The sequence below is a fragment of the Methylobacterium sp. HMF5984 genome (assembly GCF_045033435.1).
Classification (GTDB): domain Bacteria; phylum Pseudomonadota; class Alphaproteobacteria; order Rhizobiales; family Beijerinckiaceae; genus Methylobacterium.
Window position 1 is genome coordinate 2,966,602 of sequence record NZ_JBJFLN010000001.1, and the last position, 448,674, is coordinate 3,415,275.

Genomic DNA, 448,674 nt, shown 5'->3' on the forward strand with positions numbered 1-448,674 from the left:
CCTCGTTCAGCGGGCGGAACACCTCGTTGCCGGGGATGGTGGCCAGCAGCTTGTAGAGGTCCCACTCGCCCTTGGACTCGGCGGGCTTCTTGACCTCGAACAGGTACATGTCGTGGATCTTGCGCCCGTCGACGCGGATCGTGCCCTTGCCGAAGAGCGGGTCGTCGGTCGGCATGTCCTTCATCCTGGCGACGACCTTGGCGCCGTCGGAGGCCGCTTTCAGCGCCTCGACCGCCTTGAGGTAGTGGAGCGTGCCCGCGTAGACGCCGGCATGGTTGGCGGTGGGCTTCTTGCCGCCCATCTGCTTGGCGAAGCGGTCCGAGAAGGCGCGGGTGGCGTCGGTGAGGTCCCAGTAGAACGGCTCGGTCAGGACGAGCCCCTGGGCCACCTTGGTGCCGAGCGAATGCACGTCGGAGGAGAAGACGAGGAGGCCGGCCAGCGCCTGCCCGCCTTCGGTGATGCCGAACTCGCCGGCCTGCTTGATCGCGTTGATGGTGTCGCCGCCGGCGTTGGCGAGCCCGATCACCTTGGCGCCCGACCCCTGCGCCTGCAGCAGGAACGAGGAGAAGTCGGCGGTCGGGAACGGGGTCTTGACCGAGCCGACGACTTTGCCGCCGTTCTTGGTGACGACCGCGGTGGTGTCGCGCTGGAGCGTCTGGCCGAAGACGTAGTCGGCGGTGAGGAAGAACCAGGTGTCGCCGCCGCGCTTGACCATGGCGCCGCCGGTGCCGTTGGCGAGCGCCACCGTGTCGTAGACCCAGTGCACGGTGTTGGGGGTGCATTGCACGCCGGTGAGGTCGGCGGTGCCGGCGCCGGTGTCGATGAAGGTCCTGTTCTTCTCCTTGGTGACCTGGTTGATCGCCAGGGCCACGGAGGAGGTCACGCCGTCGATGATCATGTCGACGCCGTCGCGGTCGTACCATTGCCGCGCGATCGCCGAGCCGACGTCGGGCTTGTTCTGGTGGTCGGCCGAGATGACCTCGACCTTGAGGCCCTTGTCGGCGGCCTTGAAGTCCTCGACCGCCATCCGGGCGGCCACGAGCGAGCCCTCGCCCGCGATGTCGGCGTAGACGCCGGAGCGGTCGGTGAGCACGCCGATCTTGACCGGCGTCTGACCCTGCGCGGCCGCCGCCGTCAGGGTCCCCAGCGCGGCGGCAAGCAGCATTCGTCTCAGCATCCGGTCCGTCCTCCTCGGTGCGCCGGCCGTTTTACGCGTCTGGGCCAAGTGCCCGTCCGTCGTCGGCCTCGTGCGTCGCGTTTCTCTTCGTATGAGGACTCTAGAAGTCCGTCGATGCCCGAGGTCTTCAGACCCCGAGATAGGCGTGGAGCTTGTCGATATTGGCATCAAGCGCGTCGTTGGCGATCTCGTCGACCACTCGCCCCTGCTCGATCACCACGTGGCGGTCGGCGAGCGTCTGGGCGAAGCGGAAGTTCTGCTCGACGAGAACGATGGTGTAGCCGCGGCCCTTCAGCTCCCGGATCGTCCGGCCGATTTGCTGGACGATGACGGGGGCGAGCCCCTCGGTCGGCTCGTCCAGCAGGATCAGCTTGGCGCCGGTGCGCAGGATGCGGCCGATGGCCAGCATCTGCTGCTCGCCGCCCGAGAGCTTGGTGCCCTGGCTGCCGGCCCGCTCCTTGAGGTTCGGGAACAGGGTGTGGATCTCGGCCACCGACATGCCGCCCGGCTTCACGATCGGCGGCAGCATCAGGTTCTCGGCCACCGTGAGGCTCGCGAAGATTCCGCGCTCCTCCGGCACGTAGCCGAGGCCGAGCCGCGCGATGTTGCGCGAGGCCATCCCGATCGTCTCGACGCCCTCGTAGGTGATCGAGCCGGCGCGGCGCGCCAGGATGCCGATGATGGCGCGCAGCGTCGTGGTCTTGCCCGCGCCGTTGCGGCCCAGCAGCGTCACCACCTCGCCGGCCCGCACGTCGAGGTCGATCCCGTGCAGGACGTGGCTCTCGCCGTACCAGCCCTCCAGGCCGCGCACCGCCAGCAGGGCGTCCGAGCTCGCGCGCGGAACGGTCTTCAGCGCCGCCTCAGCCATGCCCGGCCCCGATATACGCCTCGATCACGCGCGGATCCTTCGACACGGTGGCGTAGTCGCCCTCCGCCAGCACCTGGCCGCGGGCCAGCACGGTGATCCGGTCGGAGAGCGAGGCGACCACCGACAGGTTGTGCTCGACCATCAGGATAGTGCGGTCCTTGCCGACCCGGCGGATCAGGGCCGCGGTGCGCTCGACGTCCTCGTGGCCCATCCCGGCCATCGGCTCGTCGAGCAGCAGCATCTCGGGATCGAGCGCCAGGGTGGTGGCGATCTCGAGCGCGCGCTTGCGGCCGTAGGACAGCTCCACCGCCTGGTGGCCGGCGAATTCCGACAGGCCGACCTGGTCGACGAGGTCCAGGGCCTCGGCATCGAGGCGGCGCAGCACCGTCTCGGCGCGCCAGAAGTCGAAGGAGTCGCCGTGCTTGCGCCGCTGCAGCGCGATGCGGACGTTCTCCATCACCGTGAGGTGGGGGAACACCGCCGAGATCTGGAACGAGCGCACCAGCCCGAGCCGGGCGACGTCGGCCGGCTGCAGGCGGCTGATGTCGCGGCCCTTGTAATGGATCGCGCCGGCCGTGGGGCTGAGGAACTTGGTGAGAAGGTTGAAGCAGGTGGTCTTGCCGGCGCCGTTCGGGCCGATCAGCGCGTGGATGGTGCCGCGCACAACCTCGAGCGTCACGCCGTTGACGGCGCGGAACCCCTTGAACTCCTTGGTCAACCCGGTCGTGGACAGGATGATGTCCTGTGCCAAACGCAACCCTCCCCTGCATCTTTAGCAGGATGTATCGCTGGAAGCGCCGGCGGCGTCCATCGCGTTTTCGAAGGCGGCGCGAACATTCCCCGGCCGATGACACCCCTTCCGGCAGCGGAAAGCGTGACAGTCGGGGGCAGGTTGTCCGGCCGGCGCTTGCCGGCCGCATCGCAGAATGCCAGTCTGGCCGCGTCCGCATAAAGCGATACGGGAGAGCCCAGATCGGTCCGACGACCGATCATGGCGCCGACGGAGCAACCACCCCCGGAAACTCTCAGGCACAATCACCGTATCGTTGGACGATCTGGAGAGAGGCGCCACCTGGCGCCCACCGAAGGAGAAACCTCGGAGACCGCCGACGCGGCGTCCGGGGGAAGCTCTCAGGTAACCGCGACAGATGGGGGCATCCGAGGAACGCATCCGCGTTCTTCGGCGGCTCGTCGTCGTGGAAACACCAGATGCATGCGGACCCCCTCGCGACCGTCGACACCCCCCGCGCTTCCGGCCTGCTGCGCACCCCGCTGCACGCCCTGCATCTGCGCCGCGGCGCGCGGATGGTGCCGTTCTCCGGCTACGACATGCCGTTGCACTATCCCGCCGGGCTGCTGAAGGAGCACCTTCACACCCGCGCGAACGCCGGCCTGTTCGACGTGTCCCACATGGGCCAGATCGCGCTCGCGGCGGACGACCCGGCCGAGGCCGCCCGCGCCCTCGAGGCCCTGATCCCGGCCGACATCGTCGGGCTGAAGCCCGGCCGGCAGCGCTACGGCCTGCTGACCGACGCCGCCGGCGGCATCCGCGACGACCTGATGGTGGGCAATCTCGGCGACCGGCTGGTGCTGGTGGTCAACGCCGCCAACAAGGCGGCCGACCTCGCCCATCTCCGGGCCTATCTTCCCGCCGCGGTGACGGCGACGGCGCTCGACCGCGCGCTGATCGCGCTCCAGGGCCCGAAGGCGGAAGCCGCCCTGGCGCGCATCGCCCCGCAGGTCGCGGCGATGCGCTTCATGGATGCGGCGGAGGTTCCGATCCTCGGGCATGCCTGCCTCGTGACCCGCTCCGGCTACACCGGCGAGGACGGCTTCGAGATCTCGCTGCCGGACGTCGCCGCCGAGGCCGTCGCCGAGGCCCTGCTCGCGGACGCGGCGGTGATGCCGATCGGGCTCGGCGCCCGCGATTTGCTTCGGCTCGAAGCCGGCCTGTGCCTGCACGGCGCCGATATCGGCCCCGACACCTCGCCGGTCGAAGCCGGCCTGGCCTGGGCGATTCCGTCCGTGCGCCGCATCGGCGGCGCGCGCGCCGGCGGCTTCCCGGGCGACGCCCGGATCCTCGCCGAGATCGCCGCCGGCCCGTCCCGCCGCCGCGTCGGCCTGCGCCCGGAGGGGCGCAGCCCGGTGCGGGCGGGGGCACCGCTGTTTGCCGAGGAGGCCGGCACCGAGCCCGTCGGCACCGTCACCTCCGGCGGCTTCGGCCCGAGCCTCGGCGCGCCGGCGGCGATGGCGATGCTGCCCGTCGCGCTCGGGACCGACGGCACCCGCGTCTTCGCCGAGGTCCGCGGCCAGCGCCTGCCGGTTCGGGTCGTCCCCCTCCCCTTCGTCCCGGCCGGGTTCAAGCGCGGCCGCATCTGAAACATCCCGTCAGGAGCAAGACCATGCTGCGATTCACCGACGCGCACGAGTGGCTGAGGGCGGAGGGCGAGGTCGTCACCGTCGGCATCACGGCGCATGCCGCCGAGCAGCTCGGCGACCTCGTCTTCATCGAGCTACCGAAGGTCGGCGCCAAGCTGTCGAAGGGCGAGGCGGCGGCCGTCGTCGAATCGGTCAAGGCGGCCTCGGACGTCTACGCGCCGCTCTCGGGCGAGGTCGTCGCGGTCAACGACGCGGCGGCGGGCGACCCGGCCGCCGTCGGCACCGATCCGCAAGGGGCCGGCTGGCTCTACCGCCTGCGCCTCGACGACCCGTCCGAGATGGACGGGCTGATGGACGAGGCCGCCTACGCCGCCCTGCCGAAGTAGCCGCCTCCGCCGCTCCGCCGCCGGCGCCGACGCGCCGGCGGCCTTATCGCCCTTCAAGCCGGGATGCCGCCATGTCCGCGCATTACGACCCCTACGACTTCGCCAACCGCCGCCACATCGGCCCGACCCATGCCGAGATCGACGCGATGCTCTCGGTGGTCGCGGCCCCGAGCCTGGAGGCGCTGATCGACGACACCCTGCCCCCCGACATCCGGCAGGCGCGGCCGCTCGCGGACGACCTCGCCTTCGGCCCCGCGCTGACCGAGCGCCGGGCGATCGAGCGGATGCGCGAGATCGCCGACCGCAACCGGGTCCTCGTCTCGCTGATCGGCCAGGGCTACCACGGCACGACGATGCCGCCGGCGATCCAGCGCAACATCTTCGAGAACCCGGCCTGGTACACCGCCTACTCGCCCTACCAGCCGGAGATCAGCCAGGGACGGCTCGAGGCGCTGATCAACTTCCAGACGCTGGTCTGCGACCTCACCGGCCTCGACGTCGCCAACGCCTCGCTGCTGGACGAGGCCACAGCCGCGGCCGAGGCGATGGGCATGGCCCGCCGCGTCGCCAGCTCGAAGGCCGAGGCCTTCTTCGTCGACCGAGACTGCCTGCCCCAGACCATCGCGGTGCTGCGGACGCGCGCCGCGCCGATGGGCTGGCGCATCGTCGTCGGCGATCCCCTCGCCGACCTCGACCCGGAAGCGGTCTTCGGGGCGATCTTCCAGTATCCCGGCGTCTGCGGCGCGATCCACGACGTCTCGGGGCCGATCGCGGCCCTGCACGCGGCCGGCGCCATCGCCGCGGTCGCGGCCGATCCGCTGGCCCTGACACTGCTGAGGTCGCCCGGCGAGATGGGCGCCGACATCGCGATCGGCTCGATGCAGCGCTACGGCGTGCCGATGGGGTTCGGCGGACCGCACGCCGCCTACATGGCGACCCGCGACGCGCACAAGCGCGCGCTGCCCGGGCGCCTCGTCGGCGTCTCGGTCGACGCCCACGGACACCGTGCCTACCGCCTCGCGCTGCAGACCCGCGAGCAGCACATCCGCCGGGAGAAGGCGACCTCGAACATCTGCACCGCGCAGGTGCTGCTCGCCGTCATCGCCTCGATGTACGCGGTGTTCCACGGCCCCGCCGGGCTGAAGGCCATCGCCCAGCGCGTCCACCGCGACGCGGTGCGCCTCGCCCAGGGGCTCGCGGCGTTGGGCTTCACGGTCGAGCCCGAGCACTTCTTCGACACGATCACCGTCCGGGTCGGGGCGTTCCAGGGCGTGATCCTGGCCCAGGCGGTCGCCAACGGGGTGAACCTGCGCAAGGTCGGCGACGACCGGATCGGCATCACGGTGGACGAGCGCACCCGCCCCGACATCCTGCAGGCGGTCTGGCGCGCCTTCGGGGCGACGGATCCGATCTACGACGAGGCCTGGCCCGCGTCCCGGCTGCCGGACGGCTTGGTCCGCACCTCCGCCTACCTCACGCACCCGATCTTCCACATGAACCGGGCCGAGAGCGAGATGACGCGCTACATGCGCCGCCTCGCCGACCGCGACCTGGCGCTCGACCGGGCGATGATCCCGCTCGGCTCCTGCACGATGAAGCTCAACGCCACCGTCGAGATGCTGCCGATCTCCTGGCCGGAATTCTCGGAGATCCATCCGTTCGTGCCGGCCGATCAGGCCGCCGGGTATCACGAGCTCATCGGCGACCTGTCCGGGAAGCTGTGCGCGATCACCGGCTACGACGCGATCTCGATGCAGCCGAATTCCGGCGCGCAGGGCGAGTATGCCGGGCTGCTCGCGATCCGGCGCTACCACCTCTCCCGCGGCGCGGCGCACCGGACGATCTGCCTGATCCCGTCCTCGGCCCACGGCACCAACCCGGCCTCGGCGCAGATGTGCGGGATGAGCGTGGTGGTCGTCGGCGCCGACGCGAACGGCAACATCGACGTCGCGGATTTCCGCGCCAAGGCCGAGCGGCATTCCGACAACCTCGCGGCCTGCATGATCACCTACCCCTCGACCCACGGGGTGTTCGAGGTGCGGGTGCGCGAGCTCTGCGACGTCGTCCACGCCCATGGCGGCCAGGTCTACCTCGACGGCGCCAACCTCAACGCGCTGGTCGGGCTGGCCCGGCCCGGCGACATCGGCTCCGACGTCAGCCACCTCAACCTGCACAAGACCTTCTGCATCCCGCACGGCGGCGGCGGGCCCGGCATGGGGCCGATCGGCGTCAAGGCGCACCTGATCCCGTTCCTGCCCTCCGATCCGCGCTCGGGCGAGGAGGGGGCGGTCTCGGCGGCCCCCTACGGCTCGGCCTCGATCCTGCCGATCTCCTGGAGCTACTGCCTGATGATGGGCGGGCGCGGCCTCGCCCAGGCGACCCGCGTCGCGATCCTCAACGCCAACTACATCGCCGCCCGGCTCGGCCGCGCCTACCCGATCCTCTACGCCGGCGCCAACGGCCGGGTCGCGCACGAGTGCATCGTCGACATGCGCCCCTTCCAGAAGAGCGCCGGCATCACGGTCGAGGACATCGCCAAGCGCCTGATCGATTGCGGCTTCCACCCGCCGACCATGAGCTGGCCGGTGGCCGGCACGCTGATGATCGAGCCGACCGAATCCGAGACCCAGGCCGAGATCGATCGCTTCTGCGACGCGATGCTGGCGATCCGCGACGAGATCCGCGCCATCGAGGAGGGCCGCGCGGACCGGGCGGACAACCCCCTCAAGCACGCGCCGCACACGGTCCAGGACCTGATCGGCGCCTGGGAGCGGCCCTATTCGCGGGAGGCGGCCTGCTTCCCGTCGGGCGCGCGCGGCATCGACAAGTACTGGCCGCCGGTCAACCGCGTCGACAACGCCTACGGCGACCGCAACCTGATGTGCTCCTGCCCGGCCCCCGACAGCTACGAGGCCGCGGCGGAGTGAACCGACGCCCACTACACCCCTCGGCGACGACGCGTTCCGGCCGCCGGCCGGCACGCACCCGACGTTTCGGGAGCCTCGAATGACGGTTCCGCGCCATTTGCCGACTCTTTGAGCGCCGAATGCCCGTTCCGGCACTTCCGCATGAGGAACATTCACCTCTACCGGTATTTGAAAAGTCTTTCCTCCTCGCGGCGGAGCGCCCCATGAAGATCCGGACCGGCTACACGATCGGCTACGACACGTTCGGCCCGACGGCGCTCACCTACCAGCTCAACGTCCACCCCTCGCGGGCGATCGACCTGCTCACCTCCGACGCGATGCGGGTCGATCCGCCGGTGCCGATGCGGACCTACACCGACGGGTTCGGCAACACCTGCGTGCGGCTGCTGTCGCCGGGCGGGCGCATCACGGTGTCGGCCGACTTCCTGATCGTCGACAGCGGCGAGCTCGACGCCTACGAGCCGACCGCGCAGCAATTCGCGGTGCCGGACCTGCCCGACGACGTGCTCGTGTTCCTGCTGGGCTCGCGCTATTGCGAGACCGACAAGCTCTCCGGCATCGCGTGGTCGCTGTTCGGCAACACGCAAGAGGGCTGGGCCCGGGTGCAGGCGATCGTCACCTGGGTGCACCAGCGCATCCGCTTCGATTACCAGCTCGCCGACGCCACCCGCTCGGCCTTCGACGGCTACAACCAGCAGGTCGGCGTCTGCCGCGACTACGCGCACCTCGCCGTCGCCCTGTGCCGGTGCATGAACATCCCCGCGCGCTACTGCACCGGCTATCTCGGCGACATCGGCGTGCCGGTCGACATCAACCCGATGGACTTCTCCGCCTGGTTCGAGGTCTACCTGAACGGCGCGAACGGCGGCCGCTGGTACACCTTCGACGCCCGCCACGACGCGCGCCGGATCGGCCGCATCGTCATCGCGCGCGGCCGCGACGCCACCGACGTCGCGATCTCCACCAGCTTCGGCACGGCGCTGCTGGCGCAGTTCGACGTCCACACCGACGCGGTGCCCGACGACTTCGTGCTGATGCAGGCCGCCTGAGCGTCCGCCCGCGCCAGGGCATCCCGCCGCAGCGACGGATCGCGGGATGGCCGCGCGGGACCACCCCCGGTATCCGCCCGCCATGGATCCGACCGCGCTCGCCCTGATGGCCACCGCCCTCACCTATTCCGGCTACCTCGTGCTGCTCGGGTGGCGCTGACGGGCGTGTTCCGTCTCGCCGCGGCGAAGACGGGTTTGGATGCCTGGGCCGGCTCGAGCCCGTGAAGCTGCATCGTCGGGCGCTTCAGGCCGCGTGGGCAGTGGTTCGAGTCCTGGGACGATGCCGGCGACGGGCTTCGCGCAGGCGATCCCTGTCCCAGGCCGCATCGGCCGTGACGATGTCGACCCGAAGGTCGGTGATCAGGCCCTCGGCCTGAGGCGCACCGCCCCTCCGGCCCGCGCCGAGGGTGAAGCACAACCGGGCAGCCCGGGTCGTGCACGGCGAAATGGATCCGACTGCTCTGCCGGCCGCGCGAACGTCCGAGCGCCGGGTCGGACGCGGCTCGATCGCCGGCCCCCGGCGCCGACCGAAGGCCGGCGGGCGCGCGCGATGGTGGCATCCACGATCGGGTCTTCGAAGCCGGGATCGTCCGACAGCGCCCCGGAGATCCGCCGCCCCCCCCCTCTCCGGTTCCGGCAGCCGAACCGACGAAGCACGCCGTTCCGCTCGGAGCCTCCGGCGGATCGCGTCGAGGCCAGCCGCGGCGCTCGATCCAGAGGACGTCCCCGACGAACGTCCGGTCGTCGCACCCGGCCGCGCCCTTTAGGTCCGGCCCCCCGATGATCAGCGGCGCCCGGCGCTTCCACGGCCCGTCGCCGAGAACCAATAAATATAATTTTTCTAAGTAACTTCTTCAGTAATCGATAACAGACTTGTATATCGCAATAAATCAAGGTATTTCATGAGGCGCATGAATTTTGCTTCAGTAAATAGCCTGGATTTTTCCCTCATCCCGGCTGCTTCGTGAAGTCGTCTATTAGACTTGCAAGACTGCAAATTTCCGCAATTCTATGTTGTTGATGTCGAAGATAAGGACGTGTTATTAAGTATATACTCGAAAGACGATTGCAAGACGGCGGCCTTGCAGGGCGTAACTTAACTTTTTATCGGAATTTACGTAAGCCATCCTTCCCCGAAGGCCAAGCAGAATCGGCTGCATACGGGGCTCTTTGGCCTTGCGGAGCCAGTCATGCCATGAAAACCAAACGGTTTCCGCCCTGACTCCCGCCGGTTGACCTGTGTTGCGGCATTCATCCATTGCATACATCAAACGCATGATGTAACGAGGCCAATCGATTCCTAGCATCACACGTGTGTTATACATGGAGTGGCAGATGTCGGATCTGGCAAAAGTCGGATTATATTGCGATGAAGCAAGGAATATTGTTGCGCGCGCAGAGGAAACTTTTCTTTGATTGAACGAGGGCGGCGCTTGCTTGGGACATAAATTGATGGCCGCCCAGAATTTCGCGGCGCTGAAGCGGCTCGGTCAAATCATCGATCGGCATGATTGTCTTATAAGCTCGAGATCGCCTATCAACGCTGTTGAGATTCCCGTTGTCATCAAGCGGCGCTGGTGGGCAATCGTGCTGAGGCGCAACAAAAGCAATGATCGCACCTTCGAGACGCCGACCTCGGCCGCTTTCATCCCGTCCGAAATCGAAACGCATGGGAATTCGTCGACGATGACGGGTTCCGACAAATAGGTCCTGGTCTCCGGTCCCGGCCTGTCGCAGGACCGTTGTGCTCGTCATCGAGGCGCCGGCATGTTCAAGCCCCTGCTGATCTGGCCGGCGGTGCTGGCCTTAAGCGCGAGGATCCTTGTCGCCGAGATGATCAATCCTCCATCGTCGAGCCAGGCGGTGGACATCGAGGCGCTCGTTGATGAGGCGGCCCGGATTCTGGAAACGCACGGTGCGGAAGCATTCGGAGATTTTCGAAAGAAGAATACGTTCTGGCGTCATGGGGACGTATACCTGTTCGTCGTCGACATGCAGGGCACCGTCCTGTTCAACGCCGCTCATCCGGATCGCGAGGGACGGGATCTGTTCAACGAGCGCGATGCCGACGGGAACCGATTTCACAAAGACTTCATCGATGTCGTCAATAGGTTCGGCGCCGGCTGGGTCGACTACATGTTTCCCAAGCCCGGTTCATCGATACCGTCCGTCAAGTGGAGCTATGTCTGCGGAACGCGCGTAGGAGGCGTGGCTGCGCTCGTGGGCGCCGGCGTCTATGTCGATTGACCGCGTTGCAGCGACGCCCGTGGCGGACGGCTCGGGCGCCTTCGCAAGGCGCGATGGGAGAGCTTCTCGGCCTGGACGCAGGTCTTCAGCCCCGCCCAGAGCGTCACGCCTCGGATCGCAGGCAGGATGCGGTGCATGGTGTCCGTTCCGTTCGCCTCCCCCCGCGGCGCGGGATGCCGCTGCGATCGATCGCATTTAGAGCGCCTAACAGAACGGCACCCTGAGCGTTGATGTGCGTTGGTGTTTCATGGCCCGCGCACTTCTTCCCGACGATCTCTGGGACGAGATCGCCCCGCTGCTTCCGCCTCCCCGACCCCGTCCGAAAGGCGGTCGACGGCCTATCAAGAACCGGGCGGCCCTGACAGGCATCCTGTTCGTGCTGCGCTCTGGATTGCCCTGGGAGATGCTGCCGGCCGAGATGGGCTGTGGCTCGGGCATGACGTGCTGGCGCCGCCTGCGGGACTGGCAGGCGGCGGGCGTCTGGACCCGCCTGCATCAGGTGCTGCTGGGGCGACTTTACGAAGCCGGCCAGCTCGACTGGAGCCGGGCCAGCCTGGACAGCGCGTCTGTCCCGGCGAAAAAAGGGGCTCTGCCACAGGCCCGAACCCGACGGATCGCGGCAAACCGGGCACCAAGCGCCACCTCGTCGTCGATGCCCGCGGCACGCCCTTCGGCCTGACCTTCACGGGGGCCAACCGCCACGACAGCGTGATGATGGCCCCGACCCTCGATGCGATCCCGCCCGTGGGCAGCGGCCGGCGCGGTCGCCCACGCCGCCGTCCCCACAAGCTTCATGCCGACAAGGCCTACGACGCCCGTGCCCGTCGCCAGGAGTGCCGCGCCCGTGGGATCGTCCCTCGCATCGCTCGGCGCGGGATCGACAGCAGCGAGAAGCTTGGGCGTCACCGTTGGGTAGTCGAGCGCACCCATGCCTGGTTCAACCGTTTCCGACGCCTGCCCGTACGCTACGAGCGCCGCGCCGACATCTACGAGGCCTTCACCAACCTCGCCGCCAGTCTCATCACCCTCAACCAAATCAGGCGGTTCTGTTAGGCGCTCTTAGGTCGAGCCGTCGGCCGATCGCTGACGGGCGACACGGACGCGACCGCGCTCGCCGTTTCGACTTCCGCCTTGGTTCTCCGGCTTCGTCGTGCGGCTCGGGTCGGTTTGACCAGCAGGCCGGTCGTGATGCGTCCGTGTCGTACGGAACGGCGGACGACGGATCGTCAAGCGTCGCAATCCCATGTCCTTCAGCGAGGCGTGTTGCAGGTCCCCGCAACACCGAGAGCTTGATCCCAGGCCATAAAAAATGCGCCAAATCATTAACTGGGCTAAAATGGTGGTGAGCGCGTTGGGGCTCGAACCCAAGACCTACGGATCAAAAGCTTGCAAAAAGCCGTGCTGCCGATGCCGCAAAATTGTTTTGACGAGCGCGTATGGGTCTTGACCTGACCGGTATTTTGGACCGAGCCAATTGAGAGGCTACTGCATGGTGGCGGCCATGGGTAGCCGGAAGGCCAGACCCGGGTAGCTGACGGGCGCGGGCGGCCGATAGCCCAGCGACGAATGCGGTCGAACGCGGTTGTAGGTGGTTTGCCAGAGACCGATCACGATCTGCGCCTCCTTCAGCGAGTAGAAGATCTCCTGGCGTAGGCACTCGTCGCGCAGCTTGCCGTTAAAGCTCTCGCAGTAGCCATTCTCCCGCGGGGATCCTGGCGCGATGTACTGGATCTGTGAGCCAGCTTTGGCGACCCATTTGCGCAACGCCTTGGAGATCATCTCTGGGCCATTGTCGCAGCGAATGTGCTCCGGGATGCCGTGCAGGCACATCGCGTCGGCCAGCGCCTCGATCACGCCGACGCTGTTGATGCGCCGCGCCACCTTCAGCGCGAGGCAGGCACGGCTGTGCTCGTCAATCAGCGTTAGGATGCGCAGAGAGCGCCCATCGTGCGTCTGGGCTTGCACGAAGTCGAAGCTCCAGACGTGATTGCGATGAAGCGGTCGTAGCCGCACGCAGGAGCCGTCGTTCAGCCACAAGCGGCTGCGGGGTCTATGTCGGCTGGGGACCTTCAGCCCCTCGCGACGCCAGATGCGCTGAACCCGGTCTTTGCCTACCTGCCAGCCGGCTGCCTGTAGCAGCGCGGTGACTCGGCGGTAGCCGTAGCGTCCGTACTCGGACGCCAGGGCGATCATGGCCTGGGTCAGTGCATCCTCGTCGGCCAGCACGGTAGGCACGTAGCGTTGCGTGCCGCGGTGCTGACCGACGATCCGGCAGGCGTGACGTTCCGAGAGGCCGTACTTCTCACGGATGCCGTTCACCGCCTGCCTGCGTCGCTCGGGGGCTACAAGTTTCCCGAGGCGACGTCCGCCAGCACCTGCTTCTCTAGAGAAAGGTCGGCGACGAGCCGGCGCAGACGAGCGTTCTCGCGCTCCAGATCCTTCATCTTCCTGGCTTGATCGACCTGAAGGCCGCCGTACTCCTTGCGCCAGCGGTAGTAACTCTGCTCGGAGATCTCCGCCTCCCTGCATGCAAGGGCCAAACTCTTGCCCTGGGCCGTCTGCACCTCAATCTGACGCAGCTTGAGCACGACCTGCTCCGCGTTCGTCTTCTGGCCTCGCCGCATGTCCAACTCCTTTGGTCCTGGCTGATCCTCTCAATCAGCCCGGTCCAAAGCCAGCCGGTCAGGCCAACCTCCGTACGGACATCCCCACACGTAGGCACAAGCTCACAATCTGAAACCGAACTTCTAACTCAGACCACTAGATAGCCTTAGACAGTTACGGACATCCCCACACGTAGGCACAAGCTCACAATCTGAAACCGAACTTCTAACTCAGACCACTAGATAGCCTTAGACAGTATTACACCCTCGACTGGTATCAGTTCAGTCAAATAATTATTTAGATAAATTGCTACTAAGCAGATGTTCGGCTCTAGTTGATCGATAGATTTCTATCGCTATAAATTCCAAGAAGAATCATGACTGATATAATTGATGTATTTGTAATATACCCTCCAAAAAAAGCGTAAGTAATGATAAGCGGAGCTATTAGAGTCTTATTCGATGATTTCATTGCAGTTGAAAGGTAGGATGCGTACGTTACAAACCCAATTAGGCCATATTCGAATAATAGCTTTGCCCACGTTGGGTCAAAAACAAGAAACGGCATTTGATAGTCATACGACGAGTAGGTTCCGGGCCCTTTTCCAAATATAGCTGACTCAATATTATCAAAAGTTATCTTATCTATAAGAGAAAACGCCGATATAAATCGCGCATGCCCACTAGAGTTTGGCGTAGAAAATTCCTCTAGGCGATTTGTAATGGCATGTATCTCCAAGATGCTGCCAAAAAGTACTAAACAGATTGTACCAGTTATTATACCAATAATCAAAACTATTTTTCCGTTACGTATTGCTAGATAGCTACCAAATACAGCCAATATAATTATTCCCGTGCCAGAGTAACTACATAGGATCGCGCATGCATAAATTAATAATCGAGTTATCCTTTGCTGCGTTGCAAGCTCAATGATAGCCGCGAGTCCAATGAACTGACTAAAAAAAGCAGGCTCAGCGAAAAAAACACCGTTGCTTTTAAAAAGATCAGAGCCATAGTAAAGGGGATTTAGGTTATGGTAGGTTGATAAAACTAAAGAAGGAGGGAGCTTATAATCTAAAAAAAAGGCTAACTCAGGGCCTATAAATTTCTGTGAGGCAAATTGAGCGATGCCCAATACACTCAGAAAAACCATAGCATCCTGATATAATAACGTACCTATGGGGAAACCATTCCTTGGCGTTGGCTGAAAAATGAAACATGATTGAACAACGCATACAAGCGCCAAAGAAAGAAGCGATACGCTCTCAGCTCCAGCATTGACTATAAAAGAAATACCAGAGCAAGCTACAAATACAGAATATAAAACAAATGAATAAGGCGAAATCTTTAAAATACCTATTGCCCAACTAAAAAATAGTAAAACTGGCAGCCCAATAGTGCTTAGAGGTAAGGAATTGTTAGTCCCAGGCAAGGCAATTTTTTGTAGTAATACTCCTATGAATATTATCACACTACAAAGAAATAAGCCGTTTTTATCTATTTGGTAAACAGCTCCTTGGCTAGTATTTTCTTTAAGGGTAACGGTTTTCATGATCCAACCTCGCTCTAAGTTATCTATCAATTCGACTTCAGCCTGCGGTAACAGGTGTGTGAATAGCCAGTTTGTTGCCTACACCAGGCGCAGCATAAACTATTGGGGCGTCATGAACAGCGCATAGGGCGCTTTAGAAAATTTTAGATTTCGATATCTAATATTCATTAATGGGAATAATAGTGTTATAAACCGTTCATCTAAAGAGCCTGTAGAGTTAATATTATAAATTCATACCTAAAGGAATAGTAACCCTGTGTAACGCACTTACCAATGCTAATACCAATGTAGTGCTGCCCTTCTAATTATAGGTTGAACTTCTTCTATCAGCTTCCATTTCTCATTCCGCTTTGATGAAGGCTTTATTTCAGTCCGCCTTGATTCGTGTCTTGAATTTTCTGGTACAGTAAGCCTGTGTATTGAGGGAGCTTCTCACAGCATGAAGCCAAACGGTAACCCTGTGGCCCTGGTGGCTATGACCGCGCCGAAGCCAGAACGCTGTAGTCCTTCTCGACGATGAAGGCACGCAAGAAAATTCCATGTGAGTTTATTTTTTGAATGGTCGCACTTCCGTCATAAGCCTGTAATAAATTTTTCGTGCGGTAAAAACGATTGTGGAACATGGGAATTAGACTCATAATTTATAAAATTTATGACCATCTTACTAATTAAATAAATTATATTCAAAATAATATTTTTCCGATCTAATTTTGGAAGGGTTCCACCCCATCAGCTCCTTGTATGATATGAGATTTATAATTACTATTTGACGATTGCAGGTATGCTGATGATAGCCAGGTAGTGGAGTGGCCAATCAATCGTATCGCGTGGCGATGCAGCGATAGTCCTTGTTCCGCTCGAACACCTGCTCCTTGGCGCTGCGGCCCTTGTCTCAGCTCGACTTTGGCCATTTCGACCGGCCGTGGAACGCGCTGGGTGACGAAGCGGGCGTGATGGATAGGCTGGTGGTGTCCCTCGCCAGAGACGCCCCATGCCGCCCCTGCCCGCCCGCTTCGCCGGGACCATCCTGTCGTTCGCTCCGCTGTTCGTCCACCGGTCGTGGCGGCACGCTCAGGCCCTGCTGATCGGTGCGATCCTGTGTCCGGGCCGGCGCACGGTAGCGAGCGTGCTGCGGATCACGGGCCGGGCGCGAGACCGCCATTTCGTGAACACGCACCGGGTGCTCAGCCGCGCCGCTTGGTCGCCCCGCTCAGCCGCCCGCATCCTGCTTCGGCTGCTCGTCGAGGCCTTCGTCCCACATGGCCCCGTGGTGCTGGCGCTCGACGACACGATCGAGCGGCGCTGGGGACGGCGTATCCAGGCCCGCGGGATCTACCGTGATCCAGTGCGTTCGTCCGGCGCCCATTTCGTCAAGACGAGCGGCCTGCGCTGGATGAGCCTGATGCTACTCGCACCCATCCCCTGGGCGGGTCGGGTCTGGGCATTGCCGTTTCTGACCGCCCTCGTCCCCTCGGAGCGCGCCTATCGGGAACGAGGCCATCGGCACAAGACCCTGCTCGATGTCGGACGGCAGATGACCCTGCCGGCGCGCCGCTGGTTGCCGGGGCGCGACCTCGTACTGGTGGGCGACAGCGCCTTCTCGACCTTGCTGTTTCTCGACGCCCTGCGCCGCGGCGCCGTCACTGCCATCACCCGCCTACGCCTGGATGCGGCGCTCTACGATCCAGCGCCCCCAAGGCTTCCCGGTACGATCGGGCGCCCGCGCAAAACGGGTGCACAACTGCACAAGCACTATAACAAGATCCTGACCGAGCCGGCCACCATCTGGCAGCAGGTGAGCGGGCCGGGCTGGCACGGCACAGGTGAACGCAGGATCGAGATCACCTCGGCTTCCGCCGTCTGGCATCATTCCGGGCTGCCGGTGGTACCAGTCCGTTGGGTTCTGATCCGCGATCCCGAGAACCGCTTCGAGCCGCAAGGGCTGCTCTGCACCGATCCAGCACGAGATCCGACACAGATCGTGACGTGCCTCATCCTGAGCTAGTCGAAGGATCGTCCGACGCTGGCAGGTCGAGGTTACCTTCCAAGAGGCACGGGCCCATCTCGGCGTCGAGATCCAGCGTCAGTGGTCCGACAAGGCCATTGCCCGCACGACGCCCTGCCTGCTCGCCCTGTTCTCAATCGTCACCCTAATGGCCCAGCTGCTCCCAACCCGTCAGCGGCGGCAGATCGCGGCGACGGCGTGGTACCCCAAGCCCCAGCCTACATTCTCGGACGCCCTCGCCGTCGTCCGCTATGCGATCTGGCGCGAGGAGGGTTTATCGACGTCACGTCGCAAACGCGACCGCAGGGAACCTTGGTTCCGTCTGCCGCCATCCTGGGCCTACGCTCTCTGCCAAGCCGCCTAATTGGCCAAAGTCGAGCTAAGGTGCTCTAGCTGTCTGGTTGCGGAATGTTGTTGGGATGCTGCTCGTTGGGCAATCGAGGAACACGCTTGGCGTTTTGAGGGATCGCGCGGCGTTGCGACCGTCAGGAGGAGCCGCTGATGCTCGCCATCCACCCGAACGCCCGCACCACCCCAGCCGTGCGCGCCGAGATTGCTGGGTCCTCTGAAGGCTCCAGCGTTCTGGCCCGGCGCTACGGCGTCTCGACCGAGACCATTCGCAAGTGGCGGCAGCGCGGTCCCACCGACTGCCGGGATCGCTCGGCCCGACCCCACAAGCTACCCTGGCGTGCCAGCGATGAAGAGCGCGCCATCGTGTGTACGCTCCGCCGCAGCACCGGCTTTCCTCTCGATGCGCTGACCTTCGTCGTCAGCCACTTCCTGCCGCACCTGAACCGGGATGCGGTCTACCGCATCCTCAAGGCCGAGGGCCTGAATCGCCTGCCGCCCTCCGAGCAGGTCCGCAAGACGCATGGCATCTTCAAAGACTACGAGGGCGGCTTCGTGCACGTCGACGTGAAGCACCTTCCCAAACTGCGTGATCGAGACGGCATCACCCGCAAGCGCTACCTGTACGTCGCCATCGACCGCGCCTCGCGCTTCGTCCACCTCGCTGTCAAGGACGACGAGACGGCAGCGTCCGCCGTCGCCTTCCTGACCGATGCGCTCGGTGCTTTTCCCTTCCGGGTCACCCACCTGCTGACCGACCGCGGATCCTGCTTCACAGCCGACGCCTTCGAGGCTGCCTGTGAGCGCCACGCCGTGCAGCACCGCAAGACCCGGCCCTACACGCCGAAGACCAATGGCATGGTCGAGCGCTTCAACGGCCGGGTGCAGCGGGAGGTGCTGGGCATTAACGATCTACAGCCACCGCGACCTGGAGACCGTCCTGAGGGGCTTCAACGCGGCCTACAATCGCCGACGTCAGCGGGTGCTGAAGGGGCTCTCACCCGAAATGGTCCTGCGCCAGCACCTCGAAGCCGATCCTGCGCTGATCAATCCATCTTACAGACCGCTCAAGCCCGGCATCCTCCGGAAAGCCCTTCGCATCGTTGCAGACGCCAAGGAGATCTCGCAACCAGACAGCTAAAGCACCTACCTAAACTGCGCGACTGCAACGCCCTCCCCTAAACGCTACCTGTGCGTCGCCATCGACCACGTCTCCCGCCACTTGAACCTCGCGGTCAAGGATGACGATACTACAGTCCCGGCAGTCGCCTTCCTCACGAACGCACCCGACGCCTCCCCTCCCGGGTCAACTGTGTGCTCAACGACCGAGGCTTCTGTTATACAGCTGATGCTTTTGAGGCAGCCTACGACCTGTACGGGCTGCTGCATCGCAAGACGCGCTATTAGACGTCAGAGGCCAATGGCAAGGTTCAGTGCTTTAATGGCCGGGTGCAGCGTGAGGTGCTGGGCATCATGAGCTACACTCACTGCGAGCCGGAGATCGTGTTGCCCGGCTTCAACGCATCCTACAACAGTCGCCTTCGGCGCATGCGCAAAGGTATCTTGCCCGAGATAATGCTGCGCTAGCGTGTCAAAGGTGATCCAAGGCTTGGCAACTCCGCCTGAGGACCGCCTAGATGGAGTCTCAGCAAACGCGCACTTCGCATCGTCCCAGACGCAGCCCACACTGCAAAAAGCGCTTTAGACTTCCCTTAACTTAAAGCCCTCCAATCATTCAAAAAAACCGACTCTCCAAATATCGTTGTACGCGCCATCCCTCACCATTATAAACAGGCCGATTGATGAATTTCTTCTAAAAACATTAAGACCTGTAGATCGAAAACGATTTGATAATGCTTGGGTAAAATGGCCTGCCTAATAATCATCATCAGTTTTCTCAATCAGCTCGCGATCATATAAGATTTACACAATAGAAAATCCCAATGCATTCTGCATTAAGCGGCGCCGAGTATAAAAACATGCATGATATAAATAGGCGAGACATGGTTGGAAACATAAAGCTAACAAATAGCAAACCAAATATTTTAATGTTTGCGAAAATCCAGATTTTTTCAATTATTTTCTTACAGAAGCTTGCTATACCAATTGGCGCCGATGGCGAAATCCAACTGGTACTACCAATCTTCTTACTTAGCCTTTTGTTTATCAAAGCAAAAGATAGTTTCAAGATAGATATTATGAATAGCATGAGTTACATTTTATTCATTATAATTGCTACTATTAGTCAAATAATTGCATTTAAGATTTCCATCAACTCTTTTGGACTGCTAATAGCCCTGTATATTTTATTTTTGCTTAAATTCGAAATTAATAGAAACAATTATGCTGAGATCCAGGGATTTTTTGTAAATTGCATGGCCATCATATCATGCATCACTATATATCAAGCAATTACTCAATATACTGTAGGAATTGAATATTGGCCGAACCTAGATAAAATTTTGCCGAATCAGATACTGTTTTCAAACTATAACTACATGCAGCGTCTATCGTATTTGTCTATATACTTTAAACCAAACGGTATTTTCCTTCTTGAAGCATCTTTTATATCGCAGTTTTGTGTTATTGCATTAATAATAGAAATACTTACTTTCAGGCGTATAATTGTATCAAGTCTGCTTTCAATTTCGATCGTGTTGTCTCTCTCTGGAACCGGATTGATGATTCTTGGTTTTTGTGCGCCGGTGCTCATTGGGCGTGCTTCAGGGCGAATGATCGTGGCAGCAATAGTCGTTATTATAACTACTGCTATTGCTGGAAGTTTTATTGGCTGGTTTGATACAATTACCAATCGAATGACAGAGTTCTCTTCACAAGGAACGAGTGGGTACGCTCGCTTTGCTGTTCCTATTAATTTGTTCATAGAACAGATATCAGATCCTGCCTTTTTGATAACAGGCAATGGTGCAGGTCAAACCGTAAAAGGTGCGGGTGACTACATCCTTCTACCTTTTGCAAAGCTTGTATCAGAATATGGAACGGCAGCATTTTTATCATTTTATGCCTTTATAATTATAGCCATATTTCATAAAACAGCAAATTTTGAGTTAGGATTTATGTTATTTATATTTTATAATATTTCTGGCAGTACCCTTGTATTACCGAGCTGTGTTTTGTTGATACCTATTTTATCGACAATGTACAGCGTAAAATTAGAAGTCCAGACTAAAGATTGATGCTGTGAAAAAGGCAGCGGACTTCTTCTCGGGCCGCCTAACCAATCCTTTAAGTATCTATTCGGCGACAAGTCGTGCGTTTTGAGCAGTTTTGATTTAAGTGAGGGCTGAGAAAAGCCTTTACTGATGTAGACGCCCGACAATGTTGTTCGCTACGACCGGAGTGCGCTGCGCGAGCGACCCTACGGGCGTGGAATGGGACGTGATCGCACCGACCAAGCAGGGCGCGATCACACGCACAGTCGAGCCCCGGGCCGTGGTGGACGCCTTGATGTCCGTATTGAGCACAGGCTGTCAGTGGCGGGCTTGGTTCACGATCCCGAGAACCGTTTCGCACCCCCAGCCCTGCTCTGCACCGATCTAGTTGTCTGGTTGCGAGATCTCCTTGGCGTCTGCAACGATGCGAAGGGCTTTCCGGAGGATGCCGGGCTTGAGCGGTCTGTAAGATGGATTGATCAGCGCAGGATCGGCTTCGAGGTGCTGGCGCAGGACCATTTCGGGTGAGAGCCCCTTCAGCACCCGCTGACGTCGGCGATTGTAGGCCGCGTTGAAGCCCCTCAGGACGGTCTCCAGGTCGCGGTGGCTGTAGATCGTTAATGCCCAGCACCTCCCGCTGCACCCGGCCGTTGAAGCGCTCGACCATGCCATTGGTCTTCGGCGTGTAGGGCCGGGTCTTGCGGTGCTGCACGGCGTGGCGCTCACAGGCAGCCTCGAAGGCGTCGGCTGTGAAGCAGGATCCGCGGTCGGTCAGCAGGTGGGTGACCCGGAAGGGAAAAGCACCGAGCGCATCGGTCAGGAAGGCGACGGCGGACGCTGCCGTCTCGTCGTCCTTGACAGCGAGGTGGACGAAGCGCGAGGCGCGGTCGATGGCGACGTACAGGTAGCGCTTGCGGGTGATGCCGTCTCGATCACGCAGTTTGGGAAGGTGCTTCACGTCGACGTGCACGAAGCCGCCCTCGTAGTCTTTGAAGATGCCATGCGTCTTGCGGACCTGCTCGGAGGGCGGCAGGCGATTCAGGCCCTCGGCCTTGAGGATGCGGTAGACCGCATCCCGGTTCAGGTGCGGCAGGAAGTGGCTGACGACGAAGGTCAGCGCATCGAGAGGAAAGCCGGTGCTGCGGCGGAGCGTACACACGATGGCGCGCTCTTCATCGCTGGCACGCCAGGGTAGCTTGTGGGGTCGGGCCGAGCGATCCCGGCAGTCGGTGGGACCGCGCTGCCGCCACTTGCGAATGGTCTCGGTCGAGACGCCGTAGCGCCGGGCCAGAACGCTGGAGCCTTCAGAGGACCCAGCAATCTCGGCGCGCACGGCTGGGGTGGTGCGGGCGTTCGGGTGGATGGCGAGCATCAGCGGCTCCTCCTGACGGTCGCAACGCCGCGCGATCCCTCAAAACGCCAAGCGTGTTCCTCGATTGCCCAACGAGCAGCATCCCAACAACATTCCGCAACCAGACAGCTAGAGCACTGATGCGAACGAATGATGCAGGGCAGCTCCGCTAAACACCTCGAACTGCTGAACGATTTTTCTTGCAGCGTGTCCGTTCTAGTGCAGTGACGCGGGCATAGGATTCACGAGTCAGGAGATGCATGCGAGTCTGAGCGATAGCTCAGAGCGTCTGCGTGCTCCTCGACGATGCCACCAGATCAGCGCTTGCCCGCGATCGCCGGCGATCGATCTCGGCCCTTCAAGCACATCCTACGGGCGCGGATCGTCCAGCTCTCAGCCGAGCGCGTGAACGTGCAAGAGGTGGCTCGGCGGCCGGTGTCAGCTGACCCGCGGTCTGGCGCTGGCAGCAGCGCTTTCCCGAAGTCGGCGTCGAAGGCCTGTTGCGCGACAAGACCCGCCGACCTGGCATCCCACCGCATTCCACTCGGACGGTCGCGGAGGTGCTGGCGCTGACCTGTTCGGAGCTGCCGGCTTCGACGCCCTCAGCCGGCCCCCTGAACCATCCGTCTGAGTCAGTGTATTAGCAGTCGCCGGCAAGCACTGACTTGGTGGCGACGTCCAGGGGCGCACAAACGGTCTGGGCCATCACCCAGACTCGCATATATCATACTCTGCGTGAGTCCGCTGACCACGTCACTGCAGGCTGCACACAGGAGATATATAAAACTTAAGATAGTCTAAAAAGCAATATCTGTTATTCTAACAAATTTATAATCTTAATAGACTTTATTACAAGTTTGTCAGGATAATCTGACGATATTTCGTTAGTTCCGCGAACCAATCTTTCTTCCTCCATCGAGTCTGTGGGTTTGATCTTAAGTTCGTTATAAGGCCATTTCCCACCTACAGCTAGATTGATCAATAGGTACATTTCCTTGTGCATTGAAGCAGGCGTTGGTTTGGTCCATAAAATGGTATCATCAAATTTCATCGTAATGTTATTTTCATTCCAATCTAATTCGTATGAATGAAACTGATTGCTGATGTCGCCATTAACATTGTACCAGTCACCAAAACTTGAGGGTTTTTCAGAATTTGTCGCTATATATCCCGAATGGACTTGTCTTTTATGTTCGCCCCAAGGCATCGCTTCGATAAGATCGATTTCAGGAGGCCAGCCATGGTCAGCTGGTAACAACCAAATAGCGGGCCAAGATCCTTTAGCAGAAGACATCTTAGCTACAACATTAATTTTTGCGTATTTAAAATTGAACTTCGAAGTCAATATGCCGGATCCAAAAATTCTATATTTATTAGATTTGTACAACATACGCTGCGACTCTGATAAAGGCTTAGCTGTAATTCGAAGTCCTTCATTGGTTACTTCGAACGGATCAAACCTTTCTTGAATGGGTATAAGTTTGCCGTCGATTTTACTAATAAAAGGACTAAGATATATTTGGCACTCTGCATTATTGCTCAGATAATTAGTGCCATTGCCATAACTATCTGGCCATTTTATGCCTGGCCATAAAGTAAATCCCCATACATCTGGATTTGGATAATGTTTTACTGAGCCATCCGGCATTGTAACTTTGCTTTCTTGGAAGTTTTCGAAAAAATCAATACTTAATGCTGGTAGACTAAAGAATATTACTGGCAGTGTTAAAAAAAAAGTCTTGGCCAAGTTTGGTATTTCGAACTTTGATACATGCGCATATGTAAGTAACAAGGTCATCTCCATAAGCTTTTTTAGTAAACTATCTTCAGTGATAGCTCGATTAAGTGTGCGTACCCCACATCCATCCAAAATTTTACGTGACAGTAAGGGCCTAGAAAATCAGATTTGGGACGGTAGTTGAGCTACTAAATGAGTTTGAAGCGTTTATGCTCTTCCGTCTAGAGGCTGTTATGAACTTGCGGCGAGTTGCGCGGCCTGTTTGAGCATGAGGCAGACGAAGGCGGCGATGTGGAGATCTGCGAGCGTGCTGGGATAGCGTTCGTAGTCTTTGACGAGACGACGGAAGCGGGTCGCCCAGGCGAAGGAACGCTCCACCACCCAGCGCCCCGGCGGCAGGACGTCCTTCGACAAGCTCAGGATGAGAGCCGCGCTTGGCCTCGGGCAGTCTGACGACCTCGAGTTGGATGCCGTGCTCGCGCGCAGCCTTGGCCGGCTTCTCGCCGGTGTAGCCCTGGTCGACGTAAGCGAGATCGACGGTGTCACCGGTGGCGGCCTGCACGGCCTCGGCCGGACGCCCGACCTGGGCGCGGTCGTCGGCGTCGGCGGACGTGACGTGCAGGGCCAGGAGGTGGCCCAGCGTATCGACGGCCAGGTGAACCTTCGAGCCTTTCTTGCGCTTGGCGCCATCGTAGCCGGCCCGCTCGCCGCTCTCGGGCGTCGAGCGCAGGGTCCGGCGGTCGAGGATGGCGGCGCTCGGCTCCGGGCTGCGGCCAGAAGCCATGCGCAGCAGTGCCCGCAGATCATCGGCGAGTTGCTCGAAGCAGCCGGCTGCCAACCAGCGCTGGGTCTGCTGGTAGACGGCTTCCCAGGGCGGGAGGTCGTTGGGCATCCACCGCCACGGCGCGCCCGTCTTCACGACGTAGCGCAATCCGTTGAACACCTCGCGGAGCGGATGCTCCCGCTGCCCCGCGTCCTCGCGCAGCAGCGTCAGGTAAGGGGCGACCAGCGCCCACTTCTCATCGGAGACGTCAGACGGGTAGGATCTGCGCGAAGAGGTCATGCCCCTTCATCTGGAATCCCCAAACTGTGCAGTCCCGAAGTGAGGTGGGTTGGATTGTATCTGAAGCGGCTTGTGGCCTGACCGGCTGGCTTTGGACCGGGCTGATTGAGAGGATCAGCCAGGACCAAAGGAGTTGGACATGCGGCGAGGCCAGAAGACGAACGCGGAGCAGGTCGTGCTCAAGCTGCGTCAGATTGAGGTGCAGACGGCCCAGGGCAAGAGTTTGGCCCTTGCATGCAGGGAGGCGGAGATCTCCGAGCAGAGTTACTACCGCTGGCGCAAGGAGTACGGCGGCCTTCAGGTCGATCAAGCCAGGAAGATGAAGGATCTGGAGCGCGAGAACGCTCGTCTGCGCCGGCTCGTCGCCGACCTTTCTCTAGAGAAGCAGGTGCTGGCGGACGTCGCCTCGGGAAACTTGTAGCCCCCGAGCGACGCAGGCAGGCGGTGAACGGCATCCGCGAGAAGTACGGCCTCTCGGAACGTCACGCCTGCCGGATCGTCGGTCAGCACCGCGGCACGCAACGCTACGTGCCTACCGTGCTGGCCGACGAGGATGCACTGACCCAGGCCATGATCGCCCTGGCGTCCGAGTACGGACGCTACGGCTACCGCCGAGTCACCGCGCTGCTACAGGCAGCCGGCTGGCAGGTAGGCAAAGACCGGGTTCAGCGCATCTGGCGTCGCGAGGGGCTGAAGGTCCCCAGCCGACATAGACCCCGCAGCCGCTTGTGGCTGAACGACGGCTCCTGCGTGCGGCTACGACCGCTTCATCGCAATCACGTCTGGAGCTTCGACTTCGTGCAAGCCCAGACGCACGATGGGCGCTCTCTGCGCATCCTAACGCTGATTGACGAGCACAGCCGTGCCTGCCTCGCGCTGAAGGTGGCGCGGCGCATCAACAGCGTCGGCGTGATCGAGGCGCTGGCCGACGCGATGTGCCTGCACGGCATCCCGGAGCACATTCGCTGCGACAATGGCCCAGAGATGATCTCCAAGGCGTTGCGCAAATGGGTCGCCAAAGCTGGCTCACAGATCCAGTACATCGCGCCAGGATCCCCGTGGGAGAATGGCTACTGCGAGAGCTTTAACGGCAAGCTGCGCGACGAGTGCCTACGCCAGGAGATCTTCTACTCGCTGAAGGAGGCGCAGATCGTGATCGGTCTCTGGCAAACCACCTACAACCGCGTTCGACCGCATTCGTCGCTGGGCTATCGGCCGCCCGCGCCCGTCAGCTACCCGGGTCTGGCCTTCCGGCTACCCATGGCCGCCACCATGCAGTAGCCTCTCAATTGGCTCGGTCCAAAATACCGGTCAGGTCAGTCTGACCAGAAAATGTGTCATTTTGGGCTGGCCCGGAGAATGCACGAAGTGCTCATCTCGATGTCACGCTGCCGAGGTTGCTGGTGAAAATTCATGCGCACATCGTCGGCGCAACGTTGGTGTTTGCTGCGCTAGCCGTACTGCCCAAGGCTTCGTCAGCTGCAACGTTACGTGAGAAGTGGCAAGCTGAGGAGCGTGGGTTTCGCGCGCTGAGCCGGTCGATTTGTGACGGTTGCGATCCAAGACCGGTGGGGTCGCGTCGATCTCCTAAGAGCTCCTCCGCACTGGTTGATCCCATTGCGGTTTTAGAAAGATCATCGCGTACGACGGCTAAGTATTTGGCATCTGCTTTGCCAAACGTAAGGCGACCTTCAACGCCGATCGTTGATCGAACGCTTGCGTCAACGAACCAGCGCATCTCGCGTAGGTACGCAAAAATTCTTGCCCGTCGCCGATTGGCAAAACTTATCCGTGCGCGTCGCTATGCGGCAGTGATTGCTCGACGTAAGTCACAAGCTGCAGCGAATGCCGCTGCAGCTTCTGCTAAAGTCAAAGTCGAGTTTGGCCGTGTTGAGCAGCAGTCTCAGTAGGCAGCAGTTGATATGATGGCCAACGTCTAGTTATCCCGATCGAATTATTCGTTCAAGGCAGAGTGTCGCTTTTATATCGCATCGCTTGGGATTCAAAGGCTTGGCAGGTGGGGGCACCGTTTAGAAAGGGTGGAGTGCGATAAGGTCACGCCAGGGCGGGCTTGGCTGGAGAGGCGCGAAACGGGCGCTGTGTCCGTCTTTTGGGTGAGACGGGGATCCGGTCATCGAGACACCGCAAGGGCTGATCGACGTGACACAAGACAAACCTGCGGCCTGCCGCGCATTCCGGATGGCCGGCTTCGCCGTCGCCGCCGGCTTGGCTGTGGTGGGTCCGGCGGCGTCCGAGACGCTGGAATCGGCGCTCGCCAAGGCCTACGGCGGCAACCCGCAGCTCAACTCCAGCCGCGCCGGCGTCCGCGCGACCGACGAGGGCGTCGCGATCGCAAAGTCCGGCTACCGGCCGACCGCGGCCATCAGCGCGGATATCGGCCAGCAGTACCTCGAAGGCCGCATCTCCGGAGCGCAGACCGCCCAGACGACGACGCCCGGGGGCGCCGGGCTCACGGTCAACCAGACGCTGTTCAACGGGTTCCAGACCGACAACAACACCCGCCGCGCCGAGTCGAACGTCTACAGCCAGCGCGAGAGCCTGCGCTCCACCGAGATGTCGGTGCTGTACGGCGGCGTGCAGTCCTACATGAACGTGCTCAGCAACACCGCGACGCTGGAGCTGAACCGCAACAACGTCGAGGTGCTGGAGGAGCAGCTCCGCCAGACCCGCGACCGCTTCAACGTCGGCGAGGTCACCCGCACCGACGTCGCCCAGGCCGAGGCGCGCCTCGCCGGCGCCCGCTCGCAGGTCAGCGTCGCGGAATCGGCCCTGCGCACCAGCATCGGCACCTATCGCCAGAACATCGGCGTCGAGCCGCGCCAGCTCGCCCCGGGCCGCCCGCTCGACCGCTACGTGCCGGCCAACCTCGATTCGGCGATCGCGATCGGCCTGCAGGAGCATCCGCAGATCCTCTCGGCGCTGCACGCGGTCGACGCGGCCGAGGCGCAGGTCAAGGTGCTCGAGGCCGCGCTGTATCCGACCGTCGGCCTGCAGGGCAGCGTGCAGCAGCGCTACGACCAGACCTTCCCCGGCGACAACTTCGTGTCGGCGTCGATCGTCGGGCGGGTGACGATCCCGCTGTACCAGGGCGGCCAGGAATACGCGCAGATCCGCCAGCAGAAGGAAGTCGTCGGCCAGACCCGCATCCAGGCCGACCTCGTCCGCGATCAGGTCCGCGCGCAGGTGGTCGACTTCTGGGGCCGGCTCGAGGCCGCCAAGGCACAGGTGATCGCCGCCCAGGCCCAGGTCCAGGCCAACGAGGTCGCGCTGAACGGCGTCCGCGAGGAAGCCCGCGTCGGGCAGCGCACGACCCTCGACGTGCTCAACGCGCAGCAGGAACTGCTCAACGCCCGCGTGAACCTGATCACCGCCCAGCGCGACCGGGTGATCTTCTCCTACGGCGTGGTCCAGGCGATCGGCCGGCTGACGGTGCGCTACACCGCGGTGCCGGTGGCGGTCTACAGCGCCAAGGTCCACTACGACCAGGTCAAGGACCTCTGGTACGGCGTCCGCTCACCGGACGGCCGCTGACAGTGAGATCTGGCGCATGCCAAAGAAGCCGCGCGATCTGGAACAGCTTGATTGGGAAGATATCCGTCTCTTCTTGGTTGTAACGCAAGCGGGATCGATCCGAGCCGCGGCCAAGCGGCTCGATGTGCATCATTCTACCGTGGCCCGCCGCGTACTTAAACTTGAAGAAACGCTCAACCAGCGTTTGATCTGTGCTGGTTCGGCGGGTGTTTCGGCATGTCATCTAACGCAAAAAGGGCATACCCTTCTCGAGCTTGCCCAATCGATGTTAGATACTGCTCAAAAGATCGACCACTTAAGGGCGCAATAATAAATATGAAACAGATTGATATTTTAGATTCCTATTTTGTCAAATTACTTTACATGGATTAATAGCATTTAGCTAAGAAAGGCCTGCCATGCGCATTCTGGTGACCGGAGGTTGCGGCTTCATCGGCTCCGCTCTCGTGCTCCATCTCGTGCGCGACCTCGGCCACGACGTGCTGACGCTGGACGCGCTGACCTACGCGGCCAACCCGGTGTCGCTGGATAGCCTCGCCGACGATTCCCGCCACCGGCTGGTCGAAGCCGACATCTGCGACGCCGGCGCGGTGCGCGCGGCCTTCGCAGACTTCGCGCCGGAGGCGGTGATGCACCTGGCGGCCGAAAGCCACGTCGACCGCTCGATCACCGATCCGGGCGCCTTCATCCGGACCAACGTGATCGGCACGCAGGTGATGCTGGATGCCGCGCGCGGCCACTACGAAGCGCTGCCAGCGGAGGCGAAGGCGCGGTTCCGCTTCCTTCACGTCTCGACGGACGAGGTCTACGGTTCGCTGGCGCCGGACGCGTTCTTCACCGAGGACAGCCGCTACGATCCGCGCTCGCCCTACTCCGCCTCGAAGGCAGCCTCCGACCACCTGGCGCGAGCGTGGCACGAGACCTACGGCCTGCCGGTGCTGGTGACGAACTGCTCGAACAACTACGGGCCGCGCCACTTCCCGGAGAAGCTGATCCCGCTGATGATCCTCAACGCGCTCGAGGGCCGCAAGCTGCCGGTCTACGGCGACGGCCTGAACGAGCGCGATTGGATCCACGTCGAGGATCACGCCCGCGGCCTCGTGGCGGTGCTGGAGCGCGGCCGGGTCGGCGAGACCTACCTGCTCGGCGGGCGCGCGGTACGCAACAACCTCGCCGTGGTGAAGGCGCTCTGCGCCGCCTTCGACCGGTTGCGGCCCGAGAGCGCCCCGCACGAAAACCTGATCAGCTTCGTCGCCGACCGTCCCGGACACGACCGGCGCTACGCGATCGATCCGAGCAAGGCGGAGGCCGAAGTCGGTTGGGCGCCGTCCAAGACCTTCGAGCAGGCCTTGGAGGAGACCGTGCGCTGGTACCTCGACAACGAGGCCTGGTGGCGCCCGATCCGCGAGGGCCGCTACACCGGCGAGCGCCTCGGCCTGGCGACGAGCAAGGGCGCACCCACGACAGGCAAGGGCGCCTGAATGGACATCCTCGTTCTCGGCGGCGCCGGGCAGGTCGGCACCGAGCTGCAGGCCTACGCCTGGCCTGACGGCGTCACGGTCCACGCCCCCGACCGCGCGAGCCTCGACGTCACGGATGCGGAGGCGGTCGGCTGCCTGCTGGCGGAACGTCGCTTCGCGGCAGTGATCAACACGGCCGCCTACACCGCGGTCGACAAGGCCGAATCCGAGCCGGTTGCGGCCTGGCGCCTGAACGCGCTGGCGCCGGCGATCCTGGCCGCCGAGACGGCGCGCCATGCCATCCCCCTGGTGCACGTCTCCACCGACTACGTCTTCGACGGCACGCGCCCCGGCGCCTATCGGCCCGACGACCCCATCGCCCCGCGCAGCGTCTACGGCGCGAGCAAGGCCGGCGGCGAGTTGGCGGTGCGGGCCGGCAACCCGCGCCACGCCATCCTGCGCACCGCCTGGGTGGTGAGCCCGCACCGGGGCAACTTCGTGAAGACGATGCTGCGGCTCGCAGCCGAGCGCGACCGGCTCACCGTGGTCGAGGACCAGCACGGCTGCCCGACCTCCGCCGCCGACCTCGCCGCGGCGCTCGCCGTGGTCGCCCTGCGCATGGCGGACGACGCGGACGCGCCGACCGGCACCTTCCACTGCGTCAACGCCGGGACCACCACCTGGCACGGCTTTGCGCAAGCCATCGTCGCCGGCAGCGTGGCACGCGGCGGGCGCGAGGTGCCGGTCGCCGGCATCCCGACCATCGCCTACCCGACGCCGGCGCGGCGCCCGGCCAATTCCGAATTGTCCACCGAGAGCCTGACAACGGCCTACGGCATCGCGATGCGGCCGTGGCAGCAGGCTCTCGACACCATTCTCGACCGCCTGATCGGGCCGGTCCCAACGGAGGCGTCCCGATGAAGGGCATCATCCTGGCCGGCGGCTCCGGCACGCGGCTGCATCCGGCCACGCTGTCGATCAACAAGCAGCTGCTGCCGGTCTACGACAAGCCGATGATCTACTATCCGGTCTCGGTGCTGATGCTGGCCGGCATCCGCGAGATCCTGATCATCTCCAGCCCTGAGCACCTCGACAACTACAAGCGGCTGTTCGGCACCGGCGAGCAGTTTGGCTTACGCTTCTCCTACGCGGTCCAGCCCAAGCCCGAGGGGCTGGCCCAGGCCTTCATCATCGGCCGCGACTTCGTCGGCGACGACGACGTGGCGCTGATCCTCGGCGACAACCTGTTCTTCGGCGCCGGCATGAGCGACCTGCTGGCGCGCGCCGCCGAGCGCAAAGCCGGCGCGACGGTGTTTGCCTACCACGTCGAGAACCCGCAGGCCTACGGCGTCGTCACCCTGGACGCTGCCGGGCGCCCGTTGCGCCTGGTCGAAAAGCCGACCGAGCCGGAATCGACCTGGGCCGTCACCGGCCTGTACTTCTACGACAACCAGGTGCTCGACATCGCAGCGGCAGTGAAGCCGTCGCCGCGAGGCGAGCTCGAGATCACCTCGGTCAACGAGGCCTACCTCGAACTCGGCCAGCTCCACGTCGAGAAGATGTCCCGCGGCTACGCCTGGCTCGACACCGGCACCCACGACAGCCTGCTCGAAGCCTCCGAGTTCGTGCGTACGATCCAGAACCGCCAGGGCCTGCAGGTCGCCTGCCTGGAGGAGATCGCGTTCGAGCGCGGCTTCATCAGCCACGAGCAGCTCGTCGCACGCGGCGAGCTGTTCAAGAAGACCGCCTACGGGCAGAACCTCCTCCGGCTCGCGCGCGAGCATGCGGCCACATAGATTTACTACCTAATCAATTGGCATAGTTAAAATGTTTTAGATAGAATGACGTGTCCGTCTGATCTCGTTGCTTCTTTCATTCTCTGCAGCGGTTCGGGCCTGCGGCTGTGTCCGATGCCGCGCGAGAGCATGCCCAACCAGTTCGCGCGTCTGGTGGACGCGTCGGAGTCGACGTTTCAGGCAACCGCACGGCGGGTGAGCGATCGGGCAACCTTTGCCCGGCCGGCGGCGATCGCGTTGTCCGAGTCAAGCTTCATCGTGGCAGAGCGGCTGACGCAAGGTATTCATCCGGCGTGGGCCGCGGGGGTTCTATTTCGGCGTGCTGCGGCGGACTTCGATGAGATTACAAAGGCTTTCGATTCCGAAGTCTGAGAAGGCCATGGTTCCGTCGGAGTGCTGCGGATCGTAGGCCCAGATCAGCCCGTCTTCGGGCTCCAGATCGGTAGCTATATCGGCGAGCCAGTCCGCATCTTCGCCGAGCTCCCTTGCGACGAGCGCCAAGGTCCTGACGGCATGGACCTTGTTGATGTGCATCGTCAGGCTACGATTGCCGTGGTCGACGGCGGGGACCAGTTCCACGGCAGCAGGTCGTCGAGTCGATGGATCGGATGCCCGGCCATGTGGGGCAGCACGTCGGCGAGCCAGGCATGTGGGTCGACATCGTTGAGCTTTGCCGTCTGGATCAGCGTCACTATTGTGGCGGCACGCTTGGCGCCGCTGCTGGAGCCTGCAAACAGCCATGCTTTCCGACCGAGAGCAAAACCTCTGAGCGCCCGCTCGGCGGCATTATTCGTGAGGCAAACCCGTCCGTCGTCGAGGAATGAGGCAAACCTGTCCCAGCGCCTGAGCATATAGTCGATCGGCTTGGCGACGGTCGCCGAGCGCGAGAGCCTGACGCGCTGCTCACCAAGCCAGGTGCGCAGGTCCTCGACGAGCGGGCGGCTCCGCTCCTGTCGGACCTGGCGACGCGCGTCGGCGCTCAGACCGTTGATCTCGCGCTCGATGGCGAAGAGCACGTTGATGCGCGTGACCGCCTTCAAGGCGATCGGTGACACAGGCGTGGCGCCGGGGACACGCCGGGCGCTCGAGGCGATGTCGGCGAGTTCGAAGAAGCCGCGACGGCCATGGGACCAACACAGCGCCGACGTGACCCGTCCGCCCGGACGCGCGGGATCGTAGAGCCCGTTGTATCCGCCATGGGCGTCGGCCTGGAGGATGCCGGACCAAGCCGCGAGGTGCGCGTCCGGATGCTCCTGCCGCCGGTCGCGCGAGGCGAAGTAGAGCGCCGCCGGCGGATCGGCGCCGCCGGAGGGCCTGTCGTCGCGGACATAGGTCCAGATCCGGCCCGTATCGGTTTTGCCTTTGGCCAGGATCGGTACTGTGGTGTCGTCGGCGTGCAGCCTCTCGGCCGCCATCAGGTGCCGGGCAATCCGCTCATGCAACGACGCAAGCGCCGCCGCCGCCGCGCCGATCTGGTCGGCCAGCGTCGAGACGGAGAGGTCGATGCCTTCGCGGCCGTAGCGCTCGCTCTGGCGGTTCAGTGGTTGATGTTGACCGAACTTCTCGAACAGCACCATGGCCAGCAGGTTCGGCCCGACGAAGCCGCGTGGGGTCACATGGAAGGGCGCCGGCGGCTGCGAGATGGCCTCGCACGCGCGGCAGGTGAACTTCTCCCGGACCGTCTGGATCAGCTTCCACTGGCTTGGGATCACCTCCAGGGTCTCGGTGACGTCCTCGCCGAGCTTCGACAGCTTCATGGAGCTGCAGCACGGACACGACGAAGGCGCTGCGATCACGACCCGCTCGCGCGGAAGATGCTCCGGGAACGGCTTGCGTGATGGACGGCGGCGTGGCGCCGGAGCCGGCAACGAGGCCGGCAACGAGGCCGGCAACGAGGCCTGCAGCGCCGCAGCCTCTGCCGAGAGTTCGTCCTCCGCAGCCTTGGCCTCCAACTCCTCAAGCTGCAGTTCCATCTGGTCGATGAGCCGCGCCGTGCGCTCCGATCGCTGGCCGTAGAGCTCGCGCCTGAGCTTCTCGATCATCAGTTTTAGATGCGCGATCGTGGCCTCGACGAAGGACGCTGCGGCTTGCGCCTCGATCCGCATCGCGCGCTCGCTGAGGATCATGGCGTGCGCCGCCGCCAGATCGGCGGGAAGCGAGGGCGAAGCAGGCGACGCGGCGGCGTTGCTCACACCGAGGATGGAATCACATCCTCCTGCAAACGCAAGCAAAAAGGCCTATCCGATCACCGTCGGACGCCAGGTCTCCGCCGGATTGCGTCAGTCGATCCCCGAGAGCAGATACCCCATCTGTGCGGGCGTGATCGCGACGACCCCGTCGGCTGGCGAGGGCCATAGCAAGCGGCCCTTCTCAAGCCGTCGCACGTAGAGGCTCGCCGCCTGTCCGTCGTGCCAGATCACCTTCAAGAGATCGCCCCGGCGCTCGCGGAAGCAAAAGACGTGGCCGCCGAGCGGATCACACTTCAACACCTCCTGCGCCAACAGCGCCAGCGAGGCGAACCCCTTCCGCATATCGGTGTGGCCAGTGGCGAGCCAGACCTTCCCCCCAAGCGGAACCGGGATCATCGAAAGCCCTCCAGGCCCCGCGCCAACGCAAGCACCGCGTCGACCTCGACGCCGCCTTCGACGATGATCCGGCGCCCGGCGGACAGCACGATCTCAACCCGCGGCGACCGCTCCGGCCGCGATGTCGGATCCCGATCCCTGCTCGTGTCATCCAGCAGCGATGCCGACAGCGGTGCCGGACTGGACGGCCCTGGATCCGAAGCGACCGCGGACAGCCAGGAAAGCGCCACAGGCCGGCCGCGCCTCCAACCGTTCACGCCAGCGATAGATCTGCTGCGCCTGGATGCCGTGGCGCTTGGCCGTCGCGATCACGTTGCCGCTGGTCACGGACTCCCCCACGACAGCGCACTTCTCTTGAGCACTCCAGCGGCGGCGTCGGACGTAGGTTGCATCGTCCATCCGATCATCTCCAGCATCGATGCCGGATCAGATCACCGAAAAGCTGGACGCCGATAAACCTCGGAGCAAGGTGGCCTTCGCCGGATGCACACGACGCAAGTGGGGTCGCCGGCGACATCATCCTGGAGCCGGCAGGCCGCGATTCGGCCGTGGCGGCCGCGGTGACAGGGGTGCCTGCGGCCAATCTCGGCTAGGAGACGGTGGTACCGATCATGACTGCCGACCACGTGATCGGCGGCGTGGCGGCGGTTGATGCCTGGATCGGTCACACGATGACGCTCAACATCAAGCTAACGCAGCGGGCCAGCGAATAGCGGCGGTGATCCCGACGTGAAGTGTGCGGTGATCGAACGTTATGAAACGGAATATATAACATCTATTGCACACTTGAATGATTATAGTTGTGGATGAGCCCCTGAATTTTTCCTTCGGCACAGCTATGCAGAGAAGCTGCATCAATCCTATTGTGAGTCTCCTAAATTTGAGTAGCATTATTTCGCAGATGTTCTAGGATCTGTTCGAATTTGAGATATCTGCTCCAAAATAAGAGCAAGAAAAACAGATAAAACTAAACTTGCCAGCGCCCCTAATGGAGCGACTATTAGTGGGCGGGGAAAGCTTGGTTGAAGCGGCTGCATAGCAGGCTGGATAACTTGTAAGCTTGAGAGTCGATCATTGGATCGCCAAGCATTATCAATATCAGCTTCAGCCCCCCTCTTTCGCAGAATTTCAAGATAATTCTCTGCGGCTGAAACATTGCGATTTAAACTGCTGTATTCTTCATCTTTCTTCGAGAGCTGCAGCAATCGTTGCTCAACTGCTTTAAGTTCTGACACCTGACTGACCTCTAGAGCCCTAACTCCAGCCAACTCTGTGTTCGACATAATAAGTTTTTGAGCTAATTCTTGATAAACTTTAATATGCAGAAGAGAAGGATCCTGCCCCATCTGGCGAGCAGATGTCGTAGATGCTTGGTCCTGCAGCGCGGAAGGTGTCGACCCAAAAATCTCTGGTGGCAAATTAATACGATTGCGAAGAGCTGCAGCCTGTGCTTTCGCTGAGTTGATCTCACCGTCAATGCGTTGAATTGCGCCACGTGTCGCTGCTAAGTCCTTGGCAAGAGCATCGCGGCGATCAAGAGCTAGACGTCGTTCCTCCTTAACAGAAAAGACGTTGTTCTCAGCTTCGTATCTTTGGAGCTTGCTTGCGGCTAACCCAAGTTCCTGCTTGTAATGATGCTCTTGGTTGCGGAAAAAATCCGTTGTGCCGGAGTTCGTCGTAAGAGTGATATGCCGCTCCCGCAGTGCCGCAGCAACAGCGTTTGCGATTTTAGCTGCAAAAACGGGGTTATTATCCCGGAAAGATATTTTAATAATATTAGTATTTGGCTCTACTGATACTTTAAGTTTTGAAAGTATAAATATTTCTGCTTGATTGATAGGCGGAATATCTTCACGAAATATTTGGGGCCTTGTTGCGCGCAAATGCTGAACTGAATCAGATATTTCCGCTGCCCGAGAAAGTACTACTTCGCTCTGGGCGATCATAACTTCGGATTGAACTGCTTGATCACGCTGAGAGTTCGAGCCATTCTGAGCGTTGGCTACATCGAGGCGTGCGACGGTCGAGTCATTAAATAAGATAAGCGCAGATGCTTCAAAAATAGGAGGCACATATTTTATAATTAACACGGAAACTATATTTATAAGAATAATACATGCGATCATTAAGTATTTGCGCTTCCAAAGAGCGGAAATAAAGTCGGTGAGTGACATGCTGTGATACCATTTGCATGGTTCGGCTCTATGGCGAGCGGAAGAGTGAGGTTTGGTGTCAGTTATTTCGGCTTCCCAAAAATCCTCCTAGCGACAATTCACAATGCCGTAAATGGCGAACTCTTCGGGTACCCTCGTCCATTTTAAGCGCTGACATGGCCTTGGGTCGGCTCAGTGCTGAGACGATTGGGGATGAGCCTCATGCGCAAGACATATCCGTCCGACATTTGAGATGAATGATAAACGCTGTTTGTGCCTTAGCTGACGCTGCTGCGAGGATGCCAACGAAGTAATTACCCACCCATTTGACCGTAGGGGTCAGGCGCCGACGGTTTTGAGGATGGTGCGGAACGGGCTGGCGCCGGTGAGGCGCGCGGTATCGACGACGGTGCGGATGGCGGCTTCGCCTTCGGCGGCCCACATCGCGCGGTAGCCGTTGGTGACCTTCCGCTGGACGACGGACGGGCGCAGCAGCCTCTCTGAACCGTTGTTGGTTGGTTCGACAGTGCCGGGGTGGGCGAGGAAGACCAGCAATTGATGACGAGCCCGACCGATTTTGGCCTGCAGGTCGCGGATCAGGTCGCAGCGGCTCGGCGTGGCGAGGATGGCGCCGAGTTGGCGATCCAGGCTCCGGCGCTTGGCGGCCAGCGTCGAGGTGGCCAGATCGGTGACGTGCTCGGACAGGGCGAACACGGATCGCAGCCAGAGCTGCAGACGCCAGGGGACCGGATCATCGCTGGTCTCGACGACGTAGGCGACGTCGCGGGCGAGATGGGCGAGACGGGTCTGATGCGCGACCGCATGGCCCTGCTGAGCCGTGTAGCGGTCCGAGATCCACACCGCCGGCCGATGCCCGTCCATCATCTCCCGCACCACGACCGCACCCCGCGTCGGTGAAGCCTGGTGGACGACCGCCTCGGCCGCGTGGAAGACCCAGTGGTAGGCGTTGCTGCCCTCGATGCGCACGCCGGTCTCGTCCGAGGCGACCACCGTGGCTTGACGCAGGGTCGAGACGGCCTCGTCGCGACCAGAGCGGAAGCGCTTCTGCCCGCGCTGGAGCACGTTCATCAGCCCGCCCTGGCTGAGCGTGAGCCCGAACAGATCCGACAGCGCCGCCTGCAACCGCTCGTAGGATAAGGCTTGGAAGGTCTTCAGATACGTTGCCACCGCATGCAGTCGCGGGCCAAAGGGCGTGCCGCGCGCCGCCTCCGGAACCGGTGCGATCACACGCGCCCCGTAGGTCGGGCACTGCACCGCCAGCCGTTGATGCTGGGTGACGACCGGTGCGACTTCCGGCAACTCGATCCGTTCGGAGAGGCTGACGACCTCGGCGGGAAGGTCCCCTTGCAGTCCGCCGCCGCAGCACGCGCAGCGATCCGGGCGATGCGCGACGCCGGCATCGGGAGCCTCGCTCATCACGCGGCTGTGGCCCTCGTGCCCGGGCTTGGCACCGCCTGGTTTGGCCTGCTCGCGCCGCTCCTTGCGATCCGTTGCTGGCGGCTTCGAAGACGTGCGTGAGGTCTTCTCCGGGCGCTGCAGTCGCAGCACCAACTCGATTAGCTCCTCGCGGCTCAACTGCTCAAGATCGCTGCGCCCCATTCCACGAGGGAATCAGTGAAACCCGACCCGCGCAAGGGCCTGGGTAATTGCGGCACGACGTTAGCCGCAGCATCGGTCAGGCCGCCATCCAGGGTCTATCGGCTCGGGTTTATGCCTGCCACCAGGCTGTGCCCTCGATGATCGAGAGGCGCGGCGCGCGATCCTCACGATCAAGCCTCAGGGGCGCACCTGCCGAGCCACCCGCGATCTCCTCGCCCACCTTGAAAAGGTTGATGATGGCCAGATCGTAGAGCTCGTCCGCATCGCCGGCACCCCCGCCCGTATGGCAGACGAGGTGATGCGCAACTTCCAGCTGATCTGCGACGCCACGCAGGTTACATAAATTTTCAATTTACGCACCACTTGCCATTCATTGCAACAAAAGAGTATCACTCTTCCAACGGGCAGGCGGCAGAAGGAGACAAAAAATTGAATGAAAATAAGCAAAAAGATATAGTTATATTATATTTAGAGTGGGGCTCTAAGAACAGGGAAGTAAACTTCAAAGAAATACAGAAAATATTGAATATATCTAAAACAAGGTTTCATATAATAGTAGTCGATAATAAAATGGAATGTAAACCTATTTCATTTATGGGGGCAAATTCGAGCATATGCATTCCAGGTAACAATATTTCAAGAGAATTTAGTGGTTGGGACGTAGGCTTAAAATACCTCGAAAGCATGGGTATTTTTTCCAATTTAGTGCTGTTCGTCAACGATACATTTGCTACGCATCGTAGGCCGAGACTATTTCGAAGGCTAAGGATAGCACATTTTATCAATTATGCTTCGCATGAAGATAAGCCAGTTTTATTTGGCCAACTCGACCCAGCGCGGTACAGTAATATGAAGCATCCATTGGGAAATATGAATAATTTCATATGCACTTATTTTTTTGGAATGAATACATCTGCTATTGGTCTTTGCTCGCCACTTTGCGATATAGAAAGTGATATTGAAAATGTTCTAGAAACTGATCCTTCAAGTAGCGAGGTACTTAAGAACAGTGTCGATATTACTTATCGTAAGCACATCAACGAGTGGTACCACCAAGGGAATTTTTGGATGAATTCTGAATCTCTTAATCCACAAAATTTCAATTTTTTTAGATTAAAAATAAAATCTGTTTTGTATGAGCACGCTCTCGCTCTTAAATGCAGAGAGCGAGGCGTTAAAGTTATTAATATTTATTCTGGTTCTAGTAAAGGCGATGCAATAATAGGAGGAATATTTCTTAAATGGCTAAACTTCACAGCTTATTGTACGCGCTGCATCAGGGAAATGAAGTTAAGAATCAAACGGCAGTAAAATAAAATCTTATATTTGAGAAGTATTTCTAGACAAACTTAGAATAGGAGCTGGTGCAAAAACGCACCCAAGAACGGACACGCCACATGAAAAATCTTGCAGCAGTTCGAGGCGGTTAGAGCGTGTCATGGCTTGAGCCAATCGAGGGCTGCGGCGAGGCAGAGGACGCCCATGAAGCTGGCGGCGGTCTTTTCGTATCGGGTGGCGATGGCGCGCTACTCCTTGAGCCTGGCCCAAAGGCGCTCGGCCTGATTGCGGTTGTTGTAGATCCAGTCCGGGCAGGCGACGGGCGCCTCGTGGCGCTGAGGCGGGATCGCGGGTCGCGCGCCCATGTCCCAGATGTGCTCACGAAAGGCGTTGCTGGTGTAGCCACGGTCCCCGACGACCCACTTGGGCACGCCGGGAAGTTGGTCGAGTAGCGGAACCGCGTGGGGCAGTTCATGGGCCTGACCGGGCGCCAGCCGGAAAGCGATGGCGCGGCCCTGCCCGTCGGCGATCACGCAAGCCTTAGCTCGACTTTGGCCAATTTGACGGGCGGTTGAGGGGTGGGGTGACGAAGCGGACATGACGGGTAGGTTCGGGTCGTCCTGACCAAGAGACACCTGATGCCTGATCTGCCCGCCCGCTTCGCCGAACTCATCCTGGCGTTCGCGCCGCTGTTTGTCCGTCGCTCGTGGCGACACGCTCAGGTTCTGCTGATCGGCGCGATCCTCACCCCCGGTGGGCGCACGGTGACCAGCGTCCTGCGGATCATGGGCCGTGCGCAGGAGCGTAAGCGCTGTTTTCAGGCCAGGGCTCTGAGGGCTGGCATGACCGGGTAGGCCCATGGCAGCAGGTCGTCGAGACGACGTTGTGGATGGCCCTCGACGATGCAGGTGACGACGTAGGTGAGGTAGGCGTGCGGCTCGACGCCGACGAGCTTGCAGGTTTCGATCAGCGAGGCGATCACCGCCCAATGCTGGCCGCCGCCGTCCGAGCCGGCAAAAAGCGCATTCTTGCGATTCAAGGCCAGGGGTCGGATCGCGCGCTCGACGATGTTGGAGTCGATCTCGACCCGGCCATCGTCGAGGAACAGGCTCAAGCGGGCCCAGCGCGACAGGGCGTAGCGGATCGCATCGGCGAGTTTGCTCTTGCGGCTGACCAGGCCGAGCTTCTCGCGCAGCCACGGCTCCAGCGCCTCGATCACGGGCCGTCTTCGCTCTTGACGCACGGCACGCCTCTCGTCGGCCGGGCGAGCGCGGATCTCGGCTTCGATCCGATAGAGCGCAGCGATGCGCGCCAGCGCCTCCGTGGCGATCAGCGAGGCGGGGCCAAGTTCTTAGAACAGCCGTCGTGCGTGGCTCCAGCAATAGGCCAGCCGGATCGCGCCGCCCTTGGCCAGCACCTCGTAGGCCGCATAGCCATCGACCTGCAGCACGCCTTCGAACCCGGTCAGATGCGCGATCGGTCGGCTCGCGGTGCGGTCGGGGGCGTAGACGTAGGCGACACCGGGTGGATCGGATCCGCCCCAGGGCCGGTCGTCACGGGCGTAGGCCCAGAGCTGGCCGGTCTTGGTACGCCCGCGCCCGGGATCGAGCACGGGCGCCGTGGTCTCGTCGGCAAACAGCTTGCCCGAGCGCTTCAGCGTCTCCAGCAATCGCTCGTGCACCGGCCGAAGCAGGAAGGCGGCGCGCCCGACCCAGTCGGCGAGCGTCGAACGGTCGAGGACGACGCCCTGGCGGGCGAAGATCTGCGCCTGGCGGTAGAGCGGCAGGTGGTCGGCGTATTTGGAAACGAGCACCTGAGGACCAGCGCGTCGGTGGGCAGACCGCCCTCGATCAGCCGCACCGGGGCCGGGGCCTGCACGAACGCATCCTCGCAGGCTCTGCAGGCGTAGCGCGGGCGGCGGATCACCAAAACCCGGAACTGCGCCGGCACCACGTCGAGGCGCTCGGATACGTCCTCGCCGATCCGGTGCAGGGCGCCCGAGCAGCACGGGCAGGCGGTACTGTCGATGTCGAGGAGGGTCTCGACCCGCAGCAGATGAGCTGGGAGCGCCCCGCGGTTGGTGCGACGTTTGCCGACCCGGACCGCCTTCTCGGCCGGTTCGGCCTCCTCGGCGGCAAAGCCCGCGGCCTCGACCTGCTCGGCCTCTTCCAACCCGAGAAGGAGCTGGTCCTCGGGCAGGCTCTCGGCCCGGCGTCCGAAGCGGTGTCGCTGCATCGCCAGGATGATCTGGCGCAGCCGCTCGTTCTCGGCCTGCGCCTCGACGAGCTGCGCCTTGAGCGTCTCGGGATCGTCGGACAGGCGTGAAGCAGGCTTAGCCACGAAGCGGATTAAAGCATATCCACCAGAAGCTTACCATCGTAATGGGGCCCGCGCGCTCGACCTTTTTGCTCACCCTGCCAGCGCTGGGGCGATGACCGTGCGAACCGCGTGAACACGCTTCCAGTCGAGCCCTTCGAGCAAGGCCGCGAGCTGCGCTGCCGTGAGGCGTACGACGCCATCCTCGATCTTCGGCCAGCAGAACTGACCGGCCTCCAGGCGCTTGGTCGCCAGGATCACCCCACTCCCGTCCCAGAACAAGAGCTTGGCCCTGTCCGCTCGCTTCGAGCGGAACACGTAGACCGTGCCGGAGAACGGATCCGCGCCCATCGCATCCCGCACCAGGGCGGCCAACCCGTCCATGCCCTTGCGGAAGTCCACCGGCCGCGTGGCCATCATCACGCGCACCGCACCGGACGGCTCGATCATGCCGTGGCCTTCAGCGCCCGGATCACTGCCGCGATCTGAGCCTCGCCCGCGTCCGGCCCGACGCGCACCAGGACGCCGCCCACCTCGACTTCCATCCCAGTGCAGGCCGCTCGTCGATGTGGCTCAGCCTTCGCCTCGACAGGTGTCGCCTTCATTGGTTCCGACATCAGAACGGCTGGCACGAACCGCAACGCGGAGCGCCGATCGCCCGCTGCTTCTTGACGGGCCAAGCGCCGCCACGTGAACAGCTGCGAGACGTTCAGGCCATGCCGACGCGCGACCGCACTGATCGAGATCGTCGACGCCGCACTCTCGGAGACGATGGTCGTCTTCTCATCCTGCGACCACGTTCGTCTCCGGCCGGCACCGGTGAACAGTTCAAGCCGCCGGACCGGCTCCGACATAGCCATACGACCTGACATCGACATGTGACGGAGCTCCTGCCCGGCTCCGTATGTCCCCGTCACACCGCCAGCCGAAAGGTGCCGTCCAGACACCGCTTACACAAAACACCCCTTCCGATTGCCTGCTCCCTGGCTCTATGCGCTCTGCCACGCCGCATGAATGGCCAAAGTCGAGCTTAGAAGTCGCTCCCAGACGCCGGCACGCGCCCAACGGATGAAGATCTGGGCAGCCCGCCACGCAGCCAAGATCGGTTGCTCGGCGAGACGCTCCGGTACTGGATCCGGCAGTCTGAACGGGACAAGGGTCTGCGGGCTGGCCTACGCACGAACGAACGCGAGCGGATCAAGGCGCTGTATCGCAAAAGCCGCGAACTCCGCCAGGCCAACGAGATTCCCCAGAAGGCGTAGGCGCATTTTGCGATGACGGAGTTCGACCGCCGGTCGCGGCATGATCGCCTTCATCTACGACTATCGCGGCACGGAAGGAGCCGAGCCGATCTGCAACAAAAGACTATATACAACCTAAATAGCTAAATGATATAAAATTTGTCGCCATGTCCTACCCAAGATATGTCGTGTCGCTACCAACAATGAAATTTCAACGTATTGACAACAAGTGCACTCATAATATTCTAGCCAGACCGTAATTTTAGTACCTTCATAGCGATGTGATGAATGGGTGGTCTTATCAGCTCGCGATACATGACATATATCACAAAAATCATAAGACTGCCTGTTTTCGGCATATGCAAACCTAAGCGTCTAGCATAAGCAGCATAAAACTTATTATAGAAATAATTTGTATATATTATTGACCATTTTATTTTATTGAATATAGACGACGTTTGGCCACCTTTAGCGACTCGGGTTTTTGGCAGATGTATACTATGAGTATCATTTGTCACTATAATACTATAGTTATTTACAAATAAACTCATCTGATAATCAGTTTCTTCGCGGTATCCATTACCTCGTGAGTAGTAAGAATCGAATGGAAATTTGATTAAGAGAGAACGTTTTGTCAAAATTATCGAGTTTGTTATCGGCTGCTCGATATCACCTCTAAACCGAGCGCCGTTGACGTACTCACAAATTAGTGGCCAGAAAACGGGCCCACCTCGAAGCCCTATGCCGAAGCGGCTGATAGCTGCCTGCGGTGTTTCACCTTCCAACATATAAATCCGCCGGCCCGACACTGCTCCAGCATTATATTTCTTCAACTTTTCTAAACAAATCCTAGCATAGCCGCTTTCAAGATACTCATCATCATCGACAAACATTACGTAATCATTTTTTGCTTGAGCGCATCCAATATTTCTTGACTCTGATGCGCCCATTCTCTTATTATTTACGATAAAGACAAGATCAATCGCACTCCAATCTTTCGCTATCTTTTCTACTAATGGAATTGTATCGTCCTGGCCGGCATCTATTACAAAAATAATTTGATCGATTAAATCTTGCGAAAAATATGATGGGGCTACATATTTCAGAGTATGAGCTCTGTTACGGGTTGGAATAATCAGGGATATCATAATATTTTATCCAAGTAGATTGCTGAGAAGAAATGCTTTTTTTGAGGCGCTTTCAAGGGTTGATCTCACGACCAAGCTCTGAATAGAATTAGGGTTTATCTCAGTACTTTTTTAATGACAAACCCAATTCCCCACGAAAAATGCATGGCAGGCAGTATGTAAATAGCTGCCACCCCGCACGCGCCACGAGTTTGGCGCACTGAATTTATAGCACTAGTAATTATTACCAACAAATACAGAGCAAAAGGTACTAGTAATACATTAATTAATGATGCTGGTAAAAAGTAAATTATAAGTAGAACGGCGATTGTATATGTAACAAGTAGAGGAGGAAGCATTTGTCTTAGCCGCAATTTTTGCTTGTGCTTGATAATATTTTGCCCGCGGCCCCACCCATAACGAAAATACTGAAAAGCTAAAGATTTTATAGTAGATCGCGGATAATATTGAATTACTATATCTGCTGCCAACCAAATTTTACCTCCGCTTTTTTTCAGTCGATAGTCGAATTCTGCGTCTTCGTTGGCAGCAAAACTTTCGTCATATCCACCCAACTCTAAGAATTTAGTTCGCCTGATGGCAGCATGATGACCATGGTCTACGTAGCCGGAACTAGTCCCCATCCGGTGACGAGAGCCGCCCGTGCCCGAAACACTATTTGATACTGATGCAACAGCTCTCTGAAAACAGGTTACGCCTACCGTCTTAAGTCGTACAACAACGCTGTCAGATTCAATGTAAGCTATTTTAGAAACCACATCTTTGACAAATGTCGTCTCGTACTTGGAATGAGCGTCCATTCGAACAAGAATGCTTGAACGCGGATCAGCATCTAAAGCTGCTGCATTAATGCCAGCTGATTGAATGCGCAGAGCATTATGAATTAGACGAACACGAGAATCTTTACGTATAATATCAGACACAATCCTAACGGTACCATCGGTACTGCCACCGTCAGCTACAATGATCTCAATTAAATATGGCAGATCCGAACTCAATATTTGTTCTAAAGTCGAAGCAATATAGTAAGCTTCATTCAGTGTCGGTATAATGACGGTGGTCAGAGGAAGATCAATATTAGAGCTAGCTATTTCTGGCACGAGTTGAGCTCCAGTTACCTTCTTCATTAATAGGCTATGTTACGCGAATTAGTACAACGTTTAATGGACTCTGCAACAAGTGTTGGCACAAATTTTTTACTCTCATAGTTATCAATGAAGTAAAACTTGAGATAAGAGCTGTAAATTGCGCCCTAATTCAGTTTATTGTAAATCTTAGATGACAATGCTTCGTTTAGTTTAGTTATGAACGCTTATAACAACTTTTATTTTTTATAGTTCAGCTGGTTAAACCCTACTCAATTTTGGAAGAGAGATCTGAGTTATCTAGAGTGCGCCTACTTCAACGAGAGACTGCCGGTTCTAAATAAGCGTTAGAATTAGACCTCGATAGCCTTGCTCTGTTAGCAACTAACTCAAGGCACACCGCTGCTGCGCACCCAAGAATGATGCCTATAATAATTGACAATGGTACGATCATACCTGCGCGAGGAAATACAGGTCGGATCGGAGCCGTCGCCTGTTGGACCACCTGCATTGTGGAAAGACGTTCATTTGAACGCCATGCATTTTCAATTTGTGCGTCTGCACTTTTTCTATTGTAAAGCAGGATATTTGCTTCGTATTGATCGACTTCGCGCTCTAGCCGAGAGAATTCAGCTGACTTGCTAGCAAGCTTCTCCAATTCCGTATTAAGCTGTTCAACGTCACGGACTTGATTGGCTTCTGATAATTTGAGGCCCGCTAAATCCGCATTCAAGTTGATGATCTTTTGAGCACTTTCTTGATAAAGCTTTACGTGTAGCAGTGGAGGGTCGCCTCCAAAACTAGAGCTAGCTGTTGGCGTATTGGACTGCCCGCTAAAATTAGAATCTCCAAAAATTTCTGGCGGTAAGTTGATTTTCGATTTTAAGCTGGCAAGCTGCATCTTGAGCGAGCCTAGTTCTCCGCTCGTCTTGCCGATTTGACTGCGAGTCTCAGATAGGTCAGATGCGATTTTGTCGCGCCTTGCTAAGTAGAGCTTGCGCTGACCGTCCACGGAATAAGTTTTATTTTGAACCGAAAATTTTTCCAGTTCCTGACTAACCTTTGCAAGTTGATTGCGAGCTGCCACTTCTCGCTCACGGAAAAATTCCGATGCAAGAGGATTTGTTGAAAGGGATATATGACGCTCAATAAAACTTCTTGTTATCTGATTTGCAAATTCAGCCGCACGTTCTGGATCGCGATTTCGATAAATAATTTTCAACAAATCGGTGTTTAGCTCGGGTTCAACTCGAAGTGCCGATTGAACTGCAAATATATTTTCGTCATTTTCACGTCTCCAAGCTGGGCGCCATACCAAATCGACCAACTTGCTTGTCATACTAGAAGACTTATTGAGACCGCTTTTAACTATCGGATTTAAGTCGCCCGTTTCCTTTATAATGATTTGTTTTATTGCGTCTATTATGACAGGTTCACCTTGCGCAATCTTAATCTGCGATTTCAGATATCTTTCCTGCTGAACGCCAGCAGAGTAAATATCACTTCCAGATTGTGATTTTATAGATCGACTGAAATCAACTAGTATTAGTGACTCAGCTTCAAAAATTCTGGTTGCGTTTTTTAATACTGCGATTCCAATGCTATTCACTATTATAAATGTTATTAGAAAGGCGTATTTTCGACGCCAAACACTTGCAAATATCTCATTAATTTTCATTTATTTTCCCTTTTTATGTATAAACCGATCCGTTGGTATAGCCCTGTTGGTATCTGCGCCATTTTCGTTGCTTGCTCCCAGCGTGTGGAGCGTCCTGGAATTATGATTCGTGGTATCTCACATTTGCTCGGGCTTGCCCGTATCTAGATTGCCTCAATGTCTCTTTTGAGGCGAACCCACACGTGTTTGAACGGCTTCGATCCCTATGGGCTTATATCCGAGGTTAGCACCTGTGGGATAGATTGAGGTTCTTCACGAACAGAGGATGGCTGGTTGGTCGTGTCCCTTGGCGTGGTGTAGCTTCTGGTGAGCCACGACGATCACCGGCTTGGGCCGGGAGGATCAGGCTGCCAGGGTGGGCAGGCTGACGAGGGGATCATCGCTGATTGGCGCGATGCTTTCCAGCGTCATGTAGCGGCCCCGTTGGACGGCCCATTCATCGTTTTGTTCGAGGAGGATCGCGCCGACGAGGCAGGTCACGGCTTCCTCATCAGGGAAGATGCCGACGACCTCGGTGCGGCGCTTGATCTCGCCGTTGACGCGTTCCAGCGGGTTGGTTGAATGCAGTTTGACCCGATGAGCGGCGGGGAAGCCCATGTAGGCCAGCACGTCTGGCTCGGCCTCATCCATCAAAGCGGCGAGTTTGGGGACCTTGGGCCGGAGTTGGTCGGCCACCTTGCGCCATTGGATCTTGGCAGCTTCCGCATCGTCCTGAGCAAACGCGGTGGCGATGAAGGCCGAGACGACCCGTCGGCCACTCTTACCGGCATGAGCCAGGACGTTGCGCATGAAGTGGACGCGGCAGCGTTGCCAGGTGGCGTTCATGACCTTGGCAACGGAAGCCTTGATGCCCTCGTGCGCGTCCGAGATCACGAGCTTCACGCCCCGTAGACCCCGCCGGGCGAGCTTGCGCAGGAACGCCGTCCAGAACGTCTCGGCCTCGGATGGGCCGACATCCATGCCGAGCACCTCGCGCCGGCCGTCGCTGTTGACGCCGACCGCCACGATCACCGCCACCGAGACGATGCGTCCCTCCTGACGCACCTGGGATTGGGGTTGGGGTTGCCCCGTTTCTGTGGACGGTTAGGGGGCTTGGCTGAGTAGGGTTTCGGCTAGCGGGCCCTCCCGTGTCCCCTGTTCGTAGATGACAGGGGAGCGGTATCCGAGCGCCGAGTGCCGACGCAGCGGGTTATAAAGGCCCTCGATGTAGCTGAAGCAGGCCATCCGGGCCTCGGCCTGCGAACGGAAGCGGCGGCGGGCGAGCAGCTCGCATTCGAGGGTCGAGAAGAAGCTCTCGGCCATGGCGTTATCATAGGCGTCGCCGACCGAGCCCATCGAGGGTCGCACGCCGGCCTCCTGGCAGCGGCTACTGAGCGCCAGCGACGTGTATTGCGATCCCTGGTCCGAGTGATGGATCACGTCGCGCGGCCTGCGCTGGGTGACGGCCATCTCCAAGGCGTCCAGGACCAGCTCTGAGCGCAGGTGGTTGGCCATGGCCCATCCGACGATCCGGCGGCTGAAGGCGTCGAGCACCACGGCGAGGTAGAGGAAGCCGGCTGCGGTCGGCACGTAGGTGATGTCCGCCACCCAGAGCCGGTTCGGAGCGGCGGCGACGAAGTTGCGGTCGACGAGGTCGGGAGCCGGGCGCGCCTCTCGATCCCGCCGTGTCGTGACAGGCCCACCGTGCCGATGGCTGGCTCCGACGAGGCCGGCCTCGCGCATCAGCCGGGCGATGCGCTTGCGGGAATGCCGCTCGCCCTGATCGCGCAGGTCGGCGTGGACGCGCGGCGCGCCATAGGTCTCGTGCGAGCCGAGATGGACGGTGCGGATGCGCTTCAGCAGGGCAGCGTCCGCCAAGCGTCGTGCCGAGGGCTGCCGGCCAGCCCAGGCATAATAACCGGCCTTCGATACGCCGTGGGTGCGCGCCATCACCGCGATCGGGAAGTCGGCCTGGTTCGCACTCATGAACCGGAAGACCCAGACGGCAGGACCCCGGTCTCCCGTGCAAACCAGGCCGTCGCGCGAGAGAGGATATCGCGCTCCAGCTTCAGCTGCCGGTTCTCGCGCCGCAGCCGGATGAGTTCATCGCGCTCGGCCGTCGTCAGGCCAGGATCGGCCGTTTGCAGCTTGGCCTCGCGCCGGCCCTCGCTCCGATCGACCTCGGCTACCCAATTACGGATGGCCTGCGCCGAGGGTTCGAACTCGCGGGCGAGATCGGTCGGATCACGGCCGGCACGGACGAGATCGACCATCTGCCGGTGGAACTCAGATGGGTATGCAGAACGGGTCTTCGGCATCGGAAAAACACCTCACGCGAAAGCGTTCTCGGTGTCCACAAAACAGGGGCAATCCCAGCCGCAACCTTGCTCATGGCGGCGGCCGTCCAATGCGTGGTCTCGCCGGGTGGTTCTCCTTGCGTCAGAGCCACCACGCGCCGCCACCTCCGGCCCCAGCGGCGGAATGCGCGCCGGTCGCGTCTTGTCCCGAAGAAGCCCGTCGACGCCCTCCTGCGAGAAGCGGTCCTGCCAGCGCCAGACCACGGTCTTGGACACGCCCGCCGCACGCATGATCGCGTGCGTCCCGAGCCCATCGGCGCTCAGCAGCACGATACGGGCGCGCCAGACGTGCTTCTGCGGCGTGTTTCGATCCGCGACGCGTGCTTCGAGCCGAAGGCGATCCGAGGTGGAGAGCGTAAAAGAGATGCCACTGCGCATCCCGCCAGACACGCAGGATGGACCTCAAACCGAAACACCACACGGACTCAACCGTCAGGGCTCAACCACTAGATAATGTACTATATCATTTTATATCAATTTATACCATCAATGTTTTTAATAGCACACTTTTATTATATGAGGAAAAATAACATATTCCGCAGATCTTGAACATGGGCTGTCATTGTATTTACACTAATAAATGTATAATCAATTCCGGTGCGCATAATTACCAAAAACTTTCAGAATTATACTATGTTATCCCCGGCAGATTTAGTTAGGCGTTAGCCATTATTGTTTTTCAAAGCCATTTACCAATTTTGTTCTCATTTTCTTGCGTGTAGCCCATTATGTTTGAATTAACGACATAAGAGTCGCAAGCGTATATTTATATTGTTATTTTAAGTGGAAGGGGCTCCGATGACACAGACGGGCGTTTATGTCGGCAACGATCCGGCCGATTTTGCTTCGTACTCCAAGTGGGTCGGAGGCACGCCGGGCAACGTGTTGACCTACCTCAACAACGACAGCTGGAAGGCGTTCGACAGCTCGATTGGCTGGGCCACGAGCCTGTGGAGGAACACCGCCACACCCAGCATCTGGTCGGTGCCGCTGACGGTTTGGGGCACCTCGCTCGAGCAGGTCGCCACGGGCGATTTCAACGACCACTTCCTCAAGGCTGCACAGGCTCTGGCGCAGACCAAGGCCAGCAGCGACGGCAACATCTACGTGCGCGTCGGCTGGGAGTTCAACGGCTCCTGGATGCCCTGGGCCGCCAACGGCCACGAGGCCGCGTTCATTAAGTCCTTCCAGAACCTCGTCGACACCTTCCGCTCGGTCTCGGACAAGTTCAAGTTCGTGTGGGACACCACCAATGATGGTGGCAACATGAACCCGGAGAAGGCGTACCCGGGCGACAAGTACGTCGATGTGATCGGCACGGACGTCTACTACAGCACCCAGTGGGACGGCACCGATGCCGCCAAGGGGTTCAAGGGTGAGGTCACCCGCACCTACGGCCTGCAGTGGCAGCAGGATTTCGCCGCAGCCCACGGCAAGGCAACCGCCATCTCCGAATGGGGTGTCGCCAGCGACAACGCCGCTCCCTACGTCCAGGCCATGACCAAGTGGATGACCGACCACAACATGGTCTACGAGAACTACTGGGACTCGAACGCCGACTACAGCGGCAAGCTGAGCACGGGCGCAAACGCCACCGCAGGCGCTGCCTACAAGAGCGCTATCAGCAGCCTTCAGGGCGCAGCTACCTCCTCACCCCTTACGGCTCCGACGGTTGCGATCACGTCGTCGGGTGGTCTGACGAACACGCTGGCGGTCAAGCTCGCCGGCACCGTGGGCCTGAGCGACGCCGGCACGACCGTGCATGTGCTGGACGGCGTCAAGGAGATCGGAACCGCCCTCGTCCAGGCCGACGGCAAGTGGAGCGCCGCCGTCTCGCTGCTGAACCAGCAGGGCACCCACCAGATCACTGTCACTGATACCAACGCGATAGGCACCGGCAGGAGCAGCAGCGTCAGCTACACCGTCGACACCGTCGCGCCGGTGGTAAAGCTCGGCCTGGTCCAGGACACAGGCACGTCGAGCACGGACAAGATCACCACCAACGCGGCCCTGACCGGCACGGCAGAGGCCGGAGCGAAGGTGACGCTGAGCGAAGGCACGACCGCGCTGGGTTCCGTCACCGCCGACAACACCGGCCACTGGAACTTCACGCCCACAGGCCTGAAGCTCGGTGCCCATACCATCCTGGCCAGCCAGACGGATGCCGCCGGCAACACCGGCTCCGACACGTTTGCGTTCACCCTGCAGAACGCCCCGACGGTTGCGATCACGTCGTCGGGCGGTCTGACGAACACGCTGGCGGTCAAGCTCGCCGGCACCGTGGGCGTGAGCGACGCCGGCACGACCGTGCATGTGCTGGACGGCGTCAAGGAGATCGGAACCGCCCTCGTCCAGGCCGACGGCAAGTGGAGCGCCGCCGTCTCGCTGCTGAACCAGCAGGGCAGCCACCAGATCAGCGCCAGCGATACCAACGCGGCGGGCACCGGCAAGAGCAGCAGCGTCAGCTACACCGTCGACACCGTCGCCCCGGTGGTGAAGCTCGGCCTGGTCCAGGACACGGGCACGTCGAGCACGGACAAGATCACCACCAACGCAGCCCTGACCGGCACGGCGGAAGTCGGAGCGAAGGTGACGCTGAGCGAGGGTACGACCGCGCTGGGCTCCGTCACCGCCGACAGCACCGGCCACTGGAACTTCATGCCCACAGGCCTGAAGCTCGGTGCCCATACCATCCTGGCCAGCCAGACGGATGCCGCCGGCAACACCGGCTCCGACACGTTTGCGTTCACCCTGCAGAACGCCCCGACGGTTGCGATCACGTCGTCGGGCGGTCTGACGAACACGCTGGCGGTCAAGCTCGCCGGCACCGTGGGCGTGAGCGACGCCGGCACGACCGTGCATGTGCTGGACGGCGTCAAGGAGATCGGAACCGCCCTCGTCCAGGCCGACGGCAAGTGGAGCGCCGCCGTCTCGCTGCTGAACCAGCAGGGCAGCCACCAGATCAGCGCCAGCGATACCAACGCGGCGGGCACCGGCAAGAGCAGCAGCATCAGCTACACCGTCGACACCGTCGCGCCGGTGGTAAAGCTCGGCCTGGTCCAGGACACAGGCACGTCGAGCACGGACAAGATCACCACCAACGCGGCCCTGACCGGCACGGCAGAGGCCGGAGCGAAGGTGACGCTGAGCGAAGGCACGACCGCGCTGGGTTCCGTCACCGCCGACAACACCGGCCACTGGAACTTCACGCCCACAGGCCTGAAGCTCGGTGCCCATACCATCCTGGCCAGCCAGACGGATGCCGCCGGCAACACCGGCTCCGACACGTTTGCGTTCACCCTGCAGAACGCCCCGACGGTTGCGATCACGTCGTCGGGCGGTCTGACGAACACGCTGGCGGTCAAGCTCGCCGGCACCGTGGGCGTGAGCGACGCCGGCACGACCGTGCATGTGCTGGACGGCGTCAAGGAGATCGGAACCGCCCTCGTCCAGGCCGACGGCAAGTGGAGCGCCGCCGTCTCGCTGCTGAACCAGCAGGGCACCCACCAGATCACTGTCACTGATACCAACGCGATAGGCACCGGCAGGAGCAGCAGCGTCAGCTACACCGTCGACACCGTCGCGCCGGTGGTAAAGCTCGGCCTGGTCCAGGACACAGGCACGTCGAGCACGGACAAGATCACCACCAACGCGGCCCTGACCGGCACGGCAGAGGCCGGAGCGAAGGTGACGCTGAGCGAAGGCACGACCGCGCTGGGTTCCGTCACCGCCGACAACACCGGCCACTGGAACTTCACGCCCACAGGCCTGAAGCTCGGTGCCCACACCATCCTGGCCAGCCAGACGGATGCCGCCGGCAACACCGGCTCCGATACCTTCGCGTTCAACCTGCAGAACAGCGCACCGACTTCGACATCGGTCACCCATACGGTGGCTCAGGGCTACGAGGTGGTGACCACGGAAACCAACCGCTTGGTAACCGACCGCTTCGACTTCAGCTGGCAGCGCACGGGCGCCGAAATTGTCACAAAGGATACTCCCGGGAAAACCATCGATCAGCATTTCAATAAGGATTGGCAACAGGTTTCAGCCGAAATATTTGAAACCACACAAGATGGTAACCGAGCTGTCAAATCTTTTTATGATAGCTCATGGCACCTTACACATGCCGAGATCGACACATTTAATATATTAGGACAGAATTTTGGTTCAACACACGAAGTATTTGATGGAAATTGGAATATCACAACATGGATGGCTTATAGCGGAAAACATCTCGATGGTATAATACTTTCGTAATTTTCCTCGTAAATGCGTTTGACTGGAAAGATGCATGGCAGCTCCGCTAAACACGTCGAACTGCTGCACGATTTTTCCTGCGGCGTATCCGTTCTGAGTGCGTCTTTGCGCTAGTGCAGTGACTCAGACGGATGGTTCAGGGGCTCGGGCAAGGGCGTCGAAGATCGCAGAGGCGGGTTTGGTCCAGATGAAGGGCCTTGGGCTTCGGTTGTGCTCGGCGATGTAGCGATTGATGGACGCCTGCGCGTGGGAAGGCCGTGACGCGCCGGATCGAGGGCGATGACGGGGCCAAGGCCGGCAACAGCTTCAGACGCGGATGGACGCGGGCGAGCCAGCGCTCGACCATATGCCGGGTATTGAGAAGGGGATGCCATCGGTCTCTGCTGTCTGGTTGTGAGACCTCCTTGGCGTCTGCGACGATGCGAAGGGCTTTCTGGAGGATGCTGGGCTCGAGCCGTCTGTAGGTTTGATTGGTGAGCGCGGGCTCAGCTTCGAGACGCTGGCGCAGCACCATCTCGGGCGAGAAACCTTTGAGCACGCGCTGACGGCGACCGTTGTAGGCCGCGTTGAAGCCGCGCAGCACGATCTCCAAGTCGGCGTGGCTGTAGATCATGATGCCCAACAACTCCTGCTGCACCCGGCCGTTGAAGCGCTCGACCATGCCATTGGTCTTCGGCGTGTACGGGCGCGTCTTGCGATGCTGCACACCGTGCCGCTCGCAAGCTGCCCCGAAAGCATCGGCCGTGAAGCAGGAGTGTGCAGTCCCGAAGTGAGGTGGGTTGGATTGTATCTGAAGCGGCTTGGATCGTCTGCCCAGGCTCGGCAGGTGGCTTCCTATGGGGTGAGGCCGCGTAGGGTCTTGAGCCGCCGAGCGAAGTTGTAGGCATCCAGGAAGGCGGCGAAGTGTTCCCGCAGCTATCGTGGGTGTCGTAGTGGTAGCGCCTGACCGTCGCCTCCTTGAGGGTCCGGTTCATGCGCTCGACTTGGCCATTGGTCCACGGGTGGTTTGGCTTGGTGAGCCGATGTTCGATGTCGTGCGCCCGGCAGATCTGGTCGAAGCGGTTGACGCGGTACAAAGCGGTCGGACCGCGACGGTTCTTGGGCAGTTCGGCGAACTGGATGCCGTTGTCGGTCAGGATGGTATGCAGGCGGTAAGGACAGGCCTCGATGAGCGCCTCCAGGAAGGCGCAGGCCACGGGCCGATCGGCGCGTTCGTGCAGTTGGGCGAAGGCGTATTTGGACGTCCTGTCGATCGCCACCCAGAGGTACAGCTTGCCTTCGCCGGTGCGAACCTCCTCGATGTCGATGTGGAAGAAGCCGATCGGGTAGCCCTTGAACGCTTGCTTGCCGGGCTTGTCGCCGCCGACCTCGGGTAACCGGCTGATCCCATGGCGCTGCAGGCAGCGATGCAGCGATGATCGGGTCAGGTGCGGGATGGTGGCCTGGAGCGCGTAGAGGCAGTCGTCGAGCGGCAAGAGGGTGCGCCGGCGGAAGGCGACGATCACCGCCTCTTCCTCGGTCGTGAGCACGGTAGAGTGCGGTGTCTTCGGTCCCATCGCCGCGTCATGAACGAAGGCTCGCTTAGGCCACTTCGCGACTGTCTTGGGGTTCAGTCCGTGCTGGGCGGCAAGATCTTTGAGCGGAGCTTTCGATCGCTGTAGCGCTGCTCTGACCGCGTGCGTAGTCGTGGCGCAGCCGTGAGGAACCTGTCCCATAACGCCTCCCGGAATGCAGCGACCTCAGCGAAACTGATGCCACCACACCTCGGGACTGCACACCTAGCGACCCAATTCACCAAACTCGGCGAAGAGCCACTTATACCGAACCTCGCTAAGCCCGATTCATCGAGGTTCGGCCCCCCGCGACTGCGGGGCGGCGGTCGTCCGCCGGACCTCATGGGTTCTGATCTATGAGACTTGGTATTATACCAACCGGCATTGATCATAACCGATAGGCCCACTGGCGCAGTCCGATGGACATGATGAGCCAGGGTTGGGCGACGAAGCGTTTCCAGGCCTCACAACACCGATCGAGGATGTCGTCGTAGGAGGTGAAGATCCGGTCGCCGAGCCAGTTGTCGCGCAGGAATTGCCAGACATTCTCGACCGGATTGAGTTCCGGTGCGCAGGCCGGCAGCGTGAGCAGGGTGATGTTGTCGGGCACGACGAGGTCGTGTGCGATGTGCCATCCGGCGCCGTCGAGGATCAGCACGGCATGGGCGCCGGGATCGACGATGCGGCTGATCTCCTTCAGATGCTCGTTCATAGCGGAGGTGTCGCAACGGGGCATGACGAGACCGGCGCCCTTGCCTTTCTCGGGGCAGATCGCACCGAAGATGTAGGCATGGGCGGTCCGCTGGTCCTATGGGGCCGAGGGCCGGCTTCCGCGGCGTGCCCAGCGACGCGGCAGGGTGTTCTTCTGGCCGACACGGGCTTCGTCCTGCCACCAGACCTCGATGGCCGTGCCGGCCGGCAAGCCTGCGCGGATCGCGTTCACCGCGAAGGGCAGACTTTTTAAACGCCACCAGGGCGGCCGGATCCTGCTCGTGATGGCGCGGGCGGGCCGAGAGTTTGCGAAAGCCGAGGTGCTTGACCGTGCGTCCCACCGTGCTTTCGTCCAGGCTGACGCCGAAGCTGGCGTAGATCCATCCGACCAGATCCTTCAGCCGCCAGCGTACGACCCCGTGCCGATCCGGGTCCGGCCCGCTCTCGACGATCCGCGCCAGCGCCTGGCGCTGCGTCTCGTTCAGCTTGGGACGGTTGCCGGGTGCCTTGCCGTCGATCAGGCCGACCGGTCCTTCGGCGTTGAAGGCCAAAACCCAGTCGCGCACCGTCTGCAGGCTCACCGCCCCGATCCGGGCGGCGTCCGTGCGGCTGCCGCCATCGTAAATCTCGGCCAACGCCAGCAGACGGCGGCCCTGACCCGCATCCCGGCCGGCCCTGGCCAGCCTCCGCAGATCATCGGCCGTGAAATCCTGCCGCAACGCCACCGCAGCCGACATGGCAAACCCTCCCGGTTCGCCTCATCGAATCAGATCCGCCCACGCAACGAAACCCCGTGAGTCACCCTCAGCGTCGATTGGTATTAGTGGGGACCGATCAGCGTCTAGCGGAGATGCCCTGCATCATCCGTCCGCGTCAGTGCACTAGCTCCTCAATCAACTGACTTTCGTGGATCGATACACTAACTTGCTGGCGCACGGCCCGATTGGATCTCAAGTACCGCGGCACCGCCGCGCGATTCAGGACCATAATCAAAGAATGGCACATTGTTACCATCCAACGCGAAAAGCCCTCCGTCAAATTCGTCGAAGCCCTTGATTGATTTAACTGACAATAAATAAAGCTTTAAATAACATTGATTACTGATAATTTATTTGTTTTAGTAACTACCTGAAAATATTTTAATAATAAATCTGATCAATATGTTCCTATTCGTAGCAGATTTTCTAGCAAGAACCATTATCCTTCTGAGCGTTTTTGATGGAATCAAAAGAGAAATGGTCCATGCTATGTAAAATAATTTCACCCGAGTATGCAATCCCGACTTCCACGAACTAAGGTTTAGTCTATATAGATCAAATAGATTTATCGAACCATTTTCTAGAACGCTCGCCATAATTGTTCTTTCTAGTACGAACAATGAATTTTTTAGGCTTAAAGGCACATCTACCAGCGGAGAAAGCTGCTTTGCGGTTGTCCACCGTCTTTCTAAGCGCTTGACATCCGAACGAAGGCGTTCCGGGGTGGGGATGCTGACTTGGCTAAAATTCTTATTATGAACTCTGTAGTACCCCAAGGCTTTAGGAACAGATATCAATTTTCCCAAATAAGGCGCTAATAGATTTACAGCCCCATCGATGGGCTCTCGCAGATCAATAATACTTAAATCCAGTCTTTTTAGAAATTTTGCTCGATATATATTACCGGAAGTTGGTGGACTATTGTAAAAACCCATTATCCTATTATCGCTAATGGCGTGTTTGCTGCTATAGCAAGAAGATAGTCCGGGAAATACAGATCCAGTTCTATTTCCGTTTTGGTCTATACCCATGAGTTGAAACTGAATCTTCACTAAATCATCTTCTAATAGTAGAGGCTTAATTTCTTGAACCATACTTGGAGTAATGCAGTCATCAGCATCAAGAAAATATATATAATCGCTTTTCGACGCATACAGCCCCTTTATAGACGCGCTCATAACACCGCCATTTTCCTGCCTGATATACAAAAAATCTCTTTTGTCTAGTGACAAAACATCAGATGAACCATCTGTTGAGCCATCGTCAACGACGATTATTTCATCAAATTTTTCATGTTGAGCATATATACTGTCAAGTGCAATTTTTACGTAATCTTTATAATTATAACATAGAACTACAACGCCTATCGTTGCCTTCTGTTTTTTAGCATTGGTATTAAAAGAGAGTTTTAACTCATTTTCCATCTTAAGCGACTTTCAACATTGATTTTTTGGCCATCTATAATGAGTTTATTTTTATAATCGATGCGATTTTGATAATGCGCGGACTGAATGCATTTAGCCCGTCCTGTGATAGCGCTGGGAAAGGGCTTGACATTAAGTGTTGATACAAGATGCGCGATGCGTCACAAGCGTGCCTCATAGCTGGGACCAAAGAGCGGCTCACTATCACCCTAAAGGTCTTTTTAGCCAAGAGGATAATAACATGCGAGTCGCAATGGTTGGCTCAGGTTACGTCGGACTGGTTTCGGGAGCCTGTTTTGCAGATTTTGGTCACAATGTCGTCTGTGTTGATAAGGATCCAGACAAGATCGAAGCGCTAAAGAATGGAAAAATTCCGATTTATGAACCAGGATTGGAAAAATTAGTAGAGGAAAATGTTCGTTTAGGCCGGCTTAGCTTTTCTATAGATATTGTCGCAGCCGTATCTGCTGCAGACGTAGTATTCATTGCTGTTGGTACGCCGTCGCGTCGAGGCGATGGATTTGCAGATCTCTCCTATGTTTACTCAGCTGCCCGTGAAATAGCTTGCTCGCTAACCGGATTTACGGTTGTAGTAACAAAATCTACTGTTCCAGTTGGTACCGGCGATGAAGTGGAGCGCATTATTAGTGAAGCCAACCCGGCGGCCAATGTTTCCGTCGTTTCTAACCCTGAGTTCCTGCGTGAAGGCGCGGCAATCGACGACTTTAAGCGGCCTGATCGTATTGTCGTTGGTACTAACGACAAAAATGCAGAACACATGATGAGAGAGATCTATCGACCATTATACCTTAACGCAGCCCCTATAATAGTTACAAATCGCCGCACAGCTGAGTTAATCAAGTATGCTGCAAATGCGTTTCTAGCTACAAAAATCACATTTATCAATGAAATTGCAGATCTCTGCGAGAAGGTTGGCGCTGATGTGCAAGAGGTGGCGCGTGGGATCGGCCTAGATAAGCGCATCGGCGCTAAATTCCTTCATGCAGGTCCAGGTTATGGGGGCTCCTGCTTTCCAAAAGACACCATCGCATTGGTTAAGACAGCTCAGGACTTAGGAACCCCGGTCCGCCTCGTAGAGACAGTTGTCGCAATTAATGAGCAGCGTAAACGTGCTATGGCTCGCAAAGTGATCGGTGCTTGCAGCGGTTCAGTGCGGGGTAAGACGATCGCTATTCTTGGTCTAACATTCAAGCCTGATACCGACGATATGCGAGATGCACCTGCTCTCTCAATAATTGCTGCCTTACAGGATGAAGGCGCAACCATCCGGGCCTATGACCCAGAAGGCATGGATACAGCACGCCTTGTATTAGCTAATGTAACCTATGCCAATGACGCATACGATTGTGCGCAGAATGCGGATGCAATTGTTATTGTCACTGAGTGGAACGCTTTCAGAGCTTTAGACTTTGCTCGGCTTCGTCAAGTTATGAAATCGTGGGTTATGATTGATTTGCGAAATATCTATAAATACGCGGAAGTGGCTAAAGAGCAATTTCAATATGTTGGCGTTGGAACGCATCGTGACACTTTTAAGAATTAATTCTGGATCTGTATTGTTATTTTATGGAAATAGGTAGTTGATAGCATTAGTTATTTGATCTCGGCGTCTGATGGAACGGCTTTGACCGGAATTGGATGGTCTCGGCGGACCGTGTCCCGCAGATCGCCTAGTACAAAGAGGCACCCAGAACGGACACACCGTAGGATAAATTGTGTTGCAGTTCGAGGCCTTTAGCGGAGCTGCCCTACATTATTCGTTCGCGTCCGTGCGCTAGGCCGTGTGGACGGATTGGTGACGACGGGCTTCCCGAGCGGGCGGATCGATGATTCATAGGGTGTCGGTTTTGGGGAGGCTTGCCCATGCTGAGACCCCGTTTCATAATGTGCTGAGCGGCAGGTGTCGCGGGCGTTGGGAGAGTGTCTGACGCTCACCCTGGATCGCCGATGTGGACCCCTACCGCTCGCACCGAGCTTGCGCGCGAAAGCCGCCCCTACGCAACCTGTCTGACCGACGCTGAATGGGCCGTCGTCGGCGCGATGCTGCCTAGTCCCGCATCAAGGGGTCGCCCCTGGCGCTGGCCGATGCGGTCGGTGCTGGATGGCGTCCTGTATGTGTTACGGACAGGCTGCGCTTGGCGGCACCTGCCGCATGAGTTCCCACCCTGGTCGATCGTGCATCGCTGGTTCTTGCGCCTGTCAGCTTCGGGGGTGTTCGAGCGCCTCGCCCACGCTCTCACGATGGACGACCGCGAGCGAGCCGGGCGTGAGGCCAGCCCGACGGGTGCCGTCATGGATGCGCAGGCGGCGCGCTCGGGCGGCGGCGTCGATGGAGAACGCGGCTACGATCCAGCCCGGCGTGTGGTGGGCCGCAAACGCCACGCGCTGACCGACACGGATGGCCGTCGTCTGATCGCCGCCGTCTCGCCTGCCGACCTCCACGAGAGCCGTGGAGGCGTTGCGCTTTTGCGTGCCTCGCGCGGTCTCTGGCCGTTCCTGGCCCACTGCTTCGCAGACCGAGCTTATCGAGGCGAGCGCGTCGGCACCGCAACGGCGATCACCATCGAGATCATTGCGCCCGACGAGGGACAGAAGGGTTTTGCGGTTCAACCGCGACGCTGGGTCATCGAGCGAACCTTCGGATGGATCAGTCGATGCCGCAGGCTCGCCCGTGATCACGAGGCGACGGCCTCTTCCGCACTCGCCTTCTTCGTCCTGGCAGCAGCCATGATCCTCGTCAGACGCCTGGCACGAGCGTTATGAAACGGGGTCTGACACGGATTGGACGATCGCCCTGGAGGTGTTCCGCGCGGTTCGATCGCGACGGGGCGACAAGGGCCGTGACGACCGTAGGTTGCTAGAAACGCTGCATTATTTCACGGTGCAGAGCGTGACGTGGCGGACACTGCCGGCCGAGTTCGGGAACTGGAATTCGATCTGGAAACGGTTCTGGCGACTGCGCGAGAACGGGACGATCGATGCCTTCTTCTAGGCGCTGGCCGAACTGAGCCCCACCGCCGACTTCGTGCAGATGTTCGACTCGACGGTAGTCCGGGCCCACGTCTCGGCGGCCGGTGCAAAGGGGAGCAGCAGGATCAGGCGCTCGGTCGCTCGCGGGGCGGTTTCTCGACGAAGATCCACCTCAAGACCGACTTTTCCGGCCTGCCCCTCGCCTTCGTCCTGACGGGTGGAGAGGCCGGTGACAGCCCACAGTTCGAAACGCTGCTCGATCTCGAGCCGGACGTGAGGCCCCGCGCCGCCATCACCGACAAGGGCTACGACAGCAAACGCAACCGCGCCGCCGCCCGCGTGCGCGGCATCGTCCCGATCATTCCCTACAAAGCCAACGCCAAGGCGAGACCCGTCTTCTTCCCAAAAGCCCTCTACCAAACCAGGGCGCGCATCGAGCAGACCTTCGGAAAGCTCAAACGCTTCAAACGCATCGCTTTACGCTGCGAGAAAACCAGGGCGAGCTTCGCAGCGTTCGTCTCCCTCGCCCTCGCATTCATCCTTATCAAATCCGTCCACACGGCCTAGCTGTCTGGTTGTGAGACCTTCTTGGCGTCTGCGACGATGCGAAGGGCTTTCTGGAGGATGCTGGGCTCGAGCCGTCTGTAGGATGGATTGGCCAGCGCAGGATCGGATTCGATGCGCTGGCGCAGGACCATCTTGGGCGAGAGCCCCTTCAGCACGCGCTGACGACGACCATTGTAGGCCGCGTTGAAGCAGTGTTCGGTATTCCAAACCGCTCAGCGTCAGCGAGACTTGGTGGTTCTCCAGAAATTTTAATTGCACTATATCAAATAACAACGAATAACAATTCCAGAGATGTCCGGGCCTGATAGTTATTAAGTATAAAAGAAACTAATATATATTATAATAACTATAAAATTTACTGCGTAGATCAGCATTGCGAATTCAAAGCAAATAAATTTTCACAAAATCATAGTGAGGTAGCAATAACAGTAGAAAATAATTTATAGCCTTGATTCATAAATTTATTTATGCAATACTGATATACCCCTTATTTTTGCCAAGTTGCCGCAAAATAGTCAAGATTAATATTATAATTGGTGGTGTGGAAACAGCAAACGTTTCCTCGGATATATCATAAAATAACCATAGCTATTGGTTTGGAGTTCGAATTTGTTTGTAAAACTTCAGTCGGTTCAAGCACTGCGAGCGGTCGCAGCCTTGCTTGTCGTCTTATACCACCTTACTGAAAGCCATTTTTTTAGTGGCGCAGCTGGAGTAGATATCTTTTTTGTAATATCTGGTTTCATTATAGGAACTATCGAAGCCTCCGAAAATCCAAGGCGATTTATAATTAAGAGGCTTATACGAATTATTCCTTTGTATTGGGCCGTGACATCTTTATTTTGTATTGGCGCCATCATTGGAATTTTTAATAGATTTAGCTTCGATATATTATCTCTAGTAAAATCATTAATGTTTATTCCATATTTTAATAGCTCTGGTAATATATGGCCGCTTGTTATTGCCGGCTGGACTCTTAATATTGAAGTGCTTTTTTATGTAATTTTTGCAATAGGTATAGCGGTTGGTAGGCCTTTGTGGCTGACGACTACCGTTATTCTATGCCTTGTTTTGGGTGGGGTCATCTTTGTCCCGTTAAGTGCACCACTAAAGCTCTGGACGTCCCCAATTATGTTAGAGTTTATATTTGGATTATTTATTGCACGAATTGTATTTCCTTTTAGCTTTGCGGTTGGCCTATTCATACTATTGGCTGGAGTTGCAATTTTCGCATGGGCGGAAATCTATTGGAATTATACAGACTTTTCTCGTCCAGCAGTCTGGGGTGGTGCTGCTACACTGGTTGTCTGGGGTTCTGTTATAATAGAACGCGCGGGGTATTGGCCAAATAAACTCTTAGACTCGATTAGTAGGATTGGCGATGTGTCCTACTCCCTCTATATGGTTCATAGTTTTGCGGTTGCTTTAGTGCTCCGCAAGTTTGGCTCTGGTCTGCCAGCTTGCTTTCTTGGTATGTCAATAAGTATAATTGCTGCTTTTGCCTGCTTTCATGCGTTTGAGCGTCCAGCCGGTAAAATTCTTAATAGAGCGGTTGGAAATCTATAAATTCGCCCCATAGTTAAGCAAGACGATGGACTGTCTAAATTATAACATAACCGATTGTAGTGCGCCAACTAAAATACTTTGATGATCTTATCAATTATAATCTTTATAAATACACTACTCATAATGAGAATCATTCTATGGATGTTCTAGTATGCGCCTTAGGTATGCTCTTTGCGGATCAGCGGGCACATCAAACCGGGGCCATCCCAGTTCCGTCTGCCGCCACCCTGGGCCTACGCTCTCTGCCAAGCCGCCTGATTGGCCGAAGTCGAGCTGAGAGCGTGAAAGAGATACCACTGCGCATCCCGCCAGACTCGCAGGATGGGCCTCAAACCGAAACCCCACACGGCCTCAACCGTTAGAGCTCAACCACTAGGGTCTGGACTCGATCAGCACCAGAAGGCGATGACGGCGGCGAGCGCGACGGCCGAAGCGTAGTTGCGGGCCAGCTTGTCGTAGCGGGTGGCGATGCGACGGAAGTCCTCGAGGCGATTGAAGGTCGCTTCAATCCGCCAGCGTTCGCGGTAGCGGCGTTTGTCGTGGCGGATCGTCCGCCTGCGGCCGCGCTTGCCTGGGATGATCGGCGTGATGCCTTGTTCCCGCAGGTCGGCCCGGAGCCAGTCAGCGTCGTAGCCCTTGTCGGCGGCCAGGCGACGGACCCGACCGGGAGCCTCCGCGGCTGGGATTGCCCCTGTTTTGTGGACACCGAGAACGCTTTCGCGTGAGGTGTTTTTCCGATGCCGAAGACCCGTTCTGCATACCCATCTGAGTTCCACCGGCAGATGGTCGATCTCGTCCGTGCCGGCCGTGATCCGACCGATCTCGCCCGCGAGTTCGAACCCTCGGCGCAGGCCATCCGTAATTGGGTAGCCGAGGTCGATCGGAGCGAGGGCCGGCGCGAGGCCAAGCTGCAAACGGCCGATCCTGGCCTGACGACGGCCGAGCGCGATGAACTCATCCGGCTGCGGCGCGAGAACCGGCAGCTGAAGCTGGAGCGCGATATCCTCTCTCGCGCGACGGCCTGGTTTGCACGGGAGACCGGGGTCCTGCCGTCTGGGTCTTCCGGTTCATGAGTGCGAACCAGGCCGACTTCCCGATCGCGGTGATGGCGCGCACCCACGGCGTATCGAAGGCCGGTTATTATGCCTGGGCTGGCCGGCAGCCCTCGGCACGACGCTTGGCGGACGCTGCCCTGCTGAAGCGCATCCGCACCGTCCATCTCGGCTCGCACGAGACCTATGGCGCGCCGCGCGTCCACGCCGACCTGCGCGATCAGGGCGAGCGGCATTCCCGCAAGCGCATCGCCCGGCTGATGCGCGAGGCCGGCCTCGTCGGAGCCAGCCATCGGCACGGTGGGCCTGTCACGACACGGCGGGATCGAGAGGCGCGCCCGGCTCCCGACCTCGTCGACCGCAACTTCGTCGCCGCCGCTCCGAACCGGCTCTGGGTGGCGGACATCACCTACGTGCCGACCGCAGCCGGCTTCCTCTACCTCGCCGTGGTGCTCGACGCCTTCAGCCGCCGGATCGTCGGATGGGCCATGGCCAACCACCTGCGCTCAGAGCTGGTCCTGGACGCCTTGGAGATGGCCGTCACCCAGCGCAGGCCGCGCGACGTGATCCATCACTCGGACCAGGGATCGCAATACACGTCGCTGGCGCTCAGTAGCCGCTGCCAGGAGGCCGGCGTGCGACCCTCGATGGGCTCGGTCGGCGACGCCTATGATAACGCCATGGCCGAGAGCTTCTTCTCGACCCTCGAATGCGAGCTGCTCGCCCGCCGCCGCTTCCGTTCGCAGGCCGAGGCCCGGATGGCCTGCTTCAGCTACATCGAGGGCCTTTATAACCCGCTGCGTCGGCACTCGGCGCTCGGATACCGCTCCCCTGTCATCTACGAACAGGGGACACGGGAGGGCCCGCTAGCCGAAACCCTACTCAGCCAAGCCCCCTAACCGTCCACAGAAACGGGGCAACCCCAGAGTACGGCTGGGGCGGTGGTGACGTCGCTGGCGTTGCCAGGCGTCAGCAGAAGGACGCCGGGGCGGCCGAGGTCATCGGTGAGGGCGTGGATCTTGGTCGTCTGGCCGCCACGCGAGGGGCCGATGCCTTGCGCACGCCCCCCCCCCCTTTACCGCCATGCGCCGAACGATGGGCCTGGACGTAGGTACTGTCGATGGCGGCCGCCTCGCCCGCCCATCCGCTCTTGGCCAGCGCCCTCAACATCGCCCGCCAGAAGCCGCGGCGGGACCAGCGATTGAAGCGGTTGTAGACGGTCGTGCGCGGACCATAAGCGACTGGGCAGTCGCGCCAACGGCAGCCTGAGGTGAGCACGTGCAGGATGCCGGAGATGACCTGCCGATCGTCGTTTCGTTCCGGCCCGGGCTGGTTCTTGGGCATGAACGGTTCCATCACCGCCCACTGCTCGTCCGAGAGCTAGAACAGGTCCGCCATCGCCGCCTCCGTGCTGCAAACGGCGGCTCTGAATCACAAAACCAGAACTCTCGCAACGTCTTGGTTCGGTTCACACCCTAGGTGTGCAGTCCCGAGGTGTGCAGTCCCGAGGTGTGGTGGCATCAGTTTCGCTGAGGTCGCTGCATTCCGGGAGGCGTTATGGGACAGGTTCCTCACGGCTGCGCCACGACTACGCACGCGGTCAGAGCAGCGCTACAGCGATCGAAAGCTCCGCTCAAAGATCTTGCCGCCCAGCACGGACTGAACCCCAAGACAGTCGCGAAGTGGCCTAAGCGAGCCTTCGTTCATGACGCGGCGATGGGACCGAAGACACCGCACTCTACCGTGCTCACGACCGAGGAAGAGGCGGTGATCGTCGCCTTCCGCCGGCGCACCCTCTTGCCGCTCGACGACTGCCTCTACGCGCTCCAGGCCACCATCCCGCACCTGACCCGATCATCGCTGCATCGCTGCCTGCAGCGCCATGGGATCAGCCGGTTACCCGAGGTCGGCGGCGACAAGCCCGGCAAGCAAGCGTTCAAGGGCTACCCGATCGGCTTCTTCCACATCGACATCGAGGAGGTTCGCACCGGCGAAGGCAAGCTGTACCTCTGGGTGGCGATCGACAGGACGTCCAAATACGCCTTCGCCCAACTGCACGAACGCGCCGATCGGCCCGTGGCCTGCGCCTTCCTGGAGGCGCTCATCGAGGCCTGTCCTTACCGCCTGCATACCATCCTGACCGACAACGGCATCCAGTTCGCCGAACTGCCCAAGAACCGTCGCGGTCCGACCGCTTTGTACCGCGTCAACCGCTTCGACCAGATCTGCCGGGCGCACGACATCGAACATCGGCTCACCAAGCCAAACCACCCGTGGACCAATGGCCAAGTCGAGCGCATGAACCGGACCCTCAAGGAGGCGACGGTCAGGCGCTACCACTACGACACCCACGATAGCTGCGGGAACACTTCGCCGCCTTCCTGGATGCCTACAACTTCGCTCGGCGGCTCAAGACCCTACGCGGCCTCACCCCATAGGAAGCCACCTGCCGAGCCTGGGCAGACGATCCAAGCCGCTTCAGATACAATCCAACCCACCTCACTTCGGGACTGCACACCTAGGAACGTCCGAAGGGATTCAGAAGCGCCGAATGCCGGTCGCAATACGCCGGGCAATCCAGCCTGCACTCCACTGCCAAACCCTGTCCGGCACCCCGTAGACGTGCCGTGCCACCGCGATGCTGCTCGCCAGCACCCAGAACACACCAGCCAAGGCATGCAGCCACAGGCCAGGAGCCTCGTCAGGCTCGGCATAGTCGTACCAAAGCGGGTCGTTCTCGTCCAAAGCTGATCCCTCCGCAGCGCAAACCCAGCGTGCCGCGAGGGTCTTAGCAAATCATTTACCAACCCGCTTGTCACCACCCGTGCGTGGCAGAACAGCCCGTCTCAGGCGATCTCCACACACCATGATGAGGTGGATCAGGTTTCGTTGCGCATCGGGCGCATGAGTGCGCCGAGCAGGAAAGCCAGCTGCGCACAGATCAGAAGCGTCAGGCCCCGGCGAACGCACGCAGCAGGGCTCAAGTGGAAGCTATAGACGCCATAAGCCACCTCGAGGGCGACGATCGGGACAAACACCACAGCCAGCCAGATCGAGCCAAATCGGCCCAACCCCAGGCCGAGCAGGGCATTCAGCAGCAAGGCCTTCATCACCTGTCTCCGCCGGCTGATGACAGCCAGGCCGGCGTCCTACCCTGCCCAGGATTGCCGCAGCAATGCCGCCCGTGCTGGTGGGGTCAGCGACTGCCGCGTTGAGCCAGGACCGCCGGGATCGTGCGCAGCATGATGGCGATGTCGCGACCCAGCCCCCAATGCGTGGCGTAATCGAGATCCAGCGCCACCCGCTCGGCATACGAACAATCGCTGCGCCCCGACACCTGCCACAGACCCGTGACCCCAGGCGTGACCGAGAAGCAGGTGGCAAAAGCAGAGCCATAGCGCTCGACCTCGGCCTGAACGATCGGACGGGGGCCAACCAGGCTCATCTCGCCCAGCAGCACGTTCACGAGCTGGGGCAGTTCGTCGAGGCTGGTCTTGCGCAGCACCAAACCCAGCGGCGTCACGCGCGGATCGTTGGCGAGCTTGTGCGTTTCGTCCCATTCCCGCTGGGCGGCCGGATTGGCAGCCAGGTGGGCCCGCAGCACTGCATCACCGTCCGGAACCATTGAGCGGAACTTGAGGCACCCGAAACGGCGGCCCTTTCGCCCGATCCGCATGTGACGAAAGATCGGAGCCTTGCCGTCTCCGGCCCAGACGAGCAAGCCAAGCAGCAGGAGCAACGGCAACAGGAGGAACAGCGCCGTGCCGGCCACGCCGATATCGAGGCTGCGCTTGCCCAGCCGTTCCAGACGCCGTGCCTTTCCGAGTGGCAGCACTGCCTGTGTGACCACCTCGCTCAGATGCTGCGGTGCAACGGCCGTGGAGGAAGACGGATGGCCGGCCTCACGCAGCATGGTCACTCTCCTGGGGCGCGCAGGTGCACAGGGTTAAAAGAACATTAATGCAAACTCCATACCGCGACACTTGCCGCTACACAAGCGTGACCGTAGGAGATAAAACGCTTCGAAATCGATCTTTCCTCTATGTAAGTCCTCAGATATCTACAGTATCATACCGTTATCAGAATAAGATATGGATGTATAACAGCAAAATTTGTCGGAGAGATTGTCATAAAACCATATAACGCAGTAGTTAGGAGCTAAACGCGTGCTGATCGTTCTCTTGTGCGGCGCGATAAGTATGGCCGCGCTTGGGCTCTGGATCGGCCTGAGTTGGGGATGGGTCGGCGGATTGCTCGGCGCGCAACTCGGAGCCACCCTCGGCATCCTCCTCGCCGCATCCTTCAAGCTGCGCCGCTAAAACTACCGAGACCTCAAAGAGCCTCGTAGAACTAGACGCCCGTTAGCCAAACGTTGACCCTCAGCGCTGGAAAGGGTCGCCCCGATGCTGCCTTCGCAGAAGCCGCGTACGGCCGTTTCTTGAGAGAACTTGGCGGCGCGCTACGGTACTTTTGGTACGGTGTCGAGCTAATTCATCTTTAGGAACAGCGCCAGAAAAATATTAATATTACTCGCTCCTCCGCAATCCCGATCCATCGCCGTCTGCCGAACCATCACGAGAAACAACGCATCATAATGCTCAGAAGCGTCCGGTTAATCTTAGGGTCTGTTGTCCTTCGTACGGATTGTGTTGTATCGCGTTTTCGCCTCTCTTGAGTAGGAGTGACCCAGATGGACCAGAGCCTCCGCTCCTGAACACCGCTGAATGTCCCAAATCATTTGACGACGGACATAAAAATCGAGAAAAATACGCCTCGCTGCCGAATTATTTTTTATTCATCATTTGAGCAAACCGCACTAAACGTTTAATAATTCTCAAGTCGAGAAGAGCAAGGATGGGGATATAGACAAATACACCAACAATAGACATCATAATCAATCTTGGAAAAGGTGAAAAATATTCAGTAAGCACCTGACCAGAAAACCAAACTATCGCTGCCATAATTGACGCGGCAAGAAAGGGCGCACCTGCACCTTGAAGCTGCTGTCTAAGAGTAATTCCACTAGCTCGTTTGATCAAGAAGATTTCTATCGGCTTGCTAGTTACGAGGCGGATAGCCCAAACTAAAGCAGCAATCCACAATGCATGCGTGCCTATAGTAAGCATGCCAATAAATACAGTTAATAATGAAACTGTCAAAACAGGAGTGAGAAACTGAGGTTTTCCTAAGGCACTAAGGATAGTTGAGGCATAGAGTTTGGGGAAGTGGACTACAGTAAGAAGTGCAAATAAGATTGTAAAATTAATTGATTGAAACCATTTTAAGCCAAACATGATTTCGATAATTTCCGGCGCACAAGCTGCTAGACCAAAAAAAATAGGATATCCTATCGCGCACGTAAAAGAAACTGCTTCAACATAAGCATTAGTAAGAGCCGTACGATCGCTACTGACGTTTCGGAATAGCGGCAATGCAAGTTGACTGGCAGCGCCTGAAATAACATCGCGGGGCATGTCGACAACACGGAACGCGAGATTGAGAAATCCTGCGCTGGCTGGACCTAAAGAATATGCTACCATCAGCAAGAATATCCGCGATTCGGACAGCATAATTAATATATTTGCCAAACTTGTCAGTCCAAAACCTGCCATATCTCTAATGCGTCCAGGTATAATATTGAGACGCGGGCGCATTGGCGTGGAAAACCATAAAATTGCACTTGCACATCCCGTCATCACGAGCTGTTGGGCCACAAGGCTCCAAATACCTGCTCCCATAACAGCAGCCGTAATGCCTACCCCGGATCCAAGAAGCCGTCCGATGAGCGAACGCAAAGCTAAAGCCTTAAAACTAAACTCACGCCGTTGACGAGCTACAAGTGTACTTCCAAAGGCTGAGAAAATTAAACCAATACTTAGAATAGATAAAATATACCCTACCCTTGGCAAATTTAATAAATTCGAAACTAGCTCTGAAAACATCCAGGACGACGTACAAAGCAATATAGCTATTATCAGCGATACGGTGAATGCAGTATCATAATGCCCTTGGTTAGTATCCGGTCGCTGTACAAGAGCGTCGTGAAATAACATTTCAACAAATAACGTTAAAAGCTGGACGATGCTGAGTGCTGCTGCAAAAATGCCAAGCTCGGCAGGAGTTACAATACGCGCAACGACAACTAAAGTTATAAAAGATAGAACCGATAATCCGCCGCTCTCTAGAATAGTCCAAACCAAAGAACGAGCAGCAGTTAATCGCAACGACATATAGGTCTAGCCTCCATAACCAAACTAAAATTATATCGAAGATGGCCAGCATATAATATTATTTCGATCTAGATTTTATTATTCTTTTGTATAATTCGATAGTTTTCTTGCCTATTTGTTCCCAAGATTCTATGGGCAATTCTACTTTGGGTTTCTTATCAATCGACTCGGCGAGTGCTTTTGATAGTGCATGTGCGTCCTCAGGTTGAACGAGAGAGCCACTTTTGTTCTCTTCCACTAGTTCATGAAATATTCCGATGTTACTCGCAATGATCCATTTTCTATATGCTGCAACTAGGTATAGCACACCACTTGCGTCGATCTGTCTATAGGGGAATACGAAAGCGTCAGCCTCCAATAGAAGATTTTCTACTTCGCTATCGCTATGACGCCACAGTCTAAAATCAATACATTCTCCAATGCCAAGTACCTGACTGCGTTTTAAAATCGACTCCATTTCAATAAAAGCTTCTCCTGCTACTATAATTTTTATTCCTCGTCGAATTTCAGGATCTATTAGAGTAATTGCTTCTACAAGAATATCAACCCCTTTATAAGCTTGAATCTTGCCGAACATAACGACTGTCCAACGCGAATTTACAAATGTAGGATTTCTTATTAGAGACTTTTGGTTTCCTAATGGGCCATGAGAAATCACAGAAACCGGAGTATGATTTTTTACGATTTTACGTATTGTGTTTGCTGCGTGCTCAGTGTGGACGATTATATGGTCAACACTTCTCATCACGCGGCTCAAACCTAATGTTTGTAATTTAGAGGTAGGATTGCCGTTAAATGGTATGGTGTCATGTATTGTTAGAACTACCGGTGCCACTCGCTTAATGCCATAAATACATATTATATCTGTCAGTGGAAATACAGTCCATTGTAAGTGAACGATACTTGGTCGGATTTCTATTATGGAATACCGCAGTCTAACTAAAGAGACCGTATGTGATATGGCTTTAATTATCTTGGCTTTTAGTCCAGCATTTTTTGCGGAGCCTACGAGACCGGGATAAAAGATGCCAGCGAATTGCCTCTTGCGTATTAATTGGTACTCTTCATTTGGACGGGGGTCACGACAGGCCCAAGTCACCACAGCACCATTTTCTTCAAGACCTTTCGTAATACCTTCATCGTAGGGGGCTGTAAAAAGGGATGCATCCACCATAAGAATGCTTAGGGATCGATCAGACAAATGGAGTGCTCCATGTTTTATGCTGGTGATAATATTGACTTAGAGAAGTTTCATTCTTTTGCCAACCACGACATAAATTAGCCCTCAAAATCAGTTGGCCCGTAATGTCATCATTTTCTAGGCTCTCAGCCGTTGCACATCCCTCGGTGAGTGGAACCATAGCGGAAGAAAAGTGGTCCTGGCCACAACTCTGAGCTCGACTTTGGCCAATTAGGCGGCTTGGCAGAGAGCGTAGGCCCAGGATGGCGGCAGACGGAACCAAGGTTCCCTGCGGTCGCGTTTGCGACGTGACGTCGATAAACCCTCCTCGCGCCAGATCGCATAGCGGACGACGGCGAGGGCGTCCGAGAATGTAGGCTGGGGCTTGGGGTACCACGCCGTCGCCGCGATCTGCCGCCGCTGACGGGTTGGGAGCAGCTGGGCCATTAGGGTGACGATTGAGAACAGGGCGAGCAGGCAGGGCGTCGTGCGGGCAATGGCCTTGTCGGACCACTGACGCTGGATCTCGACGCCGAGATGGGCCCGTGCCTCTTGGAAGGTAACCTCGACCTGCCAGCGTCGGACGATCCTTCGACTAGCTCAGGATGAGGCACGTCACGATCTGTGTCGGATCTCGTGCTGGATCGGTGCAGAGCAGCCCTTGCGGCTCGAAGCGGTTCTCGGGATCGCGGATCAGAACCCAACGGACTGGTACCACCGGCAGCCCGGAATGATGCCAGACGGCGGAAGCCGAGGTGATCTCGATCCTGCGTTCACCTGTGCCGTGCCAGCCCGGCCCGCTCACCTGCTGCCAGATGGTGGCCGGCTCGGTCAGGATCTTGTTATAGTGCTTGTGCAGTTGTGGGCTTACTGGGAGAGAAAATAAAATGATAAAAATAAAAATGCACATGAAATTTTTTGTCTTTGTATTTTTATGCGCAATAAAATGCACTATAATTTCCGATTCGGCGGCTGCTCAAGATATTCAACGGAGCAATAAAGAAATAATGCTTGATATGAAGACGGATGATTACTCAAACGACATCGGCTTGGAAGGGGAGCATGAACTGACGCGTTTGGAGGCACGCCGAATTGCTCGGCAAGCAGGCGTCATCGATATCGATATGGTCAAGCGCCATGGTATTCATGTAGTTGTAGATGGTACGGATGAGAACGGTGATGATATTACTGTACTCATTGATCGTCGCTCGGGGCGAGTTGCCCAAATAAAAAAATAAATTGTCTATCTACCCATTCAAAAATCGCCTCATTCATATCTAAAATAAAAATAACTATCAGACCCCGTTTCATAATTTCCTCGCCAGTCGCCTGACCAGGACCATCGCTGCTGCCAGGACGAAGAAGGCGAGTGCGGAAGAGGTCGTCGCCTCAATTGATCCCTGGCGAGCCTACGGCATCGACTGATCCAACTGAGCGTCCGCTCGATGACCCACCGTCGCGGTTGAACCGCGAAGCCCTTCTGTCCCTCGTCGGGCGCGACGATCTCGATGGTGATCGCCGTCGCGGTGCCGAAGCGCTCGCCTCAATAAGCGAAGCGCCTTTGGCAGTGTGGGCACAGGACGGGCGGGACGAGGCTGGCGAACAGCTGACCGATGATGGCCTGCCGCACGGCGGGCAGGCTGGGTGATGGCGGCGGCCCCGGAAGGCGGGTCGTCATTTTTTCCCCGCCCCGTCCGACGATGTTCGGCGAGGCGCAGGTGCTGCAGATAGGTGCAGGCGATACACGTCATCAGCGCGTGTCGATGCAGCCCGGTCCAGGACCGTCCCTCGAAATGGTCGAGGCCGAGTTCTTCCTTGAGCTGCTGGTGGGCCTGCTCGCAGACCCAGCGCGCCTTGATCGTGCCTGCCAGGGCGCGCCGTGACGTGTCGGCCGGCAGGTTGGACAGGTAATATCTGCGCTCACCCGACGAGCACCGCACGCACAACGGACGCAAGTACCTGATGCTGAACGTCATTGATGAGTTCACCCGCGAGTGCCTGGCCATCCGAGTATCCTGCAAACTGAAAGCCCTCGACGTGATCGACATGCTCTCGGATCTGTTCAGTCGGTCGTGTCCCACAGCGTGGTGTAGCTGAGGGGTGGTCATCGGCGGTTGCCGGGTAGGGTTGAGTTGCGACAACCAACCTGGAACCCGAGAGCCCCCCGATGACCGACGAGATGATGAGCCTTTGCGGGCTGATGGAGAAGAGCGCCGACACCGATTTGCTGAGTGAGATGATCGGCTTTGCGGCGGAGCGGCTGATGGAGCCGGAGGCGGGCGGCCTGACTGGCGTAGCCCACGGTGAGAAGAGTGCCGAGCGGCTGGTCCAGCGCAACGGCTACCGTGACCGGGACTGGCAGACACGGGCTGGCACGGTCGAACTTCGGATCCCCAAGCTGCGCAAGGGGAGCTACTTTCTCAGCTTCCTGGAGTCACGGCGCATGGCCGAGAAGGCGCTCACGGCCGTGATCCAGGAGGCCTACATCCAGGGTGTCTCGACCCGCTCGGTGGACAATCTTGTCCAGGCGATGGGCGGCACCGGCGTGTCGAAGAGCCAGGTCAGCCGGCTCTGCCAGGAGATCGACGAGCGCGTGGGTGCGTTCCTCGATCGACCTATCGAAGGCGAGTGGCCCTACCTCTGGATCGACGCGACCTACGTGAAGGTGCGTCAGGAGGGACGCATCGTCTCGGTGGCGGTGATCGTGGCGGTCGGCGTCAACAGCGACGGCCGGCGCGAGGTGCTCGGCATGGATGTCGGCCCATCCGAGGCCGAGACGTTCTGGACGGCGTTCCTGCGCAAGCTCGCCCGGCGGGGTCTACGGGGCGTGAAGCTCGTGATCTCGGACGCGCACGAGGGCATCAAGGCTTCCGTTGCCAAGGTCATGAACGCCACCTGGCAACGCTGCCGCGTCCACTTCATGCGCAACGTCCTGGCTCATGCCGGTAAGAGTGGCCGACGGGTCGTCTCGGCCTTCATCGCCACCGCGTTTGCTCAGGACGATGCGGAAGCTGCCAAGATCCAATGGCGCAAGGTGGCCGACCAACTCCGGCCCAAGGTCCCCAAACTCGCCGCTTTGATGGATGAGGCCGAGCCAGACGTGCTGGCCTACATGGGCTTCCCCGCCGCTCATCGGGTCAAACTGCATTCAACCAACCCGCTGGAACGCGTCAACGGCGAGATCAAGCGCCGCACCGAGGTCGTCGGCATCTTCCCTAATGAGGAAGCCGTGACCTGCCTCGTCGGCGCGATCCTCCTCGAACAAAACGATGAATGGGCCGTCCAACGGGGCCGCTACATGACGCTGGAAAGCATCGCGCCAATCAGCGATGATCCCCTCGTCAGCCTGCCCACCCTGGCAGCCTGATCCTCCCGGCCCAAGCCGGTGATCGTCGTGGCTCACCAGAAGCTACACCACGCCAAGGGACACGACCTGTTCAGTCTGCGCGGTGTGCCAGGCCATGTCCGCTCGGACAATGGGCCTGCGTTCATCTCCAAGGCCGTTCAGGACTGGATCGCGGCGGTGGGATCGACGACCGCCTACATCGAGCCGGGCAGTCCGTGGGAGAACGGTGATTTACGAGAGCTTCAACGCGAAGCTGCGGGATGAACTCCTCAACGGCGAGGTGTTCTACACCCTCAAGGAGGCCAGCGTCGTGATCGAGCAATGGCGGAAGCACGGCAACGGCATCCGGCCGCACGCGTCGCTCGGCTACCAGCCGCCTGCGCCAGAGATCGTCATCTGGCCAACGGAACCAAGCGGCTCAGTGCCGCTCGCTCACCCCGCCATCGTCACGCGTCCGACGATGCACTAATTTCAAACCTGGGCCACCGAACGGGGGCAGGCCAGGTCGGCATGTGCCTCGATGCAGTGCGAGGCATGGTCGCCACCACAAGGGCCAGGCTGCAAGCCCGGCCCTTGTGGTGAAAGCGCTCCGACCAGCAGCTGGCGCTTGATACGCGGCCCCCAAAGCTGCACGACAGCCCGATGGCAGGACGCACTCTTCTACACGGCGGCCACGACACGTTCACACAGATGCACGGATAACGGTCACGGCATCACAGCCTCCTTCACCCGTTAACCCTGCCGAACCAAACTCGCCGCCCCCCCCTTGGAAACGGCTCTAATGCAAGCGTGATGTCCTGAGACATTCTTCGATTGCGACTGAGACTATGCTAGTAGATTGAGCAAGAGACATCCTAAACTTGACAGCAATGAAAAACAGGAGTGCGGCGCATTTCTAACCCACAAGGCAAGCAAATGTATTATCGTACCATATCCTAAATGCCACAATCACAGGAATAAAATGCCCTGATATATACTTCAGGAGCCACTCTGATATATTTTTAATAAATTTGCATCCCAACCCCTTCAGTGGGTACCCTTATATGATCTATATTATAATAAATCAATATAAATTCAAAAATATATTCAGCAAGGAGAGAAAAGGCTGTTTCGATGCAAAGAACTAGTATGCCAAATTTGATCTCAGATAAGGCCGAGGATAAAAATGCCCTGATAATACTCGATTTTGATCATACCTTGTTTGCAAGCAATAGCACTGAGATGTTTATCCAAAACTGCGAGCCTAGTTTCCTTATCTCGTTAATAGATTTTATAGCTAGACACCTGATTCCCTGGAAAATTTTTGGTCTCCCTCACTATTACCGTCTGCGAGATTACGCCTGCTGCAGTACGATCGCCATTCTTACGCCGTGGAATATATTTTTATGGAGGCGACGTGCGCCATCAATTTTCGAAAAATTCAACAGCCGAGTAGTTTCAAATGCGTTTTCAGAGGGGGATATTCAGCGTACTATAATCGCAAGTTTTGGCATATGCTGGATTATAAAACCATTACTAAAGGGAAGTCGGTGGCAGAGTGCAAGACTTATTGCAACCCCAGCCATTGCAAGCTTAGGTTTTTTTAGTCTGGGAAAGCTTAAACTCGTGCAAATGGTACTACCCGATGAGGCGACGAAGAATTCAACCTGCATCACCGATTCTCTTGACGATCAAGACTTGCTTCAATTTGTTCGGAATGGCTTACTTATCGATCCGCAAGGGGATGATCGTAAATCAAGTCACAAGCTATATCTGCCTATGCGCTACACGATAGCGGCAAAATATCCGAAATTATATGTGGTAGATCAGTTATTTTTTGTTGACATACTTATCTCAATCGCCGCTATAGGCTATAATTTTTCCTCTTTTTTGCAGGCTTTCCTTATTGTACCTTGGTTAATAATTTCTGTGATGTGCATCTATGAGCTAGGATACTATGAAAATGATATGACAGCAGCATTGAAAGAAATACATCCCTCTGTGACGCCACAAGTTAAGGAATACAAAAACTATCCTATCAAGATTAATGCATGGCTATGGGCTTCCGGGCTTGGCACTATTGGTATAATAATTGGCTCCTCATGCGATATTATTCGTGCCAACTTTATTCTGTCTGAAGTTATATGGATAATAGCGCTTCTTGCCATAAGGACTATATTTTACTTCTATAATATGCTTCCAATAAACTTGCGAGTATACTTATATCCATTTCTTCAAGCCACTAAGTATCTATCAGTATTTTTGTTAATCGCCCCAACATTTGCTGGGCTAACATTAGTATTTAGTCAAATCTCTCAAATGTCATTCCGTTATTATTTATATCGTAATGGAATGAATAACAGTCTATATAATAGAGATGTTCTACGGCTAATATTTTTTATTATTTGTGCCGTTTGTCTTGCTGCATATGTAGATTATTCGACTAACGATAATTTTTCCTTCTTCATCTGCGGAGGATTCGCCTTTGCACGATTATTAAAAAAACCTATCTTAAGATACGCTGCCATCAATAAAATATAAACGGCCTTACAAAATAATGCCCAAGCTTAGCTGGCGGCCAGAAAGGTCTATGGGCTCAAAGTTAATGATTTTTGACATTGTAGGTGGCGTATGGACCGTTGTTCAAATAGTGCCTTCCGATGGATTTATATAATTAAATAGCATCTGGGTGTTATAGGTCGGGATGTCTTATGAAATTATGATATTTACTTAGAAAATAAAATAGGCCAAGCATTGATTTGAAAAAGGTAAAATAATTTATGATCCGCCTAGTTTTAATATTTATTGGTCAGTTGGTTGTAAATTACAGTTTATTTGTGCAGTTTTATTATCATAGAACAGCTTGACACTGATCCTCCGTGTTAATTCTAGCTTTTATTTAATTATAACACCATGGTCAGGCCGCTTCGGGCGCAGTCGCAGGCAGGAGCCGTCGTTGAGCCAGAGGCGCGACCGCTTCGAATGGCGAGAGGGAACTTTAAGGACCTGGCGGCGCCAGAGGCCCTCATCCTGAGCCTGTCGGAGGATCGACTTGCTTCACGTTCACCGTACAGCCGTTACGCCGGAGCAAGGTCGTGATTCGACGATAGCCGTAGCGCCCATACTGCAGCGCCAGGGCGACGATGGCGGCCGTCACAGCGGCCTTATCCTCAACCACGACGGCGCATTTGCGCTGGGTCGAGCGATGTTGCCCCAGGACACGACAGGCGAAGCGTTCCGACGCGCCGTGCTCGGCAACGACGTAGTCGACGCAAGCCCGGCGGCGAGCCGGGCTCAGAAGTTTCCCGAGGCTGCCTCCTTCAGGATCAGCTTCTCCAAAGTCAGATCCGAGATACGCCGCTGCATACCCTTGAGGTCGTCCTGCGAAATAGGGTCGATGATGCGCTGAGCGCCCGGTTCTCTGCGACCTGGTACAGCGATTCCGCCGTGGTTCGGCCCTACCTTCTTCAACAAAAGGTCCATGAGGCACACCAAAAATGGCCTCTCTCGGATCACGGCTGACGCGGGGGCATGTGGTGGCGGAACTCAGCTTCAGGTTATGGACCGGCATGTTCAATCGCCACCAGAGCCATCTTTGGGGCGTCCTGTAGCCGATTTTTTGAGCTCGCAGGGCCTGCAGCGCAAGAACGTGCCCGGGAAACTCGACGACATCCGCAGTTTGCGAAACCGGATCGCTCACTACGAGCCAATCGTGCAGCGGGATCTGCAGCACGCCCATCATGAGATGGAGACCCTGACCCGGTGGCTCTGTCCCGATGCCGCCACCTGGAACGCGGTCCACAGCCGCTTTCCCCCTGGTCTGCCCGCCAAGCGTCGTCATCGTCAACGGGCAGGTCGATCCGGCGCTCGCGCCTAACCTCTGAGAGCCATGGTGTCCCCTGCTGGACGCGCCCTACTCGCGCCCCCCCCAACGACTCCCGCAACCCGCCGGCGGCGATTTTCGCTTGTCAGTGACGGTCGCTGATGCGACCCGGAAGCCTTCGACCGCTTCACTGGGCAGAGACCAGTTGACAGGTCCGGCTTCAAGGCACGCTGCGCCTTCCGGCCTTGCTCCCTGCCCAGCCGCCCGGCGGTGGACTGCCAGCGGGGCTAAGCCCCAGTCTAATCAGCGGTGCTAATCGAGCCTTTGTACGGTCACAGAAAACCGTTTTTGCGATTTTACGGGTTGCTGGAAGGTGGTTACCGCTCTAATGGGCCTGTGTGGCCGCGGGATGCGCGTGACGGTGGCAATCCCAAGTTTATCGCTCCGTCATGAGGGCGACGCGGTCGTGTTTGGCCATCATTGAAACCATTCTCACAGAAATACAGAAAGCCGTTTTTACGAATGAACGATAAACCGGAAATATGACCTGAGAGCTACGCTTGCAGGTGACCTGACCGGTATTTTGGACCGAGCCAATTGAGAGGCTACTGCATGGTGGCGGCCATGGGTAGCCGGAAGGCCAGACCCGGGTAGCTGACGGGCGCGGGCGGCCGATAGCCCAGCGACGAATGCGGTCGAACGCGGTTGTAGGTGGTTTGCCAGAGACCGATCACGATCTGCGCCTCCTTCAGCGAGTAGAAGATCTCCTGGCGTAGGCACTCGTCGCGCAGCTTGCCGTTAAAGCTCTCGCAGTAGCCATTCTCCCACGGGGATCCTGGCGCGATGTACTGGATCTGTGAGCCAGCTTTGGCGACCCATTTGCGCAACGCCTTGGAGATCATCTCTGGGCCATTGTCGCAGCGAATGTGCTCCGGGATGCCGTGCAGGCACATCGCGTCGGCCAGCGCCTCGATCACGCCGACGCTGTTGATGCGCCGCGCCACCTTCAGCGCGAGGCAGGCACGGCTGTGCTCGTCAATCAGCGTTAGGATGCGCAGAGAGCGCCCATCGTGCGTCTGGGCTTGCACGAAGTCGAAGCTCCAGACGTGATTGCGATGAAGCGGTCGTAGCCGCACGCAGGAGCCGTCGTTCAGCCACAAGCGGCTGCGGGGTCTATGTCGGCTGGGGACCTTCAGCCCCTCGCGACGCCAGATGCGCTGAACCCGGTCTTTGCCTACCTGCCAGCCGGCTGCCTGTAGCAGCGCGGTGACTCGGCGGTAGCCGTAGCGTCCGTACTCGGACGCCAGGGCGATCATGGCCTGGGTCAGTGCATCCTCGTCGGCCAGCACGGTAGGCACGTAGCGTTGCGTGCCGCGGTGCTGACCGACGATCCGGCAGGCGTGACGTTCCGAGAGGCCGTACTTCTCGCGGATGCCGTTCACCGCCTGCCTGCGTCGCTCGGGGGCTACAAGTTTCCCGAGGCGACGTCCGCCAGCACCTGCTTCTCTAGAGAAAGGTCGGCGACGAGCCGGCGCAGACGAGCGTTCTCGCGCTCCAGATCCTTCATCTTCCTGGCTTGATCGACCTGAAGGCCGCCGTACTCCTTGCGCCAGCGGTAGTAACTCTGCTCGGAGATCTCCGCCTCCCTGCATGCAAGGGCCAAACTCTTGCCCTGGGCCGTCTGCACCTCAATCTGACGCAGCTTGAGCACGACCTGCTCCGCGTTCGTCTTCTGGCCTCGCCGCATGTCCAACTCCTTTGGTCCTGGCTGATCCTCTCAATCAGCCCGGTCCAAAGCCAGCCGGTTGTCCGTCGTCAGATGATTTGGGACATTCAGCGGTGTTCAGGAGCGGAGGCTCTGGTTCATCTGGGGTAAGAGGTTAGGCAGCCTGCGCGTGGTGGCGCAAGCGGCGATCCATCAGGGTCTGGCGCTTGATGCGTTCCCGCTCGGCCAGGATCCCTTCGCCGCGTCCGAAGTAGACGTCGGCGGGCGTGAGGTTGCTCAGGCTCTCATGGGCTCGGGCATGGTTGTAGTGTTCGACGAAGTCGGCAACCTGCGTCTCCAACTCGCCGGGCAAGTACGCGTGTTCGAGCAGGATGCGGTTCTTGAGTGTCTGATGCCAACGCTCGATCTTGCCCTGCGTTTGCGGATGGCATGGCGCACCGCGGATGTGGGTCATGCCCCGAATGCCGAGCCAGTCAGCCAGGTCGCTGGCGACGTAGCTTGGACCGTTGTCGGAGAGCAGGCGTGGCCGCGGCATCACCCGCGCCTGATCGAGCCCAGCCGCACCCAGCGCCAGGTCGAGCGTGGCGGTGACGTCGCTGGCCTGCATCGTCGTGCACAGCTTCCAGGCGACGATGTAGCGTGAGAAGTCGTCCAGGACCGTCGACAGGTAGTACCAGCCCCAGCCAACGACCTTCAAGTAGGTGAAGTCCGTCTGCCAAAGCTGGTTGGGCGCGGTGGTTTTATCGCGGAACTCGTCGGCGGCCTTGATGACGATATAGGCCGGGCTGGTGATCAGGTTCTGAGACTTGAGCAACCGGTAGACGGTCGCTTCCGAGACGAAGTAGCGCCGCTCGTCGGTGAAGCGCACCGCCAGCTCACGCGGACTGAGTTCAGGCTGCTCCAGAGCCAAGGCAACGATCTGCTCGCGGATCTCTGCAGGTAGACGGTTCCAGACCCGGCTCGGCTGCGAAGGATGGTCATTCAACGCCTCGGGGCCGCCGCGCTGGTAGGCGTCGTACCAGCGGTAGAACGTCGAGCGCGTGATGCCGAGCTTGTCCAGGGTGGCACGCACCGGCAGGTGGGATTGCTCGACCAGCCGGATGATCTCCAGCTTCTCGGGGGCCGGGTACCTCATGCCTCGTCGCCCCCAGCCCCGCTCATGCTTTTTTTAAGCAAACGGTTCTCCAGGACGAGATCAGCTACGACCTCCTTCAGCGCCCCCGCTTCGCGACGGAGATCCCGCACCTCATCCGTGGTGGCCGCACGAGACGTGTCACCGGACAGGCGCTTCTTGCCAGCCTCCAGGAACTCCTTGGACCAGCCGTAGTACATCGAGGCGGCAATCCCCTCACGTCGGCACAACTCCGCGATGCTGTCCTCGCCACGCAAGCCTTCCAGCACCACACGGATCTTCTCCTCGGACGAGAACTGCCGACGTGTGGCCCGACGGATGTCCTTGATCACCGCTTCTGCCGGCTTCTTGGCCGGTCCGGATGTCTGCTTCATCTTCGCTCCTCAGGGGCTACGATGAACCAGCCATCCTCCGTTCGTGAAGACCCTCATTCTGTCCCACAGGTGCTGACGTCGGACAGCCTTCCTTTCAGCCGTCAGCAGCTCCGGGACGGTCGGCATCTGCTGCTGTGCGCTGGCACCTCCGGCCATAGCGACGAGTGCGAGGGCGGTAAGGGCTATGCGCATCCTAGCAGGATAGCTGCCGGGGTGCGGTTGTCGAGACGAGCACCCTCGACGATCTCCCGGCCATAGTTCGGGCGAGCGGCCATGGCATGCTGCAACATGCAAATCCCAACGCTGCCCAACCATAGCGTCGCCGTTTCTGCATGCCGGAGCGATAGGGAACGTTTTCGGTGGTCGGTGACCACAGCTGGCTTTCACCCCTCCCGATCCACGCAATCCTATTCGTCAGCAGCCCATGCGCTCGCGGCAGGAATTTCTCACGCGCACTCACTCGCCGAACGTCCGCCAATTCGTTCGCGGATCAACGACGGGAGTTGGATGTAGCGACCGGATAGCCGGGCACCGATCCGCCGCCGATCGGAGATCCGTCGCCGGGCCCCCAGGAGCCGACCGGCGATCCGATGCCCGACCTCGGCCCGACGCCGCCGATGGACGACGCGGCCGTGATCGCGCAGACCGAGGAGCAGCCGAGCTAGCGGCTCTCAGTCGACCCGCTTCCGGTATCGGTTGCCGGTCGCGTCGGTGAGGATGATCGCGGCCGTGGTCGCGGGATCGGCCGCGATGGCGGCCGGCGCGGTGATGGCGTCGGCGCGGCGCATCGATTGCGCCTGATCCATCGCAACGACGCCGAGCGCCGCCACGGTGATCGCGGACCACAATCCGGCTACGGCGACGGTGGGGATCTTCGGCACGCTGGAACCCTTACGATGGATCGTAGGATGCCGGTGATCGGTTAATGAGGCCGATCCACGGCGGGCGCTCAGTCCAAAAAGACGCGGATCCCATCAGTGTTAGATGCCAGCCCGCGCGCCCTGATCGGTTAGACGTACCGGGCCGCAATCGGCGTCGAGGGAAGCTGACCGAACGGAGGGACTTGCCCTCGCGCACTTGGCCGTCGCACGGTACCGGCATGTGCAACCTCTACAGTCTCAACAAGGGTCAGGACGCGATCCGGAAGGCGTTCGGCGTCCAGCGCGATGACGCCGGCAATTTGCCGCCGCTGCCCGGTATCTTCCCGAACACAATGGCGCCGGTCGTGCGGATGCTGGAGGGCGAACGCACGCTCGCGATGATGCGCTGGGGCATGCCGTCGCCCGAGTTCGCACTTAAGGGCAAAAAGGTCGATGCAGGCGTCACCAACGTCCGCAACACCCGGTCGCCGCACTGGCGCCGGTGGCTGAAGCCACAGCACCGCTGCCTCGTGCCCTTGACCTCGTTCAGCGAGTTCAATGCGAAGGCCGGGGGTGACATTTGGTTTGCGCTCGGAGAAGACCGCCCGCTGGCGTGTTTCGCCGGCATCCTGCTCGACGGGTGGAAATCCGTCCGGAAGGTCAAGGACGGCGAAACCGAGGACGACCTGTACGCCTTCCTGACAACGGAGCCGAATGCCGAGGTCGGAGAGATCCACCCGAAGGCAATGCCGGCGATCCTCACCACTGAGGACGAACACGAAACGTGGTTGTCCGCTGAATGGCCGGAAGCCGCCAAACTGCAGCGGCCCTTGCGCGACGGCGCTCTCAAGATCGTCGCGCGTGGTGCGAAGCGCGACGGGGCTTAAAGGCACAGCCCCTACCAGAACCGCATCGTAACGGCGCCGTCCGTCTGATTGATGGCTACAACGCGAGGGCCACTCACATCTGGATCACGCTGTTCCCAGGCCGACAACGCGGCGTTAGCAACCTCGACGATTGCACCCGGGGAGCCACTGCTGATCTGCGGTCGGATCGCCTCCACGAGCCGCGTGACGATCGTCTGCTCCTCAGGCGATTGGGCTGGTATCGTCTCCTGCCGGTAGAACGCCGCGTAGACATTCTCGGCGATGGTCCGAGCGGCTTTGTCAGCGTCGGGCATGCCCTGCTGCATCGGGTGAACCTTCCCAGGTTGCGCGTTTCATCCCTCAAGACAGGTGCTCATGAAGCTCCGCGCCTGGCAACCTTTACACGTCCTAGCGCGCTGCGGATCCGAGTGGAGCACTGCGGCAATTGAGATGGGCCGGGTTGGTGGAAACAACTCCCGCGTTGCAGCCTCCTTGCGTGCCGACATAGAGCGGGGTTCCGTCTGAGCCGACGTTGGTAAGGAAGCCGATAGGCCGCGTGCCGGCGTTGAGATGGTTTGGGTTGCTTGTGACAAGTCCCGCATCGAGCCCAACTGCCGTGCCGACAAAGACGGCCACATCTCCGGATGAAGTAGGCCGCGCTCTTGTTGAGCCCACGGGCGCCGTAGCGCATCCCTTGTACCCAGGATCGACTGTGACCACGCCAGCGTTGCAACCGGCCTCTATTCCAACAAAGAGCGCGACACCCGTGGCGACTTCAGCGTGCGGCATCTGTGTGGCGTTCGATTGTACGACAGGCGCCGGGACACCACCGAGCGCAGTACGCAGAACGCGCATACCGTCCTTCACGTCCTGTAGCGTGCCGACAACCACGTAGCAGGTGTAGGTGTGGTCACCGGCTGGGATCGCGTTCGCGCGGAACACGCAGTTCCACTTTACCGTGGCGTTGCCGGCCCCCGGCAGTGTCGAGAAATCGAAGCGGCCATAGCCAGCGTTCGGCAGCGCCGGCTGAGGCAGGCTCGGGCTGTAGACGCCCATTGCCCGCGAGCCGTCTGCGGTGGACAGAATCACCGGTAGGCTCTGCTCCCCAGCCTCTGGCGAGAGCACGGCGGCCTGGGCCGTCGCCGGGTCGAAGCTCCAGAAATGGGCAAAGTCGGGCGGCATGTAGGCGGTCGCGACTTCGAACGTGGCCGAGTCGTGAGCCTGCGCGGTGGTGAAGGTCGCGCGGTATTCGATCGCGTTGGCGACACCTGCACTCCCGAGGGTGACCCGCTTCGTCAGGACGTCGTCAGAACGCGGTGAGTTGTAAGGGCCGGGGCCTTTCGGGCAACTCCCAACCGGCCGGCCCGGCGACATGAAGTAGGCCATCTGGGTGCGCGTCAGCAGCATCGCCGGGCCTATCTCAAGAGCGGTGAGTAAACTTGAACTGCTTGGGCCATTGGCGTCCCCATCACTGCCGGCCTCGGTCGGGTTGAGGCACTCACCGTAACCGTCGTAGGACGAGGCTGATTGTAGTTCGCGACCGTGGTCGTGGGCGTTGATGAACTGCGTGTCGGTCCAAGTCAGGCTATCGATAGCGCCGGCCGTGCGTGACGAAACGCTGACCGCGATGGTTGAGCCTCCGAACGGTCGGCTGATCGTGGCCCGCCTACCAGGCTCCGGCCAAGCGATCGATGGACCATCCTCGGCAACTGCTCGTCCGGTGAGGACGCTGAGCGTCGCCAATGCGCTAAATCTGATGCGGCGTGATTTCAGTGCGGACATGCACCGAATTTAGAACCATGCCCGAGCGTGTCGCAATGCGTACACTGTTCCTGATCCCGGCGACTGAGAGCGGCACCTACAGCCGCATGACATGACACAAAACAACGTTCTTCCTGGCGACCGTGGACGGGCGTGCGCGGCCCGAAGCGCGACGAGCCGGTCGAGGAGGAACACCGGCTCTACGCCTTCCTCACGACGGAGGCGAACGGCGTCGTCGGGCCGGTGCATCCGAAGGCGATGCCAGCGCTGCTGACCACGTCGGAGGAGTGGCGCACGTGGCTGGAGGCGCTGGTGGAGGAGGCATTGCAGTTTCAGCCGCCGCTGCGGGACGCCGAGATCATGGAGGTTGCTCGCGAATCGCGGGGCGATGGTGCCTGATATGGCCCAGCCAACCATTCCCGCAGCTTCGTCCAGCGCCGCCTCGCGCTCCCACCCCGCACCGCCATGCCGATCGCCTTGCGCTGCCCGATCAGCACGACGAGCTGCTTGCCGCGGGTGACGCCGGTGTAGAGCAGGTTCCTCGCCAGCATGTTGAAGTGCTGCGTCACGATCGGGATCACCACGGCAGGATACTCCGAGCCCTGGCTCTTGTGGATCGTCGTAGCGAAGGCTGGCACCAGCGTGTCGAGCTCGCCGTAGGGGTAGACGACCTCACGCCCATCGAAGGTGACCACGACCGCGCCTTCTTCCTCGTCGATGCGCGCCACCATGCCGAGATCGCCGTTGAAGACGTCGCGGTCGTAGTCGTTCTGGGTCTCCATCACCCGATCGCCGGGAGCGAAGCGCCAGCCGAAGCGCTCGATCTGTTGAGCCGGGTTCGGGTTCAGCACGCGTTGAAGCTCGTGGTTGAGGTTGCGCGAGCCGAGCGAGCCCCGCAGCATCGGCGTCAGGACCTGGACGTCCCGGGTTGGATCGAGACCGAACGAGCGCGGGATGCGCTTGGTCACGACCTCGATCAGCTTGCCAACGCCCACGTCCGGGTCGTCGATCTCGATCAGGTAGAAGTCGGCCTTCTCGCCCGGCTGTGGCCGCTCCGGCATCTGGCCCTGGTTGATGCGGTGGGCGTTCACGATGATCCGGCTCTCGGCTGCCTGGCGGAACACCTCGGTCAGTCGCGCCACCGGCACGCGGTCAGACGCGATGAGGTCGGCCAGCACCTGGCCTGGACCGACCGAGGGGAGCTGATCGACATCGCCGACGAGCAGAAGCCCTGAGCGCTCGGGCACCGCCTTCAGCAAGGCGTTCATCAATGGCACGTCAATCATCGAGCACTCGTCGAGCACGAGCAGGTCGCAGTCGAGCGGGTTCTCCTCGTTGCGGGAGAAGCCGCCGCGCTTCGGATCGATCTCCAGCAGCCGGTGGATGGTCTTGGCCTCGAGCCGGGTCTGCTCGGTCATCCGCTTGGCGGCACGCCCCGTGGGTGCGGCGAGCAGCACCTTCACACCCTTGGCCGTCAGGATGCGCAGGAGCGAATCGAGGGTGCTAGTCTTGCCGACGCCGGGACCGCCGGTGATGACGCAGAGCTTCGAGGCCAGCATCAGACGGATGGCTTCGGCCTGAGAGGGCGACAGCATCTTGCCGGTCTTCGCCTCGACCCAGGGGCGAGCCTTGTCGAGGTCGATGCTGGGCCATGATGGTAAGCCGCGAGCCCGGGTGATGAGCCGTTCGGCGATCGCGCGCTCGGCAGCGTGCAGGCCCTTCAGGAAGACACAGGGCTCGGCCTCGACCGTATCGGCGATGACCTCCTCGCCACGCGCGAGCTCGTCGGCGACGGCGGTGCGGACAAGAGCGATATCGACCTCGAGGAGCTTCTGGGCGAGCACGATCAGCCGTTCGATCGGCAGACCGCAATGCCCCTCGTCCATGGCGGTTTGCAGCGCGAACGACACGCCAGCCCGCAGCCGCTGTGGCGCCTCCTTGGTCAGCCCGAGACGCATCGCGATCGCGTCCGCCGTGCGGAAGCCGATGCCGCGGATGTCGCGCGCGAGCCGGTATGGGTCCTCGGTCATCACGACGATCGACTCGTGGCTGTAGGTCTTGAAGATCCGAACCGCGCGCGCCGTGCCGACCCCGTGCGCGTGTAGGAAGATCATGATCTCGCGCACGGCCTTCTGCTCGGCCCAGCCAGAAACGATGCGGGCCGCCCGCGTCGGGCCGATGCCGGAGACCTCTTTCAAGCGCTCGGGATCGGCTTCGATGATCTCGAACGTGGCCTCACCGAACAGCGTCACGATGCGCTTGGCCATGGCCGGCCCGATGCCCCTCATGTAGCCGGAGGCGAGGTAACGCTCGATGCCCTCGACCCCGGTCGGTGGCGTGGCCTTGAGCGTGTCGGCTTTGAACTGGAGTCCGTGCTGCCGATCGGTGAACCAGATCCCGGTTGCCGTGATCCACTCACCGGCGGCAATGGCAGGTGCATGACCAATCACCGGTACGAGGTCACGCTTGCCCCGGGCCTGGACCTTGAGCACGCAGAACCCGGTCTCGGCGTTGTGGAAGGTGACGCGCTCGATCGTGCCGGCGAGCGTCTCGATGGGCGCACCCCGATCGAATTGGGTGGGCGTCGGACTCTGGTTCATGGTTGGCGTCTGAACGCCGCCTCCTTTGGATCCATTTCATCCGCGCGGGGACCGCCACCCGGCAGCTTTCGCCTCGTCCTCGGTGCAGAACATGCGCTCGCCGGCCCGCTCGTCGATCACGGTGCGCGTGTAGGCGCTCGTACCCGGCAGATGGTAGATCCGATCACCCTTGGCCGAGATGTTGCCCTTGATCGTGCAGGTCATCGAAGCGTTTGAGCCGGCCGGCGTCGGCTCATCGGCCGCTCGCGCCGCTGCTCCACCTCGACTTGTCCTACGCCAGCCCGCTGGGTCTTCGAACGTGCCAGCCCAGACCCCGCGCTTGGCCGCCCGTGCCTGTGCTTCCTGTTCGGCATAGTCGCTCGAGTAGCGCCGGAATGCGACAGCATGGCCCTGCGCGACCATCCAGGCGTTCAGGTCCTCGGAGCCCTTCCTGCAGATGGCAACGGTGCGACCATAGCGGTCGGTATCCCGAGGCTCACATGAGATCGGCGCCTCGCCGATCCGATCGGACAGCGCGAGAGCCGCGACCTGGCCGCAGCGATACTCCTTGCCAGAGGCGTCCTCACACACCTGAGCGCTCTCCGGCGCGTCGATCCCGAAGAGACGGATGCGGGTCCCGTGGATCACCACAGTATCGCCATCGGTGACGCTGGCGCGCCCGACGATCGGTTCAGCAGCGAATGCGCCCCCACCCTGCAACATGACAATGGCGGCGAGCAGGGGGTAACGCATGCAAAGGACCCTACGCGTTGCCGACGACCTGTCGAGTGGTGTCCGAGTGGACACCAGCGAAAGCCAACGCCGCACTTTCTAAGGGCAACGTCATCAACAACGGCGAGCCAGTCACGGCACAGGTGCAGCAGCGGCCAGACGGTTCCCTCGACGTGATCCTCGACCAGATAAAGGCGCGGTCCGCTGGCCGGATCGCTGGAGCTTGGAGCCCGCTCCCGGGGCAATTGCTGGAGGCCGTCGCTTGAGGGGCTGAGGTCACCCCCGGCCCGATCGCATCTCGTGGGGCGCTAGCCAGTGGCAGGGTAACGGCTGCGAGTTTGAGAAAGCCATTGGGAAAGAAGGAGGCCGGACTAGCTCAGCCTGTCTCACAGCTGGTATTATGCATAAATAGCCCACACGATTGAAAAATCGCTCAAATGACGAAAAATAATGCTTCTAAAGTGAGTTCATTCAAGCTATTAGACGCCCAACAAAAAGGGCCACCCCCAAAGTGATGGCCCGAAGTCTAAGGGAAGAAACGCCCAATGAGGGCCGTGTTACAGCGACATCATCGCTGCAGCACACAAAAGTGTTCGCACGATCAACACAGCAGTGCGACAACTTTTGATGCCTTCTGGCCCGAAACTCACCCCGCCCGGCACCAGCTGCGGCGGGCTTTTTCGTGCATCTGCTCGCATGCTATAAAGGAGTGTGTCCGCTTTAGGAGCTGAACATGACTTGCCGTGGTCCTCGGGGCCCACATCCGGAAGCGTTTCCCGCCAACGTCGTCGGCATCCGTGACGGTACGTCGGGATTTTTCGCGAAGCCTTTGGACCCGATTGAGGCTCTGACGCACATTCGCACGTTCGTAGAGGTGCTGGAGGACGGCGATCACGGCCCGGTCGTCGACGGTAACCTGCGGGAGATTAGGGCCCTGCTGGACAAGGCTCTGCCGAAGAAGCCTCATCGCTCCTAGCCGAGTTGGTAGTTCTCCCCCGTCTCTGGCTCATCAGGCAGATAGAATTGGATTGAGGGGCGGAGGCCGCCTCATCACATGCCGCAACGCCTGCTCATCATCGATCGTGCACCGCTGGCCTGATCCGGCCGGCGAGGTGATCGACCCGACACGCGGCCAGGCGATGCCGGCAATTTGTGAGGGCGGTCGGTCGGGGCTGCCCAATAATGCAGCCCGCATCAGCAAATTATATCAAGACGCGACAGGATCGGAGCTAAGATCTACCCATTATAGAGGAATAGATTAGACTGGCCGCGCGTGATGTGAGAAAACTCCCCCACGAAACTCGTCGGTGGAAGTTATGTTTAAGTTCATCACATCAAGAAGAGCTTTTTTGTTGCGCTCTTTTTGCTTTCTCTCTGTGGATATGCCCATAATATCAGCCTGATGACGTCGATTTTCCACTGAGGTATCGTATACGGCGGAAATCTTTTCGCTGTCTTTGGCCCTAACGCTGCCTGCCGGCATCGTTGCTACCGAATGCCAAAATCGTTCTTTGCCGCGCTCTATAGATGCATCTTTTAATAGCTTGAAAGTTATCTCAAACTCTTGATTTGCAGCATTTTGGCGTAGAGCACTGAGGCCTTTTTTCTCTAATTGGATCAGAACGCCGGCCAAAAGCTTGCCGCTCCGCAAATCGAATGCTTGGTCCTGTGGTTCGGTCACGAGGTAATGAAGATTTTCCACATCCGCGACTCGACCAGGCGAGCGTAAACTCGCCTTGTAGCTTTCGCATGCGCCTGGCGAGCCGGCTGCCGCATTAACTTCAGTAACGCGGGCGTCTGTTTCGCAACTAAAAGCCCTCCGGCACTGCCGGCAAGCCTCAGGCTCAAGCAGTAGGTAGCTGAAGGACGTTGCGCAGCAGCTTCGGAAGGTTTCGGCCATTGAATGGAGCCGACTCTTCAAAGTACTCTTTATTATCAACGACGGCATACCAAGTTATCTTGCCCGGCAGGTCGATGGTTAGATTGAGGTAATAGTCCTCGACCGACGTTCCATAGCTGGCATTTCCGTCCTCGTCCACCATAAGCTGGGGGCGAAAACTGGGATCAACTTCAGACAGAAATGCGGCGAGCATCTCTGCTGTGTCTATGATCGCCGCACGCTCTTTCGCGTCTGGCGCAGCAGGCTCTCTGGCCGCAGCGAGCAATTCCATGGTTCGAGAAAACCAAGGGTCGAAAAACGTACGATCAACATCGGAAACAGGGATCGACGTGGAAAGTGTCTCGCCATGATCCGATGATGCATCCGTGGCAGCCCTGTTGCGAACAAGTTTCTGCCCTCGCACCGGCTTGGCGCGATTATGCACATAAGGCGTCGGCCGATCTCCGGCGGTTCTCACCTCCGCAGCTACGGGATTGAACATACGCTCCCATGCCGCCTGTGGATCAAGCGTGGTGCCATCAAGCGCCTGCATATCACCGGCTCGGAGGGTTCAAAGTGATTCGGTCTGCCATCTCGGGGACAATTACCTCAGCCAGGATGTCTTTCAAGGCCACGTGCTGCTTATCAAGCTGCGAAATTGCGTCTGTGAAGCTACCCTGGCTTGCAGCGTCAGCATCATCCGCGGCTTCAATAATTTGGTCTTGAATCAGGGTTAGAATGGATATGGAAGGTGAGGTTTGATTTTCCCCAGGGCGAGCGGCGCTAACGGCATCGACGTTGATATTAATAAGCCTCTTCGATCGGTCTGATATGCTGTCGAACCAACCAGAGTGAGAATGCCATTCACGCTTGCTGCGATTTGCAACCTCGCACCACATGCCTCGATCGTCTCTAAGCAGCTTTTTGCTGTCAAAATTCTCCCAATCACCGGACCAGTAAAATCTATCAGAGTACTCTAATTTTATCGCCGTAATATCCACAGAGTCGCAAATAACATTCAATAGATGTAGTATTGTTTGTTCTATTTGCCTATAAAAGGTTGCCACCTAACATATCTTAAATTATTCCAGATCAGCGCTCCAGGTGTAACAATACAATTAAGTGTCCGGTCTATATTTGAATACACGATTGCACCGAAGCCAGATTGCTTTGGTGTGGCGACGCCGCTTTGTGGGTCTATCTCGATAGAAAGTTGCGACTGAACTTGCGCGCCCATTTGAAGCTGTGAGAATAGAGGCCCGGCTTTCGCCCGCACTTTGTGCAATAACTTTTCGGTAACGGGCTCGCTGAAAGTCACGGTTGCCGAGCACCGCTCGATGGCATGGGCGGGATAAATGGGTTCGAAGCGCGGGGTCTCAGTCATCTGAGCCGATCCAAAAATTGCATCGTGCGCTCGCTCGGTTAAGCGACCACAAACGAGATAAGGGCTGCGGACTGTGCCGCACAAGCAGGCGCGGTATCAGAGGCTTCACGCCTCAGGCTATGATTGCAGCGGATCCGCAGCCAGAGGGGTGAGCTTCCGGTACATTGGCACGCGGGTGTCGCTCTACCAGGCTTTGTTACCCTTGCTGTTACCCTACCTATGTCACCGGCAAGCGAAAAGTGTACTAACTAGTTGCAATTGTTGGTGAGCGCGTTGGGGTTCGAACCCAAGACCTACAGATTAAAAGTCCGTTGCTCTACCAGCTGAGCTACGCGCTCGCGTCCGCCGTGCGGTCGGCCGCGCGGGCCGGGCCCGGGGAGGCGTGGGTGGAATAGGGGAGGCCGCCGGACGGGTCAACATGGGCGTGGCCCGCGCGGCGTCGCATCCGAGGCGCGCGGGCGCCGTCGTGCCGCGCGGGCGCCATGGTCTGCTGGCATCGGCGGTCGAACGCCCCCTCCTTGGGCCGGAAGGCTAGCCGTGATCCCTCCCCTCTCCTCCCCGGCGTCGTCCTCCCGCCGCTGGCGGCGCTTCGCCGGGACCTTCGCCCTCGCCGGCCTCGGGGCCGGCCTCGCCGCGATCGGTTTCGTCGCCGCGATGGACCCCTACGGCCTTCGCGCGCGCCCGGGCCGGCCGGGGGCGATCATGGATCGCAACCAGCGCTTCATGTATCCGCGGATCGCCCGCGCGGGCGGGTACGATGCGGCGGTGTTCGGCACCTCGACGGCGCGCCTCATCGATCCGAACGCCCTCGACCGGGCGTTCGGGGCGCGCTTCGCCAACTTGGCCGTCAATGCCGCGACGCCGGACGAGCAGCGCACGCTGGCGCGGCTGTTCCTGCGCCGGAACACCGTGCACGCGGTGCTGTTCGCGCTCGATTCGACGTGGTGCGCCGCCGACGCGCCCCGCCGCACCGCGCATCCGTTCCCGGACTGGCTCTATGCGGAGGGCGCGCCCTGGGGCTGGCTGCGGCAGGTGAACGGGCAGAGCCTCGGGATCGCGGCCCAGGTCGCGCTCAACCGCCTCGGCGTCGCCCCGGCCCGCAACCGCGGCGACGGGTTTTCCGTGTTCACGCCGCCGGAGGCCAGCTACGACCCCGTCCGCGCCGCGCGCCACATCCATGGCGGCGGCAGCCCGCTCGATCCGGAGACGGCCGGCCCGGGCACGCCTCCCCCGGCCCAGGCCGGCGACGCCATGCCCATGCTCGATGCGTTCGATGCGCTGCTGGCCTCCGTGCCGGGCGCGGCGCGCAAGCTCGTCGCCTTCATGCCGGTCCACGTGGCGGCGCAGGGGGCGGCCGGCACGCCGGCGGGCGCGCGCGAGGCCGCCTGCAAGGCGCGCGTCGCCGCGATCGGCCGGGCGCGGGGGGCGCTGGTGGTGGATTTCCGGCTGCCCTCGCCGATCACGACGCGCGACGAGAACTACTGGGATGCCCTGCACTACCGCCTGCCGGTGGCGGCCCGCATCGTCGAGGGCCTGCAGGCCGCCGCGGAGACGGGGGCGGACGCGGCCGACGGCAGCTACCGGGTGCTGGCGCATCCGTGATGCGCCCATGCCGCGTCTGATGGGCGAGGATCACATGGGCGAGGACCGCTTGGGCGAGGCCCCATGAGCAAACGACTCATGAGGTCCGGCGGAGAGCCGGCGCCCGGCCGTCGCGCGGAGGCGCGCCTCGATGGATCGGGCTCATCGCGGCCCGGCATCGCCCGGCCTCAGCCCGCGGCGGCGTCGCGCTCGGCCCGGGCCCAGCCCTCGCGGGTTGCGTCGCAGAACGCGGCGAGGCGGCCCTCGGCGATGGCCGCCCGCATCCCGGCCATGAGGTCCTGGTAGTAGGACAGGTTGTTCCAGGTCAGCAGCATCATCCCCAGGATCTCGTCCGAGCGGACGAGGTGGTGGAGGTAGGCGCGGGAATACGCGCTCGCCGCCTCGCAGGAGGAGGTCTCGTCCAGCGGCCGCGTGTCCTCGGCGTGGCGGGCGTTGCGCAGGTTGATCCGGCCGTGGCGGGTGTAGGCGAGGCCGTGGCGGCCGGCCCGCGTCGGCATCACGCAATCGAACATGTCGATGCCGCGCGAGACCGAGCGCATCAGGTCGTCCGGGGTGCCGACGCCCATCAGGTAGCGCGGCTTGGCCCGCGGCAGGTGCGGCTCCACCGTCTCGATCATGGCGAGCATCACCGCCTGCGGCTCGCCGACCGCGAGGCCGCCGATGGCGTAGCCCTTAAGGTCGAGGCCGGCGAGCGCGCGGGCGCTCTCGACCCGGAGCTCCGGCACGTCGCCGCCCTGCACGATCCCGAACAGAGCCTTGCCCGGCTGCTCGCCGAAGGCGGTGCGGCAGCGCTCGGCCCAGCGCAGGGAGAGGCGCATCGCCTTCTCGATCGCCTCGCGCTCGGCCGGCAGGCGCACGCACTCGTCGAGCTGCATCTGGATGTCGGAGCCGAGCAGGCCCTGGATTTCGATCGAGCGCTCCGGCGACATGTGGTGGGCGGTGCCGTCGACATGCGAGCGGAAGGTCACGCCCTGCTCGTCGAGCTTCCGGAGCGCCGACAGCGACATCACCTGGAAGCCGCCGGAATCGGTGAGGATCGGCCCGTCCCAGCGCATGAAGCGGTGCAGGCCGCCAAGCCGCGCCATCCGCTCGGCGCCCGGGCGCAGCATCAGGTGGTAGGTGTTGCCGAGCACCACGTCGGCGCCGAGCGCGCGCACCTGGCTCGCATACATGGCCTTGACCGTGCCGGCGGTGCCGACCGGCATGAAGGCCGGCGTGCGGATCGTTCCCCGCGGCATGGTGATCGCCCCGGTGCGGGCTTGCCCGTCGGTGGCGTGGACGGCGAAGGTGAAGTCTGTGTCGGACATGCTGAGGTGAGACGGCTTCCAGGTTGCCTCGGGCAGCGCCCCCTCGCCCCACAGATCTCGGGCTTGCCCGAGATCTGTGTACCCGGTGCCCAAATCGGGCAAGCCTGGTTTGGTTGCGGAGGAGGGTGGCCCGCGAAGCGGGTCGGGAGAGGGGAGCGACGCTTCCGGATACGGCGCTCCCCTCTCCAGACCCCTGTTCACGCAGGGGCCACCCTCCCCCGCGACGGGGGGAGGGAGATGCGCGGTGTCGGTCAGCCCTATCAGACCTGGGCCGGAAACAGCAGGCTCGAATCGCCGTAGGAGTAGAACCGGTAGCCCTCGGCGATCGCGTGCGCGTAGGCGGCGCGCATGGTGTCGAGGCCGGAGAAGGCCGAGACCAGCATGAACAGGGTCGAGCGCGGCAGGTGGAAGTTGGTCATCAGCGCGTCGACCGCGCGGATGCGCGTGCCGGGGGTGATGAAGATCTCGGTCGGGCCGGCGAAGGGGTGGAGGCGCCCGTCCGCGTCGGCCGCGCTCTCCAGCAGGCGCAGCGCGGTGGTGCCTACCGCCACGATCCGCCCGCCCGCCGCCCGCACCGCGTTCAGGCGCTCGGCGGTCTCGGCCGCCAGGAAGCCGATCTCGGCGTGCATGCGGTGGTCGGCTGTGTCCTCGGCCTTGACCGGCAGGAACGTGCCGGCGCCGACATGCAGGGTGACCGTGTGGCGGCCGATCCCGGCGGCGTCCAGCCACGCCAGAAGGCCGTCGGAGACGTGCAGCCCGGCGGTGGGAGCGGCGACGGCGCCGGGGTTGCGGGCGTAGACCGTCTGGTAGTCGGTGGCGTCCCGCGCGTCGGTGGGGCGCTTGCCCGCGATGTAGGGCGGCAGCGGCAGCTCGCCGATGGCGGCGACGGCCTCGTCGAGGGCCGGCCCGGCGAGGTCGAAGCGCAAGGTGATCTCGCCGCCCTCGCCCTTGGCCGCGACGGTGGCGTCGAGGCCGCCGAGCTCGCAGGGCTCGCCTGCCCCGTGCCGGCCGAAGACGACGCGGTCGCCCGGCGCCAGGCGCTTGGCCGGCCGGGCGAAGGCGCGCCAGCGGTCCGGCGCCTCGCGCAGATGCAGCATCACCTCCGTGCGCTGGCCGGGCGCGCCGGGCCGGGTGCGGATGCCGCGAAGGCGCGCCGGGATCACCCGGGTGTCGTTGAAGACCAGGGCGTCGCCCCGGCGCAGCAGGCCGGGAAGGTCGGCGACGCGGGCATCGGTCAGGCCGTCGCCGGGGCGCACGACGAGCAGGCGCCCGGCGCCGCGCGGTTCGGCCGGGCGCAGCGCGATGCTGGCCTCGGGCAGGTCGAAATCGAACAGGTCCACGCGCATGGTGCCCGCACCTGCACCGGCGCGCGCCGGGAATCAATGCGGCGCGGCGTGCGTGGAACCGCGCCGGACCGGCTTCCGTTCACGGCAGGCGCGATCCTCCCGTCTCGACTTGGAGCCTCCATGCCCTGGTACGCCGTGCGTCCCCGCGATCCCGCCGACCCGCGCTGGCCGCTGCCGGGCAAGCCGCAGATCGTGCTCAAGGGCAAGGACCCCGCCGACGCGCGCGCAAGGTTCGAGCAGGCCTATCCGAGCACGCCGTTCGGCACGCCCGCCACCCCGGTCCCCGACGGCGCGGGCGGGTTCGAGGGTGAGGCGGAGGCGCTGATCGTCGAGGAGACGACGGAACCCACCGCGCCGCATTAGGCGTTTTGCTGAGGACGTTCGACGGCGAGCACCATCGCCTGAGGAGAGGGATGCATGGCGGCGCAGGCGGAGCGGATCACTCTCGACGGGCGGCTCGTCGGCTACTGGGCGCGCGAGGCCGGCCGCCTCGAGGCGCTCGCCACCGCGGCCCGCTTCGGCTGGCAGAGGCGCCGCCTCCTGCGCAAGGCCGCCGCCGCGCGGGCCCAGGGGGCGCGCAGCGAGGCGCGCGAAGCCGCACGCGCCGACGGGACCGCTCTGGCCGCGTGATCCGCGATAGCCGCGGCTAAGTTCCATTCCCCGCGGTGCAAGGTGTGCTGCCGCCTTGAACCTGTTCCGTGGCCTTGAACCTGTGCCGTGGCCTTGTGCCGGCGCGGTCGATTAAGGCCGCTGGGTCGATCGCCCGGACCCGTCATGAGCCGCACCCAGAAAGCCGCCCTCGCCAGTGCCGTCGTCGGCCTGGTGGTCACGGGGCTGAAGTTCCTCGCCTACTGGCTCACCGGCAGCCTCGCGCTGTACTCGGATGCGCTCGAGAGCATCATCAACGTGGTCGCGGCGCTCAGCGCGTTCGTGGCCCTGCGCGTCGCCGGCCTGCCGGCCGACGACGACCACCCCTACGGCCACCACAAGGCGGAGTTCTTCTCGGCGGTGATCGAGGGGGCGCTGATCATCGTCGCGTCGCTGCTGATCCTGCGCGAGGCGTATCACGGCATCCTGGCCCCGAAGCCCGTCGACGCCCCCGCCCTGGGGCTGGCCATCAACGCCGGCGCCACGGTGATCAACGCGGTGTGGGCGTGGGCGCTGCTGCGCTGGGGCAAGGCCTGGCGCTCGCCGGCGCTGGTCGCCGACGGCCGCCACGTGCTCGCCGACGTGTTCACCTCGGGCGGCGTGCTCGTCGGCGTCGGCCTGGTGCTGGCGACCGGCATCCCCGTGCTCGATCCGGTCGTCGCCGGCCTGGTGGCCCTGAACATCCTGTGGTCCGGCTGGAAGATGGTCCGCGAATCCGTCGACGGGCTGATGGACCGGGCGGCGCCGGGCGAGATGGTCGGGCAGATCCGCGCGCTGATCTCGCTGCACGGCGAGGGCGCGCTGGAGGCGCACGACGTGCGGACGCGCTACGCGGGCCAAGCGACCTTCATCGACTTCCACCTCGTGGTGCCCGGCGAGATGAGCGTGCGCGAGGCGCACGAGATTTGCGACCGGCTCGAGGACGCGCTCGAGACCACGATCCCCGGCGCCGTGGTGGTGATCCACGTGGAGCCGTCCGAGCACGCGAAGTTCCGCGGCGTGCCGGTGCTCTGACCGAGTCCCCTGGGCACCAAGTCCCCCGGCACCGAGTCCCCTCACAGCAGCTCCCCTGGCAGGATCTCGTGGGCCGGGCTTCCGGGTTCGGAACCCACCGGGACCCGGGGCCCGGGGCGTCTGCGCACTCTGCCACGCCCGCGAATGAATGCAACTTACGGTCGGATCGGACCCAGGGGTTTCAAAGTTCGTTAACCAGGTTCTCAGATTGTACCGAGTGCCGCGATACGTTCAGGAGTTGTTATCGAACGGGGCGCGGCCGAGCATGGTGCGGCTGAAGGCCTATGATGGTGTGTGCTTCTCCTGTCGATCGAGATGCTGGCCGGCGCGGCCGGACGGCGGGCCGCCTCGCGGTCGCCCTCGCCTGTGCGGCCGCCCTGTCGGGTTGCATGGCGACCCGGGCGCGGGAGGCCTCCCACCCTGCGATTCGTGACGTCGCTCAGACGGGATCGATCCCGGAGGCGCCGCCGGCGGTCGTCGCTGCGGCGCAGGAGGAGGTCGGGCGCACCATGCGCCTCGGGCTGATGAACTACCGCCTCAACGTCGGCGACAACCTCGAGATCTCGCTGCTGATCGATTCCAGCGTGGTGCAGCCGACCTACCGGCTGAACCCGAACGACGAGTTCGACGTCGATTTCCGGACCCATCCGGAATACAACCGCACGGTTGTAGTCCGGCCGGACGGGCGGATCTCGCTTCCGGGCAAGAACGGCATCATGGTCGCCGGGCTGTCGCCCGAGCGCGCCGCCACCCTGATCCGCGAGACCTACGACGACGTCCTGATCAACCCGGTCGTCACGGTCCTGCTGCGCAAGTTCCGCACGCCGATCGACGACTTCCGCGACCTGACCCAGCGGTCCGACATCGGCCGCGTCAAGCTGATGGCGATCGAGCCGGACGGCAAGATCAACCTGCCGATGGTGCCGCCGGTCCAGGCGGCCGGCCGCACCGTCAACGAGGTCTCGGCCGCGCTCGCCGCCGCCTACCGGCATCACCTCGCCTCGGTCAGCCCGAGCGTGCGGCTGGCGTCGCTGGTGCCGGCCAACACCATGGTGTTCGGCGAGGTCCGGGTGCCCGGCCCGGTCACGCTGTCGGGCGCCCGGACGCTGGCCCAGGTGCTCGGCACCGCCGGCGGCATCCTGCCGACCGCCGCGGGCGACGCGGTGCGGATCATCCGCTTCGACAGCGGTGCGCAAGGAGGCGCGCAAGGGGCGGTGCAGGTCGTCGACATCGGCGTGCCGGGCCTGGCCGACTCGATCGTCGTGCCGCCGAACGCCACGGTCTACGTGCCGCCCTCGGTGCTGGCCAAGACCGCGCGCGCGGTCGACCTCGTGGTCCGCCAGATCCTGCTCTTCAACGGCACCGGCTTCGGGGTGAACTACATCACCGGCCCCGCCGCCACGACCTCCACCAGCACCACGGCGAGGGCCGCCCTATGAGCGCGACCGAGACCGCCCTCGAGCCGCGCAGGTTCGACCGACCCGGCTTCGACCTGCGCGACGGGCTCGGAGCCCTGTTCCGCCATGCCCGCCCGGCGCTGCTGATCCTGGCGGCGGCGCTGGTCGGCGCCGGGATCTACCTGCTGCTGACCCCGACCGAGTACACGGCCGACGCCAAGCTCATCATCCGCCTCGGCCGCGAGAAGGCGGCCGCGCCGATCGGCGGCGGCATCAACCAGAACTACATGTTCTCCGAGCGCGCGCAGAACGTGAACAACGAGATCGAGATCCTGCGCGACCCGAGCATCGTGCGCGGCGAGTTCGAGGCGCTGAAGGCGATCACGCCGGTGGGCGACCTCGGCCCGCCGCCCGAGGATTGGGGCGCCTGGCTCGTCTACCAGGGCCGCCAGCTCGTCCGCGTCGCCAAGGGGGTCAAGACCTGGGTCGTCGACACCGCCCGGATCCCCTTCGAGGCGATCGGCCTGCTGCGCCATCTCAGCCCGGACGAGAAGCTGTACGAGGCCTACCTCGCCTCGTTCAAGGTCGTGTTCGTCAAGGAGACGGACGTGATCGTCACCGGCTTCACCTGGACCGACCCGAACTTCGCCGCAGCCGCCCTCAACCGCCTGCTCGACGCCTACAAGCGCCGCCACGTCGAGGTCTACGCCGACGAGACGCCGGCCTCGTTCTACGCGGGCAAGCTGGAACGCGCCCGCGCCGAGCTCGCCGCGATCGACCAGCAGCTCGGCAAGTACCTCAAGGGCGCCAACACCGCGAGCTTCGCGATCGAGCAGCAGAACGACCTCGGCACGCTCGCCGACCTCGCCCGCCAGAAGTCGGCGGCGCAGATCGAGCGCGAGGGCGTCGAGACCCGGCTGAAGCGCACCAAGGAATCGGGGCCCGACCGCTGGCAGCCGACGCCGCCGGACGCCGACCCGACGGTCGCCGCCTTCGACCAGCGCTTCGCCGAGCTGCGGACCCGGCGCTCGGAGCTCGCGACGCGGTTCCGCCCCGCCGCGCCGGAATTCGCGAGCCTCGACCGCGACCTCACCGAGCTCGCCCGCCAGAAGTACCGGGCCCTGATCAGCGCCGACACCACCCGGCTGGCGGTGCTCGCCGAGAAGATCGCGGCGATCTCCAACATCGAGGCGTCGCGGCGGCAGGCGGCGATCGGCCAGAGCGACGCCTCGCTCGCCTTCGGCCGGCTCGGCCAGCAGAAGAGCCTGCTCACCGACGAGATCACCCAGACCCAGCGCCGCATCGACGAGCTGAAGACCGGCACCGGCCTCGATTCGCAGTCGGTCACCTCCTCCTCGCTCGTCGCCCGCGCGGTGCCGCCGCGGCTGCCGAGCGGGCCGAACCGCCTGCTGATCCTCGGGCTCGCCGCCGGCCTCGGCCTCGTCGCGGCCCTCGCCTACGTCGCGCTCGCCGAGATCCTCGCCCAGACCTACCGCAGCGCGTCGGACGTGGCGCGCTCCCTCCGGGTGCCGGTGCTCGCCGCCCTCCCCTTGCGGAACGAGGGCCGCGCCGAGCCGCAGCGGACCCGTGCCCCCGGCCTCCGCGGAGCCCACGCATGATCGCCGCCGCGTTCCACGATCCCGCCGTGCCGGACCGCCTCGACCTGGAGCCGGCCCTGGTCCAGCTCAACCGCCGCGAGGGGCCGCCGCTCCGCCGCATCGGCGTCACCGCGGTGCAGGCCGGCGACGGCGTCACCTCGCTCGCTCGCCAGCTCGCCGGGCTCTATGCCCGCCGCGACCTCGACGTGGTGCTGATCGAGGCGAACTGGGCCAAGCCCGCGCTGGCCGCCGCCTACGGCCTCTCGGGCAAGCCGGGCTTCGCCGACATCGTGCTCGGCGCCGTCGCGCCGCTCGACGGCGTCCACGCGGTCGCCGACGGCTTCCACGTCGTCCCCGCCGGCACCCCGGCCTCGATCCGCGAGGCCGGACTCGACGACGCCCGGGTCGAGGCCTTCCTCGGCCTGGTCGACCAGCGCTACCACCTCGCGATCCTCGATTGCGCGCCGATCGGGCAGATCGGCGACACCGCGGCCCTGAGCCCCCTCGTCGACGGCTTCGTCGTCGTCGTCGGGGCCGAGCGGACCCGGCGGGTCGTGGCCGAGCAGGCGATGCGCGACCTCGACGCGGCCGGCGGGACCGCGCTCGGCGTCGTCCTCAACCGGACCCGGCGGCCGATCCCCGACTGGCTCTACCGGCGGCTCGGATGAGGGCCGCGCTCCGCACCCTCCCCCCGCTGGCGATCGGCGCCGGCGCCGCCGCGACGGCCGTGTCGCTGGCGAGCGTGCCGCTGAAGTTCGCCGTCGTCGGGCTCGTCGCGCCGCTGGGCGCGCTCGGCGCCCTGATCCTGGGCCAGCGCGTCCGGCTGACGCCGTTCCTGCTCGTCGCCTTCGCGGTCGGATTGACGGTCAAGCTCGACGTCAGCATGTTCCAGCACTTCGAGGCGGTCGGCCAGTACCTGCCGAGCATCGGCGGCGGCGCCGGGCTCACCGTCAGCGTCGCCTTCCTCGTGGCGCTGACGCTCATCGCCTTCAAGCTCGTCGGCATCGGCGAGGCGCGCCCGCAGCGCCTGTCGCTCGATCCGCCCCTGGTGCTGACGCAGGCCGCCTTCATGGCGGCAGGCGTGCTCTCGCTCGCGAACGCGGGCGACCCCGCCTACCTGTGGTTCGACGAGTGGCGCTTCCTCACGCTGCTCGTCGTCTCGGTCTCGATCGCCAACTTGAGCCCCCGCGACGTCCGCACTCTGGCGCTGGCGATCTGCGTCCTCTGCCTGGTCCAGACGGCGGCGGCGGCGGTGCAGTACGTCACCGGCTCGGAGCTCGGCCTCGGCGTGCTCGGCGAGGAGCAGATCGTCGAGGAGAACATCAACTTCCAGGCCCAGCGCCGCGCCGCCGGCTTCAAGGTCCACCCCAACATCCTCGGCTACTATTACGAGGTGGTCTGGCCGCTCGCGCTGGCGCTGGCGCTGTCCCGCGGCCCGACCTGGCTGCGCCTCGTCGGCGCGGCCGGCGCGCTCTCGGCGCTGGGCGGCGTGGTGCTGACCCTGTCGCGGGCCTCGTGGCTGACCTACCCGCTCTCGGCGACGCTCGTCGTGCTGCTGGTCTACCGCGACCGGCTGCTCACGCGGGCGAGCCTGATCGTCGCCGGCCTCCTCTTCCTCGTGGGCGTGATCGCCGCGATCGTCGTCGGGCCGATGATCTGGGAGCGCCTGTTTGCCGACGACGGCGGCTCGGCGGCGCAGCGCGGCCCGCTCAACGCGGCGGCGCTGGCGCTGTTCGCGCAGTTCCCGATCCTCGGGGTCGGCTTGAACAACTTCGGCAATATGTTCGCGACCCTCGACCAGACCGGCCTGTCGCGGCTCGCCGGGTTGTTCGACCGCTCCAACCACGTCGTCCACAACCTGCACATCCTCGTCCTCACCGAGGTCGGCGTCGTCGGGTACGCCGCCTTCGCTCTGGTCTTCGGGATCGGGCTGTGGCGGGGCTTTTCCGCGATCCGGCGCGCGCCGGTCGGCGATCCGCTCGCCGCGATCGCCGGCGCCTCGGCGATCGGGCTGCTCGCCCACCTCCTCCACGGCCTCGTCGACCCGGGCTTCCGCCTCAACCTCGGCATCGCCGAGCTGCTCTACACCGCGCTCGGGATGATCGCCGCGGTGGCGGCGGCGCAGCGCGCCACCCGCCCTGCCGACCTGAGCGCGGGTCCCCTCTCCCATGGGGAGAGGGACAGGGTGAGGGGCGTGACTTTTCCGGACGACGCACGCCCCTCACCCCAGCCCTCTCCCCCTGGGAGAGGGAGCCGCGTGATGTCGCGCGGTATCCGATCCGAGCGTCCCGAACGACGAAGCGCGAGCCTGCGATGACCCCCGCCCTCAGCGTCCTCATCGTCACCTACAAGTCGGGCGCCGACATCGACACCTGCCTCGCCCTGCTGGCGGCGAGCCGGATCGACCGCGCCTACGAGGTGATCGTCGTCGACAACGCCTCGGGCGACGGAACCGCCGAGCGGATCGCGGCCGACTGGCCCGGGATCCGGGTGATCGCGGAGACCGAGAATCACGGCTTCGCCGGCGCCAACGCGCTGGCCTATGCGGCGTCGCGGGGCGCGGCGATCCTGCTGCTCAACCCGGACGCGTACCTGCGCGATCCGGACGCGGTCTCGGCGGCGCTGGCGCATCTCGACGCCCACCGCCAGGTCGGCGCCGTCGGCCTGCGCCTCGTCTTCGAGGACGGACGCCATCAGGTCGGCGATGCCGGGTTCGAGCCGCGGCCGCTCACCGTCGCCGTGCATGCGGCCGGGCTGTCGGGGCGGTTCGGCCTGCGCGGGGTCTACCTCGCGGGCGGTCAGGCGCGGGCGCCGGGGCCGGTCTCCGTCGACTGGCTCTGCGGCGCCTTCCTGATGCTGCGGCGCGAGGCGGTCGAGGCGATCGGCGGCCTGTCGAGTCCGCTGTTCCTCTACGGCGAGGACGTCGACTGGGGCTGCCGGCTGCGCGACGCCGGATGGCGGGTCGACTACCTGCCGGGCCGCAGCGTGGTCCACCTCCAGGGCGGCTCGGGCAGCACCCGCTCCGCCCGCTGGCTCGACGGGCTCGCCGGCGTCTACGCCCTGCGCAACGGCGGCCGGCGGCTGTCGTCGCCGGCCTTCTTCGCGGTGCCGCTCTGGCTCGGGTTCACGGCGCGCGCCGCCGCCTACGGGCTGCTCGGCCGCCTGCGGCGGCGGCCGGACCTCCTGAGCAAGAGCCGCGACATGAAGCGTTTCGCGGCTCACCTTGCCAATACAGTCGAGACCAGATCGCGCTGATCGCTTAGCGCTTCCTGATGAAGACCATGTGGTAGCCCTTGAGCGGACCCGGCGTGAGCCGGAACAGCAGTTCCCAGAACTTACCCAGGACGATGTTCTCGCCATGATAGAACGGTTGCCCATCGAACGCGTAGGTGAAGTGCTCGAACCGGTCAGTTGGGAAAAGCCGCTTCCGCGCCGCTTCCGTGTTCATCGTGTAGAGCGGCACGAAGGAGTCGATCTCGACGCGGCGTGGCTCGACCATGCGCAGCACGCGGGCGTGCAGGCGCTTGGGGATCAGGCGGGCGCCGATCCCAACATAGCCCCAGCGGTTGGGCGTCCAGGCGCAGAGCCAGCCGCCGGGCGCGAGGATGCGGCCGAGCTCCTCCGCCGTCCGCTCGGGCGTCTCGATGTGCTCCAGCACCGAGAAGGCGGAGATCAGGTCGAAGCTGGCATCCGGGAAGGGCAGCAGCCCGTCGTGGCCGACGAGCTCGACGGCGTCCGCCGTCTCGTTTCCGAGAACCGCCTCGTCGACGTCGCAGGCGGTGACGTGGGCGCAGCGCCCGCGGAAGTCCCCGAGCTGGCGGCGCAGTGGAACCGGGTCATGGCTCCACTTGCCGCGTCCGGCGCCGAACTCCATGACCCGCATGTCGGGGCGCAGCAGCGCGTTGACGCGGACGATGTACTCCATCCGGTGGTCCTGCCGGGAGTAGCCCCCGGCCCCCATCTCGCGGAACAGCCGCTCCTCGACGGTGACCGGCTCGCGGCGGGGCATCGCGTCCTGGCGCAGAAGGGTGTCGTGGCCCATGGTTCGTCCTCCTCAAGCGATGGGATGGTGGGGACGCGCCGGGCGCGGGCGTCCGATGGCGACCGGCGCGCCGACGCGGCGCGGCCGGCGGTGGCGATCCTCGGCACGCGGGGCGTCCCCGCGGCGCATGGCGGCTTCGAGACGCTGGCCGAGCGCCTCGCGCTGGAACTGGTCGCGCGCGGCTGGCGGGTCGAGGTCTATTGCCAGGTCGACCGGCCGACCGCGCCCTCGACCTGGCGCGGCATCGACCTGATCCCGGTCCAGGCCGCGGGCGACGGCCCGCTCGCCACGATCCTGTTCGACTGGAAATGCACCGTGCGGGCGGCGTTCCGTCCGGCCCTGCCCCTGGTGCTCGGCTACAACACCGCCGCGTTCTCCCTGCTCTACCGGCTGACCGGGAAGCGCAGCGTGATGAACATGGACGGGATCGAGTGGCGCCGCGACCGCTGGTCGAAACCCGCCAAGGTCTGGTTCTGGCTGAACGAGCATTGCGGCAGCCTGTTCTCGACGCATCTCGTCGCCGACCACCCCGAGATCGCCCGGCACCTCGCCCGCGTCAGCCCGAAGCGCCGCATCACCACCATCGCCTACGGGGCGGACCCGGTCGCCGATGCGCCGGTCGCCGCGCTCGATGCGCTCGGGATCGAGCCGCAGCGCTACGGCCTGGCCATCGCCCGCATCGTGCCCGAGAACCTCGTGCTGCAGGTGGTCCGCGCCTGGAGTGAGGTCAGCCCAGGCCTGCCCCTGGTGGTGCTCGGCAAGCTCTCGGAGACCGATGCCTACCACCGCGCGGTGCGCGCGGCCGCCGGGCCGAACGTGATCCTCGCCGGCGCGATCTACGAGGCGGACCGCGTCGCGGCGCTGCGCCGGCACGCCCGCTTCCACATCCACGGGCACACGGTCGGCGGCACCAACCCGTCGCTGGTCGAGGCGCTCGGCGCCGGCTCGCCGGTGCTGGCCCACGACAACGTCTTCAACCGCTGGGTGGCGGGTCCCGATGCCGCCTATTTCGGCGACGAGACCGAGCTGCGCCATGGCATCGTGCGGCTCGCCCGCGCGCCGGCCGGGCACCTCGCGGCGATGTCGTCCGGCTCGCGGGCACGCCACGCCGAGGCGTTCGCCTGGGACGGCATCTTCGACGCCTACGAGCGCGTGCTGCGGGCGCAGCTCCCCGCCGCCCGCACGCGCCGCCGGAGCGCGGCCCGCGTCGAGGTCGCGGGCTGACGCGCCCCGCCGGCCCGCCGCCGGACGGTGCCGGGCCGCGTGATCGCGAACGTGGGCGCGGCTCATGCGGCGCTCCTGTCCTGGGCGATCGCGGAATCCTGCACGATCCCGGGATCCCGGCCGAGCGTGGAGACGCTGGTCTGGCGCAGGCGCTGCATCGAGACGGTCCCGGCCGGGATGTCCCGCAGGGTGGCGACGCCGACGCCGACCATCGCCGCATCGCCGATCGTCACCGCGCCCATGACCAGGGCGTGCGCGCCGACCACGACCCCGTCGCCGAGGTGCGGCGCGTCCGGCGGGAACGGCGCGGCGGCCAGCACCGGCCGGTCCGGCGCGACCACCACCGCCGGCAGGATCACAAGGTCGCGTCCCGCCGTGCCGCAGAAGGCGATCCGTGCCGGGTGCGGCACGAACAGCCCGGGGCCGATCCGCGATCCGGGATGGAAGGACGCGCCGGTGAGGCGCACCGACAGCCCGGCGACGGCGGCGGCCGTCCGCCGCCACCCGCGCAGGTGCAGCAGGTGGGCGACGCGGTGGAACACGGCGCACTGCATCGCCGGCAGCAGCACCATCATCGCCGCGCGGGAGCGCGACATCGGCCTGCCGCCGCTGATCTGGCGCACGATCCGCTCGAGGTCGGCGGCGAGCAACCGGCGCAGGACCGCCGGGCGGGCGTGGTCGAGGACCGGTTCGGAGGGCGTCCGGTCGTCGCTCACGACACGGCGCTCCGTCCCGGCAGCGCGCGCCAGTCGGTCGGTGCCAGGTCGGTGTCGGCGTCGAGATCCTTGAGCACGAGGCAGCGCGGCCCGACCCGGGACCGGTCGCCGATCAGCACCGCGCCCAGCACGATCGAGGCCGGCTCGAGGACCACGTCGTCGCCGAGGCGCGGCAGCCCCGGGCCGCCGCCGACGTCGCGGTCCGGGGTCTTGTAGAGGCCGCCGATCGAGGCCTGGAAGCCGAAGGCGGCGTCGCGGCCGACGGCGCCCGCGATGATCGTGCCGTAGGGATGGGGCAGGAACATCCCGCCGGCGATCCGGGTCGAGGGCGGGATGTCCGAGCCCGTCAGCCAGCCGTTGACGATCCAGAGCAGCCAGGCCGCCATCCGCCAGCCGTTCTCGTGGGCGTAGCGCGACATCCGGTAGAGCCAGATCGCCTGGTAGCCGCGGCGCAGGCGCACCGGGCCGGGGATGCGGCGCGCCCAGTGCGCCCGGTCGGCGCGCAGCGCCGCGCGGGTCTCCGCCCAGGAGATCGCTGTGCCTGCGGCGGTCTCGGTCCCCGCGAGATCCCGGGCCGCGAGCATGTCGGCTGGCTTAGGCATGTCACTCTCTTTACGGTTGTATAATACTTATAAGCGCAACCATAAGGCGATTTTCGAGGTATGCGTCGTCTGGGTCGTGCTATCCTACAATCATAGGTAGCATTTTTCCGGCGAAAATCACCGAAAGATGCGTATGGTGGTGAATCGAACCGATACGGGCCGGGACCGAAGGGGGATGCGCTACGGCATCAACCTGGTCGGTCAGGCGGCCGGCCGCGGCATCTACCTGCTCGCGGGTTTCGCGGCCTTCGTGATGGTCGCGAAGGGGGCGGGGCCTGAGGTGCTCGGCCATTACGGCATCGCGCTCGCCGCCCTGGCGATCGCCCTGATCGCCGCCGATTTCGGCACGACGCTGACCTTCGCCGCCCGCATCGGCGCCTGCGCGCCGGAGGCGCGGGCCGACGCGCTCGCGGGCGTGCTCTCCGCGCGCCTGATCCTCGGCGCGGGGACGGGCCTCGCGCTGCTCGGCGCCTTGCCGCTGCTCCCGCCACCGACGCGGCCCGCGCTGGCGCTGGCGGCGCTCGCCATGCCGCTGGTCGCCGTCCGCTTCCTCGACGCGCTGTTCCAGGTCTGCGGCCGGCCCGGCTGGTCGGCCTATCCCTCGCTCGCCAACGCCGCCGTCCTGGTCGTCGGGACCGCGCTGGCGCTCGCCCTCGACGCGCCGGAGGCGGTGCTGCCCCTCGTCGCGGTGGCGGCCGGGGCGGCCTACGGCGTCCTCGGCCTCGTCCTCGCCGGGCGCCTCGTGCCGCTGCGGGCCGCCTCGCCGCGGATCGGCCTCGCCACGATCCGGCAGGCCGCCGGCGTCGGCATCTCCAACGCGCTGGGCACGCTCAATGCCCGCATCGGCCTGCTCGCGCTCGCCGCCTTCGCCGGCGCGGCCGAGGTCGGGCTGTTCACCGCCGGCTACCGCTTCTTCGAGCTCGGCGTCGCCGTCGCGATCACGCTCGCCGCGCCCCTGGTGCCGGTGTTCGGGCGCGCCGTCGGCACGGGCACCCTGCTGGCGCAGGCCCGTCTCGCGCTGCGTCTCGTGCTCGCCGCCGCCGGCCCCGGCGTGGTCGCGGCCTGGGTGCTCGCCGACCCGCTAGTCCGCCTGCTGTTCGGGCCGGACTACGCCGCCAGCGTGCCGGTCCTGCGCATCGCCGCGCTGATGGCCGCCGCGATGATCGCGGCGACGATCCTGTTCTCCGCCCTGATCGCCCTCGGCCGCACCGGCTTCGCGGTCTGGTTCAGCGCCACCGGCTGCGCGGTGAACGCGATCCTCTGCCTCGTGCTCGTGCCGCGGGCAGGCGCCACGGGTGCCGCGCTCGCGGCCCTGGCCGCCGAAATCGCGATGCTCGCAGTGGTTGTATCCGTGTTCCACCGGTCCGTCGGGGCGCCGCTCGTGCCCCGCGACCTGCCGACGATCCTCGCTCCGCCCCTCGCCATGGCGGCCTGCGTCTTCGCGAGCCCGGCCGCGCTCGCTCCCGTCGCCCTGCCGGCCGGCGCGATCCTCGCCCTCGCCGGCGCCCTGTGGCTGCGCCCACGCAATTCTCTCCCCAGCCTCTCAAGCCCGGAAGCCTCGTCATGACGCCGGATACGCCCCCGCCCTCCGAGACCCCGATCCTGTCGGTGATCATCCCGACCTACGGCCGCGCCGAGACCCTGCGGCTGACGCTAGCCGCCTTCGATCGCCAGGAGACCGAGGCCGCCTTCGAGATAGTGGTCTGCGACGACGGCTCGGTCGACGGCACCGGCGCGGTGATCAGCCGGGCGGTCGCGACCGCGCGGCGGCCGGTGGTGCACCTGCGCCAGGAGAATGCGGGGGCGAACGCCGCCCGCAACCGGGCGATCGAGGCCGCCCGCGGCACGCGCCTGCTCATCGTCAACGACGACACCATCCCCGGCCCGAACCTCGTCGCGGCGCACCTGGCGGCCCATGCCCGGCGCGGCGGGCGCGAGACGGCGATCCTCGGGCGGATGACGATCGACCCGGCGCTGCCGTTCTCGCCGTTCGCGGCGCTCCATCACGACGCCTCCTACGATGCGCTCGCCGGCAGGGTCGAGCTCGGCTGGGACGCGTTCCTGACTTGCAACGTCAGCGTCGACGCCGGCTTCCTGCGCGAGGCCGGCGGCTTCGACCAGCAGTTGACCTGGCACGAGGACATCGAGCTCGGCGAGCGGCTGGCGCGGCGCGGGATGCGCCTGTTCTACGAGCCGAAGGCGCTGGCCTACCACCACCACTTCCTCGACGAGGCGGCCTACCTGCGCATCGCCGAGCGCGAGGGTGCGGCCCTGGTGCTGTGGTACCGCAAGCGCCCCGACCTCGCCCCCGACCTCGCCCGCCTCGGGCTCGTCGGCCCAGAGCCCTTCGGCCGCGCCCGCCGCCACGCGCTGGCCGACCTCGTGATGCCGGAGGTCGCCCTGCCCGGCTGGCGGGCCGCCGCGCGCTCGCTCACCCGCCTCAGCCCGGCCGCAGGCCGCACGGTGTGGCGCCGGCTGTTCCAGCGCCGCAAGCGCCTCGCCATCGCCCGCGCCTTCGCGGAGGCCGCGTGACGAACCGCATCCGGGCGGCGGTTCTGGTCGCGCTCCTGCCGATGCTGGTGGCGGCCACCGCCTGCCAGCCGGCGGAGCCGCCGAGCCTGCAGCGCATCCTCGTCGATCCGGCGGGCTCGACCATGCCCGGTTACCGGACGGTCGCGGCGCTGTCCGCGGTGCCGTTCGCGAGCCTCGCGGCGGGCAGCGCGGTGCTGGTCAAGGGCGGCCGCTTCGACGGCGTCGTGGTCGTCGCGGCCCGCGGCACCGCCGAGGCGCCGGTGACGCTCGCCGCGGTGCCCGGCACAGAGCCGGTGCTGTCGAACTCGGTGGTGTTCGAGAACGCCGCCCACGTCGCGGTGTCCGGGCTGACCGTGCGGGGGGCCGTGAATTCCGGGTTCATCCTGCGCCGGGGGAGCCACCACGTCACGGTGCGGGATTCGGCCGTCGACGCCTCGGGCCTCGGCATCTGGATCGGCGACGGCTCCGGGGCCGGGCATCGCATCCTCGGCAACCGGCTCACCGGCAACAAGACCCATGGCATCGCGATCGACGTGATCAACGCGCCCGCCGACGACCCGACGATCATCGCGGGCAACACGGTCTCCGGCAGCGGCATCCACGGGATGGAGATCAACGGCTCCGGCTACGTCGTCGAGGGCAACCGCGTCCACGACAACGGCGTCGGCATGTCGGGCACCTCGGGCATCCACGTCTACGCCAAGGATGCCGCCCAGGACGCGGGCGACCGCAACACCATCCGCTACAACGTCGTCAACGGGCAGCGCGAGACCACGGGGCAGGACGGCAACGGCATCCAGGTCGACCAGTGGTGCGACGACAACCTCGTCGCCTTCAACGTCGCGACCGGCAACGACGGCGCCGGCATCAACCTGTTCGACGCCGGCCGGAACCTCGTGTCCAACAACACCGTCGTCGGCAACATGGCCGATTCCGGCGGCCGGCACGCCTACAAGGGCGAGATCGTGCTGGCCAGCGACTACACCAAGCAGGTCGGCCGCACCGTCGACAACCGCGTCCTGAACAACATCGTGGTGGCGACGCGGGCGAACGTCGCCGCCATCGCCATCGAGGCCACGAGCACGGGCCGCGGCAACGCCATCGGCCCGAACCTGCTGCGGCACGCCGCCGGCGGCCGGCTCTACGCCTACGGCGCCACCCGCACCGACGACGGCTCGTCGCTGCCGCTGGGATCGCGTGCGCCGGACCTCACCGAGGCGCCGGCCTTCGCCGACATCGCAAAACCCTTCGCGAACGGCTTCGCGCTGACCCGCGCGCTCGCGCGGCCCGGCATCCCGCTCGGGGCGACGCGGGACCTGCCCGGCCGCCCCTACGCCCCCAACGAGGCCCCGTCCTTCGGCGCCTATCGGAGCCCCTGACATGACACTCCGGATCGGAATCGATGCCCACGTCCTCGTCGGCAAGATGCAGGGCAGCCGCACCTGGCTCGTCAACGTGGTCGGCCGCGCCGTGGCGCGCCACCCGGACGCGACCTACGTGATCTACTCCGACGACCCGGGGCGCGCCGCGACGATGATCTCCGGCCCCAACGTCGAGCACGTCCGGCTGCCGCGGGTGCCGCGGGCCCTGCGGCTCCTGGCGGTCTGGCCCTGGCTCGTCCACCGCGACCGGATCGACGCGCTGGTGACCACCTACATCGCCCCGCCCCTGGTGCCGGGCGGGCGGCAGGTCGTCGTGGTGCACGACATCCTGTTCGAGACCCATCCGTCGTTCTTCTCCTTCGGGATGCGCTGGCGCACCCGCCTGCTGACGCGGCTCGGCGCCAAGCGCGCCCGCCTCGTCGTGACGATCTCGCGCTACAGCCGCGATTCGATCGCGCGGACCTACCGGATCGACCCGGCCCGGATCGCCGAGGTCCGGTGCGGGACGAGCCCGCCCCGCACCGGCGCGATCACCCGCTCGCCGATCCGCGACGGGCGGCCCTACCTGATGATGGTCGGGCGCCTGGAGCCGCGGAAGAACCTCGCGCTGACGCTCGACGCCTTCGCGCGGCTTCCCACGGGGGCGGCGCGCCTCGTGGTGGTCGGCAAGCCCGACGGCGAGCGCCCGGAGACGCTGGCGCGGCTCTCGTCGATGGCCGACGTCGTGCACGTGGCCGGGATCGACGACCGCGGCCTCGGCGACCTCTACGCCAACGCCTCAGCCCTGGTGTTCCCGAGCGCCGGCGAGGGCTGGGGCATCCCGGTGCTGGAGAGCCTCGCGCTCGGCACGCCGGTGATCGCCTCCGACGTCACCGCCATCCCCGAATCGGGCGGCGACGCGGCGAGCTACTTCGACCTCGACGCGCCCGACCGGGTCGAGCGTCTCGCCGCGCTGATGCAGGCGGCGGTCGAGGGCCGGCTGCCCTTCGACCCGGCCCGCGCCCGCGCGCACGTTGCTCGCCACGACTGGGACGGCCCGGCCGCCGCCTTCGTCGACGCGATGCGGCGTGCCTTCCCGGCCCGCGATGCGGCAGCGGAGGCGTTGCGCGCCCTGGTCAAGTCGCACTGAACGCCTCGATCGGATCCGGGCGTCGCAGGCGCGAAACCCGGATCCGCGGTTTCGGAAGGGATCGGATCCGTGCGGGCTCCGGCGCCGTCGGCCGGAACCCCGGTCACCCGCGGTGGAACGTCCAGCCGAACTCCGACAGCAGCAGGCGTGCGGCGGCCGCATCGTCGGAAAAGCGCAGGCGCCCGCGGCCGGCCGCGACCAGGGCGGGGTCGCGCTCCGGTGCGACGCCGCGGTCCGTCGCCGCGCCGGCGCGCTCCAGGGCGATCGCCAGGGCCGCGCGCGGAAACGTGCCGTCCGGATCGATCGGCGTGCGGGCGGCGGCACGCAGCAGGGCCGGCGCGTCCGCCGCGACCTCCGGCCCGACGAGGGCGCGGGCGGCGGTGCGCAGGTGCGGCAGGCCGATGCCGTCGTCGCCCGCGGTGCCGACGGCCGTCCAGGCCTCGGCCACGAGGCGGTCGGCGAGGCCCGGCAGGCCACGGCAGAGCGTCGCCGCCGTGCTTCGGCCGATCTTCGAGATCACGGCCGCATGCCGCTCGACCGCCGCGTCCACCGCGGCGGCGGTCTCCGATTCGGCAAGCAGCGGGACCGCGACCGATCGTGCCCCGGGCATGGCCTGCGGCGCGCCCGCGATCAGCCAGCCGAATTGCGGCAGCTCGGCCGCGAGATGCGCGAGAGCGCGCAGGAAGCCCGGCTCCGAGACCGCGCCGACATCGGTCAGGACGATGGATACGGTTCCGGAAACATCTCCGCCATCAAGGCCTTCGGCGAGGATCTCCGTCAGGCGCGCGAAGGTGGTCTCGGGCAGGCAGCGCAGGCCGAGCACCCGCGTCTGGCGCGCCAGCTTGTCGGCCACCGCGGCCGCGATCGCCGTGCTGCCGCTGCCGGCCGGCCCCGACAGGCAGATCGGCCCCCGCGCTTCGGCGACCAGGACCCGGATCCGCCAGACCAGCGCGTCGCGGCCGACGAGGCCGGACGACCGGACGGCCTCGCCGCCGCGCGGGCGGATCGCGCCGGAGCGGCTGGGCGGGAAGGGATCTCGGGCTGTCGCAAGCATCGTGGAGCGTTCCGATTCGGGCCGCCCTTGGCGGTCCCGAAGCAGAGTGTCGGCAGAGGGTGAAGGCTGACTTAACCCAGGGTTGTAACGACTGCGGGAAATGCCCCCGGCGTGCGGTGTCCCGCGGCGCCGGGCCGGGTCAGGCCGGCATCCCGGTCAGCCATCTCAGCGCGACCAGGGTGCCGGTCACGGTGAGCGCGCCGCCGATCCGGGTGGCGATCTGGGCGAACGGCATCAGCGCCATGCGGTTGGCGGCCGTGAGGATCGCCACGTCGCCGGTGCCGCCCTGCCCCGAATGGCAGGCGTTCACGATCGCGGTCTCGATCGGGTACATCCCGAGCAGGCGCCCGACGACGAATCCGGTGCCCATCAGCGTGGTGACGGTGGCGACGATGGTGATCAGGTTGGTGATCGTGAACGCCGCCATCAGCTTGTCCCAGGGCGTCAGCGCGACGCCGATGGCGAAGAGCAGCGGATAGGTCATGCCGGTCTGCACGAACTTGTAGACCACGAAGCCGCCGGCCTGGAGGTGGGGCGAGACCGCGCTCGAGAGCTTGGCCAGCACCGCGAGGAACAGCATCGCCACGGGGGCGGGCAGGCCGGTGAGGTGGTGGGCCATCACGCCGAGGAGGTAGAGGGTGATCGCGGTGAGGCCGGCGGCGGCGATGGTTGAGACGTCGACCTGCCCGGAATTCGCCTCGGCCTTCGCGGCGGCGTCGCCGGGGGGCGTCGCATCGTGGTCGGGCTGGAGCTTTCCCTCTCCGGTCAGGTGGGGATAGCGCTTGCCGACGAAGTTCAGGGTGCCGGCGAGGATGATCGCCGTGAGGCTGCCGAGCATCACCGGGGGCAGCACCTGGGCGAACACCTCGCCCTGCGGCTGGCCGAGGATCTGGGCGTAGCCGATCGAGAGCGGGATCGCGCCCTCGCCGACGCCGCCGGCCATGATCGGCACCACGATGTAGAAGAAGGTGTGGCGGACGCCGAGGCCCAGCATCGTCCCGACGAGTGTGCCGACCGCGCCGGCCACCAGCGAGCCCACCGCAAGCGGCACGAAGATCTTGAGGAAGCCCTTGATCAGCACGTCCCGGTCCATCCCCAGGATGGAGCCGACGATGATCGCCGCGATGTAGATGTAGAGGAAGTTGGTGAACTTGGTGAAGTCGACGATCGCCTTCTCGACCTGGGGCGGGATCAACTTGTAGTAGACTAGGGCCGAGGGCACGAAGGTCGCGAAGATCGCCCCCGCGCCGATGTTGCGCAGGATCGGAAGGCGCTTGCCGATCTCGGCGCAGGTGAAGCCGCCGAGCACCAGCACGGCGATCATCGTCGGCCCGTCGGGTCGGATCTCGCCCTCGGAGGTCAGGATCGCCAGGAGCACCGCGACGATCGCGTAGATCGGCAGCGGGATGATGCCGATCCGGGTGTCCACCAGGCGCCACCAGCCGAAGGGCCAGAACCGGCGCGTCGGGTCCGAGCCCGGAACGGGCCGATCCGCGAGGGGCGGAGAGAGGGGGCTCGTCACGGGGCGTCCTTCCGAAGATCCGGCCTCTTGGCGGGCCGGCCCGTTCTTGCCGACGGGGTGGTCGTGTCCCGGTCGGTCACGTCGTCGCGACCGACCTGGCCCGGAGCTCGTCGAGGCCCGGGCGCCCGCCCGCAGGAGCCTGGATCCGCCGGGACTTCGATGGATTCGGGCTGCGCCGGCACCGTCATCTCATCCCGAAGCCTCCAGGAACGTCAATGGCCCGCGGACGGGCCGGCTGAGAGACCGCGCCGGCTGTCTCCATCCATGACCCGCGGCCGGCCGGGCATGAAAAAAGGCCCGGCGTTGCCGCCGGGCCTCGAAGGATGGATCTCGGGTCTGCAGATGCCCGTCCGCGCGGGTCTCGTCGAAACCCGCGCGGAGCCGACGCCCGATCCGGCGCGTCGCCTCAGAAGTCGCGCTGGACGCGAACCTTGGCCTGGAAGACGTCGTCGCTGGTCGCGGTGCGAACGGCGCCGCCGGCGTTGATCGCGGCGATGCGCGAGTAGGCGGTCGGATCCTTGTCGGTGTCGATCACGCGGCCGTTCTTGACGCCGATCTGGGTGTAGAGGCCTTCCACACCGATATCGAGGTCCTTCACCGGCGACCAGATCAGGCTCGCGCCGGCGACGAACTGGTAGGTGTCGCGAAGCGCCTGGCTGAGCTGGTAGAACCGGGTGCCGGGCGTGCCGACCGAGTTCGCACCGAAGCCGGTACCACCGGTGAGCGTGAACGCATCGCCCTGACCGGCGCGGGCGCCGGCCGAGAAGCTCTGCTCGCCGTAGGAGCCGAAGGCGGCCGAACGCAGCTCAGGCGACCAGTAGTGCAGGTACGAGCCGACCACGGTGAAGCTGTCGGACTTCGACATCTGGCCGGTGTAGGGGTTGATCGTCGCGTCGGAGAAGTACTGCGCGAACTTCTGACCCTGGATCGTGGTCGTGCTCTGGGTGTACGAGCCGGTGTACGAGGAGTAGCCGGTGTACATCTGCGCGCCGACGCCGTAGGCGCCCTGCAGGTAGAGGGTATCGCCGGGGGAGATGAACGGCAGGTTGACCTTCACGCCGCCCTGGACCGCGTAGCCGTAGTCGTTGTTGGTGTGGGGGATGCTGACGTTGGAGATGACACCTGCGCCGACGGGGGTACCGGCGCCGTTGGCGACGTTGCCGACGTTCAGCTCGTGCACCGCGGCGGTGAGCTGGGCGGAGCCCCAGGCCGCATCGTAGCGCAGGGCGCCGACGAAGTCGGGCATCCGGTTGCGCTCGATGCCATCGACGAAGCTGTAGCGGGCCGCGGCTCCAGCAGCGTTGTAGCCGATGAACACCGGGATCGGCGAGTTGTTCTGCGCGAACACGGCCGCTGCCGTGTTGAGCGTCACGTTCCCGGAGTTGGTGGTCGGCGAGAAGATCGGCGAGCGGCGGAAGGTCGGGTCTTCGACCGAGAGCGTCGCCGAGAAGCCGTTGCCCAGCGTCGCGGTGTAGGCGATCAGGTTGGTCGAGGACACGTCGGAGCCGGCGGTGGCGCCGGCCAGCTCGAAGTCGTGAGCGTAGAAGTCGAAGAACGACGAGGCGCGACCGGCGGTGAAGCCCGCGAACTGGATGAAGGCCTTGTCGGCGTTCACGTACTGCTGCAGCCGGCCGAAGCTGTCGACGCCAAGACCCGGGTAGGCGTTGCCGATGCGCTGGTTCGTGCCCGACGTGCCGAGACCGGAATAGCCGGAGCCGCTGCCGGCTTCCAGGCGCACGAACGCGCGAAGGGTGCCGTAGGCGGTCTGGGTGCGGGCGTCGAGGTTGATGCGCAGGCGGGTGCGGTAGCCGGTGGTGTCACCGTTCTGCGAACCGTTCTGGCGCGAGTACGACGGCTGGTAGGCAGCGTCGAAGCGGGCGCGACCCGAAAGGCGGAGGCAGGTGTCGGTGCCGGGAATGTAGAAGAAGCCGGCGCCGTAGGCGGAGCAGACGCGGACGTACTCGATGGGGGCGGCCTTCTTGACCGGCAAATCGGCAGCCTGGGCGCCGGCGACGGCGGCGAAGCCGGCGGCCGAAGCGAGCAGGGTGCTCTTCAAGAGCGTCATAGATATCTCCAAAAGCTTCGAGACCCGAGGATCGTGTGGTCGCGGGGCCGGGGCCGATCGCGTCACACCTTGTTTTGCGGCCCGCTTTTTGGTGCGGGCTCATCGGGCCCGCTTTTGCGATGCCCCCAGTGCCCGAGCACTGTGTGCGAACCGGTCCACCCGAGCAACGTCGAATCCTCCTCGAAGACCTCGTGCGACGCCGCTGTTGCATCACGGCAACGAATCGAGTGACCTTTAGCCAGCTTGCATACGGATGTAGCGATCTGGCCCGCGCAACCGACCACGGAAGCCGTCGAAACACAGATCCTGCCGGCACTTCGCACATGGATTGTGCGCAATGTCGTCAATTCGATCTGCGGCGTGCTTTCGATCGCCGCTTCGCGCATCGCCGCCTCGCCTCCGGCGAATCCTGTCTCGCGGTGCGAAGGAGCGAATACCGACTTCCAGCGCGATAGACATCAAAGCTTTAGAATTCACCAATTATTAAGTTAACTTTATTGAAGAGTAAGAATTGACGACGACAGTCCAAGGCTTCAAGTTCGAGATGGATCAGATGGTGTTGCGTGCAATGATTTCCTCTCACGACATTCGCGAAACGCTCGGTGGAATCGAGTCCCTGTCCGGCCAAGTCGACCGGCTCTCGGACGACGACGATCTGTTCGACAAGGGCCTGTGCTCCTTCGGATCCGTGCAGCTGATGCTCGCGCTCGAGGAGCGGTTCAACATCGAGTTCCCCGATCATCTCTTGAACCGGGCGTCGTTCGCGACGATCCGCGCGATCCGCAGCACCGTCGCGACGATCGCCCAGCCGGTGGACGCATGAGCGCGCTCGCCAAGCGGGTGCCCCCCGAACCGGTTCTCGCCCCGCCGACCTTCGCGGAGCGCATCCGCCGGGTCGCTCAGGTCGCCGCGCTCCATGCGGACGCCGTCGATCGCGAGGGGCGCTTCCCCGCGGAAGCCGTCGCCGCGCTCCGCGAGGAGCGGCTCCTCGGGATCCAGATCCCGGAGGCGTTCGGCGGCGAGGGGGCCGACATGAGCCGGATGGCGGAGGCCTGCTTCGGCCTGGGGCAGGCCTGCGCCGCGACCGGGATGGTGTTCGCGATGCACCAGATCAAGGTCGCGAGCCTCGTCACCCATGGCGGGGAGAGCGCCTGGCACCGCGCGCTGATGCAGCGGGTGGCGGAGCGGCAGCTGCTCGTCGCCTCGGCGACCACCGAGGGCGGCATCGGCGGCGACCTGCGCAACAGCCTCTGCGCGGTCGAGGCCGAGGGCGACGCGTTCGCCTTCCGCAAGGACGCCACCGTGATCTCCTACGGCGCCCACGCCGACGTGATCCTCGCCACCGGCCGGCGCCATCCGGACGCCGCCTCCTCCGACCAGGTCCTCGTCGCGCTGACGGCCGACCAGATCACCCTGGAGCGGACCAGCCGCTGGGACACGCTCGGCATGCGCGGCACCTGCAGCGACGGCTTCCTGCTCGCCGCCCGCGACGTGCCGATCGCCCAGATCCTGCCGAAGCCCTTCGCCGAGATCGCGGCTCAGTCGATGCTGGCCTCCTCGCACCTGCTGTGGAGCAGCGTCTGGTTCGGGATCGCGAGCCATGCCGTCGACCGGGCGCGGACCTTCGTCCAGGCCGAGGCCCGCCGCCGGCCGGGCACGGTGCCGCCGGGCGCCCTGCGTCTCGCCGAGGCGACGAGCGCGCTGCAGGCGATGAAGGGGACCATCCAGGGCGGGTTGCGCCACTACGCGGAAGCCCAGGGCGCGCCCGATCTGCTCGGCTCGATCGGCTTCGCGGTGGCCTTGAACAACGTGAAGACCACCGCCTCGACCGCGGCCGTCGCCATCGTCCAGCTGGCGCTGGGGATCGTCGGCATCGCCGGCTACAAGAACGGAACCCCGTTCAGCCTCGGCCGGGCGCTGCGCGACGTGATGTCGGCGCCGCTGATGATCAGCAACGACCGTATCCACAGCAACACCGCCAACCTTCTGCTGGTGCAGAAGGGCAACGGCCAATTCCTGAGCGCGTGATGGACAGCTTGGCCACCCCGACCCTCGCCGCGCCGATCGAGACGAGACCGTCCCACGCGGACGCGGCGGAACCGCGCTCGTTCCTCGACCGCCTGTTCGACCGCGGCCACCTGGTGCGCACCGGGATCGACGGGCTGTACGGGCGCGGCGGCGACTTCGAGAGCGTGGTCGAGGCGCTCGACGCCCTCGTCTCGCGCCTCGGCGCGGCCGACGGCGCCGAGCGGATGCGCTTCCCGCCGGGCATGAGCCGCCCGGCCTTCGAGCGCAGCGGCTACCTCAAGGGCTTCCCCAACCTCGCCGGCACCGTGCACAGCTTCTGCGGCGACGAGGCCGCCCACGCGCGCCTCCTCGCCTGCGTCGAGGCCGGGCGGGACTGGACCCAGGATCAGGCCTGCACCGACATCGTGCTGACGCCGGCCGCCTGCTACCCGCTCTACCCGGTCGCCGCCGCGCGCGGTCCCCTGCCGGCCGGCGGCCTGCTGTTCGACCTGCAATCCTACTGCTTCCGCCACGAGCCCTCGGTCGAGCCGACCCGGATGCAGATGTTCCGCATGCGCGAGTACGTGCGCATGGGCAGCCCCGAGCAGGTGCTGGCCTTCCGCGAGGTCTGGCTCGAGCGCGGCACTGCGATGATGCGCGCCCTCGGCCTGCCGCTGGCGGTCGACCCGGCCAACGACCCGTTCTTCGGCCGCGCCGGGCGGATGCTCGCCAACAACCAGCGCATGCAGGGGCTCAAGTTCGAGCTCAACGTGCCGGTCAACAGCGAGGCCCCGCCGACCGCCTGCCTGAGCTTCAACTACCACCAGGACCACTTCGGCAGCACCTGGGAGATCGGCCAGGCGGACGGCGCCGTCGCCCACACCGCCTGCGTCGGGTTCGGCCTGGAGCGGATCACGCTCGCGCTGCTGCGCCACCACGGCCTCGACCTCGCCGCCTGGCCGGCGGACGTGCGCACGCAGCTCTGGAGCTAGGACGGTGCCGGCCGCCCTCGCCCTCGACCGTGCCCCGGACGCCGCCCCCGAGCCGGCGCCCCACCCGCTCCATGCCCCGGCCCGCGCCTGGCCGGAGACGAACTGCTACGTCGACCTCTGGATCGAGCTGCTGCACGCCCGCGGGCTCGAACCGGAGGGGATGCTCGGCTTCACCCTGCGCCAGGATTTCGAGGGCGACCAGTTCACCTTCTTCAAGCCGGCGATGGCCGACATTGAGGCGCTCTACGGCCTGCGCCTGGAGGAGCTCGCCGTCTACGACGGGCTCGAGCGCCACGCGAGCGTCCAGGTCGCCCGCGGCTGCCCGGTGCTCGTCGAGGTCGACGCGATCCACCTGCCCGACACCGCCGGCACCACCTACGGGCGCGAGCACGCCAAGACGACGATCGCGATTCTCGGGCTCGACCCGCGGCGGCGCACCCTCGACTACCTGCACAATGCCGGCCGCTTCCAGCTCGCCGCCGACGACTACGACGGCATCTTCGGCCCTGCCCTGCTGGCGCCCTACGCCGAGTTCGTGAAGGTGGTCGCCCCGCCCCTGCCGCCCCGCGCGCTGCGGGCGGCGGCCCGCACGCTGCTGTGCGGGCATCGCACCCGCGCCCCGCGGACGAACCCCGTGCGCGCCTTCCAGGCGGCGCTGGAGCAGACCGGCGAGGCACTCGTGCTGCAGCCGCTCTCGGTCTTCCACCGCTACGCCTTCAACACCACACGCCAGCTCGGGGCCAACTTCGAGCTTCTCGGCAGCCACCTCGCCTGGCTCGACGCCGCGGGGCTGGCCGATCTCGCCACCGCGGCGGAGGCGGCGACGCGGCTGGCACAGGAGACCAAGGCGTTCCAGTTCCAGCTCGCCCGCGCCTTCGGCCGGCGCAACGCCGCGCCGCTGGCGGCCGCGCTCGAGCGCCCCGCCGCGAGCTACGACGCGGTCTTCTCCGCCCTCGACCGCGCCCTGCGCTGAGGGACGGCGCCGTGGCCCGCCTCCACGCCGTCGACGGCATCCCGGCCCGCACGATCGAAGGGCCGTGGTCCCTCGTGGTGACGGCGCCCGGTGCCTGCGCCGGGCCGGGCGAGGCGGCGAGCCTGCCGGGCTGGATCCCGGCGGAGGTCCCCGGCACCGCGGCCGCCGCGCTCCGTGCGGCCGGCCTCTGGTCGGAGGCCGAGCCGACGCCGCTCCACGGGGCGGACGTCTGGTACCGCACCGCGCTGACCCTGCAGGGCCGCGAATCCCTCCGCTTCGAGGGGCTGGCGACGCTCGCCGAGATCTGGGTCGACGGCGTGCTCCGCCTCGAGACGCGCTCGATGTTCCTCGCCCACGCCATCGCGGTCGAGGGGACGGGCACGGTCGAGCTCGCCCTGTGCTTCCGCGCCCTGCAGGCCGAGCTCGCCCGGCCCAACCGGCGCGGGCGCTGGCGCCCTCGCCTGGCGACGCCCGGAGCGCTGCGCCACGTCCGCACCAGCCTGCTCGGCTTCATGCCCGGCTGGTGCCCGCCGATCGACACGGTCGGCCCGTACCGGCCCGTCACCCGGACCGCGATCGGTCCCGGTCGTCCGTACGTGCTGTCGGTCGACCTGCGCGCCGCGCTCGACGGCGGCACCGGCCGCCTGCGCCTCCGCCTCGCCCTCGCCGATGCCGGAGGCTCCCGGCTGACGCTCCGCTGCGCCGGGGCAGAGACGGTGATCGAGGCCGACGCGGCGGGCGGCTTCGCCGGCGAGGTGCTGATTCCCGAGGTCGCCTTGTGGTGGCCGCATACCCACGGCGAGCCGCGGCTCCACGCGGTCGAGGCCGAGATCGACGGCCATGTGCTGGCGCTCGGTCGCGTCGGCTTCCGCACGATCGCGCTGGAACGGCCGTTCGCCGAGGGCCTGAGCCTGACGATCAACGGCGTGCCGGTGTTCTGCCGCGGCGCGTGCTGGACGCCGGCCGACCTCGTCGGCCATTCGGCCGAGGCGTGCCGCCCGCTGCTGGCGCTCGCGCACGAGGCCGGCATGAACATGCTGCGGGTCTCCGGCATCACGCTCTACGAATCCGACGCCTTCCACGACCTGTGCGACGAGCTCGGCATCCTGGTCTTCCAGGACCTGATGCTCGCCAACTTCGACTATCCCGTCGACGATCCGGCCTTTCGGGAGCTGCTGCTCGCCGAGATCGACGGCTTCCTCGACCGCACCCAGGCCTCGCCCTCGCTCTGCGTCCTGTGCGGCGGCAGCGAGGTCGCGCAGCAGGCGGCGATGCTCGGGTTCCCCCGAGACGCCTGGACCGGGGGCCTCGCCGAGGACGTCCTCGCCGCCCGCGTCGCCCGCCTGCGGCCGGACCTCGTGGTGGTGCCGAACTCGCCCTTCGGCGGGGACCTGCCGTTCTCGACCGAGGCCGGGCTCGCCCACTATTACGGCGTCGGCGCCTATCGCCGGCCGCTGGAGGATGCGCGCCGCGCCGAGGTCGGCTTCGCCTCGGAATGCCTGGCCTTCGCCAACGTGCCCGAGGACGCGACGCTGCGGGAGGCTGACCTCCTGGACCCCGCCGGCCCGGCCTGGGCCGCGGCGATCCCGCGCGACCGCGGCGCGGATTGGGACTTCGAGCAGGTCCGCGACCACTATCTTCGGACGCTGTTCGGGCTCGACCCCGAGACCTTGTGTCGCGACGACCCGGACCGCTACCGCGCGCTCGCCCGCGCGACGAGCGCCGAGGTGATGGAGGTGGTGTTCGGCGAGTGGCGCCGGGCGCGCTCGCCCACCGCCGGCGGGCTCGTGTGGAACTTCCGCGACCTCGCCCCCGGGCTCGGATGGGGCGTCGTCGATGCGGCCGGCCGCCCGAAATCGGCGTGGTACGCCCTCAAGCGCGCCTTCCGGCCCATCCAGCTGACGATCTCGGACGAGGGCCTGAACGGCCTGCACCTCCACGTCCACAACGACGCGGCCGCGCCGCTGTCCGCAACGTTGCGGCTCGTCTTCAGCGATGCCGAGGGGCGCGTGGTGCAGCAGGCCGAGCGCGCGATCGCGTGCGATCCGCGCAGCTCGGAAACCTGGTCGAGCGCGACGCTGCTCGGGCGGTTCTTCGATGCCACCGGAAGCTACCGCTTCGGCCCCCCCGCGCACAGCCTCGCCCATGCGAGCCTGATCGGCCCGGACCGCGACGGCCTCCTCGCCGAGAGCTTCCACTTCCCGCAAGGGCGCGATCCGGCACCGCGCCCAATCGGGCTCGCCGCCGCGATCGAGGCCGGCGCGGCCGGTCCCGTCCTCCGGGTCGCGGCGGACCGCTTCGCGCTCTGCGTGCGGATCGAGACCGAGACGGACGCGCGTCCCGCCGACGACAGCTTCCATCTCGCGCCCGGCACGCGGCGGCGCATCGCCCTCGTCGGGGACGGCCGTCCGCGCGGGATCGTCCGGGCCGTCAACACAAACGAGATCGTGAGGTTCTAAAACCTTGATGATGCACGCTCCCTTGCCGCAGCGCCTGTCGCCCCTCGAAGCGGAACCGGTCGTGATCGACGGCCTGTTCGGATGGTTCAGCCCGGGCATCGGCCGGCGCGGCGTGATCCTGTGCGGTGCGACCGGCTTCGAGCAGCTCTCGGCGCATCGCCCGTGGCGCGCACTGGCCGGACGGATCGCCGCCACCGGCTGCGCGACCCTGCGCTTCGACTATCCGGGCGAGGGCGATTCGACGGATGCGGGCGCCGGGACGCTGGCGGCGTGGCGCGATGCGGTCCGCAGGGCGGTGCGCTTCCTGCGCGAGGAACCGGGGGTGACGGAGGTCGTCCTCGTCGGCCTGCGGCTCGGGGCGACGCTGGCGGCGCTCGTGGCCGAGGAGGGCGGCGTCGACCGGCTCGTGCTGATGGCGCCGTGCCGGACCGGGCGCGGGTACCTGCGCGAGATGAAGCTGCGGGCCCCGGCGGTGAACCAGCTGTCGGACGGCACCGCGCCGGCCGAGATGCCCGGTCGCCTCTCGGTCGGCGGCTTTCCGATCGGCCCGGAGCTCGCGGCCGACCTTGCGCGGATCGACCTCGCTTCGGCGACGGCCCGGCCGGCGCCCGAGATCCTGATCCTCGGCGCGGAGACCGACGCCCTCGCCAAGCGCTACGCCGCGCTCGGCGCCGCGGTGACGGCGGGCGCCCTGCCCGGCCTCGCCCAGCTCGTCGGCAACCCACTGTTCTCGGAGGCACCCGAGGCGGCCTTCGCCGAGGTGGTCGCCTTCGCGACCGCAGGCGCCCTGCCCCGGCCGAATTCGGCGCGCGTCGTCGCGGCGCCCGCCCATCTTGCCGGAGGCGGCTGGCGGGAGGAGGCGGCCCGGTTCGGGCCGGGGCTGTTCGGCATCCACGCCCGGCCGACCGGCCCGTCGACGGGGGCGCCGACGGTCCTGTTCATCGCCGCCGGCCTCAGCGCGCATTCCGGCTGGGGCCGTCAGGCGACGCGGATGGCCCGCGTTCTCGCGGCCGAGGGCGTGCCGTCGCTGCGGATGGATCTGGCCGGGGTCGGCGACAGCGCGGATCGGCCGGGCGGCGTCTCGCCGATGTTCTCGGCCGACACCCTCGACGATTTCCGTCACGCCCTGGACCACCTCGAGGCGCAGGGCGCGAGCCGGGTCGTCCTCGTCGGCAATTGCAGCGGCGCCTACGCGGCGTTCCAGGCGGCGTGGCGCGACCGCCGGGTCGCGGGCGCGCTGCTGGCCAACCTCTACTGCTTCGACTGGCACCCGGACGACGACGTCGACGCCGTCGTGCGCCGGACGGTGGGAAGCGCCGCGACCTATGCCGCCCTGCTCCGGCGCGGCAGCACGTGGCGCCGCCTGCTCAAGGGCGAGGTCGGCGTCCGGGCGATCGGCAGCGTGCTTCTGCGCCGCGGCCTGTGCATGGCCGAACGCCGGTGGAAGGCGCTGTTCCGTCCGGCGCCCGAGGGCGGCAGCGTCGCGCGCCGGATCGCGGCGATGCGCCGGCGCGGCGCGCCTCTGCGCCTCGTCTACGCGGTCGGCGATCCCGGGATCCCCGCCCTGCGCAGGCATGTCGGCCGCACGCCGGAGCGGGCCGCCCGGCGCCTCGGCGCGCCGGTCGCGATCATCGCGGGCACCGACCACAACCTCGCGACGCCCGCCGCGCAGGCCGAGCTGGCCACGATCCTGCGGGACCTCGTCGCCACCGTCGTCGCGAGTCGCCCCTGACGCCCCGCCGGCCGCGGGGGGGCGGCGAGACAACGCAGGCGAGGGGCTTCACAGGGCGGGGCCCACCGCCTACCTTCGGGGTCCCAGCAACGAACGAAAGGAGGTGATCCAGTGTCTCATTGTCATCAGCCGCTGTCTTCGGCTTACCGGACCTGGACCGTCGCCTCCGGCGCCTCCTTCTAAGGGCGCTCGAGCCGCACACTCGGGACAGTTTCGGCCGGACCGCGGTTCGGCAATGGAAGGGCCGCCCTCACGGGCGGCCCTTCGGCTTTTCGGGGGGCACGGCGATCGCGTCGCCGTGCCGATGCGAAGCCGGTTCAGCGCTTCTGGAACAGCGGCTGCGCCAGCGCCTCGGTGCGGGCGCGCCACAGGTCGCGCTCCTCGCGCATCGCGTCGAGCTCGTCGCGGATTTGATCGCGCTCCGCCCGGAAGTGATCGCGCTCGGCGCGGATTTCCTGGAGGGCGTTCATCTCGATCTGCACGTGGTTGCGCAGCTCGCGGATCTCCTGGGCGAGCAGGGTCTGCAGCTCGCCGTGGCGGTCGGCCTCGAGCCGAAGCTTGGCCTTCAGCATCAGGTTCTCAGCCATCAGCTCCGAGACGTCCTCGGCGTCCGAGTTCGAGCGCGGGGCCTCGGCCGGCTGCTGCACGATCCGGGGCGACCAGGCCTGCTCGGCGGCGCGGGCCTCGGGACGCGGCGCCGGGCGCGCCTCGGCATGGCGCGCCTCGACTTGGGGCTGTGCCGGGGCCTGGGCGGCGGGCGCCTGGGCCTTCATGGCGGCGAGCCAGTCGCGCAGCGGGCCCGGGGCTGGGCGTCCACCGGACTCGTAGGGTGGCAGGTTGCGGGCGGGGTCCGACATCGGCATGTCCTCAACGATCGAGGCCATTCAGCGCCGAACATGCTTAACGATCGGTAAAGGTTAACGCCGTCTCGCCGTCCGATCACGGGAATGTGGGCCGGATCCCGCCCTGCCCCTCAGCCCGCGCCCTTCTCGATCTCCTGGTCGCTCTCCTGGTCGACGTTCTGCTCGCGCTCGTCGAAGGTGTAGCCTTCGAGCCAGTCCGCGCTGTCCTGCGAGCCGGCCGGGTAGGGGTCGGCCGAGTACGGCGCGCCCTGCTTCTTGGCCGCCCTGCCCTCTTCCACGATCTTGGCCGATACGTATGCCATGCGGGTCTCCTCCTTGGCGCCTTGGTCTTCCGAAGGTGGGAGGACCGTGCGAAAAGGCGAGCCCGGCCGTCGGCGGGGACGACGGACCGCCGCGGATCCGTCGCGAAATTGACTTTTCGCGTGAGCTTCCGTATCGCCCGGCGCATCCGACGTTCATCGTCGACTCCGAAGCCGACCGGTCCACCGAGACCGGAGGTCAACGCCCGACAGCGCGTCCGCGCCCTCGGGCGTGCTCGGCGTTGGCGGCAGCGTCCTCACGAAGGCCGTCCTTGACCCACGCCATGACCCCATCCGCCGCCCTCCGCATCGAGGATGCCGTGAACGAGGTCTGCCCCTGGTCGGGCAAGCCGATCGCGGCCGATTCGCTGACGCTGTACAACGGCGCCGTGGTCGGCTTCTGCAATCCGGACTGCCGGGACAAGTTCGCCCGCGCGGTCGGCGCCTTCGAGGATGCGTTCCAGGCGCGTCGCGCCGCCGCGTCGGGGCTGGACCAGTAGCGCCATGTTCGACGGCCTTTCCGACCGCCTGTCCGGCATCCTCTCCGGCCTCACCCGCCGGGGTGCGCTGACCGAGGCCGACGTCACCGCCGCGATGCGCGAGGTCCGCCGCGCCCTGCTCGAGGCTGACGTGGCGCTCGAGGTGGTCCGCGGCTTCACCGACGCGGTGCGCGAGAAGGCCGTCGGCGCCGTCGTGCTGAAGTCGGTGACGCCCGGCCAGATGGTCGTGAAGATCGTCAACGACGAGCTCGTGGCGATGCTCGGCACCGACGCCGCGGTGATCGACCTGAACGCGCCCGCCCCCGTGCCGATCCTGATGGTCGGACTGCAGGGCTCGGGCAAGACCACCACGACGGCCAAGATCGCCCGCCGCCTGTCGGACCGCGAGAAGCGCAAGGTGCTGCTCGCCTCGCTCGACACCCGCCGTCCGGCGGCGATGGAGCAGCTCGCCGTCCTCGCTGGCCAGGTCGGCGTCGCCTGCCTGCCGATCGTCGCCGGCCAGTCGGCGGTGCAGATCGCCAAGCGCGCGATGGATGCCGCCCGGCTCGGCGGCTTCGACGTGGTGATGCTCGACACCGCCGGCCGCACCACGGTCGACGAGGCCCTGATGCAGGAAGCCGCCGAGGTGAAGGCGGCGACGAAACCCCACGAGGTCCTGCTCGTCGCCGACGCGCTCACCGGCCAGGACGCGGTCAACACCGCCCGCGCCTTCGACCAGCGCCTCGGCGTCACCGGCATCGTGCTCACCCGCATGGACGGCGATTCGCGCGGCGGTGCGGCGCTCTCGATGCGCGCCGTCACCGGCAAGCCGATCAAGCTCGTCGGCACCGGCGAGAAGGTCGACGCGCTGGAGGAGTTCCACCCCTCCCGCGTCGCCAACCGCATCCTCGGCATGGGCGACATCGTCTCGCTCGTCGAGAAGGCGGCCGAGACCATCGACCACGAGCAGGCGCTCCGCACCGCGGAGAAGATGCGCAAGGGCAAGTTCGACCTCGACGACCTGTCGATACAGCTCGCCCAGATGGAGAAGATGGGCGGCATCGGCGGCCTGATGGGCATGCTGCCCGGCATGGGCGCGATGAAGAAGCAGGTCGAGGGCGCCAACCTCGGTGAGAAGATGTTCAAGCGCCAGCGCGCGATCATCTCCTCGATGACGGCGCAGGAGCGCAAGAACCCCGATCTCCTCAAGAACTCCCGCAAGAAGCGCATCGCGGCCGGCTCGGGCACCAAGGTCGAGGAGCTGAACAAGCTCCTGAAGATGCACCGGACCATGGCCGACATGATGAAGGCGATGGGCTCAGGCAAGCGCGGCATCGGCCAGGCGCTGGGCTCGATGTTCGGCCTCGGCGGCGGCGGGATGCCGGGCGGCATGGGCGGGATGCCCGGGCTTCCCCCGGGGATGCCCGAGCCGACGCCGGAGCAGATCGAGGCGATGCAGAAGCAGTTCGGCGGCAAGCTGCCGCCGATGCCCCCCGGCCTCGGGGGCGGCGGCAAGATGCCAGGCCTTCCGGGTCTCGGCGCGCCGAAGATGCCGGGCCTCGGCGGCTTCCCGTTCGGGAAGAAGAAGTAGGGCGAATGGGGAGTAGCGAATAGCGAACGGGGCTTTCGGCCATCTGTTCGCTACTCACTACCCACGATTCGCCGATCGATCGAAGCAAATCAGGAGCTGAAGACATGTCCCTCAAGATCCGCCTCACCCGTGGCGGCGCCAAGAAGCGCCCGTACTACCGCATCGTCGTCGCCGACGCCCGCGCGCCCCGCGACGGCCGCTTCATCGAGAAGGTCGGCGCCTACGACCCGATGAAGGCCAAGGACGACCCGGCCCGCATCGTGCTCGAGGCCGAGAAGATCACGGCGTGGCTCGCCAAGGGCGCGCAGCCGACCGACCGCGTCCTGCGCTTCCTCGACGCCGCCGGCCTCGCCAAGCGCCCCACCCGCAACAACCCGCAGAAGGCCGAGCCGGGCGAGAAGGCCAAGGAGCGCGCCGCCAAGCGCGCCGAGAAGGCCGCCAAGCCCGCCGAGGACGCGGCCGCTTAAGGAGCGCCAGCATGCGTCGTCCCGCAGGCCCATCCCGCGGCGACGGCGCGCGCCGCGGCGCCATCGCGCCCGGCACCCAGACCTCGCCGCGGCCCAAGCCCGCGGCGAAGCCGGCTCCCGCCGCGGTCGATCCGAGCCTCGTCGTGATGGGCGAGTTCGGGCGGGCGCAGGGGCTGAACGGCGAGATCCGCCTGAAATCCTATACCGGCGACCCGCAGGCGATCGCCGGCTACGGCCCCCTCGTCGCGGCCGACGGCCGGACGTTCGAGCTGACGAGCGTGCGCCCGGCGCCCGGCTCCTCGCCCGACCTGCTGATCGCGCGGGTGCGCGGCGTCTCCGACCGGACCGGCGCGGAGGCGCTGAACCGGACCCTCCTCCACGTCCCCCGCGAGCGTCTCGGCGACCCCGATGAGGACGAGGTCTTCACCGCCGACCTCGTCGGGCTGCCGGCGATCGATGCCGCCGGCACCGTGCTCGGCACCATCGTCGCCGTGCCGAACTACGGCGGCGGCGATCTCCTCGAGATCAAGCCCGCGCGGGGTGGCGCCACCGCGCTGCTGCCCTTCACCAAGGCCTTCGTTCCCGAGCTCGACGTGGCGGCCGGGCGCGTCGTCGTCGCTCCGCCGGAGGATTTCTTCGCGCCGCCCGGCCCGAAGCCCGCGGACGATCCTGGCTGAGCGGAGCCTCGGCGTGCCCGGCGGCGATCCGCCCTACGCTTCCATCAATCCGCTGAGCGGCGCCGTGACCGTGCAGGTGACGCCGGCTTCCGGGTAGGCCAGCGCCACCGCGCCGCCGATCGCGCCGACGAGGCCGCGCTCGATCAGCCGGGTGCCGAAACCCTTGCGGCGCGGCTCGATCACCGGCGGACCGCCCTGCTCGCGCCAGAGCAGGTGGATCGCCGCGCCGGGCCCCTCGCCCGCGACGTGCCAGCCCAGGGCCACGCTGCCGCCCGGCACCGAGAGCGCGCCGTACTTGACCGCGTTGGTGGCGAGCTCGTGCGCCATCAGCGCCAGCGACAGCGCCGCCTTCGGGCCGACCGCGAGGTCGGGGCCGGACAGCCGGAACCGCTGCGGCCCGCCGTCGTCGTGGATGCTCAGCGCGCCGCTGAGCACCGCCTCCATCCCGGCGCTCTCGCTCTCGCCGGAGAGCAGGATGTCGTGCGCCTTGCCCATGGCCACGAGACGGGCCGACAGGGCCTCGCGCGCCGCGTCCAGATCGGTGACGTTGCGCAGGGTCTGCGTCGCGATCGCCTGGACCAGCGCCAGCGTGTTCTTCAGGCGATGGCCGAGCTCGTGGTGGAGGATGTCCTGCTGCGCCGCGGCGCGCTTGCGGTCCTCGATGTCGCTGATCGCCACCACGGCGCCGATCGTGGCGCCGGACGGGTCCTTCACCGCCTCGCCGACGATCTCGATCCAGCGGCGCGACCCGTCCGGCCGCTGGTAGTGCGCTTCCAGCTCGGCGTGGTCGACCTCGCCCGTGGTGAGGCGGGCGAGCGGGTAGTCCTCCGGCGCCACCGGCGCCCCGTCCGAGCGGAAGGCGCGGTAGGCGCCGTAGCCGGCACGGTCTTCGGCGTAGAGGGTGGCGTGGCCGAGGATGCGCTCCAGGCGCGAGTTGCCGAACACGATCCGGCCGCTCGGGGCCTCGGCCAGCAGGATGCCCACCGGCATGGTCTGGAGCACGGTGTCGAGCTGCGCCTGGTTCTGGCGCAGGCGGCGCTCGGTCTCGTTGCGCCGGGTGATGTCGAGCATCGCCCCGATCATCCGCACCGCCCGGCCCGCGCCGTCGCGGATGATGTAGCCGCGGTCGATCACCGCGGCGTAGCTGCCATCGCCCCGCCGGAAGCGGTACTCGTCGGTCCAGGTCTCGGTCGCGCCGTCGATCGCCGCATGGATGCTGTGGGCGATCCGGTCGCGGTCCTCCGGATGGATCTGGGCGAGCCACCAGGCGCCCTGCGGCGCGACGTCGGCGAGGTCGTGGCCGTGGGCCAGCATCAGCGCCTCGTTCCACCGGACCTGGTCCGCGACGAGGTCCCAGTCCCAGATCGCGTCGGTGGTGGCCCGCGCCGCCAGGCGATAGCGCTCCTCGGTCGCCTTCAGGGCGAGGTCGGCGGATTTGTGCTCGGTGATGTCGCGGACGGTGCCGATGAAGCGGACCGCAACGCCGTCCTCGAGGATCGCCCGCCCGCGGGCGGCGATCCAGCGCTGCGCGCCGGTGTCGGCCGCGATCACCCGGTAGTCGATGTCGAGCGCGCCGGTGCCGGCCGGGTCCATGGCCGCCCGGACCGCCGCGTCCGCGCGCTCCCGGTCGTCGGGGTGCAGGCCGCCGAGATAGGTTTCGGCGTAGGTGACCGGGCCGCGGGCCGGCACGCCGAACAGGGCGCGCACCCGCGCGTCCCAGCGCAGCTCGCCGCTCGCGAGGTCGAAGTCGAAGATGCCGATGCCGGTGGCTTCGACCGCGAGCCGCAGCTGCTCCTCGGCCAGCGCGCGGGCGGCGAGCGCCTGCTCGCGGTTCTCGATCGCCCGGCGCAGCTCGAGCTGGACCATCACCTGGCGCGCGAGGGCGGCGAGCGTCGCCATCTGCCGGTCGGTCAGCCCTTCGGGGCGCGGGACGGAGTCGATGACGCAGAGCGTGCCGAGGGCGAAACCCTCCTGCGTGTGCAGCGGCGCGCCGGCATAGAACCGGATCTGCGGATCGCCCGTGACCAGGGCGTTGTCGCGGGTCCGCGGATCGCGGGTCAGGTCGGGGATGACCAGGATGCCGTCCCGGCCCAGCGCGTGCGCGCAGACCGATTGCGACAGCGGCGTCTCGCACGGGTCGAAGCCGATGCGGGCCTTGAACCATTGCCGGTCCTTGGCGACGAAGCTGACGAGCGCGGTCGGGGTCTTGCAGGCCTGCGAGGCCAGCAGGACGATGTCCTCGAAGCCGGCCTCGGCGGGCGTGTCGAGGATGTCGTAGGTGTCGAGGGCGGCGAGACGCGCGTCGTCCAGCGGGTCGTCCGGCGTCGGTGCGGCGGTCATGGCGCTCAGGCCGCCCTTCCCTGCGAGGGCTGGCCGGCCGCGGACCCGCCGGCCGCGGCCGGGTCGACGGCCACCAGCGTGCCGTCGTCGCGATAGACCGCGCCGAGCACCTCCTCGAAATGACGGCGCACCCGGTCGTGGCACTCGCAGGCCGCCCGCTCCAGGGCCGCCCGGTCGCGGATGGCGATGCGGCCGCGCGACACCGCGATCATCCCGCGGTCGTGCAGGCCGCGCAGGACGCCGGACAGGTAGGTGCGGCGGACGCCGAGCATCTCGGCGAGCACGTCCTGGGTGATCGGCAGCACGTCGGTCGAGAGCCGGTCGTGCAGGGTCAGCAGCCACTTGGCGGCGCGCTGCTCGATCGGGTGCAGGGCGTTGCAGGCCACCGATTGCAGGAGCTGGGCGATCAGGCAGTCGGAGTAGCGCGTGAACAGGTTGCGCAGCGTGCTCGACGCGTGCTTGGCCGCCTGAAGGCGCCCCGCCTCCACGCGCAGCCCCGGGCCGCCGATCTGGACCACGGCGCGGCTGAAGGCCGGCAGGTAGCCCTGGCTGACCACGCCGCCGACCGCGCCCTCCCAGCCGACCGTCGCGGTCTCGGTCATGCGGCCGTCGAGCATGGTGATCGCCAGGGTGACCACGGTGTGGTCGCACGGGAAGGTGACGTGCGAGACCGGATCGCCCGATTCGAACACGATGTCGCCGCGCGCGAACTCGGCCGGCTCGGCGTAGGGCGCGATCAGCGCCCGGTCGGCGGGCTGGAGGGCGCGCAGCAGGAGGTTCCTGCCGAAGGACGTGGCGGCGGTGACGGCCATGGCGGGGCGGTTCGTTTCCCAGGTGCAACAAGGCCATAGCGCAGCGCGAGGCCGCCGTCTGTTCACAAGTCGAAGTTCGCGCAAGTTTTCGATGACGGACGGGCCGGCATCGGCATCCGCTTGATTCCGGGGCGCCGCCGGCCATGTGATCACGGCATGAAACGGCGAAGCCTGCTCACGGCCGCGAGCGCGGCCACGGTGATGACCCTGGGCGGCGTCGGCTACGCCGTGCACAGGCGCGGGCGCAACCCGTACTACCGCGGGCCGGAAAGCGACCACTTCGACGGGGTGCGGTTCTTCGCGCCCGGCCAGGTCGCCGACAAGGCCCTGGCCGACATCCTCCGCTGGAAGGCCGAGCGCGGCGGAACGGCGTGGCCCAAGGCCTATCCGAGCCCCTTCCCGGCCGACCGTCCGCCGGAGCGCGTCACGGGCCTGCGCATCGTGCTGATCGGGCATGCCACCTACCTGGTGCAGGTCGCCGGCCGCAACATCCTGATCGACCCGGTCTTCGCCACGCGCGCGAGCCCGACGCGCTTCGCGGGCCCGAAGCGGGTCAACCCCCCCGGCATCGCCATGGCCGACCTGCCGCCGATCGACGCCGTGCTGATCACCCACAACCACTACGACCATCTCGACGGGCCGAGCCTCGCGCGGATCTGGCAGGCGCACCAGCCGCTGGTCGTCGCGCCGCTCGGCAATGACACGATCCTGCGCGGCTACGACGACACGATGCATGTCGAGACCGCCGACTGGGGCGGCTCGGTCGATCTCGGCGACGGGGTGGCCGTCCACCTGACGCCGGCCTACCACTGGTCGGCCCGCGGGCTGAACGACCGGCGCATGGCCCTGTGGTGCGCCTTCGTGCTGACCACGCCCTGGGGCGTCCACTACCATGTCGGCGATACCGGCTTCGGCGACGGCGCGATCTTCCGGGACGTGCGTGCCCGCTTCGGGCCGCCGCGGCTGGCGACCCTGCCGATCGGCGCCTACGAGCCGCGTCGGTTCATGCAGGCGCAGCACATGAACCCGGCCGACGCGGTCGCCGCTCTCGACCTGCTCGGGGCGACCCAGGCGCTCGGCCACCATTGGGGCACCTTCCGGCTCACCGACGAGGGCATCGCGCAGCCGGCCGAGGCGTTGGACGCGGCGATGGACCAGGCCGGGCAGCCGCGCGCGCGCTTCCTCGCGTTGCGGCCGGGGCAGGTGTGGAAAGGCTGACCGCGGACGAACCACCCGCGTCGGTCACGGTGGAGACGCCCTCCCGATCGTTCGTCAGGCGGTCCGCTCCGTCGCGCTCGCCTTCCGGCCACCGGCGGTGATGCCGGCGGAGGCCGCGATGACGCAGCCGATCGCCAGCCATTGCAGCAGGGACAGGCGCTCGCCGAGCAGGATCAACGCCGCGAGCGCCGCGACCGCCGGCTCCAGGCTCATCATCACCCCGAAGGCCTGCCGCGTCAGCCGGCGCAGGGCCACCATCTCCAGCGAGTACGGCAGCGCGCTCGACAGCACCGCGATCCCGAAGCCGAGCGCCAGCGTCTCGGGATCGAGCAGGGCCGCGCCGGAGCTCGCCAAGCCGAACGGCGCTACCACGATGGCCGCCGCGAGCATGCCGAGCGACACCGCCTGCCCGCCGTCGATCCGGCCCGCGCGCTGCCCGAACACGATGTAGAGCGCCCAGGCCAAAGCCGCGACGAGGGCGTAGGCCACACCCGCCGGGTCCAGGCCGCCGGCCTCGCGCATCGGCAGCAGCAACCCGAGCCCGAGCACCGCGAGGCCGATCCAGGCGAAGTCGGCGGTTCGGCGCGAGGCGGAGAGCGCGACCGCGAGCGGCCCGAGGAACTCGATCGCCACCGCGGGCCCGAGCGGGATCGTGCGAAGCGCCAGGTAGAAGGTGAGGTTCATCATCCCGAGCGCGGCGCCGTAGAGCGCGATGATCCCGGCCTCGCGTAAGCTCAGGCTCCGCCGCCACGGCCGCCACACCGCGAGCAGGATCAGGCTCGAGAAGCCGACGCGCAGGCTCGACACGCCGGCCGCGCCGACGATCGGGAACAGGCTCTTGGCCAGGGCCGCTCCGCTCTGGAGCGAGACCATGCCGGCGACGAGCGCGACGACGGGCAGGAGCGTTGCCGACGCGCCCGGCCGTTCGAGGCCGCGCACGGCGCTACAGGATGAACCGGCTGAGGTCGGCGTTGGCTGCCAGGCTCTCGACCCGGTCGCGGACATAGGCCGCGTCGATCGCCACCGTCTCGCCCGAGCGGTCGGTGGCGGTGAACGAGACCTCGTCGATGACGCGCTCGAGCACGGTCGAGAGACGCCGCGCGCCGATGTTTTCGACCGAGCCGTTCACCTCCACCGCGACGCGGGCCAGCGCGTCCACCGCGTCGTCCGAGAAGGCCAGCGTCACGCCTTCCGTCTGCATCAGCGCCACCGTCTGCTTGAGCAGGCTCGCCTCGGTGGAGGTCAGGATCTGCTTGAAGTCCTCGACGGTGAGCGGCTGCAGCTCGACGCGGATCGGCAGGCGTCCCTGCAGCTCCGGCAGCAGGTCGGCGGGCTTCGAGACGTGGAAGGCGCCCGAGGCGATGAACAGCACGTGGTCGGTCTTCACCGGCCCGTGCTTCGTCGTCACCGTCGTGCCCTCGATCAGCGGCAGCAGGTCGCGCTGCACGCCCTCGCGGGAGACGTCGGCCGAGGACCGCCCCTCGCGGGCGCAGATCTTGTCGATCTCGTCGAGGAAGACGATGCCGTTGTCCTCGACCTCGCGGATCGCCTCGCGGATCAGCGCGTCGTCGTCGACGAGCTTGTCGGATTCCTCGGCGAGCAGGGGCGCGTAGGCGTCGCGCACGCTCATCCGGCGCGGCTTGCCCTTGGCGGCGCCGAACGCCTTGCCGAACATGTCGCCGAGGTTGACCGCGCCCATGGAGGCGCCCGGCATCCCGGGGATCTCGAACATCGGCAGGCCGGAGGACGGATTGCCGGCGAGCTCGATCTCGACCTCCTTGTCGTCGAGCTGGCTGTCCCGCAGCTTCTTGCGGAAGCTGTCGCGCGTCGACTGGCTCGCGGTCGGGCCGACCAGGGCGTCGAGGATGCGGTTCTCGGCCGCCGCCTCCGCCTTGGCCTTGACCGCCTTGCGCTTCTCCTCGCGCACGAGCCCGATCGCCACCTCGACGAGGTCGCGCACGATCTGCTCGACGTCGCGGCCGACATAGCCGACCTCGGTGAACTTGGTCGCCTCGATCTTGAGGAACGGCGCGCCGGCGAGCCGCGCGAGCCGGCGGGCGATCTCGGTCTTGCCGCAGCCGGTCGGGCCGATCATCAAGATGTTCTTCGGCGCAACCTCCTCGCGCAGCGGCCCGGTGAGCTGCTGCCGGCGCCAGCGGTTGCGCAGCGCGATGGCGACGGCGCGCTTGGCGTCGTGCTGGCCGACGATGAAGCGGTCGAGTTCCGAGACGATCTCGCGGGGGGAAAACGTGGTCATCGGGCTCCGATCGGGTGCGGCAGCCGGTCTGCCAGGCGCGCGGGTAGGCCGCGCAGGACGACGCCCCGCATCGCGTGCCAGCCGGCGCTGAGCAGCAGGACGAAGGCGCCGAGCGCCAGGAAGCTCAAGGGAGCGGCCCGGTTGCTGAAGCCGGCGTCCCGGATCAGGGTTCCGAACGCGATCCCGGCATAGGTCAGGCCGGCCACGAGGATGGCGCGCCGGTCGGTGACCAGCGCCACCAGCGCCAGCAGCAGCACGACGCCGAGCACCAGGATCGCCGAGACCGTCGACGGCGCCTCGCCGTTCCGGAGGACCGTGGCGAGCATCGGATGCACGATCAGCGGGGCGGCGAGCAGGTGCAGCCAGAACGCGATGTCCGTGCGCCGGGTCTGGCGCTGGCGGTCGCCGAGGTCGAAACGCATCGCCAGGGCGAAGACGGCGAGGCCCGCCGTGACCAGCAGCGCGCTGAAGGCGCCGGCATCGAGGGTCGGGACGAGGGCGAAGGCCAGCGCGAGCAGCGTGCCGGCGAGCGCGGCTGCGCCCGCCGCGATGGTGATCGGCACGGCAAAGCGCCGGTAATGCAGGGCGCAGAGCGCCAGGGTCGCGAGCGCCGCCCCGGCATAGGGAAGCGGTGCCGGCGCGCCCGATCCGCTCGGTCCCGGCAGGGCGCTGCTCCAGCCGATCGCGAGGCCGGCCATCGACGTGAGCGCCAGGAAGGACTCGACCGCGAAGATCGCCAGCAGGGCGATGCTCGGCAGCGCCATCCTGCGGCGGCGGGTAAAGAACTCCGCGAGCGCCCAGGCCAGAGCCGCGACGAGCACCCGGCTGTCCGTCCCGCCGAGGGTGTCGCCGGCCAGGAGCCAGGCCGCGCCCAGGAACAGGCCGATGCCGAGGGTGACGAAGATGTCGGCGAAGCCGGTGATGAAGCGCAGGCGCTCGTCGTCGTCCACGCGCTCGGGCACTGGCACCGCCTCCTCGCGGGCCAGCCGGTCCAGGGCCTCCACCTGCGCGGCGGTGAGGATGCCGCGGGCGACCGCGCGCGACAGGAGCGCGGGGTCGATCACCGGAGGGCCGGCGGGCACGGGGAGGGACGTCGCATCGCCCCGATCTAAGCGCGAAGCGGGACGCTTACCAGGGTCGAACGCGCGGCCGAACGCGCGGCCGATCCGGCGTGCGATCCCCCGGCCGGCGTCAGGCGGCGCGGATCTCGCCGACGAAGCCGGCGACCTCGCCGCCGAGGCCCTCGGAGCGGCGCGCGAGCTCGCCGGCCGCGGCCAGCACCTGCGCCGCGGCGGCGCCCGCCTGCAGGGCGGCGGCCTGGACCTCGGCCATGGTCTCGCTCACCGCCCGGGTGCCCTCGGCGGCGTCGCTCACGCTGCGTGCGATCTCCTGGGTGGCGAGCTGCTGTTCCTCCACCGCCGCGGAGACGCCCATCGCGATCTCGTGGACCGAGCCGATGGTGCCGCCGATCTCCTCGATCGCCGCCACCGCGTCGGCGGTGGCCTCGCGGATCGTGGCGATCTCGGCGGTGATCCGGTCGGTCGCCAGCGCGGTCTGGCCGGCGAGGCTCTTCACCTCGGCGGCCACCACCGCGAAGCCGCGTCCCGCCTCGCCGGCCCGCGCCGCCTCGATCGTGGCGTTGAGCGCCAGCAGGTTGGTCTGGCCGGCGATGCCCGAGATCAGCGAGACGACCTCGCCGATGCTGGCGGCACTGCGGGCAAGCCGCTGCACGGACTGCTCGGTGCGTCGCGCGTTCTCGACGGCGCCGGCGGCGGCGACCGAGGTCTGCGAGACCTGCGCGCCGATCTCGTTGGCGGTCGCGGCCAGCTCCTCGGTGGCGGCCGCCACCGCCTGGACGTTCATCGAGGCCGCGCCGGCGGCGTCCATGACGGCCTGCGACTGCAGGCTGGTGCGCTCGGCGTTGCGCGCCATCGCGCGGGCCGTCTCCTCCATCGTCCCGGCGGACGCGGCCAGGTGGCCGACGAGGCCGCCGACGCTGCCCTGGAATCGGTCGGCGAGGGTGTCCATCTCGGCGCGCTTGACGGCGCCGGCTTCCAGGCCGGCCTGCGCCTGGCTGCGGCGCAGGGCGTCCGCCTCGCCCATCGCGTCGGCGAAGGTGCGCATGCTCGCCCAGATCGCGCCGATCTCGTCGCGCGAGGGCTTCACCATCGGCAGGTCGCGGTCGCCCTCCGCGAGGCGGCGGATCGCGGTCGACACGGCCCGCAGCGGCCTCGCGATCATGCGATGGCCGAACAGCCCGCCGATGAGCAGGCCGCCGAGGGCGCCACCGAAGGCCAGCGCCAGGAGCAGGCGCAGGCGCCCCGTGTAGAGCGCGTCGGCACCGGCGTTCAGGCTCTCGATGCGGTCGCGGTTGCGCATCACGAGGGCCTCGATCCCGGCCTGGAAGGCGATGCGGTTGTTGCGGTTCTCCTCAGTGAAGCCCTGCTCGGCGGCGGCCTTCGGCGAGACCTCGGTGCCGAGACGGGCCGTCTCGGTGCGGTGCCGTCGGAAATCCGCGGCGTCCTTCGCCACGCGGTCGAACAGCGCCCGGTCCTCCGCCGGCACCGCCGGGAGCCACTCGGTCAGCAGCGCATCGATCGCCGAGAGATCGCGGACGATGCCGCCGGCGTAGGTCCGCGCGGCCTGCGTGCTGGCGGCGGCGTAGATGCCGCGGGATTCGAGTGCGGTGTCGGTGGCGAGCCGGGTGAGCTCGGCCGCGAACAGCGCGTTCTCGGTGGCGTTCCGCGCGGCCCCGACCGACGCGTTGAAGGTCCGCAGGGTGTCGAGCCCGACGCCCGCGACCACGAGGGTCACGAGGCTGGAGGCGCCGACCAGTCCGATGAGTTTGCCGCCGATCGTCATCGCGTCCACGCCCCGTGCTTGCGTGGTCGAACCTACCCAGAGGTTGTCAAGGACCCGTTAAGCTTGCAACCCGTTCACCCCTGCACGGCCTCGGGGCGCGAAGCCGACATCCTCGATGCTTCGCCACCCTGCGGTCGAAGCTGCGAGAACGACAGCATAAACCCGCGGACCCGGCGGGCATAACCTTGACCGTTCCTTCGTCAGCCCGGATGAGTGGACCCTGCCGGGATCGATGATCGAGCCCGGTCCGGGGGACGTCAGATGAAGCGATGGATCGTGGGGGCCGCCCTGCTCGCCGGGCTGGCCGCGCCGGCTTGCGCCAAGGATATCGTCCTGCCGGCGAAGGAACCCGCCGTCACCGCGACGATGCCGGACGACTGGGACACCAGCGTCTACGAGACCGAGATCGCCTCCGTCTCGGTCGACGGCGACATCGTGGTCAACATCGCCACCGACAGCAAGGCGCGCCTCGACGCGCTGATCAAGGACAGCAAGGCCTACTTGACCAAGAACAAGGTCAAGCTCGTCGGCAAGCCGACCGAGCAGACCATCGACTTCAACGGCACCCCGGGCCAGGTGCAGCGCTACCAGGCGACGGACAAGAACGGCAAGGCGATCATCGACTTCGTCACCCTCGACGCGAGCCGGAACCGGGTGGTCCTGCTGACCGTGTGGGGCTCCGAGGACGACCGCCAGACCAACGGGACCGCCCTGGACGCGATCATGAAGAGCGTGACGGTCCCGGCCGGCGGCGGAGGCGGCGGGTTCTGGTCCGGTGCCGCCGTCCCGTCCGGCAAGGCCGGGACGGGCAAGACGGAAGCCACCGCGCCCGAGGCGGTCAAGCCGCCGCCGGGGGCCGCCGCGGCGGCGCCCCAAGCGCCCGCTCAAGCCCCCGCTCAAGCACCCCCTGCCGCAGCGCCGGCCGCCACCCAGACCCTCGGGGTCCGGCGCGTGCTGTTCGTCACGCGGCCCTCGGACGGCTTCGGCGACGCCGACCCGCGCGCCGCGAGCCCCTTCCTGCCGAGCGAGAAGGTCATTACCTACATGGAGCCGATCGGCGAGACGCTGGTGCCGGTCGCCGGAGGCGACGTGCGGTTCGGCTTGGTCGTCGACTACGCGCTGCAGACCAGGGGCGGCGCGATCCTCGCCGGCCAGAAGGCCGTGATCGACCGGGAGTTCACCGCCGGGAAGGACGCCCTGCTGGACGGCTCCCCGAAGTTCTCCTTCCACGTCACCCTGGGCATCACCGGCGTCGACCCGGGCGAGTACGTCCTCGCCTTCACGCTGCGCGACAAGTTCAGCGACCGCACGACCCAGATCGAGCGGCCGTTCACGGTGGCGGCGGCCCCGGCCGCGCCCGTCCCCTCGGCTCCGCCCTCGCCTGCGGGTGGGCTCTGCGCGCAGGACGCGATGCGCACGGATCTGATGGCCTCGGTCAACGGCGCCCCCGACTTCAAGGACGGCAAGCGCCGGCTCAAGGCGCTGGTCGAGCCCGAGACGGTCTTCGAGGATCGCAAGGCCAAGCGGATGACCTGCCGCTACACCTCGGTCTGGGACGAGACCCAGGACACGGGCACGACCGAGACGCGCATGAAGATGACCTTCAAGGCCAGCGACGACGGCAAGAACGGCATCGACCTCGATTACAGCTTCGACAAGTAGCAGCCGCGCAGCCTCCCGGCGGCCCCAGGGCCGTCGGGACGGAGCCGGTGAGGGCCGGACCTAGCCCGCGTCGAGAGCCTCGAGGACGAGGCTCTCGTTGGTGTAGACGCAGATCTCGGCGGCGATCCGCATGGCCTTGCGCACGATCGCCTCTGCGTCGAGGTCGGTGTCCTCCAGGGCGCGCGCGGCCGACAGCGCGTAGTTGCCGCCGGAGCCGATCGCCATCACCCCGCCCTCCGGCTCGAGCACGTCGCCCGCGCCCGACAGCAGCAGGCTGACGTCCTTGTCGGCCACCAGCATCATCGCCTCCAGGCGGCGGAGATAGCGGTCGGTGCGCCAGTCCTTGGTCAGCTCGACGCAGGCGCGGGTGAGCTGCCCGGGATACTGCTCGAGCTTGGCCTCCAGGCGCTCGAACAGGGTGAAGGCGTCGGCCGTCGCGCCGGCGAACCCGCCGATCACCGCGCCCTTGGCGAGCTTCCGGACCTTCCGGGCATTGCCCTTGACGATGGTCTGGCCGAGGCTGACCTGGCCGTCGCCGCCGATGACGACGCGGCCCCCCTTGCGCACCATCAGGATGGTGGTGGCGTGCATCTGGGCCGGGCCTGAATCGTCGTGTGCCAAGGGTGTCTCCGGGTATCGCTCGGCGTCAGGTAGGGGCTCGCGCCCCGGATTGCCAAGCGGCGCCGCGAAGACCCGCGGTCAGTGGTCGCCGCCGAGATAGGCCGCGCGTACCGCCGGATCGCTCTTGAGCCGGGCCGCCGGCCCCTGGAAGCGGATGCGGCCGTTCTCGAGGACGTAGGCGTAGTCGGCCACCCCGAGCGCCGCCATGGCGAACTGCTCGACGAGCAGCATCGTCACCTGCTCCTCCTTGAGCTGGCGGATGATGCGGAACACCTCCTCGACGAGCTTCGGCGCCAGCCCCATCGACGGCTCGTCCAGCAGCAGGATGTCGGGGCGCAGCATCAGGGCGCGGCCCATGGCGAGCATCTGCTGCTCGCCGCCCGAGAGCGTACCGGCGAGCTGCAGCCGGCGCTCCTTGAGGCGCGGGAACAGCGCGTAGGCGCGCTCGCGGTCGGCGGAAACGTCGCCCTTGGGTCGCGAGCCGGTCAGCCGCGGGAAGGCGCCGAGCGTCAGGTTGTCCTCCACCGACAGGGTCGGGAACACCCGCCGCCCCTCCGGCGAGTGGGCGAGGCCGGCGCGGGCCACGTCGTGGCTGTCGAGCCCCGAGATCTCACGCCCTGCGAGCCGGATCGAGCCGGTGCGCGGCTGGATCATCCCCGAGAGGGCCCGCATCGTCGTGGTCTTGCCGGCCCCGTTGGAGCCGATCAGCGTCACGACCTTGCCCTTCGGCACCTGGAACGAGAGCCCGTGCAGGACCTCGATCTGGCCGTACCCGGCCGACAGGTTGGCGACCTCAAGCATGGGCTGGCTCCGGAGCGGCCGAGCCGCCCATGTCGTCGGGGGCGCCGAGATAGGCCTCGATCACCTTCGGGTCGGCCTGCACCTCGCGGGCCCCGCCCTCGGCGATCTTGTGCCCGAAATCGAGCACGCTGACCCGGTCGCACAGCCCCATCACCACGTCCATGTGGTGCTCGATCAGGATCACGGTGATGCCCGCGTCGCGGATCTTGCGGATGATCGCGGTCAGGTCCGCGATGTCGGGCGCGGTCAGGCCGGCGGCCGGCTCGTCCAGCAGCAGCAGCACGGGGTCGAGCGCCAGCGCGCGGCCGATCTCCAGGAGGCGCTGCTTGCCGTAGGGCAGGTTGCGGGCCTCCACCTGGGCGAGGCTCGACAGGCCCATGAAGTCGAGGATCGCCATCGCCCGGGCGCGGGCCTCGCGCTCCTCGCGGCGGCGCCGCGGCGTGCCGAGGATCGCGTCGACGATGGTGCCGTGGAAGGCGTGGTGCAGGCCGACGAGCACGTTCTCCAGGGCCGTCATCTCGCGGAAGAGCTGCACGTTCTGGAAGGTGCGGGCGACGCCGGCGAGCGCGATCTCGGAGGGCGTGCGCCCGTCGAGGCGCTTCGGCGCGCTGCCGGCCGCGGCCAGCGTCACTGCGCCGGCGGTGGGTTTGTAGATGCCGGTGAGCACGTTCATCATCGTGCTCTTGCCCGATCCGTTCGGGCCGATGAGCCCGTGGATCGTGCCGGGCCTCACCGACAGGTCGACGCCGGCCAGCGCCTTCAGGCCGCCGAACTGCATCAGCGCCTGCTCGACCTGCAGCAGCGGCTCGGTGCCGGCGGCCTTGCCGCGCTGCGCGATCAGCGCGTCGCCGTCGGCCGAGAGCGCCTTGCCCTCCGCCGTGTGGGCCGGGCGGAGCGCCGGGATCTTCTCGCGCAGGAAGCCGACGATGCCGTCGGGCAGGTAGTAGACCACGAACAGGATCAGCAGGCCGAACACGCTGAGCCGGAAGTCGGTGACCGATTGCAGCGCCAGCGTCGCGGGCAGGAACAGGATGCAGAGCACCACCGGCACGAGGATCGCGAAGCGGTTCTCGCGCCGGCGCAGGAAGGCCTGGATGCCGACGACGAGCGCCACGGCGGCGATGAGGCCGGCCATGATCCGCACGAGGTCGATGTCGGCCAGGATGTTGGGCATCATCACGATGATCGCCGAGCCGATCAGCGGGCCGGCCCGCGACTTCCGGCCGCCCATCGTCACCGCGAGCAGGAACAGCACGGTGAGCTCGAAGCCGTAGGAATTCGGGGCGACGTAGCGCTCCGACCAGGCGAACAGCGCGCCCGCGAGCCCCGCCAGCGCCGCCGAGACCACGAAGGCGTAGACCTTGTAGCGGTAGACGCTGACGCCCATGCAGTCGCAGGCGATCGGCGAGTCGCGCAGCGCCTCGAAGGCGCGCCCGAACTGCGAGCGCACGATGCGGTTCACCACCACGATCGTCAGCAGGAGGCAGGCGCAGACGAGGTAGTAGAATTCGAGCTTGCGGCCGGCCGCGCCCCAGGGCGGGCTGATGCCGAAGCTCGCGAAGTCGATGACGCGGGCCGGCGGCAGGGTGATGCCGAGCGGCCCGTTGGTGATCGGGGTCAGCTCGTTGATGAAGATCTGCACGATGGTGCCGAAGGCCAGCGTCACCATCGCGAGGTACGGGCCGGTGACCCGCAGCGCCGGCACCGCGAGCAGCAGGCCGAAGGCGGAGGTGACGCCGATCCCGGCGAGCAGGCCCCACCAGATCCCGAGCTTGAAGTGCAGGAACAGCACGGCCGCCGCGTAGGCGCCGACGCCGAACAGCCCGGCATGGCCGAGGCTGACCTGGCCGGTATAGCCGACGACGATGTCGAGCCCGAGGATCAGGATCGCGTAGATCGCGATCACCAGGAGGAGGTGGATGTAGTAGCTGCTGGTGACCACGTGCGGGAAAGCGGCGAGGAACACCACGAGCAGCACCGCGCCCGCCGCGCCGATATGCCGGCCGAGACCGGCGGAGGCCGAGGGCGCCGGGGCGGCGGCCGGCGCGAAGGTGGAGTGCGCCATCGGCTCAGACTTTCTTGATCACGGCCTTGCCGAACAGCCCCACGGGGCGGATCGACAGCACGACGAGGAGCAGGATCAGGCCCGGCACGTCCTTGTAGCCGGTGGAGATGTAGAAGCCGGTCAGCGTCTCGGCGATGCCGAGGATCAGCCCGCCGACGATGACGCCGAGGCCGGATTCGAGGCCGCCGATGATCGCCACCGCGAAGGCCTTCAGCGCCAGCACCGCGCCCATCGTGGCGCCCGTCAGCGTGACCGGGGCGACGAGCACGCCGGCGAACGCCGCCGTCATCGCGCTGATCGAGTAGGACAGGGTGATGACGCGCTTGGTGTTGATGCCCATCAGGCCGGCGGCATCGATGTCGTTCGAGGTGGCGATCACCGCCTTGCCCCAGATCGACTTGCGATTGAAGATCTCGACCGCGAGCATCATCAGCAACGCCCCGGCGATGATCAGCAGCTCCATCGGCAGCATGCGGATGCCGCCGAGCTGCAGCGCCTCCTCGGGCAGCGGCGACGGGAACTTCAGGTCGTCGCGGCCCCAGATGTTCTCGGCGAGATTGCGAAAGATGATCCCGAGCGCGATGGTGGCCATGATCCACCCGTACTCGGACTTGATCTTCACAGCCGGGCGCACGCCGAGGCGCTCGACCACGGCGCCCAGCGCGAAGCCGAAGACCAGCACCAGCGGGATCATCAGCCAGTAGCCGGTGAACGGCGCCAGCGTCAGGCCGAACAGGGCGCCCAGCGCCAGCGCCTCGCCCTGCCCGAAGTTCAGCGTCTTCGAGGTGGCGAAGGTGAGCTGGTAGCCGAAGGCGATGGCGGCGTAGATCATGCCGACCGCGACGCCGGACGCGACGAGCTGCAGGAAGATGGTCATCGTGTCACCGGCGCCCGTGCGTGAGGGTTTGGTCGTTCATGACGTCCGGTCCCGACTCGATCCGTCGAGGCGCGGGCTCCCGTCCCGCTCGGGATCGGGCCGCGCGACGGGCGACCGGACGGCGTCGGGCCGGCCGTGCCGCCCCGGCACGCGGGCGGTTGCGGGACCTCGCGCGCCGCCGGACGCTCGATAAGCGTTCCGGCGGCGGTGGATCATCCCGCCCGACCGACGAAAATCGTCAGTTGGAGGTCTTTTCCTTGACGCGCACCACGCCGGCGTTCTTGGCGTCCGTGTCCTTGGCGTAGACGATCTTGCCGTCCTGCACCTTCCCGAACACGACCATGTTGCGCGAGATCGCGTTGTGGTCGGCGGCGGTGAAGGGCTTGTCGTAGGTCGTCACCACGCCCTCGACCTTCTCCTTGAGGTTCTCGAGCGCCTCGCGGATCTTCGGCCCGTCGGTCGAGCCGGCCTGCTTGATCGCGGCGGCGATCAGGAACACCGAGTCGTAGCCCTGCGCGCCGGCGACCGGGGTCGGGATCTTGGTCACGCCGTAGGTCTTGTAGTAGTCCTCCAGGAAGGCCTTGCGCTTCGGCAGCGTCTTGTCCTCGATGAAGGTCTGCGGCATCACCACGCCGTTGCCGTTGGCGCCGGCGATGTCGATGAAGCTCTGCATCGAGGCCGGCCACGAGGTGATCATCGGCACCTTCCAGCCGAGCTTGGCCATGCCGTTGGCGATCTGCGCCAGCTCCGGCCCGATGCCGTAGGCCAGGATCACGTCGGCGCCGGCCTGCTGGGCCTTCAGCAGCTGGGCCGTCATGTCGACGTCCTTGATGTTGAACTTCTCGACCACCACCGGCTTCACGCCCTTGGTGCCGAGGTACTTCTCGATGTCCTCGCGGCCGAGCTGGCCGTAATTGGTCGAGTCGGCGAGGATGGCGATCTTCTTGTGGCCCTGCGCGACGGCCTCGTCGACCATCATGCCGGCCTGCAGCACGTCGTAGGCCGAGTTCCGGAAGACGTAGTTGCTGTCGTAGTCCGGCGCCTTGAACTGGTTGGTGATGACGGTGCCGGTGGCGACGTTGTTGAACACCGGGATCTCGGCTTCCTGGTAGAAGCGCTGCGCGGCCAATGCCACGCCGGTGTTGATGAAGCCCAGCGTCGCGACGACCTTCTCCTTGCTGATGAGCTCCTGCGCCACCTGGGCGCCGACCTCGTTCTTGGCCTCGTCGTCGCGCTCGACGAGCTGGATCTGACGCCCGAGCACGCCGCCGGCCTTGTTGATCTCGGCGGCCGCCAGCCGTGCGCCGTCGCGCATCGACACCCCCATGGCGGAGGAGCCGCCGGTATAGGGGCCGGTGACGCCGATCTTGATCGGGTCCGCGGCCTGGGACGGCAGGGCGCCGAGCGTGGCCAGTGCCGTCGCGCCGAGCAGGGCGCCGACGAACGCGCGCGTCGTCAGTGTCATGGCTGTTTCCTCCGTGTCCCGATCCGGGCGTTTTTTGTGTCGCGGTGCCTTGAGGCACCGTCGCGGGTTCTGCGGCCCGAAGTCTCGGACCCCTGCCCGGGCGCTGGAATATTGTCGAACGTGCACGCGAACGCAACGCAGGACGCGAGGTCCGGCCTACAAATCCAAAGGGTTGTGGGTTTTACGGCGCGAACCTCGGGCCGCCGCGGCGAGGGTCGGCCAGGCGGCGTCCGTCGCGGCCTCCGCGGGGACCATGCTCCGGCCGATGCGCCCGGGCGTTCCGGAAGCGCCGGGCCGGCCCGGAAATGCGCCGGCGCGGGCAAAGCCTGTTGACCGATCCGCGCTTTCCCCTTAACGGAAGCGCTCCCGAACGACGGACCCCTTCCGAGCGGTCGCCGGCTTCCAGCCGTGCCCGGATCGCGAGCGGTACCCGTCCCTTCGGTGGGGGATAGTTTAACGGTAGAACGGTGGACTCTGACTCCTCTGGTCCTGGTTCGAATCCAGGTCCCCCAGCCATTTTATAGCCCAAGTCACTCTCAACGCTCAGTTTTCTGTCTCGCTGCCCTGCGGGTTGAGCCGGTTGCTACAATCCGCTGCTACAAAGTCCGCCTGCGGGGCGGCAGGCAAGCAGCGTGCGGACCTCAATCACCAATGTTGTCCGGCGCGGCCGGACGCTGCACTTCAGGCGGACCGTTCCGCTGGAGCTGCGCGGCTTCATCGGACGGCGTGAACTCACACGCAGCCTTGGCACTGTCGATCATCAGACTGCCAAGCTCCACGCCGCTACGCTATACCTCGCCTCGGAACGCCTCTTCGGCGTTGTGCGCACGACACCCATGCTCACTGACGCTCAACTCGCCCGCCTCGTGCAAGACTTCTACGCGACCGTGCTGGAGCGCGAGAACGCTATGCGTCTGCAATTGCCACCCCACGATGATGCCGTCTCAGAGATACGCGGTGCCTATTACGGCGAGATCGCCGCCAAGACCCGCAGGGCCCTCGCCAGCAATCACTTGGACGAGGCGCGCGTCATCACCGAGGCCATGCTCAAGAAGCAGGGTGTCGCTTGTGGCGAGCTCGTACCGGACGACTGGCAGCGCGCGCGCCAAGCCGTCATGCGCGCTGGTATCGACGTCGCCGAAGCCCTGCAGGCCCGCTACACTGGCGACTTCAACCACGAGCCTAGGGACAAGCTGCTGCGCGAGACGCTGTCACCGGCTCATACTGAACCAGCTTCCCGTCCGTCGGTCATATCGCCGACGCCAGTTCCGACGAGCCAAGAAACGATACCAGAGGCGCACCGGGCGCCAGTTTCCCTCCTGTCGACTATAACCGAATCATTCATATCCGATCAGATCGCGAGCGGCGCATGGGAGCGGCAGACGGCCGCGCAGTCCAGGGCCACATTCCGTCTCTTGATCGACGTTTGCGGCGATCGTCCGCTGAACGAATACACCCGCCAAGATGCCGGTCGTCTCAAGGAGCAGCTCCAGCGATTGCCCTCGGACTACGGCAAGGCATCCGTCTACCGAGGCTTGAGCGTGGCGCAGATCATCGCTCATTTCGACGGACAGGCCGCTACCATTTGTGCGACCCTGATCACCGCGAAGACCATCAAACGGCATTTCTCTGCTCTATCTGCCCTCTGGACGGCCGCAGAGGCAAAGGGTGAGGTCGAAGCCAACATCTTCGTGGGGTTCCGTTTCGGCGCAGGCAAGCCGGCCGACGAGGAGCGTGTTTGTTGGGAAGCGCCCGAACTCGCCGCACTCTTCGCCTCGCCGGTCTGGACGGGCTGCGCCTCGGAGATACACCGGGCCGAGCCCGGACCCCTAGTTCTACGGGACGAGAAGTTTTGGCTTCCTCTCATCGCCGTCTTCTCCGGCATGAGGCAGGAGGAGATTTGCCAACTGAGTCTAGACGATATCCGGCAGGCCGAAGGGATCTGGTTCTTCGATCTCAACACCCGCGATGGGCGCATGTTGAAAAATGCCAAGGCCGTCCGCCGCGTACCCTTGCATCACGAACTTGTTCGTCTCGGCCTCCTTGACAGGGTGATCCAACTCCGCGGGCGCCGTGAGACCCGCCTGTTCCCCCAACTTGAGCGAGGCGGCGCGGATGGGCGCCTCGGCCATGCATTTTCAAAGTGGTTCACGCGTTATCGACGCGACATCGGCATCGACCGGGATAAACTAGTCTTCCACAGCTTGAGGCATACGGCGACGACGCTCATGTCGGAGGCTGATGTTCAACTCGCAATGATTGATCGCGTAACGGGTCATGCAACGCCTGGTGAGACCCCGCGATACATCAAACGTACGACGCTCCGTCAGTTGCAAACGGCAATCAACGCCATCAGTATCGGCGTGGACCTTTCGTACCTTTATCACGATACCGACGCTGTGGAACCGACGTCTTTATCTAAGAAATCCGAAGCCTGAGCAAGCCTTCCCATAGATGTTCGGCGGCGAAGTCGAGTGCAAATCAATCCTGCCGAAGGCAGTGAGGCATAATAATTTTAGGAAGAGTTGGGGCAACGGAGGTATATATTGCAGTATTGATTTGACGTAACGGTATGAATACTGCCAATAACGGATGTCTGAAGGTTAAATTTACAGTAGAAAAATCGTTGACATTGTGTCATAACCAACAAAGGGGAACGACGGAGCCACAGGCGAAACTTTCGACGCTGCAAGCAACGCAGCAAACGAACTAAGATCGGTTCGACGGTTCAACCAGCCATATACCTGAACACACCTCTTACGGCTGGCCGTATTCCGACCTCTTCGCCCCGGAGCCTCGTATGTCCAAGAAGCACAAGCCCCGCCCCGAGACCTACCCCGAGGACAGCGAGGCCACCCGCGAGACCCTCGCCTGGCTGTGCAAACAGCGCCTCGCCTTCGTCCGCTGCAGCCGCTACCACATCCGCATCGGCGACCTGAACTTCTACCCCGACAAGGGCACGATCTACCGCAGCGACGACCTCGGCGCGCTCCCCGAGACCGGCCTCACCGCCCTCCAGCACATTCTCACACGCACGGGCAAGGTCGGCACCACCGCTGGTTCATCGCCTCCCCGCGACACCGGCTGCGAGATCGCTTTCGACGAGTGAGGCCCCCGCCGGCGCCCGCCGCTTCGTTCTGGCTTCAGGATTATTTCTCAGCCCCGTGCTCAGTCCTCGTCGGACGCGTTGGAAAACGCAACATAGCGGGCGATCTGAGCCTCCATCCGCTCGTTCATCTCGCCGAAGGTGATACCAAAGCTCCCGCCGGACGGCGAATGAAGGAGCGCGGCCAAGTTCCTAAGGTCGTCGTGAAGTTGTCGAATAGCCGGCATAACCTGTCGGGCAGCGGTGGCATCGACGAGACTCAGCGTCCCCGCGCCGGTGCCCTTCCCCGGCGTCCAGCGCATCAACGCCCGCTTCGGACCGAACCTGATGAGGGGGTTGTGCGCCACGTCATTCCGGAACGAGCCCAGTATGTTCACTTGTTCAATAAGTCGTCCGAGTGCCGCCATGATAGGGCCGTCGGCGCGTCCCTCGAACGACTGCCGGACGAGTTTGGCTCGTCCGTGCATACCGCGGGTATCCCGGTAGAACTGTCTGCGCCGCCGCTCGGCATCACCGGGCCATGCGACGAGGAACAGCATGAATAGATCCGCTTCAATGTAGGCCGACCAGGCCATGACCTCGCCGATCAGCTGCAGTTCGTCCGGTGGGACTATGCTCAGCGGGTCAGATGCCAATTCGATGGCCGGTACATCGCCGAATTCGTCAAGATGCTCTGTATCGTCGCCCATCGCGCTCCCTCGGCGTCCCACCGAACTAACCCTACGGCGGCGTCCACTGGGTGAAGAAATCCCACGCTTCCGGCCACAGCAGCGCCGCCGTCGTGCGGCTGTTCCCACCCCAGTTTCCGTTGTCCTGCAAGTACAGTATCGTCCGAACCATAACTCGACTGCATCTTGCGTCTAAGAAGCTCTCCTTGAATATATGCGGTTCGATGCTGACATCTTCATCGACGAAAAGCTGTTCCATGACGAGGCACAGGGGGGCCCACCCGTAGGTGACGCCGAGAACGTGCTTTATCTCAAACAAACTAACAGTCGGCCTCTTAGGCGCCGTATCGACGACGATGGCGCGTGATTCGTCGATACCACCGGCCACCAGCATCTCCGCTGCCGAGACGGACCATGAACCTTCCATTGCCCCTCGGAACTGACGCCAAGCTGAGCGGATCAGGCCGTTGCCGGCAAGCGTCACGGTAGTGCGGTCGTTGTACCGTCGTGCCCTGCCTTCGGGTGTTACGGCGTAGGTGGAGAAGGACATCTGCGCCCCTTGGTCCGCGTCGAGCGTCGCTCAACGCGCTAAGCCGCTCCACGATCCAGATCGACCGTTCTGGAGGATACAGGCTCGGTCATCCGGTGGCGCTTTCAACAGCACCTCTGCTCCTCGACGAATCCGTACTCTCAGTACGAGGCCAGCTCGTCCGCATTCCTTTCAGACTGCGGGAGCGCCTTCATCCACGACGCTTCTTCGCGCCGCTGCCGGCCGCGGTCACCACCACCGCGACCGGCATCTCTATCAGAGGTCAGTCCTCGAGCCGCCGCGTCAGCCGCTGCAGACGCTGCACCACCCGCGTGAACTCCGGCGGGTAGAGCCAGCGCACGTCCCGCGCGCCGTCCTCGTAGGCCGAGCGGAACGGCCCGCGGATCGGTGCGGCCGGCACCGGCTTCCGCAGCACCTCAGGGTTCGTCGCCGTCACCGGACGCATGGCCTTCAACGGATCCCCCTCCAGCTGCGCCAGGGTAACAGGCTTCGTCAGCCGGTCGTCGAACCCCTCCGGCACCCCGAGCAGCCGCCGCGCTCGGTTCAGGCTACGCGAAGCCCCGACCCGCTGCCGCGTCGGCACCGGGCCCGAGTGACGCCACGGGAAGGCAATTAGCTCGCCAAGGTGCACCGGCAGACCGTCCGGGCTGTGCCGGGCGCTCTGCACGACAGCCGACCGGTCATACGACTTTAGCAGGTAGTGGACCCGCAGCCAGTGCAGCCACGGCGCACGGTCCGCCTTCGTTGTCTCGCCCGGCCGGTCCTGACCCACACCCCGCACGCGGACCGCCCCGGGCACCCACTGCCTCGTACGGTGCCGCGCCCAACCCCTTACCCAATGCCGAAACTCCTCCGGCAGCGTCGTAAGGCGACTCGGCATGACCTGACCGGTATTTTGGACCGAGCCAATTGAGAGGCTACTGCATGGTGGCGGCCATGGGTAGCCGGAAGGCCAGACCCGGGTAGCTGACGGGCGCGGGCGGCCGATAGCCCAGCGACGAATGCGGTCGAACGCGGTTGTAGGTGGTTTGCCAGAGACCGATCACGATCTGCGCCTCCTTCAGCGAGTAGAAGATCTCCTGGCGTAGGCACTCGTCGCGCAGCTTGCCGTTAAAGCTCTCGCAGTAGCCATTCTCCCACGGGGATCCTGGCGCGATGTACTGGATCTGTGAGCCAGCTTTGGCGACCCATTTGCGCAACGCCTTGGAGATCATCTCTGGGCCATTGTCGCAGCGAATGTGCTCCGGGATGCCGTGCAGGCACATCGCGTCGGCCAGCGCCTCGATCACGCCGACGCTGTTGATGCGCCGCGCCACCTTCAGCGCGAGGCAGGCACGGCTGTGCTCGTCAATCAGCGTTAGGATGCGCAGAGAGCGCCCATCGTGCGTCTGGGCTTGCACGAAGTCGAAGCTCCAGACGTGATTGCGATGAAGCGGTCGTAGCCGCACGCAGGAGCCGTCGTTCAGCCACAAGCGGCTGCGGGGTCTATGTCGGCTGGGGACCTTCAGCCCCTCGCGACGCCAGATGCGCTGAACCCGGTCTTTGCCTACCTGCCAGCCGGCTGCCTGTAGCAGCGCGGTGACTCGGCGGTAGCCGTAGCGTCCGTACTCGGACGCCAGGGCGATCATGGCCTGGGTCAGTGCATCCTCGTCGGCCAGCACGGTAGGCACGTAGCGTTGCGTGCCGCGGTGCTGACCGACGATCCGGCAGGCGTGACGTTCCGAGAGGCCGTACTTCTCGCGGATGCCGTTCACCGCCTGCCTGCGTCGCTCGGGGGCTACAAGTTTCCCGAGGCGACGTCCGCCAGCACCTGCTTCTCTAGAGAAAGGTCGGCGACGAGCCGGCGCAGACGAGCGTTCTCGCGCTCCAGATCCTTCATCTTCCTGGCTTGATCGACCTGAAGGCCGCCGTACTCCTTGCGCCAGCGGTAGTAACTCTGCTCGGAGATCTCCGCCTCCCTGCATGCAAGGGCCAAACTCTTGCCCTGGGCCGTCTGCACCTCAATCTGACGCAGCTTGAGCACGACCTGCTCCGCGTTCGTCTTCTGGCCTCGCCGCATGTCCAACTCCTTTGGTCCTGGCTGATCCTCTCAATCAGCCCGGTCCAAAGCCAGCCGGTCAGGCCACCCGCGTGGCGAGCGCTGCCGTTCGAGTACTGGAAGACCATCACGGTTACAGCTGGCCTGAGCGCCAGCGGTCTGACCGCCACCGCGCTCTTCAGACAGTACGAGCAGCGCTTTCCGTCGGGCCTGCAATCATTCAGTCCAGGCTTTCGCCAGCCCGATCGCTACCCATGCCCGCGGGTACGTAAAGATGCAACGAAAAGTGACAAATCCGCTACAGACACTGACCGAGGATCATGCAGAAATAAACAGTGATCAGTTAAAAGTCCAATCGCAGGCGGGCATTCGACGTGCGGATGTTTTTAACTTGCGCCGACTTCGTGCGGCCTGCATTTACAATAGCTCTCGGTGCGCTATTGGCCGGCTGCGCGATCCCTCCATTGCCTGAAGATGTCACAGGCCTGGACAGCTATCAGATATCGCGACAGATTAGCTGCGAAACGCGTGAAGCTGTTATTGACAGCACCATCACCTTTCTTAGCAGCGAGAGAAACAAACAAAGGTTCGAGACGAATGATCCCAAACGGCCGTTCATAAGGCTTGACGATCATTCGTTCGCGATCGGTAAGGAACTGGCGAACAACAGAGACTCTATCAAGAGCTTCGATCCCAAGCGCCTGACAGGCAACGCGCGCGCCATAATTGGTCTCCTGTGGGGCACTGGCGTCGCGTACACCTACGACTTGGAAATGACTGAGCTCAACGCCAACGGCATCTCGATCAACCTGCTGGATGTATTCACGAGGTCCACGCGCGCTCTGGGCCTGAACGCCAGTGCTGACTTCCAACGCCAGAATACGGAGTTGTTTACCGCTTCGACGACTCTTGGTAAGATGGTGACCGGACCGCTGTCCATCATCTGCAAGCCAGGATATCTGGCCGACAAGAATTACTTGTACCCCATGGCCGGAAATATCGGCATGAGGGAAGTTATATTCAATTTTGTACAGCTTTCCATCTTCGGGAATCTCACGGGCGATGTCAGCAAAGACCTCGCGGCACCGGCCGGGCCGACCAAGATCGCACGTCAACTGCAGTTCACGACGACGCTGGATTTTTCCGTGGCGCCGAAGGTCACTTTCATGCCGCTCAAGCCGGGACTGCGCGTGATGGACGCGTCGTTCACCGGCCAAGCCAAACGCGTCGACCTTCACAAGCTGACAGTCGGTCTCTTCGCGCCAACGAAGGGCTTGCTGACGTCGACACAGAACAGTGTTCTTGGCTCCCTGCTCGGTGGGCCCTTCACGGGCATCGTGTCGGCGCCTGCATCAGGATCGGCAGCCGAGGAGGGGGCCGTGCGTGCGGTCAACGAGCTCCTTGTGCTGAAGATCTTCCAACAACGCCGAGATCTGCCTTTGCAGTAGCGAGAAGGAGATTGCTCATGTCGTCGACCGCCGCCCCAGACGTTCCCGTGCCGGCCTCCAAGGGGGAGGCGCGCAGCTTTTACGAGGTGAACCTCTACGCATTGGGTCGGGTGATGGCCCGACTGCACTTGGCAAATCGATCAGCCGAGATGGCCGCGGCGCTGCAGGGACGCACGGCCACCGCGATCGTCGACAAGGTCGTCATCGACGCATTGTACGGCCTGATCCCGGTGGGTCCGGACACCGCAGGGTTCGTCCGGCGCTGCGATCCGATGACTGAGCCTGACTGTCCGGACATGCTTTTCGGCTGAGTCGCACAAGGTAAGATCCGCGAGCATGCTTCAGGACGCTTTAGGCAGACTGTCGCATTTCCTCGATGTCGGGAGGACGCTGTGCCAAGCGACCTGCCTTAGACTGGATACCGGGCCGCTGGCCGACGCCTGTTGGCTTGAGAGGAAGGGTGCCGACGCCGGACCTCTCAGGCAGCCGCATTAAGCGATCCGCTGCGCAAAGTTGCTGGACCGTTTTCAGTCAGCTTTAGTCGTACATAGGTGGCTCGCTCAACGGCCGCTTCCGCGGCATCGCGTTGGGAAACCTCAACGACCGGGTCGGGTCGCTAGCGGGAAGGCCGCTCAGGGTGGATTTCTGTCAGTCTGCTTTTTGATGAGAAGTTGTGAGAGCCGACATCGGATGAGGAACGGGAGTTCGGCAATTGGCCGTCACAGCGTCAGTGTCCGTAGCTCTCCACGAGCTAAGCCGATCAAAGTTCGAAAGAGCAGCCAGCCGATGACCAGCGTGGCCAGCCCGAGCAGGACTAGGGCGAGGCCGTCGGTCGCCGGAGCCGGTTCCGCCGTCGCGAAGCGCAGAGCTGCAACCGCTGTTGCGGCGAGCGGGAAGCTCACGCCCCACCAGGAGACGCGGAAAGGGCAGGCGCGTCCGAACCGGGCGAGTTTCGGCAGAAGCACGGCGAGCAGGAACAGTGCGACAGCGAAAAGCGACTTGGCGAAGAGATCGATTGCGCCCGTCGTGGCAACATAGGCCGAGAAGCCGACCGCGAAGGGTGCCACGAGGATAAGGAGCGATGGCTGCAAGGCTGCGGGCAGCGGCGCCTCGAACAGGAGGCGTGACAGGATCAGCGTGAACAGGGGCACGGCGAAGAACAGCCCCACCGCCAGCCCGAAGATCATCACTCCCTGTATCGGCGGCAGACCGAGCCCCGGAAGGGCCAGGGGTACATCGAGCAGGCCGACCACCGGTACGATCCAGGCCGGCGTCGCATGCGCCGCCAGCTGCCGATCGCTCAGCCAGCGCGTCACGATCAGCCACGCGAACAGCGTCATGCCTCACGCCGGCGATCCACAGCGCGCGCGCCAGCGTGAGGCTGAAGGGCGCCAGGGGGATCGGCAGCAGGAGCAGGCTGATGAGCGGCGTGCCGAACAGGTTGCCGGCGATGGGGTGGCGGAACTCCGCCCGCACGGCCTCACGGGCGATGACGGCCTTGGCGGCATAGCCCGCCGCAATAGCGAGGAAGGCCGTTGAGGCTATCAGCGCGATGGCCTCCCCGACCCAGGACGGCAAGCCATATCGCGCATGGGCGAGCCGCCACGCGACGCTCAGTCCCGTCAAGCCCATCACCGCCGCGAACAGGCCGACCGGCAATGCCTCGATCTGCCGCCAACCTCTCGGCAGAGGGGGCTGGTCCGGGTCACGATGGGCGGTCAGCGCGGCTTCGCTCGGCTCGCCTTCTACGACCTGCAGCATGGACGAACTCCTACTCAACGAGGCAACGAATCCTGCGCGCGTTAGCCGAGACCATAGCGGGAGGCCGGCATGCTGCGGGAGAGGTTGGGACCAAGTCGGAACCGGGCAGCTTCGAGAGCTTGCCAATCACCAAGATCGGGGAGCGAGGGAATCGTAACGGTCTCGCCCGCATCGAGGCCGGCTAGGGCTGCCGCCACGAGGTCACTCGCCTCCATGATCATCTCGGAGGGAATCTGCCCGATATCCGCGCCCGTCCGGTCAAAGAAGTTGGTTCGGGTGACGCCGGGCAGCACCGCCTGGAACCGCACGCCCTTGCCGGCGAGTTCAGCTCCGAGCCCCTGCGTCAGTGCCAGGACGAAAGCCTTGCTCGCCGCATAGGGGGCGTTGAAGCGCTCTGGGACGATGGCGACCGCGGAGGACACATTGATCACTTTGCCCGCTCCCCGCTCCCCGCTCGCCGAAAGCCTTCGCCGCCGCGAGGGACAAGGTCTGCAGCGCCCTGACGTTGAGGTCGAGCAGCCCGTCATAGAGGCTGGCGGGGCTGTCTAGGGCGGGGCCGAGCGGCCCGAGGCCGGCGCAGTTCACCAGGACGCTTACGGCGGCATCCGTGGCGACGCGGTCCCGGACCGAGGCAAGATCCTCCGATTGGGTCAGGTCGGCCGACATGACCTCCACAGTCACGCCGGCCTCTCGGCCGAGACGCTCCGCCGCCGCTCGCAGCCAGGCCTTGTCGCGAGCAACGAGGATAAGGTCATGGCCGCGGGCAGCCAACTGGTCGGCGTAAGCCGCGCCGATCCCCGAGGACGCGCCCGTCACGAGCGCCGTCCCAATGTGTTGGGTCATCAAGGTATCCTTGTCAGACGCTGGAGAGCTTGGTGTTGGCGACCGGCAGCGCGCGGACCCGCTGGCCGGTGAGCGCCGCGATGGCGTTGAGGACGGCCGGCGGCACGCCCGGCAGACCCGGCTCGCCGACCCCGCCCATCGGCGCGCCGCTCTCGACGATGCTGACGTGGACCTTCGGCATGTGCTCGCGGCGCAGGACTGGATAGGTGTCGTAGTTCTGCGATTGCCGCACGCCATCCCGGTAGACGATCTGCTCGAACAGAACCGAAGACAGGCCGAGCGCCGCCGCGGATTCTACCTGCGCCTTGACGATGGCCGGGTTGACGATGCTGCCGGGATCGAACGCGATCCAGAGGTTGTGGACGCGGGCTTCCCCGCCCTCCACCGAGACTTCCGCGATGGTCGCCGTCTCAGATCCGAACGGCGAGGCCATGGCGAGGCCGCGAGCGCGCATTCCACCCTCGGCGCGATAGGGGCCGCGCTGCCAGCCGCCTGACATCTCGGCCACCGTCGAAAGCAGCGTCCGGTGCCGGGCATTACCCTGGAGGAGCGCCATGCGCAGCGCGAACGGATCCTGCCCGCCGGCCTGGGCGACCTCGTCGAGGAAGCTCTCGTAGAACGCGTCGTTCATCGAGTGCCCGACCGAGCGCCAGAAGGCGATGTTCACCGGATGCGCGATCTTCGTGAAGGTCATGCGTCGGTTGGGCACGGCGTAGGGCTTCTCGACGATGCCCTCGACCGCTGAAGGATCGACGGGCGTCTGCATCATCATGCTGAAGTAGCGGCCGATCGGACCTTCCCCCACCGTCCGCACTTCAAGCGCCGTCGGCTGCCCCGCCGGATCAAGGGCCGCGCGGAAGCGGCTGAAGCTCAGGGGGCGCACGGCGTCGCGGGCGAACTCCTCCTCTCGCGACCACAGAACCTTCACGGGGCGTCCAGTGGCCTTGGCGAGCAGGATCGCTTGCGGGAACGGATTGCTGGCTTCGTAGAAGAAATGCCGGCCGAAGAAGCCGCCAAGCATCGGCGAGTGGATGCGGACCTGTGCAGGCTGCAGTCCGGCAACCTTCGCTGACACGGTCTGGAATACCTCTGGCATCTGGTTTGGGAGCCAGACGTCGAGGGTCCCGTCGCCGTCAAAGCGTGCAATGGCCGAGGGCGGCTCCAACTGGGCATGTGCGAGATACGGCGCCTCGTAATCGGCCTCCACCACCCTGGTGGCCTTGGCGAAGGCGGCGGCGACGTCGCCCTTCTCTTCGGCCACTTGGCCCGGATCGGCGGACGCTTTGAGAGCCGCGAGCATGATCTCGGACGAGAAGTCGGCCGCGACAGTATCGAGGCCGCTCGCCTTCGGCGCCGTCCACTCGACCTTCAGCGCCTCGACAGCCTTGCGCGCCCGCCACCAGCTGTCGGCGGCAACCGCCACCGCGCCCGGCAGGCGGTGGACTGAGTGCACGCCTGGCATGGCCCTGACCTCCGCCTCGTTGGCGAGGCCCTTTGGTTCCGTGCCAAGGCGCAGCGCGTGCTGCACGGCGGCGTAGAGCATGCCCTCGACCTTCTGATCGATGGCGTAAACGGCGCGGCCCGTGGACTTGTCCCGCACGTCGAGGCGGGGGACCGGCTGGCGGATGTAGCGGAACGTCGCCGGTTCGCGCAGGGGCACGGACTCGTTCGGCTTGAGCTTCAGGGCGTCGGCTGCGAGATCACCGTAGGACAGCGAGCGGTTCGAGGCCGCGTGCATCACCACCCCGTCGCGGGTGGTAAGTTCGCCGTCCTGCACCTTGAGTTTGGCCGCCGCCGCCCGGATCATCAGGTCACGAGCGGTGGCGCCGAGGCGGCGCATGGTCTCGTAGCTCGACCGGGTCGAGAAGCTGCCGCCGGTCATGCGGATGCCATTCACGACGGCGTAGTCCGGGCCGGGCGGAGCGCATTCCACAACGAAGCGGGAGGGAGGCACGTCGAGTTCCTCGCCAACGATCTGCGCCATGCCTGTCGCGATGCCTTGGCCGCCCTCTACGAAGGGGCTGAGCAGCCTGATGGTACCGTCCGGGTGGATCTCCAGGAAGGCGGCCACCCGCGTCCCTGGCTTAGGCGCCAGGGCACCGGCACCCTCGGCAGGGCCTTGGGCCTCGGCCCGAGCTAAGCGCGCTGGCAGGAGGGCGCTAAGGACGAGGGCGCCACTGGCACCCGCGAGAAAGCGGCGGCGAGACGGGGCTGCAGGGCGAAGAAGCGGGATCATGGCTTGCTCCTCAGGCAGCAGCCTGCCGCACGGCGGCAGCGATGGCGTTGTAGGTTCCGCATCGGCAAAGGTTCGTCATCGCGTCGGCGATGTCGCCTTCGGTCGGGTGCGGCGTCTGTTTCAGCAAGGCAGTGGCGGCCATGACCTGACCGGACTGGCAATAGCCGCATTGCGGCACCTGCAATGCGACCCAAGCGTCGACGACCTTCCGGCCGACCTCGTCCTGCTCGATCGCCTCGATGGTGGTAACAGTCTGGTTGCCGACGCTCTCCAGCGGCACCTGGCATGAGCGTGTCGCCTGACCGTCGAGATGCACGGTACAGGCCCCGCACTGAGCAATCCCGCAGCCGTATTTCGTGCCAGTCAGGCCGAGCGTGTCGCGCAGGACAAAGAGCAACGGAGTATCGGGCTCAGCGTCGACTGCATATTGGCGACCGTTGATCGTCAGGCTGACCATGGCAACGAATCCCTAAGATTAAGTAGGCCCCACGGCCATGCTTACGCAGAGGTCTCGGCCCCCACTACGTCGTAATTGCCTCGTTTTCGGACATGCGGAGCGGTCAGACGACCGCGAGAGGTCCAGCCGCCCGACGGATTGCCCGTGGGACTTCTCCCTGAACGCGCAGGAACGCCCGGCGCATCCGCTCGCGGTTGGCGAAGCCGGCAGCGTCGGCAATCTCCTCAATGGGCAGGCGGCTTTGCTCCAGCATGTGCTTGGCGGCCTCGACGCGCATCACCTCGACCGCCTTGGCAGGCGAGACGCCGGTCTCGGCCCGGAAGGCCCGGGTGAACTGGCGCGGGCTGAGGCAGGCAATTGCCGCAAGATCCTCGGTGGTCAGTGGAAGCCCTAGGTGTTGCCGCGCATAGGCGAGAACGCTTTGTATCCGGTCGCTCGGCGCGTCGAAGTCGAGCAGCGCGGAGTGCTGGGCCTGGCCCCCGGCCCGGCGGCGCTCCATGACGAGGCCTCGTGCCACAGTACGGGCGACTTGCCGGCCGTGGTCGCGCTCCACCATGCCGACAGCGAGATCGATGCCCGCCGCCATGCCGGCGGACGTCCAGATATTGCCGTCCGCGACATAGATCTTATTGATGTCGAGATGACAGTCGGGATGGCGCGCGCGGAACTGAGGCGCATAGCGCCAGTGCGTCGTAGCGCGCCGCCCGCTTAACAAGCCGGCATCGGCTAGGGCAAACGCACCGAGGCAGAGGCCAGCCAAGCGGCGCGTGGAGCGAGCCGCCTCTTGTAGATAAACGAAGAGATCCGAACTCGGCTCGGGAAGGCTGATCCCCGCGGCGACGATAATTGTGTCGAAGGCGGACGGATCGCTCAGCCGCTCGGTCTCGACGGCGGGGCCGCACCCCGAACGGAGAAGGCCACCGGCCTCCGACAGGACACGGATGTCATAGGTCGTGTCAGTTACGTATCTGTTGGCAACAGCAAAGGGCGAGGTGGTAGCCAAGCCCATAAAATCGAAGTCTGGGCAAAGCACGAGGCCAATGCGGCGGACGTCAGCCATTGCGGCCCTCCTTACCCTATAACCGGGCCTGAGTTCCACATCAGGCCGCCAATGAACCAATACAAGCGGAACGGCCGAAAACGAGGCATATTCGTCCGAGACTAAATTCGCCAGATGCACGCCAATCATTGGCTGAACGACCGCTTTCAGGCGCGCCGCGAATTGCCTCAAGCAGCAAGGTTGGGTCGGAAGCCGTAGGACCGCTCGGGGTGGCTTTCTGCCGGTCCGCTTTCAGGCAGGTAAGCACGAGACCGGACGTTGCCGCCGCTCCCTCTTTCGACCCTTTGCGAAAGCTGCCAATGTCCGCTTCGGGACTGCCGATATGGCGGCGGCAGAAGGCCGGGTTTGGTGAATTTCTGCGCTTCCACTCCCGAGAGACAAGGCATCAGGGCGGAGGTCATATTCCCGCCGCTCACACCCTTCACCCGTCATAAAATATGTCCGCGAGCGGACAGGCTAATCAGATTAAGTTGACGTTCTTTGGTAAAGGGTGGTCTTCATTTTGTCAGAAAGACGGTTATTCATATCCAGCAGCCAGATTGTTCATTGCGTAGGCCCTCTTGTATCTCAGCAATACGACGATAGTCGAGATTTAGAGAGGGATATTCAATGCTCTTTCCAAATAAATGCAAGATTTGATCCTCCCAACCTTGCGAGACGTGCTCAGCTATATAGCGAACGATATTGTTTGAGAACTCCGGAATTCTAGAAAGATCGCGATATCCTTCCCCGCAGAGAGACTCGAGCGAGAACCTCAACAACGGCAGATTCAAAGGGGCAATTTTTTTTAAAGATATCCAAGCTTTAGAAGTGCCAAATGACGAGCGCGTAAGGACAGCCGAAGCCCACCGGACGTCGGAGGCTTCATGTCCAAATGTTTTGCGTACAATGTCATCCTTAAAAGATGAAGTTTGATCCTCAAATACGTTGATCTGTGCAATTGCCTTAATGGTGTTAGTTTCGACCTGCCTTGTCATTCGCGCACCTTGGGGCGGTATAGGTGCTTTTGCTTGGACGTGTAGAGCTGTATTTGTAATTTCGTCGTAGACGAGAAGGTCAATTTCTCCATGTTTCCACACTATATTCCGCTGTATATTTTTGTAACCGGACAAGCGAAATAGTGACTCTGCTGCCTCGAGTAGTGCCGGCTCCAAAGATTGCGAGACAAGATTATCGAAACGTCGCCGATCCCTTCTGTTTAGTACGTAAAGGATATTCCTCTCCGCCATCATCGTCGTGGCGGCTCTCGGGCTGATCAACAAGTGAGAACCGAGCACGGTGATCGGAGCTGAAAACCCTTCTCCAGAACTCATTCCCAGCTCGCCGAACGGATCGTCCGTGTAATAGGATGCAATCGTCTTTATCGTCTCTATATGTATTCCGGTTAATTCATGAATAGTATTATAGACGAAATCTGACTTAAGCAGTGGCGCAGCCCATTCGACACATTCCGAATGCCAATGAAGTGCCTTGGATCCTCTAGTGTGAAGACCCTCCGCTTCTGCGGCAGCCGACATGCCGAGGCACCAGGAGCAGAACGCCATGAAAGCTGCCCTGAAGTCTCGTAAGGAACGATTGTCGAATCCGAGAGCAGGAAGGTATACCTCTTCACCTAGATATCTCTCTTCTGAAACGTGATGACAGTAATGAGCGTATGCGCTCGCGAGAACGCCCTTCAACTCGGATGTTTGAAGGTGCGGCCAGTCGTTGGCTAACTTCAGGAAGGCTCGAGGATCGCGACGATGCATGTCATTAACAAACCCAAGCGATAGTTCCGAGGCTACGACGTCGAGCTCCTCATAAATTGTAAATTCGGGGTTGGGGTGCACCAACTTAAAGCCACCGGGAACTTCCTTTACTGAAAGGTGGCCGTTTCGCACCTGTGGCACGATTTCGCAAAAATGTGCATACGCCAAAGTCAACTTGATTTGATCGAGTTCATCCACTCGTAGGGCGTTAAGTGCATCCAACAGGTTCGCCCCAACGTCCGGACGAGTTTTCCTCAAGAAATTACTAAGATAAGACAGCCTACTCAGAAGTTCGGAGCCTTTATCCGGATCGGGTGAGCCGCCAAGCATGAACCTCGGGCCATTAAATAGGGAGTCGGCAACTAGGATATAGTTCGACATCACAGTGCGAAGCGGAGCTTCCCATAAAGGTATTCCTGCTATAAATTTGTCGACGTATGCCTCGAACTCGTACAATGCTTCGGCAGACATGAGACACCTTGCTCCGGGTGCAGGCTGAGTGCCTACTGGAAAAGGGAACGCATTTTGATGAACGCATTCGGCCCACCTGCGACCTAATGTCTGCTGAGAATCCGAAGCGTAGGTTTGAAATAGCCCGCAACATCGCTCGTGTTTGTCACTGGCGCCCTCGGTTGGCCCACCTCCCAGATGTTATCGCAACAAGCATTGCGTCGAGCCACAGGCGCATACCGGAACGTTCGTTTAAAAAAGTCACTATAACTTCCGCAGCCAGTCTGGAGATGAATCTCTCGAACGGCCGACAAATGGCTGCTCTCGGGGCGTACCAATAGCTTTCCGTAAGTGCCCAATGGGTCGGCAACCGACGTCCCCATCAGGGCGAAATCTCGAAGCCCGTTTCCAACCCCGAACCGAAGTTGCTTCCCGCCTGACGAATGGCCGCTTGCGGGAAGCGTTGACGGGGGCTTGTACGGTAGGGGTGGGTCGGAGGCGGACCGTCCGCTTTGGGGCCGAAAGCTTGCGCTCGGTTACTACCCTCTGCGGAGGTCCGCCGCCTCCCTTAAACTAGCGCGACGCAACGCCGACGCCTTCGAACACGCTTGCCTTACGTTGACAATGTGCCCCTTTCCTCTGCTACAAGAGGGACTGGAAGCGAACGGTTAGTCGGTTGATTTTGCTTGGGTTTCCATCAAGGTTGGCAGCTGGGGGGTATCCAGGTCCCCCAGCCAATGAATTTTCAACGACTTAGCTTCAACGACGAGCGCTTACGGCGGCAGGTTTGACTTTTCTTCGGAACGGTCTTCCCCGTGCAGATCGCCGATCACGCGTGCGTTCGACCGTTTCATGTCGGTGGTACGTCGGCGTCGCGTAGGCCGTGCGTTGGCCCAAGATATCGGCGATCTCCCGATCCGTATTTCCCGAGCTCGCGCAGATCGGTCGCGACGCTGTGGCGTAGGCTGTGCGCCGTCAGCCCCGGGCGCACCTGTCCTGCCTCTCCCGGCCGGGCGCGCAGCTTGCGCCAGGACGCGTTCCACCCGCCATCGGTCCACGGCGTGCCTTCCGGGCGTGACGAGCAGATGCGTTCGGCTCGGCGGGCGCTTGTTCGAGGATTGTGGCCAGCGGTGCCGGGCACGGCACGCAGACCTCGGCATCCCCCTTCCCCGTCCCGAGGGCGATCATGCCGTCCTGATAAGCGGCGGCCGGCATCGCACGCACGTCTCCAAGACGGCCCCCAAGGTGCCGCGTGAAAGCCAGCGGTGCCTTCCGCTGGATAGGCGCCGCGGCCAGCCCTGCCTCGCGCTCCGCCACCGACCAGAGCCGGTTCCGATGCCCCTCCCCTGTCGCCTTGCGGATCTTCTCGACGCGTAGCGCCACGTTGGTCTCGGTCGTGGACCCATCAGCTCATCGCCAGATTCGAATGGCCACGGGTTTGATGGTGGCGAGGACGGTTTGGGCCGCAGGAACTCCGGAGTCGTGCGATATTCCTGGATGAGGTGGCCGAGCGCGTGCCGGACGGCCGCCTTCGCTTTCCACGCTTGATCCGGGCGCTGAACCTCGACCGCGAAGGCAGCGGTGCCGAATTCGGAAGGCCGGCCTTCTGACAAGACGTCGATCCTCCACGCACCCGATGATTTGTGCGAAGCTTCCGTCGATCATCGCGGGAGCGTGGCTGCAAAACGAGACATGAACCGCTGCCGAAGCTTGGCGGCCATCGATTTTGGCGTTGGCAATTCATGATGGAGAGCCATGTCAAGATCAGATGGCATTGCCGGCTGAGACCCGACTCCAGTCTTTTGCATCGTTACATAAAATTCATGGGATTTTTTCATCGTTGGCAGTATGTCGATGATATCAAATTCTACCAATCCCATAGATATCAACTCTTGAAATATTTTAATGAAGCTGTAAGGAGTATATACCGTGCAGTGAACATCGTGATAGCTGTTGTTTAACGAAACATCTTTCGCAACGTTTAAGGCGTTGCCAAGTTGTCCATCGAACATATCATCGGGCTCCCGCCCATGCCCGGCCCAAATCGCATTCGGATCGACATTCACGGTACGTGCAACGTGCTCGAACACCTGTGCCGGACTGGCGATGCGCGCGCCAGCGAGGTAGTGCGCGACCAGGTCTCCTGTCGTCGAGGTCGTGCGGCGAAAATCGAAGGTGAACCTTTTGTCGGGGACAACGAGAAACAAGATGCCGTCGGCTTTCAAGGCGCTTGCCAGGCCCTGGAGCCAGCGAATTGGATCAGGCAGATGCTCAATCACGTGGCTGGCGACGATGTAATCCACCGGTCCTCTCTGACCGAGGGCCTCGGCGAGATCTTGGTGCTCCAGCACAAGATCGACATCCACGATGCGATCGGCGTCGGGGCGCATCACATCATGAGCCGCATATTTTGCTTGCAGATGTTCCGTGGATAGATGATCGGCGTAGAGCACATCACCATCGCTGCGTAAGATGATCGGCCGATTCAGGGGGCCAAGCTCGACTCCCAACTTGCCTTTCGGGCGCACGGACTTGAGTGCCTGCTCTCGCCTGAAACGTACGATCTTATCCATCTTAGCAATCCGACCGTGCCTGCCCCCATTCGGCGGCCCGGCTTCGAAGTTAGTGCATTGTCGGGCGCGTGACGATGGCGGGGTGGGCGAGCGGCGGCGAGCTGCTCGGTTCCGTCGGCCAGATGACGGCCTCCAGCGCAGGCGTCGGGTAGCCGAGTGACGAGCGTGGACGGATGATGTCGGCGTGCCTCCGCCAATGCTCGATCCCGACGCTGACTTCCCTGAGGATGGAGATCACCTCGCCGTTCAGGCGTTCGTCGCGGAGCTTCGCGTTGAAGCTTTCGCAATAGCCGTTTTCCCAGGGACCACCCGACTTGATGCAGGTTGCCTGCGAGCCGACCGCTGCGATCCAGTCCTGGACCGCTTTGTCGATCAATTCCAGCCCGTTGCCCGGGCGGATTTGATGGAGCGCCCAATCTAAACTGAACAAGTCCGAGATCACGTCGATCACGTCTACCGCCTGGGTCTTGCGAGTGATCCGGTTGAGCGGGCGCTTGCGGGTGAGCGCGCTGCACGATCCTAGGGGCCGCCACCACGTTCAGCGTTCGGTGCTTGCGACCCCTGTGCGTACGATGCTCGACGAAGTCGTAGGACAGGATATGTGTGTGGTCCTCGCATGTGGTGGCGCGGATCGAGTTTTCGAAACTGCTCCTTCGATGCCTTCGAGATCCGCTTACCTCTTCGACAGGAGCGCACGCCAAATCAGTAACTGCCTTGGATCAGGCAACTCGGGCAGCCCAGACGGCAGCATCCGCGCGAGCTTGCTCTCGTCCAGCGGGGCGGGCTGAATTCGGGGCGCCGATCGTGTCGGCCCCCGCCGCCGCGAACAACCGGGCCTCCGGCGGGTGGGATGGATCCGCGGCGTAGGCTACGAGCGCCTCTGGATCGGTCGCCTCGAACACCTGGTCGATCGCTGGTTGGATCACGTTCTCGACCCGGGGGCGCAGTTGGTAGGCGTGAATCTCGACACCACGATAGGCGGCGACGATGGGGATGCGCTCTCCGTTCATTGCATCCTCCCGCGGGCGACCTGGATCTGCATCGCACGCCGCGTCAGGGGATCATCTTTCTCGGTGTCCTCGACCTCGGTGGTCAATGCCGGGAGGAGCGGATGCGATAACGTCAGCAGGGTGCGGCACGCCGCGACCCGTGCGGAGGTAGTGGCGGACTTGTCGATCGCGATGCCGGGCGGAATTTCCCGCGGATCGACCAAGTCAGGATCGATGCTCGCGGCCTCGATGCGGCGGCGGAGCACCGCGGTCCTTCCCGATACGAGGCGTTGGTCTTCGAGCGGTGTCCTGAGCCATTTCTCGGCCCTCCAATCCACGATCTCAGAAGGGGATCGGGATGCGGACCCGGCATCGAGGGCTGGCCAAAACCTCGATCCCGGCGCGCACGCACTCCGAATGACCCCGATCGCGGTTTTTCCTCCCCACGGTCCCAGCCTTCTGCGCCTACTCCTCTCTTGCTGTGGTCGAGGGTCTTGCTCGATGAGGTCGGCGACGGCTTGGTCGTGCACCGTGACGGGGAACCGCGATCATCTGCAGGGCTTGGCCCTCCTGCCGGCATGAGGTCCGGCGGGAGAGCAGCATGTCGAGCGACACCCACAAGCATCAAGAACTGCTCAGCGCTCTGAAGGCCGCGCAGGGCAAAGGCGACGGCTCCTTCGAGCAGGCGGTGACGAATGCATTCGAGCACGTCTTCGAGCACCTCGATCGACTGAACTCGCACGTGTCGCTCGGCGGACCGGAGGGGGACGAGCGTCATCTCAAGACCGGTGAGTCGCCGACGCTGCGATAATCTCCGGGCCCTGACTTCCGATTCGGAGTCAGGGCCGTCGTCGCGGCCTTCCTCTCGATGGCGCCGGTCGTCATGCGACGTGATCGAGCCCAGGGCCGGCAGCGAGTTCGTCGACCAGGATGCTCACGGTCCGCATCGGTCGGTCCGTCGTCGGTCGCCTCGCACAGGATGGCGAGCGGGGACGGCCGCACGCCGGCGGCGCGAAGATCGCCGAGGATCCCTGCCGACCAGGGCACTCGGAACCATCGGGGTGTGCGGCTGGTCCAGCGCAACGGCTATCGTGACCGGGACTGGCAGACGCGGGCCGGGACCGTCGAACTGCGCATTTCGAAGCTGCGGAGGGGCTCGTGCTTCCCGGCTTTCTTGATCGCCTCGGCGGCGGTGATCGTGAGCACCGACGGCCGGCGCGACGTGCGCGGCATGGATGTCGGCCCCTCCGAGGCCGAGACGTTCGGGACAGCCTTCCGCAAGCTCGCCCGGCGGGGGCTGCGCGCGGTCAAGCTGGTGATCTCGGACGCCCACGAGGGCATCAAGGCATCGGTGGCCCAGGTGATGAGCGCAACCTGGCAGCACTGCCGCATCCACTTCCGGAGGACGGGGCTCGCCCAGGCCGGCCGCTCAGGTCTTCGATGCGCTTTGCGGGGCTCTGATTCCTCGGGGCGCCTTCGAGCCACGGTCCCGCGGTCAGCTCAAAGACTTCAAACGACGGACGATGCGGTCCGGGCGGCCTCCGGACTCACCCCCAGGCGCCGCTCCGCGCGCGGGCGCGCATGGCCTCGATGAACAGGCGGACGCTCGGCAGGTGCGCGCGGCTGGCGTCGAACAGCAGGTGGATCGGCACGGGCGGCGGCGCGTGCGCGTCGAGCACGCTGCACAATCGGCCCGCGGCGAGGCCCTCGGCCGCCTGGTAGCTGAGGACGTTCGCGAGCCCGAGCCCGGCCGCGGCGGCGGCCAGCTGGGCATCGATCGAGGTCACGGTCAGCCGCGGCGCGACGGCGACGCCCTGCGACCGCGGGCCGAAGCGCCAGTGGGAGCCGGTTCGGACGTTGTCGCCGGCGATGATGTCGTTCTCGGCGAGCGCCTTCGGGTCGGCCGGCCGCCCGCGCGCGGCGCAGTAGGCCGGGCTCGCGACGATGACCTGCCGCACCGTGCCGAGGGCGACCGACCTGAGACGGCTGTCGCGCGGCTCGCCGATGCGGACCGCCACGTCGATCCCCTCCTCGACCAGCCGGATGTTCCGGTCGAGCAGCATCAGCCGCGCCGACACCGGCCGGTGCCGGGCGAGCAGGTCCGCCACCACGGGGAGGACGTGCAGGCGGCCGAAGACGACCGGCGCCGTGATCTGCAGCTCGCCGTGCGGCGCCGCCTGGCGCCCCATCACGACGTGCTCGGCATCCTGCAGCCGCATCAGGATCTCGCGGGCGCGATCCAGGAGGGCGGCGCCCTCCTCGGTCAGCGCCACGCTGCGGGTCGAGCGCCGGAACAGCGGCACGCCGAGATGCCGCTCGAGGGCGGCGATGGTCCGCGTCACCGCAGGCGGCGAGTGGCCGAGGTGGCGGGAGGCGGCCTTGAAGCCGCCCCGCTCGGCCACCGCGACGAAGGTGGTCAGCGCCGCGAAGCGGTCCACGCGATCATTCCCGAAAACGAAATTCTGAACTGCGAAGGTGATGGATTATCGCCGCCGCGTGAAGCCGCTACCTCTCGGGCATGCCCGGTACCTACTTCCACCACCTGTTCGGCGAGACGGCGCGCACGCTCCAGGCGCGCGCCGGCTCCCGCGCCAGCTACGCCAGGCGGGAGGCCGCGTCCGCCGACGGGCGCGATGCGCTGACCGAGCGCGAGCACGCCTTCCTGCAGGCGCGCGACAGCGTCTACCTGGCGAGCGTCGGCCCCGAGGGCTGGCCCTACATCCAGCATCGCGGGGGGCCGGCCGGCTTCGTCCGGTCGCTGGGCGAGAACCGGATTGGATTCGCCGACTACCCCGGCAACCGGCAGTACATCTCGCAGGGCAACGTGATCGAGCGCGGCCGGGTGGCCCTGTTCGCGATGGACTATCCGGCCCAGCGCCGGCTCAAACTCATCGGCCACGCGCGCATCGTCGCGGCGGCCGAGGATCCCGATCTCGTCGCGCGGGTCTCGCATCCCGCGGCGCCGCCGGCCGTGGCCGCGTTCGTGATCGACGTGGTCGGCTTCGACTGGAACTGCCCGCAATTCATCGCGCCGCGCTTCACGCGCGCCGAGATCGAGGCCGAGCTCGGGCCGCTGCTCATCGAGAACGCGAACCTGCGCGCCGAGCTGGCGCGCCTCAAGGGAGCCTCCGCATGACCGAGCCATCGACCCGTGGCGTGCATCATGTCGGCCTCGCCGTGCCGGACCTCGATGCGGCCAAGCGCTTCTTCGTCGACGCGCTCGGCTGGCGCGCCGCCGGCGGCGTGCCGTCCTACCCCACCGTGTTCGTCTCCGACGGCGCGATCCTCGTGACGCTGTGGCGGATCGCCGATCCGGAGGCCGCGGTGCCGTTCGACCGCCGCGCCAACGTCGGGCTGCATCACCTCGGCCTCAAGGTCGCCGACCGCGCAGCGCTCGCCGCCGCCTACGACCGGGTGCGCGGCCATCCGGGGACGACGATCGAGTTCGCGCCCGGCCCGATGCGGGAGGGGTCCGAGACGCACCACTTCATCGGCACGATGCCGGGCGGCGTGCGCCTCGAATTCGCCACGGCGTAGGACCGTTCCTGTCGCCAAGCCGGCTTTCACGTCGGCGCCCTGCACTCTCGGACTGAACGGCGGGAACCTCGTCCCATGGCCTTGCCGACGCCTGCCCGGCCTCGAACGCTTCCGCACGGCGATCGCGCCGGCGCCGACGACAGACGGACGGCCCGGCGCGCGGTCGCCTCGGCCTCCTGCGCCAGCCTGATCGGGATCGGGCTCGCGCGGTTCGCCTATACGCCGCTGCTTCCGGCGATCATCGACGGCGGCTGGTTCGAGGCCTCGACCGCGGCCTATCTCGGGGCGGCCAACCTTGCGGGTTATCTCGCCGGCGCCCTGCTCGGGCGGCCGCTCGCCGCCCGCACCCGCGTTCCCGTGGTGCTCCGCGCGATGATGGTGGTGGCGACCGCGGCGTTCTTCGCCTGCGCCTACCCGCTGAACGTCGCGTGGTTCTTCGCCTGGCGCTTCGCGTCGGGCTTTGCCGGAGGCGCGCTGATGGTGCTGGCGGCGCCCGCCGTGCTTCCGCACGTGCCGCCGGGCAAGCGCGGCCTGGCCGGCGGCCTGATCTTCATGGGCATCGGCGTCGGCATCGCGGCGTCGGGGACGCTCGTCCCGCTCCTCCTGCGCGGCGGGTTGCAGCAGGCCTGGTTCGGCCTCGGCGCGCTCTCCTGCCTGCTCACCGTCATCGGCTGGCGGGGCTGGTCGTCCGAGGCTCCGGCGGCAGTTCGGCCGGTTGCCGGTGCCGAGCCGTCGCGCGCGCCAGGCCGGGCGGCGCTGCGGGCGCTCTACGCGGAATACGCGCTCAACGCGGCCGCGTGGGTGCCGCGCATGCTCTTCCTCGTCGACCTCGTTGCGCGCGGCCTCGGGCAGGGTATCCAGGCCGGATCGCACTATTGGGTGCTGTTCGGGCTCGGCGCGACGGTCGGCCCGATCCTCGTCGGGCACCTCGCCGACCGGACCGGCTTCGGTCCCGCGCTCCGGCTCGCCTTCCTGGTCGAGGCCGGCGCGATCGCGATTCCGGCCCTCGGCCTCGGCCCGTCGTGGCTGATCCTGTCGAGCGTCGCGGTCGGCGCCTTCGTCACCGGAACCGTGCCGCTCATGCTCGGCCGCATCGGCGAGCTCCTGCCCGGGGAGCCGGAGCGGCAGAAGGCGGCCTGGAGCGTCGCCACCGTGGCGTTCGCGCTGTTCCAGGCCGGCGCCGCCTACGGGCTGTCCTTCGTCTTTGCGCACACGGCGGGCAACTACACGCTGCTGTTCGCGCTCGGCACGTCCGCGATGGTGCTGGCGCTCGCCATCGACCTCGGCACGGCGCTGGCGACGCCGCGCCCCGCCTCCCCCGCCCGTCCCTGAGGCTGGCGCCCGAGTCCGGCGGAGTTGAGCGTCCGTGCCGCATCGCAGCCGTGCCGAACGCGGGGCGAGCGGCGCCGCCGCACGATCTCGCGGCGATCGGTCAGCTCGAGGCTTCGTTCGCTCCCGGTTCGATCGACGGCGGGTCGGGCTCGCCGGCGGCCGCGATGGGCAGGCCGGTCGCGCCGGCCGCCGGCGCGGCGGCGAGGCTCGCCAGGTCCAGCCACGCCGCCGTCAGGCGGAGCTCCCCGAGCAGCCGGTCCATGGTGCCGGGGGGCGCATCGGGCTCCAGGTGCACGCGCTGGATGATCAGCACGCCGATCCTGCGGTTCGCCTTCAGGTCGACGCGGGCGACGAGCGCGCCGTCCATCAGGAAGGGCAGGACGTAGTAGCCGTGCTCGCGCTGGTGAGCGGGCGTGTAGATCTCGAGCCGATAGCGGAAGCCGAACAGCCGCTCGGTCCGCGGCCGGTGCCAGATCAGCGGATCGAAGGGCGACAGGAGCGCGGCGCCGTCGAGCCGTCGGCCGAGCCGCGCCTCCCTGTGCCGGTAGGCCGGCTGCGGCCAGCCGCGGACCCGGGCCGGAACCAGCGTGCCGTCCTCGACCAGCTGCGCGATCGGCAAGTGCGCATCGGCAGGCGCGAGGCGATAATAGTCGCGCAGGTCCTGCGCCGTCGCGATGCCGAGCGCCCGCGCCGCGTGTGCGATCAGCTCCCGCCGCGCGTCGATGCCGCTCGGGGTCGGATGCGCGAGGACGGCGCGCGGAAGCACGCGCTCGGGCAGGTCGTAGACGCGCTCGAAGCTGCCGCGACGGTGCGTCGAGGCGACGAGGCCGGCCCAGAACAGCCATTCGAGCGCGTGCTTGGCCGCACTCCACACCCACATGCCCTGCGAGGCCCGGTTGCCCGCGACGTCGGAGGCGGCCAGCGGCCCCTCCGTCTCGATGCGGGCGAGGAGGGCTTCGGCTTCGCCGCGCCTGTCCCCGGCGAAGGGTTCGAGCCGCCGCCATAGGCCGCGGCCGGCGAGGGCCCGGGCCATGCGCCAGCGCAGCAGGGGGTGATGGTCGACCGGCAGGAGCGAGGCCTCGTGCCCCCAATATTCGAAGAACCGCTTCGGCCGGTCGGCCGCCAGGGCGTCGAGGAGCCCACGCTCGTAGGGGCCCAGGCGCGAGAACAGCGGCAGGTACTGGGCCCGCACCAGCACGTTCCCGCTGTCGATCTGAAGCAGGCCGAGCCGGCCGATCTCGTTGCGCATCCGCGCGGCGGAGACGGGTCCCGCGCGCCGGCCCGCGGCGAAGCCCTGGGCGACGAGGGCGATGCGACGGGCCTCGGAGGCGGAGAGGTCCGCCGTCAGGGCCGGCCTCCGGACAGGGGCGGCACGAGGCCCGGCAAGGGCCGCACGGAGTTCGGGAGCTGCGCCGCGTGCACTACGCGGCCTTCGGCGGCGACCCGTCGGCGCCGTTTTCGCCCTGCCGCGCGTGGACGAGGGTGCGGATCCGCTCGCGAACCTCCGGGGTGACTGGGTTGTAGACGATCATGCCGAGATCCGGTCTTCCGTCCACGGCGAAGGCCGAGAACTCCAGCTCGATCGGGCCCAGGACGGGGTGACGGAGCCGCTTGACCCCGTCTCCGTGGGCGTGGACGTCGTTCTCCCGCCACAGGGCGGCGAAGTCCGGGCTGGTGCGGCAGAGCTCGTCCACCAGCTCGCCGACCTCGGAGGCCGCGCCGGCCCGCACCGCGTCCGCCCGGAACGCGCCGACCACGAAGCGGGCGACGCTGTCCCAATCCTGCTGCGCCGTCCGCACCCGCGGGTCGCCGAACATGCGGCGCAGGATGTTGCGTTCGCCGGGCGGCAGCGGTTCCCAGTCGGTCATCACGACGGCGGCGGCGCGGTTCCAGGCGACGACGTCCCAGGTCGCGGTCTTGATCAGGGCCGGGCTGACCTCGAGCGTGTCGAGCAAGCGCTGGAGGCGCGGCGTGATCCCCTCCTGCGGCCGGTAGCGGACCTCGGGCGGACGCCCCAGCGCCAGCATGAAGACGTGCTCGCGCTCGGGCTCGGTCAGCATCAGCCCGGCGGCGATGCGGTTCAGCACGTCCGCCGAGGGTGCGCCGCCACGCCCCTGCTCCAGCCAGGTGTACCAGGTCGCGCTGATGTTCGAGCGCTGGGCGACCTCCTCCCGGCGCAGGCCCGGCGTGCGACGGCGGCCCGAGAACCCGAGGGCGGCCGGATCGAGCTTGGTGCGCCGATCCCGCAGGTAGGCGCCCAGCGAGGGTCCGGAACGGGCGGGCATGGCGATCCTGTTGGGACGTATACCGGGATACGGTCACGACTTTAACGGGATCGGAGGCGGGCGGACAAGGGGCGCTCTGATCACAGCGGAGTGCATCGCATGCGCATCTTCCTCACCGGCGCCACCGGCTTCGTCGGCTCGGCCATCGTCCCGGAACTGCTCCGGTCCGGGCATCGGGTGCTCGGGTTGACCCGCTCGGAGGCCGGCGCCCGCAAGCTGATCGAGGCCGGGGTCGAGCCGCATCGCGGCACCCTCGACGACCCGGACGGCCTGCGCCGCGGCGCCGCGCAGGCCGACGGCGTGATCCACACCGCCTTCGACCACGACGACTTCACGAACTTCGTCGCCAATTGCGACAAGGACCGGCGGGCGATCGAGGCCCTGGGGGCCGCCCTTGCCGGCTCGGATCGGCCGCTGCTCATCACCTCCGGTGCGGGAATCGGGAGCCCCGACGGCGGCGGCCCGGCCCGGGAGGACGTCTTCGACCGCGCGCACCCGAACCCGCGCATCGCCTCCGAGCTCGCCGGGGCCGCGCTGCTGGAGGCGGGGGTGAACGTGTCGGTGGTGCGGCTTCCGCAGGTGCACGACACGGTCAAGCAGGGGCTGATCACCTACCTGATCGACCTCGCCCGGCGGACCGGCGTCTCGGCCTATGTCGGCGACGGCGCCAACCGCTGGGCGGCGGCGCCGGTCCTCGACGTCGCCCGGCTCTACGCGCTCGCCTTCGCGCGGCGGGAGGCGGGCGCCCGCTACCACGCGGTCGCCGAGGAGGGCGTCGCCGCCCGCGACATCGCGCAGACCATCGGCCGCTGCCTGAAGCTGCCGGCGGTCGCCCTCGCGCCGGAAGACGCCGCCGCGCATTTCGGCTGGCTCGCCGCGTTCGTCGGCCTCGACATGCCGGCCTCCAGCGCGCTGACGCGGGCCCGGCTCGGCTGGCACCCGACCGGCCGGGGCCTGATCGAGGACTTGGAGCGGATGGACTATTCCCGGCCGCCCGCCTGAGGCGCCCGAGGCCTCCGCGCGTCAGGACGACGGCGTGCGCAGCTCCCCGCGGGCGATGCCGAGCGGCGTCCGCACGAGCAGCCACAGGATGATGAGGGTGGCCAGCGTCAGGAGCACGAGGGCGACGGCGTCGGTCGGGAGCCCGGAGCCCGGTCGACACGGCCTTGGAGGATGGCGCGATCGCCGCGTCCCGGACGACCTCCGGCATCGACAGTCCCCCTCGCGCTCACGCGCGCCGCACCCGCGATCCACCAGGGCTGCCGGAAAAGGCGCGCGAAACCGGCCTGCGCGCAAGGTCGGCGCCCGGCAGGGCGCGGACGCGCTGCCCGGTCAGCGCCGCGATCACGTTGAGCACGGCGGGGGCACCCGCGGCAGCCCGGGCGCGCCGACGCCGCCCGTCGGCGGGCCGCTCTCGACGATGCGCACGTGCACCGCCGGCCTGTGCTCGCGGCGGATCGGGTTGGTGTTGTCGTTCCGCGACTGCCGGGCGCCGTCGCGGTAGACGATCTGCTCGAACAGCCCCGAGGACAGGTCGAGCGCCGCCGGCCCCTGGGCCTGCGCGTTTCGTTTGCGAAACTCCTCCCGTCACCTACACTCCGATCCGAGGCGTGCGAGTCCCGGGCCGGAGTTTCCATGACGCGTATGGTCGAGCGGGGCGGCTTCGAGCGGAAGGCGGGCGAGCGCGCCGACGCGTCGGCGGTCGAGACGCGGCGCGGGGCGATCGTCGCCGCGGTGCGCCAGCGCGGCTTCGTGACGATCGAGGCCCTGGCGAGCCAGTTCGGCGTGACCGTGCAGACGATCCGGCGCGACCTCAACGAGCTTAGCGCGGAGGGGCGGCTCGAGCGCTACCGCGGCGGCGGCGGCCTGCCGTCCAGCGTCGAGAACATCGACTACGCCGACCGCCGCACCACGCTGCTGTCCGAGAAGACCCGGATCGGCCGGCTGGCGGCCGGCCGCATCCCGTCGCACTGCTCGGTGTTCCTCAATATCGGCACCACGCCGGAGGCGGTGGCGCGCGAGCTCGTCCGCCACGACGACCTCAGCATCATCACCAACAACCTCAACGTGGCGGTCGGGCTGGCGGAGGCGACCGACTTCCGCATCGTCGTGGCGGGCGGCACGATCCGCAACCGCGACGGCGCCGTCCTGGGCCAGCTCACCTGCGACACCCTCAGCCAGTTCCGGGTCGACGTGGCGGTCATCGGCATCAGCGGGATCGACGCCGACGGCGCCCTGCTCGACTACGATTACGAGGAGGTGCGGGCGACGCAGACCATCCTGGCGCATGCGCGCCAGACCTTCCTCGTGGCCGACCACACCAAGTTTACCCGCCGCCCGATGGTCGAGGTCGGGCGGCTGGAGCAGATCGACACCTTCTTCACCGACCGCGTCCCGCCGCCCGAGATCGTCGCCCTGATGGAGCGTCACAGCGTCGCCCTTGCGGTGGCCGACCGAGACGAGCCGTAGCGAACATCGCAATTTTCGCTTGCGAAAATCCTTAAATAAGGCAATATTCTGCCGACCCGGGCATCGGCTGGGGCGGGAGGCGGCTCATGACGACGGTCCCGAACGTGCGGGCGCTGGGCGCCCCCTACGACCTGCTTGTCATCGGCGGCGGCATCAACGGCACCGGCATCGCCCGCGACGCGGCCGGGCGCGGCCTCTCGGTGCTGCTGTGCGAGCGCGGAGACCTCGCGGAATTCACCTCGTCCTCAAGCACCAAGCTGATCCACGGCGGCCTGCGCTACCTCGAATACTACGAGTTCCGCCTGGTGCGGGAGGCTCTGGCCGAGCGCGAGCGCCTGCTGCGGCAGGCGCCGCACATCATCTGGCCGCTTCGCTTCGTGCTGCCGCACGACGCGGGCCTGCGCCCGGCCTGGATGCTGCGGGCCGGCCTGTTCCTGTACGACCACCTCGCCCGGCTGCGCACCCTGCCCGGCTCCAAGACGGTTCGCTTGCGAACATCGCCGATGGGCGCACCGCTTCAGGACCGGCTCACGAAGGGGTTCGTCTATTCCGACTGCTGGGTCGAGGACAGCCGCCTCGTGGTTCTGAACGCCATGGATGCGCGGGCCCGCGGCGCCGAGATCCGCACCCGCACCGGCGTCGAGGCGGCGCGCCGGGTCGACGGGACGTGGACGGCGACCCTGCGCGACGCCGTCACCGGGCGCACCGAGGCCGTCCGGGCGAAGGCGGTGATGAACGCCGCCGGCCCCTGGGTAAGCGAGACGCTCGGCGGAACGCTCGGCGTGAGCAGCCGCGCGGCGGTGCGGCTGATCAAGGGGAGCCACATCGTGGTCGCCAAGCTCTACGAGGGCGACCAGGCCTACATCCTGCAGCAGCCCGACAAGCGCATCATCTTCGCGATCCCCTACGAGCGCGACTTCACGCTGATCGGCACCACCGACGTCCCCTACGCGGACGAGCCCGGCCCGGTGCGGATCTCAAGGGACGAGACGCGCTACCTCTGCGACTGCATCAACCGCTCGTTCGCCAAGGCGATCGGTCCGAAGGACGTGGTCTGGAGCTATTCGGGGGTGCGCCCGCTCTACGACGACGACGCCGCCAACGCCTCGGCGGTGACCCGCGACTACGTGCTCGACGTCGACGATGCCGGCGGGCAGGCGCCGGCGCTCTCGGTGTTCGGGGGCAAGATCACCACCTACCGCCGCCTCGCCGAGCACGCGATCGAGAAGATCGCGTCCCACTTCCCCGGCCTGAAGCCGGCCTGGACGGGCGAGGCGACCCTGCCCGGCGGAGCGATGCCGGAGGCGGATTTCGACGCCTTCCTCGCCGCCTTCGTCCGCGAGGCGCCGTTCCTGCCGGCCGAGACCGCCCGGCGGCTCGCCCGCGCCTACGGCACCGAGGCGCGGGCCATCGTCAAGGGCGCGCGCAGCCTGGCCGACCTCGGCGAGGCGTTCGAGGGCGGCCTGAGCGCGGCGGAGGTCGACTACCTCGTCCGCTCGGAATGGGTCCGCACGGCGGAGGACATCCTGTGGCGGCGCTCGAAGCTCGGCCTGCGCACCAGCCCGGACGGGGCCGCGCGGCTCGCCGCCTACCTGACGCGAAAGGCGGAGGCCGCCTGAATCAAAGTGCGCGGCGCGGAACCGGCGCGAAGACCGGTCCGCGCGAGACGATCGACCCACGGTCCGCAAGGGAGGAAGACAGCCATGTCCCAGTATGTCGGCGCCATCGACCAGGGCACCACCAGCAGCCGCTTCATCGTGTTCGACCGCAAGGGGCGCATCATCGTCTGCAAGCAGCGCGAGCACGCGCAGATCTATCCGCGGCCCGGCCATGTCGAGCACGATCCGATGGAGATCTGGCGCAACACCCAAGGCGTGATGCAGGACGCCCTCGACGGCGCCGGGCTGACGCCGAAGGACCTCCTGTCGATTGGCATCACCAACCAGCGCGAGACCACGCTGATCTGGGACAGGCGCACCGGCCAACCGCTCCACAACGCCCTGGTCTGGCAGGATACCCGCAACGACCGCCTCGTCACTGAATATGCCCGCGACGGCGGGCGCGACCGCTTCCGCGCGCTCACCGGCCTGCCGTTGGCGAGCTACTTCTCTGGGCTGAAGCTGCGCTGGCTCCTCGACCACGTTGCGGGCGCGCGGGAGAAGGCGGAAGCCGGCGACGTGCTGTTCGGCAACATCGACACCTGGCTCGTCTGGAACCTGACGGGCGGCCCGGACGGCGGCCTCCACCTCACCGACGTGACCAATGCTAGCCGCACGCAGCTGATGTCCCTCGAGACCCTGGCCTGGGACGACGGCATGCTCTCGGCCTTCGGCATCCCGCGGGCGATGCTGCCCGAGATCGTCTCCTCCTCGCAGGTCTACGGCGAGACGCGGGTGCCGTTTTCCGGCATGCCGATCGCCGGCATCCTCGGCGACCAGCAGGCGGCCCTGTTCGGCCAGGCCTGCTTCCAGCCGGGCGAGGCCAAGAACACCTACGGCACCGGCTGCTTCGCGCTGATGAACACCGGCGAGACGCCCGTGCCCTCCACCTGCGGCCTCGTCACCACGCTTGGGTACAAGCTCGACGGCAAGCCGGCGGTCTACGCGCTCGAGGGCTCGATCGCGATCACCGGCGCCCTGGTGCAGTGGCTGCGCGACAACCTGCACATGATCCAGGACAGCGCCGAGGTCGAGAGCCTCGCCACCACGGTCGCGGACAACGGCGGCGTCTACTTCGTGCCCGCCTTCTCGGGCCTCTACGCGCCGCACTGGAACGAGGGCGCCCGTGGCCTGATTATCGGCCTGACCCGCTACGCCAACCGCGGCCACATCGCCCGCGCCTGCCTGGAGGCGACCGCCTTCCAGACGCACGAGGTGCTGGAGGCGATGGAGAAGGATTCCGGCATCCCCGTGCGCGAGCTGCGCTCGGACGGCGGCATGGTCGCCAACGTCACCCTGATGCAATTCCAGGCCGACATCCTCGACGTGCCGGTGGTGCGCCCGCGGGTCACCGAGACCACGGCACTCGGCGCCGCCTACGCGGCGGGCCTCGCCACCGGCTACTGGCGGAGCACCGACGACCTCGTGCGCAACTGGGGCGTCGACCGGCGCTGGGTGCCGAATATGGATGCGGGCGAGCGCCGGCGCATCACCGCCGCCTGGGGCCGCGCCGTGAAGCGCGCCTTCGACTGGGACGAGCAGGAGGATTGAGGCCGCCGCCTCGACCGCTTCCCGTCTCGGACACTCTCGGAGGAAACCTCATGACGTCGCCGTTCCTGGGCGAGCTTCTCGGCACGATGGTGCTGATCATCCTCGGCAACGGGGTCGTCGCCGGCGCGCTGCTGCGCGGCTCAAGGCTGAGGGCGCGGGCTGGATCGCGATCACCGCCGGCTGGGCCTTCGCGGTGCTGGCCGGCATCTTCGTCGCGACCGCGACGGGCAGCCCCGACGCGCACGTCAACCCGGCGGTGACGATCGCCGGTGCGATCACGGCCGGGAATCCGAGCAAGCTCCTGGTCTACGTGCCCGCGCAGATGATCGGCGCCTTCCTCGGCGCGACCGTGGTCTGGCTGCACTACCTGCCGCACTGGGCCGTCACCGAGGATCAGGGCCTGAAGCGGGCCTGCTTCTGCACCGATCCGGCGATCCGGCAATCGGCCGCGAACTGGACGAGCGAGATCATCGGCACCTTCCTGCTGATCCTGATCATCAGCGCCCTGCTGTCGCGGACGGTGGGGGCTTCCGGCAACATCCCGACGGGGCTGGCGCCCTACCTCGTCGGCATGGTGGTTTGGGGGATCGGCCTCTCGCTCGGCGGCACCACCGGCTACGCGATCAACCCGGCCCGCGATCTCGGGCCGCGCCTCGCCCATGCGGTGCTGCCGATCGCCGGCAAGGGGCACTCGGATTGGGGCTACGCCCTGATCCCGGTCGCCGGCCCGGCGATCGGCGCGGTGCTCGCGGCGCTCGCGATCCTGCTGATCGGCGTCTGAGGGCCGGCGCCTACTCCACCGTCACCGATTTGGCGAGGTTTCTCGGCTGGTCGACATCCTTACCCATGACGACGGCGGTGTGGTAGGCGACGAGCTGGATCGGCACCGCGTAGACGATCGGCGCCACCGTCGGGTCGAGGTCGGGCATCGTCACCGTGGCCAGGGTGTCGAGCCCGTGCTCGGCCGCGCCCTTGGCGTCGCCGATCAGCACGATGCGCCCGCCGCGGGCGGCCACCTCCTGCATGTTCGACACGGTCTTCTCGAACACCGCGTCGTGGGGGGCGATCACGATCACTGGCACGCTCTCGTCGATCAGGGCGATCGGCCCGTGCTTGAGCTCGCCCGCCGCATAGCCTTCGGCGTGGATGTAGCTGATCTCCTTCAGCTTCAGCGCGCCCTCCATCGCCATCGGGTAGCTCGTCCCGCGGCCGAGGTAGAGCACGTCGCGTGCCTTGGCGATTTCGCGGGCCAGCCCCTCGATCTCGTTCTCGCGGGCGAGCGCGTCGGCCATCAGGCCGGGCACGGTGATCAGCGCGTCGACGAGGCGGCGCTCCTCGGCCGCATCGATGGTGCCGCGCGCCCGCCCCGCGGCGATGGCCAGGCACAGCAGCACCGTGAGCTGGCACGAAAACGCCTTGGTCGAGGCCACGCCGATCTCGGGGCCGGCGAGCGTCGGCAGCACGACGGAGGATTCTCGCGCGATGGTCGAGGTCGGCACGTTGACGACGCAGACGCTGTGTTGGCCCTGGGACTTCGCGTAGCGCAGGGAGGCCAGGGTATCGGCGGTCTCGCCCGATTGCGAGATGACGAGGGTCAGCCCGTCCCGCTCCAGCGGCGCCTCGCGGTAGCGCGTCTCGGAGGCCACGTCGATCTCGACCGGCAGCCGCGCGATCTGCTCGAACCAGTAGCGGGCGACGAGCCCGGCATAGAAGGCGGTGCCGCAGGCGGTGATGTTGAGGCGGGACAGCTTGGCGAAGTCGAACGGCAGCGGCTCGGGCAGCGCGACGCGGCCCTGCGCGAGGTCGACGTAGTGGGAGAGCGTGCGGCCGACGACTTCCGGCTGCTCGTGAATCTCCTTGGCCATGAAGTGGCGATGGTTGCCCTTGTCGATCCGATAGGCCTGGGTCGCGATGGTCTGGCGCGGGCGCTGGACCACCGTGCCGTGGATGTCGCGGATCTCGGCGCCGGCGCGCGACAGGATCGCCCAGTCGCCCTCCTCCAGGTAGGTGAGCGCGTCGGTGAACGGCGCCAGCGCCAGCGCGTCCGAGCCGAGATAGGTCTCGCCCTGGCCGAAGCCGATGGCGAGCGGCGCGCCGTGGCGGGCGCCGATCAGCAGGTCGTCGTGGCCGGAGAACAGGAAGCCGAGCGCGAAGGCGCCGCGCAGGCGCGGCAGGCAGGCGGCGACCGCCTCGACCGGCCCGAGGCCCTGGTCCATGGCGTGGCTGACGAGCTGGGCCACCACCTCGGTGTCTGTCTCGCTCTCGAAGCGGACGCCCGTGGCCTCGAGCTCCTGCTTGAGCGCGCGAAAGTTCTCGATGATGCCGTTGTGCACGACCGCGAGCCGCGCGGTGGCGTGGGGGTGGGCGTTGGTCTCGTTCGGCCGCCCGTGCGTCGCCCAGCGGGTGTGGCCGATGCCGATCGCGCCCGCCAGCGGCTCCTCGCGCAGGCGCGCCTCGAGGTTGACGAGCTTGCCCGACGCCCGCCTGCGCGCCAGGCGGCCCTGCTCCAGCGTGGCGATGCCGGCCGAGTCGTAGCCGCGGTATTCCAGGCGCCGCAACGCCTCGATCAGCGGACCGGCCACTGCCCCGTTACCGACGATGCCGACGATGCCGCACATGCTGGGTTATCTTTCGTATCGCCCGGTGGACCGGCGGCTTGTACCGGATCGGCGCGGCGCGAGGCCAGCCCTCGGTGGCTACGCAGGGCGGGCATCAGGAATCGGGCCAGTGCCAGCCGAGAGATGAGGGACCGGTGAGGCGTTTTGAAGAGGATCAGGATTTCCCCGCGCGCGCCGCCTTCTCCGCCCGCAACGCCGCCCGCTTCGTCTCGGCCCAGCCCGGCTTCGTCGCCTGGCGCCCGCGGGCGACGGCGAGCGCCCCCTCGGGCACGTCGTCGGTGATCACCGAGCCGGAGGCGACGAAGGCGCCGGCCCCGACCGTGACGGGGGCGACGAGGGCCGAGTTCGATCCGATGAAGGCGCCCGCCCCGATCGTGGTGCGGTGCTTCGAGACCCCGTCGTAGTTGCAGGTGATGGTGCCGGCGCCGACGTTGGCGCGGGCGCCGACCTCGGCGTCGCCGAGATAGGTCAGGTGCGCGGCCTTGGCGCCCGGCCCGAGGCGGGCGTTCTTCAGCTCCACGAAGTTGCCGATGGTGGCGCCGGCCTCCAGAACAGCGCCGCCGCGCAGGCGGGCGAACGGGCCGACGCTGGCGCCGGCCTCCAGGCGCACGTCCTTCAGGTGCGAGAAGGCGTGGATCACGCAAGCATCGTCGACGCGGACGCCGGTGTCGAACACCACGTTGGGCTCGACCAGCACGTCGCGCCCGAGGATCGTGTCGTGGCTCAGGAACACCGTCTCGGGGGCGACGAGCGTCGCGCCGCCGAGCTGGGCGCTGCGGCGCAGGCGCGCCTGGATCGCGGCCTCGGCGACGCCGAGCTGCACCCGGTCGTTGACCCCTTGCGCCTCCGCCTCCGTCACCGGCACCACCGCGACGGAGAGACCGTCGCCGATCGCCAGCGCCACCGCGTCGGGCAGGTAGTACTCGCCGGCGGCGTTGTCGTTGCCGATCCGCTCGAGCAGCGCCAGCGCGTGGGCGCCCGACAGCGCCATCAGGCCGGCATTGCACAGGCGCACCGCGCGCTCCTCAGGCGTGGCGTCCTTCTCCTCGCGGATCGCGACCACGCGGGTGCCCTCGATGAGCACCCGTCCGTAGCCGGCGGGCGCCTCGGTCTCGAAGGCCAGCACCGCCACCGCCGCGCCCTCGGCCAGGGGCGCCCGCAGCCGCGCCAGGGTCTCGCCGGTGATCAGCGGCGTGTCGCCGAACGCCACGATGACGTCGTCGCCCTCCCCGTCTTCGCCGTTGCTCAGGACCGCTCGCGCCGCGAGCACCGCATGCGCGGTGCCGAGGCGCTCGATCTGCGGGAACACCTCGGAGCCCGGCGCCAGAGCCTCGATCTCGCGGGCGACGTCCGCGCGGCCGGGCTCGGCCACCACGGCGATGCGCGCGGCGCCGGCCGCCTGCACCGCGGCGAGCACGTGGCCGAGCATGCTCCGCCCGGCGAGGCGGTGGAGCACCTTCGGCAGGTCGGAGCGCATCCGCGTGCCCTTGCCCGCGGCGAGCACGATCGCGGTGAGGCTTCGCCGTACGGGGGCCGGTGTCGTCATCGCGTTCAGGTTCCCGGGGACGCTCGCTGGTGCCGACCGCCATGATCGGCGGCGACGGGATGAGGGGACCGGATTAGCCGATCGCGCCCGTCCGGCAAAACGGCGCGTCCCGCGCGCATCGTCCGGCCCGCAAGCGCGGCCTCGATCACACAGGGGACGGAATTCGCCATCGTCGACCGACCTTAACCGAGGGTTCAGGTGCCGGGATGGTACGAGGGGCCGATTGTTGCGAACCGTTTCCAAGGTCTCGCTGTTTCCGATCCTATCGCCGACCCACCCGAACGAAGGGGCACGACGCTGCCGACCGATCCGCGCTCCGACGCCATCCGTGACCCCGTCTCGCGAGACCGTACCCGCCGCGACGTCGTGCGCCTGTCGGCCGTCGCTGCGGTCCTGGCCGGCGCCAGGTTCCGACCCGTTCCGGCCGCCGCGGAGGACGCCCCCGCCCTGCCCGGCGCCGGCGCACCCTTCGACGCGTCGACCGTGCCCGCCCTCGCCCGCGCGCTGGCCAAGGCCGCCTACGCCGCCCCCCGCACCGACGACCTCCCGGCCAGCCTCAAGGGGCTCAGCCGCGAGCAGTACGGCGCCATCCGCACCAAGCCCGCCGCCGCGATCTGGGCCGGCGACGATCTCGGCTTCACGATCGAGCCGCTGCATCGCGGCGCGATCTTCACCGGCCGCGTCGCCCTGTTCCTGGTCGAGGACGACTGCATCCGGCCGATCGCCTACGATCCGGCGAGCTTCGACACCGGCGGCTTCGCGCTGCCGGAATTCCCGGAGGATCCGGGCTTCTCCGGCTTCCGCCTGCGCGCCCGCTTCCCCGATGGCCCCGACCTGTCGGACTTCGCGGTGTTCCAGGGCGCCTCGTTCTTCCGCCTCGTCGCCAAGGGCCAGGGCTTCGGCATCAACGCCCGCGCGCTGACGCTGCGCCCGGCCGACGCCCGCGGCGAGGAGTTCCCGATCTTCCGCGCGGTGTTCATCGAGCGCCCGGCCGACGGCGCCCTCGTGCTCCACGCCCTGATCGATTCCGATTCCGCCTCCGGCGCCCTGCGGATGGTGCTGCGGCCCGGCACCGAGGCCTCGACCACCGAGGTCGAGACCACGATCTTCGCCCGCATGGCGATCGATCACCTGGGCCTGGGCGGCATGCAGGCGAGCTACCTGTTCGGCTCCGAGGATCGCCGCCGCGTCGATGACGCGCGCGCCGCCGCCTTTTCGGCCGCCGGCCTGCAGATCCGCAACGGCGCCGGCGAGGCGATCTGGCGCCCGGTCCACAACCCCGACGCGCTGCAGATCTCGTCCTTCGTCGACGAGAACCCGAAGGGCTTCGGGCTGATGCAGCGGGCGCGGACCTACGAGGACTTCGAGGACGACATGCAGCACTGGGAGTGGCGGCCCTCGCTCTGGCTGGAGCCGGCCGATGCCTGGGCGGGCGGCGCGGTGACGCTGATCGAGATCCCGAGCGATTCCGAGTTCAACGAGAACGTGCTGGCCTACTGGCGGCCGAAGGAGCCCGTCGTCGCCGGCTCCGAGACGACCTTCCGCTACCGCCAGCACTGGTGCTGGCAGCCGCCCGCCGCGCCGCTGGCCACCGTGACCGGCACCCGCAGCGGGCGCGGAAGCGCGGGCGCGCGCCGCCTGTTCCTGGTCGACTTCACCGGGGACGGTCTGTTCTCCGAGGGCGGCCTCGACATCGCCCTGGCGGCGGCCCCGGGCAGCATCGCGCGCCAGCAGTTTTTCAGCTACCCGGAGCGCAGGACCGTCCGGGTCGCCTTCGAGCTCGATCCCGGCAGCGAGCGCGCGAGCGAGCTGCGCCTCGCCCTGGTGCGGGGCGGCCGGGCGGTGACCGAGACCTGGCTCTATCGCTGGACGCCGTAGAAGGCAGCGGCGTTCGAGGGACCGCCGGGCCGCATCGGCCGGCCCCGCGAGACTCCGAAGACGAGGATGGATCAAAGGCCGTACGCATGGACGATTTCGCCGCCCTCCCCGCGACCGCACGGCGCGACGCCCCGTCGGGCCACCCGGGCGAGCGGTCGTTCCCCGACGCCCTGCCGCCGGAATCGCCCCTGGCGATGCCGGTGCAGAGCCTGTCCGCCTGGGACCCGGCGCTCGGGCATGCGCCGTCGCGGCACCCTGCCCGTCCTCACGCGTCCCGTCTCCTCGTCTTCGGCGGCGCGGTCGCGCTCACCGCCTATGGCGGCTGGCAGATGTACGAAACCGTGTCGGTCTCGGGCTCGCCGACGGCGCTGCAGTATGTGCTGGTCGCGCTGTTCCTCCTGACCTTCTCGTGGATCGCGCTGGCCTTCACGAGCGCGATTCTCGGCTTTGCCGTGCTGCTGCGCCGCCCGCGCCTGCCGCCGGTGCCGGCGGCGCTCGCCACCCGCACCGCCATCCTGATGCCGGTCTACAACGAGGGCACGGCCCGCACCTTCGCGGCGATCGAGGCGATGCGCGAGGCGGTCGACGCCACCGGCCTCGGCGCGGCCTTCGACTGGTTCGTGCTGTCGGATTCGACGCAAGCCGACGCCTGGATCGCCGAGGAGCGCGCCTTCCTGGGCTTGCGCGAAGCGCTCGGCCCCGACGCCCGCCTGTACTACCGCCACCGCCGGAGGAACCATCACCGCAAGGCCGGCAACATCGGTGACTTCGTCACCCGCTGGGGCGGGGCCTACGACCACATGCTGGTGCTCGACGCCGACAGCCTGATGACCGGCGACAGCGTCGTCCGGCTCGCCGGCGCGATGGAGGCGGACGCGGATGCCGGCATCATCCAGACGCTGCCGCTCATCATCAACCGCAACACGCTGTTCGCCCGGGTGACCCAGTTCGCCGCCCGCATCTACGGCCCGGTGATCGCCACTGGCCTCGGCCACTGGTCGGGGCGCGACGGCAACTACTGGGGCCACAACGCGATCATCCGCACCCGCGCCTTCGCCGCCGCCTGCGGCCTACCCGACCTGCCCGGAACGCCGCCCTTCGGCGGCCACGTGCTCAGCCACGACTTCGTGGAGGCCGCCCTGATCCGCCGCGCCGGCTGGGCGGTGTACATGCTGCCGACGCTGCCGGGCTCCTACGAGGAGAGCCCGCCCTCGCTGATCGACGTGGCGGTCCGCGACCGGCGCTGGGCGCAGGGCAACCTGCAGCACGCGCGGATCATCGGGGCGGCGGGCCTGAAGGCGGCCTCGCGCCAGCACTTCGCCACCGGCATCGCCGGCTACGCCGCCTCGCCGTTCTGGCTGTGCCAGCTCGTGGTCGGCATCGCGCTGGTGCTGCAGACGGCCTACGTGAAGCCCGAATACTTCACCACCGAGTTCGGCCTCTACCCGGTCTTCCCGCGCTTCGATCCAGTGCGCGCGCTGCAGCTCTTCGGGCTGACCATGGGCATCCTGCTGGCCCCGAAGTTTTTGGGCCTTCTCCTCGCGCTGATCGACGGACCGGTGCGCCGGGCCTGCGGCGGCGCGGGCCGGCTGGTCGCGTCCTGCCTCATCGAGATCCTGCTCTCGGCGCTGATCGCGCCGATCGCGATGGTGATCCAGTCGGGCTCGGTGTTCAGCATCCTCGCCGGGCGCGACACCGGCTGGAACCCCCAACGGCGCGACGACGGCTCGATCCCGCTCGGCGACATCGTCCGCCGCCACCGCTGGCACACGGTGCTGGGGCTGGTCTCGGGCATCGCCGCCTTCGCCATCGCCACCTCGCTGTTCCTCTGGATGGCGCCGACCATCCTCGGCCTCGTCCTCGCGATCCCGATCTCCTGGGCGAGCGGGCAGCTGGAGCTCGGCCTCGCCCTGAAGCGGCGCGGCCTGCTGATGACGCCGGAGGAGCGCGACCCGCCGCCGATCGCCACCCGCGCCGGCGCGCTCGCCGCCCGCAACCAGGCCCGCGGCCTCGACGAGGCCGACGCGCTCGCGGCAATCCACGCCGACCCGGCCCTGGCGGACGCTCACACCCTCATGCTGCCGAGCGCCGAGCCGCGCCCCCGCGGCCGGGTCGATGTCGACCATACCCTGGCTCAGGCCAAGGTCGTCGAGGCCGAGACCCTCGACGAGGCCCGCACCTGGCTCAGCCCCAAGGAGCGCATGGCCCTCCTCCACGACCGCGCCCTGCTCGGCCGCCTCGCGCGCCTCGCCCCCTGACCCGATTTTCCCGATGTCCGCCGTCCCCGAACTCCGCTACAACCCAATCCGCCGGAAGGGTGGCCGAGTGGTTTAAGGCAGCGGTCTTGAAAACCGCCGTGGGGGCAACTTCACCGTGGGTTCGAATCCCACCCCTTCCGCCAGAAGGCTGTTCCTCCCCGTTCGCCGCTAGCTGTTAAGTCGCCGAAATATCAGGAAAATCATCAATCTGCCGTTCGCGGCCGGTCGCTGGCGTTTGCACAAATTCAGGCTTACGATGTTAGTAGCATTGTGGGTAGCTTGGACGTGCAAGGTAAGCTGACTGCTCTGGGCGTCGCGCGCCTGAACGCCCCCGGCATGTACGGGGACGGCGGCGGCTTGTGGCTTCAGGTTTCCGGCAAGGGGGCGAAAAGCTGGATCTATCGGTTCACCCTTGGCGGGAAAGCCCGCGCCATGGGGCTGGGGTCGGCGAACACCTTTTCTTTGGCCGAGGCGCGCGACAAAGCTCGTGACTGCCGCAAGCTCACGGCCGAAGGCTTGGACCCGATCGAGATCCGTTCTGGTCGACGGCAAGACGCAGCAGTCGAGGCAGCCCGCGCCATCACCTTTCGGACGTGCGCTGCCAGCTACATCGAGGCGCACCGGGCCGGTTGGCGCAACAACAAGCACGCCGCGCAGTGGACGGCGACGCTCGAAGCCTACGCCAACCCGACCTTTGGGGACCTGCCGGTGCAGGCGGTCGATACCGGCCTAGTGATGCAGGCCCTCGAACCGATTTGGTCAGCGAAGCCTGAGACCGCCACTCGGGTGCGGGGTCGGATCGAGTCGGTGCTGGATTGGGCGACAGCGCGCAGCTACCGGCGCGGCGAGAACCCGGCTCGATGGAAGGGGCACCTGCAGAACCTCCTGCCCAAGCGATCAAAGGTGCAGCGGGTTGAGCACCACCCTGCCCTACCCTTTGCGGAACTGCCGGCATTTATGCGCCTGCTTGAACGTCAGCCTGGCATCGCCTCCAAGCTGATGGCCTTCACGATCCTGACGGCAGCCCGCACAGGTGAAGCACTCGGCGTTCGCTGGTGTGAGATCGACATGGAGGCTGGAATTTGGATCGTGCCGGCTGAACGGATGAAGGGCGGCGCAGAACACCGCGTGCCGCTGTCGGCCGCAGCCTTAGCCGTTCTGGTGCAGATGCGCGGCCTCAATGAGACCTTCGTGTTCCCCAGCGGACGGCGCAGCAAGCCGCTGTCCAACACGGTGATGCTCATGCTGCTCCGACGAATGGGACGCACCGATCTTACCGTCCATGGTTTCCGGTCCTCGTTCCGCGACTGGGCTTCAGAGACGACGCACTTCCCGTCTGAGGTGGTGGAGATGGCGCTGGCTCACACCGTCAAGTCCAAGGTTGAGCGGGCATACCGCCGGGGTGATCTATTCGAAAAGCGGCGCGATCTAATGAATGCGTGGGCCGAATTCAGCTCGTAGAGTTGTAGGGAATGATTGATGTCAGAAGAGGACGCATGGATTTCTATAGCAAGCGCATACGAGCATGTCCTGAGTGTTCGTCGATTTCCCGAACGTGCTTCCCAGGAATTATTAGAAAAGCTCCGCTCGAATGAGCTGGGAGCGCGTGCGAAGCTGATGAGGGTTGGGATAACGATCAATGCCATGGACGAAAGCTATGATCGCCCAATGAGTTCTTACCTCTTTCAGGCTGGGTATCTTGATTTTGCGAATAGTTCTCTCACAACGCCAGCTGCAGCTGGGTCACGTAATATCTGGACAATACACGCCGTTGAGGCAACCCAGATCGAAGTTTTGCGCCATGAGGTTTTGAGCCTTTGGCCTAAAAGCCAAGCTAAATCCGGAAATAAAGGAGGGAGGCCTGAAGAGCATAATTGGCCGGGTGCATTTGCGTACTGCGGGTGGTGGGTCGCTCAACATGGTCTGCCGAATGAGAAAGCCAGATTGATCGAGCTGGTCGTTGAATGGTTTGAAAAACAAGACGGCGGCGCACCCAAAGACGAAAAAGAAGTCAGAGTGCGGACTTCCCGCGCCTATGACGAGCTTGCGAAGTGGGCGAAACGCACGAACGGGGTTTAACCCCCCTTCGACCACAAGACAGCTGGCAGTGATCCGCCCAAGTTAGTGAACATCCGCTGGCGTTCTGGCGGACACTAAAAGGACAGCAGCTATGAACTTTCACACAGTTCAGGCGCCGCAGGGAGACCTGCGCGCGTCGCCGGAGAAGCTTGCCTACACGGTACCCCAGGCGCTGTACGTCACCGGATTGGGCCGGACCACCATTTATGCGCTGATCGCCGAGAGGAAGCTGCGCACGATCAAGGTGGGCTCGCGCACCCTCATCCCGGCCGACAGCCTGCGCGGTTACCTCGCCTCACTTGAGCAGGAGGCCGCATAGCGCATGGCCTATAACAACAGAACCCCCGCCGCGGGCACGGCGAGGGCTCTGGAAAATGTCTGCTTGGCGGCTGACGACTTCCAGATAGCACTCGATCCCCGCAAAATCCAGACTTCGCGCATCCTTTCGCGCTTCGCCTTTAGCCCTGCGCTCGCGGCGGCTGTGGCCGACCTTGCCTTCGGGCAGACCGACGGGAGGCGCGCATGAGCGCCCCCCACTCGCCGGTCGATCACATCGCGTACGGCTCGCTCGACGCTTACCGCGAGTTCATCGCCGAGACTCTTTCCGGCGCCGAGATCCACGCCCGGATCGGTCAGAGCTACGTCGAGGCCGGCAACGATGCCGGGCTCGAATATTCAGTCCGGTGCATGATCGCGAACGTGCGCGCTGCGGCCAGCATTCTCGCCGAACTGAAGAAGTCTAAGGCCGAGCAGGCTGATCGACGGACGCCTGCCCCCGACCACCATCCCGCAACCGACAATCTGGAGGTGCGGGCATGAAGTCCGACCCATTCGCCGACGAGTTGGAACGCCTCGGTCCGCCGACGGCTGACGACTGGCATCATCCGCGTCACGAACCTATCGGCGCCAACGGCACTACCGGCACAGGGGGGTATGGTTCGTGGGGCGAGCCGGATCTGAGCCTACTCGGGACCGGACGACGCCCAGCTCCGGCCTTCCCGCTCCATCTTCTCGGTCCGTGGGCTGGGTGGTGCGAGCGCAAGGCTCGGAGCGCTTCGGCACCGCCAGACTACGTTGCAGTGGCGCTGCTCGCGAGCCTCGGCGCGACCATCGCCAACGTGCGTTGGCCTCAGGCCGGCGCCGCGTGGGCCGAGCCGCCTGTCCTTTGGTGCGCTGAGGTTGGGCCGCCGTCGTCCTCGAAGTCCCCGTCCATGGACGCGGCCTTCACGCTGGTGCGCTTCGCCGAGGACCGCATGGCCTACGGCTTCGAAGAGGTGCAGCAGGAATATGCGACCCTGAAGCAGGCCTGCGACGCGCGGGTCGAGGCTTGGAAGATCGAGGTCAAGACCGCCGTTAAGAACGGCGACGCAGACGTGCCGCCGATGCCGGACAATGCCCGCGAACCGCCGGCTCCGGTTCGGCCTCGCATCCGCGTAGCCGACGCGACCGTCGAGGCGCTGGGTGCATTGGCAGCAGGGCTACCGCGCGGCCTGCTTCTCGTGCGCGATGAGTTGGCCGGCTGGCTCGGTGCCTTCGATAAGTACGGTGGCGGCGGGTCCGATCGGGCCTTCGCGGTCGAGTCCTATGGTGGAAGATCGTATGTCGTCGACCGGATGAAGAACCCGGAGCCGCTTCATATCCGGCACCTCAGCATCGGCGTGCTCGGCGGCGTCCAGCCCGACAAGCTGGAGATGATCCTCAACGGCCCCGACGACGGTTTGGCCTCGCGTCTGCTCTGGGCCTGGCCGGACACCAAGCCCGAGTTCACGCTCGCGCGCGGCGTTCAGGACGACGGGCCGATGCAGTCAGCCTTCGCGCGGCTCACTGATCTCGCCCAAGGCATCGACGAGTTTGGTCAGCCGGAGCCGGTGAAACTGCGCCTGACATCGGAAGCCGAGGATCGCCTGGAGGCGTTCGCCCGCGATATGGTCGATCGCTGTCATGAAGCCAGTGGGTTGCTCGCAGGCACGCTCGGCAAGGCGCGCGGACACGCGCTCCGACTCTCGGCGGTCCTGGAGCACTTATGGTGGTGCGGCGGGGGACCGAGCGTGGCGGAGCCGAGGGAGATCTCCCCGGATGCCGTCACCGCCGCTGCTGATCTCCTGAACGCCTACTTCCTGCCGATGGCCGAGCGGGTGTTCGGCGACGCGTCGATCCCGGTCGTCGAGCGACGCGGCATGCTGCTCGCCCGGCACCTGCGGCAGAACCGGATCGGCGAGTTCAACGCGCGGGATGTCCGGCGTCAGGTCGGCGGCATGTTGCGGGACGCCGCTGACATGGAGGCCGCCTGCAAGCAGCTTCTGGAGGCCAACCTCATCCAACAGCGCTTCGCCCGTGCTGGCGAGCGCAAGGGTCGAAAGGCACAGAACTACGAGGTCCACCCGGAGGTGATTGCCGACCGCCCTTTTGCCGAAACCCCCATCCGTAGAAAGATGGGGACCCCTGTGCCGGTAGTGTCATTGGCGCCAATAGCGCCAAAAACAGAGCTATTGGCGCCAAAGGCACAAACGGCACAGGGGGTAAGATATTTTCGGACGAGGGGTTTGGAACTCGGAACAGAGTGGGAGGCGAGGCATGAGCGGTCAGAATGAGTCTTCCGAGTTACCGGAGAAACTCAGGTGTTAAGCGGCTCTATCCCGTCGGCTGGAAGTCCTCAAATCTGAAGGCGGGGCTTCTACCGGCTGAGCTACGCTGCGCAGCGCCGTCACCATTGCGTCAGTTTGAGCATCGAGGTCGAGAAAGGCAGTCTTGCTGGCGTCGCGCCAAGCTAAGAGGAGGCCCGCCAGTACGGCCACTGTACTCGCAACCATCGGTGCAGTAATCAGCGCTGCCAGAAGGCTGAAAGGACTGAGAGCAGTGAACGTCACGAGCCCACTGCTAATCGCTACAGCTACTATGAGGAGCATCGGAGCCTCGCCCGTTCGGCGAGACGGAGTTTATTAGCCGACCGCCCGACGGGGTAGTGCAGATTTGTTGAAGGGCGGTTAATGCCAAGGTCTGCTAGCAGCATTCGCCTTCGCATTTCTGCCGCACCCAATCTCGCAGGTGCAGCAACGATTTTCGTTGCCAACTAAGGAGACGCCGTGAAACATCCGTTAAAAATACGTAGGAGGAAACACGGGATGGAATTTGCGACCGACGTCGCAATCCTGATAGGCGCACTCTACCTCGTGGGTATGGTCGAGTTCGCGATCACCTGCCACAAGGCTCCGGTTGCTGCCGAGGACTAGCGTCAGAAGAACAGCTGAATAAGCTTCACCACGCCCCACCACGCTGCGTATCCCCAGAGCGCAATGGTGAAGATGAAGAATATCAAGAGCAGCGCGAACGTTCCCCACCGCGTCAAGCGTTCGCGCAGATCCGCGCCCTCGACGGATTGGCTAGCCTCGGCGTTCTGATCACGTCCCGATCGCATTAGCTCTCACACGGATATGCGACCAGCCGCTGAAGAGCCGGGTCGCTAGGGCCACTAAACGCAGAAGAGGCCCAAACGGTTTGCAAATTTATTGCTCTAACGTGAGTTAAGGGCCTCCTCAGAAGGCAAGTCCAAGCCTGACGGCTTTGCTGGCTTTCACGCCCCCAGTTGCCGCGGCTCCAGCTCATCGACAGCCCAAGCCGGAGGCGAGGTAGTCGAATGCTGCAAAGTCAGATCCTGTAGCGACGGCCGTGCCGAGCAGCAAAGAGGTACAGGAGAAGAACCAAAAGACCGATGAGGACCGCAGTAACGAGTGGGGCAAGAAAGTGGAGATCACGATTAGCACCATCTGCCGAGGCTGTTGAATAACGCAGTCGATAATCGAAGATATTTCGAGTGCCGTGACGACCGCCTCCAGCATTCGCTTGGGTGTGACAAGCTGGCGCACAAGTGGATAATCACCTATAACAAAGTACAGCAGTGAATAACAGCGAACGACGGCCGGGGATTTGTGTCAGGCTTGGACGATAGGCCGGTACTTGCACTTATAAATGTAGATTATCATTATCGTAGCCACGCAATCGCAATGCCGTGGTGCTCCGATGCCTACCGCTATCCCCCGTCCCAGCACGCTTCGTCTCAAGGTCGAGACCGAACTCGCCGATGCCGTCGATACCGCTGCGCGCCAGCGCGGTCAGACCATGTCGGAGTTCGTCCGTCAGTCCGTCCGGGCGCAGCTCACCGCGCACGGTGTCCGCCTCAGCCCGAACAGTACCGACGACGGCCCCGGGCCCGCTCCGTCTGCCCCTGCGATGCGGCAGGCCGCCTGATGAGCACCAGCATGTCCCTTCCCCGGGTGAATGTGCGCGAGACGCGGACCATTCACCCTGTCGTCACCATCAGATCGCAGCCCCGCGATCCGGTCATTCAGGACGCCGCTCAGCTTGCGCCGCGCACCTCGGCCGACATCGCAGCCGATTGCGATGCTGCTGCCGCCGAACGCACCGCCCTGGAGGCTAGCCGTCCCGAGCTAATGCTGACGGGCACCGCCGACGACGTAGCGGACCTCGACCACCGTATCGCAGTTGCTAAGGTCCGCATCGATCAGGCCACCGCTCAGTACGCTGCGGCACTCGCTGCCGAGGCCAGGGCTCGCTCCGAAAACGAGGCCGAGCAGTCCCGTCGCAAAGCGCTGCGCAAGGTTGGCATGAAGGCCAGCGCTGAGGCGGCCAAACTCGCCGATCGGTATGCCGTCCTGGCGAGGGAACTGGCCGGGGTGCTCGGTCAGCTTCGCGAGCAGGAAGGCCGCATCGCCGACGCCAACGCAGCCCTGCCGGACAGCGCAGAGCCGGTGCCGCCGGGTGAGCCGTTCAACGGTACCGAGACCATCCCGATGCGCTACGAGACCACCCATGACCTGATCTGGGTCGACGCCCGGACCGGTCAGCCCGCCGGTATCCTGGCCGGTAACGATCTCAGGCATCGGGTCGCCAAGACGATCGAGCGCCGGGTCGCTGTGCCCAGCATACCCGGCGAGCCCCATGTCCCGCTCTCGCATCGTGTGACGCTGCCCGGTCTCGGTCGGGATGCCCCGCCGATCTGGCGCAGCCTTCCTCAGCCCCTCAGATCCGACACGGGATACCGCTCATGACCATCAGCCGAGAGAACATCGAGGCCAATCAGGCTCACTGGCGGCGCGTCCTCGGCAAGGACCGCGCTCCCGCAGCGGCAGATCGCGCTCCCACGCAGGCCGAGCGCTACGCGGCGTGGTCGGCCTCCGTCCGAGCAGCCGAGCGCAAGGCACCCGCGAGTGAGGGGCGCACGGTCGTTGCTGCTCGCGCCACGGCCTTCACCGCCTACCAGGTGGGTGATCAGCGCCAGGCCGCTGACGGGACGCTCTGGCGCCGCGTGGCCTGACACGAGATTGCGCGGCCGACCCGCGAGGGCCTCCAGCCGCGCCATTGAGGGCGATCCGGTCAGCCCAACAGCGACAAGCCAGCCTGTCCTACGCCTGATCCCAAGCCATGGGGGCCAGGATCCAAAGGCCGGCAAGACCGCCCGCTCTCCAAGCCAGCGGGATCATCGGAGATCGCGGCGGAGGGGTCACCCCGCTGCGGTCTCCTCCCTCAGAGCTTCAGGAGAGCCTTATGGCGACGACCTTTGCGGACCTCACGACGTCCTGGCAGCAGATCAGCGCCACAGCGACGACCGTTCAGATCACGGCCGGGACTGTGCTGATGCAGGTAGCCACGGCTCAGCCCGCGAGCACTGACACACGTGGGCACGTCTTCGAGAACAGGGACCTTCCTGGCATCGGATGGGGCGCGCAGACGGGTGGAGAGAAACTGTATGCGCGTGCGCTGCAGGGCTCTGCGTCGATCGTCATGACGCCAGACATCGGATGAGATCGCTCATGAAAGTCAGCCCAGCCTCCCCGGTCATCACCTCCGATCCGCTGCCTGTCATCTGGTCCCCGCCCGTTGACCCGGGTGACCCTGGTGGCGTGGGCAGCAGCGCCGAGCGCGTAATCGCCCCCGGCACGCTTCACGAGACCGCCGAGGATGTGAAGGCTCGCGGCGGGATGTGGGGTCGATGGTGATCACAGTGCGCAGCGAGCGACGCTCAGTCGCCACCACCACCGTCTCCCCCGCCGCAGCTCCCGCCATCGCTGCTCGACCCGCCCGAGCAGGAGTGATGGCCACCGTCGCCGAAGGGACTGGGATCGGTCGAAGAGCCCCCGCTCGTGCCAGTCGAACCTCGCAGCGGCCAGGGATTGGTCGATCTCATCCAGTGAGGCCGCAGGCTCCACAGCGCGACGCAAAGTGCGAAGGCGAAGAAGAAGACCTCGTACTGCTGCTTCCTATCCATCGAAGCACCTCATCGGGCTCTGGAAGTGTCGCCAGCCTAGCACATCCAGAGACGCAGCTTGAAACCTTGGGTCCTTCCCCAGGGCGCGGAGGGTCGGGGGTCAGCGCGAGTTCGGCTTCTGTCTAGGTGCTCAGTTTCCATAAGGGGTTCCGCCGCCATGTCGACGATCAGCCAGGCCGCTTCGCATCTCGACATGAGCGAGCGTCGGTTCCGTGAGTTGCTGGACGAGAGTGTCATCGCTCGCGCGCCACGCGGCGAGTACGACCTCGATGCCGTTCGCCGGCAGTACATCGGGCACTTGCGCGAGGTTGCCGCCGGACGCCAGCCGGCTCAGCCTGGCGATCTTGATCCGGCCCAGGAGCGGGCCCGCAAGGATCGCGCGCTCGCCATTGCCACCGAACTGAAGAACGACTTGGCGACCGGCAAGGTCGTGCTGATCGACGACGCGGTCGCAGCCGTCACGATCCAAATGAGGAAGCTTCGCAACAAGCTCCTGAGCATGCCCACGCGCATTGCCAGCCGCTTACCTGAGCGGGGCCGCGCGCAGGTGTTCACTCTGGTTGAGGCCGAGGTGCGGTCCGCCATGGAGGAGCTGACAACGGGCGGTGAGGGGCACGTGACACCGGCCGAAGTTGCCGCTGAACGCGGCCTTACTGCATCTGTTGAGGAGCCTGCCCATGGCCGATGATCGCCTGCGCCTAGTCGCAGAAGTCCAGGATGGCTTCACCGGCCCTCTGGCGAAGCTGGAGACGGCCCTCGGCAGGGCGGCCAAGACCGGCACCCAGGCCGGCAAGGACTCGAAGCGCGACTTCGACGGCTTCCATGGGACGCTCGGCAAGACCACGGCCGCGCTGCAGGGCATGACGCCCGTCCTCTCGGGTCTCGGCCTCGTTGGCCTCACGGCAGGCGTCTCGCTCGGGACCATGACGGCGGCGCTGAGCGGCTTCTCCCGCGGCACGCAACAGCTAGCGATCATGTCCAAGGAGACGGGCCTCGCCGTCGATCAGCTGCGCGCCTTCAGCGCCCTGGGCGAGCGGTTCGGCGTGTCTGCCGAGACCATGCAGGGCGGGGTGCGCAAGTTCGCCGACGAGATGAGCCAGATGCGGAAGCGCTACGGCCAAACCTATCTCGACCTCCAGCAGATGAACCTCGGCGAGCTAGTCGAGCAGATGGTCAGCTCGCCGAACATGAAGGCGGCGCTCGATACCTTCATGGACTCGGTCTCGCAGATCGGCGACCCGGTGAAGCGCCGGAAGGTCGTCGAGATGATGCTCGGCTCGGACCAGATCGCCGCTGTTGCCGGCCAGCTGACCGGACGCTACCGGCAGGTGATGGACGAGATCCTGAAGGCACAGGGTCAGACCACGGACGCGCAGATCAAGGCGGCCCAGCGGTTCGAGACGGCATTGAGCCGGGTCCGCGAGAACATGGACGGCCTGCGCACCGAGGCCCTGACCCCGCTGCTCGAACAGCTGTCGGCCCTCGTCGAGAAGTTCGGCTCTGCCGAGTCGATGGCGGCCTTCGCCAAGCAGCTTGAGGAGATCGGCAAGTTCGCCCGCACCACAGTGCAGGAGTTTGAGGCGATCGTCCGAACTTACGAGAAGTTCAAGGAGTTCATCGGCCTCGGTGATCCGTCGAAGAACGTCGAGTTCAAGCCGCTGCTGGGCGGTGGGGGCGGCAAGCCGCTGACCCGTGGCGAGCTTGAGGGCAAGCGCGACTCCATTGAGCAGCAGCGCAAGTTGCTCGACGCCAACCCGAACGCCCCGGACTATGCGCGCAAGCGCGACCGGATGACGGAGGAGCTTCGGCGCGTCGGCGACGAGCTTGAGAAGCTGCGGACATCCGGAGGCGCGACAGCGCAGCCCTCCGAGTTCTCAAGCGTGACCGGCGGCGGCAACCCGCTGATCCACCGCGCCGGCTACGGCGGCATGGGCGGCGGTGGAAGCCCGGGCAGCTACAGCGGCGTCGGCACCATCCCCCCGCTCGGTCTGCCTCAGCCATTGGCCGGCGGTGGCGGCGGCGCGGCGATCTCGCCTCGGGCTCCGATGCCGTATCGCGGGACCATCGATCGAAGTGGGTCTGGCCGATCAGCGGAAGGCCCGCTCGCGGCCAAGTACCCGGACGGACTTGCGGCAGGCATCAAGCAGTCGGCCAAGGATCTCGGCATCAGCGCCGAGAACCTGGCGACCGTCATCTCCTACGAGACAGCCGGCAGCTTCGATCCTTGGAAGCGAGGTCCGACGACGAAGTGGGGCCAGTATCGTGGCCTGATCCAGTGGGGCCAGCCGCAGCGCGAAAAGTACGGCGTCACGCAGGACATGTCCCCGGGCGAGCAGATGAAGGCGGTCACGCGCTACCTGCGCGACCGCGGCGTCCGCCCCGGCATGGGCATCCACCAGGTCTACGGCGCCATCAATGCCGGCGGCGTGTCGGAGGCGCACCTGCAGATGCGTGACGCAGCGGCTGGCGGAGCGCCGGGCACGGTTCGCGAGAAGGTCGACAACCAGATGGGGCCGCATCGCCGGAAGGGCGTCGCGCTTCTTCGAGCCGATGGCTCAGACGGCGGGGCAACGGCCTCCGCTGATGGTTCGGGCGAGCGCACCGGCGACAGCATGATGCGCCGGTTCTACGGCGACGAGGCACCGGTGGCGAAGGCCCCGCCTCAGGACCACCGCATGACGATCGACCTCAACGGCTTCCCGGCCGGAACCCGGGCCCGCACCTCGATGGGCGACCTGTTCAAGGAGACCACTGTCTCGAAGAGCCGCCAGGTGGAGGCGATCTGATGCCGGATCCCGATCTCATCTGCGAGGTGCGTACCGAGGGCGGCACCTACCGCGACTGGATGCAGGTCCAGGTCGAGCAGAACTTCATGAACGAGGGTTGGATCCGATCCTTTCGCCTCGTTTGCGCCGAGCCCAGCGCAGTCGCCAGCATGAAGCTGAAGCCCGGCGACCGCGTCGACATCGCCTTGGCCGGTCAGGTGGTGATCCAGCAGGGCTTCATCCGCGATCGGCAGGCCGTGTTCGACGCCAACCGTCACGCCGTGCAGGTCACCGGCTACGGCAAGGCCGGGCTGATCACGGAAGCCAGCATCAACGGCGGCACCGGCCAATTCCGGGGCTTCAAGCTCGATGCCATCGCGAACTCCGTCCTGAAGCCCTACGGCCTCACCTTCCGCGTCCAGAACGGATCGGACGGGTGGGACATGCCCTTCCCGAACGTCATGGTTCGCTATGGCGAGACGCCATTCGACCTGATCTCGCGGCTGTGCCGGCAGCGCAACCTGTTCTCCTACTCTGATGCGGCCGGCAACGTGGTGGCTGGTCCGAAGACCGGCAGCAGCATGGTCGCCTTCGTCGAGGGCCAGAACATACTCTCTGCGAACTGCCAGCTACGGCACCTCGCGGTGGAGTCGCTGGTCTCGAACTCGCAGCAGCCTGGCTCCGACAGCCTGTTCGGACGGTCGGCCTCTGAGATCCAGGCGAAGGCGACCGTGAAAGGCGGCACGCCCGGGGCGACCTGGAAGGTGCTGGCCGAGATACCGCTCAACTAGAAGGGCACGCAGCTGCACACGAACTGGGAGGCGGCGGTCCTACAGAGCATGGCCCTGCAACTGCAGCTCACCTACCAGGGCTGGCTCAAGCCGGGCGTGGGCGGGCTGTGGGACCCGTCGGACGGCGTGACAGTGCGGTCCCCCATGCTGTTCCCGACGGAGAGCGCGACCGAGACGCTGAAGGTCGCCGGTTACGCCTACACCCAGGATGTGAACGCCGGCACGACGACGACGCTCGACCTGATCAACACACTGGCATGGGAGCAGCGTAAGGGCGATGCGACGAAGAACGATGGATTCTATGACCTTGGCAACGCGCCAGCGCAGCCGGAGGCGGCGACGTAATGAGTTGGCTTGGCTCGGGGATTGACGAGCTTAGCTACCGAACTGCAGGCTTGGTTTTAGAGCGCGTTGCGAAGGCGTTGCTCTGACCCACTCGCACGGTGGTCGAAAACAGCGAGAGCCGGCAGCTACGGTCCTGGAGCGTGGCCGGCGCATTTGCTTCACAAATGCTCAAATGCTTGTGTCTACCGCCTGAGAAATGATGTTTCGCTGCGACACCGAGCTGCCTCGGCCCAGCAGGCAAATCCACGGATGAGCCTCTCTGACATCCGCCGAAGTTGGATTTGCTGAGCCCACAAAAGCTTGGGCCCTCAAAAAGGCTTAGCCTACTGTTTTGGAGTGCGCCGGATCTCATCGATGCGGCTGTCGGACAAATCCTCGTAGATGCTAGCGACGCTTCGGCGAGTTGCAGTACGAGAGGCCACAGCCTTAGGCGCCGCCGCCTTCGGAGCAGGCTGCTGTGCCGTAGTTGCGGCAGTCGCAGCATTTGCGGGTGCTTTCTCGCTTAGCTGACTGCGCCGCTTGAAGTACGGCGTATGCTCCGGCCCACAGCCCTCACAGACCGAAACAAGCCATGACTGCCACAGGCCGTTCGTCTTCTCGCGCATCGACTCAGCACGCTCACGATGCGCCGAAGCGAGCTGGAACGTGTCCAGATCGGCCTGCTGCTTGATCTCGGGCTCCGGCTTGGCGGTCGGCTTTTGGTCGACATCTGACTCGATGCGGACCCCTGGGTTAATATCTCGGCGCTCACCATCCTGCGCATAGGCTTGCACGGTCACGCAGATCGAGCACAGGGCCACGATGGCAGCTAGTCGCATGTGACCCTCCGTTTTCCGGAAAACCGATCACGGCGGACTTAGTTCAATTCGCGAAGGGCATAATAGATCGCATCACAGATCATCGCCGAAATAAGCAGCCGATATTCGACTGTCGGTCGGCCTTATGGCTGGGTTTCGCTAATGCGAACGGCGACCTGCGTCCGGCGGTGTCGGGACCCGACAGCGCTGGAGACAAACCGAGACCTCCTTGAGGATAAGTCGTCATCGGCCGCGTAGGCTCCAGCAAGAACACGTAAGGGGTTCGTGACCACGTGCCGGACTCGCCCTTCATGCGCGCTGCAGCCGATGCAAACAGCATAGTCCCAGTGGCGCCATTTGCGATTGGACTCACGATCGAACGCGTCCTGTCGCTCCTTCTGACGATCGATGTGCTTGCGGGGTGTATCGCTTCCCGCAGCTCCGCCTGGAGCGATCTGCTGTGTCGGTTGCTGATGAGCCATACCCTGTGCGGCGCATGTCTGCGTGATCGCAAGGAGCACGAGGGGAGCGAGCCAGTTTACGGCGGTCATGCAATTTCCAGCCCATTCTGGGAGGCTTGAACCAAGCGGATTGGAGGCTTGCTATTCCACTGACAGCTCCGCTTTGAACATCCATTTGGGCTCGAGTTAGCAATCTTGTTACTGATTGTAACACATCGGCAACAGGGCTGATGGGCGGCTTGGCACGGTCCCGTGCCCATCGTGGATGTCCAAATTGGAGTTGTCTGCTACGTCCCCATAATGGACAAGCTCGACGCCCTCCTCGACCGCCTCAAAGCTCGCCAACGCGACCTCATCATGGAAGCGGCGCAGTACGATACGATGCCAGCCGACAGCACGCTGAAGCGGATCGCCGAGCTTGAGAATGCGATTGCAGCGGTTGAGGCCGTTGCGGACGAACAGCGAAGCCATCGGCGGCAGTAGGTCCCGGTAGGACAGCCGCAGGGATAGGGTCGTCGAGCTGTGCTGCGACCGCATCGAGACATGCGCCATGCGACGACGCTCGACCTGATCAACATGCTGGCCTGGGAGCAGCGCAAGGGCGACGCCACGAAGAACGACGGCTTCTACGATCTCGGCAATGCGCCTGCTCAGGCCGAGGCGGCGACGTGACTACCCAGGCGTGGTTGAGATGCTACGATCAATTGTTGTTGTGACAAGCTTTGATCTGAAGGAACACGGCTTGCCCATCGCTGACGGTTACCTCGATCGTCTTGCCTTCCGTGGGGCAGCAATGGCCGTCGTTGGGCCCCTGCGAAACCGCATAGATGACGGCCCGCTTGTCGTTGAAGTCTGCGCCTTTGACGATTAACCAACTTTGCGGCTTTCCGATCTGGACCGCCAAGTCGTCTTTCACACCGTAAACTTGAACCGTCGAGCCCCAGTTGTTGCCACCGCCGCAGCCATCGACGCTGTAGATGAGAACCAACGCACCATCAAAGTGAGCCGATGATGCACCCCCTGTCGCTGCGATCCTGCCGGCGTAGGACATCCCAACGTTGCACTCGCGGTTGTCTTTCTCGATCCTCTTGAGGAGCCGCTGCATCATCGCAGCATCTGACGGCTTGGATTAGCTTGCGCTAAACCAGCAGCGACTACGAAAGCGAGAGTGACGAGGGTAGTTCGCATGGCATCGTTATCGACAAGCCATTGATTATGGCAATTAATTTTTATCGGATCGATCTAGCAACCGAATTAGAATTTTGCGCCAGACACCTTGGCGTTGATACCATCAGTCATCTTTTTTTCAAATGCCCGCTTAATATCTCGTTCGGTTTCCATTATTTCTTTCGCGAGTCTAGAAACATGGGTTTCCACTCCATCCTCGGATGGGCTCACTTTAATTTTGCGATCAAGAAGCCGATCGAGGTTTTTTAAGCGATGCATTAGCTTACTCCCGCGGCCCGCAGTTACTAGATTGTGTGCGCTGTGCATAACGCACGTTTAAGCCTGCTTCGAAATAGTGCTTTCTTTTGACCCAAATAAACCCTTCTGACTGAGAAATCACAGCAACATCGATCGGGCCACCGACTGTTTCGAAGCCTCTAGATACTCGACGTTTGATTGAAGTCAAGTTAACGAGCGCTTCTGCCATCTTTGCCAATTCCGGCTTGGGCATAAATTCTACCATGTCTTCTATCGCAGATTGTGACTGAGAGCGTATTCCGCGAAAGGCCTTCTCCGTTAGGCCGGCTACAAAAGCCTTTTCCGCCTGCGCCGCCTCAGCCTCCAAAGCAGCCCTTTGCTCAGGGTCCTCAATTACTAACTGCTGTATCATGGACTGGCTAATGGTAGTCACCGATTTTTCGCAAAATTCTGATATATCCAGCTGTATTGACCCGTCTAGGCCGTATAAAAAGCGCTCAACCATTTCTTTCTGTGCAAATGGCACTACCGCGGCTCGTTTCCCAGCACGATCAATATCTATCGAGTTTGTTCTGATATATTTGAGGCGCCCGCATGCCATCCCGTCGATTTCAAAGGAGACAAGCGTCGGAAACGGTTCTCCAGAGCCAAAGCCAGCTATGACGATGCCGGTAAGAAAATTTGATAGCATTGCCTTGCTAATGTACAGCTTTACGAGTTGGCATGCCTTCACCGCGTGATCCGCATCGGTAAAGTTAAGCCGCCTGTTGATGAGCGTAGTAATCTTTGCTTCCGAATTTTCGTCAAATGTGAGTGGCCCCTCCCCAACAAAATGGGCGTTTTCCATTTCCGATATTGTACAAATAAATGCGTCGAGCAGGGTATCGACTATCGATTTAAACCCCGCTTGAATTTGCTCGGCGGTGATATCTTTTGGAAGGGTCTAAATAAAATTATTGTTAAGACTCGATCGTCTTTCTAAAATCTTATCGAGTAACGGTACAACGATTTGCTCAAGCTGACTTTCTTGCACTCGTTCTGGCGCGCCGACACCTGTGCTGTTAAGATAATGTAAGAACTGTGTGGCAGCATTCTCAACGGAAGTGAATAATGTATTCTCTGCTCTAAATTTGTGTATCAGTATTGGAAGAGGAATCTCGGCAAAGTCCATAGTATTATATATATCATTATGCCGATTGGAGTAATGCGAGAAAGCTCAAAAAGTTTATCGGCGGAGTCGAAAATCTTTTCCGCCCTGCTTCCAGACGCTATAGTTACGGCACTATCAGCGGCCAATGCGACAGCCAATTTATTCAATATTACGATCTCGGCTGTCATTTCAAAGCATCTCTTAATTGCGACTTGGCGGAATATGCGTATTCTGGACCGAAGAGGGTGATTTTCGATATGGGTCAGCTATATTTTGAAAACATAGCTGAGCTATTCGCATCATTACGTAATTTAAATTTTTCCAACTCGGTTGATCGCTGTTCGTCTGAAGAGACTACCCCAGTGTCACTAGGCCGTCATTCTAATTGACTGCTACGACGCGAGGACCGCTGACATCCGGATCCTGCTGTTTCCAAGCCAACAGGGCAGCGTTGGCAGCCTCGACGATCGCACCCGTGGAGCCAATGCCGATCTGCGGGCGTATCAATCCTCCATTCCGATCAGCGCCGCCCGAGCTCCGATATGGGCTGCAACCCCGAAACCAGCAGCCAACCAGATCGCTACGCTGGCACTGAGAGTTCGTGTCGACGTAATGGCGATTGGAACGAAGAAATCGCTTTGAAAGAACCCGCCGACGAAGGCAGCGCCGAACAGTGCGATACTCAGGCTGTTCAGCAGGGTGGCAGTTATCTTGCGGCGCTCGTTACGAGCAGCCTTGCTCATACTGCTGCGCGACGCCCTATCGAGGGTGTAGGTCGTTAGCATCAGTCCGATTGGGCACAGAAGCAGCAGGGCAAACTCGACAATATCAATCTTCATAGTAGCCTTGACAAAACGCATCACGACTTTTCAAAGCTGGCCCCCTCTCGACCAGTGCCATTCTATTCATTGAAGATGACGCTGGCGGCCTTTGGAGCTGTTTGAAGCTTGGTGGGCCCGCCCGGACTCGAACCGGGAACCAGACCGTTATGAGCGGTCGGCTCTAACCATTGAGCTACAGGCCCTTCGCAACCGCATAGCCGTCGCCGCCCTACAGGCGCAACCTGCTGACAGCGCGGCGTAGGAGGTAAGCGCCCCTACTCGGCTGCCTCTCCCTGTTGGCTATCGTCCTGATCGTCCTCGGCAGCGTCTTCGACAGACCCGCTTTCTGCGGCTGGAGCACCAGTACGGTACCTGTCTCCGTGCCGCTCCAACTCGCCGCTATTGGACATCACGCTGAGGTACGTGTTCAGGGTATTAGACGCCACGTCCGTTAGATGCTCGGTGATCTCGGCGTGTGTCAGGCCCTCAGAACCCGCCTCCTCGATAAGCGCCTTCAGCCGTCCCTTGGCAGAGTTGGCCCGCGGCCCGCGCGGACCACGGGTTACACGAGGCTGATCCCCGCCAGCAGAGGCACGGCGACGGCTCGGCTGCGCGGCGGCTGACTCTTCCAGCGGCGTGCCTTCGACGATTGACGCAAGCGACCGCTCGGCTTGGCGTAGCTTAGTCAGTTCGGTACTGACCCGTTCGTACTCATCCTCAAGGGTCGCGAGCTGCTGCCTTACGCTGGCCAGTGCCTTCGCGAGCGTGTCGTCATTTGCCATCGGTAGCTCGATCTCTTCGTTCTTGAGATTGGGGTTTGTAAGCACAGCCGCGAACCGTATCACTGCGCCCCCTCAGGATCCTCGCGGTGCCGAACGTAGCCCTGACCGGTGAGCCAGTCCGTCAAGGCGTGTCGGATCGCTTCCGGACGGGACGGCTTCGGCTCGGGCTGGTCTGCAATCCAGGCGTCAAGGGGAGAGAGCAAGGCAGGTGCAACGCGCACCATCACGGGTGTCGCATCGGTGCGCGGACGGCCGCCCTTGCTCTTGGTTTTTGATATTGACAACACCATAGGTAGATAATATCAGAAACGGCACGGGCCGCCTAGGTGCTACCAACACCGAGGCGGCCCTGACCACCAACCGCATCTGGAGGATGCTGTTCATGGCTAACCACGCCCATAGCACACGCACGCCCTTATTACCCCAGGCTGGCGTTCCGTCGGCCTTATTACCCCGTGGGGCGGGCAAGCAGCCCGGCCCCGTCACTCTGGCCCTCCGGGCCATGCGGACTACCGACCCAGACCAAGCCGCGCACGATGCCATCGAGGCGATCCGCCGAGGTCTAGATCGCCACTTCTCCGAGGCTGACCATCGGCGCCTCGGGACGCTTCGCCGAAGCATCGCGGACCGTATCGAGGCCGATCTTGCCTTGCTCGACATGCTGAGCGGCGACGCAGACCTTGAAGACGGTCACGACCAAGAGCGTGAGAACGAGCACGGCGGCGACGTGCAGGACGAGGCGCACGACGCTGAGGAGGACAAGGGAATTGATGACGAGGGCGTGCGCGCCTTCGACGGCTTCGACGGCACGAACTATTTTCGCTTCCGTCGGGTGCGCGCATGAGTGGCCCATCAGACCGCCGCGGGTTCCTCCGCGGCCTCGTCTCGCTCCCGCTTATCGGCGGCGGTGTGACGCTCATTGGCAAGCCGACACAGGCGGCCGAAGCAACCTCTATCCCATGCTCCGAGAGCTATGCGGCGTGGCTCCATTACGAACAGCGGGCTTTGCAGAACGCTCTCTATCCGGGGATCGGCGAGGGGTACTACATCCCGCAGACCAATCCCGGCGCGACGTTCCACTTTGACGATCGCTTCGGGAATGAGGGGTGGTGGCAGCGGGTCGGCGCCGAGGCCATGGCGCGCGCCCCGGTGGTTCTGGCAACCGTCGGATGCGATTGGCGGGAGGTTCGCCGATGAGCAAGCCGTCCGCGTGGGAGGCCATCGCCGATTTAGAGGGAGATGTGCGCGACGTAGCGCGCTGGGGCCAAGTCGTCAGCATAATGGCGGAAGCCCAGGCGCATAAGTCAGAGCCGCTGATCACGGTCGCTTATGCGATCATGGATCTCGGCAAAAAGCTGACGGCGCAATGGGAGGCGGCCATGGATGCCGCACGGCAGGGGGACAGGCGATGAGAGCCCTCCTCGCTGCTCTCGCCATCGCGAACATCCGTTGGGCTCGCGCCGACCTCGCCCGCTCCGAAAGGCTCGCCGATGAGGCTGACGCTGCTCTCGCACTGGCAGGGGAGCGTCGGCGGCTCGCCGAGGACTTGGCTCGCCGCGCGGGCCTCGGCAGCCTGCTTCAGGCAGCGCCGAGTGAGTGATGACGTCCGCGCCCAGCGTGAAGCAGGAAGGGGCCCATCTCAAGAATGGGCGCGGACGGTCTGACCGAAGCCTGACAGGCGACACTTACCGGCCAGTTGTTTCGATGAAATTACCGCTCGGTCACATCGCTAGCAGCCCCGCGGGTGGCCGCCATCGTCCGCTGTCGTTCGCCTAAATTTGTCGATCTTATGTGGGCGATAACGTGGGTAGGCATTGCTGCAAAATGGGTAAAGGACTAAACCTAATGGATATTTTCGACCGTACTCGCGGACACCCCTTCCGCCTGTCTTCCCGCCTTCCTCGACGCGGCGCAGGACGCCGCTGCGAGACCGCGTGACGGCTGGGCTCGGCCTTCCGGGCAGGGTCGAACGTTCGACTACGCCGGAAGGACGACCACCTTGGTCTTCACCGGCGTCCGGGCGTAGAGGTGGATCATGTCCTGGCTGAGCAGGCCGACGCAGCCGCTCGTGATGCCGGTGCCGATCGTGTCGGGCTCGCTCGAGGCGTAGATCGTATAGAGCGTGTAGGCGCCGTTCTGGTAGAGATGCAGGGTGCGGGCGCCCAGCGGGTTGTCGAGGCCGCCCGGCATGCCGCGGGCGTATTGGGCCGCCTCCGGCTGGCGCCGGATCATCTCCTTGGGCGGCGTCCAGGTCGCCCACTCCGACTTGCGGCCGACATAGGCGTCGCCGTGCCAGAGGAACCCGTCGCGCCCGACATTGGCGCCGTAGCGGGTCGCAGCTCCGTCGCCCTCGATGCGGTAGACGTAATAGTTGGCGGGATCGACGACGATCGTGCCGGGCGCTTCCTTGGTCTCGTAGCGCACCGTCCGGCGATAGTATTTCGGGTCGACCTTGCTGATGTCGACCGCCGGGATCGGGAACTTCTCGTCCGGCATCGGCCCGTAGGTCTTGGCCGCCTCGGCCAGCAGGATGCCGTCGGTGGTCGCGCAGCTGCCGAGGCCGAGGGCGCCGAGGCCGACCGCCGAGCCGGCCAGGAACGACCTGCGGCTCAGAAGCGCCGTCCGAAGCCGAGCGGTCCGGTCCATCGCGCCGGCATCGGCACGCCCACCATCCATGATCATGATCCCGAGCGTCCCATGTCCTGCGGCCCGATCGAAGCACGCTCCGACCGACGCTGCGCCAATGTACTGCCAAGCCGAGATCGGTGACAGCCGACGGGACTTGCAAGCTCGGCTTTTGCGTCGGGAGTGTGGCAAAAGTCACTCGGCGGCTCTGATCGTCCGCCGATGGCGACTTCAAGACATCGGTCGAATGCACTTGCCGCGAAGTCGCGCGTGCGTTCGGAGCTGTCCGACACTGGGCGATCGCGGTGATGATCGCTGCGCGTCGCCGCGCTCGCCTACAGTGGCCGGCGCGAGAGGATCGATGCCGTAGGTGATCGATGCCGAGGTCCCTCGGGCGAGCCCGGAGCCGGATCCGATCGGATCGCCACGCGATCCGCGTGTCGACGGCTCCGGGATCAGCCTTGCGACCGGCTCGCAATGCGGTCGAGGAGGACGTGCGGCACGGTCAGGGCGGACAGCATCTGGAGCGTCAGGGTCAGGAGGTTGGCCGGCGCATCCGCGGCGCCGGCGGCGTAGTGCGGCCACAGCCCCGCGCCGAGCAGCAGCGTCAACGCGAAGACCGGCAGCGCGGCGCGGACAGCGCGCGGCATCGTGTCGACGCCGGGCGCCTTCGCCGGGTCCCGCACCAGCGCCCGCATGTGCCGGGGGCCATGGAGGACGACGAAGTACAGGGTGAACGCGGTGAGCGGCGGCAGCAGCCAGAAGGCGGCGGCCAGGACGGATATCTCGGCCAGCACCGCCGGCCGCACGCGACGGCCGAGGAGCCAGACCGCCGCGAGGGCGAGCCAGAGCCAGGCGGCGGCCGTCCACCAGGCGGGAAGCGACGGCATCGGCACCCGTGCGACCGCCGAGAAGATCTCCGCCGTCTCGGGCGGATGCAGGAGCGCCGGCAGGGCGATCGGGAGGCCACCGCGCACGAGCGCCTCGAACGGTCGGCCCGGGCCGGAATCCTCCTCGCCGAAATGCAGGACCGACAACCCGAGGAAGCCCGCAAGCGTCGCCAGCGGGGCGGTCTGCCAGGCCAGGAGGACGAGGGCCGAGAGGCCGAGATAGGGAACGGCGAAGACCCCGAACCACGCTCGGCCGTAGCGCGGGCGCAGCAGCGGGGCCGCCACCGCGCCGTCGAGCGCACCGTGCGGAACGCCGAGGACGATGACGACCGTTAGGGCGACGAGCCAGGAGGCTTCGCGCGGGAGGAACGCGGAGGCGACCAGCCCGAGCGCGACGAGCGCGGCGGCGAGCTGCGGCAGGCCGGTCACCCCCGCATGGATGCGGTGGCGGCTCGCGCCGTCGGGCCCCGCGAGGCGGGAGAGGGACGATCGAGCCGCCAGGGGCATCAGGCCGCCCGGCGCAGCGGCGTCGTGGCCGTCCGCCCCTCCGCCAGGTCGCGGTCGACGGCGCGGGTCGTCTCCAGCGTCGCCATGATGCCGTAGACGACCTTGGCGGTGAGATCGAGGATCGCGATCACCGCCAGCGCGAGGCTCGGCGACAGGATGCCGAGGCCGTCCTGGCCGACGAGCAGCACCACCGGGTAGGCGCACCACACCCCGGTGAGGAACACGGCATTGCGCAGAAAGGCCTTGCGCACGTCGGCCCGCTCGCCGGCGTTCTCCTCGCGCAACTGCACGAAGATCCCGTAGAACACGGCCAGGAACGCGCCGCAGGAGATGGCGAACCACGTCCACTTCACGGCGGCGACGTCGGACAGGCCGAAGGCCAGGGCCGTCACGATCATGAGCAGGTCGGAGCCGATCAGCCCCCAGACGACGGCCGGCCGGCGCATGCCGGAATGCATCGCGGTGCGCGAGAGCCCGACGAGCAGGAGCGGCGTGGTGAAGGTCCAGTCGATGTAGCGTGCGAAGTAGAACTGCCGCGCAGCCTCCGCCGCATCGGGACCGGCCGGAAGGGTGATGCTACCCTGGCCCGTCGCCATGGCGAAGTAGGAGCAGGCCGCGATGATCGGCACGATTCCGTGGATGATCCCGTCAGCTTCTTCGGCGGGCGTGCGCCGCTTCGCGATGAACAGGATCACGGCGGCGCCTGCCGCCATTCCTGCAAAGCCCAGCCACAGCCAGAATTGAGGCGTCATAAATCTCTCGTCGGTATGGGGATGAAAGGAGCGCCCGGGACCGTGGCGCCCCTGCCCAATCACCCTCGCCCCCGATTGTTGCCAAGCCGCCGCGTCACAGGCGCGTGAGCCCCTGCGGCGCGTCGCCGCCTCGGCGAACGCGGGGTCCGCCCTGTCCTGCGAGCGCTCGACCTCGGCCGGCGCGCCCGGACAGCGTCGCAGGCTCCGCCAGAATGCCGACGCTGCGACGCGCCGTCAGGGCGCGGCAGACGGGGCGACCGCCTGCGGCCGCCCGCGCTGCCAGACCTCGACGATCCGGGTGCTGGCGGCGATGTCCTCGGACGGATCGGCGGCGAGCACGACGAAATCGGCGCGGCGACCCGCTTCCAGGCGGCCGCGGTCGGCGAGGCCGAGGAGGTCGGCCGCCCGCGCCGTCGCGATGGTCAGAACTTCCATCGGCGTGAACCCGGCCTGCACCATCAGCGCCAGCTCGCGGTGCTCGGCCACGCCGGGGACGCGCTCGGGAGCCGCGCCGCTGTCGGTCCCAAACCCGATCCGGACGCCGGCGGTCTGGAGCGCCTTGAGGTTCGTGAGGTTCGTGGCCAGCGAGTCGCGCGCGGCCTGCGCCTTGGCGCTCGCGCGGGTGTCGCGCTGCCAGGCGGGGTCGTCGAACCGCGCCTTGAGGTCGGGCGCGAGCGCCGTCCGGACGAAGGGCGTTTGCGCCCAGGCTGGCGCATCGGCGTAGGCGAAGGTCGCCTCGTCGAGGGCCAGGGTCGCGATGTACCAGGTGTCGTGCGCCTTCAGCAGCGCGACGAAGTCCGGGTCGACCGGCTTGTCGCGGACGCCGTGCGCGAGCACATCGACCCCGGCCCGGACCACGGCCCGCGCGTCCTCGAGATCGTGGACGTGGGCCGCGACCCGCAGGCCGAGGCGATGGGCCTCGTCGATCACCGCCGCGTAGACGGAAGGCTGCATCTTGGCCGGCACGGAGCCGCCGAAATCGTCGAGCCAGAGCTTCACCATGTCGGTGCCGCGCGCCTTCATCGCGCGGACCGCGTCGCGGCCCTCGTCGGCGTTCGCCGGGCGGAAGAGCTGATCCGGGCTGACGCGCACCATCGCCTGCGGCGGGCCGCCGTCGGGCACCCCCATGCCGCGGTCGACGCCGAACAGGTCGGCGCCGGGGATGAGACCCGCATGCGCCTCGGCACGGATCTCGGGCATGATCGCGCCGTTGAGCCCGAGCGCCATGATCGTGGTGACGCCCCGGGCGGTGTAGGCTTCGAGCTGGGCGAGGATGTTCTCGCGCGTGTAGTTCCGGGCGCCGACGTCGACGCCCCTTACGATGCCGACGTGAGAGTGATCGGAGATCAGTCCCGGCATGATCGTGTGCCCGGGCCGTTCGCGGATCTCGGCGTCGGACGGCACCGCGACCGCCATGCGCGGCCCCGCCGCGACGATGCGGTCGCCGTCGACGACCAGCACCGCATCCGCGACCGGCTCGGCCGACAGGCCGTCGATCAGCCGGATGCCGGTGAAGGCGAGCGGCTTGGCGGCGGCCCCGCCGATGCAGGACAGGCTCGTGGCGACGGCCAGGGCCGACAGCAGCGCGTTCCGACGCATCGCACTCTCCTCCCGGATCGCCGACGGGACTTCGCCGGTCGCTCCTTCTAGCGTGCGACCTGGGACCCCGCGCGGTTCTCGAGCGCCGATCTGACGGCGTTTCGTCCGGTTTGTCGAGGCGATCCGGGCGTGCGGTGCTGCCCGGCGCTTCGATCAGCCTCGGACCGAAGCACGGGCGTGCCGGGATGGATCGTCTGCCGGGGGCCCCCTCAGGCGAAGAAGCGGTTGCCCGGGCGCGGCAGGCCGAGATGGTCGCGCAGGGTCGTCCCCTCGTAGTCCCGGCGGAACAGGTCGCGGCGCTGCAGTTCCGGCACCAGCCGGTCGACCACGTCGTCGAGGCCTTCCGGCACGAAGGGGAACATCACGTTGAAGCCGTCGCAGGCCCGGCCGTCGAGCCACTCCTCCATCCGGTCGGCGACCTGTGCCGCGGTCCCGACCATCTGAAGGCCGCCGTAGCCGCCGACCTTGCGCGCCAGCTCCCGCACCGTCGCGCCGGTCCTGCGGGCGCAGTCGACGATCTGTGCCTGCCCGCTCTTGCTCGCGTTGGTCTCGGGGATCTCGGGCAGCGGCGCGTCGAGGGCGAAGCCCGAGGCGTCTACGCCGAGGCGCACCGAGAGGTTGGCGAGCCCGCTGTCGGGATGGACGAGCTCGTCGAGCCGCGCCTTCTTGGCCCTGGCCTCGTCCTCGGTCCCGCCCAGCACCACGAAGGCGCCGGGCAGGATCTTGAGGTGGTCCGGGTCTCGGCCGAGCGCCGGCATGCGTCCCTTCACGTCGGCGTAGAACGACTGGCCCGCCTCCAGGGTGGAGCTCGACCCGAACACCACCTCGGCGGTCTCGGCGGCGATCTGCCGTCCGGCTTCGGAGGCGCCGGCCTGCACGATCACCGGCCAGCCCTGCACCGGCCGGGCGACGTTGAGGGGGCCCTTCACCTTCAGGAACGCGCCGCGGTGATCGAGGACGTGCATCCTGTCGGGGTCGAAGAACAGCCCGCTCTCGGGGTCCATGCGGAAGGCGTCGTCGGCGAACGAGTCCCAGAGGCCGGTCACCACGTCGAAGAACTCGCGGGCGCGGGCGTAGCGGGTGGCGTGCTCGACATGCGCGTCGCGGCCGAAGTTGTGCGCCTCGTCGGGATTGCCCGAGGTGACGAGGTTCCAGCCGGCGCGGCCCTTCGAGATGTGGTCGAGCGAGGCGAACTTGCGGGCGACGTGGTAGGGCTCGTTGTAGGTCGTCGAGGCGGTGGCGATCAGCCCGATGCGCTCGGTGACCATGGCGAGCGCCGGCAGCAGGGTCAGCGGATCGAACGAGGTCACGGTGGCCGAGCGGCGCAAGGCCGGCGGCGGCATGTTCATCACCGCGAGATGGTCGGCCATGAAGAAGGCGTCGAACTTCGCCGCCTCCAGCCGGCGGGCGAAGTGGACGAGATGCTCGAGGTTGAAGTTGGCGTCCGGGTACCCGCCGGGATAGCGCCACCAGGCGGTATGGATGCCGAGCGGGCGCATGAACGCCCCGAGATGCAGGCGTCGGTCCCGGCTCATCGTCCCTCCTTCGTGCCGCTGCCCGAGCCGGACGGCGCCGCCGGGCCGAAGCCCGCGGGCGGACGCGTGCCGAGATGCCCGCGCAGCGTGCGGCCCTCGTACTCCGTCCGGACGAGGCCGCGCCGGCGCAGCTCCGGCAGGACCAGCTCGATGAAGTCGTCGAGGCCGCCGGGCAGGGTCGCGGGCATGATGTTGAAGCCGTCGGCGCCGCCGGCGCGGAAGCGGGCCTCCATCTCGTCGGCGATCTGCATGGGCGTGCCGACGATCTGCGAGTGGCCCCGCGCCCCGGCGATCCGCAGGTAGAGCTGGCGCAGGGTCAGCCCCTCCCGGCGGGCGAGGTCGAACATCAGCTGCTGGCGCGACTTGGCGCCCTCGGCCTCCGGCAGCTCCGGCACCGGGCCGTCGGGATCGAACCCGGAGAGGTCGAAGCCGCCGACCATCCGCTCGAGCAGGGCGAGGCCCACCACCGGGTCGATCAGGTCCTGCAGCGCCTCGAACTTGGCCCGCGCCTCCGCCTCGCTGCGCCCGACGACGGGAAACAGGCCCGGCATGACCTTGAGGTCGCCGGGCTCGCGGCCGAACCGCGGCAGGCGCGCCTTGAGGTCGCCGGCGAACTCGACCGCTTCCGCGAGCGTCTGGTTGGCGGTGAACACGACCTCGGCGGTGCGGGCCGCCAAATCCTTGCCCGGCCCCGACGAGCCCGCCTGCACCACCACCGGCTGGCCCTGCGGCGTGCGCGCGATGTTGAGCGGTCCGCGCACCTCGAAATGCGTGCCGCGATGGTTCAGCGGGCGGAAGCCGTCCGGCTTCGAGAACTGGCCGCTGGCGCGATCGATGACGACGGCGCCGTCGTCCCAGGTGTTCCACAGGCCCAGCACCACGTCGACGAACTCCTCGGCCCGGGCGTAGCGGTCGCCGTGGCGGGCGATGCCGGCCTCGCCGAAATTGGCGGCCTCGGCGTCGGTCGTGGAGGTCACGAGGTTCCAGCCGGCCCGGCCGCCGCTGAGGTGGTCGAGCGAGGCGAAGCGCCGGGCGACGTTGTAGGGCTCGTTGAAGCTGGTCGAGGTGGTCGCGACGAGCCCGATCCGGCTGGTGACGGCGGCCAGCGCCGACAGCAGCGTCACCGGCTCGAAATGCGCCGAGCGCGCGGTCCGCTCGCTCGAGCGCAGGTTCGAGTCGCGGATGCCGGAGCCGTCCTCGAGGAAGACGAGGTCGAACTTCGCCGCCTCGGCCCGCTGCGCCCAGCCGACATAGCGCTCGAGGTTGAGGCCGCCGTCGCCCTCGCTCGACGGGTGGCGCCAGCCCGCCACGTGGTGGCCGGTGGCGTAGAAGAACGCGCCGAGGCGCATCGTGTCCTGTCTCAAGGTGTCCCGCCCCGCCGGCCGATGGTGAATGTCGCGCTGGGCCTCTCGGGTGCCCGCATTGCAGAACGCGCCGCGACCTGCGCCGTTTCAGCACTCGCGGCGCCGGGCCTCAAGGATGCTTGTGGATCGGATCGATCCAGTGGACGGTCTCGGGCCGCTCCACCGGCTCGACCTCTGGGATGTTGACCACCACCGCCTCGTTGTCAGAGCGCACGAGCACGCATTGCAGCGTCTCGTCGGGCGAGGCGTTGATCTCCTGATGCGGCACGTAGGGCGGCACGAAGATGAAGTCGCCGGGGCCCGCTTCGGCGACGTATTCGAGCCGGTCGCCCCAGCGCATCCGGGCGCGCCCCGACAGCACGAAGATCACGCTCTCCAGCGCGCCGTGATGGTGCACCCCGGTCTTGGCGTCGGGCTCGATCGCCACGGTGCCGGCCCAGATCTTCTGCGCGCCGACGCGGGCATGGTTGATCGCCGCCTGCCGGAACATGCCCGGCGTCTGCGCCGTGTTGGCGTCGAGCCTGTCGCCGGGGATCACCCGGACGCCGTCGTGCTTCCAGCGCTCGGCGCCCGGACCCGGCTCGGCCTGGGCGTGCGGGTGGTCGTGCGGGTCGTCGTGGTGATCGTGCATCGCTCGAATCCTGCTCGTCGGCCGATCAGCGTAACGCAGCCGGTTGCGGGAATCCCGTGTCGAAGATCGCCTCGGCCCGCGGCGCGCGCGCCTTCGGGATCAGGCCTGCGCGCACGTAGAGGTCGATGTTGGCCTGCTCGTCGGCGATGACGGCCTCGTCGATCGGGACGTTGCGGTACTGCGCCCGGCCGAACCAGCGCAGCGGCACCGCCTCCGGCAGGCCGATGAGCTTCGACCAGACCTTCGCGTAGGGGGCGGGGTCGGCGAGCGCCCAGGCCCGGGCCCGCGCGAGCCGCTCCCCGAAATTGGCGAGCAGCGCGCGCTTGCCCTTCAGCGCGGCGTCGCTCGCCACGGCGAAGCTGAGGCCTGGCGTGATGCCGTTGCCGTCGCGCACGACACGGACCAGGCCCGCGAGCTCGGCGGTGGAGGTGTAGGGCTCCCAGGTCGCCCAGGCGTCGACGCTGCCCGAGGCCAGGGCGATCTTGGCGTCGGCCGGCGGCAGGAAGCTCAGGGTGACGGCATCGGCCGGCAGCCCGGCCTCCTCCAGGGCCGCGAGCACCACCTGATGCCCGATCGAGCCGCGGTTCGTCGCGATGCGCCTGCCCTTGAGATCGGCGACCGTGCGGATCGGCGAATCCGCCGCCGCCAGGATCGCGAGCCCGTCCTGGCGGTTCCGGAAGGCGAGGAAGGCCTTGACCGGAACGCCCGCGGCGGCGGCGAAGGTGAAGGGCGCGTCGCCGACGCCGCCGGCATCGATCGCGCCGGCGTTCAGGGCCTCGAGCAACGGGGCGGCGGCCGGGAACTCGCTCCAGGCCAGCCGGTAGGGCAGCCCGTCGAGGACGCCGGCGGCCTCCATCAGCGCGCGTGCGTTGCCGCGCTGGTCGCCGACCCGGAGGACGTCCTCGGCCCGGGCGGGGACCAGGGCAACGAGGAGCGCGAGAACCGTCAGAAGCGCGCGCATCAGGCGGCGTCCGCGGTGGCGGAGCGGTTGGCGAGCTGCGCGCGGAAGGCCGGCAGCAGGTCGCGACCGTAGCCGATCGCATCCTCCAGCGGATCGAAGCCGCGGATCAGGAAGGTGCGCACGCCGAGGTCGTGATAGTCGAGCAGCGCCTCGGCGACCTGATCGGGCGTGCCGACGAGCGCGGTGGAATTGCCGGCCGCGCCGGTCTCGGCGGCGATCGCCGTGTAGAGGCGCTTGTCCAGGCGGGTGCCGCTCGCGGCCGCCGCGAGGAGCCTTCGCGCGCCCTCGTTCTGCGGGGTCGCCGCGGGGCCGAGGCCCCTGGCCGCGCGCAAAGCCTTGGTCCTGGCGAGGATCGCCTCGGCCCGCGTCCAGGCCGCCGCCTCCGTGTCGGCGAGGATCGGCCGGAACGACAGGCTGAAGCGCGGATTCCGGCCGTAGGGAGCCGCCGCGGCGCGGACGCGGGCGATGAGGTCGCGGACCTGATCCAGCGTCTCGCCCCAGAGGGCGTAGGTGTCGGCATGGCGCCCGGCCACGTCGAGCGCCGCCGGCGAGGCGCCGCCGAAGAACACCGGGATGCCGTCGGCCCGCACCGGCTTCACCTCCGAGAACCCCTGCTCGACCTGGTAGAAGCTGCCGGCATAGTCGAACGGCGTTTCCGCGGTCCAGGACAGGCGCGCGACGTCGAGGAATTCCCGCGTCCTGGCGTAGCGCTCGTCCTTGCTCAGGTGATCGCCGTCGCGTGCCAGGTCCCGATCGTCGCCGCCGCTGATCGCGTGGATGGCGATGCGGCCGCCGGTGAGCTGGTCGAGCGTCGCGAATTGCCGGGCGGCCACCGTCGGCGCGGTGAAGCCGGTGCGATGGGCGATCATCAGCCCGATCCGTCGCGTCACCGCCGCGATCCGGGACGCGATCAGCAGGGCGTCCGGCGCCGTCGAGTAGGCGGCGACGAGGATGCGGTCGAAGCCGCCGGCCTCGTGCGCCTGAGCGAGGCGGTCGAGGTAGTCCCGGTCGATCGCCGGACCCTCCGCCGGATGGATCTCGGAGGTCAGGCGAGGAGCCGCGAAGCCGATGAACTCGACGGCATCGGGCGGGAGATGGCTCATGGGACTCTCCTGATCGCTCGGGCGTTCGAAGGCCGGGGTGCCGCGCGCCGCGATGGCGCGTGCAGCCGCCCGAAGCGGTCGACCCGAGCGAGGACGCGCGTCCGACGCCTGCCGGACGGGACCGGGAAGGGCTGCGAAAAATCCGCCCGGCCTCGCCCGAAGTCAACGAGAGGGAATTTTTAATGCAGACGGCGAGCCAGAAAGACGATCTCCGATCTGGGGCCGCTGGCGAACTATATTCTACTCTTCAAAAGGCTCCTGACCTTCTGTCCTTCGTCCGATCCCGCGACATCATCGGCAACATCGGGAGCGGCACCGAACCCTCGCCGTCTCGCGAACGGATGCGTGAACTCGATGCCGTCATCGATCGACGCGCGCCTTCCTACTGAAGCGCCCCGAGGGCAACCCCTACGCCAACGTGCGGGCGACGACGCAGGCGCTCGCGCACGACCCGCACATCGAGCGCCTCTCGATGCCGCTACAATCGGAGGCGGTCGCCGGCTTCATCCGCGAGCGCGACCGCGGCTCGGTGATCCCGGGTCCGCCAGCATCGTCCGCATCGGCCGGCAGGCAAATCATCCGGTAGGGCGCCGCGGACCATCGCGGCGCATGGTGCGCAACGGCGTCGTCCGCTCGATGCCGGGGGCATGCACGGCAGTACCGGTCAGCGCCGTCACCGCCCCTGGTCCGCAGGGCCAAACCCAGCGCGCCCGGCCAGAACACGAGGCTCAGGGCGATGACGGGCCAGAGGTTGCGTCCTTTCCAAGCCGCGATCCCGGCCGGCAGGAGCAGGATGGGGATGGCGACCGCGAGGAAGAGCCAGAACTGGAGGTCGCTCATGGCTTCTTCAGGCAGGTCGCGACCGGTCGGGCGTTCTTGGCGGGCTTGGACTGCAGATCCATGCATCCGACGGTGGCGATGCCGTCGGTGATCGTGACCGAGGGAAGCACCGCGTAGCCTTGGCAATAGGCGCCGATCAGGATCTCGTCGCGCCGGCAGAGCACGTCCTGCCGCACCAGGCCGTCGAGGGCGGGGCCGACGGGACCGGGCTCGCCCCTGTCGCCGGTCGCGCCGCGCTGCCCGGTGGCGCCGGTGAGGCCCGCGTCCCCTCGGGGGCCGGGCGGGCCGGTATCGCCCTTCGGCCCGACCGGGCCGGCGGGGCCGGGCTTCGGATCCTGGCAGCCGCCGAGGGCGAGCAGGATGCAGGCACCGAGGAGGGACAGCCGCATCCGGCCGACCTCATCACCGATGGGCCGACGTCGCGGACGCACGGTCGGCGAGAGCGGGATCAAGGCGGCGCGCCGGACGACCGGATCAGGATCGGCCGTGCTTGCACGAATTCCGGAAGGCCTTGCGCGCCTTGCCGTGCAGGCCCTGCTTGTCGGCCTGCATCGAGCATTCCTTCGATCGCACGGTGCGATCCGCCTTCGGCGCCGCGGGCTTGCTCCCCGGTGCCGTGGGATTGGCCGCCGGTGCGGTGGCCGCCGACCCCGGCACCGCGCCGGGCGCGTTCGCCGTGCCCTGCGCACGTGCGGGGGCGACGAGGAGAAGGCTGCTGGCGACCAGCGAGGCGGCGAGACCGAGCTTCATGATGGTAGGCTCCCGTGAGGCGGCTGAAACGGATCCGCCCAGCCCGGCGTTCCGCCCCACACGGATCGTTGATCGACGCGTTTGCGCGGGTTCTGCGACTCCGGTCGGATTCGAACGCCGTTTCGGGCGCCGCTCGGTCATTCTTCGGCAACCTGTCTGCCGCACCATGCCTTGACTGCCTCGGCAGCCAGCAGATCTGCCCGATCCGCTGCGGCGGCCCTGCCTGCCCCCTCGGGCAGGGTCGCCTCCCCGGGCCTGGCGCGACGCTTGGGCCGGCCCTTCCGTCCGGATCGTCTATCACGGCTCCGAGACTTCGGGGACGGCGCCCTCGCCGTCCTTCCCGTCCTCAGTGCCGTCGCGGCCGGCCTCGGGCGGGGCTTCCTCCATCTCGGTGGTCTGCAGCCAGGTCATCAGGCGCTGCAGGCTGTCGAGGGACGGTTCCTCGGGGCGAGCGGTGGCGAGCGCCGCGCGGACTTCGCGCAGAAACGCCTCGGCATCGTCATCGGACATTGCAGCTCAACACGGTTGATGCCATTCCCGGTCGCTCATCGGAGACGATGACGGAGCCCGGCAGCGGTTGGCCGGGGGCTCGTCGCCCGTTGCGCCGAACGCCGTGGACACCGCGTTCGGGCCTGTGCGGGGACGGAACGCGACGCCCAGGCGCCGCGGATCCCATGGGGTCAGGACGTCGACCACTCGCGCTTGACCTCCTCGGCCGGCCGGTCGAGGCGGACGGTGTCGCCCTCCACCGCCTGGACGAAGTCGACCGGGATGTAGTGGTGCAGGCCCCCGGCGGCCGCGTCCTTCTTCGTCAGCTTGATCTCGCCCTTGTCGACGTGATCGACCGTGCCGACGTGGGCTCCGTCCGAGCCGACGACCTCGGCGTGTTCCTTGATCTGCGCGACGTCGACCATGCGTTTTCTCCCATAATACGGCTGTCTCAACGGGATGCGCCGCGTCGATGTTCCTCGTTCACGCTCCCGGCACAGGCCGTCGATCGGGCATGAGCTGTCGATCGGGCCGTCCTGACGCGGGCTGGCTCCGGCGGAACTGTCCCGGGCGGATGCGGTTGCGCTCATCACAGGCCTACGGACGGGGTGAGGTTCATCGTGCGCGACTGCAAGCGACCGTCACGCCGGAGCCTGCTGCGATCCGGGGGCGGCGTCGTCGCCGGCACGCTGCTCGGGATGACGGCCGCCGCGGGTGCGGAGAGCGAGGCGGGAGGGCCGGCTGTGACGGAGACGGGCCGGCGCGCGAAGTCCCTCGACACCGACTACTTCAAGGGCATGTACGCCACCGAGGCCGATCCCTGGCAGTTCGCCTCGAGCGCCTACGAGCGTGCCAAGTACCAGGCGACGCTCGCCGCCCTGCCCCGGCCCCGCTACGCGTCCGCCCTCGATGTCGGCTGCTCGATCGGGGTGTTCACGCACCAGCTCTGCCAGCGCTGCGATGCCGTGGTCGGGCTCGACGTGGTTCCCTCCGTGATCGAGGCGGCCCGCGCCCGCTGCGCCGATTGCGCGAATGCGCGCTTCCAGCTCGCCGCCGTTCCGGGGCAATGGCCCGACGGGCGGTTCGACCTGATCGTGATCTCGGAGGTGGCCTACTACCTCGACCGGGCCGATCTCGCGCGTCTCGTCGCACGGGTGGAGAACGCGGTGCTGCCCGAGGCCGACATCGTGCTGGTGCACTGGCTCGGCGTCACCCACTACCCGCTTTCCGGCGACGACGCGGCCGAAGGCTTCATCGCCGGTGCGAAGGGCTTCGCGCGGGTGCTGGCGCAGTCGCGAACCGCCGAGTACCGGCTCGACGTGCTGCGCGCGACCAAGCCGGGTGCCGCCTCGACGCCGTGATCGCGCCTCGGGGGCGGTGAGCGGCCTCGGCCGGCCTCGCGTCGCACGCATCGGCTTCGGGATGGAGCAGCCTCATCGCATCGGCGTCCGGTCCCTGCGCCGGGCCAGCCCGTCCGCGACGACGAAGAGCAGCAGGCCGGCCAGCATCAAGAGGAAGCCCGCGAGCGACTGGAGCGGTCGCGAGGCGACCAGGTGGACCAGCATGAACAGCGTGACGCCGAGGAAGATCAGCGGCGTGACCGGATAGCCCCAGGCGCGGACCGGCCGCGGCAGGTCGGGCCGGGTGACGCGAAGCCTGATCACGCCGAGGACGGTGAGGAACGAGCACAGGATCAGGCTGAACTGGATGAACTCCAGCACCGCCTCGAAGCTGCGGGTGAGGAGCAGCAGGCTCGCGACGACGGCCTGCAGCAGGGTCGCGGCCACGGGCACGCCGGTGCGGGCGCGCCGCGCGAACACGCGCAGCAAGGGCGCGTCCTCGCCCATCGCCACGGTGACGCTCGGCCCGATCCACATCATGGCGCTGATCGTCGGGATCAGGCCGAGGCAGATCAGGATGCCGACGAGCCGCCCGCCCGCCTCGCCGAACACGTGGCGCCCGCTGATCAGGGCGACCTCGATCTGCCCGGCGAGCTCCGCGGTCGGTGTCGTGTAGAGGAACACCGCGTTCAGAGGGACGTAGAGCACGAGCACGACGCCCGTCCCGACGAACAGCGCCCGCGGCAGGCTGCGCGGCGGATCGGCCAGATCCCCGACGATGTAGGTCGCCGCGTTCCAGCCCGTGTAGGCGTACATCACGAAGACGAGGCTCACCGCGAAGCTCGCGCTGAAGATCTGGCCCGGGTCGGCGGCGCTCGGCGCGAAGTCGGTCGACCCGCCCCCGCCGCCGGCGAAGCCCGCGACGATGAAGAGCACGATCAGCGCGAGCTTCAGCAGCGTGAAGCCGACCTGGATCGCATCGCCGTGGCGGCCCCCGACCAGGCGGATGGCGGTCACCCCCCAGACGACCGCGAGGCCGAGGGGCAAGGGCGGGGTCCCCGGCAGGATCGCCTGCGCATACTGGCCGAACGCCATCGCCGCGAGCGCCACCGGCGCGGCGAACCCGACCGTCGCGGAGAGCCAGCCGGCCATGAAGCCGAAGGCGGGGCCGTAGGCGCGGGTGAGGAAGTTGTACTCGCCGCTGGAGCGGGGAAACATCGCCGCCAGCTCGGCGTAGCTGAACGCCCCGCACAGAGCGACGACGCCGCCGACGAACCACAGCAGCAGCAGCGTGAAGCCGGACGTGATGTCCGTGACCTGGAAGCCGAGGCTGGTGAAGACGCCGACCCCGACCATGTCGGCGATCACGATCGACGTCGCCGCCCGGGTCGAGACGAGCGGCGCCGTTCGCGCCGCGGGCGGATCACCGATGTCGGACATGGCCGCGATCATCGCCGCGCCGACCCGCGCGATCAAGCGCGAGGGCTCGGGCCCCGCGACGGCGCGGTTCCGCCCGGAGAGGGGCAGGCACCGGCCTCGGCGGATGCGGACACCGATCGGCAGGCACCCGCCGCGCGACATCGGGACACGGGCGGTCCGCAACCTCACGGTGACGATCCGGTAGCGCCGAGCCGTCGATCCGTGTTGAAAGGTTGCGGAAACGCGGGGGCGGAAGCGTCGGCATGAGCCTTCGGACGTGAGCACGATCCCCGATCGCGCCGACGCCGCCGGATGCGGGGATGCGCCGCGCCGGCGGTTGCCGCTCGGCGAGCTCGGGCGGACGATTCAGGGTCTGCGGGCGGGCGAGCGGCTCGTCCTGGTCGGCATCGGGTGCGACGGCGTCGGCGCCGCCCTCGACGCGGCGGGCGCGGCGGAGCGGGGCGTGCTGTTCCTCGAAGCCGATGCGGCGCGGACGGCCGAGGCCGTGCTCGATCGCCTGCTCGACGACTTCGCCGACCTCGCCCTTTCCCGGTGGCCCGACTGGCACGGCCTCGACGCGGCTGCCGATGCCGCGCCCGACGACCTGCGCGTGTCCCGCCCCTGGCTCAGGGCGGCGGCCAAGCGCGCGGGCGCCGGCGCCCCGCCGCGGTTCCGGCATCTCGATCGGGGTTTCGAGCTCGCCCAGCTGCTTCGGACGATCGATCCGGCGGGCGTCGCGCTCGTCGCGGAGGTCGATCCGTCGAGCCCGGTGCGCGCGGCCGCGCTGATCGAGGCGCTGGAGCGGTGCGCCGCCTGCGGCGCCGCCTTGGTCGTCGCGCTGCCGGCGGCCCCGCCCCCGATGCCGCCCTTCGACCGGGTTCTCTACGGTGCGTACGAGGTTCTGCGCGAGCCGGTCGCCGCCGCGGTGCGCTTCATCCCGGCCCGCTCCCGCGCCCACCCTGCCAGTGCCGTGGAGCGGCGGATGGAGGACGCGCTGGCGCGCGACGCCGACCTTGCCGGCCTGTTCGAGGGCAACGCCCGCGTGCTGCTCGGCGGCGGCCGGTTCGTGCCCCGGGTCGACCTGCTGTGGGAGGCGGGCGGCGTCGTGGTCGAGCTCGACGGACCCGAGCACCGCGCCGCGGCGGCTTTCGACGCCGACCGCCACCGGGACTACGAACTCCTGGTCGCCGGCTATCTCGTGCTGCGCCTCACCAACGCGCAGGTGGAGGCCGATCCGGGCCTGGCGATCGAGAAGATCCGCGCCGTCGTGCGGCGCGCGCGAGCGCTGAAGGGGTTTCGATGAGCGAGCCGACGCCGACGCAGAGCCTGGTTCTCTGGTGCCTCCTGGGGCGCTGCGGCCGTGCCGCGCAAGGCACGCTGGTGCCGGCGGTGAGGAAGCCGGACCGGGAGGCCCTGGCCGCCGCGGGCCTGATCGCCGTCGAGAAGGCCGGCCGGTCGTTCGTCCTCTCGGTGACGGATCGGGGCTGGCACTGGGCCGGGCGGAACCTGCAGGCGCCGCTGCCGCCGAACCTGCGCGTCCTTCGGGATTGGCTCGGGCGCATCGATCGCCACCTCGCCGCGACCGGGCAGACGCTGGCGGACCTGGTCGGCTCCCCGCCGGAAACTGCGCCCGAACCCGCTCCCGAGACCAAGGCGGCTCCGAAGCGCCGGGCGGCGGCCCCGCGAAAGGCCGCGCCGAAGGCGGGAAGGCCCCTCGGCCCGCGCCAGCTGCGCGCGCGCATCGAGGCCGCCTATCTCGACCTCACCGGTGGCGCCCGCGCCGAGGCCGTTCGGCTCAGCGACCTGCGCGCGGCGCTCGCCGACCTCGACCGCGCCACGGTGGATTCGGGCCTTGCCGCCATCCTCCGGAAGGACGCGACCGCCCGCCTCAGCCAGTTCAGCGACCCGAAGGCCCTCACGCCGGCCGAGCACGCCGCCGCCTACAGCCCGGCCGGCGAACCCTTCCACATCCTCTGGATCCGGTGACCGCCCGATGAGCGACGCCCTCGACGCCCTGCGCCGTGTCGATTTCGACTGGGTCCGCACCCTCGACAGCATCTGGATCGACGCGCCGCCGACCGGCGCCCCCAACGAGGCCCTGGTGCCGGCGCTGGTCGCGGACCTCCGCGCCGAGGCGCGCACCCCCGACCAGCGGGCCAAGGGACGCGCCCTCGTCGGCCAGCCCGGCATCGGCAAGACCCATCTCGTCGGGCAGCTGCGCCGCGAGGTCTGGCGGCAGGGCGGCTGGTTCGTCCCCCTCGACGTGCTCGGCCTGACCGATTTCTGGCGCAGCGCGGCGCTCAGCTTCGTCACGGCCCTGCTCCAGGCGATGCCGGACGGGCGCCGCCAGTCGGACGCCGTGCTGGCGGGCGTCGCCCGCCGGTTCAAGGTCGAGGCCCAGGTCGAGGCCGCGTTCAACACTCCCAACATGGACGCGCGCCGCATCGTCGACGTGCTGGTCAGGGCCCTGATGAGCGTCGACGCGGCGCGGGCGCTGAAGCACCTCGATGTCTTCCGCGCCCTGTGCCTGCTGCGCTCCCAGGATTTCAGCGCCGTCGGCCTCGCGCATGCGTGGCTTCAGGGCTACGACGCCGACCCGGGCGAGCGGGCCGCGCTGGGCTTCAAGACGCCGCCGCCGGCCCCGATCGACCTCGTGCGCGGCATGTGCTGGATCATGGCGCTGAGCGGGCCGACGCTCATCGCCATCGACCAGATCGACGGCGTGATCGAGGCGAGCCGGCTCGCGGCCACGGACGACCTCGACGGGGCGGCGGGCCTCGCCGAGGTGCTCGGCGCCGGCCTTCTCGAGCTCCACACCGTCTGCGACCGCAGCATGACCGTGGTGACCTGCCTCCCGGAATCCTGGGCCCGCCTCGGCGAGCGGACCACGGGGGCGACGCGGCACCGCTTCACGGACGACATCTACCTCCGCGGGATGAGCGATCGCACGGCCGCCGCCGCGCTGATCGTCGGGCGCATGCGCCCGGCCTGCCTCGAGGCCGGCTTCACGCCGCCCTTCCCGTCCTGGCCCTACAGCGAGGCCGCGATCGCGGCGGCCGCCGAGGCCGGGATGATGCCGCGCACGATCCTGATGCGGTGCGACGCCTTCCGCCGCGCCTGCCTGGCGGAGGGGCGGGTCTCCCTCTGCGACGACCTTACGGGGCGGATCGAGAAAGTGGATCGGGACACGTCCGAGACGCTCTTCGACCTCGCCGGCGCGAAGGCGAGAGCCGAGATCGGCGACCTCCTCGACGGGGAGGACGACGCCCTCGCCGAGGTGCTGCGCGCGGCCTTCGACCTCTACGCGCTGGAGGACGACCCGGACAACGCCCTCGACGTGGCGAGCAAGGGCGAGCCGGAGCAGAGGATCCCGCCGCTGCACGGCCGCCTCACGCTGACCCACCGGGACGAGAACGACCGCGAGCGGCACGTCTGCTACCGCGCGCTGCTGCACCAGAACGCCATCGCCTTCCAGGCTCGGCTGCGGGCGGCGCTCACCGCCTCGGGCATCTCGGCCCGCATGCCCGGGCGGGAGTTGCTGATCGTCCGGCGCGGGCCGGTGCCGGGCGGCGCCAAGACCAAGCAGCTGGTCGACCTGTTCACTGCGGCCAACGGCGTGCTGATCGACCCGGACGAGGACGACCTGCGCACCTTCGTCGCGTTGCGCGACCTGCGGGATGCGGCGTCGGCGGAGGGGCGGCTCGACCGCTTCGAGGCCTGGCTCCGGGCCGGGCGCTTCGTGCGCGCGACCGCCCTCTTCCAGCGGGCCGGCCTCGGCGAGCCGGATGCCGGCCCGCGCCGCTCCCCGGCGTCCGCGGTGGAGGCCCCCCCCGTCATGCCGCGCGAGACCGCATCGGCGGGGGCGGGTCACGCGCCGCTGAGGCTACGCCCCGACCGCGGCGAGGACCGCCCGCGTCCGAACGGGGAGGCGAATGCGGCGCCGTCCGAGATCCCGATCGGTCATCGCATGAGCGCGGGCGGCGAGCCCGTGACCCTGCCGATCCGGCTGCTGCCGCGCCACACCGCGATCATCGCCGGCTCGGGCTCGGGCAAGACCGTGCTGCTGCGCCGCCTCGTCGAGGAGGCGGCGCTGGCCGGCATTCCGGCCATCGTGATCGATCCCAACAACGACCTGTCGCGCCTCGGCGAAGCCTGGCCCGAGCGGCCGGGCCGGTTCACCGCAGACGACGACGCCAAGGCCCGCGTCTACCGGGCCCGGGTCGAGGTCGTGGTCTGGACGCCGGGGGTGCATGCCGGCAACCCGGTGTTCCTGTCGGCGATGCCGGATTTTCGCGGCCTCGGCGACGACCGCGACGAGCGCCAGCAGGCCGTCGAGATGGCCGCCGAGACGCTGGGGCCGCTCGCCGGCGCGAAGAAGGAGCTGCAACGCGGCGTCCTCGCCGACGCGCTCCGCCAGTTCGCGGCCGACGGCGGCGGCGACCTCGCGGCCTTCACCGCGCTCCTGGCCGATCTGCCCGACGACGTGAGCCGCATCCGCGAGGCCGGCAAGCTCGCCGCCGGCATGGCCGACCAGCTCCACGCCGCGGTGGCGACGAACCCGCTGCTGAAGGCCGAGGGCGCGGCACTCGATCCCGCGATCCTGTTCTTCGGCGGCGACCGCACCCGCATCTCCGTGATCAACCTCGCCGGCCTCGGATCGGACGCGGCCCGGGAGGATTTCGTCAACCGGCTGCAGATGGCCCTGTTCGGCTGGGTCAAGCGCAACCCGTCGCCGCGCGGCCTGCTCTACGTGGTGGACGAGGCGCAGACCTTCCTGCCCGCGCAGCGGCAGGCGCTGAGCCTCGGCAGCGGCATCAAGCTGGTGGCGCAGGCGCGCAAGTACGGGCTCGGCATGATCGTGGCGACGCAGGTGCCGCGCGGCATCCACAATCAGGTGGTCTCGAACTGCACGACGCAGGTCTTCGGTCGGCAGAGCGCGCCCGCGACCATCGCGGCGGCCCAGGAGATCCTGGCCGCCAGCGGCGGGACGGCGGCGGATATCGGCAAGCTCGGAGCGGGCGAGTTCTACTTCTCCACCGAGGGCTCCGGCCGCCCGGTCAAGCTGCGGACGCCGCTGTGCCTGAGCCACCACCCGGCGAACCCGCCGACGCCCGAGCAGGTCGTCGACATCGCCAGGCGCTCGGCCGCCGGCCCCGCGACGCCGCGGTGACGCGCCGATGCCCGGCCGGCGCCGCGCGAGGGTCCGTCCTCCGCGCTCAGCCGACGTCGAACGTCTCGATGTCCAGCGAGAGACGGGCCCGGAAGACGACCTTCCGGTGCTCGTCGCGGACCACAGCGAGGTAGTCCTGGCGCTCGGGGACGGCCGCGAAGCCCTGCGCGATCTTCGACATGATCCGGACGAGCTTCTCGCGCGCGGCATCCGCATCGGGCAGATCGAAGCCTTCGGTGTCGCGCACGAAGTGCGCGCCGTCATGCAGGTCGATGGTGAAGCGCGGCATTGCGGGACATATCCGTGGGATTTTATCCCACAGATACGGCATCCGCTCTTCCGTGGGAATGATCGTTCGGTCGCAGGTGACGCCGATCAGGACCTCCGGTGATGGATGCCTGCTGCGAGAACCGAATGCGTGTGATGAGCGGGAAACTATCAGGGGGATGGACGGGTGAACAGGCGCGACGATTGATCTCGCGATCACGAAGCGGCGCGTTCGTAACGCCCCGACAGAACCCGCGGGCCGCTGCAGCCGGATGATCGCGGCGTTCCCGCTCGCGGCCCCGCGGCGGTTGCACCGTGCCGGCCGCCCCGCGATGGTGCTCCGGAACGCCCGGACCGGACCTTGCCCCATGGATACCCTCTCGCTCGTCCTCGACGCGTTCTCGCCGATCGCGGGGCGCCGCATCGTCGATATCGGGTGCGGCCCCGGGGCGATGTCGGCTGCGCTGGCCGGCCACGGCGCGCGGGTGACGGGGATCGACCCCGGCGAAGCGGCGGTCGCGGCGGCCCGGCGCCGGGCGCCGGACTGCGCCTTCGAGATCTGCTCCGCCGAGGCCCTGCCGTTCTCCGACGGGACCTTCGGCGGCGCGGTCATCCTCAACGCCCTGCACCACGTTCCCGACCCGCGCGCGGCGCTGCACGAGGCGGCCCGCGTCGTCGCACCGGGCGGCCGGATCGTCGTGGTCGAGCCGCTGGCCGAGGGCAGCTTCTTCTCGGCGCTCAAGCCGGTCGAGGACGAGACCGCGATCCGCGCCGCGGCGCAGGCCGCCATCGCCGCAGCGATCGCGGCCGGGGCGTTCCTCTGCCTGTCCGACAGGAGGTTCGTGCGCCGCGAGGCCTTCGCCGACCGCGACGCCTTCCTCGAGCGCGTGGCGGCGGTCGATCCGGCGCGGCGTGCCGCGATCCGCGACAACGCGTCGACGATCGCCGACGCCTTCGCGGCCGCCGCCGAGACGGATGCGGGCGGGCGCCACGTCCTGTCGCAGCCGCTGCGCGCGCACGTCCTCGTGGCGGCGACGACGTCCTGAGCCTTACGCGTGCGCCTTGGCCAGCCGGTCGAAGGCCAGGAGCTCGGACACGAGCGCCGGCATGTCCCGCAGCGCCACCATGTTGGGGCCGTCGGAGGGGGCGCGATCGGGATCGGGGTGGGTCTCGATGAAGACACCCGCGATGCCGACCGCGACGGCGGCCCGCGCCAGCACGGCGACGAAGCGGCGCTCGCCGCCCGAGCTTCCCCCCTGCCCGCCCGGCTGCTGCACCGAGTGGGTCGCATCGAACACCACCGGCGCGCCGCCCGTCACCGCGGCCATGATCGGCAGGCTGCGCATGTCGGAGACCAGGGTGTTGTAGCCGAACGAGGCGCCGCGCTCGGTGACGATCACGTTCGGGTTGCCGGCCCCGGTGACCTTGGCGGCCACGTGCTGCATGTCCCAGGGTGCGAGGAACTGGCCCTTCTTCACGTTGACCACGCGGCCGGTGGCGGCGGCGGCCAGCAGCAGGTCGGTCTGCCGGCACAGGAAGGCCGGGATCTGGAGCACGTCGACCACCTCGGCCGCCGGCCCGCACTGCCCGGCATCGTGCACGTCGGTGAGCACCGGCAGGCCGTAGCGCGCCTTGATCTCGGCGAAGATCGGCAGCGCGCCGGACAACCCGATGCCGCGGGCGGCGCCGCCCGAGGTGCGGTTCGCCTTGTCGAACGAGGCCTTGAACACCAGGGCGATCCCGAGGGACTCCGCCATCTCCTTCAGCGCGGCCGCGATCTCGAGCGCGTGGTCGCGGCTCTCGAGCTGGCACGGGCCGGCGATCAGCGCCAGCGGCAGGTGGTTGCCGAAGGCGACCGTGCCGGCGCGGACGGTCCTGGGCGTTGGGCTGTCGGTGGAATCGGGCATGGCCGGAGGCTTAGCCCGCCGGAGCCTCCCGCGAAAGTCCGGCCTTGCGGCGCAGGGCGGGCGGCCGGTTCGGCACCAGCACGCAGACGGTGAGGTCGCCGGCCAGCGCGTCGGCCCGCGGCCCGGTCTCGCAGCGCAGGGCCGCCTTGCCGGCGACGCCCTGGCGCGGTGCGTCGGCCAGCAGCGAATCCTGGTGGACCTGCCGTGCCAGCACCTCGGCGGTCTCGGCGTCCGCGCCGGCGAGCGCACGCGCCGCCCGGCCGATCAGCTCGTAGAAGCCGCGCTCCGGCTCGCGGTCGCGGGAGGCGAACACCATCCGCGCCGGCGCCCGGCAATCGAGGCTCATGCGCTCGGCATCGGTCGCGCGGAACACCGCGCGCGTGCCGGCGCGGCCGGCGAGCGAGGCGCCGGTGGCGCGGATCATCGCGGCGGTCAGCCCGTCGCAGGACGCGACGCGCGCGGCGCGCGGCGCGGCGCAGGCCGGCAGCGTCGCCGCCAGGACGAGGAAGCCGGCCGCCCGGAGCAGGCCGCTCATTCCTGCGGCGCCGCACGCACCGCCCGCTCCGATTCGAGCGCGGCGAGCAGGATGCAGAGCGCGATCCCTTCCGCCGCCTCCCGGACCTCGGACAGGCTCGGATAGGACGGCGCCAGCCGCAGCGCCGCGTCGCGGGGGTCGCGGCCGTAGGGGAAGGTCGCGCCGGCCGGCGTCAGGCCGATGCCGGCGCCCTTGGCCAGCTCGACGATGCGCTCGGCGGTGCCGACGCCGGCGTCCACGCTGACGAAGTAGCCGCCCTCGGGCCGGCTCCAGGCCACGTCCGTCCCGGTCAGGTGCCGCGCGAGCGCCTCGGTGACGGCGGAGAACTTCGGGGCGAGGAGCTCGCGCTGGCGCTCCATGTGGGCGGTGAGCCCCGCCGCGTCGCGCAGGAAGCGGACGTGCCGGAGCTGGTTCAGCTTGTCCGGGCCGATCGTGCGCTTGCCCGCCCGCGCGAGGTACCAGCGCACGTTGTCGGGGGAGCCGGCGAAGAAGGCCAGACCCGCGCCGGCGAGCGTGATCTTCGAGGTCGAGGCGAAGATGAAGGCGCGGTTCGGATGCCCGGCCGCCCGGCAGGCTTCCAGGATGTCGGGGATCGCGTGGTGCTCGGGCGTGAGGTGGTGGACGGCGTAGGCGTTGTCCCAGAACAGGCGGAAGTCCGGGGCGCCGGCCTTCATCGCGGCGAGCCGCCGGACGGTCTCCTCCGAATAGATCTCGCCGGACGGGTTCGAGTATTTCGGGACGCACCACATCCCCTTCACCGCCGGGTCGGCGACGAGGGCCTCGACCACCTCCATGTCCGGCCCGTCCGGCGTCATCGGCACCGGCAGCATGCGGATGCCGAATTCCTCGCACAGGGCGAAGTGGCGGTCGTAGCCCGGCACCGGGCAGAGGAAGGCCGGCGCCTCCTCGCGCGACCACGGGCGCTCCGAGCCCGGCACGCCCTTCAGCATCGCCCAGACGATGCAGTCGTGCATCACGGCGAGGCTCGCGTTCTCGGCCACCACCACCTGCTCCGCGGGCACGCCGAGCAGCGCCGGCCCGAACAGCGCGCGCGCCTCCGCCAGGCCCTGCAGGCCGCCGTAGTTGCGGGCATCCTCCCCCGACGCCGTGGTGTGGTCACCGTTGCCGGGCAGCGCCAGCATGCCCGACGCGAGGTCGAGCTGCTCGGGCGAGGGCTTGCCCCGGGTCATGTCGAGCTTGAGCCCGCGGGCGCGGAACGCTTCGTAGGCGCCCTGCGCCTGCGCGTAGCGCGCGGCCAGTTCGGCGGGGGACAGATCTGCGAGTGCGGTCATCGGGAAGGCGCCGGGTTGTTCGGATGTCGGGCGTGTCATAGGCCGATCCGTGTGCGAGCGCACGCGAAAGGCGCGTCGGCGACGCGGTCGAACCCCGACCGGGCTTTCCAGGTGCCGGACGGCTGGGCTAGGTTCGCGGCGAGGGGGTGCTCGCTCCGAGAGCGCCATGATCGACGACGTCTTCACCTATGGCGGACAGGCCCTGGGTTTCGTGGCGATCGGCCTGTGGGCCTGGCTCGCCCTGACCGCACCGTCGCTGCAGGCCTGGATCCTGGCACGCTACGAGGACGAGCTGCGTCTCGGCGCCGCGCCGTCGACGCCCGCGCGCCCGGACCGGATGGGGCTCGTCGCCGGCGGCGTGACGATGGTCGCGATCCTGTGCCAGTCGATCGGGTTCGCGATCCCGGACTGACCGGGCGCCACCCCGCTCAGCGTCTCCCGAACAGCCGCTCGATGTCGTGGCGGCCGAGGGCGACGTAGGTCGGGCGGCCGTGGTTGCACTGGCCGGAATTCGGCGTCGCCTCCATGGCGCGCAAGAGCGCGTTCATCTCCTCCGGGCGCAGGCGCCTTCCGGCGCGGATCGAGCCGTGGCAGCTCATCCGCGACAGCACCGCGTCGAGGCGCCGCCCGAGCGGGCCGTCCTCCAGGGCCCCGGCCCCGCCCTCCTCGACCCCGCTGTCGTCCAGCGCGTCGAGGATGTCGGCGACGAGGTGGCGCACCGAGGCGCCGGCCAAAGCCGCGGGCACCGCGCGCACCAGCACCGCCCCGGGGCCGAAGGCTTCCAGCGTCAGGCCGAGCCGGTCGAGCTCGGGGGCGGCCGCGGCCAGCCGCTCGGCGGCCTCGGGCGCCATCTCGATCACGTCGGGGATCAAGAGGCCCTGGCGCAGGATGCCGCCCGCCGCGCGCTCGCGCTTCATCCGCTCGTAGACGAGGCGCTCGTGCGCCGCGTGCTGGTCGACGATCACCACGCCATCGCGGGTCTGCGCGACGATGTAGGTTTCGTGCAGCTGCGCCCGCGCGGCGCCGAGGGGATGGTCGAGGGCATCCTCGGCGCCATCGAGGCTGCGCAGGTCGGCCGCGGGCGGCGCCAGGTCGGCCATCGGATCCGGAAAGGCGTCGGCCGCGCCGTCCGGCGCCAGCGGTGCCTGCGCCGCCTCGCCGAAGCCGTGCGGCCGATCCGGCGCCGGCCGGTGGAAGCCGGACGGGGCCGCGACGGACGGGGTGCCCGGGCGGAACAGGCCGGTCCGCGCGCTCTGGAACAGGCTCGGGCTCGCCGTCCCGCCATGCTGCGTCAACGGGATGCCGCCCGAGGGACGCAGTGCCTCGAGGGTGCGGGCCGCCACGCCGGTCGAGGCCCGCGCCCCGCCGCGGCGCAGCGCCTCGTGGATCGCGCTGACGACGAGCGCCCGCACCAGCCCCGGATCGCGGAACCGCACCTCGGTCTTGGCCGGGTGGACGTTGACGTCGACGAGGCCGGGCTCGCAGGCGATCGCCAGCCCGAGCACCGGATGACGGTCGGAGCGCAGGGTGTCGGCGTAGGCGCCGCGCACCGCACCGAGCAGCAGGCGGTCGCGCACCGGCCGGCCGTTCACCGTGAAGTGGATGTGGTTGGCCGCGCCGCGGTGGAAGGTCGGCAGCCCGACATGGCCGGTGAGCGAGAAGCCCTCCCGCGCCATCGCCACCGGCAGGGCGTTCGCGGCGAAGTCCGATCCCAGCACCTGCGCGAGCCGGGCGAGGCTCGCGGTCGCGTCGTCCGGCTCGGCTCCGGCGAGGGCCGGCAGCACCAGCGGCGTGCCGTTCTCGCTCGTCAGCGTGAAGCGGATCGCGGGCTGCGCCACCGCGAGCCGGCGCAGGATGTCGGAGACCGCCGCGCTCTCGGCGCGGTCGGATTTCAGGAACTTCAGCCGCGCCGGCGTCGCCGAGAACAGGTCGGTGACCTCGATCCGGGTGCCGCGCGCCGCCGGCGCCGGGCGCACCGCGCCGCGCAGGCCCGCCTCGACGGTGAGCGCCGCGCCCGAATCCGCGTCCGCCGTGCGGGTGGTGATCGACAGCCGCGAGACCGCGCCGATCGAAGGCAGCGCCTCGCCGCGGAAACCCAGCGTGTCGATCCGGGTCAGGTCGCCGCCCGGCAGCTTCGAGGTGGCGTGGCGCTCGACGGCGAGCAGCAGGTCGTCCGGCGACATGCCGGCGCCGTCGTCGACCACCCGGATCAGCCGCCGGCCGCCGGCCTCGATCGTCACCGCGATGCTGCGGGCGCCGGCATCGATCGCGTTCTCGACCAGCTCCTTGACCGCCGAGGCCGGCCGCTCGACCACCTCGCCCGCGGCGATGCGGTCGACGAGGACCGGGTCGAGACGGCGGACGGGCTGCGGGGCGGACATGTCCGGCCGCTTATAGACCCTGCCCGCGCCTCGATCCATCGGCGGCGGCGATCCGCCGGTGGATCCGGTCTCCTCCGATGCTCCGCCGCCCCGTGCCGTTGACGCTGCATTAACCACGCCCGGCTAGCCTTCGTTAACCACGCGGAAGCGGTGCGACGGTCGTCTTCGCACGCGCCCAGCCAGGGGAGTCGGGATCCGGTGCTGGGCTTGGAGGGCGAGGGGCATGCGCGACGGGAGGCGGGCCTTGCCTGCGGCCTCGCGCTGCTGCTCGCGGGCCTGCCGGCCGCCGTCGCGATCGCCCTCCCCGGCCCGGCGCAGGCGCAGGCAACGCGGTTCGAATCCCTGAGCCCCGTCGCCGGCCAGCCCGACAACCCGGGCATCGGACAGGATCCCGGCCAGGACGGATTGCCGGTGCTGCGCCGCAACCGCCTGTCGGAGGGCCCGCCCCGCCTCGGCAACGGCAATTCCGGCGAGGCGGCGGACGGCGAATCCTCCGGCGGCCTCACCTCCGGCGGCGCCAGCCTGTCGGGGCCGACCGGGGCCGAAGCCGGCGCCTCGAATCTCGACACCCGGGTCCGCTCCTCCGGCAGCCGCACCGGCGGCGCCACGTCCGGCACCAACAACCGCGCCCCGATCAGCCTGCTGCGTCAGCGCGCGGCGCCGCCCCGGCGCCTGGGGACGGCGACCAAGCGCTACACCCAGGATGTCACCCAGATCCCCGCGCCGGCCCTGCGGCTCTCGCCGGTGATCCAGAACCCGGTGGTCGGCGTGCCGCTGCCGGCCGAGGCGCCGCGGCCGCAGGCGCCGGGATTGCCGCTGATCAACCCGCTGAGCGGCGTCCTCACGCCGGGGGCGCTGCTGACCAACAGCCTGCGGCGGCCGATCGCCACCGAGGACGCCTACGCGCCGCTTGGGATCAGGCTCGGCAGCTTCACGGTGCTTCCGTCCTTCACCCAGAGCCTCGGCTACGACACCAACCCGGACCAGACCACGCCGTCGCTCGCCAAGGGCTCGGTCGCGCTCCGGAGCGAGGGGGAGCTGAATTTCCGCTCGGACTGGTCGCGGAGCGAGCTCGCCGGCGAGTTGCGCGCCGGCTACCTCGAGACGCCGGAGAACGAGGCTGCGAGCCGCCCGAACGCGGCCGGCACCGTGCGCCTGCGGATCGACGCCAACCGCGACCTGCGGATCGACGCCGAGACCCGCTTCCTCGTCGACACCCAACGCACCGGCAGCCCCAACCTCCAGGCCGTGACCGCGACCAACCGGCCGATCGTCGCGACCTACGGCACCTCGCTCGGCGCGATCGAGACCTTCAACCGGCTCTCGGTGTCCCTGCGCGGCTCGGTCGACCGCTCCGAGTTCGAGGATGCCCGGCTGTCGGACGGGACGGTGATCAGCCAGGCCGACCGCAACCAGAACCAGTACAGCATGCGCCTGCGCACGGCCTACGAGGTGACGCCGGAGATCAGCCCCTTCGTCGAGCTGCTCGCCGACACACGGGTCTACGACCTGCGCCGCGACACCAGCGGCCTGCGCCGCGATTCCGACGGCATCGCCGCCTCGGTCGGCGCGACCGTGAACTTCACCCGCTCGATCAGCGGCGAGATCTCGGGCGGACTTCAGCACCGCACCTACGTCGACCCGAGCCTGCGCGGCCTCGACGCGCCGATCCTCGCAGCCGCCCTGGTCTGGGCGGCGACCCCGCTGACCACCGTGCGCCTGAACGCGCAGGCCGGCGTCACCGAGACGACGGTCCCCGGCTCCAGCGGCATCCTGACCCAGACGGCGACGCTGGAGGTGCAGCACGACCTCCTGCGCAACCTCTCGATCATCGTCGGCGGCGCCTACCTCCGCAACGACTACCAGGGGGTGTCGATCCGCGAGACCGGCTTCTCGGCCACCGCCCGGCTCGATTACCGCTTCAACCGCTGGCTGACGCTGCGCGGCACCTACCTCTACCAGGAGATCACCAGCACGGCGGCGACGGCGAGCTTTTCCGACAACACCTTCCTGCTCGGGCTGCGGGTGAACCCGTAGCCCCGGTGCGCGGGCCCTCCCGGTTCAGCGCACCAGCGCGAGGGAGGCGCCGGACTTGGTGAGCGCGCCGTCGAGGGCGCCGCCGCCCTGCCGCAGGCGGGCGGCCACCGTGCCGCCCTGCTGGTACAGGTAGACCTCGCCGTCGCGGAAATCCCAGGCCGTGACCTTGGCCAGATCTTTGTTCGGGCAGCCGGCGGCGGAGGCCTTGTAAAGGTCGAGGGCCGGCGCGCTCGAGAGCGTCACCTTGCAGCTTCCGCCGGTCGCGTCCTTGGCGTCCCAGGCGCCGACCACCGAGGCGCGCCCGCTCGCCACCACCGGCGGGGCCGGGGGCGGGGCGACCACCGGCTCGGGGATGACGTTGGAGGCCGGCGGGGCGATCGACGCCTGCGCGCCGATCGGTGCCTCGTCCGGCGCGGCGGTGGCGCCGGGCGGCGGCGCGAGCGGCGCCGAGGTCACGGCGCCGGAGGGCATCGCCGGGGCGATGTTGTCGATGGCGGCTTGCTGTGCCGGCCCGCGGACGCGGGGTCCGTCGAAGCGCTGGGACGCGCAGGCGCCGAGCCCTGCCGCCAGCGCGAGGAGGGCGATCGTCGAACGGTACTGACGCGGCATCGGTCTCGGCTTCCCCGGCGCACGTGCGGCGCCCCTTGCGAGCCCTTGCGTCGGGGGCAATTGCGATGCCCGCAAGGCGGCCGGTCGGGGAACGGTCTTCGGAGGGCCCGCGCGCGAGGCTTTTCGGGCCGAGTGTGGCGGGGCGGCCTCAGTCGGCCGCCCCGCCGGATCACACCGTGCGCTCGACCATCATCTTCTTGATCTCGGCGATCGCCTTGGCCGGGTTCAGGCTCTTCGGGCAGGTGTTGGCGCAGTTCATGATCGTGTGGCAGCGATAGAGCTTGAACGGGTCGTGCAGCGCGTCGAGGCGGTCGCCGGTGTTCTCGTCGCGGCTGTCGATCAGCCAGCGATAGGCCTGCAGCAGCGCCGCCGGGCCGAGGAATTTCTCGCCGTTCCACCAGTAGCTCGGGCACGAGGTGGTGCAGCAGGCGCACAGGATGCACTCGTACAGCCCGTCGAGCTTGGCCCGGTCCTCGGGCGTCTGCGGCCACTCCTTCTCGGGCGCCAGGGTGTCGGTCTTGAGCCAGGGCTCGACTGAGGCGTGCTGGGCGTAGAAGTTCGTTAGGTCGGGGACGAGGTCCTTCAGCACCGGCATGTGCGGCAGCGGATAGATCTTCACCGCGGCGGTCTTGCGGCCCTTCGCGTGCTCCTGGCACTCGTCGATGCCCATGGTGCAGGCGAGCGCGTTCTGGCCCTCGATGTTCATGGCGCAGGAGCCGCAGATGCCTTCGCGGCAGGAGCGGCGGAACACCAGCGTCGAGTCGACCTTGTTCTTGATCCACAGCAGCGCGTCGAGCACCATCGGCCCGCAATCGTCGCGGTCGACCTGATAGGTGTCGATCCGCGGGTTCTTCCCGTCGTCCGGGTTCCAGCGGTAGACGCGGAACTCCTTGAGGTTCTTGGCCCCCGTCGTCGCGGGCCAGGACTTGCCCTCGGTGATCTGGGAGTTCTTGGGGAGGGAGAATTCGGCCATGGCTGTCGTTGGCTTCCGCTAGAGTCGATCGAAGCAACGATCGGCAAGACGCATCGGGAACGCGGTCCCGCCGATCGGCTTTCCGAAGCGCGCAGCTTAGTAAACGCGCGCCTTCGGCTCGATGTACTGGATCTCGTTCGACATCGTGTAGGTGTGGACCGGGCGGTAATCGATGCTCACCCGGTGGGCACTCTCGTCGAGCCACGACAGGGTGTGCTTCATCCACTCCTTGTCGTTGCGGTCGGGGAAGTCCTCGCGAGCGTGCGCCCCGCGCGATTCCTCGCGGTTGGCGGCCGATTCCATGGTGACGACCGCCTGGCCGATCAGGTTGTCGAACTCCAGGGTCTCGAGCAGGTCGGTGTTCCAGACGAGCGACCGGTCGGTGATGCGGATGTCGGCGGATGCCGACCACACCTTGTGGATCAGGCCCTTGCCCTCCTCCAGCACCTCGCCGGTGCGGAACACGGCGCAGTTGTTCTGCATCGTCTTCTGCATCTCGAGGCGCAGGTCCGCGGTCGGCGTGGAGCCGTCGGCGTAGCGGAAGCGGTCGAGGCGGGTCAGCGCCTTGTCGGCGGAATCCTTGGCCAGGTCCATCGGCCGGCCGTTCGGCTCGACGATCTCGGCGCAGCGCTGGCCGGCGGCGCGGCCGAACACCACGAGGTCGATCAGCGAGTTCGAGCCGAGGCGGTTGGCGCCGTGCACCGAGACGCAGGCCGCCTCGCCGATCGCCATCAGGCCGGGCACGACGGTGTCGGGGTTGCCGTCGCGCAAGGTCAGCACCTCGCCGTGATAGTTCGTCGGGATGCCGCCCATGTTGTAGTGCACCGTCGGCAGCACCGGGATCGGCTCCTTGGTGACGTCGACGCCGGCGAAGATCTTGGCGGATTCCGAGATGCCCGGCAGGCGCTGGTGGAGGATCGCCGGGTCGAGGTGGTCGAGGTGCAGGAAAATGTGGTCGCCGCCCTTGCCGACGCCGCGGCCGGCCCGGATCTCCATGGTCATCGAGCGCGAGACCACGTCGCGCGAGGCGAGATCCTTGGCCGACGGGGCGTAGCGCTCCATGAAGCGCTCGCCCTCGGAATTCGTCAGGTAGCCGCCCTCGCCGCGGGCGCCCTCGGTGATCAGGCAGCCGGCGCCGTAGATGCCGGTCGGGTGGAACTGCACGAACTCCATGTCCTGCAGCGGCAGGCCGGCGCGCAGCACCATGGCATTGCCGTCGCCGGTGCAGGTGTGGGCCGAGGTCGCCGAGAAGTACGAGCGGCCGTAACCGCCGGTGGCGAGGATCACCATCTGCGCGCGGAAGCGGTGGATCTCGCCGGTGGCCTGGTCCATGGCGATGACGCCGCGGCAGCGGCCCTCGTCGTCCATGATCAGGTCGAGGGCGAAGTACTCGATGAAGAAGTTGGTCTGGTTCCTCACCGCCTGCCCGTACAGGGTGTGGAGCATCGCGTGCCCCGTGCGGTCGGCGGCCGCGCAGGTGCGCTGCGCGGTGCCCTTGCCGTAATCGGTGGTCATGCCGCCGAACGGGCGCTGGTAGATCTTGCCCTCTTCCGTGCGCGAGAACGGCACGCCCCAGTGCTCGAGCTCGTAGACGGCCGCGGGAGCGTTGCGCACGAGATACTCGATCGCATCCTGGTCGCCGAGCCAGTCCGACCCCTTCACGGTGTCGTACATGTGCCAGCGCCAGTCGTCCGGGCCCATGTTGCCGAGCGAGGCCGAGATGCCGCCCTGCGCCGCCACCGTGTGCGAGCGGGTCGGGAACACCTTGGTGATGCAGGCGGTGCGCAGGCCCGCCTGGGAGCAGCCGACGGTGGCGCGCAGGCCCGCGCCGCCCGCGCCGACGACCACCACGTCGAAGGTGTGGTCGGTGATGGGATAGGCGGGTCCCTGCCCGTTCTGTCCGTTGGCGGCCATGGAAGGCTCCTTCAAGATCGCGAGTGGCAGGTCAGACGAGGCGGCCGAGCCCCACGCGCAGGATCGCGTAGAGGCAGGCCACGGCCACGACGACCGCGTAGAAGTTGTTGGCGAACACCGCGGCGATCTTCAGCCCCGGGCTGTGGACGTAATCCTCGATGATCACCTGCATCCCGAGACGCATGTGGATCGCGACCGAGGTCACGGCGAGGATCAGGACGATCGCGACGAAGGGGTGCGACACCAGGGCCACCGCCTCCGCGTAGGAGCGGCCGGCCATCAGCGCGATGATCACCACGAAGGCGAGCATCAAGGGCGCGTTGGCGGCGGCGGTCAGCCGCTGCATCCACCAATGCCCGACGCCGTGGTGGGCGACGCCGAGGCCGCGGACGCGGGCGCGGGGCGTGCGGATCGAGACCTGCGGGTTCTGAAGGATCTTGGCCTTGGCCATGGCGGGAACTCCTCAGCGCGCCAGAAGGGCGACGGCCCAGACGACGATGGTCAGCGTCGTTGAGCCGATCAGGGTGGCGCGGGCCAGCGCCATGCGCTTGTCGCGGTCGAAGCCGTATCCGGCATCCCACACGAAGTGCCGCAGGCCGCCCAGCATGTGGTGCAGCAGGATCCAGGTGTAGGCGAACAGCACGATCCGCCCGATCCAGGACCCGAAGAACCACGCCACCCAGGCGTAGGCCGCCGGGCCGGAGGCGAGCGCCACGAGCCAGATCGCGACGAGCGCGGTGCCGCCGTAGAGCGCCGTGCCGGTGACGCGGTGGAACACCGACATCGCCATCGTCCAGGTCCAGCGATAGATCTGGAGATGCGGCGAGAGCGGCTGGGCGACGGTGGGGCGTGCGGTGGGTGCCATCGTGCGGGAGGCCTCGTGTCGTTCTCGGAACCGGGTCGATCTTGGAATTGGACCGTCTCTAATCTGTAGCGCTAGAGGCCCGAGCGTTTCGCCGCAATGCGGCATGGCAGGACGGAGATGACGATTTCGTCGGGATATCGCCTGCCGCCGGGCACGGCGGGCGCCGTTCTCGCGACACGTATCCTTCTCATGGCAGTCGCCCGATCAGCCGCCACCAGAGGTAGTCGAGCGGCGCGGCGACCAGCAGCGTCGCGACCCCGTAGGCGAAGGTCGCGCGCGTCGCGTCCTTCAGCGACACGCCGCCGAGCTCGCGCGCGAACACGATGGGCGGCGCCTGATACGGGAAGAACAGCGTCGCGTAGCCGAGAACCTGCACCATCACCACGTCGAGCACAGGCCAGCCGCTGGCCTGCGCCATCTCGCCCGCCAGCGCCGTGTAGGGCGCGGGCGCGCCGTTAGCCGTGACCACGAGGGTGAGCGCCGTGGCGACGCCGGTCAGCACCGCGAAGTTCTGCACGGTCGCGCCCGGGCTCAGGGGCGCGACCGCCAGCAGCGCGTGGCCGAGCCGCTCGCCCAAGCCGGTCTCGTTGACGACCGCCACGAGGCCGAGCAGCGCGGCGATGTAGAAGCAGGTGCGCAGCGAGACCTGCGCGAAGGCGTCCGCCGGCAGCACGCCGATCCGCGGCATCAGGCAGATCACCGCGGCCGAGAGCCCGACCCAGGCCGGGGCGATGCCGTGCAGCCCGTCGGTCATCCATAGCGCCAGCGTGCCGACGAGGATCGCGGCCAGCCGGCGCTCGGCGGGCGAGGCCGGGGGCAGGGCCGGCAGCGCCGCGGCACCGGATTCGAGCCGGTCGGGGAACAGCGTCACGAGGAGTGCCACGAGCAGCACGCCCTTCACCAGCGCCAGGACCGGCGCGTGCAGCCAGAGATAGGGCAGGTAGGTGAGGTGCAGGCCCTGGAGCCGCTCGGCCGCGCCGGCCATCACCAGGTTCGGCACGTTGGCGGGCAGGATCGCCGCCGACAGGATCGGGGTCGCGAGCCCGACCGCCATCACCGCGCCGATCCGGCCCTTCCGCCCGGGCGCCAGCCCGAACGCGTCGCAAAGCGACAGGGTCACCGGAATCATCAGCGCGATGCGCCCGAGGTTCGACGGCATCACGAAGGCGAGCAGGAAGCTGAACCCCACGAGCCCGGCGACGAGGCGCGGATAGGAGCCCGAGAGCCGGCCGCTCAGCCCCTGCGCCAGGCGTGCGCCGAGGCCGGTCCGCGTCATCGCGAGGCCGACCACCATCCCCGACATCACCAGCCAGAAGGCCGAGGCCGCGAAGCCGGAGAACACCGTCGCCGCCGTGCCGAGCTTGAGCAGCATGGCGAGGGCGAAGAACAGCAGCGCGGTGACGATCTCGGGCAGCAGCGCCGTCGCCCAGAGGCCCATGCAGAGCACGAGCAGCGCGCCGGTCGCCCAGATCGTCGTCCCGCCACCCACACCGCCCTGCCCCTACCCTGTTCGATCCGCCCGATGGTTAGGGGCCCGATTGGAACGGTTCGCAATACGGATTTCCTTGATGGTGCCTTCGCGATCGGCGAAGGCTGAGCGTTGGGAGCGCGCGTTTCGCAGTCGCTCGTGCATCGCGGTGGCGCCGGCAGCGGCTTCGCGGCCCGCGTAAGGAAGCCGGGCGATGATGCGCTTCGACCTGTCCGACCTCACCCTCTTCCGCCACGTGGTCGAGGCCGGCTCGATCACCCACGGGGCGGCGCGCGCGAACCTCGCGCTCGCCGCCGCCTCGACGCGGATCCGGGCAATGGAGACCTCGCTCGGCGCCGCCCTGCTCACCCGCACCCGTCTCGGCGTCACGCCGACCCCGGCCGGGCGGGCCTTGCTGGCGCATGCCCGCGGGCTGATCGCCGCGATCGAACGGATGCAGGGCGAGCTCTCGGCCTTCTCCGGCGGCACGGTCGGGCAGATCCGGGTCCTGGCCAACACCAACGCGCTCACCGAATTCCTGCCGGATGCGCTGGCCGCCTACCTAGCGAAGAACCCCGGGGTCAGCGTCGAGATCGACGAGCACACCTCGGACGAGATCGTCGGCCTCGTCGCGGACGGGCAGGCCGACCTCGGCATCCTGTCGGGCACGGTCGACACCGGCGACCTCAAGACCTTCCCGTTCCGGCAGGACCGCTTCGTGCTGGTGGCGGCGCGCGGGCACGCCCTGGCCGGGCGCGGGGCGGTCGCCTTCGCCGAGGTGCTGGCGCACGACCTCGTCGGCCTAGACCGGGCGAGCGCGCTCACCCGGTTTCTCGCCGACAAGGCGGCGCGCGTCGGACGCCCGATGCGCCTGCGCGTGCAGCTGCGCGGGTTCGACGCCGTCTGCCGCCTCGTCGATGCCCGCGTCGGCGTCGGCATCGTGCCCGAGAGCATGGCCCGGCGGGTCGCCCGCGGCCTCGACATCGCCGTCGTGCCGCTGGTCGAGCCGTGGGCGACGCGCGCCCTGACCCTGTGCCTGCGCAGCTACGAAGGCTTGCCGACCTTCGCGCAGGAATTCGTGACGCACTTGCGCGACGGTCGCGACGCCTGAACAGACCGCACCATGTCGTCGTCGATGAAGGCGCGACGCGATCTCTACCTTCGGTAGAACATTGCCACGATGTTTCTCGCTGGTCACGAAGGGTTGATCGCGAAGAACTACGCAAGGATCTTCTTTTCGGGATGGTTGCGACTTCTGTACCGTGCGGGCGTGTCGAAGGCGCCCCTGCCGGAGGGATGTGCTCGCCATGCCTGCTCAGACGGACTGCTTCGATGTCGTGGTGATCGGCGCCGGCCTGGCCGGAACCTGCCTGGCCGGCCGCCTCGCCCGCGACGGCCGCAGCGTCGCGCTGATCGACACCCACGCCGTCCACCCGCACGATTTCCGCGCCGAGAAGTACGGCTCCGCGCAGATGTCGCTGTTCGAGTCCCTCGGGTTCGGCGCCGCCGCTCGCGGGTGCACCACAAGGACCGACACCGTCCGGGTCGTGCGCTTCGGCAGCCTCGCGCATTGGGAGCGCAACACCGAGTACGGCGCCGCCTATCCCGACCTGATCAACGCCCTGCGGGCCGACCTGCCCGCCGGGCTGCTCACCGTCGGCCGGGTCGCCGACCTCGATCTCGGCCCGGAGCGGCAGGTCGTCACCCTCGGCGACGGGCGCCGGTTCGCCGGCCGCCTCGTGGTGCTGGCGACGGGGCTCGGCGACGTGCTGCGCCGCAAGGCCGGGATCGTCCGGCGCGTGATCGGCGAACGCCACTCGCTGGCCGTCGGCTTCGACATGGCGGCGCCGCGCGACGCCTTCCCGTTTCAGGCGATGACCTACTTCTCCGAACGGTTCGGCGGGCGCGACGCCTACCTGACGCTGTTCCCGCTCGGCGAGACCATGCGGGCGAACCTGTTCGGCTACCAGCAGTCGAACGCCCCCTGGGCGAAGGCGTTTCGCGCCGAGCCGGAGGCGGCCCTGCGCGCGCTGATGCCGGGGCTCGCGGCCCATTGCCCGGACCTCGCCGTCGCCGGCTCGGTCGAGGTGCGCCCGATCGACCTGATGCGGGCCGAGGGCCACGTCCGCGACGGGGTGGTCCTCGTCGGCGACGCGTTCCAGACCGCGTGCCCGATTCCCGGGACCGGGATCGGCAAGGTGCTGACCGACGTGCGGCAACTGGCCGACGCCCACCTGCCGGGCTGGCTCGCGACGCCCGGCATGGGTGCCGACAAGGTCGCCGCGTTCTATGCCGACCCGGTCAAGGTCGCCTGCGACGCGGCGAGCCTGCGATCCAGCCTCTACGCCCGCGCGCTCGCCACCGAGACCGCCCTGCCCTGGGCGGTCCGCCGGGTGCGCAACCGCGTCGCGCGCCACGCGATCCGCTACGCGACGGGCGCCTCGCAGGGAGCGGTGCGCGCCGCCTCGGCGGTCGCGGCCCACCTGGCGCTCTGACCGCGCCGGGCGGTTGCCCCGTGCGGCCATCGGCGTAGCCTCGGCCGCGCGACGGGACGGAAAGGACGGCCATGGCGATTGCGACGGTGGACGCGCTCGGAAGCCGCCGAGGGGCGATGGTGCTGCTCGAGGTGCTGCGCTCGGAGGGGGTTCGCTACATCTTCGGCAATCCCGGCACCACCGAGCTGCCGCTGATCGACGCGCTCACCGAGACCCCCGACATCGCCTACGTGCTGGCGCTGCAGGAGGCGAGTGCGGTGGCGATGGCCGACGGCTACGCGCATGCCGCGCGCCGGCCCGCCTTCCTCAACCTCCACACCGCCGGCGGCCTCGGCCACGGCTTCGGCAACCTGATCAACGCCCACGTCTCGGGCACGCCGCTGGTGGTGACGGCGGGCCAGCAGGATTCGCGTCACGCGATCACCGATCCGCTGCTGTTCGGCGACCTCGTCAGCCTCGCCACGCCCGCCGTGAAGTGGGCGCGCGAGGTCACCAACGCCGACCAGCTGCCGATCCTGCTGCGGCGCGCCTTCCACGACTGCTCGGCCGCGCCCTCGGGCCCGGTCTTCCTGTCGCTGCCGATGGACGTGATGGAGGCGATGACCGCCGCGCCCGCCGGCGGCGTCTCGACGATCGACCGCTGCGCCGTGGCGGGCTCGCTCGAGCGGCTCGCCGACCACCTCGCCGCGGTGGCGCCCGGGCGCCTAGCCGTCATCGCCGGCGACGAGATCGACGCCAGCGACGCCTCCGGCCAGGCCGTGGCGCTCGCCGACCTCCTCGGCGCGCCGGTCTACGGCTCGTCCTGGCCGGCCCACATCCCCTTCCCCACCGCGCATCCGCTCTGGGCCGGGAACCTGCCGACCAAGGCCACGGAGATCGCCGGCATCCTCGGCGCCTACGACGCGGTGTTCGCGCTCGGCGGCAAGTCGCTGATCACGGTGCTCTACACGGAAGGCTCGGCGGTGCCGGCCGGCACGCAGGTGTTCCAGCTCTCGGCGGACGTGCGCGACCTCGGGCGCACCTACGAAACCACCCTCTCGATGGTCGGCGACGTGCGCGCCTCCCTCGACGCGCTGCTGCCGCTCCTGAGGCCGCGCCTCGCGGAGCGGGCCGACGCCTATGCCGAGCTGCGGGTCGCGGCCGCGCGGATCTACGCGGCCCGTCGCGGAAAGCTGACCGAGGCGGCCGATGCCGCCTTCGCCGACCCGGTGATCGCGCCGCTGGTCGCCGCCCGCGAGATCGCCCGCGCCGTCGGCGCCGACACCGCCATCGTCGATGAGGCGCCGGCGACGATGGCGCATCTGCGCACCTTCCTGCACAGCGACAAGACGCACCAGTACGCCTCGATGCGCGGCGGCGTCCTGGGCTGGGGAATGCCGGCCTCGGTCGGCACCTCGCTCGGCCTCGACCGCGCGCCGGTGGTCTGCGTCGTCGGCGACGGCGCGGCGATGTACTCGCCCCAGGCGCTGTGGACCGCCGCCCACGAAGCGCTGCCGGTGACCTTCGTGGTGATCAACAACGCCGAGTACAACATCCTGAAGAACTACATGAAGTCGCAATCCCACTACGCGTCGGTGCGCGCCAACCGCTTCATCGCCATGGACCTCGTCGATCCGCGCATCGACTTCGTCGCGCTGGCCGCCTCGATGGGCGTGCCGGCGCGGCGCGTGACCCGGGCGGCCGACATCGCGGCGGCGATCGAGCACGGGATCCGGTCGGGCGCGCCGAACCTGGTCGAGGTGGTGGTGCGGGCGACCTGACGGGCGGCGTGCCTCACGGCAGCAGCAGGATCGATCCCGTCGTTTCGCGTGCCTCCGCCGCGCGGTGCGCCGCGACCGCCTCCGCGAGCGGGAACCGCGCGCCGATGCGCGCGACGATCGCCCCCGAGGCGATGGCGGCGAAGACCTCGGCCGCGTTGGCCCGCAGGTCCGCGGGGTCGGCATTGTGCGGAAACACCGACGGGCGGGTGAGGAAGAGGCAGCCCTTCTTGTTCAGCAGCTCCGGCTCGATCGCCGGCGCCGGCCCGGAGGCGGCGCCGTAGAGCACCACGAGGCCGAAGGGCGCGGCGAGGTCGAGCGAATGCAGGAAGGTGTCGCGGCCGACCGAATCGTAGACGACCCGCGCCTTGCGGCCGCCGGTGGCGGCGAGCAGTGCCTCGGGCCAGCCCCCTCGCGAATAGTCGATCGCCACGTCGCAGCCGGCCTCGCGCGCCACCGCGCACTTCTCCCCCGATCCCGCGGTGCCAACCACGGTGGCGCCGAGCGCCTTGGCCCAGCGGCACAGGATCTGCCCGACGCCGCCGGCCGCGGCATGGACCAGCACCACCTCGCCCGGCTGGACCGCGTGGGTGCGCCGGAGCAGGTACTGCGCGGTCATCCCCTTGAACAGCAGGGCGGCGGCGTCCTCGTCCGAGACCGCGTCGGGGATCGCCACCAGCTTGTCCGCCGGCACGACGCGCCGGTCGGCGTAGCTGCCGAGCCCCGCGTTCATATAGGCGACCCGGTCGCCGACCCGGAACCCCGCGACGCCCTCGCCCAGCGCCTCGATCCGCCCGGTGGCCTCGTGGCCGAGCCCGGTCGGCAGCGGCAGCGGGTAGACCCCCTTGCGCTGGTAGACGTCGATGAAGTTGAAGCCGATCGCGGTCTGGCGCAGGAGCACCGCGCCCGGTCCGGGCGGGGGCAGGTCGACGGCTTCGAGGCGCATCGCCTCGGGGGCGCCGAACGCGCGGAGGATGACGGCGTTCGCGTCTGTCATGGCGGTTCTCCGAGGCCGGGCGACGGTCTCGACCACCTAGCCCTGCGCCCGGCATCTGCCTAGAAGGCCGGGACCGGAATCGGAAAGGGGTCGCGATGGCCGTCACCGACGTCGCCGCGGATTCGCTCGCCGCCCTCGACACCCCCTGCCTGCTCCTCGACGAGGCGCGCCTGACCGCCAACGTCGCGCGGATGCGGGCGCGGCTCGCCGGCCTCGGCGTCGCCTTCCGGCCCCATCTCAAGACGGCGAAGTCCCTCGACGTGGCGCGCCGCGCGATGACCGGCCCGCGCGGGCCGGCCATGGTCTCGACGCTGCGCGAGGCCGCCTACTTCGCCGAGGGCGGCGTGACCGACCTCACCTACGGCGTCGGCATCGCGCCGCAGAAGCTCGATCGGGTCGGCGGCATCCGCCGGCAATACGGGGCCGACCTCGCGATCATCCTCGACAGCGTGGCGCAGGCCGAGGCCGTCGCGGCGTGGGTGGCGGCCAACCGCGATCCCGTCTGCGCGCCCCTGCCCGTCCTGATCGAGGTCGACGCCGACGGGCACCGCTCGGGGGTCGCGCCGGACGACGCCGGGACGCTGACGGCGATCGGCCGCGTCCTCGTCGCCGGGGGCGCGGTGCTGCGCGGGGTGCTGCTGCATGCCGGCGACAGCTACGGCCTGAGCGAGCCTGAGCGGATCGCGGCGGCGGCGGAGGCCGAGCGCGCGGCCGGCGTCGCGGCGGCCGGGCACCTGCGGGCCGCCGGCCTCCCCTGCCCCGTGGTCAGCATCGGCTCGACCCCGACCGCGCGGTTCGCCGAGGCGCTCGACGGCGTGACCGAAGTGCGGGCCGGCGTCTTCATGTTCGGCGACCTGTTCCAGGCCGGCATCGGCACCTGCGCAACCGGGGACATCGTCCTGTCGGTGCTGGCGACGGTGATCGGGCACCAGCGCGCGAAGGGCTGGATCATCGTCGACGCCGGATGGATGGCGCTGTCGCGCGACCGCGGCACCGCGCGCCAAGCCGTCGACCAGGGCTACGGGATCGTCTGCGATCCGGCGGGGACGCCCTACCCCGACCTGATCGTGCGCGACGCCAACCAGGAGCACGGCATCGTCGCCCTCCGCCCCGGATCCGCAGCCGCGCTGCCGGACCTTGCCTTGGGCGCGCGCCTGCGCATCCTGCCCAACCATGCCTGCGCCACCGCCGCGCAGCACGGAAGCTACCACGTGCTCGACGCCGCCGGGCGCGTCTCCGCCACGTGGCCCCGCATCGCCGGCTGGTGATCCTCCCCATGACAGATCCGATCGAGCGCATCGCGACGAAGGCCGTGCCGGAGCCCGCCGGGCACTATGCCCAGGCGACGGCATGGCGCGACCTCGTCTTCGTCTCGGGCCAGCTCGGGCCCCGCCCCGACGGCAGCCATACCTTCGACCGCCCGTTCGAGGAGCAGGCCCGGCAGGCGCTGGCCAACGTGCTCGCCATCCTCGGCGCGGCCGGATGCGGCCCGGAGCGCGTGCTCAAGGTCACCGCCTACCTGGTCGGCGTCGAGAACTGGCCGGCCTTCGATCGGATCTACGCGGAGATGTTCGGCGCGGCCCGCCCCGCCCGCGCCGTGGTGCCGGTGCCGGGTCTGCACCACGGCTACCTCGTCGAGATCGAGGCCGTCGCCGCGCGCCCGGACCCGGCCTGAGCCGACCCATCGCGGCCGTTTACCGATCGCCGGGGGCATCCCCCAAACGGGTGATGTGCGGGTCATCGGAATCGCGGTGTTCTCTCGTGTCCGAGCCTGACGAGGGAGCCCGACATGCGAAACCGCCAGGATTTTCCGATCTGGACGCGAAGCCGGGCGCAGCGTCACGCCGCGCGCGGCTGCAGCCGGCTCGTGGTCGGCCTGATCCTCCGGTTGGGCCGCCGGCGGCCGTCGCCCCCGGTCGCGGACGAGCGTCCCTCGAACGTCCTGCCGTTCAAGATCCCCGCGACCGCGCAACCTTTCCGGCCCCCGCCGGCGCCGGTGGGCGACCTGCGGCACGGGTGAGGCCGCAGGTCTCTCAGAACCGCTCGACCCAGGGGCGCAGCTCCAGCTCCTGGGTCCAGGCGCTGCGATCCTGGCGCAGCACGTCGCGGTAGCTGCGGGCGATGGCCTCCGGGTCGAGGTGGCTGTCGGGGGCATCCGGCGCCTCGGGCGCGCGGGCCGGGTTCCGGATCGCGCCGTCGATGACGAAGTGGGCCACGTGGATGCCCTGGGGCTGCAGCTCGCGCGACAGGCTCTGGGCCAGGCCGCGCAGGGCGAACTTGCCCATGGCGAAGGCCGACGAGCCGGCGAACCCCTTCACGCTCGCCGAGGCCCCGGTGAGCAGGATCGCGCCGTGCCGGGCCGGCAGCATGCGCCGGGCGGCCGCCTGCGCCACCAGGAACCCGCCGAAGGCCGAGACGGCGAGCGCCTGGGCGACGGCCGCCGGGTCGAGCTCCGCGATCGCGCCGCGCACGCGCCCGCTGGCGTTGTAGACCACCACGTCCGGCGGGCCGCCGAGCGCCGGCTCGATCGCGGCAAACAGCGCCTCGACGTCGTCCGGCCGGCTCGCGTCGCAGGCGTGGACCGCCGCGCCGGTCTCGCGGGCGAGCGCGTCGAGCTTGCCGACGTCGCGGGCCGCCAGCCCAACCCGCAGGCCGTCGGCGGCGAGTTGCCGGGCGAGCGCCGCGCTGAGGCCCGAGCCGGCCCCGACGATCAGGGCGCGATGATAGGTCGGTCTCATGGAGGCGGCTTCCGGGTTGTCCGACGGGGCAACGTCGGGCGGGCGGGGCCGGTTCGCGCGCAGGGGCGACGGGTCAGTCCCGCCGCTCGCGGAAGAAGGCGCGCAGCAATGCCGCCGCCTCGTCCTCGCGGAAGCCGCCATACACATCCGGCGCGTGGTGGCAGGTCGGATGATTGAACACGCGGGCGCCGTTCTCGACCCCGCCGCCCTTGGGGTCGGCGGCGCCGTAATAGAGCCGCCGGATCCGCGCGAAGCCGATCGCGCCCGCGCACATCGGGCACGGCTCCAGGGTGACGTAGAGGTCGCAGCCCGGCAGCCGGTCGTCGCCGAGGGCGGCGCAGGCGGCGCGGATCGCCAGGATCTCCGCATGCGCCGTCGGATCGTTCAGCGCCCGCGGCCGGTTGTGCGCCACCGCCAGCACGACGCCGCCGCGCACGATGACGGCACCGACCGGCACCTCGCCGGCCTCCGCCGCGCGGCGCGCCGCGGAGAAGGCGAGATCGAACGGCGACGTCTTCGCGGGAGGGATCGAGTCGGGCACGAGGACGTTCCTAGCCGCCGGCACCGCCGCCGCAAAGCGCGCCGCACCGGCCGACACATCGACCCCAATCCGATCAATGTTAATCGGCGGAACATTCAGCTGGGGCCGGCCGTTTCTCATCCAACGCGGCACGGCCGCATTCAGGATGAGGAGCCGGCGATGAGCAGCACCACCGACAAGATCAAGGGCGCCGCCAACGAGGCGGTCGGCAAGGCCAAGCAGGGCATCGGCAACGCGACGGACAACGCGAACCTGAAGGCCGACGGCGCCGCGCAGGAAGCCAAGGGCAAGGCCGAAGGCGTCAAGGGCGACGTGAAGTCGGCCGTCGGCAAGTAAGCCTCGCAGCAACGCATCCCCCGGTGCGGATGCGGGTTTCGTTCCGCATCGGGGTTCGGTCGGCCGGTCGGTGCGTCCCCCGGCCTTGCATCAACGCATTCGTTTCCAGGAGGTCTGCATGATCGGTTGGGCCATCACCTTTCTCGTGGTCGCGTTGGTCGCGGCGCTCCTCGGCTTCGGCGGCATCGCCGGGACGGCGATGGAGGCGGCCAAGATCGTCTTCTTCGTGGCCATCGCCCTGTTCCTGGTCTCCGCCGTGTTCGGCGTGATGCGCGGACGCGCGCCGCGGCTCTGACCGGCCGGACTAGTTCTGCGTTGTGAGAAGGGCGGCCCGGATCGGGCCGCCCTTCTCGCGTGCCGGGGTGCATTGGAACGCGTGCGGGCGTAGCCTCAGGTGCCCTCACCTCACCCTGTCCGGTCCATGAATCCCCAAACCTGGGCGCTCTTCCTCTGCGCCGTCTTCCTGCTTTCCGGCACCCCCGGCCCGAACATGCTGCACGTGATGACGCGCAGCCTTCGCTTCGGCCTCGGAGCCAGCCTGTTCGCCATGGCCGGGTGCCTGTCGGCCGTGGTGCTGGTGCTCTGCGCCTCGGCGACGGGGCTGGGCGCCGTGCTCGCCGCCTCGCCCAACCTGTTCGCAGGGCTGCGCTATGCCGGCGTCGCATACCTGGTCCTCCTCGGGATTCAGGCGTGGCGCGGGGCCGGCGGGGTGCCGCAGGTCGGAACGGGACCGATCGCCCCCTCCGCCGGCGGCCTGTTCCGGGGCGGGTTCCTGATCGGGGCGAGCAACCCGAAGCTCCTGCTGTTCGCGGCGGCGTTCCTGCCGCAATTCATCGATCCCGCCGCGGATCAGGGGTTGCAGCTGACGATCCTGGTCGCGACCTTCGCCGCCGCCGAGGCGTTCTGGTATGCCGTCTACGCCCTCGGCGGCCGGCAGCTCGCGCGCCATCTCGCCAGGCCTGCGCTGCGGCGCCTGTTCGACCGGGCCACCGGTGCGATCTTCGTCGGCTTCGGGCTCGGCCTGCTGGCCGGACGCCCCTGAGCGACGATCCGTCTCGCGCGGCGGGGCCCGCTCTGTTATGGGCTTGCCGATGAGCGACAATCCGACCACCCCCTCCGCGGACGAGCCCGTCCGCGGTCCCGAGACGACGCAGGCGCCCGAGACCCCGGCGAACGCCGAGCCCGCACGCCGTGAGGCGGCCTCTCAGGACGAGCCTTCCCGTCAAGAGCCTTGGAGCCCGGCCACCGACGCCAACGTCCGGTCCGCGGACGACGAGGCGCCGCGGGAGCGCGTGGCCCGCGACCGACCCAAGGACCGGCACGCCAACGAGCGCCCGGCCAAGGAGAAGGTTTCGAAGGAGCGCGGCGGCGACGCCCCCCTGCGCCGCCGCCCGGCCGCGGCCGAGCCGACCCCGGCAGCGTCGGCCCCCGTCGATGAGGCCGAGCTCGAGGATCTCGAGGCCGCCGCGCCGGAGGCCACGGCTTCCGAGATCGCGGCCCCCGAGACCGCGCCGGCGAAGGCCGCCCCCGCTGCGCCCGAGACCTACGAGGGCGAGCGCATCGCCAAGGCGATCGCCCGCGCCGGCATCGCCTCGCGCCGCGACGTCGAGGCGATGATCGCGGAAGGCCGCATCACGCTGAACGGCCGCGTGCTCGACACGCCGGCGATCAACGTGACGGAGTCCGACGCCATCACCGTCGACGGCGAGCCGCTGCCGACGCGCGAGCGCACCCGGCTCTGGATCTTCCACAAGCCGCGCGGCCTCGTCACCACGGCGCGCGACCCGGAAGGGCGCCAGACCGTGTTCGAGGTGATGCCCGAGGAGATGCCGCGCGTCGTCGCCATCGGCCGCCTCGACATCAACACCGAAGGCCTGCTGCTGCTGACCAACGACGGCGGCCTCGCCAAGGTGATCGCCCATCCCGATACCGGCTGGCTGCGCCGCTACCGCGTGCGTGCCTTCGGCGACATCACGCAGATGGAGCTCGACCAGCTGCGCAAGGGCGTGACCATCGACGGCATGGAATACGGCCCGGTCGAGGCGACCCTCGATCGCGCCAGCGGCGACAACGTCTGGCTGACGCTCGGCCTGCGCGAGGGCAAGAACCGCGAGGTCAAGCGCATCCTCGAGCATCTCGGCCTGTCGGTGAACCGGCTGATCCGGCTGTCGTTCGGGCCGTTCCAGCTCGGCGACCTCGAGGTCGGGCTGACCGAGGAGATCAAGACCAAGGTTCTGAAGGAGCAGCTCGGCAAGGGCCTCGCGAGCCAGGCCGGCGTCGACTTCGAGAGCCCGGTGCGCGAGCCGATCGCGCCCTTCGGCGGGCCGAAGAAGGAGGCCCAGGCCGAGCGCTCGCGCCGGGACGAGGCGCCCCGCGGCCGCGCGCCCTCCGGCGGGCGCCCGGTGCGCCCGGCCGCGCCGGCCCGCGTGCCCACCGGCGGCATGGGCGCCGGTCCGCGCCGGTCCGTCTGGCGCGCCGGCGAATCCGACAATCCGGAGGGCTTCCGGCCCTCCAAGGTGCCGCGCCGCGGCGCCGACCCGAAGGCCGAGCGGGCGGCGGCCGCCGAGAGCCGCGGGCGCGAGCGCGTCGGGGCGATCAACACCGGCGACCGGCGCGTCCTCGTCGAGCGGCTGTCGGCGAGCCCGGCGCCCGCCGAGGAGGCGCAGCCGCAGCGCCGCTACGCCCGCGACGAGAACGGCGCGAAGCCGCAGCGCCGGCGCGACGACCGCGACGCGGGCGCCCGCCCGGAGCGGCCCTACACCCCGCGCTTCAACGAGGGCGCGGATCGCGGGCCCCCGCGCAGCGATCGCGGCACGGGGTTCCGCGGGCAGGAGACCGGCGAGCGCCCGCGCGGCGACCGCGGTGAATCGCGCGGGTACCAGGGTGAGCGCCGGGACGGCGGCCGCGCCGAGGGCGCCCGCCCGGAGGGGCGCGGCTACCAGGGCAAGAAGCCGGCCGGGCAGCCGGGCGATCGACCCGGCGGGTTCGGCGGCAAGCCCGGCGGATTCGGTGCGAAGCCCGGCGGCTTCGGCGGAAAGCCGTCGGGCGGCTTCGGCGGCAAGCCCGGCGGCGAGCGCGAGACCGGCTACAAGGGCCGCGTCGAGGGCAGCTTCAAGCCGCGCGGCGAGGGCGGGTTCAAGGGCGGCCAGGGCCGACCCGGCGGCGGGGCCGGTCGTCCGGCGGGCGGCAAGCCCGGCGGGTTCGGGGGCAAGCCGTCCGGCGGGTTCGGTGCGAAGCCCGGCGGCCGGCCCGGCGGCGGCCGTCCGCCCGGCCGCGGCGGGCGGTGAGGATCGTCGGCGGGGATTGGCGCGGCCGGCGCCTCGCCACCCCGCGCTCCGACGCGATCCGCCCGACCTCGGACCGCCTGCGGGAGGCGTTGTTCAACGTTCTGGCCCACGCCTACGACGACGCGGTGCCGGGCGCCCGCATCCTCGACCTGTTCGCCGGCACCGGCGCGCTGAGCTTCGAGGCCCTGTCCCGCGGCGCGGCCTACGCGCTGCTGGTCGACGAGGGGGCGGAGGCGCGCGGCGTCATCCGCGAGAACATCGAGCAGTTCGGCGCCGAGGGGCGCACCCGCCTGTTCCGGCGGGACGCGACCAAGCTCGGCCTCTCGGGCACCACCGGTCGCTTCTCCCTGGTGTTCTGCGATCCGCCCTACGGCCGCGACCTGGCGCCCGCAGCGCTGACGGCGGCCGCGCAGGGCGGCTGGTTGACGCCCGACGCCCTGGTGGTGATCGAGGAATCCGCCGACGCGGTCGTCGCTCTGCCGGCGGGGTTCACGGACCTGGAACGGCGGACCTACGGCGACACGGCGGTCACGCTGGCGCGCTTCACGGGCTGAAATGCCCAAGGCGAGAAAGGCCGTTCCTTGACCCCCCTGCCCCTCGTCCTCCTCACCAACCCGATCCACCCCGACGCGGTCGCGATGCTGGCGCCCCATGCCCGCGTCGTCGTCGCCCCCGACACGGCGGCGTCCTCCCTGCTGGCGCTCGCCCCCGACGCCGCCGGGATGATCGTGCGCGCGCAGCTGCCCGACGACATCCTCGACCACGCGCCGAAGCTTCGCGGCATCGTCCGCCACGGCGTCGGGCTGGACTTCGTGCCGCTGGCGGCCGCCACTGCCCGCGGGATCCCGGTGGCGAACCTGCCCGGCAGCAACACCGGGGCGGTGGCCGAGTACGTCCTCTCCGCCCTCCTCGCCCTGCGGCGGCGGCTCGCCGACGTCGATGCCGGGCTGCGCCGGGACGGCTGGCTCGCGGCCAAGACCCGCGCCAACGACCTCGCCGAGATCGGCGGCACCACGCTCGGCATCCTCGGGATGGGCGAGATCGGCCGCCGCGTCGCGGGAATCGCCCGCCACGGCTTCGGCCTGCGCGTGCTCGGGGCGTCGCGGACCGCATCGGACCATGGCGGGCTCGTCGAGCCGGTGGACGTCGCGACGCTGTTCTCGGGCAGCGACGCGGTGGTGATTGCCTGCCCGCTCACCGACGCCACGCGCGGGCTGGTCGACGCCGCGCTGATCGGGCGGATGCGCCCGGGTGCAGTGCTGATCAACGTCGCCCGCGGGCCGATCGTCGTGACCGACGCGGTGGTGGCGGCGCTGAACGCGGGCCGGCTCGGCGGCGCGGCGCTCGACGTGTTCGAGCATCAGCCGCTGGCGCCCGACCATCCGCTCCACGCCTGCCCGAACCTGCTGCTGACGCCGCACGTCGCCGGAACCACCGCCACGAGCCTGCGCGCGATGGGCCTCGGGGCGGTGGAGGAGATGCTCAGGATCCTGTCCGGCGAGCGGCCGCGGAACCTCGTGAACCCGGCCGCGCTGGAACGCTGACGGCTGGCGGTGCGCGCGCGGAGGCGGGCGCACACGGCGCTTGGGAGCCGTGACATCGCGCGGGTCCCTTCTCCCATGGGGGAGAAGGACAGGATGAGGGGCGTGAGCCTCCGGAGAGGTCACGCCTCTCACTTCAACCCTCTCCCCATGGGAGAGGGAGCCGGTCGGCCCCCGATCCGAAACCGAGCCGCCGAGTGTGTGAACCTGGATCGGAGCGAGGAACGGCACGATGAGCAAGGGTCTGCGAAAGGGTCTCACCAGCTACGGCGATGCCGGGTTCTCGCTGTTCCTGCGCAAGGCCTTCATCAAGGCGGCGGGCTATTCCGACGACGCCCTCGACCGGCCGATCGTCGGCATCACCAACACGGCCAGCGACTTCAATCCATGCCACGGCAACGTGCCGGCGCTGATCGAGGCGGCCAAGCGCGGTGTCATGCTCGCCGGCGCGATGCCGATGGTGTTCCCCACCATCTCGATCCACGAGAGCTTCGCGCACCCGACCTCGATGTTCCTGCGCAACCTGATGGCGATGGAGACCGAGGAGATGATCCGCGCCCAGCCGATGGACGCGGTGATCGTCATCGGCGGCTGCGACAAGACCCTTCCGGCCCAGATCATGGCCGCGGCCAGCGCCGACCTGCCGACGGTGGTGATCCCGACCGGGCCGATGGTGGTGGGCCACCACAAGGGCGAGGTTTTGGGCGCCTGCACCGATTGCCGCCGGCTCTGGAGCGCGCACCGCGCCGGCCAGCTCGACGAGGCCGAGATCGCCGCCGTGGAGGGCCGGCTCGCGCCCTCCGTCGGCACCTGCATGGTGATGGGCACGGCCAGCACCATGGCCTGCATCGCCGAGGCGCTCGGCCTGTCGCTGCCGATGTCGGCGACGATCCCCGCGCCGCACGCCGAGCGCATCCGGCTCGCCGAGGCCAGCGGCCGGCGCGCCGCCGAGATGGCGGTCTTGGGCGGTCCCCGCCCGAGCGAGCTCCTGACGCCGGACGCGTTCCGCAACGCGCAGGTGGTGCTCCAGGCGATCGGCGGCTCGACCAACGGGCTGATCCACCTCACCGCCATCGCCAACCGCACGCCGCACGGAATCGACCTCGACGCCTTCGACCGGCTCGGCCGTGCGGTGCCGGTGCTGGTCGACCTGAAGCCGTCCGGCGACCACTACATGGAGCATTTCCACCATGCCGGCGGCGTCCCGAAGCTGATGGCGCAACTCGGGGACCTGATCGACCTCGACGCCGGGACGGTGGCCGGCGGGACGCTCCGCGACGTGGCCGCGGCGGCCGAGGACGTCCCGGGCCAGACGGTGATCCGGTCGCGGGACAACCCGATCAAGCCGCTGGGCGCGATGGCGGTGCTGCGCGGCAACCTCGCGCCGCGGGGTGCCGTGATCAAGCACAGCGCCGCGAGCCCGGCGCTGCTCCAGCACGAGGGCCGCGCGGTGGTGTTCGCCTCGATCCCCGACATGACCGCGCGGATCGACGATCCCGACCTCGACGTCGGCCCCGACGACGTGCTCGTCCTGCAGAACGCGGGCCCCAAGGGCGCGCCCGGCATGCCCGAGGCCGGCTACCTGCCGATCCCGAAGAAGATCCTCGCCGCTGGGGTGAAGGACATGGTCCGCATCTCCGATGCGCGGATGAGCGGCACCGCCTTCGGCACGATCGTGCTGCACGTCACCCCGGAATCGGCCGACGGCGGCCCGCTCGGGCTCGTCCGCACCGGCGACCGCATCCGCCTCGACACGGCGGCCCGTCGCATCGATCTCCTGGTGGACGACGCCGAGCTGGAGCGGCGCCGGTCCGAGGCGGGTCCGGCCGAGCGCCCGGCCTGGGCCGCCCGCGGCTACGCGCGCCTGCTCTACGAGACGGTCGAGCAGGCCGACGCGGGCTGCGACTTCGGTTTCATGCGCGCGGCGCCGGAGACCGGCTGAACGCCGCGACCGGCGTCAGCGTCCCGCCCCCGGCAGGACGACCTCCGCGCGCAGGCCCCCTTGCGGCAGGTTGTGCAGCCGGATCTCACCGCCATGCGCGCGGATCGCCGAGCGCGCGATGGCGAGCCCGAGGCCGGTGCCGCCGGTCTCGTCGCTGCGCGAATCGTCGAGCCGGGCGAAAGGCTCGAACATCGCCTCGACCCGGTCGGCAGGGATGCCCGGCCCGTCGTCCTCGACCCGGATGCGCACGTCCGCGCCGTCGCGATCGAGCGCGAGGCGCGCGCGTCGCCCGTAGCGGACCGCATTCTCGACGAGGTTGTCGAGCGCCCGCCTCAGGGCGTCGGGCCGGCCGGCGAAGGGAAGGGCTTCTGGGGCCGACAGGGTGACGTCGCGGCCGAGGGCGGCGTGGTCCGAGGCCAGCGTGCGGGCGAGCTCGGCGAGGTCGAGGGGGCCGCTCGCCTGCGAGGCGGCGTCGTCGCGGGCGAAGGACAGCGTCGCCTCCACCATCCGCTTCATGTCGCCCAGCGTCCGCACCATGCCGGCGCGGAGGTCCTCGTCCTCCACCATCTCCGCGCGCAGCCACAGCGAGGCGATCGGCGTGCGCAGGTCGTGGCTGACGGCGGCGAGCATCCGGGTGCGATCGTCGACGTAGGCCCGGAGCCGTGCCTGCATCCGGTTGAAGGCGATCGTCATCGTCCGCAGTTCCGCGGGGCCCGATTCCGGCAACGGCGCGACCATCGTGCCGCGCCCAGCCTCCTCGGCGGCCTGCGCCAGGGCTGTCACCGGCCCGACCACCCCGCGCAGCCCGAGACCGACCACGGCGAGCACGGCGACGACGCTGGCGGCGATCTGGAACAGGCCGATCCGCATCCAGGGCGGCGTCGGCAGCGCGACCGGCGCCTCGCCGTTGAGCCAGCGCCCGTCGGCGAGGTGCACCGAGACCTGGAGCGCCTCCGGCTTGGCCCGGCGCCCCTCGGCCGGCGGGTCGTCGGCGACGTCGCGCCTGACCGAGTCGCGCTTGACCAGGAGCAGGCGCGCCTCGGTCGCATCCGCCTGCAGGCGGCGGTCGAGGCCGTGCGCCAGCCGGGCCTCGTCGGCGTCCATCGCCCCGTCGGGGACGAGGCTCGCCGGGCCGATCGAGAAGTGGTGCCTGGGCGAGTTGAAGGCCGCGATGGTTCCTGGGACCGCGTCCGCCGGCACCGTGTCGAGCAGGCGGACGAGGATGGCGATGCGGTCGATCACCTGGGTGCGGCCGGCGGCGCGCCCGACGCGGGTCGCCTCGCTCGCGAACATCGCGAAGGCCGCGGCCTGTGCGGCCACCACCGCCAGCACCAGGAGCAGCGCCAGCCGCCAGACGAGCGAGCGCGGCACGAGGCGGCTCACCGGACCTCCCGCACGTCGGTGGCGAAGACGTAGCCGCCGCCCCACACCGTCTTGAGCAGCTCGGGATGGGCGGGATCGCGCTCGAGCTTGCGCCGAAGCCGGCTGACCTGGTTGTCGATGCTGCGGTCGAAGGCCTGGGCGGTGCGGCCGCTCGTCAGGTCGAGGAGCTGGTCGCGCGACAGCACCACCCGCGGGCGCCGCACCAGCGCGGCGAGCAGGCGGAACTCCGCAGTGCTGAGCACGACCGCCTCGCCCGCCCCGTCGACGAGCTCGCGCCGGTCGCTATCCAGGATCCAGCGGTCGAAGGCGAGGCGCCGCGCGCCGGGTTCGGCGCGCTCGCGCGGCAGGGCGGCGGCCCGGCGCAGCAGGTTCTTCACCCGGGCGAGCAGCTCCCGCGGGTCGAACGGCTTGGTCACGTAGTCGTCCGCGCCGATCTCCAGCCCGACGATGCGGTCGGTCTGCTCGGCCATCGCCGTCAGCAGGATCACCGGCGTGTCGTGCACCTCGCGGATGTGGCGACAGAGCGAGAGCCCGTCCTCGCCGGGCATCATCACGTCGAGGACGACGAGGTCGATGGCGCTGGTGCCGAGGATCGCCCGCGCCGCCGCGGCGTCGGCCGCCACGCTCACCCGCAGGTCGTGCCGGCGCAGGTAGGCGGCCAGCGGATCGCGGATGTCGCGGTGGTCGTCGACGACCAGCAGGTGGGCAGCGTCCATGTCGTCGAGCCTTCGTCGTCGGGCCTTCCGCCGGCCGATCCTAGCGGCCGGGCCGGCCGGACCGGCGGAAACAACGTCGCAAGATGTAACCGCCCGCCGGGCCTGCGACAGCTCGGCAAGAAAGTCTTCGAACCTGGGATCGTTGCGCGACAGGCGGGCGCGAAGGTCCGATCCAGGCCGCCGGTTCGGCGCGCCGCGAGGGATCGAAGCGATGACCACGGATGCGGTCCTTGCACTCAACCGGTTCGGGATCGGCGCACGGCCGGGCGAGACCGCCCGCATCGCCGGCGATCCCCGCGGATGGCTCGCCGCGCAGCTGTCCCAGCCCGCGGCGGCCCTGATCGACGATCCCGCGCTCCTGCCGTCCGATGCGGCGGCTCGCAGCCTCGCGCAGGCCCGGAACGCCAAGCGGGACCGGGCGGCGGCCGAACCCGCTTCGATGCCGGCTGCGCCCCCCCAGCCCGCGCCTCCGCCGTCCGCCGACCCCGGGCAGGTCCGGCGAACCATCGAGCGCGCCGAGGTCGAGGCCCGGCTCGCGCACGGCGCGGCGACGGAGGCCGGCTTCGTCGAGCGGCTGGCGCTTTTCTTCGCCAACCACTTCGCGGTCTCGAGCGACAAGGGGCCGGTCCGCGTGCTGGCCGGCGCCTTCGAGCGCGAGGCGATCCGCCCGCACGTGCTCGGGCGCTTCGCCGACATGCTGCGGGCGGTGCAGCGCCACCCGGCGATGCTGGTCTACCTCGACAATCAGCGCTCCGTCGGCCCCGGCTCGCCGGCCGGGGCACGGCGCGGCCTCGGCCTCAACGAGAACCTCGCCCGCGAGACGCTGGAGCTGCACACGCTCGGCGTCGACGGCGGCTACGGCCAGGCCGACGTCACGGCGCTGGCCGGGGTTCTCACCGGCCGGGGCTGGGTGCCGCCGCGGGCCGACCGGCCGGATGCCGGGCGCTTCCTGTTCGCCGCGAGCCGGCACGAGCCCGGCCCGGCGACGATCCTCGGCCGGACCTACGAACCGGGCGGCCTGGAGCAGGGCGACGCGGTGCTGGACGCGCTCGCGCGCCATCCGGCGACGGCCCGCCATCTCGCCCGCAAGCTCGCGATCCACTTCATCGCCGACGATCCGCCCGAGGGCGCGGTGGCGCGGCTCGCCGCCGCCTATCGCGACGGCGACGGCGATCTCGCCGCGATGGCCGCCGCGCTGGTCGCGACGCCGGAGGCGTGGGAGCCGGCGCCGCGCAAGTTCAAGACGCCCTACGAGTTCGTGCTGAGCGCGCTCCGGCTCGTCCCCGGTGCCGACCGACGCGACGGCCACGTGCCGCGGGCGCTCGCCGCCTTCGGGCAGCGCACCTTCGCGCCGCCGAGCCCCCGCGGCTGGCCGGACGCCGCCGCCGAATGGCTCGCGCCGCACGCCTTCAAGGCCCGGATCGATTGGGCCGCCGAAGCCTGCGAGCGGGCGCCGCCCGCCGGCAACCCGGTCGCGCTCGCCGAGGACGCGTTCGGTCCGCTGCTCTCCGCGCCGACCCGGCGCGAGATCGCCCGGGCCGAGACCGGGGCGCAGGGCCTCGCCCTGCTCCTGATGAGCTCGGAATTCCAGCGGAGATAGCGCGATGCGGCTCAACCCACCGACCTGCGGCAGCCTGCCGACCCGTCGCGGCCTGCTCGCCGCCGGCTCGACGCTCGCGGCCGCCGGCCTGATGCCGCGGATCGCTTCGGCCGCGACCCGCGACCCGCGCTTCGTTTTCGTGATCCTGCGCGGCGCACTCGACGGTCTCGCCTTCCTCCCGGCGATCGGCGATCCGGCCTATGCCGCCTTGCGCGGCCCGCTGGCGCTGCCGGCGTCGGGCGCCGGCGCGGCGCTGCCGCTCGGCGGCCTGTTCGGCCTCAACCCGAACCTGCCGTTCCTCAAGGGGCTATTCGATGCCCGCGAGGCCTTGATGCTGCACGCGGTGGCGACGCCCTATCGCGAGCGTTCGCATTTCGACGGGCAGGACGTCCTGGAGAACGGCACCCCGAGCCCGAACGGCAGCGGGACCGGCTGGCTCAATCGCGCGGCGGCCCTGCTGCCGTCCGCCGGCCCGGCCCGCGGACGCGACCTCTTCGCCTGCGGCGCGACGGTGCCCCTGGTGATGCGCGGGCCCGCCCCGGTGATGAGCTGGTCGCCCGGCAACCTGCGCGCGCCGCTCGACGACACGGTGATGCGGCTGGAGCGCCTCTACGGCGAGCGCGATCCGGCCCTGCTGGCGGCGCTGACCGAAAGCAATCGCCTCGACGCGATACTGCCGGAGGGGGGGCAAGCGGTCGGCGGTCCCGGCCGCATCTACGCCACCCTGGCCGCGGCGGCGGGGCGGATGCTCGCCCGCCCCGACGGGCCGCGGATCGCGACCCTGGCGCTCGACGGCTGGGACACCCATGCCGCGGAGGGGCCGGCCTCGGGCCGCCTCGCCCACCTCCTCAAGGCGCTCGACGACGCGCTGGCGGCGCTGAAGGCGGAGCTCGGCCCCGCCTGGGGCGACACCGTGGTCGCGGTCGCCACCGAGTTCGGCCGCACCGCGCACGCCAACGGCACCGACGGGACCGACCACGGCACCGCGGCGGCCGCCTTCCTCGCCGGCGGCGCGGTGGCCGGCGGGCGGGTCGTCGCCGACTGGCCGGGCCTCGCACCCGCGGCCCTGCTCGAGGGCCGCGACCTGCGCCCGACCACGGACCTGCGCGCCGTGCTGAAGGGCGTCCTGCGCGACCATCTCGGCCTCCCCGACCGGGCGCTGGCCGACACCGTCTTCCCGGGCAGCGGAGGCGTCGCGCCGATGCGCGACCTCCTCGCCTGATCCCCCGTTTCCGGGGTTCGAACCCGGAAGATCCCGGTGCGGCCGGACGGGCCGCGCCTTCCATGTCCAGGAGACTCGAATGGTGAGACGACGTCTCGGCGCCTGCATCCTCGCCGGCAGCTTGGCCGGCAACCTGGCCGCGGCCGCCCCGGCCTCGGCGCTTCCCCTCGCCGGGCTCGCCGGCCCGGACGCGACCATCGTCCAGGTCTACGGCGGCTGCGGCCCGTTCGGCCATCGCGGACCCTACGGCGGCTGCCGACCCGGCGGGCAGGCCGGCGGCTACGTCCGCGGCCGCTCGTGCCCGCCGGGCTTCCACATCGGCCCGGCCGGCCGACGCTGCCGGCCGAACCGCTTCTGACGACCCGTCACGAACGACCGATGCCGGCGGCGTGCCGCCGGCCCTCACCCGTCACAGGAGGATTCCATGAAGGCATCGTTCATCACCACCCCGGTCGCGGCGGGAATCGTCGCCCTCGGCCTCGTCGGCGCGAGCGCCGGCGCCGCCGAGGCCCGCGACGGCTGCGGCCCCGGATTCCACCGCGGGTTCTACGGCTATTGCCGCCCGAACTTCGGCTACCGGCCGTTCGTCTACCGTCGCTTCGTGCATCGCCCCGCCTTCTACGGCTACCGGCGCTTCGCCTACGGCCCGCGCTGGCATCGCTGGGGCGGCCACCGTCACGTCGGCTGGGGCAGCTGGCACCGCGGATGGGGCGGCCATCGCGGATGGGGCGGCCACCACGGCGGCTGGCATCATCGCTGGTGATCGCCGGCGCACGTGAACCTGAGCCGCGTCGCCGCCTTCGCAGCGGCGCGGTTCCCGACGACGCGCGCGCAGCCTATCCGACCAGGCCGGCGAGGTGCAGGAGGATGCCGGCCGCCGCGCAGGCCGCCAGCGTCGGGATCACGCCGGCCTTGAGCCGGAACACGGCGACGAGCGCCGCGACGGCGAGGACGAGCGCCCACGGATTCAGGCTCGCGAGCACCGGAAGCTCGAGGCGGATCGGCCCGAGGGCGACGGGTTCGAGGCGGGCGAACAGCGTGTGCAGCGCGAACCAGACCGCGAGGTTCAGGATCACCCCGACCACCGCCGCCGTGATCGCCGAGAGCGCGCCGGCCAGCGCCCGGTCGCCGCGCAGGCGCTCGACGTAGGGCGCGCCGACGAAGATCCAGAGGAAGCACGGCGCGAAGGTGACCCAGGTGGTGAGCAGGCCCCCGAGCGTGCCGGCGAGCAGCGGCGGCAGGCTGCCCGGATTGCGGAACGCCGCGAGGAAGCCGACGAACTGCGTGACCATGATCAGCGGCCCCGGCGTCGTCTCGGCCATGCCGAGCCCGTCGAGCATCTCGCCCGGCCGGAGCCAGCCGAACTGCCCGACCGCCTGCTGGGCGACGTAGGCCAGCACCGCGTAGGCGCCGCCGAAGGTCACCATCGCCATCTTCGAGAAGAACAGGGCGATCTGCCCGAACACGTTGCCGGGCCCGAGGACGGCGACGATTGCCGCGACCGGCGCCAGCCAGAGCGCGGCCCAGACAACCGCCGTCAGGAGCGTGCGCGCGGGGGCGTCCCGCTCCTGCGGCAGCGCCGCGTCGCCGATGAGGTACGGTCCGGCATCCGTCCTGCCGGCCGCTCCGTGGCCGCCGCCGACCCGGAACTGCGGCAGGCCGGCCCGGCCCCCGAGATAGCCGGCGAGGCCCGCGGCCAGGACGATCAGCGGGAACGGCAGGTCGAACAGGAACAGCGCGACGAACGAGGCCGCCGCCAGCGCGACCATCGGTGCGCTCCTCAGGGCGCGCCGGCCGATGCGGAGCACCGCCTCGGCGACGATGGCCAGCACCGCCGCCTTCAACCCGAAGAACAGGCCGGCGACGACGCCGACGTTGCCCGACAGCGCGTAGACCCAGCTCAGCGCCATGATCGCGACGAGGCCCGGCAGCACGAACAGGCCGCCCGCGACCAGCCCGCCGCGCGTGCCGTGCATCAGCCAGCCGATATAGGTCGCGAGCTGCTGCGCCTCCGGCCCCGGAAGCAGCGTGCAGAAGTTCAGCGCGTGCAGGAAGCGGTCCTCGGAGATCCAGCGCCGCTCCTCGACCAGGATGCGGTGCATCACCGCGATCTGCCCGGCCGGGCCGCCGAAGGAGAGCGCGGCGATGCGGCCCCAGACGGGGACGGCCTCGGCGAGGCCGACCGCCGGCGGGGCCGTGCGGGGCGGCGCGGCGCGGCCGGGCATCGGGATCTCGGGGCCGTCGGCCATGTCGGGGTTCGCCTCCCACCCCGCCGCCTCGGCCGGGGCGTCCGGTGTGCTACGCGGTGGCGCGGGAGGCCAGCACCTTGTCGATCCGGCGCCCGTCCATGTCGATGACCTCGAAGCGCCAGCCGCCGGCCTCGAAGGCGTCGCCCGCCGCAGGGATGCGGCCGAGCTGGTAGATCACGTAGCCGGCCAGCGTCGTGAAGTCGTCGGAATCCGGCGGCTCGGCGAGCCCGAGCCGCTCGAACGCCTGGCGGGCCGGGATCATCCCGTCGATCAGGAGCGAGCCGTCGGCCCGCTCGACCACGTCGGGCTCCTCGCCGGGCTCCGGGATGTCGCCGGCGATCGCCTCGAGCAGGTCCGTCTGGGTGACGATGCCCTCCAGGGTGCCGTACTCGTCCACGACCACGGCCATGCGCATCGGCTGGCTCTGGAAGGTCTCCAGCACCGCCAGGATCGTCATGCTCTCGTGGACGACGATCGGCGCCTGCGTCGCGGAGGCGATGTCGATCGCCCGCCCGTCGAGCACCTGATCGAGCAGGTCCTGCTTGCGGACCACGCCGACGAGCTCGTCGACCTGGCCCCGGCTGACCACCACCTGGGCGTGCCCGCAGGCGCGCATGGCCTTGAGGATCGCCTCCTGCTCCGCGTCGGCGTCGACCCACTCGACCTCGTGGCGCGGGGTCATGATGTCGCTGACCCGGCGCTCGCCGATGGCGAAGATCCGCTCCACCGCCTCCTGCTGGACCTCGCGGATCAGGCCGGCCTCCTGGCTCGCCTGGATCAGCAGGTTGAGCTCGGCGGTCGAGTGCAGCGAGCCCTCGCCGTGGCCCGGCTGGAGTCCGAACAGCCGCAGCACGCCGTTGCCGAGCCCGTTGAGGAACAGGATCGCCGGCCGGAACACGAACAGGAACAGGGCCAGGGGGCGGACCACCGCGAGCGCGGTGCGCTCGCTGCGCTGGAGGGCGAGGCTCTTGGGCGCGAGCTCGCCGAGCACGATGTGCAGCGACGTGATCAGGGCGAAGGCGATCGCCACCGCGATGGAGTGGGCGGCCACCGGCCCGAGCGACAGCGGCAGCCCGTCGACCGCCGGCGCGATCAGGTGGGCGAGCGCCGGCTCGCCGACCCAGCCGAGCGCCAGCGACGACAGGGTGATGCCGAGCTGCGTCGCGGCGAGATGCGCATCGAGGCGGTCGGTCGCCCGCTGCAGCGCCGTCGCGTTCGCGCGCCGCTCGGAGACGAGCTCGGCGACGCGGCTCCGGCGTACCGAGACCAGGGCGAACTCCGCCGCCACGAAGAACCCGTTGGCCAGCACCAGGACGAGGACCGCGAGCAGCCCCAGCGCGGTCGCCCATGCATCGTCGGAAATTCGCCGTCTCCCCGCGTGTCGAACGCCCCGCCATAGCAGCCGGAGCGTCGCCCGGCCACGCCGAAGGTCGCCGAAGGCGGGCGGACCGTTCGATGTGACATCAGAAACGATGCGTTTCCATCGTTTCGATTTCAATCGGTCGGGGCAATCCTCAAGTGAGGTCCATCACCAGCGCCCAGGGGCGCCAGGCAGGAGAAGCCTCATGTCCGAGATCGGCCTCCACCACGTCACCGCCTTTTCCGGCCCGGCGGCACGCAACCGCGACTTCTACACCCGCGTGCTCGGGTTGCGGCTCGTCAAGACGACCGTCAACTTCGACGACCCGGGCACCTACCATCTCTATTACGGCGACGAGGCCGGGCAGCCCGGCACGCTGCTGACCTTCTTCCCGATCGCGCATGCGGCCGCCGGCCGGGTCGGGGTCGGCGAGACGCAGGAGACCGCCTTCCGGGTGCCGCGGGCCTCGATCGGCTGGTGGATCCACCGCTTCGTCGCGATGAATGTCGACCACCAGGCGCCGTCGAGCGCGTTCGGCGAGCCGATCCTGCGCTTCCGCGATCCCGACGGGATGCGGCTGGCCCTGGTGGGCGTCGAGGAGGCCGGCCCGGCGCCGACCCGGGACGGCGGCGACGTGCCGGCCGAGCACGCGTTGCGCGGCCTTCACGGCGTCACGCTGCTCCTGGCCGAGACCGGCCCGACCGCCGCGATCCTCACCGACGGCCTCGGGTTCCGCGAGGCCGCACGCGACGGCGCATCGATCCGCTTCGCCGGCAGCGCGGCGGCCGGCGGGTTCGTGACGCTCGCCACGGCGGCCGACCGTTCGAGCGGGCGGCCGGGGGCCGGATCGGTGCACCACATCGCCTTCCGAGCGGCCGACGACGCGGCCCAGGCGGCGATGGTCGAGCGGCTCTCGACCCACCACCGCCTCGCCGTGACCGAGCAGCGCGACCGCCAGTACTTCCGCTCGGTGTATTTCCGCGAGCCCGGCGGCGTGCTGTTCGAGATCGCGACCGACGTGCCGGGCTTCACCGTCGACGAGCCGCTCGCCACCCTGGGCAGCGCCTTGAAGCTGCCCGCCGGCCTCGAGCCGCACCGGGCGCGGATCGCGGCCGCGCTGCCCGACCTCGCCTGATCCGTCGTCCCGCCCCGCGCGAATGCGGGGCGGGATCGTCCTGCCCCACGCTTTGGGAGCCCGAACATGCCCAACCCCGATCTCGGCTTCGTCCACCGCTTCGAGCCGGGCCGCGCCCCCGTCCCGCCCCTCCTCCTCCTGCACGGCACCGGCGGTGACGAGACCGACCTGCTGCCCCTCGGTCGCATGGTCGCTCCCGGCGCGGCCCTGCTGTCGCCGCGCGGGCCGGTCCTCGAGAACGGCATGCCGCGCTTCTTCCGCCGGCTGTCCGAGGGCGTGTTCGATGCTGCGGACGTGCGGCGCCGGGCGGCCGACCTCGCCGGGTTCGTCGCCGCGGCGCGGGCGCGCTACGGGCTTCCGGCGCCGTGGGCGCTCGGCTTCTCGAACGGCGCCAACATCGCCGCCGCGATGCTGCTGCTGCACCCCGAGGCGCTGGCGGGCGCCGTGCTGCTCCGGGCGATGATGCCGCTGTCCGACCCCGCGCCGGCGGACCTCTCGGGCCGGCCGGTGCTGATGCTCTCGGGCGCCGCCGACCCGATCGTCCCAGGCGACAACGCGGCAGGGCTGGCCGCGCTGCTCGCCGCGGCCGGCGCCCGCGTCGAGCACGCGGTCCTCCCGGGCGGCCACGGCCTGTCGCAGGCCGACGTCACCCGGATCGAGGCCTGGATGACGCGCGAGGCGCCCCTGCCCTGACGCTCGGGCCGGGCGCGTTGCGCCCGCCCAGGGCCATCCCGTCGTCAGGCTCCGCCTTGGGTCGGCGCCTGCATGACGGCGCGTCGGGGTGTAGGGAGGGAACGCGCGCGCGCTGAAACCGTCGGTGCAGCGTACAAGGATCGGAACAACCCCATGGACGCCGAGCTCGCCTCCAGCCTGCGACGGGCCACCGCCGCCGCCCGGCGCCACGCCGAGAAGTTCGTCGGCCCTGTCGGCGCGGACGCCCTCCCGTGGTCGGTGGTTGATGCCTTCGATGCCGAGATCCGCGGCTCGGTCGAGCGCGACCGGCGGATCGAGGACGAGCGCGACCGCGTGCTGATCGCCGCGGTGAAGCTCGCCGACACCCGGCCGGAGGACGGGGCCGAGGCGATCGAGGCGGCCCGCGATCACCTGGTGGCGGCGATCGACTACCTGGAGCAGGCGGTGCTGCGGTTCGGCGTCGTCAACCGCGCCGGCGCGAAGCGCGGCTTCGGCTCGGCCGGCCAGCCGGTGACCGCGAGGACGTGACGTCGCCGCCGAAGCCGGGGTCGCGCCGACATCCTTTCAGGCATCCTCGGCAGGCGCGAAGCGCCGTCAGCCCTCGCCGCCGCCCGCCAGGTGAAGCCTCGGCCTGAAGGGCGGCTTGCTGCCGGGGGCGTCGCCTCCGGACACTGCGTTGCGGGCATCGGCCACGGTCGCCTTGGCGGTCTCGATGGCGATGCCGACGGCGGCCATGGTCCGCATCTCCGGCGCGCGCTCGCGGGCGTAGCGGACTACGTCCGTCGCGAGCCGGTCGATCTCCCTGTTCAGGGCCTCGATGGCGGCCGGGTCGCGCAGGGTCGGGGCCTCGTCGATGATCGCCAGCAGCCGATCCGTCACCTCGTCGATCCGTTCGCGGCGCAGGCCGGCCAACCGCTGGCGGAGCCAGGCCACGGCCGAGAACAGGCCGCCGGCCAGGGCCGCCAGCAGGTAGAGGGTGTCGCCGTAGCGGTCGACGAAGCTGTGCTGCTCGCGCTCGTAATAGTCGATCGCGCCGGGATGGATCGGGATTCGCGCGCTCGTGGCCGCGACCGTCGTGTCGTAGGCCGGCGCCAGCACGTACTCGGCCGCGTCGCTGATCTTGGCCGCGGCGGTGCGCAGCTCGAACAGGTGCTGGGTCACGTCGGCCGCGACCACCCGGCTCAGGGAGGCTCGGGCCATCAGCCGGTACGAGGCGCCGACCGTCTTGACGTCGTCGCCCGGCAGCTTGGGCTTGCCGCCGAACAATCCCCCGGGGACCGTGACGGCCTGCAGGCGCGGGAAGCGCTCGATGAGGGCGGCGTCGTCGGGCACGCCGACGAAGTTGACCTTGCCGCCCTTGCTGACGGCCTTCACCGCCTCGACGAGGGCCAAGGCCTTCGGCGCCGACGGGGCGATGATGCTAACGATCGCGTCGACCTTCCTGGCCTGGACGGCCGTGCCGACCTCGGTCGCCTCGACCGGGACGAGCAGGACGGAATGGGCCGGGACCTTCGCCCCGGCGACCTCGGTCTCCAGGGTGAGGCCGTAATAGCCGAGGAGGCTCTTCAGCAGGGAGAAGTCGGCGTCCTTGTGCGCGGCGATGCCGAGGCGCCTGCCGCCGAGCTTGGGGAAGTCGTCGATCCCGGCCGCCTCCGGCGAGACGATGATCATGGCCTGGTCCCGTAGGATTGCGAGGGTCAGGCCGTTGGTCGGCAGGTCGACGTCGGGCCGGACCACCGCAAGGTCGGCGCGCCCGTCCTGGAGCGCCGCAGCGCTCTCGCGGACGTCGTCGAACGGGAGGATCTTGAGGCGGACGTTCTCGCCGCCGGCGTCGAGGGCGTCGGCATAGGCCTTGATCAGTCCGGGCTCGGTGCCGTCCCGCGGGGCGACCGCGATGACCAGCGTCGTCGCCTGGGCGAGGTAGATCGCGAGCGCGGCGGCCGCGAGGAGGACGGCGATGGCCGCCACGGCGAGCGTGCCGCGCGTGAGCAGCCATGGCGGAGCCTTCGGCATCGTCGCGATCGATCCACGGGAAACGGAGAATGCCCCGATCGCCTGAACGACCGGGGGCGGCATCGGCTCCGCCGCGGAACGGACGATGTGGTCAGATCGAGACAACGTGAAGCGGCGTCGGGGCTCGCGGCGGATCCGCAAGCTTCCGACGGTCACGATGCCTGCTTGCCGGGGGGCCTGACGGATCGCACGCCGTGCCGAACCCGAACGCGGCGCTGCCGTAGACGAGGGCGACCGCTTTCAGAAGGCATCTCGCAACGCGGGCGCACTTTGCGCGAGGTCGCCGTCGACGCCCGCCCGGTCCTGCGTGGAGGCGGCTGTCGGATCGAACGGGGCCGTCGGCTCGCGCGCTCCCTCGGCCGCCGCATCCCTCACGCGATGCCCAGAATCTGCGAAAGGCGCTCGCGCGCCCGGCTGACCCGGCTCTTCACCGTGCCCGGCTGGCACCCGAGGACGAGGGCCGCTTCCTCGTAGGGCAGGCCCTCCAGCACCACGAGGAGCAGGGTCTCGCGCTGCTCGACGGGGAGATCGGCCAGGGCGGTCTGCAGCTCGATCAGCCCGATCCGATGCTCCTGCTCGGCCGGCGACGTCAGCGCCGCGGCGAAGGCGCCGTCGACGTCGCGGACCTCGCGCCGGTAGCGCTTGCCCTGGTTGATGTGCGCATTGCGCAGGATCGTGAACAGCCAGGCGACGAGGTTCGTGCCGGCCTGGAAGCGGGAGCGGTGCTCCCACGCCTTCAGCAGCGTCGCCTGGACCAGGTCGTCGGCCTCGGCCGCGCTCCGGGTGCGCATCATCGCGAAGCGGCGCAGGCGCGGCACCGCCGCGATCAGGCTGTCGCTGAACGCCTTCGAGACCTGCCGTTCCGCCTGGGCGTCCAGCAGGGCGGCCCTGAGCCGAAGCAGGACCTGGCCGAGCCTCGTCTCGGGGTCGGCGTCGGCGACCGCTGGGAAGAGCTCGTCCAGTCGCCGGCCGATCATGTCCTGGACATGACGGGGCAACCCCTCGTTCGGCGAGAGTTCTTCGGACGCAGTACTGATGTGCATGAGGAGGGGGCGTCCTTTGTTCGTAGAGGAAGTCGCTTTGCCTGCCCCTCTACGGTCCGGCTCGTGCCCCGGGTTCTGGATGATCGATCACGTTCACGTCAATGATCCGGCTATACCAGTTCACGCCGAGCCCGGCCGCGGAACCCCGGCATCGCGACGTCGTCCCGGGCATCGCTCGGACCGCGGGCGACGCCGACGCCGATGCCCCTGGCGCGCGCGTTCGCCGGGACAGCCGAGCGCCGACGACGGCGCCCACGGGGCATGGTGCGGCCTGCCGATCGGTTTGCATGCCGCTCCTGTTCGTTGCGTTCTGACGTTGCCAGCCGGCGACGAGGACCGCGGTGCAGGGACGCGGCCTTGCTTTCGCTCATCGGCCTGCTTGTCGGGATCGGGCCGCGGGCGCGGCGTCGAGCCGGGGGCCTGCACGGTCCGGCTCGATCAGGTCGCGGCGACGGCCTGTGGAAGATCGGCCGGCGCACCTACGGCGCGGGCGACCGGTACGCGGTGATCGACGACGCCAACCGGAGCCAGATCCGCGATCCCGGCCTGATCGATCCCGGGCAGATCTTCGTGCGGCCGGGCGAAGACGCGACGATGGCCGAGAAGGACGAGAGGCGCGGCCGACCGGTCGAGGCGGTCGTCCAGGCGACGCCTTGAAGGATGAGGCGGGGCGGCTGGCGGCGCGCCCCCAGCACAGGCGTCCGACTGTACCAGTTCGGCCGAAAACAAATCCTGGAACCGCGGGCGGACGTCGCTGTTTCGCGCTTCGGTTTTCTTGCGGTCGAGAAGGTGGGCAGTGTGGTTGCGGGCGTCGACAGGCACGAGCTCCGGCAGATCGTCGCCGGCCTCAGCGAAGGGGTGATCCTGGTCGAGCCCGACCAGACCATCGCCTACGCCAACGCGGCAGCGCTTGCCATGCACGGCGCCGAATCCCTCGGCGAGCTCGGCGAGACGGTGGAGATCTACCGCGAGCGCTTCGCCCTGCGCTACCGCAACAACCACACCCCGAACCAGTATCCGATGGAGCGGGTCGTTTCCGGAGAGCGCTTCCACGACGTCATCGTCGACGTGAAGCGCACCGACCGGCCCGGTGTCGACTTCGTCCATTCCCTGCGCAGCCTCGTGGCGACCGACCACGCGGGCACGCCGAGCTGCCTCGCGCTGATCCTCAAGGACGTTTCGGAGCAGTTCGAGGCCGAGGACCGCTTCGAGACCACCTTCAACGCCAACCCGGCCCCGGCGGTGATCTGCCGCCTGTCCGACCTGCGTCACGTCAAGGTCAACACCGGCTTCCTCGAGATGACCGGCTACACCCGCGATGCCGTGATCGGCCGCAGCGTCTACGAGGTCGACGTGCTGGCCAACGCCCGCAACCGCGACCTGGCGGTCAACCGGCTCAACGCCGGCGCCACGATCCCGCAGATGGAGGCGTGCCTCGACCTGCCGGACGGCGGCACACGGTTCGTCATCGTCGCCGGCCAGCCGATGGAGCTGGGCGACGAGCCGTGCATGCTGTTCACCTTCGCCGACCTCGAGCTGCGCAAGAAGGCCGAGACGGCGCTGCGCCAGAGCGAGGAGCGCTTCGCCAAGGCGTTCCGGCTGACGCCGGTGCCGACCCTGCTCGCGCGCGCCGACGGCTTCGGGATCACCGGCGTGAACGACGCCTTCGCGCGCGTCTTCGGCTACGCCGCCGACGCCGTCCTGGGACGCTCGCCCGCCGAGTTCGGCCTGTGGGTCCACGATGCGGCGCGGTCCAAGTTCGAGACCGCCCTGTTGCGCACCGGCTTCGTGCTCGGTCTGGAGGTCTGCATGCGCCACGAGGACGGGACGAACCTCGATTGCCTCGCCTCGGCCGAGCGCGTCGAGATCGGGGACGCCGTCTTCGCCCTGCTCGTCCTGCAGGACATCACCGATCGCAAGCGCAGCGAGCGGGACATGTTCGAGGCGGTCGAGGCGGTGATGGCCGACACCTCCTGGTTCAGCCGCGGCCTGATCGAGAAGCTTGCCAACCTCCGGCGACCGGGGACCGGCCACAAGGACGGCATCGCCCCGAACATCACCGTCCGGGAACGCCAGATCCTCGACCTGATCTGCCAGGGCCAGGGCGACGAGGCGATCGCCAAGCGGCTCAACCTCTCCAAGAACACGGTGCGCAACCATTCCGCGTCGCTCTACCGGAAGCTCAACGTCCACAAGCGCACGGAAGCCATCGTCTGGGGGCGGGACAACGGGTTCCCGCTGTCGCCGACCGAGAAATAAAGACTGCCCGACTGGTACGTCTGCATCATTGTCCCGCCGGATCGGCGGACCATCTCAGGCAACGAACTTCGTCTCGGTCGCTGCGGAGACACCGATGAGCGCACAAAAGTCATCCGAGGCTTCGGAAAAGATAAAGGGCTCGGTCAAGGAAGCCATCGGCAAGTTGATCGGCGACGAAAAGGCCGAGACCGAAGGCAAGGCTCAGCAGAAATTACCGAGCGATGCGGTGAAACCGAACGTCGGGCCCAAGACGTAGCATCGACGACACTGCGCATCTCCTGCAACGTTTTTAACTCAGGACACGGACATCATGGTTGATACGGATCGGGTCACGGGTGCCGCCAAGGAATTCGGCGGCAAGGTGCAGGGCGCCGTCGGCGACCTCACCGGCTCGAAGCGGGACTCGGTCGAGGGCCGCGCCCGCGAGGCGCAGGGCTCCGCCGAGAACCTCTACGGCCAGGGCAAGGACACCGTGCGCGACGCCGCCGAGCACGTCGCCGACGCCGCCCGGGACATCGGCGGCCGGGTGCGCGACGCGGTCGGAAGCCTCGTCGGCTCCAACGACGTCGAGGACCGCGCGCGCCGGGCGCAGGGCGCCGCCGAGGACGGCTACGAGCGCGGCGAGCGCTACGTCCGCAGCGCCGGCGGCAAGGCCTACGACCGGGCCGAGGACGCCTACGAGACCGGCGCCCGGTCCCTGCGCCAGGGCGGGCGCGAGGCCGCCGGCCGGATCGCCGAGCACCCGATGGCCGCGCTGCTCGTGGCCGGCCTCCTCGGCTACGGCCTCGGCCTGCTGATCCACGGCCGCGATTGATCGGCCCGGCCGCGCGTGCTCGGGCGGCCGCTCATCCCGCCTCCACCCACCGACCCCTCGAACGACCGAGCTTCTCGGACGACCGACGACCCGGAGTACCCGTACGTGTCCACTTCCCCCCTCCTCGCGACCCCTCCCGCCGCGGCCTCGGCCGGCGTCCGAACCGTCCTGCTGAACCAGGTGTCGTGGGGCGCGATCTTCGCCGGCGCCGCGACGGCGCTGGTGACCCAGGTCATCCTCAACATGCTCGGCGTCGGCGTCGGCCTGTCCAGCGTCGGCGGCCCGGCGGTCGACAACCCGACCGCCTCGACCCTGTCGCTCGGCGCCGGCCTCTGGTTCGTCGGCTCCGGCATCGTCGCCTCGCTCGCCGGCGGGCTCATCGCCGGGCGCCTCTCGGGCAAGCCCGTCACGGGGGCTGCCGGCCTGCACGGCCTCGTCGCCTGGGCGGTGACGACCCTCGTCGTGCTGTACCTGCTCACCTCGGCCGCAGGCGGCCTCATCGGCGGCGCCTTCTCGGGCGTGACCAGCACGCTCGGTGGCGCCGGCTCGCTCGTCGGCGGCACCGTGAAGACCGCGGCGCAGGCGGCGGCCCCGTCGCTGGCGCAGATCTCGAACCCGCTCGACGGGATCGAGAAGTCGGTGCGCCAGCAGGCGGCCGGCCAGGACCCGCAGGCCCTGCGCGATGCCGCCGCCTCGGCGGTCCGTGCCCTGCTGTCCGGCGACCCGGCCCAGAAGGCCCAGGCCGAGAACCGCGCCGCCGACGCGCTGGCCAAGGCCCAGGGCATCCCGGTCGACCAGGCCAAGACGCAGATTCAGAACTACGAGAAGCAGTACGACGCCGCGCTCGCCGACGCCAAGCAGAAGGCGTCCGCCGCAGCCGAGGCCACCCGCAGCGCGGCCACGCAGGGCGCGTTCTACGGCGCCCTCGCGCTGATCCTCGGCGCGCTCGCGGGCTTCCTCGGCGGCCGCCTCGGCGCCCCGAAGCCGCCGACCCTGGTCGCCGGCTACGACGCCCGCCGCGCCTGAGCCGAGTCCCGGCTGAACTCGAGCTCGGCTCAGCCCGACGCTCGGCGAACGACCGGCCGGTCCATGCGACCGGCCGGCTCCCCCGAACCCGTCCCTTCCCGCGCAAGGAGCCATCCCATGAGCAGCACCACCGACAAGCTGAAGGGCCTCGCCAACGAGGCCGCCGGCAACATCAAGCAGGCCGCCGGCAAGGTCACCGGCAACGACGGCCTGATGGTCGAAGGCAAGGCCCAGGAGCTCAAGGGCGAGGCCCAGCGCACCGTCGGCGAGGCCAAGGACGGCGTGTCGTCGCTGGTCGACAAGGTCGGCGGCAAGCGCTGATCCGGCACGGCGGCGGGCGACCCGACCGGGGCCCGACCGCCGCCCGATACTTCGAAAGCCAGGAGAGATCCATGAACGGCGACCAGTTCCGCGGCGCATCGCGCCACCTCAAGGGCCGTGCCCAGAGCGCGCTCGGCGGCCTCACCGGCGACCCGGGCCGCCAGGTCCACGGCGCCGTGAACCAGGCGGCCGGCGGCGCGCAATACGCCTACGGCCGCGCCCGCGACCGGGCCGAGGACCTCCTCGACGACGGGCGCGCCCTCGCCCACGCGGTCGAGGACCGGGCCGGCCGCTGGATCGACGAGGGCCGCGATCTCACCCGCCACGCCCGCAAGCGCGGATCGTCCTACGGCCAGCAGGCAGCGCGCTACGCCGACGACAACCGCGTCTCCGCCCTGGTCGGCCTCGCCGCCGTCGCCTTCGCGGTCGGCTGGCTGTCCCGTTCCAGGTCCTGAACCCATCCCATCGGAGACGCATTCCATGATCCGCAAGCTGCTCACCGCCTTTCTGCTCCCGAAGGTCATCGCCTACGTCAGCCGCCGCCTCGCCGGCCGCTCCGCCGCCCCGCCGAACCGCCGCGGCTACTGAAGCATCCCCCTTCCCCCGCCCATCAGGAGACGATCCACGATGAAGCTGACCCTCGCCCGCGCCGCCACCGTCGCCGCCACCCTGGTCGGTCTGCCGGCCCAGGCCGCCCCGGCATCCAGCGCCCCCGTCGAGGCGCTGGTGCGCGGTGACCTGCCGACCGGCTACGTGCAGTATCGCCGCTTCGGTCATCGTCACGGCTGGCGCGGCGGGCGGGGGTACGGCTATGGACGCGGCTACGGCCATCGTCGCGGGCCCGGCGTCGGCGCGGCGGTGGGCGCGGGCGTCGCAGGCCTGGCGGCCGGGGCGATCATCGGCGGCGCCATCGCGAACGCGCAGGCGCAGGCCGCGCCGGTGGTGGTGCAGGGCGGCCCGGATCCCGAGGCGGTCGCCGCCTGCGCGCGCCGCTTCCGCTCCTACGATGCCGCCAGCGGGACCTACCTCGGCAACGACGGCGACCGTCACCCCTGCCCGTGATCGCAGACCCCGCCGGGCTCGCCAACGCTGCGGGTCCGGTCCCCCGATCCTGAGCGCGCGGGACGCCGCGCGGATCGGCGGGCGGCGCGCGCTCCCGCTCCCTTCGAGCACCGGTCCGGTGCCGGACCTTCCACCTTCCAACCCAAAAGGACGACCGATGAGCAAGGGCTATCCCTCGATGACCGCGCTGCTGGGCCTTCTGGCCGTGGCCGGCTACCAGAACCGCGACAAGCTCGCCGAGCTCCTAAAGGGGCATGATGCGACGCCGGGGCACGCGACGATTCCGCCGGTGTCGAGCCGCTCCACGACCTCGTCCGGCAGCGGCGGCCTCTCGAGCCTGGGCGGGCTCCTCGGTGGCGTCGGCTCGGCCGGCGTCGGCGGCCTGATCGCCAGCGGCCTGAGCGAGCTCGTCGACCACTTCACCAAGGGCGGCCACGGCGAGACGGCGAATTCCTGGATCAACCAGGGCGCCAACCGCGACATCCACGAGGCCGATCTCGAGCGCGCCATCGGCCCGGAGACCCTCGACCACCTGACCCAGCAGACCGGCCTGAGCCGCTCCGCGCTCCTGTCGCGCCTCTCGCGCGAGCTGCCCTCGGCCATCGACCGCTACGCCGCCGACGGTCGCAAGCTCGCCTGACGCCGAACGACGATGCGGCCGGCGCGCGAAGACGCCGGCCGTCAGGGCGCGCCGCGTCGTCTCGTGGATCGTCGCGCATGCGGCCCGGGATCGGGGCCGTCCGATGTACGGCGGGAAGGGTGCGTCGACTGCGTCAACGGCTCGGTGGCCGCGAAGCGTAGCCTTTCGTGACGTCTCGGCCTGCGCGGCGCAGCGCCGGCTGCGAGGCGCCAACGCGATGGCGCGCGGACCGGATCGACAAGCCCGGCCGCCTCGCTCCGCATCTTAGGCCAGGACCAGGATCGTCCCGAGCACCAGTAGCACCAGGAGGCCGGCGAGCAGGACGACGCGTCCGACCGGCTCGGTCTCGTCGGCCTCGGGCTCCGCCGCCTCGGCCGCCGGCGCGGCGGCCGCGACCGGCTCGCCCTCGCCGGTCGGTGCGATCACGCGGGGCACGCCGGGCTCCGGGCTCGCGAGGGTCAGGCGCGGCGCGGCGTCGGTCTCGGCGCGCGGGCCGAACGCATCCGGCTCCACGCTCACCCCCGCCGCCTCCAATTCCAGCATCACCAGGACGAGGGCGTCGACGTCGAAGGTCTCGACCGGCAGAGCCGCCTGAAGCTCGCTCGCGGTCAGCTCCCCGCGCTCGCGCCCCAGGGCGATCAGACGGTCGAGCGTCGCGCGGTCGATCGTGCCTGCCATCCGTTTCCTCCCGCCGTTTCCCCTGCGATAAGTGGCACCGGGCAAGCGGGTTTCACGGACCTTCGCGGGCGCGCGCGGGCGCGCGCGGGCTCGATGCGGCGCGTGCGCGGATCCTGGCGCCGGGGCCGATCGTCAGTACAGCGCCCTGGCCAAGCCGATGAGGCTGTCCTCGCGATCGATCGCCTCGTCGGCATCCGGGCGCGTCAGCTCGGTCCGGAACTGCCCCGGCGGGAGGCCGAAGGCCGCCGCGAAGGCGCGGCTGCAATGGCTTTCGGTGGCGAAGCCGTGGGCGTAGGCGAGGCTTCCGAGACGGCGCGTCTCGCCGGGGCGCAGGAGGGCGCGGCGCAGCTCGTCCAGGCGTCGCTGCTGGATGAACCGCCTCACCCCGCCATCCACGCCGAAGACCCGGTACAGGACGGAGCGCGAGATCCCGATCCCGTCCGCGACGGCATGCGCGTCGAGGTTCGGGTCCGGCAGGCGCGTCGCGATGAAGGCCTCGGCACGCCGGCGCCGCAGCGCGTCCCCCGCCTCGGCCGGAAGCGCCTCGGCCGAGGCCGGCAGGCCCCTGAGGCCTAGGCTCAGCAGGTTGATCGCCGCCGCTGCGACGTGGGCCGACGGATCCGGCCGCAGCGATGCGGATCGCCGCGTGAGCGAGGCCAGGAAATCCGTGAGCAGGCCGCAAGCCGCGGCCGGCAGGACGGTGCCGTGGATCCCGGCCGGATCGGAGATCGCCTCCGCGACGTGGGCGCGTGCCACTTGAATCGAGAGCAGGTCCGCGCGCGTCGTCATGCGGGAGACGTGGGGGCGGCTCGTGTCGAGCACGACGACCTCGCCGGGCTGAAGCCGCCGCTCGGCACCGGGCGGACCGGACACGAAATCCCCGGATCTGAGGAGATGGAGCGTGATGTGATCGAAGCCGTGGCGGCCGACGCACGCCCAGGTGCGGTTCGACAAGACGCCTTCCACGCGCCGTTCATGCAGCACCAGGCGCGGGAGGCGGATGACGTTGAGGCGCGCGCTGAAGCCGGCGCCGATCCGCGACAGGTCGGCGACACCGCCGTAGAGGCGGTGATAAGCTTCGAAATTCTCGACGTCCAACTGCAGACCCCAACGCGCCCGAGGCATGCCGTCAGACGCCAAGCAACGGCACGGCTTCGGGCATTGTTCCGCTTGATATCGGCAACCTTAGATAAGCCTGACTTCACCTTTGCGTGATCTCTGATCGTGGCTTCCTCGCCGGCAGCCACGTGCGGCCTGCGCAATCCGCGTCGGCGAGCCGGCTGATGCCCGGCATCCCGCTTCCCATCCGTCGCGCAGGCAGGCTGTCGTCGGCAGCCTCCGTGCCGGCGAACGGGTGAGCCTGGTCGCTCGCTGGCATTTACCGCGGGCTCCACGCGGTCGCGGTCATGCCGACGCGCAGCGACATCGTCGGGACGGCGATCCCCCCGTCGTCCCGTTCGATCGCGCTTTCCGGCACAGGGCGTGGAACGCTTTCCTCGACGTCGCCGTATCTGGTCCGCGTCCCGCCCCTACCCAGGCGAGGACCGTTTTTGCGTTCGGAGACTTCGATTTCGAGGCGATCCGTCTCGGAGGGCCGATGGCGCCGGCCAGGCGCGCCGAACGACGTGCTCGCCTCGCTCCACGGGAGTCGGACTTGAAAACCCTGGTTGCGCTGGTCCTCTCCATGGCGGTGTTCCTGGCACACGGTGCCGTGGCGCAGACGACGGAGGACGATCCGGGTTCGACGAGCTCTGAGGAGGCGAGGCCGGGTCCGCCGCCGCCGCTTCCCGACCTGTCCGATCCGAACTCCCGCACCGGAGAAAGTCTGGGAGAGCCCGATGCGCGATCGGGCATTCCCAAGACGCTGCGTGGGTCGGCCAGCAAGTCCGGCGGACCGGCGAACGACCTGAACCCGAGCGGCACGCCGCAGGAGGCGCCCCCGCCGAAGGGCGACCTCGCGAACGTGCTAACGGGCAAGGAACTGTTTCACGGCAACTATTGCGGTGCGGGCCAGCGCGGCGCCGACCTGCCGCCGACCGACGCCCTCGACGCCGCCTGCCAGCGCCACGACGCCTGCTACGATGCGGCCGGGCACCGCTCGTGCGCGTGCGACCAGGCACTTAGGCGCGAGGCGACGGCGGTATCGGAACGACCGGACGTCCCGCTCGAGGTTCGCCGGCGGTCGCTGAGCGTCGCCGAGGCCGCCGATGCGATGAATTGCCGGGCGCCCTGAGCCGGGCCCGGCACGCGGTCGCCCTCGTCGGCCGGGACCCTGGGACGGCACAGGTCGGATCGGTTCGGCATCGCCATCCGCCCTGTCGGGGCCGGTCGAGACGCCGCAAATGAGCGCCCGATCCGTCGCGGTCGAGGGCGACGGGGACGGTGCGCGGCTCCGGAACATTCGCCTCGTGGACGTTCGCGGCCTGGAGAGCGACCGGCCGCGCGGAACGGTCGTCGACGCCGTGCCGTCCTTCGCGTGGGCAGCGCGGAATCCTCAGTGTTTCAGCAGCTGCGAAGCCCGTGTGCGCTTCATCGCCGAGCGGATGGAGCCGAGGAAGGGCCCTTTCGCGGCAGAGTCCCTTCGGTCCCAGGACGACGCGCCTCGACCGCTCCTGCCGGCGCCCTGGTTCGTCGCTGGATCGACGTGGGTCATCAAGGTCCCGCAGACGCGAACCGAAAGGCTATCGAACCGCTTGAAGGCGGCCGCGATGGTCTCCCGAGGCGTCGTGCCCCACCGGGCGAGATGAACCACGAGATCGGCCAGCCTTGCGAGCGGCAGAAAGTCGAGCGACTGCAGAACCGGCGGAGCTTCGAGGATGATGATCTCGAACGAGGACCTCACCCGTTCGATGAAGGCTGCGAGACGCATGCAGGTGAGATGGTCGGAAGCGATCCAGCGTGGCGCTGCCAAACGGACGACCGGATCGTCGGCGAAATCCCTCAGGAAGGCATCAGGGTCGCTCACCGCCGCATCGAGCGGCAGGGATAGGGTGCCTGTTTCCTCGGTCGACCGCGACGCGACATCGACGATGAGAGCTCTCCCGCCGTTCCTGGCCGCCTCGGTCGCCAGGGCGCGGCCGACGTCCGACTTGCCTTCCTTGGCAACCGACGATGTGATGAGGAGGACGCGGCCGAAGGCGGCGGCGGTCTGCACGTCGATCGAGGCCGCCAGGAACCGGATCGCCTCCTCGAAAAGGCGCTTGTCGCTCGGCTTCGGGCGCTTCGGCTGGTCGGGGATCATGCCGAGGCACGGCGTCTGCGTCTCGGCCGACAGCTCGGCCTCCGAGCGGAGGCCGTCGTGCCGGTTCTCCAGCAGGTAGGCGCCGCCGATCCCGATCGCCGTCGCGCCCAGCATCGCCACGGCGAAGATCACGACCGGGTTCGGTCCCGAGGGAAGCGGGATCGCCTCGGCCCGCATCACGACCTGCGCGCTGGTGGACGCCAGGCCCGCTGCGGCGATGGCCTGGGCATAGCTTTCGGTGAGCACCTTCAGCCTGTCACGCAACGAGGTCGCGTCGAGTTGAAGGCTCTTCAGCTGGGTCTCGCGCTTCTTGGAGTCGATCGCGGTGTCCTTGGTCTGCCTGATGTGAGCCGCGAGCGCTGCCTCCGCGTCGGCGGCGGATCTCAAGCGGCCGTCCAATTCCTTGATCGCTCCCTCGATCTCCGCGTGGAGGCGCGTCTCCGTGTCGTCGAGCGCGGATCGCGCGCGCGAGAGGCCGGGATGCTTCGGTCCGTTGAGGGCGAGTTCCGCCAGGTCCCTCCGCTGCTTCTCGCGGTTCTCCAGAAGTTCCCGGATCACCGGAGCACCGGCGAGGTCTTCCGCGGACGGAACGCCTCCGGCGACGAAGACCTCTTTGGCGTGTGCGACCCTCGCCTCCTCGGCCAGGCGCAAAGCGGTCGCCGCATCGAGACGGGCGGACAGGTTCTGCAGTTGCTGCTGTGGCATTCCACCGTCGGTCGACAGCTCGAGAAATCCCGACTGGCGCCGATACGCGTTCACGGCCGACTCGGCGATGTCGAGCGACGCGCGGGTCTGACGGATCTGCGAGGCGACCCAGTCGCTTGTCCGCTGGGCAGCCCTGACGCCGGTCTCCATGTTGTTGCTGATGTATTCGTCCAGGAACGCATTGACGATCTTCGCTGATCGCTCCGGATCGGCCGAAGCATACGAAACGCCGATGATGTAGGATCGAATGTCGTTGGTGACGGAGAGCCCCTGAAGAAGTGCGTGCGCGATCAGGTCTTCGCGAAACGTCTGGTCCGAGGACGGCGTCTGCCAAGGGCGAATGGTGCGGAGATTGTCGGGCAGCCAGCTTTCGAAACGAAGGATGAACGGGGTCGCGGGCGCAAACTCCGGGTCTGCCGCCAAGTTGAGGCGGGCGACGACCCGGCGGGCGACGGCCCTGGAGCGGAGCAGGCGCGCTTCGCTCTCCACGAGGGCCGACGCTTCGACCGCCGTTCCGGTCGATTGCGCCGATGATCCCGTCCGCGTCTGCTCGTCGCGGCTGAAGGTCAGCTGGATCAAGGCGTCTGCGGTATAGGTCTTCTTGATGAGGATCAGCCCGGCGATGCCCATCACGAACCCGGCCACCAGCGCCACCCCGATGAGCCGGCGGCGACGCAAGATCATCTTGATCGCCGACTGCGCGACGCCGTCGTAGTGATCACGGACGCTCGTCTCCCTGAGGTGGGGATCGAACCGCGGCAACTGGTTCATGTCGTCCTCGTCGTTGAAGGCTGTCGGATCGTCTTCGAGGCGTAGAGCATCCGCTCGGCCGCCCGGTGGTCTGGCATCGGTGGCGCCTTCCGGGGCGCCGCTCGCGGTCGGGCCGGGTACGCGGTCGGACGATGCCCGCGGCGCCGATCGGTTATCGAAGCAGAGCGCCCGGGTACTTGTCGGTCGGATCCGCGGAGGTCCATGTGGTCGGGCGTTGCGCTGCGCGGTCGGAGGCCGTGGCATTGGCGGTGACGCCGTTGCTCGCGCCGCCTTGCGCCAGGGCATCCGACGCTGCGCCGTCCCGGCGGATCTCGACGATCTCGCCCGGCGCAAGGACCGTGGTCAGCGTCACGCGCACGGTCTCCGCCTTCCCGTTCTGGCGCCGGGTGACGAAGGCGCTTCGGTTCAATTCCTGCGACGTGGCGATGCCGAGGGTGCCGCCCTGCTGGATGCGCGCTTCGCGGACCTCCCGCGCCGTGGGGAGGCTCGTCTCGACCTCGGCCAGGCGAGAGCGCAGCTCCTGCAACTCGACGATGACGCGCCGCTTGTAGGTGTTCCGCGTGTCGAGCACGCGCACGGCGAGATCGCCGATGCCCAGCTCGAGACGGGCCAGCTCCGAGGAGAGGCGCGCGATGTTTCCCTTGTTGCGCGCTTCCTCGCGCTTGAGCTCGATCCCGGTGTAGCGCCGCGCGAGACCGTCGCTCATGAGCTTGTTGTAGTCGGCAAGATGGTCCTGGATCAGGTTCAATTGCACCTGCTCGGAAGCCGACTGGGCCTTGTTTCCCACGATTTCCGCTTCGAGCCGGGGCTTCTGCGCCTCGAGCAGCGAGACCTCGGCCTTCAGAGCCTTCTGCTGGGTCTCCAGCATCTCGCGTTCCGCCTTCAGGAGGGCGCGCGTCCCATCGTCCTCGGTCAGCTCGGCGGGAAGCGCGAAGCTCGGCGCGTCGTTGAGCTGCGCCGACAGGCGAGCGCGGCGGACCAGGAGCGTACGGCGGGTCAGCTCGAGCGCTCGCACGCGCTCCTCGGCCAGGAGAAACTCCGTGCGCAGCCCGATCTGCGCCTGCTCGGGCAGCGCATATCCCCCTGCCAGGGCGATGGCACTCTGGACGGTGGCACCGTAGCGGAACGGATAGCTTCCCGGGGATTTGACGTCGCCCATCACGTAGATCGGCCGCATCTCGGAAATCCGGGCGCTCACGACCGGCTGATGGAAGTAGCCGTCGGCGAGCCTTTCCGTCACACGCTTCTGAAGCTCGGGCAGCGTCAGATCCGCGACCGCGACGTCGCCGACGATGGGAAGCAGAATGCTGCCATCGCCGCCGACCACGTAGTCCCCGGCCAGCTCCGGCTGACCGAACACGGACAGGGTGATCTTGTCGCCGGACGAGATCCGATAGACCGCGTCCTGCGCGTGGGCGGAACATCCCACCGCGATCACCGCCAGGACGGCGAGCACCACCGAGCCGAGGCGGCCGACCCATCGAGAGAGCTCATGCATGGCGACCGACCTGTCTTCCCGTCGAGACCCGAATGGATCATCTCGAAATCGCGTCTGCGTTCATCCGGCGCGACCGCGAAAGCCTACGGTGCCTCGGCTTCGCTCGACGCTATTCTTCGGGACAGCGGCGCAGCTCTTTGGGCACTAATACCGATGCGTGCTGCGAGATCGCATCGTCGAGCGGCTTCTGCGTCGTCATAAGACTTGCGACGCGCCGTCTCCGCAGCCGTGCCGACCACCGTGATCGGATGCCGCGCGTTTCAGGGCGTGAAACCGTGACGCGAGCGCCGCCCGATAGACGGAGATCAGGGCCTTCGTCGTGATCGGCTCGGCCCAGCGCTGCTCATAGACCGCGCGCCCGGCACGTCCCATGCGCCGCGCCTCGGCCGGATCGCCGGAGATCCGCCTCAGGGCACGGGCGAGATCCCCTGGGTCGTCGGGTTCCACGAGAAGGCCGGTGACGCCGTCCTCGACGAGTTCGGCGAGCGAGCCGATGCGCGATGCGATCACCGGGGTGCCGGCGGCGAACGCCTCGATGATCACCATCGGGAGGCCCTCGTACCAGAGCGAGGGCACGACCAGGGCTCGGGCACGCGCGATCGCCGCCTGCGTCTCGGCCGGTGCGAGAGCACCGTGCGGGACGAGCCAGGGGCCGGCAGCGACCTCCGATCGCATCGGACCGTCACCGGCGACATCGACCGGCAACCCTGCCTGCGCGGCGGCCTGGGCCAGCACGGACAGGCCCTTCTCGGGGCTGAGGCGACCGGCATACAGGAGGCGTTGCCGCGGGCCGTCGAAGACGGGGCCCGGATCCGCGAGACCGTTGGGCTTCACGAAGATCCGCTCGGCGGGAACGCCGGCGCGAGCGAAGCGATCGCGGGCGAAGCCGGTCAGGGCAATGAACGCGTCGACGTCGTGCTTCCAGGTGCCCACCCGGCGGTGATGGGCGATCATGCGGGCGACCGCGAGGGATCCGATCCGCGAGCCGCGGTAGCAGCCATGGACGGCCGCGGCGTACGGCGTGCCCGCGATACAATCCTCGCAGGGCCGTCCGTCGCGCAGGAGGAGCGCGCCGGCGCAGACGATCCTGTAATTGTGCAGGGTCTGCACGGTGGCGGGGCCGACCGCGCGAACCGCCGCATGAACCGCCGGGGAAACCAGCGGGAACGTATTGTGGACGTGCACGACGTCGGGGCGGAAGTCGCGAACCGCTTCCAGGACACGGGCGATCCCGCGCGGCGCGTGCGCGGCCTCGATGGCGACGCGCAAGCGGGCGACGGGGCTGTCGATGATGTCGTTGCTGACGAGAACGGTCTCGACCCGGCAGCCGGCCCGCGCGAGCGCCACCGCTTCGCCCTCGACGACGGCGTCCTCGCCACCGCGGATCTGGTAGCGGTTGTGAGAGATGAGAACGCGAAGGCTAGTCATCGCCACCGAGCCGACTTGATTGAGGGAAGAATTTCCGGGTTTTTTCGGACAAAAAATTTCATCGCAAGCGTATAAGACTATGTAATACCATATAACTTGATCGAAAAAATATCAGATATCTCTGATGCAATGATGATCCGGTTGAGGTCGGAGCACCAACCATAGCTGAGCGCCGCATAAGCACACGCCCGTCAGCGGGAGTAGTGCGAAAGGGTGGCGTTCCACGCTCGGCATCCTGCCGATGAACGGTTTGGCGCCGCGTCCGGCAAGCGCAAGCTCAAGGCCGCCACGCTCCGATCGAGCAGCCAGGGTTTCCGAGCCGATGCGTCCGAAGCATCGGTCGGGAGACGTGATCGGCAATCGAGAGCAGGACGCGACATCATCGTACGGGGATGGAGACAATGAAGAAACGCGTGCTCATCACCGGAGGGGCCGGTTTTATCGGGTCGCATCTCTGCGCCCGGCTACTCAGGGAGAACAACGACGTCTTGTGCGTCGACAACTTCTACACCGGATCGCGAAGCAACGTCGCCGAGCTCGCCCACCAATCGGCTTTCGAGCTTCTGCGGCACGATGTGTCTTTTCCTCTCTATGTCGAGGTCGACGAGATCTATAATCTCGCCTGCCCCGCCTCCCCGATCCACTACCAGCGCGATCCCGTGCAGACGACGAAGACGAGCGTCATGGGAGCGATCAACATGCTGGGCCTGGCGAAGCGCCTGCGCATTCCCGTCCTCCAGGCATCGACGAGCGAGGTCTACGGCGATCCCGACGTCCATCCGCAGCCGGAAGCGTATCGCGGCCGGGTCAGCATCACCGGACCGCGGGCCTGCTATGACGAGGGCAAGCGCTGCGCCGAAACCCTGTTCTTCGACTATCAGCGGCAGCATCGGCTTCCGATCCGGGTCGCGCGGATCTTCAACACCTACGGCCCCCACATGCATCCGCAGGACGGCCGGGTCGTCTCCAACTTCATCATCCAGGCGCTGACCGGCGAGCCGATCACCCTGTACGGCGACGGATCGCAGACCCGTTCCTTCTGCTACGTCGACGATCTCGTCGAAGGACTCGTGCGTCTGATGGCGATGGATCAGGACCTCGAGGCCCCGGTCAATCTCGGCAACCCGGTCGAGATCACCATCGCCGAGCTCGCGCACCGCATCATCGACCTGTGCGGCTCCGGTTCGGCCATCGTGTACCGACCCTTGCCGCAGGACGATCCGACCCAGCGCTGCCCCGACATCGGTCGCGCGCGGAACCTGCTGCACTGGACGCCGAAGGTCGCTCTGGATGACGGATTGAAGCGCACCATCGCCTATTTCGAAGCGCTGCTGGCAGGTCCGGGCGGCACGGTCAGCCCGCTTCTGAGGGCCGCCTCATGAGCGCTCCGTCAAGGCCTCCGTGCGTCGAGATCCTCGGCGTTCCGGTGAGCGCCATCACCCTCCAGGATGCGGTCATGACGATCGATGCCTGGATCCGGTCGCGCCGGCGCCACTACGTCTGCGTCACCGGGGTCCACGGCATCATGGAATGCCGGCGCGACGCCGCCCTGCGCGAGATCCATGCGAGCGCCGGCATGGTCACGCCGGACGGGATGCCCCTGGTCTGGATGGCCCACAGGCTCGGCCGCCCCCGCGTGCGGCGCGTCTATGGTCCCGACCTGATGCGGGAGATCTCGCGCATCTCGCCGGCCCTCGGATACCGTCACTACTACTTCGGCGGCGGCCCCGGTCTCGCGGACAAGCTCTCGGAGACCTTGCGCGCCGCCCATCCGGGCTTGGTCGTCGCCGGCACGTTCAGCCCGCCCTTCGGCGCCGTCACCGCCGAGGAGGACGAGGCGATCGTGCGCGCCATCAACGCGAGCAGGCCCGACATCGTGTGGGTCGGCCTCAGCACGCCCAAGCAGGAGCGCTGGATGAGCGCCCACCGGGATCGGATCGAGGCGCCGGTGCTGATCGGCGTCGGCGCCGCCTTCGATTTCCTGGCCGGCACCAAGCGCCAAGCGCCGCGCTGGATGCAGCGGAACGGACTCGAATGGGCGTTTCGCCTGGGAACCGAGCCCAGGCGGCTATGGCGTCGCTATGCCTCGATGATCCCGCGCTTCGTCGCCCTGGCCACGGCCCAGCTGATCCGCCGGGACAGGACGGTCGGTCGGGCCGAGAACACCGTCTGATCCCATCCGGCCGCGGGCAGGTCGGACCCGCGATGGGAGCGTGGGCCCGACCCGCCGCATCGGCCCGGTCCGGGACCCGATGCGTTCGGCGGACCCGCCCCCGCCTTACCGTTCGAGGGCGGCGGCTCGAACCGGATTGGGCCTCCCCCTTCCGGGTCGCGGGAATGACACCGATGCTCCGCCGATCCGCGCGGGCCGCGGTGGCATCCTGAGCCGGATCTCCGATCGATCGAACTCGAGCAGGTCTCGCGCAAATGACCTATGCAACCGGACGGGCGCGTGCGTCGCGATGGCCGACCCCGTACTTCGGCGACGCGTATCTTCGGTTCGGGTGCTTTGCGCTGCTCGGCTATGCGGTCTTGGGAAAGGGATTCGCCTATCTCGGCGTGCCGCCCCTTTTCGTGGGCGAAATCCTGCTGCTTCTCGGTTTCGTCGCCTGGACCCGAACACGGTGCGTGCTCGCGACCTTCGTGCCGGTGCAGAACCAAATCCTTGCCGGGTTGATGGTCCTGATCGTGATTCGTGCCGCGCCCGACATCGGCATCTACGGCCTCGACACGATCCGCGACAGCATGCTCGTCTTCTACGGGCTGTTCGCGTTCTTCGTCACCGCGCTCCTGCTGGAGCAGCCGCACCGCATCGACGTCCTCGTGGCCCGATACGCGTCCTTCGCGTGGCTGTATGGGCTGATCGGCGGACCGCTCTTCCTCCTGGCCAAGTACACCAACGACGCTGTGCCGAAGTGGCCATGGTCGGGAACGCCGATGTTCGAGATCAGGCCCGGCGAAGCATCGGTGCACGTCGCAGGCGCTACGATCTTCGTGCTTCTCGGCTTGCGCAAGGTCAGCCTGCCATGGGTCCTGGCGTTGCTGTTCGGGCTGGCCCTGCTGACGCCGAGCCGAGGCGGAATGCTGGCCTGTCTCGTCCCGAGCCTGCTCGCCGCCGTCGTCGGCCGGCAGATGCGGAAGATCGTGCGCATCATGCTCCTGTGCCTGGTCTTTTTCGGGCTGATGGCCGTCCTCGGGATCAAGCAGATCGGGCCGCCCAATCCCGACGGCTCGCATCGCGAAATCGGGCTCGAGCAGATTGTCGACAATGTCAACAGCATCCTCGGCGAGAGCAAGTCCGCCAATCTCGACGACACCAAGACGTGGCGGTTGCATTGGTGGCAGAGGATCAAGGATTATACGCTGCACGGGCCTTATTTCTGGACGGGCAAGGGTCTCGGGATCAATCTTTCGGTCGTCGATGGGATCAGCAACGCCCGCTCCGACAATCCCCTGCGGAGCCCGCACAACGTCAACATGACGTTCCTGGCGCGGACCGGCGTGCCGGGGGTCTCGCTCTGGATCCTGCTGCTCGCGACCTGGTTCGGTCGATTGCTGTGGGACGTCGTCCAGGCTCGGCGACGCGGGGATATCGACCAGTCGAACGTGCTGCTCTGGATCGTCGCATACGGTCTCGCGTTCGTGATCGACGCCTCCTTCGACGTCGCTCTCGAGGGCCCGATGCTCGGGATCTGGTTCTGGTGCCTGTTCGGCTTCGGCATCGCGGCATCGATGATCTACCGGATGCCGTACAAGCGGCCGGCTCCCGGGTCCGCCGGAAGATCGTTCGCTTTCGACGCCCTCTCGGGCGCCGCGAAATAGCAACGGGCGACGGGACGTGCCCGTCGGCAAAAGGCCGTGCCCGGTTTGGCAAGGCACGACGGGAATCCCACTTCCGAGAGCGAATGCGATGCGCGATCAGCGGGCGGCCCTCATCGTCCTTGCCTTCCTGTCCTCGATCCCGGCGCCGGCCGCCGGAGGCGCTGCGGGCCCCCCCCACAAACCGTCCGGGGGAGCGGCGGAGACGGCCGGGCTGCTCGGACCGGCCGGCCCGAAGGACATCGCCTGCAAGGGAATCCGCGTCCAACCCGGCGCCAGGCTGCAGGAGATGGCGGAAGCGGCAGGCCCGGGTGCTGCCTTCTGCCTTCAGCCCGGTCTCTACCCGGCCCAACATGTCAGCCCGCTCCCGTCGCAATCCTTCACCGGGCTGAAGGGTGCCGTCCTCGATGGTCGGAACGGCGTCCGCCGCGCCTTCGACGGGACCGCCCGCGACGTCGTCATCCGAAACCTCGTGATCCGCAACTATACGGCCGGCAACCAGGATGCGGCCGTCTATGCCGCCCACGGACGCGGCTGGCGCGTCCTCGACAACGAGATCTGCTGCAATGCCGGGATCGGCGTCTCCATGGGCGTCGGCACCGTGGTCTCGGGCAACAGCATCCACCACAATGCCCAGTCGGGCTACGGCACCGCCATGCCCGGTGCGCCGATCGTCGAAAACAACGAGATCGCGTTCAACAATCACCAGAAGAAGTTCGATCCGGCCTTCGAGGCCGGTGGCGGCAAGATCACCTTGAGCGACGGCGCCGTCGTCCGGCACAACTGGGTCCACGACAACCAGGGGCCCGGCATCTGGAGCGATATCGACAACACGAACTATACGGCCGAGTGGAACCTGGTCGAGAACAATTGCTGCGGCGGCATCTTTCACGAAATTTCCTGGACCGCAGCGATCCGGCACAACGTCGTCCGCAACAATTCCGGCGACACGTGTCCTGGCTGGCTCTGGTGCGCCGGCATCATCGTCGCCGCCTCCGGCGCGACCGAGGGCGCCGTGATCGACATCGCCTTCAACACGATCGTGTCCGACGGCGCGACGAAGGGCAACGGCATCGCCCTGATCCAGCAATCCCGGCAGGCGGGAAAATTCGGGACCTATCTGCTGCGCAACATCTCCATTCACGACAATACGATCGACGTGTCGGCGGGAGGCAGCAGCGGCGCCGTTCAGGACACGGGCGATCTCAGGATCTTTTCCGATCGAAGCATCCGCATGGACCGGAACATCTACATCGTCGGCCCCAACCGCAGCCCTTTCTCCTGGGCGAACGAGACCGGTGGGCGGGACCTGATGACGGCACACGGCCAGGAGCTGTCGGGCACGTTTCGCTGAACCGCGGATCGGCCGGACACAGGGCCGACGCGCACGCGGGCTTGCGCTAGATCCGGCGCGGCAGCGCGACCGGCCGCGGAGCGATCGAAATGGATCGACCCATGGCGACCATGGCGGACGGACGCATGGTTGCTGCGGTCAAGGGACCGGCGCGCACGATCCGCACTCGCCGCCCGTGCCTGCCTGCCTATCGTGATCCCCCGCGCGTCTTCGGCCCGGCAATCCCGTGCCGCCACCCGGATCTGTGGATCGCGCCGGAGCCGAGCGGTCGGCGTCGCAGCCGAACGGTCGGCCGCAGGTCGATGCGACGTCCGCGTTCGGGATCGACCGGGAGGGTGCCAAAGGTTCGCCCCTGCGCTGGGCCCAGCCGCCGAAAACGGTGATGGGCGATTTGGCTCCTGTTCGTCGGCAAGAATTCCTATAAGCGGATGGGTCGAGGGTCCGCTTCGGGCGTGGGCAGGCGGGGGGCGACACGGCGCTCCGCAGGCAGCCCGACGGAAGGCGACGCGTGGCGGGGCGTGAGAGCTGCAATGACGGTCTCGGTGATTCTCAAGGCGCTGAACGAGGAGGCGCGGATCGGGGGAGCCCTCGCGAGCGTCGTGGCAGCGCTCGACGGGATCGGCGGCGAGATCATCCTGGCCGACGGCGGTTCCCGGGACGGGACGGTCGGCGTCGCCTCGGCCTTCCCGGTCCGGGTGGTCCAGCTCGATCCCGCCGTCCGGCCGAGCTGCGGGATCGGTCCGCAACTCGGCTTTCAGTACAGCCGGGAGCCGTTCGTCTGCCTCATGGACGGGGACATGCTGCTCGACCCCGGCTTCCTGCGGGAGGCGCTGGCCTATCTGCAGGCGCATCCCTCCTGCGCGGGCGTGACCGGGCATGTCGCGGAAATGAACGACACCAGCCTCGAATACGTACGGCGCGGGCGCCGCGCCGCGCCGGAGAACCGGACCGGATCGATCGACCGCATGAACGGCGGCGGTCTCTACCGCCGCGCAGCCCTGCTGCAGGTCGGGTATCTGTCGGACCGCAACCTGCACGGATACGAGGAGTTCGACCTCGGTCTGCGGCTGCGGGCGTGCGGCTGGGGCCTGCATCGGCTCGACCGGCGCTTCGTGAGCCATTTCGGGCACGCCGTCGACGCCTACGCCCTGCTCGTCCGGCGCTGGAAATCCGGCTATCTCCGCGGCATCGGCGAGGTTCTTCGGGCAGCGCTCGGCACGCCGCGCTGGGGGCGGCTCGTGCGCGAGCTGCCCGAGCTGAAGCTCTGGGCCGCGGTCTACCTATGGCTGATCCTGATGCTGGCCCTCCCGTTCCTGGCCCCGCACCCCTGGCTCGGGCTCGGCCTCGATCTCGCTCTCGTCGTCGGCGTGGTCGGCCTGATGGCATGGCGTCAGCACAGCCTGCGGCTCGGGCTCTACGCGGTCGTCGCCTGGATCTTCCATGCCGCGGCGTTGCCCCTCGGCTTCCTCCGGCGACGGCAAGCGCCGCAGGCCTGGATCGAGAGCCGCATCCTGCAGGATGTCGTCGCGGCACGTCCGCCCGCCCGTGCCGGGTCGGACGCGTGAGCGGGACGCTCCGAGGCGCGTCGCCGGTCGCACCGCGGCAGGCTCGGCGGACGTCCCAGAACATTTTCGAGTGAGGTGGATCCCGGCTCGCGTGAAGAAAATGCTCTCTAGAAGTCCGACATCAGGCGGCTCCAATCCTCGCCTGCCAAGCCGCCGATGTAGATGTCGCCCCGCTTCGCCGCGGCGGCGATGTCGGCATGCCGCGTCAGCACGCACACGAAGGCGCGATGCCGGAAGCCGACGCCGCGCTGGTGGGCGAGGCCGTGCATGAGCGCGGGCTGCGCGTGCCCGATCGCCTCGGTGCAGCCGGCCTCGTCGAGGTGACGCAACATCGCGTGCAGGATCGCGGCTTCCTGCGCGGGGCGGGCCAGCACGTTGAGGACCCGGGCGGGCCGGCCCACCGCACCGTGATAGACGAAGCAGCCGACGACCGCCCCGCATCGGTTCACGACACGGCGGATCGCCAGGGGGCCGCGGCGACGATTCTGCTCCGCCATCGCGACGAACCAGGCGAGCTCGGGCCGCGACCAGCGCGGGCGGACCGCATGATGCGCGATCAACCCGGGCGCATGGTCGAGGAAGTCGTCGACCGTCATCGGCTCGACCCGCACGTCCGGTCGGCACGGTCGAGCCGAGCGGCCGCGGACGGCTCGGATCGCGGCGTCGAGCGGCCAGGCGAGCGGCCCGAGCGGCGGCTCCCACCGACGCAGCGTCCTGCGCACGACGCGACCGAGCGCGGCCTCGACGGGGCGGAAGGTCCGGATCCATTCCAGGTTCTGGATCGGCACGATCGTGCCGCCCACGGCCTGGAAATGCTTCAGGCTCGTCGGGGAGGAGGAATCGTTGAAGGCGAGATCCTGCCGCCGCGCCCGCATGGCCAGGCTGATCTTGGCGGCGCCGGCCGCGTCCTTCGATCCGTCCGTCATGAAAGCCGAGAACAGGCGTCCCGCAACGTCCCGCTCGCCCACGCGGAACGCGACGTGGACGGAGAGCAGCACGCTGGTGATGCGGCCGTCGCACCGCTCGTAGACGCAGCTGCCCGTCTCGCGGGTCTGGCCCGGCGCGCCGAAGGCGAGCGTGCGGAGATAGGCCAGAAGGTCCGGTCCCGGCTCCGCCTCGATGCCCCGGAAGTGGCGGAGGAAGAGCCGGCCGACCGCCGCGACGTCCGCGATCTCCATCGGCCTGAGACGGCCCTCGCCCCGTCCGCCCGCCGGCCGGTCGTGCAAAGCGGTTGCTCCCAGGCTCCGGTCCGGGTGCGTCGTCATGCGGCCGCGCTCAGGGCGCACCCGCGGCTCCGTGCGGCCAGGCTCAGCAGGACGAGCCAGGCCGCCGCCGCGGTTCCCGCCTCGATCGCGTAGAGGGCGACGATCGCGGCCGACGGCCCGGCGAGCCACGAGGCCGCGGCGATGAGGCCGCCCCCCAGAAGGTTGACGGTGCTCAGGATCATCGCGCGAGCCCCCTGGCGGCCGGAGGCGCCGAGCAGGTCGATCGCCACCGACCAGACGGCGATCAGGGCGATCGTGCCGGAGAGGCAGCGGACGAAGAACGTGACCTCGTCGTAGGCGCGGCCGAACGCGAGGCCGAGCCAGGGCGCCAGCAGGAAGAGCAGGAGCGCCGTGCCGCTCCCGAGAACGACCGCTCCGACGAGCACCCGGCCCGCATCCGGCAAGGCGCGGTGCAGCCCGTCGCGGCTGGCGCGCACGAAGCGCCGGTAGACCAGGCGGTTCATCGAATCGATCGTGATGTAGCTGCTGTCCATGATGCGCCGGGCCACGCCGTAGCTGGCCACGGTCTCGATCGAGGCGAACAGGCCGACGACGAAGAGGTCGGCGTTCTGGCGCAGGGCCCGCATCGCGAACTGGGAGCTGAACAGGAGGCCCGGGCGCAACTCCTCGCGCAGGATGACCGCGCGCGGACGCCCGAGCGGGAGCAGCCACGCGGCGCAGAGCAGCGCGTAGAGGAGGTTGCCGCAGAACTGCCAGGCCGCCCATCCGGCGAGCGTATCGACGCCGAAGACGGTGCAGGCCAGCGCCGCCGTCGCCGTGCGGGCCAGCGCGAAGCCCACGACGGACCGATTCGCCGCCGCTTCCCGTCCGAGGCCGAGGTAGATGGTCTCGACCAGCAGGATCGCCCGCACGAGCAGGATGTTCGTGACGAGCAGGAGCACGATGCTCGGCAGACCGAGGCCCGGACCGGTCTGCATCGTCAGCCAGAATGACAGCCCCGCCGCAGCGAGCGGGACGAGGACGGCCGCGCTGAGCCCGATCAGCAGCAGGTTGTGTCCCAGGAGATCGGGATAGCGCTCCGGTGCCTGCACGATCCGCCGGAACAGGCTGTCCGAGGCTCCGAGGCCGCAGATCTGAATGCCGATGGCGCTGATCGCCGCGACCTGGACGAACAGCCCGAATTCGACCGGCCCGAGCGCGCGCGCAAGCATCGCGAACGTTGCGAGCTGGGCGATGCTGGCCGACGCCAAAGCTCCGCCCGACATCGCGTAGCTGGAGAATATTGGTTTCAGCGAGATCGCTCTTCCCATCGTCGTCTTATGCCAAGACACCTGAATTCCTCCACCACAACCAGCAGTTATTGCCATACATCTCAAGCGAGCATTGCCGGATTAACCGGTATATTAACGTTATATTCTTGACTCTTGGCGATCTTATAGCCGAACAAAGCAGCCAAACGCTTAAGATCGACGCATGCGCTGCCAGGGCCGAGAGAGATGTACAGGGTGACCGAGAGCGCCCAGCTTTGGATCGGCGACGCGACGCCCGCGCCGGCGCGCGACGTCCCCCCGCGGGCGGCTCGCCCCGCGCGCACGCCCCGTGCGCCGGATCTGGCCGAGGTGAGCGGATGGCTGCTGCGCCGCTGGGCCTGGCTTCTCGTCGCGACGCTGCTCGGAGGCCTCGCGGGCTACTTGTTCACCCGCTCGGTCACCCCGCGCTTCACCGCGACGACGGACCTGGTCGTGGCACCGTCGAACCTTCGGGTCGTCACCAACGATCTCTACGCGCAGAACCTGCAGAGCGACGCGCAGATCGGCGTGCTTCTCGCCGTGGCGCTCGGGCTGATCGCCGCCACCGTGCTGCCCGTGACGCTGCGCATCCACGGGCTGGCGAACCTGCCCGTGCAGTATCTCGGGCTTCACCTCGCCTGGCTGTTCGTCGGGCTTCTGCTGCGCCTCGGCATGGTCGAACGGCGCCGGGGGGCGATGGGGGCCGTACTCCTCCTCGTCCTCGCGCAGGGGGGCGCTGTCCTGCTGGTGGCCGACTACTCCCTCGCGCGTGCCGACCTGTTCGTCATCGACGGACGCATCCCCGTCATGAGCGCCTACGCGCTCGCGGTGGCCACGTTCTGGATCGCCGTTCGGGCGCGTCGCCCGCGTTCGATGCTGCTCGCGCGGATCGGGCTGATCAGCTACGCGATGTATCTCCTTCACGGGAGCGTGAACGTCGCCATCTATCGCTTGATGCCTTTGACGGGATCGATGCCGGACGCGCTGACGATGGCGATCTGCACGCTGTCGACGCTGGGCGTCTCCTGGGCGGTCTACATGCGCATCGAGCGTCCGATAATCCGGTTGGGCCGGCGCCTGTCGCGAGGATCGGCAGACCGCATCCCGCGAACGGATGTCGTCGCAACGGGCGGTTCCAACACTTAGCCGGTTGCCGAAGAAGGCTGGTGCACGGCTCGCCATCAAGTATCGTCGCGTGTTGGATCCGAGATTTTGACGGTGCGATCCTCACGTCCGCGTGGATGGGCACCCCATGGGCCAGGTTCTCGACGGCAGCGCTGCGGGATCGGCCGACGGCCGGTGGTCGGCGGCGACCAGCTCGAGCGGTCGCGCTTCCATGAGGCCATCTGCAAGGGTGGTCCGCCGAGAACGACCGCTTCACGTCAGTCCGCTCGGCCAAATGCCGGGACCAAACACCGGGCGCCGATGCGCGAGACCGTGACGCCCGGTGAGATCCGGTTCCGCAAGACCTGGCTTCAGGCGATCGTCGATCGCGATGTCATCCGGATCGATGGGGACGAGGCGCACTACGAAGCCGTCATCGCGGGCGGCGATGCTCACATCGCACCCGGTGCTCGCAGTTCTGTACGGAAATGGCGCGCCCTGCGGGAGTCGAACCCGCCTCTTCAGCGTGAAAGGCTGACGTCCTAACCGATAGACGAAGGGCGCTGGCGCTGGGCCGAGGTTTCTATAGTCGGGCCACGGGCGGAGGGCAACGGGCGGATCGCGGCTTGTGCGGCGGCGGCGGGCGCGGGCCGGTTTGTCGCGGATGGGGCGGGATGGGGGCGCCGGGCGGGTGCGGCAACTTCGCCCCGGCCGTGCTAACGCTGCCGCTTCGCGCGCCTTGGCGGGGCGCTGTTTTCCTGCGCGGTCGCGCGCAGCACGGGTCTGGAATGGTTGAGCGGATGGCGAGCGAGAGCGACGACGGCGGCGACGGCGGGCGGCCGACCGGGTCCGAGGTGCGAAAGCCCGGCTTCGGCAAGACCGATCATGGCAAGCCAGGGTATGGGAAGCCCGGCTTCGGCAAGCCGAGCCACGGCAAGCCGGGTTACGGCAAGCCCGGCTTCGGAAAACCCGGCTTCGGCAAGCCCGCCTACGGTCAGCGGCCGCGGCCGGCCGGGCCGCAGCCGGCGCACGAGGGCGCCGCGGTGATCTACGGGTTCCACCCGGTGGTGCAGGCGATGAGCAATGCCGAGCGGATCCTGCACCGGCTGCTCGCCACCGAGAACGGCGCCGCGCGCCTCGTGGAGGAGCTGGGCACCCTGCGGATCGAGCCCGAGCTGGTGCGGCCGTCCGACATCAACCGGCTGCTCGGGGCGGATGCGGTGCACCAGGGCCTCTACCTCGAGGCGGAACCCCTCGCCTCGCCCGGCCTCGACGCGCTGCCGGCCGACGCGCTGCTGCTGGCGCTCGACCAGATCACCGATCCGCACAATGTCGGGGCGATCGTGCGTACCGCCGCGGCCTTCGGCGTCACAGGCATCGTCACGACCGCGCGCCATGCGCCGGGCGCCACCGGCGTGCTGGCGAAATCCGCCTCCGGCGGCCTGGAGCACGTGCCGTTCCTGGTGGTGCGCAACCTCGCCGAGGCCCTGATCGCCCTCGGCGCGCAGGGTTTCACCCGCATCGGCCTCGATTCCGACGCCGAGACCGGCCTCGACACGCTGACCCCGACGCGGCCGGCGGTGATCGTGCTCGGCGCCGAGGGCAAGGGGCTGCGCGAGCGCACCCGCGCCTGCTGCGACGTGCTCGCCAAGATCCCGTTCACCGGCGAGATCCGCAGCCTCAACGTCTCGAACGCCGCCGCGATCGCCCTCTACGCCCTCGGCCGTTAGCTTGCGATTTGGCGACGCGGGACACACCCGCCTCGCCCGGTCGCAAACGGTCAGATGCCGTGGCCGGCGACCTCGCGGGCGACGGCGCGCCGGCCGATGTCGCGGCGGCAGAACCCTTCCGGCCAGTCGATCCGGGCGACCGCCGCGTAGGCGCGGGCCTGCGCCTCCAGCACGCTGTCGCCGAGCGCGGTGACCGCCAGCACCCGGCCGCCGTCGGCGAGGATGGCCTCGCCCTCGGCCCGGGTCCCGGCCTGGAACACCAGGGCGCCATCGCGCTCGGCATCGGCGATGCCGCGGATCGTCGAGCCGCGCACCACCGTGCCGGGATAGCCGGCCGCCGCCATCACCACGGTCAGCGCCGCGCGCGAGGCGTCGAATTCCAGGCAGACGCCGGTGAGGTCGCCGTCGCAGGCCGAGAGCAGCGCCGGCACGAGGTCGGAGGCGAGCCGCGGCATCAGCACCTGCGCCTCCGGGTCGCCGAAGCGGGTGTTGTACTCGATGAGCTTGGGGCCGTCCGCGGTCAGCATCAGGCCGGCATAGAGGATGCCGGTGAACGGCGTGCCGCGCGCGCGCATGCCGTCGAGCGTCGGCTGGATGATCGTCTCCATCACGGTCCGCTCGATCGCCGGCGTGACGATGCCCGCCGGCGAATACGCGCCCATGCCGCCGGTGTTGGGACCGCGGTCGCCGTCGAAGACCCGCTTGTGGTCCTGCGCCGTGCCCATCGGAATCGCCCGCGTGCCGTCGCACAGGGCGAAGAAGCTCGCCTCTTCGCCGAACAGGCATTCCTCGATCACGACTTCCGCGCCCGCCTCCGCGAACAGCGCCCGCAGCGCGCCCTCGGCCTGCTCCACCGTCTCGGCGACGGTGACGCCCTTGCCGGCGGCGAGCCCGTCGGCCTTCACCACGATCGGGGCGCCCGCGGCGCGCACGTGCGCGAGGGCGGGATCGAGCGCGGCGAAGCGGCCGTAGCCCGCCGTCGGGATGCCGCGCTCGGTGCACAGCTCCTTGGTGAAGCCCTTCGAGCCTTCGAGCTGCGCGGCGGCCTTCGTCGGGCCGAAGGCGCGGATGCCGGCCCGCGTCAGGTCGTCCACGAGGCCGGCGACCAGCGGCGCCTCGGGCCCGATCACGACGAGGCCGATGCGCTCGGCCTCGCAGAAGCTGCGGACCGCGCCATGGTCGGCGACGTTCAGCTCCGGCCGGTTCTCGCCGTGCTGCGCGGTGCCGGGATTGCCCGGCGCCGTAAGCAGCCGGGTGCAGAGCGGGCTTTTCGCGAGGGCATAGGCGAGGGCGTGCTCGCGGCCGCCGTTGCCGATGAGAAGGATGTTCATGCGATCAGGATGTTCCCGAAATCCGGGAGCGGGGAAAGGGCCGTTTCGCACGAAGGCGCGCGTCGTGCACCGGATCCACCGTCGCGCGGCGGCCTTTGACCTCGGCGCCGCGTCCGCATAGCACTCTCGCCATGGCCCTCGTCCCGCCCCCCGCCCCCCGCAGGTCGCCGCCGGCCGCGGACGTCCCGCCCGCGGCCGTGCTGGTCGCCAACCAGCCGGAATGGTCGGTGGGCGACCTCGCCTCGGCGCTCAAGCGTACCCTGGAGGACGCGTTCGGGCACGTGCGGCTGCGCGGCGAGATCTCGGGCTTCCGCGGGCAGCACGGCTCGGGGCACGCCTACTTCTCGCTCAAGGACGGCAACGCCCGCATCGACGCGGTGGTGTGGAAGGGCACCTTCAATCGCCTGCGGCAGAAGCCGCAGGAGGGCCTCGAGGTCGTCGCCACCGGCAAGATCACGACGTTTCCCGGCAAGTCCTCGTACCAGATCGTCATCGAGAGCCTCGAGCCGGCCGGCATCGGCGCCTGGATGGCGCTGCTGGAGGAGCGCAAGCGCGCGCTGGCGGCCGAGGGTCTGTTCGCGGCCGAGCACAAGCGGGCGATCCCCTTCCTGCCGCAGGTCGTCGGCGTGGTGACCTCGCCGACCGGCGCGGTGATCCGCGACATCCTGCACCGGCTGGAAGACCGGTTCCCGCGCCCCGTGCTGGTCTGGCCGGTGCGCGTGCAGGGCGACGGCGCGGCCGAGGAGATCGCCGCCGCCATCCGCGGCTTCAACGCGCTGCCGGCCGGCGGCGCGATCCCGCGGCCGGACGTGCTGATCGTCGCCCGCGGCGGCGGCTCGATCGAGGACCTGTGGGCGTTCAACGAGGAGGCGGTGGTGCGCGCCGCCTTCGAGAGCCGGATCCCGCTGATCTCGGCGGTCGGGCACGAGACCGACACCACGCTGATCGACTTCGTCTCCGACCGGCGCGCGCCGACGCCGACCGGCGCCGCCGAGATGGCGGTGCCGGTGCGGGGCGATCTGCTGCTCACCCTCGACGACCTGACCCGCCGCCGCCGCGGCGCGGTGGAGCGCAAGCTCGACCGCCTCGGCGCGGATTTCCGCTCGGCGCTGCGGGCGATGCCCGGCGCCGACGCGTTCCTGGCGGGCAAGCGCCAGCGGCTCGACCTCGCCGAGGCCCGGCTCGCGCCGGCGCTCGCGGGCAACGCCCGCGCCTTCCGCGAGCGGTTCTCGCGCCTGCTCGACCGGCTCGTGCGGCATCCGCCGGAACTGGTTCTGGCCCGGGCGCGGGCGCGGCTCGCGGCGATCGACCATCGGCCGCGCCAGGCGCTCGCCAACCACGCGACCCGCAAGGGCGACGCGCTCGCCGCGCTGAGCCACCGGCTGGTTGTCGCGCGGACGACGACGCTGCGCCGGGCCGAGACCGAGACCGCCCGGTCGCGCGAGCGGCTGGCCGCGTCGCACGCGCGGATGGTGCAGGCCGGGGCCGGGTTGATCGAGCGCCGCAGCGCCCGGCTCGAACGGGCCGGCGGCCTCCTCGGCAGCCTCGGCTACCGCGCCGTGCTCGCCCGCGGCTACGTGCTGGTCCGCGACGGCGCGGGCGCGGCGCTGCGCTCCGGCCTCGGATTGCCGGCGGGCACGCCCGTGACGCTGCAGTTCGCCGACGGGCTCGTGGCGGCCAGGACCGAGGGGGAAGCGGCCGCACCCCCGCCGGAGGGCGCCCCGCCGGCGCGGAAGCGCGCCCCGCGCCGGGCCAAGGCCGCGCCGGCCGCACCCGCGCCGACCGCCGCGCAGGGCTCGCTGTTCGAGGCGTAGATCCCAACGACAAAAGGTCCGCTGATCGCGCGGGCTCAGCCCGGCCGGCGGTAGTGGTAGCGCAGCAGCTCGGTGCGAAATCCGAGACCGTCGTAGAGCGCGCGGGCGGCTTCGTTCACGGCCACCACCTGGAGGCAAGCGCCGGTCGCGCCGTTGGCGCGGGCCCAGCGCATCAGGGCGCCGACGGTGCGGCGGGCGTGGCCCTGCCCGCGCAGCCGCTCCGGCGTCGCGACGGACTCGATCACCGCGAGCGATCCGCAGATCACCGCGTAGCCCATCGAGGCGGTCTCGCCCGCCCGCTCCAGGGCGGCGAAGGCGCGGGGGCCGCGGATGCGGCCGGTCATCGCGGCGTAGATCGCGGCGGCCTCCGCGCCCGCGCCGGCAAGCCGGGCGCGGAGCGCGAGCCAGCCGGCGTCGGGCGCCGGCATCAGCCGCACGGCCGGATCGAGCCCGGCCGGCACCCCGTCGAGGGCGGCGAACAGGGTGAGCGCATGGCCTTCCGCGCCGTAGCCCCGGTCCGCGAGCGGTTGGTCGAGCTCCGGCGCGAGGCTGACCACCCGCACGATCGACGGCTGGCCGAGCGCCGCGTATTCGCGCTCGCAGGCCGCGATCGCCGTGGCGGCGGGCCCGCGCGGCCCGCGGGTGGGATTGAGCGAGTTCGTCCGCCGGGTCGGCCCGCCCGAGGCGCGCAGCAGCCATCCGTCGAGGTGATCTTGACGGGTCGCGGGCCATGCGTCGCGGCAGGCCGCTTCCGCCGTCCAAGCGAGGTCGTCGTGCTGTGACATGCCTTGTCCGCGGGCTGCCCGGGGGGCGGTTCCTATCACGGACGGAGGCGGACCCGACCGCCCAAACTCTTAACGTGTGGTTGTATCGACGAAGTCGAAACCGTATGTGAATTTTTGCTCGACGTTTCCGATCCTCATGACACCTTTGGCAGGCCGATGGAATTCGACGGCATCGACGAGAGAGGACATGCGGCGGAAGAGCTGCATGCCGCCCTCCAGGCGTCGGGCGTCGTCGGCACCTGGGACTGGAACCCGGTCACGCGTCGCGTGCGCTACGACCGGGGGGCCGCCGAGCTCCTGGCGGGCGACGCCGCTTTGGCCGGGCGCGAACTCGAGTTCGACGAGGCGGTCGCCGGCATCCACCCCGACGACCTGCCGTGGATGACGACCGAGGTGCAGCGCGCGATGCGCGTCGGCGGCCTCGTGCTGGCGGAGTACCGCGCCGGGATGCTCTCCGGGCAGCCGCGCTGGGTCTTGAGCCGCGGGCGGGTCTTCCACGATCCGCATGGCCGGCCCGTGCGAAGCACCGGCATCCTGATCGACATCACCGAAGGGCGGAAGGCCGAGGCCGGCTACGTGGTGGCCGCGCCGGATCCGGAGCAGGAGGCGCCGCTGCTGCGCGCCGCCGACCTCTGCATCGCGCTGCACGCCGCGGTCGCCGAGAGCGGGTCCGAGGCCCTGCGCGGCATGACCGACCGGCTGCTGTTCCAGATCGGCCGCGAGATCGCGCGGGCCGAGCGCGAGGCCTCCCGGCACTGATGGCGTCGGCCCGGCAGGTCTGCGCTTGGCGGGTCCGCGCCGGGCGGGCTTGACGGCGGCGATGGGGTTTGCGACGCGCCCGGCGATGCCGCGCCCTGCGGCACGCGTCCTGCCTGAGGGCGTGCATGCCGCGACCAGGAGAGACCCGTGACCACGACGATCGCCAGCGACCAGCTGCTCCACCTCGTCTTCGGCGGCGAGCTCAAGGACATCGAGGGCATCCGGTTCAAGGACCTCGCCGGCCTCGACATCGTCGGCATCTTTCCCGACTACGCCTCGGCCAAGGCGGCGTGGCGCGCCAAGGCCCAGGCCACCGTCGACAGCGCGCAGACCCGGTACTTCGTCGTCCACCTCCACCGCCTGCTGGAGCCGTAGGGCGCCGGCTGTGCAGAGCGCGGGCCGGCGCGGCGCCGGCCATTGTGACGGTTCGACCGCGCTGATAAGAGCCCGATCGACGCGGATGCCGACGGGCCTGTCGATCGGCCGGTCGTTCCAGGTCTTCAGGACGTGTCTCGGCCCGAGACCCCAAATGTTGAGCCCGCAGGCATGAAGTCTTCGATCAAGATCATCGCCGGCAATGCCAGCCGGCCCTTGGCGGAGGCGATCGCCGGATACCTGGAACTGCCGCTCGCCAAGTGCATGGTCCGGCGCTTCGCCGACATGGAGATCTTCGTTGAGATCCAGGAGAACGTGCGCGGCGAGGACGTGTTCATCGTCCAGTCGACCTCCTACCCGGCCAACGACCACCTGATGGAGCTGCTGATCATGATCGACGCCGCGCGTCGGTCCTCGGCGCGGCGCATCACGGCGGTGATCCCGTATTTCGGCTACGCCCGGCAGGACCGGCGCACCTCCGGCCGCACCCCGATCTCGGCCAAGCTCGTCTGCAACCTGATCACCGAGGCCGGCGCCGACCGGGTGCTGACGCTCGACCTCCATGCCGGCCAGATCCAGGGCTTCTTCGACATCCCGACCGACAACCTGTTCGCCGCCCCGGTGATGGTGCGCGACATCAAGGAGCGGCTGACGAGCACCGACCGCATGGTGGTCTCGCCCGACGTCGGCGGCGTGGTCCGCGCCCGCGCGGTCGCCAAGCGCATCGACGCGTCGCTGGCCATCGTCGACAAGCGCCGCGAGCGCGCTGGCGAGTCCGAGGTGATGAACATCATCGGCGACGTCGAGGGCCGCTCCTGCATCCTCGTCGACGACATCGTCGATTCCGGCGGCACCCTCGTCAACGCGGCCGAAGCCCTGCTCAACGCCGGCGCCAAGGAGGTCTCGGCCTACATCACCCACGGGGTGCTCTCGGGCGGCGCGGTCTCGCGCATCGCCGCCTCCCGGATGAAGGAGCTGGTGATCACCGACTCGATCCAGCCGACGCAGGCCGTCAAGCTCGCCCGCAACATCCGCGTCGCGACGATCGCCCCGCTGCTCGGCGAAGCCATCGGCCGGACCGCGACCGAGGCCAGCGTGTCGAGCCTGTTCGACTAAGAGCGCCTAACAGAACCGCCTGATTTGGTTGAGGGTGATGAGACTGGCGGCGAGGTTGGTGAAGGCCTCGTAGATGTCGGCGCGGCGCTCGTAGCGTACGGGCAGGCGTCGGAAACGGTTGAACCAGGCATGGGTGCGCTCGACTACCCAACGGTGACGCCCAAGCTTCTCGCTGCTGTCGATCCCGCGCCGAGCGATGCGAGGGACGATCCCACGGGCGCGGCACTCCTGGCGACGGGCACGGGCGTCGTAGGCCTTGTCGGCATGAAGCTTGTGGGGACGGCGGCGTGGGCGACCGCGCCGGCCGCTGCCCACGGGCGGGATCGCATCGAGGGTCGGGGCCATCATCACGCTGTCGTGGCGGTTGGCCCCCGTGAAGGTCAGGCCGAAGGGCGTGCCGCGGGCATCGACGACGAGGTGGCGCTTGGTGCCCGGTTTGCCGCGATCCGTCGGGTTCGGGCCTGTGGCAGAGCCCCTTTTTTCGCCGGGACAGACGCGCTGTCCAGGCTGGCCCGGCTCCAGTCGAGCTGGCCGGCTTCGTAAAGTCGCCCCAGCAGCACCTGATGCAGGCGGGTCCAGACGCCCGCCGCCTGCCAGTCCCGCAGGCGGCGCCAGCACGTCATGCCCGAGCCACAGCCCATCTCGGCCGGCAGCATCTCCCAGGGCAATCCAGAGCGCAGCACGAACAGGATGCCTGTCAGGGCCGCCCGGTTCTTGATAGGCCGTCGACCGCCTTTCGGACGGGGTCGGGGAGGCGGAAGCAGCGGGGCGATCTCGTCCCAGAGATCGTCGGGAAGAAGTGCGCGGGCCATGAAACACCAACGCACATCAACGCTCAGGGTGCCGTTCTGTTAGGCGCTCTAAGCCTTTGCCGGGCGGCCCGAAGAAGGACGCCCTCCCCCCATCCATCCCCCTCATCCTGAGGCGCCGCAGCGAAGCGGAGGCCTCGAAGGAGCCCTCCAGCCTTCGCCGCGGGTTCTGGAGGGCTCCTTCGAGGCCCGCTGACGCGGGCACCTCAGGATGAGGGAGATGGATGGGACGAATGCTCGTCTCAGCCGTCCCGTCCCCGCACGAAGCCCCGCGAGATCAGCCGGCTGCGCTCGCGCGCCCGGCGGTCGGCTTCGAGCAGGTCGGAGAGCGCGTCGGCGATGACGCAGCGCAGGGCGAGGTCGGCGTCGCCCGCGCTGGTGAGGAGGTAGGCGCGGGCGATGTCCTCGACCGGGCAGCGGCCGGGCGGCAGGTCGGCCCGGCGGGCGGGAGCGGAGGCGACGGGCATGGGGTGCGACTCGTTTGAGAACATAACGAGAACACACCAGATCGGTTAAGGTTCGGTCAAGGGGTCGCGGAAGGGGGCGGAGACGGGGCCGGCTCGCCCGAGCCGGGATGCGGCCCCATCCGCCGGCGGTCGTGCTCGATCGCGAAGACGTGGGCGTAGAGGTTGGCGACCCAGCGCCGGCCTTCCACGGTGAGGTCGAGGGCGCGGATCGCGTCGCCGATCACCGGCTCGACCTTGCCCCAGAAGAAGCTCGGGTAGCGCTCGGCCAGATCCGCCGGGTCGACGTAGCCGAGCGGCTCGCACAGGCCCGCCTCCTTCAGCTCGTGGAACAGCGCGTTGAGCTTGCGCGGGTAGAGCGGATCGCCGAGCTGGCCGATGAGGTCGGCCGCGCGCATCAGCCCGGCCTCCGTCGCGGTCTCGGCGTGGTCGCCGTCGTCGGGCACCGGGAAACGCGTCAGCTCGATGGCGCGCGCCACACGGCCGGCATCGACGAACTCGTGGTCGGAAAAGCGCTCCCACACCGCGATCTTCGAGCGCTCGACGTGGTGCGCCGTGAGCCCGGCATCGGACGCCCCGCGCGGCAGCGCGACGGTTGTGCCGGCCCGGTCGATCACGAACCGGGTGCGCGTGTCGCCGGCGCAGACGCCGCGGACGTAGCCGATGTCGTGGTAGAGCGCGGCCAGGATCGCGTGCAGCCAGTCGCGCGGCGACACCCCCTGCGCCACGAAGCGCCCGCGCAGGATGTCCTGGGCGACCAGGGTCACCAGGGTGGTGTGGTAGGCGTCGTGATAAAGCGCATCGCTCTGCACGATCCGCTCGATCGTCAGGCGCGCCGACTCCTCGATCACCTCGACATAGCCCGGCTCCCGGCTGCCGAAGGTGCGCCGGTAGACCAGGGCGAGGTGCTCGCCGAGGGCGTTGGCGAGGAGCTTTGTGGCGTCGAGCATGTATACAAACTCGTGTAGAAGCAGGGCTCTTAGGTCGGGCGGCAAGCTAAGATGCATAACTCAGATAAAAATTATTGAGCGAAAGCCTCTTGATTATTGTATATGCCATGGTTTAAGCAGGTGATGTTGGATAGAGGCTTTTAGAATAAACGCTGGCTCTCTTTCAGAGAATCATATTATGAAATCTCCAAAATTTGCAGTCCGCCGGCCACATTTAGCACCACTATTTACAGTTGCATCATTGAAAAAGACTTGGAAAGATGAGGTAAGGGCTTTTCTGCGGAAACGGCAAGTTCCTGACCCCATCTAGTTCATGGATTTTCACGTAAACATCGATTCCAATTGCAAAAGATTGTCTAAGCAACTCTGCGATGGAACATACCGTCCTTCGACTCCGATTCGAATTCTATTGGAAAAATCAAATGGACTATGCCGACAAATTGTAATTCCAGCAGTCGATGACGCGCTGGTGCTTCAATGTTTATCTGATGAATTATATAAAGACATTAAAAGTAAATCTCCAACAGATAAAGCATTCTTTGAGCCAGATGACCATAAATTTTCCAATAGCAAGAAGGATTTAAATGGGGCTCCAAAATACGGAAGCTTTAAAGCATGGTTGGATTTTCAAAAAGGGATACTTAATTTCACAAAGACTTATAAATATTTAATAGTAACTGATATCGCAAATTTCTATGACGGTATAAGCTATATTCATCTTAGGAATATTATGTCCAGTCAGATAGAGGTTCAAGAGTCTGTTCTTGATACTCTCATTTTTATCTTATCGGGACTATTATGGCAGCCGGACTATGCGCCTCATGTAGAAATAGGGTTACCTCAGATAGATATTGATGCATCACGCATTCTAGCTCACTGTTTTCTATATGAACTTGATGATTTCCTTGGAAATCATCAGAAGCTTGATTTTGTAAGATATATGGACGACATAGACATTGGTGTCGATAGTATATCATCTGCAAAAAACATACTAAGAGACATAGATCTTATTCTTCATACTAGGCAGGTGAGACTCAACTCGGGAAAGACTAAAATTCTTACCAGTGGCGAGGCTGAAGCCCATTTTAGGGTGCGTGATAACGCCTTTATAGATAATTTCACGGAACTGCTAGGTAGAAGGCTGGCTCATAAAAAGCCGATAGAGAGACACGTCAATCAATTTGCGAAGTCCCTCGCATCTCAATTTTCAAAGGGTCGTTTCAACGGAGGTAATGGAGAGAAAATTTTGAAAAGGTCTATTACTCTTGCTAGAAACTACAACGCTGCCTTAAATCACAATATGGTTGCCGACATTCTTATTAAGAAGGCAGGTATAAGAGATAATATATTATCTTATATTACTCATCGACCTCTTACAATGTCAAAATTTAAGTTGATTAACAACTATGCAAAAGACGATGAACTTGTAGATGATGGAGCGATACTTAACTATGCCACCTATCTGATTGAGGCGCATGTTAACTATCATTACATGACGGAAAAAACATTAAATGACTTGATGCTTGATATTTCAAACAAGGGTTTTTGCGGGTTATATTCTGCAATCTGGATCGGATCGAAATATCAAAGACCAGAGGCTTACTATAAGTTTATTCTATCGAAGGTAGATTATTGGCGAGCAGATGTTGTCCTCGGCCGTTTAGTTGGCGGTGTCGCTTCCGCACTTTTAAAAACTAAGGAGTATCCAAAATTTGAAAAATTGGTAAGAAGCGTCAAGAACAACGCTGCGGAAAGCGTCCTCGAATTTCATACTAAAATTGCCTCTGAAAAGGAAACTCTCCTCAAAGTAAAGCCTATTGTTTCCGCAGTCAATAAAACCAAGTTGCTTGGTCTAACACATGCCAAATATTTGATGCTTTTAGGAATGTTTACGAATACTCATCTCTCTGCGCCTGAAAAAATTAAAATAATCAAGTCTCACGAGCGAGCTTGGACTGACCCGTTTTACCGAAGGGGCGCATTCCGCACTCTTCCAAATGACTTAAGAAAGCATGTCAAATATTAAAAACTTTTATTAAAAATTGGAATTTTTGCAAAAAATTTTACGTATGGATCACCTTCCCATAAGCATCCAGCACGCTCTCGTGCATCATCTCGGAGAGCGTCGGGTGCGGGAAGACCGTGTGCATCAGGTCTTCCTCGGTGGTCTCGAGGTTCATGGCGACGACGTAGCCTTGGATCAGCTCGGTCACCTCGGCGCCGACCATGTGGGCGCCGAGCAGCTGGCCGGTGTTGGCGTCGAACACCGTCTTGATCAGCCCGTCCGGCTCACCGAGCGCGATCGCCTTGCCGTTGCCGGCGAAGGGGAAGCGGCCGACCTTGATCGCAAAGCCCTGCTCCTTGGCCTTCGCCTCGGTGAGGCCGACGGAGGCGATCTGCGGCTGGCAGTAGGTGCAGCCGGGGATTTTTGCCTTGTCCATCGGATGGGTGGGCAGGCCCTTGATCGTCTCGATGCAGATCACGCCCTCGTGCTCGGCCTTGTGGGCGAGCATCGGCGGCCCGGCGACGTCGCCGATGGCGTAGAGGCCGGGCACGTTGGTGCGGCCGAGCCCGTCGGTGACGACGATGCCGCGCTCGATCTTCACCCCGAGCTTCTCCAGCCCGATCCCCTCGATGTTGCCGACGACGCCCACCGCCGAGATCAGCTTCTCCGCCGTCAGCGTCTGCACCTTGCCGTCGGCGGCCTCGATGGTGGCGGTGATCGAATCCGCGCCCTTCTCGACCTTGGTCACCTTGGCGCCGGTCAGGATCTTGATGCCCTGCTTCTCGAAGCGCTTGCGGGCGATGGCGGCGATCTCCGGATCCTCCACCGGCAGGATCTGCGGCAGCAGCTCCACCACCGTCACCTCGGCGCCCATGGTGCGGTAGAACGAGGCGAACTCGATGCCGATCGCGCCCGAGCCCATCACCAGGAGCGACTTCGGCATCGTCTCCGGCACCATCGCCTCGTAGTAGGTCCAGATCAGCTTCTTGTCGGGCTCGATGCCGGGGATCGCGCGCGGGCGCGCGCCGGTGGCGACGATGATGTGCTTGGCCGAATACGTCCCGGCCGCGAGCGCGCCCTTCGGCGCCGGCGCGCGGGCGGTCTCCTTGACCGTCACCTGCCCCGTGCCGTTGCCCTTGGCGACGCTGTCGACCGTGGCCTCGCCCCAGATCACGTCGACCTTGTTCTTTTTCAGGAGGTGCCCGACGCCGCCGTTCAGCTTCGACGAGACGCCGCGCGAGCGCTTCACGATCGCGCCCGTGTCGAACGAGACCTCCTTGGCGGAGAGCCCGTAATCGGAGGCGTGCTGCATGTAGTGGTAGATCTCGGCCGAGCGCAGCAGCGCCTTGGTCGGGATGCAGCCCCAGTTCAGGCAGATGCCGCCGAGGTGCTCCCGGTCCACCACCGCGGTCTTGAACCCGAGCTGCGCCGCACGGATGGCGGTGACGTAGCCGCCGGGGCCGGCGCCGATGATGAGCACGTCGTAGCTGTCGGCCATGAGGGTCTGGTCTCTTCCCTGGAGCGTCTCGGAGGCGAGCGTAGACGAGGACGGCGCGGGCGCCAACGCGCGTCGCGTGCGGGCGGGTTACATCGCTCGCGCGTCCCTCCCCCGCTCAAGGGGGAAGGAAGACTGGCCCCCTACCCCGCCGCCCGCGACCCGCGCCACAGCCGCCACAGGCGGCGCCAGCGGGCGGTCTCGATCGGGGTGTTGAGCGGGTCGTAGCCCGGGCGCTCCATCGCGGCGAGGTAGCCGTCGACCAGGACGAGCGGCAGGAAGGCGGCGCGCGCGGCCGGCGCGATCGTGTCCTTCGCCGCGGCGTAGGCGGCCAGGTGCCGGCGGGCGTCGGCGCGCAGGTCCGCGCAGGCGCCGCGCAGGCCCGGGCCGCCGCGGCCGGTGACGATGTCCTCGCGGGTGACGCCGTGGCTGCGGAACACGTCGGCCGGCAGGTAGACCTGGCCCGCCCGCGCGTGCCACGGCATCGCCCGCAGCAGGCCGGTGATGCCGTAGGCGACGCCGGCATGACCGGCGGCGGCCGCCCCGCCCGGCTCGGTGCCGTCGCACAGGATCAGGCTCGCCAGCCGGAACAGGGCCGAGGCGGTCTCGCCGCAATAGCCTTCCAGGTCGTTCAGCCGGGGCATCGGGTCGTCGTAGAGGTCGAAGACGCGGGCGTCGATCAGGTCGACGAAGGGTTGGCGCCCGAGGCGGCGCGCGACGATCACATCGAGGAGCGCGGCGGCGACGGGGTTGGCCTTCACGTCGCCGCGGGCCTCGCCCTGCAGCGCGTCGCGCCACCATTGCAGGCGGATCTCGCCGGCCATCGGGTTCGAGGCGGCCTCGCGCACCCGCGCGACCGTCAGGCTGAAGGCGTAGAGCGCGAACAGGTGCGGGCGGAAGGCCTGCGGCGCGAACAGCGTGGCGAAGTAGCGGTCGGGGTCGCCCGCGCGGACGAGGTCCTCGCAGTGGCGGAAGGCGAAGGCGAGGCCGCCTTTACCCTCTGCTTGGCTGTCCCCCTGCCCCGGCTCTGCGCTCACGCGACCGCGATCAGGGCCGCCGCCACCTTGCGGTTCTCCGCCACCAGGATGTTGTACGTGCGCGCCGCCGCGCCCGTCTGCATCACGTCGAGACCGATCCGGTTGTCCTTGAGCCATGCCCGAAGATCGGGTGGCAGCGGCACGATGTCGAGGCCCGTGCCGACGAGCAGCAGCTCGATCTCCGCCGATTCCGCCTGGACCGGGCGCAACGCGGTGCGGTCGATCGCCCTCCCCTCGGTCGTGGCCCAGGCGCGGATGCCCGACGGCAGCGCCAGGATCGAGCCGCGGTGCGACATCTCGCCGAAGCGGAAGCCGCCGTTGCCGTAGGCGTCGATCAGGTGGCGCCCGGGCAGGAAGCCGTCGAGCTCGGCCATGCGCTGTGCGTCCCCCGTCTCTCGGCCCTACTCCGCGGCCTGCGGCAGCCGCCCGCGGGCGGCCTGGGCCTTGGTGCCCGAGAGCATCAGCCCGAGATAGATCAGCGCCGGCGTCGAGACGAAGATCGCCGAGTAGGTGCAGATCACCACGCCGCAGAGCATCACCACCGCGAACCCGCGGATCGCCTCGCCGCCGAACAGCACCAGCGCCAGCAGCGACAGGAAGGCCGAGATCGAGGTCATCACGGTGCGCGACATCGTCGAGTTGATCGACAGGTTGAGCAGCTCGTCGGTGGGAATCGTCTTGTACCGGCGCATCAGCTCGCGGGTCCGGTCGAACACCACCACGGTCTCGTTCAGCGAGTAGCCGACGATGGTGAGGATCGCCGCGATCGAGGTCATGTTGAACTCGATCCGGGTGACGATGAACACGCCCATGGTCAGCACGATGTCGTGGAGCGTGCCGACGATGGCGCCGAGCGCCAGCTCGCGCTCGAAGCGGAACCACAGGTAGAGCAGCACCGCGACGACCGAGAGCACGACGCCGAGCGTGCCCGACTGCACCAGCTCGCCCGAGACGCGGGGGCCGACGGTCTCGGTGCGGCGGAACTCGTAATCCTTGTCGAAGGCGCCGTGCGCCTTGTTCATCACCGCCGTCTGGCCCTGCTCGCCGGGTTGAAGCGGCAGGCGCACCAGCACGGTGCCCTGGTTGCCGAGCTCCTGCACCTCGGGCTCGCCAAAACCGAAGCCGGCGGCCGTGTGGCGGATCTCGCCGACGTCGGCGGTGCCCGACTTCGCCTGCAGCTCGACCAGCGTGCCGCCCTTGAAGTCGATGCCGTAGTTCAGGCCGACGGTGAGGAACAGCACCACGGTCACGACCGACAGGATCGCCGAGAGCGGGAAGCTCAGGCGGCGGAAGCGCATGAAGTCGAAGTGCGACTCGTCGGGCCAGAGGCGAAGCAGGCGCATTCTTTTGGGACCTTGCGATCGGGAAGCGGCCTCCCGAAACGGGCGACGTTCAGAACGGAAGGGCTTTGGGCCGGAAGGACTTGTACCACACGGCGATCATCATCCGCGTCAGCGTCACCGCGGTGATGACGGTGGTGAGGATGCCGAGGATGAACACGACCGCGAAACCCTTCACCGGGCCGGAGCCGAGGAAGAACAGGATCAGCGCCGCGATCGCCATGGTCGAGTTCGAGTCGATGATGGTGGCGAAGGCCCGGTCGAAGCCCGCCTGCAGCGCCGAGACCAGGGAGCGCCCGGCGCGGTGCTCCTCGCGCATGCGCTCGTAGATCAGCACGTTGGAATCCACCGCCGTGCCGATGGTGAGCACGATGCCAGCGATGCCGGGCAGCGTCATGGTGGCTTCCAGCACCGACATCAGGCCGAGGATGAGCCCGACGTGGACGATGAGGGCGATGTTCGCGATGAAGCCGAAGGTGCCGTAGGTCAGGAACATGAAGCCGACGACGAGGAGCCCGGCGACGCCGGTGGCGATCTTGCCGGCGCGGATCGAGTCGCTGCCCAGCCCCGGCCCGACGACGCGGCGCTCGACCACGGTGAACTTCGCCGGCAGCGCGCCGGCCCGCAGCAGGATCGACAGGTCGTTGGCCTGCTGCACTGAGAAGTTCCCGGTGATCTGACCGGAGCCGCCGGTGATCGCGGTGCGGATCACCGGGGCCGAGACCACCTCGTTGTCGAGCACGATCGCCATGCGGCGGCCGACGTTCTCCGAGGTCGCTTGGCCGAAGCGCTGGGCGCCCTTGAGGTTGAACTTGAAGCTCACCATCGGCTCGTGGGTCTGCTGGTCGAAGGCCGGCTGCGCGTCGGTCAGGTCGCCGCCGTCGGCCATCACCCGGCGCTCCACCGCCACCTTAGCGCCGCGCTCGTCGCGCGAGGGCAGCATGTCAACGTCGCCGGCCGGGTTGTCGGAGATCATCCGGAACTCGAGCTTGGCGGTCTTGCCCAGGAGCGCCTCGAGGCGCTCCGGGTCCTGCAGGCCGGGGACCTGGATCAGGATGCGGTCGGCGCCCTGCTGCTGGATCGACGGCTCCAGCGTCCCGGTCGAGTCGAGGCGGCGGCGGATGACCTCGATACCCTGCGTCACGGCGCGCCGCGTGCGCTCGTTGATGCCGGCATCCGTGAGCGCGAGGCGGATCAGGCCGTCGGGCTGCTCGGTGATGTCGAGCGTCCGCCCGCCGGTCTGGCCGACGAGCGGGTTCGAGATCGGCTGCGCCAGCTCCTGCAGCTTGGGCATCACCTTGGCGCGGGCGGCCGCGTCCGCGACGCGGACCTGGACGCCGCGCTGGAGGATGCCGATGCCGCCGTCGGCCCGCACGCTCTCGCGCTGGAGCACGCCGCGGACCTCGTCGCGCAGGGCCTTGGCCTGGGAGGCGACGAGCTCGGCCTGGTCGACCTCCAGCAGGAGCTGCGAGCCGCCCTGCAGGTCGAGTCCGAGCACGATCGCGCGGGTCGGCACGATCCAGGCGGGGAACCAGCCCGGCAGCGCGGCCATGAAGCCCTTGCGCTGCTCGGCCGAGAAGAAGCTCGGCACCGCGAGGCTGAGGCCGATCAGGATCGCGACGAGCGTCACGACGATTTTGGTACGGGAAAAGCGCAGCATCCGCCGACTCTGTTTTCTGCAGTCCTGCCGAGGGCTTGCCCCGGCATCCTGATCCGGCGGGTCCGGAGCCGTTCCCGATCGCGTCGCGATGGGGAACGGCTCCGGGCACTTGCCGTCCCACGCGCTCTCGGGCCGAACCGGCCCCGGCTTCGGCGGAGCGCGCCCTAGGCGGCCTTGACCGGCCCACCCTTGACGCGGACCTCGGAGATCATGGTGCGCACCACCTTGACCCGGACGTTCGGCGCGATCTCCACCTCGATCTCGGTGGCGTCGTCCAGCACCTTCACCACTCGGCCGACGAGGCCGCCGTTGGTGACGATCGTGTCGTCGCGGCGGACGTTCTTGACCAGGGCCTGATGCTCCTTGACCCGCTTCTGCTGCGGCCGCAGGATCAGGAAATACATGATCACGAAGATGAGGACGAAGGGAACCACCTGCAAGGCGATCTCGGCTCCGCCGGCAGCAGTGCCGGCCCCTTGCGCGAAGGCGGGGGTGATCAAGCGCGTCTCCTCATGTGACGTCGGGCCCGTGCGCGCCTGTCGGAAGCGTCGCCGGGCCTGTCTGAAAGCGCGCGGACTATAGCCAGAGGCGTTCCGAAAGCAACGCCGGGCGGCGCGACCCCCTCACATCGCCCGGACGATGAGCAGCACCGCCGCCACCGTCATGACGAGCAGGGTGACGAGGATGCCGCCGCCGCGGCAGGCGAACTGGCGCGGCGAGTTGACCGGCGCGAACATGCCGACCGGATGCAGCAGGCGCGCGATCAGGAGCAGCCAGAGCAGCGTCAGCACGATCCAATGCCGGGTCCCGCCCGCTTCGAGCAGGGCGATCAGGCCGAGCGTCAGCGGCACGTATTCCGAGAAGTTGCCGTGCGAGCGGATGCGACGCTGCAATCCGTCCCGGCCGCCATCCCCGACGAGGACGTTGCCGCTGACCCGGGCCCCCACCACCCAGCCGGACAGGCCGATGTAGATCAGGGCGAACAGGGCGGCGAAGAGGGCGGTGGTGGCGGGGAAGATCAAGGCGGGTCTCCGGCGTTGCGATGCGCCGACCAACGCGAGCGGGCTCCGGACGTTGCAGGCCGTGTCGCAGCTCGTGTTGCGAGTCGTGCCGAGCGCGCGTAGGCCCGTGCGGTCCTCGAAGAGCCATCCGAACCGATCCGCCATGACGCAAGCGACCACCCTCGAGACCCTGATGCCGCTGCTGGAGCGCATCGCCACGGCGCTGGAGCGGGCCGCCCCGCCCGCGCGACCGGTGACGGACATCACCTCCGCCGACGCCTTCCTGTGGGGCCCCGAGCGCCGGCTGATCCCGGTGCGCACCGTCAACCGCGTCGAGATGGGTCTGCTCACCGGCATCGACCGGGCGCGCGACACCCTGGCCGAGAATACCGAGCGCTTCGCGCGCGGGCTGCCGGCCAACAACGCGCTCCTCTGGGGCGCGCGCGGCATGGGCAAGTCGTCGCTCGTGAAGGCGGTGCATGCCGAGATCAACGCGCGCCGCGCGGCCGGCGCCCTGCCGATGAAGCTCGTGGAGATCCACCGCGAGGACATCGAGGCGCTGCCCGACCTGATGGCGACGCTCCGGTCCGACCCGCATCGCTGGGTGGTGTTCTGCGACGACCTCTCGTTTGATGGCGACGACACCTCGTACAAGTCGCTGAAGACGGCGCTCGACGGCGGCATCGAGGGACGGCCGGGCAACGTGCTGTTCTACGCCACCTCGAACCGCCGGCACCTGCTCGCCCGCGAGATGGTGGAGAACGAGCGCTCCACCGCGATCAACCCCGGCGAGGCGGTGGAGGAGAAGGTCTCGCTCTCGGACCGGTTCGGCCTGTGGCTCGGGTTCCACAAGTGCAGCCAGGACGAGTACCTGGCGATGATCCGCGCCTATGCCGAGCGCCACGCCCTTCCGGTCGAGCCCGACGCGCTCCGGGCCGAGGCGCTGGAATGGGCGACCACCCGCGGCTCGCGTTCCGGCCGCACCGCCTTCCAGTTCATCCAGGATCTGGCCGGGCGGCTCGGCCGGACCCTCGACTGATCGAAATCCCGTCGGCCGATCGGTTGCGGGCGCGTTGTCGACGCCGCAGGTGCATTCTCGACGCCGCAGGCGCATTTCTCGACGCCGCAGGCGCTTGCCTTGCGTCCGCTACGCCCGAGCTTGCACCTCGAGCGATCCGCCTCCCGGCGGACGAGCAGGCGGGACGGGGCTGACATCATGGGACTCTTCGACACGATCCGATCCGCTCTCGCCCGCGCGGAAGCCCGCATCGACGCGATCGGCGGCGACGGCCTGCCGATGTCCTTCGCCAAGATCTATCCCGGCGGCCTGCCGGCCTTCCTCGATGCCCTGCGCGCGGCGGGCCACGGCTCGGCCGTCGCCTCGTGGCTCGGATCCGAGGCGAACGTCGCCCTCCCCGCGGGCGCCTACGCCGCCCTGCTCTCGCCCGAGGCGCTGACGCGCTTCGCCGCCGACCTCGGCATCCCGGAAGCGCGCGTGCCGACGGCGCTCGCCGAGTTCCTGCCCGGTGCGGTCGACCGCCAGAGCCGGGACGGGACGCTCGCGCCGCAGCGGCAATTCTCGACGCAGGTGGCCTGACGCCGGCCGGCGGCTAGAGTGATGCGCGGATCACGGCGAGGAACCCAGCGATGAGCCTGTTCGATACCCTCAAGTCGGCGCTCGGCGGCAGCCTGGGCCAGGCCGCCGTCGAGGCCCTTCCCGGCATCGTCGAGCGGGTGCTGCCGGGCGGGCTTCAGGGGCTGCTGAACCAGCTCCAGAATTCGGGCTACGCCGCGCAGGTGAATTCTTGGCTCGGCCGCGGCCCGAACGCGCCGATCACCACCGAGGACCTGCGCAAGGTCCTGGACAACGAGCAGGTCCGGCAGATCGCCGACAAGCTCGGGATCCCGACCGACCAGGTCCTCGCGGTCCTGGCGAAGGTGCTGCCCGCGGCGGTCGACCAGCACAGCCCCGACGGGACGCTGCGCACGCCCGGCACCTGACGACGCGCCGAAACGCGAAAGGGCGGCCCTCGCGGACCGCCCTCGATCGTGGGTCTCGGGAAATCGCTCAGTTGCTGGCGAGCTGCGACATCGGGTCGATCGGCGCGCCGCTCTTGCGGATCTCGAAGTGCAGCTGGGGCGAGGTGACGTTGCCCGACGCGCCCGACTTGGCGATCGTCTGGCCGCGCTTCACCTTCTCGCCGGGCTTCACGTCGAGCTCGCCGTTGTGGGCGTAGGCCGACACGTACCCGTTCGAGTGCCGCACCAGCACGAGCTTGCCGTAGCCCTTCACGTCCGAGCCGGCATAGGCGACGGTGCCGTCCTCGGCGGCCTTCACCGCGGTGCCCTCGGGCACCGCGATGTTGATGCCTTCGTTGCCCGAGGAGCCGTAGCCGGAGATCACCCGGCCCTTGGCGGGCCAGCGGAATGTCTGGTCCGGCGCGGCCGGGGCGCTGGGGGCCGCGGCGGCGACCGAGCCGGTGCTGGCGGGCTCGACCTTCGCCACGGCGGCGGTCTTGACCGGCTCCGGCTTGGCGGCGGCGACCTTCTCGGCCGCGACCTTCTCCGAGGCCGCCTTCTCCGAAGCGGCCTTGGCGGCCTTCGCCTCGGCGACCTTCTTCGCCGCGTCCTTGGCGGCGTCGGCCTTGGCGGCGTCGACCTTGGCCTGCTTGGCCTCCGCCTCAACCTTGCGCGTCGCCTCGGCCTTGGTGTCGGGCTTCGTATCGGCCTTGGCGACCTGGCCGGGGCGCACGTGATGCTTCTTGGCGTCGGCCTCCTTGGCGGCGACGTCCTTGCGGGCCTTCTCCTCGGCGCGCTTGTCGGCGAGCTTCCTGGCCTCGGCCTCCTTCTGTGCCTCCTTGGCGGCTTCCTTGGCCGCCTCCTTGGCCGCCTCCTTGCGCTTGGCCTCCGCCTTCGTGTCGTCCTGGCGCTTGGCCTCCGCGGCCTTGATCCGCTCCGAGGGGGCGGCGGGAACGGCCCGCGCCGTCATCGGGGCGGCCGCCGGGTTCATGCCCGAGGCGCTGTAGACCGGGATGATCAGCTGGCGGCCGGGCGTCACCTGGCCGGCGCTGGTCAGGCCGTTGGCCGACAGGATCGCCGAGGCCGGCACGCCGAAGCGGGTCGACATCTGGTTGAGGCTGTCGTTCGGGGCGACGGTGATGGTGGTGCCCCCTTGCGCGTTCCAGCCGGGCGTGCCGGTGGAGGCGACGCGGGTCGTCTGCGCCATCGGCTGGGTCGGCACGCGGGCCGCCACCGGGCCGGGCCGGGGCGAGATCGCCGTCGGCGCGCCGAGCGCCTCGGACTGGATCCGGCCGGTGCGGATCGGCGGCGCCGACGGCATGTCCGGCAGGCTGCCCGTCGCCGCCGGCTCGCTCGCCATGTTCGACGCGAACGGGTTGGTGAAGGGGCTGTCGAGACGCGATGCGTCCGACGAGCAGGCGGCAGCACCGCTGCCGATAACTCCGATGAGAGCGAAGCGCGACAGCGTCTTCATCCTCCGACCAGTCCCGCGAACCCGCATCGACGCACCCGTTTGCCTGACGCAACTTGATGAGCCCATGAAAGCCGGATTCAGGTTAAACAACCGTTCCCGTTCACCACGTTCACGGCCGCGCGAGCACCATTTCGCTCTCGGGATCGCTGCTTAGGAATGCTTACCGCAGGCGGAGCGGCGAGCGCGATTGGTTAAAGCGCGGCGGCTCGTCCGGGCACCAGCGGCGCGAGGCGCAGGCGCGGTCCCGGCTCGACGACGAGGCCCTGCCCGTCATGCGTGGCCGCCATCAGCCCGCCCTCCGATCCGGCGACGAGGCGGCCGCCGGGCTTCAGCGCCGCGGCCCAGGATGCGGGCTGCTCCGCGACCGCACCGTGGACCAGGATGCGGTCGTAGCCGCCCCCCGCGGTGTCGGCGAGGCCGTCGCCCTGGAGCACGCGGGCGCGCCCTGCGAGGTTCGCGCTCGCCTGCCCAGCCAGCGTCGCGTAGCGCTCCAGGCTCGTCACCGCGCCGGCGCCGAGTTGCAGCAGCAGCGCCGTGACGTAGCCGGACCCGGTGCCGATCTCGAGGATCCGCATTCCGGGCTCGACCTTCAGCAGCGTCAGCATCGTCGCCACCGTGCTCGGTGCGGTCATCGCCGCGCCGCAGGGCAGCGGCAGGGAAAGGTCGCGCCGGGCGAAGTGGCGATACGCGGCGGGGGCGAACGCGGCGCGCGGCACCTGCTCCATCGCCCGCAGCACCGCCGTGTCGCGGGTGCCGCGCCCGCGCAGGGCTAGCACGAAGGCGGCGTTCTCGATCGCCCCGCCGAGGCCGGCATGGCCGCTCAAGCTCGCGCCGGCCTGGTCGTCGATCGCGTCCTCGTCGCTTCCGGTCATGGCGGCAGGTCGCCGATCCAGGCGAGGATGAGCGCCGCCAGCGCGTCCGGCGCCTCGAGCGGCAGCATGTGGCCGGCATCCGCGACCACCGCCATCGTCGCGCCGGGGATGCCGTCGCGCAGCTCCTCCGATTCCGCGATGCTGCGCAGGCGATCCCGGCCCGCCGCGATCACCAGCGTCGGGCAGCCGAGCGCGCCGAGCCGATCCGCGTCGCCGACCCGCTCGAGCCGGGATTGGCGCAGGAAGGCCTCGCGCCCGAGGCGCTGCCCCATCGCCCGGATGCGCTCGATCAGGGCCGCGTCCCCGGCCCGGTCCGGATGCACCGAGGCGGCCGCCGCCGCCCGGCTCAGGCCGCCGAAGTGCCCGGCCTCGACGCCCTCGATGGCGAGGCGCTTGGCGACCGCCTGCTTGCGCGAGTCGGATCGCGACGAGGTCGCGATCAGCACCAGCCCGCGCACCCGCTCCGGCGCGAGCCGCGCCGCCTCGCGGGCGACGTAGCCGCCCATCGAGAACCCGACGAGCACGAAGCGCGCCGGCGCCTCGGCGAGCAGCCGCTGCGCCATCGCCGGGATCGTGTCGTCGTGGGCGAGGCTCGCATGGTGGATCGGGCCTGCGGGCGCCAGCGCCTCGGCCATGTCGTCCCACAGGCTGGCATCGGCCATGTATCCGGGGATCAGGACGAGGCTCATCGGGCGAGTCTCCGGTTCGGGATGCGGTCGCCCCCGAGAGGATGTCCGCTTTCGGCCCCGTCGTTGCGGGGCGCCGCAGGCGAGCCCGGAATTCAGAACCGCCGAGGCTGCGGGATCCGCCTACTCCGCGAAGGCCTGGGCGAAGCGCGTCAGCGTCGGCTCGTCGGTGAGGTCGAGGCGCAGCGGCGTCACCGAGATGCGCTTCTCGGCGATCGCCTTCAGGTCGGAGCCGTTGCCCGGCTCGAACCGGGCCTTGGCGAAGGCGAGCCAGAAATACGGATTGCCGCGCCCGTCGGTGCGCGCGTCGATGGCGAGCAGCGCTTGATTGCGCTGCCCCTGCGCCGCCACGGCGATGCCGGCGACCTCCTCCGGCTCGCAATCGGGGAAGTTGACGTTGATCACGATGCCCGGCTCGATCCCGGTCTCGAGGATCTTCTTCACCACGATCGGCCCGTGATGGGCGGCGCATTGCCATTTCAGGTTGCCGCGGCCGCCGATCCCGTAGGCCTGCGACATCGCGATCGAGCGCACGTTGAGGATCGTGCCCTCCATCGCGGCGGCGATGGTGCCGGAATAGGTCACGTCCTCGGCGACGTTCTGGCCGCGGTTGACGCCCGACAGCACGAGATCCGGGCCGTGGTCGGCCAAGATGTGGCGCACGCCGAGGATGACGCAATCGGAGGGCGTGCCCTTCACCGCGAAGCGCTTCTCCGCGATGTGGCGCAGGCGCAGGGGGTCGTTCAGCGATAGCGAGTGCGAGACGCCGGATTGGTCGGTCTCGGGCGCCACCACCCAGACGTCGTCGGAGAGCGTCCGGGCGATGCCCTCGAGCGTTTCCAGGCCCGGCGCGTGGATGCCGTCGTCGTTGGTGACGAGAATGCGCATTACGGGCGTGGTCCTTCGATCCGGTTGAGGCCGCCCATGTAGGGCGCGAGCACGGACGGGATCGTGACGCTGCCGTCCGGGTTCTGATAGTTCTCCATCACCGCGATCAGCGCACGGCCGACCGCGACGCCCGAGCCGTTCAGGGTATGCACGAAGGCGGGCTTGCCGTCCTTACGGTACCGGGCATTCATCCGTCGCGCCTGAAAATCGCCGCAGACCGAGCAGGACGAGATCTCGCGGAAGGTCTTCTGGCCCGGCATCCAGACCTCGATGTCGTAGGTCTTCTGGCTGGCGAAGCCCATGTCGCCGGTGCACAGGGTCATCGTCCGGAACGGCAGGTCGAGCTTCTTCAAGACCGTCTCGGCGCAGGCCAGCATGCGCTCGTGCTCGTCCGCCGACTTCTCCGGGGCGGTGATCGAGACCAGCTCGACCTTGTTGAACTGGTGCTGCCGCAGCATCCCGCGGGTGTCGCGCCCGGCCGCCCCGGCCTCCGCACGGAAGCAGGGGGTCAGGGCCGTGAAGCGGAGCGGCAACTCGTCTTCCGCTAGGATGGATTCGCGGACGAGGTTGGTGAGCGGGACTTCGGCTGTGGGGATGAGCCAGCGCGAACTCTGGTCAAGCCAATCCTGAACTCCGCCCGAAATGAAGTCGGTTGCTTCGCGTTGATGGCCCGCGACGGCAATGATCGAGCCAACGCTGCGACGAATGTCTTCAATGGTCGAACCGTCGTTAACGGCGAACTGGTCATCGCGAAACTTCGGCAGCTGCGCCGTGCCGAACATCGCCTCGTCGCGCACCAGGATCGGCGGCGCGACCTCGAGATAGCCGTGCTCCTGCGTGTGCAGATCGAGCATGAACTGCCCGAGCGCCCGCTCCAGCCGGGCGATCTGGCCCTTGAGCACGACGAAGCGGGAGCCGGAGATCTTGGTCGCGGTCTCGAAATCCATCAGGCCGAAGGCCTCGCCGAGCTCGAAATGCTGGCGGCCCTCGGTGAGCGTTTCACGCGCGGACGCGAAGCGCCGGTATTCGACGTTGCCGTGCTCGTCGGCGCACTCGGGCACGTCGGCCTTGGGCCGGTTCGGGATCGCGGCGAGCCGGTCGTCGAGGGCCTTGGCGGCCTCGGACTGCGCCGTCTCCAGAGCAGGTGCGGCCTCCTTGAGGCCGGCGACCTCGTCCATCAGCGCGGCGGCGCGGGCCTCGTCCTTCGCCTTCTTGGCGGCGCCGATCTCCTTGGCCCGCGCGTTGCGGCGCTCCTGATTCTCCTGCGCCGCCGACACGGCCGCCTTGCGGGCGTCGTCCAACGCGATCAGCTCGGCCGAAAGTGGGCTGAGGCCGCGACGGGAAAGGTCGCGGTCGAAGGCTTCCGGGTTGTCCCGGATGGCGCGGATGTCGTGCATGGGCTGGCTCGGGTCGTGCGGACGGGCACGCTTTGCAGCATCGGTCCGCGCGCGACAAGGCTGCGGCGGGCGATGGCGGGCACGCGCGTCCGCCGTGGACACCGCCCGGCCCGCTTCCGGTCAGGGCATCGAGATGATGCGTCTCGTGACGCCCTCCGCCGAAATCTTTCCCGTCAGCCCGGGGCGCCGAAGGCGAGCCTCGAATCGAGAACCGCAGGTCGGAATTCGGCTTGGCACCCTCGGCGGCTCTGGATCCCGGACCCTGTCGGCGGGAGCCGGCGCTTCGCAACCCCGGCGGTCAGGCCGCCAGACGCCGGCGCTCCGGGGCGTCCTGGGCATCCGACGCGGCTTCGGTCTCCGCGGCGAGGCGCACCCGCTCCTGCTCCTCGCGAAAGCTCGCCAGGATCGCTTCGGGCAGCGCGTCGAGGATGGCGCCGACCGGGTCAGTGCGCGGCTCCCGCTCGGCGACGATGTCGGCCTCGGGCGACGCCACGTCCGTGAAGCGCCGGTCGCCGATGCGGTCGCGAGGGTCGAGCGCGATGCGGTCCAAAGCCGTCGGCTCGGGAATGTCGTCGGCCGCGAGCCGGAGCGTGGCCGCCTCCTGCGCCGCGCGCCATTCCGCGGCAGCCTCGTCGGCCTCGCGGCGGGCGGCCTCGCGCGCCAGGGCCTCCTCGGCGATGGCGCGGGCGACCGCGCGGGCCTCGTCGCGGGCGGCCTCGGCCTCGTAGCGCGTCAGCAGCGCCATCACCCCCTGCATCTCGGAGAACGGCATGTCCTCGCAGGCGGTGATCGCCCGCTCGATCATCCGCCGCGACAGGCCGACGCCGCGCAACGTGCTGGTGCCGTCGGCGGCCTCGCGCCAGGCCGAGAGCGCGGCCACCACTGCGGGCAGCAGCGCTTCGGCGAGGCCGGCGCGGCGATGCAGGTCGGCGATCCCGCGCGGCTCGCGCAGCAGCGTGCCGACGCGGGCGTGCTCCAGGCCGGTGAGGTCGGCGAACGCGGTCTCCGCAAAGGCCATCTGCCCCGAGAGGATCGCCCGCAGGATCAGGCCGGCATTGAGCTGGCCCGTGGTGCGCAGGTGCTTGACGATCCGCGCGGTGGCGGCGGCGCCCGCGCCGTCGCAGAGCTCCAGCACCGTGCGCTCGCCGGCCTCGCGGCTCATCCGGGCGCTGCGGTCGGGCGAGAGCCAGCCGCACGCGGTCACGAAGTCCGACAGGGTCCGGGCGAGCCGGGCGCCGACGGCGTGGCGCACCTCGATCGGCAGGTCCGCCCGCGCCAGCAGCGCCTCGCGCACGCCGGCGTCGCCGCCGTGGCGCTCGACCATGCGCAGCATGCGGCCCGTGGTGATGCGCGCCGTCGGGTTGCGGGCCAGCACCGCGAGGGTGTCGCCGCCGCCGATCTCGGCCAGGGCCCCGGCCACGGCGTGCGAGAGGTGATGGCGCGCGGCGATCGTCGCGCGGATCGTCTCGCAGCCCATCGCGGCGGCGTCCACGAGGTCGGCATCGGTCAGGACCGGCGATGCGGCGAGCACCAGGCAGGCGACCTCGGTCTGGTCGGAGGCCAGGGCCACGACGAGGGGGCGCGGCGCACGCGCCGAGGCGGCGCAGGCCTCGGCCATGGCGCGGCGCACCACCGGGGCCGGGTCGTCGAGCAGCGCCAGGATCGCCGTCTTGGCCTCCCAGGCGGCATCCGCCTCGAGGTTGCCGTACAGATAGGCCCGCGTCAGCGCGGAGGCGGCCTCGGCCCGGCGCCCCGCCGAGGTGGACTGGGTGCAGGCGAGGAACTGGCGGATGTTCATGGGCCGCTCCGGTTCGTGAACAACGACGCGTTGGGGGCGGCGGCAAGCGACGCCGCGAATTCGGCCGGCCGGCGCGGCGGCAGCGGCGGATCGACGAGCGCGCGGCCTGCCGGAATCGCCGCGGCGATGGCGCCGGTGGTCTCGGGGTCGGCCGAGGCGACCGCCGCGACCGGCACGGTGGAGTCGAGGCTCGGGTCGGAGCGCGGGAAGTAGCTCGGGGCCGGCCGGGCGGCCGCCGCCGCGCGGCCCTGGAACAGCTTGGCGACGCCCTCCGAGAGGGCGCCCTGGCGCCGGTCGGTCTGGAACAGGGTGCGCAGGTCGCCCCCGACCGCGGCGTAGGCGCTCGCCGCCGCCGGCGGGGCGACGGCGGCGCCCTGCGTCAGCAGGGTCACGTCGCTGGCGGCGGTGCGGCCGGAGCCCGCCGCGGAGAGGCTGGCATAGAGCTCGGCGGTGGTGCGCGGCCGGCCGGTGCGATCGTAGAACAGGCCGCGGTTGGCGGCGGCGGCCTCCGGCATGTCGAGGGCGGCCGCCCGGTCCGGAGTCGCCCGCGCGGCCGCGATCAGCGTTGTCGCGCCCTTCGCCCCGAGCACGTGGGCGGCGTAGAGGTCGCCCGCGGTCGGCTCGCGCCCGAGCGCCGCCGACAGCGCCTCGCCGTTCTTCTGGGTGAAGGCGCCCGCGAGCGAGGCGGCGATCTTCGGGTCGCGCCGGAGGTCGAGGATCGCCTGGCGCTGGCCGGCATCCGCGACGGTGTAGCTGCCGTCCGGCCGCGCGACGATGGCGTCGGCGTAGGCCTGGAGGCCGAGCTTCGGCCCGGCGGACTTCATCACCCCGAGCCAGGTCTGCTCGATGAACTGGAACAGGCCGGTGGCGGTCGAGGTGCCGGCCTTGGCCGAGGGATCGAGGGCGGATTCGCGCTGCGCCGTGGCGAGCAGGTAGTCGAAGCCGACGCCGCTGCTCTGGGCCCCGTCGCGGATCGCGTCGACGACCGCGCCCTGCGGACCCGCGGCCCGCGGCGGCGCTGCGGCTGGCTGGGGGTTCGAAGGCGTGGTGAACAGGAACATCGATCGCCGCTTCGAGCCGCACGCGCCGGACGGGCGTCGCGTGAGGCGCCGCACGGTGCGCCCCGGATGCGGGGACCTTTGGCCATCATGGTAAAGAAAGCCTAAATGCCCGATGACTCGGCCCTCATGCGCGTCCTGCTGATCGCCTCGCCCGCGGGCGGGCCGCCCGACCTCGCCCACGCCGATGCCCTGGTGCTGGACCATGCCCCGGCCGCCGAGCCCGCCTGGCTCCCGCCCCTGCGGCGGAGGCCCGGCGCATTGCCGCTCTACGTCCGGGTCGCACCGAGCGCGGCCGACCTCGCCGCGGCGCTGGCGCTGCGGCCCGACGGCATCGTCCTGCCGGGTGTCGCCGATGCCGGCGACGTCGCCCGGCTCGGCGTGCGCCTGTCCGTGCACGAGGCCGAGACCGGCATCCCGGACGGTGCGACGCGGATCGTCGCCGGCCTCGACGGCGCCGGCGCCCTGCTCCGCTTCGGCGGCGGCTCGGAAAGGTTCGCGCGCCTCGCCGGCCTGTTCTGCGCGTTCGACGCGCTGGCGCGCGACCTCGGGGTCTCGGCCTCGTCGCGGGCGCCGCAGCCTGCTCCGCTGGCGCAGGCGCGCGGGCTCCTGGTGCTGGCCGCCGCCGCCTTGCGCGTCCCGGCCTTCGACATGCCCGGCCCGTCGCCCGATCGCGCGACGGTGGAGGCGGCCTGCCGCGACGGGTTCCGGGGGGGCTTCGCCGAGACCGCCGCGGCGGCGGCCATCCTCGCCGCGGTGTTCGGGCGGGATCCGAGCGTCGCCGGTGGCCCTCGCGGCGCGCTGCCCCTAGGGTGAGCGGACATCCTCCGATCGAAGCTGCAGCATGCCGCATCCGCGACGCCTCGCCCGCACGACCCTCGGCTTCGCCCTGCTGGCGCTCTTGGCGCTCCCGGCGGGGCCGGCCCGGGCCCGCCCGTTCACCGATGCGGCCGGCCGCGTGGTCGAGGTTCCGGAGCGGGCCGCCCGGGTCGTCGCCGCCGGCCCGCCCGCGTCCGTGCTGCTCTACACGCTCGCGCCCGAGCGGATGGCGGCCTGGGTCCGGTCGCCCTCCCCCGCGGAGCGGCCCTACCTCGCCCCGGCGACCTGGGGACTTCCGGCCAGCGGCCGCCTGACCGGGCGCGGCGGCACGGCCAACGTCGAGGCGGTGCTCGCCCTCAAGCCGGACCTCATCGTCGACGTCGGCTCGACGGGGCCGACCTACGCCTCGCTCGCCGACCGGGTCCAGGCCCAGACCGGCATCCCCTACATCCTGCTCGACGGCGCCTTCTCCAGGACCGCCGAGACCTACCGTCGGCTTGGCGCCGTCCTCGGACTGGATCAGGCTGCCGACGGGCTCGCGGCCTATGCCGACCGCACCGTGGCGGAGGTCGCCGCCCGCGTCGCGCAGATCCCGGAGGCGGAGCGTCCGCGCGTGTACTATGCCCGCGGCCCGCGCGGCCTGGAGACGGGTTTTTCCGGCTCGATCAACACCGAGATCCTCGAGGTGGTCGGCGCCCGGAACGTCGCCGTCGGCGGCAACGGCCTCGCCAACGTCTCGCCCGAGCAGGTCCTGGGCTGGAACCCGGACGTGATCGTCGCCCTCGATCCCGCCTTCCGGCCCGCCGACGATCCGCTCTGGCTGGGGGTGAAGGCGGTGCGCGAGGGGCGCGTCTACCGGACGCCGACGCTGCCCTTCGCCTGGTTCGACGCGCCGCCGGGCGTGAACCGCCTGATCGGCGTGCGCTGGCTCGCGCACCTGCTCTACCCGGCGCAGTTCCCCGAGCCCCTGCCGGCGATCGTCGCCGACTTCTACCAGCGGTTCTACCACGTCGCCCTCGCCCCCGAGGCGGTCGACGCGCTGCTCACCGATGCGGTGCCGGCGCGCCGATGACGCGACGCCGGGCGATGACCCAGGGCACCGCGACGACCGACGCGGCCGCGGCGGCGCAGGCCGCCCCCGGCGCGGGACGGCGTGCCCCGGCGGCCGTGCGAGCTTGCCTCGCGCTGTGCGGCCTCGGCGCGCTCGTCGTCGTCGCCCTCGCCGCGGGGAAATTCCCGGTGCCGGTCGCCGAGGTGTTCGCGATCCTGGCCTCCAAGCTGTTCGGGACCGCGCCGGGCGAGGCGACCGCGCAGGTGGTGGTGCTTCAGGTCCGCCTGCCGCGGGTGGCCGCCGCGCTCGTCGTCGGCGCGGCTTTGTCGTCGGCCGGCGCGACCTACCAGGGCCTGTTCCGCAATCCCCTGGTCTCGCCCGACATCCTCGGGGTCTCGGCCGGCGCCGGCCTCGGGGCGGTGCTCGGCATCACCCTCGCGCTGCCGGTCCTCGCGATCCAGGGGCTGGCCTTCGCCGGGGGCCTCGGCGCCGTGGCGATCGTCTACGCGGTCGGCGCGCTGGTCGGCCGGCACGATCCGGTGCTGACGCTGGTGCTGGCCGGCGTCGCGGTCGGCGCCGTGCTCGGCTCAGGCATCTCGCTGCTCAAGGTGCTGGCCGACCCCTACAACCAGCTGCCCGCCATCACCTACTGGCTGCTCGGCAACCTGTCCTCCGTCACCCTCAGCGACGTCCTGGCGATCCTGCCGGCGATCGGGCTCGGGCTCCTGCCCCTCGTCCTGCTGCGCTGGCGCATGAACCTGATGAGCCTCGGCGAGGAGGAGGCGCGGGCGCTCGGCATCGAGACCCGCTGGCTGCGCCCGCTCCTCGTCGCGGCGGCGACGCTCGTCACCGCGGCGGCGGTCTCGGTGACGGGGGTGATCGGCTGGATCGGCCTGGTCGTGCCGCACGTCGCGCGCGGCCTCGTCGGCCCGGATTTCCGCCGCCTGCTGCCGGCCTCCGCGCTGCTGGGCGCCGGCTATCTCGTGGCGGTGGACCTCGCCGCCCGCACCCTGGCGCCGATCGAGGTGCCACTCGGCATCCTCACGGCGCTCGCCGGCGCGCCGTTCTTCCTCTGGCTGCTGGCGGCGGGCAAGCGGGGCTGGTCCTGATGCTGTCCGTCGAGGCGCTGGCCTTCGGATACGGCGCGCGCGAGGTCGGCGCCGGCGTCAGCTTCTCGCTCGGGGCCGGCGAGGTGCTGTGCCTGCTCGGGCCGAACGGCGGCGGCAAGACCACCCTGTTCAAGACCCTTCTCGGCCTGCTGCCGGCCCGCGCGGGCCGCGTCCGGCTCGACGGCGAAGACCTGTCGCGCTGGTCGCGGCGCAGGATCGCGCGCGCGATCGCCTACGTGCCGCAGGCGCATGCGGCGTTCTTCCCGTTCACCGTGCGCGCGGTGGTGCTGATGGGGCGCGTGGCCCGGCTCGCGCCCTTCGCCAGCCCCGGCCGCAAGGACCGCGAGGCGGCGGACGCGGCGCTCGAGAGGCTCGGGATCGCGCATCTCGGCGAGCGCATCTACACCGAGATCAGCGGCGGCGAGCGGCAGATGGTGCTGATCGCGAGGGCGCTCGCCGGCGAGCCGCGCATCTTGGTGATGGACGAGCCGACCGCGAGCCTCGATTTCGGCAACCAGACCCGCGTGCTCGAGCAGGTCCGTCGTCTCTCGGCCACCGGCATCGCCGTGGTGCTTTCGACGCACGACCCCGGCCACGCCTTCCTCTGCGCCGACCGCGTCGCGCTGCTGCACGGCGGCCGCCTCGTCGCGCTCGGAGACCCTGAGGCGACGATCACGCCCGAGAGCCTGCGCCGCGTCTACGGGGTGGAGGTGGCGGTGGTGCCCCTGCCGGGGCACGGGCGCTCGGTCTGCACGCCGATCCTGGCGTGATCCCGAGCCTCGCGGGGGCATCCCCCAAGGGGTCGGTCGCCCACGAGGCCGGCGGATGCCCCCGGCCCCATGATCGCAGCCAGTCAGTCGACGGCGACCATCACGTCGGAGGCCTTGACCACGGCGTAGGCCTCGCCGCCGACCGTGAGCTTGAGGCTGTCGACCGCCTCGTTGGTGATCGCCGCGGTGACGATCTGGCCGGCGGCGATCTCGATCTTCACGTGCGCGGTGGTCGCGCCCTTCTCGACGGCGACGACCTTGCCCTTGATGACGTTGCGTGCGGAGATCTTCATCGAACAGCCTCTGTGGATGAAAGAAAAGTCACTTGGTGCCGGGCTCGGCCGGGATCTCGGCGCCCTGCCCGGCCGGGATCACGGAGAAGCCTTGGGCTTCGAAGAACCGCTTGGCCGACGCGCTCTTCAGGAAGTCGAGGAAACGGGCCGCGCCGTCGCCCTTAGCCTCGGACGTGACGGCGAACGGGTACACCACCGGCGGATGGCTGCCCGCCGGAAACACGCCGACCACCTTCACGCCCGGATCGGACTTCGCGTCGCTCTCGTAGACCACGCCGAGGGGCGCCTCGCCGCGCGAGACCAGGGCGAGCGCCGCGCGCACGTTGTCGGCCTGCGCCAGCCGCGGCTGGATCGTCACCCACAGCCCGAGCGTCTCGAAGGCCGCCTTGGCGTACTTGCCCACCGGCACCGAGCTGACCTCGCCGGTGGCGAGCCGCCCGTCCACGCCGAGCGCCTTGGCGAAGCCCTCTACGGTGAACGGGACCTCGCTCTCCTTGGCGTCCTTCGGTGCGACGACGACGAGGCGGTTTTTGAGCAGGTTCACCCGGCTCTCGGCCCGGATGAGCGTCTTCTTGTCGAGGTAGTCCATCCATTCGAGATCGGCCGAGGCGAAGAGGTCGGCCGGCGCGCCCGCCTCGATCTGGCGGGCGAGCGCCGAGGAGGCGGCGTAGCTCGCCTTGACCGCGATCCCGGTCTGCGCGGTGAAGGCCTTGCGGGCGTCGTCCAGGGCGTTCTTCAGGCTCGCGGCACCGAACACCGTGACAGTCTCGGCGGCCTGCGCGGCGGTCCCGAGCAGCAGGGCGACGACGAGGACGGCGCGCGTGATACCGATCAAGAGGACCTCCGAAACGGTCGCCTCGCAGGGGGCGAGCCGGCCGCATCGCTATATCCCAGCAAGTATAGCGATGGCCAGGGCCGATCGCGGGGTCGATGCCGCTCGCCGCGCCGTCGCCGTCCGGGTTAGGATGCCGGACGAGGGGAACCGATGGCGACGCTGAGCATCCGCATCGATCTCGGGCCGGGCAACCGGCTCGGACCCGGTAAGGTGCAACTGCTGGAGATGATCGCCGCGCACGGTTCGATCTCGGCGGCGGGCCGGGCGCTCGGCATGTCCTACCGGCGGGCCTGGATGCTGGTCGAGGCGATCAATGCCGGGTTCCGGCAGCCGGTGGTCGAGGCGCAGATCGGCGGACGGAGCGGTGGCGGGGCGCGGCTGTCCGCCTTCGGCGCGGAGGTGGTGGCGCAGTACCGCGCGGTCGAGCGCCTGGCTGCGGAGGCCGCCGCCCCGTTGCTCGTGCGCCTCGAAGGCGCGGCGGCGGATCCATCCGGCGATCGTGGAGGATCAGGCGACCGACCGGAGGGCGGCGGCGATGGCGTCCCGCTCGGCGGCGAGATCGCCGGTGGCGACGGGGCGTGAGGCGCGGGCGTACCAGTAGGCCGCGTTGGCCGGGTCGCCCTCGAGACGGTGGAGATGGGCGTGGACCCAGGAGGCATCCGCACCCGCCGCGTCCTGGACGAGCGCGTGGGCGCGGTCCCAATGCGTCGGACCCTTCGCCGCCCACCACAGGGCGGCCAGCGCCGGAGGCAGGTCGTGCGGCGGGGCGTCGGCCGCAGGTTCAGGGTCGGGCTGGGCGGTGGGCGTCGCGTCCGGCTTCGTCATCGTCGGCTCCGGCCTGCGCTGGGCTGCAGGCCGGGATGACGCGGGTGCGGGTACGGAGGTTCCGCCTCAGGCGCGCGCGGATTGGCGCAGCGCGCCGCGCCCGGCGTAGCGCCCCTGCGCGCCGAGGCCCTCCTCGATCCGGATCAGCTGGTTGTACTTGGCCAGTCTGTCCGAGCGGGCGAGCGAGCCGGTCTTGATCTGCCCGCAATTGGTCGCGACCGCGAGATCGGCGATGGTCGCGTCCTCGGTCTCGCCGGAGCGGTGCGACATCACCGCAGTGTAGCCGGCTCGATGAGCCATATCGACGGCGGCCAGCGTCTCGGTGAGCGAGCCGATCTGGTTGACCTTGATCAGGATCGCGTTCGCAGAGCCCTCCGCGATGCCGCGGGCGAGGCGTTCGACGTTGGTCACGAACAGGTCGTCACCGACGAGCTGGCAGCGGTCGCCGATGCGCTGGTTGAGCAGGCGCCAGCCCTCCCAGTCGTCCTCGGCCATGCCGTCCTCGATCGACAGGATCGGATAGGCGTCGACGAGCTTGGCCAGGTAGTCGACTTGGCTCTCGATCGAGCGGACGGTGCCCTCGCCCTCGTAGTGGTAGGCGCCGTCCTTGAACCAGTCGGTGACCGCGCAGTCGAGCGCGAGCACCATGTCGGTGCCCGGCTTGAAGCCCGCCGCCTGGATCGACTCCATGACGAAGTCGAGGCCGGCTTCCGCCGTCGGCAGGTTCGGGGCGAAGCCGCCCTCGTCGCCGACGTTGGTGTTGTGCCCGGCCTTCTTGAGCGCGCTCTTGAGGGTGTGGAACACCTCGGCGCCCATGCGCACCGCCTCGGCGATGGAGGTGGCCCCCACCGGCATGATCATGAATTCCTGGAAGTCGATCGGGTTGTCGGCATGCGCGCCGCCGTTGATGATGTTCATCATCGGCACCGGCAGGACCCGGCCCTGGACGCCGCCGACGTAGCGGTAGAGCGGCAGGCCGGAGGCTTCCGCGGCGGCCTTGGCCACGGCGAGCGACACGCCGAGGATGGCGTTGGCGCCGAGGCGGGCCTTGTTGGGGGTGCCGTCGAGCTCGATCATCGCCTCGTCGACCGCGACCTGGTCCTCGGCGTCCATGCCGCCGATCGCGTCGAGGATCTCGGTCTGGACCGCGTGCACGGCGTTGCGCACGCCCTTGCCGGCGTAGCGGCCCTTGTCGCCGTCGCGCAGCTCCACCGCTTCATGCGCGCCGGTGGAGGCGCCCGACGGCACGGCCGCGCGGCCGAAGGAACCGTCCTCCAGCAGCACGTCGACCTCGACGGTGGGGTTGCCGCGGCTGTCCAGAATTTCGCGGGCGGCGATGTTGGTGATCGCGGTCATGAAGGCTCCTCCCCAAGGGCGCACGCGATCGGCGGCGGGCCCGGATTCGGTCTCGTCGCTGCGGCTTATCCGTCAAGGCGCGGCCTCGGGCAAGGCGGTGCGCGATCGCGCGATGCGACCGGCAAAGTGAATGCAAAAGCCGCCGCCGCCCGTTCCGGTTTCGAGCCCCAGCGGCGATGCCGCGAGCGACGCGCGGCCGAACCATGCACGCGGGTCGGATGCACCGCGGCGAGGCCTGCGGTAAGGAGGGCCATGACCGATGAATCCTTGCAGCTGGGGCAGCCGACGCCCCTCCCCGCCGGCCCGCACGAGGCCCGCCTCGACCGGGTGCCGAACCCGCACCCGGATACGGACTACCTTGCCCGCTTCACCGTCCCGGAATTCACCTCGCTCTGCCCGGTGACCGGCCAGCCCGACTTCGCGATCCTAGTGATCGACTACGTCCCGGATCGCTGGCTCGTGGAGTCGAAGTCGCTCAAGCTCTACCTCGGCGCATTCCGCAACCACGGCGCGTTCCACGAGGATTGCACGGTGGGCATCGCCAAGACGCTCGTCGACCTGCTCGGGCCGCGCTACCTGCGGATCGGCGGCTTCTGGTACCCGCGCGGCGGCATCCCGATCGACGTGTTTTGGCAGACCGGTGCGCCGCCCGCCTCCGTCTGGCTGCCCGATCCCGGCGTCCCGCCCTACCGCGCCCGCTGAGGGAAGCCGTACGAACGAAAAGGGCGACCGGAATGCCCGGTCGCCCCAAATTCACGTGCTGGATGGCGAGCCCTTAGTAGGGCGAGCCGTAGTAGCCGCCGTAGGCCGGGGCGCCGTAGCCGCCGTACGCACCGTAGCCGCGGTTGTAGCCGTAGGCATCGCGTGCCGCGCCGGCGGCGATCGCACCGGCTGCGAGTCCGGCGATGCCGAGGCCGACAGCGGCGCCCGTGCCGATGCCGCGACCGCCGCGGTAGCCGTAACCCCGGCCGTAGCCGCCGCCGTAACCATGGCCGTAGCCGCCGCGGAAGCCGGGACGCGCATCGGCCGTGGTGGCGGAGAGGACACCAGCCGAGATGATCGCGGCGGTGACGAGAGCGAACTTGCGCATGATGATCCTTTCTCGATGATCCATCGAATTCACAAGCTCAACGCTGAAGCTGGGCGATCGTTCCGAAGGTTCCGTGGCGAAGCGGACCCCAGGGGGAGATTCCGTGCCGGCATTCGCGCTCGGCGAAGGTTAACGAAGCGCCGGCAAGACCGGGGTTCGGGCCCGTGCTCCGCCTCAGGGCGCGTCGCCACCGCACGGGGATGCAGGGTCGCGTGCCGGCGATGAGGGTCTAAGCTTTCTTCGACCGCGCACGGGTCTTGCGCGCACGACCCTGCGCGGGCGGAGATCCGTCGAAGGGCGCCGGGCTGCAGAGCCCGAGCGCGCGCCTGTTCCGCTTCCCGTCGCGTCAGCGCGCGGTGTAGTCGCCGGCGCCCTTGGGGCGCTGCATGGCGAACTTCGCGTCCGGCCCGATCTTGAAATAGTCGAAGTAGCCGCCGCGCATGATCGGCTGCATCGCGGCCGTGTCGACGAGGCCGTCCTTCACGAAGCGGTCGTCGATGTAGATCGAGACCACCTGCCCGATCACCAGGAAGTTGGCGGCCTCGCCCCCTCCGAGCGGAACCAGCGGCACGGTCTGCAGCCACCGGCATTCGAGGGCGGCGGCGGCTTCCGCCACCCGGGGCGCGCGCACTTTGCGCGACGGGGCCGTGGTCAGCCCCGCAAAGTCGAACTCGCTCTCGCCGCGCGGCAATGGGGCCGAGGAGGCGTTCATCGGCTCGCGCAGATCGTAGGTGGCGAGGTTGCAGACGAAATCGCCGCCCTCCTCCGCGAAGGTCAGCGCGTCCTTGCGACCGGTGGAGGAGAACGCGACCATGTCGTCGCCGACCGCGTTGAAGAACGAGTACGGCGCGAGGTTGAGCTTCCCCTCCCGGCTCATGGCACTGATCCAGCCGATCGGCCGCGGCGCGACGATCGCCTTCAGCGGGTTGTGCGGCAGGGTGCGGTCGTCGGGGGCGTAATGCATGGGTGCGAGCCTTACAGGCGCGTGACGATCTCGGCGAGGTCCGGCCGCGGCCGGTCCGACGGGATCTCCTCGGGGGCACCGATATGGATGAAGCCCGCGAGCTTCTCGCGCGGGTCGAGGCCGAGGGCTTCGAGCACGCGGCGATCGTAGGCGTACCATTCGGTCAGCCAGGCGGTGGCGAAGCCCTGGGCGTTGGCCGCCACCACGAGGTTCATGCAGGCGGCGCCCGCCGACAGGACCTGCTCCCATTCCGGGATCTTCACGTGCGGCCCGGCCCGCGACACGACCGCGACGACGACCGGCGCGTGCGCGAGGCGCTTGGCCTCGAGGTCGAGCCGCGCGGCGTCGGCCTCCGGGTTGTCGGCGGCGTAGGTCTTCGCGATCACGGCCCCGATCCGCTCGCGCGCCGCGCCCGCGATCACGATGAAGCGCCACGGCGCGAGCTTGCCGTGGTCGGGCACCCGCGAGGCCAGCGTCAGGATCGTGTCGATCTGCTCTGGGCTCGGTCCCGGGTCCGTCATCCGCACGGGCGGCACCGAGCGGCGGGTGCGCAGCATGTCGAGGGTGGCGTTCATCGGGGCGTCTCGGCTGGCCGGTGCGGGGCGGTCCCGCGATCGCGTCGGGATTTCGCACGGGTGGGACCGGCTGGGAAGTCGGGCAGCTTGGCGCGGGAAGCGCGAGGACCCTCGGCGGCCTTGCGCTCGCCACGGTCCGGGATCACACGGGCGAGACGGTGACGTTCGGCCGGTTCGGCCTTTGGGGAGAAGGCTTGCGACATGCGCGGACGAAGGCTCGGGCCCGGATTGGCGCTGCTGGCTGCGGTCGCGCCGCTCGCAGCCGCGGCGCAGTCGCCGGACCCCTTCGGCAACCGCCTCGGCGGCGGCCTTCCCTCGCCCTCGATCACGACGCCGGACCTGCCCCCGAGCCAGCCCGAGGGCGAGGCGACCCTGTCGCTCTCCGCGCTGCTGTCGGGGATCGGCCAGCCGCTGCGGTCCGGCCTGGTCTGGCGGATCTACGAGGATCGCACCGACGGCGTCCGGCCCGCGATCGTCGCGCGCTCCACCGACCCGGCGCCGACGTTCAAGCTCGCGCCGGGCGCCTACGTCGCCTCCGTGACCTACGGCTTCGCCAGCGCGACGAAGAAGATCGCGATGTCCGGCCAGCCGGCGACCGACACCCTGCGGGTGGCCGCCGGCGCGCTCAAGCTGTCGGGCGCGATCGGCGACACCCGGATCGCTCCGGCGCAGCTCTCCTTCTCGGTCTTCGTGCCGATCGGCACCAACTCGGAGGGGCGGCTGGTGCGCAGCGGCGTCAAGGCCGGCGAGCTGCTGCGCCTGCCCGAGGGCACCTACCACGTGGTCTCGACCTACGGGGAATCGAACGCGATCCAGCGCGCCGACCTGAAGGTCGAGAACGGCAAGGTCACCGACGCCACCCTCAACCACCGGGCCGCCACGGTGACGCTGAAGCTCGTCACCAGCCCCGGCGCCGAGGCCTTCGCCGGAACGGCCTTCTCGGTGCTGACGCCCGGCGGCGACACCATCCGCGAGGCGATCGGCGCGTTCCCGCAGGTCACCCTGGTGGAGGGCGACTACGTGCTGATCGCCCGCCACGACGGGCAGGTCTACACCCGCGAGTTCAAGGTCGAGAGCGGGCTCGACCGCGACATCGAGGTCCTGGCCAAGGCGGGGTGAGCGGGCGCCGGCGCCTTAGGGCGTCGGGCTCTCGCCATGCTGCCCGTCGAGCACCGTGCCCGTGCTCGGCACGCTCTCGGCGACGGCCTCGGCCCGGCGCAGGTCGGGCGAGGTCGCCTCGGCGACGAAGCTCGCCACCGCCTCCGCGAGCGGCAGGGTCCGGGTCTGCTGGCTGCCCAGCCGCCGGATAGAGACCGTGCGCTCCTCGGCCTCGCGCCGGCCGAGCGCCAGGATCACCGGCACCTTGGCCAGCGAGTGCTCGCGGACCTTGTAGTTGATCTTCTCGTTGCGCAGGTCCGCCTCGACCCGCAGGCCGGCCCGCGTCAGCGCCCGGACGACCTCCGCCGCATAGGCGTCGGCCTCCCCGGTGATGGTCGCGACCACCACCTGGACGGGGGCGAGCCAGAGCGGGAAGTGGCCGGCGAAGTGCTCGATCAGGATGCCGGTGAACCGCTCCATCGAGCCGCAGATCGCCCGGTGCACCATCACCGGCGGCACCTTCTGGCTCTCGGCATCGACGTAGAACGCGCCGAACCGCTCCGGCAGGTTGAAGTCCACCTGCGTGGTGCCGCACTGCCAGTCGCGCCCGATCGCGTCGCGCAGCACGTACTCGAACTTCGGCCCGTAGAAGGCGCCCTCGCCCGGGTTCACCTCGGTGCGGATGCGCCCGCCCGACTGCGCCTCGATCTGCGCCAGCACGCGGGTCATCACCTCCTCGGCATGGTCCCACAGGGCGTCCGAGCCGACCCGCTTCTCGGGCCGGGTCGAGAGCTTCACCACGATCTGGTCGAAGCCGAAATCGGCGTAGGTCGAGAGGATCAGGTCGTTGATCGTGAGGCACTCGTCGGCGAGCTGGTCCTCGGTGCAGAAGATGTGCGCGTCGTCCTGCGTGAAGCCGCGCACGCGCATCAGCCCATGCATCGCGCCCGACGGCTCGTAGCGGTGCACGACGCCGAATTCCGCCATGCGCAGAGGCAGGTCGCGGTAGCTCTTCAGACCGTGCTTGAAGATCTGAACGTGGCCCGGGCAGTTCATCGGCTTCAAGGCGAACCAGCGCTTGTCCTCGGCCTCGTCGCCGGCGCTTTGGGCCGCGAACATGTTCTCGCGGTACCAACCCCAATGGCCGGAGGTCTCCCATAGGGCCTTGTCGAGGATCTGCGGCGCGTTGACCTCGGCGTAGTCGCCCTTCAGGCGGCGGCGCATGTAGGCGATCAGCTCCTGGAAGATCGTCCAGCCCTTGGCGTGCCAGAACACGACGCCCGGCCCCTCCTCCTGGAAGTGGAACAGGTCCATCTCCCGGCCGAGCCGGCGGTGGTCGCGGCGCTCGGCCTCCTCCAGGCGGTGGAGATAGGCGTCGAGCTCCTCCTTCGTGGCCCAGGCAGTGCCGTAGATGCGGGTCAGCATCGGGTTGCTCGAATCGCCCCGCCAGTAGGCGCCGGCGACCTTCATCAGCTTGAAGGCCGGCCCGACCTTGCCGGTCGAGGTCATGTGCGGGCCGCGGCACAGGTCGAACCAGTCGCCCTGGCGGTAGACCTTCAGGTCCTCGCCCGGCGGGATCGCGTCGACCAGCTCGACCTTGTAGGCCTCGCCCCGGTCGGCGAACACCTTGCGGATGTCGTCGCGCTGCCAGACCTCCTTGGTGAAGGCCGCATCGCGGGCCATGATCTCGCGCATCTTCGCCTCGATCGCCGGGAAGTCGTCCGGCGTGAACGGGGTGTCGCGCGCGAAGTCGTAGTAGAAGCCGTTCTCGATCACCGGGCCGATCGTCACCTGCGTGCCCGGCCACAGCGCCTGAACGGCCTCAGCCAGCACGTGGGCGCAGTCGTGGCGGATCAGCTCCAGCGCCCGCGGGTCGGTGCGGTCGAGGAACTCGATGCGGGCGTCGCGCTCGATCGTGTCGGACAGGTCGGCGACGACGCCGTCGAGCGCCATCGCGACGGTGCGCTTGGCCAGCGATTTCGCGATGCCTTCGACCACGCTCCGTCCGGTCACGGCCTCGTCGTAGGCGCGGGTGTTGCCGTCGGGGAATGTCAGGATGGGCATCGTCGCGGTGTCTCCGGGCTCACTCCTGCGTACGCGGCAGGTAAGCGCAAACGAGGGTCGGTCCCCGCGCGGGGCGCGGGAGCGGCCGTTTAGACCGTTTCCGGGCGGGAGGAAACGCCGCGCCGCGCGGCGGCGGGGCTGGCGCCAAAGAAAGAACCCCGCGCGGTCCTTCGACCGCGCGGGGCTGATGTCGTCGTCCGTGCGAAGCACGAAGCGGGCTACTCGGCGGCGATCTGGTGCGCCTGCGAGCCGTCCGTGTAGGTCTCGGGCGTCAGGCGCTTGCCCGGCGCGGCGCGCCCCGGCAGCGGCGGCAGCGCCAGCGCCTTGGCGAGATCGATCCCGGCCCCTTCCGCGACCCGGCGGCCGTAATCGGCGTCGGCATGCGAGAAGTGCCAGACCATCCGCAGCTGGATCGCCTCGGGGCACTGCTTCATGTCGCCGACGAGGTTGGCGATCAGGTCGTCGCGCTCCCAATCCTGGAACGAGCGGTAGCGCACGCCGGCCTGGGTGTAGTCGTCCTCGGTGCGGGAGGTCTGGTAGCGGCCGAGGTTGCCCTGCACCGGCTGGTGGTAGTCCTTCGCGGGCTTCGGCGCCTCGCGCAGGCCCTCGGCCAGCGTCGAGGGCTCGTAGTTGATGTGCTTGTTCGGGCCGGTCCCGTCGACGCCGTAGGTCATCTGCCCGTCGCGCTGGTTCGAGTAGACCTTCACGCCCGGCTGCGGCGCGTTGATCGGCAGCTGCAGGTAGTTGGCGCCGACCCGGTAGCGCTGCGTGTCCGAGTAGGACAGCGTCCGGCCCTGGAGCATCTTGTCGTCCGAGAAGTCGATGCCGTCCACGAGCACGCCCGTGCCGAAGGCCGACTGCTCGACCTCGGCGAAGAAGTTGTCCGGCACGCGGTCGAGCACCATGCGGCCCACGGGCAGCAGCGGGAAGTCCTCGACCGGCCACAGCTTGGTGTCGTCGAGGGGATCGAACGACAGGTGGTCGTTCGGGCCGTCCGGCATGATCTGCACGCAGAACTCCCACTCGGGGAAGTTGCCGGCCTTGATGTTGTCGTAGAGGTCACGCGTGGCGTGGCCGACGTCCTTGCCCTGGATCTCGGCCGCCTGGGCCGAGGTCAGGTTGCGGATGCCCTGCTTGGGCTCCCAGTGGAACTTGCAGAGCACCGCCTCGCCCTGGTCGTTGACCAGCTTGTAGGTGTTGACGCCGGAGCCTTCCATCTCGCGATAGTTGGCGGGGATGCCCCACGGCGACTTCAGGTGCGTCACCATGTGGATCGCTTCGGGGTGCTGCGCCACGAAATCGAAGAAGCGCCACGCCTCTTGGCGGTTCGTCACCGGGTCCGGCTTGAACGCGTGGATCATGTCGGGGAACTTGATCGCGTCGCGGATGAAGAAGACCTTGAGGTTGTTGCCCACCAGGTCCCAGTTGCCGTCGACGGTCTTGAACTTGACCGCGAAGCCGCGCGGGTCGCGCTCGGTCTCCGGGCTCTCCTTGGCGCCGGCCACGGTGGAGAAGCGCACGAACATCGGCGTCTTCACGCCGGTCTCGTTGAGGACGCGGGCGCGGGTGTACTTGGAAGCCGGCTCGTTGCCGATCTTGCCGTAGGCCTCGAAGTAGCCGTGGGCGCCGGCGCCGCGGGCATGCACGACCCGCTCGGGGATGCGCTCGCGGTCGAAATGCGTGATCTTCTCGATGAACTGGTAGTTCTCGAGCGTCGCGGGACCCCGCTCGCCCACCGTGCGCGTGCTCTGGTTGTCGCGGACCGGGTGGCCCTGGCGGGTCGTCAGGATCGGGCGTTGATCGCTCATGCGAAGAATCTCTCCGTGGTGGTGACGAGGCTCGAGGATCGGCGCCTGCGCCCGCGAACGAGGGGACGCCGTTTCCTGGAATCGTTCCGGGCTCTCCTTATGCGCCACTCCGAACCCATTAGCCAATGCATCGTCGCAAAGGGTATGATAGACAAAAACTATGAACCTTGCCGGCCTGTCGCTCCGCGACCTCGAATACGTGGTCGCCATCGCCGACGAGGGGCATTTCGGCCGGGCGGCCGAACGCTGCAACGTCAGCCAGCCGACGCTCAGCGTCCAGGTGCGCAAGCTCGAGGGCGCGCTCGGGCTCGTGCTGTTCGAGCGCTCCAACCGGCGCGTGCTGATGACGGCGCCGGGCCAGATCATCGTGCGCCAGGCCCGCGCGGTGCTGGCCGAAGCGCAGCGCCTGCTCGCGCTGGCCAGCGAGGGCCGCGGCGCGCCGCTCACCGGTAGGCTCGTGCTCGCGGCGATCCAGACGCTCGGGCCGTACTTCTTCCCCCTGGTGCTGCGGACGATGCGCCAGGAATTCCCGATGCTGGCGCTGGCCCTCAGCGAGGGCCGCACCGCCGACATCCTCGCCTCCCTGCGCGACGGGCGGGTCGACGCCGCCTTGGTGTCGCTGCCCCTGCCCGCCTCGGGGCTCACCGTCTCGCCGCTCTTCGTCGAGCCGTTCCGCCTCGCCTGCCCGGCCGACCATGCGCTCGCGCAGGGCGGGGCCCTGCGCGCCGCCGACATCGCCGGGCCGGACCTGCTGCTTCTCGACGAGGGCAACTGCCTGCGCGACCAGGCGATCGCCGCCTGCGGGGCGGGCAGCGCCGCCGGGCGACATGCCACCAGCCTGGAGACCCTGCGCTCGATGGTGGCGGCCGGGGCCGGCTACACCCTGCTTCCCGCCCTCGCCGTCCCGTCCGGCCCCGATCCGAGCGGGCTCACCGTGATCCGCGGCTTCGACACCGACGGGCCGGGCCGGACCATCGCGCTGGCCTGGCGGGCGAGCGACCCGCGGGCGCCGGGCCTCGCCGCGCTGGCCGCCTTCTTCCGCGCGCAGGCGCCGGCCGGCACCGCCGCCTGCCGCGAGGCGACGATCGCCGCCGGGTGACGAACAGGTCGCACAGGGCTGGGTTGTGCGCCCGTGCGCGTGACAGGCCGGGCGACAGGGTGTAGCGCGGCGCCAGGATCGCGGACCGCCATGCGATCGATCGAACCTGGCGCGTCGCCTTGCCTTTTCCCGCACGGACCATCGCCCTCTGGGCGGCGCTGATCGCCGCCTCGGGCCTGCTCGGCTTCGGCCTGAAGCTCGGGCAGTTCCCGGCCGCGTTCCTGCTCGGGCCGATGATCGCGGCGATCGTGTTCGGGGTGCGGGGGGCGCCGCTCCGGATGCCGCGGCCGGCCTTCCAGGCCTCGCAGGCGATGATCGGCTGCATGGTGGCCCACGCCATCACCGCGGAGATCACCAAGACCCTGATCGCGGACGGCCCGCTGATCCTGCTCGTGGTCGGCGTCACGGTGCTCGCCGGCGCCCTCGTCGGGCTGGTGCTCACGCGCCTGCGGGTGCTGCCCGGCACGACCGCCGCCTGGGGCTCCTCGCCGGGCGGGGCGGCGGCGATGGTGGCGATGGCCGAGGAATACGGCTCCGATCCCCGCCTCGTCGCCTTCATGCAGTACGTGCGCGTCGCCGCCGTGGTGCTCTCGGCCTCGCTGGTGGCGCGGCTGCTGACCGATTCCGTGGCGGCCGGCCCGCCGCCGGCGGTCGCCGAGGCGGCGACCGTGCTGCCGGTGCTGGTCACGCTCGCGGTCGCGGCCGCCGGCGCCGGCATCGCGCTGTGGCTCCGCCTGCCCGCCGGCGCGCTGATCGGGCCGATGCTGCTCGGCGCGGCGCTTCACGCGACCGGCGTCGCCAGCATCACCCTGCCGCTGCCGATCCTCGAGCTCGCCTACGCGACGATCGGCTGGTACGTCGGCCTGCGCTTCACCCGCGAGACCCTGCGCGCGACGCTGCACGCGCTGCCCGGCATCCTCGTCGCGACGCTCGCCGTGATCCTGCTCTGCGCCGGCTGGGCGCTCGGGCTGACGCACCTGCTCGCGATCGACTTCCTCACCGCCTTCCTCGCGACCAGCCCCGGCGGCCTCGACTCGGTGGCGATCATCGCGGTCGGCTCGAAGGTCGACGTGTCGTTCGTGCTCGCGGTGCAGACGCTCCGGCTGTTCGTGGTCCTGATCACCGGCCCGGTGCTGGCCAAGTGGATCGCCCGCGCGGTGCCGCAGGAATCGGCGTGAATGGACGAGGCGGCGTGAATGCACGCGCTCTGGCTCGCCTTCCTGAATTCCTGGCGCGGCCTCGTCCACGGCGCCCGCACCGAGCGCGCCGTGCGGCTCGAGCTGGCGCTGCTCGTCGTCGGCGTGCCTGCGGCCCTCGTGCTCGGCGCGAGCCTCTGGGTCCGCGTCGCGCTGATGGCGACGCTTCTGCTGATGCTCGCCGCGGAGTTCCTCAACACCGCGATCGAGAAGTTGTGCGATCACCTCCACCCCGGCCGCCACCCGCGGATCGGCACGGTGAAGGACCTCGCCTCGGCCGGGACGTTCTCGGCGCAGGCGATCGCCGCCCTGGTCTGGGTCGCTGCGCTGATCGACCGGCTCTGACGCCGCGGCGTTCCCGCCATCGTCGCTCCGGAGCCGGGACCGTGCGGACTTCCGAGCGGGCCTTCACCGTGACGCCGTCGCCCGGACGCTCGCGGAACGCCGGAGCCGGCGTCCGGATCGTCACGACGCCCTTCGCGCTCCGACGTCCCGCCCGGGCGGCGGTGCGGACCATGGTCCCTGCCGCACGTCCGGCGGTCTCCGGCATCCGGGGCCGGGCAGGCATGCGGGGCCGAGCGGGCGCGCGCGCTCGCATCTTGCGCGGCAAGCGGCTATTGCCGGCCGCATGTCCGACACCGTGAAACCCGCAAGTCCTCCGGCCGAACCGGCACCCGACTACATCCGCAAGATCCTCACCGCGCGGGTCTACGACGTGGCGATCGAGAGCCCGCTCGATCCGATGCCGCGCCTGACCGTCCGGCTCGGGCGGCCGGTGCTTCTGAAGCGCGAGGACCTGCAGCCAGTCTTCTCGTTCAAGCTGCGCGGCGCCTACAACAAGATGTCGGGGCTCTCGCCCGAGCAGCTCGCCCGCGGCGTGATCTGCGCCTCGGCCGGCAACCACGCGCAGGGCGTGGCCTTGGCGGCCGCGCGCCTGCAGGTGCGGGCGGTCATCGTGATGCCGCGCACGACGCCCGCGATCAAGGTCGACGCCTGTCGCGCCCGAGGCGCCGAGGTGATCCTGCACGGCGACGCCTTCGACGAGGCGCTGAGCGAGGCGCGGCGCCTGGAGGCCGAGCAGGACCTCACCTTCCTCCACCCCTTCGACGATCCCGACGTGATCGCCGGCCAGGGCACGATCGGCATGGAGATCCTGCAGCAGCATACCGGCCCGATCGAGGCGATCTTCGTGCCCGTCGGCGGCGGCGGGCTCGCGGCGGGAATCGCGACCTACGTCAAGTACCTGCGGCCGGAGACCAAGGTGATCGGCGTGGAGCCGGACGACGCCGCCTGCATGGCCGAGGCCCTGAAGGCCGGCGAGCTCGTGCTGCTGCCGAGCGTCGGGCTGTTCGCCGACGGCGTCGCCGTCCGCCAGGCCGGGGCCGAGACGTTCCGGCTGTGCCGCCAGCACCTCGACGAGGTCATCACCGTCGACACCGACGCGATGTGCGCGGCGGTGAAGGACATCTTCGACGACACCCGTGCGGTGTCCGAGCCGTCCGGCGCGCTCGCGCTCGCCGGCGCCAAGCTCTACGCCGAGCGCGAGGGCGGCGCCGGCACGCTCGTCGCGATCTCCTCCGGGGCGAACCTCAACTTCGACCGCCTGCGCCACATCGCCGAGCGGGCCGAGCTCGGCGAGGAGCGGGAGGTCCTGCTCGGCGTCACCATCCCGGAGAAGCCCGGCGCCTACCGGGCCTTCATAAGGGCCCTGGGCCCGCGCGCGATCACCGAGTTCAACTACCGCTACGCGCCGGGCGCGCAGGCCAGGATCTTCGTCGGCATCAACCTGCCCGGCGGCCGGCCCGAGAAGCGCGACCTCGTCGCGGGCCTCGTCGCCGGGGGCTACGACGTCCACGACATGAGCGACAACGAGATGGCCAAGGTCCATGTCCGCTACATGGTCGGCGGCCGCGTCTCGGGCCTGGCCCACGAGCGGCTCTACCGCTTCCAGTTCCCGGAGCGGCCGGGCGCGCTGCTGAAGTTCCTCGACGCGCTCGGCGAGGACTTCAACATCACCCTGTTCCACTACCGCAACCACGGTGCCGATTACGGCCGGGTGCTCGCCGGCATCGCCGTGCCCCCCGACGCCAAAGGCCGTTTCGACCGGGCTGTCGAAGCTCTCGGCTTCCCGTGCTTCGACGAGACCGAGAACCCGGCCTACCGGATGTTCCTGGACGGCGAGCCCGCGGCGGCCAAGACCGGCATCGCCGGCTGGTTCGGGCTCAGGAAGGCCTGAGCGACCTCGGGTCCGGCGCGCCCCGAGCATTTTCGAGCGAGGTGGCTCCCGGCTCGCGTGAAGAAAATGCGACTTCGCAAGATGAGCATTTTCGAGCGAGGTGGCTCCCGGCTCGCGTGAAGAGGGTGCTCTAGCGCTGCGCCGTCTCGACGCTGACGACGTCGGGGTTCGCCCGCAGGGTCTCGGCGATCGCCTCGACGCTGGTCGCCGACAGGCGCACGAACGCGACCTCGATCTCGTCGAGGGCGGGGTCCTCGGCGGTGCGCGCCACGAACTGGCGCACCCGCGAGGCCCGTTCGCCGGTCGCCGCGTGCAGGGTGTCGATCGACAGTGTCCCGCGCTTGGCGACGAGGCGGAGGGTCCGCGTCTGCATCCGGTCGCGCCAGCGCTCCTCCAGCGGCTTCACGCCCGCGAGGATCGCGACGACGAAGGTCGTGGTCGCCACCGCCGGGACGTAGAGCCCGCCGCCGATGGCGAGCCCGATCGCCGCCACCGCCCACAGGCTCGCGGCGGTGGTCAGCCCCTTCACGACCTCGCCGCGCAGCAGGATCGTGCCCGCGCCGAGGAAGCCGATCCCGGAGACCACCTGCGCCGCGACGCGCGACGGGTCGAGGACGACGTTCCGGGCGCCCAGCGCGTCGGCGAAGCCGTAGGTCGAGACCAGCATGATCAGGCACGAGCCGACGCAGACCAGCATGTGCGTGCGCAGGCCGGCCGCCCAGAGCAGGCGCTCGCGCTCGAGCCCGATCACGCTGCCGAGCAGGGCCGCCAGCGCGAGCCGGCCGATCATCTCTCCGTTGCCGAGCAGGGCCGGTCTCCGTTCTGTCCCGCGATCCTCTGGGGACGATAGGCCGGTTCAGCCCGTCATGCGACGCCGAGCGCGGCCTTCTCCACCTCGTAGGCCGCACGCACGGTCGCCTGCCCGTAGGTGCGCTCCAGGCGCCGGACGGTGAAGTGGGCGCGGGCCATCGACTGGAAGTGGCTCATGAAGGCGGTGTTGACCGCCGCGCCGCCGAACGCGCCCAGCACCGGCACCGCCTGCGCGGCGACCTTCTGCGAGACCACGATGCCGAAGCGCGCCGCGATCTGCGCGGTGAAGCGGATCAGCGCCGGCGCCGACTGGTCGAGCAGCGTCTTGCTCCCGGCGTAGCGGGCGGCCTCCGCCATCGTCTTGGCGAGGGCTGCGCGCACCGCGAAGTAGCCGCTCTCGGTCAGGCCGGTGCCCTCGGCCGCGCCCGCCGCATCGCCCTTTCCGCCCAGCGCGAAGACCTGGACGCAGGCGAGCGCACCCTCCGGGTCGTCGAGGTCCTCGCCCTCCTCCCGCGCGATCTCGGCGATCGAGCGCAGCATCAGGGTGGTCGAGACCGGCAGCTCGACGGCCAGCGTCGCGAGGCCGAAGGCGCCTCCGAACGCCCCCGACAGCGCGGCCATGGCCTTGTGGTTGAAGGTGCTCGATCCGGTCAGGCTGCCGAGCAGCGCGCCGAGGCGTCCCTCCGGCTTGACGGCGACGCTCTCGATCTCGGTGCCGGCGGCCGGCGCGACCGCGACCTTCGGCAGGGTCTTGAGCGCGACGCGCAGCGCCCCGCGCATCGCCGCCTCGGTCGAGCGCCCGACGACCTCGGTCACCGGGGCCGGCAGGGACCGGCCGATCATGTCGAGGGGAGCGCCGGCGGCGGCCGAGAGCCGGGCGGCGAGGCCCGGCTGCTCCAGGGCGCGGACGGACCGGCGCAATGCCGCGAGGTCCGCCTCGCTCAAGGGACGCTCGATGGACTCGGTAGCGGCCGGAAGGACCTCACCAGTCAGCGCGATATCGCTCATGCATTCCTCCTCAAGCCTGGGTTCTCAGGGGCACGCCCGGCGAACCGGTAGGAAGCGGGACGGGCCCGGGAGGGTTCCCGTGCCCGCCCGCGGCGGCCATCCCCGCGTCGCCCGAGGCCGGCACGGGCCTGCGGCTCGGCGTTCTGCCGACGGCGAGGCAGAGCAGCACCACCGGGATGCCGACCGCAGAGGTCAGGACGAAGAAGGTCGGGTAGCCGAAGGCGGCGACGATGTAGCCGGCGGTGCCCGCGACGAGCTTGCCCGGCAGCGCGTAGAGCGAGGAGAACAGGGCGTACTGCGTCGCCGCGTAGCCGGGGGTGGTCAGGCTCGACATGTAGGCGATCAGCGCGATGCCGGCGAAGGAGCCGCAGAAGTTCTCGATCGAGATCGCCACCGTCAGCCGCCAGACCTCCGGCCCGCCGGTCGACAGCCAGGCGAAGGAGAGGTGCGAGGCGGCGGCGAGGAAGGCGCCGGCCAGCAGCGTCGGGAACATCCCGAATCGCGCCATCGCCCAGCCGCCCGCGAACCCGCCCGCGATGCCCACCCAGATGCCGTAGAGCTTGGTGACGGTGGCGATCTCCTTCAGGTCGAAGCCCAGCGTCCGGTACAGCGGGCTCGCCATCACGCCGGAGACGAAATCCGGCATGCGGTAGAGCGCCACCAGCACCAGCAAGCCCCACAGGGCCGGCCCCATCCGGCCGTGCAGCTCGACCAGGGGCTCCAGCACGGCCTGGCGGATCGACAACAGCCGCGTCCCGGCCGCCTTCGGCGTCTGCGCGGCTGCGGCCGCCGGCTCGGGGCGCCGGGTGTCGAAGGCAGGCGCGAGCAGGGCCGCGATCAGGCCGACGAGCATCAGGGCCGCCATCGTCAGGTAGGCGAAGGTCCAGCCCTTGTCGGAGGCGATGAACAGCGCGCCGGCGCCCGCCGTGATCAGGCCGAGGCGGTAGCCGAGGTTCGAAGTCGCCGCGAGGATGCCCTGGAAGTCGGTGCCGGCGGCGTCGATGCGCCAGCCGTCGACGACCACGTCCTGGGTTGCGGCGCAGAAGGCGACGAGGAAGGCGCCGAGGCCGAGCAGCGCGAGGCTCGTCTGCGGATCGGCGAAGGCCATCAGCACCAGGCAGAGCGCCACCGCGACCTGCGTCGTCACCATCCAGGCGCGGCGGCGCCCAAGACGAGCGCTCAGCACCGGAACGTCGATCCGGTCGATCATCGGCGCCCACAGGAACTTCAGCGAGTACGGCAGCGCCACGTAGCTGAACAGGCCGATCGCCTTGACGTTGATGTCCGAGAAGGCGAGCCGCAGGGTGAACGTCCCGAGCACCAGGAGCAGCGGCAGCCCCGAGGAGAAGCCGAGCGCCAGCATCAGGACGATGCGCCGATCCTCAACGAGGTCGCGGGCCCGCAGCCGTCGTGCGGGCTTGTCGGGTGCGGTGTCCATGGCCATGCGGTGGAACTCCTTGACGCCCTTCCGCCTTGATCCGTGAGAATCGTGGCAGCCTTGCGCCGCCCCGCGCGTCGGGGGCGATCCGTGCGGGGTGCGGCGGCCGGATCATGGTCGATGTCTGCTTAACGCGACATCGCACATTTGCCTGGGTACAAGCGGGACGGGTCGGGAACCTTGCCCCTGCGTACCTGTTCGGATGATGCGAGCGTAGCCGTTCCGCTCGCAACGGTCTGCCGCGCTGGCCCGGCGCGGCGGCCATCCCTGCCTCGAGGCTCCTCGCGTACCGATCGGTTACAGGATGATGGAGACCAGCGATCAGGCGGATTATCCGCTCGCTCCGGCGACATTCGCGCGGGCGTTCGATTCGAGCCCGACGCCGATGCTGCTCACGGGGGCGACGCACGACAACAACCCGATCGTCTGGGTGAACGAGGCCTTCCTGAAGCTGACCGGCTACGACCGCGACGAGCTTCTCGGGCGCAATTGCCGGATGCTGCAGGGCGCCGGCACGGACGCGTCGGAGGTCGCGCGCCTGCGCGCCGCGCTCGAGGCGGCCGAGCCGATCGAGTGCGAGCTCCTGAACTACCGCAAGGACGGCACCGCCTTCTGGAACAGCATGACCGTCAACCCGGTGCGAAACGCCGACGGACGGGTGACGTTCTTCTTCGCCGCGCAGGCCGACATGACCGACAAGCGCACCGTCGAGCAGGCGATGCGCGGCACCAACGACGAGCTGGAGCGCCAGGTCGGGCAGCGCACCGCCGACCTGCAGGCGGCCCTCGAGCAGAAGACCGCCCTGCTCCACGAGGTCGATCACCGGGTCAAGAACAACCTCCAGGTGATCTCGTCGCTGATGCTGCTGAAGGCCCGGCGCACGCCCGAGGGCGAGGCGCGCGATGCGCTCTCGAGCATGGCCGAGCGCATCGGCGCGCTCTCGACCGCCCACCGCATGCTCTACTCGGCCGGCGACGTCACCAAGTTCAACCTGTCGGACTTCACCGACGACTTCCTGTCCGATCTCAACGCCGGGCTCGATGCGGAGCGGACCCGGGTCGAGGCGCGGATCGACTCGATCGCCGTCTCCGCCGCGATGGCCGCGCCGCTCGCCCTGATGATCCACGAGCTGGCGACCAACGCCGTCCGCCACGCCTTTCCCGAGAACCGGAGCGGCCGCATCGGCATCACCGCGCAGCGCACCGACGCCGGCATGCACCTCACGATCGAGGACGACGGCGTCGGCCTCGATGCGGGGCCGGTGAACCCGGCGGGCTTCGGCCGGAACCTCGTCGAGATGGTGGTGCGGCAGCTGCGCGGCACGATCACGTGGCGCGATCGGGCGCCGGGCACCGTCGTCGAGATCGACATTCCCCTGGCGGAGGACGCGTGAGCGCCCCGGCCCTGCGCATCCTCGTGGTCGAGGACGAGGCGCTGATCGCCCTCGAGCTCGAGTTCCTGCTCGACGACCTCGGCTACGTCACGGTCGGCATCGCCGCCAGCTCGACCGAGGCGATCGCGCTCGGGCAGTCCACCGCACCCGACATCGCGCTCGTCGACATCCACCTCGTCGACGGGCCGACCGGCGTCGACGTCGCCCGCGCGCTCAGCGCCGACCCGCGCACGACGGTGGTGTTCATGACCGCCAACGCCAAGCGCATCCCCGACGACTTCGCGGGCGCCTTCGGCGTGATCTCCAAGCCCTATTCCGAGCGGGTCGTGGCGAGCACCCTCGACTACGTGGCCGGCTGCCGCGCCGGGCGCGTCCCGGCCCCGCCCTGCCCGGACGGGTTCTTCCGCGCGCCCGGTTGAGCCGGGCTCAGCCGGCGGCCGCCTCGCGCTCGCGCTTGAGCCGGTAGAGCGCCTCCATCGCCTCGCGCGGCGTCAGCGCGTCCGGGTCGATCGCGTCCAGCAGCAGGCCGAGCGCGTCGTCCGCCTCGACCGCCGGTTCCGGCAGAGGGGGCGGGGCGAGGCTCGCGAACAACGGCAGGTCGTCGATGCGCGGACGGCTGGGGCGCTCGCGCTCGGCCTTCTCCAGCCCCTTCAGGATCGCGCCGGCCCGCGCGACGACGCTGCCCGGAAGGCCCGCGATCCGCGCCACCTGGAGCCCGTAGCTGCGCTCCGCCACCCCCGGCACCACCTCGTGCAGGAAGACCACGCCGTCCCGGTGCTCGGCGACCTTCAGGGTGGCGTTGTCGAGCCGCGCCAGCCGCTGGCCCAGGGCGGTCAGCTCGTGGAAATGGGTGGCGAACAGCGCGCGGCAGGCGTTCGTCTCGTGCAGGTGCTCGAGGCAGGCCCAGGCGATCGAGAGCCCGTCATAGGTCGCGGTTCCGCGCCCGATCTCGTCCAGGATCACCAGCGAGTGCCGGGTCGCCTGGTTCAGGATCGCGGCCGTCTCGACCATCTCGACCATGAAGGTCGATTGCCCGCGCGCGAGGTCGTCGGCGGCGCCGACCCGGGAGAACAGGCGGTCGACGCGGCCGATCCGGGCCTGGAGCGCCGGCACGAAGGCGCCGATCTGCGCGAGCACGGCGATCAGGGCGTTCTGGCGCAGGTAGGTCGACTTGCCGCCCATGTTCGGGCCGGTGATCAGCCGGATGCGGCCGCGCCCCTCGCCCGAGAGGTCGCAATCGTTGGCGATGAAGGCCGCGCCGGATTTGCGCAGGGCCGCTTCGACCACCGGATGGCGGCCGCCCGCGATGACGAAGCTCAGCGACGCGTCGACCTGCGGTCGGCGCCAGTCGAGCTCCACCGCAAGCTCGGCGTGGCTCGCGGCCACGTCGAGGGCGGCCAGGGCCTCGGCGATGCCGCCGATCGCCTCGGCCTGCGCGACGATGCGGGCGGCGAGGTCGTCGAACACGGCACCTTCCAGGGCGAGCGCCCGCTCGGCGGCCCCGGAGATCTTCTGCTCCAGCGCGCCGAGCTCGACGCTGGTGAAGCGCATGGCGTCGACCATGGTCTGGCGATGCACGAAGTCGCGCATCAGGCCCTTCAGGCAGGCTTCGCCGACCGATTGCGGCACCTCGATGAAGTAGCCGAGCAGGCCGTTGTGCTTGATCCGCAGCGTGCGGCACCCGGTCTCCTCGGCGTAGCGCGCCTGCAGGGCCGCCACGACCTTGCGCGAGTCGCTCCCGAGCAGGCGGGCCTCGTCGATGTCGGGATGGTAGCCGGCGCGGACGTATCCGCCGTCGCGGCGGTTCAGCGGCAGCTCGTCGGCGAGGCTCGCGCGCAGCATGTCGAGCAGGTCGCGATCGGCGCGGGCGAGGATGCCGGAGAGCCGCGCCAGATCTTCCGGCAGGTCGCGTCCGTCTGACAGGCGCGCGCCGAGCGCCAGCGCCACGTCGAGCCCGTCGCGGATCGCGGCGAGGTCGCGCGGGCCGGCGCGGCCGAGGCCGGTGCGGGCCAGCGCGCGGGCGAGGTCGGGCGCGCGGGCGAGCGCGTCGCGCAGCGTCGCGCGCAGGGCGCGATCCTCCACCAGCCGCGCCAACGCCTCGTGTCGCCGCGCGATGGCGGCGAGGTCGGTGAGCGGCCCGGCCAGATGCTCGGCCAGGAGCCGCGCGCCGTTGGCCGAGACGGTCCGGTCGATCGCGTCGAGGAGGCTGCCCGCCCGCTCGCCCGAGAGCGTGCGCGTGAGCTCGAGGTTCGCGCGCGTCGCCGCGTCGATCGCCAGCGTCGTCCCGGCCTCCTCGCGGGTCGGCACGCTCAGGGGCGCGCGGGCGGCGAGCTGGGTGCGCGCGACGTAAAGCAGCGCCGCTCCGGCGGCGGCGATCTCGGCCCGGGTGAAGGCGCCGAAGCCGTCGAGCGTCGCGACGCCGTACTGCTCGCGGATGCGGCGCTCGGCCGAGGCCGGCTCCAGCTCCGCCTGGGCCAGGGGCACCACCGCCGCCCGCGTCTCGGCCCAGAGCCGGGCGAGCGCCGGATCGGTGTGGATGGCCTCCGACAGGACGATCTCGCGCGGATCGTGGCGGGCGATCGCGCCGGCAAGGTCGGCGCCCGCAACCTCGCTCAGGGCGAAGCGCCCGGTGGAGATGTCGATCGCCGCGAGCCCGTAGGCGAAGGCCGTGTCCGAGACCTTGCGACGGCCGACCGCCAGAAGCAGGTTGGCGCTGCCCGGATCGAGCAGGCGGTCCTCGGTGATGGTGCCGGGGGTGACGAGGCGCACGACCTCGCGGCGGACCACCGATTTCGGGCCCCGGCGCTTGGCCTCAGCCGGATCCTCGGTCTGCTCGCAGACCGCGACCCGGTGCCCGAGCCCGATCAGCCGGCTGAGGTAGTCGTCGGCGCGCTCCACCGGCACGCCGCACATCGGGATGTCGGCGCCGCCGTGCTTGCCGCGCTTGGTCAGGACGATGCCGAGCGCCCGCGAGGCCGTCTCGGCATCGGAGAAGAACAGCTCGTAGAAGTCGCCCATCCGGTAGAACAGCAGGCAGTCCGGGTTGGCGGCCTTGATCTCGATGTACTGCGCCATCATCGGCGTCGGGCCGGCGACCTCCGCGGTGCCTGATCCGGCGACGTCGGCGAGGTTTCGGGCTGAGCTGCGGGCCATGAGACGGCTCTTAGCAGACGCGTCCGGGTTTGATCAGCGGCCGCCCGCCGGATCGCTGGGGAGAAGGCCGGACGCTGCCGGCGACGCGACGAACGAAGGAAGCCGGCGCCATGGGGCGCCGGCTTCCTCGCATCGCTTCGAGGCGGATCGATTAGTAGCGCGGGCCGCCGACCGTATTGCCGAGGTTCTGCTGGTAGCCGCGCATCGCCGGGTTGCGCGCATTCGGGTTCCCGTGGCGCATGGTATTGCGGCGGCGCATCATGCGCTCGGCCTTGGTGGAGTGGTGATGACGGTAGTGGCGGCGATAGGCGACCGCGTCGGTCGTGCTGCCGGCGACGATGCCGGCCTGCGGCATCGCGGGCGCGGCGGAGACGGAGATCGACCCCAGGCCGAGGCCGCCGAGAAGCAGTCCGGTCGCAAGGGTCAAGGAAAGACGTGTCATCAAAAATTCTCCAGTCCGCGCTCATGCGCTGCCGGGCTATAAGTTCAAGCGCCTCAAGTCGTTCCAGGCATCGGCCGTGGAATCGTGCCGTCGAAGGGGGATTAATTTCTTGGCTAAATCGGGATTGTTCGCGGACTTGAATCGTAACGCCGCCCGATCGTCACGGTAGGACGATCGCGATGCCATCCGCCCCGACGTCTGCTCTGTCCCCGCTCAGCCCCCTGCCGATCGATGCGGCGCTTCCCGCCCTGCGCGCGGCGCTGGCATCCTCGAACGCCGCCGTGCTGGTCGCTCCGCCGGGTGCCGGCAAGACGACGCGGGTGCCGCTCGACCTCCTCGACGCGCCCTGGCTCGGCTCCGGCAAGATCATCGTGCTGGAACCGCGCCGTCTCGCTGCGCGTGCCGCGGCCGATCGCATGGCCGGCACCCTGGGCGAGCGCGTCGGCGACACCGTCGGCCTGCGCGTCCGGCTCGGCTCGAAGATCTCGGGCCGCACCCGGATCGAGGTCGTGACCGAGGGGGTCTTCGGCCGCATGATCCTCGACGACCCGGAACTGTCCAGCATCGGCGCGGTGCTGTTCGACGAATTCCACGAGCGCTCGCTCGATGCCGATTTCGGCCTCGCCCTCGCCCTCGACGCGCAGGCCGGCTTGCGCGACGACCTGCGCATCCTGGTCATGTCGGCGACGCTCGACGGCGCCCGCGTCGCGCGCCTGCTCGGCGACGCGCCGGTCGTGGCGTCCGAGGGACGCGCCTTTCCGGTGGAGACCCGCTACGCCGACCGCGATCCGAACCGCCGGATCGAGGACGCGATGACGGACGCGATCCTGCGTGCACTGCGGGCCGATCCGGGTTCGGTCCTGGCCTTCCTGCCGGGCCAGGGCGAGATCCGCCGCGTCGCCGCGGCGCTGGAAGGCCGCGTCGGGCCCGAGGTCGCGGTCGCGCCGCTCTACGGCGCGCTGATGCCGGCCGAGCAGGACCGGGCGGTGTCGCCGGCCGCACCCGGCGCGCGCAAGGTGGTGCTGGCCACCAGCATCGCCGAGACCTCGCTGACGATCGAGGGCGTGCGCATCGTGGTCGATTCCGGCCTCGCGCGGGTGCCGGTCTACGAACCCGGGCTCGGGCTGACCCGGCTGGTGACCGCGCGCGCCTCCCGCGCCTCGGTCGACCAGCGCCGCGGCCGCGCGGGCCGGACCGAGCCCGGCGTGTGCTGGCGGCTCTGGGCCGAGGCCGGAACCAGCGCGCTCGAGCCGTTCACCCGCCCCGAGATCGTCTCGGCGGACCTGGCGGGCCTCGTGCTCGATTGCGCCGAGTGGGGCGTGACCGATCCCGGCACCCTCGCCTTCCTCGACCCGCCGCCGGCGCCCGCCCTGAAGGAGGCGCGCGCGATGCTGCGCGACCTCGATGCGATCGACGCGGACGGGCGCCTCACCGAGACCGGGCGGCGCGTGCGCGCCCTCCCCCTGCCGCCGCGGCTCGCCCGCATGGTGGTCGCCGCCGCCGGCCTCGGCGCAGCGGCGGCCGCCGCCGACCTCGCCGCCGTCCTGGTCGAGCGCGGCCTCGGCGGCGACGCGGTCGACCTCGCCGACCGGGTCGAGCGCTTCCGTCGCGACCGCGGGCAGCGCGCCGCCGACATGCGCCGGATGGCGCAGGGCTGGGCACGGTCGGCCGCCGCATCCGGCGAGCGCGGGGCTCCCGAGCCGAGCGCCGGATCGTTGCTGGCGCTGGCCTATCCCGACCGGGTCGCGAAGGCGCGCGGGCGCGAGGGCGAGTTCGTGATGGCCAACGGCCGGGCCGGGCGCCTCGACCCCGCCTCCCCGCTCGCCCGCGAGCCGTTCCTCGTCGTCGCCGACATCGTCGGCGCCGCCGGCAACGCCCGCATCCTCGCCGCCGCCGCGATCGACCTCGACGCGATCGAGGCCGGCTTCGCCGACCGGATCGAGGGCGTCACGCAGGTGACCTTCGATGCGGCGGCACGGGCGCTGCGGGCCCGCAGCCTGCGCCGTCTCGGCGCCGTCACGCTCGGCGAGCGCACGCGCCCGGTTCCGCCGGATCTCGACTCGGCCAAGGTCCTCGCCCGCGGCATCGCCGGGCTCGGCCTCGAGCGCCTGCCCTGGACCCCGGCGCTGACGCAGTGGCGCGCCCGCATCGCGTTCCTGCGCGCGGCGGAAGGCGGCGACTGGCCCGATCTGACGGACGGCGCCCTCGCCGGGATGGTCGAAGACTGGCTCGCGCCCGCCCTCGTCGGCCGCCTCGGCCTCGACGCCGTCACCGCCAGCGACCTCGGCGAGGCGCTGCAGGGGTTGCTGCCCTGGCCCCTCCGGGCTCGCCTCGACGCCGAGGCGCCGACCCATGTCGAGGTGCCGACCGGCTCGCGGATCCCGATCGACTACGAGGCCGAGGGCGGCCCCGTCCTGGCCGTGCGGGTGCAGGAGCTGTTCGGGCTGGCGACGCATCCGACCATCGGCCGGGCGCCGCTCGTGCTCCACCTGCTCTCGCCCGGCCACCGTCCGGTGCAGATCACCCGCGACCTCCCGGGCTTCTGGCGCGGCTCCTGGAGCGCCGTGCGCACCGAGATGCGCGGCCGCTATCCGCGCCACCCCTGGCCGGAGAACCCGCTGGAGGCGCCGCCGACCCGCCGCGCCAAGCCGCGCGGCACGTGAGCGCGAACGGCAGGTAACAGGTGACAGGTGACAGGCGGCGGGCGCGATGCGACCGTGACACGAAGCCGGGCGCGACCGCCCGCCGCGAGATCGAGACTCCGCCCGCATGCCGACCGAAGAACCGCAGAATCCCGAAGCCGGGCAGCCCGAGGGCGACGGCTGGACGCCGATCCACGACACCGGCTTCATCGCCCATGTCGGCCCGGTCTACGTCCGCGACGGCGCCTACGCGTTCCGGGCCGCCGACAAGCACGCCAACCTGATCGGCGTCGTCCACGGCGGGATGCTGATGAGCTTCGCCGACCGGGCGCTGGGCGAGACCGCGATGCGGGCGGCCGACGGGGCGAACTGCGTGACGATCCAAATGGAGATGCAGTTCGTCGACACCGCGCGGCTGGGCGACTGGATCACCGTGGCGCCGGAGGTGATCAAGCGCACCGGCTCGCTCGTCTTCCTGCGCTGCGAGCTTCGGCACGCGGCGCGCGTCGTCGGCGTCGCCTCGGGCGTCTGGAAGATCCTGCGCCGGCGCCCGGAGGCGCCCCCCGTTCCCGGACCGACCGGCGACGCTATCTGAGAGCGCCATGACCACCTCCGACGATCCGACCCTGAGCCGCCTCGGCGCGGCCCTGGCCGACCTGCCCAGGCGCGGCCTGCCGCCGGTCGAGACCTGGAACCCGCCCGATTGCGGGGCGATCGACATGCGCATCGCCGCCGACGGCACGTGGTTCCATGCGGGCACGCCGATCCGCCGCCCGAAGATGGTCAAGCTCTTCGCCTCGATCCTGCGGCGCGAGCCCGACGGCACCACCGTCCTGGTCACGCCGGTGGAGAAGGTCTCGATCGTGGTGGAGGATGCGGCCTTCCTCGCCGTCGAGATGGCGGTCGACGGCGCGGGCGAGGCGCGCCGCATCAGCTTCCGCACCAACGTCGACGACCTCGTGCCCGTCGACGCCGAGCACGAGCTCCGCTTCGCGCAAGGCGAGGCCGGGGCGCTCAAGCCCTATCTCCACGTCCGCCGCGGCCTCTGGGCGCTGGTGACGCGGGCGCTCACCTACGACCTCGTCGCCCTGGCCGAGGAACGCGACCTCGACGGCGCCCCCTGGCTCGGGATCGCCGCCGGCGGCCGCTTCCACCGCATCGCCCCGGCCGATGCGGCGTGAGCATCGTGGGCAGCCCGACCCGCGACGCGGACCTCGCCGACTTCCTGGCGCGCGCCGAAGCGCGTCTCGCGCGCGACCCGCCCGGGCCGGACGACCCGACCTCGAACCCGCGCGGCGACCACAGCCTGGAGCCCGACGGCAGCGCCGTGATCCCGCCGCCGCCCCATCGCCGGGCGGCCGTGCTGGTGCCGGTCGTCGCGCGCGACGCCGGCCTCGCGATCGTGCTGACGCAGCGCGCCGCCCACCTGCGCGACCATTCCGGCCAGGTCGCGCTGCCCGGCGGCAAGATCGACCCGACCGATGCGAGCCCGCACGCGGCGGCCTTGCGCGAGGCCGAGGAGGAGATCGGCCTGTCGCCGGAGCGCGTGCGGATGCTGGGCTACCTCGATCCCTACCTGTCCGGCACCGGGTTCCTGGTGGCGCCGGTGATCGGGCTGATCGACCCGGAGGCGCGCCTCGCGCCGAACCCGGCCGAGGTCGACGCGATCTTCGAGGTGCCCTTGGCGGTGCTCGCCGACCGCGCGCGCTACGAGCTGCGGATGCGGGTGTGGCAGGGGCGCGAGCGGCGATTCTACGCCCTCCCCTACGGCGAGCGGCTGATCTGGGGTGTGACAGCGGGCATCCTGCACAACCTCGCCGAACGGCTCGATTTCGGGCGGCCGAAGGCCCAATCTTAAGCCGCGCGGGGATCGCCCGCGCCCAATGATCGGGTGCCATGCTGCGTCGCTTCGTGGAGGAGTTCGGGCTCTTCCTGCTGCCCTTCGGGCTGTTCTTCGCCTACCTGCTGCTCGTCGGCCGCAACCCGCTGCAGCGGGCGCACTGGGACGCGCAGGCCTTCCGCCTCGTCCTGGCCGGCTTGGCCGTGGTGATCGCCTCAATGGTCGCCTCGGGCCTGTTCTCCGAGCGCCATGCCGCCGGCTTCGTGCCGACCCACATGGAGAACGGCCGCCTGGTGCCGGGCGAGTTCCGCTGATGCGCAGCCTCGACCCCGAGGGCCCGGCACTGCTGCTCGCCAGGCCGGAGGTGCGGGCGGCGCTCGGCGCCCTGGACCAGGCCGGCGAGGAGACCCGCCTCGTCGGGGGCTGCGTCCGCGACGCGCTCCTCGGGATCGACGCCGCCGACATCGACCTGGCGACGACGCTGCTGCCCGACGCCGTGATCGCCCGCGCGCGGGCGGCGGGCCTCAAGGCGATTCCGACCGGGATCGAGCACGGCACCATCACGCTGGTCGTCGCCGGCCGACCGGTCGAGGTCACGACCCTGCGCGAGGACGTCGAGACCGACGGGCGGCACGCGGTCGTCCGCTTCGGCCGCGACTTCGTGCGCGACGCCGAGCGGCGGGACTTCACGGTCAACGCGCTCTCGCTCGGGGCCGACGGCACGCTGCACGACACCACCGGCGGCCGCGCCGACCTCGCGGCCGCCCGCGTCCGCTTCATCGGGGACCCCGCGACCCGGATCCGCGAGGACGCCCTGCGCATCCTCCGGTTCTTCCGCTTCCATGCCCGCTTCGGCGAGGGCCGACCGGACGCGGACGCGCTCGCCGCCTGCATCGCCGCGCGGGCGGCCCTCGACGGCCTGTCGCGGGAGCGCGTGCGATCGGAATTCCTGAAGCTTCTGGCCGCGCCGCATGCGCTCGAGGCGGTCGATGTCCTCGCCGAGACCGGCCTCCTGGCCCGCATTACCGGGGGCGTCGCCGAGAGCGGGCGTCTGTCGCGCGCGATCGCGGCCGGCGCTCCGACGATCCACTGGCTCGCCGCCCTTTCCGTGACGACGCGGGCCGATGCCGAGCGCCTCGCCGAGAGCCTGCGCCTGTCCAAGGCCGAGCACGTCGCCCTCGAGGCTTACGCCCGCGCCCTCGCCGCGCTGAAGACCCGGGCCGTGATCGACATTCCGGCGCTGCGGGCGCTCGCGGCCGAGCACGGAACGGCAGCCCTGGGGGCGGCGCTGGCCGTCGTCGCCGGCGAGCCGCGGCCGGTGATCGGGGCCGACGCCGCGGCTGCCTGGAGGGACATGAAGGACGGCCCGGCCCCGGTCCTGCCGGTGACCGGCGCGATCCTCGTCGCCCGCGGCATCCCGGCCGGGCCGCGGATCGGGCTCGCCCTGGCGGCGGCGCGCCGGCGCTGGCTCGACCAGGGCTGTCCCGTCGGCCCGGAAGCGGCCGAGGCGCTAATCGCGCACGTCCTCGACATGGAAAAGCCCGCCGAACCGCACCGGTGACGGCGGTTCGAGCGGGCTTCGGGAGCCTCGGCCGAGAGCGGCGAACGGCTCAGAGCTTGAGGAGGTTCTTGGTCTCCTGGAGCTGGACGATCTGGCCGTTCAGCTCCTCGCGCTTCTGCAGGTCCTCGGTGGCGTCGCGCTGCAGCTCGGCCGCCTCGATGTCGCGGTCGAGGGATTCCGGGGTCAGCTCCTCGATCGGCGCCGCGCGCTCGGCCAACACCGTCACCCCGGTCGGGCCGATGTCGGCGAAGCCGCCGCGGACGTAGATGCGCTTGCCGCTGTTGGCGCGCTCGGTGACCACGATCACGCCGACGCGGAGCGAGGTCAGCACCGGAGCGTGGCCGGCGAGGACGGTCATCTCGCCCTCGGTGCCGGGAAGCTGCACCGACTCGACCTCGCCGGAATACAGCGACCGCTCGGGGCCGACGAAATCGAAGTGGAAGGTGGCCATGCGCTCGGAATCCCGACGTTTGTCATTCCCGGCACGCGGCCTGCTAAAGGCTGCGTGCCGACCTGAGAGGTTAGGCCCTGCGCCGGTCCGTGGCGAAGCCGAGGCCGAAGCCGACCAGAGCGCCGATGCCGGCGAACAGGCCGATATGCTGCATCTGACCAGTGGTCAGCTCGCCGCCCCGGGCACCGGCCGGGCGGTCGCCCTGCACCTCGACCGAGAGCGGCCCGATCTTGAGCTCGGCCGCCTCGGGCCGCGTGACGTAGCCGACGAGGCCGCCGGCCAGGAGGCCGACGACCAGAAGGACGATCTTGCCGTTCAAGACCTCAGGCGGCCTTCAGCTTCTTGGCCTTGGCCTGGGCGTCCTCGATGGTGCCGACCATGTAGAAGGCCGCCTCCGGCAGGTCGTCGTACTTGCCCTCGACGAGGCCCTTGAAGCCCTTGATGGTGTCTTCCAGCGGCACCTGGATGCCCGGCGAACCGGTGAAGATCTCGGCCACCGAGAACGGCTGCGAGAAGAAGCGCTCGATCTTGCGGGCGCGGGCCACGGTCAGCTTGTCCTCTTCCGACAGCTCGTCCATCCCGAGGATGGCGATGATGTCCTGGAGCGACTTGTAGCGCTGCAGCGTCTGCTGGACCTTGCGGGCCACCTCGTAGTGCTCCTCGCCGAGGATCGCCGGCGAGAGCATGCGCGAGGTCGAGTCGAGCGGGTCCACCGCCGGGTAGATGCCCTTCTCGGCGATCGAGCGCGACAGCGTCGTGGTCGCGTCCAAGTGGGCGAAGGAGGCGGCAGGCGCCGGATCGGTCAGATCGTCGGCCGGCACGTAGATCGCCTGCACCGAGGTGATCGAGCCCTTGTTGGTGGTGGTGATGCGCTCCTGCAGGGCGCCCATGTCGGTGGCCAGCGTCGGCTGGTAGCCCACCGCGGACGGGATGCGGCCGAGCAGCGCCGACACTTCCGAGCCGGCCTGGGTGAAGCGGAAGATGTTGTCCACGAAGAACAGCACGTCCTGGCCCTGGTCGCGGAAGTCCTCGGCGATGGTGAGGCCGGTGAGCGCGACGCGCGAGCGGGCGCCGGGCGACTCGTTCATCTGGCCGTAGACCAGCGCGCACTTGGAGCCCTCGGCCGAGCCGTTATGCTCCTTCGGGTCCATGTTGACCTTGGACTCGATCATCTCGTGGTAGAGATCGTTGCCCTCGCGGGTGCGCTCGCCGACGCCGGCGAAGACCGAGTAGCCCGAGTGCACCTTAGCGATATTGTTGATCAGCTCCATGATCAGCACGGTCTTGCCGACGCCGGCGCCCCCGAACAGGCCGATCTTGCCGCCCTTGGCGTAGGGAGCAAGCAGGTCGACCACCTTGATGCCGGTGACGAGGATCTGCGACTCGGTCGACTGGTCGGTGTAGTCCGGTGCCGGCTGGTGGATGGCGCGCAGGCTGTCGGACTGAATCGGGCCGGCCTCGTCGATCGGCTCGCCGATGACGTTCATGATGCGGCCGAGCGTGTTGTGGCCGACCGGCACCATGATCGGCGAACCCGTGTCCGTGCATTCCTGCCCGCGGGTCAGGCCCTCGGAAGTGTCCATCGCGATGCAGCGCACGGTGCTCTCGCCGAGCTGGGCGGCGACTTCGAGAACGAGGCGGGCGCCGTTGTTCTTGGTCTCGAGCGCGTTCAGGATCTCCGGCAGGTGGCCGTCGAACTGGACGTCGACGACGGGGCCGATGACCTGGGTGATCTTGCCGACCTTGTTGGAGCCGGCGCCGGGGAGAGCGGTGTTTGCCATGATTGCGTGCCCTTGAAAGGTATGCGGTCGGTGCGCCGGTGAGGGCGCTTAGAGGGCTTCGGCGCCCGAGATGATCTCGATGAGTTCCTTGGTGATCATCGCCTGACGCGTGCGGTTGTAGATCAGCGTCTGCTTCTTGATCATCTCGCCCGCGTTGCGGGTCGCGGAATCCATGGCGCTCATGCGGGCGCCCTGCTCGGAGGCCGCGTTCTCCAGGAGCGCCCGGTAGACCTGGACCGTGAGGTTCTTCGGCAGCAGCGTCTCGAGGATCGCTTCCTCGGACGGCTCGAACTCCAGAGCCGAGTCGGCTGGCGCGCCGGTGGTGCTAGCGACGCCCTCGGGCAGCTCCGCCGGGATCAGCCGCTGCGCCGTCGGGATCTGCGAGATCACCGAACGGAACTCGGAGAAGAACAGCGTCGCGACGTCGAACTCGCCGGCCTCGTACCGGGTCAGGATCTTGTCGGCGATCTCGGCGGCGAAGGGGTAGTCCACTGGGCGGTTGCCGCGGATGTCCTGGCTCTCGACGATCTGCTCGCGGAACTGGCGGCGCAGCTGGTCGAGGCCCTTCTTGCCGACCGTCATCATCTTGACGGTCTTGCCCTCGGCCGTGAGCTTGTCGGCATGGGCCCGCGCCAGGCGCGCGATCGACGAGTTGAAGGCGCCGCACAGGCCGCGGTCGCCGGTGCAGACGATCAGCAGGTGCGTCTGGTCCTTGCCGGTGCCGGCCAGCAGCTTCGGGGCGCCGACGCCGCCGACGAGGTTCCCGGCGAGGTTGCCGAGCACGGCCGCCATCTTCTCGGCGTAGGGCCGGCCGCTCTCGGCGGCCGTCTGGGCGCGCCGCAGCTTCGCGGCGGCGACCATCTGCATCGCCTTGGTGATCTTCTGCGTCGCCTTCACCGAAGTGATGCGGTTGCGCAGATCCTTCAAACTCGCCATCGGGTGGTCCGGTCTCTCAGGGCCTGTTCACGATCGGGCGCCCGTCGCCGGGCGCCCGATGCGGCGGGTTCTCAGTTCGCGAGCGACTTGGCCACGCCCTCGACCACGCTCTTCAGCTTGGCGGCGCTGTCGTCAGACAGGTCCTTCGAGTCGCGGATGGTGGAGAGCAGGTCGGCGTGCTTGGAGCGCAGCGCGGAGAGCAGCGCGTCCTCGAACGGGCGGACCTTCGCCACCGGCATCTTGTCGAGGTAGCCGTTGACGCCGGCGTAGATCACCGCGACCTGCTCTTCCATCTTCAGCGGCGAGAATTGCGGCTGCTTCAGGAGCTCGGTGAGGCGCGAGCCGCGGTTGAGCAGCTGCTGGGTCGAGGCGTCCAGATCCGAGCCGAACTGGGCGAAGGCCGCCATCTCGCGGTACTGCGCCAGCTCGCCCTTGATCTTGCCGGCGACCTTCTTCATCGCCTTGGTCTGGGCCGAGGAGCCGACGCGCGAGACCGACAGGCCGACGTTCACCGCCGGGCGGATGCCCTGGTAGAACAGGTCGGTCTCCAGGAAGATCTGGCCGTCGGTGATCGAGATCACGTTGGTCGGGATGTAGGCCGAGACGTCGTTAGCCTGGGTCTCGATGACCGGAAGGGCGGTCAGCGAGCCGTTGCCGGCGGCATCGCCCATCTTGGCGGCGCGCTCGAGCAGGCGCGAGTGCAGGTAGAACACGTCGCCGGGATAGGCCTCGCGGCCCGGCGGGCGGCGCAGCAGCAGCGACATCTGGCGGTAGGCCACGGCCTGCTTGGAGAGATCGTCGTACGAGATCACGGCGTGCATGCCGTTGTCGCGGAAGTACTCGCCCATGGCGCAGCCGGCGAACGGCGCGATGAACTGCATCGGCGCGGCGTCCGAGGCGGTGGCGGCGATGACGATCGAGTACTCCATCGCGCCCTGGTCCTCGAGGACCTTCACGAACTGGGCCACCGTCGAGCGCTTCTGGCCGATCGCGACGTAGATGCAGTAGAGCTTCGAGGTCTCGTCGCCGCCCGCGGCGTGGCCGGGCTTCTGGTTCAGGATCGTGTCGAGCACGATCGCGGTCTTGCCGGTCTGGCGATCGCCGATGATCAGCTCGCGCTGGCCGCGGCCGACCGGGATCAGGGCGTCGACGGCCTTGAGGCCGGTCGCCATCGGCTCGTGCACCGACTTGCGCGGGATGATGCCCGGCGCCTTTACGTCGACGCGGCGACGCTCGGTAGACTGGATCGGGCCCTTGCCGTCGATCGGGTTGCCGAGCCCGTCCACGACGCGGCCGAGCAGGGCCTTGCCGACCGGCACGTCCACGATCGCGCCGGTGCGCTTGACGGTCTGGCCTTCCTTGATGTCGCGATCGGAGCCGAAGATCACGATGCCGACGTTGTCCTGCTCGAGGTTGAGCGCCATGCCGCGCACGCCTGACTCGAACTCGACCATCTCGCCGGCCTGGACGTTGTCGAGGCCGTAGGCGCGGGCGATGCCGTCGCCGACGGACAGGACCTGGCCGACCTCGGAGACTTCGGCTTCCTCGCCGAAGTTCTTGATCTGGTCTTTCAGGATCGCGGAGATCTCGGCGGCGCGGATGTCCATCGTCGGGCCCTTCAGTTCGTTCGAATCAGGTGTTTACGTGTGATGGCGGGAGCCGGAGCGTCCTGTCGGACGGCCTAGCGCGCTTCCCGCATCGCGAGACGGATGCCGTTGAGCTTGGTCCGGAGCGAGGCGTCGACCATGCGCGAGCCCATCTTCACGATGAGGCCGCCGATCAGGCTGGGGTCGACGTGCAGGTCGAGGTCGATCTCGGACTTGGCGACGTCGCGCAAGCTCGCCTTGATCTCTTCCAGCACCGCGTCGGAGGGACGCTCCGCCACCCGGACCTCGGCGCGGACGATGCCCTTCGACTCGCGCACCAGGCTGCGGAACGCGGAGATCATGCCGGGCAGCGCGAACAGGCGGCGGTTGGCGGCCGAGAGGCGGATGAAGTTGGCGGCCAGGCCGGTGATGCCGGCCTTCTCGAGGATCGCGCCGATCGCGGCGGCCTGCTCCTCGCCGGAGAAGACCGGGCTGCGCACGAGGCGGCGGAGGTCGGCGCTCTCCTTGAGCAGGGCGTCGAAGCGCTCCAGGCCCTCGGCCGTCGCATCGACCTGACGCTCGTCACGGGCGAGATCGAACAGGGCGGAGGCGTATCGACCCGACACGCCGCCGACCAGGGAACCCTCGGAACCGTTCTGCGCCACCCGTCGCTCTCTCTTGTTCCTTGGCCCTTCGGTTCCGACCGGGCCGCGCCGTACTGAGGGCGCCGGGCCGGAGACCGTCGGGAAATGGGATTGTGCCGGGCGGTCGGGGACCATGAAGATCCCTCGGCCGGCGCGGCGACCGCCTAGCATGGCAACCGGAGCCGCGCAAGGCGATCGGCCGGCCGCGGCGCCCCGGCCGAGCTTGCGCGAAAGCCGCGATCCGCAGGCGTCGATCAGCAGGCGAGGCGATCGCACCGGCGCGTGGCGGCGATCATCTTCGCCATCGCCCGCGCGCCCGGATGGCCGAGGATGCCGGCATTGCCGAGCACGTAGGACGGGGTCGCGTAGAGGCCGAGATCGGCCGCGATCCGCATCTGGCTCTTGAGCGCTTCGCGGACCTCGTCGCTGTCGGCGATCGTCTCCAGATCCGGGCCGGCGATGCCGAGCGCGGTGCCGGCGGCGAGCGCGCCGGGGCCGTCGATCTTGCCGGGCTTGCCGAGCAGCTGGCCGTAGAAGGCCCAGGCGGCCTCGGAGCCGAGCTTGCGCTGGACGGCCAGCGCCACCTTGGCGGCCTGCGCCGATTGCGGCGACAGGATCGGGTTCTGCACCAGGCCGATCCGAAGCGCCGGGTCGGCGGCGTGCAGCGCGATCACGTCGGCGGCGGCCTTGCGGCAGTAGGGGCAGTTGAAGTCGAAGAACTCGTACAGCGTCGTCTCGGCCTCGCGCGGGCCGACATAGGTGACGCCGCGCAGGGACGCGATCTGCCCGGTGATCTCGCCGGGCAGCACCGAGTTGGCGACCGCCCTGCCCTCGTCGCTCGTCACCGCGACCCGCTGCCCGTAGGACTGGGCGCGGGCGGCCCCGGCGAGGGCGACGCCGGCTGCGGCCGAGGTCGCGAGGAGGTGGCGGCGGGTGAAGGGCATGGCGGCGTCCGGGCGGCGGTGTCGAGCCCGCGCATCAGCCCGGCGATTCAGGCGATGTCGGGGCCTTCGGCCGGATTGTTTCGCCGCGGGATCCGTTCGGCGCGAATTCTCGTCAGCGCATGTCGCCCGGCCGCTCGCCGGCGGCCCAGGCCAGCGCCTGCTCGAGCCGGTCGTTGCCCCAGAAGAGCTCGCCGTCGTCGGTCAGGAAGGTCGGGGCGCCGAAGATGCCGCGCGAGCGTGCCTCCTCGCCGACGACGCGGAGCTTGGTCTTGTTGGCCTCACTCGCCGCCGCCTTGAGCTGCTGCGTCCCGTCGAGGCCGAGGCCGTTGAGGATCTCGACCACCGCCGCGGGCTCCGCGATCGAGCGGCCGTGCGCGAAGCAGGATTCGAACACCGCCTTCGAGAACGGCACCAGCCAGTCCTGGTCCTGCCCGAGGATCGCGGCGCGGGTCGCGCTGAGGCTGTTCTGCGGGAACGGATCGGGGCGGCGCACGGGCGGCAGGCCGCAGCGCGCGGCTTCGCGCTCCAGGTCGCGCCACATGTTCCGGCCCTTAGCCGGGTAGAGGTTGAAGGGGGAGCTGGTCCAGCCCTGCGAGGCGAAGATCGGCCCGACCAGGAACGGGCGCCAGCGCACGGCGACGCCGGCCGCCGCGGCCAGTCCCTCGATCCGGGCGGCGGCGAGGTAGGAATAGGTCGAAGCGAACTCGTACCAGAACTCGAGGGTCGGCTGGCGCGCCATGGTGATCGCTTCTCCGGGTCTGGATATCGGCACGCAAATCTCGCACCCGTCGGTGTCGGGAGCGAGGCGGCCTCGGGCGCGTGGACGAGGGTCCGCGACGCCCCGCACGCCTGATCGAACGTCCGTCCCGGCATGCCGGTTGCAGGCCGTTCCGGTTGCAGGCTTCGGGACGGCGCGATAAGCCGCCGCAACCCCCGGCCCGCCGCCCTTGGCCCCTCGCCTTCGGTCCGTCGCCCGAGGCCCTCGCCCCAAGTCCCTCGCCCCTGCCCATCGCCGCGAACACCCGAAGGTCCGTATGTCCGAGCCCGACAAGAAGCCCGTGAACAAGGTGGTGCTGGCTTATTCCGGCGGCCTCGACACCTCGATCATCCTGAAATGGCTGCAGACGACCTACGGCTGCGAGGTGATCACCTTCACCGCCGATCTCGGGCAGGGCGAGGAGCTGGAGCCGGCCCGCCGCAAGGCGGAGCTGCTCGGGATCAAGCCGGAGAACATCTTCATCGAGGACCTGCGCGAGGAATTCGTGCGGGACTACGTGTTCCCGATGTTCCGCGCCAACGCGGTCTACGAGGGCGTCTACCTGCTCGGCACCTCGATCGCCCGGCCGCTGATCGCCAAGAAGCAGATCGAGATCGCCGAGCGCCTCGGCGCCGACGCGGTCTGCCACGGCGCCACCGGCAAGGGCAACGACCAGGTCCGGTTCGAGCTCGGCTACTACGCCCTGAAGCCCGACGTGACGGTCATCGCTCCCTGGCGCGAATGGGACCTGAAGAGCCGCGAGCAGTTGATCGCCTTCGCGGAAGCGCATCAGATCCCGATCGCCAAGGACAAGCGCGGCGAGAGCCCGTTCTCGGTGGACGCCAACCTCCTGCACGCCTCCTCCGAGGGCAAGGTGCTGGAGGACCCGGCCGACGAGGTGCCGGACTACGTCTTCTCGCGCACGCTCTCGCCCGAGGAGGCGCCCGACACGCCGACGATCATCACCGTCGGCTTCGAGAAGGGCGACGCGGTCTCCATCGACGGCGAGGCGCTGTCCCCGGCCTCGCTCCTGGCCAGGCTCAACCAGCTCGGCCACGACAACGGCATCGGCCGGCTCGACCTCGTCGAGAACCGCTTCGTCGGCATGAAGAGCCGCGGCATGTACGAGACGCCCGGCGGCACCATCCTGCTGCCGGCCCACCGCGCGATCGAGTCGATCACGCTGGACCGGGGCGCGGCGCACCTGAAGGACCAGATCATGCCGCAATACGCGGAGCTGATCTACAACGGCTTCTGGTTCTCGCCCGAGCGCGAGATGCTGCAGGCGCTGATCGACAAGAGCCAGGAGAAGGTCACCGGCGAGGTCCGGCTGAAGCTCTACAAGGGCGGCGTCCACGTCATCGGCCGGACGAGCCCGCACTCGCTCTACGACCAGGACCTCGTCACCTTCGAGGAAGGCGCCGTCGCCTACGACCACCGCGACGCGGCGGGCTTCATCAAGCTCAACGCGCTGCGGCTGCGGACCCTGGCGCAGCGCAAGAAGCGGGACGCCTGAGGGCCTGCACCCTCCCCCGCGAAGGGGGAGGGAAGCCGCCGGGCGACCGCGGCCTAGGCGTAGTCGCCCGGCGCGATGTCGGCGTAGCGCAGGAAGATCTGCAGCGCCGGCTGGATCTCGTGGTGCAGGGCGGAATCCGGCACCGGCGTCGCGCCGTAGGGCGCCTCCGCGTCGACGCAGGGCACGTCCAGCGCATCGCTCCAGCGCACGGCGAGGTGCGGGATCAGCGCGAGGTGCTCGGCGGTGACGTCGAAGGTGATGTGCTCCGGCGTGGCGCCCTCCGCGTCGCGGAACACGTCGCCGGCCCGGCCCGGATCGAGCTTGGCCAGGGGGTTGTGGTACTGGTAGCGCCCGGGCTTGAGCACCGCGTGGCGGACGAAGGCGGCGAACGCCGCGCCAACCGCCCGGTGCTCCGCGTCGGCCCCCTCGTCGTCGCCGGTGACGTTGGCGATGTCGTCGTCCCGCGCGGTCGAGCCGTAGGGCGCGTCCGGGTGGATCATCGGCGCGCCCGCCCCGTCGGCGTTCCAGCCGACGACGAGGCGGCGGATCAGGGCGATCCGCTCCAGGGTGATCTCTGTGGTGCCGGTCTCGGCCATGGCGCTCGTTCTCGTTCGGATCACGCTCCCTAACCGCATCGGGCCGGTCTGCGAACCGGGGATCTGAAAAAACTCATCCCCTCAGGCAGCCCATCAGGCCCTCGACCTGCCCCATCCGGCCCTGGATGCGCTCGGCCTGCGCCCGCACCCCGCGCGAGGGCCGCCCGGCGCTGCGCCGGATCGGGTTCGGCAGGGTCGCGGCGAGCAGGGCCGCCTCGCCGCGGGTGAGGTCGCGGGCGTTCTTGCCGAACCAGTGCCGGGCGGCGGCCTGCGCGCCGTAGACGCCGTCGCCCCACTCGGCGACGTTGAGGTAGATCTCCATCATCCGCCGCTTGCCCCAGAGCGCGTCGAGGAGAAACGCGAGCGGGATCTCCAGCGCCTTGCGGAGGTAGGACCGGCCGGGCCAGAGGAAGACGTTCTTCACCGTCTGCATCGCGATCGTCGAGGCGCCGCGGCTCGGGCCGTCCTCGTCGTCGACCACGTCGCGCAGGGCCCCGACGTCGACCCCGTTGTCGAGGCAGAAGCGCTGGTCCTCGGAGGCGACGACCGCCTGGACCAGCGCCGGCGCGATCGCCGACAGCGGCACCGCCTCGCGAGCCACCGGCTGCAGCGTCAACCATCGCCCGAGCATCAGGGTTGAGGGCGGCGTCACCGCGCTATAGAGCAGCGCCAGCGCGAGCATGAGGACGATCCCGACCGCCGGGACGAGCAGGATGCGCCCGACGAGCTTCCGGACCCGCCGCGACGGTGGCGGCAGCTGCGGGCGCCCCAGCGACCTCAGGTCCCGCGCCTCGGTACTCTGCGCGTCGCGACCCGGCGCCGCTTTGCTATCGTCCGCCCGCACCGTGTCGCGTCCCACTCCCGCCAAGGCCCGTTCCCGATGACCTCAACGCAGGCTCACCCCGCTCCGGTCAAGTCGCAAGCCGCCGGCGACGGGTTTTCCCACAAGCTCGCCCGCGTGGCCGACACGGTGGAGACTTTCCTCGTCGAGCGCCTCGGCCCCGAGGTCGGCCCCGGCGAGATCGCGCGCCCGCCCCGCCTGATGGAGGCGATGCGCCATGCGGTGCTCGGCGGCGGCAAGCGCCTGCGCCCGTTTCTCGCGGTCGAGACCGCGCGCATGCTCGGCGGCTCCGAGGCCGGCGCGCTCGCGGCCGGCGCCGGCGTCGAGCTGGTGCACTGCTACTCGCTCGTCCACGACGACATGCCGGCGATGGACGACGACGACATGCGCCGCGGCAAGCCGACCGTGCACAAGGCCTACGACGAGGCCACCGCGATCCTCGTCGGCGACGCGCTGCAGACCCTGGCCTTCGAGATCGTGGCCGACCCGACCTGGCAGCCCGACCCGTCGATCCGTGCCGACCTCGTGCTCGGCCTCGCCCGCGCCTCGGGCTTGGGCGGCATGGTCGGCGGCCAGCTGCTCGACCTGACGGCGGAAGGCCGCTTCGGCCCGGTCTCCCTCGACGTGGACGACACGCTGCGGATGCAGGCGATGAAGACCGGCGCCATCCTCGCCTTCTCGGTCGAGGCCGGCGCGATGGTCGGCGGCGCCACCCGGGACGAGCGCGCCGCGCTGCTGCGCTACGGCCTCGCACTGGGCCAGGCCTTCCAGATCGCCGACGACATCCTCGACCGCGAGGCCTCGCCGGAGGCGATGGGCAAGGCCACCGGCAAGGACAAGGACGCCGGCAAGGCGACCCTCGTCGACCGCCTCGGCCTCGACGGCGCCCGGGCCGAGTGCGACCGGCTGGTCGGCGTCTGCGAGGAGGCGGTGGCCCGCTGGGGCGACCGGGCGCGGACCCTGTGCGAGGCGGCCCGGTTCACGGTGGCGCGGAAGGTGTGACGTTTCCAAAGCGGTCGAATCAGGGCGCGCGTTTCGTGCCGGTTCGATCGGATCGTCCCACCCACGCCCTCATCCTGAGGTGCCCGCGTGAGCGGGCCTCGAAGGAGTTCTCCAGCACCCTCGCGATCTCTGGAGCGTTCCTTCGAGGCCTCCGCTTCGCTCCATCGCCTCAGGATGCGGAAGTGGGGTGGGACAGTCGAAGATCGGTAAGGCCGGTCGAAGTGAGTCGTTACGGCTCTCAATGACCCATCGATAAGAGGCGAACTCCATGACCACCTACAAGCTCCTGCTCCTGCCCGGCGACGGGATCGGCCCCGAGGTGATGGCCGGCGTCGAGACGGTGCTGACGGCGCTGGCCGAGACCGGGCTCGCCACCTTCGAGACCGAGACCGACCTCGTCGGCGGCTCGGCCATCGACGCCCACGGCAAGCCGCTCTCGGATGCGACGCTGGCCAAGGCCGACGCGGCGGACGCGATCCTGCTCGGGGCCGTCGGCGGGCCGAAGTGGAACGGCGTGGCCTACGAGATCCGCCCCGAGGCCGGCCTGCTGCGGCTGCGCAAGGACCTCGGCCTGTTCGCGAACCTGCGCCCGGCGATCTGCTACCCGGCGCTGGCCGACGCCTCGGCGCTCAAGCGCGAGCTGGTCGAGGGCCTCGACATCATGATCGTGCGCGAGCTCACCGGCGGCGTGTACTTCGGCGAGCCGAAGGAGATCACCACCCTGCCCGCCGGCTCGAAGCGGGCCGTGGACACGCAGGTCTACACCACCGCCGAGATCGAGCGGATCGCGCACGTCGCCTTCGATCTCGCGGGCAAGCGCTCCGGCCGGGTCGCCTCCGCCGAGAAGCACAACGTGATGAAGTCCGGCGTGCTGTGGAAGGAGGTCGTCACCGAGGTGCACGCCCGCCACTACGCGGGAATCGCGTTGGAGCACGTGCTCGCCGACAACTGCGCGATGCAGCTGGTGCGGCGCCCGAAGCAGTTCGACGTGCTGGTGACGGACAACCTGTTCGGCGACGTGCTCTCCGACGTCGCCGCCATGCTCACCGGCTCGCTCGGGATGCTGCCCTCGGCCTCCCTCGGCGCGGTCGACGCGCGCGGGACCCGGAAGGCGCTCTATGAGCCGGTGCACGGCTCGGCGCCCGACATTGCCGGCCAGGACAAGGCCAACCCGATCGCGATGATCGGCTCGCTCGCCATGTGTCTGCGCTACTCGTTCGGCCTCGGCGAGGCGGCCGACCTCGTCGACGGCGCAATCACCGCGGCGCTGGCCGGCGGCGCGCGCACGGCCGACATCGCGAGCGACGGCGCCCCGGTGCTCGGCACCCGCGCGATGGCCGAGCTGATCGCGTCCGAGCTGCGCGTCCGCGCGGCCTGAGCGGCGGGACGCCACGCATGAAAAAGGGCGCGCAGCCCGTGCTGCGCGCCCCGATCGACGAGGTCCGTGTCGGCTTAGTACGGGTTGCCGTAGCGCGCGACGTAGGAGGTCGGATCGATCGCGTCGATCGCCGAGAAGTCGACGTTGCGGATCGCGCTCGACCGGGCGCCGATGAACGGGCCGTTGGTGATCGGGTCGGGCAGGATGCCGCCGCCGTAGCCGTCGTTGCGGCCGTAGACCGGGTTGAGCTGGTTCGACTGCGCGATCAGGACCGGGTTGGTGGCCGGGTTGCTCACCGAGCCGTTGCCCGGCTCGACGACGTTGCCGGCATCCAGCCAGCTGCGCGGGCGGATGCGGATCGGCAGCGGACGGCTGACGCGGTAGCCCGGGGCGTAACCGTCCTGGGCCTGGACCGGCGCGGTGAAGCCGAGGCCGGTGACGGCGAGGGCGCCCAGCAGGGCGATCTTGATCGAGCGCATGACGCACCTTGTTTGAATGCGGGGTCGGGTATGGCGCCGAGAGATTAAGAATCCGGTGCCTGTTGCGGGGTAGACGCCCGAGCGCGGCCGCGGTTCCGGAAAAACGGCTCAGCTTGCGTGTTTTGCCGCATTGTCGCCCCAATCGCGCAAAGGGGCTCGCCGCCCCGATCACACGAAGGGCTCGCTCAAGGATGCTGCGGTTTCCGCGCGGGCGGCGTGCGGCGCGGCACGATCGAGCCGGTGCGGCCTTCCGGCTCCCCGGACGACAGCGCCCGGATCGGGTCGCAGTTAGCGTCGCGGCGGCCCTCCGCGTCGGCGAAGACCGCGCTCGTGGCCGGGTCGGCGCGCGCGTCGAGGGTGAGCGCGTCGAGGGTGCAGGCGAGCGTGCGCGGCTCGGGCGGCTGCCCGAGGGGCGCACAGAGCCAGCCGTCGATCCGCGCCGGCTGGGCCTCCAGGGTGACGAAGCCGGTGCAGATCCGGCGCCCCGCGCCCGACAGCGTCGCCTCCAGCGTCTCGACCGCACCGAATTTCGTGGCGATCCGCCCGCGCTGGCCGGTCCGGATCACCGAGAGGTTCGGGCCCTCCGCCGCCCGCTGGGCCAGGGTCACGAACAGGCCGGGCTGCGGCTCGGGGGCGTCCCGCGTCAGGGTGAGGCGCAGATGCGTCTCCTCGATCGCCGCGAAGTCGCCGCGGCCCAGCGTCTGCTCCTGTGGGCCGTGCCGCGGTTCGATCCGGGCGGCCTCGCCCGCCAGGTCGAGGCGCAGGCGCCCGGCCGTCTCGGCCGGGACGGCGGGCCGTAGCGCGAGCGTCATGGCCGGCACGAAGGCGATCCCGAGATCGGTGGTCGTGACGGGGGCCGGCGCCGGCTCGGGCGGACGCGTCCGGACCGTCTCGCGGGACAGCACGCTCAGCGCGCCGATCGTCAGCACGGCGCCGACCGCGCGGCCGGCGAAGGCGACGAGCCGCCACCGCCGCGGCGCGGCCGCCGCGGGCGCGAGGCCGGGGAACGTCTCGTCTGTGGCCATCGGATGCGGTCGCGCCTCGGGAAAGCACCTGCATCCTCCGCCCGGATCCCCTCCCCGGTGGTTTCGATCCGCCGCCCGAGGCCGGCTTTCTCGGCACGCGGTGAATCGAACCTTGCCGCGGGGATGCATGACGAAGCGTGGGAGGCATGACGCCGCCTCCCTTGACAGGCGAGCGACCCCGGCGCCTTGCTCCCGCCTTCCGCAGGTCCCACCTTGCGACGTCGCGGGGCCGGCGGGTCATGGCCCGACGCGGGCGGCGGATGCCGGGATCGCGCGCGGCAAGCGGAGTCTGATCGAGATGGGTTACAAGGTCGCCATCGTCGGCGCCACGGGGAACGTGGGCCGCGAGATGCTGGACATCCTCGCCGAGCGGGCCTTCCCCGCCGACGAGGTCGTGGCTCTGGCTTCGCGCCGCAGCCAGGGCCAGGAAGTCTCCTTCGGCGACAAGATCCTCAAGGTCAAAGCCCTCGACACCTACGACTTCTCCGACACCGACATCTGCCTGATGTCGGCCGGCGGCGAGACCTCCAAGGAGTGGTCGCCCCGCATCGGCGCGCAGGGCTGCGTGGTGATTGATAACTCGTCGGCGTTCCGCTACGAGTCGGACGTGCCGCTGATCGTGCCCGAGGTGAACGCCGACGCGGTGGTCGGCTTCTCCAAGCGCAACATCATCGCCAACCCGAACTGCTCGACGGCGCAGCTCGTGGTCGCCCTGAAGCCGCTGCACGAGGCGGCGACGATCAAGCGCGTGGTGATCTCGACCTACCAGTCGGTCTCCGGCGCCGGCAAGGACGCGATGGACGAGCTGTTCAACCAGACCCGCGCCGTGTTCACGGCCGGCGAGGTGAAGCAGGAGAAGTTCACCAAGCGCATCGCCTTCAACGTCATCCCGCACATCGACGTGTTCATGGAGGACGGCTACACCAAGGAAGAGTGGAAGCTGGTCGCCGAGACCAAGAAGATGCTCGACCCCAAGATCAAGCTCACGGCCACCGCCGTGCGCGTGCCGGTGTTCATCGGCCACGCGGAGGCCGTCAACGTCGAGTTCGAGCGCCCGATTTCCGCCGAGGAGGCGACCGCGATCCTGCGCTCGGCGCCCGGCATCCTGGTGATCGATAAGCGCGAGAACGGCGGCTACATGACCCCGCACGAGGCGGCGGGCGAGGACGCGACCTACATCTCCCGCATCCGCGAGGACGCGACGGTGGAGAACGGCCTGAACTTCTGGTGCGTCTCGGACAACCTGCGCAAGGGCGCCGCCCTGAACACGGTCCAGATCGCCGAGCTCCTGATCAACCGCAAGCTGATCGGGCGGGACAGGAAGGCGGCCTGAACGTCGTCCGACGATCGGGATCCATGATTGATCGAGGCGCCGTCCCGCTGGTCGGGCGGCGCCTTTTCATTTTGCAGATCAGGCTGCCGAGCGATGAATCTCGATCTTGGACCGCACCTGCTCCTCGTCGCTCTCGCATCGACCAGCCCGGCGATCGCGAACGACGATCTGATGAAGCATCTGGCGAACCCGGCCGAGCAGGTGCTGCAGACGGTCGACTACGCCAACACGCGCTATTCGAAGCTCGACCAGATCAACGCGGGCAACGTCAAGAACCTCCAGGTGGCCTGGACCTTCTCGACGGGCGTTCTGCGCGGCCACGAGGGCTCGCCGCTCGTCGTCGGCAACATGATGTACGTCCACACGCCGTTCCCGAACATCGTCTACGCGCTCGACCTCGACCACGAGGCCAAGATCGTGTGGAAGTACGAGCCCAAGCAGGACCCGTCGGTGATCCCGGTGATGTGCTGCGACACGGTCAACCGCGGCCTGGCCTACTCGGACAACGCGATCATCCTGCACCAGGCCGACACCACGGTGGTGTCGCTCGACGCCAAGACCGGCAAGGTGAACTGGTCGGTGGTGAACGGCGACCCCAAGAAGGGCGAGACCAACACCGCCACGGTCCTGCCGGTGAAGGACAAGATCATCGTCGGCATCTCGGGCGGCGAGTTCGGCGTGCAGTGCCACGTGACCGCCTACGACGCCAAGACCGGCAAGAAGGTCTGGCGCGGCTACTCGATCGGCCCGGACGACCAGATGCTGGTCGACCCGGAGAAGACCACCTACCTCGGCAAGCCGGTGGGCAAGGACTCGTCGACCAAGACCTGGGAAGGCGACCAGTGGAAGACCGGCGGCGGCTGCACCTGGGGCTGGTTCTCCTACGACCCCAAGCTCGACCTGATGTACTACGGCTCGGGCAACCCCTCGACCTGGAACCCCAAGCAGCGTCCGGGCGACAACCGCTGGTCGATGACCATCTGGGCGCGTAACCCCGACACGGGCGTGGCCAAGTGGGTCTACCAGATGACCCCCCACGACGAGTGGGACTACGACGGCATCAACGAGATGATCCTCACGGATCAGAAGGTCGGCGGCAAGGAGACCCCGCTGCTGACCCACTTCGACCGCAACGGCTTCGGCTACACCCTCAACCGCGCCACCGGCGAGCTCCTCGTCGCCGAGAAGTTCGACCCGGTCGTCAACTGGGCCTCCAAGGTCGACATGGACCGGGCGTCCCCCGGCTACGGCCGGCCGATCGTCGCCGAACGCTACTCGCCCGAGCGGACCGGCGAGGACGAGACCACCACCGGCATCTGCCCCGGCGCGATCGGGGCGAAGAACCAGCAGCCGGCGGCGTTCTCGCCCGGCACGGGGCTGTTCTACGTGCCCACCAACCACATCTGCATGAGCTACGAGCCGTTCCACGTCACCTACACGACGGGCGTGCCCTATGTCGGCGCCACCGTCGGGCTGCAGCCGCCGCCGGGCGAGTCCCGCACCGGCGCGTTCGTCGCCTGGGACGGCGTCGCGGGGCGGATCGCATGGTCCCTGCCCGAGCCGTTCTCGATCTGGTCAGGCGCCCTCGCCACCGCCGGCGGCGTGGTCTTCTACGGCACGCTCGAGGGCTACCTGAAGGCCGTCGACGCGACGACGGGCGAGGAGCTGTACAAGTTCAAGACCCCGTCGGGCATCGTCGGCAACGTGATGACCTACCGGCACGGCGGCCGTCAGTACGTGGCGGTGCTCTCAGGCGTCGGCGGCTGGGCCGGGATCGGCCTGGCCGCCGGCCTCACCGACCCGGCGGACGGCGCCGGCGCGGTCGGCGGGTACGCGGCACTGTCGGATTATACCGCGCTCGGCGGCCAGCTCACCGTCTTCGCCTTGCCCGTGCGGTGACGAGGCTGCGATACCAATCTGTGGGTGAATTTCCCACATCAAGCAGAAACATGCGCGTCGCACGATGTCGCTCCCGTTCGAGGAGCCGATCGATTCGATGCCGGATTCGCCTGCCACGCCGCGACGCCTGCGCCTGCGCGACCTTCTCGTCGCGATCGTGCTGACCGTGTGGATCGTCGCCGTGGCGCGGACCGAACGGACCGCGCAGCTGACTCCGCCGGTCGTGTCCTACGCGGCGGCCTCGCGCTGAGGCAGATCTCACAGCGTTCCGTCCAGGCGCTGCCCGATAGGTGCACCGGGCGCCGGCGCGCGGCCCGGGTCGAGACGCAAGGGTTGGCCGCCCGAAAGCCGGACCCGCGTCGGCTCCGTGCCGGTTTTCGTGTCTCCCTCCCCCGACGCCGATCCGGCCCCGGAGCTTAGTCCATAAGCGAATTCAGAATAGGAAAATAAACTGTACATTCCCGCTTTGTTCCGGTAAATGATCCTCATCGAAGGCGATTCGGATCGATGCCACGGCCAGACAACCGAGGATCGGTGAAGAGGTCCGGCAACTGAAGGGGCTTCTGGCCGGGCTCTCCCTCGACACGAAGCTGCTCCGCCTGGAGCAGGCACTCCGGCGAAAGGATTGGTCCGACCAGCCGCGCGCTCCTTTCGGTCAGCCTAACGGTGGGCAATGGATTGCCGGCGGCGGTGGGGATGGGAACGCCGTCGATCCGGACGTGCTGCGGCTGATCAAGCCGCAATGGGCACAGATGCCCGCAGCCGAGCCCACCCAGACCCGCGAGGAGACCCGTCTCGACGACGGCACCCGCATCCTCTCGATCCGCATCTGCGCCGGCCGGCGCGACTTCGACGAGCAGCACGCGGTCACCGCGCCGGACGGCGAGAGCCGGGTCTTCGAGACCCTCGGCGCGACGCAGACGATCCGCGACGGCGTCTCCGGCGAGATCCTGGGGCGCAGCACCTTCACGGCGAACGGCGCCGAGCCGGACGCGACGGTGCAGCCCGCCTTCCTGCAGGCGGTTCCGCTTGCCCTGGCGGCCGTTCGGGTCCTACGGACGCTCGAACTCGCCGGCACGCTCTTCGCGACGCTTTCGGCGCAGCGGGGTCGCTACGGCACCGTCCTCGGCACCACGGCGCACGAGTTCCGTGGCGCCGAGGACTTCAAGCACATGCCGGCGATCTGGGTTGGTCCGCTCGACCAGGCATCCCTCGACGCCGCCTGCCCGAAGACCGGTGAGATCCAGACCCAGCTCGACGCAGTCGCCATGGCGGTTCGACAAAGTGGCGCGTATCGAACGCCGCAAGCCATTGGCACCGCGATCCACGTGCTGATGGATCGTTGGGCAAAAGCCCAGAACATCGCCGATTTCAAATCGGAGCTGTCGATCCTCAAGACTGGAGACGAAGGCTTGTATGGTCAGTCCGGCACGAGCCGCCTCGACCAGTTTCATAGCCCACAGCCGACCGTCGCCTGCGTCTACGACTACAAGACGGGGCTTCGCGGCCTCGGTTGGTCCGATTCGGTGCGTTACGCGACCAGGGCCAAGATGCTGTTCCCCAAAACGCAGCGGATCATCGTCATACAGATGCGGGAGTCGCGATGACGACCAAGAAGCAGTTGGCTCGGCTTTTCCGGGACGTGCTGAAGCACAATCCGGATTGGGTCCAAGTGAAACCGTATGCGATCTGGATCCGCCCGATCCGCCATTGCATCGCGCAGATCTACATCTATCGCGGCAGGTCTGCCGATGTATTTTGGCCCAGGTTCAGTATCGCGCCCTTGTACTGGAGTGGCGCGAACTGGGATTGGAATGTCGGCAGTTTTTCCGAGGGGTTCCGACGCGAGCCTCTACCTGCCCCCTTCACCTGGGACTACTTCCTCCAGCCCGATTACGAGCGCAGGCCGGAATTTCTCCAGCTTGCCGCCTGGGCGGCCACGGTCGGGGACTTCGCGTGGGCAGATCCCGAAATCGGCCGCATCTTCACGCGCGCGGTCGAGGAGCAGGTCCTGCCGCTGCTGCGCCCGATGGCCCTCGACCACCATGCCTATTTGGACTTCTACCGCAGCCATATCATCCCTCGCGGTAACGTTCACGACGAGCAGCGCATGGCGATCGCGCTCGCGGAGGGCGCGCTGGACGAGGCGCGCGAGTTCCTGGGCCAGATCTGGCGGTGGTACGAGAGCGACACCTACGGCGATTACGAGCCGCCGGAGATCCTCGACTATCCCAAGCGCGGCGCGCGCACGCAGCGCGCCATCGAGGCCTGGGAGAAGGCCGGCCGCTGCACCGACTACCGGCGCCGCCGCCGCCGCATCCTCGAGATCGTCGAACCGCTCCGCACCGGCGACCGCGCGGCCATCGCGGCGATCCTTCACCGCTGGGAGGCCGAGGCGGCGCGCTTCCACCAGGCCGAGCGCTGGTGGGAGCCGACGCCGTTTCCCATCGAGGAGGGGCTGGCCTGAGCGACCGTCGATCCGACCTCACAGAGGCCCTTCCACGGTCCAGGATCGCTCCTCGAGCGGTTCCCGGGTCGTCCGGCTGCTTCGGGTCGAGGCGACGCGCAGCCGGAAAACGCTTGAATTCTTCGCGTTCACCCGCTAGATCGTTCCTCATCAGTTCTGGTTGCAGTCGCGAGGCTGCGGTTCGGGAGTGGGCCCCACCGGGTCCGCTCTTTTTTATTGCCGCAAGCCCCTCTCCTGTCCTCCGGAGCGCCGCCCCATCAGCGAGCCCGATCCTGAGCGCAGTCATGTCAGAGCCGACCGCCGTCCCCTCGCCCGAGCCGTCGGCTGAGCCGACGGAGAAGCGCCTGGTCCGCGAGACCGGCGTCGCCGCGCGCGTGGCGCAGGTGATCGAGGGTCCGATCGAGGGGCTCGGCTTCCGCCTCGTGCGGGTCAAGGTGTCGAGCGCGAACGGCTGCACCGTGCAGATCATGGCCGAGCGGCCGGACGGCTCGATGTCCATCGACGAGTGCGAGACCGTGAGCCGCGCGATCTCGCCGATCCTCGACCTCGATGACCCGGTCGGCATCGCCTACTATCTCGAGATCTCCTCGCCCGGCATCGACCGTCCGCTGGTCCGGGTCTCCGACTTCGCCCGCTGGGCCGGCTACGAGGCCAAGATCGAGCTCGCCGTGCCGCTCGGCGGCCGCAAGCGCTTCCGCGGGATCATCGGCGAGCCGGACGCAGCGGCGCTCACCGTCCCGGTCGACCTGCCCGACGTCAAGGAAGGCCTGCCGAGCCGGGTCTCGCTGCCGCTGCGCGACCTCGCCGATGCGCATCTGGTGCTCACGGACGAACTCGTGCGCGAGTCGCTGCGGCGCGGCGGAGGCCCGGTGCAGGACCTCGACGAGGCGCTCGACGACGACGAGGCGGAAGACGTCCCGGCCCTTCCGCCGGCGCCGTTCCCGAAGCGGCAGAAGGCTTCCGCCAAGCCCAAGGCGGCCAAGCCGAAGCCCGCTTCGGACGCGCCCAAGAAGCCCGTGACCACCAAGGCGGCCCGCCTCAAGGACCGCGACTCGCTTCACTAGAGCATCGCCGCCCGCCCCGCTTGCAAAGCGGCGACCGGGGCGGCACCCCAAGAGAAGGACCGACACAGATGGCCGTCGTCAGCGCCAACCGGCTCGAACTCCTGCAGATCGCCGACGCGGTCGCCCGCGAGAAGGTGATCGATCGCTCCATCGTGATCGACGCGATGGAGGAGGCGATCGCCAAGGCGGCCCGCTCGCGCTACGGCGCCGAGACCGACGTGCACGCCGAGATCGACAACAAGACCGGGGCGCTGCGGCTCTCCCGCCACCTCCTCGTGGTCGACCTCGTCGAGAACGACGCCCGCGAGATCACCCTCGACCAGGCCCGGCGCTACAATCCCGGCGCGCTCGTCGGCGACGTGATCTCCGACACCCTGCCGCCGTTCGATTTCGGGCGCGTCGCCGCGCAGTCGGCCAAGCAGGTCATCGTCCAGAAGGTGCGCGACGCCGAGCGCGACCGTCAGTTCGACGAGTACAAGGACCGCATCGGCGAGATCGTGAACGGCCTCGTCAAGCGCGTCGAGTACGGCAACGTCATCGTCGACCTCGGCCGCGGCGAGGGCATCGTCCGGCGCGACGAGATGATCCCGCGCGAGACCTTCCGCCCCGGCGACCGAATCCGCTCGTACCTGTTCGACGTGCGCCGCGAGGTGCGCGGGCCGCAGATCTTCCTGTCGCGCTCGCATCCGCAGTTCATGGCCAAGCTCTTCGGCCAGGAAGTGCCGGAGATCTACGACGGCATCGTCGAGGTGAAGGCGGTCGCCCGCGATCCGGGCTCGCGCGCCAAGATCGCGGTGATCTCGCGCGACGGCTCGATCGATCCGGTCGGCGCCTGCGTCGGCATGCGCGGCTCGCGCGTCCAGGCGGTGGTCGGCGAGCTCCAGGGCGAGAAGATCGACATCATCCCGTGGTCGGAGGACCAGGCGACCTTCATCGTCAACGCGCTGCAGCCGGCCGAGGTCGTCAAGGTGGTGCTCGACGAGGAGGCCGACCGCATCGAGGTGGTGGTGCCCGACGACCAGCTCTCGCTCGCCATCGGCCGCCGCGGCCAGAACGTGCGCCTGGCCTCGCAGCTCACCGGCTGGGACATCGACATCCTGACCGAGGCCGAGGAGAGCGAGCGCCGCCAGAAGGAGTTCGCCGAGCGCACCACCGTGTTCATGGGCGCGCTCGACGTCGACGAGACCGTCGGCCAGCTGCTCGCGGCGGAAGGCTTCCGCAACGTCGAGGAGATCGCCTACGTCGACATCCAGGAGCTGTCCTCGATCCAGGGCCTCGACGAGGAGACCGGCGCCGAGATCCAGGCCCGCGCCCAGGATCACCTCGCCCGGATCGAGCAGGAGCACGACGACCGCCGCACCGAGCTCGGCGTGCAGGACGAGCTGCGCGAGATCGACGGCCTGACCACGCCGATGCTGGTCTCGCTCGGCGAGAACGACGTGAAGACGATCGAGGATCTGGCCGGCTGCGCCACCGACGACCTCGTCGGCTACACCGAGGGCCGCGGGCCGGAGGCCAAGCGCCACGCCGGCTACCTCGACGGCTTCGAGGTCTCGCGCGCCGAGGCCGAGGCCATGATCATGGCCGCCCGCCTTCGCGCCGGCTGGATCGAGGCGCTGCCCGAGCCCGAGGCGACCGAGGACGCGGCGGAGTCCGCCGAGGCCGAGGCCAACTGACGACGCGAGGTCGGGCGATGATTCAGGCCGCTCAGCCGCCGGCTGACGAGGGCGTCGAGGACGTCGTCCTCGATGCCGGGCCGAATCGTGGCCGACAGGGCGCGCTGCGCACCTGCATCGTCACGCGCACCGCGCAGGCGCCCGACGCGATGATCCGCTTCGTCCTCGGGCCGGACGGCGCCGTCGTGCCGGACCTGCGCGCCCGGCTTCCCGGCCGCGGCGCCTGGGTCAGCGCGCGCCGCGAGGACGTCGCGACGGCCGTGAGGAAGCGGGCGTTCAACCGGGCGTTCAAGACGCAAGGCGCGACAGCCTCCGCCGACCTGCCCGACCGGATCGCCGAGGGGTTGCGGGCCGACCTGCGGCAGGCGATCGCGCTGGCCAACAAGGCCGGCTGCATCGTGACCGGCTTCACCAAGGTCGAGGCGGCGATCGGCGCGCAGCCGCGCGTCGCTGCCGTGATCCATGCGTCGGACGCCGCGCCCGACGGTCGCCGCAAGATCGCGGCGGCATTGCACCGGCGGCACGGCGATGCCATATCCCGCATACCGATCGTTGACGACTTGTCCGAAGACGAATTGGACATGGCCTTGGGTCGGGATCATGTGATACACGCTGCGCTCGTCGCAGGAGTCGGGGCCGCCGGCTGCCTGGCGCGTTGGCGTCGGCTACGCTCCTTCGAGGGCGTCGCCGCGGCGATCGAGGAGCGCGGATCCGCCGGATACGGCGGGGATGCTCCCCCTCTGCAAGACGATGCCGTGACGGATCAGGCCGGCGCTCCGCGGGTTGCCGGTTCACGCGACGATGGAAACCCTCAGGGTTCAGGCTGAATGAGCGATACGAATAATCCGGGCGACAAGACTCTGAGCAAGACTCCTGCGAAGCCGCTTTCCTTGAAGCGCCCGATCGAACAGGGGACCGTGCGCCAGAGCTTCTCCCACGGCCGCTCCAAGCAGGTCGTGGTCGAGACGGTGAAGCGCCGCGTGATCGGCGCGGCGCCGGCGCCCGTCGCCCCCATCGCGGCCCCGACACGGGTCGCCCCGCCTCCGCCGCCGGTCGCCCCGCGCCCGGCGCAGCGGTCCGCGTCCGGCGTCGTGCTGCGCACGCTGAGCGAGCAGGAAAGCTCGGCGCGCGCCGCAGCGCTCGCCGACGCGCAGCGCCGCGAGCAGGAAGCCCGCCGCCAGGCCGAGGCCGCCGCCGAGGCGCAGCGCGCCCAGGCCGCAGCCGAGGAGCGCGAGCGCGAGGCTGCCGCCGCCGCCAAGCGCGCCGAGGAGGCGCGTCGCCAGGAGGAGGAGAAGCAGCGCGCCGCCGAAGCCGCTGCCGCCGCCGCCGAGGCACGTGCCGCCGCCGAGGCGGCGCCGGCCAAGGCGCCCGAGCCTGCCGCCGCGCCGGCGCAAGCTTCCGATCAGGTCGCCGCGCCTGCGGCCGCTCCGGTCGCCGCCGCGCCCGCGGCCGCCAAGCCCGCACCGGCTCCGCGTCCGGCCGCGGCTGCGACGCCTGCCGCTCCGCAGGCGGCGCGTCCCGCCGCCGGGGCCGCGCGTCCTGCGCCGGCCGCCGCACGGCCACCGCTGACCGCGCGTCCGACCCCGGCCGAGCCGCGCAAGACCATCACCGCGGACGTGCGCAAGCCGCAGAACCTGAACTTCATGGCGCGCCCCGCCCCGGCGCCCGAGCCCGAGAAGAGCGCGAGCCCGACCACCGCGGCACGGCCCGCGGGGACCGCTGCGCGTCCGGCCGGCCGCCCGGCGGCGAACGAGGACGAGAGCGAGACCAAGCGCGTCATCCGCCGTCCCGGCATGCCGCTGAAGATCATCACGCCGCCGAAGACGCCCAAGCAGCCCGGCGGCGACCGCAACCGCGGCCGCCTAACCATCGCGACAGCGACGTCCGGCGAGGACGAGCGCACCCGCTCGATCGCCTCCTTCCGCCGTCGCCAGCAGCGCATGAGCGGAAGCCGGCAGGTCGAGCAGAAGGAGAAGCTGTCGCGTGAGGTGACGATCCCGGAGACGATCACGATCCAGGAGCTCGCCAACCGCATGTCGGAGCGGGCGGTCGACGTGATCCGCCTGCTGATGAAGCAGGGCGAGATCCACAAGATCACCGACGTGATCGACTCGGATTCGGCGCAGCTCATCGCCGAGGAGATGGGTCACACCGTGCGCCGCGTCGCCGAGTCGGACGTGGAAGAGGGCCTGACCTCCGACGAGCCGGATCTCGACGAGGATCTCGATCCCCGTCCTCCGGTCGTCACGATCATGGGCCACGTCGACCACGGCAAGACGTCGCTCCTCGACGCGATCCGCAAGGAGAACGTGGTCGAGGGCGAGGCTGGCGGCATCACCCAGCACATCGGCGCCTACCAGGTCGCGTCGCCGTCGGGCGACATGATCACCTTCATCGACACCCCCGGCCACGCAGCCTTCACCTCCATGCGCGCCCGCGGCGCCAAGGTGACGGACATCGTCGTGCTCGTGGTGGCGGCCGACGACGGCGTGATGCCCCAGACGATCGAGGCGATCCAGCACGCCAAGGCGGCGGGCGTTCCGCTGATCCTGGCGATCAACAAGATTGACAAGCCCGAGGCGAACCCGCAGCGGGTCCGCACCGAGCTGCTCCAGCACGACATCCAGGTCGAGTCGATGGGCGGCGAGACGCTGGAGTTCGAGGTTTCGGCCAAGACCGGCGACGGCCTGCCCGACCTGCTCGAGGGCCTGCAGCTGCAGGCCGAGATCATGAACCTGCGCGCCAACGAGAAGCGCGACGGCGAGGGCACGGTCATCGAGGCCAAGCTCGACCGCGGCCGCGGCCCCGTCGCGACCGTGCTCGTGCAGCGCGGCACCCTGTTCACCGGCGACATCGTCGTCGCCGGCGCCGAATGGGGCCGCGTCCGCGCGCTCATCGACGACCAGGGCGAGAACATCCAGTACGCGGGACCGTCGGTCCCGGTGGAGGTCCTCGGCTTCAACGGCACGCCGGATGCCGGCGACCGCGTGATCGTGGTGCCGAGCGAGGCCCGCGCCCGCGAGGTCACGGAGTATCGTGCCCGGACGAAGCGCGAGCGCCAGAACGCCCGCACCGGCGGCGCCAACCGCTCGCTCGTCGACATGATGCGCGACCTGAAGGAAGGCGCCGGCCGCAAGGAGCTGCCCGTCATCATCAAGGGCGACGTGCAGGGCTCGGTCGAGGCGATCTCGGGCGCGTTGGAGAAGCTCGGCAACGACGAGGTCTCGGCCCGGATCCTGCTCGCCGGCGTCGGCGGCATCACCGAGTCGGACGTGACCCTCGCGACCGCCTCTAAGGCGGTGGTGATCGGCTTCAACATCCGTGCCCACAAGGAAGCGCGGGAGCTCGCCGAGCGCAACGACGTCGAGATCCGCTACTACAACATCATCTACGACCTCGTGGACGACATCAAAGCGACCCTGTCGGGCATGCTGCCTCCGACGCTCCGCGAGGAGCGCCTGGGCGAAGCCTTCATCCAGGAGATCTTCGAGGTCTCGAAGGTCGGCAAGGTCGCCGGTTGCCGCGTCTCCGACGGCGTGGTCCAGCGCGGCGCCCATGTCCGCCTGATCCGCGACAGTGTGGTGATCCACGAGGGCAAGCTCTCGACCCTGAAGCGCTTCAAGGACGACGTGAAGGAAGTCACGTCGGGCCAGGATTGCGGCATGGCGTTCGAGAACTTCGAGAACATGCGCGCCGGCGACACCATCGAGTGCTACCGGGTCGAAGAGATCCGCCGCACGCTCTGATCGCGTTCGACAGCGCATCGACACGGCGGCCGCGGCTCCTGCCGCGGCCGTCTTTTTTCGTACTCCAGTCCTGCCTCGTCTGCTCGACGACCCGGTGCCGGACCGCAGAAGACCATGGCTCAGAAACCCAACCCGAACGGCCCCACCCAGCGCCAGCAGCGCGTCGCCGAGCTCGTGCGCCACGCGCTGGCCGAGGTGCTCCAGCGCGGCGACATCCAGGATCCGGTCCTCGGCACCCACGTGGTGACCGTGCCGGAAGTTCGGATGTCGCCCGACCTCAAGCTCGCTACCGCCTACGTGATGCCGCTCGGCGGCATGGACGAGGCGCCGGTGATCGCCGCGCTCGAGCGCAACCGCAAGGCGCTCCGGCAGGAGGTGGCCCGGCGGGTGAACCTCAAATTCGCCCCCGAGCTGCGCTTCCTGCGCGACGACACGTTCGACGAGGCCGCGCGGATCGACGCGCTGCTGCGCAACGAGCGCGTCCAGCGCGACCTCGACAAGGGAGCGCCGGACGAGGACGACGCGGAGGTCGGCGGGGGGCGCTCGTGAGGGCCGGCCCCGACCCGATCGAAGACGCCATCGCGGCGCGGCACCGGCAGGAGGGCGCGCACCGATCCAGATTCCGTTTCGCCGATTGACGTAAAAAAGCATGATGCCGACTGAGGTTTCCATGAACGACGTCCCGACCTCCGAGCATCCGGTCTCCGCGCCCGAGATGCCGTCTTCGGGCGAGCGCCGCAGCGAGGAGGGCCGTCGCCCGTCCCGCGGCGGTCCGCGGCCCGACCGGCCGAAGAAGCGCGACGTGTCGGGCTGGGTCATCCTCGACAAGGGCGTCGGCATGACCTCGACGCACGCGGTCGCGGTGGTGAAGCGCGCCTTCAACGCCAAGAAGGCGGGGCATGCCGGCACCCTCGATCCGCTGGCATCCGGGATCCTGCCGATCGCGCTCGGCGAGGCCACCAAGACCGTCCCCTTCGTGATGGACGGCCGCAAGGCCTACCGCTTCACCGTGAGCTGGGGCATCGAGACCGACACCGACGACGCCGAGGGCCGCCCGGTGGCGACGAGCGAGGACCGCCCGACCCGCGCGGCGGTCGAGGCCGCCCTGCCGAGCTTCGTCGGCGCGATCGAGCAGGTGCCGCCGCGCTACTCGGCGATCAAGATCCAGGGCGAGCGCGCCTACGACCTCGCCCGCGACGGCGAGGTGGTCGAGCTGGTGGCGCGTCCCGTCCAGATTGATCGCCTCGCGGTGGTCGAGCACGAGACCGACCGCACGGTGATCGAGGCCGAGTGCGGCAAGGGCACCTACGTCCGGGCGCTCGCGCGCGACCTCGGGCGCATGCTCGGCTGCCGCGGCCACGTCTCGGCCCTGCGCCGCACCCGGGTCGGGCCGTTCGCGGAGGCCGATTCCTGCAACGTCGCCGGGCTCGACGCCGCCGGGCCCGAGGGCAGCCTCGCCCACCTGATGCCGGTCGAGACCGCCCTCGACGCGATCCCCTCCGTCTCGGTCTCGCGCGACATGGCGATGCGCCTGATGCGCGGCCAGTCGGTGATCCTGCGCGGCCGCGACGCGCCGGTCGAGGGCAAGATCTTCGCGACCTGCGGCGGCATCCTCGTCGCGGTGGGCGACGTCGAGCGCGGCGAGCTGGTGCCCCACCGGGTGTTCCACCTCGGCGGAACGGCCGCCGGCCGGGCATCCTGACGTCGATGGCGTGAACCGGGGCGGTGTGGTTTGCGCCTCTTCCCTCCCCCCCGCAGAGGGGGGAGGGAAAGCGCGGATGGAATAACCGTCGGTGATGCTACTCTCCGCGGTCCACCTTCGCCGCCGCGCGGTCCCGCCGGATGCTGCGCCTGAGCGCGACGAGCTGCCAGATCGCCAGCCCGAGGGCGAGCGCGAAGACCAGCCCGATGTCGAAGGCGGCGAAGAGCGGGTCGCTCACGCCGGCTCGCGCCCCGTCGCCTCACGCTCGCGCAACGCCTCGATCATCTCGAGCACCCGCACCGCCTGGCCCGGGATGTCCCACCAGGGGCGGGCCAAGGGCGTGCGCGTCGGCACGGCCTCGATGAGGTAGGCGGTCTCGGGCAGGCTCGGCGCGTCGCGCTCGGTGCCGCCACCGAGCGGCAGCGCGGCGCGGGCGAGCAGCTGCAGCTTGCGCCCCGCCCCGACGCGGGCGCGCCGGGTGACGCTGTCGAACCCGTTCCGGACGATCTCCGTACCGATCTCGGCATAGATCAGGCGCGCGGCCCGGATCGCCGGACGGCAGGCGAGCGGCAGGCCGCCGATGCCGGCCTCCGAGCGGGCGTAGAGCACGTCCGCGGCGGCGAGCAGCCGGGCGACCACGTCGCGCAGCGCGTCCGTCGCGACCGGCTCGGCCAGGAACGCGTCCGGATCGATGCCGGCCTCGTCGAGCCAGTCGAGCGGCAGGTAGAGGCGGCCGGCCCGCGCATCCTCGCCGACGTCGCGGGCGATGTTGGTGAGCTGCATCGCCACGCCGAGGTCGCAGGCCCGCGCCAGCACGTCGGCATCGCGCACGCCCATGATCAGCGTCATCGTCGCGCCGACGGAGGCCGCGACGCGGGCGGCGTAGGCGCAGAGCGCGCTCAAGGTCGCGTAGCGCCGCCCTTCGGAGTCCCAGGCGAGGCCTTCGAGCAACGCCGCCGGCAGCGCCTGCGGGATCGCGTGGTCGGCGACGACGTCGGCGAGCGCCCGGTCGGCGGCATGGTCGGCGGGGTGGCCGGCATGGATGCGCGCGAGCCGCGCATCGAGCCGAAGCACCGCCCCGGGCGCCGCGCCGGCCTCCGCGTCGTCGACGAGATCGTCCGACAACCGGCAGAAGGCGTAGAGCCCGTAGGCCGCGCGCCGGACGCGCGGCGGCAGCAGGTGTGCGGCGGCGTAGAAGCTGCGCGACCCCGCCCGGATCGCGGCGCGGCAGGCGGCGTGGTCGGCCTCCGACGCGTGCGACGAGGCCGGGCGCAGGGCGGCCAGGAACGCGGCCGGGAGAGACTCAGGCGAAGACGCGCGCATCGGGAACCACCGTATCGAGGACGCGGGCCGTGGACAGGACGCCGGGCAGGCCGGCGCCGGGATGGGTTCCGGCGCCGACGAGGAACAGGTTGCGCACGTCTTCCGACGCGTTGTGCGGACGGAACCACGCCGATTGCGTCAACACCGGCTCCAGCCCGAAGCCGGAGCCGCGGAAGCTCAGGAAATCGTCTCGGAAATCCTGCGGCGTCGTCACCTTCGAGGTGATGAGCTCGGCCGAGAGGCCCGGCAGCACGGTCGCCTCGAGGGACGCCTCGATGCGCCGGCGGTAGGGCTCGGCGAGCGCCGCCCAATCCTGGCCGCCGGCGAGGTTCGGCACCGGCGAGAGCACGTAGAACGCGTCGCATCCCGGCGGCGCCAGCATCGGGTCGGTCTCGGTCGGCCGGTGGAGATAGAGCGAGAAGTCGTCGGCGAGGTGCTTCCTGCGGAAGATGTCGTCGATCAGCGCGCGGTAGCGCGGCCCCATCAGGATGGTGTGGTGGGCGACGTCCGGATATTTCCGCTTCGTTCCGAAGTACCAGACGAACAGGCCCATGGAGGAATGGGCCTTGTCGACCTTGCGATCGGTCCAGCGCCGTCTGGCCGATGCCGGGACCAGATTGCGGTAGGTGTGGGCGGAATCGGCGTTCGAGACGACGATGTCGGCGGCGATCGTCGTGCCGTCGGCCAGGCGCACGCCGGTGGCCGCGCCGCAGGCGACGGTGATCTCGGCGACCTCCGCGTCGCAGCGCAGGGTGCCCCCCTGCCCCGCGATCAGGCCGACGAGGCCGTTGACGAGGCGGCCGGTGCCGCCCATGGCGAAGTGCACGCCCCAGCGCCGCTCGAGATGGGCGATCAGGCAGTAGATCGCGCTCGCCCGGAACGGGCTGCCGCCGATCAGCAGCGGGTGGAAGCTGAAGATGGTCCGCAGGCGCTCGTCGCGGATGTACTTCGCCACCACGTCGTAGACGCTGCGGTGGCCGCCGAGCCGCACGAGGTCCGGCGCGATCCGCAGCATGTCCCGGATGCGGCCGAAGGGCACGTGGCCGAGCTCTTCGAAGCCGACGCGGAAGATGGCCTCGCTCTGCGCCATGAAGCGCTCGTAGCCGGCGACGTCGGCGGGCGAGAACTTGGCGACCTCCGCCCGCATGGCGGCCAGGTCGCCGGAATAGTCGAAGGTGGCGCCGTCGTCGAACCGGATGCGGTAGTAGGGCCGCATCGGCACCAGGGTGACGTCGTCCGCCATGCGCCGCCCGCACAGCGTCCACAGTTCCTCGAACAGGAACGGCGCGGTAACGATGGTCGGGCCGGCGTCGAAGGTGAAGCCGTCCTGCCGGTGGACGCGGGCCCGCCCGCCCGGCTTGTCGAGCCGTTCCAGCACCGTGACCCGGTAGCCGCGGGCACCGAGGCGGATCGCGGCGGCGAGCCCGCCGAAACCGCTGCCCACGACGACGGCGTGGGGCCGGCGATCCGCATGTGTCAACGGTACCGACGCATCGAGTGTCAACATGGTTTGACACTAAGGTCGATTGCCGACCTCAGGCAAGGGCCTTTCTGAGGCTCGGGCGGACCGCGGCGCCTCGGCTGCGGTCAGGGCGTCGAACTCCGCGAGGATCGCCGCAGTGACGCGCTCGGGCGCTTCCTCGTGCGCGAGGTGGCCGAGGCCGCGCATCAGCTCGACGTGGGCATCGGGCAGGCGGTCGCGCACCGCGAAGGCGGTGTCGGGCGCGATCGCCTTGTCGTCGGAGCCGACGACGAGCAGCGTGCGGACGCCGAGCCGCGGCAGCGCGCGGTCAAGGGCGTCGAGGTTCCAGTTCGCCATCATGCCGAGCGCTCCGGCGACGTGGGCGGGCTTCCGGAACAGGCGGCGATAGAGGTCGAGCCCGACGGGGTCGATGCGCGAGCCGGTGCCCTGGATCAGCCGCTGCACCGCGGCGCGGTCCGCCGTCCAGGCGAAGATCTTCGGCGTCATCCGATTGAGGAACAGCATCCGCGCCATGCTTGGGAACAGGATCGAGGCAAGACCTGGGAACGGCTTGAGGGCGCCGTTCAGCGCCACCAGCAGCCTCGGCGATAGCCGCGCGTCGAGGCAGGTCCGGGCCAGGATCGCGGCGCCCGCCGAATGGCCGACCGCCACGACCGGCCTCACGTCGAGCTGCGTCGTCAGGTCGGCCAGGGCGGACGCCATGCCGGGAAGCGACAGGCGGCCGGCCGGCAGCGGATCGGTGAAGCCGTGGCCGGGCAGGTCCGGCGCGATCACGCGGAAGCGCCCGGCCAAGGCCGGCATCAGCCCGCGCCAGGAATGCGTCGCCGCGCCCGTCCCGTGGACGAGGAGCAGCACGGGGGCGTCGGCCGGCCCCATCGCCTGCACGTGCCAGCGCAGGCCGGAAGCCTCGACGAAGCGGCTGGCGTCGCGATGCGGCCAGTCGCGCCCGTCGCGCTCCCAGTCCGGGCGGTCCTCGGACATGCGTGTCATGGTTTCCTGAAGGACCTGGTTTCCTGAAGGACCTGCCGATGCGAGCCGTCACGCCGCCGCGCCCGCCGCCCGCACCGCGGCGCTGAGCTTGCGGGCGTCGGCCTGCGGCAACGGGAGATAGCGGGCGCCCATCGCCTCGGCCAGGGCGCGCGCCGAATCCTGCGGGCGCGGCGCGGTGTCGATCAGGATCGCGGAGAACGCCGCCGCGCGGAAGCGCCGGGCCGCGGCGAGCGCGTCCTCGGCGGCGCGCGGCCGGCCCGGTGCGCCGGCGCGGTCGACGTTGGCGCGCCCGTCGGTGAGCAGCACGACGACCGGGGTGCCGCCGCCGCGGCGGACGGCGAGCGCCACGTCGGCCGCCGCATCGAGCCCCGCGGCCAGCGGCGTGCCGCCGCCGCCGGGCAGCTCGGCGAGCTCGCGCTTGGCCCGCACCAGCGAGCGGGTCGGCGGCAGCACGAGCTCGGCCGCCCGGCCGCGGAAGGCGACGAGCGCCACCCGGTCGCGGCGGACATAGGCCTCGGCCAGCAGCAGCTCGATCGCCCCCTTCGCCTCGGCGAGCCGCTCGATCGCCGCCGAGCCGGAGGCGTCGACCGCGAAGATCGTCGTGCTCTCGGTCCGCTGGCGAAAGCGCGTGATCCGAAAATCCTCCGGCCGCACCAGGATCGCCCGGGCGTCGCCCGCTTCGGCCTCGGATCGCCGGAGGGCCTGCCACGGGGCGGCGGCGCGCAGGGTCGCCAGCAGCGCCAGGCGCCCGCGGCGCGGGTCGCCGGGGCGCGTGCCGATCGGCCGGCCCTGCCGCGCGGCGGAGGCGGCGGCCCCGGCCCTGCCCGCCTTGCCGCCGCGCGCCGGCGCCTGCCCGGCGGCCAACGCCGCGAGCAGGCCGGGCGGGATCGCCGCGCGTGCCGCCGCGAGCACGACGTCGTCGAGATTCGGCGATTCGGCCTGCTGCTCCGAGCCCGCCGCGTCCCCGTCGGGCTCCGGCGGGTTCTCCTCCTGCGGCGATCCGCGATCGTCGGGGGGCGGTTCGGAGGCTTCGGCGGGTTGCTCGGGAACCGGCATCCGCGTCGCCCGCGGGCCGAGCACGAGGGCGGCTGCCTCGACGAGATCTCGTTCCGCGAGCCCATCCCGTCCGTCGCGGGCGGCGATCAGCCGGGCGATCCGCACGGCGAGCAACGGCCCGCGCAGGGACGTCACGCCGAGGGCATCCGCGGCGGCGCAAAGCGCAGGGATGGCGTCGGACGCGTCGTCCGGTTCAGGCGTGGGTCGGGAGCGGTCGGGAGCGGTCGCGCCTCTCCCCACCTCCTCTTCCCTGCCGAAGAGCCCGCGCGCCTTCCCTCCCCCCGACGGATCTCGGGCCTGCCCGAGATCCGCACCCTGTGTGCCCAAGTCGGGCAGGCCCGACTTGGGTGCGGGGGAGGGTGGGCCTCGCGTGAGCGAGGGTCGGGAGAGGGGAGCGCGCTGTCCGGAAGCGTCGCTCCCCTCTCCCGACCCGCTTCGCGGGCCACCCTCCCCCGCAGAGGGGGGAGGGAAAAGCGGTTCCTGCGATCGCCGTTCGGGGTGGGCGGATGCGAAAGCCGTTCCAGAAGAATGGCGTTCTGCGGAACGCGCCCGTCGCAACCCCCGAAGGTCCGCCGCGTCATGCCCGGGCGGAGCATCCTCGATCTCCCGCAGCCCGAAGGCGCGCAGATCCACGTCGAAGGCGAGGCGCTCGGTGAGCGCGCTCGGCGGCGCCTCGTCGTCGAGCCCCTCGTCGAGCAGCACCAGGCCGAAGCGGGCGGGCCGCGTCTCGCAGAAACCGTCGCGCGCGACCGTGATCGTGCCGGTGTCGAGCGCCGCGGCGAGACGAGCCGCCGTGCCGGGCGACAGGCGCTCGGCCATCGGCACGACGACGAGGCCGCCGTCGGCCTCGGCCAGGAGGCCCGCCTGGGCCACCGGGCGGCCGGCCGACAGGGTCGCGGCGAGGTCGAGGCCGCCGAGCAGGCGGTCGTCGCCGATGCCGGGCGGGCAGCGCCGGACGGGGGTGCCGGGCGCGAGGCGGTCCGTCAGGTGCCGCAGCCACGCCTCGCGGACCGGGCCCGGCCCGGCGCGCAGGCGGATGCCGACGCAGGCCTGCGGATCGGCCGCCAGCAGCGAAGCGGCGCGGAGCGCCTCGGCCCAGCGGCCCTCGCCGGGCGCGAGCGTCACGCCAGCACGTCGGCGACCGCCCGCGCCACGCGGGCGGTGGAGCCGGCCTCGTCGAGCGGGTTGCGGCGCAGGCGATGGCGCAGCGCCGCCGGCGCGATCCGGCGGACATGGTCGATCGTCACGTCGTCCGCGCCGTCGAGCGCCGCCAGCGCGCGGGCGGTGCGCATCAGGGTGAGCTCGCCGCGCAGGCCGTCGGTGCCGAGCGCCACGCAGAGCCTCGCGCAGGCCTCCAGCACCGCGTCGGGGATCGTCACGGCACTCAGCCGTTCGCGGGCGAGCGTGATCTGCTTGGCCTGCGCCCGCTCGGCCTTGGCGTAGGTGGCGCAGAACGCTTCCGGATCGCGCTCGTAGGCGTCGCGGCGGCGGACCACGTCGATGCGGGTCGCGATGTCGGTGGGCGTCGCCACCTCGACGGCGAGGCCGAACCGGTCGAGGAGCTGCGGCCGCAGCTCGCCCTCCTCCGGGTTGCCGGAGCCGACGAGCACGAAGCGCGCCGGGTGGCGGATCGACAGGCCCTCGCGCTCGACGGTGTTGACCCCGGAGGCCGCCACGTCGAGCAGCAGGTCGACGAGGTGGTCCTCCAGCAGGTTGACCTCGTCGATGTACAGGAAGCCGCGGTTGGCCCGCGCCAGCAGCCCAGGCTCGAACGCCTTCTCGCCGAGCGCCAGCGCCCGCTGCAGGTCGAGCGCGCCGACCACCCGGTCCTCGGTGGCTCCGAGCGGCAGGTCGACCACCGGCACCGGCACGAGCGCGCTCTTGCGCTCCGCCTGGCCACGGCAATGCGGGCACGATTCGGCGGGTGCGGCCGGATCGCAGGCATAGGGGCAGCCGACGACCGCGCGCATCCGCGGCAGCAGACCGGCCAGCGCCCGGATCGCGGTGGACTTGCCGGTGCCGCGATCCCCGAACACCAGCACGCCCCCCACCGACGGATCGACCGCCGCGATCAGCAGCGCCCGACGCATCTCGTCCTGGGCGACGATGGCGGTGAAGGGGAAGGTGGTCACGCGCTGGGGCACTCGCGATTGCGAAGAGGTTGTCACGCCGATCCGTGGCTGGGGAGGTGCGGCGCGATCGGCGCGATCGGCGCGATCGAGAATGGCACCCTGGCCTTCGAAACGCACGGGCAGTTCCCTTCTTCCGATGCGACTCGTCAGGGCCGCACGTTATGCAGGGTCAGGCGCGGGTCCCCTCTCCCCATGGAAGAGGGGGCCCCGCAGTGCTTCGGACGCACCATCCGGCGCCGTCACGCAGAGGCGTCGGAATTCGGTAGGGCCCGAGGACGCGGAGAAACTCGCCGCACGGATTGTCGGCGGCGTGTCCCCTACTCCGCCGCCACCCGCTCCAGCCCGATCCGGCCCCAGATCGCGGCCAGCGCCCCGACGAGGTGGTCGATGTCGGCGTCCGTGTGCAGGGGCGACGGGGTGATGCGCAGGCGCTCGGTGCCGCGGGCGACGGTCGGGTAGTTGATCGGCTGCACGTAGATGCCGAACTCGTCGAGCAGGGTGTCGGAGATCGCCTTGCACAGCACCGGATCGCAGACCATCACCGGGACGATGTGGCTGTCGTTGGGCAGGGTGGGGATGCCGGCGGCGTCCAGGCGCTCGCGCACCCGCTGCACCCGCTCCTGGTGCCGTGCGCGCTCGATGTTGCTCCGCTTGAGGTGGCGGATGCTGGCGGCCGCGCCCGCCGCCACCGCCGGCGGCAGCGAGGTGGTGAAGATGAAGCCCGAGGCGAAGCTGCGGACGAAGTCGCACAGCGTCTCGTTCGCGGTGATGTAGCCGCCATGCACCGCGAAGGCCTTGCCCAGCGTGCCCTCGATCACGTCGAGGCGGTGGGCCAGCCCCATGCGCTCCGAGATGCCGCCGCCGCGCGCGCCGTAGAGGCCGACGGCGTGGACCTCGTCGAGGTAGGTGAGCGCGCCGTGCGCCTCGGCCACGTCGCAGATCTCGTCGATCGGCGCGATGTCGCCGTCCATCGAGTAGACCGATTCGAAGGCCACGAGCTTCGGCCTGCCGGGCTCGATCATCCGCAGCTTGCGGTCGAGGTCCTCCGGGTCGTTGTGGCGGAAGATCTGGCGCTCGGCGCGCGACGCCCGGATGCCCTCGATCATCGAGGCGTGGTTCTCGGAATCCGAGAGGATGACGCAGCCGGGCAGCTTGGCGCCGAGGGTGCCGAGCGCCGCCCAGTTCGAGACGTAGCCGGAGGTGAACAGCAGGGCAGCCCCCTTGCCGTGGAGGTCGGCGAGTTCGCGCTCCAGCAGCACGTGGTAGTGGTTGGTGCCGGAGATGTTGCGGGTGCCGCCCGCGCCCGCGCCGCAGCGGTCGAGCGCCGCGTGCATGGCGGCGAGCACGTCCGGGTGCTGGCCCATCCCGAGATAGTCGTTCGAGCACCAGACCGTGACGGGCTTCTCGCCCTCGGGGCTGTGATGGGTCGCGTGCGGGAAGCGCCCGGCCTGACGTTCGAGATCGGTGAAGACGCGGTAGCGCCCCTCCCGGTGCAGGTTCTGAAGCTCGGCGCCGAAGAACGCGTCGTAATCCATCGCTCGTCTCCCCGTCCTCGTTTCGATCGCGCGGGTTCTCCCGCGTCAGGCTGCGTCGCGCCGGGCCGGCTCGGCCGGCGCCTGTGTCGGTCCGGCCGCGGCGGAGGCCGCGAGCTTCACCTTTGTCGGGACGGCCGCGACCTTCGGCGGGAGGCTCCAGTTCCAGAGGGCGGCCGCGGGGAGCGGCAGCATCAGGAACCAGTGCTCGAGGGTCGCCAGGCCCATCAGCGTGGTGAGGATGGTGAAGCCGACCATCGCGTGCGGCGTGATCGGCTCGGCGAGCGCCGCCTGGCCGAGCAGCACGACGATCACGGTGGCGACGCTGACCGACACCGGGAACAGCAGGTTCATCGGCCGCTTCGTCAGGTAGCAGCCGAGATAGGCCAGATGGTCGGGCAGGAACTCGGCGTTGAGGTTGCGCACCCCGAGGAACAGGTTGAGCCGGGCGCTAAGGTTCATCCCCCACAGCACGCAGTAGGTCCACAGGGCCAATCTTTGCGGGGTGTTCCAGGTGAGCGCCAGGATCGCCAGCGCGCCGAGAACGATGGCGAATTCGTGCCACAGGCTCGTCGCCACCGCCGCCCGGAACTTCTCGACGCCGCGGGCGCCGGGCCGGCAGGCCTCCGGCCGCGGGCCGGTGACGAAGCCCATGTAGTAGCTCATCTCCTGCCAGCCCCAGACCAGCAGCGCGCCGGTGAAGGCGGTGTAGGCCCCCGTCTCGGTCACATCGCCGGCGCTCGTGCCGATCGCGTAGAGCGCCGCCAGCAGCACCGCGGTGCCGGCGGCCATGCTCCACGGGAAGGTGCGGCGCGGCAGATGGTCGAGCAGGATGATCACCCCGGTGGAGAACCACCAGATCGCCACCGCATAGAGGGCCGGGACGGCGTAGGGCGACATCGCCGGCCCGCTACCACACCGGCTCGAGGCGGATGTCGGCGGGCATCGCGTTGTCGAGGGTCGGCAACAGGTAGAGCCTGCCGAAGGTGATCGCGGCCCGCGCCACCTGTACGCCACGCTTCAGCGTGCCGGCGACGCCGCCCTGCGCCCGCGCCTCGGCGATCTTCACCGAGCAGTCGAGCAGGGTGTCGAGCCGCTGCTTGAACTTCGGGTTGTCGAGGTCGAGCGTCAGCGGGAAGGTCTGCTTCGAGATCTCGGAGGTGATGCGGAAGACCGTGAAGTCGTACTCGGACGGGTCGACCCCGAGGGCGGCGTGGAAGGCCGGCCGGCAATGGTCGCGGACGTACATCGTCGCGAACACCGCCAGCAGGAAGAACTTGATCCAGTAGCGGTTCAGCCCCTGCGTCAGCTTCGGGTTGGCGCGCATCAGCAGCGCGAAGGCCTCGCCGTGGCGGAACTCGTCGTTGCACCACTTCTCGAACCACTTGAAGATCGGGTGGATGCGCCGCTCGGGGTGCTTCTCCAGCTCGCGGAAGATGGTGATGTAGCGCGCGTAGCCGATCTTCTCGGACAGGTAGGTTGCGTAGAAGATGAACTTCGGGCGGAAGAACGTGTACTTCTTCGACTTCGTCAGGAAGCCCAGATCGACGCCGATGCCGAAATCCTTCAGCGTGTCGTTGATGAAGCCAGCGTGGCGCGCCTCGTCGCGGCTCATGAAGCCGAACAGCTCCTTGATGTCCTTGTTCTTGGCGCGCTTGCGCATCTCGGCGTAGAGGACGCAGCCCGAGAACTCGGCGGTGATCGACGAGACCAGGAAGTCGAGGAACTCCTTCCGGAGTTCGGGCTCCATCTGCGACAGGTCGCAGTCGAAGTCGGCGTTGCGGGTGAAGTGGCGCTTGTTCGGGTCGGAGCGCAGCTCCTCGATCAGCACGTCCCACTCGGCCCGGACCGGTTCGACGTTCGTGCGGTCGAGCTCCGCGAAATCGGTGGTGTAGAAGCGCGGGCTGAGGAAGGTCGTCTCCTGCGCGGACTTGGTCGATTCGTTGACCGGGCGGGTGGGCAGCGGATGCCTGACGGGAGCGTTCAAAGCTTCCTCCTCTCGCTGAAGCTGACTTCGTAGAGCTCGGTCAGCTCGAGATGGCCGGCGAGCTTGGTCCAGAGCCGCTCGATCCGGCCGGCCCGCGTCACCGTCGCGGTGCGGCGGACGACGAGGCGCTCGCCGTAGGGCACCGAGGTCGGCGCGTCGTGGACCTGCACCTCGTCGCCGGGCTCGATCTCGAAGTCGGCGTCGAGGCTGACATGGGCGTGCAGGCTCTCGGGGGTCTGCTCGATCTCGACGGTGCAGGGCACCTCGACCGTGCGGCGGCCGTTCAGGAATCCGATCATCGCGGGACGCTCACGTCGGGAAGGGCGTTGCCGGGTAGGAGCTTGGCGAAGGCGAGCGCGTTGGTCGGGCCGAAGGCGCCCATGTTGACGCTGCGCCCCGTGGTCTCGTCGATCAGGGCGAGCGAGCCGTCGTCGTAGCGGGTCAGGCGGAACGGCTCGGCCGGGGTCAGGCCGGCGCGCAGGCGGGACTGGCCGAAGCTGCGCAGGGTCGCGCGGACGAAGTTGTCCTGGCCGGGCTCGATGGTCTCGATCAGCCGCGCATCGGCGGCGTCCTCGATCCGGATCGACCCGTCCGGGCGGTCCAGCACGCGCAGGGCGACGGAGGCGACGGGATTCCCGCCGGGGTTTCCGCTGAGGCCGATCCGCTCGGTGCGCCCGACCACCACCGCCAGCATGGTGAAGCCGAGGAGCGCCCCGGCTCCGATCAGTGCGAGCGCCGGGATCGGCCCGCCCTCCGCCACCTCGCCCATCGGCTTCCCTCACCGTCTGCCCGGACCGGTCGTCGGGGCGGCACCGCTCGGTGTCCGGCCACGTCGCCGTTTCCTTGGCTTCACGTTAACCGGTGTCAAGCACGCTTGACAATCCTCATTTTGGATTTTTCGGGCGGGTTTTTCGAGGGGGCCGGCAAAGTCCTGTTCGCGAAAGACTTTTTTGCGAAAAGCGAACGCCCGCCCCGGCGGTTCGGCCGGGACGGGCGGGGTGATGTCTCGTCCGCGCGGCTCCGCGGAGGCTCGGGCCGGTCAGCGCGCTCCGACGGCGACGAGGCGCGGCTTGCGCGCCGCGTTCTGCGGGCGGGCGACGAGCAGCGGCAGCGCGGACTCTTCCTCGGGCGCCCGCGCCGCGACGATCGCCCGGGCGAGGATGGCGGCCACCTCGCCTGCGTTCGGGACGGAGCGGAGCATCGGCTGCGGCTCGGTCACGCGCCAGGGGCGGGCATGCGGCCACAGGTGCAGGTAGGCGACGCGGGTGCCGGCGCTCAGCCGGAGCGGCAGGTCGCCGGTGCCGTCGGCGAAGCTGTGCAGGGCGGCATCCTCCACCTGCGCGAGCGGCAGGTTGAAGGTGACCGGCAGCGCGATGCCGATCCGCATCACCACGCGGTGGTTCGTGATGGTGTAGGTCGTGGTCCAGGAGGCGAGCCAGCCGAGGCCGCCGACGACGGCCAGCGCGGCGGCGCAGGCGGCGAAGGTCGGCCACGAGGCTTCGAGGCCCGCCAGCACCGCGCCGTCGAGGGCCGCCGGCAGGATGGTCCAGGCGGCCAGCACGCCGAACCACAGCACCACGAACCCGCCGTGCATCGGGCGGGCGGCCATGCCGAAGGCGGTCGGCCGGCCCTGCCACAGGATGTGCTCGCCCGGCGGCAGCGCCTCGGGCAGGCCCTCGGGGATCCGGTCGTCGCGGACGGTGTCGTCCGAGGGCGTATCGTGGGTCCGGCGGCCGCTCATAGCAGGGTCTCCGCGCGCTGGGGCGTGGCGTACAGGGTGCCGGCGCCGAAATAGGCGATGATCTTCTCCTCCTCGAGGAGGGTCACCGCGTCGGGGTCGGCGTGGGGCGGGATGTCCGAGAACTGCCGGGCGAGCAGCGCCTCAGTCTTCACGGTGCGCGAGAACCGCCCCGTGCGGCAGAAGGTGACCGGCATCAGCACGCGGCGTCCGCCGGCGCCGAGATCGACCTCGTAGTAGCGGGCGAAGCTTTCGCCGCGGTCGACCCAGATGTCGGACACCGTTCCGGCGATCTGGCTGTCGGCGCCGAACACGCTCATGCCGATCGGGTTGGGGCCGTCCTCGTGGACCATGAAATGCGTCGCGACCCGCAAGGGGACGATCCGCTTCTGGCCGTCGAAGGTGTGGTCGAACGCGTCGTCGCGGCTGACCCAGGAGCCGGGGCCGACATGGGCGAACATCGGGTCGGCGCCGGTCGGCTCCAGCGGGGCGCCCGGCCAGGGCTCGCGCTTGCTGCCGAGGTAGTTGCGGTCGGGCCTGGTGTCGGCCTGCGGCGCCTGCTTGATCTTGCCGTCGGCGAGGTGGAACAGCTTCGGCGTCGGGATCAGGATCGGGTCGGGGCGCTTGAGGGTGCCCGTCACCTCGGCCTCGAGGGGATAGCCCTCGCGCCGGTCCTCGCGCCGGAGCCAGAAGACCAGGCCGAAGAAGAACAGGAAGAAGGCGTACAGGACGATCTGCGCGACGTCGACGTAGCCGGTGAGTGCTCCCGTGGGCAGTGCTCCTGGTGGCATGGCGATCTCCCGAGCTTCAGGTGGAGGAGGTGGACAGGGCGACGCGGGGCCTGCCCCGCGCCGCCGGTTGCGGGCTGCGGTCCCGGACCAGCGGGCCGATCGCGACCAGCGTCGCGAACAGCAGCGCGATCTCGATGTGGTAGACGACGAGGTAGCCGATCGAGGGATCGCTCATGCCCTCGCCGAGCGCCCCCGAGACGGCGAGCGCCGAGCCGACGTCCCGCACGATGCCGCTGCCGGCGATGGCGAGGCCGGCCGCCGACGCCTGGACCGCGCCCCAGGCGCCGAGCGCGAGCCCGGTATCCTCCGGCCCGGCCTTCGCCATGGAGGCGGTGAGCGTGCCGTGGGCGAACAGGCCGCCGCCGCAGCCGATCAGGCTGACGCCGGCCGCGAAGACCTGCGTCGAGCCGAGCGGGGCCGCGAACACGACGCAGGAAAAGGCAAGGATGCCGATCACGGCACCCGCCGCCGCAACCCGGAACGGGTCGCCGCCCCGGTTGAGCCAGCGCGCCGCCGCCAGCAGCCCGAGGCCGCCGCCGGCCGCCAGCATCGCGGTCAGCGCCGTGGTCGCGCCGACCGAGAGGTGCAGGATCTGCCCGCCATAGGGTTCCAGCAGGATGTCCTGCATCGAGAAGGCGGCGGTGCCGAGCCCGGTGGCGACGAGGCGGCGCCGCGCCAGCCCCTGCCCCGCATAGGCCGCCCAGGATTCGGAGAAGCTCGGCTGCGCCGCGTCGCGGGCGCGGTCGGGGTCGCGCGCCTCCTGCTTCCACAGGGCCAGCCCGTTGAGCACGATGGTGACGAGGGCCGTGCCCTGGATCACCTGGATCAGCCGCACCTTCGAGAAGTCGGCGAGCAGCAGGCCGAAGGCGACCGCGCTGACCATCATCCCGACGAGCAGCATGACGCAGAGCAGCGCGACGACCTTGGGCCTTGCATGGGCCGGTGCGAGGTCGGTGGCGAGGGCGAGCCCCACCGTCTGCGTGGTGTGGAGGCCGGCGCCGACCAGGACGAAGGCGAGCGCGGCGGCGACCTGCCCGGCCCACATCGGGCCGGTGGTGTCGCCCGACAGCAGCAGCAGCGCGAACGGCATGATGGCGAGCCCGCCGAACTGCAGCAGCGTGCCGAACCAGATGTAGGGGACGCGGCGCCAGCCGAGCACCGACCGGTGCGTGTCCGAGCGGAAGCCGATCAGCGCCCGCAAGGGGGCGAAGATCAGCGGCAGGGACAGCATCAGCGCGACGACCCAGGCCGGCACCTCCAGCTCCACGATCATGACGCGGTTGAGCGTGCCGATCAGCAGCACCGCGGCCATGCCGACGGTGACCTGGAACAGCGACAGCCGCATCAGCCGCCCGAGCGGCAGCTCCTTCGTCGCCGCGTCGGCGAAGGGGAGGATCGACGGTCCGAGGGCCGCGACGTGCCGGATCAGGCGGAGGCCGAGCTTCATCGGCGGCCCCGCGCCAGCTCGATCGCGTTCGAGAGGTAGAAGCCGCTGTTGACGCGCTGCGTGCGCGTCAGCGCGAACTCGGCCAGCGCCGGCTCCCGGCCGATCCGCTTGGCCAGCGCGCCCAGCGTGATCGGCACGATCGCCGGCGCCCGGTCGGCCCTCGGGAACAGCGTGCCGGCGGCGTGCATCGCGGTGAGCAGGGCGGTGCGGGGCGCCACCGTGAACACCACCGACCCGTCCGTGCGCGCGCCGAGCGCGGCGAGCGCCCGGGCGATGTCGGCGGCGCCGTAATGGATCAGCGAATCCATCGCCACGACGTGGTCGAAGCGGCCGAGGCTCGGATCGAGCATGTCGCCGACCCGGAAGTCGATCGACCCGCCGCCCGCGATCGGCCCGGCGCGCTCGGCCGCGAGGCCGACCAGCGTCGCCGACACGTCGATGGCGACGACCTCGGCGCCGCGGCGCGCGGCCTCCAGGCTGAGCGCCCCGGTGCCGCAGCCGGCATCGAGGATGCGCCGGCCGGTCAGGTCGTCGGGCAGCCAGGACAGAAGCTGAGCCCGCATCGTGTCGCGGCCCGCCCGCACCGTCGCGCGGATCTTCGAGACCGGTGCGTCGGAGGTGAGCCGCGCCCAGGCCTCGACCGCGGTGCGGTCGAAGTAGGTGGTGAGCTGCGAGCGGCGCTCGGCGTAGGATGCGCTGGTCATCACGAGAACCCTCAATCAAATCCCAGGAACTCGAAGAGGTCGCGGTCCTTCATCGGGATCGCGGAGAGCGGCTTGCCGCCGGCGTAGAGGTAGGCGGCCAGCCGCATGTACTCAGCCTTCACGGCCTCCAGCTCCGGCGTCTCGTCCATCTCGAACAGGGTCGACTTCTTCAGGCGCGAGCGCCGCACGACGTCGAGGTCGGGGAAGTGGGCGATGCGCTCCAGGCCGACGGCGGCGTTGAAGCGGTCGATCTCGTCGGTCTTGGCCGAGCGGTTGGCGATGACGCCGCCGAGCCGCACGGGGTAGTTCTTCGCCTTGGCGTGGATCGCGGCGACGATGCGGTTCATCGCGAAGATCGAGTCGAAGTCGTTGGCGGTGACGACCAGCGCCTGTTCGGCGTGCTGGAGCGGCGAGGCGAAGCCGCCGCAGACCACGTCGCCGAGCACGTCGAAGATCACCACGTCGGTGTCCTCCAAGAGGTGATGCTCCTTGAGGAGCTTCACCGTCTGGCCGACGACGTAGCCGCCGCAGCCGGTGCCGGCCGGCGGCCCGCCGGCCTCGACGCACATCACGCCGTTGTAGCCCTCGGCGACGAAGTCCTCGACGCGCAGCTCCTCGGAGTGGAACTGCACCGCCTCCAGCGCATCGATCACGGTGGGCGCCAGGCGCTTGGTGAGGGTGAAGGTCGAGTCGTGCTTCGGGTCGCAGCCGATCTGCAGCACCCGCTTGCCGAGCTTCGAGAAGGCGACCGACAGGTTCGACGAGGTCGTCGACTTGCCGATGCCGCCCTTGCCGTAGACCGCGAAGACCTTCGCCGTCGTGCCGATGGCGACGTCCAGCGAGACCTGGACGCTGCCTTCCGGCTCGCGGCGGGCGGCGACGGGGTTTCGAATCGCGATGTTCATGCCGCAACCTCCGCGGTGATGCCTTCGAGACGGTCCTCGAGCTCCTCCTCGGCGCGGGCGAGCGCGTCGCGCGTCGCCGCATCGGGAGTCCAGAAGCCGCGCTGGTGCGCCTCGATCAGCCGGTGCGCGACCTTGGCCGAGGCGGTGGGGTTGAGGGCGGCCATGCGCGCGCGCATGGCGGGGTCGAGGACGTAGGTCTCGGTGATGCGCTGGTAGATCCAGGGCGCGACGCCGTCGCTCGTGGCCGACCAGCCCATGGTGTTGGTGAGGTGCGCCTCGATCTGGCGCACGCCCTCGTAGCCGTGCCCGAGCATGCCCTCGGTCCATTTCGGGTTGAGCATGCGGGTCCGGGTCTCGAGCGAGACCTGCTCGGAGAGCGAGCGCACGGTGCCTTCGCCGCGGGTCTGGTCGCTGATGAAGATCGGCACCGCGGCGCCGCGGGCCTCGGCCACCGCCCGGCCCATGCCGCCGAGCCCGTCGAAGTAGTGGTCGACGCTCGTGACCCCGACCTCGACCGAATCGAGGTTCTGGTAGGCGAGGTCGACCTTGGCCAGCACGCTGCGCATCAGCGCGCGCTGCGGCGCCGGCTGGCCGGTGCGGCCGTAGGCGAAGCTCTTGCGGCGCGAGAAGGTCTCGGCGATCTCGTCCTCGTCCTCCCAGCGGCCGGACTCGACCAGCCCGTTGACGTTGGCGCCGTAGGTGCCCTCGGCGTTCGAGAACACCCGCAGCGCCGCGGTCTCGAGGTCGATGCCGTGCTCGGCCTGATGCGCGAGGGCGTGCTTGCGGACGAAGTTGCGCTCCACCGGCTCGTCGGCGGTGGCGGCGAGGTAGGAGGCTTCGGCGAGGAGCTTCGTCTGGAGCGGCAGCAGGTCGCGAAAGATGCCGGACAGGGTGACGACCACGTCGATGCGCGGGCGGCCGAGCGTCTCCAGCGGGATCAGGGTCGCGCCGCAGAGCCGGCCGTAGCCGTCGAAGCGCGGCGCCGCGCCGATGAGCGCCAGGGCCTGGGCGATCGGGCCGCCCTCGCTCTTGAGGTTGTCGGTCCCCCACAGCACCAGGGCGACGCTCTCGGGCAGGGCCGCGCCCTCGTCGCGGTGACGGGCGAGGATCCGGGCGACCTGCCGCGCGCCGTCGGCGACCGCGAAGGCCGAGGGCAGGCGGTAGGGATCGAAGCCGTGCAGGTTGCGTCCCGTCGGCAGCACGGCCGGGTTGCGCAGCAGGTCGCCGCCGGCCACCGGCGCGATGAAGCGCCCGTCCAGCGCCTTGAGCAGGCCGGCGACCTCGTGGTCGCGGGCGAGCAGCGCGTCGGTCTCGGCCAGCGACCGGAAGGCGGCGCGGTGGGTCTCGTCGAGGGGCAGGCCCGCGGCGGTGAGCGCCGCGTCGACCCCCTCGCCCGCCACGAGCGCCGCGATCCCGGCCCGTTCCGGCACGAGGCCGGCGGAGGCTTCGGCCAATGCCAGCAGCAGGTCGACCCGCTCCTCGGCCGGCGTGCCCTGCCCCACCACGTGCATCCCGTGCGGGATCAGGGTGTGCTCCAGCTCGTGCACCGCCTGGCCCAGCGCCTGGATGCGGGCGGCGAGGTCGTCCCAGGCCGGCTCGGCCGGCGCGAGGTCGAGGGCGGCGGCCTGCGCCTGGACGAGCTGGCCGAGGTCGCGGCGCTCGGCTTCCGCCTCCGGCTCCAGGGCGCGCCAGCGCTCGATCGAGGCCTTGAGGTCGATCAGCCCACGGTACAGCCCGGCCTGGGCGAGGCTCGGGGTCAGGTAGCTCACCAGCGTCGCGGCCGAGCGGCGCTTGGCGATCATCCCCTCGGAGGGGTTGTTGGCGGCGTAGAGGTAGACGTTCGGCAGCGGCCCGATCAGCCGCTCAGGCCAGCACGATTCGGACAGGCCGGTCTGCTTGCCGGGCATGAATTCGAGCGCGCCGTGGGTGCCGAAATGCAGCACCGCGTCGGCGCGGAAGTCGTCGCGCAGGTAGCGGTAGAAGGCCGAGAAGGCGTGGGTCGGCGCGAAGCCGCGCTCGAACAGCAGGCGCATCGGGTCGCCCTCGTAGCCGAAGCCGGGCTGCACGCCGACGAAGACGTTGCCGAACTGCGCGCCGAGGACGAAGAGGGCCGAACCGTTGCTGTTCTGGCGCCCCGGCGCGGGCCCCCACTGCGCCTCGATCTCGGACAGGTGCCGCTCGCGCCGGACGTGCTCCTCGGCGGGGATGCGGTGGTGGACGTTGGCCGGCGTGCCGTAGCGGGCGGAGTTGCCGGCGAGCACCGCGTTGCGCAGGTCGTCGACCGTGTCGGGCACCGCGACGTCGTAGCCGTCCGCCTTCATCGCCGTCAGGGTGTTGTGCAGCGACTGGTACACCGACAGGAACGCCGCCGTGCCGATCGAGCCGGCGTTCGGCGGGAAGCCGAACAGCACGATCGCCACCTTGCGCGCGGCCCGCGCGGTCCGCCGCAGGGCGACGAGGCGCTCGATGCGGGCGGCGAGCATGTCGGCGCGCTCCGGGTGAACGCGCATGTCGCGGGCGTTCTCGCCCATCGACGCGCCGGAGCGGCCGCCGAACACCATCGGCGCAGTGGCGCCGTCGAGCTCGGGGATCGCGACCATCATCGTGGCCTCGACCGGCGAGAGGCCGCGGTCGGAGCCCTCCCACTGCTCCAGGGTCTGGAACTCCAGCGCGTGGGCGGCGAGGTAGGGCACGTCGAGGTCGGCGAGCGCCGTCTCGGCCGCCGCGGCGTCGTTGTACGCGGGCCCGCCGACCAGCGAGAACCCGGTGAGCGAGACCAGCGCGTCGATGGCCGGCCGGCCGTCGCGGCGGAAGAAGGCGTCCACCGCCGGGCGGTTGTCGAGGCCCGAGGCGAAGGCCGGCACCACCGCGAGGCCGCGGCCTTCGAGCGCCGCGATCACGCCGTCGTAATGGGCGGTGTTCCCGGCCAGCACGTAGGAGCGCATCACCAGCAGGCCGACCCGACCCTTCGCAGGGCCGCTCGAAGGCCCCTTGGGCATGGGGAGCGCGGCGAGCGACTCGCCGATGCGGCCCTTCATGCGCGGGTGGTAGAGGCCGGTCTCGGGATAGCTCAGCGGCGCGGGTGCGGCCGCGATCTCGCGCCAGGCGAGGCGCGGGCCGGCGGCGTAGCGCCCGACCAGGAAGTGCACGAGGTTGGCGATGTTCTCGTCCGAGCCCGAGAGCCAGTATTGCAGGGTGAGGAAGTAGGCGCGCACGTCCTGCGCCGAGCCGGGGATGAAGCGCAGGATCTTCGGCAGCTTGCGGATCATCGCCATCTGGCGGGCGCCGTTGCCCTGGGCGCCCGGCTTGCCGCGCAGCTTCTTCAGGAAGTCAAGGGCGCCGCGCTTGGTGCCGTCCATGTCGAAGCGGTTGAGGCGGGTGGTCTTCACCACCTCGCCGGCCGAGAGGCAGCCGATCATCGCGTCGCAGTGCGGGCGGCGGGCCAGCAGCGCCGGCAGCACGGCGCGGACGTGCTCGTCCATGAACAGCATCGTCGCGAGCACGATGTCGGCCCGGGCGATGTCGGCCTTGCAGGCGGACAGGCTCGCGGGCGCGGTGTCCCACTCGGCGGCGGCGTGGAAGTCGAGGACGAGGCCGGGCATCTCGCTGCGCAGCCGGAGGCGGGCGCGCTCGAGGGCGCTCGCCATGTGGTTGTCCATCGTCACGACGACGATGCGGAGCTCGGGCCGTTCAGCGACCGAAATGCGCTTTGGCATCGTACAAGGTCTCGACGGTGATGAGCGGCAGCGCCCGCTCCCTGGCGAAGGTTTCCGTGTTGGTGCGGGCTTTTCCTCGGACGAAGAACGGGATCTTCCGCAGCTCCTTCTCGGCTTCCACGGCCCAGGTCGGAGCGGTCGGGACGGCGAGCGTCACCGAGGTGACGGGCTCGGGAGCCGGCGGGGCGGGCGCGGGCGCCCCGGCGGGGGCCTTGCCGCCGAGATGGGACGGGGCGCGGTCGTTGAACTCGGGGTCCTCGCGGAACATCCCGAGCAGGTGCTCCTCCAGGCCCATCATCAGCGGGTGGACCCAGGTGTCGAACAGGACGTTGGCGCCCTCGAAGCCCATCTGCGGCGAGTAGCGCGCCGGGAAGTCCTGGACGTGGACCGGCGCCGAGATCACCGCGCAGGGCAGCCCGAGCCGCTTGGCGATGTGACGCTCCATCTGCGTGCCGAGCACCAGCTCGGGGCCGGCCGCCTGGATCGCCGCCTCGACGTCGAGGTAGTCGTCGGAGATCAGCGCCTCGATGCCGTGGAGCGCGGCCTCCGCCCGGACCTCGCGGGCGAACTCGCGGCCGTAGGTGCCGAGGCCGACGACCCGGAACCCGAGCTCGGCCTTCGCGACGCGGGCGGCGGCGATCGCGTGGGTGGCGTCGCCGAAGATGAAGACGCGCTTGCCGGTGAGGTAGGTCGAGTCGACCGAGCGCGAATACCAGGGCGCGCGCGACGGCGCCCCGGCGAGCACCGGCGCCGGGTCGATTCCGGCCAGAGCCGCGACCTCCTCGACGAAGCGGATCGTCGCGCCGACGCCGATCGGCACCGTCTCGACCATCGGCTGGCCGAAGGTCTTCTGCAGATACTGCGCGGCCGCGCGCGCCACCTCCGGGTAGAGCACGACGTTGAAGTCGGCGTCCTTCAGGCGGCCGAGGTCGGCCGGGTTCGCGCCCATCGGCGCCACGACGTTGACGGCGATCCCGAGCCGCCCGAGCAGGCCGGTGATCTCGGCGAGGTCGTCGCGATGGCGGAAGCCCAGCGCCGTCGGCCCGAGGATGTTGCAGGACGGGCGCCGGCCCTCCGGCTTCGGCTCCAGGGACGGCGAGCCGGAAAGCCCGCGGACCAGCCGGTAGAAGGTTTCCGACGCGCCCCAGTTCTCCTTCTTCTGGTAGGCCGGCAGCTCCAGCGCGATCACCGGGATCGGCAGGTTCAGCGCCTTGGCGAGGCCGCCCGGATCGTCCTGGATCAGCTCCGCCGTGCACGAGGCGCCGACGATCATCGCCTGCGGCCGGAAGCGCTCGTAGGCGGCGGCGGCCGCGTCCTTGAAGATCTCGGCGGTGTCGGAACCGAGGTCGCGGGCCTGAAAGGTGGTGTAGGTGACCGGCGGGCGGGCGTCGCGCCGCTCGATCATCGTGAACAGCAGGTCGGCGTAGGTGTCGCCCTGCGGCGCGTGCAGCACGTAGTGCAGCCCCGCCATCGCGGTGGCGACCCGCATGGCGCCGATATGCGGCGGTCCTTCGTAGGTCCAGAGGGTGAGCTGCATCGCCTCAGACCTCCAGCCGGGTGCGGCGGACGAGCGGGCGGGCGAACAGCTCGGCGAGGTCGCCGGCCTGGTCGTAGCCCTGGATCGGCGTGAACAGCAACTCGATCGACCACTTGGTCGCGAGCCCTTCCGCCTCCAGCGGGTTGGCGAGGCCGAGGCCGCAGACCGTCAGGTCGGGCCTCTCGGCCCGGGCCCGGTCCATCTGCGCGTCGAGGCTCTGGCCCTCGACGATGTCCGTGCCGTCGGGCAGCAGGGCGAGGTCTTCCGCGAGGTGCCCGCGGTGCAGGTAGGGCGTCCCGACCTCGCACAGGCCCATGCCCAATTCCCGCGACAGGAACCGGGCGAGCGGCACCTCGAGCTGCGAATCGGGGAAGAAGAACACCCGCTTGCCGGCAAGCGTCTCGCGGTGGTGATCGAGCGCGCGGGCGGCGCGGGCCCGGCCCGGCGCGGTCGCCGCCTCGAAGCGGCCCTCAGGCACCCCCCACGCGTCGGCCGCGGCCCTGAGCCAGCGCGTCGTGCCCTCCACGCCGAGCGGGAACGGGGCCGACAGGCGCTTGGCGCCGCGGGCCTCCAGGGCTTTGGCGGTGTCGGTCAGGAACGGCTGCGCCAGCAGGAACGTTGTGTTCGGGCCGACGGCCGGCAGCGCGCCGGCCCGGCGCGCCGGCAGGAACGCGACGTTCGCGATGCCGAGCTCGGAGAACAGCCGAAGGAACTGGTCTTCGACCACGTCGGCGAGCGCGCCCGCTACCAGCAGCGACGGGGCGGCGTCGGGCGCTTCCCGCGGCATCTCGGGCACCAGGGCCGCGAGGCAGGCATCCTCGCCCTGCGTGAACGTGGTCTCGATGCCGCTGCCGGAATAGCTCAGCACCCGCACGTCCGGCGAGAAGGTGGTCGAGAGCCGCTGCGCCGCGCGGCCGAGATCGAGCTTGATCACCTCGGAGGGGCACGAGCCGACCAGGAACAGCAGCCGGATGTCGGGGCGGCGCTCGATCAGGCGGCGCACCACCCGATCGAGCTCCTCGTTCATGTCGGCGATGCCGGCGAGGTCCCGCTCGTCGATGATCGCGGTGGCGAAGCGCGGCTCGGCGAAGATCATCACCCCGGCGGCCGACTGGATCAGGTGGGCGCAGGTGCGCGAGCCGACGACGAGGAAGAACGCGTCCTGGATCTTGCGGTGCAGCCAGACGATGCCGGTCAGCCCGCAGAACACCGCGCGCTGGCCACGCTCCTGCCGGATCGCCACGTCGCCGCAGCCGGGTTCGGCGGTGGCTGCGACGGTCCTCGGCGGGAGGAAGGGCGCGTTCATCGCGCCACCATCGCGGTGCCGGCGACGGGGCGCGGACGCCGTGGCGCCTGCAGCCGCGCCGCTCGCAGCTTCAGCAGGAATTGCGTCGCGTTGACCGCGTAGGAGGCGTAGGCCGCGAGCGCGAGCCACATGAGGCCGGCCGTGCCGAGGAGCCCGAAGCCGAGGGCGCCGAGATAGGCGGTGTGCAGGGCCAGCACGAGCATGCTGACCACGTCCTCCCAGTAGAAGGCCGGGGCGAACAGGTATCGCCCGAACACCGCCTTCTCCCAGATCGAGCCGGTAACCATGATTGCGTAGAGCAGGAAGGTCTTGGCCAGCACCGAGAGGTTGGCCGCGGCCTCGCCCTCCCCGGTGGACAGCGTCCGCAGGACCAGCCCCAGGCTAACGAGGAACACGAGGAATTGAAGCGGGGCCAGAAGGCCCTGGACCAGGGTCCAGCGGGTCGCGTCGCGCCGGGCGCACTCGGCCGACGTGTAGAGTGGTGGTCGTGCCGTCCGGTCGCTGGGACCCATAGCCTTACCCCATCCCTGCTGCGGCGGGCCGCCTCTCGGGAGGGCGGCTTGGGGGAAGCCTAGAAACCGTGCCAGAAAGTGTCAAGCGCGCTTTACGTCAAAACCGTATGACAATGACGTGGAAGCATTCTTATTCGATTCGACCATTGCCAAGCCGCCTCGAAAGCGTATCGTCTAGGTCAAGTCGTCCCGGAGAGGGCGACGGCACGGGGAATCCTAACCCCGGCCAAGCTATATTTTGAATACAATTAAGCCGTCAGCGACATTGGAGTTGGCCAATGGATGACTTGAGGCGCTCCGAGGGGCGAAACGCCATCCTAGCGCTCGCTCGCGAGATGGCGTCAGCCTGCGAGATCGACCAGCAGGCGCCGCCGCGCCGGCAGCAATTGTCCGATCGCTGGCACGGTCACCTCTCCCGCGTGGTCGAGGCCGAGATCATCCCCCGCCTGATGCTCGCACACCGCATGGAGGCGTCGACGCGCGGCCCGGGGCCGAGAAAGCCGACCGCCGAGGACATCGAGGCCTTCGCCTCCCTCGTGCTGGCGCCGGCCGGCGAGGTGGTGGAGGCGCGCATCGCCGCGCTCGTCGACGACGGCCTCGCCCTCGACAGCCTGCTCCTCGACCTCTTGGCGCCGACCGCGCGGCACCTCGGCGTGCTCTGGGAGGAGGACCTCTGCGACTTCGCCGAGCTGACGATCGCGATGGGCCGCCTGCAGCGGATCATGCACGACCTCGCGCGCCGCTACGGCGGCGAAACAGGAGGGCACCGGGACGGGCACAGCATCCTCCTGAGCCTTTGTCCCGGCGAGACCCACATGTTCGGGCTGTCGATGATCGAGCAGTTCTTTCGCGACGCGGGCTGGGACGTCACGAGCACGGCGCTCGCGCCGGTGGGCGAGATCCTGAACCAGGCGCGGACCGCCTGGTTCGACGTGATCGGCCTGTCGCTCGGCTGCGAGGTGCTTCTGCCGACCCTGACCAAGACCGTCCACGAGCTGCGCCGGGTCTCGTTCAATCCCGGCGTGCGTATCCTCGTCGGCGGCCCGATCTTCGTCGACAATCCGGGGCATATCGAGCGCGTGGGTGCTGATGCCACGGCCACGGATGCGCGTCGTGCTGTGGCCGCCGCCGAGTTCATGCTTGATCTCAGGGCGGGAGCCTGCTGAAAGACCCGATCGACGACTTCACGAAGCGGTGAGACTTGACCAGCTTGGCCACCCACGCTGCGCAGAACCCCTCCGCAGCCCTGAGCAAGACCCTGTCGGCCCTCGGGGGAGAGGCGGCGGGCCTTCTCGTCGCGGCCGCGACCGACCTGTCCCTGGTGGTGGATGCCGACGGCATCATCCGCGACGCGGCCTTCGCCGCCCCGGACCTCGCGGGCCAGGGCTGCGACACGTGGCTCGGGCGGCGCTGGATCGACACCGTCACCGTCGAGAGCCGCCCGAAGATCGACGCGCTGCTGCGCGACGCCGCGCCGGACGGGGTGACGCGCTGGCGGCAGGTCAACCACCCGTCCGTCTCCGGCGACGACCTGCCGATCCGCTACGCCGCGATGCGCTTCGGCACGGACGGCTCGATCATCGCGATCGGCCGCAACCTGCTCGCCATGGCCTCGCTCCAGCGCAAGCTCGTCGAGACGCAGCAGGCGCTGGAGCGCGACTATCTCCGCCTGCGCGGCGCCGAGACCCGCTACCGCATGCTGTTCCAGCTCGGCAGCGAGCCGGTGCTCGTGGTCGACGCGGCCACGCGCCGGGTCACCGAGGTCAACCCCGCCGCGGTCCGGCTCCTCGGGCGCACCGAGAAGCGGATCCTCGGGCTGGACGTGGTCGAGCTGTTCGAGGCGGCGAGCGGGCGCGAGATCGAGCTGCTGTTCTCCGGCCTGCGCGCCACCGGCAAGGCCGAGGATCTCGAGACCCGGCTCGCCGGAAGCCGCGGGCAGGCGCGGATCTCGGCATCGCTGTTCCGGCAGGGCAGCTCGGCGAGCGCGCTGCTGCGGCTGAGCGATTCCGCGATCGGCGACGCCGCGTCGCCCGAGCGGCGCGGCCCGCTCCTCGACGTCATCGAGGGCATTCCCGAAGGGTTCGTCGTCACCGACCTGTCGCGGCGGATCCTCACCGCCAACGGGGCCTTCCTCGACCTCGCCCAGGTCGCGACCGTGGAGCAGGCGCGCGGCGAGCTGATCGACCGCTGGATCGGCCGCGAGGAGACCGAGGCCGCGACCCTGTTCGCGACGCTGGCCGAGCACGGCTCGGTCCGCCACTTCGCCACCGGCCTGCGCGGCCTTCTCGGATCCGTCGAGGAGGTCGAGATCGCCGCCGTCGCCGTGCCGAACGCCCGCCCGCCCTGCCTCGGCTTCACCATTCGCGGCACGCCGCGCCGTGCCGTGGCGACGGCGGTGTCGGGCGGGCACGAGCTGCCGCGCTCGGTCGAGCAGATGACCGAGCTGGTCGGCCGCGTCTCGATGAAGAACCTCGTGCGCGAGACCACCGACCTGATCGAGCGTCTCTGCATCGAGGCGGCGCTGCGGATCACCCGCGACAACCGGGCCTCGGCCGCCGAGATGCTCGGGCTCAGTCGCCAGGGCCTCTACGCCAAGTTGCGCCGCTACGGCATCGGCGATCTCGACGGGCCCGACTATCCCGACGCCTGAGCGCGATCCGCTCGGCCTGCCTCCACCCGCGAATCGCGACGTCCGCCGCCGGAACGATCGTGAATGGACCGTCCGTCGGCGTTCGACCTCGCCCGCTTGGTTTCAGCTTGGCACTACTCCTACCTTCATGTGTCCAAGTTTTCGATCATCTGTCGTGTCATCTCTGCTTGACACTTCGTAGGGCGAGATCCTAGCCTCGCACCATGGCGACACCGGCTCCCAGCGCACTCGTCGAACTGCTCAAGCCGATCACGTGGTTCGCGCCGATGTGGGCCTTCGCCTGCGGCGTGGTCTCGTCGGGGCAATCCACCCACGGGCAATGGCCGGTGATCATGGCCGGCGTCGTGCTCGCCGGGCCGCTGGTCTGCGCCACCAGCCAGGCGGTCAACGACTGGTACGATCGCCACGTCGACGCGATCAACGAGCCGAACCGCCCGATCCCGTCCGGCCGCATGCCCGGCCGCTGGGGGCTCTACGTCGCCGGGGCCTGGACCGGGCTTTCGCTCCTCGTCGCCGCCGCGCTCGGGCCCTGGATCCTCGGCGCGGCGATCTTCGGCCTCGTCCTGGCGTGGCTCTACAGCGCGCCGCCGATGCGCCTGAAGAGCAACGGCTGGTGGGGCAATTCCGCCGTGGCGATCTGCTACGAGGGACTGCCGTGGTTCACCGGTGCCGCCGTGATGGCCGCCACCGTGCCCGACCGCCGCGTCCTGATCGTCGCGGCGCTGTACTCGATCGGCGCCCACGGGATCATGACCTTGAACGATTTCAAGTCGGTGGAGGGCGACACCCTCACCGGCATCCGCTCGCTGCCGGTTCAGCTCGGCATCCCCGGGGCCGCCCGCTTCGCCTGCCTCGTGATGACCGTGCCGCAGGTGGCCGTGATCGCGTTCCTCTACGGCTGGAGCCGGGGGTGGCACGCCGCGATCGTCGCGCTGCTGCTCGTCGGGCAGATCGCGCTGATGCGCCGGCTGCTCGCCGCGCCGCGGGCGAAGGCCGCGTGGTACAACGGCACCGGCACCACCCTCTACGTGCTCGGCATGCTGGTTTCCGCCTTCGCGCTCCGCCCGCTCGTGGGAGCCCCGTGATGGCCGCGCCCGCCTCATCGTCATTCACATCTTCGTTCTCTTGGGCGCAGATCGTCCGTCTCGGCCTCGTCCAGACCGCGCTGGGCTCCGTCGTCGTGCTGATGACCTCGACCATCAACCGGGTGATGGTGGTGGAGCTGGCGCTGCCCGCCATCGTCCCGGGCGCGCTGGTCGCGTTGCACTACGCGGTGCAGGTGCTGCGCCCGCGCTGGGGCTACGGCTCGGATGTCGGCGGCCGCCGCACGCCGTGGATCGTCGGCGGCATGGCCGCCCTGGCGCTCGGCGGCTTCCTCGCCGCGGCGGCGACGGCGCTCGCCGAGACGAACCTCGCCACCGGCCTTTCGCTCGCGATCCTCGCCTTCTTCTCCGTCGGCATCGGCGCGGGCGCGGCGGGAACCTCGCTCCTCGTCCTGCTCGCCACCGGCGTCGAGGATCGGCGCCGGGGTGCCGCCGCCACCATCGTCTGGGTGATGATGATCGCCGGCTTCGCGGTCACGGCGCCGCTGGCCGGGCACTTCCTCGATCCGTTCTCCGGCGCGCGCCTGGTCGCGGTCTCCGGCACCGTCTCGCTCGCGGCGTTCGTCCTCGCGTGCCTGGCCGTGCGCGGGGTCGAGCCAACCGTCGCGCCGGTGCGATCGGAGACCGCCGGCTCTGCGAAGGCGCCGTTCCGGGCGGTGCTCGCCAAGGTCTGGTCCGAGCCGGCCTCGCGCCGCTTCACCGTGTTCATCTTCGTGGCGATGCTGGCCTACAGCGCCCAGGAGCTGATCCTCGAGCCGTTCGCCGGCCTCGTCTTCGCGATGACGCCGGGCACCACCACCAAGCTCGCCGGCCTCCAGCACGGCGGCGTGCTCGCCGGGATGCTGCTGGTCGCGGGTCTCACCATGGGCGTCGGCGGACCCTGGCTCGGCTCGCTCAAGCTCTGGACGGCCTTGGGCTGCGCCGGCTCCGGCGCGATGCTCGTCGGGATCGCGGCCGGCGGCCTCGTCGGGCCGGAGTTTCCATTACGCGCCGTGGTCTTCGGCCTCGGCCTGTTCAACGGCGTCTTCGCGGTCGCCGCGATCGGCTCGATGATGGGGCTCGCGGGCGCCGGCGGCGAGGCCGAGCGCGGCACGCGCATGGGCGTGTGGGGCGCGGCGCAGGGCGTGGCCTTCGGCGCCGGCGGCTTCCTCGGCACCGTCGCGGTCGACCTCGCCCGCCTCGTCACCCCGGAAGCCGTCCACGCCTACGCCGCCGTCTTCCTGGCGGAGGCGCTGCTGTTCGTGCTCGCCACCCTGATCGCGCTGCGGATCGAGCATGCGGGCGCCACCCGCGTGCCGCGCGCGCAACGCCGGGCGGCGCTCGATCTCCGGTTCGAGCCGCGGTTCTAGGGCGTTTTCAGGCGAGGTGGATGCCGGCTCGCGTGAAGGACATCCGACCCGACGACGAGAGAGCGTTTTTTTGATCCGGCGATCTGGGAAGACGCTCCAAGCGCCGCCCGCCGAAACCAACGCCAGGGAGCACAGCATGTCCGAAGCCCCCGAATTCTTCGATTGCGTCGTGGTCGGCGGCGGTCCCGCCGGCGCGACGGCGGCGACCGACCTGGCGCGGATGGGCCGCAGCGTGCTGCTCCTCGACAAGCCGGGGCGGATCAAGCCCTGCGGCGGCGCGATCCCCCCGCGGGCGATCCGCGATTTCGCCATCCCCGACGCGCAGATCGTCGCCCGCATCAAGCTCGCGCGGATGATCGCGCCCTCCGACACGGCCGTCGATATGCCGGTCGGCGACGGCTTCGTCGGCATGGTCGACCGCGAGCATTTCGATCCGTGGTTGCGCGACCGGGCCTCGCTCGCCGGCGCCGACCACCGCCCCGGCACCTACGAACGCATCGTCCGCGACGGTGCCGGCACCACGGTGCATTACCGCGTCGGCGACGCGGCGCGCACGGTGCGGACCAAGCTGGTGATCGGTGCCGACGGGGCCTCGTCCCCGGTCGGCCGGGCCGAGATCCCGGGCCATGCCGGGATGCGCCAGGTCTTCGCCTACCACGAGATCGTCCGGCCGCCGGCCGACGGCAGCGGAGCCTACGCGGCCACGCGCTGCGACGTGTTCTACCAGGGCAAGCACTCGCCCGATTTCTACGCCTGGATCTTCCCGCACGGCGAGACGATCAGCATCGGCACCGGCTCGGCGCGGAAGGGCTTCTCGCTCCGCACCGCGATCCGCAACCTGCGCGAGTCGACGGGGCTGGCGGCGGGCGAGACGGTCCGCCGCGAGGGTGCGCCGCTGCCGCTCAAGCCGCTGAGGAAGTGGGACAACGGCCGCGACGTCCTGCTCACGGGGGATGCCGCCGGCATCGTCGCGCCCGCATCCGGCGAGGGCATCTACTACGCGATGCTCGGCGGCCGGCTCGCCGCTGACGCGGCCGACGCGTTCCTCAGGACGGGCGATGCCCGCGCCCTCGCCCAGGCCCGCCGTCGCTTCATGAAGCTGCACGGGCGGGTGTTCCTGATCCTGCGGATCATGCAGGCGGTCTGGTACCGCAACGACGCCCTGCGCGAGCGCTTCGTCTCGATCTGCCGCGATGAGGACGTGCAGCAGCTCACCTGGGAAAGCTACATGAACAAGGAGCTGGTGCGGAAGAAGCCGATGGCGCACGTGAAGATCTTCTTCAAGGACATGGCGCACCTGTTCCGCTGGGTCTCGCCTTGAGCGAGGTCTGGTTGCCGGCGGCGATAGCCACCCTGTCCGCGCTCGTGGTGGCCCTGGCCGGCGGCGTGCTGACCACCACCGGCCCGTGGTACCGCGCCCTGCGCAACCCGGCCTGGAAGCCGCCGGACTGGGCGTTCGGCCCGGTCTGGGCGACGATCTTCGCGCTCTGCGTCGTCTCCGCCGTGATCGCCTGGAGCGAGGCCGACGAGCCGCAGCGCGTCGTGCTGCTCGCGGCCTACGCCGTGAATGCCATGCTCAACATCGCCTGGAGCGCGCTGTTCTTCCGCGCCGAGCGGCCGGACTGGGCGTTCTTCGAGCTCGTCCTGCTCTGGCTCTCGGTGGCGGCGCTGATCGCCGTCACGCTGCCGGTCTCGGGCGTCGCGGCGGTGCTGCTGGCGCCCTACCTCCTCTGGGTGACGATCGCCGGGTTCCTCAACCGCGCCATCGTGCGGCTCAACGGCCCGTTCGGAGCCGCATGATGGCGGAGTGGTTCGCAACCGGCCGGATCGTCGACGCGATCCTCGTGCTCGTCGCCGCCGAGGCCGCGATGCTGCTCGCGTTCCGGTGGCGGACGGGTCGCGGGCCGGCGCCGGTGCCGCTCCTGTGCAACCTCGTCTCCGGGGCGGCGCTGATGCTGGCCGTGCGTGCGGCCCTGGTCCAGTCGCCCTGGCCGGTCGTCGCCGGCTGGATGGTGGTTTCGCTCGGCGCCCATCTCGGGGACCTCGTGCCGCGCCTGCGCAACCCGGCCGGCCTGACGCTTGGTCGCACCGGCGCCCCTGGCGTGCCAGGAACTTCCGACGCGGCGGCCGCGTTCAACGCGCGGCCGCGAAGCTGAATTATTATGCTTCTCACCTGCCACAACCGGAGATTAGGCATCATGCGTGGCTTCCTCGCTCTGGCCGCGACCTCCGGTTTTCTGCTGGGTTCCAGCCTGCCGATCGCGGCCTTCGCGCAGGAGGCTGCCGGGGGCGCGAGCCAGGATCTGGTGAAGCGCGGCGAGTACCTCGTCAACGCCGGCGATTGCGTCGCCTGCCATACCGGCCCGAGCGGCAAGCGGCTGGCCGGCAACTACGTCCTCAACACGCCGATCGGAAAGATCCGCACCCCCAACCTGACGCCCGACGACGAGACCGGCCTCGGCAAGTGGACGGAAGCGGACTTCGTCAAGGCGATGCACGAGGGCATCGACAACGAGGGGCACTACCTCTACCCGGCCTTCCCTTTCGCCTGGTACACCAAGGTGACGACCGACGACGTCAAGGCGATCTGGGCCTACCTGCGCTCGCTCGAGCCGGTGAAGGAGCCGCGCAAGGACAGCGAGATCCCGTTCCCGTTCAACATCCGCACCGCCCTGATCACCTGGCGCACCGCCTTCTTCACGCCGGGCGAGTGGAAGCCCGATCCGAACGCCACCGCCGAGGTCAACCGCGGCGGCTACCTCGTCGAGGGGCTCGGCCACTGCGGCATGTGCCACAACGAGAATAAGATCGTCGGCAACAGCAGCCTCGCGGGCAAGCTCGGCGGTGGCGTGATCGACGGCTGGTACGCCCCGAACATCACCCCCGACGGCCACCAGGGCATCGGCGCCTGGACCGAGGAGCAGGTGGTGACCTACCTCAAGACCGGCACCGCCCCGGGCGACAAGCCCGGCGTCGCCGCCGGCCCGATGCGCCAGACCATCGAGGAATCGCTCTCGAAGATGACGGACGCCGACCTCAAGGCGATGGTCGCGTATCTCCGGACCTACCAGGCCAAGCAGACCTACAAGTCCAAGGACCTGCAGGCCTACGACACCACCGGCGCGCCGGGCGCGGGCGTCTACCTCAGCTACTGCTCGTCCTGCCACCAGCCCGACGGCAAGGGCGTCGAGGGTGCGATCCCGGCGCTCGCCGGCAACACCTCGGTCCAGTCGGCCGGCCCGGAGACGGTGCTGCGCGTGATCTACGGCGGGCTCGGCGCGCAGAGCGGCTACGCGCCGATGACCGCGATCGGCCAGGGGATGACCGACCAGCAGGTCGCCGACGTCACCGACTACATCCGCAACTCCTGGGGCAACAGCGCTCCCGTCCTGAAGTCCGGCGTCGCCGCGGACGCGCGCAAGGCGACGAGCACCATGCTCGCCGGCAATGCGCCCTGCGCCGAGATCGAGCAGCCGGACGTGGCCAAGGCCGTGGCCGACGCCGGTGCCGCGGAACAGCTGAAGGGCCTCAAGCAGGAGGACTTCATCCCGCGCATCGATGCGCTCCTGCCGAAGATCAAGTCGGTGCTGCCCGCGGGACGGGACGACGACATCGTCAACGGCCTGACCACGGCATTCTGCAAGGCCGCCAAGCCGGAGACCGACGACGTGAAGCTGCCCTGGCACGCGACGATCGGCAGCTTCAGCAACCTCGTCTACAGCCAGCTCAAGCACCCGGAGCGGCAGGCCAGCACGATGCCGGCTCCGGCGATGCCGAAGCCGAACTGAGCCACGGGCAACCGGTCGCGGGCGGCCTGACGAACCAGCGCGCGATTGGCGCGTTGGCCGGCCGCGCCGACGAGGGGATGTCGCGGTGTCGCTCGATTCCGCAATCCCGGTCTTTTCAAAACCATGACGCATCAGACCTGTGACGTGGCCGTCATCGGGGCCGGCACGGCGGGGATCGCCGCGTTCCGTGCCGCCGAGGCGGCGGGCGCCGACGCCGTGCTGATCGAGCGCGGCCCCGGCGGCACCACCTGCGCACGCGTCGGCTGCATGCCTTCGAAGCTGCTCGTCGCGGCCGCGGCGGCGGCCCACGACGCGCGCCGCGCCAGCCTGTTCGGCGTCGCGGTGTCGGGCGTATCGGTCGACGGCCCCGCGGTGATGGCGCGTGTGCGGGCCGAGCGCGACCGCTTCGTCGCCGGGGTGCGCGACGGGCTCGACGCGATCCCGTCGGCCAAGCGGCTCGCCGGCGAGGCGCGGTTCCTCGACGCCCGGACGCTCGCGCTCGGCGACGACCGCCGCGTCGCGTTTCGGGCGGCGGTGATCGCCACGGGATCGAGCCCGAGCATCCCGAAGCCGCTCGCGCCGCTGGGCGACGCCGTCCTGACCACCGACACCGTGTTCGAGCTTCCCGACCTTCCGGCGTCGCTGGCGGTGATCGGCGGAGGGCCCGTCGGCATCGAGATCGCCCAGGCGATGGCGCGCCTCGGCGTGCGCGTCGACCTCTTCGACACCGGGGCGGGCCTGGCCGGCCTGAGCGAGCCCGGCCTTCGGAAGGACGCGGCCGCGATCTTCTCCGACGAGATGGCCTTGCATCTCGGGTCAGAACTCGCCTCGGCCGAGCCCGTCGACGGCGGGGCGCAGCTGACCTGGGCGGAGGCGGACGGCACCCGTCGCACTGGCACCTTCGCCCGGGTGCTCGCAGCCGCCGGCCGGCCGCCCAACGTCCGAGGCCTCGACCTCGCGCAGGCCGGGCTTCGTCTCGACGAGAAGGGCATGCCGGCCTTCGACGCCCGGACCCTGCTCTGTGCGGGGGCGCCCGTGCTGATCGCGGGCGACGCCAACGCCGTGCGACCGGTCCTGCACGAGGCGAGCCGCCAGGGCGGGATCGCCGGGCGGAACGCGTCGGCCCTCGCCGCGGGCCGAGCCCTCGCGGCGCCGGAGCCCTGGCCGGCGCTCGCCATGGTGTTCACCCACCCGCAGGCGGCGAGCATCGGTGCGCCGTTCGATCCCGAGGCGGGCGACGGGCGCGTGGTCGGCGGGATGTCGTTCGACGACCAGGGCCGGGCGCGGGTCGAGGGCGTCAACCGGGGCGGCATCCGGCTCTGGGCGGATCGGGACGGGCGCCTGCTCGGCGGCGAGATGCTCGGGCCGTCCTGCGAGCACCTCGCCCATCTCGTGGCGCACGCGATCGGCGACGGACGGACCGTCGACGACCTTCTGGCGCGGCCGATCTACCATCCCACCGTCGAAGAGGGACTTGCGAGCGCATTGTCCGATCTTATACAACCGCGGAAGGGATGATCGCCGGACGCCGGACGGTCGTGACCGATCCTTCATCTTGCCGCATCGCGGATACCATTGCGCCCGCCCGTCCCACGGGTCATACCGGGCCGCAGATGACGCGGTCCCATTCCTGATGTCCACGATCGTTGCCGCGGGCAATGCGATCGACCTCGACGCCCTGACGGCGGAAGAGCGCGATGGCCTCGATATCGGGGTAATCGGGCTCGACGCCGCCGGGACGATCGTGTCGTTCAGCGAGGGGGCGAGCGCGCTCTCGGGCCTCGCCAGCGCCGCCGTGATCGGCCGCAACTACTTCCGCGAGGTGGTGCCGAGCACCAACGTCCCCGGGTTCTTCGGCCGCTTCCTCGCGGGCACCCGCCGCGGGCACCTCGACGAGAGCTTCGACTTCGTGTTCGGGCGCATGCCGCAGCCCCTGCGCGCCCGCGTGCGGATGCGGAGCGGCAAAGGTGTCACTTGGCTCACGATCACCCCGGTGGAGACCCTCGGCGCGGGCCAGTCGCGCGAGGCGGTGATGGCCGCCATCGGCCGCCGCGTCCGGGCCGAGCCGGTCGATCCCCAGCTCTGCGAGCGCGAGCCGATCCACATCCCGGGCTCGATCCAGCCGAACGCGGTGATGCTGGCGGCCGATGCCGGCACGCTCGAGATCCTGGCCCACAGCACCAACGTCCGCGACGTGCTCAGCCGCGCGCCGGAGCGGATCGCCGGCCTGCCCCTGGCCGAGGTCCTGCCGACCGCCTTCGTCGAGACGATCCGCCAGCGCCTCGCCAGCGCCACCCTCGACGACGGGCGCTCGATCCGCCGCACGCTCAAGCTCGCGGGCGACGACCATGCCAGCTACTACGCCATCGTCCACGCCCATTCCGGCCGGGTCATCGTCGAGCTGGAGCTCGAGCCCGAGCATCCCGAGGACTTCCGGGTCGCGACCCAGACCGATTCGGAACTCGCCGTCACCCGCCTCCGGGCCGCCGAGACGCTGAGCGGGGCCGCCCGCATCGCCGCGCTCGAGGTCCGGGCGCTCACCGGCTTCGAGTGCGTGCTGGTCTACCGCTTCGACGCGGACTGGAACGGCGAGGCGATCGCCGAGGACAAGGTGCCGGATTGGTCGCGCGCCCTGCTCGGGCTGCGGTTCCCGGCCTCCGACATCCCGGCCCAGGCGCGCGCGCTCTACACCAAGGCCAAGAGCCGCTTCGTGATCGATCGCGATTCGGTGCCCGTGCCCCTGGTCGCGGCGCCGGCGGCCGGCAACGGCCCGATCGACCTCACCTTCGCGCAGCACCGCACGCTCTCGCCGATCCACCTGGAGTACCAGCGCAACCTCGGCGTGAACGGCTCGATGTCGATCTCGATCATGGTCGAGGGGCGGCTGTGGGGCCTGATGATCGGCCATCACCGCCACCCGCACTACGTCGCGCCCGAGACCCGCGCCGCCGCGACCGTGCTCACCGACGCCTTTGCCATGCGCGTGCAGGAGATCGAGGCGCGCCGGCTCTGGACCGAGCGCAAGGCCCATCTCGACACCGAAGGACGCCTGGTCCGCGGCCTGACCCGGTCGGACGACTTCGTCGCGGCGCTGACCGGCGGCTCGACCACCCTCCTCGACCTGTTCGGGTCGACCGGCGCGGCGATCGTCTCCGGCGCGCGCGCGACCCTGATCGGCACGACGCCCCCGGACGAGGCCGTCCGCGCGATCGGCGACTGGCTGAAGGAGATCCTGGCGCCGGGCGAGACCACCTATGCCAGCGCCAACTTCTCCGCACAGTGTCCCGCCGCCGCCACGCACCGCGAGATCGCGAGCGGCGTGCTCGCCGCGTTCGTCGACGAATCCCGCGAGAACCTGCTGCTCTGGTTCCGCCCGGAGGTGTCGAGCACGGTGACGTGGAGCGGCGATCCGCGGAAACCGGTGCTCGCCGGCAACGGGCCCGTCGCGGTGCTGCCGCGGCGCTCGTTCGAGCGCTGGGTCGAGGAGCGCACGGGCTTCGCCAGCCCCTGGGCCGACTGGCAGGTGTCGCTGGCCGGCTCCCTCGCCCACGCGGTGGAGGGCGTCGTCCTGCGCCAGCGCCGCAAGATCGACGAGCTCACCGGCCTCCTCGCCGAGAAGGAGCGCCTGCTCGCCCAGAAGGATCTCCTGACCCGCGAGATCGACCATCGGGTGAAGAACTCGTTGCAGATCGTCTCGGCCTTCCTGCAGATGCAGCGGCGTCAGGTCTCCGATCCGGCCGCCCGGCAGGCCTTCGCCGACACCTCCGCCCGGGTGATGAGTGTCGCCCGCGTCCACGACAGCCTGTATCAGGCGGAGAACGTCGAGGAGGTCGACCTCGGCCAGACCATCGAGGCGCTTTGCACCGACCTCGCCGGCATGGCGGGCGGCGGCCATGCCGTCGACCTCACCGCCGAGCCCGGCCTGATGGTGCCCTACCGCAAAGCCGTGGCGCTCTCGCTGATCGCCACCGAGCTCGTCACCAACGCCTTCAAGTACGCCGCCAAGCCTGAGGGCGTCGGCCGCGTGGCGGTCACCGTTTCGGGCCACGGCCCCGGCAGCGTGCGGCTGCGCGTCTGCGACGACGGCGAGGGCCTGCCCGAGGGCTGGTCGGAGACCAAGCCCCGCGCCAACGGCACCGGCGTCGGGCTCGGGATGAAGCTGATCCGGGCGATGCTCGACCAGATCAACGCCCGCCTCGACGTCGACAACGCGCCCGGCGCCTGCTTCACGATCACGGCGTGAGCCTGCACCAGCGGCTGCGCGCCGCCACCGCCTCGTCGCATCAGGGTCTCGAGGACGCGCTCGACTGGCGGGCGCGCGTCGCGACGCTGCCCGGATATCGCGACCTGCTCGCCCGCTTCCATGGATTCCATGCGGCCTATGAGCCGGCGATCGGGCTTGCGCTCGCCGACGAGGCGTTCTGGGGCCCGCGCCGTCGCTTCGCCGCGCTGGCGGCGGACCTCGCCCATCTCGGGATGCCGGACGCCGAGATCGCCACCCTGCCCCGGCCCTCGGCCGTGACGTTCGCGGACGAAGCCGCGGCGATGGGGGCGCTCTACGTGCTCGAAGGCTCCACGCTCGGCGGCCAGGTCATCGGCCGGCACATCGGCGCGGTGCACGGGCTGACGCAGGCGGGCCTCGCCTATTACCGCGCCCATGGCCGGCAGACCGGCGTGATGTGGAACGCCTTCCGCGCCCGGCTCGATTGCCTGTCGGGCGATCCGGAGGCGGAGGCGGCCGCCCTGGCGACCGGCACCGCGACGTTCGACGCGCTTCGGATCTGGCTGTGCGCGCCGGATTCGTCCGCCGCGTGCGGGGCCGGCTGAGGCGCAGGCCGCCTCAGCCCTCGCGATCCCGCCCGAGCAGCCCGTCGACGAAGGCTTCGAGGCCGATCCGCCGCGTGCGCTTGAGGCGCTCGGCGGCCAGGATGCCGCGCAGGGCGTCGAAGGCGTTCTGCAGGTCGTCGTTGACGATGACGTAGTCGTACTCGCTCCAGCGCTGGATCTCGACGCGGGCGTTGGCGAGGCGCTTCTCGATGGTCTCCGGGCTGTCCTCGGCCCGGCGCTCCAGGCGGTGGCGCAGCTCCTCCAGGCTCGGCGGCAGGATGAACACCGTCACCACGTCGTCGGCGAGCTTGGAGCGGACCTGGCGGGTGCCCTGGTAGTCGATGTCGAAGATCATGTCCCGGCCGGCGCTGAGCACCTTCTCCACCGGGCGGCGCGGCGTGCCGTAGAAGTTTCCGTGGACCTCGGCCCATTCGAGCAGGTCGTCGCGGCTGCGCAGGTCGTCGAAGGCCTCGCGCGCGATGAAATGGTAGTGGCGCCCGGCGATCTCGGACGGGCGCCGGGCGCGGGTCGTCACCGAGATCGACAGGTCGAGACCCCAGCCGCCGTCATCGGCGATGGCGCGCGTCAGGGTGGTCTTGCCGGCGCCCGACGGCGAGGACAGGATCAGGATCAGCCCGCGGCGGGCGATCGAGTCCGAGACCGATGGGGAGGGGGCGTCCGTCATCCGCGTGCCCCGGCCGTGTCTCGCGCGCCCATCGCCTCAGTCCCGCTACTCGACGTTCTGAACCTGCTCGCGGAATTGCTCCACCACGGCCTTCAAGTCGAGTCCGATTCGCGACAGCGCCACGTCGTTGGCCTTGGCGCACAGGGTGTTGGCCTCGCGCCCAAGCTCCTGGGCCAGGAAATCGAGGCGCCGCCCGATCGCGCCGCCCGCCGCCAGGAGCTCGGACACCGCTTCGAGGTGGGCGCGCAGGCGGTCGAGCTCCTCGCGGACGTCGGCCTTGGCCGCCATCATCACCGCCTCCTGATGCAGGCGCTCTGGATCGAGGCCGCCGGCGTCCAGCAGGCCCACGACGGAGGCCGCGAGACGGGCGCGGATCGCCTCGGGCTTGCGCGCCGGGCAATCCTCCGCGGCCTGCGTCAGCACGCCCATCCGCGCGACCTGCGCCGCGACGATCTCCGCGAGCGCCCGGCCCTCGGCGCGGCGGGCCTCGACGAGGTCGGCTACCAGCTGCACGACGCCCTCCGCGAGGTCGCGCGCCAGCGCGTCCGGCTCGGTGGCGGCCTCGTCCTCGGCCTCGACGACGCCGCGGATCGACAGCAGCCCGTCCATCGTCGCGGGCGCGATCCCCTCCGGAACCGGCACGCGGGCGACGGCCTCGGCGAGCCGCGCCAGCAGCGCCTCGTCGATCCGCACCCGCGCCTTGCTCTCCGGCTTCGTCAGGTTGAGCGAGAGCTGGCACTGGCCGCGGGCGAGCGTCTTCTGCAGGGCGGTGCGCGCGACCTCGCCGACGGAATCGTATCCGTTCGGCACCCGGAGCCGCACGTCGAGCCCGCGGCCGTTGACGCTGCGGACCTCCCAGGCCCACTGCACCGGCCCGGTTGTGCCGGCGGCCCGGGCGAACCCGGTCATGCTCGCGATCATGGTCTTGCGATGCCCTGCGTTGCGGCGCCGAGGTTTCGTCGTGCGGGACGCCTAAACGAAGGCGTTCACCTCCACCGTGAACCCGCCCGGCGCCTGGAAATAGAACGTCACCCGCCCGTGCTCCTCGCGCGGGGTCTCCGGGGCGAAGCCGCCTTCGGTCAGCCGTGCGTGGATCGCGTGGACCTGCTCCACCCGCTCCTGGATGAAGCCGATGTGGAAGATCTTGGGGTAGGTCGCATCCTTCACGCGGAACAGGCTGAGGATGCCGCCGCCGTCGTCGGCGAGGAAGGCCATCTTGTCGTTCACCGGCATCGCGGTGCGGCGCAGCCCGAAATAGGTCTCGAACATCGCGACCGTGGCCGGGACCTCGGTGACGCCGAGGTTGACGTGGTTCAGGTGCATCGGCTCGTCCTGATGGCGCGTGCGAGCGGCGCCGCAGCGCCGGGGACGATCACGGTTGCTTCAGCACCGGCACGGTCTTGGGCGAGCCGAGGTCGTAGGTCTTGTTCTTCAGCGGATCGAGCTTGGTGCCCTCCGAGGCGTCGAAGGCCTTCGGCCGCGGCCCGCCCGCCCCGACGGTCGCCCCGTCCAGCGCGTAGGCGTTCGTCGGCGGGGCGAAGGCCGAGGCCCGGTTCGGCACCGCGGCGGGATCGGCGGCCGGCTCGGCCTTGTCGACGCCGGCGGCATCCGGCGTCGTGGCCAGGCGGGCCTTCTCGACTTGGCGCCAGCGCGCGACGTTCTTCTGGTGGCCGTCGAGGCTCTCGGCGAAGGCGTGCCCGCCGGTGCCGTCGGCGACGAAGAACAGGTCCTTGGTCCGCGACGGATTGGCGACCGCCTCCAGGGCGGCGCGGCCGGGATTGGCGATCGGGCCGGGCGGCAGGCCCTCGATCACGTAGGTGTTGTAGGGCGTCGCCCGGTCGATCTCGGAGCGCTGGATGCCGCGCCCGAGGGTGCCGCGCCCGCCGACCAGCCCGTAGACGATGGTCGGGTCCGATTGCAGCTTCATCCGCTTGTTCAGGCGGTTGACGAACACGCCGGCCACCCGCGGCCGCTCGTCGGCGCGCCCGGTCTCCTTCTCGACGATCGAGGCCAGCGTCACCATCTCGGCCGGCGTCCGCACCGGCACGTCGGCGCTGCGGCGCAGCCAGATGTCGTTGAGGACCTTGCGCTGCTTCTCGCGCATCAGGTTGACGATCTGCTGACGGCTCGCGCCGCGCTCGAACTTGTAGGTGTCGGGCAGCAGCGAGCCCTCGGGCGGGATCTCGCCGACCTCGCCGGTGAGCACGTCGTTCTCGTTGAGGCGCATCACGATCTGCTCGGAGGTGAGCCCCTCGGGGAAGGTGATCGCGTGCTGGACCTGCCGGCCCGTGGTCACGGTGTCGATCGCATCGCTGATGCTGGCATGGGCCTTGAAGGTGTACTCGCCGGCCTTCAGCGGCGGGCGCCCGCCGAAGCGGGCGGCGAACTCGAACAGCCCGACATGGTCGATCACGCCTTCGCGCTTCAGGATCTCGGCGATCTCGCCGGTGCCGCTGCGGGACGGGATCACGACCACCTTGTCGGCGGCGAGCGGGCCGGGCTCCTGCACCTGCCGCTGGAACAGCGTCAGCCCGAGCATCACGGCGATGGCGATCACCACCGCGAAGGTGAGCAGCCCGCTGATGGTGGCGAGGAGCCCGCCGCGGCGGCGCTCGGGCCGCTCGGGCGGCGGCGGGGCCGCGGTCGGCTTGATCGCCTCGTTCGGCGAGCGGGGGGAGAGGCGCTGCGGCTGGGCCGGCTCGTCGAAGGTGAGCGGCTGCGGCGGCACGTGCGTCTGGCGTCGACGGAAGAACATCGGGATCCTGCTCGGGCTCGCGCCGGCGACGAGGGCGGTGCCGGGCGCGCATGCGCGACGGGGCGGCGATCACGAAGGATCGCCGCAGGGTACCGGAAACTACGCCGGTTTGTGGCGAAATTGCCGTTGCGCGCTGCACGCAGCCCCGCTGGTCGACAGACAAGTCGATCCGGTCAGCGCAGTTTCGGGGGCGTCGGCGCGATCCGCGTCCCAGAAGGCTGGCAGGTCGCGCAGAAGAAGGTCGAGCGGCCGGATTGCACGATCCGGCCGACGGTCCCGCCGCAGCCCTTGGTGCGGCAGGCCTCGCCGACCCGGTCGTAGACGCGGAACGCCTGCTGGAAGGCGCCCGACGTGCCGTCGGTGTGGGCGTAGTCGCGCAGCGTCGAGCCGCCGGCGGCGACCGCCTCGGTGAGCACCTCGCCGATCACCCTGGCCAGCAGCCGGGCCTTCGGCGTCGGCGCGCCGTCGGCCTTTGCCAGCGTGCCCGCGGCGGCCTCGGGGTGGAGGCCGGCCCGGTGCAGAGCCTCGCAGACGTAGATGTTGCCCAGGCCCGCGATCAGGCGCTGGTCGAGGAGCGCGGCCTTCAGCGGCGTGATCTTGTGGCGAAAGAGCCGCGCGATGGTCTCGGCCGTCAGATCCGCGCTCAGGGGCTCGATGCCCATGCCGGCGAAGTGCCGGCACGCGGCGAGCGTGTCGGTGGGCACGAGGTCCATGAAGCCGAAGCGGCGGGCGTCGTTGTAGGTGACGGTGGCGCCGTTCCCCATCGCCATCACCACGTGGTCGTGCTTGGGCGTGCCGAGCGCCCCGTCGAGGTAGAAGTCGCCGGGCGACGTGTTGCTGCCGTCGGGCATCGCCACGTCGAAGCGGCCGCTCATGCCGAGATGCATGATCAGCGTCTCGCCCGAATCGAGGCCGGCCGTGAGGTACTTCGCCCGCCGCGCGAGGCCGGTGACCCGGCGCCCCTCCAGGCGCGCGCAGAAGCGCTCGGGGAACGGGAAGCGCAGGTTCGGGCGGCGCAGGGTGACGCGGCTGAAGGTGGCCCCGACCATCGCCGGCGCGAGGCCGCGCCGCACCGTCTCGACCTCTGGAAGCTCGGGCATCGTCCTGTGGCCGTCCCTCGGCAAATCGGATGGTGGAAGGCGGATCGTGGAGGCCGGGTATCGGCCCGGGCCGCCGCCGCCGCAATCCCGGCCGACGGGCGAGGCTTCGCCGCCCACGGCCGGCCGTCCCCACCGCGTCTTACGACGCATGGCGGATCGCGTCCGGCTTCGCTATGAGGCGCGAGGGCGCAGACGGGCAGGACTTCATGACGGTGGCGGACGAGACGACGGGCGCGCGGGACGGCACGACGGGGGCGCAGGAGACCGATTTCGGCTTCGAGCGTGTGGCCCTGGCCGAGAAGCAGGCGCGCGTCGACGACGTGTTCCGCTCGGTCGCCAAGCGCTACGACCTGATGAACGACCTGATGTCCGGCGGCCTGCACCGGGCCTGGAAGGCGCAGCTCATCGCGATGCTGCGCCCGTCGCGCACGCGGCCGTTCCGCCATCTCGACGTGGCCGGCGGCACCGGCGACGTCGCCTTCCGCGTCCTCGAGGCCGGCGGCCCGCAGGCCTCGGTCACCGTGCTTGACATCAACGAGGCGATGCTGCGGGTCGGCGCCGAGCGCGCCGGGGCGCGCTTCGACGGGCGCATCGACTTCGTCACCGGTAACGCCGAGGCCTTGCCCCTGCCGGACGCGACCTTCGACGCCTACACCATCGCCTTCGGCATCCGGAACGTGCCACGGATCGAGCTGGCCCTGCAGGAGGCCCGCCGCGTGCTGAAGCCCGGCGGCCGCTTCCTGTGCCTGGAATTCTCCAAGGTCGACCTGCCGGTGCTCGACAAGATCTACGACGCCTACTCCTTCCACGTGATCCCGCGGCTCGGCGCGCGGGTCGCGGGCGACGCGGAATCCTACCGCTACCTCGTGGAATCGATCCGGAAGTTCCCCTCCCCCGGGCTGTTCGCCGGGATGATCGAGCAGGCCGGCTTCCGCCACGTCACGCACCGGCCGCTCTCGGGCGGCATCGTCGCGATCCATTCCGGCTGGAAGGTCTCGTGACCGACCCGAGCCGCCGGGCGGCGCGATGATCGCCGCCGCGGTCAACCTCTTCCGCGGGGCCCATGTCGGCTTCGTGCTGGCGCGCGAGGGCGCGCTGGCGCTCGTCGACGCCTCCGAGCTGCCGCCGCACCTGCGGCTCGGGCTGCGGATCGTCCGGTTGCTGGAGCGGCCGGGCCTCGGCACCGGCGCGGCCCGGCTCTCGGCCGGCCTGACCCGGCTCGGCCCGTCCTACGTCAAGTTCGGGCAGTTCCTCGCCACCCGCCCCGACATAGTCGGGATGACCGCGGCCCGCGACCTCGAGATGCTGCAGGACCGGGTGCCGCCCTTCCCGCAGGCGGTGGCCGTGAAGGTGGTCGAGGCCGCCTTCGGCAAGCCGATCTCCGCCCTGTTCGTCGCCTTCGGCGAGCCGGTGGCCGCGGCCTCGATCGCGCAGGTCCACAAGGCGGTGGTCCACGATGCCGACGGCACCCAGCGCACGCTCGCCGTGAAGATCATGCGGCCGGGCGTGCGCGAGCGCTTCCAGCGCGACGTGGAGGTGATGCGCCTCCTCGCGCGCATCGTCCACGTGCTGTCTCCGCAAGCCGAGCGCCTGCGCCCGCGCGACGTGGTCGAGATCCTGGCCCGCTCCGTGACCATGGAGATGGACTTCCGGCTCGAGGCCGCCGCCGCCTCGGAGCTCGCGCAGAATACCGCGGAGGACGACGATTTTCGCGTGCCGCGGCCCGAATGGGAGCTGATCGCCCGCGACGTGCTCAGCTGCGAATGGATCGACGGCACCCGCCTCCACAGCGCCGCCGCGCTTCGGGAAGCCGGCCACGACCCGCACGCGATCGGGCGCACGGTGATCCAGAGCTTCCTGCGCCAGGCGATCCGCGACGGGTTCTTCCACGCCGACATGCACCAGGGGAACCTGTTCGTGGACGCCGCCGGCAAGCTCGTCGCGGTGGATTTCGGCATCATGGGCCGGCTCGGGCGCAAGGAACGGCGGTTCCTCGCCGAGATCCTGCTCGGCTTCATCATGCGCGACTACCGCCGCGTGGCGCAGGTCCACTTCGAGGCGGGCTACGTGCCGGCGCACCACTCGGTCGACGACTTCGCCCAGGCGATCCGCGCCATCGGCGAGCCGATCCACCAGCGCCGCGCCGACGAGATCTCGATGGCGAAGGTGCTGACGCTGCTGTTCGACATCACCGCCCTGTTCGACATGAGCACGCGCACCGAGCTGGTGATGCTGCAGAAGACCATGGTGGTGGTGGAAGGCGTCGCCCGCAGCCTCGATCCCAAGCTCGACATGTGGACCTCGGCCGAGCCGGTGGTCCGCAGCTGGATCACCCGCAACCTCGGCCCGGCCGGGCGCCTGGAAGGGGCGGCCCACGCCGCGCGCACCCTCACCGACATCGTCGCCGACGTGCCGGACCTCGCCCTGCGGCTCCGGCGCCTGATCGTCCATGCCGACGAGGCGGGCACGGGCGACGCACGCCGCCTGGAGCGCATCGCCCGCAACGAGCGCCGCAACGCGCTGTGGCAGACGCTGGCCCTGTGGGCGATCGCGGCGGGCGTGCTGGTGGCGGCCTTGCGATAGGCCGGGACGGCGAAGCCGCCCGTTTCGGAGCGTTCCGTCAGGCGGCGCGACCTTGTCGCGGCGCATCCGCGACGGCGGCTGCGCAGGGGGCGATCCCGTGCGTGTCGACGGGGCCCGGGCGACCGAACAGGTAGCCCTGCACCTCGGCGCACCCGGCCGCTCTCAGGAACGCGAGTTCCGCGACGGTCTCGACGCCCTCGGCGACCACCGGCAGGCCGAGCCCGCAGCCGAGCCCGAGGACCGCGCGCACGATCGCCGCCGTCTGGGCGTTGGTGTCGACGTTGCGCACGAAGGACCGGTCGATCTTGATCCGGTCGAAGGGGAACGCCCGGAGGTTGGCCAGCGACGAGTAGCCCGTCCCGAAATCGTCCATGGCGATGCCGACGCCGAGCGTCCGCAGCTGGCGCAGCGTCGCCACCGCACGGTCGAAGTTGCGGATCAGCGCGGTCTCGGTGATCTCCAGCTCCAGCCGCGCGGCCGGCAGCCCGGTCTCGACCAGAACCGCGTGCACCTGCGGGGCGAAGGCCAGATCGTGGACCTGGACCGCCGAAACGTTCACCGCCACCCGCAGGGGCGACGCCCAGGCCGCGGCCTCGCGACAGGCGGTGCGAAGCACCCACATCCCGATCGCCGAGATCGTTCCGCGCTCCTCGGCCACCGGGATGAAGACGTCGGGCGGGACGAGCCCTCGTGTCGGATGGGTCCAGCGCAGCAGGGCCTCGAAGCCGAGCAGGGCGCCGCCCGCGGCCGCGACCTGCTTCTGGTAGACGAGGTGGAACTCGCCGCGCGCCAGGGCCTGTTCGAGGTCGCGTTCCAAGGCGTGACGCTCGCGCACGGCGATGCCCATCTGCGGCTCGAAGAAGCGGTAGGTCCCCCGGCCCTCGGCCTTGGCGCGGTAGAGCGCCGTATCGGCATGTCCCATCAGGCCCTGGCGCTCCACGGCGTCCTGCGGGCACAGGGCGATGCCGATGCTGACCCCGACGATCGCGTCGGCGGGCCCGCCCGAGGCCTGCGCCGCGAGGGACGCGAGAATGGACTTCGCCAGGCGCTCGGCAGCGTCCGGCCCGGTCCGTCCGGCCATGAGGATGGCGAACTCGTCGCCGCCGAGGCGTGCCAGGATCTGGTCGGGGCCGAGCAGCCCGGTGACGCGGCGGGCGACCCGATTCAGCATCGCGTCGCCGGCCGCATGGCCGAACAGGTCGTTGACCGCCTTGAACCGGTCGAGGTCGAGGCAGAGCACCGCGATCGGAACGCCGGTCTCGACCGCCGCGCCCACGGCGCGATCGAGGCGCGCGTTGAAGGCGGAGCGGTTGAGCAGGCCCGTCAGGGCATCGTGGTGGGCGAGGTACCGGATGTGCCGCTCGGCGTGCTTGCGCTGCCGGATGTCGCGGACCGCCAGGGCATGATGCGGCTTGCCCGCGAAATCGATCCGCCGAAGGATCACCTCCGCCTCGATGACCGCGCCGGCGCCGTCGCGCAGGCTCAGCTCGACCGGCTGCCCGATGACGTGGGCGAGCCGATCCCAGGTCCGGGGCTCGTCGAGGAAGGCGGTGACCGACAGGTCCGTCATCGCTTCGTGCGAGAGGCCGACGAGCCGGCTGAAGCTGATGTTGGCCGTGACGATCCGGCACCGGTCCAGGACGATCAGACCCTCGACCGCCGCGTTGGCGAGGCCGCGCATGCGCACCATCTCCGCGCGCGCGCGACGCTGCTCGCGAAGGCTGAGCGCGTAGGCCGTCGCCGTGAGGACGAACACGATGAGGCTGGCCACCGCGACGGCGCCGGCGAGCCAGCCCGGCGGCATCGCCTGGGGCGACAGGGTCGCCAGCGGGTTCTCGGTGATCGTCACCCCGGCCATGCCCACCCCGTGATGCGCGCCGATCGCCAGCGCAAGCAGGCCTGCGCTGCCGAACAGGGAGGTGAGCGAACGGGCATGCACGGCGATGGAGACGGCGACGGCGGAAAGGAGCTCACCGATCAGGATCGACGCGAACACGAAGGCCGGATCCCAGCGCAGACGTCCCGTGACCTCGAAGGCCGCCATGCCCGTGTAGTGCATCGCGGCGATGCCGAGGCCGACCACGCCCCCCCCCGAGCCAGGACGCCCGCGGCGTCTCGGACAGGGCGATCCGCAGGCCCAGGCCGGTGAGGCCGATCGCGAAGACCAGCGAGAGGACGGTCAACCCGGAATCGTAGGCGCTCGGGATGCTCGGCTCGAACGCCAGCATCGCGATGAAGTGGGTCGCGAAGATGCCCGACCCGCTGGAGATCGCCGCGACCACGAGCCAGGTCGATCGCGCGCGGCCGCTGGCGGTGCCGGCGTGGCGGAGAAGCCGGATCGCGGTCAGCGCCGCGATCGCGCAGATCACGCCCGCCAGGACGACGAGGCGGAGGTCGTGCCGGGCCGTGAAGCAACCGAGGACGGTCAACATGCGCGCAAGTCCGAAATCGCCTCGGCCGAGCCCCGGGCGGCGCGGTCCGATCCTCCGGCCTCTCACGAACGGATCGAGCCTGCGAGACGACGACGCTGCGTGGTGCGACCTTGGGGCGGTTCGAGTAGCAGGGTGCGATAATTTTCTTAAAGATGTCTTGCCGCTCAGATTTCGTGCGTGAGGCGCAAGTCGAAGACGTTGACCGCGGTTTCCGCGTGCGGCGTTCCACTTCCCGTCATGTGGAGTGTGAGGTACGAGTACCCATCAAGCGAACTCAGAAGTTGTAATTCAACTTCTGAGAAGCGCAACCCTACACGGCCGCCGTGCGAAAGCCCGCGAAGATGTCGCGGCGATCCGGCCCGAAGAAGTTGCGGTAGGCGTTGTCGACCATCCGCCCGCGGGTGATCCAGGCACCGCCGCGCAGCACCTTCCGCGTGCCGAAGGCGGGCTCGGAATACTCGCGGTAGGCATCGGGCGAGAAACCCGGATAGGGCAGGAAGTCGCTCGCGGTCCATTCCCAGACGTTGCCGATCATCTGGCGGCAGCCCCAGGCGCTGTCGCCCGCTTCGTGGGCGGCCACGTCGACGCAGCCGAGGCGGCCGCCGTCGAGGTTGGCGCGGGTCGCATCCGGTGCCGCCTCGCCCCAGGGATAGCGGCGTTTCACCTGCCCCATCGCCCCGCCCGGGGTCGGCGCGGTGGAGGCCGCGACCTCCCATTCGGCCTCGGTCGGCAGGCGGCGGCCGGCGAAGGCGCAGTAGGCGGCGGCCTCGTACCAGCCGACATGGACCACCGGCTGGTGCGGGGCGAGGTCGGAGACGCCGTCGAAGCGCCGGACCCGCCAGCCCGCCCCGTCCGGCTGCCAATGCGCGGGGTGCTCCGCCCCGCTCCGGCAGCGCCAGCGCCATCCTTCCGCGTCCCAGAACGACGGCTCGCGATAGCCGCCGGCGGCGACGAAGGCGGCGAACTCCGCGTTGGTCACCGGCGCCCGCGCGATGCGGAACGGCGCGACCTCGACCGGGTGCGCCCACTTCTCGTTGTCGAACACGAACGCCTCGCCCCGCTCGGCGCCGAGCCGGAAGGTGCCGCCGGGGATCGCCGCGTCGCCCGGCCACGGCCCCTCCGCGACCGGGGCGAGACCGTCCGAGGCGGCGAAGGACGGCGCCGGGTATCCGAGCGTCTGGCGCGAATAGGTGAAGGCCTCGCCGTGCATGTCCTCGTGGTAGGTGGTCAGCCGGTAGCGGTAGGCTTCCTCGGCGGTCGGCGTGCCGTCGAGGCGCCGGACCAGCGCGTCGTGGACGCGGCCCATGTATCCGAGCGTGACGTCGAGCGGCGGCAGCGCGCGCACCCAGCGGTCGTCGTGGGCGAGCACCGCGGAATTGTAGACCGCGTCGGCATCCGCGATCGCGGGTTCCGCCCCGTCGAGGGCGCGCAGGATGAAGTGCTCGTGGAACCAGGCGAGGTGCCCGATCTCCCACAGCAGCGGGTTGACGATGTCGAGCCGCGGCCCGATCAGCCGCTCGGCATCGAGCCCGGCCACCAGCTCGAGGGTCCGGGCGCGGCTGTCCTCCAGCATCGCGATGAGTTGTGTGGCGTCGGTCATGGCACCCATCCGATAAGCGATCGACCCATGGACATCATCCTGATCACGCCGGCGCCGAAACGTTCGCGGGCCGGCAACCGCACGACGGCCCTGCGCTGGGCCGGCATCCTGCGCCGGCTCGGCCACCGCGTCGTCGTGGCGACCGCCTACGCCGACGTGCCCTGCGACCTGATGATCGCGCTGCACGCCTGGAAGAGCGCCCCGGCGATCGCGCGATACCGGCGCTTATACCCGGAGCGCCCCCTCGTCGTCGCGCTGACCGGGACCGACATCAATCACGATCTCGCCGCCGATCCCGGCACAACCCTGCGCTCGCTCGATCTCGCCGACGCGCTCGTCGGCCTGCACGACCTCGTCGCCGACGCGATCCCGGAAGCCTACCGCGACAAGCTCGCGGTGATCGTGCAGTCGGTGCCGGCGAGCGAGGAGCGCCTGCCGCCCACGACGCGCACCTTCGAGATCCTCGTCGTCGGCCACCTGCGCGCCGAGAAGGACCCGTTGCGCGCCGCGCTCGCCGCCCGCGCCCTGCCGCCCGCCTCCCGCATCCGCGTCGTCCATCTCGGCGGCGCGCCCGACCCGGCGTGGGCGGATCGCGCGCGGGCCGAGATGCAGGCCAACCCGCGCTACGATTGGCGCGGCGAGGTCTCCGGCGCGCGGGTGCGGCGGTTCCTGCGGCGCGCGCGGCTGATGGTGCTAAGCTCGCTGAACGAGGGCGGCGCCAACGTGATCTCCGAGGCGATTGCGGCCGGGCTGCCGATCCTGGCCTCTGAGATCCCGGGCAATGTCGGCCTGCTCGGCGCCGACCACCCGGGCTACTTCCCGGCCGGAGACCAGGCTGCGCTCGCGCGCCTGATGCTGCGTGCGGAACAGGACCCGGCCTTCCTCGAGCGCCTGCGCGCGCACGGTGCGGCGCGTGCGGCCGCGTTCGACCCGGCGCACGAGCAGGAGGCCTGGGCCGTCCTCGTCGCGCGCGCGGCCGGCGCGGCGAGAGCGCGGGCCGCGGCCGGGATTGACGCGGCCCGCCCCGCACCGGCACTCCTTCTGCCATGACCGCAGCCCCCACGTTGCCGCTCGCGAACCGGCGCATCCTCCTCGTCATCGGCGGGGGCATCGCGGCCTACAAGGCGCTCGACCTGATCCGCCGCCTGCGCGAGCGCGGCGCTTCCGTCCGCCCGCTGCTGACCAAGGGCGCGCAGGAATTCGTCACCCCGCTCGCGGCCGCGGCGCTCGCCGGCCAGCCCGCCCATACCGACCTGTTCGACCGGGCCGACGAGGCGGAGATCGGCCATATCAAGCTGGCCCGGGACGCCGACGCGGTGGTGGTGGCGCCGGCCACCGCCAACCTGATGGCGCGGATGGCCACCGGCCACGCCCCCGACCTCGCCTCCACGGTGCTGCTCGCCACCACCCTGCCGATCCTGATCGCGCCGGCGATGAACGTGGCGATGTGGGCGCATCCCGCGACGCGGCGCAACCTCGCGACGCTGCTCGCCGACGGCGTCCGGGTCGTCGGCCCCAATGCCGGCCCGATGGCCGAGCCCGAGACAGGGCCGGGCCGCATGGCCGAGCCGGCCGAGATCGCCGACGCCGCGGCCGCGATGCTCGGGGAGGCCGAGGCGAAGCCCGCCGGGTTCGGCTTCCTCGCGGGTCGCGCCAAGGCCGCCGGGCCGCTCGTCGGCCGCCGCGTGCTCGTCACCTCCGGGCCGACCCATGAGCCGATCGACCCGGTGCGGTTCATCGCCAACCGCTCGTCTGGGCGCCAGGGCCACGCCATCGCCGCCGCCGCCGCCGCCGCCGGCGCGACGGTCACGCTGGTCTCCGGGCCGGTGGCGATCCCCGATCCCGAGGGCGTCGCCGTGGTGCGGGTCGAGACCGCGCGCGAGATGCTGGCGGCGGTCGAGGCGGCGCTTCCCGCCAGCATCGCGGTGTTCACGGCCGCGGTCGCCGACTGGCGGCCCGCCACCGAGACCGGCTCCAAGATCAAGAAGGCCGGCGCGGCGCCCGCCCCGCTGACGCTGGTCGAGAACCCCGACATCCTCGCCACCATCGCCGGACGGACGGAGAACCGCCCCGCCCTCGTCGTCGGCTTCGCCGCCGAGACCGACACGGTGATCGCGCACGCCCAGGCGAAGATCGCCCGAAAGGGCTGCGACCTGATCGTCGCCAACGACGTCTCGGCTGCGGGCGGCGTGATGGGCGGCGCGACCAACACGGTCCACCTGATCGCGCGCGACGGGTCGGTCGAGACCTGGCCGACGCTCGACAAGGACGAGGTCGCGCGCCGGCTGGTGGCACGGTGTTTGGAGTTGCTTCGGGGTTAGGGCCGGTTCGGGTGCCCTACCCTGCCGCCGCCTGCTGCGCCGCCTGCTGCGCCGCCGCGAGGCGCGCGTCGTCGGCGGCGATCGCCTGGTAGGCCGGACGCGCCCGGAAGCGCGCGAGGTAAGCCATGATCGCCGGCTCCTCGGGGACGAGCTTGAACGCGGTGGTCCAGCCGAGCGCCGAGCCCCACAGGACGTCGGCGGCGGAGAAGCGCTCGCCGAGGATCCAGGGGCCGGGCGTCAGCATCGCGAGCACCTGGGCCAGCACCGTGTCGTAATCGCCGTAGGCCGACATCATCCGGGGCGGCGGCGCGCGCTCCATCGCCCGGTCGATCACGGCCGGCTCGAAGCACGAGCCGTAGAAGACCATCCAGCGCAGGTAGGCGCCGCGGGCCGGATCGGTCGTGCCGGGCGCGAGGCCGGCCTCGGGAAACAGGTCCGCGAGGTAAAGGTAGCAGGCGGCCTGCTCGGCCACCGTCGCGCCGCCGTGGCGGATCGCCGGGACCTTGCCCATCGGGTTGACGGCGAGGTGCGCGCTGCCCTGCTGCTCGCCGGCCTTGAGGTTGATGACGTGCAGCTCGTCCGGCGCGTTAAGTTCCTCGAGCAGCACCCGCACGCCCGTCGAGCGGGTTTTCGGGGCGTGGTGCAGGACGAGTCCGTCGGTCGTGGTCGGCATCGTCGTCTCCGGGGCCTGAACGCTTCGGGCGCACGCTCTGCCGGAGGCCGGCTCCGGTCAAGCCGGCCGTTCGGACCGGATCGGCTCAGACCCGGTACTTGCCGTTGCGCTTGATCAGCACCTGCGTCCCCACCGGCACGCGCTCGTAAAGGTCGACGATGTCCTCGTTGAGCATGCGGACGCAGCCCGACGACATCTGCTCGCCGATGCTCCAGGGCTCGTTGGTGCCGTGGATGCGGAACAGGATGTCGCGGTTGCCCTGGTAGAGGTAGAGCGCGCGGGCGCCGAGCGGGTTGTCGACGCCGCCCTTGCGCTGGCGGTCGATCTCCGGATGGAGGGCGACCATGGTCGTGGTCGGGCTCCAGTCCGGCCAGACGCCCTTGCGGCCGACCCGGGCCTCGCCCTTCCACGAGAAGCCGAGCTTGCCCACGCCGACGCCGTACTGCATCGCCGTTCCGTCGGCCTGGACGAGGGCGAGCTGACGCTTGTCGATGTCAACGACGATGGTGCCCGGCCGCTCGGGGCCGGAATAGCTCACGACCTGCCGGCGGTACTTCGGATCGAGGCGGTTGGTGTCGACCAGCGGCACGTCGAACGGCTTGTCGGGCATCGAGCCGACATACCACGCCGCCTCCTCGTCGTTGGCGGCGAGGTTCACGGGCCCGCGCTGGTTGCAGGCTGCGAGCGGCGCGATGAGGACCGCAGCGAGGAGGATCCGGCGGAGGGGCATAAGGCCTCACGAGGCGAAGAAGCGTTCGGATCATGCCTACCGCCTCGCCGCCCCCCACGATGTGACTTTTGCGTCTCAGGTTGGATGAAGCGCCCGGCACGATTGCCCGGATTTCGCCTCGTTCGGCCGTGGCTTGCGCCCTAACTCTCTCGGATCGGTTCCGAGACGAGGCGCATCATGGCCGACACGCTCACCCTTCCCGAGATGCAAAGCGCATTGCCCGAGACGCCGCTGCGCCCGGCGATCCACCTCGACCATTGCGTGATCCACGTCAGGGACTGGACGCGCGCGAACGCCTTCTACGGCGACGTGGTCGGCGCCGAGATCGTCCCGGCCGGCGCGGGCTTCGCGTACCGGCTCGGCGGGGTGCAGCTGAACTGCCACGGCCCCGGGCTGTCCCCGGAGCCGCTCGCCGAGAAGCCGGTGATGCCGGGCGGCAGCGACCTGTGCTTCCGCTGGTCCGGCACGATCGAGGAGGCGATGGCGCACCTGGCCGCCCACGGCGTCCCCGTCGAGCTCGGCCCGGTGGAGCGCCACGGCGCGGCCGGGCCCGGGACCAGCATCTACTTCCGCGATCCGGACGGGTCGCTGATGGAGTTCATCACCTACCCGGCGCCGTGACGCCCGATCGCGGGATCTCAGGCGCGGTTCTGCGCGAGCGCCTGGTTCGTCTGCTCGAGGCGCAGGGCCAGCTCGCGCATCAGCGCGATGCTGATCTGCGGAAACTGCGCCAGCAGCTCGAGGAACACGCCGCGGTCGATGCGCAGGGCGGTGGCCGCCGTCTCGGCCGTGACGGTGGCCGAGCGCGGCTGGTCGGCCAGGATGCCCATCTCGCCGACCAGGGCGTTGGTCCCGAGCAGGGCGAGACGCACCGGCCCCGCGGCCCCGTCGATGGTCACGGCGGCGCTGCCCTCCAGGATGAGGTATGCGGCATCCGCGACGTCGCCGCGGGTGAAGAATTGCTGGCCCGCCTCGAAATGCACCCGCTCGCTGGTGAAGGCGAGCAGCTTCAGCCGCGACGGCTCGACCTCGCGGAACAGCGGCACCTGCCGAAGGGAGGTAACCTCCGTATCGAGGGTCATGGGTGGAACTCCGCACCGCGCCGGATCTCGTGATGGCGCCGGCCGCCTCATCCATGCGGCTTGCGGCGATCTTGTCCAGCCCTCCCGTCCCGGCGGCATGCTGCGACGGCGTGCCCCGGATGCCCCGTCGAACGCGATCGGGCATGCAGGCTTCCACCGGAGGTGCCATGCGCCGCGCCCGTTATCCTCGCTTCGCCGCGCTCCTCGTTGGGATCGCGTTCGCCGCCACGCCGGCCGCCGCCCGCCTGAACCGGACCGAGCTTGCGCGCGTCGCGGTCGTGCCGCCTCCGGGCGCCCGTGTTCCCCTCGATCTCGCCTGGAACGATGCCGCGGGCGACCGGCCGACCACGCTGGGCGAGGCGCTCGGCGGCCGGCCGACCCTGCTGCTGCCGGTGGACTACACCTGCGGCAACGTCTGCGACCCGATGCTGTCGATGTCCGGGGCGGCCTTGGCCGCAACCGGCCTCGTCGCCGGCCGCGACGTCAGCCTCGTCCTCGTCGGGATCGACCCGCGCGACGACGCGGCCGCGGCGCGGCACATGCTGGAGACCGAGCTCGGGAACCCGGGGCTTTCGGCGCAGGCGGCCGCGCTGGTGGGCGACGCCGCCGCGGTCGATCGGCTGACGCAGGCGCTCGGCTACCGTTTCGTCTACGACGCCGGCACCGACAGCTTCGCCCACCCCGCCGCCGCGATCCTGCTCACCAGCGACGGCCGCGTCGCCCGCGTCCTGTCGCCGCTGGCGCTGAACGGCAGCGACCTGCGGCTCGCCCTCGTCGAGGTCGGCGAGGGCCGGACCGGCAGCCTCGCCGACCGCCTCGTCCTGCTCTGCTACGGGTACGATGCCGCGACCGGCGTCTACACGCCGATGATCCGCCGCGTCCTCAGTTTCGCCGCCGCCGGGACGATCCTCGCGATGGCGATCGGGATCGTCCTGCTCAGCCGCCGGCCGCGGCAGGTCTGAGGCCGCTCAGCGCTTCGTCGCCAAGCCGGATTTCTCGGCGCTCGGCGGCTCGCGGCCGGCGCTGGCGTTCGGTTGGGGCGAATCGATCGGCTCGACCTGCGTCGTCGGCGTCGCGCTGCCCTCGTCCGCGGGCATCGGCGGAAGCGCCCGCGTGTTCGGCTTCGGCGCGGCCTCCGGCGAAACCTTGGCCGCACCGGAGACCATCTCGCGATTCGTCATGCTCGAAAAAACCTCGTTCGAGGCAGGCGCTGAATTGTCGTTTGCCCCACCGCTGTCTTCCAACGCCAGCGCACCGACGTGGTTGCGGCTAAGCTTGTCGCGGAAGCGTGAGAGGAACCTTCGGATACTGGCGAAGGTTGTGAAAGGGTGAAGAGAAGCCTGAGGAGGAGCTGATGGCATCCGGTAATTCAACCTCGAAGCGAGGTTTTGCGTCGATGGATCTCGAGCGCCAGCGCGAGATCGCCAGCAAGGGTGGCCGCAGCGTGCCGGCTGAGAAGCGTTCGTTCTCGCAGGACCGCGAGCTGGCCTCGACGGCCGGCCGCAAGGGCGGTCAGGCCACCGGTACGGGCCGCGACGGCGCCGAGTGATCGACCGCCCTTCGAGATGCGCAGCGTCTGCCCTTCGCTGGGCAGGCGCCTTTTTTATGTCCGCTTCCATGCCGCAAAACGCGAAGGCCCGCTCCAGAGCATGGAGCGGGCCTTCGCGTTGTGCGTCGTAAGCCGGTAGGCTGATCGGTGTCGCCTCAGGAGATGCAGCGGCCGGGGATCATGCGGCGGGCTTCGGGGCCGACCAGCGAGCTGAGCGCCGCCTCGCAGCCCTCGCGCATCATCCGACGCGGCTTGAGCGGCGGCTTGGTTCCCATCTCCTGCGCCGTGTCCGACGCGGCCGGGACGGCGCGGTTCGGCTCGGATTGCAGGCTCGCCACCCGGCTCGGCCGGATCGCGATCGAGACCGGGCGCATGCCCGGCAGGGGGCGTGCTTCGAATGCGGCCGGACCGGGGGCGGCGACCGTGGTCGTGGGTACCCATTGGTCCGCGCTCGCCTGGACCATCGGGTGGACGAGCAACGTCAGGATGGCGGCCGGTGCGCTCACGCCGAGAAGGAAGCCTGACCGAAGCATCGTCGTGGTCTCCGAATGGGAGCTTGACAGGATGAACGGAAAACGCGTCTTCCATGATCCGGTTCCGTCACGGCCTCGCTTTTGACGAAATCAGTATTCGGCAACAGTTTCTCGTGGCGGTGCCGGGCACGAGGAACCTTGTCCACAGCGACCCGGAGTGGCGCGGACGCCACAGGCGTCGAAAAACGGTTCGCGCCCGGAACCTGGTTCGTGCACGCCCGTTGATCGAGTACCCGGCCACCTGGTCCTCCCCGCATTCCCCTTGTGCATCGGCCGGAACCTCATCCACGGGTCGGAGATTTCTCCGGCCCGTTTTTTTTATGCCTGGACCGATGTCCTTGGCGGGCAACAAAAAACCCCGGCTCGTCGCCGGGGTTTTTTCGTTCTGCGGATTGGTACGGAGGCGGTTGCGGACCGCCTCGCGGTCAGGCCGATTTGGCTTCACGCCGGCGTGCCGTCTGCTGGAAGAACAGCGCCTGGCTGATGACGGCGGAGACGTTGGCGGGCTGGAACGGCTTGGCGATGAGGAAGGCCGGCTCCGGGCGCTCGCCCGTGAGGAATCGCTCCGGGTAGGCGGTGATGAAGATCACCGGGACCTCGAAGGTCTTCAGCAGGTCGTTGACGGCATCGAGGCCGGACGAGCCGTCCGCGAGCTGGATGTCGGCGAGGATCAGGCCCGGGCGCTTGCTTTCGGAGGCGATCTTGACGGCCTCGGTGCGCGTGCGGGCGACGCCGATGACGTTGTGGCCCAGGCCCTCGACCAGCGCTTCGAGGTCCATCGCGATCAGCGGCTCGTCCTCGATGATGAGGATGTCGGTGGCCATGTCCGCGGCGAGCTCGCGTCCCGCCTCGTCGACGAGGTCGCGCACCTGGCTGACGTCGACGTCGAGGATGATTGCCGCGTCCTCCTCCGAGAAGCCTTCGAGGCAGGAGAGCAGGAAGGCCTGGCGCGGCAGCGGCGTGATCTGGCCGAGCCGCACCTCGGCGGGGAGATCGTGCTGCACCTGTTCGCTGCGGCCGTTCACCGAGAGCGAATTCCAGATGCGGGTGAACACCCGGAACAGGTCGGCCTTCACGTTCGTGCTGCGGCCGAGCGTATCCGGCTCGTTGACCAGCGTCTCCAAAGTTGCCGCGACGTAGGCGTCGCCCGCCACCTGGCTGCCCGTCAACGCGCGCGCGTAGCGCCGCAGGTACGGCAGGTGCTGCACCACGAGTTGCGATGTCGACATACGATCCCCTGTGCCTTGTCGGCCTGCTATTCAACCTGCCGCCCCAACGCGGGGCATCCGACTCCGTTCCGGCAGGGCGCGGAACCGCTTCTGGCCGGAGGCGTTGCTGGTGCAGCCATGGCGTATGTCGCGCGGCAAGACAATGCGCGCGTGCCTCATGCACAGATGCCGCGAACGGCACCGGGGGACGTGAGGATGACCGACGCTGCGAAGGCGGGGAGGCCGATCGGCAATGCCGGCCTGAGGCCCGGCGGGGAATCGGGGCCCGCGGGCTCGAGAGCCGGGAAGCGCGAGCATGGATCGTCGCGCCTCAGCGACCAGGCACAGGCGCGCATCGGCCACAACCTCCGCTGCCTCTACGACGGTCTCGTCCAGCAACCCGTCCCGGATCGATTTCGCGAGCTCATCGAGCGTCTCGATGCGAAGGAGCCGAAGTCGCCCTGAGGCGCTCCGGCTCCATCTTCTGCAGTTCCTGTGGCGCGGGAAGCGCCCGCAGGACGCGAGTTCGGCGTCAGAGCGTGGGCGAGCGGCCGCGCATCAGGCCGATCACGGCCGAGATGGCGAACAGCACGATCGCGACGAAGAACACCAGCTTGGCGGCTTCCATCGCCGTGCCGGCGATGCCACCGAAGCCGAGCAGAGCGGCCACGAGGGCCACGACGAGGAACGTAACGGCCCAACCGAGCATCTGCGTTATCCTTGACAACATGGACGCGGGCTTGGCCGCGACCTTCTGACATCCCAAACGTCAAGTCGTTGTTTCGGTTCCGCCGCTTCGAATGCCTGCACACACGAAAAATCGAGCGCCTCGGATCCGGTGCCGATCCATCGCCGAAATCGTCGCCCGCCCCCTCGCGCCGGTGCGCATGTCACGCCATATTGCTCTTCGTTGGACACGAGGCCGCAGCCGGAACGGAGCCGTTCCGAACGGCGTTCCTCAGTCCAGGTCCGAAACCAGAGAACAGCGATGAGAAAAGCGTCCGCCCTCGTCCAGCGCCTCACCGATATCGTCAGCTCCGCCGCGGGTGCCGCGGCACGCGGCGTCGAGGAGGTCCTGGGTGCGCTGGCCCCGAGGCCCGAGCCGCGCCTAGTTCCGATCCGGGTCCGGCCGAACGGTCCCGCTCATCGGCATTGATCGCCGCCGGAGTCGATCCGTCTCTGAGCAAGCCGCCCTCCGGGGCGGCTTTTTTCATGCGCCGTCCACCGGATTCCCGCGGCGGAGGCTCGAACGCGCCGCGCACCGCCCACCGGGCAAAGCCGACGAGCACGGCCTCGCGACAGGTCCGCCAAGTCGAGCCGCCTGCTGGTGTCCTCATAATAGGCCGCTCGAGGGGCCAATACCTGTGCCTGATCGCTGCGATGTTGTGATCGTGTCGGTTGTCTTCCGCACTTGCCGCCCCGCTTAACGAACCTTTAAGTCGGCCTCGCTCGCCCAGGCCACCGCCGGGCCGGCATGCCGCATGGGCTGGGACCTGACGAGACATGGCGTTCTGGGCGCGCTGGCAGAGGTTTTACGGCTCCGGGGGAACGCGGCGGCAGATGATCGGGACCGCCGCGGCGGGGCTGATCCTCGGGCTCGGCAGCGTCACGATCGGATCGAGCCTCGTCCAGGCCTCCGAGCGCGGCGGCCTGCTCGACTTCTTCCAGGAACTCTTCGCGCCCGCCCGGCCGCCGCCCGCGCCGCCGGCGCACCGCCCCGGCCGCTACGCCAACCTGCCCGACGGCCGCCGCCTCGGGTATTCGCGCCCGGTCTACCATACCCCGCGTCCCGTGGCCGACCTCCCGCTCGGCCGGTCGCGTCGCAAGCGGGCCCGCGCGGAGCGCGTGACGCGGGTCGCCGTCGCCTCGGCCGGGCGTCGCACGGTCTGCGTGCGGATGTGCGACGGCTATCTCTTCCCCCTCGGCAATCTCGGGGCACGGGCCGACATGCCGGTGCACGAGGCGGCCTGCGCCGCCGCCTGCCCGGGGGCGCCGACGAACGTCTACACCCTCGGCGCCCGCGAGACCGAGCTCGACCGCGCGATCAGCCCGCAGGGCCTGCCCTACCGGGCCTCGGCTCTGGCCAACATCTACCGCCAGCGGCGCGTCGAGAACTGTTCCTGCCAGGCCGCGCCCGGCACCCCGCCCCTGCCGCTCGCCGGCGATCTCACCCTGCGCAAGGGCGACGTCGTCGCCACCCGCGACAGCGCCGACGTGGTGACGCGAAACCGGTCGGGCTCTGTCGCCCTGGTCGACTTCCGGCAGGCCGCGATCACGCGGGGCCAGAGCCGGCGGATCGAGGCGAAGGTTGGCGCGATCCGCCGCGACGCCGAGGCGCACGCCTTCCGCCGGACGCTGCGCACGGCCGAGCGGGCGAGCCTCGTCCAGGTCGCCTCGGTCGGCGACGGCTTCCGCATCCCCGAGCGCGCCGCGATCAACCAGAACCCGATCCGCGTGGTCACGCCCTCCCCGTTCCGTTGACGTCCTCGCGCTTCGGATTGTCCGCCGCCGCGCGTTCGCGTAGCTCCGGGCCGACCGCGCCGGTCGGGATCGAAAGGAGCCTCGGATGGCGGACATGGATGCCGGTACCGATGCGCCCGACTTCGACACGGTGATGCCCGCGAGCGGCCGCCTGGAAACGTTGAGCCCCCTCGTCCGCCGCCGGGTCGCGCCGAACGGCGGCCCGTTCACCGCGAGCGGGACCTGCACCTACGTCGTCGGGCACGGACGCGTCGCGGTGATCGATCCGGGGCCGTCCGATGCCGACCACGTCGAGGCCCTGCTCGCCGATCTCGGCCAAGAGTCGGTGGCGGCGATCGTCGTCACCCACACCCATCGCGACCACTCCCCGGGCGCCCGCCTGCTGCAGGCACGCACCGGCGCGCCGATCGCCGGCTGCCTGCCGCATCGGGCCGCCCGCGCGCTCGGCGCCGGCGAGATCGGCCATCTCGATGCCGCCGCCGACCGCGACCACGTCCCCGACCGGCCGATGCACGAGGGCGATGCGCTCTCCGGCGAAGGCTGGACCCTCGTCGCGGTCGAGACGCCCGGCCACACCATGAACCACCTCGCCTTCGCCCTGCCGGAGGAGGCGGCCTTGTTCTCCGGCGATCACGTCATGGCATGGTCGACCAGCATCGTCGCGCCGCCGGACGGTTCGATGCGCGCCTACATGGATTCGCTCGACAAGCTCAGGGGCCGCGACGAGACCATCTACTGGCCGGGCCATGGCGGCCCGGTGCGCGATCCCCGGCGCTTCGTGCGCGGGTTGGCCAACCACCGCCGCCACCGCGAGGCCTCGATCCGCGCGCGCATCGCCGCCGGCGACGACACCATCCCGGCGATCGTCGCGGCCACGTACCAGAACCTCGATCCGCGCCTGCGCGGCGCGGCGGCGCTGTCGGTGTTCGCCCACCTCGAGGATCTCGTCGCGCGCGGGCTGGTGGCGACGCAGGGCGCGCCGCGCCTCGACGGGATCTTCGCACCGGGCCCCTCGCCGGCCGGCTGAGGCGCGAGACCGCCCGCCGCGCGCGGCCGCCCGACGCTACTTCACGGCGAGCGCGAGGTTCGCGACCTCGTCGAGATAGGCCCGGATGCGGTCGGCGTTGACGCCGAAATCGCGCGTGCCCAGCCGCGAGGCGGAGCGGACGTCGATGCGGGCGCCGTCGGCACGCGGCCGGACGCGGATGGTGACGTCGTCGGGCAGGTTGAGGATGAGGCTGCGCGAGACCGCCTCGATCCGGCCGTTGCCGGTCCGCCCGCCGGGGCGGATCGCCTCGACGATCTGCCACTTGCGGTTCACCGCCGCCTTGCGCGCCAGCTCGAACGCCTCGTCGGCGTCGATGTCGAGGGTCAGCGGCGCGATCTGCGGATAGGCGGCGCGCTGCCGTTCGCGGGTCGGGAGGTCGGGATCGGCGGGGTAGCGCCCGTTCCGGGCGGCGAACGCGGCGCGCGAGCGCGAGAAGGCCGGAGGGTTGTCGATGTCGGTGGTCACGTCGGTCAGCGCCGGCAGCCGGAAGCCCCGCAGCGCCGCGTAGGCCGGGTAGGCGAGCACCAGCATCGCGAGAACCAGCCCGCCGAGCGCCGCACCGAGGCCGCGGGCGCCTTCCCGCCAGACCCGGACGAAGGCGAACCCGGCGAGCGCGACGGCCAGCACCGCGACGCCGAGGCCCGCGGCCAGCGTCGCCAGCGCCGGCCCGGCCTCCGTACGGGGATCGCGGACCAGCACGATCGCGATGCCGGACACGATGAGCGAGAACAGGGCGGCCCACCGGGCCAGGGGGCCGGCGCGGGTGACGGGTTCCTCGACGAGAAGGCGGCGCATGGCTGGTGTCTGGCTTCGGGGTCGCGAACGCTATACCGGCCGGCGCGTGGCCGCGCCACTCGCCGGGATCGCCCGGTCTGCTATAGCTTGGCCCCGTGATGCCGCGTACCCGCCCCGTCCCCGATCCGGATCCTGCCGACGCCGCGGTCGATCCCCTGCGCGTCTGGTTCCGCTTCATCCGCCTCAACCGGCGGGTCACGGCGGCGATGAGCGGGACGCTGCGCGGCATCGGCCTGTCGATCCCGCAATTCGACGTGCTCTCGACGCTGACCGAGCGCGAGGGCCTGACCCAGCAGGACCTGGCGGCGCGCCTCTACGTCACGAAGGGCAACGTCTCCGGTCTGATCGACCGCCTGGTCGAGGCCGGGCTGGTCGAGCGCCGCCCGATCCCCGGCGACCGGCGCTCGCATGCGCTCCACCTCACGCCGGCCGGCGCCGACCTCGCCGCGCAGGGGCTCGCGGCGCAGGCGGCCTATGTCGGGCGGACGCTCGGGCGCCTCGGCGCCGACGACCTCGCCGCATTCGAGGGCCTCGTGCTGCGCTGGCGGGAGCTGGCCCGGTCCGAAACCGAGAGGCCGGATCGTCCCAAGGCCGATTGATCGTCGCGGGATGGCGGATCCGAGCTTCGCCCGAACTCCGGATCAGGGGGCGTAGGCGCGCGCCGAGCCGGGAATCACGACCGAGGTCGGCACGTGCAGGGGCAGGGACGACGGCGCGTCCTCGCGTTGGTCCGGATCGGCGCCCTTCTGGCTGGTGCGGACGCGGATCCCGGCCCACGGGCCGTCGATGTCGAAGGCGAGGCTTGCACGGGCGTTGTCGCCCCCGGCCTTCGGGCCGAGTTCCGCCCGGGCCCGGACGCTGCGCGCCGGCAGCGAGACCTGGCCGCGCAGGATGCCCGTGAGGTTGGCGGCCTTAAGGGTGCCCTCGCCGATCTCGCCGATCCCATCGGCGAACTTCAACGTGATCGCGGCCCGCTCGAACGGAGTGCGGCCGTTGCGGCGGGCGAGCGCGCCGGGCGCGACCGCCCCGTTGCGATGCAGGACGTCGGCGAGGTCGATCCCGGCGAGCACGCCGCCGTCGATGGCGAAGGCGGCCCGTCCGGCGACGTGCGCGGTGAGGTCCGCCGCATCGCGCCCGGTGCTCTCCAGGGCGAACTGCCCTTGCGTGCCGCCGTGAACCCAGCGCGACTCGCCGAGGTCGAGCAGGAGGGCGCCGAGGTCGAGCCGGTCGAAGGCGCCCTGCGCCTTGACCTCGGTCTCGGCCCCGTCCGCGCCGGTCGCCGACAGGGCGACCCGGCCCTTCAGGGTCGCGCCCTGGAGCTCGGCGCGGTTGAGGGCGACCTCGACCGCCCCGGGCCGCACCAGCACGCTCGCCGCGAGATCGTTCAGGAGGACCGGCCCGATCCGGCTCTCGGCCGCCGAGATGCGCAGGTCGAGGTCTCCGCCCGTGAGCGGGCCCAGGGCGATCGCCTGAGCGCCCTGGAGGGCGCCGTCGACCGTCGATCCGCCGAAGATCTGCATCAGGCCGCCGAGCAGGGGCGCCAGGTTCAGGCTGTCGCTGGCGAGCGTGGCCTGGACCGCGGTGCGGGCCTCGCCGAGGCTCACGGACCCCGCGCCCTCGAGCACGTCGTCGCCGAACGTGGCGCGCAGGCTGGAGAACGCCATCGTGCGGCCGGCGGCCTCGAAGCGTCCGTCGAGGGCCAGCGTCCGGATGAAGGGGGCCAAGGCCACGTCGCTGCCGATCCAGGCCATCGTCTCGGAAAGCGAACGCGTCTCGATCCGCCCCTGCCCCTGGATCGCGAGGCCTCCCGCGGTCCGGGCGCTGCCCTCTGCGGCCAAGCTCCCGGTGGGCCAGGCGGCATCGAGCCTGAACGGCGACGCGGCGCCGCTCAGCAGGTCGTTCGCGCGCAGGCCGATGAGCGCGACGCTGGTGCGCGCGCCGCGCCAGGTGAAGCTCGCCGCCGCGTCGAGGCCGGCGCTCCAGAGCGGCCAAGCGAGGGTGAGGTCGACCGCCTGCGCGCCGCCGCCGGGGCTCGCCGCGTCGAGGGTCGCGCCGGTCAGCGTGATCCGGCGCGGGTGATTCGTGCCGCCTTGGCCGAGCCGCGCGGCGGTCCGGCGCACCGGCTCGGCCCAGCGCGGATCGTCGGCGCCCTCCGGCATGTGGATCGTGACGCCCCCCAGCGCGAGCGAGCCGAGGTCGGCCTGGCCCGAGAGCAGGGCGAGCGGGTTGAGGTCGAGATCGAGGCTGCCGCCCTCGATCAGCGCCGGGCCGCCGGCCTGCGCGGCGGTGATCCGGGTGCGGGTAAAGCTCAGGCGCGGCAGGGGCAGCAACGTCATCGTGGTCGCGCCCTCGGCGGTGAGCGCGAAGCCGAAATCGCGCAGGCCGCGGCTGACGAAGGCCGCCGCCGTCGGGGTGCCGACCGGCCAGGGCAGGGTCGCGAGGCCGGTCCCGAGGACGGCGAGCGACGCGAAGCCGACGGCGAGAAGGAGGCGGCGCGGCGACATTGCACTCCGGGCAGGCACGTCGCGGGCCGCCCGAGGGGCGGCGAAGTCGCGACGGGGGACGACGAGCGGCCCCGGATGTTTCAGGCTCACCCCGCCGTCATGCATCGGACCGTTCGGGTGATTCCCTTAAAGCGTCCGATCGGCTTTGTCTGCCCGCAGCGCCCGGCCGTCCCCGCCGCCGTC

General features: G+C 68.3%; 406 protein-coding genes, 5 tRNA genes, 25 pseudogenes and 1 riboswitch (1 of these 437 only partly in view). Of the genes and pseudogenes, 208 read left to right on the forward strand and 228 right to left on the reverse strand.

Features of this window, described 5'->3' with window-relative positions:
• From ACFZ8E_RS14365 to ACFZ8E_RS14375, 3 genes are all read right to left on the reverse strand, one after another.
• Positions 1–1,177 carry the 5' portion of an ABC transporter substrate-binding protein gene (locus ACFZ8E_RS14365; RefSeq protein ID WP_147842723.1) on the reverse strand. The gene continues 26 nt to the left of window position 1, outside the view, so 1,177 of the gene's 1,203 nt are visible here — the first part of the coding sequence; the start codon lies at positions 1,175–1,177; the stop codon falls past the left edge of the window.
• A 127-nt stretch (positions 1,178–1,304) separates the two neighbouring features.
• Positions 1,305–2,045, reverse strand: a complete 741-nt coding sequence (locus tag ACFZ8E_RS14370) for an ABC transporter ATP-binding protein (RefSeq protein WP_405043038.1) — start codon at positions 2,043–2,045, stop codon at positions 1,305–1,307.
• Positions 2,038–2,796 carry an ABC transporter ATP-binding protein gene (locus ACFZ8E_RS14375; protein ID WP_243933215.1) on the reverse strand — a complete coding sequence of 253 codons (759 nt, stop codon included), beginning with the start codon at positions 2,794–2,796 and terminating at the stop codon, positions 2,038–2,040. Before ACFZ8E_RS14375 ends, ACFZ8E_RS14370 begins: the two co-directional genes overlap by 8 nt.
• 198 nt (positions 2,797–2,994) lie before the next feature.
• A riboswitch (glycine riboswitch) is annotated at positions 2,995–3,096 on the forward strand.
• 158 nt (positions 3,097–3,254) lie between these two features.
• Between ACFZ8E_RS14375 and gcvT the strand changes: the two genes are divergently transcribed.
• The 7 genes from gcvT to ACFZ8E_RS14410 all read left to right on the forward strand — a co-directional run bounded on the left by gcvT (position 3,255) and on the right by ACFZ8E_RS14410 (position 12,086).
• Positions 3,255–4,424 (forward strand): glycine cleavage system aminomethyltransferase GcvT, encoded by a 1,170-nt coding sequence (gene gcvT, locus ACFZ8E_RS14380; RefSeq protein ID WP_405043039.1) that lies wholly within the window; start codon positions 3,255–3,257, stop codon positions 4,422–4,424.
• A gap of 23 nt (positions 4,425–4,447) precedes the next feature.
• Positions 4,448–4,810, forward strand: coding sequence for a glycine cleavage system protein GcvH (gene gcvH / locus ACFZ8E_RS14385; protein ID WP_147725808.1), 363 nt, complete (start codon positions 4,448–4,450; stop codon positions 4,808–4,810).
• A gap of 71 nt (positions 4,811–4,881) precedes the next feature.
• On the forward strand, positions 4,882–7,737 hold the full coding sequence (gene gcvP / locus ACFZ8E_RS14390) for an aminomethyl-transferring glycine dehydrogenase (protein WP_405043040.1): 2,856 nt from the start codon (positions 4,882–4,884) through the stop codon (positions 7,735–7,737).
• Positions 7,738–7,940: 203 nt separating this feature from the next.
• Positions 7,941–8,786, forward strand: a complete 846-nt coding sequence (locus tag ACFZ8E_RS14395) for a transglutaminase family protein (protein ID WP_405043041.1) — start codon at positions 7,941–7,943, stop codon at positions 8,784–8,786.
• A gap of 1,452 nt (positions 8,787–10,238) precedes the next feature.
• A complete protein-coding gene (locus ACFZ8E_RS14400) occupies positions 10,239–10,493 on the forward strand; it encodes a hypothetical protein (RefSeq protein ID WP_405043042.1) in 255 nt (84 codons plus the stop codon).
• Positions 10,494–10,553: 60 nt separating this feature from the next.
• The gene (locus tag ACFZ8E_RS14405; protein WP_147725812.1) at positions 10,554–11,033 is read left to right on the forward strand and encodes a cache domain-containing protein; all 480 of its coding nucleotides are present in this window, start codon (positions 10,554–10,556) and stop codon (positions 11,031–11,033) included.
• 247 nt (positions 11,034–11,280) lie between these two features.
• A protein-coding gene (locus ACFZ8E_RS14410; RefSeq protein WP_405041835.1) for an IS5 family transposase occupies positions 11,281–12,086 on the forward strand; the annotation gives its coding sequence in 2 pieces (ribosomal slippage) (positions 11,281–11,611 and positions 11,611–12,086; 807 coding nt in all).
• Between the two features lie 429 nt (positions 12,087–12,515).
• Here ACFZ8E_RS14410 and ACFZ8E_RS14415 read toward each other — a convergent pair.
• Positions 12,516–13,657, reverse strand: a protein-coding gene (locus ACFZ8E_RS14415) for an IS3 family transposase (protein ID WP_405043043.1) whose coding sequence is annotated in 2 segments (ribosomal slippage) — positions 12,516–13,390 and positions 13,390–13,657 — 1,143 coding nt in all. Because the reading frame shifts where the segments join, the coding sequence is not laid out codon by codon here.
• Positions 13,658–13,967: 310 nt separating this feature from the next.
• Positions 13,968–15,188 (reverse strand): hypothetical protein, encoded by a 1,221-nt coding sequence (locus tag ACFZ8E_RS14420; protein ID WP_405043044.1) that lies wholly within the window; start codon positions 15,186–15,188, stop codon positions 13,968–13,970.
• A gap of 991 nt (positions 15,189–16,179) precedes the next feature.
• Here ACFZ8E_RS14420 and ACFZ8E_RS14425 point away from each other — a divergent pair.
• The 4 genes and pseudogenes from ACFZ8E_RS14425 to ACFZ8E_RS14440 all read left to right on the forward strand — a co-directional run.
• On the forward strand, positions 16,180–17,193 hold the full coding sequence (locus ACFZ8E_RS14425) for a transposase (RefSeq protein ID WP_405043045.1): 1,014 nt from the start codon (positions 16,180–16,182) through the stop codon (positions 17,191–17,193).
• 501 nt (positions 17,194–17,694) lie between these two features.
• Positions 17,695–18,682: pseudogene (locus ACFZ8E_RS14430) on the forward strand (IS481 family transposase).
• Positions 18,683–19,484: 802 nt separating this feature from the next.
• Positions 19,485–20,738 (forward strand): hypothetical protein, encoded by a 1,254-nt coding sequence (locus tag ACFZ8E_RS14435; protein ID WP_405043046.1) that lies wholly within the window; start codon positions 19,485–19,487, stop codon positions 20,736–20,738.
• A 168-nt stretch (positions 20,739–20,906) separates the two neighbouring features.
• Positions 20,907–21,045 (forward strand): annotated as a pseudogene (locus tag ACFZ8E_RS14440) (IS5/IS1182 family transposase); the annotation flags it as partial.
• A gap of 53 nt (positions 21,046–21,098) precedes the next feature.
• Here ACFZ8E_RS14440 and ACFZ8E_RS14445 read toward each other — a convergent pair.
• Positions 21,099–22,086, reverse strand: a pseudogene (locus ACFZ8E_RS14445) (IS481 family transposase).
• 254 nt (positions 22,087–22,340) lie between these two features.
• On the opposite strand from ACFZ8E_RS14445, the pseudogene ACFZ8E_RS14450 reads away from it, so the two are divergent.
• Positions 22,341–22,661 (forward strand): annotated as a pseudogene (locus ACFZ8E_RS14450) (IS630 family transposase); the annotation flags it as partial.
• 218 nt (positions 22,662–22,879) lie between these two features.
• Here ACFZ8E_RS14450 and ACFZ8E_RS14455 read toward each other — a convergent pair.
• Together ACFZ8E_RS14455 and ACFZ8E_RS14460 are read right to left on the reverse strand one after the other, a co-directional pair.
• Positions 22,880–23,812, reverse strand: coding sequence for a family 16 glycosylhydrolase (locus ACFZ8E_RS14455; RefSeq protein ID WP_405043048.1), 933 nt, complete (start codon positions 23,810–23,812; stop codon positions 22,880–22,882).
• Between the two features lie 222 nt (positions 23,813–24,034).
• A pseudogene (locus ACFZ8E_RS14460) lies at positions 24,035–24,866 on the reverse strand (IS5 family transposase).
• A 139-nt stretch (positions 24,867–25,005) separates the two neighbouring features.
• Between ACFZ8E_RS14460 and ACFZ8E_RS14465 the strand changes: the two are divergent.
• The 6 genes from ACFZ8E_RS14465 (at position 25,006) to rfbA (ending at position 31,674) form a co-directional block, all read left to right on the forward strand.
• Positions 25,006–26,147 (forward strand): IS3 family transposase gene (locus ACFZ8E_RS14465; protein ID WP_405042273.1). Its coding sequence is split into 2 segments (ribosomal slippage): positions 25,006–25,273 and positions 25,273–26,147, totalling 1,143 coding nucleotides; the frame shifts between segments, so codons are not numbered across the junction.
• A gap of 918 nt (positions 26,148–27,065) precedes the next feature.
• Positions 27,066–28,418 carry a TolC family outer membrane protein gene (locus tag ACFZ8E_RS14470; RefSeq protein ID WP_405043049.1) on the forward strand — a complete coding sequence of 451 codons (1,353 nt, stop codon included), beginning with the start codon at positions 27,066–27,068 and terminating at the stop codon, positions 28,416–28,418.
• A gap of 16 nt (positions 28,419–28,434) precedes the next feature.
• Positions 28,435–28,728 carry a LysR family transcriptional regulator gene (locus ACFZ8E_RS14475; protein WP_405043050.1) on the forward strand — a complete coding sequence of 98 codons (294 nt, stop codon included), beginning with the start codon at positions 28,435–28,437 and terminating at the stop codon, positions 28,726–28,728.
• An 88-nt stretch (positions 28,729–28,816) separates the two neighbouring features.
• Positions 28,817–29,899: a dTDP-glucose 4,6-dehydratase gene (gene rfbB, locus ACFZ8E_RS14480; RefSeq protein WP_405043051.1), complete on the forward strand. Its 1,083-nt coding sequence runs from the start codon at positions 28,817–28,819 to the stop codon at positions 29,897–29,899.
• On the forward strand, positions 29,900–30,799 hold the full coding sequence (gene rfbD, locus ACFZ8E_RS14485) for a dTDP-4-dehydrorhamnose reductase (RefSeq protein ID WP_405043052.1): 900 nt from the start codon (positions 29,900–29,902) through the stop codon (positions 30,797–30,799). It abuts the gene before it with no gap.
• Positions 30,796–31,674: a glucose-1-phosphate thymidylyltransferase RfbA gene (gene rfbA, locus ACFZ8E_RS14490; protein WP_405043053.1), complete on the forward strand. Its 879-nt coding sequence runs from the start codon at positions 30,796–30,798 to the stop codon at positions 31,672–31,674. The genes rfbD and rfbA overlap by 4 nt, the downstream gene beginning before the upstream one ends.
• A 309-nt stretch (positions 31,675–31,983) precedes the next feature.
• On the opposite strand, the gene ACFZ8E_RS14495 is transcribed toward rfbA, so the two are convergent.
• The 6 genes from ACFZ8E_RS14495 to tnpC (ACFZ8E_RS14520) all read right to left on the reverse strand — a co-directional run bounded on the left by ACFZ8E_RS14495 (position 31,984) and on the right by tnpC (ACFZ8E_RS14520) (position 38,032).
• On the reverse strand, positions 31,984–32,253 hold the full coding sequence (locus ACFZ8E_RS14495) for a hypothetical protein (protein WP_405043054.1): 270 nt from the start codon (positions 32,251–32,253) through the stop codon (positions 31,984–31,986).
• The gene (gene tnpC, locus ACFZ8E_RS14500) at positions 32,211–33,800 is read right to left on the reverse strand and encodes an IS66 family transposase (protein WP_405044385.1); all 1,590 of its coding nucleotides are present in this window, start codon (positions 33,798–33,800) and stop codon (positions 32,211–32,213) included. The genes ACFZ8E_RS14495 and tnpC (ACFZ8E_RS14500) overlap by 43 nt, the downstream gene beginning before the upstream one ends.
• A gap of 153 nt (positions 33,801–33,953) precedes the next feature.
• Complete coding sequence (gene tnpB / locus ACFZ8E_RS14505; RefSeq protein ID WP_405043055.1) at positions 33,954–34,259, reverse strand: IS66 family insertion sequence element accessory protein TnpB; 306 nt, start codon at positions 34,257–34,259, stop codon at positions 33,954–33,956.
• Positions 34,260–34,406: 147 nt separating this feature from the next.
• On the reverse strand, positions 34,407–34,658 hold the full coding sequence (locus tag ACFZ8E_RS14510) for a transposase (RefSeq protein WP_405043056.1): 252 nt from the start codon (positions 34,656–34,658) through the stop codon (positions 34,407–34,409).
• Between the two features lie 491 nt (positions 34,659–35,149).
• Positions 35,150–36,433 carry a GumC family protein gene (locus ACFZ8E_RS14515; RefSeq protein ID WP_405043057.1) on the reverse strand — a complete coding sequence of 428 codons (1,284 nt, stop codon included), beginning with the start codon at positions 36,431–36,433 and terminating at the stop codon, positions 35,150–35,152.
• A gap of 318 nt (positions 36,434–36,751) precedes the next feature.
• Positions 36,752–38,032, reverse strand: a complete 1,281-nt coding sequence (gene tnpC / locus ACFZ8E_RS14520; RefSeq protein ID WP_405043059.1) for an IS66 family transposase — start codon at positions 38,030–38,032, stop codon at positions 36,752–36,754.
• A 363-nt stretch (positions 38,033–38,395) separates the two neighbouring features.
• Here tnpC (ACFZ8E_RS14520) and ACFZ8E_RS14525 point away from each other — a divergent pair, with 363 nt between their 5' ends.
• Complete coding sequence (locus tag ACFZ8E_RS14525; protein WP_405043060.1) at positions 38,396–39,343, forward strand: hypothetical protein; 948 nt, start codon at positions 38,396–38,398, stop codon at positions 39,341–39,343.
• A 125-nt stretch (positions 39,344–39,468) separates the two neighbouring features.
• Here ACFZ8E_RS14525 and ACFZ8E_RS14530 read toward each other — a convergent pair.
• Positions 39,469–39,858: pseudogene (locus ACFZ8E_RS14530) on the reverse strand (IS5 family transposase); the annotation flags it as partial.
• Between the two features lie 90 nt (positions 39,859–39,948).
• Here ACFZ8E_RS14530 and ACFZ8E_RS14535 point away from each other — a divergent pair.
• The gene (locus ACFZ8E_RS14535; protein WP_405043061.1) at positions 39,949–40,164 is read left to right on the forward strand and encodes a hypothetical protein; all 216 of its coding nucleotides are present in this window, start codon (positions 39,949–39,951) and stop codon (positions 40,162–40,164) included.
• Here the strand turns inward: ACFZ8E_RS14535 and tnpC (ACFZ8E_RS14540) are convergent.
• From tnpC (ACFZ8E_RS14540) to tnpA, 3 genes and pseudogenes are all read right to left on the reverse strand, one after another.
• Positions 40,128–41,650 (reverse strand): annotated as a pseudogene (gene tnpC, locus ACFZ8E_RS14540) (IS66 family transposase). The gene ACFZ8E_RS14535 and the pseudogene tnpC (ACFZ8E_RS14540) sit on opposite strands and share 37 nt — an antisense overlap.
• A gap of 69 nt (positions 41,651–41,719) precedes the next feature.
• Positions 41,720–42,076 carry an IS66 family insertion sequence element accessory protein TnpB gene (tnpB, locus tag ACFZ8E_RS14545; protein WP_405043062.1) on the reverse strand — a complete coding sequence of 119 codons (357 nt, stop codon included), beginning with the start codon at positions 42,074–42,076 and terminating at the stop codon, positions 41,720–41,722.
• Entirely contained in the window at positions 42,073–42,504 is a 432-nt protein-coding gene (gene tnpA / locus ACFZ8E_RS14550) for an IS66-like element accessory protein TnpA (protein ID WP_405043063.1), read from the reverse strand. Before tnpA ends, tnpB (ACFZ8E_RS14545) begins: the two co-directional genes overlap by 4 nt.
• Before the next feature lie 199 nt (positions 42,505–42,703).
• Here tnpA and ACFZ8E_RS14555 point away from each other — a divergent pair.
• Positions 42,704–42,982 (forward strand): annotated as a pseudogene (locus ACFZ8E_RS14555) (transposase); the annotation flags it as partial.
• A gap of 130 nt (positions 42,983–43,112) precedes the next feature.
• On the opposite strand, the gene ACFZ8E_RS14560 reads toward ACFZ8E_RS14555, so the two are convergent.
• From ACFZ8E_RS14560 to ACFZ8E_RS14585, 6 genes and pseudogenes are all read right to left on the reverse strand, one after another.
• On the reverse strand, positions 43,113–44,015 hold the full coding sequence (locus ACFZ8E_RS14560) for a glycosyltransferase family 2 protein (protein WP_405043064.1): 903 nt from the start codon (positions 44,013–44,015) through the stop codon (positions 43,113–43,115).
• Positions 44,016–44,110: 95 nt separating this feature from the next.
• Positions 44,111–45,115, reverse strand: coding sequence for a glycosyltransferase family 2 protein (locus tag ACFZ8E_RS14565; RefSeq protein WP_405043065.1), 1,005 nt, complete (start codon positions 45,113–45,115; stop codon positions 44,111–44,113).
• 301 nt (positions 45,116–45,416) lie between these two features.
• The gene (locus tag ACFZ8E_RS14570) at positions 45,417–46,778 is read right to left on the reverse strand and encodes a GumC family protein (RefSeq protein WP_405043066.1); all 1,362 of its coding nucleotides are present in this window, start codon (positions 46,776–46,778) and stop codon (positions 45,417–45,419) included.
• A gap of 342 nt (positions 46,779–47,120) precedes the next feature.
• Positions 47,121–47,825: pseudogene (locus tag ACFZ8E_RS14575) on the reverse strand (IS256 family transposase); the annotation flags it as partial.
• A gap of 36 nt (positions 47,826–47,861) precedes the next feature.
• A protein-coding gene (locus tag ACFZ8E_RS14580) for an IS3 family transposase (RefSeq protein WP_405043068.1) occupies positions 47,862–49,075 on the reverse strand; the annotation gives its coding sequence in 2 pieces (ribosomal slippage) (positions 47,862–48,796 and positions 48,796–49,075; 1,215 coding nt in all).
• Positions 49,076–49,087: 12 nt separating this feature from the next.
• Positions 49,088–49,492, reverse strand: a complete 405-nt coding sequence (locus ACFZ8E_RS14585) for a helix-turn-helix domain-containing protein (RefSeq protein ID WP_405043069.1) — start codon at positions 49,490–49,492, stop codon at positions 49,088–49,090.
• A gap of 420 nt (positions 49,493–49,912) precedes the next feature.
• Here ACFZ8E_RS14585 and ACFZ8E_RS14590 point away from each other — a divergent pair, with 420 nt between their 5' ends.
• On the forward strand, positions 49,913–53,374 hold the full coding sequence (locus tag ACFZ8E_RS14590; protein ID WP_405043070.1) for an Ig-like domain-containing protein: 3,462 nt from the start codon (positions 49,913–49,915) through the stop codon (positions 53,372–53,374).
• A 123-nt stretch (positions 53,375–53,497) separates the two neighbouring features.
• Here the strand turns inward: ACFZ8E_RS14590 and ACFZ8E_RS14595 are convergent.
• From ACFZ8E_RS14595 to ACFZ8E_RS14615, 5 genes and pseudogenes are all read right to left on the reverse strand, one after another.
• Positions 53,498–53,617: pseudogene (locus ACFZ8E_RS14595) on the reverse strand (IS630 family transposase); the annotation flags it as partial.
• Positions 53,618–53,978: 361 nt separating this feature from the next.
• Positions 53,979–54,035: pseudogene (locus ACFZ8E_RS14600) on the reverse strand (hypothetical protein); the annotation flags it as partial.
• A 95-nt stretch (positions 54,036–54,130) separates the two neighbouring features.
• Positions 54,131–55,089, reverse strand: a pseudogene (locus ACFZ8E_RS14605) (IS481 family transposase); the annotation flags it as partial.
• A gap of 226 nt (positions 55,090–55,315) precedes the next feature.
• Positions 55,316–56,375: pseudogene (locus tag ACFZ8E_RS14610) on the reverse strand (IS630 family transposase).
• 380 nt (positions 56,376–56,755) lie between these two features.
• Positions 56,756–57,820, reverse strand: coding sequence for a glycosyltransferase family A protein (locus ACFZ8E_RS14615; protein ID WP_405043071.1), 1,065 nt, complete (start codon positions 57,818–57,820; stop codon positions 56,756–56,758).
• Between the two features lie 241 nt (positions 57,821–58,061).
• Here ACFZ8E_RS14615 and ACFZ8E_RS14620 point away from each other — a divergent pair, with 241 nt between their 5' ends.
• The 5 genes from ACFZ8E_RS14620 (at position 58,062) to ACFZ8E_RS14640 (ending at position 62,944) form a co-directional block, all read left to right on the forward strand.
• On the forward strand, positions 58,062–59,384 hold the full coding sequence (locus ACFZ8E_RS14620) for a UDP-glucose dehydrogenase family protein (RefSeq protein ID WP_405043072.1): 1,323 nt from the start codon (positions 58,062–58,064) through the stop codon (positions 59,382–59,384).
• Between the two features lie 404 nt (positions 59,385–59,788).
• Entirely contained in the window at positions 59,789–60,604 is an 816-nt protein-coding gene (locus tag ACFZ8E_RS14625) for an IS5 family transposase (protein WP_405043073.1), read from the forward strand.
• A 37-nt stretch (positions 60,605–60,641) separates the two neighbouring features.
• Complete coding sequence (locus tag ACFZ8E_RS14630) at positions 60,642–60,833, forward strand: transposase (protein WP_405043074.1); 192 nt, start codon at positions 60,642–60,644, stop codon at positions 60,831–60,833.
• A complete protein-coding gene (locus ACFZ8E_RS14635; RefSeq protein WP_405044386.1) occupies positions 60,791–61,378 on the forward strand; it encodes an IS5 family transposase in 588 nt (195 codons plus the stop codon). The genes ACFZ8E_RS14630 and ACFZ8E_RS14635 overlap by 43 nt, the downstream gene beginning before the upstream one ends.
• Positions 61,379–61,987: 609 nt before the next feature.
• A complete protein-coding gene (locus ACFZ8E_RS14640; RefSeq protein ID WP_405043075.1) occupies positions 61,988–62,944 on the forward strand; it encodes an acyltransferase family protein in 957 nt (318 codons plus the stop codon).
• Between the two features lie 389 nt (positions 62,945–63,333).
• On the opposite strand, the pseudogene ACFZ8E_RS14645 reads toward ACFZ8E_RS14640, so the two are convergent.
• A pseudogene (locus ACFZ8E_RS14645) lies at positions 63,334–63,621 on the reverse strand (transposase); the annotation flags it as partial.
• Between the two features lie 60 nt (positions 63,622–63,681).
• Here ACFZ8E_RS14645 and ACFZ8E_RS14650 point away from each other — a divergent pair.
• Positions 63,682–64,895 (forward strand): IS3 family transposase gene (locus tag ACFZ8E_RS14650; RefSeq protein WP_405043068.1). Its coding sequence is split into 2 segments (ribosomal slippage): positions 63,682–63,961 and positions 63,961–64,895, totalling 1,215 coding nucleotides; the frame shifts between segments, so codons are not numbered across the junction.
• 14 nt (positions 64,896–64,909) lie between these two features.
• Here ACFZ8E_RS14650 and ACFZ8E_RS14655 read toward each other — a convergent pair.
• Positions 64,910–65,352 (reverse strand): annotated as a pseudogene (locus ACFZ8E_RS14655) (IS5 family transposase); the annotation flags it as partial.
• Positions 65,353–65,553: 201 nt separating this feature from the next.
• Between ACFZ8E_RS14655 and ACFZ8E_RS14660 the strand changes: the two are divergent.
• Positions 65,554–66,518: pseudogene (locus ACFZ8E_RS14660) on the forward strand (IS481 family transposase).
• A 16-nt stretch (positions 66,519–66,534) separates the two neighbouring features.
• On the opposite strand, the gene ACFZ8E_RS14665 reads toward ACFZ8E_RS14660, so the two are convergent.
• The 3 genes from ACFZ8E_RS14665 to ACFZ8E_RS14675 form a co-directional block, all read right to left on the reverse strand.
• Positions 66,535–66,741, reverse strand: coding sequence for a hypothetical protein (locus ACFZ8E_RS14665; protein WP_405043076.1), 207 nt, complete (start codon positions 66,739–66,741; stop codon positions 66,535–66,537).
• Positions 66,742–66,875: 134 nt separating this feature from the next.
• Entirely contained in the window at positions 66,876–67,106 is a 231-nt protein-coding gene (locus ACFZ8E_RS14670; protein WP_243950533.1) for a hypothetical protein, read from the reverse strand.
• 86 nt (positions 67,107–67,192) lie between these two features.
• Positions 67,193–67,909 carry a sugar transferase gene (locus ACFZ8E_RS14675; RefSeq protein ID WP_405043077.1) on the reverse strand — a complete coding sequence of 239 codons (717 nt, stop codon included), beginning with the start codon at positions 67,907–67,909 and terminating at the stop codon, positions 67,193–67,195.
• 253 nt (positions 67,910–68,162) lie between these two features.
• Between ACFZ8E_RS14675 and ACFZ8E_RS14680 the strand changes: the two genes are divergently transcribed.
• Entirely contained in the window at positions 68,163–68,315 is a 153-nt protein-coding gene (locus ACFZ8E_RS14680; protein ID WP_405043078.1) for a hypothetical protein, read from the forward strand.
• A gap of 465 nt (positions 68,316–68,780) precedes the next feature.
• Here the strand turns inward: ACFZ8E_RS14680 and ACFZ8E_RS14685 are convergent, their stop codons facing one another.
• The 3 genes from ACFZ8E_RS14685 to ACFZ8E_RS14695 form a co-directional block, all read right to left on the reverse strand.
• The gene (locus tag ACFZ8E_RS14685) at positions 68,781–70,226 is read right to left on the reverse strand and encodes an oligosaccharide flippase family protein (RefSeq protein WP_405043079.1); all 1,446 of its coding nucleotides are present in this window, start codon (positions 70,224–70,226) and stop codon (positions 68,781–68,783) included.
• A 58-nt stretch (positions 70,227–70,284) separates the two neighbouring features.
• A complete protein-coding gene (locus ACFZ8E_RS14690; protein WP_405043080.1) occupies positions 70,285–71,427 on the reverse strand; it encodes a glycosyltransferase family 4 protein in 1,143 nt (380 codons plus the stop codon).
• Positions 71,428–72,001: 574 nt separating this feature from the next.
• On the reverse strand, positions 72,002–72,316 hold the full coding sequence (locus ACFZ8E_RS14695; RefSeq protein WP_405043081.1) for a hypothetical protein: 315 nt from the start codon (positions 72,314–72,316) through the stop codon (positions 72,002–72,004).
• Here ACFZ8E_RS14695 and ACFZ8E_RS14700 point away from each other — a divergent pair.
• A complete protein-coding gene (locus ACFZ8E_RS14700; protein WP_405043082.1) occupies positions 72,315–72,644 on the forward strand; it encodes a hypothetical protein in 330 nt (109 codons plus the stop codon). The genes ACFZ8E_RS14695 and ACFZ8E_RS14700 overlap by 2 nt on opposite strands.
• 69 nt (positions 72,645–72,713) lie before the next feature.
• Here ACFZ8E_RS14700 and ACFZ8E_RS14705 read toward each other — a convergent pair.
• Positions 72,714–72,949 (reverse strand): annotated as a pseudogene (locus tag ACFZ8E_RS14705) (transposase); the annotation flags it as partial.
• A 13-nt stretch (positions 72,950–72,962) separates the two neighbouring features.
• A pseudogene (locus tag ACFZ8E_RS14710) lies at positions 72,963–73,337 on the reverse strand (IS701 family transposase); the annotation flags it as partial.
• On the opposite strand from ACFZ8E_RS14710, the pseudogene ACFZ8E_RS14715 reads away from it, so the two are divergent.
• The 4 genes and pseudogenes from ACFZ8E_RS14715 to ACFZ8E_RS14730 all read left to right on the forward strand — a co-directional run.
• Positions 73,336–73,470: pseudogene (locus tag ACFZ8E_RS14715) on the forward strand (IS3 family transposase); the annotation flags it as partial. The pseudogenes ACFZ8E_RS14710 and ACFZ8E_RS14715 overlap by 2 nt on opposite strands.
• 103 nt (positions 73,471–73,573) lie before the next feature.
• Positions 73,574–74,773, forward strand: coding sequence for an IS256 family transposase (locus ACFZ8E_RS14720; protein WP_405043083.1), 1,200 nt, complete (start codon positions 73,574–73,576; stop codon positions 74,771–74,773).
• Positions 74,774–74,836: 63 nt separating this feature from the next.
• Positions 74,837–75,221 (forward strand): annotated as a pseudogene (locus tag ACFZ8E_RS14725) (integrase core domain-containing protein); the annotation flags it as partial.
• A 659-nt stretch (positions 75,222–75,880) separates the two neighbouring features.
• Entirely contained in the window at positions 75,881–77,272 is a 1,392-nt protein-coding gene (locus ACFZ8E_RS14730; RefSeq protein ID WP_405043084.1) for a hypothetical protein, read from the forward strand.
• 372 nt (positions 77,273–77,644) lie between these two features.
• Here the strand turns inward: ACFZ8E_RS14730 and ACFZ8E_RS14735 are convergent.
• The 4 genes and pseudogenes from ACFZ8E_RS14735 to ACFZ8E_RS14750 all read right to left on the reverse strand — a co-directional run.
• Positions 77,645–78,097, reverse strand: a pseudogene (locus tag ACFZ8E_RS14735) (IS3 family transposase); the annotation flags it as partial.
• Between the two features lie 1,062 nt (positions 78,098–79,159).
• Positions 79,160–80,301, reverse strand: a protein-coding gene (locus ACFZ8E_RS14740; RefSeq protein ID WP_405042273.1) for an IS3 family transposase whose coding sequence is annotated in 2 segments (ribosomal slippage) — positions 79,160–80,034 and positions 80,034–80,301 — 1,143 coding nt in all. Because the reading frame shifts where the segments join, the coding sequence is not laid out codon by codon here.
• Between the two features lie 133 nt (positions 80,302–80,434).
• A protein-coding gene (locus ACFZ8E_RS14745; protein WP_405041759.1) for an IS3-like element ISMex16 family transposase occupies positions 80,435–81,786 on the reverse strand; the annotation gives its coding sequence in 2 pieces (ribosomal slippage) (positions 80,435–81,450 and positions 81,450–81,786; 1,353 coding nt in all).
• A 671-nt stretch (positions 81,787–82,457) separates the two neighbouring features.
• Positions 82,458–82,667, reverse strand: a complete 210-nt coding sequence (locus tag ACFZ8E_RS14750; RefSeq protein ID WP_405043085.1) for a hypothetical protein — start codon at positions 82,665–82,667, stop codon at positions 82,458–82,460.
• 218 nt (positions 82,668–82,885) lie between these two features.
• On the opposite strand from ACFZ8E_RS14750, the gene ACFZ8E_RS14755 reads away from it, so the two are divergent.
• Positions 82,886–83,533 carry an SOS response-associated peptidase gene (locus tag ACFZ8E_RS14755; protein ID WP_405043086.1) on the forward strand — a complete coding sequence of 216 codons (648 nt, stop codon included), beginning with the start codon at positions 82,886–82,888 and terminating at the stop codon, positions 83,531–83,533.
• Between the two features lie 11 nt (positions 83,534–83,544).
• Here the strand turns inward: ACFZ8E_RS14755 and ACFZ8E_RS14760 are convergent, their stop codons facing one another.
• Positions 83,545–83,838 carry a hypothetical protein gene (locus ACFZ8E_RS14760; protein ID WP_405043087.1) on the reverse strand — a complete coding sequence of 98 codons (294 nt, stop codon included), beginning with the start codon at positions 83,836–83,838 and terminating at the stop codon, positions 83,545–83,547.
• Between the two features lie 82 nt (positions 83,839–83,920).
• Positions 83,921–85,294, reverse strand: coding sequence for a hypothetical protein (locus ACFZ8E_RS14765; protein ID WP_405043088.1), 1,374 nt, complete (start codon positions 85,292–85,294; stop codon positions 83,921–83,923).
• A gap of 114 nt (positions 85,295–85,408) precedes the next feature.
• Between ACFZ8E_RS14765 and ACFZ8E_RS14770 the strand changes: the two are divergent.
• A pseudogene (locus ACFZ8E_RS14770) lies at positions 85,409–85,672 on the forward strand (SOS response-associated peptidase); the annotation flags it as partial.
• Here the strand turns inward: ACFZ8E_RS14770 and ACFZ8E_RS14775 are convergent.
• The 7 genes from ACFZ8E_RS14775 to ACFZ8E_RS14805 all read right to left on the reverse strand — a co-directional run bounded on the left by ACFZ8E_RS14775 (position 85,606) and on the right by ACFZ8E_RS14805 (position 92,185).
• A complete protein-coding gene (locus ACFZ8E_RS14775) occupies positions 85,606–87,873 on the reverse strand; it encodes an ATP-dependent RecD-like DNA helicase (protein WP_405043089.1) in 2,268 nt (755 codons plus the stop codon). The pseudogene ACFZ8E_RS14770 and the gene ACFZ8E_RS14775 overlap by 67 nt on opposite strands.
• Positions 87,874–87,909: 36 nt before the next feature.
• The gene (locus ACFZ8E_RS14780; protein ID WP_405043090.1) at positions 87,910–88,605 is read right to left on the reverse strand and encodes a thermonuclease family protein; all 696 of its coding nucleotides are present in this window, start codon (positions 88,603–88,605) and stop codon (positions 87,910–87,912) included.
• A 1,237-nt stretch (positions 88,606–89,842) separates the two neighbouring features.
• The gene (locus ACFZ8E_RS14785; RefSeq protein ID WP_405043091.1) at positions 89,843–90,265 is read right to left on the reverse strand and encodes a hypothetical protein; all 423 of its coding nucleotides are present in this window, start codon (positions 90,263–90,265) and stop codon (positions 89,843–89,845) included.
• 163 nt (positions 90,266–90,428) lie between these two features.
• The gene (locus ACFZ8E_RS14790; RefSeq protein ID WP_405043092.1) at positions 90,429–91,016 is read right to left on the reverse strand and encodes a hypothetical protein; all 588 of its coding nucleotides are present in this window, start codon (positions 91,014–91,016) and stop codon (positions 90,429–90,431) included.
• Between the two features lies 1 nt (position 91,017).
• Positions 91,018–91,530, reverse strand: a complete 513-nt coding sequence (locus ACFZ8E_RS14795; RefSeq protein ID WP_405043093.1) for a hypothetical protein — start codon at positions 91,528–91,530, stop codon at positions 91,018–91,020.
• A complete protein-coding gene (locus ACFZ8E_RS14800; RefSeq protein WP_405043094.1) occupies positions 91,506–91,847 on the reverse strand; it encodes a hypothetical protein in 342 nt (113 codons plus the stop codon). Before ACFZ8E_RS14800 ends, ACFZ8E_RS14795 begins: the two co-directional genes overlap by 25 nt.
• Before the next feature lie 262 nt (positions 91,848–92,109).
• Positions 92,110–92,185 (reverse strand) — tRNA-Lys (locus tag ACFZ8E_RS14805).
• 199 nt (positions 92,186–92,384) lie between these two features.
• Here ACFZ8E_RS14805 and ACFZ8E_RS14810 point away from each other — a divergent pair.
• Positions 92,385–93,449 carry a hypothetical protein gene (locus ACFZ8E_RS14810; protein ID WP_405043095.1) on the forward strand — a complete coding sequence of 355 codons (1,065 nt, stop codon included), beginning with the start codon at positions 92,385–92,387 and terminating at the stop codon, positions 93,447–93,449.
• A 167-nt stretch (positions 93,450–93,616) separates the two neighbouring features.
• Here ACFZ8E_RS14810 and tgt read toward each other — a convergent pair whose 3' ends face one another.
• Positions 93,617–94,756 carry a tRNA guanosine(34) transglycosylase Tgt gene (tgt, locus tag ACFZ8E_RS14815; RefSeq protein WP_147729673.1) on the reverse strand — a complete coding sequence of 380 codons (1,140 nt, stop codon included), beginning with the start codon at positions 94,754–94,756 and terminating at the stop codon, positions 93,617–93,619.
• A gap of 260 nt (positions 94,757–95,016) precedes the next feature.
• Positions 95,017–96,102, reverse strand: coding sequence for a tRNA preQ1(34) S-adenosylmethionine ribosyltransferase-isomerase QueA (gene queA, locus ACFZ8E_RS14820; protein WP_405043096.1), 1,086 nt, complete (start codon positions 96,100–96,102; stop codon positions 95,017–95,019).
• A gap of 120 nt (positions 96,103–96,222) precedes the next feature.
• Here queA and ACFZ8E_RS14825 point away from each other — a divergent pair, with 120 nt between their 5' ends.
• The 8 genes from ACFZ8E_RS14825 (at position 96,223) to ACFZ8E_RS14860 (ending at position 104,014) form a co-directional block, all read left to right on the forward strand.
• A complete protein-coding gene (locus ACFZ8E_RS14825; protein ID WP_405043097.1) occupies positions 96,223–96,465 on the forward strand; it encodes a hypothetical protein in 243 nt (80 codons plus the stop codon).
• Positions 96,466–96,519: 54 nt separating this feature from the next.
• Positions 96,520–96,732: a hypothetical protein gene (locus ACFZ8E_RS14830; RefSeq protein WP_405043098.1), complete on the forward strand. Its 213-nt coding sequence runs from the start codon at positions 96,520–96,522 to the stop codon at positions 96,730–96,732.
• A 144-nt stretch (positions 96,733–96,876) separates the two neighbouring features.
• Positions 96,877–97,764, forward strand: coding sequence for a cation diffusion facilitator family transporter (locus ACFZ8E_RS14835; protein ID WP_405043099.1), 888 nt, complete (start codon positions 96,877–96,879; stop codon positions 97,762–97,764).
• Positions 97,765–98,153: 389 nt separating this feature from the next.
• Complete coding sequence (locus tag ACFZ8E_RS14840) at positions 98,154–99,203, forward strand: polysaccharide biosynthesis/export family protein (RefSeq protein ID WP_243938922.1); 1,050 nt, start codon at positions 98,154–98,156, stop codon at positions 99,201–99,203.
• On the forward strand, positions 99,200–100,780 hold the full coding sequence (locus ACFZ8E_RS14845; RefSeq protein ID WP_405043100.1) for a lipopolysaccharide biosynthesis protein: 1,581 nt from the start codon (positions 99,200–99,202) through the stop codon (positions 100,778–100,780). The genes ACFZ8E_RS14840 and ACFZ8E_RS14845 overlap by 4 nt, the downstream gene beginning before the upstream one ends.
• A complete protein-coding gene (locus tag ACFZ8E_RS14850) occupies positions 100,777–101,427 on the forward strand; it encodes a CpsD/CapB family tyrosine-protein kinase (protein ID WP_244031633.1) in 651 nt (216 codons plus the stop codon). Before ACFZ8E_RS14845 ends, ACFZ8E_RS14850 begins: the two co-directional genes overlap by 4 nt.
• Positions 101,424–103,076 (forward strand): O-antigen ligase family protein, encoded by a 1,653-nt coding sequence (locus tag ACFZ8E_RS14855; protein ID WP_405043101.1) that lies wholly within the window; start codon positions 101,424–101,426, stop codon positions 103,074–103,076. The genes ACFZ8E_RS14850 and ACFZ8E_RS14855 overlap by 4 nt, the downstream gene beginning before the upstream one ends.
• Complete coding sequence (locus ACFZ8E_RS14860) at positions 103,073–104,014, forward strand: glycosyltransferase family 2 protein (protein WP_243936034.1); 942 nt, start codon at positions 103,073–103,075, stop codon at positions 104,012–104,014. Before ACFZ8E_RS14855 ends, ACFZ8E_RS14860 begins: the two co-directional genes overlap by 4 nt.
• 4 nt (positions 104,015–104,018) lie before the next feature.
• Here the strand turns inward: ACFZ8E_RS14860 and ACFZ8E_RS14865 are convergent, their stop codons facing one another.
• Positions 104,019–104,801: a bifunctional 2-polyprenyl-6-hydroxyphenol methylase/3-demethylubiquinol 3-O-methyltransferase UbiG gene (locus tag ACFZ8E_RS14865; RefSeq protein ID WP_243938930.1), complete on the reverse strand. Its 783-nt coding sequence runs from the start codon at positions 104,799–104,801 to the stop codon at positions 104,019–104,021.
• A gap of 24 nt (positions 104,802–104,825) precedes the next feature.
• On the opposite strand from ACFZ8E_RS14865, the gene ACFZ8E_RS14870 reads away from it, so the two are divergent.
• Positions 104,826–106,025: a DUF1972 domain-containing protein gene (locus tag ACFZ8E_RS14870; protein ID WP_405043103.1), complete on the forward strand. Its 1,200-nt coding sequence runs from the start codon at positions 104,826–104,828 to the stop codon at positions 106,023–106,025.
• Between the two features lie 62 nt (positions 106,026–106,087).
• Here ACFZ8E_RS14870 and ACFZ8E_RS14875 read toward each other — a convergent pair whose 3' ends face one another.
• Positions 106,088–106,741 carry a serine O-acetyltransferase gene (locus ACFZ8E_RS14875; protein ID WP_405043104.1) on the reverse strand — a complete coding sequence of 218 codons (654 nt, stop codon included), beginning with the start codon at positions 106,739–106,741 and terminating at the stop codon, positions 106,088–106,090.
• Positions 106,738–107,343 carry a serine acetyltransferase gene (locus ACFZ8E_RS14880; RefSeq protein WP_243936041.1) on the reverse strand — a complete coding sequence of 202 codons (606 nt, stop codon included), beginning with the start codon at positions 107,341–107,343 and terminating at the stop codon, positions 106,738–106,740. The genes ACFZ8E_RS14875 and ACFZ8E_RS14880 overlap by 4 nt, the downstream gene beginning before the upstream one ends.
• A 175-nt stretch (positions 107,344–107,518) precedes the next feature.
• Between ACFZ8E_RS14880 and ACFZ8E_RS14885 the strand changes: the two genes are divergently transcribed.
• From ACFZ8E_RS14885 to ACFZ8E_RS14900, 4 genes are read left to right on the forward strand one after another with little or no spacing between them, the layout of a single operon-like run.
• Entirely contained in the window at positions 107,519–108,910 is a 1,392-nt protein-coding gene (locus tag ACFZ8E_RS14885) for a lipopolysaccharide biosynthesis protein (RefSeq protein WP_405043105.1), read from the forward strand.
• Positions 108,907–109,875 (forward strand): glycosyltransferase family 2 protein, encoded by a 969-nt coding sequence (locus ACFZ8E_RS14890; RefSeq protein WP_243936043.1) that lies wholly within the window; start codon positions 108,907–108,909, stop codon positions 109,873–109,875. The genes ACFZ8E_RS14885 and ACFZ8E_RS14890 overlap by 4 nt, the downstream gene beginning before the upstream one ends.
• A complete protein-coding gene (locus ACFZ8E_RS14895; RefSeq protein ID WP_405043106.1) occupies positions 109,872–111,254 on the forward strand; it encodes a nitrous oxide reductase family maturation protein NosD in 1,383 nt (460 codons plus the stop codon). Before ACFZ8E_RS14890 ends, ACFZ8E_RS14895 begins: the two co-directional genes overlap by 4 nt.
• 1 nt (position 111,255) lies before the next feature.
• The gene (locus ACFZ8E_RS14900) at positions 111,256–112,386 is read left to right on the forward strand and encodes a glycosyltransferase family 4 protein (RefSeq protein WP_405043107.1); all 1,131 of its coding nucleotides are present in this window, start codon (positions 111,256–111,258) and stop codon (positions 112,384–112,386) included.
• A 103-nt stretch (positions 112,387–112,489) separates the two neighbouring features.
• On the opposite strand, the gene ACFZ8E_RS14905 is transcribed toward ACFZ8E_RS14900, so the two are convergent.
• The 4 genes from ACFZ8E_RS14905 to ACFZ8E_RS14920 form a co-directional block, all read right to left on the reverse strand.
• Positions 112,490–113,440 carry a hypothetical protein gene (locus tag ACFZ8E_RS14905; RefSeq protein ID WP_405043108.1) on the reverse strand — a complete coding sequence of 317 codons (951 nt, stop codon included), beginning with the start codon at positions 113,438–113,440 and terminating at the stop codon, positions 112,490–112,492.
• A gap of 139 nt (positions 113,441–113,579) precedes the next feature.
• Positions 113,580–114,962: a 2-hydroxycarboxylate transporter family protein gene (locus ACFZ8E_RS14910; protein WP_405043109.1), complete on the reverse strand. Its 1,383-nt coding sequence runs from the start codon at positions 114,960–114,962 to the stop codon at positions 113,580–113,582.
• Between the two features lie 406 nt (positions 114,963–115,368).
• Positions 115,369–117,027, reverse strand: coding sequence for a porin (locus tag ACFZ8E_RS14915; RefSeq protein WP_405043110.1), 1,659 nt, complete (start codon positions 117,025–117,027; stop codon positions 115,369–115,371).
• Between the two features lie 62 nt (positions 117,028–117,089).
• Complete coding sequence (locus tag ACFZ8E_RS14920) at positions 117,090–117,413, reverse strand: hypothetical protein (protein ID WP_147729311.1); 324 nt, start codon at positions 117,411–117,413, stop codon at positions 117,090–117,092.
• Positions 117,414–117,595: 182 nt separating this feature from the next.
• Between ACFZ8E_RS14920 and ACFZ8E_RS14925 the strand changes: the two genes are divergently transcribed.
• The 6 genes from ACFZ8E_RS14925 to ACFZ8E_RS14950 are packed head-to-tail and all read left to right on the forward strand — an operon-like array spanning position 117,596 to position 125,190.
• Positions 117,596–117,850 carry an acyl carrier protein gene (locus ACFZ8E_RS14925; RefSeq protein WP_147729314.1) on the forward strand — a complete coding sequence of 85 codons (255 nt, stop codon included), beginning with the start codon at positions 117,596–117,598 and terminating at the stop codon, positions 117,848–117,850.
• Positions 117,847–119,055 carry an acyl-CoA dehydrogenase family protein gene (locus ACFZ8E_RS14930; RefSeq protein WP_405043111.1) on the forward strand — a complete coding sequence of 403 codons (1,209 nt, stop codon included), beginning with the start codon at positions 117,847–117,849 and terminating at the stop codon, positions 119,053–119,055. The genes ACFZ8E_RS14925 and ACFZ8E_RS14930 overlap by 4 nt, the downstream gene beginning before the upstream one ends.
• Positions 119,055–120,026 carry an amino acid--[acyl-carrier-protein] ligase gene (locus tag ACFZ8E_RS14935; RefSeq protein ID WP_405043112.1) on the forward strand — a complete coding sequence of 324 codons (972 nt, stop codon included), beginning with the start codon at positions 119,055–119,057 and terminating at the stop codon, positions 120,024–120,026. The genes ACFZ8E_RS14930 and ACFZ8E_RS14935 overlap by 1 nt, the downstream gene beginning before the upstream one ends.
• 4 nt (positions 120,027–120,030) lie before the next feature.
• Positions 120,031–120,999, forward strand: a complete 969-nt coding sequence (locus ACFZ8E_RS14940; protein WP_244028159.1) for a DUF1839 family protein — start codon at positions 120,031–120,033, stop codon at positions 120,997–120,999.
• An 11-nt stretch (positions 121,000–121,010) separates the two neighbouring features.
• On the forward strand, positions 121,011–123,458 hold the full coding sequence (locus tag ACFZ8E_RS14945; protein ID WP_405043113.1) for a glycoside hydrolase family 2 protein: 2,448 nt from the start codon (positions 121,011–121,013) through the stop codon (positions 123,456–123,458).
• Between the two features lie 7 nt (positions 123,459–123,465).
• Positions 123,466–125,190, forward strand: a complete 1,725-nt coding sequence (locus ACFZ8E_RS14950) for a serine aminopeptidase domain-containing protein (protein WP_405043114.1) — start codon at positions 123,466–123,468, stop codon at positions 125,188–125,190.
• Positions 125,191–125,507: 317 nt separating this feature from the next.
• Here ACFZ8E_RS14950 and ACFZ8E_RS14955 read toward each other — a convergent pair whose 3' ends face one another.
• Entirely contained in the window at positions 125,508–126,047 is a 540-nt protein-coding gene (locus ACFZ8E_RS14955; RefSeq protein WP_244028155.1) for an ATPase, read from the reverse strand.
• 116 nt (positions 126,048–126,163) lie between these two features.
• Positions 126,164–126,355 (reverse strand): hypothetical protein, encoded by a 192-nt coding sequence (locus tag ACFZ8E_RS14960; protein ID WP_405043115.1) that lies wholly within the window; start codon positions 126,353–126,355, stop codon positions 126,164–126,166.
• 281 nt (positions 126,356–126,636) lie between these two features.
• Between ACFZ8E_RS14960 and ACFZ8E_RS14965 the strand changes: the two genes are divergently transcribed.
• The 4 genes from ACFZ8E_RS14965 (at position 126,637) to rimM (ending at position 129,566) form a co-directional block, all read left to right on the forward strand.
• Positions 126,637–126,852: a glutathione S-transferase gene (locus ACFZ8E_RS14965; RefSeq protein WP_147844508.1), complete on the forward strand. Its 216-nt coding sequence runs from the start codon at positions 126,637–126,639 to the stop codon at positions 126,850–126,852.
• Between the two features lie 4 nt (positions 126,853–126,856).
• On the forward strand, positions 126,857–128,422 hold the full coding sequence (gene ffh / locus ACFZ8E_RS14970) for a signal recognition particle protein (RefSeq protein ID WP_405043116.1): 1,566 nt from the start codon (positions 126,857–126,859) through the stop codon (positions 128,420–128,422).
• Between the two features lie 104 nt (positions 128,423–128,526).
• Positions 128,527–128,889, forward strand: a complete 363-nt coding sequence (gene rpsP, locus ACFZ8E_RS14975; RefSeq protein WP_147728730.1) for a 30S ribosomal protein S16 — start codon at positions 128,527–128,529, stop codon at positions 128,887–128,889.
• Positions 128,890–128,900: 11 nt separating this feature from the next.
• Positions 128,901–129,566 (forward strand): ribosome maturation factor RimM, encoded by a 666-nt coding sequence (rimM, locus tag ACFZ8E_RS14980; RefSeq protein ID WP_405043117.1) that lies wholly within the window; start codon positions 128,901–128,903, stop codon positions 129,564–129,566.
• Between the two features lie 33 nt (positions 129,567–129,599).
• On the opposite strand, the gene ACFZ8E_RS14985 is transcribed toward rimM, so the two are convergent.
• Positions 129,600–131,906, reverse strand: coding sequence for a PAS domain-containing protein (locus tag ACFZ8E_RS14985; protein WP_405043118.1), 2,307 nt, complete (start codon positions 131,904–131,906; stop codon positions 129,600–129,602).
• Between the two features lie 5 nt (positions 131,907–131,911).
• Positions 131,912–132,718, reverse strand: a complete 807-nt coding sequence (locus ACFZ8E_RS14990) for a Crp/Fnr family transcriptional regulator (RefSeq protein ID WP_147727551.1) — start codon at positions 132,716–132,718, stop codon at positions 131,912–131,914.
• Between the two features lie 156 nt (positions 132,719–132,874).
• Here ACFZ8E_RS14990 and ACFZ8E_RS14995 point away from each other — a divergent pair, with 156 nt between their 5' ends.
• Positions 132,875–133,936, forward strand: a complete 1,062-nt coding sequence (locus ACFZ8E_RS14995) for an MBL fold metallo-hydrolase (protein ID WP_405043119.1) — start codon at positions 132,875–132,877, stop codon at positions 133,934–133,936.
• A 54-nt stretch (positions 133,937–133,990) separates the two neighbouring features.
• Here ACFZ8E_RS14995 and ACFZ8E_RS15000 read toward each other — a convergent pair whose 3' ends face one another.
• From ACFZ8E_RS15000 to ACFZ8E_RS15015, 4 genes are all read right to left on the reverse strand, one after another.
• The gene (locus tag ACFZ8E_RS15000; protein WP_405043121.1) at positions 133,991–134,875 is read right to left on the reverse strand and encodes an EamA family transporter; all 885 of its coding nucleotides are present in this window, start codon (positions 134,873–134,875) and stop codon (positions 133,991–133,993) included.
• A 4-nt stretch (positions 134,876–134,879) separates the two neighbouring features.
• A complete protein-coding gene (gene hslU, locus ACFZ8E_RS15005) occupies positions 134,880–136,193 on the reverse strand; it encodes an ATP-dependent protease ATPase subunit HslU (RefSeq protein WP_243950002.1) in 1,314 nt (437 codons plus the stop codon).
• Complete coding sequence (locus ACFZ8E_RS15010; protein WP_405043122.1) at positions 136,190–137,275, reverse strand: hypothetical protein; 1,086 nt, start codon at positions 137,273–137,275, stop codon at positions 136,190–136,192. The genes hslU and ACFZ8E_RS15010 overlap by 4 nt, the downstream gene beginning before the upstream one ends.
• 109 nt (positions 137,276–137,384) lie before the next feature.
• The gene (locus ACFZ8E_RS15015; RefSeq protein WP_405044387.1) at positions 137,385–139,055 is read right to left on the reverse strand and encodes a methyl-accepting chemotaxis protein; all 1,671 of its coding nucleotides are present in this window, start codon (positions 139,053–139,055) and stop codon (positions 137,385–137,387) included.
• A 261-nt stretch (positions 139,056–139,316) separates the two neighbouring features.
• Between ACFZ8E_RS15015 and ACFZ8E_RS15020 the strand changes: the two genes are divergently transcribed.
• The gene (locus ACFZ8E_RS15020) at positions 139,317–140,717 is read left to right on the forward strand and encodes a hypothetical protein (protein ID WP_405043123.1); all 1,401 of its coding nucleotides are present in this window, start codon (positions 139,317–139,319) and stop codon (positions 140,715–140,717) included.
• Positions 140,718–140,777: 60 nt separating this feature from the next.
• On the opposite strand, the gene hslV is transcribed toward ACFZ8E_RS15020, so the two are convergent.
• The 5 genes from hslV to ACFZ8E_RS15045 all read right to left on the reverse strand — a co-directional run bounded on the left by hslV (position 140,778) and on the right by ACFZ8E_RS15045 (position 146,546).
• Positions 140,778–141,308 carry an ATP-dependent protease subunit HslV gene (gene hslV, locus ACFZ8E_RS15025; RefSeq protein ID WP_147844277.1) on the reverse strand — a complete coding sequence of 177 codons (531 nt, stop codon included), beginning with the start codon at positions 141,306–141,308 and terminating at the stop codon, positions 140,778–140,780.
• 108 nt (positions 141,309–141,416) lie between these two features.
• Positions 141,417–142,139, reverse strand: a complete 723-nt coding sequence (locus ACFZ8E_RS15030) for an ABC transporter ATP-binding protein (protein ID WP_405043124.1) — start codon at positions 142,137–142,139, stop codon at positions 141,417–141,419.
• Positions 142,132–144,204 (reverse strand): ABC transporter permease subunit, encoded by a 2,073-nt coding sequence (locus ACFZ8E_RS15035; protein ID WP_243950005.1) that lies wholly within the window; start codon positions 144,202–144,204, stop codon positions 142,132–142,134. The genes ACFZ8E_RS15030 and ACFZ8E_RS15035 overlap by 8 nt, the downstream gene beginning before the upstream one ends.
• A 4-nt stretch (positions 144,205–144,208) precedes the next feature.
• Positions 144,209–145,081 carry a branched-chain amino acid ABC transporter permease gene (locus ACFZ8E_RS15040; protein ID WP_147728683.1) on the reverse strand — a complete coding sequence of 291 codons (873 nt, stop codon included), beginning with the start codon at positions 145,079–145,081 and terminating at the stop codon, positions 144,209–144,211.
• 238 nt (positions 145,082–145,319) lie between these two features.
• Positions 145,320–146,546: an ABC transporter substrate-binding protein gene (locus ACFZ8E_RS15045; protein ID WP_147727533.1), complete on the reverse strand. Its 1,227-nt coding sequence runs from the start codon at positions 146,544–146,546 to the stop codon at positions 145,320–145,322.
• Positions 146,547–146,988: 442 nt separating this feature from the next.
• On the opposite strand from ACFZ8E_RS15045, the gene ACFZ8E_RS15050 reads away from it, so the two are divergent.
• The 3 genes from ACFZ8E_RS15050 (at position 146,989) to ACFZ8E_RS15060 (ending at position 149,655) form a co-directional block, all read left to right on the forward strand.
• Positions 146,989–147,062: transfer RNA gene (locus ACFZ8E_RS15050), tRNA-Gln, on the forward strand.
• Positions 147,063–147,178: 116 nt separating this feature from the next.
• Positions 147,179–148,984 (forward strand): tyrosine-type recombinase/integrase, encoded by a 1,806-nt coding sequence (locus tag ACFZ8E_RS15055; protein ID WP_405043125.1) that lies wholly within the window; start codon positions 147,179–147,181, stop codon positions 148,982–148,984.
• A gap of 362 nt (positions 148,985–149,346) precedes the next feature.
• The gene (locus ACFZ8E_RS15060; protein ID WP_405043126.1) at positions 149,347–149,655 is read left to right on the forward strand and encodes a hypothetical protein; all 309 of its coding nucleotides are present in this window, start codon (positions 149,347–149,349) and stop codon (positions 149,653–149,655) included.
• A 59-nt stretch (positions 149,656–149,714) separates the two neighbouring features.
• Here the strand turns inward: ACFZ8E_RS15060 and ACFZ8E_RS15065 are convergent, their stop codons facing one another.
• The 4 genes from ACFZ8E_RS15065 to ACFZ8E_RS15080 form a co-directional block, all read right to left on the reverse strand.
• Complete coding sequence (locus ACFZ8E_RS15065; RefSeq protein ID WP_405043127.1) at positions 149,715–150,341, reverse strand: hypothetical protein; 627 nt, start codon at positions 150,339–150,341, stop codon at positions 149,715–149,717.
• 31 nt (positions 150,342–150,372) lie between these two features.
• Positions 150,373–150,870, reverse strand: coding sequence for a hypothetical protein (locus ACFZ8E_RS15070; RefSeq protein ID WP_405043128.1), 498 nt, complete (start codon positions 150,868–150,870; stop codon positions 150,373–150,375).
• 262 nt (positions 150,871–151,132) lie between these two features.
• The gene (locus ACFZ8E_RS15075; RefSeq protein ID WP_405043129.1) at positions 151,133–151,537 is read right to left on the reverse strand and encodes a hypothetical protein; all 405 of its coding nucleotides are present in this window, start codon (positions 151,535–151,537) and stop codon (positions 151,133–151,135) included.
• A gap of 250 nt (positions 151,538–151,787) precedes the next feature.
• A protein-coding gene (locus ACFZ8E_RS15080) for an IS3 family transposase (RefSeq protein ID WP_405042273.1) occupies positions 151,788–152,929 on the reverse strand; the annotation gives its coding sequence in 2 pieces (ribosomal slippage) (positions 151,788–152,662 and positions 152,662–152,929; 1,143 coding nt in all).
• Between the two features lie 353 nt (positions 152,930–153,282).
• Here ACFZ8E_RS15080 and ACFZ8E_RS15085 point away from each other — a divergent pair.
• Positions 153,283–154,356 carry a hypothetical protein gene (locus ACFZ8E_RS15085; protein ID WP_405043130.1) on the forward strand — a complete coding sequence of 358 codons (1,074 nt, stop codon included), beginning with the start codon at positions 153,283–153,285 and terminating at the stop codon, positions 154,354–154,356.
• 17 nt (positions 154,357–154,373) lie between these two features.
• Positions 154,374–154,667, forward strand: coding sequence for a hypothetical protein (locus ACFZ8E_RS15090; RefSeq protein WP_405043131.1), 294 nt, complete (start codon positions 154,374–154,376; stop codon positions 154,665–154,667).
• Positions 154,668–155,075: 408 nt separating this feature from the next.
• Here the strand turns inward: ACFZ8E_RS15090 and ACFZ8E_RS15095 are convergent.
• The 11 genes and pseudogenes from ACFZ8E_RS15095 to ACFZ8E_RS15145 form a co-directional block, all read right to left on the reverse strand.
• A pseudogene (locus tag ACFZ8E_RS15095) lies at positions 155,076–156,117 on the reverse strand (SLAC1 anion channel family protein).
• Between the two features lie 41 nt (positions 156,118–156,158).
• Positions 156,159–156,548 (reverse strand): SDR family NAD(P)-dependent oxidoreductase, encoded by a 390-nt coding sequence (locus ACFZ8E_RS15100; protein ID WP_405043132.1) that lies wholly within the window; start codon positions 156,546–156,548, stop codon positions 156,159–156,161.
• Positions 156,442–156,960 (reverse strand): SDR family NAD(P)-dependent oxidoreductase, encoded by a 519-nt coding sequence (locus tag ACFZ8E_RS15105; protein WP_405043133.1) that lies wholly within the window; start codon positions 156,958–156,960, stop codon positions 156,442–156,444. The genes ACFZ8E_RS15100 and ACFZ8E_RS15105 overlap by 107 nt, the downstream gene beginning before the upstream one ends.
• A gap of 13 nt (positions 156,961–156,973) precedes the next feature.
• Entirely contained in the window at positions 156,974–159,196 is a 2,223-nt protein-coding gene (locus ACFZ8E_RS15110; RefSeq protein WP_405043134.1) for a molybdopterin cofactor-binding domain-containing protein, read from the reverse strand.
• A 10-nt stretch (positions 159,197–159,206) separates the two neighbouring features.
• Entirely contained in the window at positions 159,207–159,653 is a 447-nt protein-coding gene (locus ACFZ8E_RS15115; protein ID WP_405043135.1) for a (2Fe-2S)-binding protein, read from the reverse strand.
• A gap of 103 nt (positions 159,654–159,756) precedes the next feature.
• On the reverse strand, positions 159,757–160,713 hold the full coding sequence (locus tag ACFZ8E_RS15120) for a GlxA family transcriptional regulator (protein ID WP_405043136.1): 957 nt from the start codon (positions 160,711–160,713) through the stop codon (positions 159,757–159,759).
• Between the two features lie 521 nt (positions 160,714–161,234).
• The gene (locus tag ACFZ8E_RS15125; RefSeq protein ID WP_405043137.1) at positions 161,235–162,932 is read right to left on the reverse strand and encodes a hypothetical protein; all 1,698 of its coding nucleotides are present in this window, start codon (positions 162,930–162,932) and stop codon (positions 161,235–161,237) included.
• Positions 162,933–164,572: 1,640 nt separating this feature from the next.
• Positions 164,573–165,484 (reverse strand): class I SAM-dependent methyltransferase, encoded by a 912-nt coding sequence (locus tag ACFZ8E_RS15130; RefSeq protein ID WP_405043138.1) that lies wholly within the window; start codon positions 165,482–165,484, stop codon positions 164,573–164,575.
• A gap of 49 nt (positions 165,485–165,533) precedes the next feature.
• Positions 165,534–166,086: pseudogene (locus tag ACFZ8E_RS15135) on the reverse strand (transposase); the annotation flags it as partial.
• Between the two features lie 117 nt (positions 166,087–166,203).
• On the reverse strand, positions 166,204–166,494 hold the full coding sequence (locus ACFZ8E_RS15140; RefSeq protein ID WP_405043139.1) for a hypothetical protein: 291 nt from the start codon (positions 166,492–166,494) through the stop codon (positions 166,204–166,206).
• Complete coding sequence (locus tag ACFZ8E_RS15145; protein ID WP_405043140.1) at positions 166,491–166,739, reverse strand: hypothetical protein; 249 nt, start codon at positions 166,737–166,739, stop codon at positions 166,491–166,493. Before ACFZ8E_RS15145 ends, ACFZ8E_RS15140 begins: the two co-directional genes overlap by 4 nt.
• Positions 166,740–167,074: 335 nt before the next feature.
• Here ACFZ8E_RS15145 and ACFZ8E_RS15150 point away from each other — a divergent pair, with 335 nt between their 5' ends.
• A complete protein-coding gene (locus tag ACFZ8E_RS15150; RefSeq protein ID WP_147727535.1) occupies positions 167,075–167,284 on the forward strand; it encodes a hypothetical protein in 210 nt (69 codons plus the stop codon).
• A gap of 255 nt (positions 167,285–167,539) precedes the next feature.
• Positions 167,540–167,914 (forward strand): annotated as a pseudogene (locus ACFZ8E_RS15155) (transposase); the annotation flags it as partial.
• Between the two features lie 106 nt (positions 167,915–168,020).
• On the opposite strand, the gene ACFZ8E_RS15160 reads toward ACFZ8E_RS15155, so the two are convergent.
• On the reverse strand, positions 168,021–168,911 hold the full coding sequence (locus ACFZ8E_RS15160; RefSeq protein ID WP_405043141.1) for a LysR family transcriptional regulator: 891 nt from the start codon (positions 168,909–168,911) through the stop codon (positions 168,021–168,023).
• An 80-nt stretch (positions 168,912–168,991) separates the two neighbouring features.
• Between ACFZ8E_RS15160 and ACFZ8E_RS15165 the strand changes: the two genes are divergently transcribed.
• The 3 genes from ACFZ8E_RS15165 (at position 168,992) to ACFZ8E_RS15175 (ending at position 171,342) form a co-directional block, all read left to right on the forward strand.
• The gene (locus ACFZ8E_RS15165; RefSeq protein ID WP_243989083.1) at positions 168,992–169,609 is read left to right on the forward strand and encodes a pyridoxamine 5'-phosphate oxidase family protein; all 618 of its coding nucleotides are present in this window, start codon (positions 168,992–168,994) and stop codon (positions 169,607–169,609) included.
• Positions 169,606–170,010: a VOC family protein gene (locus tag ACFZ8E_RS15170; protein WP_405043142.1), complete on the forward strand. Its 405-nt coding sequence runs from the start codon at positions 169,606–169,608 to the stop codon at positions 170,008–170,010. Before ACFZ8E_RS15165 ends, ACFZ8E_RS15170 begins: the two co-directional genes overlap by 4 nt.
• 75 nt (positions 170,011–170,085) lie before the next feature.
• On the forward strand, positions 170,086–171,342 hold the full coding sequence (locus ACFZ8E_RS15175; protein WP_405043143.1) for a YbfB/YjiJ family MFS transporter: 1,257 nt from the start codon (positions 170,086–170,088) through the stop codon (positions 171,340–171,342).
• A 100-nt stretch (positions 171,343–171,442) separates the two neighbouring features.
• On the opposite strand, the gene ACFZ8E_RS15180 is transcribed toward ACFZ8E_RS15175, so the two are convergent.
• Both ACFZ8E_RS15180 and ACFZ8E_RS15185 read right to left on the reverse strand, forming a co-directional pair.
• Positions 171,443–172,690 carry a winged helix-turn-helix domain-containing protein gene (locus ACFZ8E_RS15180; protein ID WP_405044388.1) on the reverse strand — a complete coding sequence of 416 codons (1,248 nt, stop codon included), beginning with the start codon at positions 172,688–172,690 and terminating at the stop codon, positions 171,443–171,445.
• 73 nt (positions 172,691–172,763) lie between these two features.
• A complete protein-coding gene (locus tag ACFZ8E_RS15185; RefSeq protein ID WP_405043144.1) occupies positions 172,764–173,627 on the reverse strand; it encodes a helix-turn-helix transcriptional regulator in 864 nt (287 codons plus the stop codon).
• A 99-nt stretch (positions 173,628–173,726) separates the two neighbouring features.
• Here ACFZ8E_RS15185 and ACFZ8E_RS15190 point away from each other — a divergent pair, with 99 nt between their 5' ends.
• The gene (locus ACFZ8E_RS15190; protein WP_405043145.1) at positions 173,727–174,629 is read left to right on the forward strand and encodes an SDR family oxidoreductase; all 903 of its coding nucleotides are present in this window, start codon (positions 173,727–173,729) and stop codon (positions 174,627–174,629) included.
• Between the two features lie 226 nt (positions 174,630–174,855).
• Here the strand turns inward: ACFZ8E_RS15190 and ACFZ8E_RS15195 are convergent, their stop codons facing one another.
• Positions 174,856–174,984 (reverse strand): hypothetical protein, encoded by a 129-nt coding sequence (locus tag ACFZ8E_RS15195; RefSeq protein WP_405043146.1) that lies wholly within the window; start codon positions 174,982–174,984, stop codon positions 174,856–174,858.
• Positions 174,985–175,262: 278 nt separating this feature from the next.
• On the opposite strand from ACFZ8E_RS15195, the gene ACFZ8E_RS15200 reads away from it, so the two are divergent.
• The 4 genes from ACFZ8E_RS15200 (at position 175,263) to ACFZ8E_RS15215 (ending at position 180,086) form a co-directional block, all read left to right on the forward strand.
• Entirely contained in the window at positions 175,263–176,096 is an 834-nt protein-coding gene (locus tag ACFZ8E_RS15200) for a DeoR/GlpR family DNA-binding transcription regulator (RefSeq protein WP_405043147.1), read from the forward strand.
• Positions 176,097–176,182: 86 nt separating this feature from the next.
• Positions 176,183–177,715, forward strand: a complete 1,533-nt coding sequence (gene glpD / locus ACFZ8E_RS15205; protein ID WP_405043148.1) for a glycerol-3-phosphate dehydrogenase — start codon at positions 176,183–176,185, stop codon at positions 177,713–177,715.
• 84 nt (positions 177,716–177,799) lie between these two features.
• A complete protein-coding gene (gene glpK / locus ACFZ8E_RS15210) occupies positions 177,800–179,305 on the forward strand; it encodes a glycerol kinase GlpK (protein ID WP_405043149.1) in 1,506 nt (501 codons plus the stop codon).
• A 193-nt stretch (positions 179,306–179,498) separates the two neighbouring features.
• On the forward strand, positions 179,499–180,086 hold the full coding sequence (locus ACFZ8E_RS15215) for an MIP/aquaporin family protein (RefSeq protein ID WP_405043150.1): 588 nt from the start codon (positions 179,499–179,501) through the stop codon (positions 180,084–180,086).
• A gap of 10 nt (positions 180,087–180,096) precedes the next feature.
• Here the strand turns inward: ACFZ8E_RS15215 and glmS are convergent, their stop codons facing one another.
• Together glmS and glmU are read right to left on the reverse strand one after the other, a co-directional pair.
• Positions 180,097–181,923: a glutamine--fructose-6-phosphate transaminase (isomerizing) gene (gene glmS / locus ACFZ8E_RS15220; protein WP_405043151.1), complete on the reverse strand. Its 1,827-nt coding sequence runs from the start codon at positions 181,921–181,923 to the stop codon at positions 180,097–180,099.
• Between the two features lie 154 nt (positions 181,924–182,077).
• Positions 182,078–183,469, reverse strand: a complete 1,392-nt coding sequence (glmU, locus tag ACFZ8E_RS15225; protein WP_405043152.1) for a bifunctional UDP-N-acetylglucosamine diphosphorylase/glucosamine-1-phosphate N-acetyltransferase GlmU — start codon at positions 183,467–183,469, stop codon at positions 182,078–182,080.
• A 366-nt stretch (positions 183,470–183,835) separates the two neighbouring features.
• Here glmU and ACFZ8E_RS15230 point away from each other — a divergent pair, with 366 nt between their 5' ends.
• From ACFZ8E_RS15230 to ACFZ8E_RS15270, 9 genes are all read left to right on the forward strand, one after another.
• Positions 183,836–185,347, forward strand: a complete 1,512-nt coding sequence (locus tag ACFZ8E_RS15230; protein WP_405043153.1) for a glucan biosynthesis protein — start codon at positions 183,836–183,838, stop codon at positions 185,345–185,347.
• Positions 185,348–185,433: 86 nt separating this feature from the next.
• Positions 185,434–187,605 (forward strand): glucans biosynthesis glucosyltransferase MdoH, encoded by a 2,172-nt coding sequence (mdoH, locus tag ACFZ8E_RS15235; protein WP_405043154.1) that lies wholly within the window; start codon positions 185,434–185,436, stop codon positions 187,603–187,605.
• A 53-nt stretch (positions 187,606–187,658) separates the two neighbouring features.
• Positions 187,659–187,748 (forward strand) — tRNA-Ser (locus ACFZ8E_RS15240).
• 142 nt (positions 187,749–187,890) lie between these two features.
• Positions 187,891–189,066, forward strand: coding sequence for a tyrosine-type recombinase/integrase (locus ACFZ8E_RS15245; protein WP_405043155.1), 1,176 nt, complete (start codon positions 187,891–187,893; stop codon positions 189,064–189,066).
• An 18-nt stretch (positions 189,067–189,084) separates the two neighbouring features.
• Entirely contained in the window at positions 189,085–189,684 is a 600-nt protein-coding gene (locus ACFZ8E_RS15250; RefSeq protein WP_405043156.1) for a hypothetical protein, read from the forward strand.
• A gap of 91 nt (positions 189,685–189,775) precedes the next feature.
• The gene (locus tag ACFZ8E_RS15255) at positions 189,776–190,003 is read left to right on the forward strand and encodes an excisionase family DNA-binding protein (protein WP_405043157.1); all 228 of its coding nucleotides are present in this window, start codon (positions 189,776–189,778) and stop codon (positions 190,001–190,003) included.
• A 3-nt stretch (positions 190,004–190,006) separates the two neighbouring features.
• Positions 190,007–190,210: a hypothetical protein gene (locus ACFZ8E_RS15260; protein WP_405043158.1), complete on the forward strand. Its 204-nt coding sequence runs from the start codon at positions 190,007–190,009 to the stop codon at positions 190,208–190,210.
• Positions 190,207–190,503 (forward strand): hypothetical protein, encoded by a 297-nt coding sequence (locus ACFZ8E_RS15265; protein ID WP_405043159.1) that lies wholly within the window; start codon positions 190,207–190,209, stop codon positions 190,501–190,503. The genes ACFZ8E_RS15260 and ACFZ8E_RS15265 overlap by 4 nt, the downstream gene beginning before the upstream one ends.
• Complete coding sequence (locus tag ACFZ8E_RS15270) at positions 190,500–192,275, forward strand: DUF3987 domain-containing protein (protein ID WP_405043160.1); 1,776 nt, start codon at positions 190,500–190,502, stop codon at positions 192,273–192,275. The genes ACFZ8E_RS15265 and ACFZ8E_RS15270 overlap by 4 nt, the downstream gene beginning before the upstream one ends.
• Before the next feature lie 641 nt (positions 192,276–192,916).
• On the opposite strand, the gene ACFZ8E_RS15275 is transcribed toward ACFZ8E_RS15270, so the two are convergent.
• The gene (locus tag ACFZ8E_RS15275; RefSeq protein WP_405043161.1) at positions 192,917–193,099 is read right to left on the reverse strand and encodes a hypothetical protein; all 183 of its coding nucleotides are present in this window, start codon (positions 193,097–193,099) and stop codon (positions 192,917–192,919) included.
• Positions 193,100–193,701: 602 nt separating this feature from the next.
• Between ACFZ8E_RS15275 and ACFZ8E_RS15280 the strand changes: the two genes are divergently transcribed.
• The 8 genes from ACFZ8E_RS15280 to ACFZ8E_RS15315 all read left to right on the forward strand — a co-directional run bounded on the left by ACFZ8E_RS15280 (position 193,702) and on the right by ACFZ8E_RS15315 (position 199,868).
• Entirely contained in the window at positions 193,702–193,929 is a 228-nt protein-coding gene (locus ACFZ8E_RS15280) for a CopG family transcriptional regulator (protein WP_405043162.1), read from the forward strand.
• Positions 193,929–194,750: a hypothetical protein gene (locus tag ACFZ8E_RS15285; protein ID WP_405043163.1), complete on the forward strand. Its 822-nt coding sequence runs from the start codon at positions 193,929–193,931 to the stop codon at positions 194,748–194,750. The genes ACFZ8E_RS15280 and ACFZ8E_RS15285 overlap by 1 nt, the downstream gene beginning before the upstream one ends.
• Positions 194,747–195,016: a hypothetical protein gene (locus tag ACFZ8E_RS15290; RefSeq protein WP_405043164.1), complete on the forward strand. Its 270-nt coding sequence runs from the start codon at positions 194,747–194,749 to the stop codon at positions 195,014–195,016. The genes ACFZ8E_RS15285 and ACFZ8E_RS15290 overlap by 4 nt, the downstream gene beginning before the upstream one ends.
• Before the next feature lie 230 nt (positions 195,017–195,246).
• A complete protein-coding gene (locus ACFZ8E_RS15295; protein ID WP_243938634.1) occupies positions 195,247–195,504 on the forward strand; it encodes a hypothetical protein in 258 nt (85 codons plus the stop codon).
• A gap of 620 nt (positions 195,505–196,124) precedes the next feature.
• Positions 196,125–196,655: a hypothetical protein gene (locus ACFZ8E_RS15300; RefSeq protein WP_405043165.1), complete on the forward strand. Its 531-nt coding sequence runs from the start codon at positions 196,125–196,127 to the stop codon at positions 196,653–196,655.
• Positions 196,645–198,753, forward strand: coding sequence for a hypothetical protein (locus ACFZ8E_RS15305; RefSeq protein ID WP_405043166.1), 2,109 nt, complete (start codon positions 196,645–196,647; stop codon positions 198,751–198,753). The genes ACFZ8E_RS15300 and ACFZ8E_RS15305 overlap by 11 nt, the downstream gene beginning before the upstream one ends.
• Complete coding sequence (locus ACFZ8E_RS15310) at positions 198,753–199,523, forward strand: phage baseplate assembly protein (RefSeq protein WP_405043167.1); 771 nt, start codon at positions 198,753–198,755, stop codon at positions 199,521–199,523. The genes ACFZ8E_RS15305 and ACFZ8E_RS15310 overlap by 1 nt, the downstream gene beginning before the upstream one ends.
• Positions 199,524–199,571: 48 nt before the next feature.
• A complete protein-coding gene (locus ACFZ8E_RS15315) occupies positions 199,572–199,868 on the forward strand; it encodes a hypothetical protein (protein WP_405043168.1) in 297 nt (98 codons plus the stop codon).
• Between the two features lie 323 nt (positions 199,869–200,191).
• Here the strand turns inward: ACFZ8E_RS15315 and ACFZ8E_RS15320 are convergent, their stop codons facing one another.
• The gene (locus ACFZ8E_RS15320; RefSeq protein ID WP_405043169.1) at positions 200,192–200,686 is read right to left on the reverse strand and encodes a hypothetical protein; all 495 of its coding nucleotides are present in this window, start codon (positions 200,684–200,686) and stop codon (positions 200,192–200,194) included.
• A 740-nt stretch (positions 200,687–201,426) separates the two neighbouring features.
• On the opposite strand from ACFZ8E_RS15320, the gene ACFZ8E_RS15325 reads away from it, so the two are divergent.
• Together ACFZ8E_RS15325 and ACFZ8E_RS15330 are read left to right on the forward strand one after the other, a co-directional pair.
• On the forward strand, positions 201,427–201,609 hold the full coding sequence (locus ACFZ8E_RS15325) for a hypothetical protein (RefSeq protein ID WP_405043170.1): 183 nt from the start codon (positions 201,427–201,429) through the stop codon (positions 201,607–201,609).
• A gap of 60 nt (positions 201,610–201,669) precedes the next feature.
• Positions 201,670–201,798 carry a hypothetical protein gene (locus ACFZ8E_RS15330; RefSeq protein WP_405043171.1) on the forward strand — a complete coding sequence of 43 codons (129 nt, stop codon included), beginning with the start codon at positions 201,670–201,672 and terminating at the stop codon, positions 201,796–201,798.
• A gap of 28 nt (positions 201,799–201,826) precedes the next feature.
• Here ACFZ8E_RS15330 and ACFZ8E_RS15335 read toward each other — a convergent pair whose 3' ends face one another.
• From ACFZ8E_RS15335 to ACFZ8E_RS15355, 5 genes are all read right to left on the reverse strand, one after another.
• Entirely contained in the window at positions 201,827–202,234 is a 408-nt protein-coding gene (locus tag ACFZ8E_RS15335; protein WP_405043172.1) for a hypothetical protein, read from the reverse strand.
• A gap of 342 nt (positions 202,235–202,576) precedes the next feature.
• A complete protein-coding gene (locus tag ACFZ8E_RS15340) occupies positions 202,577–203,398 on the reverse strand; it encodes a hypothetical protein (RefSeq protein WP_405043173.1) in 822 nt (273 codons plus the stop codon).
• 806 nt (positions 203,399–204,204) lie between these two features.
• Positions 204,205–204,561, reverse strand: a complete 357-nt coding sequence (locus ACFZ8E_RS15345) for a hypothetical protein (RefSeq protein WP_405043174.1) — start codon at positions 204,559–204,561, stop codon at positions 204,205–204,207.
• A gap of 88 nt (positions 204,562–204,649) precedes the next feature.
• Positions 204,650–204,725: transfer RNA gene (locus tag ACFZ8E_RS15350), tRNA-Ile, on the reverse strand.
• 72 nt (positions 204,726–204,797) lie between these two features.
• Positions 204,798–205,304 carry a hypothetical protein gene (locus ACFZ8E_RS15355; RefSeq protein ID WP_405043175.1) on the reverse strand — a complete coding sequence of 169 codons (507 nt, stop codon included), beginning with the start codon at positions 205,302–205,304 and terminating at the stop codon, positions 204,798–204,800.
• A 382-nt stretch (positions 205,305–205,686) separates the two neighbouring features.
• Between ACFZ8E_RS15355 and ACFZ8E_RS15360 the strand changes: the two genes are divergently transcribed.
• The 3 genes from ACFZ8E_RS15360 to ACFZ8E_RS15370 are packed head-to-tail and all read left to right on the forward strand — an operon-like array spanning position 205,687 to position 206,716.
• Positions 205,687–206,148: a hypothetical protein gene (locus ACFZ8E_RS15360; protein WP_405043176.1), complete on the forward strand. Its 462-nt coding sequence runs from the start codon at positions 205,687–205,689 to the stop codon at positions 206,146–206,148.
• Positions 206,145–206,501, forward strand: coding sequence for a hypothetical protein (locus ACFZ8E_RS15365; protein ID WP_405043177.1), 357 nt, complete (start codon positions 206,145–206,147; stop codon positions 206,499–206,501). The genes ACFZ8E_RS15360 and ACFZ8E_RS15365 overlap by 4 nt, the downstream gene beginning before the upstream one ends.
• Complete coding sequence (locus ACFZ8E_RS15370; protein ID WP_405043178.1) at positions 206,498–206,716, forward strand: hypothetical protein; 219 nt, start codon at positions 206,498–206,500, stop codon at positions 206,714–206,716. Before ACFZ8E_RS15365 ends, ACFZ8E_RS15370 begins: the two co-directional genes overlap by 4 nt.
• Before the next feature lie 565 nt (positions 206,717–207,281).
• On the opposite strand, the gene ACFZ8E_RS15375 is transcribed toward ACFZ8E_RS15370, so the two are convergent.
• The 9 genes from ACFZ8E_RS15375 to ACFZ8E_RS15415 form a co-directional block, all read right to left on the reverse strand.
• A complete protein-coding gene (locus tag ACFZ8E_RS15375; protein ID WP_147841580.1) occupies positions 207,282–207,986 on the reverse strand; it encodes a L,D-transpeptidase in 705 nt (234 codons plus the stop codon).
• A 398-nt stretch (positions 207,987–208,384) separates the two neighbouring features.
• Positions 208,385–209,326 (reverse strand): Brp/Blh family beta-carotene 15,15'-dioxygenase, encoded by a 942-nt coding sequence (locus ACFZ8E_RS15380; protein ID WP_405043179.1) that lies wholly within the window; start codon positions 209,324–209,326, stop codon positions 208,385–208,387.
• Positions 209,326–210,078: a bacteriorhodopsin gene (locus ACFZ8E_RS15385; protein ID WP_147841578.1), complete on the reverse strand. Its 753-nt coding sequence runs from the start codon at positions 210,076–210,078 to the stop codon at positions 209,326–209,328. The genes ACFZ8E_RS15380 and ACFZ8E_RS15385 overlap by 1 nt, the downstream gene beginning before the upstream one ends.
• A 234-nt stretch (positions 210,079–210,312) precedes the next feature.
• Entirely contained in the window at positions 210,313–211,677 is a 1,365-nt protein-coding gene (locus tag ACFZ8E_RS15390; RefSeq protein ID WP_405043180.1) for an amidohydrolase family protein, read from the reverse strand.
• Positions 211,678–211,886: 209 nt separating this feature from the next.
• Complete coding sequence (locus ACFZ8E_RS15395; RefSeq protein ID WP_405043181.1) at positions 211,887–213,212, reverse strand: LLM class flavin-dependent oxidoreductase; 1,326 nt, start codon at positions 213,210–213,212, stop codon at positions 211,887–211,889.
• Entirely contained in the window at positions 213,209–214,576 is a 1,368-nt protein-coding gene (locus ACFZ8E_RS15400) for an LLM class flavin-dependent oxidoreductase (RefSeq protein WP_405043182.1), read from the reverse strand. The genes ACFZ8E_RS15395 and ACFZ8E_RS15400 overlap by 4 nt, the downstream gene beginning before the upstream one ends.
• A 109-nt stretch (positions 214,577–214,685) precedes the next feature.
• The gene (locus ACFZ8E_RS15405; RefSeq protein ID WP_147726206.1) at positions 214,686–215,207 is read right to left on the reverse strand and encodes a cupin domain-containing protein; all 522 of its coding nucleotides are present in this window, start codon (positions 215,205–215,207) and stop codon (positions 214,686–214,688) included.
• 25 nt (positions 215,208–215,232) lie between these two features.
• Positions 215,233–216,168, reverse strand: coding sequence for an ABC transporter substrate-binding protein (locus ACFZ8E_RS15410; RefSeq protein ID WP_405043183.1), 936 nt, complete (start codon positions 216,166–216,168; stop codon positions 215,233–215,235).
• Positions 216,168–217,271, reverse strand: a complete 1,104-nt coding sequence (locus ACFZ8E_RS15415; RefSeq protein WP_147726208.1) for an LLM class flavin-dependent oxidoreductase — start codon at positions 217,269–217,271, stop codon at positions 216,168–216,170. The genes ACFZ8E_RS15410 and ACFZ8E_RS15415 overlap by 1 nt, the downstream gene beginning before the upstream one ends.
• A gap of 59 nt (positions 217,272–217,330) precedes the next feature.
• On the opposite strand from ACFZ8E_RS15415, the gene ACFZ8E_RS15420 reads away from it, so the two are divergent.
• Positions 217,331–217,660 (forward strand): hypothetical protein, encoded by a 330-nt coding sequence (locus ACFZ8E_RS15420; RefSeq protein ID WP_243946526.1) that lies wholly within the window; start codon positions 217,331–217,333, stop codon positions 217,658–217,660.
• 19 nt (positions 217,661–217,679) lie between these two features.
• Here ACFZ8E_RS15420 and ACFZ8E_RS15425 read toward each other — a convergent pair whose 3' ends face one another.
• The 5 genes from ACFZ8E_RS15425 to ACFZ8E_RS15445 form a co-directional block, all read right to left on the reverse strand.
• Positions 217,680–218,111, reverse strand: coding sequence for a hypothetical protein (locus ACFZ8E_RS15425; protein WP_405043185.1), 432 nt, complete (start codon positions 218,109–218,111; stop codon positions 217,680–217,682).
• Positions 218,108–218,500, reverse strand: coding sequence for a hypothetical protein (locus tag ACFZ8E_RS15430; protein WP_405043186.1), 393 nt, complete (start codon positions 218,498–218,500; stop codon positions 218,108–218,110). Before ACFZ8E_RS15430 ends, ACFZ8E_RS15425 begins: the two co-directional genes overlap by 4 nt.
• An 85-nt stretch (positions 218,501–218,585) precedes the next feature.
• Entirely contained in the window at positions 218,586–218,861 is a 276-nt protein-coding gene (locus tag ACFZ8E_RS15435) for a PsiF family protein (RefSeq protein WP_405043187.1), read from the reverse strand.
• Positions 218,862–219,158: 297 nt separating this feature from the next.
• Positions 219,159–219,371: a hypothetical protein gene (locus tag ACFZ8E_RS15440; RefSeq protein ID WP_243935838.1), complete on the reverse strand. Its 213-nt coding sequence runs from the start codon at positions 219,369–219,371 to the stop codon at positions 219,159–219,161.
• A gap of 170 nt (positions 219,372–219,541) precedes the next feature.
• Positions 219,542–219,775, reverse strand: coding sequence for a DUF2171 domain-containing protein (locus ACFZ8E_RS15445; RefSeq protein WP_243933815.1), 234 nt, complete (start codon positions 219,773–219,775; stop codon positions 219,542–219,544).
• A 273-nt stretch (positions 219,776–220,048) separates the two neighbouring features.
• On the opposite strand from ACFZ8E_RS15445, the gene ACFZ8E_RS15450 reads away from it, so the two are divergent.
• Positions 220,049–220,711 carry an SAM-dependent methyltransferase gene (locus tag ACFZ8E_RS15450; RefSeq protein ID WP_405044389.1) on the forward strand — a complete coding sequence of 221 codons (663 nt, stop codon included), beginning with the start codon at positions 220,049–220,051 and terminating at the stop codon, positions 220,709–220,711.
• Between the two features lie 72 nt (positions 220,712–220,783).
• Here ACFZ8E_RS15450 and ACFZ8E_RS15455 read toward each other — a convergent pair whose 3' ends face one another.
• Positions 220,784–222,130, reverse strand: coding sequence for an APC family permease (locus tag ACFZ8E_RS15455; protein WP_405043188.1), 1,347 nt, complete (start codon positions 222,128–222,130; stop codon positions 220,784–220,786).
• 256 nt (positions 222,131–222,386) lie between these two features.
• Here ACFZ8E_RS15455 and ACFZ8E_RS15460 point away from each other — a divergent pair, with 256 nt between their 5' ends.
• From ACFZ8E_RS15460 to ACFZ8E_RS15470, 3 genes are read left to right on the forward strand one after another with little or no spacing between them, the layout of a single operon-like run.
• Positions 222,387–223,412 carry a DUF559 domain-containing protein gene (locus ACFZ8E_RS15460; protein WP_243933818.1) on the forward strand — a complete coding sequence of 342 codons (1,026 nt, stop codon included), beginning with the start codon at positions 222,387–222,389 and terminating at the stop codon, positions 223,410–223,412.
• The gene (locus ACFZ8E_RS15465) at positions 223,409–224,095 is read left to right on the forward strand and encodes a hypothetical protein (RefSeq protein WP_147729365.1); all 687 of its coding nucleotides are present in this window, start codon (positions 223,409–223,411) and stop codon (positions 224,093–224,095) included. The genes ACFZ8E_RS15460 and ACFZ8E_RS15465 overlap by 4 nt, the downstream gene beginning before the upstream one ends.
• 7 nt (positions 224,096–224,102) lie before the next feature.
• Positions 224,103–227,279, forward strand: a complete 3,177-nt coding sequence (locus tag ACFZ8E_RS15470; protein ID WP_405043190.1) for an ATP-binding protein — start codon at positions 224,103–224,105, stop codon at positions 227,277–227,279.
• A 46-nt stretch (positions 227,280–227,325) separates the two neighbouring features.
• On the opposite strand, the gene ACFZ8E_RS15475 is transcribed toward ACFZ8E_RS15470, so the two are convergent.
• The gene (locus tag ACFZ8E_RS15475; protein ID WP_147729487.1) at positions 227,326–227,568 is read right to left on the reverse strand and encodes a DUF6894 family protein; all 243 of its coding nucleotides are present in this window, start codon (positions 227,566–227,568) and stop codon (positions 227,326–227,328) included.
• A gap of 346 nt (positions 227,569–227,914) precedes the next feature.
• Here ACFZ8E_RS15475 and ACFZ8E_RS15480 point away from each other — a divergent pair, with 346 nt between their 5' ends.
• On the forward strand, positions 227,915–228,592 hold the full coding sequence (locus ACFZ8E_RS15480) for a class I SAM-dependent methyltransferase (protein WP_147844188.1): 678 nt from the start codon (positions 227,915–227,917) through the stop codon (positions 228,590–228,592).
• A 3-nt stretch (positions 228,593–228,595) separates the two neighbouring features.
• On the opposite strand, the gene kdsA is transcribed toward ACFZ8E_RS15480, so the two are convergent.
• From kdsA to ACFZ8E_RS15495, 3 genes are read right to left on the reverse strand one after another with little or no spacing between them, the layout of a single operon-like run.
• Entirely contained in the window at positions 228,596–229,453 is an 858-nt protein-coding gene (kdsA, locus tag ACFZ8E_RS15485; RefSeq protein WP_405043192.1) for a 3-deoxy-8-phosphooctulonate synthase, read from the reverse strand.
• A gap of 10 nt (positions 229,454–229,463) precedes the next feature.
• Entirely contained in the window at positions 229,464–229,988 is a 525-nt protein-coding gene (locus ACFZ8E_RS15490) for a hypothetical protein (RefSeq protein WP_243933823.1), read from the reverse strand.
• Positions 229,985–231,280, reverse strand: a complete 1,296-nt coding sequence (locus ACFZ8E_RS15495; RefSeq protein WP_147728974.1) for an aminotransferase class I/II-fold pyridoxal phosphate-dependent enzyme — start codon at positions 231,278–231,280, stop codon at positions 229,985–229,987. The genes ACFZ8E_RS15490 and ACFZ8E_RS15495 overlap by 4 nt, the downstream gene beginning before the upstream one ends.
• A gap of 166 nt (positions 231,281–231,446) precedes the next feature.
• On the opposite strand from ACFZ8E_RS15495, the gene ACFZ8E_RS15500 reads away from it, so the two are divergent.
• Positions 231,447–231,692 carry a hypothetical protein gene (locus ACFZ8E_RS15500; RefSeq protein WP_405043193.1) on the forward strand — a complete coding sequence of 82 codons (246 nt, stop codon included), beginning with the start codon at positions 231,447–231,449 and terminating at the stop codon, positions 231,690–231,692.
• Positions 231,693–231,708: 16 nt separating this feature from the next.
• Here ACFZ8E_RS15500 and mutL read toward each other — a convergent pair whose 3' ends face one another.
• Positions 231,709–233,661: a DNA mismatch repair endonuclease MutL gene (gene mutL / locus ACFZ8E_RS15505; protein ID WP_405043194.1), complete on the reverse strand. Its 1,953-nt coding sequence runs from the start codon at positions 233,659–233,661 to the stop codon at positions 231,709–231,711.
• A gap of 198 nt (positions 233,662–233,859) precedes the next feature.
• Between mutL and ACFZ8E_RS15510 the strand changes: the two genes are divergently transcribed.
• Positions 233,860–235,698 (forward strand): outer membrane beta-barrel protein, encoded by a 1,839-nt coding sequence (locus ACFZ8E_RS15510; RefSeq protein WP_405043196.1) that lies wholly within the window; start codon positions 233,860–233,862, stop codon positions 235,696–235,698.
• A 24-nt stretch (positions 235,699–235,722) separates the two neighbouring features.
• Here the strand turns inward: ACFZ8E_RS15510 and ACFZ8E_RS15515 are convergent, their stop codons facing one another.
• From ACFZ8E_RS15515 to ACFZ8E_RS15540, 6 genes are all read right to left on the reverse strand, one after another.
• Positions 235,723–236,307 carry an AprI/Inh family metalloprotease inhibitor gene (locus ACFZ8E_RS15515; protein ID WP_243933827.1) on the reverse strand — a complete coding sequence of 195 codons (585 nt, stop codon included), beginning with the start codon at positions 236,305–236,307 and terminating at the stop codon, positions 235,723–235,725.
• A gap of 169 nt (positions 236,308–236,476) precedes the next feature.
• On the reverse strand, positions 236,477–237,280 hold the full coding sequence (locus ACFZ8E_RS15520; protein WP_147727562.1) for a succinate dehydrogenase iron-sulfur subunit: 804 nt from the start codon (positions 237,278–237,280) through the stop codon (positions 236,477–236,479).
• 96 nt (positions 237,281–237,376) lie between these two features.
• Positions 237,377–239,194, reverse strand: a complete 1,818-nt coding sequence (sdhA, locus tag ACFZ8E_RS15525) for a succinate dehydrogenase flavoprotein subunit (protein WP_243946545.1) — start codon at positions 239,192–239,194, stop codon at positions 237,377–237,379.
• A gap of 31 nt (positions 239,195–239,225) precedes the next feature.
• Positions 239,226–239,645, reverse strand: coding sequence for a succinate dehydrogenase, hydrophobic membrane anchor protein (gene sdhD, locus ACFZ8E_RS15530; protein WP_147727560.1), 420 nt, complete (start codon positions 239,643–239,645; stop codon positions 239,226–239,228).
• Positions 239,646–239,657: 12 nt separating this feature from the next.
• Positions 239,658–240,059 (reverse strand): succinate dehydrogenase, cytochrome b556 subunit, encoded by a 402-nt coding sequence (sdhC, locus tag ACFZ8E_RS15535; protein WP_147843280.1) that lies wholly within the window; start codon positions 240,057–240,059, stop codon positions 239,658–239,660.
• Positions 240,060–240,246: 187 nt separating this feature from the next.
• Positions 240,247–241,548, reverse strand: coding sequence for an SLC13 family permease (locus ACFZ8E_RS15540; RefSeq protein WP_405043197.1), 1,302 nt, complete (start codon positions 241,546–241,548; stop codon positions 240,247–240,249).
• A 193-nt stretch (positions 241,549–241,741) separates the two neighbouring features.
• Between ACFZ8E_RS15540 and ACFZ8E_RS15545 the strand changes: the two genes are divergently transcribed.
• The 3 genes from ACFZ8E_RS15545 (at position 241,742) to ACFZ8E_RS15555 (ending at position 245,782) form a co-directional block, all read left to right on the forward strand.
• Positions 241,742–242,638 carry a LysR substrate-binding domain-containing protein gene (locus ACFZ8E_RS15545; RefSeq protein ID WP_243946547.1) on the forward strand — a complete coding sequence of 299 codons (897 nt, stop codon included), beginning with the start codon at positions 241,742–241,744 and terminating at the stop codon, positions 242,636–242,638.
• Positions 242,639–242,834: 196 nt separating this feature from the next.
• Positions 242,835–244,022, forward strand: a complete 1,188-nt coding sequence (locus tag ACFZ8E_RS15550) for an FAD-dependent oxidoreductase (protein WP_405043198.1) — start codon at positions 242,835–242,837, stop codon at positions 244,020–244,022.
• 71 nt (positions 244,023–244,093) lie between these two features.
• Positions 244,094–245,782 (forward strand): thiamine pyrophosphate-binding protein, encoded by a 1,689-nt coding sequence (locus tag ACFZ8E_RS15555; protein WP_243946549.1) that lies wholly within the window; start codon positions 244,094–244,096, stop codon positions 245,780–245,782.
• A gap of 13 nt (positions 245,783–245,795) precedes the next feature.
• Here the strand turns inward: ACFZ8E_RS15555 and ACFZ8E_RS15560 are convergent, their stop codons facing one another.
• Positions 245,796–246,776: a quinone oxidoreductase family protein gene (locus tag ACFZ8E_RS15560; RefSeq protein ID WP_405043199.1), complete on the reverse strand. Its 981-nt coding sequence runs from the start codon at positions 246,774–246,776 to the stop codon at positions 245,796–245,798.
• 95 nt (positions 246,777–246,871) lie between these two features.
• On the opposite strand from ACFZ8E_RS15560, the gene ACFZ8E_RS15565 reads away from it, so the two are divergent.
• The 3 genes from ACFZ8E_RS15565 (at position 246,872) to ACFZ8E_RS15575 (ending at position 248,796) form a co-directional block, all read left to right on the forward strand.
• Positions 246,872–248,044, forward strand: coding sequence for an alanine racemase (locus ACFZ8E_RS15565; protein ID WP_405043201.1), 1,173 nt, complete (start codon positions 246,872–246,874; stop codon positions 248,042–248,044).
• A gap of 8 nt (positions 248,045–248,052) precedes the next feature.
• Complete coding sequence (locus ACFZ8E_RS15570; RefSeq protein ID WP_147729782.1) at positions 248,053–248,451, forward strand: RidA family protein; 399 nt, start codon at positions 248,053–248,055, stop codon at positions 248,449–248,451.
• A gap of 114 nt (positions 248,452–248,565) precedes the next feature.
• The gene (locus ACFZ8E_RS15575; RefSeq protein WP_243946555.1) at positions 248,566–248,796 is read left to right on the forward strand and encodes a hypothetical protein; all 231 of its coding nucleotides are present in this window, start codon (positions 248,566–248,568) and stop codon (positions 248,794–248,796) included.
• A gap of 13 nt (positions 248,797–248,809) precedes the next feature.
• On the opposite strand, the gene ACFZ8E_RS15580 is transcribed toward ACFZ8E_RS15575, so the two are convergent.
• Together ACFZ8E_RS15580 and ACFZ8E_RS15585 are read right to left on the reverse strand one after the other, a co-directional pair.
• Positions 248,810–249,514 carry an SDR family NAD(P)-dependent oxidoreductase gene (locus ACFZ8E_RS15580; RefSeq protein ID WP_147859137.1) on the reverse strand — a complete coding sequence of 235 codons (705 nt, stop codon included), beginning with the start codon at positions 249,512–249,514 and terminating at the stop codon, positions 248,810–248,812.
• A 73-nt stretch (positions 249,515–249,587) separates the two neighbouring features.
• A complete protein-coding gene (locus ACFZ8E_RS15585) occupies positions 249,588–250,055 on the reverse strand; it encodes a nucleoside deaminase (RefSeq protein WP_243946556.1) in 468 nt (155 codons plus the stop codon).
• Positions 250,056–250,214: 159 nt separating this feature from the next.
• Here ACFZ8E_RS15585 and ACFZ8E_RS15590 point away from each other — a divergent pair, with 159 nt between their 5' ends.
• The 7 genes from ACFZ8E_RS15590 (at position 250,215) to ACFZ8E_RS15620 (ending at position 257,161) form a co-directional block, all read left to right on the forward strand.
• Positions 250,215–250,391, forward strand: a complete 177-nt coding sequence (locus ACFZ8E_RS15590; RefSeq protein ID WP_147729527.1) for a CsbD family protein — start codon at positions 250,215–250,217, stop codon at positions 250,389–250,391.
• A 118-nt stretch (positions 250,392–250,509) separates the two neighbouring features.
• Positions 250,510–250,686 carry a DUF1328 domain-containing protein gene (locus ACFZ8E_RS15595; RefSeq protein ID WP_147729528.1) on the forward strand — a complete coding sequence of 59 codons (177 nt, stop codon included), beginning with the start codon at positions 250,510–250,512 and terminating at the stop codon, positions 250,684–250,686.
• A gap of 126 nt (positions 250,687–250,812) precedes the next feature.
• The gene (locus ACFZ8E_RS15600) at positions 250,813–251,433 is read left to right on the forward strand and encodes a LysE family translocator (RefSeq protein WP_147844614.1); all 621 of its coding nucleotides are present in this window, start codon (positions 250,813–250,815) and stop codon (positions 251,431–251,433) included.
• Between the two features lie 49 nt (positions 251,434–251,482).
• A complete protein-coding gene (locus ACFZ8E_RS15605; RefSeq protein ID WP_405043202.1) occupies positions 251,483–253,678 on the forward strand; it encodes a pseudouridine synthase in 2,196 nt (731 codons plus the stop codon).
• Complete coding sequence (gene rsmD, locus ACFZ8E_RS15610) at positions 253,675–254,232, forward strand: 16S rRNA (guanine(966)-N(2))-methyltransferase RsmD (RefSeq protein ID WP_243946565.1); 558 nt, start codon at positions 253,675–253,677, stop codon at positions 254,230–254,232. The genes ACFZ8E_RS15605 and rsmD overlap by 4 nt, the downstream gene beginning before the upstream one ends.
• A 27-nt stretch (positions 254,233–254,259) precedes the next feature.
• Positions 254,260–255,222 (forward strand): NAD(P)-dependent oxidoreductase, encoded by a 963-nt coding sequence (locus tag ACFZ8E_RS15615; RefSeq protein WP_405043203.1) that lies wholly within the window; start codon positions 254,260–254,262, stop codon positions 255,220–255,222.
• 229 nt (positions 255,223–255,451) lie between these two features.
• Positions 255,452–257,161 carry an IlvD/Edd family dehydratase gene (locus ACFZ8E_RS15620; RefSeq protein WP_405043204.1) on the forward strand — a complete coding sequence of 570 codons (1,710 nt, stop codon included), beginning with the start codon at positions 255,452–255,454 and terminating at the stop codon, positions 257,159–257,161.
• Positions 257,162–257,176: 15 nt separating this feature from the next.
• Here the strand turns inward: ACFZ8E_RS15620 and ACFZ8E_RS15625 are convergent, their stop codons facing one another.
• Both ACFZ8E_RS15625 and ACFZ8E_RS15630 read right to left on the reverse strand, forming a co-directional pair.
• Complete coding sequence (locus ACFZ8E_RS15625) at positions 257,177–258,544, reverse strand: ATP-binding protein (protein WP_244032690.1); 1,368 nt, start codon at positions 258,542–258,544, stop codon at positions 257,177–257,179.
• Complete coding sequence (locus ACFZ8E_RS15630; RefSeq protein ID WP_147844073.1) at positions 258,541–259,260, reverse strand: response regulator; 720 nt, start codon at positions 259,258–259,260, stop codon at positions 258,541–258,543. The genes ACFZ8E_RS15625 and ACFZ8E_RS15630 overlap by 4 nt, the downstream gene beginning before the upstream one ends.
• Positions 259,261–259,471: 211 nt before the next feature.
• Here ACFZ8E_RS15630 and ACFZ8E_RS15635 point away from each other — a divergent pair, with 211 nt between their 5' ends.
• The 4 genes from ACFZ8E_RS15635 to ACFZ8E_RS15650 all read left to right on the forward strand — a co-directional run bounded on the left by ACFZ8E_RS15635 (position 259,472) and on the right by ACFZ8E_RS15650 (position 262,845).
• Entirely contained in the window at positions 259,472–260,860 is a 1,389-nt protein-coding gene (locus ACFZ8E_RS15635) for a DUF1800 family protein (RefSeq protein ID WP_405043205.1), read from the forward strand.
• A gap of 4 nt (positions 260,861–260,864) precedes the next feature.
• Positions 260,865–262,082, forward strand: coding sequence for a DUF1501 domain-containing protein (locus tag ACFZ8E_RS15640; protein ID WP_405043206.1), 1,218 nt, complete (start codon positions 260,865–260,867; stop codon positions 262,080–262,082).
• Positions 262,083–262,161: 79 nt separating this feature from the next.
• Positions 262,162–262,440: a GCG_CRPN prefix-to-repeats domain-containing protein gene (locus tag ACFZ8E_RS15645; RefSeq protein ID WP_405043207.1), complete on the forward strand. Its 279-nt coding sequence runs from the start codon at positions 262,162–262,164 to the stop codon at positions 262,438–262,440.
• 66 nt (positions 262,441–262,506) lie between these two features.
• Positions 262,507–262,845 (forward strand): GCG_CRPN prefix-to-repeats domain-containing protein, encoded by a 339-nt coding sequence (locus ACFZ8E_RS15650; RefSeq protein WP_243946577.1) that lies wholly within the window; start codon positions 262,507–262,509, stop codon positions 262,843–262,845.
• 73 nt (positions 262,846–262,918) lie between these two features.
• Here ACFZ8E_RS15650 and chrA read toward each other — a convergent pair whose 3' ends face one another.
• Positions 262,919–264,331 (reverse strand): chromate efflux transporter, encoded by a 1,413-nt coding sequence (gene chrA, locus ACFZ8E_RS15655; RefSeq protein ID WP_405043208.1) that lies wholly within the window; start codon positions 264,329–264,331, stop codon positions 262,919–262,921.
• 49 nt (positions 264,332–264,380) lie between these two features.
• On the reverse strand, positions 264,381–265,643 hold the full coding sequence (locus ACFZ8E_RS15660; RefSeq protein WP_279593214.1) for a hemolysin family protein: 1,263 nt from the start codon (positions 265,641–265,643) through the stop codon (positions 264,381–264,383).
• A gap of 253 nt (positions 265,644–265,896) precedes the next feature.
• Between ACFZ8E_RS15660 and ACFZ8E_RS15665 the strand changes: the two genes are divergently transcribed.
• From ACFZ8E_RS15665 to ACFZ8E_RS15675, 3 genes are all read left to right on the forward strand, one after another.
• Positions 265,897–266,826 carry a ring-cleaving dioxygenase gene (locus tag ACFZ8E_RS15665; protein ID WP_243946579.1) on the forward strand — a complete coding sequence of 310 codons (930 nt, stop codon included), beginning with the start codon at positions 265,897–265,899 and terminating at the stop codon, positions 266,824–266,826.
• Between the two features lie 66 nt (positions 266,827–266,892).
• Positions 266,893–267,519, forward strand: a complete 627-nt coding sequence (locus ACFZ8E_RS15670) for an alpha/beta hydrolase (protein ID WP_243946581.1) — start codon at positions 266,893–266,895, stop codon at positions 267,517–267,519.
• Between the two features lie 153 nt (positions 267,520–267,672).
• Positions 267,673–268,047: a hypothetical protein gene (locus ACFZ8E_RS15675; protein WP_243932855.1), complete on the forward strand. Its 375-nt coding sequence runs from the start codon at positions 267,673–267,675 to the stop codon at positions 268,045–268,047.
• Between the two features lie 66 nt (positions 268,048–268,113).
• On the opposite strand, the gene ACFZ8E_RS15680 is transcribed toward ACFZ8E_RS15675, so the two are convergent.
• Entirely contained in the window at positions 268,114–269,532 is a 1,419-nt protein-coding gene (locus ACFZ8E_RS15680; RefSeq protein ID WP_405043209.1) for a TAXI family TRAP transporter solute-binding subunit, read from the reverse strand.
• Positions 269,533–269,903: 371 nt separating this feature from the next.
• Positions 269,904–270,575, reverse strand: coding sequence for a sigma-70 family RNA polymerase sigma factor (locus tag ACFZ8E_RS15685; RefSeq protein WP_405043210.1), 672 nt, complete (start codon positions 270,573–270,575; stop codon positions 269,904–269,906).
• Positions 270,576–270,932: 357 nt separating this feature from the next.
• Here ACFZ8E_RS15685 and ACFZ8E_RS15690 point away from each other — a divergent pair, with 357 nt between their 5' ends.
• The 9 genes from ACFZ8E_RS15690 (at position 270,933) to ACFZ8E_RS15730 (ending at position 276,697) form a co-directional block, all read left to right on the forward strand.
• Positions 270,933–271,232 carry a LysM peptidoglycan-binding domain-containing protein gene (locus ACFZ8E_RS15690; protein ID WP_405043211.1) on the forward strand — a complete coding sequence of 100 codons (300 nt, stop codon included), beginning with the start codon at positions 270,933–270,935 and terminating at the stop codon, positions 271,230–271,232.
• Positions 271,233–271,373: 141 nt separating this feature from the next.
• Positions 271,374–272,834, forward strand: a complete 1,461-nt coding sequence (locus tag ACFZ8E_RS15695) for a PAS domain S-box protein (RefSeq protein ID WP_405044390.1) — start codon at positions 271,374–271,376, stop codon at positions 272,832–272,834.
• Positions 272,835–272,928: 94 nt separating this feature from the next.
• Positions 272,929–273,090 carry a CsbD family protein gene (locus ACFZ8E_RS15700; RefSeq protein ID WP_147843255.1) on the forward strand — a complete coding sequence of 54 codons (162 nt, stop codon included), beginning with the start codon at positions 272,929–272,931 and terminating at the stop codon, positions 273,088–273,090.
• Between the two features lie 54 nt (positions 273,091–273,144).
• Positions 273,145–273,648, forward strand: a complete 504-nt coding sequence (locus ACFZ8E_RS15705) for a CsbD family protein (RefSeq protein ID WP_405043212.1) — start codon at positions 273,145–273,147, stop codon at positions 273,646–273,648.
• 105 nt (positions 273,649–273,753) lie between these two features.
• Positions 273,754–274,674: a PhnA-like protein gene (locus ACFZ8E_RS15710; RefSeq protein WP_405043213.1), complete on the forward strand. Its 921-nt coding sequence runs from the start codon at positions 273,754–273,756 to the stop codon at positions 274,672–274,674.
• Positions 274,675–274,791: 117 nt separating this feature from the next.
• Positions 274,792–274,995 (forward strand): CsbD family protein, encoded by a 204-nt coding sequence (locus ACFZ8E_RS15715; protein ID WP_147859832.1) that lies wholly within the window; start codon positions 274,792–274,794, stop codon positions 274,993–274,995.
• Positions 274,996–275,066: 71 nt separating this feature from the next.
• Positions 275,067–275,450 (forward strand): CsbD family protein, encoded by a 384-nt coding sequence (locus ACFZ8E_RS15720; protein WP_405043214.1) that lies wholly within the window; start codon positions 275,067–275,069, stop codon positions 275,448–275,450.
• Between the two features lie 172 nt (positions 275,451–275,622).
• Positions 275,623–276,057: a BA14K family protein gene (locus ACFZ8E_RS15725; RefSeq protein ID WP_243946593.1), complete on the forward strand. Its 435-nt coding sequence runs from the start codon at positions 275,623–275,625 to the stop codon at positions 276,055–276,057.
• Between the two features lie 157 nt (positions 276,058–276,214).
• Complete coding sequence (locus tag ACFZ8E_RS15730) at positions 276,215–276,697, forward strand: YidB family protein (RefSeq protein ID WP_243936430.1); 483 nt, start codon at positions 276,215–276,217, stop codon at positions 276,695–276,697.
• 264 nt (positions 276,698–276,961) lie between these two features.
• On the opposite strand, the gene ACFZ8E_RS15735 is transcribed toward ACFZ8E_RS15730, so the two are convergent.
• Positions 276,962–277,375, reverse strand: coding sequence for an RNA polymerase sigma factor region1.1 domain-containing protein (locus tag ACFZ8E_RS15735; protein WP_243946595.1), 414 nt, complete (start codon positions 277,373–277,375; stop codon positions 276,962–276,964).
• 132 nt (positions 277,376–277,507) lie between these two features.
• A complete protein-coding gene (locus tag ACFZ8E_RS15740) occupies positions 277,508–278,473 on the reverse strand; it encodes a helix-turn-helix domain-containing protein (protein ID WP_405043215.1) in 966 nt (321 codons plus the stop codon).
• A 586-nt stretch (positions 278,474–279,059) separates the two neighbouring features.
• On the opposite strand from ACFZ8E_RS15740, the gene ACFZ8E_RS15745 reads away from it, so the two are divergent.
• A complete protein-coding gene (locus tag ACFZ8E_RS15745; protein ID WP_147859814.1) occupies positions 279,060–279,608 on the forward strand; it encodes a phospholipase A2 family protein in 549 nt (182 codons plus the stop codon).
• A 261-nt stretch (positions 279,609–279,869) separates the two neighbouring features.
• On the opposite strand, the gene ACFZ8E_RS15750 is transcribed toward ACFZ8E_RS15745, so the two are convergent.
• From ACFZ8E_RS15750 to ACFZ8E_RS15760, 3 genes are all read right to left on the reverse strand, one after another.
• Positions 279,870–282,092: an exopolysaccharide transport family protein gene (locus ACFZ8E_RS15750; protein WP_243946599.1), complete on the reverse strand. Its 2,223-nt coding sequence runs from the start codon at positions 282,090–282,092 to the stop codon at positions 279,870–279,872.
• A 151-nt stretch (positions 282,093–282,243) separates the two neighbouring features.
• On the reverse strand, positions 282,244–283,548 hold the full coding sequence (locus ACFZ8E_RS15755) for a polysaccharide biosynthesis/export family protein (protein ID WP_405043216.1): 1,305 nt from the start codon (positions 283,546–283,548) through the stop codon (positions 282,244–282,246).
• Positions 283,549–283,785: 237 nt separating this feature from the next.
• Positions 283,786–285,018 carry a glycosyltransferase family 4 protein gene (locus ACFZ8E_RS15760; protein WP_147859803.1) on the reverse strand — a complete coding sequence of 411 codons (1,233 nt, stop codon included), beginning with the start codon at positions 285,016–285,018 and terminating at the stop codon, positions 283,786–283,788.
• Positions 285,019–285,419: 401 nt separating this feature from the next.
• Between ACFZ8E_RS15760 and ACFZ8E_RS15765 the strand changes: the two genes are divergently transcribed.
• The 5 genes from ACFZ8E_RS15765 to ACFZ8E_RS15785 all read left to right on the forward strand — a co-directional run bounded on the left by ACFZ8E_RS15765 (position 285,420) and on the right by ACFZ8E_RS15785 (position 291,756).
• Positions 285,420–286,400: a UDP-glucuronic acid decarboxylase family protein gene (locus tag ACFZ8E_RS15765; protein ID WP_405043217.1), complete on the forward strand. Its 981-nt coding sequence runs from the start codon at positions 285,420–285,422 to the stop codon at positions 286,398–286,400.
• 44 nt (positions 286,401–286,444) lie between these two features.
• Positions 286,445–287,191 (forward strand): WecB/TagA/CpsF family glycosyltransferase, encoded by a 747-nt coding sequence (locus ACFZ8E_RS15770; protein ID WP_405043219.1) that lies wholly within the window; start codon positions 286,445–286,447, stop codon positions 287,189–287,191.
• Between the two features lie 254 nt (positions 287,192–287,445).
• Positions 287,446–288,840: an O-antigen ligase family protein gene (locus tag ACFZ8E_RS15775; RefSeq protein WP_405043220.1), complete on the forward strand. Its 1,395-nt coding sequence runs from the start codon at positions 287,446–287,448 to the stop codon at positions 288,838–288,840.
• Positions 288,841–289,126: 286 nt separating this feature from the next.
• Positions 289,127–290,191, forward strand: a complete 1,065-nt coding sequence (locus ACFZ8E_RS15780) for a right-handed parallel beta-helix repeat-containing protein (protein WP_405044391.1) — start codon at positions 289,127–289,129, stop codon at positions 290,189–290,191.
• A gap of 530 nt (positions 290,192–290,721) precedes the next feature.
• Positions 290,722–291,756 (forward strand): glycosyltransferase family 2 protein, encoded by a 1,035-nt coding sequence (locus tag ACFZ8E_RS15785; RefSeq protein ID WP_243946609.1) that lies wholly within the window; start codon positions 290,722–290,724, stop codon positions 291,754–291,756.
• A gap of 107 nt (positions 291,757–291,863) precedes the next feature.
• Here ACFZ8E_RS15785 and ACFZ8E_RS15790 read toward each other — a convergent pair whose 3' ends face one another.
• The gene (locus ACFZ8E_RS15790) at positions 291,864–292,934 is read right to left on the reverse strand and encodes a GNAT family N-acetyltransferase (RefSeq protein WP_405043221.1); all 1,071 of its coding nucleotides are present in this window, start codon (positions 292,932–292,934) and stop codon (positions 291,864–291,866) included.
• An 83-nt stretch (positions 292,935–293,017) separates the two neighbouring features.
• Positions 293,018–294,313 carry a lipopolysaccharide biosynthesis protein gene (locus tag ACFZ8E_RS15795; protein ID WP_405043222.1) on the reverse strand — a complete coding sequence of 432 codons (1,296 nt, stop codon included), beginning with the start codon at positions 294,311–294,313 and terminating at the stop codon, positions 293,018–293,020.
• A 174-nt stretch (positions 294,314–294,487) separates the two neighbouring features.
• Between ACFZ8E_RS15795 and ACFZ8E_RS15800 the strand changes: the two genes are divergently transcribed.
• Entirely contained in the window at positions 294,488–295,417 is a 930-nt protein-coding gene (locus tag ACFZ8E_RS15800) for a Wzz/FepE/Etk N-terminal domain-containing protein (protein ID WP_405043223.1), read from the forward strand.
• A 231-nt stretch (positions 295,418–295,648) separates the two neighbouring features.
• Here the strand turns inward: ACFZ8E_RS15800 and ACFZ8E_RS15805 are convergent, their stop codons facing one another.
• Positions 295,649–295,831 carry a hypothetical protein gene (locus ACFZ8E_RS15805; protein WP_405043224.1) on the reverse strand — a complete coding sequence of 61 codons (183 nt, stop codon included), beginning with the start codon at positions 295,829–295,831 and terminating at the stop codon, positions 295,649–295,651.
• A gap of 33 nt (positions 295,832–295,864) precedes the next feature.
• Positions 295,865–295,939, reverse strand: a tRNA-Glu gene (locus tag ACFZ8E_RS15810).
• A 236-nt stretch (positions 295,940–296,175) separates the two neighbouring features.
• Here ACFZ8E_RS15810 and rlmB point away from each other — a divergent pair.
• Positions 296,176–297,105 (forward strand): 23S rRNA (guanosine(2251)-2'-O)-methyltransferase RlmB, encoded by a 930-nt coding sequence (gene rlmB / locus ACFZ8E_RS15815; RefSeq protein WP_405043225.1) that lies wholly within the window; start codon positions 296,176–296,178, stop codon positions 297,103–297,105.
• A gap of 50 nt (positions 297,106–297,155) precedes the next feature.
• Here the strand turns inward: rlmB and purD are convergent, their stop codons facing one another.
• Complete coding sequence (gene purD / locus ACFZ8E_RS15820) at positions 297,156–298,436, reverse strand: phosphoribosylamine--glycine ligase (protein ID WP_147841946.1); 1,281 nt, start codon at positions 298,434–298,436, stop codon at positions 297,156–297,158.
• 131 nt (positions 298,437–298,567) lie between these two features.
• On the opposite strand from purD, the gene xseA reads away from it, so the two are divergent.
• Positions 298,568–300,250, forward strand: a complete 1,683-nt coding sequence (xseA, locus tag ACFZ8E_RS15825) for an exodeoxyribonuclease VII large subunit (protein ID WP_405043226.1) — start codon at positions 298,568–298,570, stop codon at positions 300,248–300,250.
• 35 nt (positions 300,251–300,285) lie between these two features.
• Here the strand turns inward: xseA and ACFZ8E_RS15830 are convergent, their stop codons facing one another.
• A complete protein-coding gene (locus ACFZ8E_RS15830) occupies positions 300,286–301,035 on the reverse strand; it encodes a GNAT family N-acetyltransferase (protein ID WP_243946625.1) in 750 nt (249 codons plus the stop codon).
• 156 nt (positions 301,036–301,191) lie between these two features.
• Here ACFZ8E_RS15830 and ACFZ8E_RS15835 point away from each other — a divergent pair, with 156 nt between their 5' ends.
• From ACFZ8E_RS15835 to ACFZ8E_RS15845, 3 genes are all read left to right on the forward strand, one after another.
• Entirely contained in the window at positions 301,192–301,794 is a 603-nt protein-coding gene (locus ACFZ8E_RS15835) for a PAS domain-containing protein (protein ID WP_405043227.1), read from the forward strand.
• A 147-nt stretch (positions 301,795–301,941) separates the two neighbouring features.
• Complete coding sequence (locus ACFZ8E_RS15840; protein ID WP_405043228.1) at positions 301,942–302,169, forward strand: DUF4170 domain-containing protein; 228 nt, start codon at positions 301,942–301,944, stop codon at positions 302,167–302,169.
• Between the two features lie 171 nt (positions 302,170–302,340).
• Complete coding sequence (locus tag ACFZ8E_RS15845) at positions 302,341–303,285, forward strand: ribose-phosphate pyrophosphokinase (protein ID WP_147728058.1); 945 nt, start codon at positions 302,341–302,343, stop codon at positions 303,283–303,285.
• A gap of 6 nt (positions 303,286–303,291) precedes the next feature.
• Here ACFZ8E_RS15845 and ACFZ8E_RS15850 read toward each other — a convergent pair.
• The 3 genes from ACFZ8E_RS15850 to ACFZ8E_RS15860 all read right to left on the reverse strand — a co-directional run bounded on the left by ACFZ8E_RS15850 (position 303,292) and on the right by ACFZ8E_RS15860 (position 305,508).
• Positions 303,292–304,097 (reverse strand): IS5 family transposase gene (locus tag ACFZ8E_RS15850; protein ID WP_405041835.1). Its coding sequence is split into 2 segments (ribosomal slippage): positions 303,292–303,767 and positions 303,767–304,097, totalling 807 coding nucleotides; the frame shifts between segments, so codons are not numbered across the junction.
• Positions 304,098–304,336: 239 nt separating this feature from the next.
• Positions 304,337–304,561: a hypothetical protein gene (locus tag ACFZ8E_RS15855; RefSeq protein WP_147728059.1), complete on the reverse strand. Its 225-nt coding sequence runs from the start codon at positions 304,559–304,561 to the stop codon at positions 304,337–304,339.
• A gap of 56 nt (positions 304,562–304,617) precedes the next feature.
• Positions 304,618–305,508 carry a metal-dependent phosphohydrolase gene (locus ACFZ8E_RS15860; RefSeq protein ID WP_405043229.1) on the reverse strand — a complete coding sequence of 297 codons (891 nt, stop codon included), beginning with the start codon at positions 305,506–305,508 and terminating at the stop codon, positions 304,618–304,620.
• 313 nt (positions 305,509–305,821) lie between these two features.
• Here ACFZ8E_RS15860 and ACFZ8E_RS15865 point away from each other — a divergent pair, with 313 nt between their 5' ends.
• Entirely contained in the window at positions 305,822–307,534 is a 1,713-nt protein-coding gene (locus ACFZ8E_RS15865) for a hypothetical protein (protein WP_405043230.1), read from the forward strand.
• A 37-nt stretch (positions 307,535–307,571) separates the two neighbouring features.
• Here ACFZ8E_RS15865 and lpdA read toward each other — a convergent pair whose 3' ends face one another.
• The 7 genes from lpdA to ACFZ8E_RS15900 all read right to left on the reverse strand — a co-directional run bounded on the left by lpdA (position 307,572) and on the right by ACFZ8E_RS15900 (position 314,067).
• Positions 307,572–309,011: a dihydrolipoyl dehydrogenase gene (gene lpdA, locus ACFZ8E_RS15870; protein WP_147844476.1), complete on the reverse strand. Its 1,440-nt coding sequence runs from the start codon at positions 309,009–309,011 to the stop codon at positions 307,572–307,574.
• Positions 309,012–309,151: 140 nt separating this feature from the next.
• Positions 309,152–310,045 carry a phytoene/squalene synthase family protein gene (locus ACFZ8E_RS15875; RefSeq protein WP_243946651.1) on the reverse strand — a complete coding sequence of 298 codons (894 nt, stop codon included), beginning with the start codon at positions 310,043–310,045 and terminating at the stop codon, positions 309,152–309,154.
• Positions 310,042–310,419, reverse strand: coding sequence for an Mth938-like domain-containing protein (locus ACFZ8E_RS15880; protein ID WP_147727774.1), 378 nt, complete (start codon positions 310,417–310,419; stop codon positions 310,042–310,044). Before ACFZ8E_RS15880 ends, ACFZ8E_RS15875 begins: the two co-directional genes overlap by 4 nt.
• 27 nt (positions 310,420–310,446) lie before the next feature.
• On the reverse strand, positions 310,447–311,388 hold the full coding sequence (gene secF, locus ACFZ8E_RS15885) for a protein translocase subunit SecF (RefSeq protein WP_147727775.1): 942 nt from the start codon (positions 311,386–311,388) through the stop codon (positions 310,447–310,449).
• A 49-nt stretch (positions 311,389–311,437) separates the two neighbouring features.
• Positions 311,438–313,045, reverse strand: a complete 1,608-nt coding sequence (gene secD, locus ACFZ8E_RS15890; RefSeq protein ID WP_405043231.1) for a protein translocase subunit SecD — start codon at positions 313,043–313,045, stop codon at positions 311,438–311,440.
• Between the two features lie 164 nt (positions 313,046–313,209).
• Complete coding sequence (yajC, locus tag ACFZ8E_RS15895; RefSeq protein ID WP_147727777.1) at positions 313,210–313,545, reverse strand: preprotein translocase subunit YajC; 336 nt, start codon at positions 313,543–313,545, stop codon at positions 313,210–313,212.
• Positions 313,546–313,668: 123 nt separating this feature from the next.
• Entirely contained in the window at positions 313,669–314,067 is a 399-nt protein-coding gene (locus ACFZ8E_RS15900) for an MAPEG family protein (protein WP_405043232.1), read from the reverse strand.
• A 142-nt stretch (positions 314,068–314,209) separates the two neighbouring features.
• Here ACFZ8E_RS15900 and ACFZ8E_RS15905 point away from each other — a divergent pair, with 142 nt between their 5' ends.
• From ACFZ8E_RS15905 to ACFZ8E_RS15915, 3 genes are all read left to right on the forward strand, one after another.
• Entirely contained in the window at positions 314,210–315,085 is an 876-nt protein-coding gene (locus ACFZ8E_RS15905; protein ID WP_147727779.1) for an ATP-binding protein, read from the forward strand.
• Positions 315,086–315,262: 177 nt separating this feature from the next.
• Positions 315,263–315,643, forward strand: coding sequence for a YidB family protein (locus tag ACFZ8E_RS15910; RefSeq protein WP_405043233.1), 381 nt, complete (start codon positions 315,263–315,265; stop codon positions 315,641–315,643).
• 50 nt (positions 315,644–315,693) lie between these two features.
• On the forward strand, positions 315,694–316,047 hold the full coding sequence (locus ACFZ8E_RS15915; RefSeq protein ID WP_147727781.1) for a YidB family protein: 354 nt from the start codon (positions 315,694–315,696) through the stop codon (positions 316,045–316,047).
• Between the two features lie 67 nt (positions 316,048–316,114).
• Here the strand turns inward: ACFZ8E_RS15915 and ACFZ8E_RS15920 are convergent, their stop codons facing one another.
• The 7 genes from ACFZ8E_RS15920 to ACFZ8E_RS15950 form a co-directional block, all read right to left on the reverse strand.
• Positions 316,115–317,539, reverse strand: coding sequence for a peptidoglycan DD-metalloendopeptidase family protein (locus tag ACFZ8E_RS15920; protein ID WP_243987420.1), 1,425 nt, complete (start codon positions 317,537–317,539; stop codon positions 316,115–316,117).
• 191 nt (positions 317,540–317,730) lie between these two features.
• Entirely contained in the window at positions 317,731–318,411 is a 681-nt protein-coding gene (locus tag ACFZ8E_RS15925) for a protein-L-isoaspartate O-methyltransferase family protein (RefSeq protein ID WP_405043234.1), read from the reverse strand.
• The gene (locus ACFZ8E_RS15930; protein ID WP_243932181.1) at positions 318,408–319,100 is read right to left on the reverse strand and encodes an alpha/beta fold hydrolase; all 693 of its coding nucleotides are present in this window, start codon (positions 319,098–319,100) and stop codon (positions 318,408–318,410) included. The genes ACFZ8E_RS15925 and ACFZ8E_RS15930 overlap by 4 nt, the downstream gene beginning before the upstream one ends.
• A gap of 120 nt (positions 319,101–319,220) precedes the next feature.
• The gene (gene surE, locus ACFZ8E_RS15935; protein WP_147728726.1) at positions 319,221–319,985 is read right to left on the reverse strand and encodes a 5'/3'-nucleotidase SurE; all 765 of its coding nucleotides are present in this window, start codon (positions 319,983–319,985) and stop codon (positions 319,221–319,223) included.
• On the reverse strand, positions 319,985–321,382 hold the full coding sequence (serS, locus tag ACFZ8E_RS15940; RefSeq protein ID WP_405043235.1) for a serine--tRNA ligase: 1,398 nt from the start codon (positions 321,380–321,382) through the stop codon (positions 319,985–319,987). The genes surE and serS overlap by 1 nt, the downstream gene beginning before the upstream one ends.
• A gap of 298 nt (positions 321,383–321,680) precedes the next feature.
• Positions 321,681–323,180, reverse strand: coding sequence for a DUF2336 domain-containing protein (locus ACFZ8E_RS15945; RefSeq protein ID WP_147858664.1), 1,500 nt, complete (start codon positions 323,178–323,180; stop codon positions 321,681–321,683).
• The gene (locus ACFZ8E_RS15950) at positions 323,177–324,241 is read right to left on the reverse strand and encodes a lytic transglycosylase domain-containing protein (RefSeq protein ID WP_405043236.1); all 1,065 of its coding nucleotides are present in this window, start codon (positions 324,239–324,241) and stop codon (positions 323,177–323,179) included. Before ACFZ8E_RS15950 ends, ACFZ8E_RS15945 begins: the two co-directional genes overlap by 4 nt.
• A gap of 105 nt (positions 324,242–324,346) precedes the next feature.
• Here ACFZ8E_RS15950 and ACFZ8E_RS15955 point away from each other — a divergent pair, with 105 nt between their 5' ends.
• Genes ACFZ8E_RS15955 through ACFZ8E_RS15970 form a run of 4 tightly spaced genes read left to right on the forward strand, consistent with a single transcriptional unit; the run spans position 324,347 to position 327,987 of the window.
• Positions 324,347–325,054, forward strand: coding sequence for a hypothetical protein (locus tag ACFZ8E_RS15955; protein ID WP_405043237.1), 708 nt, complete (start codon positions 324,347–324,349; stop codon positions 325,052–325,054).
• 28 nt (positions 325,055–325,082) lie between these two features.
• The gene (locus tag ACFZ8E_RS15960; RefSeq protein WP_405043238.1) at positions 325,083–326,129 is read left to right on the forward strand and encodes an iron ABC transporter substrate-binding protein; all 1,047 of its coding nucleotides are present in this window, start codon (positions 325,083–325,085) and stop codon (positions 326,127–326,129) included.
• 14 nt (positions 326,130–326,143) lie between these two features.
• Positions 326,144–327,217 (forward strand): FecCD family ABC transporter permease, encoded by a 1,074-nt coding sequence (locus ACFZ8E_RS15965; RefSeq protein WP_405043239.1) that lies wholly within the window; start codon positions 326,144–326,146, stop codon positions 327,215–327,217.
• The gene (locus ACFZ8E_RS15970; RefSeq protein ID WP_405043241.1) at positions 327,217–327,987 is read left to right on the forward strand and encodes an ABC transporter ATP-binding protein; all 771 of its coding nucleotides are present in this window, start codon (positions 327,217–327,219) and stop codon (positions 327,985–327,987) included. The genes ACFZ8E_RS15965 and ACFZ8E_RS15970 overlap by 1 nt, the downstream gene beginning before the upstream one ends.
• 83 nt (positions 327,988–328,070) lie before the next feature.
• Here the strand turns inward: ACFZ8E_RS15970 and ACFZ8E_RS15975 are convergent, their stop codons facing one another.
• Positions 328,071–328,280, reverse strand: a complete 210-nt coding sequence (locus ACFZ8E_RS15975) for a molybdopterin-binding protein (RefSeq protein WP_147726238.1) — start codon at positions 328,278–328,280, stop codon at positions 328,071–328,073.
• A 28-nt stretch (positions 328,281–328,308) separates the two neighbouring features.
• Positions 328,309–329,115, reverse strand: coding sequence for a molybdate ABC transporter substrate-binding protein (gene modA, locus ACFZ8E_RS15980; RefSeq protein ID WP_243946671.1), 807 nt, complete (start codon positions 329,113–329,115; stop codon positions 328,309–328,311).
• 150 nt (positions 329,116–329,265) lie between these two features.
• On the opposite strand from modA, the gene ACFZ8E_RS15985 reads away from it, so the two are divergent.
• On the forward strand, positions 329,266–329,697 hold the full coding sequence (locus tag ACFZ8E_RS15985; protein ID WP_243932173.1) for a winged helix-turn-helix domain-containing protein: 432 nt from the start codon (positions 329,266–329,268) through the stop codon (positions 329,695–329,697).
• On the opposite strand, the gene ACFZ8E_RS15990 is transcribed toward ACFZ8E_RS15985, so the two are convergent.
• Both ACFZ8E_RS15990 and eno read right to left on the reverse strand, forming a co-directional pair.
• On the reverse strand, positions 329,623–329,940 hold the full coding sequence (locus ACFZ8E_RS15990) for a hypothetical protein (protein ID WP_405043242.1): 318 nt from the start codon (positions 329,938–329,940) through the stop codon (positions 329,623–329,625). The two genes, ACFZ8E_RS15985 and ACFZ8E_RS15990, sit on opposite strands and share 75 nt — an antisense overlap.
• Positions 329,941–330,006: 66 nt before the next feature.
• Complete coding sequence (gene eno / locus ACFZ8E_RS15995) at positions 330,007–331,296, reverse strand: phosphopyruvate hydratase (protein ID WP_147726241.1); 1,290 nt, start codon at positions 331,294–331,296, stop codon at positions 330,007–330,009.
• 252 nt (positions 331,297–331,548) lie between these two features.
• On the opposite strand from eno, the gene queF reads away from it, so the two are divergent.
• Positions 331,549–331,998 carry a preQ(1) synthase gene (gene queF / locus ACFZ8E_RS16000; protein ID WP_147726242.1) on the forward strand — a complete coding sequence of 150 codons (450 nt, stop codon included), beginning with the start codon at positions 331,549–331,551 and terminating at the stop codon, positions 331,996–331,998.
• Between the two features lie 73 nt (positions 331,999–332,071).
• On the opposite strand, the gene ACFZ8E_RS16005 is transcribed toward queF, so the two are convergent.
• From ACFZ8E_RS16005 to ACFZ8E_RS16015, 3 genes are all read right to left on the reverse strand, one after another.
• Entirely contained in the window at positions 332,072–332,386 is a 315-nt protein-coding gene (locus ACFZ8E_RS16005) for a hypothetical protein (RefSeq protein ID WP_147726243.1), read from the reverse strand.
• A 346-nt stretch (positions 332,387–332,732) separates the two neighbouring features.
• On the reverse strand, positions 332,733–333,350 hold the full coding sequence (locus ACFZ8E_RS16010) for a flavin reductase family protein (protein ID WP_243946675.1): 618 nt from the start codon (positions 333,348–333,350) through the stop codon (positions 332,733–332,735).
• 11 nt (positions 333,351–333,361) lie between these two features.
• Positions 333,362–333,925, reverse strand: a complete 564-nt coding sequence (locus ACFZ8E_RS16015; protein ID WP_147726245.1) for a nitroreductase — start codon at positions 333,923–333,925, stop codon at positions 333,362–333,364.
• Positions 333,926–334,126: 201 nt separating this feature from the next.
• Here ACFZ8E_RS16015 and ACFZ8E_RS16020 point away from each other — a divergent pair, with 201 nt between their 5' ends.
• Positions 334,127–335,044, forward strand: a complete 918-nt coding sequence (locus tag ACFZ8E_RS16020; RefSeq protein WP_405043243.1) for a hypothetical protein — start codon at positions 334,127–334,129, stop codon at positions 335,042–335,044.
• 15 nt (positions 335,045–335,059) lie between these two features.
• On the opposite strand, the gene thrS is transcribed toward ACFZ8E_RS16020, so the two are convergent.
• A complete protein-coding gene (thrS, locus tag ACFZ8E_RS16025) occupies positions 335,060–337,087 on the reverse strand; it encodes a threonine--tRNA ligase (protein ID WP_405043245.1) in 2,028 nt (675 codons plus the stop codon).
• A 218-nt stretch (positions 337,088–337,305) separates the two neighbouring features.
• Positions 337,306–338,895, reverse strand: a complete 1,590-nt coding sequence (locus ACFZ8E_RS16030; RefSeq protein WP_147726248.1) for a catalase — start codon at positions 338,893–338,895, stop codon at positions 337,306–337,308.
• Positions 338,896–339,055: 160 nt separating this feature from the next.
• On the opposite strand from ACFZ8E_RS16030, the gene ACFZ8E_RS16035 reads away from it, so the two are divergent.
• From ACFZ8E_RS16035 to ilvA, 4 genes are all read left to right on the forward strand, one after another.
• The gene (locus tag ACFZ8E_RS16035; RefSeq protein ID WP_147842090.1) at positions 339,056–339,994 is read left to right on the forward strand and encodes a LysR substrate-binding domain-containing protein; all 939 of its coding nucleotides are present in this window, start codon (positions 339,056–339,058) and stop codon (positions 339,992–339,994) included.
• A 119-nt stretch (positions 339,995–340,113) separates the two neighbouring features.
• Complete coding sequence (locus ACFZ8E_RS16040) at positions 340,114–341,172, forward strand: AbrB family transcriptional regulator (RefSeq protein ID WP_243987465.1); 1,059 nt, start codon at positions 340,114–340,116, stop codon at positions 341,170–341,172.
• Positions 341,173–341,190: 18 nt separating this feature from the next.
• Positions 341,191–341,535: a diacylglycerol kinase gene (locus tag ACFZ8E_RS16045; RefSeq protein WP_147842088.1), complete on the forward strand. Its 345-nt coding sequence runs from the start codon at positions 341,191–341,193 to the stop codon at positions 341,533–341,535.
• A 283-nt stretch (positions 341,536–341,818) separates the two neighbouring features.
• Complete coding sequence (gene ilvA / locus ACFZ8E_RS16050) at positions 341,819–343,426, forward strand: threonine ammonia-lyase, biosynthetic (RefSeq protein ID WP_243938013.1); 1,608 nt, start codon at positions 341,819–341,821, stop codon at positions 343,424–343,426.
• A 130-nt stretch (positions 343,427–343,556) separates the two neighbouring features.
• Here ilvA and ACFZ8E_RS16055 read toward each other — a convergent pair whose 3' ends face one another.
• The 3 genes from ACFZ8E_RS16055 to ACFZ8E_RS16065 all read right to left on the reverse strand — a co-directional run bounded on the left by ACFZ8E_RS16055 (position 343,557) and on the right by ACFZ8E_RS16065 (position 346,688).
• On the reverse strand, positions 343,557–344,216 hold the full coding sequence (locus tag ACFZ8E_RS16055; protein WP_243938015.1) for an MgtC/SapB family protein: 660 nt from the start codon (positions 344,214–344,216) through the stop codon (positions 343,557–343,559).
• Between the two features lie 74 nt (positions 344,217–344,290).
• Positions 344,291–345,244 (reverse strand): EcsC family protein, encoded by a 954-nt coding sequence (locus tag ACFZ8E_RS16060; protein ID WP_147842085.1) that lies wholly within the window; start codon positions 345,242–345,244, stop codon positions 344,291–344,293.
• 10 nt (positions 345,245–345,254) lie between these two features.
• Complete coding sequence (locus ACFZ8E_RS16065; RefSeq protein WP_243946684.1) at positions 345,255–346,688, reverse strand: AmpG family muropeptide MFS transporter; 1,434 nt, start codon at positions 346,686–346,688, stop codon at positions 345,255–345,257.
• Positions 346,689–346,986: 298 nt separating this feature from the next.
• On the opposite strand from ACFZ8E_RS16065, the gene ACFZ8E_RS16070 reads away from it, so the two are divergent.
• Both ACFZ8E_RS16070 and ACFZ8E_RS16075 read left to right on the forward strand, forming a co-directional pair.
• The gene (locus ACFZ8E_RS16070; RefSeq protein ID WP_147842084.1) at positions 346,987–348,075 is read left to right on the forward strand and encodes a PAS domain-containing protein; all 1,089 of its coding nucleotides are present in this window, start codon (positions 346,987–346,989) and stop codon (positions 348,073–348,075) included.
• Positions 348,072–348,494 (forward strand): response regulator, encoded by a 423-nt coding sequence (locus ACFZ8E_RS16075; protein ID WP_243946688.1) that lies wholly within the window; start codon positions 348,072–348,074, stop codon positions 348,492–348,494. The genes ACFZ8E_RS16070 and ACFZ8E_RS16075 overlap by 4 nt, the downstream gene beginning before the upstream one ends.
• A gap of 7 nt (positions 348,495–348,501) precedes the next feature.
• Here the strand turns inward: ACFZ8E_RS16075 and mutS are convergent, their stop codons facing one another.
• The gene (mutS, locus tag ACFZ8E_RS16080) at positions 348,502–351,153 is read right to left on the reverse strand and encodes a DNA mismatch repair protein MutS (RefSeq protein WP_405044392.1); all 2,652 of its coding nucleotides are present in this window, start codon (positions 351,151–351,153) and stop codon (positions 348,502–348,504) included.
• 226 nt (positions 351,154–351,379) lie between these two features.
• Positions 351,380–351,670, reverse strand: a complete 291-nt coding sequence (locus ACFZ8E_RS16085; protein ID WP_147729502.1) for a hypothetical protein — start codon at positions 351,668–351,670, stop codon at positions 351,380–351,382.
• A 179-nt stretch (positions 351,671–351,849) separates the two neighbouring features.
• Here ACFZ8E_RS16085 and hrpB point away from each other — a divergent pair, with 179 nt between their 5' ends.
• The 6 genes from hrpB (at position 351,850) to ACFZ8E_RS16115 (ending at position 357,713) form a co-directional block, all read left to right on the forward strand.
• Positions 351,850–354,333 (forward strand): ATP-dependent helicase HrpB, encoded by a 2,484-nt coding sequence (gene hrpB / locus ACFZ8E_RS16090; protein ID WP_405043246.1) that lies wholly within the window; start codon positions 351,850–351,852, stop codon positions 354,331–354,333.
• Between the two features lie 106 nt (positions 354,334–354,439).
• Positions 354,440–354,907, forward strand: coding sequence for a PaaI family thioesterase (locus ACFZ8E_RS16095; protein ID WP_147844603.1), 468 nt, complete (start codon positions 354,440–354,442; stop codon positions 354,905–354,907).
• A gap of 7 nt (positions 354,908–354,914) precedes the next feature.
• A complete protein-coding gene (locus ACFZ8E_RS16100) occupies positions 354,915–355,493 on the forward strand; it encodes a DUF1285 domain-containing protein (protein WP_243946694.1) in 579 nt (192 codons plus the stop codon).
• Complete coding sequence (locus ACFZ8E_RS16105) at positions 355,490–356,170, forward strand: CoA pyrophosphatase (protein WP_243946696.1); 681 nt, start codon at positions 355,490–355,492, stop codon at positions 356,168–356,170. Before ACFZ8E_RS16100 ends, ACFZ8E_RS16105 begins: the two co-directional genes overlap by 4 nt.
• A 38-nt stretch (positions 356,171–356,208) precedes the next feature.
• The gene (locus ACFZ8E_RS16110; RefSeq protein ID WP_147843531.1) at positions 356,209–356,466 is read left to right on the forward strand and encodes a DUF6111 family protein; all 258 of its coding nucleotides are present in this window, start codon (positions 356,209–356,211) and stop codon (positions 356,464–356,466) included.
• Positions 356,466–357,713, forward strand: coding sequence for a CCA tRNA nucleotidyltransferase (locus ACFZ8E_RS16115; RefSeq protein ID WP_405043247.1), 1,248 nt, complete (start codon positions 356,466–356,468; stop codon positions 357,711–357,713). Before ACFZ8E_RS16110 ends, ACFZ8E_RS16115 begins: the two co-directional genes overlap by 1 nt.
• A gap of 49 nt (positions 357,714–357,762) precedes the next feature.
• On the opposite strand, the gene ACFZ8E_RS16120 is transcribed toward ACFZ8E_RS16115, so the two are convergent.
• The 8 genes from ACFZ8E_RS16120 to ACFZ8E_RS16155 form a co-directional block, all read right to left on the reverse strand.
• On the reverse strand, positions 357,763–358,164 hold the full coding sequence (locus ACFZ8E_RS16120; protein ID WP_147728188.1) for a F0F1 ATP synthase subunit epsilon: 402 nt from the start codon (positions 358,162–358,164) through the stop codon (positions 357,763–357,765).
• Positions 358,165–358,234: 70 nt separating this feature from the next.
• Positions 358,235–358,483 (reverse strand): hypothetical protein, encoded by a 249-nt coding sequence (locus ACFZ8E_RS16125; protein WP_243946700.1) that lies wholly within the window; start codon positions 358,481–358,483, stop codon positions 358,235–358,237.
• A 4-nt stretch (positions 358,484–358,487) separates the two neighbouring features.
• Positions 358,488–359,945 (reverse strand): F0F1 ATP synthase subunit beta, encoded by a 1,458-nt coding sequence (gene atpD / locus ACFZ8E_RS16130; protein ID WP_147728190.1) that lies wholly within the window; start codon positions 359,943–359,945, stop codon positions 358,488–358,490.
• A gap of 48 nt (positions 359,946–359,993) precedes the next feature.
• On the reverse strand, positions 359,994–360,881 hold the full coding sequence (locus ACFZ8E_RS16135; RefSeq protein WP_147728191.1) for a F0F1 ATP synthase subunit gamma: 888 nt from the start codon (positions 360,879–360,881) through the stop codon (positions 359,994–359,996).
• A 71-nt stretch (positions 360,882–360,952) separates the two neighbouring features.
• The gene (atpA, locus tag ACFZ8E_RS16140) at positions 360,953–362,488 is read right to left on the reverse strand and encodes a F0F1 ATP synthase subunit alpha (protein WP_147728192.1); all 1,536 of its coding nucleotides are present in this window, start codon (positions 362,486–362,488) and stop codon (positions 360,953–360,955) included.
• A 74-nt stretch (positions 362,489–362,562) separates the two neighbouring features.
• A complete protein-coding gene (locus tag ACFZ8E_RS16145) occupies positions 362,563–363,132 on the reverse strand; it encodes a F0F1 ATP synthase subunit delta (RefSeq protein WP_147728193.1) in 570 nt (189 codons plus the stop codon).
• Between the two features lie 233 nt (positions 363,133–363,365).
• Entirely contained in the window at positions 363,366–364,055 is a 690-nt protein-coding gene (locus tag ACFZ8E_RS16150) for a DsbA family protein (protein WP_243932154.1), read from the reverse strand.
• Between the two features lie 112 nt (positions 364,056–364,167).
• A complete protein-coding gene (locus ACFZ8E_RS16155; protein WP_147729303.1) occupies positions 364,168–364,794 on the reverse strand; it encodes a 2-hydroxychromene-2-carboxylate isomerase in 627 nt (208 codons plus the stop codon).
• A 295-nt stretch (positions 364,795–365,089) separates the two neighbouring features.
• On the opposite strand from ACFZ8E_RS16155, the gene ACFZ8E_RS16160 reads away from it, so the two are divergent.
• Complete coding sequence (locus tag ACFZ8E_RS16160; protein WP_147729302.1) at positions 365,090–366,328, forward strand: argininosuccinate synthase; 1,239 nt, start codon at positions 365,090–365,092, stop codon at positions 366,326–366,328.
• A gap of 53 nt (positions 366,329–366,381) precedes the next feature.
• On the opposite strand, the gene ACFZ8E_RS16165 is transcribed toward ACFZ8E_RS16160, so the two are convergent.
• Positions 366,382–366,924: a hypothetical protein gene (locus ACFZ8E_RS16165; RefSeq protein WP_243946702.1), complete on the reverse strand. Its 543-nt coding sequence runs from the start codon at positions 366,922–366,924 to the stop codon at positions 366,382–366,384.
• Between the two features lie 73 nt (positions 366,925–366,997).
• Positions 366,998–367,606 (reverse strand): monofunctional biosynthetic peptidoglycan transglycosylase, encoded by a 609-nt coding sequence (mtgA, locus tag ACFZ8E_RS16170; protein ID WP_405044393.1) that lies wholly within the window; start codon positions 367,604–367,606, stop codon positions 366,998–367,000.
• Positions 367,607–367,804: 198 nt separating this feature from the next.
• Here mtgA and ACFZ8E_RS16175 point away from each other — a divergent pair, with 198 nt between their 5' ends.
• Positions 367,805–368,767, forward strand: coding sequence for a polyprenyl synthetase family protein (locus tag ACFZ8E_RS16175; RefSeq protein WP_147728945.1), 963 nt, complete (start codon positions 367,805–367,807; stop codon positions 368,765–368,767).
• A 268-nt stretch (positions 368,768–369,035) separates the two neighbouring features.
• Positions 369,036–370,145 carry a 3-isopropylmalate dehydrogenase gene (leuB, locus tag ACFZ8E_RS16180; protein ID WP_405043248.1) on the forward strand — a complete coding sequence of 370 codons (1,110 nt, stop codon included), beginning with the start codon at positions 369,036–369,038 and terminating at the stop codon, positions 370,143–370,145.
• A 74-nt stretch (positions 370,146–370,219) separates the two neighbouring features.
• On the opposite strand, the gene ACFZ8E_RS16185 is transcribed toward leuB, so the two are convergent.
• Together ACFZ8E_RS16185 and ACFZ8E_RS16190 are read right to left on the reverse strand one after the other, a co-directional pair.
• On the reverse strand, positions 370,220–370,624 hold the full coding sequence (locus tag ACFZ8E_RS16185; RefSeq protein ID WP_147729876.1) for a hypothetical protein: 405 nt from the start codon (positions 370,622–370,624) through the stop codon (positions 370,220–370,222).
• Between the two features lie 185 nt (positions 370,625–370,809).
• Positions 370,810–371,649 (reverse strand): hypothetical protein, encoded by an 840-nt coding sequence (locus ACFZ8E_RS16190; protein WP_405043249.1) that lies wholly within the window; start codon positions 371,647–371,649, stop codon positions 370,810–370,812.
• A gap of 298 nt (positions 371,650–371,947) precedes the next feature.
• Here ACFZ8E_RS16190 and ACFZ8E_RS16195 point away from each other — a divergent pair, with 298 nt between their 5' ends.
• The 11 genes from ACFZ8E_RS16195 to truB all read left to right on the forward strand — a co-directional run bounded on the left by ACFZ8E_RS16195 (position 371,948) and on the right by truB (position 385,536).
• Positions 371,948–372,982, forward strand: a complete 1,035-nt coding sequence (locus ACFZ8E_RS16195) for an aspartate-semialdehyde dehydrogenase (RefSeq protein WP_147729787.1) — start codon at positions 371,948–371,950, stop codon at positions 372,980–372,982.
• A gap of 93 nt (positions 372,983–373,075) precedes the next feature.
• Positions 373,076–374,881: a methanol/ethanol family PQQ-dependent dehydrogenase gene (locus ACFZ8E_RS16200; protein ID WP_405043250.1), complete on the forward strand. Its 1,806-nt coding sequence runs from the start codon at positions 373,076–373,078 to the stop codon at positions 374,879–374,881.
• 97 nt (positions 374,882–374,978) lie between these two features.
• On the forward strand, positions 374,979–375,131 hold the full coding sequence (locus ACFZ8E_RS16205; protein ID WP_243931665.1) for a hypothetical protein: 153 nt from the start codon (positions 374,979–374,981) through the stop codon (positions 375,129–375,131).
• Between the two features lie 469 nt (positions 375,132–375,600).
• A complete protein-coding gene (locus tag ACFZ8E_RS16210; RefSeq protein WP_405043251.1) occupies positions 375,601–376,488 on the forward strand; it encodes a hypothetical protein in 888 nt (295 codons plus the stop codon).
• Positions 376,485–377,348 (forward strand): hypothetical protein, encoded by an 864-nt coding sequence (locus ACFZ8E_RS16215; RefSeq protein ID WP_405043252.1) that lies wholly within the window; start codon positions 376,485–376,487, stop codon positions 377,346–377,348. The genes ACFZ8E_RS16210 and ACFZ8E_RS16215 overlap by 4 nt, the downstream gene beginning before the upstream one ends.
• A 284-nt stretch (positions 377,349–377,632) precedes the next feature.
• The gene (rimP, locus tag ACFZ8E_RS16220) at positions 377,633–378,412 is read left to right on the forward strand and encodes a ribosome maturation factor RimP (RefSeq protein ID WP_405043253.1); all 780 of its coding nucleotides are present in this window, start codon (positions 377,633–377,635) and stop codon (positions 378,410–378,412) included.
• A 68-nt stretch (positions 378,413–378,480) separates the two neighbouring features.
• A complete protein-coding gene (nusA, locus tag ACFZ8E_RS16225) occupies positions 378,481–380,088 on the forward strand; it encodes a transcription termination factor NusA (RefSeq protein ID WP_243937444.1) in 1,608 nt (535 codons plus the stop codon).
• Positions 380,089–380,105: 17 nt separating this feature from the next.
• Entirely contained in the window at positions 380,106–380,915 is an 810-nt protein-coding gene (locus tag ACFZ8E_RS16230; RefSeq protein ID WP_243937445.1) for an RNA-binding protein, read from the forward strand.
• Complete coding sequence (infB, locus tag ACFZ8E_RS16235; protein WP_243986668.1) at positions 380,916–383,834, forward strand: translation initiation factor IF-2; 2,919 nt, start codon at positions 380,916–380,918, stop codon at positions 383,832–383,834.
• A gap of 114 nt (positions 383,835–383,948) precedes the next feature.
• Positions 383,949–384,383 carry a 30S ribosome-binding factor RbfA gene (gene rbfA, locus ACFZ8E_RS16240; protein WP_243937447.1) on the forward strand — a complete coding sequence of 145 codons (435 nt, stop codon included), beginning with the start codon at positions 383,949–383,951 and terminating at the stop codon, positions 384,381–384,383.
• Between the two features lie 121 nt (positions 384,384–384,504).
• The gene (gene truB, locus ACFZ8E_RS16245) at positions 384,505–385,536 is read left to right on the forward strand and encodes a tRNA pseudouridine(55) synthase TruB (protein WP_147728626.1); all 1,032 of its coding nucleotides are present in this window, start codon (positions 384,505–384,507) and stop codon (positions 385,534–385,536) included.
• Positions 385,537–385,633: 97 nt separating this feature from the next.
• On the opposite strand, the gene ACFZ8E_RS16250 is transcribed toward truB, so the two are convergent.
• From ACFZ8E_RS16250 to bchF, 20 genes are all read right to left on the reverse strand, one after another.
• On the reverse strand, positions 385,634–385,774 hold the full coding sequence (locus ACFZ8E_RS16250) for a hypothetical protein (RefSeq protein WP_405043254.1): 141 nt from the start codon (positions 385,772–385,774) through the stop codon (positions 385,634–385,636).
• The gene (locus ACFZ8E_RS16255; protein ID WP_147860308.1) at positions 385,771–386,859 is read right to left on the reverse strand and encodes a phytoene/squalene synthase family protein; all 1,089 of its coding nucleotides are present in this window, start codon (positions 386,857–386,859) and stop codon (positions 385,771–385,773) included. The genes ACFZ8E_RS16250 and ACFZ8E_RS16255 overlap by 4 nt, the downstream gene beginning before the upstream one ends.
• Entirely contained in the window at positions 386,840–388,366 is a 1,527-nt protein-coding gene (locus ACFZ8E_RS16260) for a phytoene desaturase (protein WP_405043255.1), read from the reverse strand. The genes ACFZ8E_RS16255 and ACFZ8E_RS16260 overlap by 20 nt, the downstream gene beginning before the upstream one ends.
• 9 nt (positions 388,367–388,375) lie before the next feature.
• Positions 388,376–389,332, reverse strand: a complete 957-nt coding sequence (gene bchO / locus ACFZ8E_RS16265; RefSeq protein WP_405043256.1) for an alpha/beta fold hydrolase BchO — start codon at positions 389,330–389,332, stop codon at positions 388,376–388,378.
• A 48-nt stretch (positions 389,333–389,380) separates the two neighbouring features.
• Positions 389,381–391,513 (reverse strand): VWA domain-containing protein, encoded by a 2,133-nt coding sequence (locus ACFZ8E_RS16270; RefSeq protein ID WP_405043258.1) that lies wholly within the window; start codon positions 391,511–391,513, stop codon positions 389,381–389,383.
• Positions 391,510–392,520, reverse strand: coding sequence for a magnesium chelatase ATPase subunit I (bchI, locus tag ACFZ8E_RS16275; protein WP_243933293.1), 1,011 nt, complete (start codon positions 392,518–392,520; stop codon positions 391,510–391,512). The genes ACFZ8E_RS16270 and bchI overlap by 4 nt, the downstream gene beginning before the upstream one ends.
• 317 nt (positions 392,521–392,837) lie before the next feature.
• Positions 392,838–394,055: a 5-aminolevulinate synthase gene (gene hemA, locus ACFZ8E_RS16280; RefSeq protein ID WP_243946981.1), complete on the reverse strand. Its 1,218-nt coding sequence runs from the start codon at positions 394,053–394,055 to the stop codon at positions 392,838–392,840.
• 45 nt (positions 394,056–394,100) lie between these two features.
• Entirely contained in the window at positions 394,101–394,952 is an 852-nt protein-coding gene (puhE, locus tag ACFZ8E_RS16285) for a putative photosynthetic complex assembly protein PuhE (protein WP_243946979.1), read from the reverse strand.
• Positions 394,953–394,962: 10 nt separating this feature from the next.
• Entirely contained in the window at positions 394,963–396,015 is a 1,053-nt protein-coding gene (gene acsF, locus ACFZ8E_RS16290) for a magnesium-protoporphyrin IX monomethyl ester (oxidative) cyclase (RefSeq protein ID WP_243946999.1), read from the reverse strand.
• Between the two features lie 20 nt (positions 396,016–396,035).
• A complete protein-coding gene (locus ACFZ8E_RS16295) occupies positions 396,036–396,338 on the reverse strand; it encodes a hypothetical protein (protein ID WP_187273562.1) in 303 nt (100 codons plus the stop codon).
• The gene (gene puhC, locus ACFZ8E_RS16300; RefSeq protein ID WP_147728029.1) at positions 396,335–396,808 is read right to left on the reverse strand and encodes a photosynthetic complex assembly protein PuhC; all 474 of its coding nucleotides are present in this window, start codon (positions 396,806–396,808) and stop codon (positions 396,335–396,337) included. Before puhC ends, ACFZ8E_RS16295 begins: the two co-directional genes overlap by 4 nt.
• Before the next feature lie 270 nt (positions 396,809–397,078).
• Positions 397,079–397,780, reverse strand: a complete 702-nt coding sequence (gene puhB / locus ACFZ8E_RS16305; protein ID WP_243946977.1) for a photosynthetic complex putative assembly protein PuhB — start codon at positions 397,778–397,780, stop codon at positions 397,079–397,081.
• Positions 397,777–398,553: a photosynthetic reaction center subunit H gene (gene puhA, locus ACFZ8E_RS16310; RefSeq protein ID WP_147728032.1), complete on the reverse strand. Its 777-nt coding sequence runs from the start codon at positions 398,551–398,553 to the stop codon at positions 397,777–397,779. The genes puhB and puhA overlap by 4 nt, the downstream gene beginning before the upstream one ends.
• 31 nt (positions 398,554–398,584) lie before the next feature.
• Entirely contained in the window at positions 398,585–400,015 is a 1,431-nt protein-coding gene (locus ACFZ8E_RS16315; RefSeq protein ID WP_243946973.1) for a BCD family MFS transporter, read from the reverse strand.
• The gene (gene bchM / locus ACFZ8E_RS16320; protein WP_147727571.1) at positions 400,012–400,719 is read right to left on the reverse strand and encodes a magnesium protoporphyrin IX methyltransferase; all 708 of its coding nucleotides are present in this window, start codon (positions 400,717–400,719) and stop codon (positions 400,012–400,014) included. The genes ACFZ8E_RS16315 and bchM overlap by 4 nt, the downstream gene beginning before the upstream one ends.
• 11 nt (positions 400,720–400,730) lie before the next feature.
• Positions 400,731–401,624 (reverse strand): ferredoxin:protochlorophyllide reductase (ATP-dependent) iron-sulfur ATP-binding protein, encoded by an 894-nt coding sequence (gene bchL / locus ACFZ8E_RS16325; RefSeq protein WP_147727570.1) that lies wholly within the window; start codon positions 401,622–401,624, stop codon positions 400,731–400,733.
• Positions 401,621–405,340 carry a magnesium chelatase subunit H gene (locus ACFZ8E_RS16330; protein ID WP_405043259.1) on the reverse strand — a complete coding sequence of 1,240 codons (3,720 nt, stop codon included), beginning with the start codon at positions 405,338–405,340 and terminating at the stop codon, positions 401,621–401,623. Before ACFZ8E_RS16330 ends, bchL begins: the two co-directional genes overlap by 4 nt.
• Positions 405,315–406,877, reverse strand: a complete 1,563-nt coding sequence (bchB, locus tag ACFZ8E_RS16335) for a ferredoxin:protochlorophyllide reductase (ATP-dependent) subunit B (protein ID WP_405043260.1) — start codon at positions 406,875–406,877, stop codon at positions 405,315–405,317. Before bchB ends, ACFZ8E_RS16330 begins: the two co-directional genes overlap by 26 nt.
• 4 nt (positions 406,878–406,881) lie before the next feature.
• Positions 406,882–408,183 (reverse strand): ferredoxin:protochlorophyllide reductase (ATP-dependent) subunit N, encoded by a 1,302-nt coding sequence (locus ACFZ8E_RS16340; RefSeq protein ID WP_405043261.1) that lies wholly within the window; start codon positions 408,181–408,183, stop codon positions 406,882–406,884.
• A complete protein-coding gene (bchF, locus tag ACFZ8E_RS16345) occupies positions 408,180–408,695 on the reverse strand; it encodes a 2-vinyl bacteriochlorophyllide hydratase (RefSeq protein WP_243946958.1) in 516 nt (171 codons plus the stop codon). Before bchF ends, ACFZ8E_RS16340 begins: the two co-directional genes overlap by 4 nt.
• A gap of 278 nt (positions 408,696–408,973) precedes the next feature.
• On the opposite strand from bchF, the gene ACFZ8E_RS16350 reads away from it, so the two are divergent.
• From ACFZ8E_RS16350 to ACFZ8E_RS16400, 11 genes are all read left to right on the forward strand, one after another.
• A complete protein-coding gene (locus tag ACFZ8E_RS16350) occupies positions 408,974–409,861 on the forward strand; it encodes a B12-binding domain-containing protein (protein ID WP_243933281.1) in 888 nt (295 codons plus the stop codon).
• Between the two features lie 35 nt (positions 409,862–409,896).
• Positions 409,897–411,345, forward strand: coding sequence for a transcriptional regulator PpsR (gene ppsR / locus ACFZ8E_RS16355; protein WP_243946955.1), 1,449 nt, complete (start codon positions 409,897–409,899; stop codon positions 411,343–411,345).
• A 203-nt stretch (positions 411,346–411,548) separates the two neighbouring features.
• Complete coding sequence (gene chlG, locus ACFZ8E_RS16360; RefSeq protein ID WP_147728498.1) at positions 411,549–412,430, forward strand: chlorophyll synthase ChlG; 882 nt, start codon at positions 411,549–411,551, stop codon at positions 412,428–412,430.
• Positions 412,430–413,797: a BCD family MFS transporter gene (locus tag ACFZ8E_RS16365; RefSeq protein WP_243946948.1), complete on the forward strand. Its 1,368-nt coding sequence runs from the start codon at positions 412,430–412,432 to the stop codon at positions 413,795–413,797. Before chlG ends, ACFZ8E_RS16365 begins: the two co-directional genes overlap by 1 nt.
• Positions 413,798–413,933: 136 nt before the next feature.
• A complete protein-coding gene (locus tag ACFZ8E_RS16370; protein ID WP_405043262.1) occupies positions 413,934–415,118 on the forward strand; it encodes a geranylgeranyl diphosphate reductase in 1,185 nt (394 codons plus the stop codon).
• Positions 415,115–415,597 (forward strand): TspO/MBR family protein, encoded by a 483-nt coding sequence (locus ACFZ8E_RS16375; protein ID WP_405043263.1) that lies wholly within the window; start codon positions 415,115–415,117, stop codon positions 415,595–415,597. The genes ACFZ8E_RS16370 and ACFZ8E_RS16375 overlap by 4 nt, the downstream gene beginning before the upstream one ends.
• Positions 415,597–415,953 (forward strand): hypothetical protein, encoded by a 357-nt coding sequence (locus tag ACFZ8E_RS16380; protein ID WP_405044394.1) that lies wholly within the window; start codon positions 415,597–415,599, stop codon positions 415,951–415,953. The genes ACFZ8E_RS16375 and ACFZ8E_RS16380 overlap by 1 nt, the downstream gene beginning before the upstream one ends.
• 42 nt (positions 415,954–415,995) lie before the next feature.
• Positions 415,996–417,585, forward strand: a complete 1,590-nt coding sequence (locus ACFZ8E_RS16385; RefSeq protein ID WP_405043264.1) for a c-type cytochrome — start codon at positions 415,996–415,998, stop codon at positions 417,583–417,585.
• 123 nt (positions 417,586–417,708) lie between these two features.
• Positions 417,709–419,103 (forward strand): dihydrolipoyl dehydrogenase, encoded by a 1,395-nt coding sequence (locus ACFZ8E_RS16390; RefSeq protein ID WP_405043265.1) that lies wholly within the window; start codon positions 417,709–417,711, stop codon positions 419,101–419,103.
• A 115-nt stretch (positions 419,104–419,218) separates the two neighbouring features.
• Entirely contained in the window at positions 419,219–421,828 is a 2,610-nt protein-coding gene (locus ACFZ8E_RS16395; protein ID WP_405043266.1) for a histidine kinase dimerization/phosphoacceptor domain -containing protein, read from the forward strand.
• Positions 421,825–422,412: a biliverdin-producing heme oxygenase gene (locus ACFZ8E_RS16400; protein ID WP_244031363.1), complete on the forward strand. Its 588-nt coding sequence runs from the start codon at positions 421,825–421,827 to the stop codon at positions 422,410–422,412. The genes ACFZ8E_RS16395 and ACFZ8E_RS16400 overlap by 4 nt, the downstream gene beginning before the upstream one ends.
• Before the next feature lie 13 nt (positions 422,413–422,425).
• On the opposite strand, the gene gmk is transcribed toward ACFZ8E_RS16400, so the two are convergent.
• From gmk to mutM, 5 genes are all read right to left on the reverse strand, one after another.
• Entirely contained in the window at positions 422,426–423,097 is a 672-nt protein-coding gene (gene gmk / locus ACFZ8E_RS16405; protein WP_147728705.1) for a guanylate kinase, read from the reverse strand.
• A gap of 45 nt (positions 423,098–423,142) precedes the next feature.
• A complete protein-coding gene (locus ACFZ8E_RS16410; RefSeq protein ID WP_405043267.1) occupies positions 423,143–424,006 on the reverse strand; it encodes a YicC/YloC family endoribonuclease in 864 nt (287 codons plus the stop codon).
• Positions 424,007–424,069: 63 nt separating this feature from the next.
• On the reverse strand, positions 424,070–424,420 hold the full coding sequence (locus ACFZ8E_RS16415; RefSeq protein ID WP_243932084.1) for a VOC family protein: 351 nt from the start codon (positions 424,418–424,420) through the stop codon (positions 424,070–424,072).
• 49 nt (positions 424,421–424,469) lie between these two features.
• On the reverse strand, positions 424,470–425,852 hold the full coding sequence (gene mltG, locus ACFZ8E_RS16420; RefSeq protein WP_243985348.1) for an endolytic transglycosylase MltG: 1,383 nt from the start codon (positions 425,850–425,852) through the stop codon (positions 424,470–424,472).
• A 173-nt stretch (positions 425,853–426,025) separates the two neighbouring features.
• On the reverse strand, positions 426,026–426,952 hold the full coding sequence (gene mutM, locus ACFZ8E_RS16425; RefSeq protein ID WP_243933267.1) for a bifunctional DNA-formamidopyrimidine glycosylase/DNA-(apurinic or apyrimidinic site) lyase: 927 nt from the start codon (positions 426,950–426,952) through the stop codon (positions 426,026–426,028).
• 206 nt (positions 426,953–427,158) lie between these two features.
• On the opposite strand from mutM, the gene ubiE reads away from it, so the two are divergent.
• Positions 427,159–427,953 (forward strand): bifunctional demethylmenaquinone methyltransferase/2-methoxy-6-polyprenyl-1,4-benzoquinol methylase UbiE, encoded by a 795-nt coding sequence (gene ubiE / locus ACFZ8E_RS16430; RefSeq protein ID WP_405044395.1) that lies wholly within the window; start codon positions 427,159–427,161, stop codon positions 427,951–427,953.
• A 25-nt stretch (positions 427,954–427,978) separates the two neighbouring features.
• Positions 427,979–429,535 (forward strand): 2-polyprenylphenol 6-hydroxylase, encoded by a 1,557-nt coding sequence (ubiB, locus tag ACFZ8E_RS16435; protein WP_243932086.1) that lies wholly within the window; start codon positions 427,979–427,981, stop codon positions 429,533–429,535.
• A gap of 37 nt (positions 429,536–429,572) precedes the next feature.
• Here ubiB and ACFZ8E_RS16440 read toward each other — a convergent pair whose 3' ends face one another.
• From ACFZ8E_RS16440 to senA, 3 genes are all read right to left on the reverse strand, one after another.
• A complete protein-coding gene (locus ACFZ8E_RS16440; protein ID WP_405043268.1) occupies positions 429,573–431,618 on the reverse strand; it encodes a putative bifunctional diguanylate cyclase/phosphodiesterase in 2,046 nt (681 codons plus the stop codon).
• A complete protein-coding gene (locus ACFZ8E_RS16445; RefSeq protein ID WP_405043269.1) occupies positions 431,506–431,967 on the reverse strand; it encodes an MHYT domain-containing protein in 462 nt (153 codons plus the stop codon). Before ACFZ8E_RS16445 ends, ACFZ8E_RS16440 begins: the two co-directional genes overlap by 113 nt.
• A gap of 310 nt (positions 431,968–432,277) precedes the next feature.
• Positions 432,278–433,567 (reverse strand): selenoneine synthase SenA, encoded by a 1,290-nt coding sequence (gene senA / locus ACFZ8E_RS16450; protein WP_405043270.1) that lies wholly within the window; start codon positions 433,565–433,567, stop codon positions 432,278–432,280.
• A 27-nt stretch (positions 433,568–433,594) separates the two neighbouring features.
• Between senA and senB the strand changes: the two genes are divergently transcribed.
• Positions 433,595–434,617, forward strand: coding sequence for a selenoneine biosynthesis selenosugar synthase SenB (gene senB / locus ACFZ8E_RS16455; RefSeq protein ID WP_405043271.1), 1,023 nt, complete (start codon positions 433,595–433,597; stop codon positions 434,615–434,617).
• Positions 434,614–435,888 (forward strand): bifunctional phosphopantothenoylcysteine decarboxylase/phosphopantothenate--cysteine ligase CoaBC, encoded by a 1,275-nt coding sequence (coaBC, locus tag ACFZ8E_RS16460; protein ID WP_405043272.1) that lies wholly within the window; start codon positions 434,614–434,616, stop codon positions 435,886–435,888. Before senB ends, coaBC begins: the two co-directional genes overlap by 4 nt.
• 16 nt (positions 435,889–435,904) lie before the next feature.
• On the opposite strand, the gene ACFZ8E_RS16465 is transcribed toward coaBC, so the two are convergent.
• Complete coding sequence (locus tag ACFZ8E_RS16465; protein WP_405043274.1) at positions 435,905–436,561, reverse strand: glutathione S-transferase family protein; 657 nt, start codon at positions 436,559–436,561, stop codon at positions 435,905–435,907.
• Between the two features lie 85 nt (positions 436,562–436,646).
• Entirely contained in the window at positions 436,647–437,291 is a 645-nt protein-coding gene (locus ACFZ8E_RS16470; RefSeq protein WP_147727392.1) for a L,D-transpeptidase, read from the reverse strand.
• Positions 437,292–437,468: 177 nt separating this feature from the next.
• Between ACFZ8E_RS16470 and ACFZ8E_RS16475 the strand changes: the two genes are divergently transcribed.
• Positions 437,469–437,912 carry a VOC family protein gene (locus tag ACFZ8E_RS16475; RefSeq protein ID WP_405043275.1) on the forward strand — a complete coding sequence of 148 codons (444 nt, stop codon included), beginning with the start codon at positions 437,469–437,471 and terminating at the stop codon, positions 437,910–437,912.
• A 17-nt stretch (positions 437,913–437,929) separates the two neighbouring features.
• On the opposite strand, the gene ACFZ8E_RS16480 is transcribed toward ACFZ8E_RS16475, so the two are convergent.
• Positions 437,930–438,373, reverse strand: coding sequence for a Crp/Fnr family transcriptional regulator (locus ACFZ8E_RS16480; RefSeq protein ID WP_405043276.1), 444 nt, complete (start codon positions 438,371–438,373; stop codon positions 437,930–437,932).
• A gap of 167 nt (positions 438,374–438,540) precedes the next feature.
• Between ACFZ8E_RS16480 and ACFZ8E_RS16485 the strand changes: the two genes are divergently transcribed.
• Complete coding sequence (locus tag ACFZ8E_RS16485; protein ID WP_405043277.1) at positions 438,541–439,335, forward strand: SCO family protein; 795 nt, start codon at positions 438,541–438,543, stop codon at positions 439,333–439,335.
• Positions 439,336–439,341: 6 nt separating this feature from the next.
• Here ACFZ8E_RS16485 and ACFZ8E_RS16490 read toward each other — a convergent pair whose 3' ends face one another.
• Positions 439,342–439,554, reverse strand: coding sequence for a hypothetical protein (locus ACFZ8E_RS16490; protein WP_243932093.1), 213 nt, complete (start codon positions 439,552–439,554; stop codon positions 439,342–439,344).
• Positions 439,555–439,727: 173 nt separating this feature from the next.
• Between ACFZ8E_RS16490 and ACFZ8E_RS16495 the strand changes: the two genes are divergently transcribed.
• Complete coding sequence (locus ACFZ8E_RS16495) at positions 439,728–439,922, forward strand: general stress protein (protein WP_147727396.1); 195 nt, start codon at positions 439,728–439,730, stop codon at positions 439,920–439,922.
• Positions 439,923–440,077: 155 nt separating this feature from the next.
• Here ACFZ8E_RS16495 and ACFZ8E_RS16500 read toward each other — a convergent pair whose 3' ends face one another.
• Complete coding sequence (locus ACFZ8E_RS16500) at positions 440,078–440,455, reverse strand: hypothetical protein (RefSeq protein ID WP_243932095.1); 378 nt, start codon at positions 440,453–440,455, stop codon at positions 440,078–440,080.
• A 425-nt stretch (positions 440,456–440,880) separates the two neighbouring features.
• Entirely contained in the window at positions 440,881–441,684 is an 804-nt protein-coding gene (locus tag ACFZ8E_RS16505; RefSeq protein WP_147727398.1) for a response regulator, read from the reverse strand.
• Between the two features lie 195 nt (positions 441,685–441,879).
• Here ACFZ8E_RS16505 and ACFZ8E_RS16510 point away from each other — a divergent pair, with 195 nt between their 5' ends.
• On the forward strand, positions 441,880–442,128 hold the full coding sequence (locus ACFZ8E_RS16510; protein WP_405043278.1) for a NepR family anti-sigma factor: 249 nt from the start codon (positions 441,880–441,882) through the stop codon (positions 442,126–442,128).
• A 67-nt stretch (positions 442,129–442,195) separates the two neighbouring features.
• Here the strand turns inward: ACFZ8E_RS16510 and ACFZ8E_RS16515 are convergent, their stop codons facing one another.
• A complete protein-coding gene (locus ACFZ8E_RS16515; protein WP_003599466.1) occupies positions 442,196–442,372 on the reverse strand; it encodes a DUF1328 domain-containing protein in 177 nt (58 codons plus the stop codon).
• Between the two features lie 851 nt (positions 442,373–443,223).
• Between ACFZ8E_RS16515 and ACFZ8E_RS16520 the strand changes: the two genes are divergently transcribed.
• Together ACFZ8E_RS16520 and ACFZ8E_RS16525 are read left to right on the forward strand one after the other, a co-directional pair.
• Positions 443,224–444,144, forward strand: coding sequence for a DUF2865 domain-containing protein (locus tag ACFZ8E_RS16520; RefSeq protein WP_405043279.1), 921 nt, complete (start codon positions 443,224–443,226; stop codon positions 444,142–444,144).
• A gap of 94 nt (positions 444,145–444,238) precedes the next feature.
• On the forward strand, positions 444,239–445,171 hold the full coding sequence (locus ACFZ8E_RS16525; protein WP_243933260.1) for an MBL fold metallo-hydrolase: 933 nt from the start codon (positions 444,239–444,241) through the stop codon (positions 445,169–445,171).
• 36 nt (positions 445,172–445,207) lie between these two features.
• Here the strand turns inward: ACFZ8E_RS16525 and ACFZ8E_RS16530 are convergent, their stop codons facing one another.
• Positions 445,208–445,987 (reverse strand): DUF1499 domain-containing protein, encoded by a 780-nt coding sequence (locus ACFZ8E_RS16530; RefSeq protein ID WP_243985313.1) that lies wholly within the window; start codon positions 445,985–445,987, stop codon positions 445,208–445,210.
• A 98-nt stretch (positions 445,988–446,085) separates the two neighbouring features.
• Between ACFZ8E_RS16530 and ACFZ8E_RS16535 the strand changes: the two genes are divergently transcribed.
• Positions 446,086–446,586 (forward strand): MarR family winged helix-turn-helix transcriptional regulator, encoded by a 501-nt coding sequence (locus ACFZ8E_RS16535; RefSeq protein ID WP_147729407.1) that lies wholly within the window; start codon positions 446,086–446,088, stop codon positions 446,584–446,586.
• 42 nt (positions 446,587–446,628) lie between these two features.
• Here ACFZ8E_RS16535 and ACFZ8E_RS16540 read toward each other — a convergent pair whose 3' ends face one another.
• Positions 446,629–448,491: an AsmA family protein gene (locus ACFZ8E_RS16540; protein ID WP_405043280.1), complete on the reverse strand. Its 1,863-nt coding sequence runs from the start codon at positions 448,489–448,491 to the stop codon at positions 446,629–446,631.
• Positions 448,492–448,674: the final 183 nt, after the last annotated feature.

Excerpts from the sequence above, each read along its gene's own strand:
- ACFZ8E_RS14955 (WP_244028155.1), bottom strand. The coding sequence starts at position 126,047 with ATGTCGGACCCCGCCCGCAACCTGCCACCCTACGAGTCCGGTGGACGC.
- rfbD (WP_405043052.1), top strand. The coding sequence starts at position 29,900 with ATGGACATCCTCGTTCTCGGCGGCGCCGGGCAGGTCGGCACCGAGCTG.
- ACFZ8E_RS15675 (WP_243932855.1), top strand. The coding sequence starts at position 267,673 with ATGGACGCCGAGCTCGCCTCCAGCCTGCGACGGGCCACCGCCGCCGCC.
- ACFZ8E_RS16540 (WP_405043280.1), bottom strand. The coding sequence starts at position 448,491 with ATGTCGCCGCGCCGCCTCCTTCTCGCCGTCGGCTTCGCGTCGCTCGCC.
- ACFZ8E_RS14615 (WP_405043071.1), bottom strand. The coding sequence starts at position 57,820 with ATGGAAAATGAGTTAAAACTCTCTTTTAATACCAATGCTAAAAAACAG.
- ACFZ8E_RS15170 (WP_405043142.1), top strand. The coding sequence starts at position 169,606 with ATGACCGAGCCATCGACCCGTGGCGTGCATCATGTCGGCCTCGCCGTG.
- ACFZ8E_RS14570 (WP_405043066.1), bottom strand. The coding sequence starts at position 46,778 with ATGAAAATTAATGAGATATTTGCAAGTGTTTGGCGTCGAAAATACGCC.
- ACFZ8E_RS15725 (WP_243946593.1), top strand. The coding sequence starts at position 275,623 with ATGAAGCTGACCCTCGCCCGCGCCGCCACCGTCGCCGCCACCCTGGTC.
- ACFZ8E_RS16370 (WP_405043262.1), top strand. The coding sequence starts at position 413,934 with ATGTCCGAAGCCCCCGAATTCTTCGATTGCGTCGTGGTCGGCGGCGGT.
- ACFZ8E_RS15580 (WP_147859137.1), bottom strand. The coding sequence starts at position 249,514 with ATGAGACCGACCTATCATCGCGCCCTGATCGTCGGGGCCGGCTCGGGC.
- ACFZ8E_RS15150 (WP_147727535.1), top strand. The coding sequence starts at position 167,075 with ATGTCGAGCGACACCCACAAGCATCAAGAACTGCTCAGCGCTCTGAAG.
- ACFZ8E_RS15385 (WP_147841578.1), bottom strand. The coding sequence starts at position 210,078 with ATGACGCCTCAATTCTGGCTGTGGCTGGGCTTTGCAGGAATGGCGGCA.
- mtgA (WP_405044393.1), bottom strand. The coding sequence starts at position 367,606 with ATGCTCGCGCTGGCGCTGCTCTATAGCGCGGTGACGCCGCCCTCAACC.
- ACFZ8E_RS16230 (WP_243937445.1), top strand. The coding sequence starts at position 380,106 with ATGATTCAGGCCGCTCAGCCGCCGGCTGACGAGGGCGTCGAGGACGTC.
- glpD (WP_405043148.1), top strand. The coding sequence starts at position 176,183 with ATGACGACGGTCCCGAACGTGCGGGCGCTGGGCGCCCCCTACGACCTG.
- ACFZ8E_RS15430 (WP_405043186.1), bottom strand. The coding sequence starts at position 218,500 with ATGCGGCTGTCCCTCCTCGGTGCCTGCATCCTGCTCGCCCTCGGCGGC.
- ACFZ8E_RS15090 (WP_405043131.1), top strand. The coding sequence starts at position 154,374 with ATGTCGTCGACCGCCGCCCCAGACGTTCCCGTGCCGGCCTCCAAGGGG.
- ACFZ8E_RS16120 (WP_147728188.1), bottom strand. The coding sequence starts at position 358,164 with ATGGCCACCTTCCACTTCGATTTCGTCGGCCCCGAGCGGTCGCTGTAT.
- ACFZ8E_RS15575 (WP_243946555.1), top strand. The coding sequence starts at position 248,566 with ATGCGAAACCGCCAGGATTTTCCGATCTGGACGCGAAGCCGGGCGCAG.
- tnpC (WP_405043059.1), bottom strand. The coding sequence starts at position 38,032 with ATGGGGCGCAGCGATCTTGAGCAGTTGAGCCGCGAGGAGCTAATCGAG.
- ACFZ8E_RS15650 (WP_243946577.1), top strand. The coding sequence starts at position 262,507 with ATGAAGGCATCGTTCATCACCACCCCGGTCGCGGCGGGAATCGTCGCC.
- ACFZ8E_RS15715 (WP_147859832.1), top strand. The coding sequence starts at position 274,792 with ATGAGCAGCACCACCGACAAGCTGAAGGGCCTCGCCAACGAGGCCGCC.
- puhE (WP_243946979.1), bottom strand. The coding sequence starts at position 394,952 with ATGTCGCCCTACGCCGTCCCGGCCCTCTATGCGGTGGCGATCTGGTGG.
- ACFZ8E_RS16155 (WP_147729303.1), bottom strand. The coding sequence starts at position 364,794 with ATGGCGCGCCAGCCGACCCTCGAGTTCTGGTACGAGTTCGCTTCGACC.
- ACFZ8E_RS14780 (WP_405043090.1), bottom strand. The coding sequence starts at position 88,605 with ATGCGTTACCCCCTGCTCGCCGCCATTGTCATGTTGCAGGGTGGGGGC.
- puhC (WP_147728029.1), bottom strand. The coding sequence starts at position 396,808 with ATGGGCGAGGTGGCGGAGGGCGGGCCGATCCCGGCGCTCGCACTGATC.
- ACFZ8E_RS15480 (WP_147844188.1), top strand. The coding sequence starts at position 227,915 with ATGGATACCCTCTCGCTCGTCCTCGACGCGTTCTCGCCGATCGCGGGG.
- ACFZ8E_RS14860 (WP_243936034.1), top strand. The coding sequence starts at position 103,073 with ATGACCCCCGCCCTCAGCGTCCTCATCGTCACCTACAAGTCGGGCGCC.
- ACFZ8E_RS15380 (WP_405043179.1), bottom strand. The coding sequence starts at position 209,326 with ATGCCCCTGGCGGCTCGATCGTCCCTCTCCCGCCTCGCGGGGCCCGAC.
- ACFZ8E_RS14760 (WP_405043087.1), bottom strand. The coding sequence starts at position 83,838 with ATGCAGCAGGGCATGCCCGACGCTGACAAAGCCGCTCGGACCATCGCC.
- surE (WP_147728726.1), bottom strand. The coding sequence starts at position 319,985 with ATGCGCATTCTCGTCACCAACGACGACGGCATCCACGCGCCGGGCCTG.
- gmk (WP_147728705.1), bottom strand. The coding sequence starts at position 423,097 with ATGACGGACGCCCCCTCCCCATCGGTCTCGGACTCGATCGCCCGCCGC.
- ACFZ8E_RS15040 (WP_147728683.1), bottom strand. The coding sequence starts at position 145,081 with ATGACCATCTTCCTGCAGCTCGTCGCGTCCGGCGTCGCGGTCGGCATG.
- ACFZ8E_RS14885 (WP_405043105.1), top strand. The coding sequence starts at position 107,519 with ATGCGCTACGGCATCAACCTGGTCGGTCAGGCGGCCGGCCGCGGCATC.
- tgt (WP_147729673.1), bottom strand. The coding sequence starts at position 94,756 with ATGTCCGACACAGACTTCACCTTCGCCGTCCACGCCACCGACGGGCAA.
- ACFZ8E_RS15425 (WP_405043185.1), bottom strand. The coding sequence starts at position 218,111 with ATGAGCGACCTCCAGTTCTGGCTCTTCCTCGCGGTCGCCATCCCCATC.
- ACFZ8E_RS15325 (WP_405043170.1), top strand. The coding sequence starts at position 201,427 with ATGGACAAGCTCGACGCCCTCCTCGACCGCCTCAAAGCTCGCCAACGC.
- ACFZ8E_RS16110 (WP_147843531.1), top strand. The coding sequence starts at position 356,209 with ATGCTGCGTCGCTTCGTGGAGGAGTTCGGGCTCTTCCTGCTGCCCTTC.
- ACFZ8E_RS15670 (WP_243946581.1), top strand. The coding sequence starts at position 266,893 with ATGCCCAACCCCGATCTCGGCTTCGTCCACCGCTTCGAGCCGGGCCGC.
- ilvA (WP_243938013.1), top strand. The coding sequence starts at position 341,819 with ATGTCCGACACCGTGAAACCCGCAAGTCCTCCGGCCGAACCGGCACCC.
- ACFZ8E_RS15030 (WP_405043124.1), bottom strand. The coding sequence starts at position 142,139 with ATGCTTGAGGTCGCCAACCTGTCGGCCGGGTACGGCCAGATCGAGGTC.
- ACFZ8E_RS16485 (WP_405043277.1), top strand. The coding sequence starts at position 438,541 with ATGCGCCGCGCCCGTTATCCTCGCTTCGCCGCGCTCCTCGTTGGGATC.
- ACFZ8E_RS14675 (WP_405043077.1), bottom strand. The coding sequence starts at position 67,909 with ATGCTGCGTGAGGCCGGCCATCCGTCTTCCTCCACGGCCGTTGCACCG.
- ACFZ8E_RS14835 (WP_405043099.1), top strand. The coding sequence starts at position 96,877 with ATGAGCCGCACCCAGAAAGCCGCCCTCGCCAGTGCCGTCGTCGGCCTG.
- bchM (WP_147727571.1), bottom strand. The coding sequence starts at position 400,719 with ATGACCAGCGCATCCTACGCCGAGCGCCGCTCGCAGCTCACCACCTAC.
- ACFZ8E_RS14855 (WP_405043101.1), top strand. The coding sequence starts at position 101,424 with ATGAGGGCCGCGCTCCGCACCCTCCCCCCGCTGGCGATCGGCGCCGGC.
- truB (WP_147728626.1), top strand. The coding sequence starts at position 384,505 with ATGAACGACGTCCCGACCTCCGAGCATCCGGTCTCCGCGCCCGAGATG.
- ACFZ8E_RS14825 (WP_405043097.1), top strand. The coding sequence starts at position 96,223 with ATGCCCTGGTACGCCGTGCGTCCCCGCGATCCCGCCGACCCGCGCTGG.
- sdhD (WP_147727560.1), bottom strand. The coding sequence starts at position 239,645 with ATGGCCAAGGCCAAGATCCTTCAGAACCCGCAGGTCTCGATCCGCACG.
- ACFZ8E_RS15950 (WP_405043236.1), bottom strand. The coding sequence starts at position 324,241 with ATGTTCCTGTTCACCACGCCTTCGAACCCCCAGCCAGCCGCAGCGCCG.
- ACFZ8E_RS14800 (WP_405043094.1), bottom strand. The coding sequence starts at position 91,847 with ATGACTGAGACCCCGCGCTTCGAACCCATTTATCCCGCCCATGCCATC.
- gcvP (WP_405043040.1), top strand. The coding sequence starts at position 4,882 with ATGTCCGCGCATTACGACCCCTACGACTTCGCCAACCGCCGCCACATC.
- sdhA (WP_243946545.1), bottom strand. The coding sequence starts at position 239,194 with ATGGCCGCCAACGGACAGAACGGGCAGGGACCCGCCTATCCCATCACC.
- ACFZ8E_RS15500 (WP_405043193.1), top strand. The coding sequence starts at position 231,447 with ATGATCGACGACGTCTTCACCTATGGCGGACAGGCCCTGGGTTTCGTG.
- ACFZ8E_RS16160 (WP_147729302.1), top strand. The coding sequence starts at position 365,090 with ATGTCCGAGCCCGACAAGAAGCCCGTGAACAAGGTGGTGCTGGCTTAT.
- ACFZ8E_RS16505 (WP_147727398.1), bottom strand. The coding sequence starts at position 441,684 with ATGTCGACATCGCAACTCGTGGTGCAGCACCTGCCGTACCTGCGGCGC.
- thrS (WP_405043245.1), bottom strand. The coding sequence starts at position 337,087 with ATGCCCATCCTGACATTCCCCGACGGCAACACCCGCGCCTACGACGAG.
- ACFZ8E_RS15125 (WP_405043137.1), bottom strand. The coding sequence starts at position 162,932 with ATGTCTGCCGAAGCATTGTACGAGTTCGAGGCATACGTCGACAAATTT.
- ACFZ8E_RS15965 (WP_405043239.1), top strand. The coding sequence starts at position 326,144 with ATGACCCAGGGCACCGCGACGACCGACGCGGCCGCGGCGGCGCAGGCC.
- ACFZ8E_RS14585 (WP_405043069.1), bottom strand. The coding sequence starts at position 49,492 with ATGCGCAGTGGCATCTCTTTTACGCTCTCCACCTCGGATCGCCTTCGG.
- ACFZ8E_RS15305 (WP_405043166.1), top strand. The coding sequence starts at position 196,645 with ATGGCCGATGATCGCCTGCGCCTAGTCGCAGAAGTCCAGGATGGCTTC.
- ACFZ8E_RS15165 (WP_243989083.1), top strand. The coding sequence starts at position 168,992 with ATGCCCGGTACCTACTTCCACCACCTGTTCGGCGAGACGGCGCGCACG.
- ACFZ8E_RS16515 (WP_003599466.1), bottom strand. The coding sequence starts at position 442,372 with ATGCTCGGTTGGGCCGTTACGTTCCTCGTCGTGGCCCTCGTGGCCGCT.
- secF (WP_147727775.1), bottom strand. The coding sequence starts at position 311,388 with ATGCGCCTGCTTCGCCTCTGGCCCGACGAGTCGCACTTCGACTTCATG.
- ACFZ8E_RS15130 (WP_405043138.1), bottom strand. The coding sequence starts at position 165,484 with ATGGATAAGATCGTACGTTTCAGGCGAGAGCAGGCACTCAAGTCCGTG.
- bchB (WP_405043260.1), bottom strand. The coding sequence starts at position 406,877 with ATGCAGCTCACCCTCTGGACCTACGAAGGACCGCCGCATATCGGCGCC.
- ACFZ8E_RS15490 (WP_243933823.1), bottom strand. The coding sequence starts at position 229,988 with ATGAGCGGCCTGCTCCGGGCGGCCGGCTTCCTCGTCCTGGCGGCGACG.
- ACFZ8E_RS14920 (WP_147729311.1), bottom strand. The coding sequence starts at position 117,413 with ATGCGCGAAGCGGCGATCGAAAGCACGCCGCAGATCGAATTGACGACA.
- eno (WP_147726241.1), bottom strand. The coding sequence starts at position 331,296 with ATGACCGCGATCACCAACATCGCCGCCCGCGAAATTCTGGACAGCCGC.
- ACFZ8E_RS14765 (WP_405043088.1), bottom strand. The coding sequence starts at position 85,294 with ATGTCCGCACTGAAATCACGCCGCATCAGATTTAGCGCATTGGCGACG.
- ACFZ8E_RS15410 (WP_405043183.1), bottom strand. The coding sequence starts at position 216,168 with ATGCGCGCGCTTCTGACGGTTCTCGCGCTCCTCGTTGCCCTGGTCCCC.
- ACFZ8E_RS15440 (WP_243935838.1), bottom strand. The coding sequence starts at position 219,371 with ATGTCCGATGACGATGCCGAGGCGTTTCTGCGCGAAGTCCGCGCGGCG.
- ACFZ8E_RS15295 (WP_243938634.1), top strand. The coding sequence starts at position 195,247 with ATGGCGACGACCTTTGCGGACCTCACGACGTCCTGGCAGCAGATCAGC.
- bchO (WP_405043256.1), bottom strand. The coding sequence starts at position 389,332 with ATGACACGCATGTCCGAGGACCGCCCGGACTGGGAGCGCGACGGGCGC.
- ACFZ8E_RS15475 (WP_147729487.1), bottom strand. The coding sequence starts at position 227,568 with ATGCCGCGCTTCACCATCGACCTGCATGACGGCGCGCACTTCGTGCGC.
- ACFZ8E_RS16490 (WP_243932093.1), bottom strand. The coding sequence starts at position 439,554 with ATGACGAATCGCGAGATGGTCTCCGGTGCGGCCAAGGTTTCGCCGGAG.
- ACFZ8E_RS15435 (WP_405043187.1), bottom strand. The coding sequence starts at position 218,861 with ATGAAGCTCGGTCTCGCCGCCTCGCTGGTCGCCAGCAGCCTTCTCCTC.
- ACFZ8E_RS15720 (WP_405043214.1), top strand. The coding sequence starts at position 275,067 with ATGAACGGCGACCAGTTCCGCGGCGCATCGCGCCACCTCAAGGGCCGT.
- ACFZ8E_RS15905 (WP_147727779.1), top strand. The coding sequence starts at position 314,210 with ATGACGCAAGCGACCACCCTCGAGACCCTGATGCCGCTGCTGGAGCGC.
- ACFZ8E_RS14625 (WP_405043073.1), top strand. The coding sequence starts at position 59,789 with ATGTGGACCCCTACCGCTCGCACCGAGCTTGCGCGCGAAAGCCGCCCC.
- ACFZ8E_RS14425 (WP_405043045.1), top strand. The coding sequence starts at position 16,180 with ATGCCGCCCCTGCCCGCCCGCTTCGCCGGGACCATCCTGTCGTTCGCT.
- ACFZ8E_RS15470 (WP_405043190.1), top strand. The coding sequence starts at position 224,103 with ATGAGCGACGCCCTCGACGCCCTGCGCCGTGTCGATTTCGACTGGGTC.
- ACFZ8E_RS15375 (WP_147841580.1), bottom strand. The coding sequence starts at position 207,986 with ATGATCATGGATGGTGGGCGTGCCGATGCCGGCGCGATGGACCGGACC.
- ACFZ8E_RS15915 (WP_147727781.1), top strand. The coding sequence starts at position 315,694 with ATGAGCCTGTTCGATACCCTCAAGTCGGCGCTCGGCGGCAGCCTGGGC.
- ACFZ8E_RS14620 (WP_405043072.1), top strand. The coding sequence starts at position 58,062 with ATGCGAGTCGCAATGGTTGGCTCAGGTTACGTCGGACTGGTTTCGGGA.
- ACFZ8E_RS15190 (WP_405043145.1), top strand. The coding sequence starts at position 173,727 with ATGCGCATCTTCCTCACCGGCGCCACCGGCTTCGTCGGCTCGGCCATC.
- ACFZ8E_RS16030 (WP_147726248.1), bottom strand. The coding sequence starts at position 338,895 with ATGAGCGATCAACGCCCGATCCTGACGACCCGCCAGGGCCACCCGGTC.
- ACFZ8E_RS15960 (WP_405043238.1), top strand. The coding sequence starts at position 325,083 with ATGCCGCATCCGCGACGCCTCGCCCGCACGACCCTCGGCTTCGCCCTG.
- ACFZ8E_RS16200 (WP_405043250.1), top strand. The coding sequence starts at position 373,076 with ATGAATCTCGATCTTGGACCGCACCTGCTCCTCGTCGCTCTCGCATCG.
- ACFZ8E_RS14515 (WP_405043057.1), bottom strand. The coding sequence starts at position 36,433 with ATGTCACTCACCGACTTTATTTCCGCTCTTTGGAAGCGCAAATACTTA.
- tnpC (WP_405044385.1), bottom strand. The coding sequence starts at position 33,800 with ATGATCCTCAGCGAGCGCGCGATGCGGATCGAGGCGCAAGCCGCAGCG.
- ACFZ8E_RS15015 (WP_405044387.1), bottom strand. The coding sequence starts at position 139,055 with ATGACGATCGGCGGCAAACTCATCGGACTGGTCGGCGCCTCCAGCCTC.
- kdsA (WP_405043192.1), bottom strand. The coding sequence starts at position 229,453 with ATGCCCGATTCCACCGACAGCCCAACGCCCAGGACCGTCCGCGCCGGC.
- ACFZ8E_RS15270 (WP_405043160.1), top strand. The coding sequence starts at position 190,500 with ATGAAGTCCGACCCATTCGCCGACGAGTTGGAACGCCTCGGTCCGCCG.
- nusA (WP_243937444.1), top strand. The coding sequence starts at position 378,481 with ATGGCCGTCGTCAGCGCCAACCGGCTCGAACTCCTGCAGATCGCCGAC.
- ACFZ8E_RS15035 (WP_243950005.1), bottom strand. The coding sequence starts at position 144,204 with ATGGCGCACTCCACCTTCGCGCCGGCCGCCGCCCCGGCGCCCTCGGCC.
- ACFZ8E_RS14535 (WP_405043061.1), top strand. The coding sequence starts at position 39,949 with ATGCCTGATCTGCCCGCCCGCTTCGCCGAACTCATCCTGGCGTTCGCG.
- ACFZ8E_RS16015 (WP_147726245.1), bottom strand. The coding sequence starts at position 333,925 with ATGAACGCCACCCTCGACATGCTGCGCACCCGCCGCTCGGTGCCGCCC.
- ACFZ8E_RS16135 (WP_147728191.1), bottom strand. The coding sequence starts at position 360,881 with ATGGCGAGTTTGAAGGATCTGCGCAACCGCATCACTTCGGTGAAGGCG.
- ACFZ8E_RS16520 (WP_405043279.1), top strand. The coding sequence starts at position 443,224 with ATGATCGGGACCGCCGCGGCGGGGCTGATCCTCGGGCTCGGCAGCGTC.
- ACFZ8E_RS15365 (WP_405043177.1), top strand. The coding sequence starts at position 206,145 with ATGAGTGGCCCATCAGACCGCCGCGGGTTCCTCCGCGGCCTCGTCTCG.
- ACFZ8E_RS15415 (WP_147726208.1), bottom strand. The coding sequence starts at position 217,271 with ATGAGCCATCTCCCGCCCGATGCCGTCGAGTTCATCGGCTTCGCGGCT.
- gcvT (WP_405043039.1), top strand. The coding sequence starts at position 3,255 with ATGCATGCGGACCCCCTCGCGACCGTCGACACCCCCCGCGCTTCCGGC.
- ACFZ8E_RS15260 (WP_405043158.1), top strand. The coding sequence starts at position 190,007 with ATGGCCTATAACAACAGAACCCCCGCCGCGGGCACGGCGAGGGCTCTG.
- atpD (WP_147728190.1), bottom strand. The coding sequence starts at position 359,945 with ATGGCAAACACCGCTCTCCCCGGCGCCGGCTCCAACAAGGTCGGCAAG.
- ACFZ8E_RS15835 (WP_405043227.1), top strand. The coding sequence starts at position 301,192 with ATGGAATTCGACGGCATCGACGAGAGAGGACATGCGGCGGAAGAGCTG.
- ACFZ8E_RS16410 (WP_405043267.1), bottom strand. The coding sequence starts at position 424,006 with ATGACCGGGTTCGCCCGGGCCGCCGGCACAACCGGGCCGGTGCAGTGG.
- ACFZ8E_RS15395 (WP_405043181.1), bottom strand. The coding sequence starts at position 213,212 with ATGAGCCGGGACCGACGCCTGCATCTCGGGGCGTTCATGCGCCCGCTC.
- ACFZ8E_RS16005 (WP_147726243.1), bottom strand. The coding sequence starts at position 332,386 with ATGCGCAAGTTCGCTCTCGTCACCGCCGCGATCATCTCGGCTGGTGTC.
- ACFZ8E_RS16535 (WP_147729407.1), top strand. The coding sequence starts at position 446,086 with ATGCCGCGTACCCGCCCCGTCCCCGATCCGGATCCTGCCGACGCCGCG.
- ACFZ8E_RS14475 (WP_405043050.1), top strand. The coding sequence starts at position 28,435 with ATGCCAAAGAAGCCGCGCGATCTGGAACAGCTTGATTGGGAAGATATC.
- ACFZ8E_RS14865 (WP_243938930.1), bottom strand. The coding sequence starts at position 104,801 with ATGGGCCACGACACCCTTCTGCGCCAGGACGCGATGCCCCGCCGCGAG.
- ACFZ8E_RS14840 (WP_243938922.1), top strand. The coding sequence starts at position 98,154 with ATGGCGACCCGGGCGCGGGAGGCCTCCCACCCTGCGATTCGTGACGTC.
- ACFZ8E_RS15790 (WP_405043221.1), bottom strand. The coding sequence starts at position 292,934 with ATGGAGATCGCGGACGTCGCGGCGGTCGGCCGGCTCTTCCTCCGCCAC.
- rfbA (WP_405043053.1), top strand. The coding sequence starts at position 30,796 with ATGAAGGGCATCATCCTGGCCGGCGGCTCCGGCACGCGGCTGCATCCG.
- ACFZ8E_RS15730 (WP_243936430.1), top strand. The coding sequence starts at position 276,215 with ATGAGCAAGGGCTATCCCTCGATGACCGCGCTGCTGGGCCTTCTGGCC.
- ACFZ8E_RS15605 (WP_405043202.1), top strand. The coding sequence starts at position 251,483 with ATGAGCGACAATCCGACCACCCCCTCCGCGGACGAGCCCGTCCGCGGT.
- ACFZ8E_RS15600 (WP_147844614.1), top strand. The coding sequence starts at position 250,813 with ATGAATCCCCAAACCTGGGCGCTCTTCCTCTGCGCCGTCTTCCTGCTT.
- ACFZ8E_RS15635 (WP_405043205.1), top strand. The coding sequence starts at position 259,472 with ATGACCACGGATGCGGTCCTTGCACTCAACCGGTTCGGGATCGGCGCA.
- ACFZ8E_RS15285 (WP_405043163.1), top strand. The coding sequence starts at position 193,929 with ATGAGCACCAGCATGTCCCTTCCCCGGGTGAATGTGCGCGAGACGCGG.
- ACFZ8E_RS14685 (WP_405043079.1), bottom strand. The coding sequence starts at position 70,226 with ATGTCGTTGCGATTAACTGCTGCTCGTTCTTTGGTTTGGACTATTCTA.
- ACFZ8E_RS15175 (WP_405043143.1), top strand. The coding sequence starts at position 170,086 with ATGGCCTTGCCGACGCCTGCCCGGCCTCGAACGCTTCCGCACGGCGAT.
- coaBC (WP_405043272.1), top strand. The coding sequence starts at position 434,614 with ATGACCGCAGCCCCCACGTTGCCGCTCGCGAACCGGCGCATCCTCCTC.
- serS (WP_405043235.1), bottom strand. The coding sequence starts at position 321,382 with ATGCACGACATCCGCGCCATCCGGGACAACCCGGAAGCCTTCGACCGC.
- ffh (WP_405043116.1), top strand. The coding sequence starts at position 126,857 with ATGTTCGACGGCCTTTCCGACCGCCTGTCCGGCATCCTCTCCGGCCTC.
- ACFZ8E_RS16475 (WP_405043275.1), top strand. The coding sequence starts at position 437,469 with ATGGCCGACACGCTCACCCTTCCCGAGATGCAAAGCGCATTGCCCGAG.
- ACFZ8E_RS14990 (WP_147727551.1), bottom strand. The coding sequence starts at position 132,718 with ATGGCCGTCACCGCCGCCACGTCCTTCGGCAGGAACCTCCTGCTGCGC.
- ACFZ8E_RS15645 (WP_405043207.1), top strand. The coding sequence starts at position 262,162 with ATGGTGAGACGACGTCTCGGCGCCTGCATCCTCGCCGGCAGCTTGGCC.
- ACFZ8E_RS15300 (WP_405043165.1), top strand. The coding sequence starts at position 196,125 with ATGTCGACGATCAGCCAGGCCGCTTCGCATCTCGACATGAGCGAGCGT.
- ACFZ8E_RS15750 (WP_243946599.1), bottom strand. The coding sequence starts at position 282,092 with ATGAACCAGTTGCCGCGGTTCGATCCCCACCTCAGGGAGACGAGCGTC.
- ACFZ8E_RS16350 (WP_243933281.1), top strand. The coding sequence starts at position 408,974 with ATGGATGACTTGAGGCGCTCCGAGGGGCGAAACGCCATCCTAGCGCTC.
- ACFZ8E_RS15910 (WP_405043233.1), top strand. The coding sequence starts at position 315,263 with ATGGGACTCTTCGACACGATCCGATCCGCTCTCGCCCGCGCGGAAGCC.
- ACFZ8E_RS14905 (WP_405043108.1), bottom strand. The coding sequence starts at position 113,440 with ATGCTTGCGACAGCCCGAGATCCCTTCCCGCCCAGCCGCTCCGGCGCG.
- ACFZ8E_RS15330 (WP_405043171.1), top strand. The coding sequence starts at position 201,670 with ATGCGCCATGCGACGACGCTCGACCTGATCAACATGCTGGCCTGGGAG.
- leuB (WP_405043248.1), top strand. The coding sequence starts at position 369,036 with ATGACCACCTACAAGCTCCTGCTCCTGCCCGGCGACGGGATCGGCCCC.
- ACFZ8E_RS15780 (WP_405044391.1), top strand. The coding sequence starts at position 289,127 with ATGGCGGAAGCGGCAGGCCCGGGTGCTGCCTTCTGCCTTCAGCCCGGT.
- ACFZ8E_RS15280 (WP_405043162.1), top strand. The coding sequence starts at position 193,702 with ATGCCTACCGCTATCCCCCGTCCCAGCACGCTTCGTCTCAAGGTCGAG.
- ACFZ8E_RS15620 (WP_405043204.1), top strand. The coding sequence starts at position 255,452 with ATGAGCAAGGGTCTGCGAAAGGGTCTCACCAGCTACGGCGATGCCGGG.
- ACFZ8E_RS14830 (WP_405043098.1), top strand. The coding sequence starts at position 96,520 with ATGGCGGCGCAGGCGGAGCGGATCACTCTCGACGGGCGGCTCGTCGGC.
- ACFZ8E_RS16150 (WP_243932154.1), bottom strand. The coding sequence starts at position 364,055 with ATGCCCTTCACCCGCCGCCACCTCCTCGCGACCTCGGCCGCAGCCGGC.
- ACFZ8E_RS16385 (WP_405043264.1), top strand. The coding sequence starts at position 415,996 with ATGCGTGGCTTCCTCGCTCTGGCCGCGACCTCCGGTTTTCTGCTGGGT.
- ACFZ8E_RS15920 (WP_243987420.1), bottom strand. The coding sequence starts at position 317,539 with ATGAAGACGCTGTCGCGCTTCGCTCTCATCGGAGTTATCGGCAGCGGT.
- ACFZ8E_RS16060 (WP_147842085.1), bottom strand. The coding sequence starts at position 345,244 with ATGAGCGATATCGCGCTGACTGGTGAGGTCCTTCCGGCCGCTACCGAG.
- ACFZ8E_RS16100 (WP_243946694.1), top strand. The coding sequence starts at position 354,915 with ATGACCACCTCCGACGATCCGACCCTGAGCCGCCTCGGCGCGGCCCTG.
- sdhC (WP_147843280.1), bottom strand. The coding sequence starts at position 240,059 with ATGGCACCCACCGCACGCCCCACCGTCGCCCAGCCGCTCTCGCCGCAT.
- hslU (WP_243950002.1), bottom strand. The coding sequence starts at position 136,193 with ATGACCACGTTTTCCCCCCGCGAGATCGTCTCGGAACTCGACCGCTTC.
- ACFZ8E_RS15630 (WP_147844073.1), bottom strand. The coding sequence starts at position 259,260 with ATGGACGCTGCCCACCTGCTGGTCGTCGACGACCACCGCGACATCCGC.
- ACFZ8E_RS15200 (WP_405043147.1), top strand. The coding sequence starts at position 175,263 with ATGACGCGTATGGTCGAGCGGGGCGGCTTCGAGCGGAAGGCGGGCGAG.
- ACFZ8E_RS15785 (WP_243946609.1), top strand. The coding sequence starts at position 290,722 with ATGACGGTCTCGGTGATTCTCAAGGCGCTGAACGAGGAGGCGCGGATC.
- ACFZ8E_RS15515 (WP_243933827.1), bottom strand. The coding sequence starts at position 236,307 with ATGCCGCGTCAGTACCGTTCGACGATCGCCCTCCTCGCGCTGGCGGCA.
- ACFZ8E_RS15340 (WP_405043173.1), bottom strand. The coding sequence starts at position 203,398 with ATGGAAAACGCCCATTTTGTTGGGGAGGGGCCACTCACATTTGACGAA.
- ACFZ8E_RS16315 (WP_243946973.1), bottom strand. The coding sequence starts at position 400,015 with ATGAAGCTCGGCCTCCGCCTGATCCGGCACGTCGCGGCCCTCGGACCG.
- ACFZ8E_RS14850 (WP_244031633.1), top strand. The coding sequence starts at position 100,777 with ATGATCGCCGCCGCGTTCCACGATCCCGCCGTGCCGGACCGCCTCGAC.
- ACFZ8E_RS15570 (WP_147729782.1), top strand. The coding sequence starts at position 248,053 with ATGACAGATCCGATCGAGCGCATCGCGACGAAGGCCGTGCCGGAGCCC.
- ACFZ8E_RS14720 (WP_405043083.1), top strand. The coding sequence starts at position 73,574 with ATGACCGACGAGATGATGAGCCTTTGCGGGCTGATGGAGAAGAGCGCC.
- ACFZ8E_RS15945 (WP_147858664.1), bottom strand. The coding sequence starts at position 323,180 with ATGAACATCCGCCAGTTCCTCGCCTGCACCCAGTCCACCTCGGCGGGG.
- ACFZ8E_RS15880 (WP_147727774.1), bottom strand. The coding sequence starts at position 310,419 with ATGGCCGAGCTCGACGGCTTCCTGCCCGGGCGCCACCTGATCGACGCC.
- ACFZ8E_RS15735 (WP_243946595.1), bottom strand. The coding sequence starts at position 277,375 with ATGGCAGGCACGATCGACCGCGCGACGCTCGACCGTCTGATCGCCCTG.
- ACFZ8E_RS15845 (WP_147728058.1), top strand. The coding sequence starts at position 302,341 with ATGAAGTCTTCGATCAAGATCATCGCCGGCAATGCCAGCCGGCCCTTG.
- ACFZ8E_RS16205 (WP_243931665.1), top strand. The coding sequence starts at position 374,979 with ATGCCGGATTCGCCTGCCACGCCGCGACGCCTGCGCCTGCGCGACCTT.
- ACFZ8E_RS16390 (WP_405043265.1), top strand. The coding sequence starts at position 417,709 with ATGACGCATCAGACCTGTGACGTGGCCGTCATCGGGGCCGGCACGGCG.
- ACFZ8E_RS15985 (WP_243932173.1), top strand. The coding sequence starts at position 329,266 with ATGGCGACGCTGAGCATCCGCATCGATCTCGGGCCGGGCAACCGGCTC.
- rpsP (WP_147728730.1), top strand. The coding sequence starts at position 128,527 with ATGTCCCTCAAGATCCGCCTCACCCGTGGCGGCGCCAAGAAGCGCCCG.
- ACFZ8E_RS14930 (WP_405043111.1), top strand. The coding sequence starts at position 117,847 with ATGAGCGCGCTCGCCAAGCGGGTGCCCCCCGAACCGGTTCTCGCCCCG.
- ACFZ8E_RS15255 (WP_405043157.1), top strand. The coding sequence starts at position 189,776 with ATGAACTTTCACACAGTTCAGGCGCCGCAGGGAGACCTGCGCGCGTCG.
- puhB (WP_243946977.1), bottom strand. The coding sequence starts at position 397,780 with ATGAGCGGCCGCCGGACCCACGATACGCCCTCGGACGACACCGTCCGC.
- ACFZ8E_RS14560 (WP_405043064.1), bottom strand. The coding sequence starts at position 44,015 with ATGATATCCCTGATTATTCCAACCCGTAACAGAGCTCATACTCTGAAA.
- ACFZ8E_RS15445 (WP_243933815.1), bottom strand. The coding sequence starts at position 219,775 with ATGGTCGACGTCGCGCAGATCAAGGAACACGCCGAGGTCGTCGGCTCG.
- ACFZ8E_RS16045 (WP_147842088.1), top strand. The coding sequence starts at position 341,191 with ATGCACGCGCTCTGGCTCGCCTTCCTGAATTCCTGGCGCGGCCTCGTC.
- rbfA (WP_243937447.1), top strand. The coding sequence starts at position 383,949 with ATGGCTCAGAAACCCAACCCGAACGGCCCCACCCAGCGCCAGCAGCGC.
- ACFZ8E_RS15590 (WP_147729527.1), top strand. The coding sequence starts at position 250,215 with ATGAGCAGCACCACCGACAAGATCAAGGGCGCCGCCAACGAGGCGGTC.
- ACFZ8E_RS14985 (WP_405043118.1), bottom strand. The coding sequence starts at position 131,906 with ATGACCGCCGCACCGACGCCGGACGACCCGCTGGACGACGCGCGTCTC.
- ACFZ8E_RS15775 (WP_405043220.1), top strand. The coding sequence starts at position 287,446 with ATGACCTATGCAACCGGACGGGCGCGTGCGTCGCGATGGCCGACCCCG.
- ACFZ8E_RS14845 (WP_405043100.1), top strand. The coding sequence starts at position 99,200 with ATGAGCGCGACCGAGACCGCCCTCGAGCCGCGCAGGTTCGACCGACCC.
- rimP (WP_405043253.1), top strand. The coding sequence starts at position 377,633 with ATGTCAGAGCCGACCGCCGTCCCCTCGCCCGAGCCGTCGGCTGAGCCG.
- ACFZ8E_RS16330 (WP_405043259.1), bottom strand. The coding sequence starts at position 405,340 with ATGCCAAAGCGCATTTCGGTCGCTGAACGGCCCGAGCTCCGCATCGTC.
- ACFZ8E_RS14395 (WP_405043041.1), top strand. The coding sequence starts at position 7,941 with ATGAAGATCCGGACCGGCTACACGATCGGCTACGACACGTTCGGCCCG.
- mutM (WP_243933267.1), bottom strand. The coding sequence starts at position 426,952 with ATGCCCGAGCTTCCAGAGGTCGAGACGGTGCGGCGCGGCCTCGCGCCG.
- ACFZ8E_RS14405 (WP_147725812.1), top strand. The coding sequence starts at position 10,554 with ATGTTCAAGCCCCTGCTGATCTGGCCGGCGGTGCTGGCCTTAAGCGCG.
- ACFZ8E_RS15680 (WP_405043209.1), bottom strand. The coding sequence starts at position 269,532 with ATGCCGAAGGCTCCGCCATGGCTGCTCACGCGCGGCACGCTCGCCGTG.
- ACFZ8E_RS14915 (WP_405043110.1), bottom strand. The coding sequence starts at position 117,027 with ATGACGCTCTTGAAGAGCACCCTGCTCGCTTCGGCCGCCGGCTTCGCC.
- ACFZ8E_RS15335 (WP_405043172.1), bottom strand. The coding sequence starts at position 202,234 with ATGATGCAGCGGCTCCTCAAGAGGATCGAGAAAGACAACCGCGAGTGC.
- ACFZ8E_RS14900 (WP_405043107.1), top strand. The coding sequence starts at position 111,256 with ATGACACTCCGGATCGGAATCGATGCCCACGTCCTCGTCGGCAAGATG.
- ACFZ8E_RS15455 (WP_405043188.1), bottom strand. The coding sequence starts at position 222,130 with ATGTCCGACATCGGTGATCCGCCCGCGGCGCGAACGGCGCCGCTCGTC.
- ACFZ8E_RS14950 (WP_405043114.1), top strand. The coding sequence starts at position 123,466 with ATGATGCACGCTCCCTTGCCGCAGCGCCTGTCGCCCCTCGAAGCGGAA.
- ACFZ8E_RS16085 (WP_147729502.1), bottom strand. The coding sequence starts at position 351,670 with ATGACACGTCTTTCCTTGACCCTTGCGACCGGACTGCTTCTCGGCGGC.
- ACFZ8E_RS16115 (WP_405043247.1), top strand. The coding sequence starts at position 356,466 with ATGCGCAGCCTCGACCCCGAGGGCCCGGCACTGCTGCTCGCCAGGCCG.
- ACFZ8E_RS15465 (WP_147729365.1), top strand. The coding sequence starts at position 223,409 with ATGAGCGAGCCGACGCCGACGCAGAGCCTGGTTCTCTGGTGCCTCCTG.
- tnpB (WP_405043055.1), bottom strand. The coding sequence starts at position 34,259 with ATGATCCCGGTTCCGCTTGGGGGGAAGGTCTGGCTCGCCACTGGCCAC.
- ACFZ8E_RS15310 (WP_405043167.1), top strand. The coding sequence starts at position 198,753 with ATGCCGGATCCCGATCTCATCTGCGAGGTGCGTACCGAGGGCGGCACC.
- purD (WP_147841946.1), bottom strand. The coding sequence starts at position 298,436 with ATGAACATCCTTCTCATCGGCAACGGCGGCCGCGAGCACGCCCTCGCC.
- ACFZ8E_RS15250 (WP_405043156.1), top strand. The coding sequence starts at position 189,085 with ATGTCAGAAGAGGACGCATGGATTTCTATAGCAAGCGCATACGAGCAT.
- ACFZ8E_RS14695 (WP_405043081.1), bottom strand. The coding sequence starts at position 72,316 with ATGTGCATTTTTATTTTTATCATTTTATTTTCTCTCCCAGTAAGCCCA.
- ACFZ8E_RS15185 (WP_405043144.1), bottom strand. The coding sequence starts at position 173,627 with ATGCCCGCCCGTTCCGGACCCTCGCTGGGCGCCTACCTGCGGGATCGG.
- ACFZ8E_RS15495 (WP_147728974.1), bottom strand. The coding sequence starts at position 231,280 with ATGACCGCACTCGCAGATCTGTCCCCCGCCGAACTGGCCGCGCGCTAC.
- glmU (WP_405043152.1), bottom strand. The coding sequence starts at position 183,469 with ATGACGACACCGGCCCCCGTACGGCGAAGCCTCACCGCGATCGTGCTC.
- ACFZ8E_RS14880 (WP_243936041.1), bottom strand. The coding sequence starts at position 107,343 with ATGCCTAAGCCAGCCGACATGCTCGCGGCCCGGGATCTCGCGGGGACC.
- ACFZ8E_RS15405 (WP_147726206.1), bottom strand. The coding sequence starts at position 215,207 with ATGCACGATCACCACGACGACCCGCACGACCACCCGCACGCCCAGGCC.
- ACFZ8E_RS15565 (WP_405043201.1), top strand. The coding sequence starts at position 246,872 with ATGGCCGTCACCGACGTCGCCGCGGATTCGCTCGCCGCCCTCGACACC.
- ACFZ8E_RS16525 (WP_243933260.1), top strand. The coding sequence starts at position 444,239 with ATGGATGCCGGTACCGATGCGCCCGACTTCGACACGGTGATGCCCGCG.
- ACFZ8E_RS15105 (WP_405043133.1), bottom strand. The coding sequence starts at position 156,960 with ATGACCCAACACATTGGGACGGCGCTCGTGACGGGCGCGTCCTCGGGG.
- ACFZ8E_RS16530 (WP_243985313.1), bottom strand. The coding sequence starts at position 445,987 with ATGCGCCGCCTTCTCGTCGAGGAACCCGTCACCCGCGCCGGCCCCCTG.
- ACFZ8E_RS16035 (WP_147842090.1), top strand. The coding sequence starts at position 339,056 with ATGAACCTTGCCGGCCTGTCGCTCCGCGACCTCGAATACGTGGTCGCC.
- secD (WP_405043231.1), bottom strand. The coding sequence starts at position 313,045 with ATGCTGCGCTTTTCCCGTACCAAAATCGTCGTGACGCTCGTCGCGATC.
- ACFZ8E_RS15065 (WP_405043127.1), bottom strand. The coding sequence starts at position 150,341 with ATGGGCGACGATACAGAGCATCTTGACGAATTCGGCGATGTACCGGCC.
- queA (WP_405043096.1), bottom strand. The coding sequence starts at position 96,102 with ATGCGCGTGGACCTGTTCGATTTCGACCTGCCCGAGGCCAGCATCGCG.
- ACFZ8E_RS16470 (WP_147727392.1), bottom strand. The coding sequence starts at position 437,291 with ATGCCCCTCCGCCGGATCCTCCTCGCTGCGGTCCTCATCGCGCCGCTC.
- ACFZ8E_RS15545 (WP_243946547.1), top strand. The coding sequence starts at position 241,742 with ATGATGCGCTTCGACCTGTCCGACCTCACCCTCTTCCGCCACGTGGTC.
- ACFZ8E_RS15520 (WP_147727562.1), bottom strand. The coding sequence starts at position 237,280 with ATGGCCGAATTCTCCCTCCCCAAGAACTCCCAGATCACCGAGGGCAAG.
- ACFZ8E_RS14400 (WP_405043042.1), top strand. The coding sequence starts at position 10,239 with ATGGCCGCCCAGAATTTCGCGGCGCTGAAGCGGCTCGGTCAAATCATC.
- ACFZ8E_RS16255 (WP_147860308.1), bottom strand. The coding sequence starts at position 386,859 with ATGCGCGCGTCTTCGCCTGAGTCTCTCCCGGCCGCGTTCCTGGCCGCC.
- chlG (WP_147728498.1), top strand. The coding sequence starts at position 411,549 with ATGGCGACACCGGCTCCCAGCGCACTCGTCGAACTGCTCAAGCCGATC.
- ACFZ8E_RS16365 (WP_243946948.1), top strand. The coding sequence starts at position 412,430 with ATGGCCGCGCCCGCCTCATCGTCATTCACATCTTCGTTCTCTTGGGCG.
- ACFZ8E_RS15120 (WP_405043136.1), bottom strand. The coding sequence starts at position 160,713 with ATGGCTGACGTCCGCCGCATTGGCCTCGTGCTTTGCCCAGACTTCGAT.
- ACFZ8E_RS16465 (WP_405043274.1), bottom strand. The coding sequence starts at position 436,561 with ATGCCGACCACGACCGACGGACTCGTCCTGCACCACGCCCCGAAAACC.
- ACFZ8E_RS15370 (WP_405043178.1), top strand. The coding sequence starts at position 206,498 with ATGAGCAAGCCGTCCGCGTGGGAGGCCATCGCCGATTTAGAGGGAGAT.
- ACFZ8E_RS14590 (WP_405043070.1), top strand. The coding sequence starts at position 49,913 with ATGACACAGACGGGCGTTTATGTCGGCAACGATCCGGCCGATTTTGCT.
- ACFZ8E_RS15290 (WP_405043164.1), top strand. The coding sequence starts at position 194,747 with ATGACCATCAGCCGAGAGAACATCGAGGCCAATCAGGCTCACTGGCGG.
- ubiB (WP_243932086.1), top strand. The coding sequence starts at position 427,979 with ATGATCGCCGCCGCGGTCAACCTCTTCCGCGGGGCCCATGTCGGCTTC.
- ACFZ8E_RS14730 (WP_405043084.1), top strand. The coding sequence starts at position 75,881 with ATGCCAAATTTGATCTCAGATAAGGCCGAGGATAAAAATGCCCTGATA.
- ACFZ8E_RS16055 (WP_243938015.1), bottom strand. The coding sequence starts at position 344,216 with ATGATCGGCCGGCTCGCGCTGGCGGCCCTGCTCGGCAGCGTGATCGGG.
- ACFZ8E_RS14890 (WP_243936043.1), top strand. The coding sequence starts at position 108,907 with ATGACGCCGGATACGCCCCCGCCCTCCGAGACCCCGATCCTGTCGGTG.
- ACFZ8E_RS14995 (WP_405043119.1), top strand. The coding sequence starts at position 132,875 with ATGAAACGGCGAAGCCTGCTCACGGCCGCGAGCGCGGCCACGGTGATG.
- ACFZ8E_RS16395 (WP_405043266.1), top strand. The coding sequence starts at position 419,219 with ATGTCCACGATCGTTGCCGCGGGCAATGCGATCGACCTCGACGCCCTG.
- ACFZ8E_RS15070 (WP_405043128.1), bottom strand. The coding sequence starts at position 150,870 with ATGTCCTTCTCCACCTACGCCGTAACACCCGAAGGCAGGGCACGACGG.
- ACFZ8E_RS15955 (WP_405043237.1), top strand. The coding sequence starts at position 324,347 with ATGCCCGATGACTCGGCCCTCATGCGCGTCCTGCTGATCGCCTCGCCC.
- rimM (WP_405043117.1), top strand. The coding sequence starts at position 128,901 with ATGCGTCGTCCCGCAGGCCCATCCCGCGGCGACGGCGCGCGCCGCGGC.
- xseA (WP_405043226.1), top strand. The coding sequence starts at position 298,568 with ATGGCCCTCGTCCCGCCCCCCGCCCCCCGCAGGTCGCCGCCGGCCGCG.
- ACFZ8E_RS15685 (WP_405043210.1), bottom strand. The coding sequence starts at position 270,575 with ATGCACATCAGTACTGCGTCCGAAGAACTCTCGCCGAACGAGGGGTTG.
- ACFZ8E_RS16340 (WP_405043261.1), bottom strand. The coding sequence starts at position 408,183 with ATGAACGCGCCCTTCCTCCCGCCGAGGACCGTCGCAGCCACCGCCGAA.
- ACFZ8E_RS15830 (WP_243946625.1), bottom strand. The coding sequence starts at position 301,035 with ATGTCACAGCACGACGACCTCGCTTGGACGGCGGAAGCGGCCTGCCGC.
- ACFZ8E_RS16380 (WP_405044394.1), top strand. The coding sequence starts at position 415,597 with ATGGCGGAGTGGTTCGCAACCGGCCGGATCGTCGACGCGATCCTCGTG.
- ACFZ8E_RS16215 (WP_405043252.1), top strand. The coding sequence starts at position 376,485 with ATGACGACCAAGAAGCAGTTGGCTCGGCTTTTCCGGGACGTGCTGAAG.
- ACFZ8E_RS14670 (WP_243950533.1), bottom strand. The coding sequence starts at position 67,106 with ATGAAGGCCTTGCTGCTGAATGCCCTGCTCGGCCTGGGGTTGGGCCGA.
- ACFZ8E_RS14700 (WP_405043082.1), top strand. The coding sequence starts at position 72,315 with ATGAAATTTTTTGTCTTTGTATTTTTATGCGCAATAAAATGCACTATA.
- ACFZ8E_RS15140 (WP_405043139.1), bottom strand. The coding sequence starts at position 166,494 with ATGAACGGAGAGCGCATCCCCATCGTCGCCGCCTATCGTGGTGTCGAG.
- atpA (WP_147728192.1), bottom strand. The coding sequence starts at position 362,488 with ATGGACATCCGCGCCGCCGAGATCTCCGCGATCCTGAAAGACCAGATC.
- ACFZ8E_RS16175 (WP_147728945.1), top strand. The coding sequence starts at position 367,805 with ATGACCTCAACGCAGGCTCACCCCGCTCCGGTCAAGTCGCAAGCCGCC.
- mltG (WP_243985348.1), bottom strand. The coding sequence starts at position 425,852 with ATGTTCTTCCGTCGACGCCAGACGCACGTGCCGCCGCAGCCGCTCACC.
- ACFZ8E_RS14470 (WP_405043049.1), top strand. The coding sequence starts at position 27,066 with ATGGCCGGCTTCGCCGTCGCCGCCGGCTTGGCTGTGGTGGGTCCGGCG.
- ACFZ8E_RS16020 (WP_405043243.1), top strand. The coding sequence starts at position 334,127 with ATGCGCGGACGAAGGCTCGGGCCCGGATTGGCGCTGCTGGCTGCGGTC.
- ACFZ8E_RS15925 (WP_405043234.1), bottom strand. The coding sequence starts at position 318,411 with ATGACCGGAAGCGACGAGGACGCGATCGACGACCAGGCCGGCGCGAGC.
- ACFZ8E_RS15665 (WP_243946579.1), top strand. The coding sequence starts at position 265,897 with ATGTCCGAGATCGGCCTCCACCACGTCACCGCCTTTTCCGGCCCGGCG.
- ACFZ8E_RS15930 (WP_243932181.1), bottom strand. The coding sequence starts at position 319,100 with ATGAGCCTCGTCCTGATCCCCGGATACATGGCCGATGCCAGCCTGTGG.
- ACFZ8E_RS14935 (WP_405043112.1), top strand. The coding sequence starts at position 119,055 with ATGGACAGCTTGGCCACCCCGACCCTCGCCGCGCCGATCGAGACGAGA.
- gcvH (WP_147725808.1), top strand. The coding sequence starts at position 4,448 with ATGCTGCGATTCACCGACGCGCACGAGTGGCTGAGGGCGGAGGGCGAG.
- ACFZ8E_RS14510 (WP_405043056.1), bottom strand. The coding sequence starts at position 34,658 with ATGGACGATGCAACCTACGTCCGACGCCGCCGCTGGAGTGCTCAAGAG.
- ACFZ8E_RS16165 (WP_243946702.1), bottom strand. The coding sequence starts at position 366,924 with ATGGCCGAGACCGGCACCACAGAGATCACCCTGGAGCGGATCGCCCTG.
- ACFZ8E_RS15700 (WP_147843255.1), top strand. The coding sequence starts at position 272,929 with ATGAGCGCACAAAAGTCATCCGAGGCTTCGGAAAAGATAAAGGGCTCG.
- hslV (WP_147844277.1), bottom strand. The coding sequence starts at position 141,308 with ATGCACGCCACCACCATCCTGATGGTGCGCAAGGGGGGCCGCGTCGTC.
- glmS (WP_405043151.1), bottom strand. The coding sequence starts at position 181,923 with ATGTGCGGCATCGTCGGCATCGTCGGTAACGGGGCAGTGGCCGGTCCG.
- infB (WP_243986668.1), top strand. The coding sequence starts at position 380,916 with ATGAGCGATACGAATAATCCGGGCGACAAGACTCTGAGCAAGACTCCT.
- tnpA (WP_405043063.1), bottom strand. The coding sequence starts at position 42,504 with ATGTCGATGTCAGGTCGTATGGCTATGTCGGAGCCGGTCCGGCGGCTT.
- bchF (WP_243946958.1), bottom strand. The coding sequence starts at position 408,695 with ATGGGTCCCAGCGACCGGACGGCACGACCACCACTCTACACGTCGGCC.
- ACFZ8E_RS16415 (WP_243932084.1), bottom strand. The coding sequence starts at position 424,420 with ATGCACCTGAACCACGTCAACCTCGGCGTCACCGAGGTCCCGGCCACG.
- ACFZ8E_RS15705 (WP_405043212.1), top strand. The coding sequence starts at position 273,145 with ATGGTTGATACGGATCGGGTCACGGGTGCCGCCAAGGAATTCGGCGGC.
- ACFZ8E_RS16480 (WP_405043276.1), bottom strand. The coding sequence starts at position 438,373 with ATGACCCTCGATACGGAGGTTACCTCCCTTCGGCAGGTGCCGCTGTTC.
- ACFZ8E_RS15550 (WP_405043198.1), top strand. The coding sequence starts at position 242,835 with ATGCCTGCTCAGACGGACTGCTTCGATGTCGTGGTGATCGGCGCCGGC.
- ACFZ8E_RS15390 (WP_405043180.1), bottom strand. The coding sequence starts at position 211,677 with ATGCGTCGGAACGCGCTGCTGTCGGCCCTGGCCGTCGCCACGAGCCTG.
- ACFZ8E_RS15745 (WP_147859814.1), top strand. The coding sequence starts at position 279,060 with ATGGCGGTGTTCCTGGCACACGGTGCCGTGGCGCAGACGACGGAGGAC.
- queF (WP_147726242.1), top strand. The coding sequence starts at position 331,549 with ATGACCGATGAATCCTTGCAGCTGGGGCAGCCGACGCCCCTCCCCGCC.
- ACFZ8E_RS14370 (WP_405043038.1), bottom strand. The coding sequence starts at position 2,045 with ATGGCTGAGGCGGCGCTGAAGACCGTTCCGCGCGCGAGCTCGGACGCC.
- ACFZ8E_RS15020 (WP_405043123.1), top strand. The coding sequence starts at position 139,317 with ATGAAGCGATGGATCGTGGGGGCCGCCCTGCTCGCCGGGCTGGCCGCG.
- rfbB (WP_405043051.1), top strand. The coding sequence starts at position 28,817 with ATGCGCATTCTGGTGACCGGAGGTTGCGGCTTCATCGGCTCCGCTCTC.
- ACFZ8E_RS15315 (WP_405043168.1), top strand. The coding sequence starts at position 199,572 with ATGGCCCTGCAACTGCAGCTCACCTACCAGGGCTGGCTCAAGCCGGGC.
- hemA (WP_243946981.1), bottom strand. The coding sequence starts at position 394,055 with ATGGATTACGACGCGTTCTTCGGCGCCGAGCTTCAGAACCTGCACCGG.
- ACFZ8E_RS15265 (WP_405043159.1), top strand. The coding sequence starts at position 190,207 with ATGAGCGCCCCCCACTCGCCGGTCGATCACATCGCGTACGGCTCGCTC.
- ACFZ8E_RS15450 (WP_405044389.1), top strand. The coding sequence starts at position 220,049 with ATGACGGCCGCCGCGGGTGCGGAGAGCGAGGCGGGAGGGCCGGCTGTG.
- ACFZ8E_RS14435 (WP_405043046.1), top strand. The coding sequence starts at position 19,485 with ATGCATTCTGCATTAAGCGGCGCCGAGTATAAAAACATGCATGATATA.
- ACFZ8E_RS16260 (WP_405043255.1), bottom strand. The coding sequence starts at position 388,366 with ATGTTGACACTCGATGCGTCGGTACCGTTGACACATGCGGATCGCCGG.
- ACFZ8E_RS15760 (WP_147859803.1), bottom strand. The coding sequence starts at position 285,018 with ATGACTAGCCTTCGCGTTCTCATCTCTCACAACCGCTACCAGATCCGC.
- glpK (WP_405043149.1), top strand. The coding sequence starts at position 177,800 with ATGTCCCAGTATGTCGGCGCCATCGACCAGGGCACCACCAGCAGCCGC.
- ACFZ8E_RS14775 (WP_405043089.1), bottom strand. The coding sequence starts at position 87,873 with ATGAACCAGAGTCCGACGCCCACCCAATTCGATCGGGGTGCGCCCATC.
- ACFZ8E_RS15975 (WP_147726238.1), bottom strand. The coding sequence starts at position 328,280 with ATGAAGATCTCCGCACGCAACGTCATCAAGGGCAAGGTCGTCGCCGTC.
- ACFZ8E_RS16190 (WP_405043249.1), bottom strand. The coding sequence starts at position 371,649 with ATGGCCACAGACGAGACGTTCCCCGGCCTCGCGCCCGCGGCGGCCGCG.
- ACFZ8E_RS15765 (WP_405043217.1), top strand. The coding sequence starts at position 285,420 with ATGAAGAAACGCGTGCTCATCACCGGAGGGGCCGGTTTTATCGGGTCG.
- ACFZ8E_RS14755 (WP_405043086.1), top strand. The coding sequence starts at position 82,886 with ATGTGCAACCTCTACAGTCTCAACAAGGGTCAGGACGCGATCCGGAAG.
- ACFZ8E_RS15860 (WP_405043229.1), bottom strand. The coding sequence starts at position 305,508 with ATGCTCGACGCCACAAAGCTCCTCGCCAACGCCCTCGGCGAGCACCTC.
- ACFZ8E_RS16495 (WP_147727396.1), top strand. The coding sequence starts at position 439,728 with ATGGCATCCGGTAATTCAACCTCGAAGCGAGGTTTTGCGTCGATGGAT.
- ACFZ8E_RS15865 (WP_405043230.1), top strand. The coding sequence starts at position 305,822 with ATGGATTTTCACGTAAACATCGATTCCAATTGCAAAAGATTGTCTAAG.
- senB (WP_405043271.1), top strand. The coding sequence starts at position 433,595 with ATGGACATCATCCTGATCACGCCGGCGCCGAAACGTTCGCGGGCCGGC.
- hrpB (WP_405043246.1), top strand. The coding sequence starts at position 351,850 with ATGCCATCCGCCCCGACGTCTGCTCTGTCCCCGCTCAGCCCCCTGCCG.
- ACFZ8E_RS15355 (WP_405043175.1), bottom strand. The coding sequence starts at position 205,304 with ATGGCAAATGACGACACGCTCGCGAAGGCACTGGCCAGCGTAAGGCAG.
- ACFZ8E_RS14925 (WP_147729314.1), top strand. The coding sequence starts at position 117,596 with ATGATTTCCTCTCACGACATTCGCGAAACGCTCGGTGGAATCGAGTCC.
- mutS (WP_405044392.1), bottom strand. The coding sequence starts at position 351,153 with ATGATGGCGCAGTACATCGAGATCAAGGCCGCCAACCCGGACTGCCTG.
- ubiE (WP_405044395.1), top strand. The coding sequence starts at position 427,159 with ATGACGGTGGCGGACGAGACGACGGGCGCGCGGGACGGCACGACGGGG.
- ACFZ8E_RS15345 (WP_405043174.1), bottom strand. The coding sequence starts at position 204,561 with ATGCGTTTTGTCAAGGCTACTATGAAGATTGATATTGTCGAGTTTGCC.
- ACFZ8E_RS15560 (WP_405043199.1), bottom strand. The coding sequence starts at position 246,776 with ATGACAGACGCGAACGCCGTCATCCTCCGCGCGTTCGGCGCCCCCGAG.
- ACFZ8E_RS14960 (WP_405043115.1), bottom strand. The coding sequence starts at position 126,355 with ATGGCATACGTATCGGCCAAGATCGTGGAAGAGGGCAGGGCGGCCAAG.
- ACFZ8E_RS14790 (WP_405043092.1), bottom strand. The coding sequence starts at position 91,016 with ATGCAGGCGCTTGATGGCACCACGCTTGATCCACAGGCGGCATGGGAG.
- ACFZ8E_RS16510 (WP_405043278.1), top strand. The coding sequence starts at position 441,880 with ATGACCGACGCTGCGAAGGCGGGGAGGCCGATCGGCAATGCCGGCCTG.
- ACFZ8E_RS15990 (WP_405043242.1), bottom strand. The coding sequence starts at position 329,940 with ATGACGAAGCCGGACGCGACGCCCACCGCCCAGCCCGACCCTGAACCT.
- ACFZ8E_RS15320 (WP_405043169.1), bottom strand. The coding sequence starts at position 200,686 with ATGCGACTAGCTGCCATCGTGGCCCTGTGCTCGATCTGCGTGACCGTG.
- ACFZ8E_RS15045 (WP_147727533.1), bottom strand. The coding sequence starts at position 146,546 with ATGACACTGACGACGCGCGCGTTCGTCGGCGCCCTGCTCGGCGCGACG.
- ACFZ8E_RS16010 (WP_243946675.1), bottom strand. The coding sequence starts at position 333,350 with ATGCATTACGCCCCCGACGACCGCACCCTGCCGCACAACCCGCTGAAG.
- mutL (WP_405043194.1), bottom strand. The coding sequence starts at position 233,661 with ATGTCCGCCCCGCAGCCCGTCCGCCGTCTCGACCCGGTCCTCGTCGAC.
- bchL (WP_147727570.1), bottom strand. The coding sequence starts at position 401,624 with ATGAACATCGCGATTCGAAACCCCGTCGCCGCCCGCCGCGAGCCGGAA.
- ACFZ8E_RS15855 (WP_147728059.1), bottom strand. The coding sequence starts at position 304,561 with ATGCCCGTCGCCTCCGCTCCCGCCCGCCGGGCCGACCTGCCGCCCGGC.
- mdoH (WP_405043154.1), top strand. The coding sequence starts at position 185,434 with ATGGACGATTTCGCCGCCCTCCCCGCGACCGCACGGCGCGACGCCCCG.
- ACFZ8E_RS15275 (WP_405043161.1), bottom strand. The coding sequence starts at position 193,099 with ATGCGATCGGGACGTGATCAGAACGCCGAGGCTAGCCAATCCGTCGAG.
- tnpB (WP_405043062.1), bottom strand. The coding sequence starts at position 42,076 with ATGATCGAGCCGTCCGGTGCGGTGCGCGTGATGATGGCCACGCGGCCG.
- senA (WP_405043270.1), bottom strand. The coding sequence starts at position 433,567 with ATGACCGACGCCACACAACTCATCGCGATGCTGGAGGACAGCCGCGCC.
- ACFZ8E_RS16070 (WP_147842084.1), top strand. The coding sequence starts at position 346,987 with ATGATGGAGACCAGCGATCAGGCGGATTATCCGCTCGCTCCGGCGACA.
- ACFZ8E_RS15970 (WP_405043241.1), top strand. The coding sequence starts at position 327,217 with ATGCTGTCCGTCGAGGCGCTGGCCTTCGGATACGGCGCGCGCGAGGTC.
- ACFZ8E_RS16295 (WP_187273562.1), bottom strand. The coding sequence starts at position 396,338 with ATGATCGGATTCCTGAACGGCCGCCGCACGGTCGAGGTGCCCTGCACC.
- ACFZ8E_RS16195 (WP_147729787.1), top strand. The coding sequence starts at position 371,948 with ATGGGTTACAAGGTCGCCATCGTCGGCGCCACGGGGAACGTGGGCCGC.
- lpdA (WP_147844476.1), bottom strand. The coding sequence starts at position 309,011 with ATGGCCGACAGCTACGACGTGCTCATCATCGGCGCCGGCCCCGGCGGC.
- ACFZ8E_RS15115 (WP_405043135.1), bottom strand. The coding sequence starts at position 159,653 with ATGGTCAGCCTGACGATCAACGGTCGCCAATATGCAGTCGACGCTGAG.
- ACFZ8E_RS14965 (WP_147844508.1), top strand. The coding sequence starts at position 126,637 with ATGACCCCATCCGCCGCCCTCCGCATCGAGGATGCCGTGAACGAGGTC.
- ACFZ8E_RS16065 (WP_243946684.1), bottom strand. The coding sequence starts at position 346,688 with ATGGCCATGGACACCGCACCCGACAAGCCCGCACGACGGCTGCGGGCC.
- ACFZ8E_RS14870 (WP_405043103.1), top strand. The coding sequence starts at position 104,826 with ATGGTGGGGACGCGCCGGGCGCGGGCGTCCGATGGCGACCGGCGCGCC.
- ACFZ8E_RS16500 (WP_243932095.1), bottom strand. The coding sequence starts at position 440,455 with ATGCTTCGGTCAGGCTTCCTTCTCGGCGTGAGCGCACCGGCCGCCATC.
- ACFZ8E_RS15640 (WP_405043206.1), top strand. The coding sequence starts at position 260,865 with ATGCGGCTCAACCCACCGACCTGCGGCAGCCTGCCGACCCGTCGCGGC.
- ACFZ8E_RS16445 (WP_405043269.1), bottom strand. The coding sequence starts at position 431,967 with ATGTTGACCGTCCTCGGTTGCTTCACGGCCCGGCACGACCTCCGCCTC.
- ACFZ8E_RS14420 (WP_405043044.1), bottom strand. The coding sequence starts at position 15,188 with ATGAAAACCGTTACCCTTAAAGAAAATACTAGCCAAGGAGCTGTTTAC.
- chrA (WP_405043208.1), bottom strand. The coding sequence starts at position 264,331 with ATGGCCGACGGCCCCGAGATCCCGATGCCCGGCCGCGCCGCGCCGCCC.
- ACFZ8E_RS16095 (WP_147844603.1), top strand. The coding sequence starts at position 354,440 with ATGCCGACCGAAGAACCGCAGAATCCCGAAGCCGGGCAGCCCGAGGGC.
- ACFZ8E_RS16185 (WP_147729876.1), bottom strand. The coding sequence starts at position 370,624 with ATGCGCTCGATCAAGATCGCCCTGCTGGGCGCCCTCGCCGTCACCGGC.
- rlmB (WP_405043225.1), top strand. The coding sequence starts at position 296,176 with ATGGCGAGCGAGAGCGACGACGGCGGCGACGGCGGGCGGCCGACCGGG.
- ACFZ8E_RS15110 (WP_405043134.1), bottom strand. The coding sequence starts at position 159,196 with ATGATCCCGCTTCTTCGCCCTGCAGCCCCGTCTCGCCGCCGCTTTCTC.
- ACFZ8E_RS15060 (WP_405043126.1), top strand. The coding sequence starts at position 149,347 with ATGTCCAAGAAGCACAAGCCCCGCCCCGAGACCTACCCCGAGGACAGC.
- ACFZ8E_RS15360 (WP_405043176.1), top strand. The coding sequence starts at position 205,687 with ATGGCTAACCACGCCCATAGCACACGCACGCCCTTATTACCCCAGGCT.
- ACFZ8E_RS15595 (WP_147729528.1), top strand. The coding sequence starts at position 250,510 with ATGATCGGTTGGGCCATCACCTTTCTCGTGGTCGCGTTGGTCGCGGCG.
- ACFZ8E_RS15555 (WP_243946549.1), top strand. The coding sequence starts at position 244,094 with ATGGCGATTGCGACGGTGGACGCGCTCGGAAGCCGCCGAGGGGCGATG.